Here is a 461,373-nt window from a genome sequence, read left to right as displayed (position 1 = left end):
GGGTTTTCTGGATCTTGAGCCGCAATATATTCTTTTGCGACCAAATTCATACCATCACGTAGTGAGCTAATCCAACAAATATCAGAATTGCGATAAATATGCATTAGGCTGTCATGTTTAACGGTATCATAGCAGCAATCAATTGGACGCCAGTCTTCCTGTGCAAACTCTTGATTAATCAGCTCTAACTTGGTTTTAAAACGTTGATATAAACGTTGATAAGCTGGAATATCTGTACGTGAAGGTGTTGCAACTTGTAGATGACGTACTAGCCTATGATATTCAGGATTGGTTTCCAAGAAGGTTGCAAATGCATTGAAACGCTCAAGTAGACCTTTTGAATAATCAATACGGTCAACACCGATAATAGTTTTTTGACGTGGAATATCTTCAAAGTTAAATACATTTGCTGTTTGAAATGCCTGTTGGGCTTGGCGCTGAATAAGTTCAGGTTGTACACCAATAGGGTAGGACTTAATCAATACTTGACGCTTTTTATAACTGATTCGGTCGCTTAGTATTTTTTGAGCTTCAAGTAAGCCCATACAGGTTTGCATACATGTGTTTTGGTCAGCTTGGGTTTGTAGACCAACTACATCATATTGGCAAAGGTCTTGTACTAGTTGTAACGCAACTGGAATTTTGCGCCAAATGTTTAAGCTTGCAAAAGGAATATGTAAAAAGAAACCGAATTTATTCTGCATTCCTAATTCGCGGCAATGACGAGCTACACTAAAAAAGTGATAGTCATGTACCCAAATAACATCATCTGGCTGAGCAATTTGTTTTAATTTTTCGGCAAATAAACGATTGACCCGTTGGTAAGTATTATATTCTTCAGCATCATATTCGATCAGATCGTCTCTATGATGCATAGCAGGCCATAAGACCTTGTTAGCAAAACCGCAGTAATACTGTGCATATTGCTGATGTGTAAGAGGGCAGGTAATGTAGTCAATCCCATGAGAATATGCCTGATCGAACTCAGGCGCTTCGGTATCGGTAATTTGTTGACCATTCCAGCCCAACCAAATACCGTTACTGTCATTTAATGCGTCTTGTACAGCTACTGCAAGGCCACCTGCTGAAGCCTTACCTGATGGCATACTTATTCGATTCGATAACACGATTAATTTAGACATATTTGTTCTCCATTCTGATCTTGACTATTTTTGACGTATAACTTTTTTATTTTTTCGAGAAAGAAAAAAAGAAAATTAGAAACGCTATTAATATCTTTTAATCTATATTGAGCTTCTGTTTCACCAGAACCTACTTTAATTGAAGTGCCAAATTGTTGATTAATAAATATGAAACCCGATTCATCTGTTAAGTCATCTCCTATAAATATCGGATGAATTGACGGTAAATTAAGATGATTTAATATAGTTTGAATTGCTTTGCCTTTATCTGCCTGTTTAGGTAATAATTCAACTACAAATTTTCCTCTATTTAATTTTAGTTGAGGGTGAAAATATTTAACCTGTTGCATAATATAAACTGCATTATTTTCTAATTCTGGATTTTTTCGATAATGTAAAGCAATAGAATATCCTTTATCCTCAATTAATAAATTGGGATATTTTTCACAAGATTTTATAATATCTTCTTTTAATTTATTAAAATTAATATCACTTAAGTCTGGGCGAATATAAGTGCTAGAGTCAAAATAAATATCTAAACCATGTAGCCCCGCTATAGGAACTTCAATAGACTGAAGCAGCTTACTAGCCGTTTCAACATCACGACCTGTTACAGCAACCACTGGTATATTTAATTCAATAATTTTTTTTATAACTTCTAATGTAGTATTAGGAATAAAACTATGTTCAGGGTGAATTTGAAATGGAGCTAATGTTCCATCAATATCTAGAAATAAACAATAATTTTTATCTGAAGGTAAGGTATTTATGATATCATTCGGTGTAACAAAATATGTATCTTTTTCTCTCCCATCAGATATTATACTTTGACTATTCATATTAACCTGCCCAATATTTTGATCATTAATTAATCTTCTATCATTAAAATGAATTAATGAGTCACTTTTTTTAATAAAAAAACATAAGTATTAACATTAATTACATTGCACAATGGATTTATGGGTGAAGTGTGGATTATGTTGTTTTTTGATTTGCTTCAATGTTTAGATAATTAAAGTTTTGTATGTTTCATATGAATAATTTAGGCTTTACTTATCAATATATTTCAGAATATTAACTACCTCTAAATGTCTGATTTTACTTTGTGAAATTTAATTTTTATGTTGATTTTAAAAGATATTTAAAATTGATATTAATATATAATCTTGCAAAAGTTGGCTGTGGACAGGTATATGAAGTTACAAAATAAAATTTTATTGATTACAGGTTGGGGAATAGGCATAGAACCTTTGCAATCACTTAAATTGCACTTGGAAAAAGCTGGTTTTGAAATACAACTGATTAATATTTTTAATGTTTTAGATAGTAGCTTTCAAGCACAGCTTGATTTAGTGGCTGAAGTTGATGTGATAATAGGCTGGTCTCTAGGTGGGCAGTTAGCAACTCAACTGGTTGATATTTTTTACAAGCAAACAGGGCAAACAAAAACTTTAATTACGCTCGCTTCAAACCCTTGTTTCGTTGCTCATGATAATTGGCAAACTGCAATGCCTGCTGATGTATTTACTCAATTTAAAGCGTCTTTTTTACAGAACCCACAAGCCACTTTAAAGCGTTTTTATTATTTGATTACACTTGGCTCATCTCAAGCGAAACAAGATTGGATGAGTGTACAAAAAATCGCAAATCCACCCGCACAGGAAATACTGTTAGACGGTTTAAAAATGCTAGAACAGTTAAACTTGGTAGATAACTTGAAAAACTATTCAGGTCTACAGCTTCACCTGTTTGCTGAGCAAGACAATGTCATTCCTTGCAAAATTATCGAGAATTTTAAGGATTTCGCTACAAAAAACATGACTTATAAGTTGCTAAAAGACGCTACACACGCTTTTCCGTACTTACAGGTAGAAAGAACAATTGAAGAAATCTGCCAATTTTTAACAATTCATCAGCAAAGTTAATAAGCTTTGATTGATATCGCAATTTTCTTTCATTCTTAACAGGTTTAACATGTGTTCAATGAGAGATTTGAACGCTGTAAAAGGGTATAGAGGATGACCGATAATTTTGATTTGGAACATATTTGGCATCCATATACTTCAATGACCCAACCGTTACCAACATTCAAAGTTAAGCGTGCATATGGTGCGACGATTGAACTCGATGATGGTAGAACTTTAATTGATGGCATGTCCTCTTGGTGGTGTGCAATTCACGGCTATAACCATCCTGAACTTAATCAGGCAGTGACCGATCAATTACAGAACATGTCACATATCATGTTTGGTGGGCTAACCCATGATCCTGCGATTGAACTTGGTAAAATTCTTTTAAAAATTACACCGCCAAGTCTCGATAAAATTTTCTATGCAGATTCAGGGTCGGTTGCCGTTGAAGTTGCTTTGAAAATGGCTGTGCAGTTCTGGACAGCACAAGGCCAACCACAAAAAACAAATTTTATTACTACGCGTTCTGGTTACCACGGTGATACATGGAATGCGATGTCTGTATGTGATCCAGTTACAGGCATGCATCAAATTTTTGGTAGCAGCTTACCGAACCGTCTTTTCGTGGCGGCACCACAAACCAAATTCCACGAAGAATGGAATCCTCAAGATATTGCCGAGCTAGAACAAGCCATTCAGCAAAATCATGAAAAACTTGCCGCACTCATTATTGAACCAATTGTTCAAGGTGCAGGGGGCATGCGTTTTTATCATCCTGAATATTTACGTCAGGCTAAAGCACTTTGCGAGAAATATCATCTGTTATTAATTTTTGATGAAATCGCGACTGGCTTTGGTCGTACGGGTAAGCTTTTTGCGTGGGAACATGCTCAAGTCGAACCGGATATTATGTGCCTAGGTAAAGGGTTAACAGGTGGCTATATGACGTTATCTGCGACCTTAACAACAAAACATGTTGCAGAAACCATTAGTCGTGGTGAGGCTGGGGTATTTATGCACGGCCCAACCTTTATGGCCAATCCGCTTGCTTGTGCCGTTGCCTTGAAAAGTACGCAACTTTTAATTGAGCAAGATTGGCAAGCCAATATTAAGCGAATTGAGCAACAGCTTAGCCAACATTTAGTGCCTTTAAATGAGCTGGATTATGTTGCTGATGTACGAGTGCTGGGTGCAATTGGTGTAGTAGAACTCACCTTTAATGTTGATATGAAAACTTTACAGCAACAATTTGTAGACCGTGGAATCTGGATTCGCCCTTTTGGCAAACTGGTTTATGTGATGCCACCTTATGTCATTACTCAACAAGAGCTAAGCGATTTACTTGAACAATTGGTTGAAGTTGTTAAAACATTGCAGGGAGCGCATTAAGATGTCATTGCTTGATCATTTTGCTACAGAGTTAGATGAGTTAAAACAACAAGGTAACTTTAGACAATTTACCCAAAATGTACAGCATGACCGTTTTATTACTATTCAAAATAAAACAATGCTTAACTTAGCTTCAAATGACTATCTTGGACTGGCGGCTGATATTAATCTTCGTCAAGAGTTTTTAGATAGCTTACCTTTGGAGCGCAGCTATTTTAGTTCTTCATCGGCTCGTTTACTGACAGGTAACTTTGAAGAATATGAACAGTTGGAAAATAGCCTAAGTCAGGCATTTGGTGGTCGGTCGGCGCTGCTATTTAATAGTGGCTATCACATGAATATTGGTATTTTACCCGCTGTTGCTGATAGCAAAACTTTAATATTGGCGGATAAGTTAGTTCATGCGAGCATGATTGATGGTATACGGTTATCTGGTGCGCAGTATGTACGTTATCGACATAACGATTTACAGCATTTAGAACAACTTCTGCAAAAATATCATGATGATGACAAGATTGAACGAATCATTGTGGTCACAGAAAGTATTTTTAGTATGGATGGTGATGAAACGGATTTAGCCGCATTAGTCCAGCTTAAAAAACGTTTTGCTAAAACCATGCTTTATGTCGATGAGGCACACTCAATTGGGGTGCGTGGTCAGCAAGGCTTAGGATGTGCTGAACAATATAATGTCATTCAAGAAATTGACTTTTTAGTAGGCACATTAGGTAAAGCATTAGCAGCAGTCGGTGGTTACATTATTTGCCATCCTATTATTAAAGATTATCTCATTAATAAAATGCGTCCGCTTATTTTTAGTACAGCTCAACCTCCGATTGTTATGGCTTGGGCAAATTTTATATTACAAAAAGTATTGGTTGCTCGGCCTCAGCGTGAACACTTAGAAAATATTAGCCAATATCTTCAAAAAGCTGTTATAGAAAAGGGTTATGTAAGTCCTTCGACTAGTCATATTATTCCAGTGATTGTGGGAGAAAGTCAGGCTGCTATTGATAAGGCAAAACATGTTCAAGAATGCGGCTTTTATGCTATGCCTGTACGTCCACCAACAGTACCTAAAAATAGTTCACGTTTGCGTATTTCTTTAACGTCAATGGTCGAACAACACGAGCTTGAAGCATTAGTGAGTTTTCTGTGAGTCTGAATAAAAACTTAGTTGCCGAGCGTTTTGCTAAAGCAGGGCAAAGCTATTCAGAGCATGCGGTTGTTCAAAAACAAATTTGCCAAAATTTAACGGGCTTACTAAAGCAGTTTTGTCCAAGTACGATGTCACGTGTTTTTGAAATTGGTTGTGGTTCTGGCAATTTAACTCGTCTGCTTGTTGACGCTTTTCAAATTGAAGATTTAATTTTGAATGATCTGTACTCAGAGGTGCAGGCGCACTTCAATCATCAAGAGCATTTAAAATGGCTAATTGGAGATGTTGAAACTTTAGATTTGCCCCAACAGCTCGATATGATTGTTTCAGGTTCGGCTTTGCAATGGATGCAAGATTTACCGCGTTTGCTTAAGCGTTGTAATGATGCTTTAAATGACAATGGTTGGCTATGCTTTTCAACATTTGGCCCTAAGAACCTATTTGAAATTAAAGAGCTAACTGGACAAGGTTTAAGTTATTGGAATCTTGAAAGTTGGAACAATGCCTTAACTCAGGCTGGTTTTGAAGTTTTGCATTTATCTGAGTCAGAAACTCAGCTCTATTTTGATTCGCCTAAAGCTGTATTACAACATTTGAAAGCAACAGGTGTAACGGCAACCGCTCAGCATCGTTGGACCAAGCAAACTTTACAGCAGTTTTATCAAGATTATGATTGGTTTAAGCAGGCCGAGGGATATGCCTTAACATACCATCCGATTTATTGTATTGCCCGGAGAATGAAGTAAATGAGTGGCCAGATCTATTTTGTCAGTGGGATTGATACCGAGATTGGTAAAACTTACGCGACAGGTTTTTTAGCAAAATTATGGACTGAGCAGGGTAAAAAAGTAATTACCCAAAAACTCATTCAAACAGGTAATGCTGATATTTCTGAAGATATCGAGAAGCATCGTGAAATTATGGGGCAAGGCTGGTTTCAGGAAGATCACGATAAGCTGACTATGCCTGAAATCTTTAGCTATCCAGCTTCACCTCATTTAGCAACACGTTTGGATAATAGAGAAATTGATTTTCAAAAAATTGAAAATGCGACTCAAACATTGGCTGAGCGTTTTGAAATTGTATTGTTAGAAGGTGCAGGTGGGTTAATGGTGCCATTAACCACCAGTCTACTCACAATTGATTATGTGGCTCAGCATCAGTTCCCTGTTATTTTGGTAACATCAGGTCGTTTAGGAAGTATTAACCATACTTTACTTAGTCTTGAGGCACTTAAGTCTCGTGGGCTGAAATTAAAGGCTCTAGTTTATAATCTAAAAGATGAATCAAAAGATCCATTAATTTCTAAAGATACTTCAAATTACTTGAAAGATTATTTAGCTATTCACTTTCCAGAAGCAGAGTGGATTGAATTGGCAAAAATGAGTTAATTCGACAACAAACTATAAAAAACCGCTCAAATTTGAGCGGTTTTTGATTTAAAAGTTGATCTTAAAACTTTTTAAATCCACGGTTAAGACCAGTCGATTTACGCTGATTACCGGTGTTTGCTGGTGCTTCTTTTTCATCATCACGACGTTGTTGACGTAAATAACCACCACGACGCGCTGCCATTGGCTTTTCAGTCATACGGTCAGTACGACGTTTCGCCATACCAAATAAACCTGTACCTTGACGCGGTTTTAACTCAACAGATTTTGCTAAGTTGTCGATATCAGTTTTGTCGAGTTCCATCCAACGGCCAGTACGTAATTCACGTGGTAAAATCACAGTACCGTAGCGAGTACGTAATAAACGACTTACTTTAAGGCCTTGTGATTCAAAAATACGGCGTACTTCACGGTTACGACCTTCTTTCACCACAACTTGATACCAGCGGTTAATACCTTCACCACCAATTTCAGAGAAAGATTCGAACTTGGCTGGGCCATCTTCAAGCTCTACACCATTCACCATGTTTTGACGTAGTTTTGGTGTTACTTCACCCATTACACGTACAGCGTATTCACGTTCAATTTCATTAGATGGGTGCATTAAGCGGTTAGCAAGTTCACCATCATTTGTAAATAATAATAAACCTGTACTGTTAATATCCAGACGACCTACCATTACCCAACGATCATTTGCAATTTGTGGTAAATGATCAAATACAGTTGGACGTTTTTCAGGATCATTACGTGAACAGATTTCACCCTCAGGTTTATAATAAATCAGTACACGACGACGAATTTCGTCTTCGATTTGAAACTGAACTTTACGACCATCAATGCGTAATTCATCGCCTGGTTCAATGCGTTCACCCACTTGGGCAACGCTGCCGTTTACACTCACGCGTCCTGCGGCAATAACCTCTTCCATATATCGACGGGAACCTAATCCGATTCGCGCTAATACTTTTTGCAATTTTTCACTCATGACAGCACAACCTTAGACATAATGATCAACAGTCCACCTCTTTATGATTTCGGTGCATTTGCATCGAGAGCCATAAATGCTTCCTTGGCGTTCTGTAGGGGAGGCAATTGGCCTAAAGAGGCTAGACCAAAAGCATTCAGAAATTGAGGCGTTGTAATTAGCAACGCAGGTCTTCCGGGTAAATCTCTAAAACCGGCTTCTTTAATCCAGTTCCAGTCAAATAGCGTTCTGAGAATCTGACTATTATTAGATACACCACGAATTTGTTCAATATCAGCACGCGTGACTGGTTGATGATACGCAATGACAGCCAACGTTTCTAGTAAAGATGGCGACAGTTTTGTTGGTCGCTCTGGCCAAATCTGCGCAATAATATTGCGATATTTGGATCTTACCTGAAAACGAAAGCCTTGCGCAGTTTCTATCAACTCAATAGAGCGGCCATGTTGTAAGAGGGCAAGCTGTTGTAAAAGCTGACGAAGCTGTTGTTTGTTATATTGATTATTAAAAGCTTCTTTTAAACGAGCAATTGAAACTGGTGCTTCACTGGCAAAAATAATCGCTTCAAGTTGCAATAAAACTTCGTGATGAATGTCAGCTAGTGACAAATCGGTATTATTTTGTTCAAAACTCATGCCGCAGACCCTTGAATAGCCAATGGAGCTTCAACACCTGTCGCAATAATTTTAATCTTTTGTTGTCGGGTTAACTCTAACACAGCCATAAAAGTTACAACCATACCCATACGGCCTTGTTGCGGATTCAGTAATTCTTTAAAACTTAACACGTCGCCTGACTCTAATTTCTCTTCAATATAAGCAATACGTTCTTCTAACAGTACGGGCTCTTGTGCAATTGTATGTGTTACAGGTTCTGGGCGGTTAAATACGCAAAACAAGGCATCATGTAACGCCGAAACATCATAACCTTCATAAACAGGTGCGATATGCCCTAAACTTACATTTGCACTAAATGTATCACGGTCAAGAACCGGCATTTGCCCTAAACGCTCAGCAGCTTGCTTAATACGTAAATAAGTCTCAAGTCGATCAATAAGATCTTGTTTAGGATCTTTTTCAATACTAATAACTGTTGGCTTAGGTAAAAGTAAGCGAGATTTCAAATCGGCCAATAAAGCAGCCATGACCATGTAGTCGGCAGTCAGCTCAATATTTAAGGATTTCATGCTATCCATATAAGCTAAATATTGAGTGGCAATAGGGGCGATATCGAGCTGAACCAAATCGAAACCGTTTTTCTGAATCAGATAAATTAAAAAGTCGAGTGGTCCTTCAAACTGTTCAAGTAAAATCTCGAAGGCAGCTGGAGGAATATAAAGATCTTCAGGAATCGTGTCGTGCCACTCATCTAAAACACGGATGTGTGGAACGTCTTCCATGGATTGATGAAGTGATTGGTTCATTACGATTATAAGCCACGCGAATTTTCAAAAGCATGAGACTTGTTTTCAAGTCAATAAGAGCTGTAGCAGAAGAACAGCAGATAGTGCAAAACATTCTAAAGGAATTGTGACTTTTAATAAATTGCTTAACGACTAAAGTGTAAAAAAAATCCAAACTAAATAAAGAGTATTTTTTTTCTTGATAATACTTTTTTTTTAACTGTTGGTAAAAAGGAGGATAAGTGCTTATTCGAAAGCACTTACGTCTCCTGCACCATGACGGATAACTTCTGGATGTTCACCCGATAAATCAACAATACTGGTGGTTGTCAAAGTTCCAAACCCACCATCAATAAATACATCAATCCGTTTAGCTAACTGATTTTCAATATCGTAAGGATCATCAAGAGGGTCTTCGTGTCCTGGTAAAATTAGTGTACTTGTCAGTAAAGGTTCACCAAGTTCTTTTAATAAAGCCTGACAAATTGGGTTACTTGGAATACGTAAACCAATCGTTTTCTTTTTAGGATGCATTAACCTGCGTGGAACTTCACTTGTTGCAGGTAAAATGAAAGTCGTAACAGCAGGTGTATTTGCCTTTAATAATCTATAAGTCGCATTATCAACTTTTGCATAAGTCGCGATATCTGATAAATCACAACACATAATTGCGTATTGATGCTTAGGGCCTAAATCACGAATCTGGGCAATACGTTCCATGGCATTTTTATTACCAATCTGGCATCCGATTGCATAAGCAGCATCGGTAGGGTAGACCACAACATCGCCTGCACGAATACGCTCAACCGCTTGGTCAATGAGGCGTTGCTGTGGATTTTCAGGATGTACATGTAAATGCAGCATATTTTAGAGACTCCATCACGCCAGTATTAAAAATAGTATTAGACTTTTCAAACTTGGGAAGCAAGTAACTTACGTAGTTTTTTTGTCATTTAATCAAGGAGTTCACGTTTAAATTCATCTAATTGTAACGCTGTACCTGCTCGTGTACATTGGCAAATACATTCAATGAATCTTGCTGCATCAACAGGTAGTTTAGCTTCACCAGAAAAGTAACGTTGGACTTGGGTATAAACATTATCTTTAAACTTTTTGCCATCTCCGCCATCACCTGTCAGGTTATCTAGAGATACTCTAAATTTTCTGCCAAAAGATTGGGCAAATAACCATTCAATGGCTTGAGGTTTGATTTCTACTTGTTCAAATAAATCCTGCTGTTCTTTAGTTCGACCATCTGGCGCATACCAATAACCTAAATCGGGCAACAGACGTCTTTTTGCACCTGCAATTGTCCAATGGCTAATTTCATGCAGGGCACTATTGAAAAAACCATGGGCAAATTGAATTTTGGCTGGCTCATGTTCGTTTGCTGGGAAATATTCTGGTTCAAATTCTCCACGAACTAATGTCACATTATGGTGGGAAAACCAGTGATTAAAGTGTAAAATAAGCCAATCAACTTGCTCAGACTCTAATTTTGAGCTTGGCCATGGTGAGAGTTGCACCACGTCAGGTAAAAGAGTGTTTTGGTGAGTTGAATGGGTGCAAACGAGTAATGAAGTGTTAACTTCAGGTTGCGGCTGCAACAGGTGCATTGCTTAATTTACCCCGAGTTCTGTCTAAAGAAGTACAAAATTGTATCTTAATCTTTGACAGAGTACCGATGAATTTGTAGAATTGCCGCCTTAATTATGTCAGCAAATACCTTTCCGGCACAGATTGAGCCGTTTAAATGGGCTGAGCAAGGCTTTACATGGTCAGGTCAACTGCCATTGTCTCGTCTTACTCGTATTGCTCGTGAAGCTGTTGGATCAATTGATAACCAATTGATCAACATAGACTGTAAGCTATCAATGGATGCCTATCATCGCATTGTGTGGTTAGATGGTCATATGGAAACAAAAGTTCCAATGGAGTGCCAACGTTGTTTGGAACCTGTTGAAATGCCAATTGTTTCTGACTTTCATATTGCACTTGTAGATGATGAGTCACTGATAGAGCGCTTGGATGAGGATGCTGATTTCATCGTTTTAGGTGAAAGTGAGTCTTCGACAAAAGGTGATTTTGATACACCTGCTTCGATTAACTTGCTCGCATTACTAGAAGATGAACTGTTATTGTTGATGCCTTTATCTCCCAAGCATGATGCTTGTGAACATAAACATCAACCTACCATTCAGAACGTTGTCGAAGAGAAACGGGATAACCCGTTTGATGTTTTGGCAGGTTTGAAGGGTAAACTTAACTCATAATTTGTGTTATGATTATGAGATAAGACAACTGAATTTGTTCTGATCCATTTTTTCGATCTTTGTAAGGAGCCATCATGGCCGTTCAGCAAAACCGTAAAAGTCGCTCTCGCCGTGACATGCGCCGTTCACATGACGCTTTAACCGAGAATGCATTAACAGTAGACCAAGCAACTGGTGAAACTCATCGTCGTCACCACGTGACTAAAGACGGTTTCTACCGTGGTCGCCAATTATTCGCTAAAGCAGCTGATGCTGAATAATTGTATGATATGCATTAAGCGTGATGCTTAAGTATAGAAAAAATGGGAGCGAAAGCTCCCTTTTTTTGTTGTTTTTCGCAATTATAAATATACAAATTAAATGTTAAATTTCCGCTCCAGAGAAATGAGTGAAAACCCAAAAAGGATTTCTTATGTCTGCTAAACGTCTTGAACAAGTAGCTTTAGCCACAAAAACTGCATTTGTGTTTCCGGGTCAAGGTTCACAAAAAGTTGGTATGCTCGCTGAACTCGCAGAACAGTTTAGTGGAGTTGGGCAAACTTTTGCTGAAGCTTCAGACGCGCTAGGATTTGATCTTTGGCACATTGCGCAAAGTGGTGAAGGTTTAGACCAAACACAAAACACCCAACCTGTATTATTAACTGCTAGCATCGCTTTATGGCGTCTTTGGTTAGATTTGGGTGGTTTAGCGCCTAAATACCTTGCTGGTCACTCTTTAGGTGAATACAGCGCTTTAGTTGCAGCGGGTTCAATGAGTTTGGCAGATGCAGTTAAATTAGTTAATTTGCGTGGAAAACTCATGCAAAGTGCTGTTCCTCAAGGGGAAGGTGCGATGGCTGCAATTCTTGGTTTGGCCGATGATAAAGTAGTTGAACTATGCCAGAGTGTAACTGCATCAGGTCAAGGTTCAGTTGAAGCTGCAAATTATAATTCGCAAGGTCAGGTTGTAATTGCGGGCAGTACTGCATCTGTACAGCAAGCGATGGCATTAGCAAAAGAACAATCTGCTAAAGCAATTGCTTTACCAGTTTCTGTACCTTCGCATTGTTCATTGATGAAGCCTGCTGCAGAAAAATTTGCAGAAGCTTTGGAACAAACTGCCATTGAGCTACCTACCATTCCTGTAATACAAAATGTCAACGCGGGAATTGCTACCGATGTTGCTCAATTACGTCAGGCATTAACAGCACAATTGTACGAGTCTGTGCAATGGACACGTACCATGCAGTCTCTTCAAGACCAAGGTATTCAGTACATTGTTGAATGTGGTCCTGGTACAGTATTGAGTAATCTCGCAAAGCGTTTACCAAATATCGAAAAAGCTTTTTCTATTGATAGTAAGAGCAAAATGGAAGATGCCCTAAATGCTGTTTTAGTGGCAGAAGGAAAAATTGCATGACACAAGAACGCAAAGTTGCATTAGTAACGGGCGCGAGTCGGGGCATTGGCGCTGCAATTGCCCAGCAACTTATTCAAGACGGTTATTTTGTCGTAGGTACTGCGACTTCTGAATCTGGTGCACAAAAGCTAACAGATAGCTTTGGTGAACAAGGTGCAGGTTTGGCGCTAGACGTGCGTAATCTCGATGAGATTGAAGCAGTAGTGTCTCATATTGAACAGAATTATGGTCCTGTACTTGTTCTCGTTAACAATGCAGGTATTACGAAAGACAATTTGTTGCTTCGTATGTCTGAAGATGATTGGGATGACATTCTCAATATCCACCTTAAAGCCGTTTATCGTTTATCTAAACGCGTACTTAAGGGTATGACGAAAGCACGTTTTGGTCGAATTATTAATATCAGTTCTGTTGTTGCTCATTTTGCAAACCCAGGCCAAGCAAACTACTCTGCTGCTAAAGCAGGTATTGAAGCATTCAGCCGTAGCCTTGCAAAAGAGATGGGTAGCCGCCAAATCACTGTAAACAGTGTGGCACCAGGTTTTATTGCAACAGAAATGACAGATGCACTTAGTGAAGACATTCGCAAAAAAATGAGTGATCAAGTGGCTTTAAATCGTTTAGGTGAGCCACAAGATATCGCAAATGCGGTGAGTTTCCTTGCAAGTGATAAAGCAGGTTACATTACCGGTACGGTATTACATGTAAATGGTGGTTTATACATGGCCTAACGCCGATGTATAAACTTTTAAAAATTTTTATATTCAATTAAACTAGTGGCAAATCAAACGCCACAAGCAATGAGGAGAATTCCTGTGAGCGATATCGAACAACGCGTTAAACAAGCAGTTGCAGAACAACTTGGTCTTAAAGCTGAAGAGATTAAAAACGAAGCATCTTTCATGGATGACTTGGGTGCTGACTCTTTAGATTTAGTTGAACTTGTTATGTCTTTCGAAAATGACTTCGACATCACTATCCCTGATGAAGATTCAAACGAAATCACTACAGTTCAATCTGCAATTGACTATGTAACTAAAAAACTTGGTTAATTCGCATATTGCTGATTAAAAAGAAGGCCACCGTAAGGTGGCTTTTTTTATTTAATCAAAATCATTGATAGGGATACATATTTTTACAAGATCAACCTCAATTGATAGCAGAGGTGTCTCTTTTTTCAAGTATAACAATAAAGGTCAGTTTAATGACTTTACTATAAACAATAATATGAGGACTAAAAGATGGGTCTTTTTGATTTTGTAAAAGGTATTGGTAAGAAAAATACCGCACCAGCAGAACCACAACCAGCTCCAGCAACACCAGCAGAACCTTCTGCACAAGAAGTGGCAAATAAATTATTAGGATTAATTAAAAGTTTAGGCTTAGGGGTAGAAGGCCTATCTGTAACATATAATGGTTCAACTGATACTGCGACGCTTCATGGTCAAGTACAAAGCCAAGCAGACAAAGAAAAAATTATTCTTATTGTTGGTAACGTAGACCACGTTGCGCAAGTAGATGATCAAATGACGGTTGCTACTCCTGAGCCAGAAAGTAAATTTTATACGATAAAATCAGGTGATAATCTTTCAAAAATTGCGAAAGAATTTTATGGTGATGCCAACCAATATCAAAAAATCTTTGAAGCAAACAAACCAATGCTAAAAGATCCAGATGAGATTTTCCCTGGACAAGTTTTACGTATTCCTCAGTAATTGGAATAAATAAAAAGGCGCTTAAAGCGCCTTTTTATTTGGTTGTTAAAATCGTTTTGGAATCTTTTGTCCATTAGGTACAGGCGTTTCAGCATTTTTTAAAACACCAAATAGCCATGTTTCTGCATGTTGTACTGCAATTTTTAAAGAATCACCCAAAGCTAAACGACCTGCAATAAAGCTTGCTAATGAACAACCTGAGCCGTGATATTCACCTTCAAGGCGAGGGCAACTACTACTCGCTGCAAGTTCACCATCAATATATAAACTATTTTTAATGAAGTCAGGAGTATCTTCGTGACCGCCTTTTACTAATACAGCTTTAGCACCCATTTGAAATAGCTTTTCTGTTGCTTGTTCTAAGTCGTCAATACCTGTTAGTGCACGTAATTCGACTGTATTTGGCGTAATAAGAGTCGCTAGGGGAATCAGTTCAACAAATGCTTTAACTAAAGTTGCTTGGTCTCCTAACGAACCGCCACTGTTTGCAACTAAAACTGGGTCAAGTACATATTGATAGTCAGGATGAACACGTAAAAATTCAGCAAGTGCAGCAATATTATCTGTAGTGCCAAGCATACCTGACTTAACACATTTAATGGGTAAATCACCTACAACGGCATTTGCTTGAGCTAATAAGAGTTCTTTTGGGGTTGCTTCAAAGCCAAATACTTGTTGTGAGTTTTGAATGGTGAGGGCAGTACATGCAATTGCTGCATGAGCACCACTTTGTCCAATTGCTTCGATATCGGCTTGTAAACCTGCACCACCTGAAGGGTCTAAACCCGAGAAACAAAGTACGGTTGGACGCACGGTTATTTCCTTTTCAATTTAAATTTACGTTAGTATAAGAGAGTTTGATTAAACTCTCGACCAATTGAACTAAATACTTTACTGGGTTAATGATTGAATGGCTATAAAACATATTTTGATTGATTTAGATGGAACCTTAACAGACCCTAAAGTTGGTATCCATACTTCAATTCGCTATGCAATGGACAAGCTTGGCTATCCATTAGCTGCCGATTTAAATATTGATTGGACCATTGGCCCGCCTTTAAAACCATCACTTGCAAAATTATTGGCTACTCAAGACGATGATTTAGCTGAACAAGCTTTATTGGCTTATCGTGAGCGTTTCTCAGTCATTGGTCTGTTTGAAAATGAAGTATATCCATCTGTAGTACAAACACTGAGTGCATTAAAAGACGAAGGATATCGTTTATTTGTCGCTACTGCTAAGCCAACGATTTACGCGAAACGAATTTTAGACCATTTTGAATTAAGCCAATATTTTGTACATATTTATGGCAGTGAATTGACAGGTGAACGAACCAATAAAGCTGAACTTATTCATTATATTCTTGAGCATGAGCAATTAAACCCAGAAGAGTGTTTAATGGTCGGTGACCGTCAATATGATGTTTTAGGTGCGCGTCACAATGGTATTGAGGCAGTAGCTGTGACTTATGGTTATGGAACAGCAGAAGAACTTGCTCAAGCACAGCCAAAAGCAATGATTAATCAGTTCTCTGAACTTTTGGACTATGTTGAAGAACTGGCAATACAAAAGAAAGTTTCTTAAATATAAATAAGTTTTAATTTATAGGTTTGGCTTTGATCTAAAGCCAAACCCTTTTTATTTAAATACCGTGTTGTTGACGGTATTGAACAAGTTCTTCAATCGTAATCACGGTTAAGTGATGAGTTTGTGCATATGCTAAAACTTGAATGCCTGATGCCATAGTGCCATCTGGATTAGTCAACTCACATAACACACCAGCAGGTTTGAGACCAGCTAATCTGGCTAGATCAATTGTTCCCTCAGTATGACCACGTCGAGTAAGTACGCCACCATTACGTGCACGTAAAGGGAAAACGTGACCAGGACGATTTAAGTCACTTGCAACAGCACCATCTTTAATAGCAGTTTTAATGGTTGTTACACGGTCTTTAGCAGAAACACCAGTTGTAACGCCTTGAGCAGCTTCAATGGTCACTGTAAATGCAGTATGAAACTGACTTGAGTTTTTAGAAACCATTGGAGGGAGTTCAAGATGGTCTGCTAATTCTTCTGTCAGACATAAACATACAATACCTGAGCCATCACGAATCATACGTGCCATGGTCTCAACAGTTAGAGTTTCAGCTGCAACAATTAAATCTGCTTCATTTTCACGGTCAAAGTCATCCATAACCAAGACAGGTTTGCCTTGACGGATATCTTCTAATGCTTGTTGAATGCGTTGTTCAGCAGGAGAGAGGGCTGAGAAAAAAATTTCTGGTTGAATTAAGCTAGACATAATGAAACGCTCTCGTAAAAATACGGTTGAACATTTCAGGACTGATGCAAAAACAGGCTGGCACTGAAATAAAACGGATTTATCCCAGTTCGTCGTCTTCTTTCATCCGGACTATACCGTCGGCTTTGGAGTTTCACCAAATCTGCTCAAATTACACAATTTAAGCTCGTGGGCTTGTTAATTTATATATGAGAATTAACTTTACCACCGGTGGGGAATTACACCCCGCCCTGAAGCGATGGGTTTTATTATAGCGCGCTTGGCAAAATTGGCTAGATGCTTTTGTAGAATGCTAAGTCTCATTATGAATAAGCATTTTCATAAATTGAAATAGGTTTTTTAACAAGAGCTTACTTGTTGGTTTTAAAAGTGAATGTTATGTTTTTTATAGAAAATTATAAATAAAACAGGTTTTTCATGCAGATTAGAGACTATTATCCTTTTAGGAATACTTTATTTATTCAGCATCTCCATATTTTTAGTTATCTATTTATGGCGGTAAGTATTCTGTATTTGATTGCTGCTAACTGGTTGATGCTTCCTGATAGCATTCAACTCAGCATTCCACCTGTTATATTACTTGTCACCGCTTGGGTGAGCGTAACAGATACCTTAAGCGAGGGAGTTCGGCAGACCTTACATGCTATTTGTGGTTTGATGGTCGGTTTGAGTTTGGCTGTAATAGGACAAGTTTATCAAACAGGTGCAGACAGTTATTTATTGTTCTTGATTTGGACTTTGCTTTTATTACCTTGGTTATATCGACCTAATATTGGTATTTTTACTTTAGTTTGCATTACCAGCCAACTTACACTTTTTTTATTTTTTCGACAGACTTTTTGGGCAGAAAAATTACCTTATTTATATCTATTCACTCTAAATTTATTAAGCCTTATCGAGTTTTGGGTCTGTATAAAGAAGTATCATGCATTACGTTTTGTTTTTATCGCTTGGTTTGCTGTCATTTCAATCATTGGAATGATTCAATACTTATCGAATACAAACATTCCTTATCTGATCTCGGCTTTCTTTTTAGGAATAATCGCTTTTTATTATTTCTTCAAAAAAAATGATCAATTATGTGCCAGTTTAATGGCTGCTGTTCTTGGCGTGACTGCAACAATATGGCTTGTAGATGGGATTAATCATTTATTTAAAGATTCTAATGAGTTCATTTTTTTACTGATTGCGGGCATTATTTTTACTTGGTTTGCACTTATTAGTTATTTCTTAATAAGAATTTTTCGCCAAAGCCGTTTTTATGTCATTCCTTTAGCAATTGGTGCTTGGCTTGCTGGTTTAGCACTTGCAGCATTTACACTCGTATTTTGGGAGACTATTTCTTTAATTATTGGCATCATCTTTGTTGCTATAGCTATAACTTTACTAACAAAATCTCAAAATTATTTCATTCGGCAATTTGCATATTGTTTATTTATTAGTGGTCAAACTGCTTTTTTATTCCATCTTGGATCTGAAACAAATCAAATTTTATGGGTATTGATTGCCCAGATTTTTATTCTATGTATTAGTTATTTTCTTAAGCCTCATTGGTTCTTTATTTTAATGCAAATGCTCGCAACTTATGGAATAGCATTTTTCTATCTATTGCAACTAGACCATTCAATATGGTCAGTAAACTCTGTTCAAACTTATTTTAATTTAACTTTACTTAACTATTTGATCTTTAGCTTAGTACTGCTGATAGGGAATAAAGCAATTGTATCGTATGAGCGGAGTATCTTTTTATGCGTACTTGCTGTGATTTTGGTGAACTCATTCTTTGATAGTTTTATAGGGTTAGCATTGCTTGATTCGGCTGATCAGTCATTATGGTTTCTCTATGTCTTACCAAGTCTATGGTTATTGTGCTTTAGTTTTTTTTATCTCTATAGGCAACTTCACAGTATAACTTTTTTTGCTTTTTTAACTTTTGGCATAGTACTTATTGCACTCGGCTATTTTGATGTATTCATTCTATTTGTAATTTTGACATGGGCTTTAAAAAATAAAGATCGCATTGTTTACGGTATTACGCTTCTTGTGTTCGCTACTGTACTTTGGCAACTTTATTACAGTTTGCAATTAAGTTTTCTAGCTAAAAGTGCATCAATCTTGGTGTCAGGAATTATATTGTTGGCTTTATATAGGTTGCTCCTACAAGAAGCTAAGAACAATTTTGTTGAGGGAGAAAATTAATGAAAAAGTATTTCTCTCTTATTCTTGCATTCGTTACCATATTATTCTTTGCAGGATTAGTTGTAAAAAATGAATGGCACCTGCATCAGAGTAAAAGTATTTTTATTAAGCTTAAGCCAGTTGACCCTCGCTCTATTTTACAAGGCGACTACATGGCGCTGGCGTATGAATTAAATTTACAATCTCTTAAATCACCATCAGGAAGCGAAGGTGATGCTTTAGATCAAGTGATTTTTAATCATGCCAATATTCCAGCAAAAGTTATTTTAGATTCACAAAATCGAGTAATTCATACAATTTTAGACACTAATAACTCATCTGCTGGGCAAAGCTTAATTTTAAAAAATCCTGAAAATCGTTTGCAGGCTTTGTACCCAGCTTCTAGAAGCTTCTTATTTGCCGAAGGTCTAGCTCATTGCTATGAAAAAGCAAAATACGCTGAATTTAAGGTAAATATAAAGGGTGAGGCGATTCTGTTTGATTTACGAGGAGAAGAGCTACAATCTTTAAATTGTAAGCAGCAGCAAAGTTGGTGGAAGGGTGCGGTTAAGAGTTTATAGACACTGTAAAAAAAGCCCGTATTACGGGCTTTCTTGTTTTTTTTAATCTTTAATTAGGCAACTTGTACAGGAATGCAGTTCGCTGTGTGGTTGACTGTATTATTTGGATTTGCATAGACCAAACGTGGTTTGTGAGCATTTGCTTCAGCTTCTGTGAAGTCACCAAACGTAGCAATAATAACTAAATCACCAACATCTGCTTGGTGAGCAGCACCACCGTTTACTGAAATAATGCCAGAGTTGTCTTCACCACGGATCGCGTAAGTTGTGAAGCGCTTGCCATTAGTTACGTTCCAAACGTGGATTTCTTCGTATTCACGAATACCAGCTAAATCCATCAATACGCCATCAATTGCACAAGAACCTTCATAGTGAAGTTCAGCATGGGTTACAACTGCACGGTGAATTTTGCATTTTAATAAACGAGATAGCATGGCTAGCGTCTCCTGAGTAGACCTAAGAAGATCTTATAGTGAAATCTTTTGCCTTTGCCGTTCTGGCAAGGTGGCTGATGCGCATTTTGCTCCTAAAAAAGCAAGATAGCAAGCTTGATTGTTCAACAATTCAAGCTGGTTTATACGCATTAATTTGGTTCATAGCTTGTGGTACCTGTCCTTGAACAAGTAACTTCACTTTAGAGAGAGCATGATCAATTGCTCCGTCCATTAAGCTTTGTTCACTGCTTGGTGCTTTTCCAAGTACATGCCCAGAAACTCTTTCTTTTGAACCTGGATGTCCAATACCAATTCGTAAACGATGAAAGTTTGGACCAATATGTGGGACAATATCACGTAAACCGTTATGCCCACCGTGCCCACCGCCTGTTTTAAGACGAATTACACCAGGGTTCATATCAAGTTCATCATGAGCAATCAGAATTGCTTCAGGAGCAATTTGATAGAATTTTGAGAAAGGAACAACACTTTGACCGGAACGGTTCATATACGTCGTTGGTAGAAGTAAGCGAACATCATGCCCCTCTATATTACCACGACCACTGATTCCGTGAAATTTTGGATCATTTTTTAATGTAATGCCATATTTATCTGCAAGCTGTTCAACGAACCAAAAACCTGCATTATGGCGGGTTTGGGCATATTCTGAACCAGGATTGCCCAAACCAACAATTAGCGAAATATTTGACACTAATTTACGCCTTTAAACACTTATGCGCGTTTGAAGTCAGCGTGCATAGGAGTGTTTTTAGATGGGTGACGTTGTAACGCTTGGATTTTAACGTTTTCAACTTTGTCGCCCACTTTGATTTCTACAACTTCTTCAAAGAAAGCATTGCTTTCTAAAGCTTTTACAAGCTCACGAAGTTCTAAAGTTACACTTACAGGCTCAGCGTTACCGCCGTAGATGATAGCTGGAACTAAAGATTCGCGACGAAGGCGGCGGCTCGCACCTTTCCCTTGTTTGTCTTCAGCACGCGCTTGAGCGTTGAATACGAAGTTTGCCATGAGATAAATCCTCATTAAAGATTAAATAAACTAAACTTGCGACCAGTTTAGTGATAGAAAACCCCAGCCAAAGCCAGGGTTAAGAAAAGCTGCAATATTATAAACTATCGAACATCGCGCTGATAGATTCTTCGTTATTAATACGACGAATCGTTTCCGCAACCATGCTAGCAACAGAAACCTGACGGATTTTACCTAAGGTTAATGCTTCTTCAGAAAGAGGAATTGTGTCAGTTACAACTAACTCATCAATGACTGAGTTGCGTAAGTTCTCAATTGCTTTACCTGAAAGTACAGGGTGTGTTGCATAAGCAACAACACGGCGTGCACCGAATTGTTTAAGCGCATCAGCTGCTTTACACAATGTACCAGCAGTATCAACCATGTCATCTACAATAACGCAATCACGATCTTTTACATCACCAATTAAGTGCATAACTTGCGACTCATTGGCTTTTTGACGACGTTTGTCGATGATTGCTAAATCGATATCACCCATCTGTTTGGCAACAGCACGAGCACGTACTACACCACCAACGTCAGGAGAAACCACCATAAGGTTATCATGTTGTTGTTGACGTAAGTCAGCAAGCAAAGCAGGAGTACCATAGATGTTGTCGACTGGAATATCGAAGAAGCCCTGAATTTGGTCAGCATGTAAGTCAATCATTACGACACGATCAATACCAACAGTGGTAAGCATGTCTGCAACAACTTTAGCTGTAATCGGCACACGTGCAGAACGTGGACGACGGTCTTGGCGAGCATAACCAAAATAAGGGATAACAGCGGTAATACGACCAGCACTTGCACGACGCAAAGCATCTGCCATAACCAAGATTTCCATAAGGTTATCATTGGTAGGGGCACAAGTAGGCTGAACGATAAATACGTCTTTACCACGAACATTTTCAGTAATTTCTACTGAAATTTCTCCATCAGAAAAGTGACCGACTGATGCAGCACCTAGAGGGATATGTAAGTGACTTACGACTTTTTGAGCGAACTGTGGATGAGCATTTCCACTAAAAACGACAAGATTGGGCATGAAGCACCCTTGGCGGTTGGTATGTAATGAAGTAGATGGCAGGGGCGGCTGGATTCGAACCAACGGATGCCGAGATCAAAACCCGGTGCCTTACCACTTGGCGACGCCCCTAATGCGGCAGAACTTTAATATTTTTGCAATGCAATGTCAAGGATAATCAACAAAAAGCAAGGCAATTAAGTCTGTCTTTAAAATAAGAAGAATGGCAGGGGCGGCTGGATTCGAACCAACGGATGCCGAGATCAAAACCCGGTGCCTTACCACTTGGCGACGCCCCTAAATTTGATGATATATAATGGCAGGGGCGGCTGGATTCGAACCAACGGATGCCGAGATCAAAACCCGGTGCCTTACCACTTGGCGACGCCCCTAATATAATCATCATTACAGGTGAAATTGGCAGGGGCGGCTGGATTCGAACCAACGGATGCCGAGATCAAAACCCGGTGCCTTACCACTTGGCGACGCCCCTAACTTGTAACTTTAAAATGATTAAGAGGAGATTCTTTTAAACTATTTACCACATAAGCTTTACATGGTGAATGCTTAAGAATGTCATCAATATTCATTTCATTCGTTACTTCAGTAAAAACACAAGCACCTGTACCTGTAAGCTTTGCTTGACCAAATTGATCAAGATATTGCATTGCTTCTTCAACTTCAGGGTATAACTTTCTAGCCAAAGGCTCAAAGTTATTTCCAAAATTAGAAGGTTCTAACTGATAGGCGCAAAATTTAGTGGTCTTAGAGTCTCTTGTCAATGTTTTTTGTGAAAAAAGCAATTGAGTGCTGATAAAACAATCAGGTTTTAAAATAATGAACTGTTTTTGATCTAAGTCTATGAATGATAAATGTTCACCTATGCCTTCAGCCCATGCATTTTTACCATAAATAAAAATAGGAACATCGGCACCGAGCTTTATGCCATAGTCAGCAAGTTCATCCTGACTTAGTCCACATTGCCATAATTGATTTAAAACAATGAGGGTTGTAGCTGCATTAGAGGAACCTCCGCCTAGACCTGCACCCATTGGAATATTTTTCTCAATTTTGATGTGCAGACCAGAGAGTTTTTTTGCATGCGGTTTAAGTATTTGCGCAGCTTTATAAATCAGATTTTGTTCAAGTTGAACTTCTCCTAAACCCTCAATCTGGATTTCATCTTTATCAATAAGAGAAAAAGTCATCCAGTCATATAAATCAATGAGTTGGAAAATAGTTTGCAGTTCATGATAACCATTTTCACGACGTCCTGTGATATGTAAAAACAGGTTGAGCTTAGCTGGGGAAGGAACTCGAATCATAGATTTAAATAATTAGATTTAACGGTTTTGGATGACCATTGTAATACGGTTTTCTTTATCTTCAGCAAGTGCCTGCTTCAAAACCAGTTTATTTGGCAAAGTTTGTTCGCCATCATAACTAAAATTAACCGTCCAGCCATCTTCGATGAGTTGGCTCACACGATTTGCATTATCTTTGCTAATTTGGGCATTTAAAGTTGCTGGCTTTGCTAAAATCCAACTGGTTAAATGGGTAATTGGTGCTTGCCAACCTGTAGCACGTTCTAAAAGTTCTTCAGGTGATGCGGCTGTAATCACGCCAGTTTTAGCACTGTTTAAAGTGACTTCACCCGGTTTTCCCTGAATTTGTGTTTTTCCAACACCTAAAATGCCACTTAATTCGATATCAAAATTATCTTGTTGCTGAACCCATGTGAAGAATGCACTACCACTTTGCTGTGGGGTGCGCACACCAATTTTACCTTGTAAGTTGAAATGTTTTTCATCTTGCACTTGGTGGGAAATTGCGGGTTTGGGCTGAGTAAAATGCTGACAACCGGTTAAAAATAACACACTTGATCCACAGATCGCTGTGCACAGTTGGGCAAATTTGCTCATATATTTAACTCTTTTTTGCTGATGTAGGTAAAATTAACGCATCAAGCTGGTGTAATTGTGGATCATTCGCGTGCTTTTGTTTCAGTTGTTGTAACACAGCACTAAATTCAGTTAATGATCCTTGCATATACAGTGCCTTAGCGTAACGAATCCCAATATTTATGTTATGACTAAGCTCGTAAGCTTTGCCTAAAGCTTCCGCTGCGCCCTCATAATCATTTTGTAAAAATGCGATATAGCCCAGTGTATCCAAAATCGAAGCTTGTTCTGGTGCATATTCCAATGCTTGTTCAGCATATTGTCGTGCTTCTTTTAATCTACGGTTTTGTAAAGCCAGCGTATATGCATAGGCATTCAGATAGGTCGGACTATTTGGTTCTAATAGTAATAATTGCTTAAGTGTTTTATCAAGTTTATCGCGGTCGGTATAAGGGTCTAATAATAAAACTTCTGCATAGATGAGTTCCGGATCATCCGGTAAGTTTTTGATTGCTTCATCTAATAAATTTAATGCAGCTTTTTTATTGCCCATTTTCTTTAAAATTTCGGCTTGTGCCTGATAGAGAAAGCTTGCATGCTGTGGATAATTAACTCGTTCTTGAGTTAAAAACCGTAATGCATCATGTAAATTTTCTTGTTTATCATAGATCGCAATTAGATTTCGTCTTGAAACAATGTAAAGGCTACCATCAACTAAACGGTAATAAGCTTTGGCAGTTTCATAGTGCTGTTTTCGCTCAGCATTAATAGCTAAGTAGTAATATGCTTCGTTTTGATATTTTGCAGAGTTGCGTAAATCAACTAAATATTGTTCAGCTTTATCATATTGCTTGAGGTCAATACTGGTTAGACCTGCAATAAATAATGCTTCTTCAGCCCGAGGATTACTCTCAATAATTTTTTCTAATTTTTCAAGAGCAAGTTGAGGCTGATTAATCTGAATGAGATAACGGACCTCAGCTAAGTGAATATCTAGATTTTTCTTATATTTACGGCTTGATTTTGCATACCATTTTAAAGCACCTTCTTGATCATTTAGAGCAATCAATAGGTTCGCTTTCATCAAGATAAAGCTGGTTACTTTTGGACGACGGCGTAGCGCACGGTTAATGGTATTTAGAGCAGGTTCTAATTGACCATTTTGTGCTTCTAGGTTAGCAATAAGCGCTAAAATAGAAGGATTTTCCTTTTCTGCACTTGAACGTAAAGCCGTTAATAAAACATCTCGGTCTTGTGCATTTTCGGGTGCAATACTCGCCAGAATTTGTTCAAGATCGGCAGTTGGATCAATTTTTAAAATCTTATCTAAAGTTTCGGCAGCAAGCTGGTATTCATGTGTTTTTAATGCAATATGCGATAAATAAAATAAAGCAGGAACATCTTTGGGTTCTTGAACCACCCAATGTGTTGCAACATTTAATGCGGCTTGTAGATCGTTATATTCAAGAGCGACATCTAGTGCACGCTGTTTAATTGTTGTTGAGTTGCTTCTAATCGCAAGCACAGTGTAGTTGTGTAGTGCTGTAGGAATATCGTCGTAAGCTAAAGCAAACTCTGCGACCATAGTCTGTTGTAGAGCCTGATCAAATGAATGCACTGCATAGGTCTCTTGCAACGGACGTGCATAGACATATGAGGACATGCTACCTAACAATAAGAATGTGGTAGAATACTGTCTTATCGAAGCACCGTTAAAATTAATACGGCTATTCATTTGACGCAATTTTTATTGATCCAAAGTAATGCTTTTTATGACACCGATGTTGCACAATAGCATAAATTTAGCGAAATGATGATCTGATATGTCTTTCTTTGCATTGGGTGTCAACCATCAAACAGCTTCTGTAGAACTCCGCGAGCAAATTGCTTTCAATGCAGAGCGATTAAGTACTTTGCTTGCCGAGCAACGTTATCACGAGTCTTTAAAAGACTTAGTGGTTGTCTCGACCTGTAACCGTACAGAAGTCTACGCCATGGCGGAAGATGCCGAAAGCCTTCTGAAATGGTTAGCCGACGCCAATAATATTGATGTAAAGCATTTAATTCATCATGTTTATCGTTACGAAAATGCTCAAGCCATCACACATTTAATGCGTGTCGCAAGTGGTTTAGATTCACTCATGTTGGGTGAGCCACAAATTCTAGGGCAGGTAAAAAGTGCTTTAGCATTGTCTAAAGAAGCGCAGACGGTTTCTCCTGAATTAAATAGCGTGTTTGAATATGCTTTCTACGCAGCTAAACGTGTTCGGTCAGAAACGGCTGTAGGTAGTCATGCAGTTTCAATGGGTTATGCGGTTGCACAATTAGCTTTACAAGTCTTTAGTAAACCTGAAAAGCTCACAGTAATGGTGGTTGCGGCAGGCGAGATGAACAGTCTGGTGGCTAAGCACTTAGCAGAAATGGGTGTTGCCAAGATTATTATTTGTAATCGCAGTCGTGAGCGTGCCGACCAGTTAGCACAAGAAATTACACATCAAGTTGAAGTTGAGATTATTGATTTTTCAGCTTTATCAGAAAATCTATATCGTGCTGACGTTGTTTCAAGTTGTACAGGCAGTTTGCATCAAGTGATTGCTTATGCGGATGTCAAAAGTGCATTGAAAAAACGTCGTTATCAGCAAATGTTGATGGTGGATTTAGCAGTACCGCGTGATATTGACCCTAAAGTTGAGTCACTTGATGGAGTCTATTTATACGGAGTTGATGACTTACAAAGCGTAATTGATGAAAACTTGGCTCAACGTCGTCAGGCGGCTGTTGAAGCTGAAGTCATGGTGAATCAATTAGCAACTCAATTGATTACGCACCAAAAAGTCAAAGAAGCGGGAGGTACAATCCATGCTTATCGCCAACATAGTGAGGAAATTAGTCAGCAAGAGCTTACTCATGCGTTGAATACTTTGCACAATGGTGTCAATCCAGAGCAAGTTCTCAAAGAATTTGCTCACCGCTTGACACAAAAGTTAATGCATCCAACCTCTATGTTGTTACGTGAAGCTGCTAAAGCAGAAAGTCCTGATTACTTTGAGTGGTTACAACAGCATTTACAGGATGTATTTGACCATGAGCGAAAGCCTAAAAACTAAGAGAGCAGTCTTAAGCTAATTTGTTTGGTGAGCTCATTGAGTTGTTGTCTTAAGTTTCGTGACTCAACTAATGAAATTTTAGATTTTAGTTTTTGACGTAAATATCTTTCTTGTAAACCCAATGCATATTCTTTAGCAAGTTTATCTGCTACTTCAGGTGCCTGAGTTAATGCCTGAATATTGGTTCTTTGCATAATATCTGCAACTTCATGACAATAAGTGCTACATGCGCCTAAAACATAATACGTCGCTAGCTCTTGGTCATCAGGCAATTCATCAAATATACGGTTTAAAATGGCTAATATTTTAGCTAATAATTCATCTTGCGGAATATAGGCACGTAATCCTTCAAAATGAATATAAAGGAAAGGGTGGTGCATCAAAATTGCGACAGCAAAGTCTTCATCTTTTGTTTGGATATTAAATGACAACGATGCATCATGACTAACTTGTGGGGTAAAGCGCTTGCCTAAACCTAATTTTTCACGGAAAGATTGAGTTAATAGATAGCGGAAGGAACCTTGTTTGGGTAATAACTCGGTGAGTTCTCTTAACTCACCCATGACAAGACTCTTACCTTCAGGCGTACTGATATTATGCTGACCAGTAAGATGAGCGAAAACAAAGTCCGATAGTAACGGAGCTTGGTCCAATAACTTTTGGAAGTTTTCGAGCCCTTCACGACGGATTAAGGAGTCTGGATCGTGGTCATTTGGCAATACAAAGAATTTAAGCTCACGACCGTCGTTGAGTAATGGTAATGCAATTTCTAAAGTTCGACGTGCTGCTTTTTGACCAGCTGCATCACCATCAAAGGCAATCGTAATTCGATTATTTTGTTTAAATAAAATATTAAGATGTTCTGTATTACTCGCCGTTCCCAAAGTCGCCACAGCACCAGTAATGCCATATTGCTGTAAAGCAATGACATCCATATATCCTTCAACCATTAACCAGTCATTAGACTTTAATTTTCTGCCTTCATATAACCCATAAAGTAATTGGTTTTTATGGAAAACTTCTGAGTCTGGTGAGTTAATGTATTTTGGTTTAATTTCGTCATTGAGTGCACGACCACCAAAACCAACTACACGGCCTTTAGGGTCTCGAATTGGGAAAATCACACGATCGCGTAAAAGGTCAAAATCGCGACCACTGTCACTGGAACGAATGAGTCCAAGTTGCTTTAAGCCTTCAATGTCGTAAGGGAAAGCTTTTTCTAAATGTTGCCAGTCTTCTGGAGCATAACCTAAACGCCAGAATTGAATTGTTTGGTCGGTTAGGCCGCGTTGTTTAAAGTACTTTTTAGCTTTTTGACTTGTAGGTAATTGGTGTTCGTAAAATTGAGCAACATTTTCCAAAAGGTCGTATAAATTACCTTCTTGTACAGGTTCATCAAAACTAAATGGCTGTTCGAACTGTGCAAAAGGATCATCAAAATATACTGGTTCAAGCGTATTGTACTGATCATCTATAGGTGCTTGAGTATTTGGTTCTACAACTGGTTTTGCTGGAACTGGTGGCTTGGTAACTTGGCGTGTATAAGACAGTTTTTTATTATCAGTATTGTCTTTGGGTAATTCGATACCCGCACTACTCGATAATTCCTTCATCACATCGATAAAGTTTCGGTTATCAATATCCATTAAGAAACGAATTGCATTACCGTTTGCTTGGCAGCCGAAGCAGTGATAGTACTGTTTATCGCGATAAACATGGAATGATGGAGTTTTCTCTTGATGAAAAGGGCAACAACCAGAATATGTTCGTCCGGTCTTTTTCAATTTCACACGTTGACCGATCAGATCGACAATATCTGTGCGATCTAGAATCTGATCAATCGTATGCTGTGGAATTGCCATAATTCAGATAACCGTGTTTAAACTAATGATGCGATAGGTCAGATTATTCTGACATGATGAAACGAGATACGCTCGATAAATATTTTACTATTTTATAAAAACAAACAGGCAAGTCATATCACTTGCCTGTTTGTTGGTTGTTTTTAAGCTGTTATTGCTTATTGAGCAGCGTCGCCAGCTTCAGTCGAAGATGCTGCTGGTGTAGTTGTTGCACCTTCTGCTGCTTTTTCTGGTTTATCAAGTAAACCGAAGCTTAAACGGTTAGTCCAACTGCGTTCAGTTTTTGGAGGCTCAACTGGTGCTTGAGTTGTTTCTTGAGTTTCTTCTTTACCTGAACTACCCATTAAGCCAAAGCTTACACGGTTAAGTAGACTGCGTTTTGGTTCAACTGGAGTAGCTGTTTCTGCCGCTACAGATTTAGATTCGCGACCAAGAATACCCAAGGTAGCACGGTTAATCCAGTTGCCTTCTTTACGCGCAGCGCGCATATTTACCGTGCCATTTTTATTAACAAGGCTAGGATAGTTAAGTTTTAGAACTTCGATGTATTGTTGTGAAGTTGCTTTATCACCCAGTTGGTCATAGCTATATGCCAAAGTTGCTAGGGCTTCTGGCACTTGAGGTGTTTGTGGGTAGTGTTCAATTACCCATTGCGAACGCTCAGCCGCTGCAACCCATGCTTTACGTTTAACGTTAAAGCGAGCAGTATTCATTTCACTTTCAGCAAGCTCTTGACCAATAAACTTCATACGCTGTGCTGCATCGACAGAATATTGGCTGCTTGGGAAGCGGCGAATCAGGTCAACGAAGTTTTGATAAGCAACTTTTAAATAACTGATGTCACGATGAGATTGTTGCAAAGATGTGTAACGCAACAAGCTATCATAGTTCAGTTCCATGTTAGATACGCCACGAACGTAGTAAGCATAATCTACATTTGGATGCTGAGGATTTAAACGAATAAAGCGTTCAGCTAAAGCAATCGCGCCTTCATAATCTTTTTGTTTAAATTTTGAATAGAGAAGTTCAAGTTGTGCTTGTTGTGCGTATTGTCCAGTTGGATAATAAGTATCAATCGCTTCTAAAGATTTAGCAGCGTCAAGATATTGCCCACGATCAAGAGATTTTTGAGCTTTGTCAAAATACGCTTGTTCACTAGATTGAGGCCCAGTATCGACCACTTCTTTTTTACTTGGATTGCTGCTACAGCCCACAAATGCAGACGCTAAACCTAAAGATAGGGCAAGCATCGTAATTTTATAACGTGGTAGCGACATAAAAACTCCTCTGTTATGTTGGGCAATGAGCTACAATTGCGCTATTAAACCACTTTTATCTCAATGATCAAATGACTTCAGCACAATCTTCAAACACAAACTTCTCTGAAACTGACTTCAATTTACTTGAAGATTCTGAGGATGCAGATAACCATACTTCTGATACAACTGCAACACGTTTATCGTTGCAAGTTCAGTTGGATGAAAGCTACTTAGGGCAACGTATCGACCAAGTTGCAGCTATGGTGTGGAGTGAGTTCTCCCGCGAAAAACTGAAACAATGGATGAAGGAAGGTCATCTGTTGGTAAATGGTAACATCGTAAAACCTAAATATCGTTGTGAGGGTATTGAAACCCTAACTTTAAATGTTGAGTTAGAAGCACAGACGACCAGTCAGCCTGAAAATATCCCACTTGATATTGTTTATGAAGATGAAGATATTTTAGTTATTAATAAACCAGTCGGTATGGTGGTCCATCCTGGAGCGGGTAATAGTTCAGGAACTTTAGTGAATGCATTACTTTACCATTTCCCAAAACTGGCAGAGCTTTCACGTGCTGGTTTAGTACATCGTATTGATAAAGATACGAGTGGTTTATTGGTTGTTGCAAAAACGCTAGAAGCCCAATTTTCTTTAAGTAAGCAGTTGGCAAATAAATCGGTTTATCGTTTATATGACTTAGTTGTTTATGGAAATATCATTGCTGGCGGTACGATTGATGAGCCGATTAAACGTCATCCGGTAGACCGTGTGAAAATGGCGATTTTACCGGGCGGACGCGATGCAGTGACTCACTACAATGTAAAAGAACGTTTTAAAGACTTCACTCGTGTGCAAGCGCGTCTAGAAACAGGACGAACACATCAGATTCGTGTGCATTTTAGTTATATTGGTTATGGCTTGATTGGTGATCAGGTTTATATGAACCGTGTACGTGTGCCTGCTGGTGCATCTGAATTACTCATTGAAACTTTACGTGGTTTTAAACGTCAAGCATTACATGCAGCTAAATTAGGCTTGAAACATCCGCGTACTGGTGAAGAAATGCAATTTGAAGCACCATGGCCTGAAGATTTTACTCAGTTAGTAAATGTGTTACGTTCAGAAAACGCAGCCTACTAAGGAACTGAATTATGGAATTTGTTCAAGGTTTACCACAAAGTGTTTTTGTAGGGCAGACGCGTATTCAACATCCTTTTGCATTGCCAACGAACCAAACTGAATTAACGGGTTTTAATCTTGCTTTGCATGTTAAAGATGATGCTGGACGCGTTCAGCAGCATCGAATGATGCTTTTAGATGAGTTTGCTCAGTTTGGCGTTAAGAAAATGACATGGATGACCCAAACACATAGCACGATTTGTCATACGGTAAATGAACAAATTCCCTTTACTGCATTAATAGGTGATGGCTTGGTTACTCAAACCAAAGGCCATGCATTAATGATGATGACAGCCGATTGTTTACCTGTGGTACTTGGCAATGCAGAGGGCACTGAGGTCGCTAACTTACATGCAGGATGGCGAGGTTTGGCAGGTGGCATTATTGAAAATACAGTTACTGCTATGCAGAGTCCACCAACATGGGCTTGGTTAGGAGCTGCGATTAGCCAACCCTGCTTTGAAATTGGAGCCGAAGTAAAAACTGCTTTTTGTAGTAAATATCCTGAATTGGAAACAGCTTTTGTTGATGGAGCGGCACCAGATAAATTTCATGCAGATTTGTATGCGATTGCTCGCTTTATTTTGCAAAGACTCGGTGTGAAAAAAGTTTTAGGTGGAGACCAGTGCTCATATCAACAGCAAGATGAGTATTTCTCTTACCGCCGTGATGCTAAAACGGGTCGTATGGCAACTTTTGTTTTTATGTAGTTTATAAAAATCACAATTCACTTTAAGAAAGTGTGATTGTTGTGATATCAATCTCTTATGTTATTTAGACTTTTAAATAATATAGGAGATTTTTTTATTTTTGGAATTTTAATATTGACTCAAATAATCCGTTAAAAAGCTAATTTTTGATATTCACAGATCGTGGTTTAGCAAGTTTTAATAAAATGCTAAAATACAAAAAATCGCTCAAATTATTAAACTTATGTCTTTGCCTGAAAAACATCTCTCAATTGTCTATCACAGCCCTTATGGCCACACTGCAAAGGTAGCTTCTGCTATTGCTGCTGGAGCGGAAGTGATGGGCGTTAAAGTACATATGATGAATATTGAGCACATTGACTGGGATGTTTTAGATGCTTCACAGGGAATTATTTTGGGCTCGCCAACCTATATGGGCAGTGTAACTGCTGATTTTAAAAAGTTTATGGATAGCACATCCAAACGCTGGAAAAATCGGTTATGGCAAGGCAAGTTGGCTGCTGGTTTTGCAAATTCAGGTGGTTTGAGTGGTGATAAGCTTGCAGTTTTGCAGCAGCTTAATATTTTTGCGATGCAACACGGCATGCTGTGGTCTGGTTTGCCTTTAATGACAACTGGTCATACTGAAACTGATTTAAACCGTTTATCAAGTTGTTTGGGCTTAATGACACAGTCTGATAATGCACCTGTTGAGATTACCCCACCACAAGGTGATTTAGATACTGCTAAATGGTTTGGTGAATATATCGCTGGTCTTTTATATAGATTAAATTAAGTAAATCATGCGATATAAAAAAAGCCTCTAAAAGAGGCTTTTTTACTAAATTACTTATGAAATATACGGGCTTTATCACGCTGCCAGTCGCGGTCTTTTTCAGTCGCACGTTTATCGTGAAGCTGTTTACCTTTCACAAGCGCAATTTCCAGCTTAACTAAATGACCTTTCCAGTAACACGCCAAAGGAACGCATGAGTAACCTTTTTGGTTAACTGCACCCATGAGGTGTTCAAGCTGACGTCGAGAGAGCAATAACTTACGAGTACGTGTTGCTTCAGGAACAACATGGGTCGAAGCCGATAATAAAGGCTGAATTTGTGAGCCAAGTAAAAATGCTTCGCCATTTTTGAAAATGACATAACTTTCTGTCAAAGTCATACGCCCAGCACGTAAGGATTTCACTTCCCAACCTTGAAGTGACATGCCTGCTTCAAATTTTTCTTCGATAAAATAATCATGACGGGCACGTTTGTTTTGTGCGATGGTTCCGCCATTATGTTTCTTTACTACTGTTGCTTTCGCCATAATTCAAACTTCCACAATTGCCTCTATTGTGCCGTAAACTGATGCCAAGGTGAAGTTTTTTCCCACATATCAATATTTCGCCTCATGTATAACTTTTGCTAAAATAGGCGCACAATACAATTAGAGTACTAGCGGATGTCTAAAACGCGTGTAATTTATCCTGGAACATTTGACCCTATCACAAATGGGCACGTTGATTTAGTTACTAGAGCATCAAGAATGTTTGATGAGGTCGTAGTAGCTATTGCAATTGGACATCATAAGAACCCTTTGTTCAGTCTAGAAGAGAGAGTTGCACTGGCACAATCATCATTAGGTCATCTATCAAATGTTGAGTTTGTAGGTTTTGATGGCTTACTGGTTAATTTTTTCAAAGAACAAAAGGCTACAGCGGTACTTCGCGGTTTAAGAGCAGTTTCTGATTTTGAATATGAGTTTCAATTGGCTAATATGAATCGCCAGTTGGACCCACATTTCGAAGCAGTGTTCTTAACACCTTCTGAACAGTATTCTTTTATTTCTTCGACGTTGATTCGAGAAATTGCCCGCTTAAAAGGTGATGTAACCAAGTTTGTTCCGCAAGCTGTGGTTGAAGCTTTTGAACGTAAACATCAACAAGGTTGGTAAAGTGTCGTTATATATCACCGATGAGTGCATAAACTGTGATGTTTGTGAACCAGTTTGCCCAAATGAAGCTATTTTTATGGGTGAAGTGATTTATGAAATTCATCCAGATTTATGTACAGAGTGCGTTGGTCACCATGACCAGCCACAGTGTCAATTATTTTGTCCAGTAGACTGTATTCCTAAAGATCCGCAGCATGAGGAAACGGAAGAACAGCTATTAGACAAATATAAAAGATTAATTGCTCAAAAAAGCACAAGCAATTAGTGAATAAATTTGTTAATATGCGCCCCTGAAGTGAGCTGGATGGTCGCTGCTGTGGAGGTCTTCGTGACTGAAGCAGGAGAGGAAAGTCCGGGCTTCATAGGGCAGGGTGCCAGGTAACGCCTGGGCGGTGAAAGCCGACGGAAAGTGCAGCAGAGAGTAGACCGCCTCATTCGTGAGGTAAGGGTGAAAGGGTGCGGTAAGAGCGCACCGCGTGTCTGGTAACAGTTCACGGCATGGCAAACCCCACCAGAAGCAAGACCAAATAGGAATCCTAGGTGCGGCCCGTACTGGATTCGGGTAGGTCGCTTGAGCGTATGAGTGATTGTACGCCTAGAGGAATGACCATCCTCGACAGAACCCGGCTTATAGGCTCACTTCACCTCATTTTATTTAAAATTTTTCTTGACGCGCGGTAAAGAAGCTAAGATAATGCGCGCACAGTTTACGGCTATGTAGCTCAGTTGGTTAGAGCACCGCACTCATAATGCGGGGGTCACAAGTTCAAGTCTCGTCATAGCCACCATTTTACAGACCACGCTCCTGCGTGGTCTTTTTTTATGCTCATTTTTTGATTAAACACAGTTTGTAAAGACCGACTTTATAGTTCCGGCATTGTTTGTCCAAGCCAATTTATTCATGTTCTTATAACACTTAACAAGGATGTTGAAGACATGAAAAGGTCATTATTATTTTTAGGAATTTTGAGTTTATCTGCGGGTGTACAAGTCTCTGCGGCTGATTTGAGTTGGGGTGATCCAACTTTAGATTCGGGTCAGTTTAAAGTGTCTGGTGCGGTACGTTCCCGTTATTTACATAAGGACTATGTGGTTGGGACGAATGAGGGTTCTCAAAATGATGACTGGCGACTCACAGATATTAAATTAGTTTTGGGTTATGAAAATCCAGATTGGATTGCAGGTCTAGATGCCCGTTGTTACCAATATAATCGTTTGTGTGATGCAATTTTCCTAAAAAAAGCATGGGCAGGCTATAAGCTATCTGACCAGCAAAGAATTACGGTAGGTTTACAGCCTGTTGATTTTGGCTTTGGCGAATTTTGGGGAAGTAGTTATTACGAGACGCTTTTAAATACCGTTGGTTTAGAAGATATTGATAATTTAGGTATTAAATATAAATTTGCAGATGACAAATACAATTTGACCTTAGGTTTCTATCCAACAGATGGAGGAAATTATAAGGGAACGTCAAAAAACTCAAGCCGTTACAGTGGTAATTTTGTTGAAGCTGATGACTTGTCGAATGGCACTAATATTGAAGAAAAAAATATGTGGATTGGCCGAGCATCTAGAAAATTTGAAATTGATAAGACTCAAAATTTTTCGACTGAGCTAGGTGGGTCAGCTTGGTATTCTGATTTAGAAAATAAAAGAACAAATATAGATGGACACCGTAAATCATGGAATATTTTTGCTCAAACCCAATATCAAGCATGGCAATGGATGTTCTTGGCAGGTAAGCAAGATGTGACCAATGGGGATGATTTATTTCCAAATAGTTCAACTATTGGTGCATTCGACTATCCATATCAAGTCGCCAATAAAGGTAAGTATTTAGTCAATGAGATTAATTACACCTTTGCTCAGCCATTTCATCAACTTACCAATATTAAGCCTTATATCTCTCATAGCCGCTTTTTCAAAGATGAGGATGGCTATAAAGACTCTGAACGTTTAATTGCAGGGGTTTATTTTAATTACAAAGCCATTGGTATTCAGGGTGAATATATTATGAGCAAGAATGATCCAATGGTAGGTGGCGGGGCAAATGGCCTTGCACAAGGCAGTAGTAATGATTGGGATAAATTGTTTTATCTTTCAATTGGATATTATTTCTAAAATTTAAGAGTAATTTATTGCCCTAAGTGAATGGTGTTCATTTAGGGCTTTTTTTATAGAAAGACTTTTTCAGGTGGTGGTTCTCGTTTGACGGCTGGTGAAATCAGTTGTCCACGATTTAGGTTTTGCACATGTTGCAAGCGATTAAGTAATTCATTTTGAATAAACAAAATACAGGTTTGCAATTTGGAAGAACTTTTGAGTCGTGATGGATAAACTGCCCAGACGTCTGCATCTTGCCAGTACTCAGGCAAAATATGCTGAAGTTGGCCAGTAATCAATTCGTCTGCAACATCCCAAATTGATCGGAAAATAATACCGTGACCTTCTATAGCAAGTTGATGAATAATTTCGCCGTTATTAGAAACAAAACGTGGTTTGATATGCACGGAGACATCTTCAGAAGCATGTCTAAATTTCCATAATACAGATGATTGATCACGCTCACTAATTGTCAAACAATCATGTGTTTGCAAATCTTCAATACTGTCTGGTACGCCGTGTTTAAGTAAATAGCTTGGTGCTGCACATAAAATTCGAAAGTTAGAGGCTAACTTCTTCGCAATCATGTTTGGCGCAATTTCATTACCAATCCTGATGTCTAAATCAATACTGTGTTGAATCAGATCTTTGGTATTGTCGATGGTGTCAAAATGTATTTGAAGCTTTGGATAAAGCATCATTAATTTAGACAGAATAGGTGCGATATGCTTTCTGCCAAAACCAAAGCTACTAATAATATCCATACGACCCGTAGGTGTACTGAGCGGGTTATTGACCAGTTCACAAACTTCATCAAATTCTTCAAGAATATTTGAAACTCTCTCAAGAATAAGTTTGCCATCTTCCGTCAGGCTAACGTGACGTGTACTGCGATGAAAAAGTTTGCAGCTTAAGGTGTTTTCTAAAATATTAATTCGCTTGCTAATAAAAGCTGGCGATGTCCCAAGTTCCTCAGCAGATTCGACAAAACTTTTCAGTTTGGCGACTGTGCAAAAAACCTTTAAATCCGATAGGTTAGGTAGATTATTCACGATCCGTGTCCATTGGAGTGATAGTTCCGTTGTTGATCATTTTTGCTTAAAACATCATGTTTAAGCCATACAAGGATATTAGTCGAAGGTGTGAAGGAAGCTTATGGCAAAAAGATATAAAGTTGCCACGATTGCAGGCGATGGCATTGGTTTAGAAGTTCTACCAGAAGGCATTAAGGTTGTAAAGGCAGCGGCAGAGAAGCATGGTATTGAGCTTCAACTCGATGCTTTTGATTGGGCAAGCTGCGATTATTACCTTGAGCACGGCAAAATGATGCCAGATGACTGGTTTGAAACCTTGCAAGGTTACGATGCGATCTATTTTGGCGCTGTAGGCTGGCCAGATAAAGTGCCCGATCATATTTCACTTTGGGGTTCGCTACTTCAGTTCCGTCGTCGCTTTGACCAATATGTGAATTTACGTCCAGTGCGCTTAATGCCGGGTGTGAAATGTCCATTGGTAGGTAAAAAACCGGGCGATATTGATTTCTACGTGGTTCGTGAAAACAGTGAAGGTGAATACTCAGCCATTGGTGGTAAAGCTTTTGAAGGGACAGACCGCGAGTTTGTTTTACAAGAAGCCGTATTTACACGCCATGGGGTAGATCGAATTTTGCGTTATGCATTTGAGTTTGCAAATCAGCGTGATGCGAAAAAAATTACTGCAGCGACTAAGTCCAATGGTATTGCGGTCAGCATGCCGTACTGGGATGAACGCGTTGACGCGATGGCAAAACAATATCCACAAATTCAGGCTGATAAACAGCATGTTGATATTTTAGCGGCGCGTTTTGTGTTGCAACCTGAGCGTTTTGATGTGGTTGTAGCATCCAATTTATTTGGCGACATTCTTTCCGATTTAGGTCCTGCATGTACGGGAACCATTGGTTTGGCTGCTTCAGCAAATTTAAACCCAGAAAGAAAATTTCCATCATTGTTTGAACCTGTACATGGTTCGGCACCAGACATTTACGGTAAACAAATTGCTAACCCAATTGCTGCGATTTGGTCGGGTGCCATGATGTTCGAGTTCTTTGGTGAAGAAGACGAGCGCTGCATCCAAGCAGGTCAGGACATTATGCAGGCGATTGAGCATGTATTAATTAATGGGCCAAAGACAGCCGATATCGGCGGTCAGGCAAAAACTTATGAGGTAGGAGATGCAATTGCATCGTGTGTAGCCCAAATTAAAATGGACGTGTTCGCTATGGAATAACGCCATCCAAAAATGGATGTATGGATATGGATAATCAAAACACAAAAATTTATACGGATAAAGTTCTTGCCGTAACCAGCTTACTGTTTGTATTCATTTCAGTTGCTGGTTTGGCGATTTATTCGCAAGAGTCGATCAAGATTGCTGCAACATGGATGCAGTGGACGACATCGATGTTTACAACACCAGTATTACTGTTTGCTTTTTTAGCTATCATTTTTACTTTTGGTCTGGCCTTTAGTAAATACGGAAAAATCAAACTAGGTGAAGGAAAGCCTCAATACACCACGATGTCATGGATTTTTATGTTCATCTTGTCAGGTATTGGGTCTTCTACACTGTACTGGGGCTTCTTGGACTGGGCTTACTATTATCAAACTCCGGGTTTGAGCTTACCGCCTGAGTCAGCAGAAGCATTGAAATATAGCGTGGCTTACTCGTTTTTTCATTCTGGTTTAAGTGCGTGGGCAATTTATGCTTTGGCATCAATTTCTTTGTGCTACAGCTACCATGTGAGAAAAAATAAAGGTTTAAGTTTGGCTTCTGTGATTGAAGCGGTAACAGGCTTTAAATCAACTGGCTTGGTTGGGCGTTTAGTCGACCTTATGTTCTTGCTTTGCATGTTTGGTGCATTGACGATTTCATTAGTACTCACCGCCGTGACATTTACCAATATTTTGTCTCAGCTTACAGGTATTCCAAATACCTTTATGACTAAGGTCATCATTATTTTAGGTGTTTCGGTTCTGTTCGCACTCAGTTCTTATGTGGGCATGGATAAAGGCATGCAGCGTTTAAGTCACATGGTGTGCTTGGGCGTGGTGTTATTTGCGATTTATGTACTTTGCTTTGGTCCAACGCAATTCATTTTGAATAATTCATTAATGAGTTTTGGATTAATGGCAACCAACTTTGTTGATATGAGTCTGTTTACCGACCCAATGGGCGATGGCAAGTTTACTCGTGAATGGACTGTATTTTATTGGTTGTGGTGGATTTCATATGCACCAGGTGTGGCACTCTTTGTAACACGTGTTTCTAAAGGCCGTACCATTAAAGAAGTCATCTTTGCCATGGTGATTGGCGGCAGTGTTGGTCTTTGGTTCATCTTTGGTGTGTTTGAAAACTACAGTGTTTATAGCTTTATTCATGGAGCTGTGAACGTACCGCAAATCTTAAGCCAACAAGGTGGTGAGGTTGCAATTGGTCAGTTGCTCAGTCTGTTACCTGCCGGAAAACTCATGATGTGGATTTTCCTCGGCATCATGGTGGTGTTCTTAGCAGCACATATGGATGCGGTTGGGTATGCGGTTTCAGCAACATGTACACGTGGTTTAAGTGAAGGACAAGATCCATCGCCAAATGCTCGTCTGTTCTGGTGTGTCATGCTGACTTTAGTTCCAATTGCCATGATCTTTAGTAAAGCACCTTTAGACACCATGAAAACAGCGACCATTGTGACGGCTTTACCATTCATTGTGATTATTCTGATTCAAACCTACGGCTTAGTGAAATGGCTGATTCAGGATTATGCCAAAGTCCCATCGCATTTAATTGAGCAACAAGGTTATGATGAAGCGGAAATTGGTTTAAACCAGTCTCAAGATGAACATGCAAAACGAATGCAGCTTGAGCTTGCAAGCTCAATCAAACTGGACAGAAAAACCAGCTAGAGGGAACGGTAATGACTACACATGAACAGACTACTTATGCCTTAAGTGAAGAAATGCAAAGCCTTGTGTATTGGAGCAGCATTTATTCACCAGCAGATGCAGATATTGACTCAGTCCGTGCGGCTTATGATGCGATGTGCCGACACTACACTTTGCCACGTGATGGCAAGATTGAAGTTGAAGATCGCTTTGTTGCAAATGATGAGCATCAAGTTCCTGTCCGTGTGTATTTACCAAAAACCGATCGACCTGAGTCAGGTTGGCCATGTGTATTGTATTTACATGGTGGTGGTTGGATGGTTGGCGGGCTCGATTCACATGAGTTTATTACTAGTTATTTGTGTCAGGACTTAAATGCAGTTGTCATTAGCGTAGATTACCGCATGGCACCAGAGCACCGCTTTCCAGCAGCTTATGAAGATTGTTTAGCAGTTTATCAATGGCTTAAAAAGCATGGTTCAACTTGGCAGATCGATAGCGAAAATATCGTTCTAGCAGGGGATAGTGCTGGCGGTAATTTAGCAGCAGCCCTTGCAGTGCATCTACAGCATAGTGGTATGCAAGCTCAAGGTCTGGCTTTGGTTTATCCATGCTTGAGTACTGCATTTGACACATCCTCTGCACAAAAGCATGCACATGCGCCGTTATTAACAACCGAAGATATGCATTTTTATTTAAAGGAATATGCACCTAACTCACAAGATTGGCAGGATTTACGTCTAGCGCCTTTATTGGCAACGGACTTTTCAGATATGCCTACAAGTTTTGTGGCAGTTGCAGAGTATGACCCTTTAAGTGATGACGGTTATTTCCTTACCCAAAAATTGGAACAAGCAGGCATCCCGAGCGAGTTTCATTTAGGCAAAGGTTTATTACATGGCAGTTTGCGTCTCATGCGTGACTGCCCAGAAGTTCAACAGTTATATCAAAACATGCTGAGTGCGATACGTCGCATGTTTGGCAGTGTCGAAAAGACATCAATTTAATATCGAGTCATTTGGACGAAAAGAATTTAATGGAGTAAAAACATGAGTGCAGTTGAAAAATTACCTGAAGATTTTTGCGCAAACCCAGATGTTGCATGGACTTTCCCTAAAGTTTTCTATACTTCATCACAAGTTTTTGAGCATGAGAAAGAAGCAATCTTTGCTAAAAGCTGGATTTGTGTTGCACATGGCAGTGAATTGGCACAACCGAATGACTATATTACCCGTAAAGTAATTGGTGAAAATATTGTCATCATTCGCGGTAAAGATAGCGTTTTACGTGCGTTTTATAATGTATGCCCACACCGTGGTCATGAGCTTTTAAGTGGTAGTGGTAAAGCAAAAAATGTAATTACTTGCCCATACCATGCATGGACTTTTAAGCTAGATGGTAGCTTAGCTTTGGCACGTAACTGTGACCATGTTGAATCTTTCGATAAAGAAAACTCAAGCATGGTGCCTTTAAAAGTTGAGGAATATGCCGGCTTTGTTTTCATTAATATGGATGAAAACGCGACATGCGTAGAAGACCAACTTCCGGAATTTGCTGAGCGTTTAAATCAAGCATGTAGTGTGATTAAAGATTTGAAACTGGCGGCACGTTTTGTGACAGAAACGCCAGCAAATTGGAAAGTTATTGTCGATAACTACTTAGAATGTTATCACTGTGGGCCTGCACATCCGGGCTTTGCTGACTCAGTACAAGTCGACAAATATTGGCACACCACACATCAAAACTGGACATTACAGTACGGTTTTGCCCGTTCATCAGAGAAGTCATTCAAGCTTGATCCATCAGTAACAGATCCTGAGTTTCATGGGTTCTGGACTTGGCCTTGTACCATGTTTAACGTACCACCGGGCAGTAATTTCATGACGGTAATCTATGAGTTTCCAGTAGATGCAGAAACGACTTTGCAGCATTACGATATTTACTTCACGAACGAAGAACTCACTCAAGATCAGAAAGACTTAATTGAGTGGTATCGCAATGTATTCCGTCCTGAAGATTTGAACTTGGTCGAAAGCGTACAACGTGGTTTGAAATCACGTGGTTATCGTGGCCAAGGTCGTATTATGACTGACAAGCAACGCTCAGGAATTAGTGAGCATGGTATTGCTTACTTCCAAAACCTAGTAGCACAGCATCATAAATAAAAACAAATGGATTTATTCAGGTGTAAAGATGACTTACACCTGATTCTTCAGTTAGGAAGATGATATGTCGAGTTTACAAAGTACTGAATTATTTCAGCAACAAGCCTATATTAACGGACAATGGCTAGCTGCACAGTTAAATGCAACGGTTTCAGTGACTAACCCTGCAACAGGTGAAGAAATTGGCACAATACCAAATATGGGAGCGGCTGAAGCGACTCAAGCAGTCGAGGCTGCTTATACTGCATTACAGAGTTGGAAAGCTTTAACTGCTCAAAACCGTGCAGATATTTTATTGGCTTGGTACAAACTGGTTCTCGATCATACCGATGAACTTGCTTTAATCATGACCATTGAACAAGGAAAACCTTTGGCAGAAGCGAAAGGTGAAGTGCGTTATGCTGCATCATTTATTCAATGGTTTGCCGAAGAAGGCAAGCGTATCTATGGTGATGTGATTCCAACCGTAAATAACCAGCAGCGTTTTATTATCACTAAAGAACCTGTGGGTGTCGTGGCTGCGATTACGCCGTGGAATTTCCCAATCGCCATGATTACTCGTAAAGCTGCACCAGCTTTAGCAGCTGGATGTACGATCGTGATTAAGCCAGCGAATGAGACCCCTTATTGTGCATTAGCGATTGCGAAACTTGCCGAAAAAGCAGGTATTCCAGCTGGTGTGATTAATGTCGTTACAGGTAAATCTCAAGAAATTGGCTCGGTATTTACTTCACATGAAAAAGTGAAGAAGTTGACTTTCACTGGTTCAACGCCAGTAGGGCGTTTATTGATGCAGCAGTGTTCAAGCACCATTAAAAAATTGGCGCTTGAGTTAGGCGGAAATGCTCCTCTGATTGTGTTTGATGATGCCGATTTAGATAAAGCTGTACAAGGCGCGATTTTTGCAAAGTTCCGTAACGCAGGTCAGACTTGTGTTTGTGCTAACCGCATTTATGTACATGACAATATTTATCAAGCTTTTGCCGAGAAGTTTGTACAAGAAGTACAAAAATTTAAAGTCGGTAATGGACTTGAAGATGGGGTGCAAATTGGCCCATTAATTAATGAAAAAGCAGTGTTAAAAGCACAGCAGTTAATTGATGATGCGGTAAGCAAAGGCGCTAAAGTTGCTTGTGGCGGTAAACAGCATGCTTTAGGACAAACGTTTTATGAACCATCAGTTCTAACGAACGTTGACCGTACAATGGAAATTGTCCAAGAAGAAATTTTTGGTCCAGTTGCGCCGCTAATTCGCTTTACAGATGAAGCAGATGTTGTTGCTCAAGCAAATGACACCATTTTTGGTTTGGCTGCGTATGTTTATAGCGAAAATATTTCACGTTTATGGCGAGTGTCAGAACAGCTTGAATATGGAATGGTCGGTATGAATGCCACAGCAATTTCAAATGAGGTTGTACCATTCGGCGGTGTGAAGCAATCAGGTGTTGGGCGTGAAGGCTCAAAGTATGGTCTTGAAGAATTCATGACCATTAAATACATGTGTTTAGGGCTTTAAGGATAAGCCCTAGCAACAAGAAAATGCGGTAAAAGAAGGATTCTAATATGGCTAGTCATTATGAAATGTTCCCAGCGGTTGTGACTCATGTGGAACAGCTAACCCCTTTAATCAAACGGTTTACGTTCAAACGTCAAGATGGGCAGAACTTTCCTCGATTTAGTGGGGGAAGCCATATTATTGTCAAAATGAATGAGCAGCTTTCAAATGCTTACTCATTGATGAGTTGTACGCAAGATCTATCGACTTACCAAGTCTGCGTTCGTAAGGACGTGGAAGGTAAGGGTGGTTCGGTTTTTATGCATGATCAGTGCAATGAAGGCTGTGAAATCCAGATTTCAGAACCAAAAAATTTATTCCCTTTAGCTGAAACAGGCACTAAACATATCTTAATTGCAGGTGGTATTGGTATTACACCATTCTTACCTCAAATGGATGAGCTAGCAGCACGTGGTGCTGAGTATGAATTACATTATGCTTATCGCTCACCTGAGCATGCAGCTTTGTTAGACGAGTTAAAGCAGAAACATGCAGAGCATGTATTTAGTTATGTTGACTCAGAAGGTTGTGCACTGAATTTAGATCAACTCATTTCATCACAGCCTAAAGGTACACATGTCTATGTATGTGGTCCTAAACCCATGATTGATGCGGTAATTGACTGTTGTAATAAGCATCGTTATCGCGATGAATACATTCACTGGGAACAATTTGCCTCAACAGTGCCTGAAGATGGGGAAGCTTTTACAGTTGTACTTGCCAAATCTAATCAGGAAATTGAAGTACAAAGTAACCAGACCATTTTACAAGCTATTGAGACATTAAATATTGATGTGGAATGTCTATGCCGAGAAGGGGTTTGTGGTACATGTGAAACGGCTATTTTAGAAGGTGAAGCAGAGCATTTCGATCAATACTTAAGTGATGCCGAAAAGGCTTCACAAAAGAGCATGATGATTTGTGTATCAAGGGCAAAAGGTAAAAAATTGGTATTAGATCTTTAATATATTTCTGTGGTCGATCAATTGCTTAAATTGTAAATTTGCTAAAAAATGAACAAATAATGGTGATCTGAATCATATTTGTTCATTTGGTGGACATTAAGAGTTTTGAAGTATTGACCTGTTATACAGAACTATAGATAATGCGCACACAGTTTACGGCTATGTAGCTCAGTTGGTTAGAGCACCGCACTCATAATGCGGGGGTCACAAGTTCAAGTCTCGTCATAGCCACCATTTTAAAAACCACGCTCCTGCGTGGTTTCTTTTTATCTATTTTTTACTCATTAAAATGTTTTTCAATCATATCGAGTGTTTTTGAGCTTTGATAAAAAGGCGCTAAGAGCGCTTGAAGCAACGGTTCCAAAATACCGTGCTCATTAAAGGCATCCATAACCTTCGGATAAAAGCGTAAAGCTTCAGTTTGCAAGTCGGTTTCGGTTAAACCAATCTCACTTAAAACCTCAAATAAACTTTGGTCTTTATAAAAATCATAAAAAACTTCGACGCCATACAAAATAAGATCTTGCATAAATTGTGACTGACGTAATTCTTTCCAGTATTCATAAATTAAAACAAAGAACTCCTCAACATCGAGAGGAGTGAGCTGTTTCATAAACTCATACATTTTTTTATGTCTAATATCTTCCCAGACATGACGTACTAGGCTTTCTAAGTCTTCAACCGATAAAAGGCTTAATTCAGTAAGCTGTTCATGAATAAAGCTGGCAATCCACGTTTCAAGTTTATGTTCGAGACGTTGCTGCTGAAAAAAAGAGAATTTTTTGAGTTTATGTTGCCACTCAAAATGGTAGTCATTTACTGTCGAGGCAGTTAAAAATTTTGGTAATTTTTGTTCTAAGGTTGAAGTAGCAATATATTGGCAAAGCTGTTGAACAGAAGGGCTAGTTCTTAAAAACTCATTCAAATATTGAGGAATATGCTCCATTTCCAAAAACTTGGAAAGCCACATTTCAAACTGGTGATCTGATACCAAGTCTTGTAGCTGAATTGGAGATTTCATGGCAGATAAATAAATACGCTGTGCAATTTCCCCAATAAACTCAAGTAAGCCAGCACCAAGCTGCATCTCAAAAGCATAACGTTTCACAACGGCTTGTAATTGTTCTAAATCTACAACTTCACAAAGTTTAATTTCGTCAGCATGTTGCATAAAAAGTTGAATGAACTGCTGGAAATAAATAGGTGAGTTTTCTATCGATAATTGTTTTTTGAAAAATTCCACTTGCTCAAGCAAAAGTGCTTGAGCAAGTGCTGTGGTTTTTGATGAGTTTTTCTGCTCAGTCATTCGCTGTCCAACCGTTGACAATCGGATAACGTCGTTCGCGACTAAATGCACGAGAAGTAATTCTCGGGCCAATCGCACCTTGACGACGTTTGTATTCATTACGATCAACTAAACGGATGACTTTTTCAACAACTTCTTTATCAAAACCTTTGGCAATAATGTCTGCCTGACCTAAATCTTCTTCAATATACGCATAAAGGATGGCATCTAATACATCATACGCTGGTAAAGAGTCTTGGTCTTTTTGATCTGGACGAAGTTCTGCAGAAGGTGGGCGGGTAATCACACGCTCAGGAATAACTGGAGTTTCACTTAAGCTATTACGGTATTTTGCTAGTTCAAACACGATTGTTTTGTAAACGTCTTTTAGAACAGCAAAGCCACCCACCATGTCGCCGTAGAGTGTGCAGTAGCCAACTGAAAGTTCAGATTTATTACCTGTAGAAAGCACCAAATTACCAAACTTGTTAGATAGGCCCATAAGCAATGTGCCACGAGCGCGCGCTTGTAAGTTCTCTTCGGTTGCATCTGCTGGTGAGTTGCCAAAGAAAGGATACAAGGTTTGCATAAAGCTATTTACAACTGAATGTATTTCAGCAATACCGAAAGTTACACCCATGCGACGAGCTTGTTCTGCCGCATCTTCTACACTAATTTGAGAAGTATAAGTATAAGGCATCATTACGGCTTGTACTTTTTCTGCACCAATTGCATCAACAGCAATAGCAAGTGTAAGGGCAGAGTCAATACCACCAGAAAGACCTAAGATTACACCAGGGAAACCTGAACGCTCTACATAGTCACGCGTTGCCATAACTAAGCTTTGATAGATTTCTGCAAAAGTTTCCAATGCCGGAGCAGACTCAGTGACTTTATATAATTTGGTATCACGGTCAAATTCAGCAATATAAAGATCTTCTTTAAAGCTTGGTGCTTGTAAAGCGATTTCACCATTTTGATTGCTGACAAAACTTGAACCATCAAAAATTAAATCATCTTGTCCACCAACTTGGTTGACATAAACAATATTTAAGTGAAGTTGTTTTGCAAGCTCGCTTAATGTTTGTTTGCGATGTTGTGGTTTACCTACTTCATACGGAGATGCATTAAGTACAAGTACAGTATCAACATTTAATTGGCTTAATTGCTTAACAGTATTGATTGACCAAATATCTTCGCAAATGAGGACACCAAACTTATGACCAAGGTATTCAAATACCAAATGTTGATGACCTTTTTCGAAATAGCGCTTTTCATCAAAAACGCTATAGTTTGGCAAGTTGTGTTTATTGAAAACACCTAAAACCTGACCATCTTTCATGACAGCAGCTGAATTATAACGTTGGCCATCTTCAGTCTGGTTCACGAAGCCGAAAACCATCACAATATCTTTAACTTCGCTAAGTTGAGCAAAAGCCTTTTGCATACGTTTATTTAAATTTGGACGTAACAATAAGTCTTCAGCTGGATAACCAATCACAGAAAGCTCAGGAAAAATAATCAGGTCAGCGTCTTGTTTTTTCGCCTGATTTGCTTGCTCAATCATCTTTTGGGTGTTTGAGTCAATATTGCCAATATGCGGAGAAAACTGAGCAAGGGCAACTTTAAAACTTTTCATTCAAACCTAATCCTAGATCATAACGAATATAAATACACATAGTGTTGATTTTTATGAATATAATTTTTCAACGATGTGTATGACACGATAATAAACAAGTAAAATAGTAAACAAAAATGTCAAGATCAATAATATATACCAATCACATATTTTCTGCGTAAAAATAACGAGATTTTCTGTATACAATAGAAACAAGCTTCATTATTTTTATTGTTTGTATACTGCCTTAACACTCCAAAATTTGGAATAAGTTTTTATACTTATTTTCAATAATTTGACAGTAATAAACTCAAATCTCAACTTTATTTTCATATTTTTTTGTTTATAAAATTTGCGTTGAGTAAGTTGGTAAAAATGTTACGTTGAAGTCAAACTCAATTATTTGTTTACAAATCCAGTTGAGGTAAACAAATAATATTGGGTAGCTTACCTGTGCAGATATCTCTCGCAATCTCTCCTTGTTGTTCAATATTGTAAGAGCTAAATGCTTTTTGCGGGTGATAGGTGTATTTGTAAGGATTGTAATATTTAAAGCTGAGGTAATAGGCAGATTGTAAAAATGCACCTTTTAGTAATACATGAATACCTCGCTGATATTGCATAACATGGGTGAGTTCATGAATAAAAATACCTTGTATGAACTTAGACTCTAAAGCGTAATTGGTACTATAGTCAGAAAAATTTACATAGATATTTCCATTTGGAGCCATCAAAATTCCATGAGCTTGCCAAGGTAAGTAACGAGTAGCAATAATTTTAGGACGTTCACAATCCAGCAGATCTCCAAAAACCCTTTGCGCTAAAGCTTTTTCTTCAGGTGTAAGAAATCGAATTGGATAGCTTTTTAAGTGACGAAGAATAAAAAGAGTAAAAATAATAAATTGTCGATCTAAGGCGAATTTAAAAGCGCTGAGAGTGAACATAGTTTTGCTATTAAATAAGTTCATCTATTTGTTTAGCAGCATAACATACATCAACTATGTTGAAAGACAGACACAATGAACGATATTTATTTCTTACTTGATGATTTGAGTACCTTATTTGACAAAATGTCCACTTTGAATTTTATCAAAGGCTTGTAAAATCTCATTCTAATTATTGATTATAAAGGCGCCGTGACCATTAATAAGCTTAATTGAAAATAGGTTAACTGACTGAAATGAATTAAAAATTTAAATGAAAAGTCTTAGACAATAAAAAACCCCAGTTAAAACTGAGGTTTTACGACAACTAAAATCACAACCGCAAATAAAATTAAGGTTGGCATTTCATTGAAGAAACGCCAGAACTTATGTGATTTATAGTGAGCATTTCCGATAAGCTTTTTGCGATAGTAACCACACACTAAATGGTAAACCACTAATAAAGCCACTAGTCCAACTTTTAAGTAAAACCATGTGGCTTCATGGTAGTGTCGAGTTGCATCACCCCACTCAACGAGAAAGTGTGCAGTAATTAATGTGGCAATCATAGAAGGCCACATAATTCCTCGATACAACTTACGTTCCATTACTTCAAAGCGTTGATGACTTGCAGCATCTTCACTCATAGCATGATAAACATATAAACGTGGTAAGTAGAACAAAGCAGCGAACCAACAAACCACGGCAATAATATGTAATGCTTTTACCCACAAAAAAGCATCAGAAGGTGCATCCATCGTTAATCCTAGGTGGGATTATGCATCCCACTTCTTGAAAATTAGGCAAGCGTTTACACCGCCAAAACCAAAACTGTTACTCATTACAGTATTCAATTTTGCATCACGTTTTTCAAGTACGATATCAAAAGGTTTTGCGCCTTCATCAAGTTCAGTTACGTTGATGTTTGGTGCAATAAAGTCATTTTGCATCATAAGAACAGAGTAGATGGCTTCTTGAACGCCAGCTGCTCCTAAGCTATGACCAGTCATAGATTTAGTTGAGCTTAACGGTGGTACTTTACCTTCACCAAAAGCACGTTCCATTGCTTTAAGTTCAGTAACATCACCCGCTGGAGTAGAAGTACCATGTGTATTTACATAGTCAATTGTTTCTACGCCATGCTGTTTAGCTTCTTCAAGTGCCATTAAAATACAGCGTGTAGCGCCTTCACCACTTGGAGCAACCATATCTGCACCATCACTGTTTGCTGCATAACCGACAACTTCAGCTAAAATGTTCGCACCACGTGCTTGTGCGTGCTCAAGCGATTCAAGTACTACGAAACCACCACCGCCAGCAATTACGAAACCGTCACGGTCTGCTGAATAAGGGCGAGATGCAGTTTCAGGAGTATCGTTATATTTTGAGCAAAGTGCGCCCATTGCATCAAACAATAAACTTTGAGACCAATGATCTTCTTCACCACCACCAGCAAGCATAAGATCTTGTTTGCCAAGTTGAATAAGGTTATATGCATAACCAATTGCATCTGCAGAAGTTGCGCAAGCACTTGTAATAGTATGAGCAATACCTTGTAGTTTAAATGCAACACCTACGTTTGCTGTAATGGTATTTGACATATTACGTGGTACAAAGAAAGGACCTACTTTACGTGCACCTTTAGTTTCTAATAACTCAGTCATTTCAACAACAGATGCAGTTGAACCACCACCTGAACCACCTGCAATACCATAACGTGGGTTGCCGCCAATTTGTTCAGGTGTGAGTCCTGCATGTTCAACCGCAGCTACAGCAGCGTTGTAAGCATACATCGCACAAACGCCCATAAAGCGTTTTAATTTACGGTCGATATGATCAAAATCTTGTTCTGCAGCAGCGCTGACATGGCTTTTAAAATTAAGTTCAGCGTAAGTTGGGTTAAAACGTGTCCCCGAGATTCCATTTTGAAGTGAGTGAGTAACTGCTTCTAAAGAGTTACCGATACATGAGTTAATACCCATACCAGTGATTACGACACGTTTCATCTACAGGTCCCTTTATGGTGATATTTAAAGTCTATGAACATCAGCAGCTATTAAATGATAGGAGAAGATAGCTGGAAGAACATTAGACATATGTTTTCGTTGTTACCATGATAGCAGAAAGGTTTTTTATTTCTTATGGCAAATCTTTATGTCAATTTTGCATTTAAAAAAATAACCAAATACATAGCATGTTTCATTTAGGGTTAACTAAAATACACACATTCAAGTTGAGATAAATCTACATTCCACCTAGTATTTATCTCTAATTAGATAAATTAAAAAATCGAGGTACTGGATGACAAAATTTAATAATAATCAATCTGACAATTTGTTTTCTCAGGTCTTCGGAGTGGCTAAAAAGCTCAGTTCTACTGGGTTAAACATCTTGCAGCAAAGCCAAATAGGTGAGGTCAGTAAGTTGGTCGAGCCACTTGCGAGTGGCAAAACAGTAGAAGGTAATGCTAGAAACAAAAGCCCGTTTGAAGTGGAACAATATGAAAGTCCACAACAAATGTTACGTGAACATTTACCTAAAGTTACTCGCCAAGTTTTTGGTCGTCATTTCAGAAAGGTCAATGGTATTGCTACATTTATTTCGCCTGACTGGAATGAGAAAATATCAAGCTATTTATTTGATGCGCTGAATGACTTTAGTTCGAAAAGTACACTTACTGAAAAAATATTAGAAGAGGCAGGTGCAAAAGACCTATTTGAGTTAACTAAGGATACTTCACGCTCTCAACGTTTAAGTCAGGCACTGATCGAACAAAATAAATTGATTGCAACAATACAAGGTACGATTACTGGTGTATCTGGTATGGTGGGAGCGGCTGTAGATATTCCTGTATCTTTAGTTTTGGTTTTAAGAACAATTTATCAAACTGGAAGATCACATGGTTTCGATTTAAATGATGGAAGTGATCAAGATGTTGTTGAGTTTATTTTTAAAGAAGTCGATATCAGTTTGATTGCTGAAAAGCAGACGGTACTTTTGGCATTAAAAGCATTACGTAATATGTTAGAGACACAAGATGTTCAACAGTTTCAGCAATTACTGGGGTCTTCAAATGATATTGAAACCTTAAAAAAATGGTTGGTTGATGAAAATGGCGAGTTTAAATGGAACTGGTTAAATAAAGTTCCGCAACTTGCTTCTGTTGGTAAATTTACTCCTGCAGTAGGGGCAGTGCTCAGTGCTGTTTACAGTTGGAAGTTACAAGAAGATGTAGGCCACAAGGCACAAGCCATTTTTGGTGCTGCACGACACTATTTAAATGAACATCCGAATGAGCATTTATCACCACTTCAAGCTTATTATGCTGCCGTGACTCTTATTCAAAAGGCAAGTCCTCGTCTTTTGAACGTTGGAGAAAACGGCAGTATTCACGCGGCACAACATCATAAAATAGAAAATCATGATGTAATTTCAAAAGTGGCAGTTGTGGTTAAATCGAATACTTCTGAAAAAAGTGAAGAAAAAGTGCAAGAAAATGTTCATCAAGGTATTGAGCAGCTTGCAGAAAAACATGTGGTCGAGCACGAGCATAGTGAACAGAAACCAGCATTAGAAATTGAAAATGATGATGTTATAGAAGATCAAAAGTACTCTTAACAATACAATTACAAAGATAGGGTTTCAAAACGAAATTTCACCCCTATTTAATTTTGTAAGTCATCCTGTCAAACATTGATATGGTCAACATTTGGTAATTATTGCCGTGTTGACCATTTTTGCATCTTAGCTTACAATTATGTGCCCTTAAAAAGAGGTATTTTCTTTTTGAGGTTTTTTAATAACGGGAGAATTGCCATATGGCAACAACGAATCAGTTGATCCGTAAGGGTCGTACGACTTTGGTTGAAAAATCCAAAGTTCCTGCGTTGAAGGCTTGTCCACAACGTCGTGGTGTTTGTACACGTGTTTATACAACTACACCTAAAAAACCTAACTCAGCTATGCGTAAGGTTTGCCGTGTTCGCTTAACTTCAGGTTTTGAAGTATCTAGCTACATCGGTGGTGAAGGTCATAACTTACAAGAGCACAGTGTTGTTCTTATCCGTGGTGGTCGTGTTAAAGACTTACCAGGTGTACGTTACCATACCGTTCGTGGTTCTTTAGACTGTGCCGGCGTTAAAGATCGTAATCAATCACGTTCTAAATACGGTACTAAGCGTCCTAAGAAGTAATTCTAGGAAACTAGTCCAAAAGCCCTTTAGCGTTTCGCTTGTTTGAATTCTTCATAGATTTGTAATTCAAGCGACGTATAGTAAGGCCAGCGTCGTGTACATGACACTTGTACAAACTGCTGGATTATCCTGAAGTGTCATATTATTAGGTGTATTAAAATGCCAAGACGTCGCGTAGTCGCTGCTCGTGAGATCCTTCCAGATCCAAAATTTAGCAGCCAAACAATCGCTAAATTCATGAACCACGTAATGCAAGATGGTAAAAAATCTATTGCTGAAAGTATCGTTTACGGTGCTTTAGAACGCGTTCAAGAAAAAAACAAAGTAGACCCAGTTGAATTTTTCGAGACTACTCTTGAGAAAGTTCGTCCTATGGTCGAAGTAAAAGCACGCCGTGTTGGTGGTGCTACTTATCAAGTACCTATGGAAGTACGCCCATCCCGTCGTACTGCCTTAGCTATGCGTTGGTTAGTAGATGCTGCTGCTAAGCGTTCTGAAAAAACGATGGCTTTACGTCTTGCTGGTGAGTTGCTTGATGCAGCTGAAGGTAAAGGTGCAGCAATCAAAAAACGTGAAGATGTGCACCGTATGGCTGAAGCTAACAAAGCCTTCTCTCACTACCGTTTCTAAGCGGATAAAACAGGCCTTATTCAGGAGAATATTCATGCGTACAGCAGCTCGATTCAACATTGCTCTCTATCAAAGTGGGGGCTTTGCAGGTATTTAAGTTGCCTGTTTGGATATTCGCGCGCATCAATTTAATTGGTGCGTCCTGTTTTAAATATAACATTTAGGAATGTAGACATCATGGCTCGCCAAACCCCAATTACTCGTTACCGTAACATCGGTATTTCTGCGCACATTGACGCAGGTAAAACAACTACAACTGAACGTATTTTGTTCTACACAGGTGTATCTCACAAAATTGGTGAAGTACACGACGGTGCAGCAACAATGGACTGGATGGAACAAGAACAAGAGCGTGGTATTACAATTACCTCTGCTGCTACGACTTGTTTCTGGTCTGGTATGGGTAACCAATTTGAACAACACCGTATCAACGTAATTGACACCCCGGGACACGTAGACTTCACAATCGAAGTTGAACGTTCTATGCGTGTTCTTGACGGTGCGTGCATGGTTTACTGTGCTGTAGGTGGTGTACAACCTCAGTCTGAAACTGTATGGCGCCAAGCGAACAAATATAAAGTGCCTCGTTTAGCATTCGTGAACAAGATGGACCGTACTGGTGCAAACTTCTTCCGTGCTGTTGAGCAAGTTAAAACTCGTTTAGGTGGTAATCCTGTTCCTATCGTTGTGCCAATTGGTGCTGAAGATACATTCCAGGGTGTTGTTGACCTTATCGAAATGAAAGCGATTATCTGGGATGAAGCATCTCAAGGTATGAAGTTTGAATATGCTGATATCCCAGCTGACCTAGTTGATACGTCTAACGAATGGCGTACAAAAATGGTTGAAGCTGCGGCTGAAGCTTCTGAAGAATTAATGGACAAGTACCTTGAAGAAGGTGATCTTTCTAAAGAAGAGATCATTGCAGGTTTACGTGCTCGTACATTAGCTTCTGAAATTCAAGTAATGCTTTGTGGTTCTGCGTTCAAAAACAAAGGTGTTCAACGTATGTTGGACGCTGTAATTGAATTCTTGCCATCACCTACAGAAGTTAAAGCGATCGAAGGTATCCTTGACGACAAAGACGAAACTAAAGCGTCTCGTGAAGCATCTGACGAAGCTCCGTTCTCTGCGCTTGCGTTCAAAATCATGAACGACAAATTCGTAGGTAACTTAACATTCGTACGTGTTTACTCTGGTGTTCTTAAACAAGGTGACCCGGTTTATAACCCAGTTAAATCTAAGCGTGAACGTATCGGTCGTATCGTGCAAATGCATGCGAACGAACGTCAAGATCTTGATGAAATCCGTGCAGGTGATATCGCAGCGTGTGTAGGTCTTAAAGACGTTACAACTGGTGATACATTATGTGATGAGAAAAACATCATTACTCTTGAGCGTATGGAATTCCCAGAGCCAGTAATTTCATTGGCTGTTGAACCAAAAACTAAAGCAGACCAAGAAAAAATGTCTATCGCTTTAGGTCGTTTGGCTAAAGAAGATCCATCGTTCCGTGTTCGTACAGATGAAGAATCTGGTCAAACAATTATTGCAGGTATGGGTGAGCTTCACCTTGACATCATTGTTGACCGTATGAAGCGTGAATTCGGTGTTGAAGCTAACATTGGTAAACCAATGGTTGCTTACCGTGAAACGATCAAAAAGTCTGTTGAACAAGAAGGTAAATTCGTACGTCAAACTGGTGGTAAAGGTAAGTTTGGTCACGTATATGTACGTCTTGAACCGCTTGATGTTGATGAGTCTGGTAAAGAATACCAATTCGTTGAAGAAGTTGTTGGTGGTGTAGTACCTAAAGAATTCTTTGGCGCGGTTGACAAAGGTATTCAAGAACGTATGAAGAATGGTGTATTAGCTGGTTACCCTGTTGTTGGTATTAAAGCGACATTATTCGACGGTTCTTACCATGATGTCGACTCTGACGAATTATCGTTCAAAATGGCAGGTTCTTATGCCTTCCGTGATGGTTTCATGAAAGCGGATCCTATCCTTCTTGAACCTATCATGAAAGTTGAAGTAGAAACTCCAGAAGACTACATGGGCGATATCATGGGTGACTTAAACCGTCGTCGTGGTATGGTTCAAGGTATGGACGATCTTCCTGGTGGAACAAAAGCAATTAAAGCAGAAGTTCCTCTTGCTGAGATGTTTGGTTACGCGACTCAAATGCGTTCTATGTCTCAAGGTCGTGCGACTTACTCAATGGAATTTGCTAAGTATGCTGAAACTCCACGTAACGTGGCTGAAGGCATCATTGCTAAATTCCAAGCTGGCGGTAAAAAAGGTGACGACGAGTAATCTTTCGATTACTATAAGCCCTAACTAATTCTTAGTTGAAAACCAAGTGCTCATGGGGTGACCCTCCATGAGTAGTTAATAAAGGAAGATCATCATGGCTAAAGCCAAGTTTGAACGTAATAAGCCACACGTAAACGTGGGCACAATCGGTCACGTTGACCATGGTAAAACAACTTTAACTGCTGCGATTGCAACTATTTGTGCAAAAACTTACGGCGGTGAAGCGAAAGATTACTCACAAATCGACTCAGCACCTGAAGAAAAAGCACGTGGTATTACAATTAATACTTCACACGTAGAATACGATTCTCCAATTCGTCACTACGCACACGTTGACTGCCCGGGCCACGCCGATTACGTTAAAAACATGATCACTGGTGCTGCTCAGATGGACGGCGCGATCCTTGTATGTGCTGCGACTGACGGTCCAATGCCACAAACTCGTGAACACATCCTTCTTTCTCGTCAGGTTGGTGTACCTTACATCATCGTATTCTTAAACAAATGCGACCTTGTTGATGACGAAGAATTACTTGAATTAGTAGAAATGGAAGTTCGTGAACTTCTTTCTACTTATGACTTCCCAGGTGATGACACTCCAGTAATCCGTGGTTCAGCTCTTGCTGCTCTTAACGGCGAAGCAGGTCCTTACGGTGAAGAATCAGTTCTTGCTCTTGTAGCAGCTCTTGACTCTTACATCCCAGAGCCAGAACGTGCTATCGACAAAGCATTCTTAATGCCAATCGAAGACGTATTCTCAATTTCTGGTCGTGGTACTGTAGTAACAGGCCGTGTAGAATCAGGTATTGTTAAAGTTGGTGAAGAAGTAGAGATCGTTGGTATTAAAGATACAGTTAAAACAACTGTAACTGGCGTAGAAATGTTCCGTAAACTTCTTGACGAAGGCCGTGCAGGCGAGAACTGTGGTGTATTACTTCGTGGTACTAAGCGTGAAGACGTACAACGTGGTCAAGTACTTGCTAAACCAGGTACAATCAAGCCGCACACTAAATTCGACGCAGAAGTATACGTACTTTCTAAAGAAGAAGGTGGTCGTCACACTCCATTCTTAAATGGTTACCGTCCACAGTTCTACTTCCGTACAACTGACGTAACTGGTGCGATCCAGTTGAAAGAAGGCGTTGAAATGGTTATGCCAGGTGACAACGTTGAAATGTCAGTAGAATTAATCCACCCAATCGCAATGGACCCAGGTCTACGTTTTGCGATCCGTGAAGGTGGTCGTACTGTAGGTGCTGGTGTTGTTGCGAAAGTAACTGCATAATCACTTTTCAGTGAAAAAAGCGCTCCTTTTGGAGCGCTTTTTTTATGCTTGTTGTTTGACAATTCAATAGAAAGGTGGCCTTAACTGATACTTCAATGTCCTTATTTGCACTTAAGCCTTTTTATTAAATTTGTATGATAAGAATCAAGAAAATGAACAATAAAGTTTATGTAACTTAGGTTACTGGTAAGGAGCTTTCGATATGAACGCTAAAGTGAATATTACGAATCGTGCAGGAGCGAGCTTTCCAGTACGTCGTATGAACTTTGACTTTAATGATGTACCAGAATACTGGATGAATGGTTCTGCTGGACTCACACATTTTATGACAGCATTATCAGCATTGTTTCCTGCTGGTGAGAAATTCTTCATCGATAGTGTACGTGCCGTACGTTATCATCCAGCTATTAAAGATGATGAACTGCTACAAAAAGAGATTAGTGCTTTCATTGGGCAAGAAGCAATGCACACTCAAGAGCATGTAAATTTTAATGCGTCTGCTCAAAAGTTTGGTCATGATGTAGAAACGTTAGAGAAATTCACTGATACAGCGATTCAAACAGCCATTAAAACTTTTGTAAAAATTGTCAAACCTTTTGGCATGACAAAAGAAATGGTGGATTTGACTGCTACTACTGCACTTGAGCATTTTACAGCTACTATCGCCTCACAATTATTAGTAAATAAGAACATTCAAGAGCTGATGACTGATGAAACCATGTCAACTATGTGGTATTGGCATGCAGTTGAAGAAAATGAGCATAAAGCTGTAGCTTTTGATGTATACGAGGGTGTATTTGGTAAAGGTGTAAAGGCTTATGCTTTACGTACGAGCTCTTTAGTATTTGCTATGACTTTAATCTTTTTGATTCAATCATCGTTTGTACTTCGTCTTTTAAAACAAGATAATAAATTAAACTTAGCTGAGCTGTCTGTAATTTATAAATATGGTTATAGCCCATCGAAAGGTATTATTACAGGTATGGCGAAAGAAATGCTTGCTTATTTTAAACCAGGTTTTCATCCTAATGATTTAGATACAGTTAGCTTGTTAAAAACATGGAAAGCTAAACTTGGACTTTAACCAAAAAATAAAGTGAAAAGGGCTGTGAATAGCCCTTTTTTGTTGCCTTAAAAGTGCTACTCATTTTTAAAATTGTAGAGTTTTATTTTGATTCAGAAAGGGGCTTTTAATGACCTCATCTGATAATTCGCTGTCCTCATCTGCACTTAAATAGCATTTTTAAAAGCGTATTATTATAAATATTAAGAAAATAAATAAGGATATAAGTGAATTTTTGGTTCACTTAAAGGAGTCTAACATGAATGCTAAAGTAAATATTTCTAATCGTGCTGGAGCAAGCTTCCCTGTACGTCGTATGGACTTTGAATTTGATCAAGTTCCACGCTATTGGGCAAATTACGATGCAGGATTAACTCACTTTATGACAGCATTATCGGCTCTTTTTCCTGAAGGTGAACAATTCTTTGTAAATAGCACGCGTGCTGTTCGAAATGATCCAAAACTTGCTGACCCAGTTCTTCAAAAGGAAATTAGCGCTTTTATTGGTCAGGAAGCAATGCATTCGAAAGAGCACTTAGCATTTAATGCTTCAGCGCAGGCTTATGGTTATGATGTTCGTCATATGGAAAAGCAAACTGGAAAAGTCATTAAGATGGGTACGGCTGTTGTAACCAAATTAATGAAACCTTTTGGCTACACCAAAGAAATGATTGATTTGACGGGAACATGTGCTCTAGAACATTTTACTTCTACTATTGCCGCTGAACTTCTACAAAATCCTGAAATTCAGGCGATGTTCCAAGATAACACCATGTATCATTTGTGGATGTGGCATGCAGTTGAAGAAAATGAACATAAAGCGGTAGCTTTTGATGTTTATACAAGCATGTATGGGCAAGGTCCGAAAGCATATTTTATGCGTTCAACTGCTTTAATTATTGCCATGGCTTTAATCTTCGCAACTCAATCATACTTTACTGCTAAGTTACTCAAGACTGATGAAAAATTAACTTGGAAAGATACCAAATACATGCTTAAGTTTATGTATGGTCGTAAAGGTTTTATGACACGTCAAATTCCAGAATTGCTGGACTTTTTAAGACCAAAATTTCATCCAAATGATTCGGATACCACGGCTTTATTAGCAACTTGGCGTGAAAAGTTAGGCTTCTAATAAATCACATAGAAAAAGAGCAATTTAATTGCTCTTTTTTTTGCTCGTTTTTTCTATTTAAGTTTCTATAATACGTTTAACTAGAAATCTGTAAATGTGTTGAAATTCATGATTCGTACTATGCAAGCCTCCGATGTGGATAGTGTTACTCAAATTGAAAAGCTTGTTCAGACACACCCATGGTCAAGACACCAATTTATTGAATCTTTGAATTCTTATCAATGCACAGTGATTGAGTTAAATAGCAAAGTAGTTGGATTTTGTATTTTACAACCCGTTTTAGATGAAGCAAATTTATTACTCATGGCAGTTGATCCTAAAATGCAAGGGCAGGGTTTAGGATATGAATTATTAAGTGCTTCAATTAATCAATTAAAAAATGAGCCAGTACAAATCTTTTTAGAAGTCCGTGAAAGTAATAAAGCAGCTATTGGTTTATATGAAAAAACAGGCTTTCACCAAATTGATCTGCGTCGCAATTATTATCCTACTCAAGAAGGTGGGCGTGAAAATGCGGTGATTATGGTAAAAACCTGTACTGATGATTTTGCATCATTATTTTAATCACTTATCTGTTTGCATTTGATAAGAATAGATTAAAACTATTTAATAATTAAGTTGTTCCATTCGGAAGGTAAGGTTGTCATAAGAGACGTGCCTAACTGTTGGATCTCTTCTGGTGACAATGATCTATTTAAACGGCGCCATTGTCCATCTAGTAAAAGTTCTAAAGGTGTATATTGCGATTTGTAGTTCATTTTGGCAGAGTGAGGTACCCAATAGCCTAAATAAAGATATTCTAAGCCAAGTGATTTTACATATTCGATTTGATTCAAAATCGAATAAACACCTAAAGATCTACGGTGCTCATCTGGATCAAAGAATGTATAGACCGCAGATAATCCATCATCCATTAAATCACAAGTAGAAACGCTAATAAGACGGTTATCTTTCCATAATTCTAAGAAGAAACTATCTGTGCAGCTATGAACCAGAAACTTTTCAAACTGATCTAAACTTGGCGGAAACATATCGCCATCGGCATGGCGCTCATTAATGTAACGTTCATATAAATCATAATGAATTTGTGCAGCTTGCCGTGTTGGTAGAACAGTCATCGTAAGATCTTGATTTCGTTTCCACGCTTTTTTTTGCATGCTGTTCATTTGGAAATCGGCTACAGGAACACGACAAGACAAACATTGTCTACATAAATGGCATTCAGGACGGTATACAAAGTCGCCACTACGACGAAAACCTAAACGAGAAAGTTCAGAAAGAGTCACAACATCAATTCGATGAATCGGGTCTAAAAAGACCATACGTGCTGATTTATTTTCTAAATAGCTGCAATCGTGAGGTGGAGTAATATAATACTGCAGATCATTTAAAAGGGACTTCGGGTGATATGATTTCATGATTGGTCCCTCCTGTTATCATTCCATTAATTTTGCATTTAATGCTATTGTTTTACTTGAAAATACACTTTCTTGATACTTTTTCCAATTGATAGAGGGGTGAATAATTACATCTTGTAACGATTTAAGATATTCTTGCCGAGAAAGTGTACAAGCCCCAAGACTAATTAAGTGACTATTTACCAGTTGGCAGTCAACCCAAGGAAGCTGATTTTCTTTACCAATTAACATTAAAGTATAAAAAGCCATTTTAGAAACATCAGTTTGGGTACTAAACATAGACTCGCCAAAACAACCTTTCCCGATCGTTACCCCATATAAACCACCTACCAGCTGTTCGTCTTGCCAAACTTCTACGCTATAGCCATAACCTGCATTAAACAACGCACAATAACCCTGAATAATATCTTCGCTAATCCAAGTTTCGTTGGCATAGCTTCGAGGTAGTGAACATGAGCGGATGACCTGTTCAAAAGCACGGTTTACCGTAATGGTGTAATCATACTTTTTCATATTCCGAATGAGCGATTTACTTGGTTTATAGTTTTGAGGATAAATCACACAGCGTGGTTCCGGACTCCACCAACAAATAGGCTCATCTTCATTAAACCATGGAAACAAACCATGGGTATAAGCTTCATATAAAGTAGAAGGGGAGAGGTCCGCTCCAATACAAATTAAACCATGACCATCTGGATCAGCTTCCTCTGGATCTGGAAAAATATATTGAGATAGAGGTAGTTTATTCATAAGTCTAAAATAATGTACGTTTAAAGGTTATGCTATAAAAATTAATATGAGGCAGCCAGTAATTATTATAAATGATAAAAAAAACAGCCGTTATAAAACGGCTGTTTGTAATATCTAAACTTAAAGGTTGTCTAGATATTTCTCTGCATCGAGTGCTGCCATACAGCCTGAACCAGCTGATGTAATCGCTTGACGGTAGATACTGTCAGCTACATCACCTGCAGCGAAAACACCCGCTACAGAAGTTGCTGTTGCATTACCTGAAGTACCACTTTGTACTTGGATGTAGCCATCACGTAAGTTTAATTGACCATCAAACATTCCTGTATTTGGTTTATGGCCAATTGCTACGAATAGACCATGAACTTCTACATCTTGCTTAGTGTCATCTTTGGTTGATTTAAGGCGAACACTTGTTACGCCAGTATTATCACCCAAGACTTCTTCAACTTCATGATTCCAAACGATGCTGATTTTGCCTTCTTTTTCTTTAGCAAATAGATGATCTTGTAAAATCTTCTCAGAGCGTAAAGAATCACGACGGTGTACTAGGGTTACATGTGAAGCAATATTTGATAGATAAAGCGCTTCTTCAACAGCAGTATTACCACCACCAACAACCATTACTTTTTGGTTTTTATAGAAGAAACCGTCACATGTTGCACAAGCACTCACGCCTTGGCCCATAAATTTTTGTTCAGACTCTAAACCAAGGTATTGAGCTGTCGCACCTGTTGCAATAATTAATGCATCACAAGTGTACTCTTCCATATCACCTTTAAGAACGAAAGGACGTACATTTAAGTCCACTTCGTTAATATGATCATAGACAAGTTCGGTACCGAAGCGTTCAGCATGCGCTTGCATACGTTCCATTAAAGCAGGACCAGTCAAACCTTCAGGATCGCCCGGCCAGTTATCAACTTCGGTTGTTGTTGTAAGTTGGCCACCAAGCTGTAAACCAGCAATAAGTGTTGGTTTGAGATTTGCACGAGCTGCATAGACAGCCGCACTATAACCTGCAGGGCCTGAACCGAGAATAATTAACCGAGAATGACGAGCACTCATTGAGGGTATCCTTATTTATTTCGAGAATTTTGAAAATTATACGTGAAATTGCCGACCAATAGCGTGAAATCGATGTGGATAATATTGATCAGGTCAATCGAATTAAGTTATATAACAATATAGAAGAGCCTTATGTTAACAACAACTGTAAAGAATCATGCACCTTTTTTGTAAGAACAGGTGCATAATATAAAGTTCATTCGTTGAAGATCTGAAATGTTGGTCTTCACATCTCTAAACCAATAATTAAATGGGTTACAGGACAGTATATGACTGCGGTGTCAAGTGTTTATGCACAGCGCTTATTGATGACATTATTCTTGGTCTCTTTTGGTATTTATATGTTTCTGGCGACAGTAACGTATACGCCATTTGATCCGGGCTGGATGCATATTTCAAGTGATACTCAGCAAGTATCCAATGCGAGTGGTATTGCCGGTGCATGGATTGCAGATTTGCTGTTTGGCTTTTTAGGTTGGGCAAGTTTACTTATTCCAATTTTCCTGTTTGTTGAAGCCATCCAAGTCTGGTGGCCGCATAGCTTTCTAAATCGTCCATTCCGTTATGCTGCTCAATTCTTCTTAATTCTAGTTGTGTCGAGTTTACTCTATTTACACTGGAATGTACCGGCAGATACTTTGGATAATGCCGCAGGCGGAATTATTGGTTATGAATTGGGACAGAGCTTATCTCAACTATTAACAATTTATGGTGCCACATTCTTTTTATTGGTTTTTGGGGTGGTTTTGTTCACTTTGGCATTTGGAGTGCAGTGGAGCAAAACTTGGGTTACGCTCAAAGCGATGCCAAGTTATTTACAAGACTTATTCTATAAGAACGTATCGCCAAATGAATCTGCTTATGATTTAACTACACAGCCAGCAAATAAAACAGCAAAGGTAAAAGTTGCAGAGATGCCTAAGGCCGAAGTTGCTGATGAGACAGAGTTAAATATTCAACCAGAAAAAACACAAACAAAAGTTAGCTCTACACGACACGATGAAATGGCAGAGCGTTTATTTGCCGATGTTTTAGCAAAAGAGCAAAGTCAGCCTGAAGCTGTGGAAGAAAAGCAAACTCCTCAACCAGAAAATTTTGAACATACACTTGAACAAGCGCATCAGCTTAAAAAAGATAGTGAGCGTCTGGTTGCTACAGGTGAAGTTTGGCGCGCTTTGCAACGTGATGATGCAAGTCATAAGCAAGAAATTGACGCCTTATTAAGAGCAGCTGATGATTCAAATGAACATCCAAATCATGAACAGTTCCAAGAGGTAGCTTATCAGACTAAACAAACTCAGCCTCAAGTTTCGAATACTCATCAAGGTTTAGATTGGAATGATGATGAGATTTTTGATGAATTGCTTGCCGCAGTTCCAAATAGTAAAACTGCGACTGATGTGCATACACCGTTCATTCAAGACCATCATGTTGAACCAGTTGTAACGCCGCAAACATCTCATGCATCAGTTGAAACATCTGTAGCTCCATCGAATTTAAATCAGCCACCTAAAAATTTATCAAATGAACAGGTGTTTGATGATTTTGATGACTTGTTAATCGATGAAGATATTGCTCCAGTAACTCAACCGGTCAAAGCAAGTAGTTATGCTCAATCTTCAGCATTTGTACAAGCACCAATTCAAACTGCGATTGGTACAGAGAAGCTTTCAAAAGAAGAGTTTATTGAAGCTTGGCAAGAAACTGCTGGAAAGCCTGAGGACGATTTTGAAGATGAGTTCGATTTTGATGCGCCATTAACTGATGCATCTGGTCGACCAATGTCTCGTGCAATGCAGGTAGCCAAGAAGCGTTTAGATTTACCAACATTACCGGGCTTTGAACTCCTTGATAAGGTTGACCCAAATAAGAAAGTTAACTTTACCGAAGAGCAGCTTTCACGTTTGTCTGAATTGTTAGAGATTAAATTACAAGAGTTTAATGTTAAGGCTCAGGTCGTTGAAGCTCAGCCAGGGCCAGTTGTTACGCGCTTTGAATTAGACTTAGCACCGGGTGTTAAAGCATCTAAAGTGACTAATATTTCCCGCGATTTGGCACGTTCAATGTCTATGGCTTCTGTACGTGTTGTAGAAGTTATTCCGGGTAAACCGTATATTGGTATTGAAGTACCTAATAGTGCCCGTGAAATGGTACGTTTGATCGAGTTATTGGAAACACCAACATATCGTGACCCAAGTGCCCTCATTAGTATGGCAATGGGGAAAGATATTTCTGGTAATCCAGTATTAACAGATTTAGCAAAAGCACCGCATATGTTAGTTGCTGGTACAACAGGTTCTGGTAAATCTGTTGCGGTTAACTCGATGATTTTATCGATGTTACTTAAATATACGCCAGACCAGTTACGTTTAATTTTAATTGACCCGAAACAGCTTGAACTTGCAAACTATAATGATATTCCGCATTTATTAACGCCTGTAGTGACTGACATGAAAGATGCAGTCAGTGCATTAAACTGGTGTGTAAATGAAATGGAACGCCGTTATAAGCTTATGTCATTCCTTAAAATTCGTAAGTTAAGTGACTACAACCGAAAAGTTGAAGAAGCGATTGCAAATGGGGAAGACTTGATTGATCCAACATGGAAGCCAAGTGATTCAGCGACACAAGAGCGTGCACCTCGTTTAACGCCGTTACCATCAATTGTAATTGTGGCAGATGAGTTTGCCGACATGATCATGCAAGTAGGTAAGAAAGCTGAAGAAATGATTACGCGTTTGGCGCAAAAATCTCGTGCTGCCGGTATTCACCTTTTGCTTGCAACTCAGCGTCCATCGGTAGATGTTATTACGGGTTTGATTAAAGCCAATATCCCAACGCGTGTAGCTTTACGTGTAAATAGTAAAATTGACTCACGTACTATTTTGGATGCAGGTGGTGCAGAAGACTTGTTAGGTCATGGTGATATGCTGTTCTTGGGGCCAGGTAAGATTGAGCCAGAACGTGTACATGGCGCATTTATTAGTGATGATGAAGTGAACCGTATCTGTGATGCATGGCGTGAACGCGGTGAACCTGACTATGTAGATGAGATCTTGACGCCATTTGATGAAGAACCTACATCTCGTGGCTTTGAAGAGGGTGATGGTGCTTCAGACCGTGATGCACTTTATGACCAATGCGTATCGTTTGTTCTAGAAACTCGAAAGGCATCTACATCTTCATTACAGCGTAAGTTTAGCTTAGGTTATAACCGTGCTGCCCGTATTATCGACCAAATGGAAGAGAACGGTATTGTGAGTGCTATGGGTGCCAATGGTAAGCGAGATATTTTAGTTTAATAGCTTTACTTGAAATAAAGCCTCTTCGGAGGCTTTTTTTTATAGTCCAAAATAATAGCCCTGAACTGAAAGTTTGAGATTTTATCAAATAGTAAAAAATGCTAATGTGTGCTTCTAAATAAAAAACAATGAAACAAATCAGGAGGACAACATGCTAGTCGCGTTAATTACGTTAGCTTTTATTCATTTTTGTGCGCTTATTACTCCAGGACCTGATTTCTTTCTAGTATCGCAGACCGCGGTAAGCCGATCTCGTAAAGAAGCAATGCTGGTTGTAGCAGGAATAACAGCAGGCGTTATGTTTTGGGCATCTTTAGCACTGATGGGCTTAAATATTATTTTCGAGAAAATGGCTTGGTTAAAGCAAGGTTTGCTTATAGCTGGTGGTTTATACCTATGTTGGTTAGGCTATCAAATGTTACGTTCGGCATTTTCAAAAAATCAGCAGGAAGAGGTTACGGAGGTTGAGTTACCTAAAGCACCTTACTTATTTTTTATGAAAGGATTGCTGACCAATTTATCGAATCCGAAAGCTGTGATTTATTTCGGTAGTGTGTTCTCTTTATTTTTAGCTAACCCTCAGCTTGATCAAGTTCATTGGTTGCTTTTTATTATTGTGTCGGTTGAAACGATTTTATGGTTCTGCTTTGTGACGTTTATTTTCTCGTTACCGAGTTTCAGAGTGGCTTACCGTAATTTTTCAAAATGGATTGATGGGATTTCAGGTGGTATTTTCACTGTATTTGGTATTTTCCTCATTGGAAACCGGTAAATCCAGATAATTAAAAAAGCCTCTTAAAAGAGGCTTTTTTAATTACTAACTTTTAGATCACTTATATAGGAATGATATAACAAAACCGATAAAAATCAGTAGCCACATAATAGATCCTATAATAATTAAAATGATTTGAGAGGTATTGAATTTCTCTTGCTCAATTGTCGTTACTATTTGTTTTTGTGCATAGTTCAGTGCTTTAAATGCGGGTATTAAAAATATAATGTCGCAGAGAGAGATGAGCCAATAGGGCTCTGGTAAGTAAACCAGTAAAGTTGTAATTAGATATGCTAAATACATCCAGCCTGACGAGAAGTCATTAATATACCCTTGTTCTTTTGCATGGTTTTTTATGCGATTAAATAGTGAATATAAAAAGAATATAGAAAAAACTGCACGAGCAGCAGGCATAATATTTAATTTATCTTTGATTAGAAAAAATCGCCATGCTTTAAATATCCACCAAATTTGGTATAGACCAAAAGAAATAAAGGATAGAAAGATAAACTTATTAACGCTAATAACTTTTAAATTTTCTATATGATTTGATTGGATAGATTGTGTTTGATTTAAATTAATAGGTTCTGGATTCATGAATTTATATTTGGAATGAAATAGTGCTGATGACTTTAAGATTGTTTTTTATAAAAGTAAATAATTTAGATATTTGAATAAACCACATAATCTATCTACTAAGTTTTACTAAGATAGATTATGCAGTCTTATTCAAATAAAAAGCTTAAGCAAACTTTGCTAAAACTTCTAAAAACGGCGCTGATTGACGTGGAAACTTAGCAATTACGTCATGAATGCGTTCGCCTTCAGGGTTTGTTGCATTGATATCTCGTCCATCTGCAACAAATTTAGTCAAAAGACGTTCATAGTCATTTGGACGCATATGTTTGAAAGCATGGTAGAGCACATGAAAATCTGCGTTCACACCATTTGGAGGAAGTTGGTTGAGGTAGGCAAAAACACGCTCATCGGACCATTCTTCATTGAAAGTTGCTGGCTGTGATAATGCCATGACAATCTCCTCATTTTAAAAAAGGCAAAATAACTTGCGTTATTTTGCCTTGATTCTGATGTGTTGAATAGTCAGAAATAGAATTATCGTTCTTCAGGTAAATTGATATTCATTTCTAACATTTCGATATTTGCTTCAGAACGAACTTGCATTTGGATATGCTGTTCGCCTACACCGCTGACATAACGACTCACCACCTGCATGATTTCTTTCTTCATTTGGTCAATCTTGTCTTGGCTTAAGCGACGGCCTAAACCTTGTTCTGATGCAACAATAACTTTTAAACGATCTTTAGCAGTTTGAGCACTTGATGGCTTTTCGTCACTGCTAAATAATTTACTCCAGAATCCTGCCATATCTACGCTCCAAATAGTCGTGCTAACCAGCCTTTAGGTTGAGCTGTGATGTGTCGATAAGGGCGTTCTTCGCCAAGAAAGCGAGCAACCAAGTCATCATACGCTTGGCCAGCTTTAGTTTCTGAATACAGAATAACTGGCTTACCTTCGTTTGATGCTTGTAATACGCTTGGACATTCAGGAATAACACCTAATGTCGGTACGCGTAAAATATCTTTAGAAATATCATCAATCGTCAGCATTTCCTGACGGTCAGCACGTTCAGGGTTAAAACGTGTAATACATAAATGCTTACGTATACGTCCTTCGTTGTGTTCAACTTTTTTAGTTTTACTGTCTAACATTCCGATGATGCGGTCAGAGTCACGTACTGAAGAAATTTCAGGGTTTGTCACAATGATTGCTTCATCTGCATGGTACATTGCTAAAATTGCACCACGCTCAATTCCAGCAGGTGAGTCACAAATAATGTAATCAAATTCTTGAGCAAGTTCGTCAATCACACGAGCAACACCTTCGTCGCTCAAAGCATCTTTATCACGGGTTTGTGAAGCCGGTAAAATATAAAGGTTTTCGATATCTTTATCGCGAATAAGGGCTTGTTGCAGACGTGCTTCATTGTTAATTACATTGACAAAATCATAAACAACACGACGCTCACACCCCATAATTAAATCAAGGTTACGTAAGCCTACATCAAAGTCAATCACAACAGTTTTATGACCACGAAGGGCTAAACCTGTTGCAAAAGATGCACTCGTTGTAGTTTTACCTACACCACCTTTGCCTGATGTTACGACAACAATTTTGGCCACCGAATCCACTCCTATTATGGTCATACATACACCCTTAAAAGGGCTGTTTTTTGGTGATTTGCTTAATAAACTAAAGTTCTAGAGCTTCAAATTCAAGCTCTTGCTTTTCATTTAAATAAATATGTACTGGCTTTTTTACCACATGTTTAGGGATATCATCTGCGACACAATATGTTCCGGCAATGGAAACGAGTTCAGCCTCTAAAGATTGGCAAAAAATACGTGCAGCAGCGTGCCCACCCGCACCAGCAATGACTCTACCACGAACCGTGCCATAAATATGTATATTTCCTGAAGCAATCACTTCAGATCCACTATTCATGCCAGCTTTTAAAATAATATCGCCTTGGTCTTGTACAAGAGATTGGCCTGTACGCAAAATTTCATCATGATAAGAGGTAATATGGGCAACTGCATTATTATTTAGTGGTTTTTTTGTTTCTGCTGAAGCTTGTGCAGGTGCCGGTTTCTCTACAATTGCGACTTGCTCGGCAGTTGCTTTAATACGTTGTAATGGCTGATCTGCTGGTAATACAGGGAACTGAATAGCGCGTGCTTCATCACCCAAAATACCATCAATAACTGCCATTGGTTGCAAACCTAAGCTGACTAACAGCTGAATTAAAGCAATCAACTCTTGTTCAACAGTACTATCTATAATAACGAGAGTTCCCTGATAGGACCCTTCATTTAATATGTTTGATAATTGCTGGCGGATCACATCATGATCATTCGTATCGAAGGTTATCCTGCTAAAGTTAACCATTCTGCCGGTAATCCGGATATCAGCCATAAGTCTTCCTTCAAGGCGTTAAAACGAGCTGTAATATCGTTAAGTTTATTGTAAATAGAGCAAATGCTAGAACAAATCGTGCCAATTCTCTAGCGTGTTTCATAAAAAATTAAGTAAATGCTTATTCTTTGATTCGATCACGCTCCGCAAGGGTTTGTTGCCACTGCTTGACCTTAACTTGTTTGCGAATTGCTTCTAGGCTTTCAAACACCACAGACTCTACAAGTTGCTCAAGCTCACGGTTATTAATATTCACGTTACTTATTTTTTCTGAAATTAATTGATAAGTTGCATTTGGGTGCTCTTTTGATCCTTCAACTAATGGTTCAATTAAACCTGCACTGATATTTTCACCGAGCCGTTGTCCAATACTTTGGATTTGCTGTTCGATACGACCACCCACTAAAGGAATTAAGCGTAATAATTGAGTTAACTCAGGCGTATCCTCTATTGCCTGATCAACAATTTGCCCAACGCCTTTTGTGATTGCTGGCTTTTGTTCTTTTAAAGCAGTCGCTAATGATTCTTGCAATATAGAGGTCAGGGTAATTGTAAATTGTTCACGATGATGATTAACCAAGTCGTGAATAATTTGTTTATGTGTTGAGCTGGTCTGGAGCTCATTACGAATGCCATCAATAACCGTAATAACAACACGGTCAGACAGTTCTTCCATAACGACGCGATAATAAAATAGTCCGTTTTTTCTCCAGCCTTCAGGAATAATAGGATAGCCTAATTCATATAAACGATAGGCAATAATGCCGGCACGAAACAAACGTAAAAAACGCAATTGAGGAATGATGGCTAAAATTTCATACCAGTGAATAAATGGGAAGAAGAACCAACGTTTATGGTGTTTATAAACAATAGAAATGCCCCAACGGACAAGAAATTCAGTAATTAAAAAGCCAATAAACCAAGCTTCTGTCGTAATTACCCATGGGTGTAAATAGGTTTTATAAAAGCTGAGTACTTGGGGCAAGTGAATATGTTCGAAAAACCATGCCCCAATACTGCTCATTAAAAAGAAATTTGCTGCAAGACAGAACAGATTGAAAATAATAATAAACACCATAAAGATGTCATAAACCAAAAACAGCTTAAATGAAATGCTGTTTGGGTCCATATGGTAATATTTTGCTTGTTTTCTGGAACTGTTTTGCATAGCTATAAATGCTTTTAATGAGTTGAAGTAGTATATCGAGCTTTCATTTGTTCGATAAGTTGATCTTTTTCAGTCCAAAGCTCGTGTACCCATTGTTGAAAACGTTCACGATAAACTGGGTCATCTTCATAGTTACCGCCGAGTACCCAAACTGGTATTTCAATTTTACGAAGATTTACCGCAATTTTTGAAACATCACCTAACCAGAAGTCGCCATAGCCCGGTACACCGTCAGGGTAGACAATCGTCATATCAACCAAAGCATCAATTTTGTCGCCCAAAATATTTAGAGCCAACGCCAAACCACCTGCTTTGGGTTTTAACAAATGTTTATATGGCGAATTTTGTTGATCATGTTTTTCTTGAGTAAAACGTGTGCCTTCTAAATAGTTTAATAACGTAAAAGGTTGGCTCAAGAGTTGCTCGCACGCTTTACGTGCTTCCATCATATCGCGGTCTTTGAGCTCAGGGTTTTTCGCAATTTGCTCTTTAGTATGACGCTTCATCATTGGGAAGCCTAAAATTTTAAAGGCTTGACCAACGAACGGAATAAAGATGAGTTCCCATTTGGTAAAAAAACGGGTAAGGGGCATACGTGTTAAACCAAAATACTGATTTACTGTTGTATCAACCCAACTTTGATGATTACAGGTCATTACATATCGGCCTTGCATACTCAAATCAAGACCTTCATCGATCGTAATATCCCATTTTAAATTAGGTAAAACATGATCAATGAGCCAGTTATTTACACCAAGCCAGCTATTTGTAATTTGAATATTGGTTTCATCAACTTTAGACGATTTTTTTAACAGCTTAGTCAAACCTAAAGCCAATACAGGTGGTCCATGAAAAAAAGTACTACCTGTGATGACTGTACCTACAGTGAGTCCACGTGTAATTTTTTTTAGCGCAGATTGCTTATTGGGTGCAGTTGACATATAAATGACCCCGAATATCTAAAATCCATGGAAAGTTGTTCAACTATAACTATCGTGAAATGAAATACAACGATATCTTAGATAACAATGAAGAAATTGTGATGAGTGCACATCTTAAAGTGCATCAAAATATTACAAAAAAATAACTAAACTGTTTATTATTAACAAAATATCAATGTTTTATACTTCCTTTTTGTTTCATTATTCATCCAGACAACAAAACACACAAAGTGAGGAGGCATGCAATGCGTGCACTAGTTATTTCAACAGTCGTAGGGGCAGCAGTAGTATTATCTGGTTGTCAGACAACAGGTAACAACCTAGGTGGAATTGAATACGATAAAGCCGCGTTAGGTACTTTAATTGGCGCAGCAGCAGGTTATGGTATTTCTAAATCAAGTGCAAACTCTAGCCGTCAAAACAACCGTGCTGCGGCAATCGGTGCAGTTCTTGGTGCAGCTGGTGGTTTATATCTTGATAACAAAGAGAAAAAATTACGTGAGCAAATGGCGGGTACTGGTGTAGAAGTAGGCCGTAACCCAGATGGTTCTGTTCAATTGATTATGCCAGGTAGCATTACTTTTGATACAAACAAATCAAACATCAAACCAAACTTCTATGCAACTTTGGATAAAGTAGCTCAAACATTAGCTGAAGATAACAAGAGTGCGATTTTAGTTACCGGTTATACAGATAACACTGGTAATGACTCTATCAACATTCCATTATCTCAAGCACGTGCTCAATCAGTTAAAATGTATTTAGCTGGTAAAGGTGTATCTTCTACTCGTATTGATGCACAAGGTTATGGTTCTTCTAACCCAATCGCAGACAACTCAACTGCTTCTGGTCGTGAACAAAACCGTCGCGTAGAAATCAGCATTTATGCTAAACAATAAGATTTAATTTATTGTTTCGAAAACCACCTTCGGGTGGTTTTTTTATGGGTGCAGTACAAGAAATAATCACGACATTCTACGGCGCATAAATTGCATTATTAGACATCATTTATACATATCCGCAGATTTATTATTGGGATTCTAAAAAAGAGATGACTATAATCATGCTCGAAAAATTAAGAGGTAATACACGATGTCAGCTGCCAGTCAATTGAACGACAAGCAAGAAGAAGCCATGAAATATACTCAAGGCCCTTTATTGGTGCTTGCTGGCGCTGGTTCAGGTAAAACATCGGTAATTACCCGTAAAATTGCCTATTTGGTGCAGCATTGTCGTATTCCTGCGCATCGTATTACAGCGATGACATTTACCAATAAAGCCGCACGTGAAATGAAAGAGCGTGTAACCAAGCTTTTATCACGTGAAGAAGCAAAAGGCTTATCTGTTTCGACTTTCCATACGTTTGGCTTAAATCTTTTACGTTTAGAACTTAAAAATTTACCTTTAAAAGCTAATTTTTCGATTTTGGATGCAGATGACTGTAAACGTATTTTGATGGATTTGATGCATCGCGATAATTTGTCTGGTGCAGAAAGCAAAGAATTAATTGCTAAAGCAATGAAGAAAATTTCAGATTGGAAAAATGATCTGATTTTACCTGAACAAGCACATTCGACGTGTGAAACTCCTGAAGATGTGCAGTTTGCGCATCTTTATCAACTTTATGAACGTAATTTACGTGCCTACAATGCTGTCGATTTTGATGACCTGATTGTTATGCCAACCCGCTTACTGCAAGAAAATGCAGAAGTACGTGACAAGTGGCAAAACCGCGTTCGTTATTTATTGGTCGATGAATATCAAGATACCAACACCGCGCAATATATTTTAGTGAAACTGTTGGTTGGTGTAATGGGGCAGTTCACCGCGGTAGGTGATGACGACCAATCGATTTACGCATGGCGTGGAGCGAAGCCTGAAAACATGGCTTTGCTTAAACAGGATTTCCCAAATTTACATATTATTAAGCTTGAGCAGAATTACCGCTCGACCAGCCGTATTTTGAAAGCTGCGAACTGCGTAATTCAAAATAACCCGCATATTTTTGATAAGAAATTGTGGAGTGATAAAGGCCATGGTGAGGTCATCAGAATTATTACCTGCCGTAATGATGACGATGAAGCTGAACGCGTAGTCAAAGACTTATTGACTCATAAGCTGATGAACGGTAAGAACTGGAAAGATTACGCTGTATTGTACCGTGGTAACTTTCAAGCACGTGTATTAGAAACCCAGCTTCGCCAAATGCAAATTCCTTATAAACTCTCTGGCGGTACATCATTCTTCGCTCGTGCAGAAATTAAAGACGTGATGAGCTACTTACGTCTTATTATTAACCCTGAAGATGACAGTGCTTTCTTGCGTATTATTAATACGCCTAAACGTGCGATTGGCCCAGTTACTCTTGAGAAGTTGGGCTTATTCTCTCAAGAAAATAATTTATCTTTACTTGGTGCATCTTCTGACCAACGCTTAAGTATGGTTCTTCCTAAAAAAGCAGAAACTCAATTGCATGAGTTTGCCGACTTTATTGCGACATTTACGCGTGAGTTGCTAGAAGATGATGAACCTGTGCCTAAAGTTCGTCAAATGATGAATGAAGCGGGTTATATCGATTATATTCGTGAACAGTCTGCAACGCCTGCTCAAGAGAAAAGTAAACTAGATAATATCGAGAATTTATTTACCAGTATTCAAAATCTGATTAATCGTGCAGAAGATGTTGATGAAAAGAACATTGAAAGCGTTATTCGAAAACTGGTCTTGCTCGATTTGTTAGAACAGCAGCAAGAAGAAGAGGACACTGACAAAGTAAACCTACTTACTTTGCATGCAGCAAAAGGTTTGGAGTTCCCATATGTGTACATTATGGGACTTGAAGAAGAGCTTTTACCGCATAAAAACTCGATTGCAGCTGAAACCATTGAAGAAGAACGCCGTCTTATGTACGTGGGTATTACCCGTGCACGTCAAGGGCTGACTTTAACTTTGGCAGAACAGCGTAAAAATGGTGGTCAAATGAAACAAATGACCCCAAGCCGTTTCCTTGATGAGCTTCCGCAAGACGAGCTCGAATGGTTAGGGCGTAAAAAGAAAATTGCAGCAAATGTTGACCCTAAAGAACAGGCTCAACAATATTTGGCAAATTTAAAAGCTTTATTAAAGCGTTAATTTTTTTTAATTTTTAGGAAATCTCATGAAAGTTCAAGTTAAATTGCTCGATCCGCGTTTAGGTAAAGAATGGCCTTTACCTTCATATGCAACAGCAGGGTCAGCAGGTCTAGATTTACGTGCCTGTTTAGATGAAGCAATTGAAATTGAACCAGGCCAAACTGTATTGGTTAAAACAGGTATGGCAATTTATATTCATGATGTGAATTTTGCTGGTTTAATTTTACCGCGTTCAGGTTTAGGTCATAAACACGGTATTGTTCTTGGTAACTTGGTTGGATTAATTGACTCGGATTATCAAGGTGAATTGATGGTTTCAGTTTGGAACCGTGGTCAAACGACTTTCCGTTTAGAACCGGGTGAGCGTTTAGCACAGTATGTTTTAGTTCCGGTGGTTCAGGCTGAGTTTGAACAAGTAGAGGAATTTGAAGAAACTTTACGCGGTGCGGGCGGCTTTGGTCACACGGGTAAACAATAATTAGCTTATAAAAAATGATTGAAAGAAACGCCTGTTTTACAGGTGTTTCTTTTTATGTCTTGAATGTTACAATGAATTATATTACAAAACGCTTTACTCATACTCTTTTAACTTTTTAGCAAATATCCTTTCAAACTTTGAATACTCTATGTTTTTGCGATAGATCAGATTGATCTTTAAATAGAAGATACGCTATGAATGTAAGACACTCATTTCCAAAAAATATTTTCCGTGCTTACGATATTAGAGGCAAACTTTCTTATTTAACTACGGACGTTGTTCGTTCAATTGCCTACGGATTGGCACAACAATATAAACAAGCAGCACAAACTCAATTAGTGATTGGCTATGATGCCCGTCTCACAAGTCCATCTTACGCTCATTTAATTGAAGAGATGTTAATAGAGCAGGGTTTAACAGTTACAAATATTGGTTGCTGTTCAACCCCGATGATGTATTACATTGCACGTGAGTTTGGCGGCAACGGCATTATGGTAACCGCTAGCCATAATCCTAAATCAGATAATGGTATTAAATGGATATTAAAAGGGGAACCTCCATCCCCAGAAATGATTCAGCAAGTCGGTGAGTTTGCGCAAACTTATGTTCCTGTTCATCCAATATCATTATTAGAATTATCAACCGCTCAATTTAAATCAGAATTTTGCAAAAAATACCAACAAGCTCTTTTTAACGATATTCAACTCAGACGCCCATTAAAAGTAGTGCTTGATGGTTTACATGGTTCGGCAGGACATTGCTCAAAGCTGGTACTTGAGAAAATGGGATGTGAAGTCATTGCTTTACGTACTACCCCAAATGGTGAATTCCCAGATCATGCTCCTGATCCATCCTACGCAGCACATTTAACGAATTTACGTAAAGCAGTAGTGGAGCTACAGGCAGATATTGGTATTGCGCTTGATGGTGATGGCGATCGTGTCGTATTACTCGATGAAAAAGCAAATATTCTGACAGCGGATCGTCTTTTATCACTCTTTGCACAAATGTGCCTAGAACAGCAACCAGATAAAGAAATTGTATTTGATGTGAAATGTTCGCTTATGGTTCAAAGAACTGTAGAGCAACTACGCGGTAAACCGAAAATGATTCGTACTGGAAGTAGCTTCCTTCGTTCATATTTATCCAAGTCTAAAGGGCAAGCCATTTTTGGTGGTGAATACGCGGGTCATTATGTGTTTAATGACGGACGCGGTTTTGGATATGACGATGGAATATATGCTGCACTGCGTGTAATGGAATATTTTACCCAATCTAAAGCAAAAACTATTTCTGAGTTATTTTCTATTTATCCTGAAAGATGCTGTACCGAAGATACCTATATCAGTACTCACCATTCAGACCCTAAGCATGTACTACAAGACATTGAAATTTTGAGCCATCGTCTAGGCGCACATATTAGTAAAATTGATGGTGTACGTCTTGATTTTGAGGATGGTTTTGGCATTATTCGAGCATCAAATACAGGTGAGTATTTTACCGTAAGATTTGATGCTGATAATCCTTTACGTTTAAAGGAAATCCAGCAAAAATTTATTGATATGTTGCAAGAGCGTTACCCGCAAATTGCACAAGAACTTTCTGAAGCCTAAGTAAGGAGAGGCGCAATGCCACAACATCAGCACCTTGGCGTCGACAAAGCAAAAATCTTAATTGAAGCTTTGCCATATATTCAACGTTTTTCCGGTAAGACGCTGGTGGTGAAATACGGTGGTAATGCGATGACTGATCCAGAGTTGGAAAGTTCATTTGCCCGAGATATCGTTTTACTTAAAACAGTGGGTTTAAACCCGATTGTTGTGCATGGTGGTGGCCCACAAGTTGACTCTTTCCTAAAACAATTAGGTCGTGAGTCTGATCGTATTGACGGTATGCGTGTGACCGATGAAGCCACTATGGAAGTGGTCGAAATGGTATTAGGCGGTAGCGTAAACAAGTCGATTGTTAATTTAATTAATAAGCATGGCGGACGTGCGATTGGCTTAACGGGTCAAGATGGCAATCTATTACGTGCCCGTAAATTATTAATGGAAAAACAAGAAGAAGACGGTTCGATCAGACATATTGACTTAGGTATGGTGGGTGAAGTTACTGGGGTAAAAACAGATGTATTAGAGATGTTTACTCAAAGTGATTTTATTCCTGTTATCGCACCATTAGGTGTTGATGAAAAAGGTAATACCTACAACATTAATGCTGACTTAGTTGCTGGTAAAGTTGCTGAGGCATTAGGGGCGGAAAAATTAATTCTGCTGACTAATATTACTGGTGTGCTTGATGAAAACAAAAATCTGCTAACAGGTTTAAGCACCCAAGAAGTTGACCGTTTAATTGAAACTGGCGTGATTTATGGTGGAATGATTCCTAAAGTCGGTTGTGCGCTTGATGCAGTCAAAGGCGGTGTTGTCAGTGCTCATATTGTAGATGGCCGTGTACCACACGCGACCTTACTTGAGATTTTTACAGATCACGGTGTGGGTACGCTTATTTCTAATCGTACAAATGCTTCTCACTAAAGTGAGTATTTTTATGAAAAGATCACGCTAAGTGGTCTTTTTTTATGTCATTTAATTTTGGTCATTTTTTTGTCATGAGCTTTGACTAGTGTAAGGGGTGTCACTAGGAGCGTTCATTATGCTGGAAAAATTTAATCAATATCGCCAAACCTGGACTTTACCTCTAAATCGCCATAAGACTACCAATCAAACACAGTTTCGCTTTGAATGGGTTGATAATTTAAAAGAATTACAAGATGTACAACGGTTCCGTGCACAACAGTTTAGTAAACAATTTGGCATTCATTTTGAAGATAATTTAGATCAAGATATTTACGATTTTAGCTGTGAGCATGCAGTATTACGTGAGAAATGGACGGGAGAGATTGTGGCTTATACACGACTTAAACTCTTCCAAGGCCATGAAATTGGACAAAGCTATAGTGCCCATGAGTTTGATATTGTTCCTCAGTTATCACACTTGCCAAACGTATTGGAAATAGGGCGTACCTGTGTGCATCCGCGCTTTCGTAATGGTAAGGCACTTTCTACGCTTTGGATGAACCTTGCACCTAAAGTGTTGTGGTCAATGCGTGCTAAATACTTGATGGGTTGTGTGAGTATCCATCTACAAGATAATTTGGCTAGAGCGTACTATACGCACCGCCAGATTCAGCAATTACCAGATGCTAAAAGCATCGATATTCGTTCTAAAAAGATTTATGAACCTGAATATCCAGAGTTTAGTTTTCCTCAAGATGAGCGCATGCCGAAACTGTTCCAAATGTATTTAAGCATGCAATCTAAACTGTCTAAAGATGCATTTTTCGATGATAAATTTAATTGTCTGGATTACTTTGTATTCTTAGAAGTGAATAAAATTGCCACTTCATTTGTAATGAACAAAATGGCTCAACGATAAAGATATCTTATATTTTGTAATAGCGAGCGCATATTGGGATTTACAAGCTATTTTACTCTCATGCACAATAGTGCGTATGAGGTAATGAAGCGAAAAGTTTAGAACAATATGTGCCAGCTATTAGGAATGAATTGTGCAACACCAACGGATATCACTTTTTCTTTCCGTGGTTTTTCACAGCGCGCAGGAATTACCTCTGACCATAGTGATGGCTTTGGTATCGCTTTTTTTGAAGACAAGGCATGTCGCTTATTTGTAGATAACCAGTCTGCGGTTGAATCGCCAATTGCCGACCTTATTCGTAATTATCCTATCAAATCACGCAATGTGATTGCGCATATTCGTAAGGCGACCCAAGGTAAAATTACACTGGAAAACTCGCATCCATTTATTCGGGAATTATGGGGACGTCATTGGATTTTTGCTCATAATGGCGATTTACATGATTTTGATCCACCTTTGAGCGGACGTTTTACACCTGTAGGTAATACAGATAGTGAAAGAGCATTTTGTTATTTACTCGATCAACTGGTAGAAGTATTTGGTTATGAAGAGCCAAGTCTTGAGCAAATATTTGAAGTATTAGAAAAGATTTCTCCACAAATTGCAGAATATGGCACCTTTAATTTCTGTTTATCTAATGGTAAAGCTTTATTTAGTTATGCAATTACTAAATTGCATTGGTTAGTCCGAGAATATCCATTTAACAATGCACATTTAATTGATTTAGATGTTGAAGTTGATTTTAGTCAAGTGACTACACCAGAAGACCGAGTGGCAGTCATTACCACTGAGCCTTTAACTCATAATGAAAACTGGACAGCTTATCAACCGGGTGAAATGATTTTATTCCAAAATGGAATGCCTATAAAAAAAGCAATAACACATGTTGAAAGATTAATACGTGAAGAGAAAAATCCGGAACTTAAGCGTATTACTCGTGCAGATCAATATTAATTTTAACTAAAATAAATATAATTCTTTTAAAAACATATATTTTTATTTACTTAGTGATAAAGTATTTTGATTAAAAAATACTTTATCGTTTTAGTTGGTTAATGTTAATTAATTTTATGTAAATCAATACTTTGGGTTTTAATTTATTTTTATTATATAAAGCCGACAAAATAGGTTTGTTTTTATTTATCCCCTTTAACTATAAAATGCGACTTATGCAACAGTCATTGAACATCATTGGGGGTGGTGTATGAAAATGAAATGGGCTTTAGAATATAATACCGGTATTGAAGTTATTGATGAGCAACATAAACGAATACTTGATTATATTAATCAGATTGATGATGTAAAAGATGATGAAGATAGACGTCGTATTAAAGATGTTTTAGATAATATTATCGATTATACGCAGTCTCATTTTACTTTTGAAGAAAGTTTACAAGAAGAAGCCGATTATAAATATAGAGTACCTCATAAACGTGTACATGACTTATTTATTAAAAAAATTGAGCTATATCGTGAACGTTTTGAAATGGGTCATACCATTGAAGCCGAATTACAAGAAATTTTGGCTAAATGGCTCATTAATCATATTCAACATGATGATGCCGATTATGTAGGAGCAGTAAAAGAAAATATGATGGGAATCATTAGAGAAAAGGAAAAGAAGAAAGGAAAAAACTGGTTCGCTCGTTTTTTCTCATAACTTTAACTAGAAAAACTCTAAATTATCGTTAGCTCGGCAAACTATCGTTTCGGTGGTTTGCTTTTTTTATGGCGCAAACTTTGATTTTCATGCATGAGACGGGCAAAATATCTATAGACTTTTTCAAGGAATGCATAATGCAGGACATACCTATGTCACGTTGGTTATCGCCTCTTATGGCGTTTTGCTTATCTTTTGTCATCATGGCTACTTTGGCCCCAACTATGGGCATCCAGATTGATCGTCAGCTCGATTTCTGGTTATTGTGGTTTGGTACAATGTTGTTATTGGCATTACCAGTTTGTTATTTGGAAATTGCTTTAGCAAAACGATCTAAAACGACCGCTTTAAATGCGCTATCGAGTCTAACTCGTGAAGCAGATAGTTCATCTAAATGGCGTGTGGTTGGCTGGCTTGCTGTTGTTTTTATTCCTTTCTTAGCTGGTAATGTTTTGAGCACTGCAAGCAATATATTAGTTGCACAATTTGCTCCAAGTATTTCTGGGCAAATTATTTTTGCAGGCCTTGCTGTTGCTGCCTTAGTACTATCTTTTATTCCACGTCAAATTCTTATTTTATTAATGACTGTTGGAGTAATTGCTTCTATTGTGTTGGCAAACATGATGGGAACGACTTTACAACCTTGGCATTGGACCAATGTTGAGTTCAAAGAGTGGGGTAATGCAACTGTACTTGCTCTTGTAGCGAGTGGTTTGGGTTTAGGACTTTACTGGCAAAATACAGTGGGTACAGTTAAAGCAGAAGACGGTGCAACTAAAACTGTGTTGCCAATTTGGTTGGCCCAGCTCATTGCTATAATTGCTTTTGGCTTCTTTTCGCTTCAAGCTCAATTACCTGTTTTGACGTGGATATTTACAGGTGTGATGACATCTGCGCTATTTGTGCAATTGGCGCGAGAACAATTAGCTCAGCGTCAGCTCATGATTGTTTTACAGTGGGTAATTCTTGTTGTTGCCATTGCAGTTTGGGCGGTGCCTGAACTTCATCACTTATTTACGCTAATTCTTATGCTTTGGGGCTTACTCATTAGTTTGATCTATGCCATTTTTGCTGGCTGGATTATGAAAATTAGCCATTTGCGTAAATCAATGAATTTCAGCAACGAGCTTTTCTATAATTTATGGCGTATTGCTGTACGTATTGTTTTACCACTTTCAATTGTTCTGGCAATGGTTGCCGTAATTGGACAAAGTATTTAATGGAACGTACTCAGCAAGTTTGGGTGGCTTTTGCCGCACCAGAACAACAGTTTCTCATTTCTATTCCATTTGTAGAGGGCATGAGTGCTTTGCAGGCAGTACAAGCAAGTGGTTTGTTAAATCAAGTTAAATTGCCAGAACCTCTTCAGCTCGGTGTTTTTGGAGTGAAAGTAGAAGCGGATACAGCATTACATGCGGGTGATCGAGTTGAGGTTTATAGACCTTTAACAATTAATCCAAAAGACATCCGCCGTAATCGTGCTGCGAAGAACCCTGTAGGCCGATACATTAAAAGTAATCGCTTTAAGCAATCAGCTCAATAAGCAAAACCCCTCAAGTTTTTTCACTTGAGGGGTTTCTTTTTATTAGAAAAAACGATTATAGTGGTGGGGCAGTTAAGATCGCTTCTTTAGAAGCAGGTAAACCTGGTTGCGATTCTGGAATAGTTTCTAAACCTTCAATTTTAGTTACAGTTCCAGTTCCATCAAAGTAAATTTTTAAATGCTGACCATGTGCTGCGGGGATTTTCGCTTTTTTAGCATATGTTCCCGGGATATAGTTGTAGATATAGTCCCAACGTTGTGGATTGAGGGGATCAGTCACTGTTGGGCTACCAAGCAAAAAGCGCACTTGCTGGAAATTCATGCCGACTTGTACTTGAGAGGCTTGAGCTTTAGTCAATGGAGTCCCTTGAGGAATATCAACCTTATATACACCAAAGATTGAACAACCAGCTAGGAGTGAAGTGACGAATAACGTCAGCACGAGTTTTTGCATTTTGCTACACTATCCCAATAAATTATGATGCATTTGATCAAAGGATAGATCATACTTCATATAAATTCTATTGCCTATTCCAACTTGAGATTTGTTGAGAGACCTTTTTTCATGCCTATTTCCAATCAAGATTTGCGCAAAGCTGGACTTAAAGTTACCCTTCCACGAATTAAGATTTTGGAATTATTAGAAAATTCAAAACAGCATCATCTTAGCGCTGAAGATATTTACAAGACTTTGTTAGAGCAAGGGGAAGATGTCGGACTTGCGACAGTTTACCGTGTGTTAACACAATTTGAAGCTGCGGGCATTATTCAACGTCATCATTTTGAAAATAACCATTCTGTTTTCGAAATTATGCAAGAAGATCACCACGATCACTTGGTTTGCCAAAACTGTAACAAAGTTATTGAATTTACTAATGATGTTATCGAGAAAGAACAGCATTCTGTAGCAGAACAACATGGGTTCACCTTAACGGGTCACTCATTAAATCTCTATGGTTACTGTAATGAACCTGAATGTCAGGATGCATTGCGCAAGAAATAATCGTTTTCACATAAAGAAAACAAATAAAAAAGGAAGGTTACGTTTAACCTTCCTTTTTTTATGAAGAAATTACTGACGGTCAAAAGTTAAATGCTGTTTTTCGTCTGTAATTTGATCAGGACCTTCATTTGCAAGCTTAATCGTTAAACGTAAATCGTTTGGTGAGTCGGCATGTTTAAGGGCATCTTTATAAGTAATTTGGCCTGCTTTATATAAATCAAATAAAGCTTGGTCAAAGGTCTGCATCCCCAGTTCACGTGAGCGTTTCATTAAATCTTTAATTTCATGAATTTCGCCTTTACGGATATAGTCTGAAATTAATGGTGAGTTAATTAAAATCTCAATCGCCGCACGACGTGAATTACCATCCGGCGTTGGAATAAGCTGCTGTGCAATCATGGCTTTTAAGTTAAGAGACAGGTCCATGTAGAGCTGGCTATGTCGGTCACTTTCAAAGAAGTGAATAATACGGTCGAGCGCTTGGTTGGCGTTGTTGGCGTGCATCGTAGCTAATACAAGGTGACCTGTTTCAGCGAAGCCAATTGCGTAGTCCATTACTTCACGGGAACGGATCTCACCAATTAAGATGACATCTGGTGCTTGTCGTAACGTGTTTTTTAAAGCAATTTCGAATGAGTCAGTATCGATACCGACTTCACGTTGAGTAATGATGCAACCTGCATGTTCGTGAATAAACTCAATCGGGTCCTCAATGGTAATGATATGGCCTTTAGAGTTATGGTTACGATGGCTGATCATTGAAGCCAATGAAGTCGATTTACCTGTACCTGTTGCACCTACGAAAATAATAATGCCGCGTTTGGTCATCGATAAATCTTTAAGCACAGGCGGCAACTGTAAGTCATCAATTGAAGGAATTTTCGTTTCAATTCGACGTAGTACCATACCCGGCATGTCACGTTGCTGAAAAGCACTGACACGAAAACGCGCCGTTTTATCGCGGTTCATGATGGCAAAGTTACATTCACGAGTCTCTGCAAATTCTTTACGTTGTTTTTCACTCATGATGGAATGTAAGAGTTGACCAATTACTTCACCTGAAAGGCTATTTTTTGAAATTGGAACAATTTGCCCGTTAATCTTCATTGATGGTGCAACACCATCTGTAATAAACAGATCGGATGATTTTTTTTCAACCATCAGGTTGAGCAAGTCATTAAAATCCATAATTGTACTCTCGCTATTTTATTGTTTTTATAGGAATGATTCAGGCTGTTTCGCCGCTGTACGGGCTGTTTGTGGACTAATTACACCACGTGACACCAAACCTTTCAGGCTTTGGTCGAGGGTTGTCATGCCATGGTTAGCACCAGTCTGAATAGCTGAATACATTTGTGCGACTTTGTTTTCACGAATTAAGTTACGAATAGCCGGAATACCAATCATAATTTCATGTGCCGCAACACGACCACCACCATTCTTTTTAAGTAGGGTCTGCGAAATAACGGCTTGTAAAGATTCAGACAGCATGGCACGAACCATGTCTTTTTCTTCGGCAGGGAATACGTCAATCACACGGTCAATGGTTTTTGCAGCCGATGTGGTGTGAAGCGTACCAAATACCAAGTGACCTGTTTCGGCAGCAGTAAGTGCTAATCGAATCGTTTCAAGGTCACGCATCTCACCGACTAAAATAATATCTGGGTCTTCACGTAGTGCTGAGCGAAGTGCTTCATTAAAGCCGTGTGTGTCACGATGCACTTCACGCTGGTTAATCAGACATTTCTTAGACTGGTGTACAAATTCGATTGGGTCTTCCACCGTTAAAATATGGTCGTAGCGGTTTTCATTAATATAATCGAGCATCGCTGCAAGCGTAGTTGATTTACCCGAACCTGTTGGACCTGTCACCAGTACAATGCCACGAGGATAGTCGCAAATATCTTTAAAGATTTGCCCTAGACCTAGATCTTCCATGGTGAGGACTTTAGATGGAATGGTACGAAATACTGCACCAGCACCACGGTTTTGGTTAAATGCGTTCACACGGAAACGCGCAACATTCGGTACTTCAAAAGAAAAGTCAGTTTCGAGTTTTTCTTCATAGTCACGGCGCTGTTTATCATTCATGATGTCATAAACGAGGCGGTGGACATCTTTATGTTCTAAGGCTGGCAAGTTAATACGACGAACTTCACCATCGACCCGAATCATTGGTGGCATGCCAGCAGATAAATGCAAATCGGAAGCGCCATTTTTCACAGAGAAGGCGAGTAGCTCTGTAATATCCATAATTTCCCCAAGTAAATCAAAATATGTCATTATTTTGTAGAATAATATACGGCTTTCACTGAGGCTTACCAACACTTCGCTTTAGGTGAAAAGCAAAAAAGTTTTTTGAAAATGAGAACCTTGTCAATGAATTACCTGCAAGATGCGCGACAGCACGTATTACAGCAAATTAAAACTGCTTGTGAGCATGCTCAGCGTGCGACTGAAACTGTGCAACTTTTAGCCGTATCAAAAACACATCCAAGTGAAAGATTGCGTGAAATGTATGCAGCAGGGCAAAGGGCATTCGGCGAAAACTATTTACAAGAAGCTTTGGACAAAATTGAAGCTCTGCATGACTTAGACATTGAATGGCATTTTATTGGACATGTTCAACGCAACAAAACTAAGCATTTGGCTGAAAAGTTTGATTGGGTACATGGTGTAGACCGTTTGATTATTGCAGAGCGTTTGTCTAACCAGCGTGGTGATGAGCAAGCTGCACTTAATATTTGTTTGCAAGTGAATATTGATGGGCAAGACAGTAAAGATGGCTGTGCACCAGAAGAAGTTGCTGAATTGGTTGCTCAAATTAGTCAACTGTCGAAAATTAAACTACGTGGCTTAATGGTGATTCCGGCACCGGACAATACCGCTGCTTTCGCAAATGCCAAAAAGCTATTTGATGAGGTGAAAGGGCAACATGCTCATGTGCAGGACTGGGATACATTAAGCATGGGAATGTCAGGCGATTTAGACGCTGCAATTGCAGCAGGTTCAACCATGGTCCGTGTAGGAACGGCATTGTTTGGTAAGCGTGACCCGATTGAGAAAAAATAACTTTTACGGTTTAGCTAAATATTTTGTGGTGGAACTGTAATCAATTAATTTAAATTTAATTTTCCTCGCCTATAACCCAAATATTTTATATTTGAGTGTGTAATGTATGGATTTGTTGCATGTTTTCATTCTGGCAATTATTCAGGGCTTTGCTGAATTATTGCCAGTTTCTAGTTCCGCACACGTTATTTTAGCTGAAAAGTTAATGGGGTATGATCCATCTGCACCTGACATGACATTCTTACTTGTGATGTTGCATACAGGTACAATGTTTGCAGTGATCGTTTACTTTTGGAAATCTTGGCGTAAGACCTATTTTTCTTCTTGGGAAAGTTTTAAAAAACAAGCCTTCTATATTATTTTGGCAACCCTAATTACTGGTGTACTTGGTTTAGCGCTCCAATCTTTGATTAAGCATGTGTTCTTCGGTGGCGCGAGCAGTTTCGAAATTGAGCATTTGTTTAGTAACTCAAAACTCATGGCAGCTGCGCTGATTTCGGCAGGTGTTCTGATTATTTTATCTTCGCGTTTAGATCGCGGACAATCAGGTGAAATCAGTTTGCGTAGTGCTTCTATTATTGGGGCAGTGCAGGCGTTATGTTTACCTTTCCGTGGCTTTTCACGTTCTGGTGCAACCATTTCTACAGGGCTATTTTTAGGTGTATCTCGCCAAAAGGCTGAAGAGTTCAGTTTTGCATTGGCTGTGGTATTAACGCCAGCAGTAATTTTAAAAGAATTATATCGTTTAGTTCATGCCCAAGGCTTACAAACTGTAGCTCATGGACAAGTATTCCATTCGATGGTTCCAAGCTTGTTGGGTATGTGCTTTAGCTTTGGTGCTGGTCTTTTGGCGCTAAAATGGTTGTCTTCATGGTTAGAGCATGGCCGCTGGCATTTATTTGGTTTGTATTGTATTGGTTTCGCAATTGTCGTTCTCTGCGTGAATTAATTTTTGATGTTTAAAAAATAAAAAATTAGCAAAAGACCATACAAGAAAAAGGGGCGTAAATGAAACGCCCCTTTGTTCTATAACATTCAATCAAATTTAAGATATGAAATCCTAATAATTAACCCACGACTTCAATGGTACTTGCACCAGCACCCAGTGGTTTCACTTGTATTTGTACTGGAATACGCTCATGCATTTCTTGAATATGTGAAATAAGAATGACCTGACGACCCTGATTTTGCAATTGGTCTAAAGCATTCATGACCATGTGCAAAGATGATGCGTCCAAAGTACCAAAGCCTTCATCAATAAACAGTGATTCAATTTTCATTGAACCTGATGCCATATTGGCGATCGCCAATGATAAGGCCAGTGCAGTTAAGAATGACTCACCACCAGATAAAGAGGCAACTGAGCGAGTTTCCCCATCCATGTCGTGGTCAATAATCGCAAGACTTAAAGACTGATCTAGACGTTTAAGTGTATAGCGTTGAGACAGCATTGCCAGTTGCTGGTTGGCATGTTCTACTAAAATATCTAAATGATATTGTTGCGCATAATCACGGAACTCTTTACCTTTGGCATCACCGATCAAGCCTGAAATTTTGCTCCAGCGATGTTCTTCTTGCTGAATATTTTGAATTTGCTCGGCGTATTGTTGCTGTTTTGCAAGGTTTTGCTGATGGACTTCAAGCTTAAGCTTCAGTCGATCACGTACTTCAAGTTGGGCTTTAAGCTCTGCAATATTGTTTTGAATAAGGTTAACAAGCTTTTCATGTTCAATATCTGGCTGAGTTTGTAAGTGCTCACTCAATTGCTCTTGCATGGTTTTTAAGGCAGAAGAGGCTTCACTCAATAAACGCTCGGCATGATTAAGACGGTTACGAATATCTTGCTCTTGAGCTGAATTGATCTTTAGCAGTGCCGTAAGATCAGTTGCCTGAAAATCAGCGCGGGTCTTTAACCAGTTTTGAATTTGCTCATTAACCTGCTGCTGATGCTGTGCAGTGTGTTGATGTTGATGCTTGAGTTGATCGAGCGCCTGTTTTTGCTGTTCAAAGTGCTGTCTGGTTTGTTCGAAACGTTGTTTAGCTTCATGATACGCCGTTTGTTGCTGCTGACGTTTAGCGTCGTGCTCAATTAACCATTCGTGCGGTTTAATATCAGAGCGGCCTGTCATTTGTTGAATGAGTGACACCGCTTTTTCATTATTTTGTTGGCCTTTAAGCGTAATTTCTTTGAGATTTTGATCGATCTCATCAATTTGCTTGGTTAATTGCTCAAGATTGGCAACTAACATTTTAAGGTCTTGTTGCTGTTGTTCAAAACGCTGTGCAAGCTGTTCTTGTTGTTCAAGTTGCTTGGCGCGTGCATCAAGAATAGTCCAAGTCTGCTTAGCCGTTTGGATACTCGACTGCTGCCATGCGTGTTGTTCAGCTTCCGATAAACAATCAACAATATGCTGAACTTGTTGTTGCCATTGCTGTGCCGTATTAAGCAAACTTTCATTATGTTGAATCGTTTGAACGAGCTGATTATGTTGTTTTATCGCTTGGGTTAAGCGTAAGTTTTCTGAGTCAAATGAATTGATAGTAGTTTGCGCGGCTTGTCTGAGTTCGTTAAGCGTTTGCAAGATTTGTTCAGGTGCTTGATTAAGCTCAATGTGTAATTGATTGAGGTTAAACGCTTGCTCAAGCTCTTGCTGCAAGCTTGATTGTTTGGCTGTAAGTTGAGTTAAGTACTTCTGAACTTGTTCAAGCTCGGCACGACACTCAGTAAATGAATGTTGCTGGGTTTGCCACGCATTAAATCTAGTTTGCTCTAGCGCTACTGCCTGTTGCTCTTGTTGTTGTTGCAAGTCGAATAAAGCTTTAGAGACTGCACTGTCATCAACACGATAGGGATGCTGTGTGCTTCCACACACTAAGCAAGCTTCACCGTCTTTAAGATTGGCACGTAACTGCTCAATATTTTCTGTATGTAATAAACGCTGCTGTTGCAGGATGTGCTGTAACTTTTCACGTTCAGTTTTTGCTGTTTGGTAGTCTTGTTCAGCTAACTGGCAAACGGTTTTTAGCTGTCGCTCTTGGGCTGAGGTCTGCGTTTGTTTTTCAGTGAATTGCTGAAGCTCAGCATATAGTTCATGATAAATTTTTATTTTTTGCTGAATCAGATCTAACTGCGTGATTTGAGCAAGTTTCTGATCTTTGTCTTTACGCTGTTGATCAAACTTTAACTCAATCTGTTCAACTGTGCCGAGTGAAGCTGTCAGTTGTTCAAGTTCGCTTTTAGCTTCCGACAGCTTTTGGCGAGCAAGGGTAGGGTTGCCAAGCTGTTGCTCAATCGCTTGGTAGTTTTGAATAAATTGCCCAAGCTGATGTAGATGTGCTGAGAGGCCTTTGTCTAATACAGCGTATTGCTGAGTCTGAGTAAGCTGCTGTTGTAAATGAATTTTGTTCTGCTCAAGTTGTACAATCTGCTGGTGCAAAATATTTTGCTGTTGTTGCACTGGACTGAGTTTCTGCTCAAGTACGTTTCTTTTTTCTTTGCACTTTTTATATTCATCGGCAATAAAGGCACGTTCTTGAATAGACTGTCGAACTTGATTTAAAGCTTGTTGATGCTGTTGCTCAAAATCGAGCGTCTGTTTGAGTTCTTGTTCTGCAAGTTGATATTGTTTTTGTCCTGTTTCAAAAACTTGCACCAACTCATTAAACTTGGTTTGAGCTTGCTGAATTTGCGGCTCAAGTTGTTGTAGCGTTTGTAAATTTTGAGCTTGCTGAAAAACCTGTTGGCGTATTTCAGAGAAAACTTCGAGCCGTTTTAATTGCTCACGCTCACCAGCCAATTGTTGATGATGGTTTTGCTGGGTTTGAAACTGCTGCTGTTTAGCTTGAACTTCTTGCTCAAGTTTCACTTTACGCTCAAACCATTGTTGTTGTTTGTCTAAGACATTTTTTTGTTGTTCTAACTGTTGATGGTTTTGCTCGGCTTGCTGATATTGCTCAGTAAATGCAGCAATCTCTTCATCAGACAAAATTTCAATGTGGCCTAAGAATTCTTCAAGCTGTTTACGCTGTTTTGCAATATCTGCTGTTTTACGAAAAGCCAGCTCACCGATTTTGGCAAAAATGCTGGAGTTGGTCAGGTACTCGAGTAACTCACCGCGTTCGCTGTCTCGTGCTTTTAAAAATGCGGTCACTTCTGATTGGGCAAGTAACACGGCACGCGTAAATTGTTCAAAAGAAAGCTGGGTAATTTGTTTAACTTTTTCATCAACCGCTTTGGCTTTGTCGGCAAGTACCACACCATCGGTTAAACATTTTAAGTGGCGCTGCACACTTTGTAATTTACCATTTGGGTTTTCACGCGCACGTTTAATTTCCCAACGCGCCAAATAGCGCTTTTGATCTTGTGCAATAAAGCAAAGCTCAGCAAAACCATGTCCTGTACCACGGCGTAAGACAGTTAAAGGAGAGTTAGTGAGTAACTCGGAACCATCAACATCTTTTAATTTACCATCGCTGTCTTTCAAGCGAGGCACCCGATTAAACAAAGCCAGACACATCGCATCTAAAATGGTCGACTTACCTGCGCCTGTTTTCCCTACAATTGCAATCAGACCTGCATGGGTGAGAGGAGCGCTTTCAAAATCAATAAAGTGTTCATCAGAAAGAGATGCCAGATTTTTTATTCGAATGGATAAAATTTTCATGACATATCCTTAAGGGGTTGCATCATTTTCAAGATTTTTTTGTGCTTCTTGTACCAGACTCAGAAAATCTTTTAAGACCGCATCATCGGCGCTGTAACCTTGTTTTTCCCAGATATTTTGAAAGAGTTTTTCTGGTGTTGGCGGTTCAAGAGCGATTTGCTGAGTGGTATTTGAATCGGTGGTGTCTTTATTCACATATTGACGTGAAATACGCACTAAGCGGTAGCGGTCAGGCGGTAGAGCCGCTTCAAACTGCTGACGTAAATTAGGTTGTGGCGGCGTTAAACTATAATATTCAATATCGACATATTCACGGTGGTCAATATTCTCAATCACGCCGTTTGGCAGCGCTTTGAGTTGTTGCAGCACTTCGTTTAATTCACCACGAATGCGGTGCAATTGTATGCAACGTGGAATTTCTACAGCTTCAAATTTCAAACGGTTGTCTGTCTCTTGAGTCGGGTCGATTTTGACCTCAACCACTTGATGCTTATAGTTAATTTCACTAAAAGACAGTGGAATAGGCGAACCACTATAACGAATGTGCGGCTGGCCTACTTTTTGTGGTTTATGTAGATGCCCTAAAGCGACATAGTCGACAGCATCTTCAAATAAAGTCGTTGAAAGTGCCTCTTCATTACCAATAATAATTGGGCGTTCAGAGTCGGATGTTTCTCCACCTTGCATGTGGGCATGCGACATCAAAATCAGGGCTTGGTCTGGTGTCTTGCGACATTTGGCTTCGGCAATGAGTTGCTGGTGCAAATAGGCAATTGCGTTTTTGCTGTTGGTGGTATGTTCATTAAAGCCCGTAATTTCGGCTGAACGTAAAAAAGGTAGGGCAAGGCACCACGCCACAATATCTTGATTTTGATTATAAATGGGTAAAAGTAGTCGATCGAGATCTAGGGTTTTATCTTCATTCCAGCGAATCACGCCCACAGTTTTCGCATTGTATTTTTCTAACAGTGGCTCGACCTGTTCAATACGGTAGCCTGAGTCATGGTTACCCGCAATCATGAGCGTTTGCATGTGCGGTGCAATACGGTGGGCATCTGCTAAAAATTGGTAGAGTTGTTTTTGTGCTTGTGAACCCGGGTTAATGACATCAAAAATATCACCAGCAATGAGTAGGGCATGCGGTTGTTTTTCTTGAATTTGAGTGAGTAACCAGCTTAAAAATTGTTGGTGTTCGTAGTGGCGTGAATGATTATAAAAAAACTGTCCCAAATGCCAGTCAGAAGTATGTAGAAAATGTACGGACATAGAAACAGACATCAAGCCAAAATAAACACAGATACGTTAGCATAAATTGGCAGGAGATTTTATCAAGACATTTTAAAGTGCTCGTTATTTAAGCCAGCCGTAAAACCTGAATTAAATTGTTCCTTTTAAACCCTGCTTTGTTACTATCAGGTCAAACTAAGAACTTTGAGAACAAAATGACTATTCATAAATATGAAGTAAAAATACAGTGGGAAGGTAATACAGGAACAGGCACTTCTTCTTATCGTTCATATAAACGAGACTTTAGTATTCAACATCCTCAGAAAACCACGATTGAAGGTTCATCAGACCCAGCCTATTTAGGCGATATGACCAGATGGAACCCAGAAGATTTGTTGGTTGCATCAGCTTCAGCTTGTCATAAGCTTTGGTATTTACACCTTTGTGCGGTCAACCATATTCACGTACTGAGTTACGTCGATAAAGCACTTGGTTTTATGGAAGATACAGATCCAGTTAAACGCGGTCACTTTACCCAAATTATTTTAAGGCCCGAGGTTGTTTTGGAAAAAGGTGCTGACCAAGAGCTTGCTGCAAAACTGCATGAAGAAGCACATCATGAATGTATGATTGCCAATTCGGTAAATTTCCCAATTACATGTGAAGCGAGTTTTAGCTTTGCCGAATAATTAATATGAAATAGCCACCAATAAAAAGGCGGTGGCTATACATTAAAATAAATAGAGTTGTTAGATAAAATCTTTAAGCTGCATTTTCATCGGCTTGAAAAATACCAAAAACGTTGTGGTCTAAATCGACAAAATAGCCATGCCAAGCGCGACCGGGAATGGCGAATTTATCCATTGCGACAATACCGCCTTGCGCTAAAATTTTTGTAGCAACTTCATCGAAGTTTTCCACATGAACTGAACAGGTAAATGCATTGGTGCCATATTCCATTGGAGGCGTTTGAGCGGGACGTTTTAAAAGGCCGCCCATAATTGAAGGGGTTTCTATACGGTAGTATTCAATTGGTAAGTTTTCATCGAGTTTAAATTGCCAACCGAACACAGCTTGGTAAAACTGTGCATCGCGAGCAGGGTTTGAAGACTGGATTTCAAAATAGGCAATGTTATTCATATTATTTAAAACATATTTTTATGGTGTAAAAAGTATACGCATGGCTTTCATGGCTATGAAATAACGATTGTGTATGTTGAGCGTAAAATGAACGTGCTAGAAAATAAAAACCGACGATTCGAGTGATGAGAGAATCGTCGGTCAAAGACTTCATCAAGGGTTTGGCTGCTAACAAAACCTAATCTGAAGGAAGAAAGAGTCGTAATGAAAGGTCACCGAAACAATTTTGCGGATGCCGTGCAAAGGAAGTATTCGGTTGCTGCGACCTTGTTACTCTATATAACGTCAAGAGATTCGGATTGGTTGACAGAAAAATGAAAAAAAATCGAAAAAAATTTATAATTATTTTTTGAACCCATAAATTAGGCAAAAATATGACCAAATTACGTTCTTACTTTCTCTGGTTTTTTGCTATATGCATCATACTTACCTTAATTGTAGGCGTTGTTGCAGCACTATTGCCAGCGAGTGTAGGTGGTATTTTAACAGCCGTTCCATATTTAGGCGCAATGATTTTTGTCTTATTTAGATTTTTAAAGAAAGAACGCCGAGCCCCGACTGTACAAGAAAAAAAGAAATTTACTTTAGGGTTTACCCTCATATTTTGGGGCTATAACTTATGTGGTGTTTTATTTGGTCTATTTTTATTTTCAAGACAAGACCCTGAAATTTTGCAAAACTTTATGCTTTACCTCAAGCAGCCTCAGTTCTTAAGTATAATGGTCATTATGATTTTAATGCTGGCTATTCCGCTTTATTTAATTACCTACTGGTTTTATGGCAAACAGGCACAACGCATGGCTGACAAAATGTTGAATGTACAATAGATCACTACAAAAACAGCTACGATTAAATATAAATGAGTTTTATATAATGAAATAAAACAGTTGTCCTCAGCTTAGGAGGAAATATGAATAAGAATGTATTAATCACGGGTGCTAGTGGTTTTATCGGAACGCACTTAATTAAGTTCCTATTACAAAAAAATTATAATGTGATTGCTGTTACACGGCAGGCTGGAAAGGAATCTGACCATCCTGCCTTACAGTGGGTACAAAAGTTTGAAGATATCTCAACCCATCAAATTGATTATGTGGTGAATTTGGCTGGTGCAAATATTGGCGAAAAACGCTGGACCGAGTCACGTAAAAAACAACTCATTGAAAGCCGTGTAAATACGACCCGAAAATTGTATGCATGGCTCAAGCAATCTCAAATTTTTCCAGAAGTGATTGTTTCTGGCTCGGCCATTGGTTATTACGGGATTGATGTTCAAGAAAAGTGGGTAGAGGTGTGCACCGAACAAGGTGCACCACAGCCTATTTTTATGTCTCGACTTTGCCAAGAATGGGAACGAGCAGCTTTAGCAGATACTCAGCAAAACACTAAAATTATTCGTTTAGGCGTAGTGTTTGGTCAGGGCGGTGGCATTTTGCCTAAAATGTTATTTCCTATTCGACTCAATTTAGTGGGTCAGATTGGTCATGGTCGTCAGCCTGTGGTTTGGGTACACATTGAAGATGTGTTAAATGCGATCGAGTTTATATTTCAGCATCCTCAATCTGCTCAAATTCATAATGTGGTGGCGCCGGAAAACGTGTCCCAAAAGGTATTTGTTGAGCAAGCTGCTGCGGTACTTAATAAGAAACCAATGTTGTTAGCACCAAGCACGGTTTTTCGCTGTTTGTTAGCAGAACAGTCGCAATTGATTTTAAATGGTCAATACGTTAAACCCGCTGCCTTACAAGCAGAAGGATTTGAGTTTACTTATCCCAAATTAAAAATGGCTTTAGAAAATATACTCGCGTCAGGCTAAGATTTTATTTTGCAAACGCTCTGGAGAATATGCTTTGGCATCAACTAATGTCGGTTGACCTAGCATAAGTTGACGGAGCAATTGTGCAGAGCCTGCGCCCATACATAGACCATTTCTAAAATGACCAAAGTTTGCCCACAGGTTATCCATCTCAGGCATTTTGCCAATGTACGGAACGCCATTTGGTGAACTTGGTCTGAGGCCTGCCCAGCGCTGTACGATCGGGAAATCGGCCAGTTCAGGCACCATTTCTAAACAAGCTTCTAAAATATTGTGCTGAGTCGTTTCGTCGGTAGACGTGTCAAAGCCGCGATGTGCCATGCTTGACCCGCATACGATATGACCGTCCATACGTGGAATCAAATACATGACTCGATTCATACACATGGTCGGTAGCCAGTGAGCAGGGGTTTTAAATAACAGCATTTGGCCTTGAACAGGTTCGACTGGAATTTCGAGTTGTAATTGTGAGTTCCAGTAATGGCTCCAAGCGCCCGAAGTTATTACAAAATGGTCTGCTGTATGTTTGCGACCATCTTCGGTTTGGAGCACCTGTATCACATCACCTTGTTGAATTAGTTTTTTAACAGCAGCGTGTTCAAAAAACTCAACATTTGGATGTTGTTTTAAATAACTAATCAGGGACTGTAATACGCGTGGATTGCGGATATTAGACAGTTCGGGGAAATAAATCGCTTCTTGAAACTGATCGGAAATATGTGGATTAACTTGTTCTAGGGCATCGCGCTGTAAATATTCACAGCGTTGCATCGGTTCTTGATGTTGCTCGGCGTAAGAAAGCCCAACGTCAAAATCTTCTTCATCAAAAATCAGCATGCCTGTGTCATGAATTTCAAAATCAATTCCTGTAACAGGGTAGAGCTTTTGGTTCCATGCTTGATAAGAGGCTTTGCCAAATTGAGCAAGTTGGTTCACTGCATGCACATAGCGCCACGGGTACATCGGAGAAAGAATACCTCCGCCAGCCCAAGAGGCTGCTTGTCCCGCTTGTTGTTGATCAAAAATGCTGATGGTACAGCCTTGTTCAACCAACTCCAGCGCAGACATTAATCCACTTATGCCCGCGCCAATGATTGCAATATGCATGCAGTGTTATCCTTTCTCTGCGAACTTAGTTCATTTCCTTGAGTTTTTCAGCAGCGGTTTCTGCAAAGTAAGTCCAGATTCCGTCTGCACCAGCGCGGCGGCAGCACATGAGTGATTCTAAAATCACTGAATCTGATAACCAGCCATTTTGAATTGCGCCCGCTAACATTGCGTATTCACCACTTACTTGATAAATGAAGGTTGGAACACCAAAGGTATCTTTCACTTCACGTACCACATCCAGATATGGCATGCCCGGTTTTACAATCACCATGTCGGCGCCTTCTTGAATATCAAGCGCGATTTCATGTAATGCTTCGGCACGGTTGGCAAAGTCCATTTGGTAGTTATATTTATTACCACCTTTTAGGTTGGATGCAGAGCCAACAGCATCACGGAATGGACCATAGAAGCTAGATGCATATTTTGCAGAGTAGGCCATGATGTTGGTATAGATGTGACCATTGGCTTCTAAAGCTTGACGAATTGCGCCAATACGGCCATCCATCATGTCACTTGGTGCAACGACATCAGCACCTGCTTCTGCGTGACTCAATGCTTGTTTAATCAAGCATTCTACAGTCTCGTCATTGAGCACATAGCCAGTGTCATCAATAATGCCGTCTTGACCATGAGTCGTATATGGGTCGAGGGCACCATCAGTAATTAACACCATTTCTGGTAATTCTTTTTTAAGCAAACGGCAGGTGGTTTGTACTAGACCATCTTCACGCCATGCAGCTTCTGCGGTAAGGCTTTTATCTTCTTGCGGGGTAACTGGAAAAAGAGCCAGTTTTGATACGCCTAATTCCAGAAGTCTTTCAGCTTTTTTCAGTAATAAATCTGCCGACAAACGCTGAATGTTTGGCATACTTGGAATATCTTGGGTCTGATTTTGTCCCGGTAATACAAATACTGGATAAATCAAGTGATTGGTAGTGAGCTGTGTTTCGCTGACCATCGCACGCAACTGGTCATTTTTACGGATACGGCGCATGCGAGTGGCTGGAAATGCAGGACGATTGAACGTATAAGTCATAACAATCTCGATGTTCGGTATTACACTAGGATAGGTTGGCGGATATTCCATTACTGTCAACCGACTGCTGTATTGTAGCCCCATAATGCTGGATTTGTACAAAATTATGGGTGTTTATCATGCTTTTAAATTTAGGCAATGTATGAGTGATGAAAAGAAAAATTGGACTGGGAACATCCATTTAGGTGCAAAAACTGACCTGACTGTGGTGCTCAACCAATTATGTAAGGCGTTTAATAGCTCTCCTTTTTTTAAGCATAGTGGAATGATTATGCGTGTGGTAGATGGCCACATTGAAGGCTATATCGAGATGCAACCCAACCTGATTGGTAATCTGGCATTTCAGATTTTGCATGGCGGCGTTGCTGCAACTTTGCTCGATAGTATTGGTGGAATTGTGGCAATGGAACACCTCTATCGCCGTTCGACTCCTGAAACTTTAACCGAAACCATTAAGCAAGTATCACGCTTGGCAACTGTCGATATGCGTGTAGATTATTTGGCTCCGGGACGCGGTAAGTATTTTATTGCACGTGCGGAAGTGTTACGTTTAGGTCGTAAGGGCTGCACTATGCGTATGACGATGGTCAATGATGAAGATAAAGCCATCGCAGCAGGGATTGCTTCATATGCCTATTAGGCGATGAATTGAACCATTTTAAAGCGCCATGTGCGCTTTTTTTAGTGCTTAAAAAGCTGGAATTTTCATAAAAACTTTGAGATAAACATTAATTTAATTAGAACGAACGCATGAGTTATATTTTTTTATTCTCATATTGTGAGGTTTTAGCGTTAAAATTGACTGCTTTGACAATGCGATATGTCTTGTTTATAGAAAAATAAAAACTCTATAACAAGGTGTAGTGCGAGATTGATGGCAAAGCCAACTCATCTTTAGGAACATACCATGACTGATGCACAAAGCAATGTACAAGAAACAGTGCCAACAACATCTGCCTCGGATGACAACAACCAAAACAAGCGCAAAAAATTTCTTGGTTTTTTTGCGCTGATTTTATTGATCGCCGCTATTTTGTATGCAATTTGGGCATTATTTTTAAATCACTCTGTAAGTACAGATAATGCCTATGTCGGTGCAGAAACCGCGCAAATTACCTCAATGGTGAGCGGTCAGGTCGCTCAGGTTTTGGTAAATGATACTCAAACAGTTCATCGGGGTGATGTGCTGGTTCGTATTGATGAACGTGATGCCAAAATTGCATTGGCTCAAGCTGAAGCAGAACTTGCTAAAGCAAAACGCCAATACAAACAAACTGCGGCAAACAGTAGCTCTTTAAACTCCCAAGTTGTGGTTCGTGCTGACGAAATTAACAGTGCCAAAGCACAAGTTGCACAGGCACAGGCTGACTACGATAAAGCTGCTTTAGAACTCAACCGCCGTACGCAGCTTGCTGCCTCTGGTGCGGTATCTAAAGAAGAACTCACCAAGGCACAAAGTGCAGTGGAAACAGCTAAAGCAGGGCTAGAGCTTGCTAAAGCTGGTTTAGCGCAAGCGTCTTCGAGCCGTAAAGCTGCTGAAAGTACTTTAGCTGCTAACGAAGCTTTAATTCAGGGTGTAAGCGAAACATCGACTCCGGATGTACAAGTTGCACAGGCTCATGTTGAACAAGCACAGCTTGATTTGGAGCGTACCGTGATTCGTGCGCCAGTTGATGGTGTTATTACGCGCCGCAATATTCAAGTTGGTCAACGCGTTGCACCGGGTACCAGCATGATGATGATTGTGCCGCTGAACGAGTTATATGTAGATGCGAACTTTAAAGAAAGTCAGTTGAAAAAAGTCCGTCCGGGTCAACCCGTGACACTGACTTCAGATTTATACGGTGATGACGTTGAATACCACGGCAAAGTGGTAGGCTTCTCTGGTGGTACAGGCTCTGCCTTTGCCTTAATTCCGGCTCAAAACGCAACAGGTAACTGGATTAAAGTGGTTCAACGCTTACCGGTTCGTATTGCACTTGACCCGAAAGAACTTGCTGAACACCCATTGCGTGTTGGCTTGTCGATGGAAGCAAAAGTCGACTTATCTGCGAAGTAAACGCTTATGAAAACGCAAACACCTTTTGCCGAGTTAAGCGGTGGTCGTTTACTACTGGCAGCGTTTGTTATTGCCTTGTCGAACTTTATGGTCGTACTTGATACGACCATTGCCAACGTCTCTGTACCACATATTACCGGTAACCTTGCCGTTTCAAGTACACAAGGGACATGGGTTGTTACGTCCTATGCAGTTGCAGAAGCGATTTGTGTACCTTTAACAGGCTGGCTTGCGGGCCGCTTTGGAACGGTACGGGTCTTTATCTTTGGTTTAATTGGCTTTACGGTCTTTTCTTTCCTGTGCGGTCTAGCAACATCGTTAGAGATGTTGGTATTTTTCCGTATTGGACAAGGTCTGTGTGGCGGTCCACTTATGCCACTCAGTCAAACCTTGCTTATGCGTATTTTCCCTCAGGAAAAACATGCACAGGCTATGGGGCTATGGGCAATGACTACCGTCGTGGGGCCAATTTTAGGACCAATTTTAGGCGGTCTGATTAGTGACAACTTGTCTTGGCACTGGATCTTCTTTATTAACTTACCTGTCGGTATTGTCTGTGTATTAGCAGCAATGCGATTGTTAAGAGTGGCTGAAACAGAAACCATTTCTTTAAAAATTGATACGGTTGGTTTAGGACTGTTAGTACTTTGGATTGGTGCGCTACAGCTTATGCTCGACTTAGGGCATGAACGCGACTGGTTTAATAGTACCAGCATTGTGGTGTTAGGCTTAACTGCTGCCATTGGCTTTGTGGTGTTCCTGATATGGGAACTCACCGACAAACACCCCGTGGTAGATGTCAAAGTCTTTAGGCATAGGGGCTTTGCCATATCGGTACTGGCCTTGTCACTTGGCTTTGGCGCATTCTTCGGCAGTATTGTATTGATACCGCAGTGGCTGCAAATGAACCTTTCTTACACTGCTACGTGGGCCGGATATTTAACCGCAACCATGGGCTTTGGTAGCTTGACCATGTCACCAATTGTGGCAAAGCTTTCGACCAAACATGACCCACGTGCACTTGCAAGTTTCGGTTTAATTTTGCTGGGTATAGTGACCTTAATGCGGGCATTCTGGACTACAGATGCCGACTTTATGTCACTGGCCTGGCCGCAAATCTTGCAAGGTTTTGCTGTACCGTTCTTCTTTATTCCACTGTCCAACATTGCGCTTGGTTCAGTACTCCAGCAAGAAATTGCATCTGCTGCGGGTCTCATGAACTTCTTAAGAACCATGGCAGGGGCGATTGGTGCTTCAATTGCAGTGACCGTGTGGGACGACCATGCCAAAGTTGCCCGTAGTGAAATGGTATCAAACCTGAACCCAACTGAAGTACAAAATAACCTTCTGCAAAATGGTTTTACGACTGATTCGACCTTAGGAATTATTTCTAACCTTGTCGATAAAGAAGCCATTACCATGTCGGCAAACCATGTATTTTTGCTGTTTGCTATAGTGTTTGTCTTTGCGGGGTTAGTGATTTGGCTGTGTCCAAAACCCAAACAGGTCAGCGGCATGCCTTCTCACTAAACATAAAAAAGCATCTCTTCGGAGGTGCTTTTTTTAGGCTTACTAAAAAAATGAGTGAATTTATAAATAGCAGATTTCGCTTACATTTAAAGAAATAAAACATGCCAGAATTGGGCAAATCAGTTATAAAAGAATGTGATATCAAGCAAGGAGGCACAACACAGGGCACAGCGTAAATAGCCTTAATCATTTAATATTATTAAAATCTTATTTTTATCAAAGATTAAAAAAACGTAATACCTGAAAACAAAGAAGCTTGCATGGCAATTGCATGGATAGGCAGGCGTATATATTGGAGTTATCACGTGAATAAAAGATATTCATTTTTGTTCAGTAGTTTATTAGCAGTCGGTTTATTACAAGGATGTGGAGATGACTCCTCGTCAGATCAGCCCAAGGATGATTCAAATACAACTCCACCCAATTTAATTATTGATAATGACCCAACCAGTTGTAGCAAACTGGCACAAGATGGTTCAAACGTGGTGGTCGGTTCAAACCAAAATGGTGACCCCGCCGCGCCAGAGGGTGCATCGGGTTACAAACTTGGTAACACTGTTAAATACGCAGATAAATATATGGTGGTGGCAAATACACCACTCGCGGTAAAAGCAGGTTGTGATGTTTTAAGAGCAGGTGGTAGTGCAGTCGATGCAGCCGTAGCGGTACAAGCGGTGTTGGGTTTAGTCGAGCCACAGTCGAGTACCATTGCTGGTAGTGGCTTTATGATGTATTACGATGCCAAAACCAAGAAAGTCACGGCTTATGATGGCCGTGAAACCGCACCAGCCGCAGCCAATGAATATTATTTAATTCGCCAAGATATATATGACCCAAATTCACCAGCACCTGTACCAAGTGCGCGCCGTAGTGGTCGTTCGATTGGTGTGCCGGGTGTGATGCGTTTGCTCGAACAAGCGCAACAGGAACATGGCAAACTTAAGTGGAACCAGCTTTTTGGCGAAGCGATTGGTTTGGCTGACAACGGATTCCGCATTCCGGGGCGTTTGGCAGATGCCATTGCAAGTAATGCCAGCAGCTTAGCGCTTGATGCAAATGCAATGGCGACCTATTTCTACCCAGATGGATCACCACGTAAAGTCGGTGAGACCATGACTAATAAAGCCTATGCAAAAACCCTAGAAGCACTCGCTTCACAAGGCGCAAATGCACTGCACACTGGCCCGATTGCGCAAGCCATTGTGGCAAAAGCAGGCCAAATATTAGGAGATGACCCAGCAAAAACTCCAATTACTCCAAGTTTGATGACTTTGCAGGATTTATCGAACTATCAGGTGAAAAAACGAGACCCGATTTGTACAACGTACCGTGACCGTTACTATGTATGTACCATGCCGCCTCCATCTTCGGGAGGGATTGCAGTTGCGCAAACGCTGGGTATTTTAGAAAATTTTGATATTTCGCTTTATCCACCTAAAAACCCTGAAAATGAAGGGGGTGTGCCGGATGTGATGGGCGTGCATTTAGTGTCTGAAGCAGAACGTTTGGCCTACGCCGACCGTGACAAATATGTGGCAGATACTGACTTTGTGGCTTTACCAGCACAGGGTATTGCAAGTTTTATTGATAAAAATTATCTGAAACAACGTGCAGCACTGATTAACCCTAACCAAAGTATGGGCGTTGCACCAGCGGGTAATTTCAACCCAGCTTCGGGAGTCGACACAACTGTTGAACACGGTACAACTCAGTTCACGATTGTAGATGCCTATGGCAATGTGGTTTCAATGACATCGACTGTTGAATCGAGCATGGGTTCATTCCATATGGTGGATGGCTTCTTGCTGTCGAACCAGTTAACTGACTTTAGCGCGAACCCGCTAGACAGCACGGGAACACTGGTTGCTAACCGTGTGGAAGGTGGCAAACGCCCACGCAGTACCATGGCGCCAACTTTAGTGTTTAAAGGCACCACGCCAGATGAGTTTTATATGGCAACGGGTTCACCAGGTGGCGGTACTATCATTCAATATGTGGTTAAAACGTTGGTGGGGGCGCTGGACTGGAACTTAAATGCACAGCAGGCCACTTCGCTTGTGAATTTTGGTGCGACCAATAGCAAAAACACCAATGTGGATAGCTCGAATGTGCAGCTTTCTTTGCTTGATTTGATTGAAGGCTTAAAAGCAAAAGGACATGGCATTTCTAACACTGCGCAAACCAGCGGTATTTCAACGATTATGAAAGTAAATATAAATAATCAAAGTAAATACGCAGGTGGAGTAGACCCACGCCGTGAAGGTATTGTGTTAGGTAATGGCGCTTTATAGACTCAACTTTAAAAAAGCTGTCATTTTGGCAGCTTTTTTATGTGGCCCTTGAAAAAAACAAAAGGGGCTCAATTATGTAAATATGTTCATCAGTAGCAGACTGTTGATAAATTGCACAGCATTTTATTTTAGTTATGCTATGATGTTCAGACATTCATGGGGATGTTATTGGCTTCGACGCTGGTGATGAAACTCATAGATGCATGCCGAGAGCGCATTTTCTCTCGTAAATCAAATTTGCATATTTTAGTCGCAAACGACGAAACTTACGCTCTAGCTGCCTAAGGGCAGTTTGTCCGCTTCCTAGAATACTTGTGGTTTAGGAACCCGACCGTAGCGCACGCACACAAGTCCGTATAGAGTCAAGCCTCGGGGCTTTATACCAAACTTAGAGGATCGCAACTTGTACCCTGTTCGTCGGGTCACAAGGTGTTAAAACAATAGACGATATCTAAGCATGTAGTATTCTCGAGCGTAGTGCTGGCGGACGCGGGTTCAACTCCCGCCATCTCCACCAAAATACTTTAAATAAATCAGCCACTTAATGTAAGTGGCTTTTTTATTGACAGGTTTTTGACAACTTCTAGTTTGCTTTAATTTTTACTTTCTAGTCTGATCTTTCATTTATTAAAAAAAGTATTATGGGGTTTTATTGATCAATAATGATTCGAGTTTTATTTTCTGGTTTCATACTTTTGTTATTCTAACCTCGTCTAAATATATGGTATGAAAATAATTTTCTGTTTTGAATATTCTTATAAATAAAGTAGTTGTTGTCTGAAAAGATGATGAGTTAAATTGGGGGGAAATCTAGAGCTTTAATTTTTTAATGAGTAAATTCCTTTAGAGATTTTGGATGAGTTCAATTGCCATTACCATGCCACAAGCTGTAAGAAATACAGATGATAGAGCTATTGTTAAAATCGGCCTTTTTCCTTTTCTAAAATACGACAACACATATTGATATTAAATGAACTATTGGCACATACAACTACACCCAGACTCAAGATTAGACGTTGATACGCTAAAAGCTATACTTATGAAAAAACAAGTTATAGGTATGGGTGAATATTGGGAAGACAAAAAAGGAAATTCAGTAATTGATCCTAAGCTTTTCAAAAATGATATGAAAATTGACGATGTTGTGATGGTTCGTGATGGAAGTACGCCAGTAGCATTAGTAAAAGTAAAGGGTGATGCTTATATAGAACACAATACAGACGATGAATTTGATTGGTTCAAACTTAGAAGACAAATTGAAATTCTTGGTTTTTACGAAGAAGATGAGAAAAATCTTCTTTATCAGATTTTAACAGCTTATGGTAAAAGTCATATACAAGCGCCAGGCACTTTAACCTGTTGTAACGGGTCTAATGCTACAAATAATTTTATTGTAAAGTGGTATAAGTTAAGGACTTATAAGAGACTAATGGAAAATATAAAACTGTCAGAAGAGCGACAAACTCACATCAAAGTACTTTGGAACAAATTTAAAAATGAAACGAAAGAGGAAGAAAAAAAATTTAATAAGGACGAAGTTGAGAAATTAATTTCTGAATGGAAATTATATAAGCATAAAATTTTAAATGACACATTGAGTTTGGATGACTACACAAACATTTTAGGAAGTTCCACAGCAATAATGCCCGGCGGATATTTATGTAACTTTTTAGAACGAACCACGAGAATTGTTTTAGGTTCTTCAAAGCCTGGTACAGCATTCAATTTTGAAGTGAAATTGAATGATGACAATTCTACTTATCATATCAAAAGTGTAAACAAGTCAAATGCTACTCGACAAGACGCGGAACTTTATTTTAATGAAAAAATAAAAGGTTTACTGAAAAGTATTGTCTCAAAAACTGATCCGTTAGAAAAAATATATTTGATTGAAAATTCAAATTACAGTGCCAAGCAAGTTTTAATGAAACTAGCTGTATTGGATAATTTATCGGACTTTCTCTATATCTACTCTACACAATGGTTAGAAGAATTATATAACGAGTTTATTGATAGTGATGCTGAAGAAATCTTTAGAAAAAACCATCAAGTTTGTCTTGTAGCAAAGAAACTTTTAGACGTAAATGAACAAGACAAAAACGAACTTGTTTTGCTTTCACGTTTCTTATGGCGTTTTGTAAATTCCAAATCGATTGCAGACACAAATAATCCTAATGTTATTCTTTATGGGCCGCCAGGAACAGGTAAAACATTTTCTGTAAAAAGTAGTTTAGATTTTGTTTGTCAAGGTGATACTTCAAGATATGAGGTTTTACAATTCCATCCATCATTTACTTACGAAGATTTTATTGAAGGTATTAAACCAAAAGGCGTTTCAAAAGATGGAAATATTCGCTTTGAGTTAGTAAATGGTATTTTTAAAAACTTTTGTATCAAAGCGAAAAAGCACCCTGAAAAGGATTTTTATTTCGTCGTGGACGAAATAAACCGAGCAAATCTTTCAATGGTTTTTGGCGAAACTTTATCGCTATTGGAAAAAGATTACCGACAAGATACTGAAAATAAAAACCTGATTCGAACACAATATTCTGCGCTAATTGAAGATTTGATCAAAGAGGACAATAAATTTAAAGATTTAGCTTATGAAATTCACAACAATGAAGTGAAGTTCGGAGTTCCTAAGAATGTATTTTTTATTGGAATGATGAATGATGTGGATAAAAGTATTGATGCTTTTGATTTAGCACTCCGTAGACGTTTTAAATGGATAAGAAAAGATTGTGATTACGAAGTAATTGAAGAGGAGACACGTTTCAAAGGAAAAGATCAGTTCAATAATATTGGACTGTATGTCAAAGCCTGTGAAAAATTGAATGACTATATTTCTAAAGACTTAGGTTTGGGAAAATCATATGAATTTGGTCATTCATTTTTTATGAAGATTAGCGATATTGCTAAGCGTAAAGATATTACAAATAATAATATTGAAATTTTATTTAACTTGTATTTGCGACCAACATTGAAAGAATATCTAAGAGCCGTATTTGTGGAAAGCGAATTGGAAAGTAGGTTAGATGAAGCGTTGAATAAGTTCAAAGAAACAATAAAATGAAAATTAGTATTCCAGTCAATCATAATTTTTACGAAGAAGCCCCAATTTCAAACTTAGGTAAAGCTTTCGGAGTAAAACAGTCAAGCGTAAAAAACTTGCAAGAAATATTTTCGTCTGTTTATGAATTAAAACTTGGTGCAGAACAACTAAAACAGATCAAAGTATTTCATTTCAATAGCAAACGTATTTTTGAGCAAGATGAAGAACGTCTAATTTTAAAATTATATTCAAAAGAAAATGAAAAAGAAAAAAAATACTTTATTCAAACTGGTGTATATGCTGGAGTGCTTTTTTACAAAGGTTGTAAAATTAATATTACAACAAAATATGGCGACACTTTTCTAAAACGTATGCTTAACTTCGTAAATGATATTTACGTTGACAATGAGCCAATACAAGCAAAGGCAGATGAAACCGAAAATCAGTTCTTGTTTATTATTGCTCATTTATTTATTCAGTCATTAGAAAAAGCGGTGGTTTTAGGTTTGCCACAACAATACCAAAAACAGCAAGAGCGAAGTCAAAAAGTAAGAGGAAGTATAAATTTTAATGATTACTTAAAAAGAGATATTCCATTTCAAGGAAAACTAACAACAACTTTCAGGGAACGAATGTATATTCAAGAAATCATTGATGTTTTATATTTGGCATTAAAGAAATTAGAAAGTGTTTTCGGCAAAGAAATTCACAGCCGTTTGCTTGGTTTAAGTCAATTTTTAAAACAACAATATTCTGGTCGTTTTGCGAGTTACGAAACAATACAAAGAGCCAAAACATACCAAACTATAAACAATCCAATGTATCGTGGTTTCAAAAAAGTTTTGGAGTATGCAGAAATAATTTTATTGAACAAAGACCTAATACCCGATAATGATAAGAAAAGTTTAGAGACAATAGGTTATTTGTTTGATATTGCAGAATTATACGAAATTTATCTTGAAAAACTTTTGAGTAGAAACTTTCCTGAATGGTCGGTAAGTGGACAAGTTGATATTCCAATTTACAAACAGCAATTTTATCGTAGATCAATATTTCCAGACTTAATAATGAAACATAAGGAAACAGGCAAAATTATTGTTTTTGACGCAAAATTTAAGAAAATGGAAATGCAAAATAATGACATTGATAGGTCAGATTTACATCAAATACATTCTTACTCGGGTTATTACCAAAATAACTTAATAGCAAGTGGTTTGATCTATCCATTATCAAAACAATTAGACGTTGAGAAGTCTTACTCTGAGACTTTATACGGTAACAATAATAATGATGTGTTATTTATAATAGATGGAATTTATGTTCATGAGAACCAAACAATGGATGATCTAATTGAAAGTGAAGATATATTTGTAAAACGAATAGCAGATTTGATAGGCAAAAAAGACATAACTATTTAACAAAAGTAACATCCCTATTTCTTTCTTGAAGAGCGTATTTAGAAACTCGGTAATTTGTAGTTATTATACTGCATTAACTAAAGCTTCTCTAACGATGTTTATTTAGGTATTTGTACAGCCAATCATGGAAAGGATAAACAGAGGAGCACAGATAAATTTAATATAAGTTCTGCTTGCCAACTTTATGTGTATCTCTTAGATAGTTTCTTTTCAAAGAGTGATTTTAGTCATATATATCTTACAATTTTAGAAATTTTTATTGAATAACATGCATTTAAGTATTTTATCTCCCAAAGATACTGCAATATATTTTGTTATCTATTAATATGAATTGGTTAGGTTTAGATGGTACCCAAAATATATCTGTTACTTAACGTTTTTAATGGGATGAGTGGGAGGAATAATAATCAGATGGCAACATTACAAGAATTGCATAAAAATAGGGGAAATCCTAACTTATCTCATTGGAAAACCCGAAAGCTTTTGACTATATCGGAAGCTGCATTGTTAACTTGTGGCTTTGATCCCTTAGAGTTTGATCATTTAGCAGATTATCCATTACGTGATGAATTAAGATCAAGACAGCCTATAAATTGGCAACACGTCCTAATGTTAATTACATCTATTACAGAAGCAGTTTGCACACATGAAATAAAGTCCCCTTATGTTGTTTTGGAGCTTCCTTATGCAGATGATTGGAAAATTGAAGATCAAATAAAGGTCAGTTTCGCAGATGAAATGTATTTAAGAACCACCCTAACAAAAATACATAGAGAAGAACTATTTAAATGGCTTAAAAATAATGGGTATTTTCATGTGCATCAAGAGCCAATTACTATAAAATTTGATCAAGAAATATATCAACATCCCGAATCAATCCAAAAAAGTAATGTCATTTTATTGCCTGAACCTACATATACAACTCCAGCACTAGATGCACTTTATGGAGTGATAGATGAATTTTGGAAAAATTATGATCCTGATAATAATCAACCTCCACCAAAGCAAAATGTTGTAGCAAGTTGGATAAAAACTAATTATCCGGAAATTCAAGCAAATGATATATGTATGTATATAGACAAAATTTGCCGTCACCCCAAAGCAAAAAAAGGTGGAAATATTAAACTTAATTCATCAAATAATATGAAAGGTGTTACACCAAAAAAATAATTAAAATCAATATTTTATTTTGGTGTTGTGGCAAATTTTTCACATTGCTATGACACCTTTGTTTGTTCCTGACCCCAATATATTTCTGCTTTGATTACTCCATCAAATATCATTGTATGGAGTTAAAAAATGCAACTTTTCCGAGTTATTTATAATCAAAGATATGAACCTCTACGTATCACCTTTGATGAAAGTCAAAAGCCTTTATTCTGTTTGACTGATATTTGTAGAGTACTGAATATCATAAATCAAAAATACTTTAATTTGAATCAAGAGGAGATTTATAAAATTTATTTTTTTATTAATGGAATTAGTCAACAGCTTACTTTTATTAACGAGAAAAATTTTTACAAAATTATATTTGGATCGAATAAAAATGAAGCATTATATCTTCAGTCATGGGTATGTAAAGAATTATTACCTTTAATTAGAAAGAATAGTGTATATATATCATTGGGTGCTAGACAAAATGCTTTTGATGAATTTAATAGTATTTGTATGGAGGAAAAAATATCAAAAGAAAGAGCAAAATTTCATAGCTATGGCATGCTTCGCCGTAAAAGAGAAAAACATATAAATGCATTAAAAATTAATACATGTAAAATTAATCTGCAGTTGGCTTTTGATTATTTTTTTGAAGAATAAATAGTTGAATTTTACTCATTTTAATATTTATCAAAAGTACAAAGCCCACTTGAGATAGTGGGCAATACATTTTATTATTCATTTTTTAAAGTTATGGAAAATTAAATATTTTGAAATTATTAATTAATTTAAACAATATTTTATATTATTCTTTGATATTAAAAAGCTAATCAGCTATTCTAAAATTTTATGTTATAAAATAATGGATTGTTTTTGACAATAGATTGGAAGAAAGAAAGTATGAAAAAAGCTGGAGTGTTAATTTTAATTTTTATAGCATCAACAGCTTTTGCTTTTGATTATTCAATATCCTCTGATACAGTACGAAAAAAATTTCTTGATCAGTATGAAAAGGATCATAATAGTTTAAATAAGCAAGAGGTTTTTTTAGCACCGAAAGTTAAGCCTAACTGGCCTTGTCCTATATCTAAAGAAGAACAATATAGGCTTGTTAATTTATTGCAAAATGATTTCTTAGATCAAAAAATAACAAAAAAACGCTCTCATAATTTCAAAAAATCATCTGATACACAAAGTTCAAAAAAAATTAGTAATGTTCAAATTATTCCACTAAAAGTCCAGTGTATGAATGGAAAGATATTAGGAGATATTGAGCTACGCACAGAATATGATATTGAACTTAATCAATCTATAAATAGTTTGTCTCATAAGACTAACCTAAGGTCAAAAATTCATAAAATAACTTTGAGTCGTGGAACAATTAAAGATGGCTCTCTATCAGGAATAAGTAAAACTTTTATTCAGTATAAAACTTTGAATTTTAAAGATAGTGAGAAACCTTTGAATAACGCTTTTATTACTCTAGAGCTTAATTATAAAGATTCGTTAGGAAACAAAGCACTATTTATACAAGATAAAAAATTGAATGGAGTTGACTATAATTTGCGTAGTGCTTTTATTTCGACGATTGATAAATATCACACACGAAAAATAACTTATATAAATAATCAAATATCTTCAATCGAGTTCTTTAAAGATGGAATTCCAGATGGTGATCAACTTGGTTATATAATAGGGAACCAAGAAAAGATGAGCTTAATTCAAAATGCTTTCCCAGCCATGCATCCTAAACTAGTAAAAATTAATGGTAAAGATTTTATAGAAACGCATCTATGTATGCAAAATGGGGTAGAAGTAGATAGATTTCCATGCGATATAAAGAATTGAATTTAATCGTAATTAAACAAACTTAATTGTTTAAAATGAATAGAAATCATTGCAACACAAGTTAAAATAGAAATTCTAAGCACTCATAAGTTTTGGAGTGTTATTGAAAGTATGTGGGGACATACTCTGAAATTTGGGGAAATTTCAAACGATGATTACTCCGCTGGGGAGCGGTTAAAGAAAAAGGGTAATCATCGATTCTTAAATAATTTATAAGATTTGGTTAGATTAAATGAACGACTTGATAACGAGATATTTAAATAATCTGGGGCAGTGGCATGAAGTTGCGCTGACAATGACTAAAGCGATAGTTGCAATAGGGGTGTTGTGCTTAGTTGTGTATCTTTTAACAATTGGCTATATCCCGTCGGAAATTAGCTTTGGTGATACACTTATTTTTCTACTGATTTTTGCTGCGTTCTCTATTGCTTACGCTGTATTAGGGTTTATGCTATTTTTCTTTGGCACATCCTTAGCTCCAGTGACATATCTTGTCTTAAGCTGGGTTGATAAGTATTTACCACCCCATATTAGAATTGGGAAAAAACTTCCTTTTCCAAAAATTAATATTATTACGTTAATTGGCTCTCTTTATCTTTTATACGTTATTCACGGCATATTTTTATTGCATTGGAAAGTCAATCTATACATAGGCATTACCGTATTTTTTATCGCCTTTGCGTATTATCCTTTTTACATGAATCGGCAGAAGATTAAAGAATTTAATATAAAATTTGAAAATCTAGCAGATATTGTTGATGATCCTGATGCTAGTGAAAATCTTAAAGCATTCGCAAGAAAAAAATTAAAGAGATTAGAAACACATGTTAAAGATAGCTTAGAAATAGCTTTTTTTATTAGCTTGACTCCGCTTGTACCCCTGATCCTTATTAGTGATGTTGGTAAAGCATTCCTAAATTATACTATGCAAAATACTGGGGTAAGAATAGAAAAAGCTACCTTATATATTAAAGAGCCTTATGCCAATTTAATTGAATTACCAAAAACGACTACTAAAGAACTGAGTCAGTATAAAACCTTTATTTTTAAAGATGTTAAAGTATTATTTCAAGGCATTGGTAAAAGCACTTTAGTCTCTTACAAAGTGAAAGATATTGAAAAGCAGATTGTGATTCCTAATGAATATATTACCGTAGAGCGAATTCGTAAAGTCAATAATTAATGTAAATTTCTCTGCCTTATAATAAAGAAAAACTTAATAAAGCTGGCTAATTTTTTTATTAAAATAATCAGAGTTAGATGGCTAAAATTTAGTTACTGTTGCTAAATAATATTTTTAAGCAGAAATTAATTCTAAAGACACATTGCTTTTATTTTGTGCAAAATGTTATATTTTTTGATAATTTAAAAACTTTAACAAATCTACTACATTTTGTAAAAAGGTCATGATATGCAAGCTTATTTTCACTTTAACTATGTTATTAATACTAATAATTCAGAAAAGTATCTTTTTGATTTAAAACCTTTTTTTAAAGCTTTCACTAATTGGAAAACTAGTATCACTATTGCTAAAAGATTAGCAAAAGGTGATCAGAAGCTTTTTCTAGTACCAGTTCCTCATGCTAAAAATTTCTATTTATTTATCAGTACCAAAACAAATGAGGCATTTCAGAAAGTTACTGCAAGTGAGGAATCAATTGATACGATTGATCTTTTAGAAGATCTGAAGAAAAATGAACAAAATGCGAATGTAGGTTTTGCAGCTTATATACTGTTTGATGAAGAAAGAAATTTATTTGTCTATGCAAGCAGACAAGGTGCACCGAGCCTGCCTGTATTTAAAGACTATGTTAATGCTATTTTACCTCAGATTGGTGTAGGTGGTTTTGAGTTTAAAATGGTTGAGCTAGAACATAATATGGATAAGAAGGATGCCGCTGAATTGCCTTATATGGGTAGTACTACTATTCGAGTTGATAGCTTAAACCCTTTATATAATCTTATCGCTGAACATTTATTTCCTGATGCAGATGATAAAAAAGATGTAGAAGAAATTGAAATTACACTTAAGCCAGCGCATAGACAAAACATCCGTTCTTCAGTACGTAGTGCTATTTTAAAACTTAAAGAGCAAGGTTTGGTTAGTATCCGGATAAACGGTAAAAAAGATGGGGAAATGGATAATAAACAAAAGCAATTTCGTGTTACAGAACTTGGTCCAATAACAGCAGAGTTGGACAGTATAGATAATGATTATATCTATAAAGAAATGCAGAGACTTCTTGATGAGAATATCTTAGTAGCTGAAAAATATGATAGTCAAGTTGCTCATTATAAATTTTCAGATGAAGAGCTAAAAGATCTAACTCGTTTTTATGAAGTTGATGAGTGGAGTAATCATTAATATAAATTAGTTGATATTTTATTTTTCAAAATTTAATCGGGATTTATTCTATAAGCTTATTCCATTGAGAGTGGGCTTATAGTCATTGATTTTTGCCCATCTTTAATTGATAGACACCTATGTCCTCCCCCCAAGGCCCCCGTGCCACAACAGAACTTTAATTTTTTGCGCTGATTTAAAGTAATCCACCATTGCGACACAGAGATAAGGTAGCTAAGCCAAACGCTTAGCCCATGTCTTCTTTATCGCACCGCCGCATCACACTAAAAAAAGTAGGGGCAAAGTCCTGTGGGAGAGCAGGACTTTGCAAACTGACATGTTCTAGGCGTTGCATGAGCTTATGCGAATACACTTGTTCAAGCCGTTGGTAAATACAGTCGCAACTTGCTATGGTATGTCCACCAGACAGGCAAATTTTTTCAAACTCCTGCTGAGTGTGTATGTCACAACCCGAAACGCTGTAATCACTTACAACAAGGCCTAAAACCAAAATAGTTTTATAAAATTTCATATTATTCTCGTGATGATTTGGGGATATCTCAATGAGAAAAAATAAATCGCTATATTCTAAGTTTTAAAATCATTTTTTAGGATGTAGTTAATCCGCCTATAAAATAAGGAAAATAAAATGATTAAAATTTTAAAATAAAAATAATTTATAAATTAAAAACTTTACATAATGGAAATGCTAAGTTTTAAATAAATAAAAAGTTTATAGGGGAGAGGGGGTAAGTTTATATAGTGGCATGGTCAACTCCTTAAAATTTATGGAGCTCTACCACCAAAGATCACCGTCAATTGATTATGGTGGTAGAACGGAAGAGGGTTGACAGACTGGGCATACAAGCCAGCACGCGCAAGCGCGTCCCCCTCCCGTCCTACCTCAACGGTAAGGGGGAGTGCGGGTTGCGCACAAGTCTCATACTCAGGAGAGAATGTACCTGATACGCTGTATACTCGGTCTGTCAAAACCGACTGGCAATGTAGGCCAGCGAGACAATAATAATCATAAGTTTTTAATCGGTCAATTCAATTTAAATAAAATATTATAAAAAATTTAATTATTAAAAAATAATAATTGATTTAATTCATTTGTTTTTATTTTAGTGATTAAAATGGTTTGAATTATTATAAAAAACTTAATAAATTATATATTGTTATATTTTGTTTTGTAATTTAAGATTAAGTGAAGATAGTTTTTAAAATTAAATTATTAAAATTATCTAAATATAATCTTAACAATAATTAAAATATGGGGAGATAGCGATGACTATTTCTAGTAACGGAAAACTATTAATTCGTGTACCTAACGAGCATTTCGAAGAAATCAAAAATGTTCAGTTTAGTTATTCAATTTTCACCGAAAATTTAAAGCAACCTACCGATGGTTTGACTGGTTTAACAGGGGTTACAGAACCTCTGTTTCCAGATGAAGCAAACAATACCATGCTTAAGGGTGCATTAGATTTTACGAAAAAAAGCACTTGGCTATTGCATTCACCTACACAAAGAATTGCAATTAACCCATGGGATAAAGCTCATCAAATATATCAACAATATCAAGATGCTAAGTTAGCGGGCGATTTGTCAGATCAGGTCTATATTGAGCCAGATTTAGAACATTTCATAAGTACTAAAGAAAATGATGATACTCAAAGAAAATCATTAACTGTAGATGGAAAATCGACAGAGAATTATCCAGTAGAACCATTAAATACTCACTATCCACCCACCATGTCTAATTTAAGTAGCTTAGATTGGTATATTAAAAGAGATAACTTTGATAAAGCTTGGGCAGCAGGTTATTTGGGGCAGGGAATACGGATTGCCCATGTTGACACAGGCTATTCTGATCTGCATCAAACAAAACCATTGAATCTGCTGCCCGAACAAGGCTGGAACTATTATGACAATAATACCGATACGGTAGATCCGGGTAATCATTTAAATGCAGGCCATGGACCTGCGACATTAGCAATATTGGCTGGTAATAAAATAACCTTGAATATTAAGGATAACCCGTCTTTAACTTATAGTGGTTATATTGGTGGTGCGCCAGAAGCATCTGTTGTGCCTATTCGTATAGGTGGCGTAGGTGGTTCGGTTGCACATATCTATAGCTCTAATCTTGCTCAAGGTCTAAAGCATGCTTTGGGTACTTACAATACTGCAAACGGTCAATACTGCCCGCCATGTAATGTTGTCACTTTAAGTCATGGGGGGCTGCCAACAGCAAGTTGGGCCGATGTCACAAACCAATTATATGACCAAGGTATTGTTTTAGTCGCTGCATCGGGCGACAGCTATAATGCTGTAGTCATAGATATCGCAACACATTTTACGGTTTATCCTTCTGCTTTTTGGCGTGTGATTACGGCAACAGGAGTGACCTATGACAACAAACCATATATCACTAATGATGCTGGTGTTATGCAAGGCTCTTGGGGGCCTGATGCAGTCATGAAAAAAGCAGTTGCCGCCTCTACACCGAATGTCCCTTGGATGAAGTTGGGAAGTACTAATGGCTGGGCTTTAGATGGGGGAGGTACATCGGCAAGTACGCCTCAAATTGCTGCCGCTTGCGCTCTTTGGCTCCAAAAAAATAAAGCTGCGCTTGCTGCACTAGAAGGATGGCAAAAAGTAGAAGCTTGTCGTTTTGCTTTGTTTGGTAGTGTCGCAAATAAAAATCTTAATTTAAAACAAATAGGCTTGGGTACTTTAGATGTAAATGCCATGCTCGGTATGGATATCAATCAAATTGTTGCAAAAGTAACCGATCCAAAATTTAAAAAAATAGGGCCAGATAAAGTCTCTTTTCCGTTCTGGCGTTTACTGTTTGGTTTAGCTCCTCCACAATCGGGACGCGAGGAAATGTATGAGGTTGAAGCACATCAATTGCTTTATCGGTCAAAGAATATCGCGCTACAAAAAGCGTATGAGCAATATAGTGAAGCCAAAGATTTAAATGAAATGAGTCCGCAGCTTGTCCAAGACTTGAGAGAGCAATTTTTACAAGAGCCAGACATGTCGATGGCTCTAAGAAGTTATTTAGAAGCTAACTTAAATACTTAAATGATTTGATGATATATAACCAAACCAAAGCGTAAAAGTGTCAGCATAACGGTGTTTAAAACTTTATGATTGGTACTTTTACGCTTTATTGAGAACATAATTTTCAAAAAAAGCCCGATATTTTTCGGGTTTTATAAATCAATCTAGATGAGTATTGATGCTTTAAGTCGTTAGCCAACTCTTAAAATGTATAACGGTAATTAATAAATACACGGTGCTGGTCCCAATCTTTACGGGTCATGCCATTTATTTTTTCACCTAGGTTTGCATTTTCAAACTTTGACTCATAATGCAAAAATGAATAACGCACATCTAAGTTTTTTATCCACGGCAAGGCATAACTCACCGTAAAGTCAAAGTAACGCTCTTTACCCTCAATATCACTGCTGATGTTACTTTGGTGAGCGCCAAAGCCATAAATATACTTCGCTTCGGTTTTTAAACCTTTCACATAGTCTTTCCAGTTATATTTCAAGCGAAGGGCAATGGCGGTTTCATCATTATTGGTAAAGTCAGGGCCAATGGTCGCAGAGGTCGGAAACGGATTGGTGCCGTGGTCTTGCGTCAAAACCGAGTTACGGTCAGAGTGCACGGCAAAGTTATCTTCAATCCAAAAGCCATCAAACTTTGAAACGGCAATACCGCCTTCGAGGTTATTTTTGGCCACATTTACATCGACAAAATAACCATTCCCACGGTTGTTAATGTCTTGGCCTTTGACACAGTCCAGCTCGGTTTCGGCACCGCATTTAAACAGCTTGCCATCGTCACGCGAGAAAAAAGCCCCTGTGTTAAATGTCCACACCAAGCCATGAAAGGGCAGTTTATATTGAGCAATCGCCCCATACTTTTTCAAATAATCTTTGCTATTTAAATATTCGGCATTCACGCTCCAGTTTTTGTACTGATACTTGGCACCAAGCAAACCAACATAATCAATTCGCTCGTCATTCTCAGTCACAAACTTTTCAAAAGAGTCCATGCTGCGCGGTTTCCAGCGGTCATAATAAGCGATGTAAGTCTGTAGCTGATCATTTAGTTGAAACTGCCCACTCGCACCCGAAAAGGTGTCGGGCACAGCGCGGTTATTGGTGCTTTTAAGTAAAAGCGAGTCTTGCAACTGGCGACCTAATTTAATTTCACCTTTGTCACCCAGTTTTGCCTTGATGTAGAGCTGCCCTAAAGTTGCAAAGTTTTGATCGAGCTTGCCATTATTTTCGACCTCTAAAAGCTGAGCGCTAGGCTTGCCAGAGTCAAATAGCTTGGTGACTGCATAGAGTGAGCTATCCACCCCAAGCCAGTCCCACATGTACGGAGACTGATAATTTAACTCAAGCCCTAAGGCACTTTGTTCATATTCACTCGATGAAGGCGAAGGGTTGGCAAGCGTGGGGTGGGCAGTGCCTTCATCATTCCAGTAACGGGTGTTGAGTTTTAATTCTAACTTACCAAATTCTTGAGGAAGCTCTGCATAAGCGTTGCTTACACTGCCTAAACCAATACAGCCCCATAGCAAATATTTATTCATTTTAAATTCCTTTTTTAAGCATGAATAAGCCCTTTGCCTAACGCTGAGGTTAGGCAAGCTTTTTATGAAATGGATGAATTAAGGAGAGAGTTTTTCGAGCACTTGGCCTTTGGTTTCAATGGCAAACAAGAAGGTCACTAGGCCACCAATGAGTGCCACAACGGCGAGCACACTAAACACATATTGAATGCCGTAACCACCAACCACGAGACCCACCATAACAGGCCCAATCGCAGAGCCGGCACGAAGCCAAGCAGTACTAAAACCAATGCCCATCGCACGTAGGCGAGTAGGGTAAAGTTCGGCAGCGTAAAGGTATAAAGAGAATGAAATCGTCTGCAAAATGGCGTAGCTAATCGTTGCGAAAATTACAACTTCCATCGCCGATTTTGCGCCTAAAACCGAGAGACTCATGAGTGGAATAATCGCCAAGAAAAACGCTGCACTGTACCAAGGGCGGCGGCCGACTTTATCAATCATTAAGGCGCAGATAATAGAGGCAATAACACCCACACCCGACGTAATCCAGCCATAACCTAAACTGGTTTGCAGCGACAGACCAAAGTGTTGTTTGTAAAGAGATGGCAGCCAAGTCACCATGGCATTGTTCACCATATACACGCAAAACCACATGCCCCACAGGGTAAAGGTACGTTTGCGGTAAATGCCACGGAACAATTCGCGCCAGTCGGTTTTTGCCATGCCTTGCGGGTTAATTTCTTTAACCACAGGTTCAGGCAAAGTTTTACCGCTTTTAATGGCACCGTCTTCAAAGCTTTTAACCACTTGATCTGCTTCTTTAAAACGGCCTTTTGAAGCCAACCAGCGTGGTGACTCAGGCAAGAAAAACCGTAAAGGAATAACCAGTAACGATGGAATTAGGCCTACAATAAACATGACTTTCCAGCCGTAAATTGGCATCAGGAAAAATGCTGCCATTCCTGCAAACATAAGACCAAGTGGGAATAAAACTTCATAAAGCAAGAAAAACTTACCGCGCTTTTCTGCACCAATAAACTCATTAATATAGGCACTCGCAACAGGGACTTCACCACCTGTCCCAACACCTTGTAAGAAACGGAAAATTAACAGCGACATTCCGCTCCACGCAAACAGACATGAAATGTCCATTGCCACAAACAGTAAAATGGTAAAAGACAGTACTTTTAAACGACCGACTTTTTCGGCAAGAGAACCAAAAAAGATTGCACCGACCAGTTGCCCGACATAGCCCGCGGCAATGATCGCACCGACATAGGCAGGTGTCAGGTGCCATTCGGTAATGAGTTGGGGTAAAGCAAAGGCAATCGCAAGAACAGTATAAGCGTCAAAAAAGGTCGCTATACCAATGGTAATACGCATAAATTGCAGTCGACCGGTGACGGGTAGTCGTTCGAGTCGTGCAATAATTTCCGCATTTTTTTGATGATGACTAATTTGTTCTACATCCGCTAGATTTGTCATCTTCTATCTCCTTATTACTACATTCCTCGTAGTTTTGTTGTTCTATTTCGCACTACCTGTTCACCACAGTTTGCATGCTTTTTATTATTGTTTTTAAGAGACATGCCCGATGTTTGGCCTCAGGCAGCGTACAGGAAAAAAAGGCTAGCGTACATGCTAGCCCGAATAGAATTTAAGCAACGGCTTGGGTTAAATCGACCTTGCCAATTCCGGCTTGACGCATCGCATCATGAATTTCTTGCTCAGCACCATCTGCAAGTGGAAGCAGTGGCGAACGCACAGTGGCATGGTCCAAAATTCCGCGAGCAACCAGTGCATGTTTTAGCGCGACTGTGCCTTCCATGTGTGAACCACGGTGATAAACATTGCGAGTCACTGGTAATAATTGGTCGTGAATCGCACGTGCTTTAGCGTAATCTTTGGCTTTACCAGCCTTAATCATTTCAATTAACAGTTCAGGGGCAATGTTGCCATAGCCAACCAAAGCGCCGTCTACATCAAACATGGTGTGAAGCAAATATTCATCGTGGCAGGTCAACACCTGTAAGTCTGGACGTTCACGGCGAATAATCGGAATTTCGACATCCCAGCGGCGCATGTTACGCACACCATTTTTCATGGCAAACACGCCTGGCTGTGCAGAAATATCGAGTAGAGTCTCTAGGTCGTAAGTGGCCTTCGTTGCATCTGGATATTGGAACAAAATAGATGGCAAACCACTTTCTTCATAAATCGCTTTATAGCGGTCTTGTGGTGCGCCTTTTTGATAGCCAAAACGCAACCAGCCGTGTGAAGGGTAAATCAAACCTGCCGAAGCACCCGCGCTGACTGCACGTTTTGCTTCTTCTGCTGCAACCGAAGTACCTTCGAGCGTAATCCCTGCGATTACCGGAATTTTGTCATCTACCGATTTAACAAAGCTTTCGATGACCTGCATTTGTTCTTTTTGCGACAAGAATGTTCCTTCACCTGCATGCCCAAGAACAACCAAGCCTTTCACATCATCAATACTGCCTAACCATGAACCTAAACGTTGAATTGCATTATGGTCTACTTGTCCGTCACGGGTAAAAGGAGTCACAGGTGCTGGGGTTAATCCACGTAAATCTAAACTCATAATCGTACTTCCTATACAGTGTAATTAAATATTCTCTGGTTCTTAATCTGACTTAAATCGTGTTGTAGAGAACATGATTGGAGTATAGAAATAGGTGAGCTATGTAGGAATTACCAATTCTTGAATTTCAGTTATACTGAAAATGTATGGCTCAAAAAGCTGTCTATTACGGTTTAGGAAGAATCGATGAATTATGAATTATGGAAAATATTTTTAGACGCGGTAGAACTCGGTAGCTTAAGCAAAGTCGCGATGCTGCATAACACCAACCAACCGCAAATCAGTCGGCAAATGAACGAGCTTGAAGCCCAATGTGGCGGTCGTTTGTTTAACCGAACCGGACGCGGCGTCGAACTCACCGATTTAGGCCAGCATTTACTTCCTAAAATTCGTTCATGGCTGAACGTGACCGACCAACTTAATAATGAAATTTTGCACTCGACCGATACACCGATCGGGACGGTTCGCATTGCCAGTTTGCCGTCTACTGCACATCCGTTGTTATCGACTCTATATAAAGTCCTTCAACAAAAATATCCCTTAATTAAACTGTCGGTGCGTGAAGGGCAAGGGGTGCATTTGGAAAAATGGCTTGAAGATGGCAGCGTCGATTTAGCTATTCTCTATCGATTTAACCCGACGCCTAAACAGGGCGATGTTTACCTTACCGAAGCCGATACTTATTTGGTCGGCTGTGAAGGAGATGCACTCACTCAGGCCAATGAAGTCGAGTTTAAAGAGGTAAGTCAGTTACCACTGGTCACGTTTTGCAGGCCAAGTAACTGGCGAAACTTTTTAGACCACATGGCTTATGAAAATGGGGTAGAGCTCAATATTGTGTTTGAAGCCGACTCGATTAGTTTGCAAACCCATTTGGTTTCCGAATCTCGCATGTATACCATGTTGGGGCCGCAAGCGTTAAAGAAGGCCAGCCAATACACCTCAATTCAAGCTGCAAAAATTATTAACCCTGCGCTAAAGCGTTATATTTCTTTGTCTATTTCTAAACATGGCTATTTAACGCCTGCGTGTAAGGCGGTGATGGAAGAAATTAGAAATTTGGCCGATTTGCTTTAAAAAACTTGTAACTTTATGACTCGTACTGTTGCATGGCGCGCATCATAATTGTTGCTATTTTGAAGACAGTGTTGCGACATTAAGCACTCTATGTTTTTACATGCTTTTTTGTTTTGATAAATACTTTAGCTTTGATTTGTTTTTAAATATTTAAAACATCTTTGTACTTAATTTAATGACTTTAAAATAACAGGATGCTGCTTATGCCAGAGACCTCAATTCAACAAGAAACACAAAGTACATGGGAGCTATGTCGAGATCCTGTTTTACTGACTATGGTCGGTGGGGCCATTGATACCATTGGCTTTATTGCGTTATTTGGTTTTTTTACCGCGCATGTCACGGGTAACTTGGTGCTGGCAGGAGCGGCTTTGGTGAAGGGTGGTACAGGCGTCTGGATTAAGCTTGCAGCAATCCCGCTATTTATTTTGACGGTGGTGATTACCAAACTGTTAATTGACCGTAGTCAGGTTAAACATAAAACACTGTCTTATTTATTTTTGTTTGAAGCTATTTTTCTCTTTGCCTTTATGGTTGCTGGGCTTTACTTTGAGCCATTTAAAAATGCCGATGCGATTACCGTTGCTATTACGGGTGGCCTCGGTCTAATTGCCTTAGCTATTCGTAATACTTCCAGTAAAACGCTTATTAAAAATATTAGCCCAAGTACCATGATGACAGGCAACACCACCCAGCTTGGGATTGATATTGCCAACTTGCTAAAAAACAATAACGCAGCCAATCGAGCCAGTCTGCTTAAAAGCGCCAGTATTGTAATTGGCTTTGTGATTGGTGCTTTTATGGGGGCCGTGCTTTATGTCTATTTTGACTTTTGGAGTGTAGCGCCGTTTATTTTACCTATCCTTTATTTTTCTTATTTGGCTTCACAGCAGAAGTTTAAACAAGCTTAAACAAAGCTATTGAAAGAGCCTGAATTTAAAAAATTCGGGCTTTTATTTTTTTTAGTAAAGCATCATTGAAGTTGAGCTAAAATTGTTCGTTCACAGCTTTACAGGCATAATGACGAGTGGGGAAATACATTCGATAAAGGAATGCACAATGACAAAATCCGGCCATTATTTAGTGCTTGCAATAATGGGACTGCTCAGCGGTTGTCAGGTCATTCATTTAAAAGAAAGTAACTTAAGCAGCGCTTTAAAAAGTAAAAATGAAAGCATTTTGACCGACAATACTTTAAGCCATCAAACCCAAAACTTGCTGTATTTGGTCAAAGAAAATGAAAAGTCTTGTCTGCAAAATTTTGATGATTGTTTAAAGAAAATTCAGGGACTGTCTGAAAATAGCAGCCGAGAAGAACGTTATGCTGCACTCAGTGAAATTTATTTGGCAAAAGCTTTAGATGTTGGGCGTAGCAGTCAGTGTAATGTTGGCACTAAAAATAATAGCTGTGTCGAGCAAGAGTTAACACTGTTTGATAAAAGCTTGCGTTATAGCTATGTCTATTTGTTTGACTCTGAAGAGTCGCCGTTCGATCGAGTGTTTGACCATCGGCAAAATCAGGTGCGTATTTTTTATAACGTGGCTTTGTCAAAGCTTATGACCACGTATTTTAATCATTTAAATACGCTTCATTTCCCACCGTTACTAAAAGCAGATGGGCATGAGTACCAAGTCAACTTTGATCATGCCGTAGATGTACAAAACATTGAAGTCGATACCTTTCGCTCTAGCTATAACATGAACTTTTCAGGGTTTAATACTGTCAACCGTAAGGATGGTTTAGGGGCCGAGTTTATTGTTGGGCGTAAGGAGCATGATGTAAATCATGGTTTCATTTTAGACCCCGACGCTTTTTACGCTCACCAGAGCAATCCGAACATACATTTACCACGCTTCTTTCCAGTCACTGCTATTGCCTACCCAAAACAAAAGGCCACAGCCAATCAAGTCATTGCTGGGGCAGATTTGGAAATTTCCATGTTTGACCCTTATCGGCAGGACCGTGTAAAGGTTGAAGGTGTGGACTATCCACTCACGGCAAACTATTCGGCACCTTATGGGCTTTGGCTGTCAAAATATAATTTAGGTGCAGCAGGTTATTGGTCTTTAATTAATAAAGAAACCAATTTGATTATGCCGCATTTATATATGCTGGAACCCTTTAACCCGAATAAGAAAATTATTGTGTTTGTTCATGGTTTGGCGAGTAGCCCAGAAGCGTGGGTGAGTCTAACCAATGACATTATGGGAGATGTCGAATTAAGGAAAAACTATCAAGTCTGGCAGGTGTTTTATTCAACCAATATGCCGATTTTTGAAAGCCGTTTTCAGATTTATTCTTTGCTGAGTCAAGCTTTTCAAAACGTTGCTAAAGACAGCTATGCTGCTCATGATGCTGTACTAGTGGGGCATAGTATGGGCGGAGTAATTAGCCGTTTATTGGTAAGCGATGCCGATATTTCAGAGCAAGCCATGCAAAAAATGAATGAAGCACAACTAAATCGGTTAAAGGAAAACCCTGTTATTCGAGAGCGTTTTCAGTTCAAGACTTTGCCTTATTTTAAGCGGGTAGTTTTTGTTTCGGCGCCGCATCATGGTACCGACTATGCTGATCGATGGTTTACCCAAATTGCTCGTCGTGTTATCCGTTTGCCTGCTGACTTTTTTATTGCGGTTGAAATGAGAGATGAGAAAAACACAAAACTCAAAAAAGGTTTAATTGAAAATGGAGCGAGTAATTTGAGTCGCTCTTCTAGCTTTATGCAACTTACGCAAGCCATTCAGCCATCGTCCAACGTGGTCTATCACTCGATTATGGGCAATATAAATGGCACCACAGATAAGTCAAAAAGCAGTGATGGGATTGTGCCGTATCAAAGTTCACATTTGGGTGGGGAGCAGTCGGAGCTGATGATTAAAGGTGGGCATTCAATTCAAACTAGCCCTGAGGCAATTTTAGAATTACGTCGTATTTTAAGGTTGCATTTAAAGCAGTCAGAGCTTTCAAAATAGAATTTTTGTTTTTAGAAAACCACTGCTGACAGACTCAACAGTGGTTGAAGTGATTAATTAAGCTGGTTTTGTTTGAGCGATTTTTTATGCTCAAAGTAGCTGATCGAAAAAATAACCAAGCCAACCAAATACAACACGCCAGACAACAACAGCAAGTCTAAGCCTGCTGCATAGAGCAACCAAAGTGCATAAATGGAAGCGACACTTGCAATAGCGATATGCGGCGTGCGTTTATGGCGAATCGATTCTTTAAGATAAAAAGCCGACACCAGAAAATAAGGCAGCAAAATCATCACCGATGAAATCAATAAAAGCTGAGTGTAGTTTTTATTGAAAAAATACACGGCAATCAGAGAGCCTTGTACCACAATAGTCGTGAGCCAAAGTGATGAAATGGGTACATTGTTCTGATTATTCTTTAAAAATAATTTAGGGAATGCACCATTTTTTGCGGCTAAAAATGGAATTTCGGTCGCAAATAAAGTCCAGCTTAAATAAGAAGATGAAACTGAAATAATCAGCCCGATGGTAATAATGATGGTACCCGGTAAGCCGATCAATTGCTGCAAAATGGTCGCCATAGATGGGTTATGCATGCCTGCAAGGGCTTCACGACTTGCCACACCATAAGCCAGTACTGTCACCATGACGTAAAAACTTAACGCCAGTAACACACCTAAAATGGTGGCTTTACCAATGTCATGACGCTTTTTTGCACGCGATGATAAAACCACAGCACCTTCAATACCCGTAAATACCCAAAGGGTAATGAGCATCAGGTCTTTGACTTGCTGCCAAAGGGGAACTTTTAAAGAGAAGTCATTTAAGTTGAGTTTGAATAAATCAAACTTAAAGGCAATGAAGGTAAAGAAGATGAAAACCACCATTGGAATAATTTTGGCAATGGTCGCCAGCAAATTTACAACAGCGGCTTCTTTAATACCTCGGCTCACTAACCAATGCACCAGCCATACAAAAATGCTTGAGCCAATCAGAGAGTAAAGCGTATTACCTTCACCAAAAATAATATGGTCTTTGCTGTCGGTAAACATACCAACGCCTGAAAAGGCAATGACCACATAGCCGACAATACCAATGGTGGTACATAACCAATAACCCCACGCCGAGCAAAACCCGATGAGATCTCCAAATCCTTCCCGCGCATAGTTATAAATACCGCCGTCTAGATCTGGTCGTTGACGGGTTAAATGCAACAATGACAGGGCTAAGAAAATAATGCCGACCCCAGTAATGAGCCATGCAACAAGAAGGGCAGAGCCGTTGGCAACTTGAGCCATATTTTGGGGAAGGCTAAATACACCAGACCCCACCATAGAGCTAAATACCAGAGCTGTAAGAGACAACAATCCGATTTTGGCAGCAGACATGGTATTTATTCTTTAAAAAATTGAGAAAGTTCAGCAATGTGTTCTGGTCCAATACCACAGCAACCGCCAACCAGACTTGCACCTGCTTGCTGCCACTGTTTAGCAAAACCAAGATAAGCTGGAGCATCTAAGTCTTTACGAATTTCATCTAAGCCATCATTGGCTGTAGCGCTGTCATCTTGCGGTGGGAAAGCGTTGGCATAGGCGCCAATTTGTACAGACTCTGGAATGAGTCCTTTAATTTCATTAATCGCCTGCAAGATTACTTCAGGTTGGCAGCAGTTAAACAACACCGCTTTGGCATTAGATTGTTTGATGAAATCAGCCACTTGCTGCATGTTTTCGCCTGAACGAAGTAACGCTTGCTCTTGTTTAATTTCATCTTGCAGCGTAAATGACACCCAATAGTCCTTACCATCTTGTGGCAATAATGCGTGTACTGTTTCAACTTCTTTTAAGCAAGACTGAGTTTCAGCGAGCCAAAAGTCTACTTCTGGTGCCAATGTGTTAATGATAGGCTCAGCTAGGTTTTTAGCCTGTTCTGGTTGGAACAAGTCGGCGCGGTAAGAACCAAATAACGGTGGTAAGCAGCCTGCAATTTTGACATTTTTGCCGCTTTCTTTAACTGCATTTTTCGCTTGTTCGATGGCAACTTTAATTAAACGCACGCCGTCAGTTTCAAAGCGTTCTTGCCCAATGTGAAATGGCACAACAGCGTAGTTATTAGTCGTAATGACTTCTGCACCAGCATTAATAAAGTCTAGGTGAACTTCTTTTACTGTTTCAGGTGCTTCAATAAGTGCAAGCGCAGACCACTCTGGTTGACGAAATGGAGCGCCACGACGGGCCAATTCACGGCCTAAACCGCCATCTAAAATTTTCATAGAATTACAACATAAAGGGAGAAAAATAATTCAGGTAATCTAACGCGTAGGTGAATTCTATTCAATCACTAATATGCTCGATATATTTCAAAAAAAATGAGATGGTTATGAAAATTTTTTCTTAAAAGGAATTCTGTAAATGCTGTTCAGTTTTACTGATGAACTTCACGTGAAAATGAGCGTGTATTGGTTTGGAAACATAGAATGAAAACGATCTTACAAAGCGCCATATTGTTGCCAGCTTTCACCTGTATGCTGTGTTTTATAATAGGCTTGAAGTTGTTTAAGCTGTGAAAAATGTATACCTGACCACATCAATAAACTGATCACTATTAAAACCTTAAATACATTACGAAGTTTATTTAGGCGGGAAAAAGCCAGTAGAACAAAAAATAGTGCAGGTAAAAATATAAAGAACTGGAGAGGTGAAAAAAATAAATGAGTACTACTGAAATATAACGCGGCTGCAATTAGCAGCACATTTAAAACTGAACAGATTTTCTGGTACTTGCCGAGCTTAAATGCATAGGCAGTGATAATAAATAATACGGCTGAGCTGACATAAATTGCTGTACCACCAATCATCCATATATAAAACCCGCTTAACAAAAGATAAGCCAGTAGCAAAACAAGTACGAGCTTAAAACAAAATGATAAGAGGCGAGGTGATGAGTTTAAAGGCGTCATAGCGAATCTATATCTCAACTAAGGTCTTAAAAAACAAAAGGACGAATCGAAATTCATCCTTTTGATATTTTACTTATACATCGTCAAACTTAGTTTGCTTTTGCAACAGGGGCAGCAGCAGATTCATCGTTTGCAGCTTTGAATGGAGATGTATAGTTCAAGCCAAGCGTAGAACTAGTGTACTGACGAACTTTGTCGAGTAACACAGGGTCTTTGCTCAAGTCTTGCTTATAAGAAACCACAATTTCATGAAGCTTCTGATTCCACTTACCTTCAGTTTGCTGAGGGAAAGCTTTTTCAAGCAAGTTAAGCATGATGTATGGAGAAGTCGAAGCACCCGGAGACGCACCTAACAATGCAGTTACAGCGCCGTCTTTAGAAGCAAAGATTTCTGTACCGAATTGAAGTGTTGCAGGTTTACCTGGTTCTTTCTTAATGATCTGAACACGTTGACCACCTTGGCTTAAACGCCAGTCTTCAGCTTTCGCATCTGGGTAGTATTTACGAAGTTCATTTAGACGGTCTTGGTCTGACATCATCACTTGGCTGACCAAGTATTTAACAAGATCAAGGTTTTCCAAGCCAACAGTGGTCATTGGTAAAATGTTGTTTTTGTTGGTTGATGCAAGCAAATCAAGCTGTGAACCATTTTTCAGGAACTTGTTTGAATAGGTTGCAAATGGTCCAAACAATACATATTTTTTACCGTCGATATAACGTGTATCAATATGTGGTACAGACATTGGAGGCGCACCAAGTTCAGCACGACCATATACTTTTGCGGTATGTTGAGCAGTAATTGCTGGGTTATCAGTAATTAAGAACTCACCACCTACAGGGAAACCAGCATATTGTTTCGCTTCTGGTAAACCAGTAAGTTGCAATAATTTAACCGCTGCACCACCTGCACCGATAAATACAAAACGTGTTTTAACGTGATCTGTTTTACCAGTTTTCAAATCTTTGAAAGTTACAGTCCAAGTTTTGTCATCATTTTGGCTGATGCCAGAAACTTCAGTTGAAGTCTGTAATTTGAAATTTGGGTTTTGGCTTAAGTGTTTCACTAACTGATTCGTGATTGAACCGTAGTTAACGTCTGAACCAACTTCCATACGCGTCGCTGCAACTTTTTGAGTTGGGTCACGATCGTTCATCACCAAAGGTGCCCATTGCTTAATTACAGCTGGGTCTTCAGTAAATTTCATACCTTTGAACAACGGGCTTTGAATCATAGCAGCATAACGTTTTTCTAAGAACTGAACGTTATCGCCCCAAACAAAAGCAATGTGTGGAACTGGGTTAATGAATGTTTTCGGTTCAGCTAAAACACCTTGTTTTACCTGATATGACCAGAACTGTTTTGCTACTTCAAACTGAGAAGCAACTTTTTCAGCTTTGGCAATTTCCATCTTACCGTTTTTCTCTTCGGTATAGTTCATTTCCATAAAGCCAGAGTGGCCTGTTCCGGCATTGTTAAAGCCGTTTGAACTTTCTTGAGCAACTTGGTCAAGACGCTCATACATACGAATTTGCCAATTTGGTTCAAGCTCAGTGAGGTAAGTACCGAGAGTGGCACTCATGATGCCGCCGCCAACAAGAACGGCATCAACAACTGGCTCATCTTTTGCAGTTTGCACTTGTTTTGACGCAATCGGTCTAAACAAGAAAACAATACCTGCAATTAAAATAATAATGATTAATACCAGAAGGTATTTCAAAAACTTTTTCATGCAAGGGGAACCTTAAAATAAGTTATTTGAGTCACTTAAGGTGTGAGGAAACCTAGACAGCGTATCCAGACAAAACGGATATAAATGCGAAAGTAAAATTCTCCAAAACAGAGAACTTTAAAAAAAGAAAAATTACTTGGGATTATCGCAAACACTCTATATTTTAGACTAATTTTGCATTGACAAGACAATTTTTATAATAAATGGGTTCTATCAAAATCATAAATATGATTTATATTTAATCAAATTAAGCTTTTATAAGATTATTTTTTGCTGATGTTTTTATATAAACATTTGAAAATTATTAATTTAAATAATTATGGTTAAAATTAATTCACTTGATGGTAATTTGCATATAAAAATAGATTAATTTTTATTTCACGCCATATTTGTGTAAATGTTTAGCTTATAGCCGCTTATTTTTTGTCATACATAGTTCTTATTAATGTTTATGCGATGCCGATTAAATTAAGGGCATATTTTTGTATAAGAAATATGCCCTTAACGGTTTTATGGCGCTACATAAAACGGTGCAGTTGAACGTGGTAACGCTTCGCGTCCACGAATTTGGTCTGCAATTTTCTCGGCAATCATAATAGTGGTTGCATTTAAGTTACCCGTAATAATGAGCGGCATAATTGAGGCATCAACTACACGTAAACCATTCATACCGTGTACACGGCCTTGACCATCTACAACAGCCATCTCATCTTCGCCCATCTTACAGCTACAAGACGGGTGGTAAGCTGTTTCCGCATGGTTACGAACAAAGTCATCAAGCTCTGCATCACTTTGCAAATGTTTACCCGGACTAATTTCTTCACCACGATATGGATCAAGCGCAGGTTGCTGCATGATTTCACGTGTAATACGAATTGCATCGCGGAACTCACGCCAGTCTTGTTCAGTCGACATGTAGTTAAACAAGATACTTGGATGTTCAAACGGATCTTTCGATTTAAGTTTGATACGACCACGTGAAGGCGAGCGCATTGAGCCTACGTGTGCTTGGAAACCGTGTTCTTTTACTGCATTACTACCGTTGTAGTTAATAGCTACTGGCAAGAAATGGTACTGAATGTTTGGCCACTTGAACTCATCGGAACTACGGATAAATCCACCCGCTTCAAACTGGTTACTTGCGCCAATACCTGTACCGTTAAATAACCACTCGGCACCAATGGCAGGTTGGTTATACCATTTTAAAGCAGGGTATAAAGAAACAGGTTGCTTACATTTATACTGTAAGTACATTTCCAAATGGTCTTGCAGGTTTTCACCTACACCCGGCAAATCATGAACCACATCAATGTCCATTGATTTTAAGAAGGTACTTTGACCTACGCCTGAGCGTTGTAAAATTTGCGGTGACGCAATTGCACCTGCGCAAAGTAAGACTTCGCGTTTAACCAAAGCACGCTGTAAGTTGTTTTGGTCGGCACCAATAATGTATTCAACACCAATCGCTTGTTTTTGATTAAACAAGATTTTATTGGTCGTCGCATGAGTCAAAATAGTCAGGTTTGGACGACCTTTTGCCATATCTAAATAACCACGTGCAGTACTTGAGCGACGGCCTTTAGGCGTAACTGTACGGTCCATTGGACCAAAGCCTTCTTGCTGGTAACCATTTAAGTCATCAGTACGTGGGTAACCTGCTTGTACACCTGCTTCAACCATGGCATGGAACAGCACATTGTTGCCATTTTTCGGGGTAGCAACGGATACCGGGCCGTTATCACCATGGTAGTCATTGCCACCAATGTCACGAGTTTCGGCTTTTTTGTAGTAAGGCAAACAATCGGCATAAGTCCAGTTTTCAAGGCCTTTATGAGTTGCCCATTGTTCTAAATCCATCGCGTTACCGCGGATATAGCACATGCCGTTAATTAAAGATGAGCCACCTAAACCTTTACCACGACCACATTCCATACGGCGGTTATTCATGTGTGGTTCAGGGTCAGTTAAATAAGCCCAGTTATAGCGACGACCTTGAAGAGGGTAGGCCAAAGCTGCCGGCATTTGTGTACGGAAATCCAAGCGATAATCTGGTCCGCCCGCTTCTAAGAGTAAAACGGTGGTATATTTGTCTTCAGTCAGACGCGCAGCGAGTACATTTCCGGCAGATCCTGCGCCAATAATAATGTAATCATATTCTTTAATATTCATAACTATCCTTTTTTTACTAACAGTTTGCCTGAGCAATCTATAAAGACTGCTCGGCATATGTGATTTAGGTTGAAGTGTTTAGAGCGATACAGGCATTAAAAAATGCTTTGATAATCGCCAAGTTCAACTTGAATAGATTTGATACGGGTGTAGTGCCCAAGTGTGGTCAAGCCATTTTCACGGCCCACGCCAGATTGTTTGTAGCCACCAACTGGCATCTCGGCAGGTGATTCACCCCACGTGTTAATCCAGCAAATACCGGCTTCAATTTGGTGAATAATGCGATGAGCGCGGCTAATATCTTGAGTGACTACGCCAGCAGCTAAACCAAAGGTCGTGTCGTTAGCACGGCGGATGACTTCTTCTTCGGTTTCATAGCTTAAAATGCTCATGACAGGTCCAAAAATTTCTTCTTGAACAATGGCCATCTGGTCAGTGCAATCGCTAAATACAGTCGGTAGTACATAAGCACCTTTCGCAAGCTCGCCTTCGGTCGCACGACCACCACCAATTAACACCTTAGCGCCTTGTTGTTTGCCTGACTCAATGAAAGACAACACTTTTTCCATATGAGGGAAGCTAGTGAGCGGACCAAAGTTCGTGTCTTCAGCCATTGGGTCGCCAATGCGAATGCGTTTTACACGCTCTACAACCGCTTTTTCAAAGTCGGCTAAACGTGATTTTGGAACAAATACGCGCGTACCGTTGGTACATACTTGACCTGAGCTAAAGAAGTTCGCCATAACCGCGATATCTGCGGCACGGTTCAGGTCAGCATCTTCACAAATAATGAGTGGTGACTTCCCACCAAGCTCCATGGTCACTTCTTTCAGTGTAGAGCCAGCAGCGCTTGCCATGACTTTTTTGCCGGTTTCCACACCACCAGTGAATGAGATTTTTTCAATTACAGGATGTTCAGTGAGCCATTGACCAATTTCACGACCTGCACCTTGCACCACGTTAAATACACCGTCTGGTAAGCCAGCTTCTGTATAGATTTCTGCAAGTTTAAATGCAGTAAGTGGGGTTGTTTCACTTGGCTTGAAAATCATGGCATTACCCGCAGCAAGAGCAGGGGCAGATTTCCATAAAGCGATTTGAATTGGATAGTTCCAGGCACCAATACCGGCAACCACGCCTAAAGGTTCACGGCGTGTATAAAAGAAACTTGATTCGCGAAGCGGAACTTGTTCACCCTGAATGGCTGTTGCAAGTCCTGCGTAATATTCGAGTACATCGGCACCAGTCACAATATCGACGGTAGATGTTTCGCTATAGGCTTTACCTGTGTCGAGTGTTTCAAGACGGGCAAGCTCATCATTACGTTCACGAAGAATGTCGACAGCACGACGTAAAATACGTGAACGTTCCATGGCAGTCATGGCAGCCCAGATTCTTTGTCCTTGTTGGGCACTTTGTACAGCAGCTTCAATATCTTGTTCAGAAGCTTGCTGAAGAGTCGCGATTGTCTCGCCGTTGGCAGGGTTAATACTATTAAATGTTTTTCCACTGGTTGCGTTAACGTAGCGTCCGTGGATATACAGTTGATGAACTTGTGCATCACTCATTTTGTCTCTCCTGCAAAGGCTTGTTCGCAAATTGCAATTGCGTTTGTACATAATCGTAAGCAATGGAACGAGCAAGATTGCTGTCAAATTCGTTATGACGGCTTAAACTGCCTCGTAACCATAATCCATCAATCAATGCTGCCAACCCTCTAGCGGCAACACTGGCCTGTTGTTCATCCATTAACTTAAGAAAATAAAATTTCAAGTTAGAGTACAGGCGTTGATCATTAATCTTTTGCAAGCGGCTTAAGTCTGGTACATGCATACTCGCTGACCAAAAGTCTAACCAGACCCGCATTGCTTTTTCATTGACCTGACTAATGTCAAAGTTAGAGTCAATAATTGCCTTAATTTGGCTTTCCGGATGCGAATCTGCTTCTGCTCTGTATTGTTCGGTTTTCCGACGCAAAACATTTAGCATTTCTTGCATACAAGTATTTATTAACCCTTGTTTGTCGCCAAAATAGTGGCTAACAATGCCGGTCGACAGCTCGGCTTTTTTTGCAATTTGTGCAATGGTGGTATTGGATAACCCCACTTCATAAATTACGTCGAGTGCAGCGTTCATAATCTCTTCACGGCGCACATGCTCTGGTTTTACTCTGCGTTTTGTCATGATTTTCCACATCAGCACTTTTATGGGTGCTTTAAATTCAGCATGTTAACTTGCAGAGCATCATAGCACTTTTTTTATCATACTTGTTATTGATTGAACGTTCAATCAATAACAAGTATGATATGTAAAAATCAATGAATTTTTGAATCTGACTTCGGGGAAGAAGAGATAGAATCGAAAATTCTTACGGATAGGATGATGCGCATAAGTCCAGTACTTATCACGTTATTTTAGAAAAATACACCGATTGCAAGGAGCAATAAGATGGTGTTGAAAAGTGATAAATATTCTTCAAACCATATTCGGTTAAATCGTTTCGTATTTTGGAGTTCGGCAGTCAGTATCGGTATTTTTGGCCTGTTATTTGTACTGTTTCCGCAAAAAAGTCAGTTTTGGCTGACCTATGTACAAGAGCAAGTAAACCACTTTTTCGGGTGGTATTACATGTTGGTGATTGTGCTGTGTTTAGGCTTTGTGGCGTGGCTTGCCTTTTCAAAAGTTGGGCAGATTCCTTTAGGAAAAGACCACGACAAACCTGAGTTTGGCTATTTGGCTTGGACCTCAATGCTGTTTTCGGCAGGTATTGGTATCGCGCTACTTTATTATGGTGTTGCTGAACCTGTTGACCATTTTCTAAGACCACCAGAAGGTGAGGCAGGTACTATTCAAGCTGCTCGAAATGCCATGACCTATAGCTTTTTGCACTGGGGTATTCATGGTTGGGTGCTTTATGCGTTGCTCGGCGTGACATTAGGTTACTTTGCTTTTAGACAAAATTTACCACTCGCGCTACGCTCGGCGCTCTATCCAATTTTCGGAAAGCGAGTTCATGGCTTGGTGGGTGATTTTGTCGATGGCTTTGGTATTTTAGCAACCGTCATTTCGCTCGTGACTAATTTAGGTATAGGCGCTTTAGTATTAGTTTCAGGCATTTGTTATTTAATTCCTGAAATACCGCATAGCTCTGCAACCTTAATTACAGCTGTTCTCGTCATGATGAGTGTTGCGACCATTACAACAGTGGTCGGCATTGAAAAAGGCTTGGCATGGTTATCGCGTATTAATTTGCGTTTGCTCTATGCTTTACTTTTATTTGTATTTTTAACAGGGCCAACTAACCATTTGTTAAATGGCCTTGTGCAAAATGTCGGTGATTATCTCAACAATTTTATGGGTAAAAGTTTTGATATGTATTTATACAATCAAAAAGCCAGTGGATGGTTGGGTTCATGGACTGTGTTTTATTGGGCATGGTGGATTGCTTGGGCACCTTTTGTAGGAATGTTTATTGCCCGAATTTCCAAAGGTCGAACCATTCGTGAAGTGGTGTTGGGTGTATGTCTGATTCCACTCGGCTTTACACTGGCTTGGATTTCAGTTTTTGGAAACACTGCAATTTACTTAATTCTCAATCAAAAACATAAAGTTTTAGGAGATATGGTTTTAAGTGACCCAGCATTGTCATTATTCAAATTACTCGAATATCTGCCGTTTAATCCATATATTGCCGGGATTGTTGTTGTAATTTGTTTCGTTTTATTTTTGACCCCTGTTGGGTCTGGTACACTAATGATCGCCAATTTGTCCTCGAAAGGGGGCACCAGTGATAGTGATTCACCGATCTGGTTACGCATCTTTTGGTCTGTGGTCATTACCATTGTAAGTATCGGCTTATTATTAGCAGGTAGTTTTAACTCCATGCAAAGTGCAGTGGTGTTATGTGGTTTACCATTTTCTGTGATTATTTTGCTTTATATGTTTGGTCTAGCCAAAGCCTTAAAGCAAGATGATTTTGACCCGAATGTTGCGAAAAAGCAGTTAGCTATTTCAAAAGACATTTCTATTCCATCGAATTGTGACCAGAACAAAGTAACCGAGGTTTTATAATCTTGGTTCATCACATTTATTTATATTTTTTGCGTTCAAAGCAGTCTTTTCATTATGGTTAAATAGTGAAAAGACTAAATTGAATATTTTATTTTTCTTCTATTCCTTGAGGATTGTATGGCAACAGATAATCCAAGAGCAGTTGATGATTTAACATTATCTAAATCTAAAAAAGACCCGCTTAACCGTGTGGTTTTTTATATTTCAGCTCTAATCATTTTAATCTTTTCTCTCGTTACTTTTTTATTTAACGATTTCGCAAATCGAACCATTAACACCGTTCTTGCGTGGGTAACGTCAACCTTTGGTTGGTATTATTTACTGGCTGCAACGCTATATATGGTGTTTGTCATTTTCATTGCCTGTTCAAGATATGGTGAAATTAAGCTTGGCCCTAAACATTCAAAGCCTGAGTTTAGTCTACTGAGTTGGTCTGCCATGCTGTTTTCGGCAGGTATTGGTATCGATTTAATGTTCTTCTCGGTGGCCGAGCCATTATCTCATTATATGCAGCCACCTGTTGGCGTAGGCCAGACCTATGAAGCTGCACGTCAAAGTATGGTGTGGACGCTGTTTCACTATGGTTTGACTGGATGGTGTATGTATGCCTTGATTGGTATGGCACTTGGCTATTTCAGTTATCGCTATAACTTACCGCTTACCATTCGTTCTGCACTTTACCCAATTTTCGGGAACAGGATTAATGGGGCCATTGGCCATAGTGTGGATACTGCCGCCGTCATTGGGACAATTTTTGGTATTGCGACCACCTGCGGGATTGGCGTAGTACAGCTGAACTATGGTTTACATGTTTTATTAGGACTGCCAGAGAATATCTGGATGCAGTTTGCACTCATTGCCATTGCAGTCGGTATTAGTATTATTTCAGTGACATCTGGGGTGAATAAAGGCCTTCGGATTTTGTCTGAAATCAATATTTATGTATCAATTGGTCTTTTGCTATTTATTTTATTCTTGGGAAATACCGAGTTTTTACTCAATGCGCTGGTACAAAATATTGGTGATTATTTAACTCGTTTTCCAACCTTAGCCTTACAAAGTTTTGCCTTTGAACAACCTAAAGATTGGATGAGCAGTTGGACCTTGTTCTTCTGGGCATGGTGGATTGCTTGGTCTCCATTTGTAGGACTCTTTTTGGCACGTATCTCAAGAGGGCGTACTATTCGGGAGTTCGTGTGCGGGACTTTAATTATTCCTTTGTTATTTACCTTAACGTGGTTATCCATTTTTGGTAATAGCGCCTTACACAGCGTAATTTTTGAAGGTAACCAAACTTTAGCTGCAACGGTATTATCAAATCCGGCACATGGTTTCTATGACCTGTTAGCGCAGTATCCGGGTTTTACTTTTATTGCTTCAATCGCGACGGTGACTGGTCTTTTATTCTATGTGACTTCTGCCGATTCTGGTGCATTGGTTTTAGGTAACTTCACGACCAAGCTCACCCATATTGATAATGATGCACCACGTTGGTTAAGCGTGTTCTGGGCAATTGCCATTGGCTTATTAACTCTTGCTATGTTGATGACCAACGGGATTACTGCTTTGCAAAATGCCACCATTATTATGGGACTACCGTTTAGTTTCGTAATGTTCCTTGTGATGGCAGGGCTTTATAAGTCACTCAGACTTGAAGACTACAGGCATGCTAGTCGAAGTATGAATGCAGCACCTGTGGTAGGTAACGTCGACATCCTTAACTGGAAAAAGCGGTTGACCCGAGTGATGCATCATCCGGGAACAACTGAAACCAGACGTATGCTCGACACAGTTTGTCAGCCTGCTGTGCAAGCCGTTGCCGATGAGCTTATTAAGCAAGGCGTGAATGTAGATGTACAGCAGACACCACTTGAAGACGAAGAAGCGTTATATCACCTCGATATCACCATTCATTTGGAAGAAGAGCAAAACTTTGTTTATCAGATTTGGCCTGTCCGTTATAGCGCGCCTAACTTTAGTCAGCGTGTAAAACGAGGCAAACAGTTCTATTACCGTCTCGAAACCTATCTTTATGAAGGTTCTCAAGACAACGACCTTGTTGGTTACAGTAAAGAACAGGTCATTAATGACATTTTAGATAAATATGAAAGACATATGACCTTCTTGCATATCAATCGTATTAGCCCTGGAAACCGACCATTGTTCCCAGATCCACAAGCTTAAGAGGAAAATGCATGGCTTCTCCTTATCTACATTCTTTTGCTTTATTTTTCTCATTGCTCAATCCATTTTTAATGAGCATTTATATGATTGGCCTAATCCGCCATTCAGAAGCTAAGGTGTTTAATAAAGCACTGATTCAGGGAAGTTTGATTGCTTTTATTGTATTCATGCTGTTTGCATGGGGCGGTGAAACAATTTTTAGTAAATATCTGAATGTACGTTTTGAAGCCTTTCAGATTTTTGGCGGCCTGATCTTTTTGGTGATTGGCTATCGTTATGTGTTTCAGGGTGCCGATACCATTGGTGAAATGCGCGGTGCTCCTGAGCATTTAGCTGGAACCATCGCTATGCCATTTATGATTGGGCCAGGTACTATTAGTGCTGCTGTAGTCACAGGCATAGAAATGTCAATTGGTGAAGCAGCCCTAGTGATTGCCTTTACGTTGTTTTTAACCTGTAGTATTTTGATTTTGATGAAATTTTCACATGATCATTTACGCTATAAACATGCCAAACATATCGACCGCTATTTTGATATTGTTGGGCGTTTATCAGCATTATTAATCGGTACGATCGCTATTGATATGATTATCAATGGTGTGACAGGTGTGATTAATAAAGTTTAGCAAGTATCGATCAACATCGTGCTATGCCATTTAATATCGAAAAATGGCATAGCACTTTTTTATTATTTTTAATTTCTCAATCAATTTTTATTTAAGAAAAACTAAAAAATAATTAAAAATAATAGATTAAAAAAGCTTCGTTCAAAAAAAGAATAAACAATATTAAAAAATACGATGCTATGTTGTGGATTTAAGCATGTTTTTTTTGTGAATTATCAACCATAATGTTTCTGAGCTTGTTTGAGACAGAGTTGAGTCATGCCTACATTAGATGAAATGACAACCGTAACTGATGATCAGTCAGAATTAACCATGTCAGTTTTAATGACCCCTGATATGGCAAATTTTTCAGGTAATGTTCATGGTGGAACAATTCTTAAGCTGTTAGACCAAGTCGCCTATGCTTGTGCAAGCCGTTATTCGGGTAGCTATGTGGTGACTTTGTCTGTAGATAAAGTGAATTTTAAAGAACCAATTTATGTAGGTGAGTTAGTTACCTTCTTGGCAAGTGTGAACCATGTAGGTCGTACTTCAATGGAAGTTGGTATTCGTGTTGAAGCACAAAATATTCAAAAGCGCACCGTTCGCCATACCAATAGCTGTTATTTCACAATGGTTTCTGTTGATGAGCATGGTAAACCACGCGAAGTTCCTCAATTGAAGCTAGATACCGAGTGGAAACGCTGTCGATTTGAAGCGGCAGAGCATCGTAAGGTGTTGCGCCTACAAGAAAATCATAATCCTTCTTGTAGCATGTATAAGAAAACGTCTTAATAAGATCGAATTAAAAAAAGATCGAACCGCAGCATGGTTCGATCTTTTTTTCATCACTGAAATTTAACGTCCTGTTTCATTTCAGTAAAATTATCTCTGAGCTTGGAGGAGAGTACAGAGATAATAATTATTGAGCAGCAGGAGCGGCTTCAGAAGCTGAACCTACAGCGTCAGATGCAGCATTTGCAGTGTTGGCTTGTTCTTGAGTTGAAACTACAACTTTGTCTTCTGGAGCATGAACCTTGTCATGTTTAGAAGCAGCGAAAGTTGAAGCAGCAGTTAAAGCTAGGGTAGTAGCAAGTAAAGTTTTAGCTAATTTCATTTTATGGCATCCTTAAAATTCATTAAACAATAAATTAAACTTAATCATTCTTACCAATATGAAACCTGTATGGCTGAATGATTAAGCTAGGACACATGCTAAGCCGAGCTTTGGATTGCATCAATTAACTTAACAATCTATTACGGCTATCTTAACAATATGAAATATACGGGCCGTTTATGTGCGTCTACTGTAAAATTACCGCGCTGGTTGAACGTTTAAAATGTGAAAAAATATTTCATGTTGAATAAAAAAAAGTCAGGTTGGTTACGTAAACAAAACACTCTGGTATGAATTATGAATGCCTTAAAATAGAATATTCCGTTTGATAATAAATTATTTAAAGTAAATTTAGATAAGTAATGAGACTTTATTCTCATATTTAATGTTTTTACCCACTTTTTAAAAAGATGACGCCAAAAAGAAAAATCATTTTCATGCCACTTAAACAGTGATATACCTTTCCTAGTTTTTTTGAACCTTGTTGATTTGAGTTGCTTGTGAAACTGATTCCCCAAAAAACTGTTCCTACCCATATTATTTCAGGATTTTTAGGGGCAGGGAAAACCACATTATTACAGCATTTATTAAGTCAGAAACCCAAAGATGAAGTGTGGGTGGTCTTAATGAATGAGTTTGGGCAAATTGGAGTCGACCAACAACTTTTACCGCAAGAACAAGGCTATGCCATAAAAGAATTATTAGGTGGGTGTTTATGTTGTAGTAGCCAACTCCCCATGCATATTGCTTTGGCTCGTTTGCTAAGTGAACAAAAACCAGACCGACTCTTTATTGAACCTACAGGGCTTGGACATCCTTCGCAACTGTTTGATCAGTTAACAGAACCTCATTGGCAAAACAGCTTGGCTATGCGTGCATTAGTCACGGTTGTGGATGGTAGCCGTTTGCATGACACCAATTGGGTTAAGCAAAATCTTTATGAGGATCAGTTGAAAGCTGCCCAGATTGTTGTGGTTTCTCATGCTGATACGATGTCTTTTGAAGATGAACAAGCATTAGACCAATTGAAACAAGAGTATCAACCTTATCAACAACAATGGTTAACGACAGAGCATGGTCAACTCGAACTAGAACAAATTGATGTCGCTGCTTGTTTAACCGCACGCTCTATACAACCTTTACTTAAGCTTCAAAAGCAGATGAGTCAAGCTGAAGTAGCAAAAGAAATTCGTCAATTGCCTTATCACTATGTTGAGTCAGCGCAGGGATATACTGTTGCAGGCTGGAAATTACCTAAGCGTTGGAAATTCGAATTTTATGCTTTGCTCGATTTACTCTGCGCACAGCAAGACTGGCTGCGTATTAAGGGAATTTTTCATACAGATCAGGGGTGGAAGACCTTTAACTTTAATCCTGAACAGTTTAATTATAAGTCTGGTGAAGAAGGCATTGATAACCGTATTGAAATCATTAGCCAACATGAACATGACTGGCTGGCATTTGAAACTGAGTTATTAACTTGCAGAATTGATGAATAGAGAACATTGAAAAGATAGCTCAATGTTCTCAAAAATCTTCATCTATTTTTTAATGTCGAGTACAGCTTTCGCTTGAGCATGGTCAATGTCTTTTTCCCAATGTGCAATGACTACGGTCGCAACACAGTTACCAATTAAGTTGGTACAGGCACGGATAATCCCGATAAACCAATCTACAGACAATAAAAGCACTAAACCAATTGCAGGTAAGCTTGGAATAACTGAAAGTGTCGCCGCAAGAATAACTAAAGCTGACCCTGGAATACCATGCGCACCTTTAGAGGTAATCAGTGAAACCAGCAAAATAGCTAATAAGTCATGTATAGAGAGATCAATATTGCAGGCCTGCGCAATAAAAATCACTCCTAATGTTAAATAAATGGAAAAGCCATCTAAGTTAAAAGAATAACCGGTTGGGATGACTAGACCGACTGTTGAGTCTTTTATGCCTAGGTTTTTAAGCTTTTTCATGACTTGAGGAAGAACTGAGTCGGAAGAGGCAGTACCTAAAACAATGGCAAGTTCATCTTTAAAATAGCCTACAAATTTGAAAATGTTGAGGCCAGTAAGCTTTAGAATTAAACCTAGAACAATGACAACAAATAAAATGCAGGTTGCATAAAAGAGTAAAACTAAATAACCGAGTTGTAGGAGTGAGTTTGATCCAAATTTTGCAGTAGTATAGGCAACTGAACCGAACACCCCAATTGGAGCTAAGCGAATGATTAGCCCCATAATTTTAAAGAAGACTTCAGAGAAAGCTTCAAGTGCCTGACGTACTAGCTCTGCTAAATGTTTAGGAATTAAAAGTAGAGATACGCCAAATAAAATCGCGATGAGTAAAACTTGTAAAATATCGCCGTTGGCAAAAGCGCTAGTAAATGTTTTTGGAATAATATTAAGAAGAAAATCTGAACCTGTATGCATGTCGTGAGCACGTTCGGTATAGGTACTTAAATCTTTAGCATCTAAATGACTAATATGAATATTCATACCGACGCCCGGTTTAAAGACATAAGCAACAATAATTCCCAAAATTAAAGCAATACTTGTGACTACTTCAAAATAGAGAATCGTTTTTGCACCGACTTTGCCCATTTTTTTAATATCGTTTGCACCATAAATTCCCAGTACTACGACACAAAATACAATTGGTGCAATCAACATTTTAATCAGTGAAATAAAACCATCACCAAGGGGTTTTAAAGCTAGAGAGAAGTCATGAAAAGCAAGTCCTACTGCAATACCGAGGAAGAGAGCGCAGAGAACTTGTAGGAATAAACTACGTTTAAGTTTTTGCCACATAAGTCATCAAATCAAAAGAGAGGAATACAAACCCTTTAAAGCAAAAAGCCCGCCAACTTGGAAAGCGCTTGGATGTTTTGGAAGAAGATGCAAATTTAGAGTGAAAGAAGTTTTGTGTTACTGCGTTTTTTCTATAATTTTTTAATTGAAATCGAGTATTCTTAGCGCCAAATTTTTGGACATATTAACCATGGCGCTTAAAGCAACAATTTATAAGGCAGACTTGAATATTGCCAATATGGATGACCATATCTATGGCGATTATCAATTGACGCTTGCATTGCATCCTTCAGAAACTTTAGAACGGTTAATGGTTCGTGTTATGGCATTTGCACGTTTTGCAAGTGACAGTCTTGAATTTACTAAAGACCTTTTTGAAACTGATGAGCCTGCACTTTGGCAAAAAGACTTAACAGGTCAGTTAGAAAATTGGATTGAAGTCGGTTTACCTTCTGAAGATAAAGTGAAAAAAGCCAGTGCTCGTTGTAAAGCTGTAGCAATTGTTGCGTATGGTTCACAGGTCGAAGACTGGTGGAAGAGAAACAGTAAAATTAAAACATTAAGTAATGTCCAAGTTTGGCAAATTGCACCTGAAAGTACAGCAGAGTTAGAACAGCTTTGTGAACGTACGATGCAGTTACAGTTAAACGTTATGGACTCTGAGTGGACTTTACTAGGCGAAAATGGCCAAGCAAATGTAGTGTGGACCCAATTACAGTAAAATTGGAAAGCGCAACAAAATTTACAAAACTAGTTGCTAGACTAAAGATTGAGTCTGGGCTGTGAATTTAAATGAAACGGAAATGTTATGATCACTGAATTAGAAATTATCGATTTAAAAGTAGGCGAAGGTAAGGAAGCGGTTAAAGGTGCCTTAATTACTACTCACTATACAGGTTGGTTAGAAGACGGTACTAAATTCGACTCTTCAATTGACCGCGGAAATTATTTCGAATGTGTCATTGGTACAGGCCGTGTGATTAAAGGTTGGGACCAAGGCATCATGGGAATGAAAGTTGGCGGAAAACGTAAACTTATTGTTCCTGCGTATTTAGCTTATGGGGAACGCAAAATGGGCAAAGTTATTCCGGCGAACTCAAATTTGATTTTTGAAATTGAGTTATTTGACGTAAAAACTCGAGATGAATGAAATCAAAATTTTACCTTTTGATTTTGTTATATAAGCTTTAAATATGAATATATTCGTTATTTATATTTTAGCTTTTTGAATATTTAAGATTATTTTCAGTTTATTTGATTATAAAGGTGAACTGAAAAACTGTTCATTTGGGGCAGTTTAAACTTAAGGGCTAAATAGACGTCGGTTTTAGTTCTTAAGTTTAAATTTCACATAAATAATCTATATTGCTATTGAGACGCTATTTCATGATTACCCGCTTTGCATCTCCTTTGTTGAATCTAACGCTTGGCTTGGCTTTAGCAGGCTTGTCAGGTATGGCATTAGCTGCTCCTCCTAAAATAGATGCTTCAGAACTTACTGTTATTGGCTATCATGAAATTACCGATACTAAGAATGCCTTAATTCCTCAATATGCGGTGACTACGAAACAATTTAGTGAGCATATCGATTGGCTGCAAAAAAACGGTTTCCATTTCATTACTGTAGACCAGTTAATTCGCGCTCATCAGGGTAAAGTTGCACTGCCAAGCAAACCGGTTTTATTAACTGTAGATGATGGTTATCAGACTTTTTATCAAAATGCTTATCCAGTGATTAAGGCTAAGAAAATACCAGTAGTACTTGCTGTTGTTGGTTCATGGTTAGAGCCAAAAGAAAATCAGAAGGTAGATTTTTCTGGTGAAGAAATTCCACGTGATAAAATCTTAAGCTGGCCTGAACTTAAAGAGATGCAAGATAGCGGTTTTGTTGAAATTGCAAGCCATAGCTATCACTTACACCGTGGTATTAATGGTAATCCACAAGGAAACTCTGAACCTGCGGCAACCACACGTTTTTATGATGATAAAACTAAAACATATGAAAACGACAGCCAGTATCAGGCTCGAATCTATAATGATTTGAAAAAGAATAATCAGTTGCTCAAACAACATGGTATACGTTCGCCACGTATTATGGTTTGGCCATACGGTCGCTACAATATGCAAACGGTCCAGATTGCTAAAAAGCTTGGTATGCCAATTACCATCACACTTGATGATGGAGCAGATCATGCTAAACAATCTCTACAGAATATGAGCCGTATTTTGGTAGAAGGCGGAATGAGTACCAATGATTTGGCTCAAGAGATTAAAAACCGTGAATTAAACTTAACGGATAACAATCGCCCGCAAAAAATTATGCATGTTGATCTGGACTATATTTATGATCCAGATCCGAAACAACAAGAGCGTAATTTAGGTAATCTACTCGACCGTATTAATGCGATGGGCGTAAACACGGTTTATTTACAAGCTTTCTCTGATGCAGATGCTAATGGTTCTGCCGATATGGTATACTTCCCAAATCGACATATTCCTATGCGTGCTGATCTATTCAACCGTGTTGCATGGCAAATTCAAACACGTACGCCTGTAAGCCGTATTTATGCGTGGATGCCTTTATTGGCATGGGAACTACCAAAAACTGATCCTGTATCAAAAGATTTGGTTGTAACCCAGCAGGATAAAACGAGTGAGCATCTCAATATGGGATACATTCGCTTAAGTCCTTTTTCACCTGAAGCGCGTCAAACTATCCGTGAAATATATGAAGATTTAGCGAAGTCATCGTCTTTCAATGGAATTTTATTCCATGACGATGTGACTCTGTCTGATTATGAAGATGCAAGCCCAGATGCCTTAAAAGCTTATGCGAAACAAGGTTTACCAACAGACTTGGCAAAAATTCGTGCAAATGACGAAGATTTGCAGAAGTGGACTGCATATAAAACAAGATATTTAGATGATTTTGCGATGGAGCTTGTTGGTGAGGTTCGTCAGTATGAGCCATTCCTGCTTACAGCACGTAATTTATATGCACAAGTGGCTTTAAAACCATATGCGGAAAATTGGTACTCTCAGTCACTTGAAGAGTCATTAAACCGTTATGATTTTACTGCTATTATGGCGATGCCTTATATGGAGCAAGTGAAGAACCAAGATCAATTCTATAAAGATATGGTTGATCGTGTGAAACAGTATCCAAATGGCATTAAGAAAACAGTTTTTGAGCTACAAGCAACGAACTGGCGTAATAACGAAAAGGTACCTTCAACTGAAATGGCTGCGACAATTCACTCTCTCTATGAACAAGGTGCAATGCATGTTGCATATTACCCAGATGACCCAATTAAAGATCATCCGGACGTGAACGTGATGCATAAAGCATTTGCTGAAAAGTCATCTCGTCTTGTGCCGTAGACGAGGCTGAAACATGACAATCTTTGCTGCAATATGGTCGCAGGCTCTAAAGTTCGTTTTTTATTATCCATTGTTTATGTCATATCTATGGATGATTGGTGCGATCATTTTCTATTGGAAAGAACGTAAGGCTCCACCTTACGATCAACCGGCTCCATTAGAAAGCTATCCGAAAGTTGCTGTACTTATTCCTTGCTTTAACGAAGGCGATAATGCAGAGGAAACCATTAGTCACGCTTTAAAATTGGATTACCCTAATTTTGAAGTCATTGCGATTAACGATGGTAGTTCGGATAATACGGGTGAAGTCCTAGATCGTTTAGCTGAACAATACGAAAAACTTCGTGTTGTTCACCTTGCACAAAACCAAGGTAAAGCAATGGGCCTACAGGCTGGTAGCCTCATGACCGATGCCGAGTTTTTAATTGGTATCGATGGGGATGCTTTGCTTGACCCGCATGCAGCAAAATGGATGATTCGTCATTTTCTTCAGAATCCAACAGTTGCAGCCGTAACTGGAAACCCACGTATTCGTACGCGTTCAACTTTGTTAGGACGTATTCAAGTCGGTGAGTTTTCTTCGATTGTGGGAATGATTAAACGTGCTCAGCGTACATTTGGTCGTTTGTTTACGGTGTCTGGTGTAATTACGGCTTTCCGTAAAAGTGCTGTTCACCAAGTCGATTATTGGTCACCAAATATGTTGACCGAAGACATTGATATTACTTGGAAATTGCAACGTGCAGGCTGGGACATTCGTTTTGAACCGAATGCCTTGGTCTGGATTTTAATGCCTGAAACATTAAACGGATTGTGGAAACAGCGTTTACGTTGGGCAATGGGTGGGGCACAGGTATTAATTAAAAATATTGATGTGTTCACCAAACCAAAATTGAATTTTTTATGGCCTTTAATGTTTGAGCTTTGCTTAACTTTAGTCTGGTCATATTTAATGCTGGCAATGGCTTTATTGTGGTTGGTACATTTTATTTTCCCAGTCCCTGCATTGGCCGTTGTGAGTTCCCCATTTTTACCGTATGGTACAGGTATTTTATTGGGGGCAACCTGTCTAATTCAGTTTGCTTTAAGCAAATGGATGGATAGTCGTTATGAACCGAATCTAGGAAAAAACTATTTCTGGATGATTTGGTATCCATTGGTCTTTTGGCTAATCACCATTTCGGCAACCATTGTGGCATTTCCAAAAGTCTTACGACGTGGAGATGAGAAACGAGCACGTTGGGTGAGCCCGGATCGGGGCATTCGTTAGATGAAATGCAAGAGTCATGAGATTTTAAAGATCGTGCTGTATTGATGTCTGGGGAAAACCGCAGCACTTCGTTAGGTAAAAGAGAAATGAAGACAAATTCGTTGATTATTGATTTACGTCGTCAATTACCGTGGCACAAGCGCTATGTTTCTACAACAAGCACAGCCATGATGTGGGGCGGTTGGTTGTTGTTGTGGCGTCCGTTCGTGTTTGTATGGCTATTGGTTGAACTACAAAAAACACATTTGGTACACCGTTTATTTAGTGCCTTTGGTGTGGGAATTGAGCATGGCTTTACAGCACTCATTGCTTGTGCAATTGGTTTGTTGCTATGGAGTCATATTTTGCCTGAACGCCGTGTGGGTGGTGATGAACTTGACATGAAGCAGACAGATGATTATGCACGCTACTTTGATTTACCTAAGCAAGAAATTGAGCAGGGACGTAGCCAAAAAATTACGATAGTTCACCACGATGAATTTGGTAAAATTGTTAGAGTTGAATAAGCCAAATTAATTCAAGAAAGCCCACATCATGTGGGCTTTCTTTTTACATATATGTTTTTAGAGAGTAATAAGTTTTAAATCTTGAAAGCTATGTCTAAGTAGGCTTTATTTACCTTTGAAAACAGGTGGACGCTTTTGCAACATGGCAAAAACACCTTCTTGAACATCTTCTGTGGTCAGCAAAGGCTGTAAATGAGTTTGCAATTGATCAAAAGCAACCTCATAGCCTTCATTAATGGCTTCGCGTGCAGAGGCAAGAGTGGCTTTGACAGCAAGTGGCGCCGCTTGGGAAATATGTTCCGCAAGTTCTATCGCACGGTTAAGCTCCGTCCCTTCAGGGCATATTTCTGTAATCAGATTCATATCAAATGCTGCTTTTGCATCGAAAGAGTCTCCAGTGAGTAAATAACGCATCGCTTTGGCCCAACCAGCAGCTTGAGTAAAGCGAGCAGTCGCGCCGCCAAAAGGTAAGATGCCACGTTGGACTTCCATTTGCGCAAATTGAGTATTTTCACTTGCAATTGCAAGATCTGCATTAAGAAATAGTTCGATACCCGCGGTATAACAGTAGCCCTGTACAGCTACAATTAATGGTTTACTCAGTTTTCGGCCAACTGTACCCCATGGGTTAATTTCTTCATCATTAAAATCGAACACGCCTGTAGCAAGCTTAGGTTGTAACTCAACTAAATCTAAACCCGCCGTAAAATGGTCGCCATGAGCAAAAATAATCGCACAGCGCAGAGCATCATTATTTTCATATTCTGTAAGCGCTAGAGATAAATCTTTAATGAGGTGGCTATCAAAGGCATTGCGTTTTGCTGCCCGATCTAAACCAATTAAAAAAATATGTCCTCGAGTTTCACGGCTGACTTTTCCTTCTTGATTTGACATATTGTCGCGCTCTTTATTTGTGTTTCATTATCTTTTAAACAATCATTTAAAAACGATCAAATACAATTTGTTGATGACTTGGTAAGTGAAAATAAAAGCATGCTGTCAATACTCGTCAAAAGTCAACCTGACGCATAGATGTATCAGGTTGAGCAAGTTTATGCAGAGCGCCTTGAATACATTAATAGCCCTAGACATAACAGGGTTAAACCTAAAACAAGATGTGAGCTAAGTTGTTCATGGTTGAACCATGTTCCCCAAAAGGTGGCTAAAACAGGGGTGATAATTGTAATAAGTAGTACCGTCGTCGGTTGGAGTACCTTAATGAGTTGATAATAAAAAATCATGGCAAGTACAGAAGAAAAGACAGCACTATAGAAGACCGCGAGTGAAATTTTCAGACTTGGAAGTTCAGTTGGAAGATGTGACCAGAAGAAAGGCAACAAGCATGCGTAACCTACCCACGAGACAAGGCTAGAACCCGTCATTTGTATAATGGGGTGAATATGCGCTCCGACAGATTTTACGGCAAAAGTCGACAATACATAAAACAGCATAGCGATTAGCTCTAGCATAATACCAATACTGTTGAGCTGAAAACCTGATGAAGATAGCCCTAATGTAAAACTCATCCCGACAAGCGCAATACCGAGACCAAGCCACTGCCATGATGAAAAACGCTCACGCCCTAATACAAAAGAACTGACAAGCCCAGATACTAACGGAGAGGTGCCGTAAATAATTGAAATAATGGCTGATGGAACTTTATCTGCACCCATGTAGCAAAAAGCCATGGAACCAAATAAACCAATGGCTCCTGCACAGTAGCTTAAAACCGCTTTTTTACTAAAGATCAGTTTTAAACGGAAAAATTTTAGACACAGTAAAGCAATCGGAATAGCGATACTAAAGCGAAGGAATAATCCCCATGCCCAGTGAAGTTCTTGTACTGTCCAGACGGCGGCGAGTGGTGTAAGCGACCAAATAACAATGACCGCAATAAATTGGCCGGCTGTAGCGAGTCGAGTCGGAGATGAAGGTAATGCTACAGCCGGCTGAATCTGCGGGCTGGATGTACTCTGTTGTTCAAATAAAGGCTTCATATAGAGCTCCAGTGATATTTTGTAGGATGAACGGGCATAAAAAAAGCCGCTTTTTATGGCGGCTTTTTAAGAAAAATCAGAGGAAATATTATGTAAGTAACTTCTTGATTTTTTTATTTAAAGCGCCAAATTGTCCGAAATAAGGGCGTCGGCAATTGACCACACAGAGCATCATCTCTGAGGCGTGGAATTGACGCGCTAGACAATAATGGGCTTTAGATAAAAACATGATAAGTATATTAAAAATATAGATGATATTTTTATAACATATAAACAGAAAAGTACAAATGAGATTCAAGCGTGGAATATAGATTTTTTTGAATACGTTAAATTAGTTGTTTGCTTAGCCCCATATTTTTCTCATAATACCTCGTCAAATTGATCTCAATAAGCAGCTGCTCTTATGTCACCTCTAGAAATCTTTGCGGTCTTAATTAGTCTAATTGGAGTCGGATTAACTGTAATTCGAAATATGTGGTGCTGGCTGTTTAATTTCTTTGCCTTTGTTCTATACGCCTATTTGTTTTATGAATTTAAGCTTTATGGTGAAACGATTTTGCAGTTCTTTTTTATGGCTGTAAATTTTTATGGTTTTTACTATTGGCTCAAAGGAAAGCAGCAAGATCACGACATTCGAATTGAACCTATCGCAGTTCAAACCGCTATCATTCAAATGATAATTGCTGCGATAGGTGGCTTACTATTTGGTTTGATACTTAAAAACTTTACCGATGCCGCAGTGCCTATGCTCGACTCGCAGCTTGCCGCATTTAGTTTGCTTGCAACTTATTGGACCAGCCGAAAACATATTGCAACTTGGATACTTTGGGTATTTGTCGACATTATTTATGTGGGTATGTTTATTTATAAAGATCTATTTTTAACTTCAGCCTTATATGCAGCCTTTGTGTTAATGGCAGCTTATGGTTGGTATCAATGGGAAAAGGTTAAAAGAAAGCAGGTTGACCATATAGATCTGAAAAAAACTATTTAATGTATGAGAAAATATTAAAACAATAATCCTCTTTGGAAATTATTTGATGACTCGTACTTTAAAAAAATTTTTATTTTGTTTATTCCTTTTTTCTGGTTATGCAAATGCTCAGGTTAACGCTGTTCCTTTAAAGCAGCTTAGTAAATTACCGGATTCATGTCAGAAAGATGAAGCTGCTGAAAATAATAAATTAGCTATACAGACGGCACAGGTAAAAATACAAAGCTATTCTTGCTTTAAGCCTGATATAGCTGATGCGCTAGGCTATAATGTATTTGCTATCAATTTAGATAAAAATAAAACCTATTATTTTAAAGCGCAAACTCAGGATATATCCTCAATAGCAGGCCAGACTATACATAAAATTGATTCTGAAACCTTTGCAATAGACAATTATCAGGAGCGTGGTGGAAATTTTATTATTTTTTGGGTAGCGGACTGGTCAAATATTTATACACAAGATATTAGTTATTATACGGATGATGAAACTTCCATAGATAGCTTTATTAAAGACAAACTGATTTATTTACAGAAGAAAAAATATTTGAATAATACCAAAACTAAAAAAGTTGGGTCTCCTTTAATCATTATGAAAGACAAACAAAAAGGTTTGATTATTAAGAAGACTAAGGCACAAAACTTTTAAATCATTAATTTATGGATTTTTATGAAAAATTTAACTCATATATTTTTATTTTGTATTGGTTTTTTAGTAGCAACTACCTCTTATGCGCAAGTAAGTATTAAACCTTTATGGCATGGTAAGGTATTAAACAGTTTTGATATTCCTTTAAATAATCTGAAAAAGCCAAAGCAGGTTATTAAAGGTGAAGCTGATGAATGTAATGGTGGTTATTTTCCAGATCAATGGGTATATGAAGATGGAGTGATACTCTCTACGGGATCTTTAGATAAGGTATATGTAAGCCAGCAAAATGGTCTAAAGTATGGTTCTCGATTATTTAATCATTTAACTACCGAGAATGATTTTAAAAAGTTTTTTGGTAAGCAAATAGTTATATCTGAAAATCATACTTACTCTATATTTCCTTGGGAAGGTAGTAATGATGGCTTACACTTTCATTTCCGTAATGGAAAACTAGATTACTATACGCACTCTATTGATGACTGCTAATGATTAACCTTTAAGAATAACCATGATCCTGAATTTAGTCATATATAAACAGCAACAGTTTGATGCGATGGCCCAAAAAATTATGGCCGAACCCACAAAATATATAGATTTTAATTCGGTGTCAGATTTTTATAAGGCTGCATGGTTCAAGGATTTTCCACAAGGCACTCAGGTCTCTGCGACAGGTTTAGATGATGGTGCTGAAGAGTTTTATGCAGTGGTGCAATTTAAACAGCAGTACTTAAAGTTTGATATTAAAGAAAATTATTCAACACTGTGTTTTCAGGATATGAATGGTGAAATTTTTAAGCGTGATTTTTAATTGAAGAAATAAGAGAAAAAAAAGCGACATAACGTCGCTTTTTTTAATAGATAAATTTTGAAATTTTATCTGCTGTTGCGATGACCAGAGCGGCGATATCCTCTTTAAAGGTTTTTTCATCATAAGTGGTAATTGGACAGCTCACCGAAAGGACAGCCACCATTTTTCCATTAGATTGTTTGAAAATAGGAGCACCACAAGCAGCCATATCATGATTGTAATGACCCCAGCTCACCATCGATTTTTGGGTTTTTACATAATTTAGTTTTTGTAAGAGTGCTTTCAAGTTAGTTGGGGTAAGTTCTGAGAAACTATCCCACTCATTGAAATTACGATAGCGTTGTCGTACTTCTGCCTCTGGTAAATCCGACAATAACATTTGACCAATAACGGTAGCATGGGCTGGCCAGCGAGTACCTAAGCTAATATTGCTGGTAAAAGTACCCATTGATTGAACATTATTTACAAAAACAATATGTGTGCCTTCCAAAACAGTCAGATGTACTGCCAGTTTGGTCTGATCACGTAGTTCTTTCATTAAAGGAGTGGATAAGTCGAGTAATGAAAGCTTCGATAAACTGTTAAAACCAAGCTCCATAACTTTTGAGTCAAGTGCATAAGTTTTTTGGGATGCTTTCCTTAAATAGCCACAAGCTTCGAGTGTATAAATAAGACGAAATGCACTAGAACGGTTCACTTCCAAAATTTCGGCAATTTCTGTAATCGTCATTTCTTGTGCTTGTTGATTAAATGCTTGCAAGATGGCTAAACCACGCACAAGCCCTGGTACTAAATATCGATCATCATTTTTTGTCGTTTCTGATTCTTGCAAATCTTCTTCAATCTCTAGGCTCATTTGTGTTGTTTTCCTATAAATAAAAAAGGGTTCGAATTGGGGCATTATGCTTTATTTTAGAACTATTGTAATTATAAAGATCGCATAAAATATTTTTTATATTTAAAACAAAGTTTTCTTTTTAAAACGTAACAAATTATTTAAAATAAATTAATACAATGATTTTTATAACTATTTTTACTTTGACAAAAATTAACCAAGAGTATTATTCTTTGCTTGTGTTTTGAAAATGAAATTAAGTTTTGTATATAAAACAAAATGAGGACGCAAAGTATGAGTTGGATCTCAGTTTGTCAGCAGGGTGACGTTAGCGAAGATGAGCCGAAGGCTATCGAAGTTGAAGGAAAAAAAATTGGCGTATTTTTTGTCGATGAAAATTACTTCGCTATCGAAAATGTTTGCCCTCATGCGTATGCCTTATTAACCGAAGGATTTATCGAAGATCAAACTGTTGAATGTCCATTGCACGAAGCAATTTTTGACATTCAGACAGGTGAGCTAAAAAGTGGGCCCGGGTGTAGAAACCTATGTACGTACCCAGTTCGTGTTGAAGGACAGGATATTCAAATTCAACTCTAGTCCTCACATGTACAAGGAAGCAGAACAATGAAGACATTTAATGAAAAGTTAGCAAGCTGGATTCATGCAACGCCAGCAACCGAAGCAGGTATCAACAATATTCAAATTCCTGGTCAATCTGAATTGTTGGTTTGGCAGACACGTTATAAAGAACCGACTCTCTACGAGCAAGATTTTGTAAAGAACTTAATTCAAGCATTTTCTGCGGGTGCAACAGCGCTAGATGATGTTGTTTCTGCACTTAATCAACAGGGGTTCCGCTGTGAATCTGGTGATGAATGGACTTCTGCAAGCTTTACAGAAGAAATGCAACGTTTAGGTTATTGATTCAGGGAAGAATAAAATGAACGCAATCGTATCAACTTCACAAAGTGCTGAAGAATATTTAGAACTTGGTTTGCGTGACCAATGGCATCCGGTTTTAGCAAGTTGGGAAGTCGCTGCTAATCCAGTCGGAATTACCCGTTTAGGCGAGAACATTGTAGTTTGGCGTGATGCCGAAGGTCAGGTGCATGCACTTGAAGATCGCTGTCCACACCGCGGTGCTCGTCTTTCTCTTGGTTGGAACTTGGGTGACCGAGTTGCTTGCTGGTATCACGGTGTTGAAGTTCGTGCTGATGGTGTGGTTGCCGATGTGCCAGCAGTTCATGAATGTCCAATGACTGGAACTAAATGCTTAAAGAACTATCCAGTAATTGAGCAGCATGGTGCAATCTTTATTTGGTTTGGTATCGATGCAAATGAACAACCAGCACCGCTTGAGTTCCCAGAGCAACTTGCAAGTGAAGAGTGGAGTGCGTTCCTTTGCCAAGCAGACTGGAAAGTAAACCATCAATACGCGATTGATAACGTGATGGACCCAATGCATGGTAGTTATTTACATGCGACATCGCACTCGATGGCAGATGGTGATCGTACCGCAGAGATGAAACATCGCACGACCGATAATGGTTTTATTTTTGAAAAAGAAGGTCAATTAGGTGTGAACTTCGATTGGGTTGAATATGGTTCAACAGGTGCGAGCTGGTTACGTCTGTCCATTCCATACCGCAAACAATTTGGCCCAGGTGGTGAGTTCTGGATCGTGGGCTATGCAACGCCAATTGATGCCAATAATACCCGCGTATTTTTCTGGCGCTGCCGTAAGGTGAGTGGCTGGCAACGTAATGTATGGCGCTTCTTGTATCGCAATCATTTAGAGCAGTTGCATTGGGACGTATTGGAACAAGACCGAATTATTTTAGAAAACCTTGCGCCAAATGCACGTGAACAAGAATTCCTCTATCAACACGATGTTGGCCTTGCTCGTTTACGCCGTTTAATGAAAAAAGAAGCTGAAAAGCAATTAAAGAAAATTGCTGCGCTAAATGCATCAAACCGTATTGAGATGCAGGAAGAAGCTCATGGCTAATGTAGCGTTGTTGCAAGGCAAAAAAGTTTTAGTAACTGGTGCAGCACGCGGTTTAGGCCGAGATTTTGCTCAAGCTATTGCCGAGGCTGGTGCTGAGGTTGTGATGGCAGATATTTTATCTGACTTGGTACAACAAGAAGCACAAGCTTTGCAAAAACAAGAACTGAATGTTCATGCTGTTACCGTTGACCTTGCCAATGCAGACTCTATTGAAAATGCGGTTGCAAAAAGTGTTGACGTACTCCAAGGACTAGATGGCCTTGTGAACTGCGCGGCACTGGCAACCAATGTTGGTGGAAAAAATATGATTGATTACGATCCTGAACTTTGGGATCGGGTCATGAATATTAATGTGAAAGGCACATGGCTCATCAGTAAGGCATGTGTTCCCCATTTAAAGCAATCGGTTGCAGGCAAGATCATTAATGTTGCTTCCGATACAGCACTTTGGGGCGCACCAAACCTGATGGCTTATGTTGCAAGTAAAGGTGCAATTGTTGCCATGACGCGTTCAATGGCAAGAGAGTTGGGACAATCTAATATCTGTGTCAACACATTGTCACCGGGACTTACTCTGGTTGAAGCAACCGAGTATGTACCACAGGAACGTCACGATTTATATGTCAATGGAAGAGCGATTCAACGTCAGCAACTTCCACAAGATTTAAATGGAACAGCATTGTATCTACTGTCGGATTTGTCCTCTTTTGTGACAGGTCAAAATATTCCGGTCAATGGCGGTTTTGTCTTTAACTAAGGAGTAGTCAAATGATTACAGGGATCGAGATTTTAAAGTTTGGAGTTGAGGATAGAGCTGCTTCAAACAAGTTTCTAGCAGATTTTGGTTTAAGCCAAAGTACTTCGGATATTGAAGGTACAGATTTATACCAAACTCAAAATGGCAGCAAGATTTATCTATTTAATTGTGATGATGATCGTTTGCCACCTGCGATTGAACAAGGCTCAACTTTACGTGAAGTCACTTGGGGTGTTGATAATTCTCAAGACCTTGAAGACTTGGCAACTCGTTTGGCTGATGTAGAAGGTTTTAAACGTTCTGAACATACAGTTCAGTGTCTTGACCCAAATGGCATGACGATTCGTTTTGAACAAAGTTTTGTTAAAGATGTCTCTGAGCTCAAAACGGAAGGTATTAACCAATACGGCAACATTCAACGCGTTAATGCAGCAAGTCCTGTCTATGAAAAAGGTCAACCTGTTGCGATTGGACACGTGGTGTTCTTCACACCGGATTTGGCAACAACTGAAAACTTCTATATTGAAAAAGTAGGCTTTCATTTATCGGATGCCTATAAAAATCGTGGTGCATTTTTACGTTGCCGCGGTGAAGGTTACCACCATGATTTATTCTTGCTTAGTGTTCCAAATAAACCTGCTGGCTTAAATCACGTTGCGTTTGTCGTTCGTGATATCCATGAAGTGATTGGGGGCGGTTTAAATATGAATCGTTCGGAATGGTCAACTTTCATTGGACCGGGACGTCACCCAATTTCTTCTGCTTATTTCTGGTACGTCAACTCACCATTAGGTGGTGCATTTGAATATTACACCAACGATGATTATTTGACAGAAGAATGGCAGCCACGTGTAGAAGAGCATCGTCTAGAGCTTTTCACAGAGTGGGCGATAGAAGGTGGTCTTGATGACACAACCCGCCGTCAGGTGAAGCCTGTTTAACAGGTATGGCTGAACAAGGAAGATGGCTATGGAAAAGATCGTAATTGTAGGTGCCGGACAGGCAGCGGGTTGGGCAGTAAGTACCTTACGCCAAAATGGTTATGTGGGCGAAATTCACGTGGTTTCAAATGAGGACCAAGTATTTTACGAGCGTCCACCACTGTCTAAGCAAGTACTTTCAAAAGAAGCTACTTATGAAAGTTTGAATCTGTTCTCACCTGAACAGGTTCAAGAGTTCAACGTTCAATGGCATAAACCAGAAATTGCGACAAAAGTCGATCGTGAGCAAAAACAGGTTCATTTAGAAAGTGGCCAAGTTTTACCGTATGACAAATTGCTGATCGCAACTGGAAGCCGTGCACGTGTACCCGTCAATACATGGCAGTTTATTCCAAATGTTGTGACCCTACGTAATGTGCATGACTGTGAACGTTTGGCTGAAATTTTAAAGAATGCAAAAAATGTCGCTGTGATTGGTGGCGGCTGGATTGGTTTAGAAATTGCTGCAACTGCACGTAAGCAAGGTAAAGAGGTACATGTTTTTGAATATGGCGACCGTTTATGTGCAAGAAGTGTGAGCCCGGAAGTTTCTGCATTTTTAAAAAATATGCATGAAACACAAGGCACAAAAATTCATTTAGACAGCAAAAGCCTTCATTTGGTTGAAGCACCAGATCGCAAAGTTGAAGTGGTAAATCATCCTCAACATAGCCAGTTATTTGACTGTGTTGTGGTAGGTGCTGGTGCTGAAATTGCCAAAGAGTTAGGTGTGCACGCTGGTCTCGATGTGAAAGATGGCATTGTGGTGAATTGTTTTGGGCAAACCTCAGATCAAAACATTTATGCCGCAGGTGATGTCGCAATTCATCCGAGCTTGGGTTATTGCATTCAGTCTTGGGCAAATGCACAAAATCAGGCGATTGCAGCAGCAAAGTCAATGCTCGGAATTGATACTGAATATACCGATATTCCATGGCTCTGGTCTGATCAGTACCACTTCAATATTCAGATTTTAGGTACGTATCAACCAGATAGAACCAAAGAAGTAGTGATTCGCCAAGGTGGTGAGGATCAGGTGAGTTATTTATATCTCGACCATGAAAATCGTTTGCTGAATATGATTGCCATTAATGATTCGAAGCTGATCAAACTGGCGAAACGTTGGATGCAAGCCAACACCGTTTTAGATCCAAAATTATTAGCAGATGCCGAATTTAATGTCATGAAGTTAAAACCGTAAGCATTAAATCTGGTTCTCATTACCAAATCGAAGGAATGACGCATGAGTAATGAAGAAAAAAGTGGATTGAAGCATTGGGTGCCTGCTTTTGTCCTTATGGTGTGTGTGGTACTGGCATTTTTCGACAAGATTAGTATTGCGGTTTTATTTTCAGATCCTCATTTTCAAACTGCAATGGGAATTGCTGAAGATAAGGCCAAGCTTGGATGGCTCATGACAAGTTTCTTGCTTGCTTATGGCTTTTCATCGGTTTTTCTAAGCTTCTTGGGTGACATTTTTAACCCAAAGAAAATGCTGTTCTGGAGCGTAACATCATGGGGTTTACTCATGTTCTGTATGGGCTTCACCACCAGTTATTCAGGCATGTTGATTTTACGTGTACTACTTGGTTTGGCAGAAGGACCACTGTTTGCTTTGGCATACACTATTGTTAAGCAGACTTATACAGACCGTCAGCAGGCACGTGCTTCTACCATGTTCTTACTTGGAACTCCGATAGGTGCATTCCTTGGATTCCCAATCACGGCAAATGTTTTAGCTCACCACGACTGGCACACCACTTTTTTTGTGATGGCTGCGCTAACCCTAATTGCCATTTTCAGTATTGTTTTTGGTTTGCGTAACTTACAGCTCAAGAAAACTGTCGAAATTGAGGGCGAGAGTAAACGTACCAATTTCAAAGGCCACATTGCCAATACTAAATTGCTGCTCAGCAACAGCGCGTTCTGGCTGGTTTGCCTCTTTAACATTGCATTAATGACTTATTTGTGGGGCTTAAACAGCTGGGTTCCTTCTTATCTTATGCAAGACAAAGGATTCAATCTCAAAGAGTTTGGGATGTATTCAAGCTTTCCATTCATTGCCATGTTAATTGGCGAAATCATCGGTGCGTTTTTATCTGACAAGTTAGGCCGCCGAGCAATTCAAGTCTTTAGCGGTTTATTACTCGCGGGCATCTTCATGTATGTGATGGTCATTATGACTCAACCATTATTGATTATTGCTGCCATGTCTTTAAGTGCGATGGCGTGGGGTTTTGGAGTAGCAGCTGTATTTGCTTTGCTTGCCCGAGTAACCACCTCAAATGTAGGGGCGACTGCGGGTGGAATATTTAACGGTTTAGGTAATTTTGCAAGTGCAATTGCGCCTGTTCTTATCGGTTACATCGTGATGCAAACACATAGTTTTAATTTAGGAATTAGCTTCTTGGCTGCTGTCGCTGTCATTGGGTCGTTGTTCTTGGTTCCTCTTTTAAAACGTTATTAATTCACTGTATAGGAGTTTAAAAAATGACTACACAACAATTCGAATCGTGGGCACAACCAGAGGGTGCTTCTTTAGAAGATTGGTTAAATACGCGTATTGCTCGCTTTGAGACACGTAAATACGACTTCGATGCTTTGAAGTTCCAAGCAGATTACGATCCGAAGTATCGCCGTGCACAAATGCGTTACATGGGTACGGGTGCAACAGGTGTTGCAAATGACGGTAACACTGTTCCAGCAGAAAACTTCACATTTTCCACAATGGTTTTGCCTGCACAGTGTGAAGGTCCTTTGCATATTCACCACGATGTTGAAGAAGTGTTCTTTATGCTTCGCGGCGAAATTGATTTGTTCATTGAGCACAACGGCGAAAAATTTGAGACCCGTTTAAAAGAGCGTGACCTGATTTCAATTCCACCGGGAATCTATCGTGGTCTTTTTAACCCAGGTCAAGAAGATGCCTTGATGTGTGTGATGTTGGGAACAGGTAAACCAACCATTCCGAACTATCCACCAGAGCATCCATTGTCTCAAATCAAACGTTAATTGTTTGATGAAGTGAATGAAGGAATGAATTGAAAATGATGACACTCATTGAAAAGTTAGCAGAATTTCCGGTGAAAACCGTTACTGTTCAAGGCCAGCAGCAAGCCTATCGGGAAGCCGGTCAAGGTGAGTACCTTGTGCTGTTGCATGGCATTAGTTCAGGTTCTGCTTCATGGGTAAACCAACTTGAAGTGCTGTCTCATCATTTTCATGTCATTGCCTGGGATGCGCCGGGCTATGGCAAATCAGATGAACTTTTAACTGATCAACCCAATGCTACCGATTACGCAAAGCGTTTGGCTGCGCTATTCGATGTTTTAAAAATTGAAAAAGCAACTGTGGTCGGACACTCATTAGGTGCCTTACAGGCCAGTGCATTTGCTGCACTTTACCCAGAGCGAGTGAAGCACTTAGTTGTTGCTAACTTGGCGCAAGGCTACCAACGCCACGATGAACAAACACAAATTCAGGTTTTTGAAAAAAGACCAAAAATGTTGAAAGAACTAAGCGCTAAAGGAATGGCCGAAAACCGTGGACCTCATTTGATTTATAAACAAGAGCCACAAGCCTTAGCTTTAGTTTCAGAGGTGATGCAGCAATTGACCCTACAAGGTTTCACACATGCATCGTACTTACTGGCATATGACGAAATACGTAATTACCTAACCGATTTAAAAGTCCCATGCACAGTCATTGCAGGGCAGCAAGATCAAATCACTCCTGCGTTAGGTATACAAGAGCTTGCTCAGGAATTGCAGTTGGAACAGCGCTTCGTCATAGAAGATGCAGGACATTTAAGTTATGTCGACCAACCGCAAGCATTTAACCAAATTATGTTGACGATTCAGGAACAATCGTAAGAGAGATTAAGGATTATGAGCTTCCAAGTTGAAGGAAAAGTTGCAGTTGTTACCGGTGGCTCATCTGGGATTGGGTTGGCTGCTGTTGAAATACTGGTTGCAGAGGGTGCAAAAGTTGCTTGGTGTGGTCGCGATGAAGAACGTTTAAATGCTTCTAAGCACTATATTTTAGAAAAATTTCCACATGCCAATATTTTTACCAAAGCATGTAATGTTTTGAAAAAAGAAGAAGTTCAGCAATTTGCCAAAGACGTCAAACTCAATTTGGGCAATGTGGACATGCTCATTAACAATGCTGGGCAAGGCCGTGTTTCAAATTTTGAAAACACACAAGATGAAGACTGGATGAAAGAAATCGAGCTGAAATATTTCAGTGTTTTACATCCGGTACGGGCTTTTCTTGACGACTTAAAGCAGTCGGCAAATGCCTCAATTACCAATGTGAACTCGTTACTGGCATTGCAACCGGAACCGCACATGATTGCGACTTCATCTGCACGCGCTGCACTGTTGAATTTAACCCATTCTTTGGCACATGAATTTACTCAATATGGCGTTCGTGTGAACTCGATTTTACTCGGTATGGTCGAATCTGCGCAGTGGAAACGCCGTTATGAGACCCGTTCAGATTTAAATCTGTCATGGGAAGAGTGGACAGGCAATATAGCAAAAAATCGTGGCATTCCTATGCAGCGTTTAGGCCGACCAGAAGAGCCAGCACGTGCTTTAGTTTTCTTGGCATCACCATTGGCATCTTACACCACAGGTTCGGCAATAGATGTCTCAGGTGGTTTTAACAAACATTTATAAACATTAGGTGCTGTCATGAAAAAGTTGATGATGATTGGTTTTGGCGCAATGGCAGCAGAAGTGTATGCCCACTTGCCTCAAGATCTGCAACTCAAATGGATTGTAGTGCCATCTCGCAGCATTGAAAAAGTGCAGTCACAAGTCTCTTCCGAGATTCAGGTGATTTCCGATATTGAGCAATGTGATGGTACACCAGACTATGTCATTGAAGTGGCAGGTCAAGCAGCAGTAAAAGAGCATGCCCAAAAAGTTTTAGCGAAAGGCTGGACCATTGGTCTGATTTCGGTGGGTACTTTGGCTGATAGCGAGTTTTTAATTCAGCTTAAACAAACTGCCGAAAAAAATGATGCACATCTGCATTTACTTGCAGGGGCTATCGCAGGCATTGACGGTATTTCTGCGGCCAAAGAAGGTGGTTTGCAAAAAGTCACTTACAAAGGCTGCAAAAGTCCAAAAAGTTGGAAGGGCAGTTATGCAGAGCAATTGGTCGATTTAGACCATGTTTCAGAACCTACAGTCTTTTTCACAGGAACTGCCCGTGAAGCTGCGACTAAATTTCCAGCCAATGCCAACGTTGCAGCAACCATTGCACTTGCAGGGCTTGGAATGGATGAAACCATGGTTGAGTTAACTGTTGATCCAACTATCAACAAGAACAAACACACCATTGTGGCGGAAGGTGGCTTTGGACAAATGACAATTGAACTGGTGGGTGTGCCGCTGCCAAGTAACCCGAAAACATCAACTTTGGCTGCGCTTAGCGTGATTCGTGCTTGTCGCAATAGTGTAGAAGCAATACAGATTTAAGAAGGATTTGATCATGGCAAAGGAAATTTATATTGCGGGTGAATGGCGATTAGGCCGTGGTGCAGTCATTCAAAGCCTGTTTCCGGCAGATCAGTCGGTAAACGCTGAGCTTTCAACAGCAACGCTTGAAGATGTAAATGAAGCAATTGAAAAAGCGGATCAGGCTTGGCGTGAACCGAGCTGGAGAAACAGTTTGCCGCATGAGCGCGCACGTATTCTCTACAAAGTTGCAGACATTATTGAAGCGCGTGTAGATGAATTAGCGAAATTACAAACACGTGATAATGGTAAGCCTTTAACCGAAACTCGTGGCTTGGTGATGAGCGCGGCGGCAACTGCACGTTATGTTGCAGCAGCATGTGAAACGTTGAATGATGAGCTCACTACTCAACGTGCTCCAGATTTTATGACCATGAGCGTGCATGAACCTGTGGGCGTTGTGGCAGCTATTACCCCTTGGAACTCTCCAATTGCGAGTGAAGTTCAAAAGCTTGCTCCAGCTTTGGCAGCAGGAAACGCCGTGGTGTTAAAACCAGCAGAAGCAACTTCACTGATTGCTTTAGAGCTTGCCAAAGTTTTTGAAGAAGCAGGTTTACCAAAAGGCTTACTCAGTGTGTTAGTGGGGCGTGGTTCTGTGATTGGTGATGCTATTGCTCAGCACCCATTGGTTCGTAAAATTTCTTTTACAGGTGGAACAACCACGGGACGTCATTTGGCACACATTGCCGCAGATAAACTGATTACTACTTCACTTGAGTTAGGTGGTAAGTCACCAACCATCGTTTTGCCGGATGCGGATGTCGAACTGGCTGCTAAAGGTGTCGCGTACGGTATTTTTAGCTCGGCAGGCCAAGCGTGTATCGCAGGTTCTCGCTTGTTTATTCATAGCAGTCTTTACGATCAGTTTTTAACGCGTTTGGTTGAAATTACCAAAGGCTTACGTGTGGGCCATCCAGAACAAGCTGGTGTGCACTTAGGACCACTGGTCAATGACAAACATTTGCAGTCAGTTGATCGCTATGTGCAACTGGCCAAAAGCGAAGGTGGTCAAGTTTTGATTGGTGGTGAGGCACTTACGACTGGTGACTATGCCAAAGGAAGCTATTACTTACCAACCATTATCACGGGCTTAAATAACAGTGCTCAAACCTGTCAGGAAGAAATTTTTGGTCCTGTTTTAGTGGTTATGAAATATGACAACGAGCAAGATTTAATTGCCCAAGCCAATGACAGTTGTTTTGGTCTTGCCGCAGGTATCTGGACTGAAAGTTATCGTAAAGCTTGGCGTATTGCACGTGCCTTAGAAGTGGGAACGGTATGGATTAATACCTACAAAAAATTCTCGATTAGTGCGCCGTTTGGCGGCTTTAAAGACAGTGGAATCGGGCGCGAAAAAGGTCGTTTGGGCATTTTATCGTACATGCAACAAAAGAGTATTTATATGGGGCTGAATGAACAGCCTAACCCTTGGTGCGATTAATAAATTCAAGGACTGAAAATAAATTTTGAGGAACAGACATGACTGAACGTGTAAATGTAGGCGAAGCAATCGCAAGAGTTTTAGAAGCGCACCAAGTTGATAGTATTTATGGTGTTATTTCCATCCACAATTTACCTATTGCCGATGCAGTAGGGCGCCGTGAAAAAATGCGTTTTGTTGCAGCCCGTGGTGAGGCTGGCGCAGTTACCATGGCAGATGCACACTCACGCTTTAAAGGCCTAGGTGTAGCGTTGACCAGTACAGGTGCTGGGGCAGGTAATGCCGTAGGTTCACTGATTGAAGCTATGAATGCGGGTAGCCCTGTATTGCATTTAACGGGTCAAGTTGAGCGTGAATATCTTGACCGTGATGCAAGCTTCATCCATGAAACCAAAGACCAACTTACATTCTTACGTGCATCGAGCAAAGCGGCGTTCCGTATTACCAGCCCAGACAATGCTGTTGGTGTAATACGTGAAGCTATCCGTGTAGCAACCACAGTTCCAATGGGACCGGTAAGTGTTGAGCTGCCGATTGATGTGCAGGCAGCAGAAATTGATTTGCCACTTAACTTAGGGCCAGTCAAAGCACTTGAGTTACCACAGGCAGAGCAAGCTGAAATTGATCTTCTTGTCAGTGAAATCAAAAAAGCAAAACGCCCGATTTTCTGGATTGGCGGTGGAACTTTAAATAGTATTGCCGAAGTTAAGGCAATTGCAGATTTAGGTATTCCGGTTGTTTCATCGACCCATGCTCGTGGAGTGTTGCCAGATGATCATCCACGTAGTTTGGGTGCTTTCCATAACTCAGCAGGTGTTGAGCAGTTATTAAAAGATGCTGACTTAATGGTTGTGGTGGGTTCTCGTTTACGTAGTAATGAAACTAAAACCTATTCGGTTGAGTTCCCTGAAAACATTATTCAGGTAGATGCAAATCCAGTGGCTCAGCAACGTAATTACAAAATCCGTAACTTCATTTGTGGCGATGCCAAAGATGTCTTAACACGTGTGTTAGAACAGCTTCAAGGAACTTCAAAAGTTGATGCCGATTACGATGCTGCTGTTGTGGCTGCTAAACAAGCTGCAATTGATGCACTTCGTAAACAAATCGATCAATACGCTTTAATTTGTGATCACTTGCGTGCAGCTTTACCTCAAGACGGCATTTTTGTACGTGACATCACCATGTCGGGTAGTACATGGGGCAGTCGTTTATTCCCTGTACAAGCACCAAACCAAAACATCCACTCGCTTGCGGGTGCAATTGGTTTAGGCCTTGCAACAGCAATCGGTGCTTCAGTTGCTAACCCTGACAAAAAAGTAATTGGTTTAGTCGGCGATGGCGGCTTAATGCTTGGCATTGGTGAAATTGCAACCATGGTGCAAGAAAACACCAATATGGTCTTAATGATTATGAATGACGGTGGTTATGGCGTAATGCGTGGCATTCAAAATAACTACTTTGGTGGTCGTCAGTATTTCAATGAATTGCATACACCAGACTACAAACTTCTTGGTGAATCAATGGGTGTGAAAAGCTGGAAAGTCGGTAGTGCAGATGAGTTTAAAACGGTTATTCAAGAGGCAGTCGCTTTTGAAGGACCAACCGTGATTGAGCTCGATATGAACTCGATTGGACCATTAAACTTCGCGGGTCCACCGCAAAAGAAACTGTATTAACCAGTTTGGATGGTTTAGTACATATGCGATGGGAGCTGCTAAGCCATCCTTTTTTTAGATAAATTTTTTTATCTAAAAAACAATAAAAACTAAGTTTTACAGGTAAAACAAATAAAGTTCCAGCAGGACGCTGGAACTCAATAAAGGATGTAGAGATGAAAAAGACTTCATTGATCATGGCATTCATTGCACCGTTTACGCTGGGGGTAAGCGTCAATGCTTTTGCAAAAGATTCATTACTTGAGTGGAAAAGTGATGATGGAACTGAGTCATTAAAGTTAGGTGGGGTGGTTCGGTTAAATCAGCGCTATGAAGATTGGGAAGGACCAAACCGTGGTTTTGGTAAGCTCTATTTCGACGTGTTCAGGGTTGATCTGAAAGGTAAGTTTGATGATGCTTACATCAACGCCAGCTATCTGTTTCAAGATCAACAGAAAACTGCCATTGAAAAAGCCTATGTGGGTTATAACTTAAATGCCAATAACAGCATTGAAGCAGGTTTGGTTTATAAACCTTTTACGATTTATCCCTATCCGCAAAATGGTTGGACTTACCACATTCCATTCTTTTTAGGTTATGGCAATAATATTGCACCAGGACTTAACTGGAATTATCACGACAAAGACTGGGATGTAAAACTCGGTTATTACCCACAAATGTTAGAGACCAACTTACGTTATTCACCTGATAGTGCAACTTATGATGACTTGGCAGGAAATGCATTTCCATCTCAAAAAGCCTATCAAAATGAAAAACGCAATCAGGTGAATACCCGTATTGTACGTAAGTTAGAGACCGATTTTGGTAAGCAAGAGTTTGGTGTTTCTGGTGCAATTGCACAGCTACATAACAAAGTGACTGATAAAGACGGCAAATATTATGCAGTCGGTTTGCATACTGAAAATAACTATAATCGCTTTAATTTACAAAGTTCGGTTATTCACTATCAATACGATGCGAAAAATCCGGATGGTGTAAATAGTGACATGACCTTAATGGGCAATAATGGTTTTACACCTGCTTATTTCATTGCTTCGGAAGGGACGATTGCCAGTTTAAACCTTGCCTATACATTGCCTGTGACCAATATGGGCAAGCTAAAAGCTATTAAGTTTTATAATGACTATAGTTATCTCGATAAAAAACGCGATGATTGGTCAGATTCGCAAATGAATACCACAGGTATGATGTTTATTGCTTCACCCTTTATGGTTTGGGCGGATTATACGTGGGGTAAAAACTCCAACATTATTGGTGGCTCTACAAACTCAACGGGTTATACCTCTGCAACCTCGCCAAATAGCGATAAATGGCTATACCGTATTAACTTTAATATCGGCTTTACTTTCTAAAGTAAGCAGCAATAAAAAACCACGCAATCGGCGTGGTTTTTTATTTAATAAATGAAAATTTTTAATATCTGTTTTTTTCAAACTTATTCCAAAACACAAAGGCAGTTACAAAGGCCAAAATGGTGAGCGCGAAAATATAATACATCGCACCAATATCACTATATTGACTGAGCCAATGAACGAGAGGCAGTGTCATACCGCCAACAATCGCATATGACAAATTATAAGAAAATGAAATGCCAGAGAAGCGAACAGGCGCGGGGAACATTTTGACCATACTGCTCGACACCATGCCAACCGTACCTGAGCATAGGCCCAACAGCATATATAAAGCAAAAATGGTTGAATGTGCGGCATGTCCTAAACTGTTATAAAAAACTGCTGCTGTGAGTGCTACTGCAAGTGCACCGACCATCATCACTTTGCCACAACCAAAACGGTCAGCAAAATAGCCTGCCAAAATACAACCAACCATTTGCATGACAATGGCGGCACTTTGCATTTCAAAAGTCTGTGCGCGCTCAAAATCAAATGAACCAATCAATAAATTCGGCATGGCTAAAATCACCACCACCACACAGCCAGTTAAGAACCATGTAAATAACATGCCAATCGCAACGGCTGTTTTATGCGTTTTTAACACTTGTTTTACAGGCATTTCTTTTGAAATTTCTTTACGTGCCTGCATGGCTTTAAATACAGGGGTTTCTTTTAAATAAGTCCGTAAATAAAGTGCGACTAGACCAAAAATACCACCTGCAATGAAAGGAATACGCCATGCCCAGTCATGGATTTGCCCTTCACTAAAATTCAGTGAAATCCATAAAGACATCAGTGCACCCAGTAAAATTCCTAAAGACAGCCCAGCGGTGAGTAAACCATTTGCCAGACCAATTTTTCTTTCAGGCACGTGTTCAGATACAAAGGTCCATGCAGCTGGAATTTCACCCCCAATCGCAATCCCTTGTACCACTCGCATAAGTAATAAAAGTAGCGGTGCCAAATATCCAATATTTTCAAAGGTGGGTAATATCCCGATAAACAGGGTCGGCAGCGCCATAAGTAAAATAGAAAGGGAAAAAAGTTTTTTGCGCCCAACTAAATCACCAAAGTGGGCCATAACAACTCCACCCAAAGGTCTAAAAAAGTAACCTGCTGCAAAAATACCGTAAGTGTTAAGCATGGCCCAAAATGGGCTAAGCGTGCTGGGGAAAAAGAGGTCGGAAATGATCTTGGCGTAAAACACATAAATCACAAAATCATAAAACTCTAAAGCACCGCCCAATGAAGAAAGGGCAAGGGTTCGTTTATCTTCTTTATTAAGATAGTTCGCATCCTGCAAAGTTAAGTCCTGATCCATTTTTTTACTTAATTGTTGTAATTGAAGTTTGGATATTAATGGAAAAGTGAAGTAAAAGTAAATGGAGGAAATTTGTTCTATGAAGAGGTGTAGATTTTCATCACTCAAATAAAAAAGCTTTGAAACAAAAAATGCATTAGATGAAACAAAAACAGATGTAGGAATGACTTTTCTTTTGGGCTATTCAGCGACACAATAAAACTTGTCATATCGAGCTTAATGAGAGATTCAAAGGATGAGCGTAGTTTTACCAGTCGCAAAATGTGGTGAAGATATTTTGAAACTGATTGCTGCGCCTGTTTCGGCAAATGAATTAAACAGTGATTGGCTTTACCAGCTTGCGGCAGCCATGCAAGCAACCATGCTTGAGCGTAATGGAGTAGGGATTGCCGCACCGCAAGTTTATATCTCTAAACGCGTCATTATTGTGGCTTCCAGACCAAACCCACGCTATCCAGATGCACCTGAAATGGATGCTGTGGTGATGGTGAATCCTGAAATTTTAGAGTTTTCGAGTGAAACACTTTTGGGTGAAGAAGGTTGTTTAAGTGTGCCGGATGAGCGTGGACAAGTTGAACGTGCAGAAATGGTAAAGGTTAAATATCTAACACTTAAAGGGGAGAGGGTTGAAAAAATTTTTCATGGTTTTCCAGCTCGCATTGTTCAACATGAAGTCGATCATTTAAATGGAATCTTGTTTGTAGAAAGAATAAGCTAATCTTCAGTTTAAAGTTTTGAAAAATCTATAATGAGCTTGAAATGAATAAGACATAGCAATTACAATACTTATAGCGTGATATTTAAATCATTACAAAAGATATAATTTTAATATTATCAGCAGGTTGTGCTGAAATTTTGCGCGATGTTGTGAATCTCCTCATTTAAGGTTACTGACCATGAAAACCCCTCTCCCAGAATATTTGGCAAATGTTATAGAAGCCTGTGACATCGACAACAGTGGTCATCTCGCCGATTATATTCCTGAGTTGGCAAATGCAAACCCAGATCGATTAGCTTTAGCAATGTCTACGGTAGATGGCGAAATTTATTCGGTTGGTGATGATGATGTCGAATTCACCATACAATCAATTTCTAAACCTTTTGTATATGCTTATGTTTTACAACAACTTGGCATTGATTCAGTACTTGCGAAAGTAGGGGTAGAACCTTCGGGGGAAGCCTTCAATGAAATTTCATTGGGTAAAGACGGGCGCCCGAAAAACCCGATGATTAACTCTGGCGCAATTACTGTACATTCCTTGATTCAGGTCAAGCATGGTTTACATAGTGCAGAAATTCTACGCCGTTTTATGAGTGAGCTTGCAGGGCGTGAATTAAGTTTTGATGAGTCTGTTTATGATTCGGAAGTTAAAACTGCCTACCGTAATCTTTCGATCGGTTATATGTTGCGAACTGTTGGGATTTTGGAAACTGACCCTGTAGATATAGTGAATGGCTATATTCGCCAATGTGCGATCATGGTTACAGTTAAAGACTTGGTACGTATGGGCAGTGTACTTGCCAATGGTGGGGTTGACCCTAAAACCGGAAAACGCTTATTGAACCGATCTGTAGTGAGACAAGTACTCAGTGTCATGATGAGCTGTGGTATGTATGATGCCGCGGGTGACTGGCTTTCAACTGTAGGTATTCCTGCTAAAAGTGGTGTAGCTGGCGGTATTTTGGGTGTGTTGCCGGGTCAGGTCAGTATTGCTGCTTTTTCACCTCGACTAGATGAGCATGGTCATAGTATTCGAGGTATCGATATTTTAGAACGATTATCTCGTGATATGGGATTACATCTCATGGAAGGTACACCTTCTGCACAAACCATTGTACAAAGCCATTATCGTACAGGAAAAGATGCTTCATTAAGTGTATATGTGCTTCGTGGCGTATTGAAATTTACTGAAGCTGAAATGTTGTTGCGCATTTTACAAGATGAGACAACTGACCAAAGCACAATCGTGATTGATTTGACCCAGATTTCACTTATCCACGATGTGGGTAAACGTATGTTCTTAGAAGGGGTAGATCGTCTGATTGATGATGGTCATACGCTTGTTCTAGTTGACCCTGAACAGCGCTTAGACCATGCCAGAACTGGTAAAGATCGTGAGCTTCATGTCTACCATGATTTTGATGATTTGCTCGAAAAGCACGACCTACCTGCAAAAAAAAAGACTTATAGCGACATCGCGGCACTTCTAAACTGCTGAGGTGTTTTTCCTAGGTGTCGCTTAAACATTGCACTGAACGCGCTGGGGTTTGTATACCCCAGTGATTCTGAAATTTGAGCAATAGATTCACCATTCGCGATTTTACTTAAGGCAAGTGCAATATGCATTTGCTGGACCCATGCCCGATAAGACAGTCCAGTTTCTTTTTGGAACATGCGCATTAGAGTTCTAGAACTCGCACCAATCTCATCAGCCCAATCTGTCAAATCTTTTGAATGATCAGGAGTATGTAATAACTCTTGGCAAATTTTTAATAACCGTTTGTCTTTCGGCCATGGAATCTGAATAGGCAATAAATTGGCCCGATGAATTTCTTCAAAAATCAAAATTTGTAAAGAACGGGAAAGCTCTTGAGATGTCGCTGTATTTGGCGTGTCTTCTCGCTCAATTTCATTTAAGCGTATCAAAAGCTCGTGCAACAGGTTGCTTACCCGAATAATAAAGCAATCTTGCCCCATTAGAGCTGCTGCATTTACTTCAACCAATGCCGTATTTAACTTCACGTGACTGAGCGAAATGACGCTGTGCTCTACATGAGCAGGAATCCATAATGCACACATCGGCGGCACAATCCAGACATTATTCGGTGTAAACACCTGAATAGTTCCTGTGGATGCATATAAAAACTGCGCACGTGTATGTGTATGGGTAGGTGTGATTTCTCTGTAAGCATGCTCGGAAGATAGCCCAATCACAAGTTCAGACAAATCAGGCTGAATAAGAGAATCGGACATAATCTATCCTAAAAATTGTCACTTATACGATGATTATTGGAAGATAACTTTATAAGCGACAATTTACAATAAGCATCTTACTTAAAATATTGGAGTTTTTCAGGTATGACGTCTTCAATACAATTGAAAGATGGTATTGCCAATACCGTTGCAAATGATCAGCCTCAAGGAATGATTATTAAAATTGTAGGCGCTGTGGCAGTCGCACATTTACTGAATGATTTAATTCAAGCAGTGCTACCCGCTATTTATCCAATGCTAAAAGCAAACTTTTCGCTGAGTTTTGCGGAGGTTGGCCTGATTTCGTTTGTATATCAAATTACAGGTTCACTGCTCCAGCCTTGGATTGGACTTTATACCGATAAACATCCAAAACCATATCTTCTTCCGCTCGGAATGGTCGTCACATTCTGTGGCATTATCTTATTAGCATTTTCACCTAGTTTTGCTGTGTTGTTATGTGCATCGGCGCTAATTGGGGTCGGGTCTGCAACCTTTCATCCTGAAGCTTCACGGGTGGCGCGAATGGCATCGGGTGGGCGCTTTGGTACGGCTCAATCGACTTTCCAGGTGGGCGGAAACACGGGTACAGCCATTGGCCCATTATTAGCAGCATTATTGATTGTTCCATTTGGGCAGCATGCAGTTGCAGGTTTGGTGATATTTGCACTTTTGGCAATTTGGGTTTTATTTGGTGTAAGCCGTTGGACGGTAAGTCATGCAAAAAGTCAGGTGGTTGCACGTGTTACTCAAGCACAGAGTAAATTGCATGGTCGTAAGCTTATTATTGCTTTGAGCACAATTAGTGTGTTGATGTTTGCTAAATTTACCTACATTGCGAGCATTAGTAACTACTTTACCTTTTACTTAATTCAAAAGTTCCATATTAGTATTCAGACCGCTCAGTTGCATTTGTTTGCATTCTTGGCAGCCGTTGCTTTAGGTACATTTGCAGGTGGCCCAATTGGTGACAAAATTGGTCGTAAAGCGGTGATCTGGGTTTCATTTGTTGGTATGGCGCCGTTTGCATTAATGATGCCGTATGCAAACTTATTCTGGACAACAGTTTTCTCAATTATTGCAGGTTTGGTGTTGTCATCGGCCTTTGCAGCGATGGTAGTGTATGCGCAAGAAGCTGTTCCGGGCCGTGTGGGTATGATTGCAGGTCTAATGTTTGGTCTTATGTTTGGGGTAAGTGGTATTGCCGCAGCTGGGTTAGGGCATTTAGCAGATATTAACGGCATTGAATGGGTATTTGGTTTATGTTCATTCTTGCCATTACTTGGTTTTGCAACAGCGTTTCTACCAAACACAAAAGTTAAATAAATGAAAATACTCTCAGTCATATTCGGCTGAGAGTATTTTTAGATAACTATAGTTCCAATTAAAAAGACTATTTCTGAATACCAAACTTAAATACGGTGACACTGTTATAAGTTTGATTTGGATTCAAACGTGTAGAAGGGAAAGCTGATTGATTCGGGCTATCTGGAAAATGCTGTGTTTCTAATGCTAGCGCATCTGCTTGTCGATAGAGGACGCCATTTGCACCAGCAACATTTCCTAATAAATGATTGGCTGTATACATTTGAACGCTTGGTTCAGTGGTTAAAACCTGCATAGTTCGTTTAGATTTCGGGTCAAAAACATGAGCTGCAAGATTTAACTTTCCTTGAGACTTTTGATTAAGTACCCAAGTTTGGTCATAGCCATATCCATAGGCCAATTGCTGATGATTCGCTCGAATATCTTTCACAATTGCTTTAGGCGTTCTAAAATCAAAAGGTGTACCTGCAACTGAGGCAATCTCACCAGTGGGTAAAGAGTTTTGATCGGTTACCAATACACGGTCTGCATTGAGTTGTACAACATGATCGAGCACGCCATAAGGGTTGTTGCCAGCACCTGACAAGTTGAAATAACTGTGGTTGGTGAGGTTAACGACTGTCGGTTGATCAGTTTTGGCTTTATATTCAATTTTGAATTCATTTTGATCTGAAAGGCTATAGATCACTTCTACATCTAATTTTCCGGGAAAACCTTGATCACCATTTGGACTGGTTAACTTCAAAGAAGCTTTAACGGTTTCACCTTTGGAAACGAGGGGTTTAACTTGCCAAACACGTTTATCAAAACCCGGATTACCACTATGTAATGAATTCGGGCCATTATTTTTTTCAAGATTATATGTTTTTCCATCTAAGCGAAATTTAGCGTTGCCAATACGGTTCGCATAACGGCCAATTAACCCACCAAAATGAATGCCTTCCTTGGTATCAGTGACTTCATAGCCTTTTAGGTCATCGAAGCCCAAAACGATATTATTTTGTTTACCTTGTGCATCGGGAGTCAAAATCTGTGTAATTACACCACCATAACTAATAAAAGAAACTGAAACTCCTTTGTTATTGCTCATGGTGTATAAATCAACTTTTTGGCCGTCTTGAGTCGTACCATAGGGTTTTACATTTAATGTGGCTGCATTGGTAAGTTGTGCAAAGCTATAAATCGTAATACCTAAAATTACTAATTTTTTCATGCTTATACTCTATTTTTTAATAATTGGACTGGATGAATATAAGATTGATTTTTCATCTTTTTAAAGAGGTTTTTATTATATATAGTGTTAATAATAATCGAGTAGTTAATGCTAAGTATTGAACAAACTCACACAGCTTAAGGCTACGAACAAAATAACTCGATTAGTAAAATTCAACGGTAAGCTATTTTTATGAATCATCCCGACTCGGTTTTAAAATTTTCGCTTGGTCTTAATGGCCTGTCATTCGAAATAGGCAACCAGCACATTCAAATTGAGCAGGGCTTGAGTTTTGTTGATGCAAAAAGTATGAGTCATGGTGTTATTGATGAGCTGGCTATCGAAAAGATGATTTATTTTATTGAAGAAATCATCGAGTCACAGCTACTCAGAAATCTAAAGATAAGTGGCGTAGCTGTTACGTCTGATACTGCCATGACACAACTCAGTGAATTATTTTTTAGTGCAAAAAAGAAAATCAGTCGTATTGAGCTTGAGCATGGATTCAATGATTTTATTGAGCGTTTGAGCTACTACACAAACCAAGTGGCTCCAGATCAGCTTTATATTTTTACCTACTTTGTATTTATTCGAGAGATGATGCATCACTTAAGAGTTGAGGAAATTCAGATCATTTAAGAAATGGCACTAAAAGCGTAAAAAATAGGGAATAACGGATAGTAGAGTACCAATGCCACTAAGCAAGATATTACTCTCAATAAAATAAGGAAAAATCATTAAAACTAAACCCGCAGTAAAAGGCACAGTCATTTTTTGCTTTTTCCCATAGAGAAAATAGCCGAGCCCAATGGAGCTAAAGATTACGCCTAGAAAAAGTTGAGTTGTGTTCATGATGATGTTTCGTGGATTGTTATTCTCTGGCAGATATTATGTCAAAATTCTTAAAAATAGAATTTATTCATTGGAGTTAGGTAATCTCATACAATAAATTCAGGTGATTAATATGTAAAAAAGAATTTAAGTTTTTTAATTACTTAGATGCTAAAATATTTAAATTATTTTAACTTTAACGAATTGTTTTGAAAAAAATGGTTAAAAAATTTAATGGTTTTGAAAATCTAGAGATAACAGATCTACTTATAGCTTATAGAAAGGCTAAATCAGATATCTTTTGGGAAAAAAGTATTTCAGCAGTCGATCGATTTGTCAATTTTGAAAAAAATTTTGAAGAAAATATTTATAATTTGTTTAACGTATTAAAAAAAGCTAATGTTGAAGAAATTTTAAGTTGCTGTATTGATAGTGAATTTTTTATAAATTATCCTAAGTCTATGGATTTTGAGTGTAATGATGAAGAATCTAAAGATTTTCATTCAATATCTTCAACTGCTAAAGAATTCGAGAGAAAATTAAAAGGTTGTGAAATTACCATTAGTTCTAGGATTATTGGAAACTTTACTGTTCAAGCTCACATTTTATCAGCTTTATGGATAAATTTTATTGGGCATAAATATGATGCAAAATTATCAAAAAATTCATATGGTTCAAGGCTAAACAGACTAAATTTAGAAAATGGATGCTGCACTAATGAATCTCAATATAATTTAGAAAAAAACACTTCATTTCAACCTTATTTTATACCTTATAAAGAATGGCAAAGTAATGGTCTTAATAGTATAGAAAAATCTTTAGAAGCAAAAAAAAATGTGATGGTCTTTTCGTTAGATTTGAAAGGTTACTACCATAATATTGATGCAAAAATAATAAATAATGATGATTTTAATAATGATGTTGGATTGGAGTTAGATGAGTCTGAGCAACTATTTAATTCAGTAATTTGTAATTTAATTGATAAATGGGGGGAGTGTGTTGGTGAAATTTATAAATCAAAATTTAATTTTGATTTGAACGCTGGATTGCCTATAGGTTTGACCTGTTCAAAAATTATATCAAACATAATTTTAAAAATTTTAGATGATAAAATTGAGAGAAATTTAAAGCCTATATCATATGGTAGATATGTTGATGATATTTTTATTGTTATTGAGAACAAAGGTTTCTTAAATAAAAATGATTTTTTAAGTTTTTTTTCAAGAAAAATTAATATAGATAATATAAATGATTTGAATAATATTTTAAAAAAATATGAAACAAAAACGGAATTGAAAGTACAAGAAAAAAAAATAAAGACATTTTTTTTAAATGGTCGTAATGCGCAGAATTTCATCAAAAATGTAAAAGAAGAGTTAAAAGAAATGTCTAGTGAGCATAGATTAATGCCAAATGCTCAAGATTTAGTTTTAAGTGAAGATGATACTATAAAGAAAACAAATTTTGATATCAAGAGTACATATGGTTTAGAGCTTTTAAGCAAAAACAGGTCTGAACTATCTTTACAACTAAGTTATATCGAAAATCTTATGAGAGACTTACCAAAACAGGAATGGATTCAAGAAAAATCTAAATTTTATGATTTCATACTTGATGAAGTAACCGTTCCAAGTGTTTTGTTTAACTATTATAAGTATCTAGAAAGAATTTTAAATATTGCAATTTCATTAGGTGATTTTAATTTTATTTACTGTATGTGTGAAAAAATTAAAAAAAATCTGATAAATCTTTTAGAAAGTAAGAGTTTTGTTATTAATTTAAATGGTCAAAAAGTTGAAGAAAAAATTGATTTAAATAACTATATTGATGAGATTTTGGTTTCTATTAGGATGGTTGTTTTTGATTCTTTGATTAAGAGTTTTAATGAGAAAATAATCAGTAAGAGTTTTTTGAAACTCTATAATTTTATATTTGGTATTGAGTTTGATTCTTTTGTTTTTCAAGAAAAAGTTAAATTAGTAATATTGTCTGATTTGGCTAATGTGCCATTAAAATTTTATTGTAGAAAAATAAATAATTTAAACGAACCTGATAATATTATTAATGATTATATTATAAAATATAACCTTGGTTTAATTAAAGATGTCGGAGTCAAGTTCTTAAATAAGAATTTAACTTATGCTAGGAAAGATCTAAATTTAGTATCCGAGAGTATGAGTCTTTATCCTTTTTTATTCCCTACAAGACCATTAAACTCTTTAGATGTTTCAGATCTATTTAATGAAGAATTATATAATGGCGAACTTAGTAATATTGATAGATTTGATCTTTGGAGAAATTATGTTCAAGTTGTCAATGGCGAATTTTATATATCTGAAGTTGAATTAACAGATATTTCTCAGGATTTGGATGAAAGTTATTTTACTAAAGTAGATGATGTTGAAAAAAAATGTGGTAACAAACTTATAGCGATTGGTACTGAAGAAAAAAAATCAATAAGAGTAGCTATAACTAATTTTGAAACTAAAGAAGATGAGTGGAGTTATTCTGCAGATAATAAAAGTAAATTATCCTTTGAGAGATATGAAAGATTTAAAAATTTAATTGACCAAGTGCTAACACTTAAAGATAAGCCTGATTATGTAATTTTCCCAGAGTTATCTATTCCACTTGAATGGTTAAATACTTTAATTCATCGTATGTCAAAATCCAAAATAAGTTTTATTGCTGGAACGGAATATGAGCATAATGGGAATGAAATTTATAGTAGTGCCTATATGCTTTTACATGATACTAGTTTTGGATGCAGTAGTTGGCAACTCATAAAGCAACCGAAACTTTTACCCGCTGTGGGTGAGGATAAAGACCTCCAATTAAAGTATGGAAAAACTTGGAAAGTTTTTAAAGATTTTAACAAACCAGTATATATTCATAATGGTTTTTGTTTCGGTGTAATGATTTGTTCAGAATTACAAAATTCGCGTGCTCGTGTTGCATTTCAAGGCAATATAGATGGACTTTTTATTCTTAGTTGGAACAGAGATATTGAAACTTTCGGGGATTTAATCAAATCTGCAGCATTAGATGTACATAGTTATGTAATTCTTGTTAATAATAGAAAATATGGTGATAGTCGTGTGAGGGTTCCTAGTAAAAACTCCTGGATGCGTGACTTAGCAAGATTACGTGGCGGTGATAATGATTACGTTGTATCTGTAAGTTTAAAGTATAGTGATTTAAGAGATTTTCAAAGTAGAGCTAAAAGATGGCCTTCTGATTCTGATAAATTTAAGCCTACACCTGAAGGATTTGAAATATCACCTTTAAGACGTATTACACCATTTTAATAAAATAAAATTCCCCCTCAAGAAAGGGGGGAATTTATATAAAATTTACTTAAATTACTGAATCGAATCATCTAAATTCGGCCCTAACCAGCGTTTTGCCTCATCAAGTGTCCAACCTTTACGTTTTGCATAATCTTCAAGTTGGTCTTGAGATATTTTACCTACGTTAAAGTATTCACTTTGAGGGTGCGAATAATAGAAACCACTCACCGAAGATGGCGGCATCATTGCAAAGTGTTCAGTCAGTTTGGTGCCGATTTTTTCGGTAGAACCTAACCAATCAAATAACACTGCCTTTTCAGAGTGCTCAGGGCAAGCAGGGTAACCCGGTGCAGGGCGAATACCGACGTATTTCTCTTTAATCAGTTCTTCATTGCTGAGCTGTTCATCAGCTTTATAGCCCCAGAACTCTTTACGAATGCGTTCATGTAAGTGTTCGGCAAAAGCTTCTGCAAAACGGTCGGCTAGTGACTGAACTAAAATTGCAGAGTAATCATCACCTTTGGCTTTGTATTCATTTGCCAGTTCTTCTGCACCAAAAATTGATACAGTGAATCCGCCTAAGTAGTCCTGCTGCTCACGATCAGTACGAATGTAATCTGCCAAAGACAAGTTTGGTTTGCCTGTCACTTTGTCAGATTGCTGACGTAAGTGCTCAAAAGTATGCGTAACATTTTGACCAGCTTCATCAAATACGCTCACAGTGTCGGCATCAGTGCGCTGTGCAGGGAACATACCGAATACGGCACGAGCATCAAAACGGTTGTTGTCGATAATATCTTTCAACATCGCTTGTGCTTGGTTATACAAATCTGTTGCAGCGTCGCCGACCACTTCATCTTCTAAAATTTTCGGGAATTTACCTGCCAAGCTCCAAGAAATGAAGAATGGTGTCCAGTCAAAATAATCTACGAGTGTCGCAAGCGGGTAGTTGGTGAGGACTTGTGTTCCCAAAAGGTTTGGTTTCGGTGGTACATAGCTTTCGTCAATTTTAAAACCATTCTCAACTGACTCTTTATAAGTCAATTTGGCAGCTTTTGGTTGCTTGTTAGCTAAGCGCTCACGAATCTTGGCATATTCAGCACGGTGCTCTGCAATAAAGTTTCCACGCATTTCTTTCGAAAGGAGAGTGGTTGCAACACCTACAGCACGTGAAGCATCGGCAACATAAATCACGGCATCATTTTGGTACTGAGGGTCAATTTTTACTGCTGTGTGTGCTTTCGATGTGGTTGCGCCACCAATCAATAAAGGAATGTTAAAACCTTTACGTTGCATTTCTTTCGCAACAAATACCATTTCATCTAAAGATGGAGTAATCAGACCAGATAAGCCAATGATGTCACATTTTTCATCAATTGCAGTTTGCAAGATTTTCTCGCAAGGTACCATCACCCCAAGGTCCACAATGTCATAACCATTACAGCCAAGTACCACGCCTACAATATTTTTACCAATATCGTGTACGTCACCCTTAACCGTTGCCATTAGGACTTTACCTTTAGATTGTCCTTCAGCCTTTTCAGCTTCAATATACGGGTTGAGCCATGCTACAGCTTGTTTCATAACACGGGCAGATTTTACAACCTGTGGTAAGAACATTTTGCCTGAACCGAACAAGTCACCAACCACGTTCATGCCATCCATCAGCGGTCCTTCAATCACATCTAAAGGACGTTTAGATTTTAAGCGAGCTTCTTCGGTGTCTTGGTCAATATAAGTGGTAATACCTTTAACCAATGCATATTCAAGACGCTTTTCAACTGACTCATTACGCCATTCAAGGTTTTCAGCTTCTTTGGCAGCGCCGCCTTGTCCGCGGTATTTTTCAGCTACTTCAAGCAGTTTCTCAGTCGCAGCTTGACCAGATTCACCTTGGTTTTGGTTTAAAATGACATCTTCAACTGCTTCTTTTAGCTCGGCTGGAATATCATCATAAATTGCCATTTGACCGGCATTTACAATACCCATGGTCATGCCTTGCTTAATGGCATGGTACAAGAACACAGAGTGAATAGCTTCACGAACAGGTTCATTACCACGGAACGAGAATGAAACGTTCGATACACCACCAGAAATCATGGCGTGTGGTAAGTTCTGTTTAATCCAACCTGTTGCCTCAATAAAATCGACCGCGTAGTTGTTGTGTTCTTCAATACCTGTTGCTACTGCGAACACGTTAGGGTCAAAAATAATATCTTCAGCAGGAAAGCCTACTTCATTCACTAAAATGTCGTATGAACGTTTACAGATTTCGCGTTTACGTTCAGCGGTGTCAGCCTGCCCAGCTTCATCAAAGGCCATCACAATAATTGCAGCACCATATTGACGGCACAGGCGGGCTTTTTCGACAAACTCGTCATAACCTTCTTTTAATGAAATCGAGTTAACAACGGGTTTACCTTGTACGCATTTTAAGCCAGCTTCAATGATTTCCCATTTTGATGAGTCAATCATGATTGGCACACGTGAAATATCAGGTTCAGATGCTACAAGGTTTAAAAAATGCACCATCGCATTTTGCGAATCGAGCATCCCTTCATCCATATTAATGTCGATAATTTGCGCGCCAGCTTCAACTTGTTGCTGTGCAACTTCTAAAGCTTCTGCAAAGTTTTCTTCACGAATGAGACGTAAGAATTTTTTCGAACCTGTAACGTTAGTACGTTCACCCACGTTCACGAAAAGTGAGTCATCATAAATATTAAATGGCTCTAAACCACTTAAACGGCAAGCAGGGACTGTTTCAGGAACTTGGCGAGGTGCAATGTCTTTTACTGCATTAGCAATAGCGCGAATATGATCAGGTGTGGTACCACAGCAACCACCAGTAATATTAATTAAGCCGCTTTCTGCAAATTCTTTTAAGAATGCAGCAGTTTGTTCTGGTGTTTCATCATATTCACCAAAAGCGTTTGGTAAGCCTGCATTTGGGTGTGCTGAAACAAACGTATCTGCGACATCGGAAATAGTTTTTACATGAGGACGCATTGCATCTGCACCAAGCGCACAGTTAAAGCCAATCGATAGTAAGTCACCATGACGTACAGAGTTCCAGAACGCTTCGGCAGTTTGACCTGTTAAGGTACGACCCGATGCATCGGTAATGGTCCCTGAAATCATGATTGGTAATTCATGACCAATTTGTTTAAAGACTTCTTTTACCGCAAAAATCGCAGCTTTACAGTTTAAGGTATCAAATACGGTTTCAATCAGAATGATATCTGCACCGCCTTCAATCAGCGCATGAGTCGCTTCAATATAGTTTTCTTTTAGTTCATCAAATGTAATGTTACGAAAAGCAGGGTCATTTACATTTGGTGAAATTGAACAAGTACGCGAAGTTGGCCCAAGTACACCTGCTACAAAACGCGGCTTGTCTGGAGTTGAATACTTTTCACAAGCTGCTTTGGCTAAACGTGCTGCTTCACGGTTAATCTCTGGAACAAGATCTTCCATGTGGTAGTCAGACATTGAAACACGCGTACCGTTAAAGCTATTGGTTTCAATAATATCTGCACCAGCATCAAGATAAGCTTCATGAATTCCTTGAATGATTTGAGGTTGTGTCAAAACTAAAAGGTCGTTGTTGCCTTTTAAGTCATGTGCCCAATCGGCAAAACGCTCACCACGGTAGTCGGCTTCTTCTAACTTATGGCGCTGGATCATCGTTCCCATGGCACCATCAATAATCAGAATGCGTTTAGCAAGAAGCGCTTTTAGGGTGGCAAGCGTAGACATAGAAAACCCCGATCTTTTATATGAATTTAAAAATGCGGCGCTATTGTAACAGAATAGCAGCACAAATGATGACCTACGAAGGTCACGAGTCGATGAGTAAAAAATTAGTAAAAAGAGTCGGTTTTATGACAAAAACAAAAGAATTTTCATGAAATGTTCATCAAATGATCATGATATTGAAATATTTCATGCCCAATATGCCGAAATATTACAGTTGTTTTGTATGAAAAATAAACATATGAGTCATTTTATTTATTTTTTTGCTGTAAAAATAAGCACAAAAGGAGCTCGTAAATAATGATTTAACTTATTGTATTTTAATAAAAAAATAAAAAATAGCGAGGAAAGGTGCATCAAATGAGGTCAAAATATAAAAAATTGACTTCATCAGGCGGCTCTTTGTCATATAATTGTCATAATTTAATTTAAGAATACAGAGGATTTTATTATCCTCTTACCGTCTGCATGAATTCTAATCTACCCCCTGTTTCGGATTCAAAACTTGCGGCAAACCTGCAAGCAAAATCGACGAATGTACACGTCCCAACACCGAAATTTTTTATGCCGGTGTTTCTGACGATTATTGTTGCAACACTTATTTATATTGGGTTTCAGGTTAGTGCTGATTTAGCGCATGTTCCACCTTTGAGCCTTTATTCGGTTATTCTTTTATCTACTGCGCTTTTCATTGCATTGGGCTTTGAATTTGTAAATGGTTTCCACGATACTGCCAATGCAGTTGCAACGGTCATTTATACAAATGCATTGCCTGCACCAGTTGCAGTCATGTGGGCTGGTTTTTGTAATTTCCTTGGGGTAATGGTCGCAAGTGGTGCTGTTGCTTATGGCATCATTGCATTGCTTCCTGTTGAACTTATCATGAATATGGGTAGCGGTGCTGGCTTTGCAATGGTTTTTGCATTGTTAATCGCTGCAATTCTTTGGAACCTTGGTACTTGGTTCTTAGGAATCCCAGCTTCTAGCTCTCACACCTTGATTGGTTCAATCTTGGGCGTGGGTATTATGAACCATCTATTGAGTGCATCGACTGGCGTAACGACTAGTGGTGTAGATATGGATCAGGTGATTAAAGTAGGTAAGGCATTATTATTTTCACCTTTAATTGGTTTTGCTTTTGCAGCAATCTTATTCTTGTTGGTTAAAACTATTTTTAAACGCCAATTAGAATTATTTCAGCCACCTGAAGGTAATAAGCCACCACCAGCAATCATTCGTGCAATTTTAATCTTTACCTGCACAGGTGTAAGTTTTGCACACGGTTCAAATGACGGCCAAAAAGGTATGGGTCTCATCATGCTCATTTTGGTTGGTTTAGTACCATTAGCTTATTCAATCAATAAAAACCTCGATACACAACAGGTTCAATCATTCCACCAGCTTTCTTCTCAAACTGCTGTTTTGTTAAACCATAATCAGCAAGAATTGACTGATGAAAAAGCGCGTGAAGTTTTAACAAAATATATTCAAACCAAGCAACAAACACCTGAAGTTGTACCTGCATTGGCAAGTATGACTGACCACTTAGGTGCTCGTGTTTCTAGCTATCGCGACTTAAAGGATATTCCTGAAGCTGCGATTAGTGAAATTCGTAATGACATGTATTTAAGCACAACCACGTTTAAACGTTTGGATAAAGCAGATGCTTTACCAAAAATGGATGATTCACAGAAAAAGCTTGTGAAAGATTATCGTGGTAGCTTGGATTCATTCTTACAGTACATTCCAAACTGGGTGAAAGTTGCAGTTGCATTAGCGCTTGGTCTTGGCACTATGGTCGGTTGGAAACGCATTGTGGTAACTGTAGGTGAGCGTATTGGTAAGAACCATATGACTTATGGTCAAGGTATGTCTGCTGAGCTTATTGCAATGAGTACAATTGCAGCAGCAGATGGTTTAGGTATGCCAGTTTCAACTACACATGTTTTAAACAGTGCTGTTGCAGGTACCATGGTTGCAAATAAATCTGGTCTAAACTTTAATACTGTTAAAACAATCTTATCAGCTTGGATATTTACTTTACCTGCGACCATCTGTTTGTCTGGTGGTTTATATTGGTTGTTCTTAAAGTTCATTTAAGTTGTCTGTTTAAATCTAAAAAGCCACTATTATTAGTGGCTTTTTTATTGGCATCTTTAAAAAAAAGATCGCTTTTTTCAGATAAATTCAGTAAAGAGTTAATGATTATTGCGAACACTTAGTGCTAAGTGATTGGCTCAAAAAATTGATGAAAGGATATAGGATGAAAACGGTTCAACTTGATCAGCTAAAACAACAATTCCCACTCATTCAAACATTACAAGATTACCAAGAAACATTTTGGTTCAATCCAAACCGTTATCCTTTAAACGATGCTCTCGCGAAAGTAGGTCTTAGCGAGCAAGATGTAAAAGATGCCGAGGCTAGGCTAGAACGTTTTGCACCTTACTTGGCAAAAGTATTTCCGGAAACTCAAGCACAACATGGAAAAATTGAATCTGAATTAGTAGAAATTGCAGATATGCAGCAAGCCCTATCTGTAACAAAGCAGCAGGAGCTTACTGGAAAGCTTTGGCTCAAAAAAGATAGTCATTTACCTATTTCAGGTTCAATCAAGGCACGTGGTGGTATTTATGAAGTCTTGGCTCATGCTGAAAAACTAGCAATTGAGGCAGGGCTTCTTAAGTTAGAAGATGATTACAGTAAACTCGACCAAGATGCATTTCGGACATTTTTTTCCAAATATCAAATTGCAGTAGGCTCTACAGGTAATCTTGGTTTATCTATTGGTATTATGAGTGCGAAGCTCGGCTTTAGAGTGACAGTGCATATGTCTGCCGATGCAAGGCAATGGAAAAAGGATAAATTGCGTTCATTGGGCGTTAACGTGGTTGAATATGACAGTGATTATGGGGTTGCTGTAGAGCAGGGACGTAAAGCTGCAGAACAAGATCCAAATTGCTTTTTTATTGACGATGAAAATTCAACAACATTATTTTTAGGTTATGCCGTTGCGGGGTTACGTTTAAAACAGCAGTGTGAGCAAAAGCAGATTAAAGTCGATGCTGAACATCCATTATTTGTTTATTTACCTTGTGGCGTAGGTGGTGGCCCCGGTGGCGTGAGTTTTGGGCTTAAACTTGCTTTTGGTGAGCATGTACATTGTATCTTTGCAGAACCCACGCATTCACCTTGTATGTTATTGGGTGTGCATACAGGACTGCACGATGAGATTTCAGTAAATGATATTGGTTTAGATAACATTACTGCTGCAGATGGGTTAGCTGTTGGTCGTGCTTCTGGGTTCGTAGGGCGGGCTATGGAACAGTTAATTGATGGTTACTACACGATTCATGATGAACGTTTATATGAGCTGATTGCACTTTTAAATCAAACGGAAAATATTCAAGTTGAGCCCTCAGCAGCGGCTGGCATGATGGGGTCATATTATGTGCAAACTACTCCTGATTATTTAGCTTTACATCAATTGTCAGCAGAGAAGTTAAATCAGGCGACACATGTGGTTTGGGCAACTGGTGGCGGTATGGTGCCACCGGATGAAATGCAAAAATATTTGACACATAGTCAAAACAAATAATTAGATCGAAAAAAAGCCCAATTCGAAAATTGGGCTTTTAATTTCATTATTTTTTAGAGAATTTCTTAAAAGGAAGTTTCTCTGCTGCAAAACCGTAAATAGCAGCAAAAGGGAGAGCTGTACGGGCTAAATAAGCCACACGCCATAGTCCACCGTGATTGGCACCTTCCATCATTAATTCTAGGGGATGATCAAGTACAGTTTCTGGGTTTGCTACAGAGGACTCACTTCTTAAGTCATGAATCCATAGCGCTGCCATAATCGCATTGGTCGTTTCAGGGCTGAATGCTTCAACGTCAAAAAGTTCGGCACCATTAAATGCTGCTTTAAGTAATGGGTTTTTGGTCACCGAGTGAGTTGTGGTAGACGGAGCAATATTAATACTTACACGTTGGCCTTGATGACGAGCAAGTGTTGCACGCCATTGTTGAATGCGTTTTGCCAAAGCATAGTTTGGTCCTTGTTCAACTACTAAGCAGTCTGCAATGCCATAAGTTTTACCATTCTCACTGGTAATTAAATCTTGATAAGGCGCTTGGAAAAAACGTTTAAGTGAAAGAGCAGAAACCCCTTTCGCAGCCATTTTTTGTAGTTGTGAACGCGATTTAAATTTCTCTTGAGCTGCTTCGGCAACTTCCTGAGGCACTGCGTAAACATCGGTTGGAGTACACATGAACATTAAGCTGGTATCTGATTTATGTTCACTCACATATTGCATAATACTGTCCATTGCCATTGAAACACGGACATGTTTTTCACCGTCTAAATACGCAATAGCAGCTAAATCTAACTTTTGTGGAAATTGAACTAACCACTGTGCAATTTCTGGAAGTTGAGTCAGTAAATTGGCACCTAATTTATCTTTTAACTCTGAGGCTTTTGCTGACGAGTCAACTGATTCAATCGTAGGGGCAATAAGCGTTGCATTTCCATTTTTAATCGTATTTAAGATTTTGCCCCACACTCGTGAATTTGGTAAGTCTATTGCAATAATATTAGCTTTCCATTTTGCCAGCCAAGGTAAGGGACCCGCTTCTGATGCTGCACCAAACAACACCATAGTACGATCTGATAAATCAAACCATTCAGGATGTGCAATAGCTTCACGCAATGCGTTTGCATGACTTGGTTCAATAATTCCTGCATTTTCCCATTTTTGAATTTGGTCAAGGAGACTTTGTCCACTGAGTTTCTGACCTTTATATGGAACATACCATTCCGGTGCCGATTCACTTTCACCTTTGAACTTTACTGTATTTAAAGGTGCAGACGCAGGAATGCGAAGAGCATCTTTTAAAAGGTAATGTTTGCCATCTCTAAAAAAATCAAAAAGATGATGTGCCTTATGTAACCCTTGTTTTGCAATGGTGATTGGATTGTTACTATTAGAAAGTCCATGCTGAACAAGCGATTTAAAGTATGTTGGATAATTTTTCCGCCAGTTTTTTTCAGTCAAAATCTGTTGAGCAGTTTTATTATCTACAATAGATAAAGCTTCTGACAAAATCTCTTGGCCTGTGCGAGAAGTACTTTGCTTTTTTGTTGAAGCGTGTATTGGAAATTGTAGACCTTCTACTTGACTCTGACTGGACATAAAATATCTCACTTGTACGGTATCATTAATATACAGGTGTATACATTATCTATGCCAACGTAAAGAAACGAGTGGCAATAACTGACAAAATGAAAATTAAATTATTTGTGTGATAGAGGTAGTTTGAGTGAATTTTTATGATAATTCGATCTCATTTTTAACTCATTTTTTTTCACATTTTTAGAACATTTTTATAGACTTACGTTACATAAATGATTATTTTGTACAGAGCAAAGTCATCAGGTCTAAACTGAAGATAAAATGTTCAAAATGTATCAATAAAAAAGATACGATGATGATGAAAAACTAGACTTTTTTATTAAACGATAAGACTAGTGAAACGGAATAAGAAAGAATTGGGGTGAAACTAGATGGAAGACAACGTAAGATTGTCTTTTAAAAATCTTGGGGATATGGTGATTTTTTTGCACCATAATTTTCTAGTTTCGCCCCATCTAATTTTGGGTGAAACCCTCCATATAAGTTATTTTTCCATATAGAAAAATTAATTTGCTTACAGTCTATCTAAATCTTTAGCAACGGCCTTTTTTAGCTTGTCCTGGTGGACAGAAGTCTCCTGGATGTCCGTAATGTGGTGAATCTGGATCGACCACAACACTACCCGCTGGGGTGTAAACTGCACAAGCAGATAGTGATAGTGTGAAAATTGCAGCTGCACAAACTAGAAATGTTTTCATATTGTTCTCACTTTTTATCATTCTCTCTTTTACTATCTACTATAAAAATTATTAGATCGTTTTTCGACTTGTTTTTGGTTAAGAAATATCAACAACTACACACTAGTTTTAATTTGTTAAGACGTACGTAAAATTGTTCTAAAACCAACATGTGTAGCAGCTAAATCAAAATCTTGAGGGTAACGGCTACTATTTCGATAACGTGAACAATAATTTTCAGCACACAAAAATGAGCCTCCTTTAATGACATATTGGATACTGCTCATTTCTTTTTGTCTTAAATCAGAATAATTACCCATATGTTGATCATGCGCGCCTTGGTAGGGAGAGGATGTCCATTCCCAAACATTTCCAATCATATCGAATAGTTTAAAGCCATTAGGTTTAAAGCAGCCGACAGGAGCAACACTCGTAAAATTATCTTGATTCAAATTTTCAAAAGGAAATGCACCTTGCCAGTAATTTGCTTGGGGATGTTGATGTTCATCAGTAGGTGTTTGGTGTAAAGGCGTGTCGGTCTGTGAGTTTGCTTTAGCGGCGTATTCCCATTCAAGTTCTGTTGCTAAATCATGTCCTAGCCAAACTGCATAATGCTCAGCATCATTTTTTGTCACGTAGCGTACAGGTTCATGAGGGTTGGGAAGTGCGCCATTTTGGCCATTTGGCATTCTCCAGGTATATCCAGATTTGAGTTGCCACCATTGCTGTGGGTGATGAGGGTCTGGTGAAAAAACAGCCGCCTGTTTTTGTTTTTCAGCATCGGTAATATAACCCGTGGCTTTTACAAAACTTGAGAACTGAGCGACAGTAACTTCAGTTTGATCAATCCAGAAACCTTTAACTTCGCGCTGTTTTTTTCCGAAATTAAGCTCATCAGGATAAGCTTTTTCAGAGCCAAAATTAAAATGTCCATCTGGAATGAACACCATTCCAGCCGTTGTATTTTTAAGCCAATCTGCAGGAAGGCCTGTATAGCTTTTACACTGTTCAATAGAACCCAAAGCAGCCGATGGGATGGCTTGCTTTGGTACAATTTTTTTCGTGTCAGAGCTATGTTCAGACTTACTACAGCCTGTGATGAATAACAGGCTGATTGTAGTGCTTAGAACCAGTTTCAATTTCATTTGGCGTTATATTCCTGTACGCCATTTTGTTCAGTGTATTTTTGATAAACCGAGAGCAACTCTTGTACTTTTGCTGGGTAAAGCTGCGCAACATTGTGGTTTTCACCACGGTCAGTGGCAATGTTATAGAGTTCCCAAGTACTCGTGCCTAATTCAGGGCGACCTTGAAGCGCAATTTTCCATTCGCCTTGTTTGGCATATTTACTGCCATGGAGTTCATCGGCAAAGCTGAAATTTGCTGGACGGATGGTTTGTGATTTATTTTCAAGTACAGATTTCCAAGAATAACCGCTCGGTGTATTAATAGTTCGACCTTTATATTGGCCTTGAGGGACTTGAATATGGGCATAATCTAATAAGGTTGGAAAAACGTCGAGTACAGATGCAAAGCTATGATTGGTTGCTTCTGCTTTTTTCTGATTTGGTAATTTCACAATAGCAGGGGCAGTCGTTGCACCTTCGCCAGCCGTATCTTTCCATAAGTGGAAAGGTGCCGCACTGACCTCGGCCCAACGTGGTCCAATATAGTGGTATGAAGTAGGCGTACCTACGTTTGTTACAGAGTTATCAAAACCAGATTCACTACCATATCCACCACGAATAAAACCTTCTGCGCCATTGTCAGAAACAAAGAAAATTAAAGTATTTTCATAAAGATTATTTTGTTTGAGGTATTGAATAATGCGGCCGACGTTAGCATCGAGGTTTTCTACCATACCTGCATAGATTTCCATTCTACGGGCTTCTAATGCCTTTTGTTCGGCTGTTAACTCATCCCATTTTCCATATTTTTGTGGTGCGTTTTGGGTCGCAATTGGTTCTGCTGCTTCAAAGTTTGCCGGAATAATTCCAAGCTGTTTTTGACGAGCTATACGTGCTTTACGAATAGCATCGTAGCCAACATCATAAACGCCACGATATTTGTCACGATATTCTGCTGGAGCCTGTATAGGCCAGTGGGGTGCCGTGTAGGCAGCATAAGCAAAGAATGGTTTACCGCTATTTTTACCTGATTCTAAATAGCTCAGTAATTTGTCGGTAAAGTAGTTGGTCGAGAAGAAGTCATCAGGTAATGCTGATACAGGAATAATTTGACCATCTTCGGTATAAGTCGAGTTGCGTTTAAAGGCACTTGGAGCTTGTTTAAAGTGATGATCTAGACCTTGTAATAAGGTAAATGAATGATCAAAACCTTTGGCATGTGCATTGGTTTCAGGGGTTAACCCTAAATGCCACTTACCACTAATATACGTCCGATAACCATTGTCTTTGAGCACCTGAGCAATCGATAAAGAGCGTTCATTTAAATAGCCTTCATAGCCTGGCTGCCCTTTTAAATGGTCTGGTGTAAGCTCTGCCATAGCTCCTATACCTGCTAGATGATGATCAGTACCAGAAATGAGTTGCGAGCGAGTAGGGGAGCAAGTGGGTGCAGTATGATAGTCCGTTAAAAGTCGTCCTTCTTGCGCCAGACTATCAATATTAGGCGTATGAATTTCACCACCAAAGGCTCCTAAATCTGAATAGCCTAAGTCGTCAGCCATAATGAACAGAATATTGGGTTGCTTTGATGTAGTTGCTGCAGTTTCTTGTGAATTATTATCGTTACAGCCAGCTAAAGATAAGCTAAATAATGCAATTGAAAGACTAGATAAAAGAGCTTTGTACTTCATTGTATCATCTGAATTATTAAAAGAATTGTGCACGAGTTTAATCAGATGGTTTTTGCAATCAAAACAAGGAATTGATCAAAGAAAATCAGAAAAATGTCTGAGCATTTATGCTTATAAATAAATGAGAAAAAAAGAAAAGCCCATTTAGGGCTTTTCAGAAATATTCAGTTTAAAATGGCAAACGAGTAAGTTGATCTAGGAAATGCGGAATCACTCTTGGTTCAATCAAGATTGTTACAATTACGCCGTAAGCCGCACCCCATAAATGGGCACTATGGTTAATATGAGTATTGCCACGTTTGCCTGCCCAAATGCTATAAGCGACATATAAAACCGCAAAAATAATCGCTGGTACAGGAATAAAAAATACAAAAATCAGCTTCCATGGCTGAAACAGAATATAAGCAAATAGAACAGCAGATACCGCTCCTGAAGCTCCAAGACTTGCCCAGTTTGCATCATTTTTATGTTGTAGATAGCTTGGTAAAATCGCAAAAATTAAACCGCCTAAATAGAACAACACAAAGCCCATGTCATAAAAATATTGGCGATAAAAACTCTCAATAATACTGCCAAAGAAAAACAGGGTAATCATGTTGAACAGTAAATGTGTCCCATCTGCATGAATAAAGCCATGTGTAATGAAGCGATCAAATTGTCCACGTTGCATTGCAGGTGGCCAGAAGATCAGACGATTCATAACATTTTGATTGCTAAAAGCAAGTAAAGAGACGACGACCGTAATAATAATAAGGGTAATGGTATGGTTAAAGGGCAAATTCAACATAAGAAATATTTAAAAAATGATCAATACTGGGGTCAATAATGCCATTAAAAATACAACTTGAAACCCTGTTGTGTATAAATCCGACAAATTTAGTTGATTTTTTTTAAATCCACCTCATCTTCGGTTAATATAAAGGCATCAGCTTGAGGAATATTGTTATGTCGACTGAGAACACCAACACTGCTGTTGCAGAAGAAATTCCGAACCTTTTGATTACACCATCTGCACAAGAGTATTTGCACGAATTATTGGCGAAGCAAAATACTCCGGGAATTGGCGTTCGAATTTTTGTTGAACATCCGGGTACACCACGTGCAGAGTGCTGTATGGCATATAGCGCACCAGAAGAAGTGGTACCAACGGACTATAAACAGGACTATCCTGATTTTCCTGCATACATTGATGCACCGTCTATTCCATATCTTTTAGACGCTGTAATTGATTACAACAAAGACCGTTTCGGTGGTCAGTTAACTTTCCGTGCACCAAATTCAAAAGTGCCACGTGTAGGACCAGATGCTTCAATTGAAGAACGTATTACTTATATTCTTCAAGCAGAAATTAACCCAGGTCTTGCAGGGCATGGCGGTAACTGTAGTTTGGTAGAAGTACAAGACGACCCAGAACATGGTTTAACTGCTGTATTAAAATTTGGTGGTGGTTGCCAAGGTTGTTCTGCAATTGATGTGACTTTAAAACAAGGTGTAGAAACAACCTTGAAAGAAAACATTCCTGAGCTTCAACGTGTGGTTGACCAAACAGACCATACACAAGCTGAAGGTGCTTACTTCAAATAAAATTATTTGAAAAATGAAATAAAAAAGCCTCTATATGAGGTTTTTTTATTATTCAATATAAATAATGATAATTATTATCAATATCATTTGTAATTTTATTTATCTTTGTTACAATGCGAAACTGAAAATGAGAGATGTTTAATAAATCAATATATTGGGAATACTTATGTCGAAGCGTATTATCCAGTCAGTGCTTTCTGTTTCAGTACTGGCAAGTATGATGTCTATGACTTATGCTGCACAAAGCGAGCAAGAACAAGCATTAGAAAAGCCTGCTGAACCTGTGAAATTGGAAACAATTTTTGTAACAGCTGAAGAGCAGGTGAAGCAATCGCTCGGTGTGTCGGTGATTACCAAAGAAGATTTAGAAAAGCTACCTGTTCGTAATGATATTTCTGACTATGTACGTCGTATGCCGGGTGTCAATTTAACTGGTAATAGTGCAACAGGGCAGCGTGGTAATAATAGACAAATTGATATTCGTGGAATGGGACCAGAAAATACACTTATTTTAGTGGACGGTAAACCAATTAACTCTCGTAACTCAGTCCGTTATGGTTGGAAAGGAGAGCGTGATACACGCGGTGACTCAAACTGGGTACCAGCAGAAGCAATCGAGTCGATTGAAGTTTTACGTGGACCAGCAGCAGCTCGTTATGGTTCTGGTGCTGCGGGTGGTGTAGTCAATATTATTACTAAAAAAGTGACGAATGAAACCCATGGTTCGGTAGAGTTTTATACTTCACAACCTGAAGACTCTAAAGAAGGTGCATCAAATCGTGTTGGCTTTAACGTAAGTGGACCATTGATTAAAGACGTTTTGTCTTATCGTTTATACGGTAATTATAATAAAACAGAAGCTGACGACGTCGATATTAATAAATCAATAGGTAGTACAGCAGCTGGCCGTGAAGGCGTTAAAAATAAAGATATTTCAGGCCGTTTAGCTTGGCAGGCAACAGACCAGCAAACTGTCTTACTCGATGTTTCTTCTAGCAAACAAAGCAATATTTATTCTGGTGATTCTCAGTTAAATGCAAATGCTCAAGCGGATGCGATTCTTTCGCAGCTCATCGGTAAAGAAACCAATACTATGTACCGTGATAGCTATGCATTAACGCATGAAGGGGATTGGTCTTGGGGTAAAAGTAAGCTCATTGCTCAATATGATAAAACTCACAATAAGCGCCTTCCTGAAGGTTTGGGCGGTAGCACAGAAGGAAAAATTAATAATCTGGATGACAAAGCCACTTCACGCTTAGAAACGCTTCGATTAAATGGTGAAGCCAATATTCCTTTTGAATATTATGTACCGCATGTATTAACAGTAGGTACTGAATGGGTTGAAGACAGATTTAAAGATAATATTTCGACAAATCAGGGTACAGACAGTAGTGGTTCGGGTTATGGCGATCAATTAGCTAAAGGCAATCGCAGTAAAATGGAATCACGTATTGCTTCTGCATATATCGAAGATAACCTAAAATTTACAGACAGCACTGATGTGGTATTAGGTTTACGTTTCGATGATCACAGCAAATCAGGTTCTAATTGGAGCCCAAGCTTAAACGTTACTCAAAGACTCAATGATTATTTCACTTTAAAAGGTGGGGTAGCAAAAGCCTATAAAGCACCGAATATGTATCAAAATGCCGAAGGGTATTTGTTAAGTACAAATGGTAATGGTTGCCCAGCTAATATTGATTCACGTTGTTTATTACAGGGTAATGGTGATCTAAAACCAGAAACTTCGGTAAACAAAGAGCTTGGTATTCAGTTCCAAAAGGATATCGTGAATGCGAGCTTAACTTGGTTCCGTAATGACTATAAAGATAAAATTATAGCTGGTACAAATGTTGTTGGAACAGTAGATGGTTCAAGCACTAATGCAAATACTGGCGCTGTGACCAATACCAAGTGGAATATCTTACGTTGGGAAAATACGCCTAAAGCATTAATTCAAGGTTTTGAGGGAAGCTTGGGATTAGACTTCGGTGATATCCGCTGGACTAACAACTTTACTTATATGATGGACTCGAAAGATAAACAGACAGGGAACCCATTATCTTTAGTGCCAAACTATACGATTAACTCAATTTTTGATTATGACATTACAGATCAGTTAGATGTGAATTTTGTGTTCACTCAATATGGCCGCCAAAAATCACGCCAGTTTGCCGAGAATAGACTCGAATCGGGTATTGGTTCAGGTGGAGCAAATTCTGCACTTAAGCCAAGTACTGTAAAAAGCTATAGTATTGCTGGAATTAACGTCGGTTATAAATTTTCAGATAATATAAGTACACGCGTTGGTGTAAGTAATCTATTTGATAAACAAATTTTAAGAGATAGTAACTCAATTAGCCAAACTTACAATGAGCCAGGTCGAGCTTATTATGCATCTTTAAAATATTCTTTCTAAACAAGACTTATGACAAAGGCGCTTCAAGCGCCTTTGTTATTTAAAATATCTAATGCTTTTTCAGAGTAATAAAACTTTTCTAAGTACACACGGGCACGGCGTCTTAAATGTCCTGTTGTAACGAGTTGCTGTAATACAGGTACAAGTAACTGAGTAAGTTCATGTTGTACTAAACTTTCTTCAATATTTAGGTCTCGCAGTAACAAGTCAAAATTACGTTCTTGGTTACGCGCGTACCACGTATAAATACCATCATGGACTTGTTGTTTTAGATAATCAGTTTGACGAATATGGTCCCAAATTTCATGCCCTAAACCAACCGTTTTGGTTAAATCTTCAGTTTCTATATAATTTTTTAAAACAGAAAGTGGCATCGTTTTAACTTTATGCCAAATATTAGCTTGAAAGTGATAAAGCTTATCATTGTCAAAATGTTGGTTTAAAACACGTTCACTCATTTGGCTGAGTTTTAAAATATTCTTTTGCAAATAATGGTTAATCGTGTCATCGAGATTAGAATCGGTCACTGTTTCTAATACCGATTTGCCCATTTTCATAAAACGACCTACACCTGGTACGCGTTTTGACATAGATTCATCTAGATAGTCATGCATGGTTTGCTGAATCAGTTGCGTGAGCAGGGCAGAAAAGGCTGGATTATTTACAATTGTTTTAATGAGTTTTTTACGATGCTGTTCTTTACTTGCAACATACTGTGCAATTCGGTCAATGGTTAAGACAGGAATAACATTTTCAACCGTTGCTGTGTCATTTGCAGGATGAATGAGTGCAAAGCGAATATGCTCTGCAATCTGTTCAATTAGAAAATCAGAAGCGGGTGTATCTAAAATTTGCTTTTGAATAAGATGTTGAATCTGTTCAAAAGTCCACAGTTGTTGTAATTGCCGGCTACCTAACCAATGATAAAATTGCTCAAACTCTTGTTGGATGACTTGAGTCTGAGCAAATTGCTCATCTAAAAAATCTAGATGAGCTTCAATAAGTTTTTCAATGATTGGTTGGGTAGACATAAGGTCTCACAAGTCCGAAGTTTTATTTAATGAGAAGTCGTTTTTGACGCTTGATTTGTTTCTACTTTAAGTAAAAACGGTACATATTGTTGAATAACCAATTGCTCAGCTTCCAAAATTGGCATATGGCCTACGTTTTCTAAAATGACAGGAGGTTGTGCATTTTTTAAGAGACTTTTGAGCTCACTCGCCACTTCTACATTAATAATTTTATCTTGTTTGCCCCATAAAATGAGTGTGGGTGCATCAATGGTTTTGGTAAGCACTGCAAATGAGTCTGGAGTATAGACTTTATTAAGTGCGATCAGTTGATCAACTAGTTTTTGTGTTTGTGGTGCCTGATTAATCATCAGTTTTTCCTGAGCCTGTAAGAACTCTTTAGGAATAAATGGAGGATTAAACATGGTTTGTTTTAACAAATAGTTAAAGTCACCTTTTTTAGAGACTAAAAGTTGTTTTAGATAGGTAGGATCTTTGAGATAAATTGTGTTGGCAGAACGGAAAATACCGCCGCTATCAACTAAAAATAGACTCTTAGTTTCAAATGGATATTGTCCAGCATAGAGTAGGGCAATTGAGCCACCAAGCGAGTGCCCCGCAATATGAATAGGTCCCTTCAAATTTTCAGCTTCAACAAATCGACGTAATTTTTCAGCTAAGTTGGGAACAGAATAATCGAAATCTTGAGCAACGATTGTTTCACCACTCCCCGGTAAATCAGGAATAATGACATGATAATTTGTAGTTAAGTAATGTGCTACTCGGTTCCAGTTATCTCGACTACCACCTAACCCATGAATGAGCAGTAAAGTTGGCTTCGTGCTAGAACCACCTTCACTATATGACCAAGTGATATCCCCAACTTTTAATTTTTTACTTTGCAGTCCAGCCCAGCTACGTTCTTGCTGTAATACGGTCTGAAAGTTGATATCAATATTATCGGCTGCCTGTGCTTGAGAAATACTCATCACTGAAAATAAGCTACAAGAAGCTATAGTCAATACAGTAGCAGTTTTTTTCATGGAGGCTTTAATTGATGCAGACAGCCTAGTCATAGTTTTCATCCTTGAAGCTTAAACGAGTTTGAAAAATTATTGAAAAACTTTGCCAATGAGTCATTTGCCAAACGTTTGGAATCAAGAAAATTATAGTCAATCTAGGAACTAAAGTATGTCTATTTTTTCACTAAACAGTAGGGAATTGAGCAGTAATAGCTGATTAAAATCGATTAGGCATTTTTAAATTTTTTCATAACAAAGGATTTATTTTTTGTCAGTGACATTCAAATTTTGACACATTAAAATAATTTCTAACCTTGAAAAAACAATGGAAATATAAAATGCCTACTGCGCAAGAAGTTTTAGATCGTCTGAAAGCTGGTAATCAACGATTTGTAAATGGAAATACTTCCCTTGCAAAAACCTTATCGCACCATGAACGTGCTGAAATGGCAAAGGACCAAAATCCGTTTGCGATTGTATTAGGTTGTTCAGATTCTCGTGTACCAGCAGAAATGGTATTCGATCAAGGTCTTGGTGACTTATTCGTAATTCGTGTTGCTGGTAATGTGGTTGCTCCTTCACAAGTGGGTAGTGTCGAGTTCGCAGCAGAGCGTTATGATTGTCCAGTTGTAATTGTATTGGGACACAGTCATTGTGGCGCGATTCAAGCAACAATTGATACGTTGATGAATCCTGACCACCCACCGTCATCTAACTTAATGTCAATTGTGAACCGTGTTCGTCCATCAGTTGAAATTTTAATGCAAACTGACTTAAAGAATGATCTGAAAAAACTTTCATGTCATGCAGTACGTTCAAACGTTTTTGCTTCGGTCAATCAATTACGTCATGGTTCTGCTGTATTAGAGAGCCTAATCGCAAAAGGCGAGTTGATTGTTGTTGGTGCTGAATATTCGTTAGAAACAGGAGAAGTTACTTTTTTTGACTTCTGAGCAGATTGAAAAAATTTAAAACTAAAAGGTGCCTATAGGGCACCTTTTATGTATGGATAAGCCAAATTAAGTAATTTTGTTTGTGCTTGAGTATTTGGATGAATCAAGTCATTTTGCATTAGCTGTTTTTGACCAGCGACGCCATCAAGGAAAAACGGTAGCAGTTTCACCTGATATTTTTGACTTACAGTTTTATAGTTATTCTCGAATGCTTTGCTATAAGCAGTTCCATAATTTGGTGGAATTTTCATACCAAAAAGAATAACCTGCGCTTTTTGTTTTTGGCTTAATTGGACAAGCTGAGACAAATTTTGTTGAATCATTTGTGGGGGTTGCCCACGTAAACCATCATTGCCGCCTAACTCAATAACAACAACCTCAGGTTTATAAGTTTGTAAAAGTTTAGGTAATCTCGCTAAAGCGCCACTTGTAGTTTCACCACTCATGCTTGCATTGACCACCTTATGTTGTTTGGGATACTGTTGGTCTAAGCGTTTTTGTAGTAATTGTACCCAACCTTGTTTAGGGTCTATTCCATAACCGGCACTAATACTATCTCCTAAAATTAAAATAGTCTTTGCCGAGACCAACATGGGCAACATGCTCAATGAGATGAGTAAGAGGCTTTTAGAACCAAACAAATAAGATTTATACATTTGTGTTTCAACTCGAATACTAAACATATAGGACTGTCCACATCATGCCACAACCTATTATTGCTGCCCATAAAGTTACACAAACTATTCAGATTAACCAAAATCAGTTTACGATTTTAAAAAACATTGATTTAGAGATTTATGAAGGTGAGCAGGTAGCCATTACAGGACGTTCTGGCTCAGGTAAATCGACTTTGTTGGGCATTTTAGCGACTTTAGACCAACCGTCGGAAGGAGAGGTGTGGTTATGTGGACAGGCTGTTCATGAGTTGACAGAAGAACAACGCGCTCAGATTAGAATGCAACATATTGGTTTTGTATTTCAGTCTTTCCAACTTTTACCGCAACTAAGTGCGCTTGAAAACGTGATGTTACCGCTTCGGTTGCGAAAAGACTTTGATTATAAAATTGCTGAGCAGAAAGCCTTAAACTGGTTGCATAGAGTAGGGTTGAGTCGACAAGCCGAACAAACGCCTAAAGTCTTATCTGGAGGTGAGCAACAGCGTGTAGCAATTGCTCGGGCTCTGATTGCCGAACCACAAATTATTTTTGCCGATGAGCCAACTGGGAACTTAGATGGGCAAACAGCTCAAGAAGTTGAAGGTCTCCTTTTTGATTTAAATAAAGAGCTCGGCACTACACTTATTTTGGTTACACATGACCGCGATTTAGCTGGGCTTTGCCAGCGTCATGTTGAACTAGATGATGGTTGTTTAAAGACAGTACAGGGTGGTTAGACTATGCGTAATCTACTTAAACCACTTTTATTACAAAGCTTTCGTACTGGTGGGTTATATTTACTCATTATTGCTCTTTCACTTGCCATTAGTGCAACAACAGCTCTCAAGTTCAGTAATGACCAAGTTAAAAATGCGGTAAGTCTGCAGGCGTCACAAATGTTAGCAGCGGATTTAGTTCTATCGAATAATGAACCTCTAGACACTAAATGGCAGAAAAAAGCAGAGCAGCTTGGTTTAAGGCAGACTCATGTGACCATGTTTAGTTCTATGGCACATACTCAAAATCAATTTGTCATGGTCAATGTCAAAGCAATAGAGCCGGCGTTTCCATTAAGAGGACAGCTGGAGATTGCACCTAGTGCGCAGAGTATTCAACCAGGCCAACTGTGGTTAAGTCAAAGAGCAGCCGATTTACTTAAAGTTAAACTAGGCGATACGGTTTCTATTGCAGATGCCGAATTTCGTTTTAGTGGTGTCATTGTACGTGATTCGAATCAGGAACTCGGCTTTTCAGGTTTTTCGCCTACCGTTATTATTCATCAAGCTGATATAGCTAAAACGCATGCAATTCAAACTGGCAGTAGAATCGATTATCGACTATTAATGTCTGGTCAACCTAATCAAGTACAAAACTTTAGCAAGCAATTTAAACAGCAACATAAACCCGTAAATGATCAGGAAGAAAACGCAGGTTTACGTTTACGCGATGCCAGTGAGTCAAATAGTAGATTATTACGCCCACTAGAAAACCTTGATACTTTTTTACAACTTGCCAATATTTTAACGATTTTATTGTGTGGCATTGCGATTGCTTTAACGAGTCAACGTTATGTTCAGCAAAACCAAGACCATATTGCTTTAATGCGTTGTTTGGGTGCCAGTAAGTTCCAAATTTTATGGGCATATATCGGGCTACTTTTTTTAGTCAGCGCAATTTCAATTCTGATTGGTAGCCTACTCGGAATAATGATGGGTTATGGGTTACTTGAGCTTATGTTGCAGCTCATTCCACAACTAGAGTTAAGTTTCTCGGTAGTCGGCTTTTTAATCGGTCCCTTACCAATTGCCATTTTTACGAGTGTAATTGTGCTACTTGGATTTATTTTGCCAAGTATCTGGGAGTTGTTAAATACACCTCCAATTCGAGTTATTCGAGAGCAAGCAAAATCTCGAAAATCACTATTTTTTATGTTCTTTGCGGGTATTACCAGTCTTGTTATTTTTAGCTTAGTTTTAAGTGAAAACTTGATGCTCAGTATTATGGTGCTAGCTGCAATTATCGTTCTGTGTGTTTTGTTGTACACCGCTGTTTGGGTTTTGCTTCGTAGCTTAAAGAAGATGAAAACCCGTTTATCTTTTTATATTCGTTCACCATCGCAAAGTGCCTTACAAATTACAGCACTGGCTTTGGGTTTAAGCCTTATTACCGTGCTAAGCGTACTCAGGACAGATTTATTAGAGCGTTGGCAACAGCAGTTACCAGAAGGCACACCAAATCAGTTTGTTTATGGCCTACCACCATTTGATTTAAAAGCTTTTGAGCAACAATTAAAACAAAATGGTTGGCAAAGTACGCCTCTGTATCCAAATATTCGTGGACGATTACTTGCAAAGAATGATGTTCCTTTTTCTGAAGATGCAATCAAGCAAAATAATTCTTTACGCCGTGAATTAAATTTAACTCAGTCAAACATTTTGCCAAATGATAATGTCATTACAAAAGGACAAGCCACTTTTAATGGCATAGGACAAGTTTCAGTCGAGGCAAAAACTGCTGAAAGTTTAGGTATTCAGATTGGGGATAAGCTGACTTTTAGCATGCCTGACGGTACTTTGCAGGCAAAAGTTGTGAATTTTAGAAGTGTTGAATGGGAAAGTTTTAGTCCAAATTTCTTCTTTATTTTTTCGCCCAAAACTTTAGATGAAAATGCGGGTAGCTACTTGGGTAGCTTTTATGTGCCTAAACAAGATCAGCCTAAAATGATTAATATTATTCAGCAATTTTCAAATACAGTCTTTATTGATGTTGACCGTATTTTGGATGAAGTAAAGCGTTTAATGAATGTATTAGTCAAAATCGTGACTGTACTTGCGGCTTTAGTTGGCTTTTCTGGAATACTCGTTTTAATTGCTTGTTTAAACCTGTTAATGGATGAGCGCCGTCGAGAGGTTGCTTTATTACGTTCATTTGGTTTGTCTAAAAATAAAATGAAGCAAATGCTGAGTTTAGAAATTGGATTTTTAGGGCTATTAGCAGGCATTGTTGCCTGCTGTTTTGCCGAAGTAATTAGTGCAATAGCAAGTTATAAAATGAATATGGCTATACAGTGGCATATTGAAATATGGTTGATTTTACCCCTTGTTATGATGTTGCTTTGTGCTCTCATTGGTCGATATAGACTTGGTTATCTTTGTAATTTACCGCCACTACAAAGTTTGCGAGAGCTGAACCAGATTTAAGTTAAGGCAGTATTTCTGGGTTCTGAATTAAAATTTCATGCCAAAGTGGAAGTAATGGTGAGTTCAGTTGATTACAGTAAATATAGAAGCCGACTGTTAATAAGAGTCCTCCCATTAAACCCAAAAATTTTAAGGTCGTACTAAGTTTAGTACGGTAACTTAAATACCAAATCAGCGCGAGTAATGCACCCATAATCATACCGCCGACATGTGCAGCATTATTGATACCTGTGGCAACCAGACCGAATATAAGGTTAATCGCCATAATCATTAATAATGCTTTTTTATCGAGTATATAGGCTTGATGAGGTAGAGGAGGAAATAATGAAAGGACAGTTAAAGCCGCACCTAATCCCATCACAGCACCAGAGGCTCCGGCACTTACATGAGGGAGCAAGCTTTGGTCAAAATGTTGTAGTAATTCATGTCCATTTTGAATATTGATATAACTACTCAAAAGGCTACCAAACAGGCCAGCAAGCAAATATAGGCCGATAAAATATAAACGACCAAATAAAGCTTCAGCGACATTACCGAAAATATATAGGGCCCACATGTTAAGCATAAGGTGAATGATACCAAAGTGAAAAAACATGCTGGTAAATAAACGTTCGGGCTGTCCAGAAAAAGTAAGTGGTGTAAAATCTGCACCCCAGTGAAGAGCATCTTTTATGGCTGGGTCGCTAATGTCGACTCCAGATATAATTTGCCAGATGAACAAACCTACATTGATTGAGATCAGTAGGGCCGTCAGCCACCATGCTTGTACATTGAGTTTACGATTAATGTGCGGAGGCTGAGATTGAGTCATGCTATGCTTTTGTTATATATGAACATGCTTTACAGCTTAACATGAAAAAAGTTGAATACAGGAGATTGGGACGAACATGAAAGCTTTTATTGTTCGCGTGTTGTTAATTTTTATTGGTGCAATTCTCCTAATTCAGCTTTGGATTTTCTCAAGTTTAGTTTGGTGGCGTACTCATGAAGTTGATACTACCATGTTTATGCGAATTGATTATTGGTCAGATACATCTCGGCCGATCATTCATGAATGGCTCGACTATGATGATATTAGCGATAATTTCAAACATGCAATTTTAGCCGGTGAAGATGCAAAGTTTATCCACCATCATGGCTTTGATTGGGATGGCATTCGTTTTGCGCTAGAGCGTAATAACGAAGAGGGCGAAGTGGTTGCTGGTGGTTCCACTGTGTCTCAACAACTTGCAAAGAACTTGTTCTTATACAATAAGCGATCATTTATTCGCAAAGGCCAAGAAACAGTAGCGACATGGATGATGGAGCGTATGTGGTCAAAACGTCGAATTCTTGAGGTCTATATGAACTCTGTTGAATTTGGCAAACATTTATATGGTGTTGAAGCTGCTGCCCAATATTATTATGGTAAAAGTGCTAAAAATCTAACACGCGAACAAGCTGCTTTTTTAGCCGCGTTATTGCCTGATCCAAAATATTATCAAGATCATCGTAATGACCATAAACTACAATATCGAAAACGCGTTATTTTACGTTATATGAATAGCACCCAGATTCCTGAATAACTCTGTCTTAAAGATGTGTTATTTTTTTAGTTTTTATCAAATTGACATAATTTTGCAGCATACTATTTTGCAGAGATTTTGGTTGGAAAGAGATTAAGTTAGACATGAATACAGCGATTACAGCAACGACCCCAACAGAATATAGTTATAACGACCGTTATATTAATCGTGAATTGTCTATTCTTGACTTTCATTTGCGCGTATTGGAACAGGCAGTCGACCCTTTACATCCATTACTTGAACGAATGAATTTCTTGCTTATTTTTTCACGTAATTTAGATGAGTTTTTTGAAATTCGTGTAGCTGGTGTCATGGAGCAATATGCTCTAGGCAATGAAAGTCGAAGTCCAGATGGTTTAACACCTAGACAAGTCTTACAAAAAATCTCTGAGACTGCTCATGCTGCAATTGAACGTCAATATCGTATTTTAAATGAAGAAATCTTGCCTAAACTCCGTGAAGAAGATATTTGCTTCTTACGTCGTGGGGAGTTAACACCAGCTCAATCAGCTTGGGTTAAAAAATATTTTCAGGAACAAGTCGCACCTGTTTTAACACCAATTAGTCTAGATCCAGCTCATCCATTTCCGCGTTTAGTCAATAAAAGCTTGAACTTTATTGTGACCTTAGAAGGTAAAGATGCGTTTGGTCGTCAAATTGACTTAGCGGTTGTACCAGCACCACGCTCATTACCTCGGGTTGTACGATTACCAGATGAGTTGACAGGCGGTAAAGAGCATCATGTCATGCTGTCTGCCATTATTCATGAGCATGTATCAGACTTGTTCCCAGGCATGACTGCAACGGGTTGTTACCAATTCCGTGTTACCCGTAATGCCGATTTGGCGCTCAATGAGGACGTTGAAGATTTAGCAAAAGCTTTAAAAGGTGAGTTAAGTTCACGCCGATTTGGTCGTGCAGTTCGCTTAGAAGTGACTCATAACTGTCCACAGCATATTTATGAATATTTATTAGAAGAATTCGATTTAACCGATGAGCAACTATACAAAGTTGATGGTCCTGTAAACTTGGCTCGTCTGGTTTCAAACTTTAAACGTCCTCATTTGCGTTATGACTCACATACACCGGTCGTACCAAAAGTATTTAAAAAGACTGAGAGTATTTTCTCGGCTATGCAAAAGCAGGATATTTTGCTTCATCATCCATTTGAATCTTTTGCTCCAGTTATTCAGTTACTCCGCGAAGCAGCACGTGATCCACAAGTACTTGCAATTAAACAAACGCTTTACCGTAGTGGTGTTGATTCGGAAATTGTGCAAGTCTTGGCCGAAGCTGCACGTAATGGAAAAGAAGTAACGGCAGTTATTGAGTTACGTGCCCGTTTTGATGAAGAATCAAACATTGAAGTGGCAAATGTACTTCAAGAAGCAGGAGCGGTAGTCGTTTATGGCATTGTGGGTTATAAAACTCATGCCAAAATGATTATGGTAGTACGCCGTGAAAATAATAAATTGGTACGTTATGTTCATTTAGGAACAGGTAACTACCATGCGATGAATGCCCGTATTTATACCGATTATGGTCTTATGACGACCGATAAAGACTTATGTGAAGACGTACATCGTATCTTCCAAGAGTTAACAGGTATGGGCAAAATGGCAAAACTGAAAAAGTTGCTCCATGCACCTTTTACTTTGCATGCTCAGCTCATCAACTTTATTGATGAAGAAATTGCCAATGCTAAGGCTGGTCGTAAAGCCCAAATTATTGTGAAAGTAAATGCTTTAACTGAAGTTCAGTTAATCAATAAATTGTATGAAGCTTCTCAAGCAGGGGTGCAGGTAGATCTGATTATTCGTTCGATTTGTTGCTTACGTCCAGGATTACCGAATTTATCGGAAAACATTCGAGTACGTTCAATCGTAGGGCGCTTCCTTGAGCATACGCGTGTTTATTACTTTAGTAATAACGGCGATGCACGTATTTACTGTTCAAGTGCAGACTGGATGGATCGTAACCTATTTAATCGTGTTGAAGCATGTTTCCCAATTGAAGACCCAGCATTGAAGAAACGAATTTATCAACAAGGTCTTCTTAATTATTTGCAAGATAATCAGCAAGCTTGGTTATTACAAGGTGATGGTACTTGGGTTCGTGCCCAACCTGCTGAAGGTGAAAAACTGCATAATGCTCAAAGAGAATTATTAGAAACATTTAAATAAAACTTAATATTAGAAAACCGACTTTATGTCGGTTTTTTTAATTATATGAAATTAAAGGTATTTTAGTCTGAATACTTAAATGGTTGCAAGATATACAATAATAATTTGAATTAACGCAAGATGTTTAAAAAATATGTGATTCTTTGCATAAAACTTTGAATATTAAAAATATACAAATCACGAGAAATCTACTTTAATACGCCGCATTAAATATACTTAACTTTGGTAAGTGAATAATATGCAATGCTTTATTAAAAGTTTATTTATTAGAATATTTTTAGGGGTAATGCCAGTGACTGCTTATGCAGATCAAAAGTGCTATGGAGATATTATTGTATTTCATAAATATGATGATCAAATGATATATCCCTATTTTGTACAGCCGCCTAGGGAAAAAAATAAGAAGAATGAAATACAAAATAAATCTATAAGCATTCAAAAAAGAAAAACGACTCAAGATGAGCAGTTAGCACAAAAGAAGGCCGAAGAGACTCAATCAAAAAAAATAGAAGAAAAGAAAACTCTTGAGAATAAAAAACAGCTTGATGCAGCAGTGGCTAAAGAAATTTTAGAAAATGGTGAAAAAAAATGGATGGTACAAGTTGCATTAGCGCCTAATCAAAATAAAGCAAATATGCTCCAGTCACAATTGCACGCTAAAGGATATAAGGTTGTGACTAGTCCAACTACAAAAGGAATACGGGTCATGATAGATCCAGCCAATGATTATGCGATTGCACAAATCATTCGAGAAAAAATCATTTCAGATGAGAATTTAGATTTGAAATCAGCTTGGGTTTTCAAATGGGCATCTTTAACAGCGCAGTAAAAGAAAAAGGAGTCCGAAGACTCCTTTTTTTATTCATGTAAATTTGTTGTGATTTTCTGCATGATTTGCAGGAGTACATCAAATTCGCTTTGTAGTGGTGTACTTTTACGTGTAACGAGTGCCAGAGTACGACTTGGTGCATCTTCAATTGGTTTTGCAGTAATCTGATCATTAAACTTGATCATACTATTTTCAATTGCGATTTCTGGTAAAAGCGTAAAACCTAAATTAGAAGACACCATCTCAACTAAGGTAGGTAATGAACTTGCTTTTAAACGGTTATCGTTTTTACGCTCACCAATTGGACACGCACTTAATACGTGGTCACGTAAGCAATGGCCTTCTTCAAGTAAAATCAGTCGTGACAAATCGAGGTCATCTAGAGAGTTTGCTTGAAGCGCATTTGTATCTTGTTTACTGCAAACAAGATACAAATTTTCTTTTGAAATTTCAGCTACTTTTAGACTTCTTGTGTCAAAAGGTAGTGCAAGAACGATCATGTCCAAATTACCATGCTCTAATCGCTCTACAATTTTCTCGCTTTGAGCTTCATGTAAATGCAACTGAATTTTTGGTAATTGGTGATGCACTTCATCAAGTAACCGTGTCAGGATAAAAGGTGCAATGGTTGGAATAACACCCAAATGAAGATCACCAGTTAATGGTTCACTCATTTCACGGCTTAAACGCATTAAATCCTGAGCATCTGCTAGCAATACACGGGCTCGAGCAACGACTTGCTCACCTAATGGCGTTAAACGCACATTCTGACGGTCACGTTCAACCAGAACGCCACCTAGTAGCCTTTCTAGCTCCATAATGCCGCCCGATAAAGTCGATTGGGTAACAAAAGAGCGACGTGCTGCTTCAGTAAAATGCAAAGTTTCCGACAACGTAACTAAATATGATAGCTGTCTTAATGAGGGTAATGCAGCCATAGTGTCCTAGTATGATGATTTAAAATGATGCGCAAATAAACCGCTAAGCTGTGGAATAAAATGGGCAGGGATATCATGCCCCATTCCATCAATTAATTCAAACTTAGCACCGGAAATTGCTTTTGCTACAGCCTTACCGTGGCTCGGTGGAAGTAAGCGATCACGAGAGCCATGTAAGACTATTGTGGGTTGCTTAATTTCACGGTCAAGTTGCAGTAAGGAACCTGTACATAATATTGCTAAAAACTGTTGAAGTACACCAGCAGGATAATAGCTACGTTGATAAAGTTTTCGTGCGGTTTGAACGGCTTCAATATGGTTAATATAACCAGGAGAACCAATTAACTGGAATAATTTTAAGCTGTGATTAACAATCCCTTCTTCATCACGTGATTCTGGTTTGCCAATCAAACTTAAAAGCTGTTTAGGAAACGGTGGGGGTAAAAACGGTTGATTGTTACTTGTAAACATCAAACCTAACTTTTCTACTTTTTCTGGATATTTTGCAGCAAGAATTTGGGCAATCATACCGCCCATTGATGCACCGACTACATGAGTCTTACTTACACCTAAACGGTCAAGAAGCATCGAGACGTCGTCAGCCATATCATACAATGTATAAGGTGCGCCCTGATTACTTAACCCTAAAGCAAAGCGTCCCATCAACTTCATGGTATTTAAACGTTTACCCTGATGACGTACTTTTGATGAAAGGCCAATATCACGGTTATCAAAACGAATAACACGAAAACCTTGATCAATGAGCGATTTACAGAAAAAGTCCGGCCAAAATAGCATTTGAGCACCTAAGCCCATAATCAGCAAAATGGTCGGGTGTTCTGGTTTTCCACCTACTTCTACATGCAATTCAATACCGTTGCCTAAGTTGACTTTGGTTTCCTGCATAAAAGGAGTGTAGGGTGAAATACTAAATTGTAAGGCGCTATTCATGTTATTCATACCTTAAAGGAATACTCTGTAACGAGTATTCCTAATTTAAACTTTATGCTTGGGCAGGAATAAGATCTGGAACAAGCTTAGTTAAAGTTAAACGTTGTTTGCCTGCTGTCGCACCTAACAATACGAAACCACGTAATGTTCCGTCATTATCAAGTGCTTTGGCAAGCATACCATCGTCGAATTCTTCAGTTTCCCAATTTACATCGACATCAACTGGTGCCGGTAAAACTGTAAGTGGCGCAGCCGGGGTTTTTACCGCAACTGGCATTGCAGGATAATGTACATTTGTCTGTTGGCCGCTTAATGTTTTTGCTAGAGCACGCGCTTGCTGCATAATTGGCATTACATAAGGAAGCAGGGTACCGTTAACTTCTGCACAGTCACCAATTGCATAAATATCTGCCTGATTCGTTTCAAGCAAGCTATTGGTAATTACACCACGGCTGGTTTGAATATTTGCGCTTTGAGCAAGAGAAATATTTGGTTGTAGGCCAATTGCTGAAAGTACGATATCAGCAACTAAAGTTTGACCATTTGCTAATGTAACTGCGTAATCTTCCCCGTTATTGATTTTACTTACTTTTTCAACGGTAGTGCCTAATGCAAATTTAACCCCAGCTTCTTCAAGATTTTCTTGGAAAGCTGAAGCAATGTGTGAAGGTAATAAGCGGCCCAATGGTTGAGGCGCTAAATCAATTACTGTTACATCATATTCACTATGAAGTAAGTCGTTGGCAAATTCACAACCGATTAAACCAGCACCCAAAATTACAACACGTTTATCTTTACGTTGAGCAAGGTTTTCGCGGAAGGTACGATAGTCAATTAGTGAGTTCACTACATGAATGTCATCACTGCCATCTCCTGCAATTGCAAGACGAATCGGGTTGGCACCAATAGCCAAAATTAATTTTGAATAGGGTTGTTGAGAAACAACACCATCTTTTTCTAGAACAAGCTCATGACGCTCAGCTAAAATTTCTTTCACCCATGTAAAAGGTTCAATACGCATATTGAGCTGTGCACTCATTTTTGCAGCATCACCTAACGGAATTTGTTCCGGAGCCTTTTTACCTGCAAAAGCGTTAGATAACGTTGGTTTTGCATAGTTCACCGCATCATCCGCACAAATCATCACAAGTTCTTGCTCTGGGTTAAGCTTACGGAACTCACGTGCTAAGGTATAACCCGCCATGCCTGATCCGATAATGACGATTGGATGCATTTTTTTCTCCAGAATTAGAATTGTTCATTTAATACGGTGATTGGTGATATATAAAAAAGACCATGTAAATCATGGCCTTTTCATTTAAGACATTAGATTTCGATCATTTCAAAGTCAGCTTTTGAAACGCCACAATCAGGGCAAGTCCAATCATCAGGGATATCTTCCCATTTTGTTCCAGCTGCAATGCCGTCTTGTGGCCAACCTTCTGCTTCATCGTAAATCCATCCACAAACGATACATTGATATTTTTTCATGAGACTCTCCGCACTGATAAGTTTGCTCAAAGCTGCCTTTCAGTAAAACTATTCCATCTATTAATAATGTAACTACGATCCGTTCAATAATAACTAATGTAGCTTTGATCGGGTATCAAATTTTTACGCAGTTCTACATTTAAAGTAAAGCACATAAGGGAGTTTAATCATTCGTAAGCAAAGATGAATGGCATATCGAGACAAATAACTGGTTATTTAGGCAAAACTTCAACATAAACACATAATAAATCATATTTTTTTTATTCACTTATTAATCTAATAAGGTTTTAAGTGATATGAAGGGTTACAAAAAGAACAAAGCATTAATATAAATAAAGTTCTTAAAAACATAAGCTGATTAATAAATAGACAGATAAATTGATATTTATATAAAGCGATAAAGTTTGTTGAATACTTGAGTAACAGAGATAAGGAAGTTGAGTATGGAAATTCTAGTATATGAAGTAGAGATTAACGCGCCTATAGAAAAAGTATGGAACGTACTCTGGAATAGCGAGACATATAATGCGTGGACGAAATTCTTTGCGCCGGATTCTTCAATGCGCACTGACTGGAAAATTGGTGGTAAAACATATTTTCTAGACGGAGAAGGAAATGGAATGGTTTCGACCATTGAAGAAATGAACAAGCCTGAAGTGCTAATTTTTAAACATTTAGGAATGATTAAAGAGGGTAAGGAAGACTTAGAAAGTGAAGAGGTGAAGGGCTGGAGTGGTTCGCTAGAAAAATATTTTTTAAGCCAAAATGGGAATACTACAACTTTAAAAGTTGAATTGGCCACCTTACCTGAATATATCGGTATGTTAAAAAGTGGCTTTATTCAAGGTTTTGAAGTTGTAAAACATATTGCTGAAGGGAGCTAGTTCATCTTACTCAGTTCGTTGTTTAGGCAAAGTATTTTTTATGAATTTTAGAAATCAGATCATTGAGACGAGAAGGATAAGCAAGACGATGATGCCCTCCGTCATATGTTTCTACTGTCATATAAGGTGAAAGCTTTTCCTGTACTTGATACATATCAAGTTGCTCGTCTCCTAACTCTAAATAAGCCATTTTAGGATGAGAGTGATCAAGATCCTCATCACAAAGGTCGGGATAATCATTACGAAAACTAGGATTAAGGCTTGGGTTAGCAACAATCACCGCTAATTTATGTTGAGCGGCTGTTTTCAATGCCCAGTAGCCGCCAAGACTATGTCCAACCAATAAGTCAGGTTTAATTGTTTCGATCGCTTGGTGATAAAAATCTTTAACTGAAGAGTAGCTTAGGTTTCGATAATCAACATCAATACAAAATTTTTCAGGATGCAAGATGGCATGGAACTTTGTTGATTCACGAGAAGAATCCAAGCCATGTAAAAATAGAATTTTCATTATTTACTACACAATCTCATGGATAAAATAAAAGGAAAAAAAGCCTTTTAATATCGAGGTCATTTGGATTTTTTTATATTTTACTTAAAGCAAAAAAAAATGATCTTAGCGATTGGTCTAAGTAATTTTCGTCATTGAATACTGATTTAGTGTGAGTGGTTTGACTTTTTTCATTTTTGTTTTGTTGAAATCTTTCGAAAAACTCCCGCAATCTGTTAGGATATAGCACTTAATTTTTACTTAATCGAGGCAGAGATGACGCAACAAAACGCTCAATCGACTTCTGAACCAACTATTTCCGAAAACGATTTAATCGCACAGCGTCATGCCAAATTAAAGCAAATCCAAGATGTTGCAAAGGATACTGGAAAGAGTCCTTGGCCAAATACATTTAAACGTGAACACTACGCTGCCGATTTACAAGAACAATTTAAAGATCAGTCGAAAGAACAAATTGAAAGCGCTGAACATGTCTATGTAAAAGTTGCTGGCCGTGTCATGTTAAACCGTGGTTCTTTCATGGTGATTCAAGATATGACTGGGCGTATCCAGTTATATGTTGACCGTAAAGGTTTACCAAAAGATATTCTTGAGACCATTAAAGGTTTGGACCTAGGCGATATTATTGCTGCTGAAGGTTATATTGGTCGTTCTGGCAAAGGTGACTTATATGTACACCTTGAAAGCTTTGAACTTCTTACAAAATCGCTTCGTCCGTTACCAGATAAATTTCATGGTTTGAACGATACAGAAGTTAAGTACCGTAAGCGTTACCTTGACTTAATCGTGAATGAAGAAACTCGTAAGACTTTTGAAATTCGTGCCAAAGTTGTTGCAGGTATTCGTGCATTTTTAACAAATGAGCGTTTCATGGAAGTCGAAACGCCAATGATGCACGTAATTCCGGGTGGTGCATCTGCACGTCCGTTTGAAACGCATCACAATGCTTTAGATATGCCGTTATTCTTGCGTATCGCACCTGAGCTTTACTTAAAGCGTTTGGTTGTTGGTGGTTTTGAGCGTGTGTTTGAAATTAACCGGAACTTCCGTAATGAAGGGGTGTCAACACGTCATAACCCTGAATTTACAATGATCGAGTTTTATCAGGCATATGCTGATTATAAAGACTTGATGGCTTTAACTGAAAACATGCTTGAAAAGCTAGCTCTTGATATTTTAGGTACGACAGATGTGCCTTACCAAGGTGAAGTGTTTAGCTTTAAAGGGCCATTCAAGAAAATCTCTATGTTTGATGCCATTTTAGAGAATAACCCTCAGTTCACCCCAGAAAACGTTGGTGATCGTGAGTTCCTTGCAAAATTTGTGCGTGAGGAATTAAAAGAGCAAGTTAAACCTGGTTTTGGTTTAGGCAAACTTCAAACAATCGTATTTGAAGAAACAGTTGAAACTAAACTGCGTCAACCTACCTTTATCACTGAATATCCAGCGGAAACGTCTCCACTTGCTCGTCGTAATGATGACAATCCGCACATTACCGATCGTTTTGAGTTTTTCATCGGCGGACGTGAATTGGCAAATGGCTTTAGCGAGTTAAATGACCCAATTGATCAGGCAGAGCGTTTCCAAGCTCAGGTTGCTGAAAAAGATGCTGGTGATGACGAAGCAATGCATTACGATGCAGAGTTTGTTGAAGCGCTTGAATACGGTTTACCTCCAACAGCTGGTGAAGGTATTGGTATTGACCGTTTGGTTATGCTTTTTGCTGATGCGCCAAGTATTCGTGATGTAATTTTATTCCCGCATATGCGTCGTAAAGAAGGTTAATTTAATCTTCAAAGTACAAAAAGGCAGTTTATACTGCCTTTTTTTATTCACTATTTATATATAAAAAACACTAAAATTATAGAAAACTTAAGACCACGTTAAAAAATGTAATTGCACAGTTTAACAATTGCAAATTTGTGATAAAAAAATTAATGTGTTGCTCATAAATAACTTTGAGAATTGTGCTGACATGTTTTTAAGAAAAACACTTTCAATTGCATTATTAACAGCTGCCTCTTCAGCTGTTTTTGCCCAAGGTTTGGTGCTTAATAATGATGATTTGCGTACAGATTTAAATTGGTTGAATCAACAAGGTGTTATTAACATCAGCACTTCTACTTGGCCTTTAAGCGGTGATGAAATTCAGCGCGCACTCTCTCAGGCTAAAGTAACTCATCCAGCTCAACAAAAAGTTATTAATTCAGTTCTTAATGCATTAAAAGCAGATAACGATACAGTTAAAGTAGGTGCTTTCGCTGGAACAGATATCAAAGATATTCCTCAAGCATTTGGAAATAATCATAAATCACAATATGAAGGTTCTGTAGAGTTTAATGCGGGCGGTGAAAACTGGGATGCAAAAATTCGTGTAAACGCTGAAAAAGATCCACAAATTGATAGTGGGCGTGATGTAAATGTAGAAGGTTCGTATGTTGCTGGTAAGCTCTGGAATCAATGGGTTGTTGCAGGTCAAATTCCAACGTGGTGGGGACCTGGACATGATGGCAGCTTAATCCGTGGTGATGCGAGTCGTCCTGTGTATGGTGTAACAGCGCAGCGAGCTATACAAAATGCTTTTGATACCAAGTGGTTGTCTTGGATTGGACCTTGGCAATATCAAGCATTTGCAGGGCAGTTAGATGATTATAAAGCTATTCCTCACGCTAAGTTGTTAGGTTTGCGTGTTACCGCAAGTCCATTACCATATTTAGAACTGGGAGCTTCTCGAACTTTACAGTGGGGAGGAGAAGGGCGTTCTCAAAGTTGGAATTCATTATGGAATGCGATTAAAGGTAATGATAATGTTTATGATGCAGCTGAAGATAGATCTAACCAAATTGCTGGATTTGATGCTCGATTAAATCTGCAATCACTTTTAAATGCCCCTGTTGGTATTTATGGTCAATATGTAGGTGAAGATGAAGCAGGGCTCTTACCATCGAAGAAAATGTATTTAGCTGGTGCTGATTATTCTTCTAGCTATAAAGATATGCCTTATCAACTTTATGCTGAGTGGGCAGATACACGCACTAATGGCAATGTAAAAGGAATCTCTTATAGTCATTATATTTATAAAGATGGTTATTACCAGCATGGTTTCCCTCTAGGCCATGCAATGGGTGGTGATGGTCAAATGTACTCTGTCGGTGGTGATATTCGCTTTGACACGATGAATCGCTTAAGTGGCCGTGCAATGGTTGTGAAGGTAAATGAATCTAACTTGGCAATTAATAAAGCCTTCCCTAAAGAAGATAAAATCAAAGCACTTGATTTAACTTGGACGCATTACATCAAACCAGATCTTCCATTAAAAATTAATGGTTGGATTAGTGACTCTGACCTAGAAGGTAATGACTCTGGTGCATCTATTGGTATTGAAATTCCATTAGAACGTAAAATGTTTGGTTTTTAATTAATTAAATAGTGCTATAGCAAGAGAGAAGCTAAAATGGCTTCTCTTTTTTATTGTATTTAAAGAAATCTAAAGATGAGATCGTGATTTGCTTCAGCTAATAATGCGAGCTACGATAGACAGGTTAGTTATGCAAATCAGTATTTTACATTTATATGATGAATTTGAATATCAATATGAAAAAACAAGCAAAAGAAAACAGTTTTAAATCACTATAATGCATAACTAATGCTATAAGCCTCATAAAGGGCTTGTGGTTGGATTATTTATCACGAAAAATTGGAGTTGTTATGGCACTCGTTCCTCCACATGGTCTTCTAAGTGGTGGTTTAATACCACTTCTAGATTTTATGGGCAAAATGGATAGAGAAGGGCGTGTTCATGACTGAATCAAGACTTACACATCTCAAGCAACTTGAAGCTGAAAGTATTCATATTATTCGTGAAGTTGCAGCAGAATTTGAAAATCCAGTCATGCTTTACTCAATTGGTAAAGATTCGGCTGTGATGCTTCATCTTGCATTAAAAGCATTTTATCCTGCGAAACTTCCTTTTCCTTTATTACATGTTGATACGGGTTGGAAGTTTAAAGACATGATCGCGTTTCGCGATAACATGGCAAAAACCCATGGCTTTGATTTAATTGTTCATCAAAATAAAGAAGGCCGTGAAGCAGGGATTAATCCATTTGATCACGGTAGCTCAAAATATACAGATATTATGAAAACCCAAGCTTTAAAACAGGCTTTGGATAAATATCAATTTGATGCTGCTTTTGGTGGTGCGCGCCGTGACGAAGAAAAATCGCGTGCGAAAGAGCGTGTGTATTCATTCCGTGATAGTAAGCATCGTTGGGACCCTAAAAACCAACGTCCTGAACTTTGGAACCTTTACAACGGTAAAGTAAACAAAGGCGAAAGTATTCGTGTATTCCCTTTATCTAACTGGACAGAGTTAGATATCTGGCAATATATCTATTTAGAAAATATTCAAATTGTTCCTCTTTATTTCTCTGCTGTTCGTCCAGTAGTTGAGCGTAGTGGTACGCTCATTATGGTGGATGATGAACGCATGCGCTTAAAAGAGGGTGAAGTTCCACAAATGAAGTCTGTACGTTTCCGTACACTAGGCTGTTATCCATTAACAGGTGCAGTCGAGTCTGAAGCTGATACATTGCCAGAAATTATTCAGGAAATGTTATTGGCAACAAGTTCTGAGCGTCAAGGTCGTATGATTGACCATGATGAAGCAGGCTCAATGGAAAAGAAAAAGCAAGAAGGCTATTTCTAAGACAGTTTCTAAATTTGTGGAGTTTGAGCAATGTCTCATCAATCAGACTTAATCAGCCAAGACATTCTGGCTTATTTAAAACAGCATGAACAAAAAGACCTTTTGCGTTTTTTGACTTGCGGTAACGTAGATGATGGTAAAAGTACCTTAATTGGCCGTTTACTTTACGATTCAAAATTGATTTATGAAGATCAATTGCAAGCTGTAACACGTGACAGTAAAAAAGTAGGTACGACGGGTGATGCACCAGATTTGGCGTTGCTTGTAGATGGTTTGCAGGCTGAGCGTGAGCAAGGTATTACTATTGATGTAGCTTATCGCTATTTCTCGACTGAAAAGCGTAAATTTATTATTGCTGATACACCGGGACATGAACAATATACCCGTAACATGGCAACTGGTGCATCGACTGCTGATCTTGCAATCATTTTGATTGATGCGCGCTATGGTGTACAAACACAAACTCGTCGTCATACGTTTATTGCAAGTTTGCTTGGTATTAAGAATATTGTTGTTGCCATTAATAAAATGGACTTGGTTGAATACTCACCTGAGCGTTTTAATGAGATTCAGATTGAATATGATGCGTTCGTGAGCCAGTTAGGTGAGCGTCGCCCAGCTAATATCTTATTTGTTCCGATTTCTGCTTTAAATGGCGATAACGTTGTAAATCCATCTGCTCATACTCCTTGGTACAAGGGTCAAACCTTGATGAGTATTCTTGAGTCTGTGGAAATTAGCCGCGAATCAAACAAACACGAATTCCGTTTCCCTGTTCAGTATGTGAACCGTCCAAACCTCGACTTCCGTGGTTTTGCGGGTACTGTTGCTTTAGGTGAAATTAAAGTCGGTGACGAAATTGTAGCGTTACCTTCTGGTAAGCGTTCTACGGTTAAAGAAATCGTTACTTTTGACGGTAACCTTGAGCAAGCAGTGGCTGGTCAAGCAGTTACATTAACGTTAAACGACGAAATTGATATTAGCCGTGGTAACGTGCTGGTACGTGCAGGTGAGCAACCATTAATTTCACGTAGCGTTCGTGCTTCTGTGGTATGGATGAATGAGCACCCGCTTGTAAAAGGTAAGTTGTACAACATTAAGATTGGTACACAAACCGTTCCAGCAAAAGTGACCAACATTCACTACCGTGTGAATGTAAATACACTCGAGCATACTCAGGTAGAAGAACTTGAGTTAAATGCAATTGCCGATGTGGTAGTTGAGTTTGATGCTCCAGTGGTATTTGACCAATATCAAGATTCACGTTACACAGGTTCGTTTATTTTTATTGACCGTTTAAGTAACGTGACTGTGGGTGCCGGAATGGTAGAGTCGGCTGTAGAATGGAAGGCTCATAGCAATCCTGTTACTGCTGAAGATCGTGCTGCTCGTTTAGGTCAAAAACCTGCCGTTATTGGTGTTTCTGCACCATTAATTGAAAAAGCTCAAGCCTTAGAAAGTTTGCTAATCCAGCAAGGCGTAGTTGCAATCGTGAAAGCAAGCTTAACAGCTGAGCAATTGGTTCTATTACGTGAGACAGGTGTTGTAATTATTACAACTTCTGTGGATGGTACAGATACTGAGATAACTGCTGAGACGATAGAAGAAGCGGTAGAAAAAATTGTGGAATTGGTTCGTCTTTAATAGATTGAAAATAGTTCTAAAAACCCGCGTAAGCGGGTTTTTTATTGAATTTAGAAAATACTTTGGATTTTTAAAGTTAAATATTCTCTTAAATCTTTAGGGTAGTTCTGAATCATCTTTAAGAATGTATCTCGATCACCTTGATATAAGGCGCGTGTTGCTTCCTCATAATTTGGCATATTGCCTAACATAGCAGACATAAAACGGTCGATGGCTTGTTTGGCAAGCAGAATATTGCCTTCAGAATTTGGATTATTTAACTCTTTATCAATTAACTTACGAATCACGGCAGATGCACTCGCACTTTGTTGATCTAACCAATCCCAATGTTTTTTCTGTAAAGTGATTTCACGCGAAATTACGCCAAGTTTAGGTCGACCAACTTTTTTAATTTCTTCAGGTTCAGCATAACGTTGTTGAAAATCTTGTTCTGAACCAGAAAGATCAAGATCAATTTGTTGACCTGTTTGATCATTAAAAATCAGAATATTTTCCGTTGTTTTAGGAAGATGTTTTAGTTTTTTTGCAAGTTCAACAAGGGAGTCGCTTGCAATAAGTGTGCTTCCAGTAAAAGCGGTATAGGTGATTGTTGTATTCATTTTTGCCACATATTTTTATCAGGGTAAAATAATATTATCAGGGTAAAACTAATTTGGCAAACATTAAAATTTATAACCAAAGAATTATCTGATTTTATGAGTAGTATCTCTGAAATTAAGGTTATAAAAATAGTCAAGGTAAGAGGCTATTTAAAATTTTGTTCTGCTTTAATATCGCTTTTATGAGAGAATGTCCCTTTAGTTGTATGTATAAGGACTCCTATGTTTGAGCAATCTCCTGAATCTTTAAGCGATATCGAAATTTTAGACATTTTACAGTCGATGAAAAAAGATAAGCTGGATACGGAAGCAAATGAGATTATCCGTAGCGGGGGAAAAGCAGGACGTCAGGAAGCGCATAAACAGGCTTTGGTGGCACTAAATTCAAATTTTGAAGAGAAGTTTGTAGAGGCAGTGACTCTTGCACTAGGTTTAAATGCAGCTCAAGCTAAAAAAATTCGCTATAAAAAAGATCGAATTCGTATTTTAAAAGCGCGTGGTATTGATTATTTAGCTATTGATGGGGCAGAAACAGCGCAAGTTTTGGCACAAATTTCACAAGCAATTGTTCGTGAAGATGCAATAGTTACCCATGACTTACATGATATCTTCCCATTTTGGAAAGAAGGTTGGCCAATGGTGCAATTTGATAATGCCTATAAAATTTTAGAAGAAGATATTACCTTGCACTTTCATGCGTTCTTAGATGCCATGATTGAGTACGTAAATAAATAAAAAATAAAAGCCCCAATTGGGGCTTTTATTTTTTATAGCAGAGTAGAATTAGATCGCACTAAAAAGTGGGAAAACACCAATCACCAAAGCTGTACCCATCAACACCATACAAGTAATAAATGCCCACTTAAAAGTGAATTTTTGATGATCTGCAAAATCGACTTTAGCAAGACCACATAACAAGTAAGTTGACGGAACAAGTGGTGATAATAAGTGTACAGGTTGGCCTACAATTGATGCACGAGCAATCGCTTCTGGACTAATACCATAATGTGAAGCAGCTTCAGCAAGAATAGGTAATACACCATAGAAGAATGCATCATTTGACATAAAGAACGTCAAAGGCATGCTTACCAACGCTGTAATTGGTGCCAGATATGGACCCATACTTGCAGGAATCATTGCGACAAACTCTTTAGACATCGCTTCAACCATGCCTGTGCCAGATAAAATACCTGTAAAAATACCAGCCGCAAAAATTAAGCCTACCACAGCCAAGATACTATCTGCATGCATAGCGATACGTTTCTTCTGCATATCAACATCTGGATAGTTGATAAGCATCGCAATACAGAACGCCAGCATGAATAACACTGACATTGGTAAAATACCTTTGATCAACGCAATCATAAGAATAATGGTGAGTACCATATTTACTTTACGTAAATGTGGACGAGTCGCTTCTGGATCTTTTGAAACAGTAATATTGTCACCATGATGGCTTTCAAGCTCAATCACGCCTAAACGTTTTTGCTCATAGCGACCATATAAATATGCCAAGAAGAATAACCAGCCAATACTAATAATCATTGGAAGAATCATTGGTACAAAAATATGGCTTGGGTCGACTTGAAGTGCACTCGCTGCGCGGGCAGTAGGTCCACCCCATGGCGTAAGGTTCATTACACCGCTACATAACAACATAAGTGCTGTCATGATCAGTGTATTCATACCAAGTCGCTGATAGAGAGGAAGCATAGCTGCGACACAAATCATATATGTCGTTGAGCCATCACCATCAAGAGAAACTAACGTCGTTAAAAAAACGGTCCCTAATGTAATTTTTAGAGGATCGCCTTTAACCTTTTTCAAAATCCATTTAACCGGGGGATCGAAAAGACCTGCATCGATCATTAAGGCAAAATATAAAATTGCAAATAATAGCATTACACCAGTAGGTGCAAGTTTTTTGATGCCTTCTAGCATCATCTCGCTGAGACCTTTAAGCTCAATATGACTTAAGCTTTCAAAGTAGTGACCTAGGCCCCAAGCAATAAGAGAAAAAATAAATGGGATAAGAATTAAAGCAATAATAGGGCTTAAACGTTTGGACATGATTAAGTACATGAAGCACAAAATCATGCCAACACCAAGTAATGTCAGCATACAATCAATCCTTTGCCTTTAGTTTTACTGAACAAGTTTATTCCAAACTTTGACTTTTATTATTCTTATGAATTTTTATTAAAAAAACAAATAATATATTTAGTTTATTTGGTTAATATATATTCAATTAAAAAGGTATATTCTCAGGAAATACTGAATATATATATTAATGGCTTAGTTTATTTATTATATATAGTAGCTTTTATATTTATATAAAGGTTTTATCATATTTAAAATTATCATATATTTTGAAGAATTATACTTGCTTTGAGCGTTGAGATGAGAAGAAGATCCATTTACAAGGCTTGTAATGTCTACGTTACCTAAGGCTGATGGGGTTGTAAATGCATTATTCGCAAATTTTCATTTCAATTGAACTTAATTTTTTTATTTTAATTAAGAGGTTAATCTTTATATTTATAAATATGATTAGCATAATTAATTAAACTTTTAATAATGAAGAATATTAAATGAAAGCGTGAATTTAATAATTACTTATTCATATTAAAAAAATATCCTGCATTTGGCAGGATATTTTGCACCAAAATAAATCAATTTTCGTCAGGCGGTGAATGTAATTCAGATTTTTCTAATACGCGAGTAACTAATAGTTGATCGATTTTAAAATGATCCACATCGACAACTTCAAATTTATAACCACCAAATTCGACAAAATCGGCTGGACGAGGAATTTTGCGTAAACGATACATCATAAAACCTGCTAGCGTTTCATAATTCTCTTCATCGGGCATTTCGTCAATTTCGAGAGCATGTCTCAGGTCATCAATTGGTGTGCTGCCATCAATTAACCAAGAGTTATTGTCACGTTTAATGATTTGCTGTTCTTCTTCAATTGGGGTGACCCAGTCACCCATTACGGTAATCATGATATCGCTTAAGGTGATAACACCAACTACAAGCGCATATTCATTAATTACAACAGCGAACTTTTCTTTTGTTGATCGGAAGCGATCAAGTAATTCAGAAAGCGTTAATGTGTCAGGAATAATCAGAACATTACGAATAGTAGATTCATTTAATTGAGTGGGTGATTGGTTATTTAAAATACGAACAAGAAAATCTTTGGCATCTACATACCCAATAACCTGATCAATATTTTCATTACACACTAAAAATTTAGAATAAGGATATTCTGCTAATTTTTGTCGAATACTGTCTTCATGTTCGTTTAAAGTGAAATAAACAACATTTTCACGCGTTGTCATACTCGATGGTACGTTGCGTTCCTCTAGTTCAAAAACATTTTCAATAAAATGATGTTCTTGTTTTTGAAGTACACCTGCTTGGGCACCTGCATCCATAACAGCTGAGATATCGTCAAAAGTAATATTGTCTTCGCGAGTTGTATTTACTTTGAATAAGCGGAATAACAGGTTCGCGATGGCATTAATTCCCCAAGCCAAAGGTTTGCAAACTTTAATAAAAACCTGAATTGGATTGATAACACTAATTGCAATTTTTTCTGGGGCAATCATAGCCAAGCGTTTTGGCATAAGATCGGCAAATAAAATAAATAGCGATGTTACCAAAGTAAAAGATAGAGCAAAACCAATTGTTTGCGACCAAGGACCTACATAGAAGCGGTCAACTAAAGTCACAAAAAAAGGACGGAAAGCAGCTTCGCCTAAAATACCGCCTAAAATTGCAACAGCATTTAGTCCAATTTGGGATGCTGCAAAAAAGTCTGCAGATTGTTCTTGTAAATCAAGTACCTGTTGAGCGCGTTCCTCACCAGCTTCAGCTAAAATTTTTAACTTTACTTTTCTGGCGCCAGCCAGTGCAATTTCAGTTAAAGATAAAAAGCCTGCTGCGATGATGAGCAGTACGATGATAATGATATTTTGAAAGAGACTCACAAATCACCCGAGGTTCATCATTATTATGACTATGTTTTAACACAAAAAAGCGCTGAGGTAATCAGATTGATTGCTCAGCGCTTAAAGATAATGTTTGAAAGAGACAATTAAATTAAAATTTATTTAATAGTGAGAAAATTGTGAATTGTTGGTAAGAAATTCACGATTTTCTTCTTCGATCATTTGGCGAGCAACGAATAGAATAAGTTGGCGTAACCAGCGATGAGCAGGGTGATGGTGTAATAGTGGGCACCAAGCCATTTTAAGTTCAAATTCTGGAATATAAAAAGGAGGATCCTTTATAACCAGTTTTGGATTTTGAGTTTGTAGGCGCGCCATTCGAGTTGGAAGCGTTGCAATGAGGTCAACATTTTGAGCAAGCAAGGCTGGCATTTGGTAGTGGCGAGTAAATACTGAAATTTTACGGCGTTGACCAATACGTTCTAATGCTTGATCAATCCAGCCTAAACCACCTTGTTTATCTGGGTTTACGCCAAAACCAACACCCATACCTGTTTTAGATACCCAAATATGCTGTGCATCTAGGTAACTTTTAAGATTTAAATGAGTAACAGCAGGATGTTTGTCATTCAAAATACAGCTGAAACTATCACGCCAAACTAACACTTGGTGGAAACTTTGCGGTATTTCATTAAATCTATTAATTGCCAGATCAACTTTACCTTGTTCCATGTCTCTATATGACACATCACTTGGAGTAAGAAAGTCGAGCACTACATTTGGAGCTTCAGAACGTAAAGCTTTTACTAGACGAGGAACCAGAGTTGCTTCTGCATAATCAGAAGTCATAATGCGAAAAACGCGATTGCTGGTATAAGGGCGGAATTCGGTACGCGGTTCCAAAATCATGGAAAGATCAGAAAGGGCATCGCGAATACGTGGTTGTAATTCGAGTGCGCGTTCTGTTGGTGTCATTCCTTCCGATGAACGGATTAGAAGAGGGTCGTTAAATAAATTACGCAAGCGACGTAAAATATTACTCATGGCTGGTTGAGTAACGCCAAGCTGTTCTGCTGCGCGTGTAACATTTTTTTCACGAAGAAGAACATCAAGATATATTAATAGATTAAGATCTACCCGTTCCAGATTCATAAAAAAAATACCGAAAATAAAACCCTAAAATTGTTTCAAATTATGCCATATTTAAAGAACATTGTGTGAAAAAATGATGAGAAAAACGACATTTTTTGTTGAAATTAAGTATGCTTGAAAAGGACCTCAAATGCTCGATTTTATTATCTTTGATCTGTTTTTGACTTTATGTTTATAGACGTAAAATTTTTCTTTTATATTTAACCATGTTCTATCATTAAAATTGACTTTTTACATTGGCAAAAGTCGCCTAATTTACAATTGACTTTTGACACTAAAAATGAATGGAAAAATCTCAAAAATTGTATAAAAATAAAACTTGGAGAGTTTTTTGATCAAAATACTATACTCCTTTAGGATTATTTTGTTTTTATAAACAAAGTGTTATGTTTTTTAGTTTTACTTATAATATCGATTTATTGGTATATTTTTTAAATAAATACTGAAGATTAACGAAGGATATTGGATTAATTGATTGGCTAAGTCTAAGCTGTGTTCATGAGGAAGCAGCTGGTGTCATAAGAAATTTAAGTAACGTGACTCTAGGCTTCAATCGATGAAATCCTAAAATGAATACAGGACAATATCATGACTACATATCAAACAGCGATTGATGCAGTACGTCAATTAAAAGCAAAATTTGGCAACACTTGGGCAGACATTAGCCCAGAAGATGCTGCTCGTATGCAACTTCAAAACCGTTTCAAAACTGGTTTAGATATTGCTAAGTATACAGCTGCGATTATGCGTCGTGATATGGCTGAATACGATGCTGACTCAAGCAAATACACTCAATCATTAGGTTGCTGGCATGGTTTCATCGCACAACAAAAAATGATTGCGAACAAAAAATACTTCGGTACTACAAGCAAACGTTATATCTACCTTTCTGGTTGGATGGTTGCTGCTCTTCGTTCAGAGTTCGGTCCACTTCCTGACCAATCTATGCACGAAAAAACTTCTGTTCCTGCTTTGATCGAAGAAATCTACACTTTCTTACGTCAAGCTGACGCAAAAGAATTAAACGATTTATTCCGTGCCCTTAAAAAAGCACAAGAAGCTGGTGATACTGCTAAAGCAGCTGAAATCACAGCTCAAATCGACAACTTTGAAACTCACGTTGTGCCAATTATTGCTGACATCGATGCTGGTTTCGGTAACGAAGAAGCAACTTACTTACTTGCTAAGAAAATGATCGAAGCTGGTGCTTGTGCGCTTCAAATCGAAAACCAAGTATCTGATGCTAAACAATGTGGTCACCAAGCTGGTAAAGTAACTGTTCCACACGAAGACTTTATTGCTAAGATCCATGCATTACGTTATGCATTCTTAGAAATGGGTCTTGAAGAAGGTATCATCGTTGCGCGTACTGACTCTGAAGGCGCTGACTTGACTCAAAAAATCCCAGTGGTTAAAGAGCCAGGTGACATCGCTTCTCAATACATCAGCTACTTAGATACTCAAGAAATTGACATTGCTGATGCGCAAGAAGATGAAATCTTAATCAAGCGTGATGGTAAGTTACACCGTCCTAAACGTTTACCTTCAGGTTTATATCAGTTCCGTGCTGACACTCAAATTGACCGTGTTGTACTTGACTGTGTATCTAGCCTTCAAAATGGTGCTGACCTTCTTTGGATCGAAACTGCGACTCCAAACGTAGAAGAAATCGCACACATGGTTAACCGTGTTAAAGAAGTTGTTCCAAATGCTAAGCTTGTTTATAACAACAGCCCATCATTTAACTGGACTTTAAACTTCCGTCAACAAGCTTACGACCGTTGGGTTGCTGAAGGTAAAGATGTTTCTGCATATGACCGCGCTAAATTAATGAGTGCTGAATATGACAATACTGAATTAGCTGCTGATGCTGATGACAAGATCCGTACATTCCAAGCAGATGCTTCTCGTGAAGCAGGTGTGTTCCATCACTTGATCACACTTCCAACTTACCACACTGCTGCTCTTTCTACTCATGAGCTTGCACAAGGTTACTTCGGTTCTGAAGGTATGTTGGCTTATGTTGCTGGCGTACAACGTAAAGAAATCCGTGGTGGTATCGCTTGTGTGAAACACCAAGCAATGGCGGGTTCTGACATCGGTGATGATCACAAAGAAATCTTCTCTGGTGATAACGCTCTTAAAGCACATGACGATGCTAAAAACACAATGAACCAATTCGCAGCTAACTAAGAATTGATTCCATAAAAAACCCGCTCAAATGAGCGGGTTTTTTATATTAAAAATTTATTAATCTTGTTTTTTCAACACATAGTGCTCTGCCAAAGAACCTTCAATTTTTTTACCTTCCATATCTAAAGCAGTTGCAGTATTTTCGCCAATAAAGAATTTACGATTTTCAGCTTTATTATCTAAGGTAATGATAGAAGTGTTGTCTTTATCGAAAGCAAACTTACCATGAGTTTCAAATGGTTTTGTATCACCTTTGCCTAAGTAAGTTTCAGTCAATTCATAAGTTTTATCATCTTTTAATTTTAGTTCTGTTTTGATGCCTTCACAGTCTGCACATGGAAGGGTACCTGTATATTTACCATTCCAATCTAAAGAATTTTCTGCTGTGTGCTCAGTATCTACAGCAACAGCATTACTTGCTTCACTAGTTTGTACAGGGGCAGAAGCATCAGAAGTTGTCTCTGTTTTATTTTCATGTTTGTTACATGCGACAAGAAGAGTACTCATAAGTGCAATTGCTAATAATGATTTTTTCATGATGAAGAAAACCTCAAAAATAAAAATAAAAAGTCTTTAAAGCCTAGAAAAAGATCATAAAAAATAAAAGCGTTTGTATGTAGTCAAAATTTAACAAAAGGTAAAGTGTATATTTTTTTGTTCATTTAAACGATTTTTATTGAAATTTATAACGAGTAAAAAAAGTATCCACTAACTGAGTTAATGGATACATCTAAAAAATTATGGATGAGCAGAAACTCCACCTAGAGAATCACACGCTGATTTATAGAGTTCATATTGTTTTTTTACTACTTCGTCTAAAGGCATTGCAAATAATTCCTCACCATCTTTATAGCTTTCTACATAAGAGGTCGCTTTTTCTTTACTTACTGCTAAAGTTTGTTGGTAATAAGAATTAATTGAGCTATTTGAAATCTCCCTGGTTTCTACGTTTTTACATTGGAAATTATTTAGAAGTTTTTCTGCGCGTTTGACCTCACTAGATTGGCCAAAAATACACCCAGTTAAAAATACAAAAGGTACTAACACGAAAAAGATTTTCATGGAAAAAAATTTATAAGAGCGAGGATGGGCGCTATTGTATAAATAATTCCATGCTTTACTGTGGTTTTATGTTAGACATTGATGATTTTTTAACTCATTAAAATAAAAAAATTGTTTCCAAGTTTGTAATGACCTCTTTTTGTATATGGTGCATATTTTGCTTATTAAATAAAGCCATTAATAAAAATGAGCCAAAATGAATCGGATTCAACAATTTTCTCACACTTCTTTAGCACCATTTTGGTATGCGCAATTAGAACTTGGTTTTTGTTTTAAAGAAAGTCGCACCATAATGAATCACAGAAAACATTATGGCCCTGTTCGGGTGCAAAAAATGCTCTGGCCTGAAAAAACTGGAGTTTGCCACGCTATTATTGTTCATCCACCAGCCGGCATTGCAGGAGGCGACCATCTTACTTTTCAAATTGAAACAGCTGAACAGGCGCATGCCGTTATTACCACGCCTGGGGCTGGAAAATGGTATAGAACAAATGGTAAACAGGCATTTCAACATATTTATTTGACTGTAAAAAAAGACTCTATTCTAGAGTGGATGCCTCAAGAAACGATGTTGTTTGATGGTGCTGTAGCGTACTCAGAAACGCATATTCACCTTGAACAAACAGCAAGTTTCATTGGTTGGGATATGCTGGTATTGGGACGGCAAGCTCGAGCTGAAAATTTTGTTCAGGGCAGTTATCACAATCAGTTTAAGTTATGGCGTGAAAATAAATTATTGGTTGCCGATACATTATATTTTGAGGGAGGAGATCGCTGGTTAAGCTCATGTTTAGGAATGAATAATCAGGCTGTAATGGCAAGTTTCTGGGCTGTACCGCCTGAAAAATTTCGCTCTCCATTTTATTTAGAACAACATGTTGAACTTGTCCGTGAGTTAATCATGCGTATGGATGCCCCGGTTACTTTGACTTTATTGGAAGATGTGCTCTGTGCACGTTTTTTAGGGAATGATGTACGGCATTGTCATGATGCATTTGCGGCCATACGCGCAAGATTAAGACGTTATTGGTTTGATTTAGATGAAGAATTTCCAAGAATTTGGAAAACCTAACTTACGTTAAATTGCGTATTTTAAAAACGATTAGAACAAGTATGCTGCTTTTGAGCACGCATTTTGCTTAAAGAAAACTAGATGCTATTAGGAAAGAGATATGGAACTCAATCCAACAGAGAAAGATAAGTTACTCATTTTTACCGCAGGCTTAGTGGCTGAGCGTCGTAAAGCACGAGGTTTAAAGCTGAATTATCCGGAAGCTGTTGCCTTTATTTCAGCCGCCTTACTCGAAGGTGCACGAGATGGAATGACAGTGAGTGAACTCATGCACTTTGGAACGACTTTGTTAAAGCGTGAAGATGTTATGGATGGTGTAGCGGAAATGATTGCTGAGGTTCAGGTCGAAGCAACTTTTCCGGATGGTTCAAAATTAGTCACTGTTCATCAGCCAATCGTATAAAAGGAGCAGTTATGATCCCCGGCGAAATCATTACTCCAGAGGCTGACATTGAGCTAAATGTTGGGCGTGAAACTTTAAAAGTTATGGTGGCTAATGTTGGTGATCGACCTATTCAGGTAGGTTCGCATTTTCATTTTTATGAAGCCAATGATGCACTACAGTTCGACCGTGAAGCTGCAAAGGGTTTTCGGTTAAATATTGCGGCGGGTACAGCAATCCGTTTTGAACCGGGCCAAAGCCGAGAAGTGGAACTTGTCGCTTTAGCTGGTAAGCGAGAAGTATATGGTTTTGCAGGCCGAGTCATGGGTAAGTTGGATTAAACATAACAACCATAATGAAAGATATGAGTAAAAAATTATGAAAATGTCACGTCGTGCATATGCTGAGATGTTTGGTCCAACGGTCGGAGATCGTATTCGTCTAGCTGATACAGAGCTCTTTATTGAAGTTGAGCAAGATTTAACGACTTATGGTGAAGAAGTTAAGTTCGGTGGTGGTAAAGTCATTCGTGATGGCATGGGTCAATCTCAACTTTTAGCTGATGAAGTTGCTGACACGGTCATTACCAATGCTTTAATTGTAGATTGGTGGGGAATTGTAAAAGCTGATGTTGGCTTAAAAAATGGCCGAATCTGGAAAATTGGAAAAGCTGGCAACCCCGATATTCAACCTGACATTACCATTCCTCTAGGTGCTGCAACAGAAGTGATTGCGGGTGAAGGGCAAATTTTAACAGCAGGTGGTATTGATACCCACATTCACTGGATTTGTCCTCAACAAGTTGAAACCGCGCTTATGTCTGGTACAACAACAATGGTGGGCGGCGGTACAGGACCAGCAGCAGGAACTTCGGCAACCACAGTGACTCCAGGTCCTTGGCATATTGCGACCATGTTGCAGGCGATTGATGATTTACCTATGAATATTGGTCTGTTAGGTAAAGGTAATCTGAGTTTACCAGACCCAATTCGTGAGCAAATTAAGGCTGGGGTAATTGGGCTAAAACTACATGAAGACTGGGGTTCAACACCAGCAGCGATTGATAACTGTTTGAGTGTGGCAGATGAGTTTGATGTACAGGTCGCTATTCATACGGATACATTAAATGAGGGTGGCTTTTTAGAAGAAACACTGGCCGCATTTAAAGACCGTACCATTCATACGTACCATACAGAAGGTGCAGGTGGTGGACATGCTCCAGATATTTTAAAAGCAATTGGACAAAGTAACGTGTTGCCATCTTCAACTAATCCAACGCGACCTTATACCATTAATACTATTGATGAGCATTTAGATATGCTCATGGTTTGTCACCATTTAGACCCTGCAATTGCTGAAGATATTGCTTTTGCAGAAAGTCGTATTCGCCGTGAAACCATTGCTGCCGAAGATATTCTGCAAGACCTAGGTGCAATTGCCATGATGTCTTCTGACTCTCAGGCGATGGGGCGCGTGGGTGAGGTGATTTTACGAACTTGGCAAACTGCACACAAAATGAAAATTCAACGTGGCCCTCTAGAGGGTGACAACGAGTTTCATGATAACAATCGCGTTAAACGTTACATTGCTAAATATACAATTAACCCAGCCATTACCCATGGTTTAAGTCATGAAATTGGTTCGATTGAGGTAGGAAAACTTGCTGATCTGGTGTTATGGAAGCCGGCCTTTTTTGGTGTGAAGCCTTCCATGATTATTAAAGGCGGCATGATCGCGGCGGCGCCGATGGGTGACATTAATGCCTCCATTCCGACACCTCAACCAGTTCATTATCGCCCAATGTTTGGCGCCTATCCGCGTGGTGTGCATAACACTTGTATTACCTTTTTATCTCAAGCAGCCATTGATGAAAAAGTTGCTGAAAAGTTAGATCTTAAAAAGCTAATTAGCCCCTGTAAAAATACGCGTGAAATTACTAAAGCGGATATGAAACATAATACATATTGTCCAGTTATGCATGTGCATCCAGAAACTTATGAAGTAAGAGCAGATGGTGAACTATTAACTTGTGAACCTGCTGACGTATTACCAATGGCTCAGCGTTATTTCTTGTTTTGATAAGTTTTATTGAAATGATTTTGTTTTATGAATTTATACATATGAACTGAATAAAGGAGAGAAAAATTAAATGAAAATCTATACCCAACGTCTTGAAGATATTTCTCCTGATCAGACATTTGAAACGGTTGAACTAACTTTTGATACCCGTCAAAAATCACGTTTTCGAGCGGCCTTGGCAAGTGGCGTAGATATTGGAGCTGATTTGCCGCGTACTGGAATTTTGCGTAGTGGTTCGTATATTGCAACCCAAGAGGGTGATGTATTACGTGTTGACGCAAAACCTGAACGTTTAATGCAAGTTAGTGCTAAAACCGATTTTGATTTACTTAAAGCTGCCTATCACTTAGGTAATAGACATGTACCATTAATGCTCACACCTACAGCTTTGTATTTTGAGCCTGATCATGTGCTTGCAGAAATGGTAGAAGGATTGGGGCTCACAGTGACAGAAACAGATCATCCTTTTGAACCTGAAAGCGGTGCCTATGCTCAGCATAGTCATGACCATCGCTTAAGCCCAATCAAAGCTTTACACCATGTCCATTCATAATGCTGCGCAATTACTGCAATTGCTGACACTGTCTTCAACGGCACTGCCAGTTGGAGCCTATTGTTATTCACAAGGCGTGGAAACAGCCATCGATATTGGCTTAATACACGATGAAAGCTCGGCAATTGCTTACTTTGAAGAAGTTCTTGAAATGCTGTTAGTGAGGTTTGAGCTACCGGTACTCAAACGTCTTATGCAACATTATGATGAACCAGATGAGTTCCTGACTTGGGCAAATTTATATAAGGCGAGTCGAGAAAGTAAAGAGCTTTTGGCTGAATCGCAGCAGTTGGCATTTTCTTTAAATGCATGGATTAAAGATGTTTTAAAAAAAACGGTTGAGGTTAAAAAGCAGTTTGGTTTTGTGCCTGTCTATGCGCAGCTTTGTGGGCGTTTAGAGCTTAAAGAAGAGGATGTGCTTACCGCTTATACTTTTACTGTTTTAGAAAATCAGGTTTTGGCAGCAGTAAAAACGGTTCCATTGGGACAAATGGCTGGACAAAGAATTTTATGGCACTTGCATGGTTTAGTACCAGAGGCAGTACAGAAAGCTTTGAAACTTAATGATGAACAATTAAGCAGCGCTTTACCTCGTTATGCCATGCTGAGCATGAAACACGAAACACAATATTCACGGTTATTCAGATCTTAAGTTTAGGAAAAAAGGATAAAAATCATGACAGAACGTAGTCCGTTAAGAGTTGGAATTGGTGGACCAGTAGGTTCGGGTAAAACAGCACTTACGCTTAACTTATGCCGTGCCTTGCGTGATAAATACAATATGGCTGTAGTGACAAACGATATTTATACCAAAGAAGACTCAAACTTTTTAACCCGTAATGAAGCCATGTCGCCAGATCGTATTGTGGGTGTGGAAACAGGTGGTTGCCCACACACAGCAATTCGTGAAGATGCCTCAATTAACTTGGCTGCGATTGATGATCTTTGCGAAAAATTTGATGGCTTAGAGCTTATTATTATTGAAAGTGGTGGTGATAATTTAGCCGCGACATTTAGCCCAGAGCTCTCTGATTTAACTTTGTATGTTATTGATGTAGCAGGTGGTGAAAAAATCCCTCGTAAAGGCGGGCCGGGTATTACCAAGTCAGATTTACTGATTATTAATAAAACTGACCTTGCACCAATGGTCGGTGCAAACCTTGATGTCATGGACCAAGATGCGAAACGCATGCGCGGTGAAAAGCCATTTTTATTTTCAAACATGAAAACACAAGATGGCCTTGAACAAATTATTCAATTTATTGAGAAACAAGGTCTGTTTAAGGCTTAAGGAGTAACTATGAACTTCATTAAGAAATGGGGCATTGGGCTACTTAGCATGTTGCCGGCATTAGCCATGGCACATCCGGGACATGATCATGCACATTCAGGGTTTATGGCGGGTTTTATTCACCCTTTTACTGGGCTTGATCATTTAGTCATGGCTTTAGGTTTTGGTATCTTGTTATGGTCAGCCGCTAAACAATGGAAAATTGCTGGTGTCATTACACTAAGCATTACTTTGATTGTAGGTTTTTTAGTAGGTGCTCAAGGTTTAGTGCCAGCCAGTATTGCTGAATACGGCATTATTGCTTCTTTGATTGTTACAGCGATTGCACTATGGACAAAATCAAATCGAATTTTGCCTATTGCTGCCGCATTACTCGCAAGCTTTCATGGTATAGCGCATGGTGTTGAACTCGCACATGCGGGACATATTGCTGCATTAGTAGCTGGTATGGTTACTGGTATGGCACTTATCTATTGCTGTGGCTTAGCACTAGGTGCATTGTTTACGCGATATGTTCCTTATGGCAAAAAAATTATGGGTACTTGCGCAGCAATTGTTGCAGTAATTGGTTTAAGTTAATTAAACCCTTGCAAAAAAAGGTAGCTTTAAGCTACCTTTTTGGATTTGCAAAATAAAATGTGTGTGCATAAAAATATTTATCCTGTTTTTACAGCGCTGATTATCTTTTACAGTGGATATGTTCAGGCCTATGATTTTTTTCAACCAGAAAGTGATTCTACTTTACTAGATACAGAGCAGTTATTAGATCAATCAGATTTAAACTTGGAACAAAGGCGGTTAGCCATTGAGCATGATGATGAAGTTAATAACTATAATGTGCTCAAAAACGAGTTTTATTCAAATGAGCGTTGGGTAATTTATAATTATACGGCCTATGATACCGGGCAACTTCAGAACAAAAACAGTAATGGTTTAACGAATCATTTTAATATTCAAGATTTATCTATTTCAGTTGGATATGGAGTTAATTATAGTGTTAATCCAAGACTGAAAATTGGTTATGAATATATTTCGAGTTTTCCTTATGATCGAGGTCAACTCATACGATTTTTTACGATCTATTTATTCTGAAATAAAAAAATAAAATAATCTAATTCAAATAAATAGATCAGGTAAATTAATTCTTTATAAAATTCTACATGTTTAAATTTTCTGATAAAGCCCTGCGTGGACAGTACCTGCTTTAGTGGTTTTCACTTGTTGCCATGATGCAGGAAGATGAAGCTGGGATAAATCTCGGTCAGCTTCAATATAAATGTATCCATTATTTTTGATATGTGAATCTGCCAATTGAGCGAGCTCTTGCCATAGATCGAGACTATAAGGCGGATCTAAAAAAACGACATCAAATTGTTCTTTTAAGCGCGGTAATGCTTGCTGAGCAGTTGCATTGAATAAATGACAATTCTGCGCTTTTAAAAGCTGGATATTCTCTTTTAAAAATCGTGCTTGAGTCTTATCAGGTTCAATCATATAAACAGATGCGGCACCGCGTGAAAGCGCTTCAAAGCCTAATGCACCAGAACCTGTACAGATATCGAGAACCTGAGCATTTTGAATGTCCCACATGAGCCAATTAAATAACGTTTCACGAACACGATCTGGGGTGGGTCTTAAACCTTCAATACTTGCGAATGGTAAAACTCGTCTTTTCCATTCGCCCCCAATAATGCGTAATTGATTTTTCATTATTCATCGATCTCATTTGTAGCAGGGCGAGCAGGAGTAGCTTGTGGAGCAGATGCTGCTGCGGTAGTTGTAGCAGGTGCTGGCGTAGAGCTAGCAGTTTCGCCGCCACTTGGAAGCTCACCTGGTTTAATTCCTGCCGTCATAAGGCCACCATTAACTTGATGGTTGGCTGGACGAATCGGATTTTTATTGCGGGTTAATAACCAGTAATCAAATATCGGCTTAGCAAGTTGAGCTGCGGAACCACCATGACGACCATTTTCCCAAATGACCGCAATAGCAATTTCAGGTTTGTCAGCAGGTGCAAACCCAACGAATAAACCATGGTCAAGTTGGCGTTCACTAAGCGCAGCTTCGTTATAACGTTTACCCTGTGCAATACTTTTAACCTGTGCTGTACCTGTTTTTCCGGCAATTTGATAAAGCGATGTACGGATACCTCGTCCAGTACCTGATTGAATTACATCAATCATGGCTTCTCGCATTTTTACCCAGTCTTCATCTGTACCATTAAAATTAATTTTTCCATCAGGTGCATTACGGACTGTAAACGGTTTTGCACCATGCGATGCGCGTAAAACATGAGGAGTAACGTGAGAACCATGATTTGCCGTGATTGCAGTTGCCATTGCAAGTTGTAGTGGGGTTGCAGTAAATGCACCTTGACCAATACTGACTGAAATTGTTTCACCTTTCATCCATTTGGTTTTGCGTGTACGCATTTTCCATTCTGGACTTGGGTATAAACCTTCACTTTCACTTGGTAAGTCGACACCTGTTTTTTGACCAAAGCCAAATTGGCGCATCCATTGGTTCATCTGGTCGATGCCCATTTGATTTGCCAAAATATAAAAATAGGTATCGCAAGACATGATAATGGCTTTGTGCATGTTCACGATACCATGACCAGTTTTTTTCCAGTCACGGAATTTGTGAGAGTCACCAGGTAAATGGAAATAACCCGGGTCAGAAATAGCAGTAGACCAGTCGACAATACCATAATGTAAACCGCCCATTGCTTCCATTGGTTTAATGGTCGAACCAGGAGGGTATGCCCCTTGAACAGCACGGTTATAAAGAGGTTGGTCGATGTTGTCACGTAGAGAGCTATAATCTTTATGATTAATACCCGTCACAAATAGGTTTGGGTTAAAGCTTGGGCTTGAAACTAACGCAAGAATTTCACCAGTACGTGGGTCTATCGCAACAATTGCACCACGACGACCAGCAAGTTGCTGTGATGCTACGACTTGTAAACCATAATCTAATGATAAATAGAGGTCATTACCACGAGTTGGATCTTTACGTCCTAAATGACGCAATACATTACTATGAGCATCGGCTTCTACAGATTCATAACCTGGCGTCCCATGAAGTAAATCTTCATAGCTTTTCTCTACGCCAATTTTACCAATCAGGTTTGTTCCAGCATATAAGTCTTTATCAATACTTTTTAATTCTTTATCGTTAATGCGGCCAACATATCCGATCACATGAGCAAACAATTCACCATGCGGATAATAGCGCGTCATTTGGGTTTCAATTCTGACCCCAGGGAATTTGTATTTAACTTCACTAAACTTGGCAATATTTGTCTCGGTCAAGTTTAGCTTAATTGCAACGCGTTCAGTTTTTCGTGCCGTTTTAATACGACTTTTAAAACGGTCTACATCTTCTTGAGTAAGTTCTAAGATGGGTTGTAGTTGTTCAATAACGGCATCAGGATTTTCAACATCTGCTTTACTTAATGTTGCTGTAAAAACTGGATAGTTGTCGGCTAGTAAAACCCCATTGCGATCATAAATATAACCACGAGCAGGTGGGAGTGGTTGTAAACGAATGCGGTTTTTATCCGATGCAGTCGAGAACTCATCGTAATGAAAAATTTGCAGATAGGCGTATCGGCTGGCTAAGACTAATAAGCAGATGATAACAATCCCTACGGCAAAAAATATACGACCTCGATAAATGCGCTTTTCTTGCTGGATATCTTTTAAAGGAAAGTGCTGTTTCATACGGATCGACTTAATGACATAGGGTGAGAAAAATAGCTGCTTATTCTAACGCAAGCGCAGTTAAAATATCGCATAATTTTCAAAGTTTCAGTGAAGAGGAAAATTGGCTTTTTTGACTTTGTAGACAACAAAATTGTAGAGTCTTGTATATAAGAAGCAAAATAATTCTGTTAAAGTCTTTCATTCAATAGAATAGGGTTGTTCTCACTATACGATTAGGGAAAATGGAGAAAATAATGAGAAAAATTTATCCCTTACTTGCAGTTTTGACAGTAAGCAGTTGGGCAAATGCTCAAGATTATTCATTTCTTCCAGAAGCAAAATTAGCAGATCACAAAGCGTCTACTTGGAATGTAGGTGCAGGTTTTACTCAAAAATTGTTACATCTTAATGGTGAGTGGGTAAATCCTTATGGTATTGCCTATGCCAAGGTTGGTGCATTTTTAAATGGTGATAAAACGGCTGGTGGACAGGTTGGATTTCGCTATCCTTACTATCTGACTGGAACGGATAAAAATGGCTACTATATTGGCTTTTATGCTGGACACCTTGATAGCAAGCCAGTGGATGGAGAGTATAAATCTCGTTTAGGTGCTGGTGTCGATTTGGCATATGTATTGTTGAATTCAGAAAGAATTAGTACTTTTAGTGTCGGTATTGGTGCAGCTGAAAAACTGACTGACCAGAACGGAGCAGTTGCTGCGAAGACTAAACCACAGATTCAATTTTCTTATTCTCTAAGTTTTGGTTTATAAAACAAAGCAGTTTATCGTTAACTCGCCATAAGCAGAGCACAAATAAATACGAGAGTCTTACATGTTAGAGTACGTCAGCGGATTGTGGCAGACCTTTTTACACAGACCTGATTTTTGGGCCGTTTTAAGTATCATCCCAGTTACTGCCTTTGTCACATGGGCACATGTGTGGATGGCGTTAAAAATGGTATTTTACCCAATCAAATTTTGGGGTTTTCATTTAGGCCCTTTACCAGTCGGTTGGCAAGGAATTGTGCCGCGCAAAGCTGGACGTATTTCAGGAATTATCACCGATAATACTTTATCTAAATTAGGTTCTTTACGTGAGTTTTTAGAGGCCATGGACCCTGAAGACATGGCACGTATTATTGGTGAGCAAGTCGGATTTGAACTTGAGCATTTGATTGATGAGGTGATGATCGATCGTAATGCCGTACTTTGGGAAAATTTACCTTATTCAATTAAACGCCGTATTTATGCACAGGCGCATAAACAATTACCCGGTGTATTAAGAGAATTGGTGACTGAGCTGACCATGAACGTCGAGTCACTGGTGAATATGCGTGAAATGGTCGTGAGCCAGATGGAAGGTGATCGCCGTTTAATGGTACGTATGTTTTTAAAAGTAGGCCAAAAAGAGATCAACTTTATTTGGCATATTAGTGCTTTAATCGGGATGTTCTTTGGTATTTTCCAAATGGTTGTCTGGTTCGTTGTACCTTGGCATTGGACTGTTCCGTTTTGGGCTTCAATTTGGGGTTTTTTAACCAACTGGATTGCAATCTGGATGGTATTTAATCCAATTGAACCAAATTATATTCGTTACCCACAGATTTTTAGATTAACAAAAGACCGTAAGTTCCCTTGGATTGTGCCAGTTCTTCGAATTGGGACGTATAATTTCCAAGGAGCTTTCATGAAACGTCAAGAAGAAGTCTCTGATGTGTTCTCAAGTGTAGTTACAGAAGATCTGATCACCTTAAAATCGATTATGACTGAAATGATGTATGGGCCGCGTAAAGATAAGACGCGCCGTATTGTGAAGCGTCATATTAACGAAATTATGGAAACACCACTTGTTCGTACATCTTTACAGCTTTCTTTAGGGCCAAGAGAGTACGCAAGATTAAAGACGGACTTGATTGATCGTTCAATTGAAATTACGATGGGACCCGTATGTGACCCTGCACTAAATGCAAGCCGGGCACAGAAGATTTTTCAAATGTTTAAAGAGCGTATTCGTGAACTAACACCAAAAGAGTTTCAGAATTTATTACGTCCTGCATTTCAAGAGGACGAGTGGATTCTTATTGTATTAGGTGGGGTAACCGGATTTATTGCTGGTACAATACATTTGTTTGTAGCTTTCTTATAATTCGACGTCGGGCAGGATCTATTGAAGATTAATGAGACTTTTTCTGCCAGACTTCATTCATTGTTTTAAATGAGGATGTTTTTTATGCGCATTATCTTACTCGGACCACCTGGAGCAGGCAAAGGTACTCAGGCTCAGTTGATCTGTAAGCGCTACAATGTCCCACAAATTTCAACCGGTGATATGCTCCGTGCTGCGATTCGTGAAGGTACTGAACTTGGTCTAAAAGCTAAAAGCGTAATGGAATCTGGCGGTTTAGTTTCAGATGAACTTATTATCGGTTTAGTAAAAGAACGTATTGCTCAACCTGACTGTGCAAATGGCTGCATTTTCGATGGTTTCCCACGTACTATTCCTCAAGCAGAAGCATTGGAAAAAGAAGGCATCAGCATTGATCACGTGATCGAAATTGATGTGCCTGATGAAGAAATCGTAAAACGTCTTTCTGGTCGCCGTCAGCACCCAGCTTCTGGTCGTGTTTACCACACTGTATACAATCCACCTAAAGTGGAAGGTAAAGATGACGAAACTGGTGAAGATCTTGTTCAACGTCCAGATGACCAAGAAGAAACAATCCGTAAGCGTCTAGCGTCTTATCATACTGAAACAGAGCAATTAGTTGGTTTCTACAAAGGTCGTGCTGCTTCTGGTGAAAATGCGCCAACTTATGACAAGCTTGATGGCTTGCGTACAATTGAAGATGTACAAAAAGATTTGTTCAACATCTTAGACAAATAATTTTATTTTTATTGAAACTGCTTAATGTTTACATTGAGCAGTTTTTTTATATCAAGAATAGTTGGCGACATAAGATGTCGCACTATGTAATAATAGTATGTAAAATTAAATTTAAAACATTTATAGTGTGTCCCATTCTATAAACCAAAACATTGAAATTAAAAAATTATTTTAAAGGGTTAATTATGTTGCTGACGATTCAGTCTGATCAGGTGGAACAAATTATTCCAGATGCAAGTTCAGCGAAATCAGCTAAAAAACTAGCGAAATTTGAAGCATGGAATAATATATCTGGTTCAGTTGACCAATGGATTTGGGGAGAAATTCAAGGTAGTTCAATTTATCAAAGTGCAATTTTTTTACCTGAATTGAAGTGTGAATGTAGTTGTCCAAGTTTTAAACGGCCTTGTAAACATGCCTTAGCATTATTATTAGTGTATACCGAGTATCAAGATAAATTTATTGTGCAATCAGACCAACAAAACATACCTGATCGTGTACAAAAATGGCGTGATAAAAAAACGAAAACACTTGAGAAAAAAGAAAACAAGATTGATAAACCTATTGATGAAGAAGCTCGACTTAAACGCCAATTGGCGCGTGAGAAAAAAATGGATGCTGGGATTTATGCATTACAAACATGGCTAAATGATGTAATTACTATAGGGCTAGCAAGATTACGCCAACAACAACACGAAAAATTCAGAGATATTCAAAGCCGTTTAGTAGATGCTCAAGTTGCAGGTTTGGTGAGTTATTTAGATGAATTTTCTAGTGCTTTGTATCAAACCAACTGGCAAATAGAAAGTTCATTCTGGTTGGCTAAATTACAAACTGCTATTCATTTATGGCAGAATCGTCATCATCTTAAACCTGAGCTGTATGAAGAGGTAAAACAGTTATTTGGTATTAATTTGCCAGCTGATATATGGGATAACATACCAGTTCATAAATTTGGTCTATACGCTTTAGGACAAGTAACACAGGAGTTGGTGAATACTCGTGGACGTTATCGTCGTCAATGGTTATGGGATAGTCAGAACCTACGTGATTACTTGATACTGGATTTTGAAATACCTCCTCATTCAAGTTTTGGAGTGACCTTACCTTATCAAAAACAATTGGCTTTAAATGCTAAGCTTTATCCAGTGATAAGCCAACAACGTCTTCGTTTAGAAGATAATTTAATGTCGTTCAATGATTTGAGCCTAACGCTCGTTGCGCCAAAAGGCTTTAAAAATTTTGATCAGGCATTTACTCAATATGCGAATGGCTTAAAACAATATCCTTTACAGTTAGTACGCTTTTTTTGGCTTGAGCAATTGCACTTAGTTAAACATGACAAAGTAATTTATTTGGTCGATCAGAATCAAAAAATGTGTGAAATTGAGATTAAACAATTTGTTGAGTTATGGTTTTTAGTGGGGGCTGAGCCATTTAGTGCAGGCGTTGAATGGAATGGATTACAACTAAAACTCGTTAGTATTTGGCAAGGAGGGCAATTTGAATGTCTTTAACTCCATCATACAGTGAGTTTAATCAGCAGTTACTACTCAAGCTGACTTTAGGGCTGCAATTTAAGCAGGTTATCAAAACTCCTAAGGAATTGCAGGTTTATGTACCTAAAGAGATTGATTCAGCCCAAGATTTATTGGTCTTGAACCAATATTGGGTGCTGATGCAACAAGCAGGTTATCAACTGCAAGAGATGCCCGAAACATTTCAGAAAAATATCGCACAGATTGATCAGATAGAAAATGAAAAGCAGTTAGATGATGGGCTCGTGCAAATTTTGAAATGGATTGTTGCACAAGAGTCGCCATTTTTATATCAGGATTGGGTTAATCAAATTTTAAAACTTGCTCAACAACAGCAGCAAGTGATTCCACGTTATTTGGTGTTGAAAGTTTTACCACTGTGTCGGAACCTAGTGTTATTGGCATCAGTCTTACCTGAGTTTGCATTTCAGGGAGATGTGACAACACGTGTAGATGATGCGAAAAGAGTGTGGAAATATTTGAAACAACAAAATGCCGAACCATTGATCCGTCAGTTGTTGAAATCAAAAAATAGTGATTGGTCTTTATTGATGAGCCAATTGTGCGGTCAATTACCAGACTTTATTAACCAGTATATTGCGGAATTCTGGTCACAATCTATTCAGAAAAATCATTTGCAAAGTCATGCTGAAAGTCTAGTGACATATAACATGCCAGTAACCCAATTTGAAGCTTTATACCAGCATGTGAAAACACTAGAACCCCAGAATGCAGCGACAGTACGTAATAATGCAGCATTAAGCTTTTATTTATATTATCAAGATAATACCCTCTATAACGAGGTTATGGCGTTACTGCGTGCATGTTTAAGCTACGATGTTCAAGCCAGAAAAGTTAAATTCAACATTAACTTAGATCAAGATGATGCATTGAATGATTATGGTTTCTTTGATCGAGAAGCAAATTTGGTTGAAAGCCGTAAAAGTTTAAAAACGGCTTACCAAAGTTCTCAAGTCGAACAGGCTTATCAGGAGTTTTGTGAAAGTTCACAGGGCGTACTTTATCTCAAAAGAATTTTAATCCAATTACCACTTGCCTATTGGTTAGAATTATTTGGTACTTGGGATCATTTATTTTTATTACATTCGCGACAAAAAGATTCACTGTGGAGCGCATTTATTTTGTGCTGTTACCGAGAGCAGCGCCGTGATCTAGCTTTATGGTTTTATCAACATCAGATCAAATGGTATGAAGCTGTGACAATATCAACTCGAAGCAGGATCGAGCGTGAGACAATCTTTGGTTTGCTAGATCAGGAGCCAGCAAGCAAATTATTATTAGAACAACTTGAGTCCTATTATCGAAATCAAGATTTAGAACATTTTTGCTATGTATTTCAAAGAGCAAAAGTTTTACATCAAGATCAGAAAATTTCAGAAATGGCAGCTGTGTTAATACAACACGCGTATGGGAATTTGGACTTGCAGCAGGATCAAAATAAATTTGCATTATTAAAAGAGCATGCACAATGGCTGATTTTGGAAGCTTATCCAATCGACTTCAGTTGTCTACAACCTCTTTTTTCTATTTCTGAATGGAAACAAATGATTCATTTTATTCAGTATAAACAAAAACTTATTGCTTAATGATCAATAAATCATAAATTAGGATAATCAACATGTCTCAACAAGTTTTACGTGCACGTGCAGAACAACAGTTTTCTCATGAATTAGATGCATTAAAGGCACATGACCATTTAGCAAAACCACCACAATGGCAACTTTCACCGAAAGCTGTTATAGATTATTTATTGGGGACCACTTTAGCTGATGGAACTGTGATTTCACCTAAATATATTGGTAATCGCCGTTTAATGGAAATTGCAGTGGCAACTTTGGCAACTGACCGAGCATTATTATTATTAGGGGTGCCGGGTACGGCAAAATCATGGGTATCTGAGCATTTAGCAGCTGCTATTTCTGGAAATAGTGCATTACTGATTCAAGGTACGGCTGGCACTAGTGAAGATACTTTACGTTATAGCTGGAACTATGCACAACTTTTATCTAAAGGTCCTAGTGAAGATGCATTAGTCAAAAGCCCGATGTTGCGCGCGATGCAAGAAGGTAAGATCGCTCGTGTAGAAGAATTAACCCGTATTCCTGCAGATGTTCAAGATACTTTAATCACGTTGCTTTCTGAAAAAAATCTGCCTGTGCCTGAGCTCGGTATTGAGTATCAAGCGATACAAGGTTTTAGTGTGATTGCAACAGCCAATAACCGTGATAAAGGGGTGAATGAACTCTCCTCTGCGTTAAAGCGTCGTTTTAATACGGTAATTTTACCGCCGCCTGCCACAATCTCAGAAGAAGTCGAGATCGTACAAAAGCGTGTTCAGTCATTAGGTAAAAGTTTGCAACTTCCCGAGATTCAGCCTTTGGATGCTCAAATTCAAAAATTGGTGACGATTTTTAGAGAGTTGCGTCATGGACAAACTTTAGATGGTAAGCAAAAGCTAAAAACCACTACGGGTACCTTATCAACAGCTGAAGCTATTTCTGTGATGAGTCATGGTTGGGTAATGGCTGGGCATTTTGGTTCAGGTAATTTAACTGACCATGAATTAGCAGCAGGTTTACAGGGTGCTGTATTAAAAGATCCTGTTCAAGATCTTGTGCCTTGGAAAGAATATGTGGAAACCGTGATTAAACAACGTGAGGGTTGGCAAGACCTTTATCGTGCTTGTCGTGATTTAGAATAAAACCTAATAATAAATGACTTCATCCCAATCTTCTCCTTGAAAAGGAGAAGATGTGATTGAAATAAAGGATAGAAAAATGCTGCATATTCTCGGTATTCGTCATCATGGGCCTGGTTCGGCTCGTAGTGTATGTAATGCTTTGGCTTCGATTCAACCCGATTGTATTTTGATTGAAGGACCACCTGATGCCAATCCAATCATTGCCCAATTACAACATGCCGATTTTAAGCCGCCTGTAGCATTGTTGTTGAATACTCCTGTACAAAAAGAAGTACGATCACAGGCGGTCTTCTATCCTTTTGCTGAGTTTTCACCTGAGTGGCAAGCTTTACAATATGCGCTGCGTCAGCAAGTTGCAGTAGAGTTTATGGATCTACCTTTGCAACATCGTTTTGCATTAGAAAAACAATGGGCAGAACAACATCTACAGAAAGCTTCAGTGGATGAACAGGCATTAACAGATGAACAAGAGGTTGAGCTGAATCAGCAAGATGATATTGAGTCAGAATATAATCTGGAACAACATTATCTTTCGATTCGTCGAGATCCAATTCAACTATTGGCTGAACAGGCTGGCTATCAAGATAGTGAACGGTTTTGGGAACATCTAGTCGAACAGCAACCACATGCTGGACAAATGTTCACTGCTATTAGCGATGCGATGGCAGCTTTACGGGATCATTTGCTAAGCCAGCAACCTGAAAATTACAGTAGTGAAGATCAATTGCTGGAGCAGTATCGTGAAGCCTATATGCGCAAAGTGATTAAGCAGGCAGAAAAGCAAGGCTATCAAAATATTGTGGTGATTTGTGGTGCATGGCATGCACCTGTGTTGGTAGATTTAAAAGCTCAAACTAAAGCGGATACCGCTTTACTGAAAGGTTTGCCTAAAATCAAAGTTGATGCTGCATGGATTGCATGGACACATGGACGATTGAGCCGAGATAATGGTTATGGCGCAGGTGTACAAGCGGTTGGGTGGTATACCCATCTTTGGAAGCATTACCAACAAGCTTTAGACGGAAATGTTGATGGCGAAAAAATTACCATTGATTGGTTAAGTCAATTTGCCCAAGCCTTACGCCAAGCAGGTCATGACGCCTCTAGTGCCCAAATTATTGATGCGGTACAACTGATCCAATCTTTATTGCAATTACGTGGACGCCGTATCCCTGATTTGGAAGATTTGTTTGAGGTAATTCGCTCGGTCTTGAATCATGGTTTAGATATTCCACAACCGATTTTAGCTAAATTGCTTGAAGATGAGCAATTGGGACAAGTACCTGCTGAATTGATTGAGTTGCCAATTCAAAAAGACTTTTTACAGCAAGTGAAGCATTTTCGCTTAAAACTTGAAGCACCACATCGTGATATTACGCTAGATTTACGTGAAGCATTCGACTTGGCAAAAAGTCAATTTCTGCATTGTATTAAATTACTTGGCGTTGCTTGGGCAGAGTTAGCAGGTACAGGTGCGAAGCAAGGGAATTTTAAAGAAATTTGGCAGTTGTCTTGGCAGCCTGAAAGTAGTTTATATCTGAATGAAATGTCATTGTGGGGCAATAGCGTGCAACTTGCTACGCAAAGTTATGTAGAATATCAGATCAAACAGTGTGAAGATGTGGGACAAATTGCTCAACTGATTGAAAGCATTTTATTGTCTGGTTTGGACCAAAGCTTAAATTTGGCTTTGGATAAACTGAATGAACTTACCACCCAGCATCAAGATCCAAGTATTATTTTGGCAACCTTAAAGCCACTAATTACCGCAATTCGTTATGGCAGCGTGCGCCAGTTTTCGATGCAACATTTGCATCAAGTGGTAGAACATTTAGCGATTCGTTTGATGTTGAGTTTGCCAAGTTATTGTGTACAACTGAATGCCGAAATGGCGCAGCAGTTTGCTCAACAACTACAAGCCTTATATGAACTTTTAGAACAATTGCAACATGATGAATTATTGCAGCTCTGGCAGGAGACCTTACAACAGTTATTGCAGCTGGAATATATGCAAGGTTATTTGCATGGTTGTTGTGTACGTTTAGCACGAGAACAGCAGTTAATTGATGTGGAACAGACACAGGGATTTCTCTCACGAGCTTTATCGATTGGGCAGACAGCCGACTTTAGTGCCGCTTGGTTTGAAGGTTTTCTGACTCATCAAGCTTTGTTATTGATTCATGAGCAAAGCCTTTGGGATACTGTGAGCCAATGGGTCAATCAATTACAAGAGCAGCAATTTATTGAGTTATTGCCAATTTTGGCGAGAACAGCCTCCAGTTTTAGTCCTGCTGAATCACAGCAATTAATTCAGAAAGTGACGCTAAAATCGACCACAATCAAACAAGAGCTCGGTACTTTAGACATCGAACGTGCTCAAACGGTATTAGATGAAATATACACATATTTACAGCCTGTTTCTGTCGAGGTTTAAGTGATGAACATGAATGAAGAACTAATCACTTTAGAACAATCAGACTTTGCGGAACAAGAACGACGTTGGTGTTTGATTTTAGGACAAGTCCCAAATTCGACTTCGCATTTACCGAATTGGTCGATGCAAGATAGTAAGATGCAAGAGTGTTTGAATGAACTTTATCAGACGCAGCAGCCTAATCGCCGAGGTGGTCTTGGGCATTCGAGTCCTCGAGTTGCGCAATGGTTAGGTGATATTCGTCAGTATTTTCCATCCTCGGTAGTGAAAGTCATCCAAAAAGATGCTTTAGAGCGTTTGAATTTACAGCAAATGTTGTTAGAGCCTGAATTGTTGGCGAGTGTTGAGGTTGATATTCATTTGGTTTCAACTTTGATTTCACTCAATCATTTGATGCCTGAGAAAACCAAAGAAACTGCACGTATTGTGGTACGTCAGTTGGTAGAGCAGCTTGAAAACCGACTAAAACAACCATTGCAGCAAGCGATTAGAGGCAGTATTAACCGTTCAGCCGATACACGACGTCCTAAACGCATGCAAGACATTAACTGGAAGCGCACTATTCAGGCCAATTTGAAACACTGGCAAGAAGATTTTAAAACCATTATTCCACATGAGTTACATGGGCATCCACGTCAACAAACGGCTTTAAAAGACATTATACTCTGTGTTGATCAGAGTGGTTCGATGGCTCCTTCAGTGATTTATTCCAGTGTTTTTGCGGCGGTGATGGCAAGTATCCGTGCAGTCAGTACGCAAATGATTGTATTTGATACCGAGTTAGCTGATTTAACCCCTTTGTTAGAAGATCCTGTGGATGTGTTATTCGGCACACAGTTAGGTGGGGGAACCGATATTGCTAAAGCGATTAAATACTGCCGTAGTAAAATTACTCGCCCAGAAGACACGATTTTTATCCTCATTAGCGATTTATGTGAAGGTGGTGATGCTAAGCAAATGCTCAAACAAGTGGCTGAAATGCTGGACAGTGGGGTACAAGTCATTACGCTACTGGCATTGTCTGATGATGGTGCGCCTTGGTACGACACTCAACATGCACAGATCTTTGCTGATATGGGGATTCCAACGTTTGCCTGTACACCTGATCAATTTCCCGAACTCATGGCAACTGCAATTGAAAAACAGGATATTCATGCATGGTATGCAAGCCAACAAAATCTGACATAATAGTAGTTAAAGATTATGTTATGGCATATAACACTCAAAGTTTGAGTGGATTGAGGATACTTCTTTGCTGAAAATTATTTTGATTGTAGTGGTAATTTTAAGTTTAGCTCTACTGTTATTTTTACTATATCAAAGTCAAAAAATGCTACGTCATGTGCAGAAACAACAGGCTTTGGAAAATAAAAAGAACGGACGAGAACGTCAACTACATCCCAAATTGCAGCAGATTAAAAAACCTCAGGATTAACTGAGGTTCTTTGTTGGAATTGCTTTTATAGCACCAAATTCAAAGCGGTCTGGCCAGTTACATACATCGGCAACCACACACTCTGAGCATTTCGGTTTACGGGCAATACAGCAGTAACGGCCATGTAATATCAACCAGTGATGTGCATCTATAATAAATTCTTTCGGAATCACCTTAACTAAACGGTGTTCAACCTCAAGTACATTTTTGCCTACTGCTAAGCCAGTACGGTTTCCCACACGAAAAATGTGCGTGTCGACAGCCATAGTTGGTTGTCCGAAAGCAGTATTTAAAACCACATTGGCTGTTTTACGTCCTACACCTGGTAAAGCTTCCAAATCTTTTCTATTGCTTGGAACCTCACCGTTAAATTGCTCCATTAAAATCTTACAGGTTTTAATGACATTTTCAGCTTTCGCGTTGTAAAGGCCAATGGTCTTTATATATTCTTTTAAACCGTCTACACCTAAGTTATAGATTTTTTCAGCAGTATTGGCGACAGGATAAAGCTTATCTGTTGCTTTGTTTACGCTAACATCGGTCGCTTGTGCCGATAACATGACAGCAATTAATAATTCGAATGGAGATGAATATTTTAATTCGGTCTCAGGAGAAGGTCTTTGTTCACGAAGGCGTTCAAAGAAAATTTGAATCTGCTTTTTCGTCATATTTTTGACTGCCATTCAGACCTCCTGTAATTGAGTGAGTTGCTGTTGTAGTTCATCAAGTTGAAGACGCTTTTTTGCATCTTCTCGAACACTGAGCTGCTTTTCCAACTTTTTAATTTGTGTGCGAATTTTAGCTAATTCAATAGTCGTTTTTGCGTCATTTACAATTACTTCTTTCGACTTCTCAATGATTTGAATTGAAGGCAGATCATCAAGTGCTTGAGAGAACTTTGCAAAAAATTGTGTGTCAATTTCAGCGCGTACCACAGGGCCTTTGCGATGTCTACGACGTTTCTCTTCGCGTTGAATATGCGCGTAGTAACGTTGTCTTAAATCATTTTGTTCTGCAATTCTTTGCTGTTCATTTGGTAAAGCTTGAGTGTCTTCGACCAGATCAATACAGTCAACTGGGCAGGGTGGAATACATAACTCACAACCTGTGCATAGATCAGTCAAAATGGTATGCATGAGCTTACCACTACCAATAATGGCATCTACAGGGCAGGCATTAATGCATTTTGTACATCCGATACATTCGTCTTCACGAATAATCGCTTTCATACGTTGTGGGCGTCCATCTGCTTGTAGAGGCCAGACACTTGTTTCAGCAAGCAATGACGAGCGATTTAATAGTTTTGCGAGCGCATCGGCCACTGGCTGTCCACCAGGAACACATTTATTTGCATCTTCACCTTCAGCAATGGACTTTGCGTAAGGTAGACAACCGTCACGGTGTCCACATAAACCACATTGTGTTTGTGGCAATAACGCATCGATCTCGCGTATGAGAGAAATAGATGGATTCATAGAGGAAAATAGCTTGTTTAAAACGATGCGATAATGAAGAAAAACCGAAGTAAGGTCAATGGATTTTAACGAATTTATAGGCTTTTTGATTGACCTAAAATGTAGCTAATATTGCACAATAATAGATCAAAAAAATTGAAATGATAAATGACTATTATTGATTTTTAGATAGTTTTTCTAAAATTAACTTTATGATAATTAAGAAAAATAAAATAATTTAAAATAACTATTGTTAAAATTGATGGAAAGGGATTTAATATTTTGCTGCTAAATGATGCATTTTAAAATGTATTGCACCAATTTAATTCATTACTATGCTGAGGACCGTGCATTGAAATATAACAACCTGAATGAATTCCTGAATTACGTGCAAGCGCGTGATCCGCATCAACCTGAGTTTTTACAAGCTGTCGAAGAAGTCATGACAAGCTTGTGGCCATTTATTGAAAAAAATCCGGAATATGCAGAGCAGGGATTGTTAGAGCGTTTGGTTGAACCAGAGCGTGTAATTCAATTTCGTGTTTCATGGATGGATGATCAAGGACAGACTCAAGTGAACCGTGCTTTTCGTGTTCAATATAATTCAGCAATTGGTCCATTTAAGGGTGGAATGCGTTTCCATCCATCGGTCAACCTATCTATTTTGAAATTTTTAGGTTTTGAGCAAACTTTTAAAAACTCACTGACCACTTTACCAATGGGTGGTGGGAAAGGTGGTTCAGATTTTAACCCTAAAGGTAAATCTGATGCTGAAATTATGCGATTCTGTCAGGCTCTGATGATTGAGCTTTACCGTCATTTAGGTCCAAATACCGATATCCCTGCTGGAGATATTGGTGTGGGTGCGCGTGAAGTAGGCTACATGGCTGGCATGATGAAAAAACTCAGTAATGACACTGCATGTGTATTTACTGGTAAAGGAATTTCATTTGGCGGTAGCTTAATGCGTCCGGAGGCTACAGGCTATGGTACGGTTTATTTTGCAGAAGAAATGCTAAAAACACGTGGGCTATCTTTTGCTGGTAAAACTGTATCGGTCTCTGGTTCTGGTAACGTTGCTCAATATGCTGCGGAAAAGGCAATGTTCTTGGGCGCAAAAGTGGTCAGCTTATCGGACTCTAATGGTACTGTTTATCTAAAAAATGGTTTTACAGATGAGTTGCTGGCTGAAGTTATGGAGCTGAAAAACGTTAAACGTGGACGTATTTCTGAGTTTGCTTCTAAGCATGGCTTTGAATATTTTGAAGGTAAAACACCTTGGCATATTCCTGTAGATATTGCTTTACCATGTGCAACACAAAATGAATTAACCGATGAAGATGCTAAAACACTTATCGCTAATGGTGTCATTTGTGTAGCTGAAGGCGCTAACATGCCATCTACACTTGAAGCTGTTGAACATTTTATTGAAGCTAAGATTTTATATGCTCCGGGTAAAGCATCTAATGCGGGTGGGGTAGCAACTTCAGGTTTAGAAATGTCTCAAAATGCAATTCGTTTGGGCTGGACACATGCTGAGGTTGATGAACGCTTACATGCAATCATGAAAGACATTCATGCCAATTGTGTTAGATACGGTACTAAAGAAGACGGTAGTGTGAACTATGTAGATGGTGCCAATATTGCAGGCTTTGTAAAAGTTGCTGATGCGATGCTTGCACAAGGTATTTATTAATTGTAGAAATAAAAAAATCCGATGCAAAAGCATCGGATTTTTTTTAGTCTAAAAATTATTTTTTAGGCTTTTTAACCATTTCTTGCTCTACAACCATATCTAACACATCTGCTTGGCTAGATTGATCTGCTGCTGGGTTTTTCACTTCAAAGCGTTTTACACGTAAGATTACGCGTTGGTTTGGATTGTGTTCAAAACCTTCAATTTGACCATAATATAATGACCAGTTTTTGTCGGCATAAGTTTTAATGCCTTTATCATCATATTTAACTTCACGAACTTGCAAGCAAGTTTGTGGCGCAACACCCGTACAAGATTTAGTTTCTGGCGCTACTTCAAGGAAAACAGTTTTACCTTCAGACTGGTATTTTGCTTCAGGTGTCATTTTACCTGTGAACGTATATTTCTGACCTTGAGCATCAACGATTGTCAATGTTGGTTGATCAGCATTTGTTGTATTAATTTCAAATGGAATCGCACGTTTTTGGAACAGGCTGCTAGAGAATTGTTCCTGTTTCATTAATGCAGGTTCACACGCCATCATAGTCGACATTACATCAGCAGTTAAGATGGTATTGTTTTCAACTTTCCAAGTAGTGCCTTGGCGGTTACAACCTGTTGCGATAGATAAACGGTCGTTTGTGAAGTTAAGAACAATCGGCTTTTTAGTATTTTCAGGTTGGTATGACCATGAATAATCAGTTAAAGCTTGAGTATTAGTTGCTTTTACGCCTTGGAAAATATGCTTTTGACCTGCTTTATCTGTCACGCTTAAGATTACCTGACCATTGCTGTTACTAATTTCAATTGGCAATTTTGCTTCACTAAAGATGCTATTAGACAATTGTTCTTGTTTCATTAAATCGTCTTGGCAAGCCATCATTGTTGATGCAAGTGGAGAGGTTACAAGCTGGTTACCTTCAACTTTCCAAGTACCACCTTGACCATTACAGCCTGTGTTAATTGCTAATTTGCTGTCTGCATTAAAGTTAAGAACAAGTGGCTTAGATGCTTTTACATTTTGGTAAGTCCAAGTATATTCACTTAGAGTTGCTGCAAGATTTTGTTGTTGCTCAGATACAATTGGAGCTTGAGTATGTGAAACTGTTTGACACGCCATCAAAGAAAAAGGTAATAACGCAAGAATTAAATATTTAATTTTCATTTAAAAACTTCAAGTAAAAAAACAACAGCACTAAGCTTAAAACATTCTTAAAAAAAGAAAATGTAAACATATGATTGTTTCGGTTTTTAAAATGTATAAGTTTGTAAATTATTCGAATTTTTAATAAAAATAATGCTATACCCCGCGAAAACGGGGTATTTCCTAAAAATTAATCAAAACGATATATATCCATACCTAATGAACCCATTGTGAAGCTGCTATGAACAATCGTAAAACGATGACCAGTTCCCATAGCGAAAAATAACGGTGCAAAATGTTCAAGAGTTGGATGATTACGTTTTACATAAGGCAGTGATTGCCATTCCAACACGCCATCGTAATCTTGATGTGAAAGCTTATGAACGACGGTATTTCTAAAAGTTGAAGCCCATTCAGGAACATTTGAATTGTCACCTTGCCAAGACAACTCAGCAAGATTATGGGTAATACTTCCAGAACCAATCAATAAGATTTGCTTTTCACGTAAAGGCGCAAGCGTTTGTCCAATTCGATAAATTTCTTGAGCGCTTAAGGTCATCGGCAAAGAAATTTCAACAACGGGAATGTCTGCATCTGGATACATGTGTAAAAGAGGCATCCATACACCGTGGTCGCGAGGACGAGTACTATTGGCATGTGCAACAAAATGAGCGTCTGCCAATAACTTCAATATTTCTTCGGCAAGTTCGGGTTGACCAGGTGCACTATAGCGAATCTCGTATAACTCGGGCGGGAAACCACGGAAGTCATGCCATGTTTCTGGTCGTGTTGAACTACTTACTTCAAGTGCTTTACTTTCCCAATGAGCAGACATCACGATGATTGCTTTTGGAGTTGGTAGATTTATACCAAGACGGTGTAAAGCAGGACCCACTTGTTCTGGATCAAGTGCAAGCATGGGTGAACCATGTGAAATAAACAGTCCGGGAAGGGTTTGTAGTTCCATTTCATTACACCTGAGTTGAAAAGCAGAATAGTATTCATTATGCCAAAATCAAGACATGTTAAAAGTATCTAGATTTCAACGGATTGTTCTTAAAATGAAACGGTTGTTCCATTTATGCGCGGTGATACGGATGGTTATGATTAATACTCATTGCTCGGTATAATTGCTCAATTAATAAAACACGCACCAAAGGGTGAGGCATAGTTAGTTTTGAGAGTGACCAATGCCAAGCAGCAGCTTTACGTACCTGATCTGATAAGCCATCTGGACCGCCAATAGCCAGTGCCACATCATTTCCTTCAAGCATCCATTGTTTCATGGTGTCAGCTAGCTTTTCTGTGCTGAGTTCACGACCACCCACCTCTAAAGCAATCAGTGTCTCGTTTGGTTTTAACGCATTTAAAATACTTTCACCTTCAATTTGACAGTATTTTAAAATATCCGCTTCCGAGTCATTTTTACCGCGTTTTGCCATTGGAAGTTCAATCACTTGAGTCTGGACAAAAGGCTGGATGCGTTTGAAATAATCTTCAAAACCAGTAAGTACCCAAGCAGGCATTTTTTGACCAATGGTCAGAATACGAATTTTCATGTGGTCTATTTAGTCAAAACGGCTGAAACATTATACCTGAGGAGATGATAACCGCGGGGTGCAACTGGGCATAAAAAACGCAGTCCAAAAAATGGTGTTGGACTGCGATCAAATGATCATCTGTCTGGAGTTCAGATGACCATAGAGAATAAAAACAAGGCTATCTGTAACATAAGATAGATAAGAGTAAATAATAAAATTAATCACTCTTACTTCTTATTATGAGGATGGTTGGATATTTTTCAATCAAATTATGTAACAAAAAAAGAGAGCCGAAGCTCTCTTTTTTTTATTTTTCAATTAGTGACGCGCTGCTTTTGAACCTTCTACCGGTTTTACAATCGGTGTTTTGGGTAAAGGCTTTGGCATTGCAGTTAATGCTAAAGGTAAGATTTCATCAATGCTTTTCACAGGTTTGATTTCTAATCCTTCTTTAACATTGTCAGGAATCTCTGCCAAATCACGAACGTTATCTTGAGGAATAAAGACAAGCTTAATTCCACCACGATGTGCAGCAAGAAGTTTCTCTTTCAAGCCACCGATACGCATCGCACGACCACCAAGACTTGTTTCACCTGTCATTGCGATGTCTGGACGAATCGCAATACCAGTAAATGCTGATACAAGCGCAGTTGTTAATGCCAAACCAGCAGATGGACCATCTTTTGGAGTTGCACCTTCAGGTAAGTGAACGTGTACATCAGTTTCTTCAAAACGAGACGCTTCAATACCAAGTTCATCAGCACGTGTACGTACTACAGTCATTGCTGCGGTAATCGATTCTTTCATTACGTCACCGAGTGAACCAGTTGTAATAAATTTACCTTTACCTTTAACAGCTGCAACTTCAATAGTAAGTAACTCGCCACCTACAGAAGTCCATGCCAAGCCATTTACACGGCCTACTTGTGCTTCATCTTCAGCAATACCAAAGTCAAACTTATGTGGACCTAGATATTCAGGAAGATTGGCAGAGGTAATGTCAAGCTGTAAGTTTTTAGACTTTTTACTTACTGCTTCTTTTACCACTTTACGCGCAATTTTAGAAACTTCACGTTCTAAACTACGAACACCAGCTTCACGTGTATAGCGTTGAACAATGTCACGAATCGCTTCTTCATGAATTGTTAACTCTTTTGCACGTAAACCGTTGTTCTTAATTGCTTTAGGAACAAGGTAACGTTCAGCAATGTTTACTTTTTCATCTTCGGTATAACCCGGTAGACGAATGACTTCCATACGGTCCAGTAACGCTTCTGGAATATTCATACTGTTTGCAGTACAGATGAACATGACTTCAGAAAGGTCAAGATCAAGATCTAAATAGTGATCGTTGAACTTACTATTTTGTGATGGATCAAGTACTTCAAGCAATGCAGAAGCTGGGTCACCACGGTAGTCTTGTGCCATCTTGTCAATTTCGTCGAGTAAGAACAATGGGTTCTTCACGCCGACTTTTGTTAAAGACTGCACAATTTTACCTGGCATCGCACCAATATAAGTACGACGGTGTCCACGAATTTCTGCTTCATCACGTACGCCACCAAGCGCCATGCGAACAAATTCACGACCTGTTGCTTTAGCTACTGATTCACCGAGTGAAGTTTTACCAACCCCTGGAGGACCTACTAAACACAGGATAGGGCCTTTGAGTTTTTTCACACGTGATTGAACAGCTAAGTATTCAACAATACGGTCTTTAACATCATCAAGACCATAGTGGTCAGCATCAAGAATCTCTTGTGCTTTTGCTAAGTTAATACTGACTTTGCTCGCTTTGTTCCACGGCGTATCTAAAATCACTTCTAGATAGTTACGTACAACGGCAGCTTCACTAGATGCTGGCTGCATTGCTTTAAGTTTACGGAACTCAGCTTCAGCTTTTTTGCGTACGTGTTCAGGTAAATCAGCTTCAGCAAGACGTTTCTCTATTTCAGCAACGTCATCTTCAGCACCGCCATTCATATCGGAAAGTTCACGTTGAATGACTTTCATTTTTTCATTTAGAAAGTATTCACGTTGGTTCTTTTCCATTTGGCGTTTTACGCTGTCATGTAAAGTTTGCTCAATTTGCTGTTCAGCAGATTGATTCATCAAGTAGTTCATTAACTCTTGCAAATGTGCTTCAAACTCATCGTGCTCTAAAAACTTCTGTTTAATTTCAATATTTAGAGGTACACGAGTTGCTACGAAGAACATAAGTTGCAATAAGTCTTCGATTTTATTGGCAGCAGCAACGAGTTCACGTGCATTACGTAATTTTGCTTCTGCATATTGAGCAAATAAGTTACGTAACTCTTGTAAACGAGTTTCTTGAGTTGCCTTATCTACATTAATAGTCATTGGACTTAGATCATGTTCAGCAGTCAAATAACTATCTTCATCGATAATTTTTGTGAGCTTAGAACGATGTAAGCCTTCAATAAGTACTTTAATGCAGTTTTCATCATTTTCATGATTAACTACTTGTACAATCTTAGCGACTGTACCGTACTGGTATAAATTGTCGTGATCAATTTCTTCTGTAAGCGAATCTTTTTGCGCAACTACAAATACTAAATTGTCACTGTTACGAGCCACATCAACTGCATTGATCGATTTTTCACGACCCACGAATAGCGCAATTTGCATGTGTGGATAAACCACGACATCACGTAAGGCTAATAGTGGTAATACACTTGGAACCTGAGGCTCTAAGTCAGTTTTTTCATTCATAATAAGTTCAGACATGGGCACTCCTAATGAGTGACAACGAGGTTGCCATGTTTTTTATAGTGATGTGTATTTCAAAAATTACAAGGGCATGACAATAGAAAATGTTGAAAAAATGACTAATTTAGTCAACTTTTTTTTAAAAATGTTATGAATCAATAGATTAATTCTTAAGAAGAATAAAATTTTGTAGTGAAGCTAAGCATTTTTACTTAATAATTAGTCTTTGCCGTACAAGTAAGGAAATCAGTTTTCGAAACAAATGTTTTGTTTAGTTTTATTTTATAATAAGTCTTTTTATTAAGTATATTTAAAATTTTATTTATTTTATAATTTATTGTGAGTAGAATAAACACACTATTATTTATAATATACAGCTGTATTTTAAATGGATAATTATTGCTGAATAATTATATTGATAATGATATTTATTTTGGAGTTAATATTCTATTTCTATAATATACAGATGTATTTTAAAATGTATTTGTTTTTATTAATTTTATAAAAATTAATCATATATTTAGAGTTATTATTCTATTTTAAAATAAGTTTACTTATTTTTAACAAAAACAAAACACTCTGTCATTAATTATTTTTTTATTTATTAAATTCAATAAATTAAAATTAATTATAAAAATATAATTTGTGATTAAAATCACAATTTTTCTTATCATTATTTTATTTTTATATTTACCCTTTAGATTTATTCAATTAGGATGCCGCCTCTTTTTTTGGGCCGAAAATTTTAAAAATGTATTTGTACATTTTTGTTGGTCTTTGAGTTTGGTATTTGTCTGAGAAGTTTTATGAATAAAGTTTATAAGGTCATTTGGAATGCTTCAATTGGAGCATGGGTTGCAACATCTGAAATTGCAAAAGGTAAAACAAAGACTAAATCAAAAACTTTAAATGCATCAGCGATTATTTTAACTAGTTTAATTAGTTTTACGCCAAATGCTTTTGCAGGGACAAATACCGAGGGTGGAGTAGGCCAAGGAACATCTATTTCAGGTACCATTTCTTGTCGTGAAGGAAATGCGAGTACTGCCAATGAAAAAGATGTTGCTATTGGTTGTGGAGCCCAAACTCAAGACCGAACAGGCTCTAACATCGCAAACCGTAACAATCCTTATAATAATTCTACTGGTGCTTATGCTGGTGCAATGAAACAAGGCGGAGCAATCAGTGTCGGTACTGGCGCTGTAGTTGAGAAAGGTTTAGGTACTGCAATTGGTTCTTATGCGACAACTCAAGGTATTTCAGGTGTAGCAATTGGTACAGGTGCTTTATCTTCTGGAAATACCGCTCTTGCACTTGGGCGCCAATCTGCCGCGACTGCCGATTTTTCTCAAGCCATTGGTAATGTTGCAGCAGCTACAGGTAAAGGCTCTTTAGCAATTGGTCACTCGGCAACGGCAGAAGGTTACCGTTCAATTGCAATTGGTTCACCAGATATTGAAAACGCTGACCCAGTTGCGGGGCAAGCAGGTGCTGCTTATCAACCTAAAATGGCAACAAAAGCAACCGGTAAAGACTCGATTGCGTTTGGTGGTGGCGCAGTGGCCACTGAAGAAAATGCTTTAGCGATTGGTGCATTTTCAGAATCTAAAGGTAAAAAGTCTGTTGCGATTGGTACAGGCGCAAAAGCACAAAAAGATAATGCTGTTGTGATTGGAGACCAAGCTGAGGCTACTTTTGATGGTGGTATCGCAATTGGTAAAGGTGCACGTTCAGAAGCTGAAAATAGTATTGCTGTAGGTAAAGATTCAAAAGCAGTCCAAGCTACGGGTGAAAGTTTCTTAACTAAACAATCAGCTCCAACCGGTGTTTTATCAATTGGTGATGTGGGAAGTGAACGCCGTATTCAAAATGTAGCAGACGGTGCAGCAGATTCTGATGCTGCCACTATACGTCAGTTAAAAGCGGCTCGTACTCACTATGTCAGTATCAATGATAATGGCCAGCAAGGTGGCAACTTTGAAAATGATGGAGCAACTGGACGTAATGCAATTGCTGTTGGGGTGAATACTTCGGCTACTGCTCGTGACGCAATGGCGATTGGTGGATATGCACGAGCAACGGGAATTGGTGCAATTTCAATGGGTAGCAGCAGCCAAACAGTTGGCAGTGGTGATGTTGCGATTGGCCGTAATGCATCGACTAAAGGAGCAGAAGGTACACCATCGGGTTATAGCAATCAGTCGATTGCGATTGGAGATCAGACCAAAGCGATTGGAGATCAATCGATTGCGATTGGTGCCGATGTCATTGCAAGAGGGAACTCATCTGTTGCTATTGGTGGTGATGATGTAGATAAAATTGCACAAGATGCTGAGCTGAGTGAAACTTATACAGAAATTACGGGAGGGGTACTTAAAGCAGGTAAGTATCCAACAACTGAAGCGAATCACGGCTCAACTGCTGTAGGTACTCAAGCTGTAGGTACTGGTGCATTTTCATCGGCTTTCGGTATGACTTCTAAAGCTACGGGTGATGCTTCATCAGCTTTTGGTGTGATGTCTAATGCTTCAGGTAAAGGTGCTGCTGCATTCGGTGCTGTTGCACAAGCAACAGGTGATGGTGCATCCGCAATGGGTATTAACTCATTTGCATCGGGTACAAATTCAACAGCAATTGGCTCTGGTAACAAACCTGGTGAAGGTGCAAAAGCGACTGGAAACAGTGCTGCTGCGATTGGTAGCGGTGCCCAAGCAACAGGCGATAACTCGGCTGCAATTGGTAAAGGGGCTGAGGCTACAAACGAAAATGCTGCAGCTGTAGGTGGCGGTGCAAAAGCAGCGGGTAAAAATGCTGCAGCCATTGGTGGTGGTGCAATTGCCGACCAAGAAAATGCTGTTGCAGTTGGTCAAGGTGCCCAGTCTTTAGTTGAAGGTGGTGTCGCTTTAGGTGCACGTAGTAAAGTAGAAGCTAAAAATAGTGTTGCTTTAGGCCAAGATGCTGTAGCAACCGAAGCGACAGGAAGCTCTTTCCTGACCAATCGTGATGCTTCTAAATCTAATGGTGTTATTTCTGTTGGGTCGGCTGGAAAAGAACGCCGTATTACCAATGTTGAAGATGGCTCAGCTGACTCAGATGCGGTAACAGTACGCCAGCTTAAGAATGTGGATGGACGTGTAAACCAAAACACGAGCAATATTAGTAAAAATGCTCAGAATATTACCAATCTAAATCAAAAGTTAGATGATACAAAAACTGACTTGGGTAACCAGATTACTGATACCAACATTAAGTTAAACAATACCAAAGATCAGTTAACGACTCAGATTAACGACACCAAGACTGAGTTAAACAACACGATTGGTAACACCAAAACTGAACTAAATACCAAAATCGATAATACCAAGACCGAGCTTGAAAACAAAGGCTTGAACTTTGCTGGCAACAGTGGAGCAGATGTCCACCGTAAACTTGGCGAGAAGCTCAATATTGTAGGTGGTGCAGCTGCCTCAACACCAGCTTCAAAAACAAGCGGTGAGAATGTCATTACCCGTACTACTCAAGATGGTATCGAGATTGAACTATTAAAAGACTCGAAGTTTGACAGTGTGACTACTGGCAACACCTCGTTGAACAATAATGGTTTGACCATTAAAGATGGTCCAAGCATTACTAAAGACGGTATAAATGCTGGTGGTAAACAAATTACCAATGTGGCTGATGGTGTAAATGCTAAAGATGCAGTGAATGTCGATCAGCTCACCAAAGTAAAAGATAACTTAAATGGCAAAATCACTGATACCAATAATCAGTTAAATGATGCTAAAAATGATCTTGGTAATCAGATTACCGATACCAATACCAAGTTAAACAATACCAAAGATCAGTTAACGACCCAAATAAACGATACTAAGACTGAGTTAAACAATACGATTGGTAACACCAAAACTGAATTAAATACCAAAATTGACAGTACCAAGGTTGAGCTTGAAAACAAAGGCTTGAACTTTGCTGGTAACAGCGGTACAGATGTACATCGTAAACTTGGTGAGAAGCTCAATATTGTGGGTGGGGCGGATGCTTCAACGCCAGCTGCGAAAACAAGTGGTGAAAATGTTATTACCCGTACTACTCAAGATGGTATTCAGATTGAGCTATTAAAAGACTCGAAGTTTGACAGTGTGACTACTGGCAATACCACTTTGAACAATAACGGTTTGACGATTAAAGACGGTCCAAGCATTACTAAAGAAGGTATTAATGCAGGTGGTAAACAAATTACCAATGTGGCTGATGGTGTAAATGCTAAAGATGCAGTCAATAAAGGTCAGTTAGATGATCTTGCTGCCAAGCAGAATGCAACTGATGATGCTGCGGTGAAATACGATGATGCCAAGACTAAAGATAAAGTCACCTTAAAAGGTAAAGACGGTACGGTCTTAGATAACGTGAAAGCAGGTAACATTTCATCGACTTCAAAAGAAGCGGTAAATGGTAGTCAGATTCATAATATTTCAAACAGTATTAAAAACAGCATTGGTGGAAATACAGTTGTAAATCCAGACGGTAGCCTGACGACCAATAACATTGGCGGCACGGGTAAAAACAACATCAATGATGCAATTAATGAAGTAAAAAATACTGCAACTAAAGCAAAAACAACTGTAACTGAAGGCGATAATGTCGTTGTAAAAGAAACTGTTAATAAAGATGGCAGTACTAACTACGAAGTATCAACTAAAAAAGATCTGACATTAAACAGCGTAACTGCAGGTGATAGCGTACTTACTAATAATGGTTTAACTATTAAAGATGGTCCAAGCATTACTAAAGACGGTATAAATGCTGGTGGTAAACAAATTACCAATGTGGCAGATGGTGTAAATGCTAAAGATGCAGTGAATGTCGATCAGCTAACTAAAATCAAAGACAGCTTAAATGGCAAAATCACTGATACCAACACCAAGCTGGACACGACTAAAGATCAGTTAACGACTCAGATTAACGATACTAAAACTGAGTTAAACAACACGATTGGTAATACGAAAACTGAATTGAATAGCAAAATTGATAACACCAAGACCGAGCTTGAAAACAAAGGCTTGAACTTTGCTGGTAACAGTGGAGCAGATGTACACCGTAAACTTGGTGAGAAGCTCGACATTGTAGGTGGTGCGGATGCTTCAATTCCAGCTGCGAAAACAAGCGGTGAAAATGTTATTACCCGTACGATTCAAGATGGTATTCAGATTGAGCTATTAAAAGACTCGAAGTTTGACAGTGTGACTACTGGCAATACCACTTTGAACAATAACGGTTTGACTATTAAAGAAGGCCCAAGCATTACTAAAGAAGGTATTAATGCAGGTGGTAAACAAATTACCAATGTAGCTGATGGTGTAAATGCTAAAGATGCAGTCAATAAAGGTCAGTTAGATGATCTTGCTGACAAGCAAAATGCAACTGATGATGCTGCGGTGAAATACGACGATGCCAAGACCAAAGATAAAGTTACCTTAAAAGGTAAAGACGGCACGGTTTTAGATAATGTGAAAGCAGGCAATATTTCATCTACCTCAAAAGAAGCAGTAAATGGTAGCCAGATTCATAATATTTCAAACAGTATCAAAAACAGCATTGGTGGAAATACAGTTGTAAATCCAGACGGTAGTCTGACGACCAATAACATTGGCGGCACGGGTAAAAACAACATTAATGATGCAATTAGTGAAGTAAAAAATACTGCGACTAAAGCAAAAACGACCGTAACTGAAGGCGACAACATTGTTGTAAAACAATCTGTTAATAAAGATGGCAGTACTAACTACGAGGTAGCGACCAAGAAAGATCTAACTTTAGATAGCGTTACTACAGGTGATAGCATACTTACTAATAATGGCTTAACCATTAAAGATGGTCCAAGCATGACTAAAGATGGCATTAATGCTGGCGGTAAGAAAATTACTGATGTCTCGAACGGTGTAATTGCACAAAATTCTAAAGATGCTGTAAATGGTGGTCAGGTACATAACATCTCAACAAGTATTAAAAATAGCATTGGTGGAAATACAGTTGTAAACCCAGACGGTAGTCTGACCACTAACAACATTGGTGGCACGGGTAAAAACAACATCAATGACGCAATCAAGTCTGTAGATGACAAAGTCACTAATGGTGTAAATGACTTGACCCAAAAAGGGCTGAATTTTGGTGCAAATGACCAGAAAGCAACTCAGGGTAAAGCTGTTCATCGTAAGCTCGGTGACACCCTTAATATTGTAGGTGGGGCTAATCCAGAAACTGCTGAAGATAAAACCAGTGGCGAAAACATTATTACTCGTACCACAGAAGATGGCGTCAAAATTGAGATGCTAAAAGATGTGAAATTTGACAGTGTAAATGTCGGTGGTCATATTTTGAATCAGCAAGGTCTTATCATTAAAGGTGGTCCAAGCATCACAATTAATGGTATTGATGCTGGAAGTAAGCAAATTACCAATGTTGCAGATGGGGTTAATACAAAAGACGCAATTAATAAAGGTCAGTTAGATAAGCAAATTAATGAAGTTAAAGATCAAATTGGTAAAGATATTGGCAAACTTTCTGATCATGCTGTGCAGTATGACAAAGATAAAAATGGCAATGTCGACAAGAACTCAGTCACTTTAGGTGGTGGAGATAAAGGTACCAATTTGAAAAATGTAGCTGATGGTAAAGTTGCTGAAGGCTCTAAAGACGCCGTAAATGGTGGTCAATTGTGGAATGTTCAAAATCAGGTCGATAAGAATTCGAATGATATTAAGAACATTCAGAACAACATTGATAACATTTCTAATGGTAAAGCAGGTTTAGTTCAACAGCAAAAACCAAATGGTGAAATCACGGTCGGTAAAGACACGGGTGGTACTAGCGTAAATATGGCTGGTAAAGACGGTGATCGAGTTGTCCAAGGTGTCAAAGATGGCGAGATTAAAGCTGGTTCGAATCAAGCCGTAAATGGTGGTCAGATTCACAATATTTCAGACAGTATTAAAAACAGTATCGGTGGAAATACATCAGTAAATAGTGATGGTTCAATCACGACTAAGAATATTGGTGGAACGGGTAAAGACAATATTAATGATGCCATTGGTACGTTAAATCAGTCGAACCAAGAATTAGGCAACAAAATTACCAATCTGGGAGATCAGTTACAACAAGTGTTCTATGACACCAATAAACGTATTGATGACGTTGAGAAAAAAGCCAATGCAGGTATTGCCGCTGCAATGGCCCTAGAAAATGCACCATTCGTAGCAGGTAAATATACCTATGCTGTAGGTGCTGCATATCATGGTGGTGAAAATGCTGTCGGTGTGACCTTACGTAAAACATCTGACAATGGTCGTTGGTCAATCACCGGTGGTGTAGCAGCTGCATCCCAAGGTGAGCCAAGCATTCGTATTGGTATTAGTGGTGTTATTAACTAAGAAACTGGTTAGGAGAGTAGCAATGCTCTCCTTGCTCGACAGATTAAAGAGATTATAGAAATGAATAAAACAATCCAAAGCTTAGTCGTAGCAGCTTTTGCTGGTTTCACGGTAACAACTTATGCAAATGAACCAGCTCAGCCACAGGAAATTCCTTTTCCAGCGATTGAAAAAAGTTATTTGAAACAGGTAAAACGCTATGAATACCAAGATGTTGCTCGTTTAGACCAAGGCCTAAATAAAGACCAAATTCGAGCTTTACTAGGTAATCCACAATTTAGTGAAGGACTTTTTGCAGTAAAAGTTTGGAACTATGTATTAGATGTCCGTATTCCTAACACAAACCAGTACCAACGTTGCCAGTTACGTGTTGATTTTGATAAGCGCTATTTAGCAGAACGTTTATCTTGGAAAGGTGAGGCTTGTGAAGGTTTGGTTGCTTGGGGAGAAAATAGTCAGGTATCAGCACATAGCACTGTAATTGCAGATCGTACAGCGAGTGTCTTATTTGCCTTTGATCGATTTGATGCGAGTGCCATTGAAAAAGGTGCTGAGAGCATTACCAAAATTGCTGAGCAGATTAAAAAAAGTCAAACAAGGAATCCTATTATTGTTTCAGGCTTTACGGATCGGTTAGGTAAATTTAGCTATAACCAACAATTGTCTTCACAACGTGCTAATACTGTTGCCAAATTATTGGTGCAACAGGGTATTGTAGCAAGTCGAATCCAAATACAGGCAAATAGTCAGACCGATTTATATAAACAGTGTAGCGGTAACAATAGTTCACAACTTATTCAATGTTTAGCACCAAATAGACGTGTTAATATCAATTGGTAAAACGGTCTGTCACGGCAAAGTAATCATCCATAAGGTGGTTACTTTTTCGTTTTAAGGGACTAACAAAGTAAAAGAATATATTTAAAAATATTATTTTTTTATAAATTTTATATAAAAATCATCTTTTAAAATAATAAAAGTTCTGTGGTGTGAGTAAGCCATCTAAGGGTTGATCCCAGCTTTGACGTTCTAACGTGTGTTCAATAAATTGAAATTGATGAGCCAATCCTAAACGGTAAGGTTTATGCTCAGTACTTGCCAATGTACGATCATAATAGCCACCTCCCATACCAATACGTGTCCCGTAGTGATCACAAGCTAAAAGCGGCATAAGCAGTAAATCAAGCTCTGAGACATGTTTTCCTCGCGTTGCCATAGGTTCTTTCATTCCGAGTGGATGATGAGAAAAACGTCGACTTAAATATTGGTTTTTATTGATCTTTATCCATACTAAACGTTGATTCATTGAACAAATCATAGGTAAATAGACTTTTTTGTTATTTTTAAAGCAGAGTTTGATAATAAGATCAGTATGAATTTCACCGAAAGCATGTAGATATAAGCCAATTTTTTTTGAGGAGTGAAAAATAGGAAGTCTATTTAGGTAATGTAAAACGTTAAGTTGAGCCTGTTTTTGCTCAAATTGGGTTAAAGAACGTCTTTTAGATCTTAAATTTTTTCTAATAAAACTTAGTTCGTTCATGTATAAATCTAATAAAGATTTGAAATCAGTCGTCCAAAATTATACCTATTTTTCTATAGTTTTACCGAAATTTAAGTACTATAAAAAACAATATAGTTTAATCGATAACATAAAAATTACTTTTCTCTAGAAAAGGCATCTATATAAGTTTTTTAGCTTTTTTACGTATCTACAGTATTTATTTACATGTAATCAGGATAAGTATATTTAAAGATGAATATGAAACCGTGAAGGCTATGAAGTTAAAAATTTTAACGATGATGATGTGTACTGCTTTACTGAGTGCCTGTACCAAACAGGCAGACTCAGAAGCTCCTCAAGTTGACTATAAAGCTCAATTTGAAGAATCTGACCGAAAAATTGGTGAGTATTTAGATCAATTGGATAATCCTAAAACACCACAGGAAGTTAAGGTGAAAATTTTATGTCACGACTATCCTGATCTGTACAAAAAACAGTACATGCCCGCCTTAATCAAAATTTCACCAAAGCCCTATACTGAAGAGAAACTACTTTCAGATTTGAAAAGTGCAACGGATTACTATAAAGGAAGTTTAGGAATAAAATGCGATAATTAAAAATTGTATAGTGTCACGTAAAAATTGATAATTGTGAATTGATTGGCATTATTTAGATATGCTAAATTTATTGATGTTCATTATTTAAATTTTTCATTGGACTTGAAATGCAAATCATAAAATTTTTGCAGAGTTTTAATACGATTGGTACCTATTTAATACTTGCTTCTATCTTGTTAGGGGTCATGATGATTTACTTTTATGTCATCAATCCTGCATGAACATTTAAAGAAAAATCGTTTTATCTATTGGTTATCTTAAATGGAAGTTGAATAATTAATACAAGGTAGGATTATGAAATTTAAAATATTATTAATAAGTTTTATTGCAACGGGTTGCTATGCTAATGAGAATACAGATGATCCAGATATTTGTAATATCGTGAAAAAAGTTGCTTACAACGTAATGGAAGCTCGACAGAAAAAAGTACCAGCGCAGGAATTGCAACAAATTGCTGATAGTCTTACAGATCAAAAAGCAAAGCAGTTTTATCAAGACTTAATTAACTCAGCTTATGCTGCAAAAGTATTCAAAACGAGTTTTTTTAAACGGAAAGCTATCGAAGATTTTCAAACAGGTTGGTATCAAGAATGTTTGAAAAGAAATGCACAATAATTAATAAATGATAATTCACTAATTTTTAAATTTAACTAATAAATGAAAATGAATACTAGACTGACAGGTCTGTATAGAGACTTTAATTTGAAATAAAAATTATATTTATACTTATTTTCTAGAAAATAAATACTCCGAAGATGCCGCTGCATGTGTCGTTACCCTGAACCCGATGAGTTCAAGGTGGACGCGACGTACACTTGCTGGGTTTCCTACTCGAAGGTAGGCATACACTCTAAATATACAGAACGCAATCCATAAGTTTAAGTATCGGCAGGGGAATAGACCCGCTGGCGAACATCCCAGAGATAGCTTAATTATAAACGATCTTATCCAGTTAGCAATCGTCTGAGTTTATTGAACTGTAAAGTTAGTCTTCATTTGATGAAGCTTTGTACACTAAAAGTACATATAGTAATCATGAGACACACGAGATAACTTCAATAAAAAAATGCCTTGCTCTATTGACTTATAGCGCAAGGCATTTTTGTTGAAAGATGTTAATTAAACAGTTTGTTCAACATCTTCTAAAATCGCCTGTAGTAGACGTTCACAGTGTGTATATTCTTGCAAAGATTTATTTAAACTTAATACTTCTTGGGTGAGCTGTAGGGCAACCATAATGACCAGTTTGTTGTGCTCAACACGCGGAGCACTGCGACGCATTTCGTTAAATTTCTCATTAAGAAGTTCAGCCGCACGCTCAAGTTCTTCTCTTTTATCAGAGGTAGTCGCAAGTCTAAAAGTTTGCTCAATAAGCCGAAGCTCTACCATGACTTGTTCACTCATGATTGCGTCTCCTCGCCAGTTTCAGCATTTGGGTGAGCAAGTTGCTGAATTTCTTGTGCATTTTGATCTTGAGCTGTACCTAAAATTGCTAAACGTTGAATAATGGCTTCAACTTTGGCTTTGGCAAGTTCATTTTTTTGTAACAAACGGTCACGATCTTGCTGTAAATCATGCAACTCTTGTTGAGTCTGTCGTTGATGTGACTGAAGTTTTTCTTTGGTTACACGTAACTCATTACGCTCTGCCAAAATTTCTTGAAAACGATTTTTTAAATCAGTGGTACTTTTTTCTAGACGGCTATAACGTTCAGCAAGTGTATTAGCATCTTGATTCAATTGTTGAAATTGGCCTTGTAACTGAGTCAATTGCTCAGTTAATGTCTCAATTTCCTCTTGTTTTTTAGTAATGATGCTATTTTTTTGCACAACTTGTGCGTGATGCTCTGTTTCAGCCAGTTCTTTAGCTTCCGAGAGAGTAGAATTTTCACTCTCTAGATGATGTAAGCGTGTTTTTAAAACGCCAATATGCGCTTGTAGCCGCTGTAATTGTTCTAACATAACGAGGTCGCACAGAATTGCAATCAAAGGTAATATATACGAAGTATAGAGATTGGATAAACGAATGCAAGACGATATTTCAGGCTGGACAGAATGGAACGCTCATTTTGAAGGAATTGAAGAAATTTCAAGCCCTAGTGAGTTACATGGTTTACTAACAGGTATTGTTTGTGTGACAGAAGCGCCAACGCGTGAAGAATGGACACAAATTTTAACAACTCTTAATGTACCTGATTTAAATGAAGAAGCTTTAGCGCTTTTAACTGATGAAACAGAAGATGTAGCTCATGCTTTATCGGAAGATGAATTGGACTATTTACCAATGCTTCCAGATGATGAGCATACGTTACAAGATCGCGTACAAGCATTATCAGACTGGTGTGCGGGTGTTGTACTTGGTTTTGGTTTGGCATCGGGTCATGTCCGTGCTGATGAGCGCGAATTGATTGAACATCTACAAGATGTGGCAGCAGTAGAGTTTGAAGACTCTGATAACGACGAAGAAGGCGAAAGCAGTTACGAAGAATTGTATGAATTTGTACGCCTTATTCCAGTGAGCTTATCTATTGGCAGAAAGAAAGTAACAGTTGCTGAAAGTTCATTATTGAAAAACTTTTATGCAAAAAGTAAAACTTCTGCTGTAGGCACTACAGATCAAAATATTGTAGAAATGTTTACACCACATCGCCCAAGTTAATTGAGGCGATGTGTTATTGGCTGTGTTTAATTTTTTGACTTTAAAATTCTAAATCAAGTAGATCATTATGAAATTGCCTCAAGCTGATTTTCAACATCGCAGAAATCGTTTAGCAGAAAAAATGGGTCCAAACAGCATTGCAATTATTGCAACGCGTGAGGAAATGTACCGTAATCGTGATGCGGATTATAAATTCCGTGCCGATAGTAGTTTTTTCTATTTGACTGGTTTTGCAGAGCCTGAGGCAGTAGCTGTTATAGAAACCTTTGATGATGTTACTGACTATAGCTATAGCTTGTTTTGTCGTGAACGTAACCGTGAGATGGAAATCTGGAATGGTTACCGTGCGGGAATTGATGGCGCAATTGAAGAGTATGAGGCAGATGAAGCTTATGCAATTGATCTGCTTGATGAAGAAATTATTGAAAAATTATTAAACAAAGAACGCCTTTATTATCGAATTGGGCACAATGCTGCATTTGACGCCAGAGTAAGCCAATGGATTAAAAAAGCGAATGCTGAGCATCGTCATGAAGCTGCTCCAGCTCAGTTGGTTCAACTTGATCGCATTATTGATGAAATGCGTTTAATCAAGTCACCGCAAGAAATTGAGCTAATGCAAATTGCCTCAACAATTAGTGCTAAGGCACATACTCGTGCAATGCAAACTGTTCGCCCCGGCATGATGGAATATGCACTTGAAGCCGAGCTTAATTATATATTTGGGCAAAATGGCTGTGTGCCTTCTTACAACAGTATTGTCGGTGGCGGTGCCAATGCTTGTATTTTGCACTATGTTGAAAATAACCAACCTCTTAAAGACGGTGATTTGGTTTTAATTGATGCTGCATGTGAATATGAGTTCTATGCATCGGACATTACCCGTACTTTCCCTGTAAACGGAAAATTTAGTTCAGAACAAAAAGCATTATATGAGGTGGTACTAGCATCTCAATATGCGGCGATTGATGCAGTACGTATTGGTAATGCGTACCGTGAGCCTCATGAGGTTGCGGTCAAAATTTTAACTGAAGGCTTAGTTGATTTAGGTTTGCTCAAAGGTAATGTGAGCGAGCTTATTGAAACCGAGGCATATCGTCAATTTTATATGCATGGTACAGGCCACTGGTTGGGTATGGATGTGCATGATGTCGGTTCTTATAAAAAAGATGACGAGTGGCGCCAATATGAAGAGGGCATGGTTGTTACTGTTGAACCAGGTTTATATATTGCACCAGATGACGAAACTGTAGATAAAAAATGGCGTGGTATTGGTATTCGTATTGAAGATGATGTGGTCGCAACGTCAAAAGGCCCACGAGTTTTAACTGCTGACGTAGTTAAAGATATTGCAGATATTGAACATTTAATGGCGCAAGCTAAAGCATAATTAAACGTATTCGCCAAAGGAGCAAATTCGATGCAACAACAAGTGATTATTGTAGGTGGGGGTATGGTGGGTTTGAGCCTTTCCCTGATGCTGGCGAAGGCTAATATCGCAGTCAAGCTATTAGAAGCTGTGAAATACCCAAACTATGATGATCAGAATGTTGCCCCTTACCATTCCAGTTTCGATGCACGTAATACGGCTTTATCGCGTCGTAGCGTACAGATTTATCAGAAGCTGGGGTTATGGGATGCATTACAACAACATGCCACTCCAATTTTGCAAGTTCACATTACTGAGCAAGGCAGTTTTGGTAAAGCACGTTTAGTTGCAGAACAAGAAAAAGTCGAAAGCTTTGGACAAGTCATTGAGAATGCGTGGCTCGGTCGTGTCTTATTAACTCAAGTACGCCAACAACCTTTGATTGAGCTAATTGATGGCGTACAAGTCACTGCTTTAACTCAAGATGCTGAACAGGTACATATCGAAGCTCAGCGTGGTGATGAAGTCTTAAAGCTTGAGTCAAAATTATTAATTGCAGCAGATGGGCGTGATTCTTTCTGTCGTCAAGCAATTGGTGTGGGTGTTGATGTCCACGACTATGATCAGGTTGCGATCGTTACGACTGTTCAGACTTCAAAACCGCATGAGCAGGTAGGGTTTGAGCGTTTTAGTGCATTAGGGCCTTTGGCTTTATTGCCGTTACCGGGTGAATATCGTCGCTCAGTGGTATGGCCTGTTAAAAAGGGTACTGAAGATGAGTGGTTAGGTGAAGAAAACGACCAGCATTTTTTAAGTGCCTTGCAACAAACCTATGGTGACAGAGCAGGTAAATTTGAAAAAACAGGCAAACGTTTTAGCTATCCGCTTTCACAAGTGCTTGCGCATAAACAAGCGGTTGGGCGCGTTATTTTAATGGGTAATGCAGCGCACACCATTCATCCAGTTGCAGGGCAAGGTTTTAATTTATGCCTGCGTGATGCAGATGTGTTGCTACGTCATTTGGTAAACCAGTTAAGCACATCTGATGATATTGGTAACCCAGATAATTTGCTTGCCTATGAACAAGTCCGTTTATCTGATCAACAGCGAGTAATTAAGTTCTGCGATACTGTCGTTCGTGGTTTTAGTAACCAAAACCCATTATTAAAATTAATTCGTAATACGGGATTAATTGCATTTGATGTAATTCCGGGTGTTAAGCCACTAGTAGCGAACTATGCAATGGGGCTAAAAGCATGAGTGAAGTGTTAGATGTCGTTATTGTTGGTGGTGGACTGGTCGGTGGCTTAACTGCTTTATTACTTGTACAAGGTGGTGTACAGCCTACCGTGCTTGATGCTGCCCCTGTACTTGATGTTGAAAAAACATTAAGTGTGATGAACCCACGTGTTTTAGCACTTAGCCAAGCGACCATTCATTTACTTAAAACAGTGAATGTTTGGGATGATTTAGCACGTCAAATGCCTTATACCGGCATGCAGGTGTGGAATCTAAATGGCTATGGTGAAATTAATTTTGGCCATGAGTCTGTACAAAGACCAATGCCAGAGCAAGCCTTAGGTTCTATGGTTGAGCCGAGTGTATTGAATGTTGCTATTCAGCAAAAAATGCTAGAGCAGTTAACCGATTATCGTACTGAAGTTCGTGTTACGCGTATTGAGCAAGGTGTTGGGTGTTGGCATATACAACTGGCTGATGGATCTACGCTTAAAACTAAACTGCTTATTGGTGCAGATGGTGCCAATTCATTTGTACGTGAACAAGCTTTTATTGACCTAGATGTCCTAGATTACAAACAAGCAGCCATCAGCTGTGCAATTAAAACGTCTAAGCCGCATCAGCATGTTGCTCGTCAAATTTTCTTACCTACTGGACCTTTGGCATATTTGCCAATGGCGAGTCTGGATGTAAGTGAAAATGGCTACTGGCAGTCAATTGTCTGGACACTGCCAGATGATTATGCCGATGAATATTCGGCTTTAAGTGAGGTTGAATTTATGCAGCTTCTAACTCGCGAAAGCCAGCATATGTTGGGTGAAGTGCTCGATGTTCGTTCAAGAGCACAGTTCCCACTTAAGGCTCGTGCTGCAAAACAGTATGTGAAGGCTGGTTTAGCCCTAATCGGTGATGCCGCTCATGTTATCCATCCGCTTGCTGGACAAGGGGTGAATATTGGCTGTTTAGATGCCGCTGTACTCTGTGATGCGCTACTGCATGATTTAGGCCGTGGTGTGTGGGCGCATGAACAAACATTAAAACGTTATGAACACCGCCGTAAAGGACAAAATGATGCGATGATGCATAGCATGTCTGCGATTGGTTGGTTAGAAAGTTCTGAGTTGTTCCCATTTATTTTGGCTCGAAATATAGGACTTAAGCAGGTTGAACAAATTTCGTTCTTAAAAGAGCGTTTTATGCAACAAGCGAACGGTTTAGGGGCTTTACAAAACACCCTGTATAGTCGTTAAAATAATTACGAAGTTTATGCTCTACTGGTCTAAATAAATATCAGTAGATATTTTTTAAACAATCATTTATATATCATTACCAATTCGGTCAGAAAAGATACGGATTTGACCAATTTGGCTCTTTGCTAAATGCAAAGAGATTGCTAAATTTCTGAGGTCTCAAAGGCCATAGCGATGATGCAATACAAATCATTGTGGGGAGTGTAAATATGACAGATATCAATGATTATGAAGATGCAGAAGATTCTGCTGTAGATGAAGATGAAGCCAAAGCGGCTGAGAGCGGCGCGGCTGATGAAGAAGCAGGCAACTTAACGGATGCCGATCTTGCAGAAGCAGAAACGCTTACCGTAACTGCGAAACAAAAACAGCGCCAAGCATTGGAAGATGAGGTTGCTGCGTTTTTAGCTCGCGGTGGGAGAATTACTGAAGTTCCACCAGACGAACATAGCGACCATTAATATTAAAAAAGCATCACATGAGTGATGCTTTTTTATTGGCTTCTAAATTGAGTTAAAGGTTATTTTGCAGTTCTTTTAAAATGCCGCATTCGTCTACTGTGCGGTCGGTAGAGCAGTGCTGTTTTAAATCGATGAGTGTTTCTTTTAAAAGCAAAAGTCGTTCAATTTTTTCCGATACTTCGATCAAATATTTATTCACCAAATTATCAACTTCCGTACAAGCCTGTTTCGGCTGAGCTTTCATCTGTTTTAGCGTTTTAATGTCGTTAAGGGAAATATCTAATTCGCGGCAATGTTTAATAAATAATAGGTCCGCGAGCGTTTGATCTGTGTAAATACGATAATTATTTTCTGAGCGCTGAATACGGTCCAGCACACCTACTTTTTCGTAATAGCGAATAGTATCGATAGGAATATCCGCTTTTTTTGATAATTGGCCAATAGAAAGACTCATAAGACTTGACTCTGGAGCTACTCAAGGGTTTTTAATCACTATAAAAGAGTTTTTGAGGAAATAAAATGGCCGGATGTGGATGTGCTTCAACATGTTCCCCTACAAAGAAAGTCAGCCCACGTTTTAGAAAGGCGTTGTGGATTGCACTTGTGATTAATGCACTCATGTTTGTGGTTGAAATAGTAGGCGGTTATAAAGCCCAATCTGTTTCATTGTGGGCAGATGCATTAGACTTTGCCGGAGATTCAGCAAATTATGCTTTGTCTTTAGTTGTGCTTTCGATGAGTCTTTATTGGCGAGCAACGGCAGCACTTGTTAAAGGGATCACAATGGCATCTTTTGGGTTTTTCGTCATTGCAAAAGTGGTGTGGTCATTCTTTCATGGCGTTTCACCTGAACCTATGGTCATGGGTGCAATTGGAGTAATAGCCTTAATTGCTAACGTTTCAGTCGCTTTAATGCTTTATGCATTTAGAGATGGTGATGCCAATATGCGTTCGGTTTGGCTATGCAGTCGCAATGACTCTATTGCCAACATTGCAGTTGTTTTTGCTGCTGTAGGGGTATTTGGAACAGGTACCGTATTTCCAGATTTATTGGTAGCCTTTGTGATCGCATACTTAGGTGTATCTTCGGGCTATGCTGTGATTAAGCAATCATTACAAGAAAGAAAACAGTCAAAGGTGATGTTGGGTTCAGAAGCTTAATTGTGATTGCATAAATAAAAAGTACCATTCAATCATGGTACTTTTTAATGGTTGAATGCATTAGATGAGAAGTGAAATTGCAATACTCCACATAACGCAACCAATAAGAAAGTCTAAAATTTTCCAAGCTTTTGGATTGGTAAATAACGGTTTTAGTAATCTTGCACCATAACCTAAACTGAAAAAGAAAATCCAAGAAGCAAGAATACTGCCTAAAGCAAAACTAAGTTTGTCTTCTAGCTGGGTTGCAACCGAACCCATCAGCACAATGGTGTCTAAATAGACATGTGGATTTAACCAAGTAAAGGCAAGGCAGGTCACTAGTGCTTGGGTTAAAGTTTGTTTTGGGCTGCCTTCAAGCTCCATGCCTTGGTTCGTTTTAAACGCTGCATAGAATGCTTTTGCACCGTAGACGAATAAAAACGTTGCTCCTAAATATTTAGCGACAGAGATTAAGAGGGGTGATGCTGTCATAATTTCGGCAAAACCCAATACACCACAAGCAATTAAAATCGAGTCAGACAAGGCACATATTAAACATAGCCAAAATACATATTGCTGTTTAAGTCCTTGCTTTAGAACAAAAGCGTTTTGGGCACCAATTGCTACAATTAGGCCGCTACCAATACCTAAACCTTTAAAAAACACACTCAGAGAAAGCATAACCATTAAGTAGAAAAAATCAGATGCGGGAATTATCTGACTTTTTATTGGTAAATAAGTAAAATTAAGAATATTTAGGTTTGGCTAAAAATAATTTAGGTTTGTATATGTTAGATAGTAAGCAATGTGAAGCTTTTCTTGCTGTTGCAGAAGTCGGGAGTTTTGATGCAGCAGGAGAGCATTTATGTATAACTCCTTCTGCTGTATCACTACGTGTACAAGCACTAGAAAAATATTTGGGTCAGATTTTAATTATACGGGGCCGCCCTTGTGTACTCACACAAGCAGGACAAACCTTGCTCCAGCATTTACGTCATACAAGGTTAATGGAGCAAAATCTTTTACAAGGTTTAACGGGAAAATCTTCTGAATCGGAATTTTATAAAATTGCTTTAGCTTCAAATGCAGACTCATTAGCAACTTGGCTTTTACCAACTATTCAGCAAACATTGTTTAAAGAAAAAATAGTGTTAGAGCTAAAAATTGATGATCAATCACACACGCATACTTTGCTAGAAACGGGGCAGGTTAATGCATGTATCACAGCAGAAGAGCAGGTTATGGCGGGTTGCTTAGCTCAGCCTCTTGGTAAAATGCGCTATAAAATGCTGGCATCGGCCGAATTTGTAAACCAGTGGTTTAGTGGTGGAATTAACCGAGAAAATTTAAGAAAAACACCAGCAGTTATTTTTAATCATAAAGATTTAATGCATTCGGAAGTTTTATTAAAAGGATACGGTTTACCGATGCAGAGTTATCCTTATAGTTTTATTCCGGCAACAGATGCTTTCGTCAAAGCAATTCAGCTGGGTTTAGGTTACGGAATGGTGCCAGAGCTTCAAGTTCAACCATTACTCGAAAACGGAACACTTATTGATATTATGCCTGAGGCTCAACTTGATATTCCTTTGTATTGGCACCACTGGAAAAGACAGTCGAAACAACTTGATGTGCTGACCGAAACAATTGTTCAATCAGCGAAAAAGATATTGAGATAAATTTAAGTCTGTGAGCGTGCATAAAAATTTGAAACGTGTTGAATATAAAACTCTATGTCTTGCACTGAATAACCTAAAAGTTGTCCGATTTTACGGTCTAGTGCTAAGCGGTCTTCAAGTTGAGTTTCCTTTATTGATTTTTCAATACATAACACGAGTTCATTCAAATCTACTAAAGAGACATCTTTATAGATCAGCATAATTGAAAAAGGTACGGGTAAAGATGTTTCAATATCTTTACTGAGCATAGTTAAAGTACCTTGCTCAAGATGCTTTACAAATTCAGTAGGTAATAAGTCATAAAATAAAGCAATTGGTTTCTTACCAGACAATAATAATTCTAGTTCTTGCCCTTCATGGGGGCCAAGTTTTCCAAGCTGTTCAGCCATATCAATGCTCTTGTTTTTATGATTAATATTATTATGCAAAATTCATGCGCGGTGATGACATAGAGTGTTAATCATCACCGTGTTGTTAAAAAATTAAGATTGTGTCAGCTCAAGTGCACGTTGATAAGCAACTTTTTTCTTAATACCTGTTAAATCTGCAGCCAGTTGAGATGCTGCTTTTACTGATAAATCTTGAAGTAAGCGCTTTAAAAGTTCGTCTAGTTTTTCTTGTTCCAGATCTGTTTTTTCTGCTGCACCACCAACCACAAGAACAATTTCACCTTTTTCTTGATTGTGGTCATTTTCTATAAAACTAACCAAGTCTTTTAAAGTCATTTTTTTGATGGTTTCAAAAGTTTTGGTAATTTCACGTGCGAAACCCACAGGGCGGTTTTCACCAAATACCTCAGCCATATTTTTTACGCATTCTAAAATACGGTGAGGTGCTTCATAAAAAATTAACGTTTGAGTTTCATTTTTAAGCTTTTCAAGTTGTGTAATACGTTGAGAAGCTTTTGATGGTAAAAAGCCTTCAAAACTAAAACGGTCACTTGGTAAGCCCACAGCACTTAACGCAGCAATTGCAGCACATGCACCGGGTACAGGTACAACTCTAATACCATGTTCTTGTGCAGCTCGAACCAGTTTAAAACCGGGATCACTAATAAGCGGCGTACCTGCATCGCTAATCAAAGCAATATTTTCACCAGCAAGTAACTTTTGAACTAACTGTTCAATTTTATTGCTTTCGTTGTGGTCATGGCATGCTGTAAGTGGAGTAGATATATTATAGTGCTTAAACAATTGAGCCGACTGGCGTGTATCTTCGGCAGCCACAATAGAAACTGATTTTAAAATATCAATTGCACGGAAAGTCATATCATCTAAGTGCCCGATAGGGGTGGCTACAACAAATAACTGAGCACTCATTTGGTTTTTACTCCGTACAGATAAACTATTTTAATCGGTTAGTGTACCCGAAATTATCTTTTTGGCGTGAACAATGTCATTGGGCTTTTTTACTTTTCAAGACATCTGCTTTTGATTTGCTCAATTGAAAAAAATTAAAAATGTATAGAGCAAGCATTGAGAGTATTTACATTTCTAATGGGGAAAATTATGTTAGTCGCACAGCAGCTCGGGCAATGGGCTGAACAAACGGCATTAAAAATTTTAAAAGAACAAAATTATGAATGGGTCGCCAGTAATTATCATTCACGCCGTGGAGAGGTTGATCTGATTGTAAAACGCGGTAACGAATTGATTTTTGTTGAAGTAAAAGCGCGTGGACAGGGAAATTATGGACAAGCTTGTGAAATGGTCACTGTAAGCAAACAGAAAAAAATAATTAAAACGGCGATGAGGTTTTTACAGCGCTACCCATCTTATCAGGATTTTTATTGTCGTTTTGATGTGATTTGTTTTGATTTTCCACAGAAAATTGCAAAAACAGTACAGCAAGACTTTTCGAAATTCCATTATGATCTGCAATGGATCGAAAATGCATTTACTTTGGATTAAGAGTTCATTACTCTTTTGAGCAAATTAAAACCGATGTTTATGATCAAGCCAAGAAGAGATTGATAGGAGTCTGGTGGAGTGTTGAAACGTATTGCTGTAACAGCGCTTTGTGTCGCAAGTTTGTCAGGTTGCGCAAGTTTTATTTCTGGTGGAACAGGTACAGCTCCAGTTGGAACAGATAGTGGTGTACGTAGCTTAGGTCAGGTATTCATTGACTCTTCAATTAAACGTACAGCGAATATTAACCTCTATAAGCTTGATCAGCGTTTTAAACAATCTCGTATTAACATCGAAAGCTTTCATAGCACAGTATTGTTAACTGGTCAGGTGCCAGACCCTTACTTGAAACAGCTAGCAGAAGATAATGTTAAAGCGATGAGTGATGTGAAAGCCGTACATAACTATATTACGGTAGGTAACAAAGTAAGCTATAACACGATCATGCAAGATGCTGGTGTAACTGCAAATACACGTGCTCTATTGATGAAAGCACCAGTTGTATCGGACAGTAAAGTACTCGTTCATACCGAAGATGGTGTTTTATACGTGATGGGTCGTTTAAATACTGCTGAAATTAATGATTTAAACAGTGTGCTTCAAAATGTGGGTAACGTGACCAAAATTGTGACGCTTATTGATAACATTGATTTAGCGCCTGCTCCAGCAGCATCGACGGGCAACGCAACGACTACACCAGTAATTAATAATGTTCTTGCTCAACCAACAGTTCAAACTCCTGTTGCAATTGATCCGGACCAAGCAGATCCAGCATCATCTACTGCACAATAAAATATGAACTTGATTGAACAATTACAAAGCAAAATTGAGCAGGCGAGAACTCTTTATAAAGAGTTCCGTCTGTATGATTTGGGGAGCTTTGCTTTAAACCGTTTTACACCAAAAGATGGTTTCGAGCAGGTTTTAAATGTGCGTTATGGCTTAAAGCCTCGCCATCGTCTAGATATTTATCGTTCTACTAAGCGTTTAGCATATCGACCACTCATTGTTTTTGTACATGGTGGTGCTTGGCAACATGGTAATAAACGAGACTATTTATTTGTTGGTGAAGCTTTTGCAAAAGAAGGTTATGACGTTGCTGTCATTAACTATCAGCTTGCACCAAAGAATATTTTTCCAAGTTATGTAGAGGACTTAACGCAAGCGTTAAATTATTTGCATCAAAATCAGGAAAAATTAGAAATCTCGACAGAGAATACTGTGCTTATGGGACATTCGGCAGGTGCATTTAATGTAATGTCTGCTGTTTATCACCCTGATTCTACTAAAATTGAATGTTTAGGGAAAATTAAGGCAATAGTTGGATTAGCTGGACCATATCATTTTGATTATAAAGGCGATCCGCTTGCTGAAGATGCATTTGATCAGGACATTTCTTATAAAGAAGTGATGCCTTATTATTTTGTAAATCAAAATAATATTAAGCATTATCTACTCATGGCTGAAAATGATCAGATCGTAAAGCAACATAATACTTTAGATATGGATCAAGCTCTTAGAGAGAAGGGGAATCATAGCCATATTGCTATTATACCTAAAACTGGCCATATTACGATTTTGGCCAGCCTATCGAGTTTTGTAAGTCACTACTTCAAAACAAAACGAACCATTTTGCATTTTCTTGATGAAGTATTTTAAAACCATTGAGTTTTAGAAAGCGCAGATTACTTTGCTTGAGTAATCTGCGTAATCATTGCGTGTGCAATACTGCCTTTAAATGGAATTTCAGGAAGCTGATCAAATTTAAAGAATTGTGCATCGGCAATTTCATCTTCCTGCAAAGAAATCTCGCCTGACTCATATTCAGCTCTAAAAGCAATCATGAGATTACTTGGAAAAGGCCAAGGCTGGCTTGACATATATTGAATATTTTTGAGTTTAATACCCACTTCTTCTAAAGCTTCACGTTGTACCGCTTCTTCGAGTGTTTCGCCAACTTCGACAAATCCTGCAATCAAACCATACATGTTGGTTTTATTGTGAATTGATTTCGCCAATAACACTTCATCATCACCTTTAGTAATGATAGTAATAATGCATGGATTGACACGAGGGTACTGATGATAGCCACAAGAAGGGCACACCATTGCATATTCACTGGAGTGGACTTCGGTGGCATGTCCACAATGGCTACAAAACTTGTGGTTACGCCGCCATTCGAGCAATTGTACAGCACGACTTGCCTGTAAAAATTGCTCTTTTGACCAGTTGGAAATAAGCTGACGTATGGGAACGAGTTGCAGACCTTCTGGTATAGCCTCTTCACTCAGTAGGTCACGTGCAATGACCTGTTCGTTATGAGTGAAAAGCAGATCACTTGCTAACTTTTCGACTTTGGGTAATTGAAGGTTTTGGTCAACCAATAATTGTTGATGATGAAAAATATAAGCAAGTGATAATTCAGACATTAAGCTGCCTTTTTTTGAAGTTGTTGACTACTTAGCAATGCTACATCAAACATGGATTGTAGAACAGGCTGTTTATTTTTTAAATTGTCAACTAACATATCTAGTCCCGCTAATACGTTAAAAATACAGTGAATCTGATCATGACTAAAAGGTTGATTCTGATCGATTTGATTCTGTACAAATTTAGCAGTTTCAAGCAAAGCATTTTGTTGAACCGTACTACCTAAAAATTCAGCTGCACCAGCCAACTCTTTTAAAGAGCCTGCAATTGCTTCAATATTCTGAGTTTGATCGTTGGCATATAAAGTCAAACTTTGGCATACAAAATCGATTAAATTTTTTGTCTCATTTAATAAGGTTTGATGTGCTTCATCCAAACGATCTAAAGAGATATTGGTGTTGTTTACACGAATTTGTAGACGGCTAGAAGAATAATTCCGTACCAAAATACCAATGGCATTCATCGCTGACAAAATACTCTTCATCAGTTGCTGAGCGTAATTTTCATTACTCAATATATTGATTTGACTTAAGCTGCTTGCTTGATGAGAAAGCTCGGCTGCTGCTTCATTTAAATTAAGTAATTTAAATGTATGTGCGAGTTGCATAAGGCTGTTTTGTAATTGCTGTGCCTTTTCTGGTGACATGTTTTGGTAGTTGTATTCAATATCATTACGAACTTTATTCATTTCGTTTAAGATCAATTGGCTTACCGTTTCCATGGTGTCAAAGTCTGGACCATACAAATGCTGACTTAAGGCTTTAAGCTGAGCATCGGTGAGAAATTCATAACCAATATTCAGTTGCTTACGAATTTGCTTTGCAAGTTGATCTTCTTGTCCAATCACAATACTAATTATATCTGCTAGGGCATTCGAATTTGCATCAAAGCTTTCAGGTGCTACTAAAAATAGACTTATAGAATTTTCAAGATTAATCAATACACGTAAGCGAGCATCATTTAAAACAAGTTCATCAATGTGATTAAAGGCAGAGTTAACCAATTGCCAATATTGTTGACTTGGTTGGCCATGCGCCATGCTGACTAAATAACTACCAATGAGTTTGAATGCTTGGAAATCTTGAGTAGTTTCAGTTTTATTTAAAAATTTAAGCAAAGACAACTTATAAAGCTGATGAATAAACTGAGTCTTTTCATTAATAATTACCTCGGATAAAGGTAAATCAAGTGAAGCTACTGTAAGATTTGCAGAAATCTGTTGTCCAGATGATGTTAATGGCTTGTTTAAAGCTTTTTCTAAATTGTTTAGAGTGTCCAAAAGAAACTGTGGTACTTCAACTTCGCGTAAACAGATAAATTCGATATAGCGTTTAACCATGGTCGTGCCTTCACTGAGAGCAACCACCTCATTGGTATTGATGTGCTCTGGCTTGGCCATAATCTTTTGCATTAATTCTGTCGAATACTGTGTGATCTTTGCCAAATAAGGGATATCAATGAGGCGTAATACCTGAGTGCATTGTTTAAATTGTTCTAATGCATCATCAATACCAAAAGGGAGAGCCTGTTCTTCAATTAATGTACTTACAGCGCCTTCCACAAGTTTTATTGAGTTATCAATTTCATTCTTGATGATAAGCAACGCTGTCGGATCAAATTGAATCGAATTATGCTCAGACATAAAAATTCCCCTTTGCAAAAAAAATCAATTGTTATATTCGTCATGGCTCAATATTTTGAGCTAAAAATCTATACGACTAATATAACTTAACTTGCAAAAGGGGAAACCAAAAAAACACTAGAGAATCAAAAATTTATTTTGCAAAAAGGCAAGGTTCTCCATGTTTTTTCTCAAATTCTTTGACCCAAGTCTCATGTGTGCTTAACTCTTCATCAGAAGGGTAAATGACGGGTAAATCAATTTGAACTCTAGTTCTTGTTGTATTTTGCTGATCTTTTTCACTTTGCGATAGTGCATCCATATCAAACGATACTTGACCACCTGTCATAGCCAAGTAAACATCAGACAGAATTTCAGCATCCAGTAATGCACCATGGAAGGTACGGTCACGAGCTGGAATTTCATAACGTCTGACTAGGGCATCGAGTGAGTTTTTCTGTCCCGGATGCTTGTTTTTTGCAAGTGCTAAAGTATCAGTAACTTCACAAACTTCGGAAAGAGCAGGTAACCCAACACGTCTAAACTCCATATCCAAGAAGTTCATATCGAAGGTCGCGTTATGAGCGATAATTTCTGCGCCTTTTAGATACTCAAATAAAGTATCTGCGATGTCTGCATAGAGGGGTTTATCTTTTAAGAAATCATCACTGATACCGTGAATATTTTCTGAGTCTCCCACAGGTTTTTGTGGGTTAATATAAATGTGAATTGAACTGCCCGTAAGCTTACGGTTAATCATTTCAATTGCACCGACTTCAATAATGCGGTCGCCATCTTGGAAATAGAAACCAGTCGTTTCTGTATCGAGAATGAGCTGACGAGGGCCTTGCAATTTAAGCTTTGCTTCTGTAAGTACAATCTGTGGATGAATGTTATTACTTTGCTGCTTAGTTTCTTGCTCTACAGCTTCAACTTCATTTACTTGCTCGTCTACAGTAATCATCTCAACTTCTTGTGATGGTTCAAGAGCGATATCTTCATCATCGATTGTTTCAACCAGATCAAATCCAAAAGGGTCGTCTAGCAACCAGTCCTGTTCAGGCTTTTTTATATCTTGCGGTGCAGCAACAGGCTGTGGTTGCTTGAGTTCTTGAGCAGTCTTATCTGCACCTAAATTGGCAAGTTGGTCTGCCATTTCATTGCCAGGATGTCCTGCATGGCCTTTAATCCAATTCCACTCAATATTTCTGCCTGCGCAAACAGCATCAAGTTTTTGCCATAGATCAGGGTTTTTAACATCTTTCCAATTTTTCTTTTTCCAGCCATGAATCCACTCTGTAATACCTTGTTTTACATAGTTTGAGTCGGTCCAGATAATTAATTGTGCATCGGGTGGGCAAAAAGAAACACCTTCAATCGCCGCAGTAAGTTCCATACGGTTATTGGTTGTATCGGGTTCACCGCCAAATAATTTATGTTCACCCTGTTCGGTAATGACATATGCACCCCAACCGCCTAAACCGGGATTGCCACGACATGCACCATCAACATACAGTGTGATTGTTTGAGACATAAATCGAAACCTAAACTGAAAGAAAAAGAGCTGAATATGGTGTATTGTATACGCAAAAAGTTCGGTTCCATCGTTACAAAGCAAGCTTTTTTTAATTTCTTGTAACATTTCCATGCAAATGACATTAAATTATTGCCTTGTCTATCTTGCATGCTTTACTACAATGGCATCGAAGACCTAGGGTTTGTGGGCAGACCCCAAGAAATATTACGCGAGTTGTTTGGAAGTTTTTATGTATAAACCAACCACATTTGTGTGGCAGCCATCTGCAGCATCATTATTCAAAATTACAGTCCTTAGCTCTGCTTTAGCTGCGTTGGGTATTACAACAGGCTGTTCTTCGACTCCGCAATCTGCAAAAACCTCGAAAACAAAACAGGTTAGTGGAGCAGGTTATCTTGATGCAAGCAGTCTAGACTCGTTAGAAGATTTACTTTCAGCAACTGATATGCGTGCTGTAGAGGGTGACCGTCTACTTATTTTAAAACACGGTGACGTTTGGAAACGTATGGCTGTCGGCTTTAAAATGGATCTCGATCACTGGGATCCGCGTATTGAAGCGCAGCGTAGTTGGTTTATTTCACGTCAGCCCTACCTTGACCGTTTAAGTGCTCGCGCAAGTCGTTATTTATATCATACTGTTAAAGAAGCAGAACGCCGTGGTCTTCCAACTGAACTTGCGTTATTACCAGTAATTGAAAGCTCGTATGACCCTGCTGCAACAAGTAGTGCAGCAGCAGCAGGTTTATGGCAGTTTATTCCAAGTACCGGCCGTATTTATGGTTTACAACAAACGGGTATGTACGATGGTCGTCGTGACGTTGTTGAGTCTACACGTGCTGCATATGAGTTTTTAGGTAGCTTATATAACCAGTTCGGTTCGTGGGAATTGGCTTTGGCAGCTTATAACGCTGGTCCGGGTCGTATCCAACAGGCGATAAACCGTAACCAAGCTGCGGGTTTACCAACCGATTATTGGTCATTAAAACTTCCGCAAGAAACCATGAACTATGTTCCTCGTTTCTTGGCAGTTGCTCAAATTATCAAAAATCCTCGTGCTTACGGGGTTTCATTACCACCAATTGCGAACAGACCCCACTTCCGTGAAGTGACATTGTCTGCGCCGTTGTCTTTAAATGAAATTGCATCGGTTAGTGGTCTTAGCCGTGCCGAGTTATATGCATTAAACCCGGGCTATCGTGGTGAAACAGTAGACCCTGCAAGCCCAATGCGTATTTTAATTCCTGCTGATATTAGCCCTTCAGTGGATAATAAATTAAAAGGAATGAAATCTGGTGGTGGTTCAGGTTGGTGGGCAAATGTCACATCGCCATCTAAGCCAACTACAACGACTTCAACCTCAGTCACTGTTAAAACATCACCAGCGACTCAAGTTCAGCCTGTAAGACCTACGACTCCTACAAGAACAACGGGCAGTTCTGTATCGGTAAAAACCTCAACACCACGTGGTTCTGATGCTTTAGCTGCTTTTGCGGCCTCAGCTGATGTGCCAAGTGCACCTCGTATTCCAGTTGCAGTGACACCTGCGACCAATGTTAAGCCAGTAAGAACAGAACCGCCAATTTCAGCACATGAACGTGAGAAAATTTTAGCTGCTGTTCGTGCTGAAGGTGAGAAAGAAACAGTTGAGCAAGCTTTACAACCACAAGCCACTCAAGCTGAAAAAGACCAAGTGGTTGCTGAGTTAAAGGCAATTGCACCGCAAGGTACCGAAATTGTTGACCCTTATGATGGCAAAATTAAGTTAACTGCGATTCAGACAAGTCAATCCGTTGCTGAACAGCAAGGTAAAGAGTTAAGTAAGGGCTTTGCTTATCCAAAAACGTTAACTGAAGATGCAAGTGTTGCAAACTCTGAAGAAGCACAGCGCAATAAAGATAAGCCTTACATTAAAACCGATACTGATGTTGTCGTTGTACAACCTAAAGGTAAGCGTAGTACCTATACTGTACAGCCGGGCGATACATTAGCAATTATTGCGATGAAAAATGGAGTCAACTGGCGTGATGTTGCCAAGTGGAACCAGATTGATCCAGAAAAGACGCTGTTTGTAGGAACTAGCCTGTATTTGTATGATGCTAAACCACAAGAAGTTGAGTCTACGGCTAAATCAACAGTTAAACCTGATGTTTACGTTGTTCAAGCAAATGACAGTTTAACAGGCGTTGCAAATCAATTTAATTTGTCTGTGAAACAGCTTGCTGAATATAACGATTTATCTGTAAGTGATGGTCTATTTGTTGGTCAGAAGTTGCATTTGAAAGAGCCTAAAGGTAACCGTAATTCTGCTAAGGCAGAGCCTAAAGCTATTCAGGCAAGTACACGTCGTATTGCAACAAAGAGCTATACGGTTAAACGTGGTGAATACTTAAAGTTAATTGCAGATCGTTATGCATTATCTAATCAGGAATTGGCGGAATTAACACCAGGGTTATCAGCTGGTAGTAATTTAATGGCTGGTCAGAAAATTAATGTACCTGCAAAAGAAGTTGCTGTTGATGAATCTGATGACAACAAAACTTCTGGCAAGTATGAAAAACTTGCAGCAGGGCCATCATACAAGACTGAAAGCTATAAAGTGCAACGTGGTGATACATTATCAAGCATTGCGACCAAGTCTAAAATTAGCTTAGCTGAACTCGCCGAACTGAATAACTTAAAAGCGAGTAGCCATGTCCAGTTTGGCCAAAACTTGAAAGTACCTGCGGGTGTAAGTGTTCCAGAACACTATGTTGTACAGTCTGGTGATAGCTTACATGCCATTGCAGCTAAATATAACTTACAAACCAGTTATTTGGCCGATTTAAACGGATTATCACGTACAGCAGGTGTTCGTGCTGGTCAGCGTTTAAAATTGACAGGTGAGGTTGAAACACCGAGCAAGGCTGCTACTAAAAATGCTAAAGATGAAACACCAGATACTTACACCGTTAAGTCTGGTGATAACTTACGAAGCATCGCCAGCCGTTATCATTTACAGTTAGATTATCTAACTGCATTAAATGGCTTATCTCGTAACAGCACTGTCCGTGTTGGTCAGCATTTAAAACTAACAGGTGATGTGCCTGTAGAAACAGCGAAAGCTGATACCGCAAAATCATCTGCTAAACCTGTTGCAGCAGGTAAAAATACTGAAAAGTATACGGTTAAAGCAGGCGAGTCGTTAAATGCGATTGCGAGTCGTGCAGGTATTTCGGTTCGTGAACTTGCTGAAATGAATGCATTAAAAGCAAATGCTAACCTACAGCGCGGTCAAAATATTGTGATTCCAAAAACTGTAGTGGAATACAAAGTCAAACGTGGTGACACTTTAATTGGTCTTGCAAGTAAATATGGTCTAGAAACTACTTTACTGGCGGAACTCAACAACTTAACACCGTCGACTCAATTGCGTATTGGCGATATTATTAAAGTGCCTAATTTATAGAATAATTAGAACTTTATGCAAAAGTTATATTCTCAACTGAGCCTGCTAGTCGGGCTCAGTGTTTTTTCACAAGTTGTATTCTCTGCACAGCAAATCACACCATATATTGCAATTCATTCTAAGCCTAAATACCTCGCAATGGCTGCTATGCCTTATGCCAACCCAAATGCACCAAAAGGTGGGGTGTTGAGTCGGGCTGCGCAAGGGACTTTTGATAACTTAAACAGCATGAATGGGAAGGGAAACGCGACAGAAGGGGTAAATTATCTTTTTGATACTTTAATGACTCAGTCACTTGATGAAGTTGGGGTTTTATATCCACTTTTAGCCGAGAAAGTTTCGTATGACCCAGAAAGAACACAATCCGTTACTTTCTATTTAAATCCCAAAGCTCGTTTTAGTAATGGTCAGCCTTTAACCGCGGCAGATGTAAAATTTAGTTTTGATACGTATCAGACCAAATCTAATTTTGGTCTACAAATGTATCTTGCAGACTTAGCAAAAACAGAAGTAATCAATCCATATCAAGTTAAATTCACTTTTAAGTCTAGTCATAATCCTAAAATGCCATTTGTTGTGGCGAGCTTGCCGATTTACTCAAAAGCAGATTGGAAGAACCGTGACTTTACTCGTATTACCTTGCAACCGATTGTAGGTTCAGGGCCTTATGTGGTTGAGAAGATTGATGCTGGACGTAGTATTAGCTATAAACGAAACCCGAATTATTGGGCCAAAGATTTGCCTATTAATAAAGGGCGCTATAACTTCGACCATTTAAAATATGTTTATCACCGCAATTGGGATATTGCATTCGAAGGTTTTAAATCTGGGCAATATACCTTGCATGAAGAAACTAATCCTAAAAAATGGGTCACTGACTACAAGTTTCCAGCGGTAAAAGCAGGTTTAGTCACTTTATATAAATTTAGACACCATAACCCGATTGCAACTGAAAGTTATGTGTTTAATACACGACGAAAACCTTTAAACGATATTCGCTTTAGACAAGCCTTAACCTATGCCTATGATTTTGAATGGCAGAACAAAGCTTTGTTTTATGGACAATATCAAAGACTGCAAAGTTATTTTGAAAATAGTGAGTTGGCAGCAGCAGGTCATCCTTCAAAGAATGAACTGGCCATACTAAAGCCTTTATTACCAAAGCTTTCTCCAGTCATGCAAAAAGCTGTTTTGGCAGACTGGAAATATCCAGTCTCAGATGCCAGTGGTTTTAACCGTCAAAACTTATTAATCGCAAGACAATTACTCATTCAGGCAGGCTATAAAATTAAAGAAGGGCAGTTATACACGCCCGAAGGCAAGCCTGTACAAATTGAGTTTCTTATTCAGCAAGATGGCAAACAAAGAACACTCATGCCATTTGTAAGAAATTTAAAAAAATTAGGAATTAATATTAATTTAAGGCAAGTCGATGCGCCACAATATTTAGAGCGTACACGCCGTTATGATTTTGACATGACCACCATGAACTTGCCGCAATCTTTAAATCCGGGCAATGAACAGGCTCAGTTCTGGGGAAGTGCTGCAGCAGTTCAAGATGGTAACTATAACTACGCTGGTATTCGTAATCCTGTCATTGATGCAGTTATTTCAAAACTGGTTACTGCCAAAGACCGTGAACAGCAAATCACTTATACTCATGTTCTTGACCGATTACTTCGCGCAGGGTATTACCAAATTCCGACTTATGGAAAAGGTGATTATTGGTATGCATACTGGAATATGTATCAGCAACCTAAAGTGAAACCCGTGCTCTCAGCCGGTATAGAGTATTGGTGGATTAATCCAAACCAAGCCAAAAAAGTTGCCCAATATTTACATCAACAATAAAAGCACGTACCTAAAGGAAATCCTGTTATATGGGTTCATATATTCTGAAGCGACTTCTTTTAATGATTCCAACGTTGTTCATTATTTTATTGATCAACTTTGTGGTCGTGCAAATTGCGCCGGGTGGACCTGTAGAACAAGCAATCCATGAGGTAGAAAGTGGCGTAGGAGCAGGGCGGATATTAGGTACTGAAATGTACTATCAAGGTGCTAAAGGATTAAGCCCCGAAATGGTAGAGCAAATTAAAGCACAATACGGTTTTGACCATCCTCCAGTAGAACGTTTCTTGTTGATGTTAAAAGGTTATTTAACTCTAGACTTTGGACAAAGCTTTTTTAAAGATAAACCAGTAGTTGAGTTGCTTTGGGAAAAAATGCCTGTGTCGATCTCGATTGGGCTATGGAGCACTTTGCTGATTTATCTTATTTCAATTCCGCTTGGTATTAAAAAAGCGAAGCAACAAGGTTCTTGGTTTGACCGCTCAACTTCATTGTTACTCGTAGTGGGTTATGCGGTGCCAAGTTTTGTATTTGCTATATTACTTATTGTCTTTTTTGCGGGTGGGTCATATTTTCACTGGTTTCCATTGCAAAACCTAGTATCAGATAACTTTCATCAATTGAGTTTTTTCGGAAAAATTACGGACTACTTATGGCACATGACGTTGCCGCTTATTACCATGGTGTTGGGTGGTTTTGCCAGCCTAACTTATCTAACCAAATATTCATTTTTAGAAGAGCTTAATAAACCTTATGTCTTGGCAGCTTATGCAAAAGGTTTAAATAGCCAGCAAGTTTTATATAAACATGTATTTCGTAATGCCATTTTAGTGGTTCTTGCTGGATTGCCAGAGGCTTTAGCAGGCATTTTCTTTGTGGGAAATCTTTTTATTGAAATTATTTTTCATCTAGATGGTGTCGGTTTATTAGGCTTTGAAGCAATTGTTCAGCGAGACTATCCAGTTATTTTTGGCGTATTGTTTTTCTTCACGCTGTTTAGTCTGCTTTTACGACTTATTTGCGATGTGCTGTATCAATGGATTGATCCGCGTATTCACTTTGATGCACAAGGAGGCAAATAGTGTTTTTTATTGTGCGATCACGACTGCAAAAGTTTAGGCGACATAAATTAGGGTGGGCAAGCTTTATCTTGTTTAGCCTCATTTTAGTGATTTCATTGGCTGCTGAGCTCATTGCTAACGACAAACCATTGCTAGTGAAATATGAGGACACTTATTATTTACCTGTTTTTAAGGCATATCCCGAAACCACTTTTGGTGGTGTATTTGAAACAGAAGCAGATTATAAAGACCCAGCTGTACAAGAGCTAATTAATCAAAATGGTTGGGCGATCTGGCCGCTCATTCAGTTTTCTTATCAGACACCTAATTTAGACTTGGCTGTACCTGTGCCTTCGCCACCTTCCAAGCAGAATTGGTTAGGAACAGATGACCAAGGGCGAGATGTAATGGCACGTATTCTTTATGGGCTTAGAGTTTCATTACTTTTTGGTTTATCTTTAACAAGTTGTGCAGCACTACTAGGCATTTTTGTGGGGGCTATACAAGGCTACTATGGTGGTTGGGTCGATTTGTTGGGACAACGACTAGTAGAAGTCTGGAATGGTTTACCTATGCTGTTTATGGTCATGATTTTGGTTAGCATGTTTACCCCAAATGTATATTGGCTATTTTTTATTATGTTGTTCTTTAGCTGGACTGTGCTTGTGGGAATTGTCCGTGCTGAATTTCTAAAAGCGCGTCAACTTGACTATGTCCGTGCAGCTCAGGCTTTGGGTGTAAATGATAGTGGAATTATCTTTAAGCACATTTTGCCAAATGCCATAAACTCTAGTCTGTCGCAATTACCTTTTATTTTGACCACCAATATTATTGCTTTAACCGCACTCGATTTTTTGGGCTATGGTTTGCCGCCAGATGCAGCCTCTTTAGGTGAGTTATTGTTGCAAGGCAAAAATAACTTAGATGCACCTTGGTTGGCTTTATCAGGATTTTTTAGCCTTGCTTTTGTGTTGTCATTATTAATTTATATTGGGGAGGCGGCACGCGATGCATTTGACCCAAGAAAATAAATTGAACTCTGATACTACCTTGCTAAAAATAGAAAACCTTTCAATATCTACGCAAGATCAGACTTTATTGGAGGGTCTCAATTTACACTTACAAGCTGGTGATACGCTTGCAATTGTAGGTGAGAGCGGTTCAGGTAAAACAATAAGCTGTTTGGCGATGATGGGATTATTACCAGAAAAATTAAAAATATCTGGTCGTATTATTATTGATTCAAAAAATATTTTAGAAACAGATGAAAAGACAAAAACACATATACGTGGCCGCCAAATTGCTATGATTTTTCAGGAGCCTTCTACGGCTTTAAACCCATTGCATCGGGTTGAAAAAATTGTCGGTGAACATTTTATTCTACAAGGTTGGTCAAAACCGAAAGCTCAGCAGCAGGTAATTCAATTATTAAAAGATGTAGGAATTGCTAATCCTGAGCACATTTTAAAACGTTATCCGCATGAGCTTTCAGGTGGACAAAAACAAAGGATCATGATTGCGGCTGCACTAGCACTTCAACCTAAGATTTTAATTGCAGATGAACCAACTACCGCGCTTGATGTGATTTTACAGACGCAAATTTTAGAGTTACTGAGGTCTTTGCAAAGTAAATATGGCATGGCACTAATTTTGATTAGTCATGATTTGAATTTGGTCCGCCGTTATGCCGATGAGCTGATTGTATTACACGAAGGACAAGTTGTAGAGCAAGGTCAGCTTCAGCAAATCTTTAAAAATCCTGCGTCAATTTATACTCAGCAACTGTTAGATCATGATCTTGATTTTGCTGAACCACTTTTCTCCAGTGATAAAATTTTATCTGTTCAACAATTAAATGTTAAATACCCAATTCGGAGTGGTATCTTTAACCGAATTCAAAGTTATACCAATGCTATTGCAAATATAACTTTTGAGCTTACTCAAGGCGAAGCGTTAGGTGTTGTAGGTGAAAGTGGTTCAGGTAAAACCTCATTGGCTTTAGCGCTGGTTCGATTACTCAAAAGTGATGGGCAAATTATCTTTTTAGGGCAAGACATAAACCGCTTAGAACAAAAAGCTTTGCGTAAGATTAGGTCAGACTTACAAATTGTTTTCCAAGACCCATTTGGTAGTTTAAACCCGCGTATGACGGTAGGGCAGATTATTGCTGAAGGCTTAAAAGTGAAAGCTGTAGCTGATAACGAGATCAAACAGCAAGTTGAATCTGCTTTGATAAAAGTTGAGTTGGCTGAAGACTTTCAACATCGCTATCCGCACGAGCTTTCGGGTGGACAACGTCAGCGCGTTGCTTTAGCGAGAGCTTTAGTGGTTCAACCTAAACTTTTAATTTTAGATGAACCAACATCTGCCTTAGACCGAACCACGCAAAAAGCCATGATTCAATTATTGCGACGTTTACAGCAAACAGAGCATCTAAGCTATATTTTTATTAGTCATGATTTAAATGTGGTCAAAGCACTGTGTCATAAAGTGATGGTATTACGACATGCAAAAGTTGTTGAATATCAGCCGACTGAACAGTTATTTAATGATCCTCAAACTGAATATACCAAGCAATTAATTAGGGCGAGTCTTTAATTTATTTAAATAAGATTATGTTTTATAAGCATAAATATAATTTAAATTTTTAATGCAAAAAGTTGCATTTCTCTATACTTTTTAAATTTGACATGTGCTATTGTCAGTTATCGATTTTCCCTTGACATGACCTATAACTCATCTAAATTAGAGTAATTGCTCTAAAGTATTAAAAGAGGTTAACCATGAGCCAGATTGCACAACCAATCACAATTCGAAATACCACATTTAAAAACCGAATTATTAAAGGTGCAATGAGTGAGGCACTTGCAAACTATGAAGGACAGCCAAATGACTTACATTTAGGCCTGTACGGCGCATGGGCTAAAGGTGGTTTAGGCTGTGCGATTACTGGTAATGTGATGGTCAATTTCGAAGCCAAAAACGAACCAGGCGTGGTGGTGATTGAAACTGAGCGTGACCTAGAGCGTTTAAAAGAATGGGCAGCGGTTGGTAAACAATATGGAATGGTACAGCTTATTCAATTGTCTCACCCAGGTCGTCAGTGCCCTAAAGGCTTAAATAAAGAAACAGTCGCACCTTCAGCAGTTCCTTTTAGTCCAGCTTTAGCGACGATGTTTGGCACTCCACGTGCGCTTACACATGAAGAAATTTTGGATATTATTAAACGCTTTGCAACAGCTGCCAGCATTTGTGAGAAAGCTGGTTTTGAAGGGGTACAGTTACATGGTGCACACGGCTATTTAATTAGCCAGTTTTTATCGCCATTAACCAATAAGCGTACAGACCAGTGGGGTGGTTCAGTTGAAAACCGTACTCGCTTTTTACTAGAAGTTTATAAAGCGGTACGTGAAGCAACTTCAGAGAATTTTATTATTTCAGTTAAGCTCAACTCTGCCGACTTCCAGCGCGGTGGTATTAGCGAAGAAGATGTGATTTCGGTATTTAAAGCAGTTGATGAAGCTGGGATTGACTTAATTGAAATTTCAGGTGGTACTTATGAAGCACCTGCAATGGCTGGCGCTAAAGCCGATAAACGTAAAGCAAGTACCATTGCACGTGAAGCATACTTCTTAGACTTCGCTGAAAAAATCCGTCAGCATGTAAAATGTAAACTTATGGTGACAGGTGGCTTCCGTACTGTAGAAGGCATGAACGCTGCTCTAGCAAGTGGAGCATGCGACTTTATTGGTATTGCTCGTCCACTTGCTGTTGAAACAGATTTGACTGACCGTTTAATCGCAGGCCAAGATGTTCGCTATGCCGTAAAACCAATTAAAACAGGTTTACCTTTTGTTGACAAAATGGCCATTATGGAAATTATTTGGTACGCAGCACAATTTAAAGCTATTGGGCAGGGCAAAAAACCAAATCCAAAACTATCGCCTTTAATTGTGTTTTTAAATTACGCGAAGGGCAATATTAAGGCCGTTGTTCAAGGGCGCGTGAATTCACGTAAATCTGCATAAATAAATTACCAAGCAATAGCCCAGTAAGTCTGAAAAGTAGAAGCAGACCATTGACCTTTAATTAAAGCATTTTTAAAGGCAGGTCTGTTTTCTATTTGGGTCAGATAACGCTGTATATGTTTCAACTGGCTGTAATTTGGTGAGCAAGCCAATAATGGAAACCACATCAAAATATCAGCAGTAGTAAACTGATCTCCAGCAAACCATAAGTGACGTTCTAAATGTTTATCAATCATACTCATGTGTCGTTGTAATGATTGATTGAGATAACCTTGATCGAATCCATATTTTAAAAGCTTTGGAATGAAACGTACTGGAAAAGGCGTACGCTCAGCAATTTGTTGAAAGATTTGTTTGAGTACCAGATCGGGAATGAATGTTGCCTCACAATAATTTTTCCAATAATAAAAATTTTTTAGTTGCTGATTTCCTAAATTATTCTGTCCCAATTGTGGGTGTAAATGAGAGAAATAGTCTAGGATTGCTGAAGTTTCGGCCAAAATTGAAGATTGCTCGTGTTCAATAATTTCGAGGGCTGGAAATTTTGATAACTGATGCGGCGAGTTATTATTTGTGTCTTCGTCCGAATGATATTTAGTGATGAGCTCATAGTTAAGTCCTAATTCTTCTAAAAACCAAATAATGCGTTGAGAGCGTGAATTTTGTAAATGAAATAATCGAATTTGCATGTCATGTTCAAATTATAGTTTTGATTTAATTTTAGTATAGGGTAGAAAAGAATTTAAGTATAATAAAATATTTATAAATCATAAATTTATAATGTTTTTGAGAGGATTGGCGTAGAAATTACTGCTGGTAAAGTTATGGGTCTTAAAACCGATTAGATCTTGATCACCGAAGTTGCTAACATGCCTTATACTGCTGTCTCAAATATGTACAATTATGTTTTAGCCTGCTAAAAGAATAAAATCGTTTCACAGCAGATGATATAACTAGCCGTTTTTAATTGTATTTTTAAAATCAAAATAGTTTTTATATTTATTTAGGGGAAATTCGATGTTTGCGATAGTTGGCATATTTTTAATAGCCATAATGGTATTAGTGATTTTAAGTGTTTTAAAGAAAGGGGAAAGCAAAAATAGAAATGCAAAACGTAACCCAATCAAGGGAAAGCATATCATTACTATGAATGAACAACCTACTTTTATGAAACTAAAGGAAGCTTTGCCTGAACATATTATTTTAGCGCAAGTCGCTTTCAGTGCTTTTATGACAGCGCAAGGATACGCGACGCGTAATTTATTTAATCGAAAAGTTGCTGATTTTGTTGTCTTGGATAAAGCATTTAATATCGTTGCTATTGTTGAGTTAGATGATTCTAGCCACAAAGGGAAAGAAAAGTTTGATGCAGAGCGAGATGCTTTAATTCACGAAGCAGGTTTTAAAGTCATACGTTATAAACGAACACCAGAACTAGTACAAATACATCGTGATTTTAATATTACATTAAGTTCATTAGCTCAAGTTTTAATAGAACCAGATTTAACAAAAACAAAGTTAGTTACTGATGCAATAATTATTGAGAAAGATGATCCAAATATACAACCCACTCAACATATTGATGAAGTAAAGTTGAAGTCTTGATTTTGGAAATAAAAAATTTATCTCATGAATGGAATTTGAAGTGAGATAAAATAATTTGAAGCGATGATTCTTTATAGAAAGAATATGGCGTCCCTACGGGGATTCGAACCCCGGTTACCGCCGTGAAAGGGCGATGTCCTAGGCCTCTAGACGATAGGGACGTTGAGGATGGCGGTATCTTAAGAAGCCGCCACTAAACTGTCAAGTAGGTAAGGAGACAGTTTGTTTAAAATATAGCAAAACAGTTCAGCAGTCTTCTGAGTATCGTATAAAGCAGAGTGTGCTTCTTTACCATCGAACTCAATTCCAGCTTGAATACATGCTTTAGCAAGCACGGTTTGTCCAAACATAACAGCACTTAAAGTAACCGTATCCATGACTGAGAAACTATGAAATGGGTTTTGGTTTTTCGTGCTTGTACGTGCAATTGCTGCTTGTAAAAAACCAAGGTCAAAATGCGCGTTGTGACCTACAAGTACTGCATGAGTACAATGTTGCTGTTTACGAACTTCATTGACCGATTTAAAAATACGACGTAGCGCAGTTCTCTCGTCTTCAGCCATTGCTATACGCATTGGATTGAATGGATCAATACCAATAAAGTCGAGCGAACGGCGATCGAGGTTTGCACCTTCAAACGGGTTAATATGTGCATGAAATGCAGGACCAGGGACAAATTGTCCCTGAGCATCATACACAATTGGAATGCACGCGATTTCTAGCAATGCATCTGTCTGGGCATTAAAACCTGCCGTTTCAACATCGACAACAACAGGTAAGAAGCCACGAAAACGTTGGCCAATGACCGGGACAGAATTTTCTTGTGTCACACTTTTCTCCATTGCAGCGTTTTCCCGGCATGCAGCGGGATAATTTTCTGATCATCTAAATAATCAAAAGATTCGGGAATGAGGTTGTCTTCTTTAACCAAAGTAATGGTAGAAGTATTACGTGGTAGACCGTAGAAGTCTGCACCAAAGTGGCTTGCAAAACCTTCTAAACGCTCTAATTTACCAACTTGATCAAAAGCTTGTGCATAAAGCTCAATTGCATTAGGTGCACTATAGCAGCCTGCACAGCCACAAGCATTCTCTTTTGCATTTTGTGCATGAGGGGCACTGTCTGTACCTAAGAAAAACTTAGGATTACCGCTAGTCGCCACTTCAAGTAAAGTCGTTTGATGTGTTTGACGTTTTAAAATTGGTAAGCAGTAAAAGTGCGGTTTAACACCACCAACCAACATATCATTACGGTTAAATAATAAATGCTGAGGAGTGATTGTTGCTGCAACATTACGGTCTTGTTCTAAAACAAAGTGTGCTGCATCACTTGTCGTAATGTGTTCAAGCACAACTTTAAGTTTCGGGAACTGTTTCAATAATGGTGATAATACCTCATCTAGGAAGCGTTTTTCACGATCAAAAATATCTACATGATTGTGAGTCACTTCACCATGAAGCAATAACGGCACTTGATGCTCTTCTAGTTGCTCAATGACTGCATAAACCTTACGAATGTCACTCACGCCATTGTCTGAGTTTGTAGTCGCACCCGCAGGGTAAAGTTTAATTGCATTTACATGTTCTGATTCTTTAATTTTACGAACTTCATCTGGTGAAGTGTGATCAGTAAAATAAAGCACCATGCGAGGGTCAAAATTATTGCCTTCTGGAACATGCGCAAGAATACGTTCACGATAAGCTAAAGCTTCATCTACTGTTTTTACAGGCGGTACAAGGTTAGGCATACAGATCGCGCGAGCGAACTGTTTCGCCAAATCTGGAACAGTACGTTTTAATGCTAAACCATCACGTAAATGTGCATGCCAATCATCTGGCTGGAGCAGGGTAATAGAGTTCAAGGCCGTTCAAACTTCGAAATAAAACAAATGATAATCGATAAAGTGTGAAAATGGTAACGAGAATTACGGACAAATGGCAAAATAAAGCGCAGGGAGCTTTAAAAAATAATGTTATATTTTGTTAACGCGGAATATGTGGGAATCGACTAGTGGCAAATAGGGGAAATGTACATCAATTACTCAAATCTAAAGAAGAAATCGAGTATTTGGTTACTGTACATACCCATCGTTATGCCAATATGCCTTTGCCAAAACAACTTGAAAAAAAATTCTGGCTTTTAAATCTCGATCGAACTCGGCAAAACATCTCAAAATTTTTAGCAAGTGGTGTACTCACTTATATCATTTTTATTTTACTGGTGTTGCCGACAGACTACTTTGTAATCGGGGTGCCTTATATAACTTTAGATTTTGTCTACTGTTTGTTAAGTGCAATGAATATTGCATTTGCACTTTTAGTATTTTGGGTATTTGCTAGGTTTAAAAAACTCTCTAAGCATTTTTATTTTGCTGCCTGTAGCATTGTTTTTTTATCCATTATTACAAGTGCCATGCTGTTGCTCAGTGTTGGAAATATGGCTCTTAAAAATCAGTCGATGTTGCTTCTTTCATTTTTATATATGCTTGGGTTTATTTTGAGCGGCATAAAACCTTTGCATATGCTTTATGTTGGCTTATCGGCGGCAATATTGGTTTTTGTGTTACTCATTTTATTAAATGTGAACTGTGACTATATTGCACTTGGGCGTGCTTTGTTTGGTAGTTGTATTTTGGGTTTTTCTATAAGTACCATGCTTATCTCAAGAGAGCGCAGTCTTTTTTTAAGTAATCAGCTTGCTGAAATTAATGAACAAATTTTACGTATTGAAGCATCTGAATTGCTTCAATTGAGCCAGCAAGATGCGCTAACTCAAATTTCAAACCGTCGTACTTTTGACGAAATGTTTGATTTTTACTATTACCGTGCGAATCAAGAAAAACGTCCTTTAGCTGTCTTATTTATTGATATTGATTTTTTTAAAAACTATAACGATTTTTATGGGCATCAGATGGGGGATAAGGTTATTTCATCTATTGCTTCTGCAATTAAAAACTCAATTCGCCATGTCGACTTTGTTGCACGCTATGGAGGTGAAGAGTTTGTCGTACTTTTACCTGAAACACCGGCACAGGGTGCTTATTCAGTGGCAGCAAATATTTATAAAGCGATAGAACGCCAAGCTATTCCACATGCTGCTTCCTTAGTCTCGAAATATGTCACCATCAGTTTAGGTTTTACTGTGTATACAGGTGGGCTCAAGATGGGGCAAGATGAATTAATTCATGCGGCAGATCAGGCTTTATATCGAGCAAAGCAGCTTGGTCGTAACCAAATTTATTATCAACCTTTACAAATCGTAGAAACTATCTGACTTAATTTTAAATATAGAAAAGCCACCTATAGAGGTGGCTTTTTTGACGTCATAAGAAAATTATTTTTTCTTACTGTCTAATTGAGGAATAGCAGAACCTTGACCGATTGAAAGTAAACCAGCATCTGTATAGATACCAAGTTTTGCACGTGTATCGGTAATATCGAGGTTACGCATAGTCAACTGACCAATACGGTCCATTGGCGTAAACATTGAATCACCTTTTTCCATTGTTAAACGTTCAGCTTCGTACGTTAAGTTTGGAGATTCAGTGTTCATGATGGTGTAGTCATTACCACGACGAAGTTCAAGAGTCACTTCACCAGTAATCGCTTTAGCAACCCAACGTTGTGCAGTTTCACGCAACATAAGTGCTTGAGAGTCGAACCAACGACCTTGGTAAAGTAAACGACCTAAACGTAAACCATTAATACGGTACTGTTCGATCGTATCTTCGTTATGAATACCAGTAACCAAACGCTCGTAAGCAATATGAAGAAGGGCCATACCTGGTGCTTCATAAATACCACGAGATTTCGCTTCGATAATACGGTTTTCGATTTGGTCAGACATACCTAAACCATGGCGACCACCAATACGGTTTGCTTCAAGAATAAGTTCAACCGGATTATTAAAAGTCTGGCCGTTTAATGCAACAGGTACACCTTCTTCAAAACGTACAGTGACTTCTTCTGGTTTGATCTCAACTTCTTCTTTCCAGAAAGCAACGCCCATAATTGGGTCAACGATTTTGATACCAGCATTTAGGTATTCAAGATCTTTTGCTTCGTGAGTCGCGCCCAACATGTTTGAGTCAGTTGAGTACGCTTTTTCTTTTGACATTTTGTAGTCAAAACCGTTGTCGATGAGGAACTGTGACATTTCTGCACGACCACCAAGCTCATCAATAAAGTTTTGATCTAACCAAGGCTTATAAATTTTAAGATTTGGGTTAGTCAACAAACCATAACGATAGAAACGTTCAATATCGTTACCTTTATAAGTTGAACCGTCACCCCAGATGTTTACGTCATCTTCTTTCATTGCAGTAACCAACATGGTACCTGTTACTGCACGACCGAGTGGAGTCGTATTGAAATAAGGAACGCCACCTGTACTGATATGGAATGCACCACACTGAATTGCAGCAATACCTTCAAGCGCCAATTGTAAGCGGCAGTCAATTAAGCGAGCTTTTACAGCGCCATATTGTTCTGCTTTCTTTGGAATTGCATCGTAGTCATCTTCATCTGGCTGGCCTAAGTTTGCAGTATATGCATAAGGCTCAGCGCCTTTTTGTTTCATCCACAATAAAGCAGCTGAAGTGTCTAGACCACCGGAGAAGGCAATCCCAACTTTTTTGCCTACTGGTACATGCTGCAAGATAGTTGCATTATCAGTCATTGCTAATCCTAACATTTATGAAAAAGACCCCGTTGAGGTGGTCTCGAGAATTCTGAATGGCGGCTATTGTAGCACTATTCATGGTGCTTTTTTGGCAAAAAAAGCATTAATTCACTTGTTATGATTGGTATTTATTATTTAATAAAATATGGGATTGTCATCTATATAGGTAGATTGACCATAATCTCAAATAAAAAATAATTCTTGGTCATCCAAAATTATTAAAAAAGTATTAAAGTACTATGCAACAAGTTGCAAAAACTATTGGGACGCAGCATGACAAGTTACGCCAATTTATTAAAACCATTACATTTAGGCTTTACCACTATTAAAAATCGTGTGGTGATGGGTTCTATGCATACGGGACTTGAAGATCGTTTTTATAATTATCCAAAACTCGCAGCTTATTTTGAAGAGCGTGCAAAAGGTGGGGTTGGCCTGATTGTGACAGGTGGTATTTCTCCGAACCGTCAAGGCTGGTTGGCTCCAGCTGGCGGTACTATGAATAGCTTATTTGATATTCCTCAGCATCGCTTAGTGACTCACGCTGTCCATAAACATGGTTCAAAAATTTTAATGCAAATTTTGCATGCAGGGCGTTATGGTTATCAGCCTTTTGTGGTGTCTTCAACAGCAATTAAATCGCCAATTTCACCATTTAAACCGCGTCAACTTTCTGAAAAAAATATTCTCAGCACTATTGAAGACTATGCACAGTGCGCTGACATTGCTAAAAAAGCAGGCTACGACGGCGTTGAAATTATGGGGTCGGAAGGATATCTGATTAACCAGTTCTTAAGTCGCCATGTAAATCAGCGTACTGACCGTTGGGGCGGTGAAATTGAAAACCGTATGCGCTTTCCGGTTGAAATTGTAAAAGCAATCCGTGCGAAAGTGGGCGAAAAATTTATTATTTGCTTCCGTTTATCGCTACTCGACCTTGTGCATGACGGTAATACCATGCAAGAAGTGGTGACTGTTGCTAAAGCTTTAGAAAAAGCGGGTGTAACTTTATTAAATACGGGTATTGGTTGGCATGAAGCACGTGTACCAACTATTGTAACCTCTGTGCCTCGTGCAGCGTTTGTCGATTACACAGCTCATGTAAAACAACATATTTCAATTCCAGTCATTGCATCTAACCGTATTAACATGCCTGAAACTGCCGAAGAGATTTTGGCAAAAGGCAAGGCAGACATGATTCAAATGGCTCGCCCTTTATTGGCCGATGCTTTTTGGGTAAATAAAACTGCGACCAACCGTGTAGATGAAATTAATACGTGTATTGCCTGTAATCAAGCATGTTTAGACCATGCATTTAAAAATAAGCGCGTATCTTGTTTAGTCAACCCACGTGCAGGCCATGAAACAGAACTGGTCTATTTAAAAACTAAACAGCCTAAGCGTATTGCAGTTGTTGGTGGTGGTGTGGCAGGTATGTCTGCTGCAACTGTGGCAGCAAGCCGTGGTCATGCAGTGACTTTGTTTGAAGCCAATAAAGATGTAGGTGGTCAGTTTAACTTTGCTAAGGTTGTACCAGGTAAAGAGGAATTCCACGAGACGATTCGCTACTTTAAAATACAGCTTCAAAAAACAGGTGTAGATGTACGTTTAAACACTCGTGTAAATCGTGAGCAACTTGAACGTGAAGGTTTTGATGAAGTTATTGTTGCGACTGGTGTAGTGCCACGTGCTTTAAAAATTGAAGGAAGTAATGCACCACAAGTTCTTTCCTATGCTCAAGTTTTGCAAGGTGCAGAAGTAGGACAAAAAGTTGCAGTGATTGGGGCAGGTGGTATTGGTTTTGATGTATCAGAGTTCTTACTTAAACCACCACATCAGCCACAGCCTCAACCTTTGGCTGAGTGGCAACGTGAATGGGGTGTAGACCCAGATCCGAACTATATTTCTGAAGGTGGTATGCAGCCGCCAAAAGTTGAACCAGCAATACGTGAGATTTACTTACTGCAACGTAAAACAACACCTCTCGGTATTGGCCTTGGTAAGACTTCAGGTTGGGTACATCGTGCTCAGCTTAAAAAGCATGGTGTACGCATGCTGCGTGGTGTGCAATATAAAGCTGTTACCGATGAAGGACTGTGGATTGAGCATAATGGTCAAGACCAGCTTTTACGCGTAGACACTGTTGTGGTGTGTGCAGGTCAAGAATCGGTAAAAGACTTGATGCCAAAAGAAGGCGAGTCGACTATAGCAAACTACTATATTATTGGTGGTGCAAAGCTTGCAGCAGAGCTAGATGCGAAGCGTGCGATCAAAGAAGGAGCAGAATTAGCTGCTCAACTGTAAAATTGATGAAACAATATGCACTTGAACACAAAGCGATGATATTTTTCTTGAATAAAATGAATAAGCTTTGTATTCTTACGCACATGGAAGCGTGGCAGAGCGGTTTAATGCACCGGTCTTGAAAACCGACGAGGGTGTGAGTCCTCCGTGAGTTCGAATCTCACCGCTTCCGCCAAATTCGAAAAGCCCCTGTTAATAGCAGGGGCTTTTTTTATATGGGTATTTAATACTTAATTTTAATTGGTATCATCAATAGGTAACTACTTTCTGAGAAAGCATGTCCAATTATCATGATCTATTTTGTGCAAAGATGAGAAATAAGATTTTCATACTGCAAATTTGCTTGAGTTGTAAAAATCTTGACAAATAAGAAGGTAATAACAGTTTGTTATAATAAGATGTGTATTACAGCTCTTGTTCTCAAAATCCGAACATCACACGGATTTGAGAACAATTAGAGTCTGATTTCTCATTGAGTTATTCGTTACAGACGATACAAATATTGATAAGGGATTTGACTCTTGATCGGAAAGATTTACATGGACTCTTATCAACTAGCGAGGTCGCCATAATGCCTTCTAAAGAAGAGAATAAAAGTTCTGCCATATTTCGCTCAGATCCGATGTTTTGAGATAATTCCTTTTTGTTTTTAGCCTTGAGCAGAGTATCTTCTAGCCAATCAATATTTTGTTTGGCGAACAGCCGTAATTCATTCAAACACGGCTCTTGCTGAAAAGAGGCTTCCCTTACCATTATCAAGTACAGGCATAGGCGGTTTTCATCATTCAACATCTCGGCAAAAAGTTCAGAATATGCATGCAGTTTTTCGCTTAGACCATCCTGCTTTTCAATTTCAAGCAATCGGCAGAATTGTTGCTCTCGGTACTGCTGAAGAGCATATCGAGCCAAATCATCTTTAGACTCAAAATGATAATAAAGGCTAGGTGCTTTAATTTGTAAGCAATCAGCGATTTGTCGCATACCTAGTCCACTAAATCCATGCCGTTGAAAAAGATGGATTGATGCGTCCAATATTTTTTCACGTGTGAGCGGTTGATGAGTTTTTCTAGTGGATGCCATAATATTAATCCGTTAGCTCAATGCCGCCATGATGTGTAACGAACACGAGAGTATTCTCTACTGCAAACGCTTCATGTTCATCGATGCCCTGAACTTGTAACACATCTCCAGCTTGCATTTCGACATCATTGAAACGGATTACACCCTCCAGAACGACAATCTGTTCCCATCCAATATGAGTGTGTTTAGGAAAGCTTGCTCCAGCCTGAAATTTTGCCAGATAGCTCCCAACTCCATCTTTATAGGTCCAAGTTTGACAGGTTTGAACCCCAGAAATACCACTTTCTGTCCAAATGCGATCTTTTTGTTGAACTAAAATCATTTATAGCTTCTTAGGAGATTGAATTTTAATTAATCTAACTAACGTTTGTTAGAAAGTCAATGTGAACTAAATTTTTAGTGAAGAATAGTAGGTGTTTATGAGTGGCTATATTTGAATATGAAATTAATAAAACCAGTAAATTTACTGGCTTTATTTAAGGCAAATCTTACTTAACACTCGCTGTAACCATCACTTCTACTAATACTTGCGGACGAGCTAAATCTGCTTGAATAGCCGCACGTGCTGGTGCTGCTCCATCTGGTAACCATGCTTCCCAACATTCATTGAACACTGCAAAATCTTCGGCAATATTTTTAATCCAAATTTGTGCAGTTAAATTACGGCTTTTATCACTACCAGATTGTTCCAGTAAAGCATCAATTTTTGCCAGAACTTCTAAAGTTTGCTGTTTGGCATCAGCATCTAAATTCGTTGGAACTTGACCCGAAACATACACTAAACCGTTATGAAGGACACAACCTGATAATCGTGCATTTGTATCAATACGTTGAATATCATGACTCATTTTTATTTCTCCAGAGATAAACCATCTAATGTAATTGGTGAAGTTGCTTGGCTAATTAATTGACTAATGACCATGGCACAACCAGCGGCCAATGTGAAACCTAAACTACCTTGGCCAATATTTGCCCATAAATTTAAATATTTCGTACGACCCAGAATAGGTAAACCTGTAGGGGTAGATGGACGTAAACCACTCCATTCTTGTGCTGTATTTACACCCAATAAATCAGGAAATGTTTTTCGTACCGTATCTTTCAATGCATTTATACGTTCTTTTCGAATGTAGATATCTTGATAGCCAATATCGACCATTGCGGCAATACGAAACTGATTCCCTAATTTTGCATATACAATTTTATTCGCATAATCGGTCACGCTTATATTGGGTACAATGTTGGCTTTTTCTGGGAATGGTAAAGTCAGGCTATATCCTTTTAATGGATAAACTGGGACTGAAATACCCACCATTTTAAAAATTGCAGTACTACCATTACCCGCTGCAACGACAAATTCATCTGCTTCTATACGTCCTTGATTTGTTTCAATTGCAGTAATTTGATTATTTTCCGCAAAAAAATCTGTCACTTCATGTCCATATAAACATCTGAAGTTGTTACTCTCCTCTAGAGCTTTAAACAGTGCTAAACAAAATTTGTAGCAATCTGCTGTTTCATCATCAGGTGTATAAATTGAGCCCACTAATGTAGATTCAATACCTTTCAAAGCAGGTTCAAGTTGAACGGTTTCTTCTGGTGACAGCACTTTTTGTACAGTTGGATCTATCGCTAATGCTGCTTTTTTAAATGCTTTTTCATTGCGATGAATAATCATTTTTCCCGATTTTACCCAGTCAAAATTATCAATTTCATCACGCCATTTAGACATAATACTTTGACTATATAGGGACAACCGTAAAATATGATTTCCATTCACAATGTTATCTTTGCGATTACATGCCATGAGGAATTGGAATAACCAAGACCATTGAAGAGGTGAAAAGTTTAATTTAAAGTTTAAAGGCGAGTGGGCTTTTCCTAACCATTGCAGTGCCTGAAATGGAACGCCTGCATCCGCTAAAGGTGCAACATAGCGATAACTGAGTTGACCACCATTTGCAAAACTTGTCTGGCAGCCAATCTGGTCTTTTTCTTCCACTATTGTAACTTTATGGCCTGCTTGAATAAGTGCATAGGCTGTACTTAAACCAATGACTCCACCACCAATGACAACGACATGTTTTTTCATTCTTCCATGCTATATCTGCAACACACATTTGCATTAAAGAAGAAGATAAAACGTTAAACAAATGAGTTTTTAGATACTACTCATAACTTTTGGTTAATCGATGGCGTCATCGAAGCAATTTCTCTTTTAATTAATTCAATAAAATCTTCAGTCGCTTTGGTCGTGCTCACATTAGCATTTTCTAAAATATAAATTGTGGTAGATAAACTTGGTTTTATTTCGTGAATCATATGATTTGGTAAGGAGTGTGCAGCAGTATAAATATCGGTAATACTACACCCTAAACCTTCGCGCACAAGTTCACTCGCCATATAATAGGTTTGTACATTCACAATACTTTTATTAAATGTTCTGTACCTTTTTACAACTTGCATGAGGGAGTCTGAGTAGGGTTGAATCCATCTATTTTCATCAATTGAGTGAAGATCTTGCTTTGCATCAATAGGCTGAGAGTCGATGTAAACCAAAGGAATATCCAGAACAGGCGTAGCAATAATGCCATGCTGAGTATGAGGTTGGAATGTCACCGCAATATCAATTTCACGTCTTAATAATTTCTGCTCTAATGCTTGAGTATGATCTGTACCAATATTGACAAAAACATCAGGGTATTTTTTTAGAAATTTTGCAGTTAATTTGGGGATGAGACTTAAACCTAAACTGGGCAAACACCCGAGTGTGATTTGACCTTGAGTACTTCTTGCTAAGTTATCCGTTAATTTATTTAATTCATTTATTTTTTCATAAATTGGCTTAATTTCATCATATAAGATATAGGCCTCTTTTGTTGGCTGTAATTTACCTTTGACTCGCTTAAATAGAGAAAAACCAAGTCGTTGTTCCGCATGTTTAAGTAGTTTACTTGCCGCAGGCTGTGAAATACATAACGATGATGCTGCCTCTGTGAGTGAACCAAAAAGCATGACTAAATAGAAGATTTCTAGGTGTCGAAGATTCATAAATGAGCACATAACTAATAGTTATAGGTAATCTATTAGAATTCATTATTTAATGTCAATAAACCCTTGTAAATTGGTGTGAAATTCAATGCCAATGATCAAGGAGTGATACATATGTCAGTTGAGCAATCTTCTATAACAATACCTAATATCAGGACACCTAAAAATATTGTCCTTATTACCATTATTATTCTTAGCTTTGTTTTAGCATTTTATGCAAAAGGCTTACCCATAGAGGAGGTCGGTTTAATTGGGTTATTGCCTATTTTTGCCTTAGCACTCTTAACTGTTATCGGTCTAGATATTGTGCTTGCGGTGATTATTGCGATTATTATCAGTGTGATAATGACATCCACCAGTGTATTTGAATTGGGTGGAATACTTGCAAAGTCTACAGGTTCATTTATTGCAACTGTCGGTCTTATTATTATGTTGGGTGCTGGGGTTGGTGAAGTCGCCAACCGAACAGGTGCAGCGAAAGAATTAGTCAAATTTATTGTCAATAAAGTTGGGCTTTCAAGTATTCCTCGCGTGAAACTTGGCATCATGATTTCATCAGTTGTTATTTGTGGTTCATTGGGAACTATGGCAGGTGGTAATGCCATTATTGTTGCTGTCATTATTCCCATTGCAGCAGCTGTTGGTTTAACGCCACCCACCGTTGCATTACTGTTGATGACAGCAGGTTCGGTCGGTCTTTTTATAGGACCATTTACACCAAGTACAGTGACTATTTTAGAGTTGGGTGGCTTGACCTATCCGCAATACTTAAGTGCCTGTGCCATCCCTATGAGTGTTGTCACACTTCTTACAGGTTGGTTTATGTCTGGCTATATACAAAAGTGGACTTTTGGAAAATATACCTATAATGAAAACTTCTTAGAACCTTCTGAAAAAATAGAAAGTGCCTCCGAATTGAAAAGAAGTAAACGTGCGGCAATTGTATTCATTGGCACAATTATCGTAATGGCAATTCTTGGAATTATTTTTAAAGCAGGTTTTAGTTTTGCAATTATTGTGATGCTTACTGTTGCCACTTTGACTGGGTTAGTTGCAGGTTTTAGCCCTAAGCAGATTTTGGAAGCACTCTACGAGGGATGCGGTAAATTAGTCTGGATGTTTATTCTTTACTGGTTATACAATCCTATTTTAGTTCTTGTTGAAAAACTCAATGCTTATCAAACACTGTTAGATAATGCGACACCGTATTTGGTTGACTTAAGTCCTGCGATGCTCTGTTTTGGTATTTTCTTATTTAATATTGTGGGGCATATTCCAGGGGCAGCTGTTGCACAAATGACGTTTACCAATAAAATTTTTGGACCAATTTTACTGGCAAATGGTGTTCCACCTGTTGCGGTTACCGCAGTTCTATTATCAAGTTCCCAAGTAGACTGGTTTGGTCCTTTCCCATCTTCTGATATGTTTGGTCAAATGGGCTTAGCACGTTCAAGTCAACTTAAATACATGCTATATGGTGGGTGGGCCATAGTAATCGCAAATATTCTACTTTTTGCAGTATTGTTCCAGATTTTGAATTAGTTCCTATAAATTAAAAGTATTTCTTATTTAAATAAATGTTAAAAGCCCTTTAAACTAGAAATTTTAAAGGGCTTTATTTTGTACTGCATAATTGATAGGTCTTTTTAAAATAAAATATTTTTTTTATTTTGCTAATTTACTTCATAAGTATCAAAGTTATGTATAAAAAAATATTTTTAATTTTCAATAGATTTATTATTTTATTAGCTTATAAATTGAGAAATCTTTTGGATTGGAAATGGTATTGTAAAATATCTATCTAAAATCGACAATATTGTTTTATTTTTCATGGCTCATATTTCTATTGATGGTATCAAAATATTTGTTTTTATAAAGTATAATTGAAATAATGATTGTTTTATAATTTTATTTTTAAAGGTGTGGCTCATATAATTTTAATAAATAAAAAATTATGCTTAAAAAATATAAACTTAATCGGAGAGTTAGATGTATCTAAAAGATATATTGTGTAGGGATTTGCCAATGTAACCAATAAACCTCAAATGTTATATTTGTGAAAATAATAGATCTATAAATATGTGGAAATTAATTTTATCTATTTTATAGATCTATTGGAAAATTAATATAGTGAAGCTTTTATCTCCAATTGGTTTTAAAGAGTTTTTGAAGCAATATTATGTTTAATATAGTTATTTGCTTTAAATATGTGTAATAACTATTTAGATGCTAAAAATATGTAAGTAATAGGATAAAAATGTTAGAAACTGATGTTTTAATTGTTGGGAGTGGTCCGGCTGGTTCTTCTGCCGCACTTATGTTAAGTACTTATGGAATTAGAAATATCATAATAACTAAATATAGATGGCTAGCAAACAGTCCGCGTGCCCATTATATCAGTCAAAGAACAATGGAAGTTGTCCGAGACTTAGGCATCTCAGATGAAGTAATCGCAAAAGCAGCACCAAAAGAAGTTATGGGAGATGTGGTTTATTGCACATCTTTAACGGGTGATGAAATTGGACGTTTTCCTTATGGAATGAATCATCCAGAAAGAATGTCAGAGTATGCTAAAGCGAGCCCTTGTGAACAGTGCGATCTTCCTCAACACCTATTTGAACCTATTTTGCTTTCAAATGCTGCATCACGAGGTAGCCATCCAAGATTTGATACGGAATATTTATCTCATGTGCAAGATGAAGATGGTGTAACAGTTACTGTTTTAGATAGATTAACTAAACAAACATACTTAATTAGATGTAAGTATTTAATCGGAGCTGATGGTGCAAGCAGCCAAGTCGTAAAAGATTTAGATTTACCTATGGCTGGTAAAATGGGGAAAAGTGGCAGTATCAGCATTATTTTTAAAGCCGATTTAACAAAATATGTTTCGCATCGACCTGGATACCTCTGGTGGATTATACAACCCGGAGCAAACATTGGTGGGATTGGGTTAGGCTTACTGCGAATGGTTAGACCTTGGAATGAATGGCAGATTGTTTGGGGTTACGACATTGAAAAGGAAGAGCCATCTCTTACCGATAATGAGGCGATTGCGATTTGCAAACAGCTTATTGGCGATAACGACATTGAAATAAATATAAGTAGTAAATCATTGTGGACAGTCAATGAAATGTATGCAGAGCAATATTCGAAAGGTCGAGTTTTCTGTATTGGTGATGCTGTCCATCGCCATCCACCTTCTAATGGACTCGGTTCAAACTCATCTATACAAGATGCTTATAACTTATGTTGGAAATTAGCATTTGTATTAAATGGCAAAGCGGGTAGTGGTTTATTAGACAGTTTTAATGATGAAAGAGCATCTGTTGGTGAACGAATTGTTAAGCGTGCAAATCAAAGTGTTAGAGAGTTCTCTACTATATTTTCTGCTTTAGAGTTAGATGGAAAGTACAGTACAGAGGCGATGCAAAAAAGCATTAATGATTTGAGTGAGAGTAATGAAAAAGGTGCTCTTAAACGCCGTGATTTAAGGTCTGCAATTGAATATAAAGCTTATGAGTTTGCTGCTTTAGGTGTAGAAACTAATGTGCGATATCATTCATCTGCAATTATTGGAGCAAAACATAATATTGAAAATGAATTAGATTCTTGTAGAGATGAAGATCTTTATTACTATCCTTCATTTAATGCTGGCCATAAACTCTCTCATACATGGTTAGTCAAAAATCATAGAAAAATCTCAACTTTGGATTTAATTGGAAACGGAAAGCTTACGCTTTTTTGTTGGTTGCAAGGTGATAAATGGAAGCTTGCTGTAGATCATATTAATAGACAGCTTAACTTGGATATTAAAGTTATACAGGTAGGGCCAAAAAGAGATGTGGAAGACTCTTATGGAGAGCTTTCACGCTGTTGGACTAATGATGAAAATGAATGCATGCTGATTAGACCAGACGGCTATATTGCTTGGACAAGCAATGACGTTGAAAATGCAGAAGATGAATTGCATAGTGCTATATCATCCATACTTAGTTTGAGCTAATTGCTCACCAAGGAAATAAACTTTAATAAAATCTATTGAGAAGTATTTTATTGAATTTAGATTTCATCGTATCCATCAAATTTTGAAAGCCTCTGTTACAAGCAGGGGCTTTTATATACAAAAGTAAAAATTAAACAGAGATTTAGCTTAAATATTGATAACAAATCCTGAAAATTTCATATAAATCAAATATGTATGTGATATTTAAAAAATGTTTATGTTTTCAATATGTTGCTGTGAGCATGGCTATATATCAGAATTGAACAAGTTATTTGTAGAATATTCACTTGTTGATATATGATGATCCCATATTTAGAGGCTGTTTCAAAACATAATTCTATTGTTTAGCGAGCAAGTTCAAGGAATGAATAGTGCTGAATTCAGGCTTCTAAACCCTATATCTGGAAATTATTTCCGGCCAAATATTGCATTTCGACCCAATGGTTGGAAATGTCTCACTCTTTTGTAGGGTAGGCGTTTCCTATTTTAGGATGTACCTATGAAAAAATTATTTAGTGTATTGTTCAGCGCATCTGTACTAACACTGACTGCATGTAATAAACAACCTGCACAAACTGAAAATACTGCAACAACCAAAGACAAAACTGAGTCTGTTCGAACAATTAAACTGGTTTCAACAGGTTCAGATACGGATGTATGGAAATATGTTGCAACGCTTCCTGAGACTAAAGAAGCGGGTATTAAACTTCAAGTTACCAATTTGACTGACTATGTTGTGCTCAATACATCTGTCGCAAATGGTGAGCAAGATGTAAATGCGTTCCAGTCATTTAACTATTTGGCAGCTTACAATGCTTCAAATACAGCGAAAGTTGCAGCTATTGCGACAACTTACTTGGAACCAATGGGTATTTATGCAGATAAAATTAAAACTGTTGAAGAATTCCCACAAGGCGCGACCATTGCAATTCCAAACGATACTGCTAACGAAGCTCGTGCATTAATATTATTACAATCTGCTAAACTGATTAAACTTAAACCAAACTTTGATCCTATAAAAGGGACTACGAACGACATTGCTGAAAACCCTAAAAATTTACAATTAAAACCAATTCAAATGACTACAGCAGTTCGTGTTAAAAACGATGTAGATGCAATTGTACTTGGTAATACATTGGCACTTGAGGGTGGTCTTAATGTAATGAAAGACGCTATCTTCCGTGAGCCTGTTGACCAGTCTACTAAGCTTTATGTCAATTTATTGGGCGTAGCTGAAGCAAACAAAAATGACCCGATCTATACGAAACTTGGTGAACTTTACCACTTACCGAAAGTGCAAAAATTCGTAAGTGAAAAATTCGGTGGCACAAAAGTTGAAGTGAACAAACCTGTTTCTGAATTTGCAGACATCAAATAAGTAATTTTTTAATTAGAACTACTTTATAAAAGCTAAGCCCCGCTAATCGGGGCTTAGCTTTTTTTAATATTTATTTAACTAAACGTTCTGCTTCTTTATGCTGAATTACTGTATTACTTGGACTGTTTGGTGCTTCAATTATCTCTACTGGAATAAATCTAATTTGAGCAATAGTGGATTTCTCATTTGAATCTTTTGGTAATAGTTGATTAAGCTTTTGAATATCTAATGCTGTTGGAGTGGTGTCTCCACGCACTACAATACGAACGAGCGTAAAAGCATCTCGTTTATCGAATTGGATTGTATCGACAATATTATTGTTAATATTAAAATATTTATTAACATCTGATTTTACTTCGTTCTCATAAATTTGTTTATTTAGCATGTGTATAAAATTTAGAGTTAAGTAAATCGCTAAACCCACTAAAAACAATAAACTAATGATATTTCTTTTTATAAATTCAAAGACATTACTTTTTACTTCAGTATCAGAACCTCGTCTAAAACCTGCAATCCAAAGAACTAATGAGGAGCTGACTTGAATCGCTATAATATTCGTTATAGCTAAAATCAAAGCATTTGCAGCATTTTTCCATTCTAAATGAGCAATTAAGATACCACTTGCAACTAATGGTGGGACTAAAGCAGTCGCTACAGCCACACCCACAACAGCAACAGAGAGTCGAGGTGATATAGCGGCGAAAGCACCTGCTGCTCCACCTGCGAGCGCAATCATAAGATCCATTATTGTAGGTTGTGTTCGAGCTAAAATTTCACCAGTGATTGGTATATTTATATTAATCAGTCCCAGAATAATACCAATCGAATAAATCATTACTAAGCCCAAAATAAGGGTGATGAATGACGTTCTAAATAAAATCCATCTATTATCAATAAATGAAAGAGCTATTCCTGAAATAGGGCCAAGCATCATTGCTACCAACATTGCACCAATGACTACAGCGGATGAATCTGCAAGAAGACCATATCCAGCTATGATCGCCGCAAGTGCATTCATTATAAAAAAAGTCTTACTAGGTAAAGCATCGGCTTGAATATTTAAGCGAACATTTTTGTGATCAATTTTTTGTGTGTTTGCGCGAAGTGCCTGTTTATATCTCAGCTTTTCTTTTAGTACTTCGTATTTTTGTTGATCTGATTTTTCTTCTACAATGATTGTAGCATCATCTTTTTTTTCCATATTTAGTTCTATTTTATAGTTCAATTATTAAACTTTACTATTAAAAAAATAAAAAGAAATCAAGTTTTTCTAAATGTAGCAGTGTGAAATTATTTGTTGTGTCCTGTAGCAAGAGGTTCTTACCAGATTTAAGAACCTCAAGGAAACATGCTATTGATCTGCAAATATTGAAGAAACAACTTAAAAGAAATGGCTTAAATATATAAAAATTGGGTTTTTAGGGTCTAGAAGTAACTTTAAAGCCATACATAAGCTGATGATTATGAGTAAGGGCTTGATCACTCTTGAGCCAAATCTTACTGCAAATTTTGCGCCTATCGAGGCACCAATAAAAGCTCCACCAGCCATCACAAAAGCTATTGGAAAAATGACGTATCCTTTAATGATAAATATAGATAACGAACCTAGGTTACAAGCCACATTTGCTAACTTGGTATAAGATAAAGCGCTTACTAGCTTAAATCCTAATAACAGTACAAATGCAACGATAAAAAATGAACCAACCCCAGGACCAAAAACGCCATCATAGAACCCTAGTAACGGCGCCACTAGAAGTGCAAATAAAAAATAAGGAATAAGAGGTTTTTTATCTACATCACTGAGCTTTGGTGAAAAAATAAAATATAAAGCAACCAAAATTAAAAGTATTGGTACGATAGTTAAAAGAACATTTTTAGGCATCAGGGTAACTGAAAGAGCCCCTAATGTTCCCCCTAAAAAAGACATACAAGCGATAGGAATTGCTTTACGCCACTCAATGAGCCCTTTTCTTGCAAAACTAATAGTTGCTGAAAGTGTTGCAGAGGCTGCTTGTAATTTATTGGTTGCTATTGCAGATACGGGAGGGACACCTGATAAAAGCAATGCAGGTAGAGTGATTAAACCTCCTCCACCTGCAATAGCGTCAATAAATCCAGCTACCATAGCTACTAAGCCTAAGATAAGGAGGAGTTCAAAATTCAATTTATTAGCCTTTCACAATAAGTGGATTTTTTTGCAGCACAATATAATCAAGGTTTTTTCTATAACCAAATAATCGAACTAATGTTCTACGGTTATCTTTAATAATATCTCGGCAATGTAAGCATAAACTATTATTAATAATTAAAACTGTATTAGGATTTAAATTAATTGAATCAACAATATGAGTTTGTCGAACAATTGATTCAAATTTATAAAAAGCATTTTTAATTTTTAAAGAAGCATTTTCGTTTGGAGTGAATCTATAGGAATTATATTTCATGGCTATATAACCATGTTTATCTACTTCTAAAATAGAAACGTTTTCTCCACCAGATCCTTGGCCCTCATTAAAAGTTTCACTTCTAGTAAAGTTAAAACTTTCTGTTGTTAAAGCCATTGTCTCTTCAAGAGTTAATTGACTTAATATTCTTGAGATTGGAATTAAACTAGTAGGTTCGTTCAGGGGATTCCATCTTGCTGTTAAAATTAAAGAAGAGGGAGCAGGTGAATGATTATTAACAACTTTAGTCACTGTATGATAGGGAGCTTCGGTGTGTGCAGTTAGTGCTATACCTGAATGTGAACTCTTGTCAGGATTCTCATTTTCAATTTTTGTGATTCCACCACCTTTTAAGTTTGCAACAACTCTAACGATTTTGCCTAAATTATCTATATCAAATGCGAAAGCATCTTCCTCAAGCAGTGCCAATATGATTTGTTCAGAAGAAGCGAGTGTTAATATATCTATATCTGTTTCAAGTAATTCAAGTGAAGGTAATTGTGTTGATTGAGTAATATCAATTTTACTGCGATCTAACTTTTTAATATTGAGTCCTTCAAGAACGAGATAAGGTATTTCTCTACGAATATATTTTTCAATAATACTTTTTTCATATGAGTTTAACTTTGCAATTAGTATTTCTTTAAAAGCTAGAATTTTATCTTGAACATGTAAAGAATCAGGGCCTCCTAGTAAAGCCAGTTCATATGACATTTCACTAATTAAATGAGAAATTTCGGGAGAAAGATAAAGATGATAAGTGTCTAAATTTTTAACTATTTGATTCATGGCTAGTTTATTGTGATTAAAATTCAGCTAAAGACTAGAGTGTCTCTTTTAAAAAATCAATATTTTTTTAAATATTATATTTTATTATATTTTTATTAAATAATGATCTTTGCCTTTCTCAATTATTAAATTGAAGTTTGCTTTTCGCATAGAAATTGTTTTGAAAGTTTGAACTATTTCATACGGAATAGGAGAGTACTTCGTAACTTCATTAATCTCATAAAAACCTTTTGACTTACCATTGTTAGTTTTTACTCCATCCAGTTCACCATAAATAATTAATACATTTTTTCTATAACTCATTAAGAAGTTCCAAATTGATGAAGAATAAAAACTATAAGGTTTTGAAATTTCATTTTTAAAATCTGGCCCATACATTTTATTTACTGCCTGATCTGAATATATGGCTGGGCATAATAGAATTAATTCATCTATTTGAAATTTTTTTGATAAATGAATTGCAATATAACCACCCAAACTATATCCAATAACAATATCTACTTTTTTTAAAAGACTATAAAAAGTCATACTTTCATTTATGTTTTGAGATAACGATGACTTTGTTTCGCTTGTATTGTTTAAACCACTTAAGTTAAAAGAAAGTGTTGCAATATTTTTACTTCTAAGAAGCCCTTCTAAAGGGGTTAAAGAGCTTAGATCAGAGTTACCCCCATGTATAAGTAATGCTACTTTCTGTGGGGAATCCTCGCCATAACTAAATTTAGCCTCTAACTCATAAGTACCAAAGTCATGAGTAAAAAAGAACGAATTTACATTTTCGGCTGTGTTGTAATTTTTCAGCTCATGTATGGGCAAGCTTGTTACTTTTGAAATGGTATTAGAAAGATATCTATGAGCAATTGATAAATTATCTTGCTTTTCCATGACTGATTATTCCTGCTAAAGGTGTAAAAACTTTGTTATATAAAATAAAATTTAAATAATAATGAGCTTAAATATTTATCTTTAAATTTTTATATTCTATTTGAATAAATATTATTTGAATAGATATGCTGAGTTTAATATATCTTTTACAAGTAGCAAATAATATGTAGATACAGTTGTACTAGACAAAGTAACGGCTGTTGAGAGTAGTGTCAATGTAATAAAAAATTTTAACGACGGTGAGCTTGTTGCAGAGTTTACAAAGTTGGACGTCAATTTATTGGGTATTGTGAAAGCTATAAAAATAGATGAGTTTTAATGTTTCCTGAAGTAAAAGATCAGGATACATAAAAGTAGGAGTGAACAACCTTTTTTGAATTTGCAATATTAAAAAAGTATTTCTTCTATTTAAATTATTTTTCAAAGCTTAGTCACCCTAAGCTGAGCTTATGATTTGTAATATTTTTACTAATTCAGATTATTTTAAATTTAAAAATACCAGTAGACTTACGCTCTCTTACAAAGAGAAGAGGGGATTTAAATAAAATAATTTTTAAGTGAATATTCATGTAATTAGTGGAATTTTATGGAAATTTCATACTAAGATCCCGTCGATATTACATTGGAATCTATTCATAAAAAAAAGGAATAAATTACATAAAAATAAAGAATAAAATAAAATATTATAAAAATCAAATATGTTCCTGAAAAATTAGATTGATTAGTAAAAACAGTATAGACAAACCTTTCTGTATGTATTAGAAGATAGAAAAACCTAAAATTGAGTTCAAATAAAAAGTGGATATTAATAATTTAAAAGCGGTAATTATTGTTGATGAAGAATTACCATCAGGAGTAATTACAAATACTGCGGCAATACTAGGCATGAGCCTTGGTAAAAAATACCCAGAGATCGTTGGACGAAACTTAATAAATAAAGATCAAGAAATGCATGAAGGTATAACGATTATTGGCTTACCTATCTTAAGTGCAGATAAAGATAAGTTAAAGAACATTAGAGAAAATGCTAAAGAATATAAAAATCAGATATTTGAAGTTAATGTTTTGAATTTGACACGTGTCACGCGTTCTTATGAGGAATATGCTGAGAAATTAGAGCAAATTTCAAATCAAGATCTGGAATATCAAGGAATTTTATTATGCGGTGAGAAAAAAGCCATAAATAAACTAACGGGTAATTTAAGTTTATTTAAATAATAAAAAAGGGGGTTAAATCTAGCACATTTAACCCCCTTCTCTTAACAATCTCAAAGAAATTGTTAAATCAACCCCTGTCTTATGCAATTAGGAGATGATCATGGATCATACCATTTATAGTAACTCAAGCCAAGAAAAAGCAGATTTAAGATATCTTATACCAGAAGATACTTATTATCATGGACATCCTGAAGTCGTTGAATGGACTACAAAATTTTCTAGTGAAGCTGAAAAGTATGAGGTTTTTAAGAATATTCATTCAGCTCTTCAAACAGTGGACATTGCTAAAGCAAATAAAGTGGCAACTGCTTGGTATGAGTTTACAACTTTTGTTCCTACTTTTTTATCATTAGCTGTTGTTTTAACAGATGACCCTGAAAGACAGCATCATTTAATTCAAATTGCTTATGATGAGTTAGGTGGGCAGGATAAGCAATATATTCATTCTAAGCTTTTTTTAGATGCAATTGAAAAAGTAAATTTAAGTTATAAAAAAGATTATGAAATAGTAAATATTAAAAATGTTTTAGAAGGTTTAAAAAATACTTTACTTAATACTAACAGTCAGTATGGAATAGTTGGTCTTTTATTAAGTTTTGAAATTATTGCAGAAGAAAATATTGAAACATTATTCAAAGGGTTATGTTTTGATGATAACTGTATTGCTTTATTGAGTGATACCCCTTTCTTTGAAATTCATAGAGCAGATGAGACAGAACACATCCGTCATTCAGTAGCTAATTTTTTAAGATTTTGCCAATCAGATGAATCAAAAAGAGAATTTATGATTTCTTTTGAAGACGGTCTTAATTTTTGGCGAAAGTTTTGGAACTACATTGCTGAAAATTTAAATATCTCTACAAAATAAAATGAATTAAAGAGAGCAGGAAATAATGAAAAAAGTAGTAGTTTTTATTGAAACGAATTTCACGGGTTTAGATGCATTAACATATTGCAAGGAAAAAGGATATCACTCGGTACTAATTACTGATAGTTATGAACGCTTTTTGAGTTGGTTTCCTGCTTCATCTCTCTCTAAAATTGATCAGGCCAGTGAAATAATTAATGTTAATAATTCAAATGATTTGGAAGAGCTCATAAGCGTACTAAAAAAATTTGAAAAAGTAGATGCTATTTTGACATTTGCAGAAATCAGAACACTAGTTACTGCAAAATTAGCAAAAGAAATGAATGTGAAACATAGTAACTCTCAAGCAATTGAAATAGCTCAGAATAAAAGCTTAATACGTAAAATTTTAGCTGAAAATAAAGTTGAAGAGGTAAGTTCTGTAACTATCAAAGATATCAATTTTATCGATAATGAGATTGAAAAGAATAATCTAAAATATCCTTTTTTTATCAAACCATTACATGGACATTCAAGTATTGGAGCAAGTGTATGTAGGAATGATAATGATCTTCTAAACTATAAGAAGAAATATATTAAAAGTAATCAGGATGGTATTTCTGACGAACTTGTGATTGAAGATTATTTAGAAGGCCAGCTTGTAAGTGTAGAGACATTAACATTTGCTAAAGGTCAGCATGCAATTATTGGAGTTGCTGATAGAGATATAATTCATGATTGTGTTGAAATTGGCTCATCATTTACATTAGATGACCGAATTGCAACTCTAGCAAAAGAAAAAGCAAAAAAAATACTAAACTGCATAGACTACGATTATGGATCAAGTCATATAGAATTAATTGTAAATGATGAGGAAGCAAGACTTGTTGAAGTTAATACAAGAGTAGGAGGAAGTGGACATTCTATTATGATGGATCTTGCTACAGGTCGTTCTATCGTAGGTGATTGTATAGAATGTAGTTTAGGAAATTTAAAATTTGATGAAAACTTATATTCAAATAAGAAAATGGGAGCAAGTTGGCAGTGCTTTGTTCCAAATAAAGAAGGAATAATTAAAAAATTACCAAATATAGAAATTCTTCAGAAAATGAAAGATATAACGAATGTTTGGTTTCATTATCAGGAAAATGAGAAAGTTGAGGATCTAAAATCTAATTTTAGCTGGGTTGTTCAGGTAATGGCTCAGGGAGAAAACCGAGAAGCTGCAAAGTTCAATGCACTTACCTGTATTAATTATATTCGTGAAAATTCATTGGTAGAGTAAATGCCTATGGATATTTCTCTGAAAAATCTTTCTTTATTATCTAGTTCGACCTTCATATCATCATTAGGGTCGATACTATTACAAATATCATTAACTTTTTATTTTTATGAAACTACTAAATCAGCTTTATTGACGGGAATACTAGTTAGTCTCCAATGGCTACCAGCATTATTAATAGTCTTTATAAGGAATAATTGGGAATTTGGGAAAAGTCCTTTACTGAAATGGAAGTTATCAGAAATATGTGCATTGACTATTACAGGATTACTGATTCTCTTGGTTGATAAGAGTATTTATTGGGTAATTGCTATTTTATTTATTAGGGGAATGTTTGATCAAATTGTTCGAGTGAATAGAACTGTTGCATGCCGATATGTATTTGATAATAAAAATCAACAGTTTTATTCAAGTATATTGCAGAGTAGCTACCACATAGGTATTAGTGTGGCTGCAATATTTGCAATACTATTTATCGGTAAGTTAAATCTAAAAGGAATTATTGTAATTAATTTAATAACTTATATTATTTCAATTTTTCTAATTAGCTTGTCTCGAACTTTAAAAGATTTTCCTAAAATTCAAAGCAGTGACAGTAATAATATTTTATTTGGAATAAAAGAGTATTTTTTGATTTTGAAAACTAATGGAATTCTTAGGTTATATGCATTACTTTTTCCAATTACTGCAATTTTTTTTCAAGGTACTTATTCAGTTTTACAAACAATATATCCATTACAAAAATATCATATTTCAGCGAATGAAAGTTCAATGTCATATGTTGTTGCAGGTATAGCTATTATCTCTGGTTCAGTAGCATTTACGTATGTTTCAAATAAAATAGATTTATATAATGGTTTCTCTAAACTAATTGTAGTTACTCTTTCATTGCTAACAGTAATAACTTATATATTTTCTTTGGCAGTAAGTGATAAATTCCAAGCATTAATTTTATTTATGATCATGGTGTTTATTTTTGAGATTCTATGGATGTATGGATATATTGGCACTGTTAAATATTCACCTAATGGTAAGCTTAGTTTGATATATGGCATATCATTTTCAATTGGTTGTTTTGGTGCTGGTCTAATGAGCATGTTGTTAGGGTTTTTATTGGATTTAATAAGTAATCAATTTTTAAAATTAATATTAATATCAAATATTATATACATGGTAATAATTTTTTTATTATGCCAGAAAAATATATTTATCGTTAAAGAATTAGGAGTTCCAAATGAAAAACTGGATTAAAAATGAATTTTATGAAATGAGTGAAGAAAATTTTAATCTTTTACTTGATTTTAAAATCCCTGGAATTATTGTTAAAAACTTCATTCCTAAAGATATATGTGACCAAGTCGCAGAACGATTAATTCAATCTAATTTTTCTAATTATTCACATTTAAATGACATACCTGTTAATCATATAGGAGTGTGCCACAATCAATGTGTAACTAAAGAAAAAAAATACTATTTTGAACAAAGAGAGAAAGCATTAGAGCAAATTGGTAATATATACAAAGATTTAAACATAAATCCTGTAAATGAAGTGCTCAAGTTATTTAATGATAAAAGTGGTAGAAAAGCTGAAGTTTTTAAAGAAGATGGCTATGGAGAATATTTTGCAGGAGCATTCCGAAGTTTTAAAGGACATGGAAAATTACATATTGATCATGCGCCTTCTCACATAGCAACGGAATGGGATGTAAAAAAAATTTTAAGACAACTAACTTGGAATATTTATTACACCGTAAGTAACAAAGGCGAGTTAGTAGTCTATGACACTATTCATACGCCTGAAAATGAAAAGATGAAAGTGCCGAATGAATACTATTTTCCTTATGAAGTGCTCGATGATGTGAATGATTGTTTACGAATGGTGCCAGAGGTAGGTGATCTTATTATCTTTAATACACAAAATTTTCATGAAGTCTTAGGTAATCCTAATGGTTATCGCATTTCACAAACCTCCTTTTTTGGATTGCGTGAAGATGAAAGTTTAGGTTTCTGGTCTTGATGAAAATGGAGTATAAGAATTGAAAAAAAAAATGATAATTTGTGGTGTCGTCACTGTATCAATTAGTTTGATAGGTTGTGCACCACCTAAAAAAGAAAATAAAAATACTTTAATATATTGTTCTGAGGGTTCACCAGAGCTTTTAAACCCTCAGAAAACTCTATCTGGTACAGCTAGAACAGCTACTGCTACGACTATTTACGATAGGCTAGTTGATTTTAAACCTGGCACGATGGAAATCGTGCCGTCATTAGCTGAAAGTTGGCAAGTAAGTAAAGATGGAACAGAATACGTTTTTAAGTTAAAAAATAATATTAGTTTTCAAGAGACTAATTTTTTCAAACCCAAAAGAAATTTAAATGCGGATGATGTAATATTTTCAATTGAACGACAGTTAGATGTAAATAATCCATACCATAAGGTTAATGGAATAAATTATCAATATTTTCAAGGAATGGGATTTAGTGAAAATATTGAAAGTGTCGATAAAATTGATGATTTAAATTTAAGAATAAAACTGAAAAAACCAGATTATATTTTTATCAAGAATATGGCTTTGCCATTTATGTCAATTCTTTCAAAAGAATATGCTGATTATTTAATTAAGGAAAATAGGAGGGAAGATATTGATAATATTCCATTAGGAACTGGGCCATACTATTTTATTAGTTATGTTCCTGATAGTGTAATAAAATATAAGGCTAGTAATAAATATTGGGGAGATAAACCATTAATTGAAAATTTAATTATTTCTATTACACCAGATATTAGTGTGCGTATGGAAAAATTGAAAAAAGGTGAGTGTGATATTATTGTTTCACCAAATCCACATGATATAGATGAGATAACTAAAAATAAAGAATTTAAAGTTATTAAAAATGAAGGAATTAATATTGGATATCTTGCTTTAAATACGGAAAAGAAACCATTAGATAATTTAAAGGTTCGTCAAGCAATTGCTTATGCATTAAATAAAAAAAGTTATATAGATATTGTGTATAATAATAAAGCAACTATAGCAATAAATCCATATCCGAAAAATGTTTTAGGATATAATGATAGTGTGAAAAAATATAATTATAATATAGAAGAATCAAAAATATTATTAAAAGAAGCTGGCTACCCAAATGGTATTGATCTTGAATTATGGACTTTACCAGTTTCTCGTCCATATAATCCTGATGGAAAGAAAATGGGGCAATTAATGCAATCAGACTTAGCTAAAGCTAATATTCGTGTAAAAATTAAATCGTATGAATGGGGAACATATTTACAGAAAGTTAAAAATGGAGAGCATCAATTAGTACAGTTGGGATGGAATAGTGATAATGGTGATCCAGATAACTTTTTATTCCCATTATTGAGTTGTGAGTCTGTTGATAAGGGCTCAAATAATGCTAGATATTGTAATAAAGAATTTAATAAAATTATTACAAATGCTAAACTAACAAATAATCAGGATATTCGTAAAAAATTATATGAAGAAGCTTTAACTATATTAGCTAATGATGAACCAATTGTTCCACTTGCACATGCAGATATTTATAGAATTTCAAATAATAGACTCAGCGGATATATCAACAATCCTTTTGATCTAGATTATTTTCAATACTTAACATTTAAAGGTGAAAATAATGAATAGATCCATAAATTTTTTTATATCCATTTTTTTTATATTCTTAAGTTCATTTTTTCTAATAAGGTTGGCACCAGGTGATCCAGTTCTATTAATGCTGGGTGATAGAGGAAATGATCCAGCACAATATAGAGTAATGATGGAGAGTTTGGGCCTAAATTATCCATTGTATGAACAATTTAAGATATATACTCTCAATATTTTTACAGGAAACTTTGGTCATTCAATTGTTAGTGGTAAATCAATAATTCTTGAATTATTACCTAGATGGAAAGCTAGTTTTGAGTTGGGTTTAATTGTTTTTATTTTCTCTTTTTTTATAGGAGGTATGCTAGGTATTTATCTGGCTTATAATTTTAATACTAAAAAAGAGAAAATATTATCAAGTAGCATGTTGGTTGTTTACTGTATTCCAATATTTTGGCTTGGATTGCTGCTAATTAATATTTTTTCATTGAAATTTAATTTATTTCCAGTTTCTGGTAGAGTCGGGTATGATTTTGATATAACACCATATACTGGATTCTATTTAATCGATAGTTTAACAGGTGATAATTATAAAAATTATGGCTTTACTGCCTTTTTTAGCTGCCTAAATCATATGGTTTTACCAATTATAACAATGTCAATTGTACCTATTGTTTCAATAGCGAAGATAACTAAAGTTAGTATTTTGGAAGTGTTGAGAAAAGATTATATATTAACTGCAAAAAGTTTAGGCATGTCTGAATCACGAATTTTTTTTAAGCATGTTTTGAGAAATATATTAGTACCAGTTTTAACGATCTCAAGTTTGTATTTAATAAATGTAACCGTTGCCGGTGCTATTCTTACTGAAACAATATTTTCATGGCCAGGTATTGGTAGATTTCTTGTAACAAGTGTTTTAAGTAGAGACTATCCAGTTATTCAAATAGTAATACTCTTCATTGGGGTATTTATTTTAATTGTGAATCTTATACTTGAAATGCTAGTGAAAATAATTGATCCAAAACAAAGGGTGAAAGTATGATAAATAAAAAGCATGTTTTTATTTTTCCTTTTGTTTTATTAGGAATTTCTTGTTTTTTTCTAGATCCATATACCCAAAATATAGATAAAGTTCTTCTGCAACCTGGCTTGACTAATGGTTTCTCTTATATTTTTGGTACTGATTATATAGGTAGATCATATTTAGATAGGTTAATTTTGGGAGGAATAAATACAATAGGTTTAGCACTTATTATTGTATTTACATCATCTATTCTTGGCTTTTTTTTAGGTTGTTATGCTGCGATAAGAAAGGGCACAATAGAGTCTTTTATTATGCGTTTTTCCGACATTCTGATGTCAGTACCAGGTATTTTACTTGCAATCGTAATAGTAGCTATTTTTGGTAATGGTGTGTTAGAGCTATTTATAGCACTAGTCATTGTACTTATACCTAGATTTATTAGATTTTCTCATTCTATTACTAGTCGTATTAATACTGAACTTTATATAACAATTGCTAAGGTTACTGGCAGTAGCAAAATACAAATTTTAAAAAATGAAATATTACCAAATTCTAAAAACTTATTAATGCAACAATCTATATTATCTTTTAGTGAAGTCATATTAGAGATATCTGCTTTGGGTTTTTTAGGATTAGGAATACCAGCTCCGTTGCCCGAATGGGGTGCTATGTTAGCAGAATCGCGTAATTATTTTGGTACTAATCCATATCTCATTATTTTGCCTGGTCTATGTTTAATGTTGGTAGTGTTGTTTTTAAACTATATAGGTGAAAATCTTACAATTAATAAAAGAGAAAAAAATGCTATTAAAAATTGAAGAACTTAAAGTAAAAACTGAAGACATAATTTTATTAGATAACATTGATTTAGAAGTAAATCATGGAGAGATCATTGGAATTATCGGTGAATCAGGAAGTGGGAAAAGCTTACTAGCTAAAACACTGCTTGCCTTAAATAGTAAAAACTTGGTAACCAGTTTTAGATCATATAATTATGAAGATAAAAGTTATAGCTATGATGAAATAAAATTGCTGCGAGGAAAACATATAGCAATGATATTTCAGAATCCTCATACTGCACTTGATCCTTCAGCTAATGTGAAAAGTCAATTAAAGAATGCTATGTTATTGAATAATAACAGTGAAAATATCGAGCATAAATCAATTGAATTGTTGAATGAGATGGGAATTAAAGATATTGAAAGATGTTTAAAACTCTATCCACATCAACTTTCAGGCGGTATGGCTCAACGAATATTAATTGCTTTAATGTTAGCGCGAGAACCTAGTCTATTAATAGCAGATGAACCCACTACAGCTTTAGATCCCTTAGTACAAGAACAGATACTAAATCTTTTAAAAGCAATAGTTAAGAAAAGAAAAATGGGTTTAATATTAATATCTCATGATTTGAGAGTTATAAAAAAATATGCTGATAAAACAATTGTTATGTATTCCAGTCAGGTAGTTGAAAAAATAGAAACACAAAAAATATTAGATCATGCAAAACATCCATACACAAGAGAGTTAATTTCTCTTATTCCGAGTGAAAATATTAAATACAAGGAAAATCTTAGAACTATTAAAGGTAGAATTTTATCGGCAAATGAATATGTGATGGGCTGTCGATTTTCAAATAGATGTTTATTAGTTGAAGAAAAATGTAATACGAAAGTGCCTGAATTAAAAGATTCTACCTATAGATGTCATTTTTGAGGTTAATATGAAAGAAATACTCAGGGTTAAAAATATAAATAATTATATACTAAATAATATTAATTTGGATATTGAAGAGGGTACTATAACATCTATTATTGGAAAATCTGGTGGCGGGAAAAGTACTATTGCAAAAATCTTATCAAAAATAGAAAATTTTAAATTTGGATTAATTGAGTTAAAGTATAAAAATGATTATTTGAATATTACTGAAATATCAAATAAAAATTTTTATAGCTATCTACAAATTGTTTTTCAAGATCCGTATAGTTCTTTAAATCCACAAAGAACAATTTTTGAAAGTTTGAAAGTACCTTGTAAAAATCTCTTAAATTTAAAAAACGATGAGTGTAGAGAAAAATGTACTAGTATGCTTTCTTTAGTAGGACTTAATGATATTGTCTTAGATATGTTCCCCAGTCAATTAAGTGGAGGACAATTACAACGTATTAATATTGCACGAGCTCTAATTCCTAATCCAAAAATTCTTATTTTAGATGAACCTCTTTCAGCTTTAGATATTTCTGTACAGTCTCAAATAATAAATCTTTTACTAGAACTAAATAAAACTCAGAAAATTACTATGATTTTTATTTCACATGACCTGCATGTGGTAAGGCATTTATCCGATTACATATATGTTGTTGATACAGGTAGTATTATAGAACATGGGAAAATGTATGATATATTTCATAATCCTGTGAAGGACTTAACTAAGCTAATGGTAGATAATTATAACTCTATAAAAATTTAATAAAGAGGTTTGTATGTCAAAAAAAATAATTTTAGATGTGGTTTTTAATAAATCTATCAGTAAAATTAATATTAATCCAGAAAAGTCAATTTTAATTAATTTGGAGTCTAATGGTTATAAAATAAAGAATTCATGTCGTAGAGGATTATGTGGTTCATGTCTAATAAGAATTATTGATCATACTACTGGAAATTTTTTACTAGCGAGAGCCTGCGTTACACATCAAATTAGTGATTCTATAGTTGAGATTATATTATGAATGATTTTATTAGTAAAATTATGATGCGAAAATCAGAACCAATTTTAGATAATGAAATTCCAAATGATATTTTGCAAAATGTTTTTAAGTGTGCATTGACAGCACCTGTACATAAAAACTTAAGGAATTGGCATTTTTATTATTTTTCTGGAAAAAAAAGGGATGAATTGGGACAATTAATTTCGCCAAAAAAAGAGTTTTATAGTAATAATTTGCAATTTGAATCGGATTTAAAAAAATTTAATAGTAAATTTTATAATTCTCCAGCGTATTTAATTTGTGTATTGAAAGTTGATAATAATCATGCAGTACCGGTTACAGAGCAATATGTAACGATTGGAGCAGTAATTCAGCAAATAATAATTTCTACTGAGTTATTAGGTTATGCTTGTTACTGGAGAACTGGAAAATGGTGTGTAAATAATGATTTAAGAGAATTTTTAAATCTTAGTCTTCATGATTCAATAGTAGGATTTATAAGTTTGGGGTCTAAATTAAATAGAACGCCTAGAAAGACTGTAGTTGATCAAAAAGATTTTTTTTCAATTGTTTAAGTGTGATTAATTATGTTTATGTCCATGTTTCTCTTTTCATTTGCGATGTCGATTACACCAGGTCCTGTTAATACAGTAATATTATCTACTAGTATTAATTACGGTCTTAAGAAGACAATATCGTATATATCAGGAGCCACAATCGGCTTTGTCTTACTTTTAATTTTTATTGGTTTTGGTCTTCATAGTGTTTTTGTTACATACCCATTTTTGTTGAAAATATTAGCTATTTTAGGTGCATTGTTCGTTTCGTATATTGGTTATAAAATTATGTTCTCGGACTCTAAAGTTTCTATAGATGATAATGAGGAAGTTTTTGTACCAGGTTTTAGAGATGGTTTCTTGCTTCAATGGTTAAATCCCAAAGCTTGGTTAGCTTGTATATCGGGGACTACAATGTTTTCCTCTTTAAATGGTTATACCAGTTTAGTTACCTTTATTATTATATATTTTATAACTTGCTATGTTTGCTTGTTTTTTTGGGGAGTTTGTGGAGACCGATTTGCCTTAATTTTAAACAAAGGTAATCGTATGAAATATTTTAATATGTTAATGGGTGGCATGTTAATAATTTCTGCTATTTCAATAATTTTCGAATTTTTTTAATTTAATTCTTTGGTATATATTCATGCAAAATAAAAAACTCGTTATTGTTGCTCATCCTAACATTAAAAATTCCAAAGTTAATAAGAGGTGGATTGAAGAATTAAATAAGTATCCAGATGAAATAGTTGTGCATGAACTTTATAGTAGATATCCAAATGGAGAGTTTGATATAAAATATGAACAAACTATGCTAGAAAAATACGACACTATAATTTTTCAATTTCCAATTTATTGGTTCAACTGTCCACCATTACTGAAGAAATGGTTTGATGATGTTTTTACTTATGGGTGGGCATATGGGTCATCAGGGAATATGCTTGCTAATAAAAAAATTGGTTTTGCTGTATCGGCGGGAAGTAAAGATATAGACTTCTCAGTGAAAGGTAAGTACTCAGCTACTTTAGAAAATGTTCTTTTACCTTTTAAATTAACTACTTTATATGTTAAAGCTTTATATTGTTCTTATTTTTCATTTTATGGTGCTGAGAATGAAATTAATTTTACTCAGTTAGAAAGTAGTGCTGTTGAATATATAAAATTTATTAAAAAAATATAATTTCACACCTGAAAGGATTTTATATTTAAAATTAGAAATATTTTAGATGTATTTATCCTTTCTTTTCATTTTGCTTAATTTGAACATATAAGCACATCGTATTTGACTAATCGAACTATGTATTCATCAAAATGACATCGATTGGTCATATAAATGAAATCCTGCTGTACAAAAATAATGCAATTTATTGGGGTAAATTCCAGTCATGCAGAAAAAATCTTATAAAGTTCTAAGTTTAGTATTTCTTGTTGCGAGCATGATGGCTATAACTGCTTGCAATGATAGTAATGATCAGCAATCTACGGCAGTTTCTCCAACACCTACAGATACCCGTGACCAGCGTTTTCTTACACTCAAAACCAATGATGTAATTCAAGTTGCGATTGCTGATTTGATTCCGACGCAGGGTGCAATTGGTTATGATCAAATTTATTATAAATTAGGGCGTTGGCAAGGTGATTTACAGCGCCCAACTTGGCAAGCAGACCCAGTCAATCAATTAGTTTATTTAAATAAAACCATTGGTAAGAAGTTTAGCGATTATTGTGAAGCGATTGGTGCAAAAGGTCGTGATGATTTTACAAGTCTGCAAGACCTACAAAAGGCCAATTTAAAACAATTGGAGACATTTAACTGTCAAGAACAGCCGGGCACTGAAACGGCTGATTTGAAAACAGTTGTTGTGGGTTATGATGGGCGTCTTTATTTGACCGATGGTCATCATACAATGACCGAATTCCGTGAGCTGCCTGATGGCGGTGGTCAACTTAAAGTATGGGTAAAAGTTGTTGGGAATTATAGCGATAGTAAAACTGCGGATGAGTTTTGGGCGAAAATGCTTGCCAATGGCCAAGCATGGTTAAGAGATGGAAAAAACCAACCGATTTCATATCAACAATTACCTAAAAACTTAGGCCTAAAATCGGCAAGTAACCCTGATGGTATGCAAAATAATCCATATCGTTCACTAGTCTATTTCACACGTGATATTGGTTATAGCAAAGTTGCTAATGCAACGGACTATACTGAGTTTTTATGGGAAGATTGGTTTAATAAACAAATCGCTAATAATCTGGTACATCCTTTAAGTTTCTATCATACCGATGCGAGTGTGTATGGTGCTGCAGATGTGTTGGCAACTACTGAAATAAAAGCTGATTTAACTGTATCGGGTAGTGCAACAGGCTATCAGGCAGCGGTTGCTGATTATTCATTATTGATGGGAAGTACCAAACCGACTGATATTATTTATGGTACTTCAACTGCCGCAGATTTGGGGGCATTACAGCTTGTGAAAAATGCTGCTAAAGGTTCTGTTACTGCGACTTCAATTTCTAATCTTGCAGATTTGACCCGTGACGAAATCAAGAAAGATAAAACACCGCGTACAGGTGGAAGTATTTGGTATGCGGTAAATTACAAGTTATGTGGAAAACCTGCTACAGGAACGTGCTGGGGTTGGTAATTCACGAATATTTAATAAGAAAGGGGTGAGTAAAGTCACTCCTTTTCTAATATAAATAAATCATTAATGTTTGATCAGAATAGAATTGATTATTTAAAAATTAAAAAACATCATTTGCTCTCACTTAAGTCCTAAACATCTCACCTTGCACACGTTATTAAGATTTTTTCTATTTTTATAAACCTCAAATTAACAATAACTTGTCAATTATTTATCCTTACTTTTTAATGATCTAATTTAAAACAAATGTCATTTTGTGTGCTTGACTGTAAGAGGGTTGGGAACTATTCTTTGCCTGCTGGCCACATTGCCAGTCGGTTTTGACGAACCGCAATCACACGAGTATCAGAATTATTCCTTCTGAGGGATAGTTTTGTGCAACTCCTCGTCTCCCTCTCGTAGCGGTAGGACGGAAGGGGGACACCTACGGGTGTGCTGGCCTCGTGTGACCAGTTCGTCAACCCCCTTTCGTTCTGCCACCATAATTTTAATGTTTTGGCAGAACTCCCAATAAAAAGGAGTTGGCTTTGCACATCCATTATTTCTTGGCAGCCTTTGCCAAAAGCTATAACGACACCACTTAAAAATTTAAAGCAGCTTGATGGCCTTTAGGGTTTTCAGGCTTTAAGTCATTACGGCTCAAAAAACTTGCATCAACTATAAAACTTGAGATGTGCCAAGCACAGTCTTTACGGCTTTGCTGTGCCTTTTTTTCTCCCAGAAAGGGCACAGGCTTTTTCTCTTTTAGAAACAACAAGAACTTTATAACGGTAAAACTATGCGAAATTTAGAAACATCTTCCAAAAAATTACAGGTTATTCAAACTTCCATTCGCCTCTTTACAACCTATGGGTTTTACACAGCAGGTGTAGACCTGATTGCTAAAGAGTCGGAAGTTCAAAAAGCCACGCTTTACAACTATTTTCACTCAAAAGAGGGTTTGATTGAAATGTGCATCGGCTTTCAAAAAAGTCTTCTTAAAGAAGAAGTACTCGCTATTATTTATTCAAGCTATTACCGTACACCAACCGATAAGCTGAAAGAAATTATAGTTTTACATGCTAACTCTAACAGCCTATACCACTTATTACTTAAAGCCTTTTTTGAAATTAAGGTGACTTATCCTCAGGCTTACCGTATGGCGGTTGAGTATAGAAAATGGCTGCATCATGAAATTTTTGACTTAATTTTTAGTATTGAAACCCGTGACTTAAGGCCAAGTGCTGACATGGTTTTAAATCTAATCGATGGCTTAATGTTTAAATTTTTAAGTACAGATTGTTTAGATGAAAGAGATGCGGTGGTGGAGCGGTTTTTTATGTCAGTGTTATAACGGGAAAACTCATACTAATTATTCAGTATATGACTTTAGGGGAATTTATTATGATTTGTTTTAATAATGATAATTTGAATTCTATGACTAGGTTCTATTGAGTTATTACTATTTACTTAAGTTTTAGCTTTATATTTTTTCTATGAAATAGTTATAAAATTAAGGTTAAAACTGAAGTTAATACAAACGAGATAGACAAATCTGTCTATTTTTTATAAAATGTAGTCGATTGTAACTCAAATTTATAAATAAAGTGATGTTTAATAATATTACCCAGATTTTAGAGAGTGTTGGTTTTCTCTCACAACATCGTTCGGTGTATCTTCAATTTTCAGATGCATCCCTGAATAGTCAGGTCTTTTTACAACGTATAGATGGGCAACATTATCTTAATCAGGGCATGACAGCAGAGCTGATTTGTTTATCAACAAATGCCCATATTCCACTCAAAACATTTATTGGAGTGCAAGTCGCTGTTGACCAAGTAACAGACCGAGGAAATTTTTTCCGTACGACTGGTATTATTACTGGAGCATCGCAGGGACAAAGTGATGGTGCTTTAACTTTATATAAGCTTGCGGTAAGTGATCCAACTTATCTGTGGCATAAACGCAGAAATAGTCGTGTGTTTATGAACAAGAGCGTGAAAGAAATTAGTGAAATTCTATTTCAGGAATGGCAGGGGAAAAGTCCATTATTTGCTTCTAGTCTGACTCTAGATTTGAGCGGATTGAAACAGACTTACGATGTTCGTCCTTTTGTTATGCAGCTCAATGAAAGTGATTATGACTTCTTAACTCGCTTATGGCGTAGTGAAGGCATAAGCTGGCTCATTGACGAAGCTGAGCTTACTGTCGCGAGCAATACAGATGATATTCAGCCACAAAAATTACGTTTGATTGATGATAATAACCAATATCAAGCGTTGGCAAGAAGAGCGATTTGTTACCACCGCAGCAGTGCAACTGAACAATCTGATAGCATGACCAGCCTAATGGCTGACCGTAGTTTACAGCCGACCTCTGTTTTTGTGCAGCGTTGGCAGTCAGATGTATTGCAACAAACTGATGGGGCAGGCAGTGTACAAAGTAAACACCAACATAGTTCAAACTATGACAACCAGAGCTTAAGCCTCGAAGAAGCATGGCACTATAGTCCGGCATGGATGCAGGATTTAAATGGCGAAGATGGGGCAACCTCCGCAAGCAATCAACAACTAGAAAAGTTTAACCAGAACCTAAGTGCTTATTATGATGCTCAGTCTAAGCAGTTCATTGCAAAAACCACAGTACGAGATACCCAAGTCGGCTATTGGTTTGAACTCAATGAACACCCTGAAATAGATCAGCATGAAAGCACAGATAAAGAGTTTTTAATTGTAGGCAAGAACTACTATAACCAAAATAATTTACCTAAAGATTTAAACCAGCAAATCCAAACTTTAGTTCAACAAAGTGATTGGCAAGCGAGTAATACTGACGAGCGCCAAGCGAATCAACTGATTTTACAACGTCGTCATATTCCAACTACTCCAGCTTATAATCCACAAACTCATAGTCCTGCCACTCATCCACAACGTGCGAAAGTGGTGGGTCCTGAAGGTGAAGAAATCTATGTAGATGAATGGGGTCGTATTAAAGTCCGCTTCCTGTTTACCCGCAACGATGACCATAGCCATGATGGTGGAGCAGGAACCAACAATAATGACACCGATTCAGCTTGGATTGACGTTCTAACACTGTGGGCTGGAGAAGGTTACGGTGCACGTTTTTTACCGCGTATTGGTGAAATTGTTGTTATTAACTTTTTTAATGGCGATATAGACCGACCGTTTGTGATGGGTCGAGTGCATGAGGCACAGCGTCATCCAACCAAATTTGATAATAAAGGCAAGCTTCCCGATACTAAAAAGCTGAGTGGTATCCGTTCCAAAGAAGTGTCAGGTGGTGGTTTTGGACAACTCAGATTTGATGATACAACGGGACAAATTAGTACCCAACTCCAAAGCAGTCATGGTGCAAGCCAGTTAAATCTGGGGAAACTGAGTCACCCTAAAGATAAAGCGGAAAGTGAAGACCGCGGTGAAGGTTTTGAACTGCGAACGGACCAATGGGGAGCATTGCGTGCAGGGCAAGGTTTATTGGTATCTACTTATAAACAAGATAATGCCAAAGGCGAACACCTTGATGCCGAAGTCGCTAAAAAGCAACTTGAAGGTAGTCAAACCAACAGTAAAGCACTGAGTGACATCGCTAAAAACCAGAAAACTGATGAAATAGAATCGATTGAGCAGTTAAAAGATTTTGCCTCACAAATTCAGCAACAAATCGCTAAATTTGAAAAAGCTTTACTCCTTTTAAGTTCACCGGATGGCATAGCCTTGAGTACGTCTGAAGATATTCATATCTCGGCTGATGCACAAATCAATCAGGTTGCTGGAGACAGCATCAACATAAGTACTCAAAAGAATGTCATTGCCCATGCTCAAAATAAGATCAGCCTCTTTGCAGCACAAAGTGGACTAAAAGCAGTCGCAGCACAAGGCAAGGTAGAAATACAAGCTCAGGCAGATGCGCTGGATGTGTTGAGCAAACTTGGAATTACTATTTCATCAACCGATGACAAAGTCATAATTAGTAGCCCGAAAGAAGTCAAAATCACAGGTGGCTCATCTCAAATCACTCTAAACGGTTCAGGAATCTTTCCGAAAACTGGCGGGAAATTCCAAGTCAATGCTGGACAGCATTTGTTTATGGGAGGAGCGAGTGCAAACGCCAGTGCTCCTGAGTTACCTAAAGCTAAACCTATGCAGGGAGCATTGGAGCTACTGCGAAGTTATGGTGGAGATAACTTCTTTAAGCAAAATAGCTATAAGGTCATTGATTCATTAGGTAAGCAAATTACAGGCAAACTTGATGGGAATGGTTTTGCACAAGTAACAGGGATTGCGCCTGGACCAGCTAAAGTAGTTTTTGAGAAGGACAATACTAGTGCTTGGCTACAAAGCAGTGATTTTAATCGTAAATACACTTGGGCTGAGCCAGTCAAAAGTGTTCAAGGATTAATGAAAAATGCCCTAGAAGCAGTTGGGCAAAATACGATGTCTCAGTTGCAAAATAATCTTCTTTCAACTGATAAAAATAGTTTCAAAAACTTGGGTAAAAATACTTTAGATAATTTAGCTGGGCAAGCACTAGGCCAGATTAAAAATCAAGTGACTAATGCTGCGCTCAATACGGTTTCTAAACAACTTAATCTCAATTTATCTGCCGATCAAATGAAAAGTCTTGGTCAAATGGCGGTAAATCCAAGCCAGTCTCTTGAAATGCTAAAAGAGCAAAGCCAAGGTTTTTTGAGTGATCAAATGACCGCAAAATTATCTAAGTCCATAAATCAAGATTCACCTATTCATCAAGGTGTTTTAGATAATTTTATTCGGTCAAAAAAGTAGATTGGATGAATAGAGCGATCCAACATAGAAAAATATTGTTGTAATTTAATGAATTAAAGGTTTTATATTAATGGCTAATGAGAATACACAACATAAAGAAATTAAAAAACAACCTACTGTTGAACTTGCTGTTTTTAACTTAAATAGCGTGACGGATGTAGCAGACTTGCAAATGATCGCAAGTCAGATTCAGTTGTATTTACAAGTGTGCGGAAATACCTCATTAGAACAAATAAAAAGTAAGGCCAACATAACCACAGTTGCTAATATCTTTGCATTGACAGGTAGTGTACTAGACCTAATGCTCTATGCTACAGATAAGAAAACTGGTGAAGCTGCTGCACAACGTGGAGCGTTACTTGCTGCAAATTTAATTGGTTTATTTTCGGAACCGAATAACGAAGCTCATGCGCGCATGGCTTTACGTCCGATGTTTGGTTTAATGGCAGAGTGCTTATATCGAGAAAATGGAAAAATTAAAGAAACAGATATTAAGCGTTTAGGTTTGCATCTCAATGCGATGATCGCTGGAGATTTAGAGAAGTTTTTAAAAGAGACTCAAGCGAAGTTAGGCAGTTTACTTATTAGTGCTACAACATTGGGTGTAACCATCCTACAAAGCATGGCGACCCCTGCAACAGGTATAAATGCAGGAATAACCACTGTGACAGGTGCGAGTGCAGAAAAACGAGATCCGAAACTCAAATTTAGCAACTGGGCTGTTCCACTCATTGATTTATTAGGGAAGCCGAGCCAAGCAGACTTAACCCCTAAAATACAACCAAATATAACAAGTCGTTTGCAACAAGAAGCAACTCAAGCTATTGCAGCTTTAAGTCAAACTTTACAGCAACAAGCAAACGCTGGCCAAAAATATACTTTGGCATGGCTATTACAAGAAACATTGAAAGCTATACAAGCTTTAGAAAACAAAGGCAGTGCAAGTGTGCCAATCAACCAGACGGGGGAATATGAACGCCATACGAAAGGAGACACTTTAGAGTTTGTAAGTTTACAGGCAGATGCTTTAAATGCTCCTCCATGTGAAGGTCCTGATTCCCAATCTGGAAAAAGTATTAGCTATTCAATTGGTGCTGAACGGGTTCAACATGCAGACTTCTATTTACCGAAAATAGGTTTTTCTTTTATAAGGCAATATAACTCACAAATGGATGAGTTTGATCAAAGTATGGTCGGTGCACGTTGGATGATGCCATTCTCCAATATGATTCAACAAACTGCTCAAGGCTATCTATTTATTGATAGTAAAGGGCGAAAGCATCAACTGCCAGCTTCTATTACACTTGAAACTTATGAAGTTCCTTATCAGGGAATAACAGTACAACCTCTTAAAAATGGAGATCTGATTCTAAACTTCGGTGGAGACTGGTCTTTTCAATTTCATCAGTTTTCAGTTGGACAGCCTTATCAATTGATTCAACAATTCAATGAAAAAACACAAGAAAAGATTGACTTAAGTTATCTTATTTTCGATAAAGCTGCTTATCTTCAACATGTTGATTTTCAATTAGAACATACCAAGCACCAATTAAAATTTGCTTTTAATGAACAAGTTAAAATGATTGCGGTGTTTTTAGATGATAAAGCCGAACCATTAGCGCGTTATGAATATGATACCCAAGGTAACTTGACTCAAGCGATTGATCAGAATGGTCATACAAGAAAATATGAATACAATAACTTTCATCAACTAACACGTTATACAGACCGTACAGGGCGTGGACAAAATATTCGCTATGAATCAACTGAAGCCAAAGCTAAAGCGATAGAAGAATGGGCTGATGATGGTAGTTTCCATACCAAACTAAAATGGCATCCGCACTTACGTCAAGTGGCGGTTTATGATGCTTATGATGTGCCAACTTATTATTACTTTGACCTCAATGGGTTTACTTATCGAACTCGTTTAGCGGATGGGCGGGAGTCATGGTATAGCCGTGATGGGAAAAAGCGGATTACTCGTCAAATTGATTTTGAAGGACGAGAGACTCAACAAGAATATAATGATCAAGATCAACTTGTTAAAATTGTTCAGCCAAACGGTGGGATAATTCGTTTTGCATATAATGAGCAGGGTAACTTAGTTGAAATTAAAGAGCCAGAAGGTAGTATTTGGAAACGAGAATACGATGAAAATAGAAATGTTAGTAAAGAAATCAATCCATTAGGGCACATCACACAGTACAAATATAACAATGATAATCAACTGGTTGAAGTCATTGATGCAAAAGGTGGTGTCAAAACCATTCAATATAATGAATTGGGGCAGATGATTTCATATACCGATTGCTCAGGTAAGAGCAGTACATGGGAATATGATGAAGATGGTGCACTGACAGTTCAACAAACTGCAAATAATAAAGTTGTACAGTATTTTTACAGTACCAAAGGCCGAGATAAAGGACAGCTGCAAAGTATTATTTATCCTGATGGGTTAAAAGAATACTTTGAACATGATGAAGAAGGACGCTTACTTAAGCATATAGATACTAAAGGTTTAGTAACGGAATATAAGTACAATCAAGTTGGCTTATTAGAGCAGCGTATTGATGCCAATCGACATAGCGTAACTTATCAATGGGACAAACAAGGCCATATTCAAAAGCTGATTAACCAGAATCAAGCTGAATATTTGTTTGGATACAATCCGTATGGATATTTGATACGTGAGCAGGCCTTTGATGGAGAGGAAAAGCACTATATTTACAATGAGAACGGAAGGTTATTTCAAATCCGTCAACCAAATATACTGACTCAATTTGACTATTATGCAGATGGGCAAATTGCTTCGAAAAGCTTTACCCATTTACATACAGGCCAGAAACAAACAGAGCAATTTGACTATAACCTGAATAACCAGCTGAGCCGAGCTAGTAATGAGGTTAGCCAAATTGATTTCTATCGCAATGCACTTGGGCAGTTGGTTAGAGAGCACCAGCATTATAAAATTCCAGAACTGAAACCGCTCACAGCAGTATTACATTATGAATATGATGAGCTTGGAAATTTAATTAAAACAATTCGACCTGATGGACATACACTGAATCATCTTGTTTATGGTTCAGGGCATATTTATGCAATTGGTTTAAATAACAAAGAAGTTGCTTCATTTCAGCGTGATGATTTGCATAGAGAAACAACACGATTACTAGCAAATGGGCTTATTCAAACTAAACAATATAATGATGTGGGATTACTGAGTTCACAGTTCATTCAACCTGAGCAAGAAACTCAAGACTATTTACAATATCAAGCACATAGACACTATCAATACGATCAAAACTATTTGCTTAGTCAAGTTGAAGATAGCCGTTTGGGTAAGCTCAATTATCAATATGACCCAATTGGGCGCTTAATCACAGCTCAAAGTTTACATAAAACAGAAAGTTTTAATTTTGACCCAGCTGGTAACTTAATTGATTCTGACTCGGTATTAAGTCCAGCACAAATTAAAAATAACCTTATTAAAAGTTATAAAGGTAAACACTACCAATACGATGCACAAGGTAATGTGACAGAGATTATTCAGGCTGGTAAAAACCTTAAGCTGACTTGGGACAACCAAAACAGACTTATTCGTAGTAATAATAATGGTCTAGTTACAGAATATGGTTACGATGTCTTTGGTCGTCGACTCTATAAAAAAACATCCAATGAATTAACATTATTTGGTTGGGATGGCGATTTAATGATATGGGAGTCTGTCAAATCGGCACAGACTAGTTATACAAAGCACTATATTTATGAACCTGATAGCTTTGTTCCACTATTACAAACAGGTTATAAGGATTTTATTCAACTGATAGAAACTCCTGATTATCAGGAATATCAAACAAAACCTTATTCTATTTATAAAGACCCAGTATGGAATAGTAATGCTCGCAAAAAGCGTACTGATGTAGAGCAGATTACATTTTACCATTGTGATCAGGTCGGAACACCTCAAACCATGACCAATACCCGCGGTGAATGTGTATGGGAAATTATGCAAGACACATGGGGCGCGGTATTGCAAATTAAAACGGTAAATCAAGATAATCCATTTGAACAAAATAATTTACGCTTTCAAGGTCAGTATTACGACCAAGAAACAGAACTGCACTATAACCGTTATCGTTATTATGAACCTCATAGTGCAAGATATGTGAGTAAAGATCCGATTGGGCTAGAGGGAGGTATGAATACCTCTAGTTATGTAAGTGATCCCAATCAATGGATTGATCCAGAAGGATTAAATAGTTTTAATTATGGTGAAATGTTTGGTATCCCCGCTAGTGCTCAGGCTGGTATAGCATATCAAGGCCAAAGAAATTATGATTGCTGGTTAAAAACAGGTAAGCAGTGTGAATTAGCAATAGAACCGCTTTTTGACTATGTTATATGTTCAGGTGGTTTTTCTGCATTTGGAGGTTCTAAAATTTATAATTTACATAATGGTAATGTCTATACTGCTGGCGGAGTTTCCTTGACTGGAGTAAAAGATATGAAAGATCATGCTCAAACAGTTGGTGATATTGCTAAAAAGAGTATAGATAAAAGTTTTAAAGTCGGCCCTGCAAATTTAAGTAAACTAAAAAAAATGTTTAGTGGAAGTTGTATGGCTGGATATATTCTTAATAAGCCATCAGGTTTAACAAACTCCAAGGCAACAGATGAATTTTTAACTGGTATGGGGATTTCCCAAAGTATTGGATGGTGGGGAGCGAGGATTGGAGTAACTACTCCAGCTGGTTCATTCTTTGATCGAAATGGACCTGTAGGTATTGAAGCAGGTATTGGCACCCCTGGAGTAGATATAAGTGTAAGCGACAGTAAACCAACTTTGGTTCGTACTCAAGACTAAGGGTTATAGCATGAAAAAAATACTTTATTATATTTTTTTATCTATTTTAATTATAAGCTGTACATCATTTAATGAAGAGAATGATGTACATGAAAAAGTCGATTTAAAAAAGCTTTCTAATGAATTATTTAGTACATATAAATACGAAGTTGATACTGATAGAAATAAAAGCTCTACTCAATTAATTGTGATAAAAATAAATAAAGAAAATTTTTCGATTAATGATTATAATGATGTTAAAAACAAACTATTAAGTAGAAAATGGGATTTTGTTGATTCATACGATAATTATTATAATTTTTGTAAAACTAATAATTATTCTATAGATATATTAAATCCTATTCATGATAGACATTATACAAGAGATGGTGATGAAGTTAATTTTAAAAGCAAAGATTATTGGTATTTTGCATTATACTTTAATAAATTAGGAGTTAATAATTGTATGGAATATTATGGTAAGTAAATTTGATTATTTAAATAAGATTTCTTGAATTTGTAGTATTTATTTTAATTTGATAATCTGGTTTTAAGTTTTAATTAGATTTGTTGAAATTATTGTTGAATCTAAATTTAATAGTTGGTACGCAAAATATAAGAAAGAGTTATGATTAAAATTAATTGTTTAATATTGATTACAGGTCTTAGTCTTTTATTATCAGGATGCAACAAAGATGTTGAAATAAAACCTCAATTTAAAATTTCGAAAGTTCGAATGAAGCTACTCCACATGATTATAGCAGTGTTCTTGCGGAACAATTTAAAGGGGAATTAAATTTTTTAAAGAACAATTGGATAAAATCTTTATTGATCAAAAATTTATTTTGAGGGATGAGGGTATTGCTTTTGCTCCTACTCAAAGCTTTCTTGTTGTTCAAATTCTTGTAGATAGATTAAATGAGGAAATCTATCAAAGAAATATTGTTCCTAGAATTAGAGAGAATGGTTGGATTCTTGAGAAGCGTATAAAAAATTCAGATGTTTTTTGTAATGGTAAGAAATATCAGTTAGAGGTTATTCGGCCTAAAGATTACTCTAAAGAAACTATTAATGAAGAAAATAGGTTAACTTTTACTTCAATTGAAAAAGAAAGGAATATTGGTATGTATTATCAAGAACAAGGAACATTGTACTGTGGAAATGAATTACCGATAATAAATATTTAGTAGAAAAAATTATTTAAGTGTAAAGATAAAGTTAAGAGATTAGTTAGGGGCAAATAAGTATGAAGTTAAATAATTTGAGTTTGGTTGTTTTTATACTTTTTATATTTACTGGATGTGGTGAAATTTATTCTCAACCTTCTGATAAATATCCATTTGAAGCAAAAATGAAAGCATTGTTAGGCGATAATCTTAAAATTGTAAACTCGTTGCGTAAAGCAGAAGTTCAAATTTCTTCTTTTAGATTTGAAAAAGATCCTAATAAATTGAAAAAAGTAATTAATCAATTAGAAAAAGATGGTTGGATATTAAAGGGGCATGGACAAGGGGTAGATACATATTGTTTAGGAGCTAATAATAGTATTAATATTGTTAGCCCTACTGCAATTGGTGTTTATGATTATCAAGGAGGTAAACTAAATATAACTGATTATAATTTTGATGCTATATCTTATAGTTATAATAAATGGGCCGAGGATTTGTGTGAATGATTTTTTGAAAATTATATTAATTTCTTCCTTATTAATTCAATTAGGTTGTTCTAATAGAATATATGAGCAACCTTCAGATAAGTATCCATTTGAAGCAAAAATGAAAGCTTTATTAGGTGGTAATCTTAAAATTGTGAACTCATTGAGTAAAGCAGAATTTCAAATTTCTTCTTTTAAATTTAAAAAAGATCACAATAAATTGAAAAAAGTAATTAATCAATTAAAAAAAGATGGTTGGATATTAAAGGGACATGGACAAGGGGTAGACACATATTGTTTAGGGACTAATAATAGTATTAATATTGTTAGCCCCACTGCAATTGGTGTTTATGACTATCAAGGCGGAAAACTAAATATTACAGATTACAATTTTGATGCGATATCTTATAGCTATAATAAATGGGGTGAGGATTTGTGTGAGTAATTTATTCAGATATATAGCATTATTTTTCTTGTTTTTACAGGTGGGTTGTTCTAATGGAGTTTGTGAACAGCCTGCGTATAAATACCCATTTGAAGTGAAGATGAAAGCATTATTAGGCGATAATATTGAAATTATAGATTCTATAAATAAATATGAAGCACAAGTTTCTTATTTTGAATTTACTAAAGACTCTAGGAAATTAGAGGAAATAGTCAGGTATTTAGACAAAGATGGATGGGTGTTAAAAGGGCAAGGGCATGGAGTTGATACATATTGTTTAGGTCCAAATAATAAAATTAATATAGTCAACCCAACCTTTGGCAAGATTCAAGATTATAAAGGCGGAGAGTTGAAAATAACTAATTATGATGTTAATACGGTTTTGTATCGATACTATAAGTGGGGAGATGATTTGTGTGAATAAATGCGAAGTGAAATACTTGCTGCTAATACGTGAAAGCAATGCTGTAAAAAATAGGTGAGATTCTTAGTTAATTATAGGAATATATGATCTGAAAGGTACTACTAGATTTTTTAAAATTCTAGATGCTGAAAAAGCTATTAAAAATAATAGATTAGAGAGTTTAAGTAATGGAAATATGGAATAAAATCTTTTTAAAATTTATGACTATTATTTTAATTGGAGCTTTCTGTGTTTCATGCGATCACATAAAGAAAAGTGAAGTAACTATTGTTGAAAATAAGAATATAATAATTAAAAAATTTGAAAGTGATGCTGAATATATTTTTGGTAATCAAATTTTAGGTAAAAAAATATTTTCTTCCTATAATGCAGAACGATTAATATTTCAAGTGAAAGATCTAGAGAAAAATAGTGATAATTTTATAGATAAAATAGATGGTCTGTTGAATAATAGGGGTTGGAACTATAAAGAAAAATACAAAGAAGCTTACATTTATTGTGATAGAGATATGAATCAACTTGAGCTAGTTCCTCCTATAAAGATAGGTACAGTTATGCAATCTGGAGAAGGACAGTCATTGAATCAGTTAGTAGATTATTGGAATATAAGTTTTATCCATTCTAGACATAAACGTTATATATGTAATATGAATAGTTGATTTGGATAATTTATTATGATTGTGAGAAAATTCATATTTTCTTTATTAATTTTAGGTCTCTATTGCTCCCTAATAGCATGTAGTACTAACGCAACTAGCTTACAAGAGCTTTCTAAGGAGTTGTTCAGTGAATATTCATATGAAGTTGATACTGATAGAAATAAAAGATCTACTCAATTAATTGTGATAAAAATAAATAAAGAAAATTTTTCGATTAATGATTATGATAAAATTAAAAACAAACTATTAAGCAAGAATTGGGATTTTGTTGATTCATATGATAATTGTTATAATTTTTGTAATACTAATAATTATTCTATAGATATATTAAATCCTATTCATGGTCGACATTATACAAGAGAGGGTGATGAAGTTAATTTTAAAAGCAAAGATTATTGGTATTTTGCATTATACTATAATAAATTAGGAGTTAATAATTATATGGAATACTATAATAAGTAATTTTTTAATTATTTGAATAAAATTACTTAAATTTGTGCTGGTTGTTTTAATTTGATAATCTAGTTTTTAGGTTTTGATTGGATTTTTAATTTATTATTAAAATCTAAATTTAATAGTTGGTCTGTAAAATATAAGAAGGAGTTATGGTTAAAATTAATTTTTTAATATTGATTGCAGGTCTTAGTCTTTTATCAGCATGCAATAAAGATGGTGAGATAAAACCACACTCTAAAAGTCCGAATGAAGCAGCTCTACATGATTATAGCAATGTTCCTGCAGAACAATTTAAAGGGAAATTAATTTTTTTTAAAGAACAATTGGATAAAATCTTTATTGATCAAAAATTTATTTTGAGAGATGAGGGTATTGCTTTTGCTCCTACTCAAAGCTTTCTTGTTGTTCAAATTCCTGTAGAGAGCTTAAATGAGGAAACCTATCAAAGAAACATAGTTCCTAGAATCAAAGATAATGGCTGGATTCTTGAGAAGAGTATAAAGAATGCTGATGTTTTTTGTAATGGTAAGAAATATCAGTTAGAGATTATTCGGCCTAAAGATTACTCTAAAGAAATTGTTAATGAAGAAGATAGGTTAACTTTTACTCCAATTCAAAAGGAATGGAATATTGGCATGTACTATCAGGAACAAGGAACATTATTCTGTGGAGATAAATTACCAGTAATTACTATAAAATAAAAATATAGGGCTTGGCTTATTTTTTAGTATATCTACTTTGTAAGATTATAGCCCTATATTTTAAATCATATATATGAATATGGTGAAGTTAAAGATTTAATTTCTATCTATTCAGATTGAACTAAGTCACGTTCACGACATGATAATTCATAGTAATTACCTTTTGGCAGAGAACGGATTTTAAAGCCATAGTAATCGCTAGTTGACTCTATAGGACCGACACTACATTGATTTGTTTTTGCAAATTTTTCAATCAATTTCAAATTAGAAGTTTGCTTAAATACAGCTCCCCAACCTTCACTCACACAACAGCCCACATATTCAGACATATATTCATCTGAAATGAGTACGACATTTTGTCCCATAAACTCATAAGGCTTTTTGAGTTTATATATATCGTTATAGTCTGCTCGCGAAATATTAGGTTTCTTTGCTAAAAAGCCTTTCTGTTTGAGTATTTGGAACTTTAAAAAATTCTGAGGCCCAGTACCAAGTCCTCTATAAACCGAATTATTATCTTCTGCAAAGCTATACGAGCTAAACATACTGACTAAACTTAAAAATAATATTTTTCTCATTTTAAATTTCAAAAGTTATATGAGGCCGTAATTCTTTCATATCTTATAAATAGCGTAAAGTAAGTAGCTGATTTTGATTGTACAGATAGAATTTCTCTAACTGGCTTCGTAGGCATACACAGCTCATTTGAGTGACTATTTATATGCTTCTTATGATTAAATATTCAGAAAATAATAAGTGGATTACTTAAAAGTTTTAATTTAATTGATCAGATTTTTGCTCGTAGATTAATTTATCAGCTCATTTGATAGTCTTTTTGTATATAATATGTATTCTTTGTATTTTAGCTATCTTTATAGAGTAAACATGAAAAAAATATTAATCATTACTATGGCGAGTTCTTTTGGTTTAATCGCATGTTCAACCACTGAAACATCAAGAACGATACAAAGTCCTCAAGTCACCGCAGCAACTTCTGCAATTAAATATAATGGAGTAAAAGCTCCTGTTTCTATTGGTAAGTTTGATAACCGCTCTAGTTATATGAGAGGAGTTTTCTCAGATAATGTAGACCGTTTAGGTGGCCAAGCGAAAACGATTCTTGAGACACATTTACAGCAAACTGGTTATTTCTCAGTTTTAAATCGCGACAATTTATCTGAAATTAAACAAGAAGTAGGTTATAGCAATACTGCTCAATCTATTAAGGGTGCTCGTTATGTGATTACTGGCGATGTATCTGAGTTTGGCCGTAAAGAAGTTGGTGATCAGCAACTATTTGGTATTTTAGGCCGCGGTAAACAACAAGTTGCTTATGCAAAAGTTAATTTAAATATTATTGACGTAAAAACTTCAGAAGTTGTGCACTCAGTACAAGGTGCTGGTGAATATGCATTAGGTGCACGTGAAGTCTTAGGCTTTGGTTCTACTGCCTCTTACGATTCCACTTTAAATGGTAAAGTACTCGATTTAGCTGTTCGTGAAGCGGTAAATAATCTTGTAACAGATATTCAAAATAACCGTTGGTCAATTCAATAATTTTGGATATGTTTTAGATGAAAAAAATTGTTTTAAGTAGTGTTCTTGCTTTGGGATTGGTGGGCTGTGCCACTGGTCCTCAATCTTTATATAATTGGGGAAGTTATCCGCATCAAACTTATTTGATGTATACCGCACCTGAAAAAGCGACACCAAGTGCACAAATCACAACATTAGAAGCTGAGATTCAAAAAACTAAAGGTAAGGGCCTAGCTGTTCCTCCGGGGTTATATGCGCATTTAGGATTATTGTATTTACAAGAAAATAATTCTCAAAAAGCAATCGAGTATTTCCAGCTTGAACGTCAAGTCTACCCAGAGTCTACAGTTTTAATGGATCGCTTATTGCAAAAAATGAATGCGAATGGTGGGAATATAAAATCATGATTAAGAAGTTTCTAATTGCTGGTTTGGTTATTTCTAGCATTACATTTACTGGTTGTGCAGTTACTCAAGCACCGAATAAAGACATAACCGCTTATAAAGCTCATATGCCAAAGTCAATTTTGGTATTGCCACCAGTCAATGATTCACCAGATGTAAAAGCGACTTACAGTTATTGGCCAACCGTAATAGCGCCTGTAGCAGAAGCTGGCTATTATGTTTTTCCCATCTCTGTTGTAGACAACATGTTTAAAGAGAATGGTGTCACCAATGGCAGTGATGCGCAGTCTATTGCTCCTCAAAAATTACAAGAGATTTTTGGAGCAGATGCTGCTTTATACATTCGAATTAAAGAATATGGCTCTAAATATCAAGTGATTCAAAGTGTCGCCACAGTAAGTGCAGATGCAAAACTTGTTGATTTAAAAACAGGTGATGTGATTTGGACAGGTGAGAAAAAGTTATCCCAATCAAGTAGTGATGGTAACTCTGGTTTACTTGGTGCTGTAGTCGGTGCTTTGGTTGAACAGATTTCTAGCAACTTTAATGATCGTGCTTATCCAATAGCGAGTATGGTAAATGCTCAACTGTTTACTCCGACTCCTTATAGTCCGGGTACAGGTTTGTTATATGGCCCACGCTCACCTCAGTATCAACAAGATGGAATTACGAAGTAAATTAAAATCTAAATTTGGGTTTTAATTTATTATATAAGTTGCTTCATATCTTTATGATTTGAGGAACTTTATAAAGATTGAGTTTAAGCAGGAGAGTCAGTTGAAAATTGATTTTACCTGCTTAATTCAATTGAAAATTAGATTATTTCTTTACTTTAAAACGGTATTTACATTTTAGGCAGCGGTAGTCTTGAAAGATATTCTTATCGATCATTACGCCTGCTTTTTTACCAAAAATATTGCCAACTACACCGCCAGTAATACCTGCACTGATTGCACCGACAAAAGTTCCTACAGTACCGCCAACAATTACACCTAATGGTCCAGCAACTGTACCAATCGCTGCTCCTATAGAAGCACCTGTTGCAGCACCGCCTACGGTACCCGCTGTTGTTCCCGCAGCTGTTAGTAAAACACCGCCAGTGGTTTTAAGTAATTTATCATGATTACGTGTTTCAATTTCTGTAGAACCACACTTTGGGCATTGCAGCGTTTTTTCCATAAAATTTTTCCTGTCTTTCATCATTAAGTGACACAGTGAATGGAGCAGAATCAGTAAAGTGGGTAAAGAACACGACTTATGGCGAAGCGTCTTTTTCCTGATTGGTGATCGCAACGATATACCTGGTCAGCCACGATTTTAGCTGAACATTGGCACAAATATTTATAGATCATGTAAACACTTGTACTTTAATAATCATCTCTTAAAAATGTCTTAAGCACCATTTTTAAATGGATCAGGTGTGCCTAAAAGTGACTAAGTGATGGGTGATTGATCAGAAACAAGATAAATATTTGGCTTGATTAGATTTACACTAAGAGCAAGCTTGTTTATACGTTCCTAAAACAAGAAAGGCTTATTCTGTTTGAATAAGCCTTTTAGGACGTTCAGAGTGATTTATCTAACCTTAAAACTTTATATAAACCAAGCATTAAAACAATCCAGATTGGAATCAAAATTACCGATTCTTTAAAGCCTTGGGTCCACATAATGTATAAAATCATGCCGATAAAAACGAGCACGACATAGTTACTTAAAGGTGAAAATAGAGCAGGGAACTTAGCAACTTTTCCTTCAAATTTCATGGTTTTTTTAAATTTTAAATGGGTAAAGCTAATAATGGCCCAGTTTAAAACTAAAGCTGCAACAGCCATGTACATAAGATGGCTTAAAGCTTCTTCTGGTACAAAATAATTAAGTAAAACACACCCAAAAATCAGTATAGAAGAGAAGATAACAGCGGCTGTTGGTACGCCTTGTTTGCTTACTTGTCCAAAGATTTTAGGGGCATTGCCTTGTACTGCTAATCCGTACAACATACGGCTGTTGGCATACATGCCGCTGTTATAAACTGACAGTGCAGCAGTCAAAATAATAAAGTTCAGTAAATGTGCTGCCCAGCCAATGCCAAGCTGGCTAAAAATCATGACAAATGGGCTTTTATCTAAACCACCAAGGTCCAGTTGGTTCCAAGGAATAAGCGACATAATAATCGCGAGTGAAGCCACGTAAAAAATCAAGATTCGAAAAATAACTTGGTTAATGGCTTGTGGAATACTTTTCTCAGGATTTTCTGCTTCAGCAGCGGTCATTCCAATCAGTTCAATACCGCCAAACGCAAACATTAAAAAGGCGAGCATATAGAATAAACCCGAAAAGCCATGTGGGAAAAATCCGCCATGCTGCCATAGGTTTGAAAAGCTCGCTATAGAGTCGTTGCCTGCTGTCAGCAATAAATATAAGCCAAACACAATCATTGAAATGACTGCGGTAACTTTAATAATAGCTAACCAAAATTCAGATTCGCCATAAAATTTAACGTTGCCTAAGTTCAAACAAGTGACGAGCACAAAGAAAAATAAAACCGAAACCCACGCAGGTATATGAGGCCACCAATAATGTACATATTTAGCCACGGCGGTAAGCTCAGTCATAGCCACTAAAATGTACACTACCCAATAGTTCCAGCCCGATAAAAAACCGGGAAACCTTCCCCAATACTTTTGTGCAAAGTAGCTAAAAGAGCCAACCACAGGTTCCTCTACAATCATTTCACCCATTTGACGCATAATTAAAAATGCAACCAAACCGACAATGGCATAACCCAAAATGATTGAAGGACCAGCAGATTGAATGACTTGTGCAGAGCCTAAAAAAAGTCCTGTGCCTACAGCACCACCCATAGCGATTAACTGGATGTGACGATTTTTAAGTCCACGTTTTAATTGGGAAGTTGAGTTACTCAAAATACTATGCGCTGTCTAAAAAAGCCGATGCTATTGTAATGGATTGGCTGGGGATAACCTAATTTGAAAAGGATTTTACTCAGTTAAATAAAAAGGATCCGTACAAAGCTATACAAATCCTTTTTAGAAAAATGACGTTTTTATAAATTAGAAAGATACCATTTTGCCCGGGTTAATCATTGCACCGATACCATACATACTTTTCGCGAGCGGAATAACAACTGGTGCAAGGGTACGGCCAAAAATAATATTTTGATGGTCAATTTTAGATAACATTTCGAAGTCATTAGATTGCCCAACAAAGTCATTTGCAATGGCTTTACCAATACGTACCGTCTGAGCAACGCCGTGACCACTCCAACCATGAACAGCATAAATCGGGAACTTGTTGCCAAACTTACGACTGTCGACTGCACCATTTACAGTTAAATCAGTGGTTCCACTCCAGACGAAATCCATCTCTAGATTTTTAATTTGCGGGAATACGGTATGAATTCGATGCTCTAGATAATTTAAAGTTTTCTCTGGCCCCCAGCATGTGCCAGTACCTTGTCCACCAAACAGTAAACGGTTATTAAACACAGGTCGGTAGTAATCAATCTGGAATTGAGTGTCATAAACCGGATGTCCAAATGGCAGAAGCTCTTTGGTATCAAGCTCTAAAGGAGCGGTGGTCGCGACATAGGTGTAAAACGGAATAGTGGTATTGCTTTGATCTGATAAAAGTTTAAATGAAGCATGGTGTACTGCCAATACCACAGACTTTTTAGCTTTTACTACAGCATTTGCAGTTTGAACATAAATACCATCTGCTTTTTCTTCTATTGAAATGACTTCGGTTTGTTCATAAACAGTACCGCCATTTTGGCAAAAGCCATAAATTAAGCCACGGTTTAAAGCTAAAGGATGAATTTGTCCACCTAACTCATCAATTAAACCACCTGTATAGTAGTCTGACTTAATAAAGTCCATGAGTTCGTGCTTACCCACAATACGGGTATGGTCTTCACCTAAATATTTTCGAGCATCGGCGCCTTGGGTTAAGCCGACTAAATGCCCTTCATGAACGGCGGCGGTAATGTGACCATGTTTTCGATCAAAGTTAAGTTGGTATTTTTCCGAGATATCATCAATGAGTTGCATGGCTTCTGTAGAGGTAAAATGCCAGAGTTTTTTTGCATCTTCATAGCTTAATCGGTCAGCCATTTCTTGAGCTTCCCAGCGTGCTAAACCAGGAGTAAGTTGTCCACCATTTCGGCCAGAAGCTGCACTACCAATGCGGTTTTTTTCTAACAAAACCGTATCTACACCTTGTTCAGCTAAGTGTAGGGCAGTCGATGAACCTAATAAACCACCACCAATCACCACGACATCACATTCAATGTCAGCATTTAAACTATCAAAGGTATGCCAATCAGACAGTGAGCTTTCATAGTAGTTGGCTGGGTTATCTACCGATGCATCATTAACCGTGGCTGTATCAAATTTCGCATGTTTTGGATTTAACCAACTCCACTCTTTGCCCACTTGTAGAGATTTACTTGGTTTATATTCCACATCTTTTAAAAGCTGAGGTTTAGAAATAATTTTCATAGAGAAGTTCCTTAAAAATTAATAAGCATTACTAATGGCAATACTTTGTTTTTTAATCGTTTTATAAATAAATAGAAGAATGCCTAAAGATAACCAGAAGCATCCAAAAATGAGTGAAGATGAGTCGAGATTGAGCCACAAGCAAATAATGCTAATGACCGATAAAAGCGGTAAAAATAGGTTTAGAAATTTATTTTTAAAACCTAAGCGCTGTTTATCTTTAATATAAAATTTCATAAAAACTGAGAAGTTGACGGCCGTAAAAGCAACGAGCGCACCAAAACTGATCAGGCTTACGACTTGAGCTAAATCTAAAAAAATAGCCGACATTGAAATAAGCCCGACAAATAAAACCGAGAAAAATGGTGTACCTAAAGAGCTATGGATAGTCCCAAAATACTTTTTAGGGAAAATATTGTCGGTGCCCATTATATACAGTAAACGCGAAGCACTGGCATGCGAGGCAAGACCAGAGGCGACTGTGTTCATAATTTGGCCGCATAAAAATATCGACTGAAACAACGCGCCGCCTACATAAAGCACAATTTCAGGAAGTGCTTCTGAAGGGTGGTGAAAACGAACATTGTTTGGAAAATAAAGCTGAATAAACCAAGCGGCTGTGAAGAAAATAAGCCCGCCAGTAAGTGTTGTTAACATGACTGCTCGAGGAATATTTTTAGTGGGTTGTTTGGTTTCATTTGAAAGAGTAGTGACTGCATCAAAACCTAAAAATGAAAAACATAAAACCGAAGCGCCAGCAACGAGCGGTAATAGTGACTGCTGACCATGCCATAGCGGAGCCAAGGTCAGCACGTGTTCATAACCTTGAGTTGAGCCAATACCACGAACCACTAAATATACAAAAATGACCATGAGGATAATCGGAGCAAACACAAACACGAGACTTAAGTTGGCAAGTAACCGAATACGGAAACAGTTGACTAAAGTCACAAGGCCCGCCGATACCAATACCCAAAACCAATAAGGCATACTCGGAATGAGTGCGGTAAGATAAATTGCAGCCAGTAATACATTAATAAGGGGCAATAAAAGATAGTCGAGTAGAGAACACCAGCCAACAAAAAAACCACTTTTAGGCCCTAAACTTTCGGCAGTATAACTATAGGCCGAACCTGATTTTTCTGAATTTTTACTAAATCTTGCATAGCTCCAAGCGGTCAGTAACATCGCCCCTAAAGCGAGTAGATAGGCCAGAGGAACATGACCATTGGTAATTCCGGAAACAATACCGAAAGTATCAAAAACCGTCATGGGGGTCATATAGGCAATACCAATAATCGTGACTTGCCATAGTGTTAGTTTTTTTAAGGAAGACGCTTTATTTTCCATGTCTTTTCAACCTCAAATTTCGTTGTTTTTGCTTTTCATCCAGAAAGGCGATGCTATTTTTAGGCCAAAACTTCCCCGTGACCTGAATAAACAAGTCTGATTGAAGAAAGTTTGAACAGTAGCTAGAGGCTTAAAGTGCTATTTCACCTTGGTGGCACACTAAAGTTAGAATAAAGAGCTATTATTCTTTTCTTTTTAGATCACAACCAACTGGAAAGATGGACAGGGTCGCGAGAAAAACTGTTGAACAGCTTTTTCTTTAAATAAGGTTCCAGTTCGGATGCTAATGTCGTTTGAAGTAATGACCCGAGATGAATCATTCATAATGACTGCTTTTTGTTTGATATTTTTGAGTTTTGGCATAAGTAGTTTTTCAAGCGCCGAAACTAAAATATCGGTCGCAATGACACCAATAAACTGATCATGAATCATGACAGGGTGGGCAATGGTGATGGTGTAGGCACCGTTACAAATATAATCAACGTAAGGGCCATGTATGCACGGGCTTTTATCTTGAGCAGGTTTGTGGAACCATTCAAAAGAGCGGAAATCTAAAAAGCGCTGCGCATTTTGGTAGTTTTCAAGTTTCGCTTGTTGTAACTGGTCTTCTTTTTTATACCACCATTCGAGTGTCCAGTAGTCTTGCTCGTCTTGAGTCGCTGGACTATAACTCGCAAAACCAGTTCCTTGACTATAATGGCTCTGATTTAGCGCATTTTTAATTTCCTTCTGCAAAGCAGAGCGTTCTGAAGTTGAAAGCTTGATATCTGCATTTTTTTCAGATGCATGCTTTGACAGAATTTTGCTTGCTTTATTTGCGAGTGTTTCGGTAATCGTTGTTGTTTCCTCAACAACACTTTTTAATAAACTTTGAAGCTCTTCTATATCTAAATCTAAGTGCTGGGTCATTCCGATAACTCCTAAAATTCCATATTCCTAACTTGATTATTGATAAGCCATCTCATTTATTATTTTTATTCACTCGATAACTTATACCGAAGCATTTGGTCAGTGAGCATTGAAACTATTTTTCTGGCTTGAATCATAGCTTCATTTTCATTGTTTTCAACAAAAGACGACAAAAGATGGTGATATTGTTTTACAACTTCACGGTGAAAATCGTTGTCTTGATAAAGCACCGCAATAAGGGGAGCCCATTCAGCCTGAATAGTGAGTTCCTGATTTGCCAGTCTTGCAGATTGAGCAAATGAGGTGAGTGTCAGCAAGCAACGTAAATCAAGCTGTGCGCGTGTGTCTGCTTCAACGGCTTGCTCAAATTGTTCAATCAACTCTTTTATTTTGCCTAGCTCATATTCTGTGGTTCTTTGAGCGGCTAAATATGCACTATGGCTTAAAATTGCACTGTGAAACTCACCTAAATCGGCAAGATACTCATTTGAAGCTTGGCGCAATGGATGTTGGTTTAACAGTAAATCTGAAGGTAGCTCACAAACAAAACTTCCACCATTTCTGCCGCGACGTGTATCAATTAAACCTTTTACGCGTAAAGTATTTAAAGCTTCGCGTACAGTAATAGGTGAAACGCCCATTAAGCGTGCTAAATCTGCCTCATTAGGAAGTTGTTCATTGCTTTTGAGCAAACCAGAGATAATTGCATTTTCCAAGCGTTCTACAACTTGTTCAGAACGAGTTGCTTGAGCAATAGGTGCAAAAATTATCGTATATGCTGACATGGCGAATTCTCTAAAAGCTAAGTCAAAAGACTTAGCTTAATGAAGCGGATAAATAATTATTAAAACACGCCATAACCATGGACAGCCTGTTCATCTTCAGGCACGGCTGGTATTGCATCCCAAAGTTCAACAATTTTGCCATTATCTACACGCCATAATTCAAAATAGGCATGTCGATTTCCGGCAATACTACCTTCGGAATGAGTCAATACAAATTGACCATCAGCAATGGAGCGATGCGTTTTTGAGTATACCAAACCTTGTCCTTCATTACGGATATTGTTCAAAAAATCAATGACGGCTTTAACGCCATCTCCAATATCTGGACTATGTTGAATGAACTGATCGCCGTGGGTGTATTCTTTGAAGGCATCGTAATTTCCATCAATTAATGACTCCTTAAAGAAAGACGTCACAATCTCACGGTTTTTCTCTGGGTCATGGTGAGTTACGATTTCAGTTGGACCATCTAATTGCGTTCTACCGCTTACATTCGGTGCAGCTTCTGCGACAAGACCATCCCAATGCTCTACAATTTTGCCGTCTTTTACTCGGTAAATATCAAAGCCAACTAAAGGGTTTTTATCTAAGCCCTGAAAGCGGCCATGAATTGCAACCAAATCACCATCTGCGAGTACGCGTACAGCTTGGTGTTGCATGTCTGGGCAGTCTTCTACTAATTGGCGAAGACCCGAAATACCATTTGCAACGAGTGGTGAGTGCTCTATAAAGTCTTCAGAAAAATAACGGTCTAGAGCAGTGGTGTCATGCAAATTAAATAACTCGTGATGGGCTTTAGTCACCAAGTCTTTCATTTCTTGCTTATTCATTTTGATCTCCTTTCAAAACTCATTGTTATTATTCGTTTGAACTCATCACATGTTTAACGCGGGTATATTCTTCAAAACCATAGCCAGATAAATCTTTACCATATCCTGATTTTTTGAAGCCGCCGTGTGGCATTTCCGCAGTTAAAGGAATATGGGTATTAATCCAAACTGTACCGAAATCGAGTTCACGTGACAGACGAGTTGCGCGTGCATGATCTTTGGTCCAAACACTTGAAGCTAGGCCATATTCAACGTCGTTGGCTTTTTCAATCGCATCATTTTCATCGGTAAATTTTTGAACGGTAATGACTGGTCCAAAAATTTCTTTTTGAATGGCTTCATCATGTTGTTTTAAACCACTAATAACAGTTGGCTCAAAATAGAAACCTGGGCGGTCTGCTTGTTTTCCGCCTGTTTCAACTTTGGCGTGAGCAGGTAAGTTATCGATAAAGGCTTTAACATTTTTCAATTGGTTGGCATTGTTAAGTGGGCCATAAAGTGCGTCTTGATCATCTGGATCACCAAAACGGGTATTTTTTGCAGCCTCAACGAGTTTAGCTAAAAATTCATCATGAACTGCTTCAGCTACAATGACACGCGTCGCCGCAGTACAGTCTTGGCCTGCGTTGAAATAGCCAGTTAATGCAATCATTTCGACGGCTTTATCAATGTCGGCATCTTCAAAAACCAGTACAGGCGCTTTACCGCCAAGTTCAAGGTGGGCTTTCGCTAAATTTGCTGCGGCAGAAGCGGCAACTTGTAATCCGGCACGTACCGAACCAGTAATAGAAACGAGAGCAGGGGTTTTATGTGATACCACTTTTGAGCCTACCTGTGCTTGGCCTAACACCACGTTAAATGCGCCTTTAGGGAAAAATGGTGCAGCAATTTCTGCCAGTAAAAGGGTACTTTCAGGTGTTGTATCACTTGGTTTGAGTACCACTGTGTTACCAGCAGCTAAGGCAGGAGCAATTTTCCAAATTGCCATCATAAGTGGATAGTTCCAAGGTGTAACTTGGCCAACTACACCAATCGGTTCACGGCGAATAGAAGAGGTTAAACCTTCTAAATATTCACCAGTTGCTGAACCATCAAGTAAACGAGCCGCACCTGCGAAGAAACGAACTTGATCTGCCGATACACCGACTTCTTCAGATGCAATTAAGTGTTTTAACTGCCCTGTATTGCGACTTTGCGCTTCAATCAAACGGTTAGCATTTGCTTCGATAGCATCTGCTAATTTAAGCAATGCTTTTTGACGCATTGATGGTGTACTGCGTCCCCAAACTTTAAATGCTTCTTTTGCAGCGGCATACGCTGCGTCAACTTCTGCATCGGTTGCATTGGGTGACTGTGCATAAAATTCACCAGTGACTGGGCTCACCAAGTCGAAGTAATCATTTGCTTTGCTAGCAACATATTCGCCGTTAATAAAGTGTTTTAGTTGAGTTTTAGCCATTTTCTTATACCTTGTCCTTAGGTTTTAACATATAACATATAATACTATATGTATTATGTTTTAATTTTTCTGTCAAATGCCTTGATGAGAGGAGTGAGTGAAAAAAGTGAAAATTTAAATCAAATTAGATTTTAAGTTTTTGATTTGATTATTTAAAAAAAATTAAAAATTTATTGAGGTTTTTAGAGTGGACTGTGGTTGTGATGGTTTTTAATTTTAATAGAGGGTGTTCAAGGAAATTTCTTTGTATGAATGGGGGATGAGCCAAACTTTATGCTTGGCTCATCAATTCTTATTCTTTGAAATTAAAGTGAATGATCAGGTCTTATGACTCGCAAGCAGAATGCTAGTTTCACTATTATAAATACCTGAAATATTCCTAATTCTCTCTAAAACTTTGTCAAAGTTTTCTAAAGTGTCAGAGCGCAGTTCGACCAGAAGATCCCATTTGCCATTGGTTTTATGCAAGCATTCAACTGCACTTTCTAGACGTAATTCTTTAATCACAGATTGTGCTTTGGTGCCTTCGACCATGATACTCATCCATGCACGGATGACATTGCGTTCTGCATTGGGTTTAAAACGAACCGTATATCCGGTAATGATGCCCGAAGACTCAAGATACTCCATTCTCTTTTTAATGGTTGCTCTTGAGACGTGAACTTTTTCGGCTAACTCGGTTACAGACATCCGTGCATTATCTTTGAGTAAACCTAAAATAATTTGATCAATAGTATCCATATTGTAATTGTCAATTATCAGATTGCTAAAAAATAATTCATTTTTTGCTGAATTACAAATTTTGTGAATCAATTTGATTTTGAATAATAGGGGCATTAGCTCACCCGAATAATTCAATTTAATGGACTAGATAAGATGAATAATTTTCCAGTTTCTCGCGGCAACTTTAATGAGTGGATGGTTCCAGTTTTTGCACCGGCAAATTTCATTCCGGTACGTGGTGAAGGTTCACGTATTTGGGATCAAGAAAATAAAGAATATATCGATTTTGCAGGTGGCATTGCAGTAAATGCATTAGGTCATGCGCATCCAGTGGCAGTCAATGCGTTAACAGAACAAGCAACAAAACTTTGGCATGTAGGTAACGGTTATACCAATGAACCCGTTCTACGTCTTGCTAAACAACTCACCGAAAATACATTTGCAGACAAAGTATTCTTCTGTAACTCAGGTGCAGAAGCGAATGAAGCAGCATTAAAGCTTGCTCGTAAAGTAGGACTCGACAGCGGTGTTGCGGGTAAAAGTGGCATCGTGGCATTTAATAATGCTTTTCACGGTCGTACTTTATTTACCGTTTCAGCAGGTGGTCAGTCAAAATATTCACAAGACTTTGCACCACTTCCAAACGGCATTAATCATGTTGCTTTTAACGATTTAGAAGCTGCCAAAGCAGTCATTAATGAACAAACATGTGCAGTGATTGTTGAACCGATCCAAGGTGAAGGCGGTGTTATTCCTGCTGACATCGAATTTTTAAAAGGTTTACGTGCACTGTGTGATGAGTTTGATGCCTTACTTATTTTTGATGAAGTACAAACTGGTGTAGGCCGTACAGGTTCACTTTATGCTTACATGAACTCAGGTGTTACTCCGGATATTCTTACCACTGCAAAAGCATTAGGCGGTGGTTTCCCAGTGGGTGCAATGTTAACGACTGATAAATTTGCGACGCATTTTTCAGTGGGTACGCACGGTACGACTTATGGTGGTAACCCGTTGGCAAGTGCTGTTGCTGGTGCAGTATTTGAATTTATTAATACACCAGAAGTGCTTGAAGGCGTAAAAGAGCGTCATGATTACTATAAAAACGCTTTAAATAAATTAAATGAAAAATATGAAGTCTTTAAAACGATTCGTGCAGAAGGTTTGCTAATAGGTTGTGCCTTAAAAGACAAATTCGCTGGTAAAGCAAAAGATATTAATAACCTTGCGGGTGAGGAAGGTTTACTGAGTCTGATTGCTGGTCCAAACGTTGTACGTTTTACGCCGTCTTTAATTATTCCATTTGCTGATATTGATGAGGGTCTAAAACGCTTCGAACGTGCACTTGCTCGCTTTGTAGAAATTCAAAAGGATGAACAAGCCGCATGATGATTATTCGCTACATTGAACCTAAGGATGTTAATGATCTTTACCTTTTGGCTCAAAAAGCGGGTTTTGGTTTGACATCTTTGCAGCCAAATATGGAAAAGTTGGCTGCACGTATTGAACGAGCATGTAAAACGGTAGCAGGCGAATTACCGAAGGCAGATCAGGTTTACTTATTTGTTTTGGAAGATAGTGAACTCAACAAAGTCGTGGGTGTTTGCGGTATTGAAGTGGCGCTCGGGTTAAAAGAGCCTTGGTATAACTTCCATGTGGGTACTCAAGTTCACGCGTCTGAACCTTTAAGTGTTTATAACGCTTTACCGACTTTGTACTTGAGTAATGACCATACCAACTGTAGTGAGCTTTGTACGTTATTTTTAGACCCAGACTATCGTTTAAATAAAAATGGCAAGTTTTTATCTAAAGTACGCTTCTTATTTTTGTCCGCATTTCGCCAATACTTTGAAGAAACGATTGTGGCTGAAATGCGTGGCTATTCCGATGTAAATGGGCAGTCTCCATTTTGGAATGCAGTAGGTCATAAATTTTTTAATATTGAATTTACCAAAGCGGACTATTTAAGCGGAATAGGGCAAAAGGCCTTTATTGCCGAGCTGATGCCGAGACATCCGCTTTATGTCGATATGTTGCCAGACGATGCTAAAGCCGCAATTGGTATGGTTCATCCAAATACGCGGCCAGCCTACAATCTTTTGCTAGAAGAAGGGCTTCGCTACAAAGGCTATGTAGATATTTTTGATGGCGGCGCAACCCTACAGGCCGATATTGAAAATTTACGTGCCATTAAAGAAAGTGAGATTTTAACTGTACAAGTTGTAGAGTCTACTGATTTAAGTATAGGTGATGAACCTTATATTGTTGCCAATGATGATTATGAAAATTATCGGGCAATTGTAGTGTATAGCGCACCTTATCAAAATCGAATACAGCTTAGTTTAGAGCAAGCTAAACAGTTGAATGTTCAAAATGGGGCAGAGGTTCGAATATTGAGTATTAATGTTCAACAGGTTTCAAAATCAAAAGCTATGAATAGATTGGAAAATAATCAATATTTGCAAATGGCGGTTAATTAAGCAGTGAGTTTTTACAACTCACCACATTTTATGAGGAATATTATATTATCCCTGAGTCAAAAAATTGATATGGATATACATCATCTTAATTGAATGAATGGAACTTATTATTTCATTTTAGATATTCAGATGATGAGGTATAACGGGATAATTCTATGGTTTATATTTTATTGTTTTAAATAACTATTTTAAGATTTAAAAATGGAATTTACTAAATTATAAATGGTTTTAATAATATTGGTAAGATGATTTATTCTGCTTAATCGAAGCTCATATCACTCATATTATTAAAATGTTTATAACGGTTGCTATAAATTGGAGCTAATATTACATGAGTAATAATAAAGGAAAGCAGTTCCTGGAAGGAGACCTCCTAGGCAGTCAGCATATGACTGAGCAAGAGGAGGAAAAGTTGCAACGCTCATTGACCAATCGTCATATTCAAATGATTGCGATTGGCGGTGCAATTGGTACCGGATTATTTATGGGTTCTGGAAAAACATTAAGTGTTTCCGGGACTTCAATTATTTTAACCTATTTAATTATTGGCTTTTTCTTTTTCTTCGTGATGAGAGCAATGGGTGAATTATTGCTTGCCAACACGAACTTTAAAACATTTGCCGATTTCGCAACCGCTTATTTAGGTCCATGGGCAGGTTTTTTTCTGGGTTGGTCTTATTGGTGTAACTGGATTATTACAGCGATTGCCGATGTGATTGTGATTGGAGGGTACATGCAGTTTTGGTATCCCGATTTACCTGTCTGGATTCCGGCATTTACTTCATTGGCAGTCTTAACCATACTCAACTTTGTGGCCGTTCGGCTGTTTGGTGAGCTTGAGTTTTGGTTCTCACTCATCAAAATTACTGCAATTATCCTGTTTATTTTGGCTGGTATTTATTTAATTAGTACGGGCTTTACTTCTCCAAATGGCGTCAAAGCTTCGATGAGCCATTTGTTTGAAACACAATCTATGTTTCCTTATGGTGTAACAGGTTTCTTAGCGGGCTTCCAAATTGCCATCTTTGCATTTGTGGGTATTGAGCTTGTTGGTACAACTGCCGCAGAAACCAAAGACCCGCATACTTCACTTCCAAAAGCGATTAATTCTATTCCTTTACGTATTTTATTGTTCTACGTAGGCGCATTGGTTTGTATTATTGCAGTTACTTCTTGGGCAAAAATTTCACCAGAAAAAAGCCCATTTGTGGAAATGTTTACATTGGTTGGCTTACCAATTGCGGCAGGTTTAATTAACTTCGTTGTGGCAACCTCAGCTCTTTCTTCGGCAAATAGTGGAATCTTTGCAACCAGCCGTATGCTATATGGTTTAGCGTTAGACAATGATGCACCGAAAAGCTTTAGTAAGTTGTCTAAAAGAAAAGTTCCAATTCGAGGACTCGTCTTTTCAATGGCTTGTGTAACGCTTGGAACATCTATTTTATTTATTGTTCCAAATGTCATGACGGCATTTACGATTATCTCAGCACTCACTTCAATTTTATGCATTTTTACATTTATGCTGATTGTGATGTCATATATTTATTATCGTAAGAAAAGTCCTGAATTACATATTCAATCAAAATATAAAATGCCGGGTGGTTTATTTATGGCATGGCTGACGATGCTATTTTTAGTTTTTACGATCGTCATTTTAGCTTTAGATCATGACACACTGATTGCTTTAGAGTTTTCACCAGTATGGTTTGTTGGCTTATTTATTGCCTATAAATATAAAAAGAAAAAGATGTTGCAGCTTGATATTTTAAAAGCACAAAAGGTTGATTATATTTAGATAAATTTTAGTGGTTTTATTAGAAATTTTATTATTTTAAACCCCATAAAAAAGCCTCATTACGAGGCTTTTTTTATAATCTATTATTTAATATTTGGATCGCCTTTTTTCAAGAAAAAGCGAATTGCCAGTTTTTGCAAGAATGTTCCATAAGGAGGGTGGAAAAGCTGGGTCGGGAAAAACCGATGACGAATAAATACAGTTTTTGCATGTGAAAGTTCACGAAAACCTTCTTCACCATGATATGACCCCATGCCTGAGTTACCGATACCACCGAAAGGAGCATCATGGTTAACTACATGCCAACCCCAGTCATTGATAGTTACACCACCCGAATGAGTTTCACGTAAAATACGGTCACGTTCTACGGAGCTATGTGTAAAGCAATAAAGTGCTAAAGGTCGTTCGTCCGATTTCACGTAGGTAATTGCATCATCTAAAGAATCATAAGCCACCACAGGTAAAATAGGGCCAAAGAGTTCTTCTTTCATAATGCGCATGTCTGGCGTGCAATTCAGCACAATCTGTACAGGCATTCTGCGACCTTGTTGGTCAAAGCTGTAAGTATCACAAGGAATAACACGTGCACCTTTTGCTTGTGCATCGGTCAAAATATCTTGAATACGTTTTAAATGGCGGTCATTTACAATCGATGTGTAATTTTGATTATTTGTGATGTTTTGACCAAACATTTTTATAAAGCTTGATTTTGCAGCATCTACAAACTCATTAATACTTTCTTTAGGAACCAATGCATAGTCAGGTGCTACACAGATTTGACCACTATTGGTTGCTTTACCATGTGTAATACGTTTTGCTGCATCGGCAAGCGGGTAATTACGGCTTACAATGGCTGGTGATTTACCACCTAACTCAAGTGTCACAGGCGTTAGATTTTCAGCTGCAGCTCTCATGACGACTTTGCCAATGGCAGGAGAGCCAGTAAACACAATATGGTTAAATGGCAAAGTGGTAAATCTAGCAGGATCTGTAATTTCTTCACCAAAAACCGCCACTTCATCTTCATTGAAAACTTCGGCAAGCATGCGTCGAAGCATTGCGTTGGTATTGGGGGTAATTTCAGGCAGTTTAATCATAACTCGGTTGCCTGCAGCTAATGCGGCAATGAGTGGGCCTAGTGCTAAATAAACCGGGAAGTTCCAAGGCACAATCACACCAACCACACCTTTAGGTTGGTATTGCACACTTAAACGATTTGATAAAAATAAAAGCTCGGTACGGCGTTTACTTGGACGCATCCAGCGACGTAAATGATGAATCGCATGATCAGCTTCCAACACAGAGCCAAGCAAATCGAGTAATTTGGATTCATCGAGTGATCTTAAACTAAAGTCAGCATTAATCGCAGTAGCTAAAGCATCTTGATAACGAATAATTTGTTTTTTAAGTTGATGCAGTTTTGTGCGGCGTGCTTCAAGACTTGGGTAGGGATCTGCCTCAAAATTGGCACGTTGTTTGGAAAAAATAAGTTCCATATGTTCAGTGGCAGAGCCGCTATATTCTTTTAAAGTGGAGCTTTCCATTATTGTTCCTTCCATACTTTTGCTTATCATACTTTATGCTTGAAGCGTCGTATGGTCGATGTTAAATTGAGACAACAAGAGGTAGTTTAGTGCCATTATGCACGTCACTCTAGGGATGGTGTGAGTTAAATGCCTAAAAATATTTATAAAAATACAAATAGTATTATCGAAGGAAATTATGATAATACATCTCTGGGTTCGAATACATATTTGCTAGGTTTGACCAGTTTATTCGATGAAATGGGTTCGCAATGCCATTCAATATTAGATGTCCTATCTGGTACAGATATTTCGCCAGAGGCTATAAGTCAGCCTTCTTTATATATTTCTCAAGTCCAAAAAATTCAGTTATTTCAAAATATTCAAAAACTATCTCATGATCCCTTAATTGGTCTGCGTGCAGGACAAAAGCAGCGGCTGTCAGATTTTGGGGTGTATGGCTACGCACTATATTCTTCGCGCAATTTTAGACAAGCGGTAGAGCTTGGTATTCGGCATATTAAACTTGCAGGGCCTATTTTAAAGAAGTCTTTTTATATTCGAGATGACGTTGCGATTTTTGAAGGGCAGGACATTATTGCACTAGGTAAGCTTCTACCTTTAGTGTGCGAGTTTTGGTTTAGTTCAATGCAAACCTTAATTGAACGAGTACTTGAAGGACCATTTCAAGCGAAGAAGCTTTTATTACCTTATCCAGCACCTGTCTATGCAAAAGAATACGAAAAAGTTTTTCATTGTCCTGTTCAGTTTAATGCTGGGGTGATGCAATGGCACTTTGATTTAAAATGGCTCGATGTACCTTGCCCAAATGCCAACCCGATTACTGCTGATATGTGTAAATCGTTTTGTGAGCGTATGTTAGGTGCAGCAGTAGCCGAAGAGCCTGAGTTGGTGAAAACAATTCGTTTAATATTATTGGATGGAACGGGGCTTTTTCCGTCGGCTCAAGAAATGGCTGAACGGTTACATATGTCAAAGCGAACCTTACATCGGCGCTTGGCAGGTTTTGATTTAACTTATCAAGAACTTTTAGATGAAACTCGGTGCCGTCTTGCTGATGAATATTTGCGGGAAACAACTTTAACTGTAGATGAAATTGCCGAAAGAATTGGCTTTTCAGATACTTCTAATTTTAGAAAAGCCTATCGTCACTGGACAGGCATTTCACCAAATGAGTATCGAATACAGTACCTAAATTAGAATCAGGGATGTCGGCTATTTAAATCGAGAAAGTAACTTTTTCTGCAAAAATGGATTACAGAGCAATATGGCAAATAAAATAATAAATATACCGATAATGCTAAACAGATCCGGTAATTCATGCCAAAAAACAAATCCCCATATTCCTGCAAAAATAATAGCAATGTAATTCATGGGGCCAATTTGGCCTGCTGGGGCTAAGCTATAAGCATAAGACATAAATAGTTGGCTAATGTTTGCTAAAAGACCTGCGGCAATCAGTAGGCTTAATTCGTGCCAAGTGAAAATACGCCAATGCCAAAACATTGGAATAGAGGAAATTAAACTGCCAAAAACACAGAAGTAAAAAACGATACGTTCAGGCGGCTCTGTACTGGTTAAAGCTCTTACGGTGACAAAAGCCATTGCTGATAAAAAGCATGCACCCAAGCCAATAAAAGATAGTGCGTTAAATAAACCTTGGTCGGGTTTAGCAACAAATAAAACCCCAACGAGGCCAATCACAGCGGCAAAAATCATCGATTTGGTAATTTTTTCTTTTAAGAAAAGCCATGCAATCAGTGGAATAAAGATAGGGGATGAATAACTAAAAACCATGGCATTTGAGAGTTTTAAGTTCGCTATGGCATAGAAAAAACCGTACATTGCAGCAAGACCGACTAGACTTCGCCACGTGTGCATCCAGAGTTTATCGGTTTTAACGAAGTCTAAGCCCTGTTTAAACAGCATCGGAATAAAAATAAATAAACCTACAGCATTTCTAAAAAATACGACGGTCGCGTTGTCTACCGTTTGTGAAGCAAAACGAATGCACACCCCCATAATGGAAAATAATAACGCTGATGTCATAAGACAAAGTAATGCTTTTCCAAGTTGAGTGGAGGGGAGATTTGAAGCAGTCTGATTTTGCATAACGAAATGAGTTTTTGGCTTTCGGTGTTATCTTAGCAGCGATGTAGGCATTGGATGAAATATCATGTGATAATGATTCAATATGTAAGCCTAAGACAATGAAAAAAGAGAGCCTGTTAAGCTCTCTTTTAATTTTATAGGGTGTTATTTACAGCTAAAGTTTTCAGCTTTTTCGCTATCACCTTGCCCGTTGTAACGAGCAATCAGTGGGTAAGGGCAAAGTGGGCGGGTACGATCAGGTGCCCAGTCTTGTGGAAGCTCAGTATTCACTTGACCACTTGGGTTACCTGCGCCGCGTGCAGTCGCAATGATTTTGTCAGGGGCTTGCCCATATTCCACCCAGTTAACTAAAGCAGTCAATGCATCAAATTGGTCGGTCGCAATGCCATCACGGGTATGGTTCATGCCCGGAACTCTAAAGAAACGTGCAAATTCAGGTGCTGTACCTTTTGCATCATTTTTATAGTGTTGTAGCAGTTGATCGTACCAATTTTGGGTGTCATCCACAGAGAAAACGCCGTCTGCTGTGCCTTGTACCACAATCATTTTTCCACCGTGATTGCGGAGTTTATCCAGATTGAGTTCATCGGGTGGCATCATAAATGACATCGAACTTTCGGTGTATACATTATTGGTTGCCGAGAGTTTTGGATAGTCGGTATCGAAGTTAAAATTAAAGGCAAATTGTCTAGAGTTTTGAGTCACAGTTGGGTCTGGTGGAACCTGAAAAAGAATACCGACTGCAACGGGGTCACGTGCTGTTCCCACCGAAGATTCAAATTTCCAGCTTGCCCAGTTACTGCCAACTAAACCGGGGTCGAAAGGCTGGGTTGCATAGAGCGCTTGTCCAGCCGAATTTACAGGGCCGCGGTAAATGTTGGCTAATACATCAATTTGTTCGGTGCTTAAACAAGTACCATCTCTTGTGCTTGAGCAAACGGGTACATCTTTGTGAATATCAAAAGCTGTACGGCAAGCTTCGACATCTTGCACCAAGCCATCTGCAACACCATCTAAGGCATCGCATCGATCTAAAATCGCTTTTGCTAATACTTTGCGCTCTGAAAGGGTAAGAGCCGTACTTAGGTCATTTTCATCTGTTGCGACACGACGAAGCTGCTGTGCTGTGTAGAGTTGAGCTGCGGCCGCACGAGGTAAATGAAAACCTGGTGTACTTGCTAAAATTCCATCATATTGGTCACCCAAACGGGTTGCGGCAATCATGGCATGACGCCCACCGTTAGATGTGCCGCCTGCATAGGAGCGGTCTGGCAATTTACCATATGCGGCTTTAATTAGGTTTTTTGCCATAGGCGTGAGTTTGGTAATTGCACCATAGCCATAGTTGATTCTGGCTTGAGGGTCTAAACCAAACATTGGATTTTGTGAAGTGTTATGTCCAGCATCGGAGGAAATAACAGCAAAACCATCATGTAGAGCATTGGTGAGTGGTCCACCGCTACCAACCTGACCTGTTGCAGGAACTAAATTACCATCGGTTCCGCCATTACCTTGATAGAGAAAACGACCATTCCAGTCAACAGGTAGGCGCATTTCAAAACCAATTTGATAGGTTTGTCCATCGACAGGGCTTATACGTTGATCCATATAACCTTTAACCAAACAATGAGCGCCAATCGGTTTATTGGCGACAGTCAATGTGCCTGCCTCTTGAAGAGTGGAAGAGCTAATGACCGTATTGTTGTATTGAAATCCGAGTAAGTCCGTACAGCTTTCTGTCATTTTTACGCCAACAGCAGGAGATAACTGCGGTGGTTTGGTTGTTGAGGGAATCGTTGTGTCATCATTATCACTTCCACAGCCTGCCAAAGTACCAAGCATGGCAAGCACTAAAGCGGAGCGGGTCAAAATTCGTTTATTGTTGGTGTAATTCATTTATTCATATCCTTATTGAATGAATGTTTGTAATTAATCTAAAACCAAAAAATTAGCTGTGCTTCGTGCGATCATTTTGTTGTTTTGCCAAGCTTCACTTTCGAGATTCAGTACAGTTTTGCCTTGTTTAATGAATCGGCATTTTGTAATGACTTCGCCCACAGCACAGGGCCTTAAAAAATCCATCGTTAAGTTGATGGTGGTGGCGGGTTTATGGTCATTGGCGAGATATGCAAAAAGTCCCATCACGTCGTCAAGCATGGCGCAGATCATGCCACCTTCAACGGTGCCGCGTGGATTGGTAAAGCTTTCTAGTGCTGTGTAGTGGATGGTGAGTTCAGTGTTTTTGTCATTCCAATGGATATTGTGTCCACCCAAATGGTGATGGATGGGCGGTAAGTGTTCTAAAGTTTTTTGATCCATAATGAAGTGTCCATCCTTTTGTAAGTGTTATAAAAATTATTATTTCACCGTATAGGCATCATAAATAACCGCTTTGCCCAAGCGCATTGCACTACCTACTGCAACGGTCTGGTTAAGCCATGCATATTTAGATGAGCTGGTTTCAAACTGCATGGTAATTTTGAAATAGTAATTTTTCGGGTCAACATCTTTGCCTTGAGCAAGCTGTTTTAGTGTTTCGGCTGAGCCATGTCGGTAACCTTTGGTTTGAAGATAAATAAGTGCACCGTCATCGGTTTCTAACAAGTATCGCGTATCAATAATCGCTAGTCCTTTACTGTCAACGATTTGCCAATCTGCGCCATTATTTAAAATACGGCCTTTAAGTGTTTTGCCTTCGAATGTCCCACCTGTAATAGGAATAATTCTGCGTTTACCAGCATCACTGGTTGTGCCTAACTCCCAAACAGGGGCATTTAAATCAACACTAAATTTTGCTAAAGGTTCAAGCTGAATAGGTGGAGGGCTATATTGAGTTTCAGCGTGAGTCAGGGCAATCAGACTCATTGTGCAGAGTAGCGTTACAACTTTCTTCATGATGAATTTCTCGAAATTAAAAAGAGGTTCTATATGTGACAGAACCTCTTGTTTTGAATTATTTAAATTTCCATGTGTAATCAATGTTTATACGGGTTTCATTTACAGGTTTGATGTTGGCAGTGGAGAGCATGTTGTTGTCATAGATTGCGTAGCGTGCCCGTAACCCTAAATTTTTTAACCAACCACTTTGAACGGTGTAACCCACATCAAAGTCAGTTTCGCGTTCTTTTAGATTGGTTCCACCTAAGTTAGGTGCATAAATATTGTGGCCTGTGGTGTAACGGGTCATGAAACGTAACCCCGGTACATAATCTTTAAAGTCGTATTCATAGCGGAAGCTATAGGCTTTTTCTTTTGCGTTTAAAAACTCACCCGGCCATGTATCAATAAGGAGTCCGGTTTCACCTCCAGTCAAATACGGGAAAGCCGTATCGCCATGATGTTGGAAGGTTCCAAAAATAAATTTATGGTTTTGATGTTTAAGTTCGAAATGTGCATGATAAAGGTCATTATCGACTAAGCCAGCTTTTGCTTGTCCGTCATCTCGGCTGCGATAGTAGCGTAATTGAGAACTTAGGTTAGTGGTGTCATTAATTTTGTATTGGTGTAATGCACCGACCATGGTTTGGTTATAAAGATCATCAACATCCATGTAAAAAGCGGTGAGCTTGAGTGCAGGGTTAAACTGATAGTGTCCACCTAAATAATAAAGGCCGCTTGTCTCAGCACTTTTAAATCGTCCATTTACCCCAGAAATTTTGATTTTTTCATAGTTGGTTGAATCTCTTTGATTTACTTCATCGATATAGGCGGCTTGTAAATCGAAATCTTTAATATCTTTACTGGTGAGTGAAATTCCTCGATAGGTTTGGGGAAGCAATCGAGCAGATGAAGCCACTAAAACAGGGTTCATTGGCATTAGAGTACCAATGCGTAGTTCAGTTTGACTCATTTTAGCTTTTGCTGTGACGCCAATTTCTCCATAAGAGTCTGCCGGTTCATTGGTACGCGTGTCTCTAGGTAAATTGCCTGTACCTGCGTATTTGGCGCTTGCATCTAGTTTAAAACCTGCTGTTGCCAGTACATCTAGCCCAAAACCAACGGTTCCTTCGGTATAGCCTGAATTGGCTTTGAGAATAAACCCTTGTGTCCAGTCCCTCGCTGCTGGATAAGTTGATGGGACTTGATAGTCTCGGTCAAAGTAGAAATTTCGTGTGGTGAGTTCTACTGAACTGTTATCAATAAAATTGCCAGCCCACACTGAACTTGAGAGCATAAGGGTAGAGTACATCCATAATTTCGACATCGCATTTCTTCCTGAAATAACATTTTTTGTTTTCAAATAAGGCATAGTTGTTGTGCCTGCCTTATTTGGTTTTTAAATCGAATTATTTTCCGAGCAGTTCTCGGGCCACGATTTCTTTCATAATTTCATTGGTTCCCCCATAGATTTTTTGTACCCGTGCATCCACAAAAAAACGTGAGATTGGGTATTCCTGCATGTAACCGTAGCCACCAAAAAGCTGGAGTAATTGGTCAATCACTTCACATTGGATATCGGTAATAAAGCATTTCAATGCAGCAACTTGGGTTACGCTTAACTGGTGTTGTTGATATAGCGCTGCACATTGGTCTACAAAGGCTTGGGCGGCTTTCGCTTTGATTTGCGCGTTTGCCAGCACAAAGCGTGTGTTTTGCATTTGGCTTAAAGGTTGTCCGAAAGCTTTACGCTCCAGCACATAGTTTTTAGTGATTTCAATAGCCCCTAAAATTGACCCCAACGCCATCATGGAAATACTCAAACGTTCGCGAGGTAACTCTTGCATTAAATAAGCAAAACCTTGTCCTTCTTCACCCAAACGTTGTGTGACAGGTACACAAACATCATCAAAAAATAGTTCAGCTGTATCTTGGGCATGCAGTCCGATTTTTTGTAATGAACGGCCTTTTTTAACGCCATCTAACGCAGCATCGACTAGAAAAATCGAAATGCCTTTTGCTTTAGCTTGCGGATCAGTTTTTGCTATTAGAACGATCAGATCGGCATGCAGACCATTTGAAATAAACGTTTTTGAACCATTAATACGGTAATGGTCATTTTCTAAAATGGCTTGAGTGCGTATAGCCTGTAAGTCTGAACCAGCATTCGCTTCGGTCATGGCAATAGCAGTGACGACTTCACCTGTCACCATTTTTGGTAACCAATAACGTTTTTGCTCTTCAGTTCCAATATTTTGCAGATAAGGAGAGACCAACTCATTTTGCCCGCCAATGGCAACTGCCAAAGATGCGAAGCCAGCTTGAGCCGTTTCTTGAACCAGCATGAGTGAGTAGTGCACAGGAGCGCCGTACCCTCCATATTCCTCGGGCACATCGACGCACAAAAAGCCATTTTCCCCAAGACGAAGCCACAGATCACGCGGGATGAGGCCATCGTGTTCCCACTGTTCATAATACGGAGCAACCTGTTCTTTTAAGAACCTGCGGTAGCTGTCTCGAAATAGTTCAAATTCTGTATCGTGTGGCATGTTGAACCTTTTTTTAGGCAAAAGTGAGGCTAAGGCCCAAACCTAAGTTTGAGCTTCCTTTTTTATTTCAATCGCTTATTGCTTTAAGGTGGGTACGCGAATAATCAGTGGGTTATCAGTCTGCTTTTGATAAAGTTCATCAATTAAAGCGGCACGACGTTTCGTAATACTGCTTTGATTGAGATTGCCTTTATCGGTCACTTCGCCGGCATCGAGTTGAGGTGGCTCGGTCATTAAATAAAGCATAGAGACTGTATTTGAACTGCCAGTCGCATCTTTATTAAAGATCGTTAAAAATTGGCGGTACCATTGCTGGACTTTAGGGTATTGTAATATCTCCGCTGCAGAATGTTCACCAAGCTTAAGGCCTGCATATTGAGCACACGCTTCTAATTTTGGAAAAATCAAAAAACCAACCGCATTCAGGTTTGAACCTGTAATGCAGACATCTTGAATCAGTAAGTTACCTTGAATGAGCACTTTGTTGCGTAATGTGCCCACATTCACAAAAGTGCCTGTATTGAGTTTAAAGTCTTCAGCAATTCGTCCGTCATACATCAGGCCTTTGGTTGGATCATTGATGTCGACTAAACGCACAGCATCACCCGTATGGAAAAAGCCTTCATCATCAAAAATAGTGCTTTGCTGGTCCGCCTTTAAGCGCCAATAACCTTTCATGACATGTTTGCCACGAACGCAAAACTCAAGTTTGTCACCACATGGCACTAGCTTGATTTCGCATCCCGGAGCAGGGTATCCAATAAAGCCAGCCATCACGCGTGGACCAGTGGTAAAAGCACAAGAGGGAGCAGTCTCAGTCATGCCTAATCCGCTCATGATGCGAATTTTTTCTCCGCAATGTTGCTGAGCAATTTTATCGAGTCTGTTCCAGCCCGCTTCTGAAAGCGCTGCACCTGCAAAGAATAAAATTTTAACTTTGGCAAAAAAGCGATCTCTTAATTCTTCATCTTTTTCTAAAGCTTCAGTGAGTTCTTCCCAGCCTTTTGGCACATTTAAATAAACGGTTGGAGAAATTTCTTTCAAATTACGAATGGTTTCGTCAAATTTTCCTGCAACGGGTTTGCCATCATCAATGTAAATGGTGCCTCCGTTATAGAGCGCAATGCCGACATTGTGACTGCCGCCAAATGTGTGGTGCCAAGACAGCCAGTCGAGTAGGACAGGCGGCGTTTCTTCAAACTCAGGGAAAGTTTGTAATAACATTTGCTGATTAACACACAACATTAAATGCGTGGTTGGTACAGCTTTAGGCAATTTGGTTGAACCCGAGGTAAATAAGAATTTGGCAATTTGGTTTTCATCAAGGGTTTGATAAAACTCTTGAACATTTGAAACTGGTGTATCTAACAGCGACTGAAAAGATGTGCAAATCTGATCGCCTACAATTCCTTTATTGGTCACCACTTCAATATCAGGCGTAATACATGCCTGAATCGCTTTGGCAAAAGCTTGTCCATCACTGGCATAGACCATACCAGGAGTGAGCACTTCAAAGACATGTTTGAGTTTGCCAAAGTCTTGGGAAATCAGAGAGTAGGCGGGTGAAATTGCTGAAAAAGGCACACCTGCCAGCATGGCACCCATAGAGAGTGTTAAATGTTCGAGATCATTACCACTTAAAATAACCAGAGGTCTTTCTTGGTTTAACTTACGTTCATGTAATGCCTGAGCAATGTGCCATGCACGTTGTAAAACTTCTGCATAACTCAGTTTGACCCATTCACCTTGAGCATTGCGTTTTGCTGCAAAAATATGGTCTGGTTTGGTTTGTGCAAAATGAATTAACCGATCTGTAAGTTTTTGTGGATACGGTTTTAATTGCTCTTTTGGGCTGATATAGAGCATGTCATCTTTATGGTGATAATGAATATCATGTTGCCCTAATTTTACGAACCGTTCGCGGTCTTGTGATTGAGTGGCATTCATTTGCATTTCTTTCACTCCATGGAAAGCGCATCACTGCGCTTTATTTTTTTGCATCATGCAATTTTTATTTAATATGTTGTTGTCTGCATTACCCTGACTAAATCGGGTAATGACGTGATTGGGTCTGAATGGTGATCCAGCGTAGTTCGGTAAATTCGGCAACAGAGACTTTACTACCAAAACGTCCGTAACCACTCGATTTTGTTCCGCCAAATGGCATTTGAGCTTCGTCATGTACGGTTGCGCCGTTAATGTGACAAATACCCGAATCAATCTGTTTAGCCACTTCTAATGCCTGTGAAATATTTTGGCTAAACACTGCTGAAGACAGACCAAACTCGCTGTCATTTGCCAGTGCTACGCCTTCTTCAATGCTTGAAAAACGTTGAACTGTGCATACAGGTCCAAATGATTCTTCGCGGTAAAGCAACATGTCAGGTTTAATATTGAGCACCAGTGTCGGTTGCATGGTGGTGTCTTCAATATGAATGCCTAAAGGTAAGTCAGCCCCTTTGTTTTGAGCATCTTCCAATAAATGCTGAATACGGTTTGCAGCGCGGCGACTTTCCAAAACACCCAGTACATTGTCTTTTGAGGTTGGATTACCTGCCCGAATAGAGCGGGTTTTTTCAATCAGTTTTTCAATAAACTGGTCGGCAATTTTGTCTTGAACCAAAACACGTTCGGTCGACATACAAATTTGTCCCTGATTAAAGAATGCTCCAAAAGCGACTGCATTTACGGCTTCATTAATGTCAGCTTCATTTAAAACCACGACAGGGGCCTTACCACCCAATTCAAGTAAAACAGGTTTTAAATATTTAGCCGCAGTCTCGGCAATAATTTTTCCGACTTTGGTTGAACCCGTAAAATTAATGCGTTTCACGGCTGGATGAGACACTAAACGCTCAACGATTTGTGGTGCATCTTCAGCGGCATGCGTAATCACATTCACCACACCTTCACCAAGTCCTGCTTCATGTAACACTTCACCAATTAGACGATGTGTTGCGGGGCAGGCTTCCGATGCTTTTAACACTACCGTGTTACCACAAGCCAAAGGCATAGCAAGCGCACGTGTTGCCAAAATGACAGGGGCATTCCAAGGTGCAATGCCAACAATCACACCACAAGGAACTCGGACACCCATTGCAAGATTGCCCGGCACATCTGACGGAATCAGACTTCCGTCAATTTGTGTGGTCATGGCTGCGGCTTCACGTAACATGTTTGCAGCAAGATGAACGTTAAACCCATACCATGTGGCAGTTGAACCTGTTTCTTGCATTCCAGTTTCAATGAATTGCTCGGTTTTTTGGTCCATTAAATCGGCTGCTTTTAACAAACGTAAGCGACGTTCGGTAGGCGAGAGTTTCGACCATACTTTAAAAGCTTGTTGTGCCGATTCGATTGCACGGTCAACATCTTCCAGTGTTGCGGCAGCAGCTTTACTGGCTACTGATCCATCAATGGGACTAATACGCTCAAAAGTTGCCTGATTTGATGCATCAACAGATTGACCGTGAATAAGTAACTGTACATTTTGCATGGGTTGTGTCCTTACATTGCCATTAGAGAATCAAAAGTTAACCAGTACGTTTATAGCTCTGTAAACCCGGTTTAATTGATTTTTCATCTAAAAATTGTTTCAAACCTTCTTGGCGACCATTTTCAGTATCGCGGTGGATACATTGATCAAGCTTGGCATATAAGTAGTCTTCGTTTTGATCCCAAGTCAGTTCACGACAACGCTTAAAGCCATTTTTAGCTGTACGAAGAACCACAGGGTTTTTCTCAAGTAGACAGTTTGCAAGTTCAGTCACTTCTGCTTTTAATTGGGCAAGCGGTACGCTTTTGTTCACAAGGCCCATCGTTTCAGCTTCTTTACCGCTAAAGGTTTTACCCGTCATGATGTAATACAAAGATGCTCGATGACCTACGGTATCTGCCATTGCTTTGCTTACAAGGTTACCCGGTGGGATACCCCAGTTAATTTCAGATAAACCGAAAGTTGCTTCATCTGCTGCAATTGCGAGGTCACAAGCCACTAAAGGTGAGAAACCGCCTCCAAAGCACCAGCCGTTGACCATAGCAATCGTTGGTTTTGAATACATGCGAAGAAGTTGCCACTGCCAACGGCATGAGTCACGGCGAATACGTTCTTGGAAAATTTCAGGCTGAGTGTCGACTTCACGGAAATATTCCTTCAAATCCATACCCGCTGTCCAAGAATCACCTGCACCCGTCAACACTAAAACACGTGCATCTTGATCAAGCTCAAGAGTTTCTAGCACATCAATCATTTCGCGATTGAGTGTTGGGCTCATGGCATTTTTCTTTTCCGGACGGTTTAGGGTGACCCATGCAATTCCATCTTCAACTTTAACATCTACTGTTTCCCAGCGGTTTTCATAACTCATCTTCATACTCCTTGAATGATTTTTTGCTGTTCTGGGATTTAATTTAATATCAGTTAAACTTACATTCAAGTCTTTTTTGTAAAATTTCATAAATATTTTATAATCCATTGTATTTTAAATATTAATTAATTTTACCGATGATTTAATATAAAAATATGTTGATTTTTTAGTAAGTTTAACTGATATTTTTGGTGTGTTTAAACAATAATACACAAAGGGCTAAATGGAACGACTAGTCAATAAAGGACAACACAATGAAAAAAATATCAGGACAGCCTTCAAGGGCAAAAATAACGTTGCTACTGTGCTTTGCCATAGCAATTTTTGAAGGGTTTGATCTTCAATCAATGGGGGTAGCCGCTCCACGAATGCGGGCTGAGTTTATGTTAGACAATGCCCAGATGGCGTGGGCATTTAGTGCTGCAATTTTAGGGACGTTACCAGGTGCGATATTAGGCGGTCGGTTTGCTGATATTGTAGGGCGTAAGAAAATTCTGATTTTTAGTATTTTACTTTTTGGAATTATGTCTTTGCTAACGGCTTATGCAGCTAACTTCAGTTTGCTATTACTCATTCGTTTTTGTACAGGTTTAGGAATGGGTGGGGCATTACCAATGATGATTACACTTGCCTCTGAAGCTGTACCTGACCAGCACAAAGGCACCGCAGTGAGCATTATGTATAGCGGTATTCCTTTTGGCGGATTACTCACTTCTGTGGTTGCTATGTCGTTGGCAGGCGATGCAGAGTGGCGTCATATTTTCTATATTGGTGGGATTGCACCTATTTTACTCATTCCACTGATTATGCGCTTTTTACCAGAGTCAAATGACTACCTGCAACGAAAAGTTCAAGCGCAAAAAACGACACCATTCTTTGAAGTTTTATTTGCCAAAGAACGTCGTATGTCAACCATTCAGCTTTGGATAAGCTTTTTCTGTACGCTGGTGGTACTTTATTTCTTGTTGAACTGGTTGCCATTGCTGATGGGTGCGCAAGGTCTATCAAAACTACAGGCAAATTATGTGCAGATGGGCTATAACGTGGGTGGAATTTTAGGTTCGATTCTCATGGGCGTATTGCTTGATAAATTACGCATGAGCTTTGTGATTAAGCTGATTTATCTCGGCATTTTATTCTCACTGTGCTGTTTAGCAATTTCTCCAACAGTGGCTTTACTAGCACTTTCGGCAGTGGGTTGTGGCTTATTCATTGTGGGTGGACAATCTGCGTTGTATGGTCTGGCAGCCATGTATTATCCAACCGAAATGCGTGGAACCGGAGTTGGCGCAGCGGTTGCAATCGGGCGTATTGGTTCGTTTGCAGGGCCTTTAATGGCAGGGTTTTTACTCTCGCTTGGACAAAGCTCGACCATTGTGATTGGTTCAAGCATTCCGGTGATTTTAATTGCAGCGATCTCTGCATTACTTCTTGTCAAAAAACCTAAACAGCCTGTACATTTAGTACAAAGCTCAGGTGCTCGCTAAGTTTTAACGAAAGTATGGGGTTAGTGCCTCATACTTTCACTACAGATTTTCTTATGATGATTGAAAGGTTATGGTACGTTCGAATTCAGTTCAAAAAAAAGTAGAAGATGAGCCTAAGTTAAGTTACATGATTGCTCGTGTTGACCGAATTATTAGTAAACATTTAACAGAACATTTAAAAGAGCTTGAGATTACCTTGCCGCAATTTACTGCGCTTTCTGTTTTAGCTTCAAAAAGTAATGTATCCAATGCCAAACTTGCTGAGCGCTCTTTTATTAAGCCGCAATCGGCCAACAAAATTTTGCAAGATTTACTGGTCAATGGTTGGATTGAGAAAAAACCAGACCCAACACATGGTCGCCGTATTTTAATTACCCTGACTGAAAGCGGTGTCGAAAAGCTAAATAAATGTAATGAAGTGGTTTTAAAAGTTGAAGAAAAAATGCTTGAAGGCATTGATATTAACTTGGCTTATTTAATCCGTAATAATTTGGATATTATGGTTAATAATCTTAAAAACCTTTGATGAAAGGTAGTTTGCAATTTAATTTATTAAACTTAATAGAAATGCTTAAGCACTGATTCACACAGAAAATTTATTTCATTTTACAAATGAACTTGCTAGCATCGAAGTGACGTTTTTGGTGATGTGTGGCAGCGAATGTCTTCAGGACAACAAGTTTTACTTAAACTAAGAAAAATGATTATTTCAGGGGAACTTGAAGGCGGTGCCAGAATTGCCGAAATTCCGACTGCCGAGTTACTTGGTGTTTCAAGGCAGCCTGTTCGTATTGCCTTTCGCTTGCTCGAGCAAGAAGGCCTCCTCATTAAAAACCCAACTCGTGGTTACACGGTTCGTGAAATTTCAGAACAACTTGTTCATGATGCACTTGAAGTGCGTGGTGTGCTGGAAGGATTAGCTGCGAAAACTTTGGCAGAACAAGGCTTAAGCGAAGAGCAGAAAAAGACGCTGCAACATTGCATTCAAGAAACTGAAAAACTATTTAATGATAAAGACGAGTTTGGTGATGCTGAACTAGAACGTTATCACCATTTTAACGTCATTTTTCATGACACCATTATTGAGGGCGCGCAAAACGTCGCACTCATACAAGCCTTAGCGAAAAATAATCAATTGCCGATGGCTTCTGCTCAAGCCATTACCTATGACCAGAATCAAGCTTTGTCTGAATATCGCCGTTTGCACTATGCACATTTACAGCATTGTTCGATTTTTGATGCGTTGGTACATCGTCAGGCAGGGCGTGCTGAAACTTTAATGCGTGAGCACAGTAGTGTAGTGATTTTGGGTGAAACGCTCAGAAATGTTTTAAGTGCTTAAGATGAAATGAGTTCCTTTATGTTTGAATAAAGGAACTTTCGAGTTAAAGCTCAATCACAAGATTTTTAGTTTTTGCACGAGAACAGCAGGGTGTAAATTGGTCGTTCAAAGCATGTTCCTCATCAGTCATAAATAGATCCCGATGATCAGGTGTGCCTTCTACCACGCGGGTAATACAGGTCCCACAAATGCCTTGTTCACACGAAACAGGAATATCAAAACCATTTGCAATTAATGCTTCAGTAGCAGTTTGCTCTGGTAGTACTTCAATTCGACGGCCCGTACCTTTCACTTCAATAGTGAAAGCTTCATCGTTAGACGTATCTACTTTTTGAGCAACAAAATGCTCTTGATGTAACTGTTCGCTATGCCAACCTGCTTGTTCGGCTGAGCTCATGACAAACTGCATAAAACCTGTTGGTCCACATACATATAAGTGTCTATCTGGTGAAGCTTGGCCTAAAACCTCTGCCATATTACATTCGGTGTCGGGTTGGTCTTGAATGTGAAAATGGACTTGGTCACCAAAGTGCTCGGTTAAGTTGCCATAGAAAGCAATCATTTCATGACTACGAACAAAATAGTGCAATTCGAAAGGAATATTGGTCGACTTAAGTCGATACGCCATCGACAAAATAGGAGTAATACCAATCCCACCTGCAAATAAAACCGCTTGTTTTGTGTGAGGGTGAATTTCAAATAAATTACGAGGTTCACCAATCTTTAAATGGTCGCCTTCACGATATTCAGTATGAATACAACGTGAACCACCGCGTGAGTTAGCATCATGTAAAACACCAATGACATAGCGATGCTTTTCAGTGCAGCAGTTTGAAAGTGAATATTGGCGGGTTAGACCATTTTTAAGATGTACATCAATATGTGCACCTGCTTCAAAATTTGGTAGCTCTGTACCATTTGCTGCAACCAATTCAAAAGCACGAATGGTCGGGGTGAGCTGGTGAATTTTTTGAATAATAACGTCCATGTTCATGCTCCTTTAAATAATCCGAATGTTTGGAAACTTCTGTGTGGACGTTTCAGGAGGTGTTTTATTTTCTTCGGCAAGCAGTCGCTCAATCACCTTGCGAGACTGTACACCGCCTGCGTCGATGTTGAGCATGAGTAACTTGCGATGTGGATTGTTTAAAATATTTTGCTGCTGTTGCTCCAGCATTTCTAAATCTTCAGTAAAGATTTTGCCTTGGCCTTCACGAATTTGATCGGTGAGTTCAGCATTATCTGGCTGGAAGTTACGCGCCATTCCCCAGAAATACCAGTGTGAGGTTTCGGTTTCTGGCGTAATAAAATCGACCACGATTGAGGAAACTTTTTTGTCACTTGGTGCGTGATAACCACCATGTCCAGCATGTGCGACACCTACTTCAATGTGAACATTACTTGGCGCAAAGAAGTGACAACGTTGCCAACGGTCAACAGGTACATCATCAGCCAAATGATTGCCGCGAAGGGCCATTTGCCAAAATGGAGGTGCAATCACATTTTCCATGTAGCGTTCGGTAATGACATGATCACCATCAACTTTAGTGACTGGTAATGATTCATCAATTTCTTTTTGTCCGATGCTGCTTGAGTGAACATAGGTCTCGTGGGTTAAATCCATCAGGTTGTCGATCATCAAGCGATAGTCACACTGAATATGAAACAGGCCTCCGCCATAGCTCCATTCAGGGTGATCTGCCCATTCTAAAGTTGGCAGTTTTGCTTCATCTGCTAAAGCTTTCTCACCCGGCCATACCCAAATAAAGCCAAACTTTTCAATAACTGCATATGCTTTGTTGCAAGGGAAACCATTTACACGTTGTGCTGGCATTGAAACAGTCTTTCCGTCACAGCCCATGACTAAACCATGATAACCACATACAAGATTGCCATCTTCGACATAGCCAAGTGAAAGTGGGGCGCCGCGATGGGGACAAAAATCTTCAACGGCTGCAACTTGGTTTTCTTTACCGTGATAAAAAACAATTTTTTCACCACAAATAGTGCGACCTAATGGTTTGTCTTGGATTTCTTCTGGACGGCAGGCAACATACCAAGCATTTTTAATAAACATTGTGACGACTCCTTATCACTTATTGGATCCAATTTATAATAAATAAAAATATTGGTCAATTGATAGGCAGTATATTTTTAAAAAAACATTGATCCTTAGATTTGGTGGTTTTGTAGATTTTTAATTGCTATTGAAGACTTTCGTATTTACTTTGAATTTTAGAGGCTAAATTTTTATTCATCTTAATTTGGATCCATAATGACTATGGTTAAGCCATTATGAAGAGTGAAAATTTAGAAATTAACAGTGTAGTGAATCATCATGCGCTGTTCATCCAGACTTTTGCCGTGTTTGGTGTCGTAATTAATATTTAAGAAAAGAAACTTAAGATTTTTAATCCAAGCATTTAGGTCGTACTGAATCAATACATCACTTTCTTGCTCAAAATCATTTTGATTCATCGTTTGAAATGAATCGCCATAAATATATTTATAGGTCACTTTTAGGCCCTTGATGTAGTCTTTAAAGTCATACGAGGCAACGAAATGATAAGACTTTTCATCTGCTTTGGTAAACGCACCTAAGGTCCAGTTCACCATATGCGGGATGGGCATATTGTCGAGTTTTGGAATACCATCTTTGCCAAAGTTTTCTTGGTATCCAATTCCAGTTGTAAAGTTGCCATGTTTAATGAAATGCATAGCGCCTACAGATGTATTGTCATATTCACCAAGCTTTGATTTGCCGACATCATCGTGGCGAAACACACGTAATTTTGTAGTGTGCTGCTTTGACCATTGATAATCAAAGGCAAAGTAACTTTGATTGATGAGATCTGTTAAGTAACCATTATAAAATTTCCAATTATATTGAGGTGTTTTGCCATCCCATTGAAAGAAATAGAGTCCGTCAGATTCATATTTTGAAATGGCGAGTTTGTGGTAGTCCTCCTCGTTTTTTGGTGAATAACGGTTAATCAAACCCAGCTCGAAATTTTGTTGCGGTGTCTTATATTTTAATTCCAAGCCTTTATAGTTCACTCGTAATTGATGTGTATCCACTTGTGGAGTAAGTGGTGAATCGGGAGTGATTTCACCTATATTCATGCGAAAGTTTTGATATTCAACTCCAGCACCTAAGCCATATTTAACTTGGTCTTGTGCTTGTTTCTTGGTGTTAGGGTCAAATGGTATGACCATATCATTGGTGTGTTGGTCGTTGCTTAGGCGATAAGCATATTGGATGCTTGGATTGAGGTGTAGTTGAACCTCATTCAGTTTGGTTGACCAGTCGCCACGATAAATCAAGCCTTGGCTCAAGCTATGAGTATCGGGGCTAGTGCCATTTTCATATTGTCTGTCGAAGTTAAATGTTTTGAGTGTGAGTGTATTTTGAAAATTAACATCTGCTTCACTATGAGCTAAACAGCAGGCAAGGGTTGTCCCTGAGAATAAAATCCCATAAATAAAAATATGCTTCATTTTTAAATCCGTTTAAAAGCGTTTTACTGTTCTAAATCCGACATGGCTGGTGGCGAGGTCGAGTTCTTGTGGATGCCTCGCGGCAGCACGATAACGCGCGCAATAGTTTGTTGCGCATAAATAAGACCCACCTTTAATCGTGTATTGCAAAATCTGCTCGTGACTTTGCCGGTATTTCGATGGATCTCCCATATGGTGATCTCGTGGTCCTGTATAGGGTGTTTGCGTCCATTCCCATACATTGCCAATCAAGTCATATAACCCAAACGGGTTTTTACTAAAACAACCAACAGGGGCAACATCCTTAAAACCATCTTCCTGAATGTTTTTATAAGGAAATTCACCTTGCCAGAAATTGGCTACAATATGGCCTTCGTGGGTTGGGCCAATATCTGAATTTTGTTGAAAACCTTTGGCTGCATATTCCCACTCAAGCTCAGTCGGTAAGTCATGACCTAGCCAGTTCGCATAAGCGTAGGCATCATTCCATGTCACCATGCGAACAGGCTCATGAGGCGCGGGTTGTTTAGGGTTGTTTAAGCCCCATGGATGTTTCCAATTGGCACCTTTTTCAAATCGCCACCATTGTAGTTCTTCAACTGGATGATCTGGCTGTACAAACATAGCTGCGCCGCCTTGCTTCTCTGCATCGGTGACATAACCCGTTTGTTTAACAAACTCTTGAAATTGAGCGTTGGTGACTTCAGTTGCATCAATTAAAAAAGCGGGAACTGAAGTTGCCTGTATGTTTAATGGGCGTTCATCTTCATAACCATGTGTGGTGCCTAAAACAATTTTTCCTTGCGGAAGTTTAACCATGCCTGCTTCTTTATTGTTAGGCCATCCCGAAGGAAGGCCTGAATAGGAAGAACATTTAGCTTTAGTGCCTAGGTCGGGCAAAGGATTTTGTTCTAGTCGAGGTGTAGTTTTTTGGCATGCACAAAGTAAGAGGAAAGATGAAAGCATTATGATTTGTTTCATCTGGTTTTCTCTACTTTTTGTTGTATTGCTCAAAATCCACAACGCCGTTTTCATCGGCATATCTTAAATATTTGTCATTTAAGACTTTGACTATTTCAGGATGTTCTGCATAAACATTATGTTGCTCATTAAAATCTGTTTTTAAATTGTAGAGTTCCCAGCCATGACTCTTAAATTTAGAAGGTGAGTTTTCAACAAGTTTCCATTCATCAGTTTTAGCGTAGCGGCTGCCATGTAATTCTTTAAAGTCATAATAATTAACAGGACGAATACGGGCAGTATTATCCTTAAAAGCAGGAATTAGGCTAAAACCAGACGGTTTAATTTTAGTGCTTGAAGCTGGATAGATTTGATTATTTTGAATACCCGCTAGTTCCATAACGGTTGGGAATATATCTCTGACTGTCGCAAAGTTATTGTTAATTCCATGTTGTTTAGAAACCTGAGTTGGTGATTTAACAATAAATGGAACTCGAACTCCGCCTTCTGAAGCGGCTGATTTCCAGTAAGTAAATGGCGTACTACTTACTTCTGCCCAGCGTGGTCTCATGTATAGATATGAGCTAGCGTTACCTATATTTTCATAGCGATTGTCGGCATCACCCATTGGGAAATTATGATCACCACCCTCAGCGCCGTTATCTGACATAAATACAATTAAAGTATTGTCATATAAATGATGCTTTTTAAGATATTGAATGACATCACCCACGCGGTCGTCTAACTGGGTGACCATGCCCGCATAAACTTCCATTTTGCGCGCTTCGTATTTGCGCTCTTGTGGTGTAAGTTCATTCCAGCTTTTGGTGCCTAAAGCTTGATTGCCACGTTCGACTGGGTATTCTGCATTTGCAGGAATTAATCCTAGTTGCTTTTGTCTCTCAAAGCGTTGCTTACGAATTGCATCGTAGCCTTGATTGTATTTACCTTTATATAAGTCTCTGTAATGAGCAGGTGCCTGTATCGGCCAGTGTGGAGCGGTATAGGCGAGGTAGGCAAAAAATGGTTTTTGCGCTTTATTTTTGTCTAAATACTCAAACGCTTTTTGTGTAAAAAAGTCGGTCGAATAGTAGTTATCAGGCAGTGTGACTTTTTGACCATTTTCTGTGTATTGGGTATTACGCGGATAGTTTTTAGGTTGGTCTTTAAAGTGTAAATCGAAGCCATCGAGCAGAGCAAAAGATTGATCAAAACCACGGGCTTTAGGGTTTTGGTTGGGAGCATAGCCTAAGTGCCATTTACCGACCATGAAGGTGTAATAATCTTTTGTCTTTAAAATCTCTGCGAGTGTGTAAGCATTTTGCGTTAAGTGCCCTGAATAGCCATCAATTTTGAGGAGTGCACGCGGGCTATTGGCTCCAACCAACTTTTCTTGTCGTTTTGACGTTTCATACATCGCACCTAAACCCACCAAGTGGTTATCTGCACCTGTCATAAGCTGTGCACGGGTAGGTGAGCACATTGATGAAGCATGAAAATTAAAAAGCATTTTTCCTTGCTTTAATAGGCTATCAATATGAGGGGTTTTAATTTCGCCGCCATAAGCGCCAATATCTGAAAAGCCAAGATCATCGGCCAAAATAATCATGATATTGGGTGGTTGTTGATTTTTTGGAGGTGCTGCTTGCGTTGTGTAAAACAATTGGCTGGCAAAAAAAAGTCCCAATGTAAGCTGGCTTACTCTTTTGAGTTTCATAACAACAATCCTTTGAAGTTTCTAAATGCATCTTGCATTTCCTAGAAATAAACTGAGCTTTTTTGGCTAAAAAATGCTCTGGAATCGATCATAATGGATTTTTTAATGTGGATCCATAAAAATATTCAAGCATTCTAATTTTATGTTTTTAATAATTTTATACTTATATAATTTATGTGTTTATATACTTTCTAATAATCCATTTATAATTTTAGTTGATTTTTTGGATCCAAATATTCAGTATAGAAAAAGAGCAGGATGCTCAAAAAACAAATATTCCTCTAGGTCATTATGGATACGGATGTGCATAACCACCCAATCGCTCATATCAGCAATGTCGTGTGTATGTCTTATCCAAGGGAGATACACAAATGGAAAGAGACGTTCTAAGTGAGATCAATCAAAACAACATGAGCCGTTACCAATGGTTCGTCATTTTGATCTGTATTTGTCTCAATATTATTGATGGCTTTGACGTGATGGTAATGGCATTTACTGCTCCATCCGTGTCAGCAGAATGGTCACTTTCAGGAGCACAAATTGGCTTATTGCTTAGTTCAGGCCTTTTTGGGATGGCTGCTGGTTCCATTTTTCTAGCGCCTTTAGCCGATAAAATCGGTCGCCGTTTACTCATCTTAGTTTGTCTTGTTATTGCAGGTCTGAGCATGTTGGGCTGTGCTTTTGTACAAAGCCACGGCATGTTGGCAGCACTTCGGTTTATTACTGGAATTGGGGTGGGCGGCATTCTTGCGAGTAGTAATGTACTGGCAAGTGAATATGCAAATGCTCGCTGGCGCAGTCTTGCTGTTAGTTTAATGTCTACTGGTTATGGAATTGGCGCGACACTTGGCGGGGTACTATCACTGGCATTGATTGAGCATTTAGGTTGGCGCTCAATCTTTTTAGCAGGCGGCATTACTACCATTGCAATGCTGCTGATCAGCGCATGGTTATTACCTGAATCTCTAGATTATTTACTCGCGAAACGACCAAAACAGGCACTAGAACGTATTAATGCCACTGTAAATCGTATGGGGCTAAACGAATTACTAGTTATGCCGCGTTATGAAAAAATTAGTACGCAAAATGGCAGTGAGCTGGGCAAATTATTTGCTGGTCAACTTGGATTTCAAACGCTTTGTTTGTGGTTTGCATTCTTTTTAGTGATGTTTGGCTTTTACTTTGTGATGAGCTGGACACCAAAAATTCTTATTTCAATGGGGATGTCGCCACACCAAGGCGTAAGTACCGGCATTTTAATTAGTATTGGCGGTATTTTCGGGGCGGCTATTATTGGTTTATTGGCGTCACGTATGAAAATCTTCTATGCCTTAAGCCTGTTTTTAGGACTAACCTCGGCATGTGTTTTCCTATTTGTCGCTGTCTCCGCTCAAGTCAGTATTGCACTCATGGTGGGGTTATTACTTGGCACACTCATTAATGGCTGTGTGGCAGGTTTATATTCTATTTCCCCAACAATTTACGATGCTGAAATTCGTAGTCGCGGCGTGGGCTATGCAATTGGTTTTGGACGAATTGGGGCAATTTTATCGCCAACGGTTGCAGGCATTTTTCTGGATAAAGGTATAGCACCCGCAACACTGTATGCCTATTACGGTGTGGTGTTTATTTTGGCTATTTTCCTGATTTTAAGTTTGGGCAATGCTTTTTACCGCAGTCAAAAAGAGCAAAACTACTCTCTTAAAACAGCACCTTAATCCATTAAAAATTAAATAGTTGAGATAAAAAATGAAAAAGACACCATTGTGGGTGGGGGTATGCTTGTGCCCATTATTTAGTCAAGTTGTCCATGCCGAGTTTATTGAAGACAGTAAAGCTGAGCTGACACTACGTAATTTTTACTTTGACCGAGACTATAAAAAAGACCCATATCCCTATACAGCAGCCAGAGATTGGGCGCAGGGTTTAATTTTTAAAGGACAGTCTGGTTATACCGAAGGGACAGTTGGGTTCGGTGTCGATGTACTGGCAATGGCAGGTTTTAACCTGATGGGAAGCCGTGCTGATGACTATGCACGTAGTGGCTTATTGCCAGTGAATACCGATAATTCGCGTGATGATTATTATGGAAAAATCGGCATTACAGGGAAGGCTAAATTTAGAAAAAATGAGCTTTTTGTGGGGGATTTAGTTCCACAATTACCGACCCTATTTTCATCGCCAGCACGTTTGTTCCCTCAGACTTACCGTGGTATACGCTTTGTTTCAAATGAAATTCCAAATCTTCAACTCGAAGGCTTTTATGTCGACGAAGTACGTCAGCGCGACTCAATTCGTTATACCGATGTTGGAACGGACAATATTAACCATCGTTTTGACAAAGCGGCAACTACCGATTCTTTTTATACATTAGGTGGAAGCTATCAGTTAAAGGATTATCGTCTACGGGCTTATCATGCTGAACTCAAAGATATTTACCAGCAACAGTTTTTAGGTTTTAACGGCAAACAACCTTTAAATGATCAGCTTAACTTTTTAAGTGATGTGCGTTTTTTTAATAGTGAAGAAACTGGAAGTAAAAAAATAGGAGAGGTCGATAACCGACATATTAGTGGTTTATTTGGTTTGAACTATCAAAATCATACTGTTTCTTTGGGTTACATGCAGTCGTTTGGCTCGACTGGTCTGCCATTTTTGTCGGGAACTGAAAGTCCAGTCGTGCTTGATTTTATGAGTTCGGACTATTCAAATAAAGACGAAAAAGTCTATTCGATTCGTTATGAATATGACTTTAAAAATGCGCGGGTAGGTGATGTTTCATTAAATGGACTGCGCTTTATGACTCGCTATGCAAAAGGTGAAGACATTGATTTACTGCAATATGGCGACCAACGTTTTAAAGAGGAGTCGATGGAATTTGATTTGGGCTATAAAATTCCCGAGGGTAAGTTAAAAGGTTTGGGAATGCGAGCTCGTTTTTCTCACTATCGTAACGATATGCCAAGTAATATGACATTTCACTCGGCAAATGAAACACGGTTGAATATTGATTACACCTTTAAATTTTAATGCTCAATATTTAAGTAAATTAAAGACAAGTTAAAGCATTGTGAGCATCAATGTTTTAACTTTAGTTATCAACTTCACAAAATCACTCTATAATACCGCCAATCTTATTAAAGCCAATTGAGTCGTTCATTAAACACATGGCTTTAATCTCTCATTTTTTTAAGTCAATTTCTTCGCTGTGATTCGGCTTATATTTCAATATTTAGAATTTTATGTGTCTGTGCTGACACATAAAAATATTTAGGTGCCAGCATGGAAATCAAGGTTAATTATCTCGACAATCTTCGACAGGAAGCTAAGTTCGATGACTTTACGGTAATTGCCGATCAACCAATTCGCTACAAGGGTGACGGTTCGGCACCGGGCCCATTTGACTATTTTTTAGCATCTTCCGCATTGTGTGCAGCGTACTTTGTAAAAGTGTATTGTGCAGCCCGAGATATCCCAACCGATAATATTCGTTTATCGCAAAATAATATTGTTGATCCTGAAAACCGCTACAAGCAAACGTTTAAAATTCAGATTGAATTACCAGCCGATATTTCAGAGAAAGATCGCCAAGGAATTTTACGTTCGATTGACCGTTGTACTGTTAAAAAAGTGATTCAAACGGGTCCCGAATTTATTATTGAAGAAGTTGAAAGCATTGATGCAGATGCACAAGCATTGTTATTGCCAAGCCTAACTTCAGAAAGCCATACCTATATTCAAGGTAAAGACCTGCCATTAGAAGAAACGATTGCCAATATGTCTGCCATTTTGGCAAATTTAGGCATGAAAATTGAAATCGCATCTTGGCGTAATATCGTGCCAAATGTATGGTCGTTACATATTCGTGATGCACAGTCTCCGATGTGTTTTACCAACGGTAAAGGTGCAACTAAAGAAAGTGCTTTAGCGTCTGCATTAGGCGAGTTCATTGAGCGTTTAAACTGTAACTTCTTCTATAACGACCAGTTCTGGGGTGAAGATATTGCCAATGCTGAATTTGTGCATTATCCAGATGAAAAATGGTTTAAACCGGGTCCAAACGGGGAATTACCTAAAGAAATCTTAGATGAATACTGTCTTGAGATTTATAACCCAGATGATGAGTTGCTTGGCACACATTTATATGACACCAACTCAGGCAACGTAGAGCGCGGCATTTGCTCGCTACCTTTTGTGCGACAGTCTGATGGTGAAATTGTCTATTTTCCATCAAATTTAATTGAAAACTTGTACTTAAGTAATGGTATGAGTGCAGGCAACACTTTGGCAGAAGCCCAAGTTCAATGCTTGTCAGAAATTTTTGAACGTGCTGTAAAACGTGAAATTTTAGAAGGTGAAATTGCACTTCCAGATGTTCCTGAAGACGTATTAGCAAAATACCCAAGTATTGTTGCTGGTATTAAAGGTTTAGAAGAGCAAGGTTTCCCAGTATTAGTTAAAGATGCATCGTTAGGCGGCCAGTTCCCTGTAATGTGTGTGACTTTAATGAACCCACGTACGGGTGGGGTGTTTGCATCTTTCGGTGCGCATCCAAGTTTTGAAGTTGCGTTGGAACGTAGTCTGACAGAATTACTTCAAGGTCGTAGTTTTGAAGGCTTAAATGATTTGCCTCAACCGACTTTCCAAAGTAATGCGGTTACTGAGCCAAACAACTTTGTTGAGCACTTTATTGACTCAAGTGGTTTGGTATCTTGGCGCTTCTTTAGCTCTAAATCTGACTATGACTTTGTTGAGTGGGATTTTTCTGGCGAAGGCGAAGAGTCGAATGCAGAAGAAGCTGCAACATTGTTTGGTATTCTCGAAGAAATGGGCAAAGAAGTATATATGGCAGTCTATGAGCACTTAGGTGCGACCGCTTGCCGTATTTTAGTACCAGATTATTCTGAAATTTATCTTGTTGAAGATTTGATTTGGGACAATACCAATAAGGCACTTTCATTCCGTGAAGATATTCTAAATCTGCACCGTTTAGATGATGAACAGCTTGAGGCATTGGTTGAGCGCTTAGAGGAATGTGAGCTAGACGATTACACTGAAATCACCACACTTATTGGTATTGAATTTGATGACAATACAGTTTGGGGACAGCTCACAATCTTAGAGCTGAAATTGCTAATTTATGTGGCTTTACAACAATTTGAAGAAGCAAAAGAGCTCGTCGAAACTTACTTGCAATATAACACCAACACCGTTGAGCGTGGCTTGTTCTATCAGTGCATGAACGTGGTGCTGGAAGTAATGTTAGATGAAGAACTAGAGCTTGAAGACTATCTGACTAACTTCCGCCGTATGTTTGGTGATACACGAATGGATGCAGTATTAGGTTCTGTAGAGGGTAGCGTTCGTTTCTATGGTTTAACACCAACAAGTATGAAACTAGAAGGACTTGATCGTCATTTACGTCTGATCGAGAGCTATAAAAAATTGCATGCAGCCCGTGCTAAAGCCGTAGCAATGTAATTTAAAAAGCGAAAGAAAAAAGCCTATTTTTTAAGAGGCTTTTTTTATAAAACAAATTTCTATTTTAAGCAGAAGCTTTGGTGATCTCTATGGTTTCTGCCTCTACTCTATGATCTTGCTGTTCATCCAAAGTATGTTTAGCTGGAATATAAGACATTGCGCGTTCTGCAAGAGCTGTAATGGTGAGACTTGGGTTAACCCCTAAATTTGCACCTAACATTGAACCATCTACAACGTATAAGTTTTTATAGTTAAAGACACGGTTTTGTCCATCTATCACGCCACGTTCTGGGCTTGAAGCAATTGCACAACCACCCATACAGTGGGCTGTAAAAGGCACGTTAAATAAAATTTCAGTAATGGTTGTCATTGGGTGACCATTAAACATTTTTGCGACTTTTTCAGTAAATGCATTGGCCTGCGGAATATACACAGGGAGCTTTTTACCTTCGCTCGATAACACCTTGCCAAAAGGCCAGAACCAATTACGTTTCAAGCGCATGTTAATTGAGGCATCAGCGGTTTGCATCACCAAGAAAATTAAAGTCTGGCGTGCAAAACTGACAGGGTTACTCATGCGAAGGAAAATAAATGGATGGCAAATAAGTGCCCATAGCCAAAAGAATATACGTGTCCAACCCGGTTTGCCTTTAGCCATGTAAGTACACATGAGGCCCATGGCATCTGAGCCAGTTTGGTAACGTGTCGCTTCAATGTGGGTGTCATGGTCAAGGTAAATACTTGAACCAATGGCAACACCTTTACTCATGTCGACATCTTTACCAAAAAAGCGAACGCCTAAAATCGACTCGGCATTAGTACGAACCCGATTACCCAAATCATCAGAAATATTTGGCAGAGAACCAGACTGTTTTAAACGGAACAACATCTCTTGCGTACCTAAAGACGATGCAGAGAAAATCACATTACGAACACGCCATGTACGACGTTGTTTGTTAAACCATGAGCTTGAACATTCAGTCGTAACTTCATAACCATCGCTGCCATCGGCTTTACCATTGAGTGGTTTAACGTCAACAACTTTGGTTTCTTCGTAAACCTTGGCACCATTTTTTTCGGCAAAGTACAAATAGTTTTTATCTAAGGTGTTTTTTGCGTTGTGTTTGCAACCTGTCATACAGCCGCCACATGCGGTACAGGTTCCGCGTTCTGGTCCTTCGCCGTTAAAGTACGGGTCAGGGTAGGTTTTACCACCTTGTTCACCTTCGGGTGGAAAAAACGTTGCAACACGAGTCGGTTTAAACGTATGTCCAACACCAACTGCATCGCCCATTTTTTTGAGCATGTGGTCGGCAGGACCGAAAATTTTATTATCAGTCACCCCAAGCATACGTTCTGCTTCAGCATAATGCTGTGGCATTTCATTTTTCCAGTCCGCTGCATCTGCCCATGTACCTTCATCCCAAATATGTTCAGGTGGAACCAGTAGGGTATTGGCATAGGTAATTGAGCCACCACCTACGGCGTTCCCGCAAATAATGGTGACATGGCGAAAAAAACGCATGTTGAAATAACCGAAAAGTTTCATGCCCGGACGCCAAATCCAGCGACGGGTATTCCAGTTATTTTTAGCAAAATCTTTAGCTTCCCAGCGTCGCCCCATTTCCATTACAGCAACAGAGTAGCCTTTTTCGGTTAGACGGCAAGCAGAAACACTACCACCAAAGCCTGAACCAATAATGAGGTAATCATAGTCATAATTGTTTGTTGTCATGCCGAGGACTCCTCTCTGGCGATATTTTTATATTGACTGTGTATGTTTATCAATGAATTGCCCAATGCGCTCAATCGAGTCATTAGATTCATTTAGTATACCCGCGTGGAACTGAAAAACATGCCCGACTCGGTCATAAACCTTCAAGTTCGTCGGAATACCGTATTTTTCAGTTTGTTTAGCAAGGCGTTTTGCATCGTCTAATAAGACTTCTTCGGTACCGGCATGAATTAAAACAGGTGGTAATCCAGTTAAGTCGGCATAGAGTGGGGAACAGGTTGGATCGGTTACCGATTTTTGTTCGCAATAGTTTTTTGCACACCAAGTTAACCAATCTTCTGACAACATCGCATCTTGAGCAGCATGAGTTTTCATCGTGCTTCCAGAGAGGCTTAAGTCAACCCAAGGTGAAAGTAAAACTAACACCGCTGGTAACGGTAACCCTGCATCCCGTATTGCAATTGCAGTACTTAAACTCAGTCCGCCGCCAGCAGAATCCCCAGCAATCACAAGTTTTTTCGGGTCTTGTCCTTGAGCAAGTAAGACTTTATAAACCGCAATTACATCTTCAAGAGCAGCCGGGCTTGGGTGTTCAGGGGCTAGTCGATATTCAGGTAACCAGACTTGTGCTTGAGCTGCATGTCCAATTTGAGCAGCAAGCTTAGTGTGACTTTTTGAGCTACCCACGACATAGCCTCCGCCATGTAAATACAAGATGCCGAGTCCTGATTGAGTCGTTTTGGGCTGAATATGGACTGTCGGTACTTGAGCAATTGTTTGCTTTTTTGTTTTATAGCCACGTGGCCCAAGCACAATTGCACTGGCTGCATCGCTACAAAAACGTTGTAGCTTTAGTGGTGTTTTGGGGGATAAAGCTGGACGTAGCGTGGTACGAATAGTCCATGCAAGAAGCTGCTTCATAATAAGGACTCATACTAAGCCTAATGTCAGTCAGCATCTCTTAAAATGAAGAGTATGCTGACCACTATTTTTATTTTGCTGATTTGTTGAGTAGGCGAGTTTGCAAGGCAGTCGCAGTTGCAAAAATCTTTTGGTAACCCTGTGGAAGAATACGTTGAATCACATCAACGGCTTTCGCATCGGCTCCGATTAGTAAGCGGCGACGGTCTTTACGAACAGCTTCTAAAATTTGTTGAGCGGCATCGTCAGCAGGGGTGCGAAGTAATTTATCGAAAGCATCCTGACTTTTTAAAGGATCCATTCCTAAAGACTGGACGCTATTATTCATGCGGGCAGCTTTGGCAATATTGGTACGGATACCACCCGGATGCACACAGGTCGCACTCACTCCAGCATTTTGTAGATCGAGTTCTTGGCGTAGGGATTCAGTGAAGCCACGAACGGCAAATTTACTGGCGTTATAAGCACTTTGGGTCGGTTGAGCTGTTAAACCAAACATACTAGAAATATTAATAATATGCCCATCACCACTTTGCTTTAAGTAAGGCAAAAACTCTTTGGTGCCATAAACCACGCCCCAAAAATTAATACCAATCAGCCATTCAAGGTCTTCATAGCTCACACCTTCAGCCGTACTACCAATTGCGACACCAGCATTATTAAAAATCAGGTTAACTTGGCCATGTTCATCTACAACTGCCTTTGCCCAAGTGGTAACTTCATCACGCTTAGCTACATCAACTTTTTGAGTGGTGACTTTGACAGAGTAGGGTGCCAACAGCTCGACTGTTTTAGCTAACCCAGCTTCACTAATATCGGAAAGTGCCAGTTGGCAACCTTGTTTTGCGAGTGCTATTGCAAGTGCTTGTCCAATACCAGAACCAGCACCTGTCACAGCTGCGACTTTATTTTTAAAAGACTTCATAAAATTCTCCGTTTATTTTTCTCATTTCCTATGGTGAAGCTTGTTTAAGAAATAGCCGAAACTTGAGTGTAGTTTTCAACATCGAAGCGACGAGTACGTTGTCGATATTCAAGGGTAAAGCCCGGCCAGTTATTGGTATTTTTGCCATCAGCAGTTTGATACCAACTGGTACAACCTTGTGCCCAGACAGTTTTTTTCATTTTTTCTTGAATGCTTTGATTAAACTCATGTTGAACTTCTGCACGAACATTGGTGAACAGAAGTTTGTTTTGTAGGGTTGTTTGAATGGCATCTAAAATATAATTCACTTGGCTTTCAATCATATAGACAATTGAGTTGTGCCCAAGATTGGTGTTTGGACCATAGAGCATAAAGAAGTTTGGAAAGCCACTCACAGTTAAGCCAAGGTATGCTTCTGCACCATCTTTCCATGTGTCTTTTAAGGTACGACCATCAAGGCCTGTAATCTGCATTGGTGCCATAAATTCCGTTGCGGCAAAGCCCGTCCCATAAATAATGGTATCGATTTCACGCAGATTTCCTTCAGTATCTAAAATGCCGCTTTCGGTAATTTCTTGAATGCCAGTATTAATCACATCGACATGAAGTTGAGTCAGTGTTTCATACCACTGGTTAGAGATTAAAATACGTTTACAACCAATTGGATAATCTGGCATTAAACGGTGGCGTAACTTCCCATCTTTAACGACTTTACGGATGTGACGTTGGAATAAATATTCCACCAAAGGCATTTCATTTAAAGAAGTTGTAAAAGCAAGTAGGCGAATTTCATGGTGACCATATTGCAAAGCACGGTCCAGACTTTGCAAAATAGGTAATTTACGGAAAGCCTTTTTCTCTAAAGGTTGGTAAACCCGATCTGGTTTAGGAATAACATACGGTGCCGAACGTTGATAAACGTCTAGATGTGCTACTTGTTTTGCAATTTCAGGTACGAACTGAATTGCGCTTGCACCTGTACCAATCACAGCAACACGTTTGCCAGTTAAGTCATAATCATGATCCCAACGCGCTGAGTGAAATGCCTTACCTTTAAAGTTTTCAATCCCTTTAAGTTTTGGATAGGCTGGGCGGTTGAGTTGGCCTACCGCACCCACTAAAAATTCAGCTTCAAACTGTTCGCCAGTATTACTTTGGATGTGCCATACACCTTGTAGGGCATCAAATTCGGCACTGGCTATTTCAGTATTAAATTGAACATGTGGACGAATATCATATTTATCAGCGCAGTGGCGTAAATATTGATAAATCTCTTGAGATGTCCCGTAGCGATTTTTCCAGCCAAGTTCTTGCTCAAAAGAAAAGGAATACAGATGAGAAGGCACATCACATGCAGCGCCCGGATAAGTGTTGTCACGCCAGACACCACCAACATCGGCAGCTTTTTCAAATAGGGTAAATTGTTCAAAACCTGCTTGTTTGAGACGAATGGCAAGTCCTAGACCACCAAAGCCAGTGCCAATAATGGCGATGCGTACATTTTTATTTGAATTAGTCGACGAATTAAACATAGGCTGCTCTAAATCCTTAAAAACAGTGGGCGAAAGAATCGCAATTTCCTGTATGCAGAATAGACGTTTATTAACTTGATTTAGAGGATGGATGAGGACAAAATATTGTGATTCGAGGACATTTGGGAAAGTACAGTGACGTACGCTTGGGCATTTGAACGCAGCATACATAGTGTCCGACTCATGGCTGATTTTGCAGTAGAAGCAGGTGCTTCTTATCAGACCATTTTAGATGGAACAGGATTGAGTCAACAGCAGTTGCTTGACCCGAATATGGTGGTGTCAGGGCAACAGGAATTACAGCTCATTCATAATCTGGTTACGCAGTTCCCAGACCGACCAGTGTTGGGCTTAGAAGTAGGTACACGCTATCATTTCACAACATTTGGGCCATTAGGCATGGCACTGATGAGTAGTGCCAGCATTCGTGAAGCACTAGATTTGGCTTTAACCTATTTTACTTTAACTTTTGCTTTTACCCGCTTTGATGTATTCGATACACCACAGGGCGTCCGCATTGAAATTGATGAGCAAGATATTCCCTTATTAGTTCGTCAATTCATTATTGAACGAGATGCCGCTGCGCTGATTACGGTACAGCGAGATTTGGTGCAGGATAACTTTTGCCAGTATTTGGCTTTTTCTTTTCAACCCAAAGGTGATGTTCAGCCTTATCAAGACTTATTTGGCGTAATACCAGCATTTGGCTCAGCTAAAAGCTTTGTAATTCTTGATCCACAAAAAGTAGATCAAAAGCTACTTATGGCAAATGATTTGGTGCTATATACAGCCGAAGAACAGTGCCGCCAAATATTAGAAAAACGTCAATCACAAAATAAATTTACAACCTTGGTGCAACAGCAACTTATGAATGTGCGAGGGGAAATGCCTTCTATGGAAATAGTCGCTGACCGATTGCATTTAAATGTCCGTACTTTACGCCGTCACTTGGCATTAGAGGAAATGACCTTTATTCAGATTCGTGAAGAAGTCAGACAAGTTTTAGCTGAGCAATATTTAGCATTACCAAAAGCTTCGGTTGAGCAGATTGCCGAGTGGTTAGGTTATGCCGAGCCTGCCAGTTTTATTCATGCCTATAAAAGATGGCATGGGAAAACACCTCATGCCATGCGGCTTAACAACCAATAAAAATATCTTTATTTCTTCAAACGCAGATGCAGTAAGCGTGTTGCCGATGTATGGCGTATATTGTCTGCGCGATTATAAAAATAACGTTCAGTGATTGCCTCACCAGATAGGTCTTCTACGACTTCAAAACCCATTTTTTCAACGGCCTGATGCAAATCTGAGGGTTTAAATTGGCCTAATAAAGGTTCTTTCAGTAAATGGGTAAACTGTGCAACCCCCATACTTCCAAGTCGTTCAATACCCTTTAATTCCTGAAAATCAGTTGAATAATCGAGTACCAGTTCACTACCGTTTGCAGCAAATTCAGCAATACTTTTTAAAGTTTGCAGGGTCGTTTGCGGGTTTAAATAATGAGTTGTGCCTAACCATGAAAAAAATGCAGGATCAGATGAATTATAGACACTTCTAGTCAGAGCTTCAGAGATAGATTCTTTTTCAAAGTTAATAGCAACAAATTCAATCGTGGAGGGGAGTTCGCCTAGCTTTTTGAGCTTGGTTTGTTTAGTCGTTTGAGTATCTGGATGATCTACTTCAAAAATTTTTAACGTTGGATAATGCTGTGACTCACGTAGTACAAAAGAGTCTAGACCAGCACCCACTAATACATATTGGTGAATATTGTGTTGAACAGCCTGATCCAGTAAGTCTTCGGCATAACGAGAGCGACCGACCACTTGCCCAGTAAGTAAACCTAAAGTGCGGTTTAAAACCGAAGAATTCATCACTTTAACAATCAGTGGGTTAGAGAGCAGTTTTTTCCAGCCTTTACTCGTTAGTTCAAAAGCATAGGGATCTGAAAATACAGGGTTCGTCGTATTTTTAAAGTGATTTGCGCGTAAGGCAGCAGCAGCTTCGGCAGTACGGCTTGATTGACCTTCTTTCATCTTTAACCTGTTCTTTTATTTCTTGAAGATTCAATGAAGAAAGCAGTGTATTTTATAAAAAACAAAAATACACTGCTCATTCCTAACAACGGATTTGGTCAAAATTACAAGTTAATGTGTTTTTGACGTTTGATATGTGACTTCATAATCTTTTAAATCTAGATTTTTCAAACGTTGTTTTAGCTTTTTCAATGACCACGGCCATGCGGCAAAGTTGCGACCGTTGGCATCAAGGTAATAACTCTTACAGCCACCGCTATTAAATACCGTTGTTTGTAAGTGCTTTTGCACCAAGTCGTTGTGCTTTTTAATTACATCAGACTTAACGTTTAACTTGCTAATTCCTTTATTTTTAATTTTCAATAAGCCATCTACGATATAGTCGAGTTGTGCTTCTGCCAAACCAATAAACGAGTCATAAACCAGTACATTAGGACCTAAAATTAAAAATGCATTCGGCACATTTTCAATGTTGGTTCCTAAGTAAGCTTCTGGTGAAGTGTTTTTCCATAAATCATTTAAACGTTGTCCTTTTTCATTAAACACACGTTTACCGATTGGTGGGTGAGATACTTCAAAACCTGTACCCCAAATAATCACATCAACTTCGTGGCGTTCACCATTTGCAGCAATAACAGTATTGCCTTCAACTTTTACTAAACCATGAGGAATTAGAGTCGTGTTTGGTGCTTGTAGTGCAGGGTAGTAGTTATTGGCAAATAAAATACGTTTACAGCCAATATCAAAATTAGGTGTTACGTTTTTGCGTAATTCAGGGTCTGCAATTTGAAGTTTAAGTAATTGCTTGCCGAGTATATTGACTGGTTTTAGCGCAAGTGGGTTACGTAAACCAAAGTTAATTGCATTTAGCGTTAGTGCTACACTTTTACGCCAGCTCGCTTGAATAGATGGATATTTTGCAATGACGGATTTACTCAACTCGCCCAAGTCAGTATCTGGTTTTGGCAGCACCCAAGGAGCTGTACGTTGGAACACAAACAGCTCTTTTGCTTTGGGTTGAATTTGTGGCACAAATTGGATGGCAGATGCACCCGTACCAATCACGGCAATACGTTTACCAGTTAAGTCATAATCATGATTCCATTTCGCTGAATGGAACATTTCACCTGTAAATGTTTCTAAACCTTCAAGACGTGGAATTTGAGCTTCGGTAATTGGACCTGTGGCAAAAATAACGGTTTTAGATAAATATTGACCAGTAGTGGTATCAAGTACCCATACATGACGTGAGTCATCCCACGCTGCGTTAAGCAACTCGTTGTTAAACTCGATTTTAGATGTAACATTAAATTCGTTACTCACATCTTCCAGATAACTTAAAATTTCTGGTTGACGTGCAAATAAATGGCTCCATTTTGCACTTGGGGCAAATGAGTACGAGTAAAGAGCAGAAGGTACATCACAGCCACAACCTGGGTAGGTATTTTCACGCCAAGTACCACCTACACGTCCTGCTTTTTCGATAATTTTGTAGTTGGTATAGCCAACTTGGTCGAGACGAATCGCTGTTGCAATACCTGAAATGCCAGCGCCCACAATAAAAGTATCGAAAATATGCTGAGGTGAATTGACAGCTTTTTTTGCTGATGCATTTGTTTTCATTTGAGCAGTCATATGTGTACTACCTATAAATTTCTTATTTAAATAATTTGTAAGACGTACCAAGGAACTTGGTATACAAGCTTGGAGATGCACGTTTCATGAGCCAGAATAACTTCGCATCGATTTGAGGAATGGTATAAAGCTCATCCTGATCAAGACGGTTAAGGGTGAGTTTGGCGACGTCATCACTTGTGGTGAGTGCATAGTTCATAAGTGCATGGTCTGCAAGCTTCGAATAACGACCCGGAATACGACCATTTTTAATGATATTGGTGGGCACCAAAGTTGGGCACAGCACATTGACTTTAATATTAAACTTACGCAGTTCGGCAGAAAGTGTTTCAGATAGCGCACGTACACCCGCTTTCGTTACGTTATACGCGGTCATTTCTGGAGCAGCAGTGTAAGATGCCGCCGAAGCCACATTAATAATCGCGCCGTAACCTAACTTTTTAAACTTTGGTACAAAAGCATGACAACCATGAATAACACCCCAAAGGTTAATATTCATGACCCAGTTCCAGTCTTCTAGACTGAGTTCGTCAAACTTGCCACCCAAACCCACTCCTGCATTATTAATGACAAGAGTTACAGGGTGCCCAAGTAAAATTTCAGCAGTTTCAGCTAAATGATTTACTTGTTCTGCATTACCCACATCACAACGCATAGCAAAAGCTTTTGCGCCTTCTTGTTCAAGAAGCTTTACGGTTTCTTCTGCGGCTTCTAAATTAATATCTGCACATACTACGCTGCCACCACGTTTTGCCAGTTCAATTGCAAAACTCCGACCAATTCCGCTACCTGCACCCGTCACGACGGCATAAGCTTTTTGGCTTGGTTTAACTCTCTTTTTGCCAAATAAAATCATGATTCATCCCGAAATAGATTTAAGGAAAACCAGTCATTGAGTAGTGACTGGTTACAAGCCAATTAAGACATGCGTACAGGAGGGGTAAATTCCTTCACAAAGTAAGGTGCAATTGCACCGCCTTCGCTTAGTAATTTGTTTTTGTAATATTCTAGATATTCAGTCGTATCATGATCATTTGGGTGGAAATCAGGGCGTAAGTAGTCAAGAATTTGACCAATGGTGCTACCAAATACGCCATCTTTTGGACCAAAAATAAGTCCTACACCTCGGCGAGCATCTTTCCAGAATTTTCTAGTTAACATTTCCTGTGGTTTTCTTAAAACAGGAATAAACAAGGTAGTCGCAGGGATTAGACCTAAAATAGTGAACAAAGCTAAGAAGAAGCCAGAAGCTCGTAATGGGTAGCTACCATTAAGTAATTGATAAACATCGTAGGCAATATCTTTATGCTCGGATTCTTCAAGCATATGCCACATCCATAACGCACGGCTTTTCGCATCGTCCGAATAGTAAAAGTTCTTCTCGTGCTTCATCATGTATTCAGCAAGTACAGCCGTAAAATGCTCAATACCAGCCATCATCGATAATTTCAGTGGTTGCGGGAATTTTAAAAACACATATTTGAAGAAGTTCTCGCCCAAGAAACGATATAAATCGACAGGGTACTCAACATCTTTAAGCGCATCGTTATATTCATTGTGCAATTTTGAATGGATGGCTTCTTGACCAATGAGGGAGGTAACGCGTTGCTTTAACACGGGGTCTTGAATAAATTCGCGGTGGTGACGAGCAGTTTCAATCACCAAATCTTCACCATAGGTTAGAAATACTGAAAGCGTAGCAAAAAAAATCGTCGCAAATTGATTGTCCATATAGAATCTGACATCAATTTCCTTTCCATCAAAACCAATATTTAAATGACGGATTGGGATAGATTTTTTACTGGCAAAATCTGGTAACTCGATTTCACGGTAAAATTTAATTTTGTTTAGTGATTTTTTAACTGTGGTCGAGATCATGGCGACACCTTCAGATCAATCAGTGATAGTGCGATATTGCTGAAAATCAAAAATCTATGATTTCCAACAGGGCACTGTAAATTCCATTTTCAAAAAGCAGTTTTCTCTACTTACTGAGTACGGTGATGTTGCTCCGTTATTTGTTTGATTATTTGACTGAATAACGGAAAAAGAGGCGAATTTGATAAAATGAATCAACCTCTTTTTAGATTTTTTCATGTTAATCTGAGTTTATGTTCGGATTCAATTCGGGTAACTTTTCAATTTATTTAAGCTCAAACCTAATGTATAAATAAAATAAAAAATTAGTTTAAAATTTTATTAATAGATTGATTTTTATTTGAATATTTTATTTTCCTTTAAAAGTAATTTCCTAATAATAAAAGAACTCATAACTATGTTTTGCCATATCTCTAAAGAAATTGTGTCATGAAGTTTGACAAGTATTCGGATTTTGTTTTTTTATTAGGGTAGGGCTAAATTACATGCTAACCTGAGCTTATGTTCGGATTATTTATAAGAAAATATGTCTACGCGAAAACCCCGTCAGGCACGAGCCAAAGTCACTGTTGATACTATTATTGAAGCAGGTTTTATTGCCGTAGCATTGCATGGACCAAGTGGTACCACTACACGTCATATTGCAGAAATTGCAGGTGTGAGTGTTGGGTCACTTTATGAGTATTTTAAAAATAAAGAAGAAATCTATGATGCGATGAATCACTACTTTGTGAGTGAAATTCTCGATATGATTAAAGAGTTAACTCCTACAATTCTAGAGTTGGAGTTAGAGCCTGTTATCGAAATGATCTTTTATACATTTAGTGATTTGTTAAAGAAGAATAATGACCGTTACTTAACCGTTTTACGTTATGCAGGTGAGTTGCAATACGACAAATATATTCCAAAAATTGAACAGGCTTTAATGGAAGTCATCATGAAATATATGATGCATAATCCTAAATATTTAAAAATTAATAACTTACCTGTCATTACTTACATTTGTATAAATAGCGGTATTTTTAACGTAGCAAGACATCTTATTTTACCTAACCCATTTATTAGTTTTGATGAAATGGTGCAAGGGTTAACCACTATGATCATGAGTTATATCAATACTGAAATGGCACGCTCGGAAGAACATTCATAGTTTTTAATTTCAATATATAAAAAAACACCTGCATATAACTATGCAGGTGTTTTGTTGATTATGGCATGGTTGGAACTTCTTCTGGACGCATATCAAAAATCAGAATTTCAGCATTATCACCATTAGTAAATGATAACTTGCCTCCATCACGAATTCGCGCAGCATCACCCGTGTTAAAGGTTTTACCGTTTACATCAATACGGCCTTTTGCCACATGTAGGTAAACATAACGTCCTTCTGGAATTGCAAACTCTGCTGTTTCTTCGCCGTCAAAAAGACCAGAATAAATATTAATGTCTTGTTTGATCGACAAAGTTTTTTCGCCACCTTTTGGTGAAATCATCAAGTGCAATTTACCGCGTTTGTCTTCCTCGGAAATATGCAATTGTTGATAGCCCGGTGTGGTGTTCACTTCGTTTGGAACAACCCAAATTTGCAAGAAGTGCACGTTTTCTTGTGCAGAGTGGTTAAATTCACTATGAGCAACACCACGACCTGCGCTCATTAATTGAATATCACCAGGCACAATCACAGAACCTGTACCCATTGAATCTTTATGTTCTAACGCACCTTCAAGCACATAAGAAATAATTTCCATATTGCGGTGAGGGTGAGTACCAAAACCTTTCGATGGAGCAACAGTATCGTCATTAATCACAAGCAAATCTGAAAAACCTACTTGTTTCGGGTCCCAATAATTTGCAAATGAAAACGTGTGTTTTGACTGTAACCAGCCATGATGTGCTGCACCACGCTCATGAGATAAACGCATATCAAACATGATTTATTATCCTCATTCAATTTTTTTCTCTGAATGCAGTTTATCGTTTTCATTTATGCAATGAAGCTCTAAAAACAGAAAGCTTGGTGTGATTTTTGGAACGCTGAAGTATTAAAATGATTTATTTGGAAAATAGGCATAATATTTCATTTATTATCTTTTTAAGCCATCTTTTTGTCATTTTAGGACAAGTGTCCTTTATTTAAATTATTATGAATAATATTAGCTTATATAAGTCGTTTGAAATAATCAAAAAACATTTAAATTGGCAAAAAGTTTCAAAGTGGGTTGGCTTTTTTTGTCCTTGTTCGAGTAATGCATCAAGCGCACTATTTAACCTGATTTGGTGAATTTAACCTCGCTTAAGTTCATAAAACATGGCAAGGCAGATGTATTCGAGCAAATTTTTGTTCTAGAGCAGTTAAAGATTGCAAGAAATAATTTAAAGACAACTTTACCTGTTTGATTCGACGCTGCCTTGTATTTAACAAATTTTATAGGGTGTCAAAAAATGGTCGCTCAAGCTATCCGAAATATTATTTCTCCTAAATCAGTTATGGCTCAGTATCAAAAGATAGACTTTTCAAATAAAGGATCTATCCCAATCCGCCATCTAAATATCGGATTTGATGGCAAAGAAATTGATATCGAGTTTTACGTCAACAATCAGTTTGCAACTTTGTTCTTTGCAACGCTTTCGGTTTTTTTGACCTATGGTGAAGATTTGGTGATTGAAACAGCCCGTCATCACCGCGAATTTATTCAAGACCCAATTTTAAAACAGCGTGTTACTTCTCTTATTGGTCAAGAGGCCATCCATTCAAAATTGCATAATGAATTCAATGATGCAATTAAAGAGCTGGAATATCCGGTCGATTTATATCGTTTCTTAGGTGAAAACTTCTTTAAATATGTGTTTTTAAAATTCCCACAGCCATTAAAGCTTTCACTTATGGCAGGCATTGAGCACTTTACGGCAGTTCTCGCTGAATACATGATGAAGCATGAAAAGAACTTTTATTATACCGATGATGCGAAAAGCCGAGCGTTATGGATGTGGCATATGCTTGAAGAGTCTGAGCACAAAGATATTGCTTATGATGTCTATCAGGTTTTGAACGGTAACTATCCATTGCGTGCAACCGGTTTTCTAATGGCTTTCATTACCATTTTAGGGCTTATTCCAACCGCAACATTATTTGTGCCTGTACTGCGTAAGCCACAAGAAATGCTGACCAGAAAATTCTGGAAAGATGCACGTCGTGGCGTCAACTTAATTTTTAGTCCAAAAGATGGCGTATTCGGTAGCACCGTTGGCCAGATTCTGGATTATTTACGTCCAAGCTTTCATCCCAATGATCATGACACAACTCAATACCTTGAGTACTACAAACAGAAATTACTTAACGAGGGCGGTGCAATTGCACCTTACTTTGTGAAGGAATTTACTCCATCAGTTCGTGCAGTTTCATAAGGCTGTTGGTCACGGCAGTAATACCCAAATTACTGTCGTCTCCCTAAAATTTTTTAGGATTTACTATGATTCTATTTGGTAAGAAAGACCAGCCTAGCCGAAATGCATATGCTGTTGTGACAGGGGCAGGTAGTGGAATTGGCCGGAGTTTTGCACTTGAATTGGCAAAACGCGGTGGCAACGTGGTATGTGCGGATATTAATTTAGAAGCTGCTGAAGAAACCGTAAAGTTAGTTGAACAGCTTGGACAAAAAGCTTTTGCAGTCAAGTGCGATGTTGGACAAGCAGAACAAGTACAGGTTTTGGCTGATCAAGCAGAGCAATTATTAGAGCATCCGGTAACAATGATTATTAATAATGCTGGCGTAGGTCTAGGCGGCAAATTTGATGAAATGAGCTTGGAAGACTGGAAGTGGTGTATGCACGTAAACCTATGGGGTGTTATTCATGGTTGTCATACATTTGTGCCAAAGCTCAAAAAATTAGGTTACGGCGCAATTATTAATGTGGCTTCTGCCGCGTCTTATACTGCAGCACCAGAAATGAGTGTCTATAACGTAACGAAAGCCGGTGTATTGGCATTATCAGAAACCCTTTCAGCTGAGCTTCGCAAATTCAATATTAAAGTGAATGTGCTGTGCCCGACTTTGGTTCCGACCAATATCATTAAAAATGGTCGTATTCCAGGGCGCTATTCAAAACTTGCAGATCATGCACTCATGAATTATGCCATGACCACCAGTGATGCAGTTGCAACATTAACATTGAACCGATTAGATCGAGGGCAGCTCTATACCACGCCACAGATCGACGCCAAATTATTCTGGCTTATGAAAAGAACATCACCAACGCTATATGCAAAGTTCCTTGGGCTTTCGTATCAGCTATTTAAATAAAATTTTGTATAGGCAGAAAAATTATGGTCACTAAACCTAGAACAAATACTCGTACACGTAAAACCCAAGAAGTTGCACATATTTATGACACTTTTATTGTCGGTGCAGGTATTTCTGGCTTAGCTGCAGCAATTAAGCTAAACGAAGCAGGCTTAACCAATTTTAAAATTATTGAGAAAGCGGGCCGCGTCGGTGGTACTTGGCGTGAAAACACGTATCCGGGTTGTGGTTGTGATGTTCCATCATCGCTTTATTCTTACTCCTTTGCGCCAAGTGCAAAATGGAGTCACTTATTTGCACGCCAACCGGAAATCTTAAGTTACTTAGAAGATGTAAGCCGTGACTTTGATATTGAGTCTTTAATTGAATTCAATACTGAACTATTAAAAGCAGAATGGGACAGTCTAGAAAATGTCTGGAAACTCGAGACAAGCTCTGGTTTGTATATCGCTAAAACAGTCCTATTTGCTACTGGTCCAATTACTGAGGCTCAGATACCACGCCTTGAGGGTTTAGATACTTTTACTGGTGAAATGTTCCATTCAGCGAAATGGAACCATGATTATGACTTAACTGGTAAACGCATTGCCGTGATTGGTACTGGTGCATCTGCTATTCAATTTGTGCCACAAATCCAACCTAACGCAAAAGAGCTGTTTGTGTTCCAACGTACAGCACCTTGGGTACTGCCAAAACTAGATACCGACTTGGGTGAGTTAAGTAAATCCGTCATTGCTAAATATCCAGCTATTCAAGCGACTTGGCGACAGACTGTGGCGAGTACTTTAAATGTCATTAATTTTGGCTTACGCAATCCAAAAGCTTTAAAGCCTGTCAATTTTGCTGCGAAACAACTATTAAAGTTGCAAATTAAAGATCCGGTTCTACGTCAAAACGTAACACCTAATTTTGATATTGGCTGTAAACGTATTTTGTTTGCTAACAATTACTACCCTGCACTACAAGCACCAAACACGACTCTGATTCCTCATGGTTTAGTAAAAGTTGAAGGCAATACGGTGGTTGCTGCCAATGGTGAACGCCACGAAGTTGATGTGATTATTTGGGGCACTGGTTTCGAGGTATCTCATCCTCCAATTGGTAAACGCGTACACAATGAGCAAGGACAATGTTTGGCTGATCTTTGGAAAGACTCTTCACCAGAAGCTTACTTAGGTACCAATATTGAAAATGTGCCGAATGCATTTCTTATGCTAGGACCTAATGTGTTGGTTTACGACTCCTTTATTGGTCTTGCTGAAGCACAACTGCAATATATTGTTGATGGTTTGCTACAAATGAAGGCAAAGGGGATTGCTAAACTTTCCGTTAAGTCAGAAGTGATTAAAAAGCATAATGAGCTTGTACAAAAACATCTGCAAACCACTGTATTTAATAGTGGCGGATGTAAAAGTTACTATCTCGATGCTAATGGCCGTAATTTTGCCGCATGGCCATGGTCTTTGAAAAAACTTAGACAGCGTTTAAAACATTTAAAGCTAGAAGAATATGAAGTGGTGTATGAGGCTGATTTGATAAAGGCAAAACCTAAAGTTGAAGAAATTGTCGGTTGATTAATTTATAAAAGCCCATTTTGATTGATTGAAATGGGCTTTTTATTATCTGGGAATTGAATAAATAAATTAAAATTCAATCAATAATATAGTGAAGTTAAATTGAAAAATAAATTTAAATATACTTAAAAATAAAAGAGGGAAAGCAGTGTATATAAGTTTTTAATAAAAAATATAGTGATTTTTAAAAATGAATTTTTAAGTGAAAAGTTTCATTTTTAAGCTTTTTTAAAATTGTAAATTAGAAAACATTTTTTATATCAATAGCTTGAGTGATTGGTAATTATTGTAAATAAATGTGAAAGTATTCACAAACTGGTTATTTTTTGTTAAGATCATTAACATTAAAAACATAGAGATAATAATAATGATCAATAAAGTATTAATAGTGTTGTGTGTGAGTATCGTGTTTGTATTAGGATATTGGGCGTATTTAGATAGCCAAAATAAAAAACACCAAGAACTTATGCGAATTATTCAAGAAGCAGAAAAAAACTTGCAAACGATTGAGCGAAATCCTAATCGTGTTAGTCATAGCAATTTAGCTTCTTATACTTTGCAAAACTATCTCAGTGATAAAAAAGTTTTTTTCTAGTCAAAACTGTTGTTGTAATTTGCTTTAAAAAAGACTGTCATTGGTCATATCTTTTCATAAATTTTGATCATGTTGCGATTGAATCTGTTAAACTTATTTAACGTATAGTAAAAAAGCTGCATAGGGGTTATGCAGCTTTTTTGTGTTTCAAGAGGGGCTGTGTCTATTTTCTATGTATGAAATCAAAATTCAAATGAGTGGCATATTTGTTGCTTCATCTATTTGAGGTTTTTGTTTAGAGATCTGATCAGAAAAACAAGATTGCTCAGATACCTACATAGAAGTACATATTCCACAGCTCAGATTTTGCATAGAGGCTACTTATGGCGGCGCCCAATTCTTCGGCAGGCTGGTTAGAGCGTTTATTTAAGTTAAGCGACAATAAAACCACGTTTCGAACAGAAGTTCTTGCTGGTGTAACTACGTTTTTAACGATGTGTTACATCATCATTGTCAATCCACTCATTTTATCTGAAACCGGCATGGATCATGGCGCCGTATTCGTTGCAACCTGTTTGGCGGCAGCAATCGGTTGTTTAGTGATGGGTATTATTGCCAATTATCCAATTGCATTGGCACCGGGCATGGGGCTTAACGCTTATTTTACCTATTCGGTATGTATGGGCATGGGAGTGCCATGGCAGACGGCTTTAGCAGCTGTTTTTGTTTCAGGAATTGTCTTTCTTGCGATTAGCTTCTTTAAAGTTCGTGAAGCGATTGTCAATGCAATTCCAATGTCGCTTAAATTTGCGATAGGCGGGGGTATTGGTTTATTCCTTGCACTTATTGCGCTAAAAAATGCCGGCATTATTGTTGCCAATCAAGCGACATTGGTAGGTTTGGGTGATATTAAACAACCTACAGTGTTGTTGGCTTTATTTGGATTTTTATTGATTGTAGTTTTACATCAGCTTAAAGTTCGCGGTGCCATCATTATTAGTATTTTAGTCGTTACAGCAATTGCGACTGCTTTAGGCTTGAATCAATTTAAAGGTGTAGTAGGTCAAATCCCTTCAATTGCACCAACATTCATGCAAATGGACTTTAAAGGCCTATTTACTGCAAGTATGGTCGGTGTCATCTTCGTATTCTTCATTGTTGACTTGTTTGACAGTACGGGTACTTTGGTTGGCGTTTCACACCGTGCTGGCCTTTTAAAAGATGGTAAATTACCACGTTTGAAAAAAGCATTATTTGCTGACTCTACGGCTATTGTTGCTGGTGCTGCATTGGGTACTTCATCTACTACGCCATATATCGAATCAGCTTCAGGTGTAGCGGCAGGTGGGCGTACTGGTTTAACTGCAGTCGTTGTTGCTGTTTTATTTATCTGCTGTTTATTTTTAGCTCCTCTTGCTCAATCTGTGCCAGGTTTTGCAACAGCCCCAGCTTTATTATTTATCGGTGTACTTATGATCCAAGGGATCACGCACATTGATTGGGATGATATTACAGAAGCTGTTCCAGCCTTTTTAACGATTGTATTTATGCCATTCGCGTATTCAATTGCAGATGGTATTGCAATGGGCTTTATCAGCTATGCATTAGTCAAATTATTTACAGGTAAAGCAAAAACTGTTCCATACATGGTGTGGATTATTGCTGCTCTTTGGGTATTTAAATTTATCGCTTTTGGCGGTTAATACGATTTTTTATAATTTCCTTCTAGAACTATATTTCGTAATCGTTATATAAGAAGGAAGTTATTGAAGGGTGTGTTACCACACCCTTTTTTCTTTAGATGTGGAGTTAATATGAATCAAGTCGAGCTGATTCAGGCCTTACCAAAAGCCGAGTTGCATGTGCATATTGAAGGGACATTTGAACCTGAATTAATGTTTGCTATTGCACAGCGTAATCAGATTCAGATTCCTTACAAATCTGTTGAAGAAGTAAAGCAAGCTTATAACTTTCATAATCTTCAATCATTTCTAGATATTTACTATGCTGGTGCAAATGTTCTTGTTCATGAGCAAGATTTTTATGATTTAGCATGGGCATATTTTGAGAAATGTGCAGAAGATCGTGTCGTTCATACAGAAATGTTCTTTGACCCGCAAACCCATACTGACCGTGGTATTGCCTTTGCGACAGTAATCAATGGACTTAAACGTGCATGTGCTGATGCGAAAGCTAAATTTGGTATTAGCTCTCAGCTCATTATGTGTTTCTTGCGTCATTTAAGCGAAGAAGCTGCATTTGAAACGCTTGAGCAAGCTTTACCGTTTAAACAAGACATTATTGCCGTAGGGCTTGATTCAAGTGAAGTAGGACATCCACCAGCTAAATTTGAACGTGTTTTTGCTAAGGCACGTGAAGAAGGCTTCTTAATCGTGGCTCATGCAGGCGAAGAAGGCCCACCTGAATATGTATGGGAAGCTTTGGACTTGCTTAAAGTAAACCGTATTGACCACGGCGTACGTTCTGAAGAAGACGAACAATTAATGGCTCGTTTAATTAATGAAAAAATGCCATTAACCGTTTGCCCTTTAAGTAACTTAAAGCTATGTGTTGTTAAGGATATGAAAGATCACAATATCCGTCGTCTTTTGCAAAAAGGCGTACACGTGACTGTTAACTCGGATGATCCTTCATATTTTGGTGGATATATGAATGATAACTTCATTGCTATTCAGCAAGCCTTAGATTTAAGTAATGATGAGTTGAAGCAACTCGCAATTAACTCTTTTGAAGCCTCTTTCATTTCAGATGAAGAAAAACAAAAGTGGATTTCAGAAATCCAAAAAATCTAAATAAAAAAACCGCCTTTAATAGGCGGTTTTTTTTAATATTGAATTTATTTAGGTTGTTTGGTCATGCTGTTTAAAACATTGTCTTTATCCACAAAGTGATGTTTTAAAGCTGCCAGAACATGTCCAACAATAAGCAAACCTGCAAACCACGAAATATAAATATGTAATGGTTTAACGATAGCTAAAAGCTCTGGATTGTCTTGTACTAAACGTGGAATTTCAAATAAATATAAAACAGGGGCAGGATGACCAGCACTCCAGCTAAATAAACAACCCGTAACAGGTAAAGCCACCAAAATCACATAGAGTAATAAATGTCCAATGTGAGCCAAAGTTTTCATCTTTGGTGACATGGTGTCAGGCAACTTTGGGGCTGGATGGGTGTAACGCCAGAAAAGGCGAATAACCACTAGAAAGATAATGGTTGTGGCGATGTTTTTATGCAGTGTAATGACATCACCTTTAAAGCTGCCATCAGTATCATAACTTAAAAAATTTCCACTGTAGAAACCAATCACCCAAGCCGTGATGAAAATGATTGCCATAACCCAATGCAAAATCTGTGCAGTGCGGGTGTAGTATTGAGAGGATGAGGCAGGCATAAAAGACCCTAATTTTTTGTCATTTTAGCGCTAGATTTTATGGTAAAGCAGTATTTTTGAGAAATGTTGTTCTCGTAACGGAGCGTACTATAAACAGAACGCTTTAGCTGAAGTGCATGATTAAATCAAACTGGAGTGTAGGAAAATTAGATTGCATAAATGCATCAATTTATTTGTTTCTTCTAAGCACGAGTTTAGGCAAAATACGCGCTGCTTACGTTCGATCAAAGGAAAAATGATGAAAAAATTGATGCTTGCTGTGGCACCAGTTGTTTTGGCTTTAACTGCATGTGCAACAACTCCTGGTACAGGTTCTGCAGAAACTACAACTCAACAGTTAGGCATGACTGCATTAAAAGTTGCTGTAAATGCAAAATGTATTACAGAAATTAATAATGTTCCTGCATGGAAAACAGCAACAAAGCTTATGACTGCTGAACAACGTGATAGTATTCAAACTAATGTTTGTGGCTGCGTAAGTGAAAAGGCACCAAACAGTGTTACGGCAGTTGATTTGGCTACTGCTGCACTTGACCCAGCTGCACGTGCAACAATAGTAACCCAAGTCGTTTCTAATACTGTAAATGCTTGTGTGGCTGAAGCTTTACAAAAGTAATTAATAATTTAAGTTTTAAAGAAGGCTGATTCATATTGATCAGCCTCTTTTTTTCATTGGAGTATACATGTTCGTTGCAGGTGTAGATGAGGCGGGGCGAGGCCCATTAGTGGGGTCAGTTGTTGCCGCTGCTGTTATTTTAGATCCGGAAAATCCGATTTTAGGACTAAACGATTCTAAAAAATTAACTGAAAAAAAACGTGAAAAGTTGTTTATTGAAATTCAGGAAAAAGCTTTAGCATGGTCAATTGCAGAAGCGACGCATGCAGAAATTGATGAGCTAAATATCCTACAAGCAACATTTCTAGCAATGAAGCGAGCAGTGGACGGCCTTAAAACACTGCCTGAAAAAGTTATTGTAGATGGCAACCAAATTCCCAAAGGAATCATTATTCCATGTGAAGCAATTGTTGGTGGAGATGCGAGCCACGCCGAAATTAGTGCTGCCAGTATCTTGGCAAAAGTCACACGTGATCGCCAAATGGCAGAATTAGATCAACAGTATCCATTATTTGGATTTGCCAAACATAAAGGCTATCCAACAAAAGCACACTTTGAAGCGATTGCAGCTCACGGGGTGATCGATCAACACCGTCGTAGTTATGCACCGGTTAAACGTGCATTAGGTCTATAAATTTATATACTCCCAAAAAAATTTAAAGCGACTAGAAAGTCGCTTTAATTAGGGAGAGAATAACTTCATACTAACGATTGAAGTTTTTCTGTGCATAATTATCATCTTCATATGAAACTTGATAATCTTGATCAAGATGTTGAAGGTGTTCATGCATTGCACGTTCATGTTGAATACGTTGATAAATTTCTTCGCGATGAACAGAAACCTCTTTTGGCGCATTCACACCAATTCGAACCTGGTTTCCTTTGACGCCAAGCACAGTAACACTGACTTGATCCCCAATCATTAATGTTTCCCCGACACGGCGGGTCAGAATCAGCATGTTTATCTCCTTGCTAAACGCTTAAAACTGCAATATTGGTACCCAAATAAAAGCTCAACCTCAGTTTTCAGTCAGATTCTAACAGAAATATGAGAACAAAGTCATATTTTGATAATCACTGCCAAAAAACTTTCCGTTTAATATAACAGAGCCGCTATAAAAAAAACTATAGCGGCTCTGTGTTTTCTTTGATTATTGTCGGACAAGTAAACATTTTTTAATGAATTCTTGACCGTTTGGTAAAATTAAGCGCGGGCGCTGCTTTCACCATGTTCGCGATCTAAACCAAATGCGGTATGTAGGCAACGAACTGCAAGTTCAAGGTATTTCTCATCAATAATGACAGAAACTTTAATTTCAGAAGTTGAAATCATAAGGATGTTAATGCCTTCATCAGCAAGGGCAGTGAACATTTTGCTCGCTACACCTGCGTGTGAACGCATACCAACACCAACGATAGATACTTTAACGATGTCATCACGTGTTGAAACTTCACGCGCGCCAATATTTTTAGCAGTTTCGTTTAAGATTTTTTCAGCTTTCGCTAAATCAACACGGTTTACAGTGAAAGTGAAATCTGTTGTGCCATCTTCTTCAACATTTTGCACTATCATATCGACTTCGATATTGGCATCACTTACTGGTGATAAGATTTTAGAAGCAATACCTGGTTCATCAGGCACACCTAAAATCGTTAATTTTGCTTCGTCACGGTTAAAAGCAATACCTGCAATGATTGGCTGTTCCATATTGTCTTCCGCCTCAGTCGTAATGAGTGTACCTACATTTTCTTTAAATTCGTCGTCAAAAACGCCATCGTTATCATTATCAAAGCTTGATAATACACGTAAAGGAACTTGATATTTCCCGGCAAACTCTACTGAGCGAATTTGTAAAACTTTAGAACCTAATGATGCCATTTCTAGCATTTCTTCAAAAGAAATACGGTCGATTTTTTTGGCTTTAGGAGCAACACGAGGGTCAGTGGTGTAAACGCCATCTACATCGGTATAGATCTGACATTCGTCAGCTTTTAAAGCAGCAGCAAGAGCAACACCAGAAGTATCTGAACCACCTCGGCCTAGTGTTGTGGTATTTCCATTTGCATCAAAGCCTTGGAAACCAGCAACCACAATAACACGGCCTGCATCTAGGTCATTGGTCATGACATCTGTATCAATAGACTCGATACGCGCCTTGGTAAATGCACTGTCAGTTTTAATACCGACTTGACGTCCGGTATAGGATTTAGCTTCCACACCAATCGAATTAAGTGCCATAGCTAACATGGAAATCGTCACCTGTTCACCGGTTGAAACCATTTGGTCTAACTCACGTGGGTCAGGTGTTTCGGTAATGGCTTTAGCGAGGGCAAGTAAGCGGTTTGTTTCACCACTCATTGCAGATACGACCACAACAACCTTGTGACCGTGATCATGCCAACGCTTCACACGACGAGCAACATTTAAAATGCGCTCGGGGGTACCCATAGAAGTACCGCCATATTTTTGAACGATTAATGCCATAGTTGTTCCATATAAGCCATGACCCTGAGAGGCTTTTCAGGGTCAGTTACACAAAAAGTGAAGTCTTATTTTTGTTCAAGCCAAGCAGGCAATGCTGCAATAACTTGTCCAAACTTCTCGTTAAGTGGCGCGCCACCTTGTGCTAAGTCAGGTTTACCACCACCTTTACCACCTAACTCAGTTGCTAGATGTTTGATGATGTCACCTGCTTTTAGATTTGCAGTGTATTGCGACGCGACTGATGCAAGCAGGCTGACCTTGTCACCCTCTACACCTGCTAACACAATCACTGCATTCTCTAATTTTGATTTCACACTGTCATGCAAGTTGCGAAGCGCTTTTGCATCAACACCTTGAACAGTAGTGATAAGCGTTTGACGATCAGCAATCGTTTGTACCTGATCAATCAAGTCAGCCGCTTGGAAGTTTGCCAATTTCTGGTTGAGTTGTTCAATCTGCTTTTGTAATGCAGAAACCAATTCCACATTAGCTTGAACACGCTCAACTGTTTGGTCTTTCTGTGCTTTTAGTAAGCTATTAATGTGCTGAATATCATTATCAGCTTTTTGTACCACTTCTAACGCTTTAGTACCAGTTACTGCTTCAATACGACGTACACCAGCAGCTACACCACCTTCAGAAGTGATTTTGAATAAACCAATATCACCTGTACGTTTTACGTGAATACCACCACAAAGTTCAATTGAGAAGTTCTTCTCATCAATGACTGAACCCATAGAGAGTACACGTACTTCATCGCCATATTTTTCACCGAACAACATCATTGCGCCTTTTGCTTTCGCGGCTTCAATGTCAAGAAGTTCAGTCGTCACTGGAGTATTGGCAATAACTTCAGCATTTACCAGACGTTCAACTTGTTGTAATTGTTCAAATGAAACAGGTTGGTCATTTGCAAAGTCAAAACGTAAGATGTCGCTTGCAACTAAAGAACCTTTTTGTTGTACATGTGAACCTAAGATTTGACGAAGGGCAGCATGTAACAAGTGAGTGGCTGAGTGGTTGCGCGCAGTAGCTTCACGAATGTCTGCTTTAACAATCGCTTCTACATTTTGATTTGCTTTGAGGTTACCAACGGTCACAATACCTTGATGAACAAAGGCACCGCCAGACTTTTTAGTGTCTTGAACTTCAAAAATACCAGTTTCATTTTTGAAGATACCCGTATCACCAATCTGACCACCACTTTCAGCATAGAAAGGAGTTTGGTTTAGAACGATAAGCGCTTCGTCACCTTCAGAAACTTCATCAACTTGTACGCCATCTTTATAGATCGCTACAATTTCGCCTTGACCAGTTGTGTTGATATAACCGTCGAACTGAGTTTCGCCTTCGACTTTTACAATGTTGTTATAGTCAACTGCAAACTTACCAGCGTCACGCGCACGTTGACGTTGTGCAGCCATTTCAACTTCAAAACCAGCTTCATCAATAATAAAGCCACGTTCACGTGCAATATCAGCAGTTAAATCTGTTGGGAAGCCATAAGTATCGTAAAGTTTAAATACAGTCGCACCAGGAATAGTTTTGTCTTTTAACTGAGCAAGTTCACCTTCAAGTAGTTTTAACCCTTGCTCAAGTGTTTTAGCAAACTGTTCTTCTTCACGAATTAAAGTTGCTTCAATCACGTCTTTACGTGCTGCAAGTTCTGGGTATGCATCACCCATAACTTCAATTAAAGGTTGCAACATTTTGTAGAAGAACGTACCAGTTGCGCCAAGCTTGTTACCATGACGAACAGCACGACGGATAATACGGCGAAGTACATAGCCACGGCCTTCATTGCTTGGGTTTACACCATCAGCAATCAAGAAACAGCAAGAACGCGCATGGTCTGCCACAACACGTAAAGAAGGCTGACCTTCGTCTTCAATACCAATAATATTTGCAGCAGCTTTTAATAAGTGTTGGAACAGGTCAATGTCATAATTTGAATTAACATGTTGCAATACAGCAGAAATACGCTCTAAGCCCATACCTGTATCTACAGATGGAGCTGGAAGAGGGTGAAGCACGCCATCAGCAGTACGATTGAACTGCATGAAAACGTTGTTCCAGATTTCAATGAAACGATCGCCATCTTCTTCAGGAGAACCAGGTAAACCACCCCAAATGTGGTCACCGTGGTCAAAGAAAATTTCAGAGCATGGACCACATGGACCTGTATCACCCATTGCCCAGAAGTTATCTGAAGCGTATTTTTCGCCTTTGTTATCACCAATACGGATAATACGCTCTGGCGCTAAACCAATTTCTTTATTCCAGATGTCGTAAGCTTCGTCATCGGTGTGATAAACCGTTACATATAGGCGGTCTTTCGGTAAAGCAAGCCATTGTTCGCTGGTTAAAAATTCCCAAGCAAAATTAAGCGCATCACGTTTGAAATAGTCACCAAATGAGAAGTTACCTAACATTTCAAAGAATGTATGGTGACGAGCTGTATAGCCGACGTTATCTAAATCGTTATGTTTACCGCCTGCACGTACACATTTTTGTGATGTTGTGGCACGTACATAGTCACGTTTCTCAAGACCTAAAAAACAGTCTTTAAACTGGTTCATCCCAGCATTTGTAAATAATAAAGTTGGGTCGTTGGCAGGAACAAGAGAACTCGACGCGACACGTGTATGCCCTTGCGTTTCAAAGTAGCGCAAAAATGCTTCACGAATTTCAGCAGATGTCATTAAACGAGTACTCACAACCAAGTCACTCCATATTTTCGAATTTGGCTAAAAGCATCACTACAAGTTTGTTTGTTCACAAATCTTGCATGTGATACGGGGCTTATTTTTAAAAAACGCTAAATTGTAACGGAAAAACCCCACCGAACCAACGATTTTAGAGGGAATATCTTACAAAACTGTGATTTGGCTAAAAATCTATATTCAATTAGCCTTCACGTGTTTTACTATATGCCTTCTTTCGTTTCTGGTTTTGTAGATAAGGATAGGTCATGCAACGTATCGCCATTAATGGGTTTGGCCGGATTGGACGTAATGTTTTACGTGCTTGGTTTGAAAGCCCGAAACAGTTTCATTTTGAAATCGTGGCGATTAACGATATAGCAGATGTACAAACACTAGTGCATTTATTTAAGTATGATACAACCCATGGCCGTTTTAATGGCAAAGTTGACATAGCTATTGAAAATGAAAAGATTTATTTAAATATTCAATCAAACCAGCGAAATCTGAAAGTTGAAGTTCTTCAGCAAAAACAACCAGAACTTTTGCCGTGGGCAAGCTTGCAAATTGATGTTGTACTCGAATGTACTGGATTGTTCCGTTCTCATGCTGATGCAACACGCCATTTAGAAGCAGGGACGAAGCGGGTCATTATTGGGGCAGCACCTTTTGACCATGTCGATGCTGCAATTGTCTATGGCGTTAACCATGCCGATGTAAAAGCAACTGATCAAATCATATCTAGTGTGTCATGTACTACGCAGGCTTTAGTGCCCTTAGTAAAAATTATTGATGATGCATTTGGTATTGAAACTGCGCTCATGACCGAAATTCATGCAGTAACAGCAGACCAGTCTGTACTTGATCACGCACATCGTGATTTACGTCGTGCTAGAGCTTCTGGGCAAAATATTATTCCCACTACATCTAGTGCACTTGGCGCATTAAAACGTGTGATGCCGAAAATGGAAGACCGTATTGATGGCTACTCAATTCGAGTTCCTACTATTAATGTGGCTGCAATTGATTTAACGTTTATCGCACAATCACCAATTACTGTTCATCATATTAATGAGTTGCTGATTAAAGCTTCTCAAACAGATTATGCAGAAATTATGGCAGTAACTGATGAACCGCTAGTTTCAAGCGATTTTAATCATTCACCTTATTCACTTATTGTTGATTTAACTCAAACTATGGTTGTGGGGCATCAAGCTAAAGTATTTGCTTGGTATGATAACGAATGGGGTTATGCAAATCGATTATTAGATTTGTGCAATTCTTTCTAAATTTAAAATAACTTAAGAAAGCTATTCAAAAGCTAAATTTGGTCAATTGGAAACAAGGCGATAGTTCAGATATTGGCCCATTCTTTGGTCGAAGAACTTTTGATTATGATTTAAGCAAAGCGCAGTAAGATATTGAATGTTATTATTAATTGTTTAAATCTTCTTTTTGACTTTAGAGTTTATTCAGAAAGATTTATGCAAATTGTAAGGTGCATGGCACAAAGTATCATGCTACACTAAGAGAAATCGGGTGTGTTCCCGATTTTTTTATGTGGGGTCGTTCCACGTTGATCAGATTTTAGGCTTGAAATATGACCATTTCAGAGACATGGTTGCTGCCTGACGGGGTAGCAGATGTATTGCCGGAACAGGCGCAAGTCATTGAAAAACTTCGCCGTGAAGCTATCGATTTCCTCGCAGTAAGAGGTTATCAACTGGTATATACACCATTTATCGAATACATCGAATCGTTGTCTTCATTATCAGAATTAAATCAAGACTTGGATTTAGTAACTTTTAAAGTCATTGACCAGCTTTCAGGCCGTTTACTTGGCATCCGTGCTGACATGACACCGCAAGTTGCACGTATTGATGCACATGTAAGACCCGTTGAAGGTGTTGCACGTTACTGTTATGCAGGGACTGTATTACATACAAAACCACAAAATTTCAATGCGACTCGTGCACCTTTACAATTGGGTGCAGAGCTATATGGCCACGATAGTATCGAAGCTGACGTCGAAATGGTCGATGTTATGCTCGGGCTAATTGAGAACATTTATACTTTACAAGGCGCTCATCTAGATTTGGGCCATGTAGGTTTGTTCCGTAGTCTAGTAAAGTACGCTGGTCTGTCAAAAAATGAAGAACATGAGCTGTCTGATCTATACCAAAGAAAAGCATTGCCAGAGTTAGCAGAATTTACTCAAAACCTAAATATGGGTTCTGATTTTTATGCGCTTGGTCGCTATTCAAGTGATTTAGATGCACTACAGGCAAATTTAAGTGCAAACATATTACAAGATGCTGAATTTAAAGCAGCATTAGACGCACTTAAAACAACACTTGACCAAATTAAAAATCGTTGGCCAGCACTGAACGTCGGAATTGACGTCGTTGAACTTCGTAGCTACCACTATCACACTGGTTTGATGTATGCAGTTTATGCACCAAACCGTGCTGCACCTTTAGCTCAGGGTGGTCGCTATGACGGTATTGGTGAGCACTTTGGTCGTGCGCGTCCTGCTACTGGTTTTAGTTGTGATTTATATGCATTAGGTGCAAATCAATTCGCTGAGATTGAAACAGTAGTTGCACCTAAAGGTACAGATACAGATTTGCTTAAAGCAATTGCAAATGCACGTTCACAAGGCTTACGCGTGGTTCAATTGTTAGGTAATGATGATTTAACTTCTATTCCATATGCCACACATCAATTGGTGTTGCAAAATGGACAATGGAATATTGAAAAGATTTAAACGCCAACAGTATTTTACTGATGGTTTCCAATTTTAACAGCATGATGTAATGAGGCTATTATGGGCAAAAATGTTGTGGTACTTGGTACCCAATGGGGCGACGAAGGTAAAGGTAAAATCGTCGACCTGCTCACAGATCAAGCGGCTGCGGTAGTACGTTATCAAGGCGGACATAACGCAGGTCATACTCTTGTCGTAGGTGGTAAAAAGACTGTATTGCACCTCATTCCATCAGGCATTTTACGTGAAAACGTATTGTGCTTAATTGGTAATGGCGTGGTGCTTTCACCAGCAGCACTAATTGAAGAAATGGGAATTTTGGAAGCTGAAGGTGTTCCAGTTAAGGAACGTCTACGCATTTCTCCAAACTGTCCACTTATTTTGCCTAACCACATTGCTCTTGATCAGGCTCGTGAGAAGAAACGTGGTAACGCTAAAATTGGTACTACAGGTCGTGGTATCGGCCCTGCGTACGAAGACAAAGTAGCTCGCCGTGCAGTGCGTGTTGCTGACCTTGTTCGTGGTGGTGCAGCGCTAGAAGAGAAACTTCAAGAAATGCTTGAGTTACATAACTTCCAGTTAACTCAGTTCTACGGTGTAGAAGCTGTTAAATTTGAAGATGTATTGGCTCTTTGCAACCAATGGCGTGAAGTTCTTGCTCCATTAGTTATTGACGTGACTAAAGTATTGCATGACTACCGTAAAGAAGGTAAAGCTGTGATGTTTGAAGGAGCTCAAGGCTCACTTCTAGACATCGACCACGGTACTTACCCGTATGTGACTAGCTCAAATACAACGGCTGGTGGTGTAAGCTCGGGTTCTGGTATGGGTCCTTTACATCTTGATTATGTATTGGGTATTACTAAAGCTTATACAACACGTGTAGGTGCTGGTCCATTCCCAACTGAATTGGTTTACGATGCTGCAACTGACTCTGGTGATGCAATTGGTAAACACCTCGGTACTGTAGGTCATGAATTTGGTGCTTCTACTGGTCGTCAACGTCGTTGTGGTTGGTTTGATGCTGAAATCCTACGTCGTTCTGTAGACGTTAACTCACTTTCAGGTATTTGCTTAACTAAACTTGACGTTTTAGATGGTTTAGAAGAAGTAAAAATCTGTGTAGGTTATGAAAATACTGATTCAGGTTGCGTAGGCTCTTCTGATGCGGTTTCTTTTGAATGCTTGAAACCAATTTATGAAACTATGCCTGGTTGGAGCGAGTCAACTGTTGGTTTGACTAGCATTGACCAATTGCCTGCAAATGCTTTGGCTTATGTGAAACGTATTGAACAATTAATCGAATGTCCGATTGATATCGTTTCAACTGGTCCAGACCGCGCAGAAACAATTGTTTTACGTCATCCGTTCTCTGCTTAATTTGCAAAGATGATAAAAGCCTCCTGAATAGGGGGCTTTTTTTATATCCGACTAAAGTGCAGTTTCTGTTTTGTCTAATTCAGATTACAACATAGACATAGGTTATATCATGGATGATGAACTCAAATGAAATTACAGCCAGCTATTTCAAAAACGATGTTTTATTCTTTTTTGTTTGCTATTGGTGGTTCGCCTACATTAGCAATGTTAGTCATCTATGGGCAAAATTATAATCAAGATTTCTTTATGACAGCCTTTATGATCTTGTCCGTATTGTTCGCATGTGTGCTCATTCCTGTCGTACTCATACAAAATAGCTATTTGCTGTGGAAAAGGAAAAGTCCTACTCTTGAGGAAAAAGTTAAGACCTTAAGTCATGTATATTTGGGCTTAAACATAATTTGTTTAATTTTCTGGATTTATTTGATGACTTTATCGACTTGATCTTTACATAAATACTATGATCGTGAAGAAATGAGACATTCAAAGCTTGTGTGCTATTTCTTATAATTAGTGCAAAAGAATAAACAGTTTTTTTAACGATTTAGGTGATCCATGTTGATGAATAAAAAACTCTTTTTAAGTTTATGTGCTGCGAGTGTGGTAACAATCTCTGGTTGTGCAACAGTAGCAGACATGGCTGGTGCAGATACAGCAACACTAAATGCGCAATCTGCACAAGGTTTTAATCAAATGGTGCAGGAAGCGCGTGGTAAAGGGACTTTAGATACAAGTTCAAGTACCTATAGCCGTATTAATGCTGTTTTTAACCGTTTGAGACCTTATGCGAACCAAATGAACCAAACAGGTCAGCCATTTAGTTGGCAGTTGGCTGTACTGAAATCAGATACGGTTAACGCTTACGTTGCACCAGGTGGCAAGGTGGTGTTTTATACAGGCATCGTCAATAAATTGAACCTGACCGATGCTGAAATTGCAGCTGTTATGGGCCATGAAATGACGCATGCTTTAGAAGAACATGCGAAAAGTAAAATTGGTGCTCAAGCTCTCACTGATTTAGCTTTAGGCATTGGATTAAGCTATGCGGGTAATAATGTGGGGCAGCTTGGTACTGCTGCTGCTCAGTTAGGCTCGCAAGTGGGTGTAGGCTTACCATATTCACGTAGTTTAGAAAGCCGTGCTGACCAAGGTGGCTTAATGTTAATGGCCCGTGCTGGGTATAATCCAAATGCAGCTATTACATTATGGGAAAAAATGAACAAGCTTGAAGGTGCTGGTGGTTCATCATTCTTATCGACTCACCCATCTAACTCACAGCGTATTAATGATATGCGTAAAAACTTACCTGCTGCATTAGCGATTTACAATGGTCGTAAGTAAGTTTTAAAACTTTCAGTTCATATAAAAACGGATGCTTAAGCATCCGTTTTTTATTTTAAGGAGCGGGGTTTGGCTGTTGTATATGAATAGCTTCAATACCTTGTAAAATTTCTGGTGAAAGATCAATTTCAAAAGCCTGAATATTTTCTTTGAGCTGATCTAGGTTGGTCGCACCAATAATTGTACTTGTCACAAAGAACTGCTGCTTAATAAACGCTAGAGCCAATTGACTCAGGCTTAAACCATGCTTTTCAGCGAGTTGTGCATATTGTTCAGTTGCCCATTCACTTTGTGCATTGCTATAACGACTGAAACGTGGAAATAGAGTAACGCGAGCATTCGCAGGTCGTGCACCATTTCTAAACTTACCAGTTAAATAACCAAAAGCCAGAGGAGAGTAAGCAAGTAATCCTACACCTTCATATTTAGCAATCTCAGACATACCTATTTCATAAGTACGATTAAGCAGGCTATATGGATTTTGGACACTTACAAATTTACTTACTCCTAAATTTTCAGCGAGTTGTAAAAACTTCATGGTGCCCCAAGGTGTTTCGTTAGACAAACCGATATAACGGATACGTCCACGATTAATTTCTTTTTGAAGGGCAAGTAAAGTTTCTTCTAAGGGTGTAGTGTCATAATCATTTTGTGCTTGTTGATTGCCATAAGCGAGCGTTCCAAAGAAGTTGGTATGACGTTCTGGCCAGTGCAGTTGGTAGAGATCAATATAATCAGTTTGTAATCGTTTAAGTGAGCCATCAAGTGCTTGTGAGATATGGTCACTATTAAACTTGGTATGACCTTCTCGAATATGAGTTCCACCAAAGCCGGGACCTGCAATTTTTGAAGCAAGGAATACTTTGTCGCGTTGACCATGCTGTGCAAACCAATGACCTAATATAGTTTCAGTAGCGCCATATGTTTCTGGTTTGGGTGGTACAGAATACATCTCTGCTGTATCCCAAAAATAAAGACCGTGCTCTAAAGCATAATTGAGTTGTTCGAAAGCCTCTTGCTGAGTGTTTTGCTCACCAAATGTCATGGTACCTAAGCAAATTTCTGGAAGGTTAATGCCAGTGTGTCCAAGCGAGTTAAATTGCATATATCGAAATCCTTGAGAAATTTGAGTTAGCCTAATCGCAAATATGTATTCAACTTAAATCATAAAATTAGAATAGTTTGTAAGTTTTGTGTATTAACTCATTGTTGCATATAAAAAAAGCAAACCGAAGTTTGCTTTTTATTAAATCATTGCAATTACTTATTCTTCATCATCATAGTCTTCATCAGTGACTGAATTCTCTTCTAATGAAGCATCAAAAATGAGAATGGCTTTACCATCAGTTTGGATCATGCCTTGATCTTCTAAAGTCTTCAATACACGACCAACCATCTCGCGTGAACATCCAACAATACGTCCAATTTCTTGGCGAGTGATACGAATCTGACGACCATTCGGCAAGATCATTGCTTCTGGCTGTGAAGATAAGTCAATTAAGCAACGAGCAATACGACCAGATACGTCAATGAACGCAAGGTCAGTCATTTTGCGAGTTGTATTTTTTAAGCGACGAACAAGTTGCGCAAAAACGGCATAGCTAAGATCTGGATACTGCTTGCTCAGTTCGTGGAAGTTGTCATATGAAATTTCAGCAATTTCACAAACATCACGAGTACGGACTTCAGCTGTACGTTGAGGGTTCGGTTCGAAAAGCCCCATTTCCCCAAAGAAGTCACCAGGATTCAAATATGCCACAACAATTTCACGTTCGTCATCTTCACGCAAAATAATTGAAACTGAGCCTTTTAAAATTAAATATAAAGATTTTGACTCTGTTCCGGCATCAACAATTGTGGTTCGTTTTGGATATCTGTTGATGTGAGCACGCTTTAACAATGCTTTAACGGATTCAGGTAGTTGCCCCGGAGATAAAGCATCTGTGCTGAGTTGTGAAAAATTTGAAGTCATGCTTGATATGTTCCGAATAGGGTAAACAATTCACACAGGCTCGAGATGAGCTATTACACAGAAGAGATGAAATTCCTTATCAACTCATTTTATGTTAGTGTACAAAACAAGGGCCTGTTGACATTTCACAGATGGTTGCGACATAAGACGATTTTTCTAGACGTTACGAAGCAAGAACTATGGAATTTAGTCATTCTAAATAAATAGAGCTTAACAACGAAACGCACAAAAAATCTGGTCTTGCGCTGCTTCTAAGATGCTTAAATCACACCTCAGATTTTGGCTGAAATTTAACAAATTTTATTACAAAACTGGACAAAGGATTGCCCTTGTCTGTGTTTTGCGTTTTTATTTGAATTAATTTTTAGCTATTACGCAATCCATAGATGAAATGTCAACAGACCCTGCTTAAATTTATAATTTTTTTTGGGTAGTTGCAATGCAAACAAGTGTACATTGGCTAGAGAATGTTGCTTTTGAAGCGAAATCGGATAGTGGACATAGTGTCATCATGGATGGCTCACCTGAGTATGGTGGTGAAAACCGTGGACCACGTCCTATGGAATTGCTATTAATGGGACTTGGTGGGTGTGCTTCGTTTGATATTGTGACGATTTTAAAGAAATCTCGTCAAGATGTGACGAATGTCGTATGTCAGCTTAAAGCTGAGCGTGCCGATGCAATTCCAGCGGTTTTCACAAAAATTCATTTGCACTTTGTGGTAACAGGTAAAGCTGTCAAAGAAAAACAGGTTGCAAAAGCAGTAGAGCTATCAGCTGAAAAATATTGTTCAGCGAGTAAAATGCTTTCTGATGGTGGTGTAGAAATTACTCATGATTTTGAGATTATTGAAGCTGCATAATTTCATATGAATGCCTGAAAAAGAAAAGCTAACAGTGATGTTGGCTTTTTTTGTGATAAGAATAATTCAAAAAATATTAAGGAGAATGTTGGGTGAATATTCGTTTAGCACAGTCGCAAGATACCGAGGCCATATGTCACTTGCTGGAGCAAATGGGATATTCGCAGCCTTCAGGATTGGTTCAGGAACAATTTCAAAAGTTAAGTGAAGATCCCAATGCAATTACATTGGTCGCAGCCGATGATTCGCATGTATATGGAGTTTTGTCCCTGTATTTTATTCCGCAAATTGCCTTAAAAGGAGATTTTGCCAAAATCTGCTATTTGTGCGTTGATCAGAATATGCGTGGTAAAGGAGTGGGGCATTTGCTTATGCAAGAAGCCGAGCGTCTAGCTAAGCAGCGTGGTTGTGATCGAATGGAATTGCATTCAGGAATACAAAGACCTTTGGCACATCAATTTTATCTAAAAGAAGGTTATGTTGAAGCACCAAAGTATTTTCGTAAGGCTTTAAATTAACGAGGTGTATTTAGAAAAAGTTGCGGATCTACCCGAGCATTATTAAGACTCATGCCCCAATGTAAATGAGGGCCTGTCACGCGTCCTGTTTTGCCCACTAAACCTAATGTTTCTCCTTGGCGGATATGTTGGCCTTTCTCTACTTTTATCGCGCTTAAATGGCAAAACATGCTGACTAGGCCTTGGCCGTGATCAATTAATACAGTTTGTCCATTAAAGAAATAGTTTCCTGTTTGAACGACCACGCCATCTGCTGGTGCAATTACTTTTTGACCTACAGGGGCTGGAATATCAAGACCTGAGTGAGGTGCACGTTCTTCACCATTAAAAAAGCGTTTTCTTCCAAAAGAATTGGTAAATTTCCCTGAAGTGGGACGTATAAATTTGGGTAAGCTTTGCCATGAACTTGATGTGAAAGAGTTATAAACTTCATTTTGTTCTTTCGCTTCTTGAGCATAACGATCTAACTGACTTTGGTTAGGGTTCACATAGTCTTGGTTAGTGACTTTAATCCGTTGCTCAGCATAGGGATAAGACTTAACTTCTATTGGAATAGGCACTTTATTGGTATTGAGCTGAACACTGCCAAGTGGTGTAGATAATGGAATACCTACTACAGCATAACGTTGATGGCCTTCTTGACTAATTAAAACTGGTTTCTGTTGAAAAGTGACCTGAGTAATATCGGCAGTTAATGGAACGACTGCAATTCCACCGGGTCTTCTTGAGTCTTGGGGAAGTTCGGCAAAGCAGTAAAAAGGTATTGATGTAAAAAGCAAAGTAGAAATAAGTTTTTTTATCAACATAGCGACAATAATTTTCTAAAAGAATGCTAGAAATTATATCAGTAAGCTTTACTTAAAAGTTGTTTTAATTTTTTTAATGATTTTATTTTAATTTTATTTATTATTTTATATTAATAATTGATGGCTTGTTTTATGTAATTGGCTTTATTTTTTGTGACTTTTTTCTGCTTTATATTTTAAATTCTCTAAACTTAAATTTTTATTGGGAATATTTATTAATTCTTACTATTTTTGTTTGATTTTAAATATCTTGTTATTTGAAATTTTATTATGAATAATGCTTTTGTAATTAAATTTATAATCATACTTTTAATTATTATATAAAAATTTTAAAGGAACTAATATAATGTTAAATATATCTTATGAAGATCGTTTTACTGAAATATGGAAATATATGCAGCGTGGGTTGGTTTATCCTTCACCCCATGCCATTTTTAGTACAGTTTGGCTAAATAAAGAAATTACGCGGGAAAGAATACGACAATTAATGATAGCTGTGCGTCAAGAAGTTAATAAGAATCCAGCACTTTCTAGTAAAAATACAACTTTGGCAATTGGTGTATCTTTTGACAATTGGGATCTGATTTGTGAAAAAGATAAGTTGTCACGACCAAAGGGAATGCAATTACATTATCCAGAAGAAAAGAACCCAAATGTCTCAGAAGTTTTCTCTGATTCGAATGGGAGTTTTAAAAATTCGGATGGTGACATTTGGTTGCATGTAAAAAGTGATGATGCCGATGCGTGTACAGTATTACAGACATATATTGAGCATTTTTTAGCTTCAGATATTAAAGAAATATTTAGTCAAGTTACTGCTTCACAATCTAAAACAGGTCGCAATGGTAAGGTTTTAGGGTGTCGTTTTTCTGAAAATTTAAATAATCCATCTGATCCAATTTCACTGGCAAAACATACTTTAATTGGTGCAGAAGATATTGATCATTTTGGTGGCTCATACGTTTTATCTCAAAGGTTTTTAATTAATTGGGATCAAATCAACATGATGTCAGAAGATCAAATTGAAGATTTGATAGGACGTAAAACTGACGACACGATTATTCCAGACCGTGATAGCCGTTCGCACATTAAAGCTTCTCGTGTACAAGATGAAAATGGAAATACCACGCCTATTCTGCGTCTAGGTTTACCGTTTGGCCGTGCTGAATCAAATTCAAGTTTTAGAGTGCCAAAATCGGTAACTAAAGCCGATGAAGCAGGAATTTATTTTGCTGGTTTTGCAAAAACTGCTGCCATTTTAGAAGAAGTTATGGCAAGTCAGATTGGTGCAATAGAAGGCTTTATGAATGACCGTCTATTCAATAGCCTTCATTCAGACTTGGGAGGAATATTTTATATTCCAAGTTTAAAAGATTTAGCATTAGATGATGCGCCAGAATATTTAAATGATTTTAGTCGATTAGATAAAGATAACTGGAATTTTTTCCCAGGTATGGATTGGAATCGATTTGATCGCCATTATACGAACAGTTCAGATAATGGTTTGATGTACTATAATCATAGTAATTATCTTTTTAATATGGCAACTGGGCTAAATCCCCATAGTGAATTTTTTAAACCACCTTCTAATCGTATTTTAAGTTTACTTGAAAATACATTTTCTTTATGGCAAGACAACTGGTACTTCAACCGTAAACAAGAAGAAATTGAACGAGGGGTAGATTATTATATTGATGAGTTCGATATCAGTGATAAGCCTGAAAATATTATGGGTTTATCTATTATGCTGCGCAAAGGTTGGGCTATCCGATTAAGTTTGCAGTTATTCTCATCAGAAAACTATGGTTTCCGCGGACGAAAAATTTTATTAAAAAATGGTGAAATGATTCCATATTCAACTGGGCGTGAATGTGAAGGTAAGGTCATTTATGGATCAGATACTTATCGCATTATGCCAGATGAAATTATTGTAGGAGCTATGCCAAATCTGACCTTGGGTGAAGGTCGTTATGTCATGAAGTATTTGTCTGAAGAAGAACGTCTTCAGGGCTTTTTGCGTAACCTAAGTGAAGCATCGGGGGTTGGGCATGTCATTCCAAATTATAAAAAGGCACTAGATTTAGGTTTAGCTGGTCTACAACAAGAAATTGCGAAACATGCAAGCAATGCTCAGACTCCAGAGAAAAAAGACTTCTATGAAGCTTCGAGATTAGCACTAGTTGGTATTTCTGAATATTTCTTAAATTATTCAAAGCTCGCATTTAAAGTCGCAGACCAGATGCAAAAAGGACAAGAGTTCGAAAAAGATAATTTAATTGCGATTGGTCATCGAATGGAAAAGTTATCGAAAGATAAACCGGACACATTTATTGAAGCAGTTCAATTTATTTTCACATTGCATAGTTGTTTGCATTTAAATGGTGAGCCAACAGCATTTGGACGTATGGATCAGCTGTTACAACCTTTCCTTGACAAAGATGCGATTCCGGTTGAAGAAGCACAGGAAATTATCGATGCCTTCTATATCAAGCTAGACGAAAAAGTACAACAGAACCGTATGTTTATGGAAGATCATCAACCTTTCGGTAATCTTGCGATGGGCGGCAGTTCGGGACCTTATCCTCAAGGTGCATCTTTGGGACAATGGATTCAACAGATTACAGTTGGCGGTACAGTAGCAGATGGCGAAGAAGATTTTTCTAAAACCAAACCAGCTTATAATGAGGTCACAAAATTATTCATTCGTGCGTCAGGCCGTTTACCGTTAAATGCGCCGTGTTTGTCTTTACGCACACGCAAAGATATTCCTGAAGAAATTTTAGAAGTGGCTGCACATGCAATTTTATCTGGCGGTGCCCATCCAATTTTATTAAATGATGAAAAACTCATTCCTAGTCTTCATCAAAGTGGAGATGGCGTAGGGGGAGATGCGTTCTCTAATTTGCCAAATTGGAATTCTAAAGTCGATATTCGTTCAGCTCAAAATTATGCCTGTGATGGTTGTTATGAACCTCAGTTCCCTGGCGAAAACTGGTTTTCATTAGGTGGATTCTCGACATTACAGCCTTTGGAATGTGCATTAAATCAGGGTAGAACAATTTCAAGTGCTGGGCAAAGCTATCTGTTTGGGCAAACTGTTTCACTAAATACGAAACCTGCCGATCAGATAGATAGTTTTGAAGAACTATTAGATCTATATAAGCAACATTTTGAATTGCTCAATCGCAAGGCATTTAATGGGCAAATTCTGGGTTATGGTGCCAATACAGATATTTGTCCATCTCCAATTCTAAATGTTTTGATGGATGATTGTTTGGCTAAAGGTCAGGATTTTTATAGTGGTGGGGCTAAATATAATATTTATGGACCGTGTTATATCTCGCTCAGTAATACCATTAATTCACTATATGCGATTAAGGCAATGGTTTTTGATCCATTAACTGCGGTAACTACATTACCTGAACTCTTAGAGTGCTTGTGTTGTGACTGGGGTTATAAAATGACTGAGCCTTTTATTAGTAATTTAGCTGGGCATGCTCGTATTGCTGCACAAGCTGATCGCTATAAGCGTTTACGAGAGATTGCTTTGGCACAACCACGTTATGGACGAGGAAACTCTGAAGTCGATAAATTAGGCGATCAGATAGTTCAAATGATTGCTGAAATTTCAGTCGAAACATTTAGAAAACCATGGCCACAATTTGCGCAAAGTCTTAAAGGTTTAGCTGAACGTTATGGTTCAGAAGAGCATCCATTTGGTATTCAGATTCAACCTGGTGTGGGAACTTTTGAAAATCATGTAGAGATGGGGGCATGGAATGGAGCGAGCGCTGATGGTCGTCGTTTAGGTACAACAGTAGCATCAGATTTAAGTCCATCACCAAGTCCAGCAGATTTAGTTGTTGATCATCAAGTGGCTGAATTTAGCCGTGCTTTAAAAGGTTTTGACGGTACGGGTACAAATTTAATGGCTGATGGTGCACCTACAGACTTTAATATTCGTGAAGACTTTGGCGTTAAAGATTTGATCAAGATATTGAAACAATTCAGCCAAGGTGGGTCATCTAATATTTTAACGATCACGGTCGCTAACCCAGAAACATTTACTCAAGCGGTAACATCACCTGAGCAATATAATTTGTTAAGAGTACGTACTGGTGGTTGGTCAAACTTCTTTACGTCGGTATTTCCTATCATTCAGGAACAGCATCAGCGTCGTCCAATCTCTACGCCAGATATTCCAAAAGAAAAAACAGAGCAAGCTAAGTGTCCGTTCCATCAATGGCATAATTAATTAGCCATTTTATAAGGCAGTCTCTCAAGTGAGGGACTACCTTTAATCTTTTTAAATTTAAATACGATAATTAATAAAGATATTATGGCTTTAAAATTGCCATTTATGATAAAAATTCAGAGGAAATATAACATTTTTGTTTTCTCTTAAAAATTATACAAAATATACTTGAAATAGATCATTCATAAACCCATATTATAATGGAGTTTTACTTATTGTTATTTTAATAACATTATGAAAAATATATAAAAATTTATTTGAAATCCGAAAAAGTGTTCCCATCTATTAGACAAGTACAAATTTGTTGTGAGGAATAACAAGAATGCGTTTTGAAAAATTTACAAACCGCTTGCAGCAAGCCCTTTCAGATGCTCAATCTTTAGCGATGGGTAAAGACCATACCGCTATAGCAGGTATTCATATTTTGAGTACCTTATTAGAAGAGCCTTCAAATATTAGCTTGTTGCAACAAGCAGGTGCACGGTTACCTGAACTTAAACAAAAGCTTGAGCAAGCTATAAAAGATGCTCCGACTATTGCGAATCCGACAGGCGATGTCAATTTAAACCCAGAAGCAGTTAAAGCGCTTAACTTGGCAGATCGATATGCGCAAAAAGCGGGTGATGAATTTTTGTCAACTGACTGGGTTTTATTGGGCTTGGCAGAAACTGGCGAAACGAAAAATATTTTAAGTGCCGTAGGTGTAACTCCTGACAGCTTACGCAAAGTAATTGAACATATTCGAGGTAGTGACAAAGTCATGAGTAATAATCACGAAGACCAACGTGACTCACTTAATAAATATACGATTGATTTAACTGAGCGGGCTTTATCTGGAAAACTTGATCCAGTTATTGGGCGTGATGATGAGATTCGCCGTACCATTCAAGTCTTGTCACGTCGTACAAAAAACAACCCTGTGCTCATCGGTGAGCCAGGAGTTGGTAAAACTGCTATTGTTGAAGGTTTAGCACAGCGTATTGTGAATGGCGAAGTGCCAGAGGGCTTAAAAAATAAACGTGTTTTATCCCTCGACCTCGGTTCGTTACTTGCTGGTGCGAAGTATCGTGGTGAGTTTGAAGAACGCTTAAAAGCTGTTTTAAAAGATTTGGCGAAACACGAAGGCGAAATCATCCTGTTTATTGATGAGTTACATACGCTTGTAGGCGCTGGTAAAGGCGACGGTGCGATGGATGCAGGGAACATGTTGAAACCTGCATTGGCTCGTGGTGAGTTACGCTGTGTGGGTGCGACTACTTTAGACGAATATCGCCAATACATTGAAAAAGATGCAGCTTTAGAGCGTCGTTTCCAAAAAGTATTGGTTGATGAGCCAAGTGTAGAAGATACTATTGCGATTTTACGTGGTCTAAAAGAGAAATATGCGACTCACCACGGTGTGCAAATTTTAGACTCAGCGATTATTGCTGCGGCGAAAATGTCTCATCGCTATATTACAGACCGTCAATTACCTGACAAGGCAATTGATTTGATCGATGAAGCAGCTTCTCGTATCAAAATGGAGATTGACTCTAAACCCGAAGCACTTGATAAGCTTGACCGCCGTTTAATCCAGTTGAAAATGCAATTGGAAGCGGTCAAAAAAGATGAAGATGCAGGCAGTAAAGCCGAAGTTACTCATCTTGAAAAACAGATCGCTGAAGTTCAGAAAGAATACAACGATCTTGAAGAAGTGTGGAAGGCTGAGAAAACTCTAGTAGAGGGTACCAAACAAGCTCAGGTTGAACTTGATAAAGCGCGTATTGCTTTTGAAAAAGCTCAGCGTGAAGGTGATTTGGCTGAAGCGGCTCGTTTGCAATATGGTGTAATTCCAGAGCTTCAAAAACAACTTGAGCAAGACGAAGTTGCTGAAGAAAACGAAGAACCAAAACTCATTCGTACTAAAGTGACTGAAAACGAAATTGCTGAAGTGGTTAGTGCTGCAACGGGTATTCCTGTTGCTAAAATGATGCAAGGCGAGCGTGAAAAACTTCTTCATATGGAAGAGTTTTTACATGACCGTGTTGTTGGGCAAGATGAAGCTGTTGTTGCGGTATCGAATGCAGTACGTCGTTCACGTGCAGGTTTATCTGACCCGAATCGTCCTAGTGGATCATTCTTGTTCTTGGGGCCAACGGGTGTAGGTAAAACTGAGTTAACTAAAGCTTTAGCTAACTTCTTGTTTGATAGTGATGATGCCATGATTCGTATCGACATGAGTGAATTCATGGAAAAACACTCTGTCAGCCGTTTAGTTGGTGCGCCTCCAGGGTATGTTGGCTATGAAGAAGGTGGTGTTTTAACAGAAGCTGTTCGCCGTAAACCATATAGTGTGGTGTTGTTTGATGAGGTTGAAAAAGCGCATCCTGATGTTTTCAATATCTTGCTACAAGTGTTGGATGACGGTCGCTTAACCGACTCACAAGGTCGAGTAGTGGACTTTAAAAACACAGTTATTGTGATGACATCAAACTTAGGTTCACAAGATGTACGTGAGCTAGGTGATGGTGCAACTGATGACGAAGTACGTACAGTCGTGATGAATGCAGTAAGTCAGCATTTCCGTCCGGAATTTATTAACCGGATTGATGAGCTTGTGGTTTTCCACTCACTCAAGAAAGCGCAGATTCGTGGTATTGCGGATATTCAGTTAGATCGTTTACGTTCACGTCTGGTTGATCGTGATATGAGCTTGAATGTTGATGACAGTGCATTTGATTTATTGATCGATGCTGGTTTTGATCCTGTGTACGGAGCGCGTCCATTAAAACGTGCAATTCAACAACAGGTTGAAAACACATTAGCTCAAAAAATCTTATCGGGTGATTTTGTCGCAGGTGACACTATTTTAGTTAAAGGCGAGCATGGTCACTTAGTTTTTGATAAGATGAAACTGAGCTAAGCTCTTTCTGCTAAAACCGAAAAGAGAATATGGAAACATATTCTCTTTTTTTATATTTAAATTTTATTTTGATTAGATGATATAAGCGTAATAATTGAGTCTGCTACTTTTTGTGTGAGAGTTTTTAGTTTTTGTTCGGCATGGCCAGATAAAAAATAATGATAATGATAAATACGCTTTTTGTAAGAAATACAGATAAAAAAAGTACCTACAGGCTTTTCTGCGGTTTCACTTCCACCATGTTTGAGTAAACCCGTACAACTTACAATAATATCCGCTTGCTGAAATAAGATTTGGCCCAACTTACACATTTCTTCTGTCACTTGTGGCGATTCAGCTGTGTACATATTAATTAAATTTGGATCGACTTTTAAAATACTAATTTTAATGCTGGGGTCATAACTAACCAAACCGCCCAGTAAAATATCAGCGCCACTATTTTTATGAATCGAAAACTGACTGGTTAAGTAGCCTGAACTGGCACTTTCAATAAATGCAACTTTAAGTTGAAGATCTTCTAATAATTGGCAGCATTGCTGGAGCATTATTTCACCTCGTATGGTGTGTATTTATAAATAAAATCAAATACAAATGAATTATAAAATTACAGTAAGTGATTTAAAGGTACCGTTCAAGCCTGAGATAACAATCTATAAAACTATTGAATAGTGACGAAATACTTGTGATATATTTTGATTTTAAAATGATCAATGCTAATTATCGGGAAGTTTCTTTATAACATTGCGACAAGGTTAAAAAGTTGCTAGTTTTATTCGATATAACAAACAATAACAATTTTAGGAAGTAGGTAATGAATAATAAGCAAGGGTGTGCGCTAATAATTTTAAGCGGTATGTCTGTATTATTATCAAATACTTGGGCTGCTCAACCCATGAGTGAAAGTGCGCTTTCAACTCAAACAGGAGCGGTCACTACATCTTTACCCGTCATTATTGCTAAAGCTCAAGATGATGCCAAGAAACCTGAAACAGAACAGCATCAAGCTCGTAAAGAATTAGGAGATAATTATTTACAAGAAGTTCGCTGGAACTCATTAAGATCGAGTGTATTATCACCTTATCAAGAACAAAAACAAAATCAGGTGATAGATATTAAAGAAAAGAAAAAATTAGAAATGGTTGCGCTACCAGATAGAGCGGACCGTTTTACACGTTATGAGTTTGAACCGAAAAATGTACATGGCGAAGTTATCATTACCGTAAAGTAATGATAACTTCCCGCCAAATTTATATCAGTTCAATCCTAAATGCTGAATTTTCCATGCACGGTGGATTTTTTGATTACGTTTAAAATCAAGTCCGATCGTTTCAGACGTAATTTCTTCAACGTCGTATAGCGCTTCAATTTCTTCATCTATCTCGAAGCCACGGTAGTTATTTGAGAAGTAAAGCGTACCTTCACTTGTTAGACGGTTCATTGCACGTTTAATAAGAGAAACATGGTCGCGTTGTACGTCGAAAGTACCATAAAACTTTTTAGAGTTAGAGAAGGTAGGTGGGTCAATAAAGATAAGATCATATTGTTCGTGACCTTCTTTTAACCATTCAAAACAGTCGCTTGCAAAGAACATGTGTTGTTCGTCTGCATGATCTACAGTTAAACCATTTAAAACGAAGTTTTCTTTTGACCAGCCTAAGTAAGTATTCGATAAGTCGACACTTGTGGTACTAGCAGCACCGCCCAAAGCAGCATGTAAGCTTGCTGTAGAGGTATAACTATATAAGTTCAAGAAATGTTTACCACGAGCTTCTTGAGCAATACGTAAACGTATTTGACGGTGGTCAAGGAATAAACCTGTATCGAGGTAGTCGGTTAGGTTCACTAAAATTTTAGCTTTACCTTCTTGAACGATAAAACGTTTTGAAGCTGTGCTTTGTTTCGTATATTGATTAGTTCCTGTTTGACGAGCACGCGTTTTAATAAAAATAGCATCGCGGTTCAAACCAGTTACAGCACGAATTACAGCAAGCGCTAAATTAAAACGTTTTTTTGCTTTTTCAGGATCGATCGTTTTTGGTGGAGCATATTCCTGAACATGTAAGCGATCACCATATAAATCTACAGCGACGTTAAAGTCAGGTAAGTCGGCATCGTATAAGCGTAAGCAATAAATATTTTCTTTAGTAGCCCATTTTTTCAAGGCAGTCATATTTTTTTGCAAACGGTTAGCAAAGTCTTGAGCTTCTTCTATTTCCACGGGTTGAGCTTGCCAAGTTGCTAAAAATGGTTGTGTTACTTTTTCTGGTTTGATTGCACCGAAACGAATGTAAATTGGTAACTTACCATTCATTAAACGTAAAGTTTCAGGCGCTTCAAAAGCTAATACATCGGCTTGTTCAATTTGAGCTGCAATAATAGCGGCATATTGATTTGGGAAATGTTTTTGTAAAAGTGCAGATAGACCTAAATAAAGAGAACGGTTTGATGCTTTATCACCTAAACGTTCGCCATATGGCGGGTTAGTTACAATAAAAGCTGTTTTCTTTTCAGCGGCAAAATCTGGCCAGTCAGCTAAAGTGCGTTCTTCAATTTGAATTTCGCTTAATAGTTTTTCAAAGCCCGCCGCAATAATATTTTCACGTGTTGCTTTTACCGCTTCCCAATCTGCATCGTAGGCATAAAACTTAGGTAAAGGTAATTCAAGCGCTTTCTCATGACGTTCTGCTGCTTCAGCTTTGAGCGAAAGCCAAAGTTCACGGTCATGACCATGCCAGCCATTAAAGCCAAAACGACGAACAAGACCAGGTGCGCGGTCAGTTAAAATCATTAATGCTTCAATGATAAATGTACCTGAACCACACATTGGGTCGAGTACAAGTTCTGGATTACGTTCTTTAAGCTTAGCTTTTTGTAAAATTGCGGCAGCTAGGTTCTCTTTAATCGGTGCATCTGTCATGTAACGACGGTAGCCGCGTTTATGCAATGAGTCACCAGATAAATCTAGACAGTAAGTATGTTCGGTCTTACCAGCAAGTACATATAAGGTAATTTCTGGTTGTTTAGTATCAATACTTGGGCGACGACCTACAGCTTCCATAAAGGAATCGACGACACCGTCTTTTGCTCGAAGCGTTGCAAATTGGGTATTAACTTTAATTTCACGCTCTGCATGTAGACGAATAGCGAAGGTACTTTGTGGTGCAAAAATAAGTGACCAGTCAAAGCTCATTGCACCTTCGTAAAGCTCTTCTGCTACATCACGTGCATCATGTGTGTGTTCAAGTTCATAAGTATGAATTGGAAGTAAAACACGAGAAGCGAGACGTGACCACATGCAAATACGATAAGCATGCTCAAGCGTTCCTTCAATGATTAAACGTCCAGCTTTACGTTCTGTCACTTTGGTGCCAAGCTGTTCTATTTCTTCTTGTAAGAGGCTTTCTAAACCATCAGCACAAGTAATCCAATAGTGGTTTAAACGTAAAGAGGTATTCATAAACTCAATTGACCAAAACATATAAATATTAACAATGCAAAGTTTAACTTATTTTGATGTGTAAAGGTCTTTAAATTATTGCAACCTATCACTTGGCAACCAATAAACTGATTTTTAAAGCTTAAAATATATAAACTGGTATGTATTTTGCTAAACCTCTATGAGTAACGCTTATTTATTAAATGGTTTTTAACCAATTTTATGATTTGAAAGCATAGGGGAATATAAATGAAAGATATGATGGGGAATGGTTTTGTAACCAATGCGGAAGCTTTTTCAATCTCTACACAAATATATGTACGTATGCGTAGAGTCACTGGGCGAGTCATCGATGCATTGTATGTGGTCCAAAATAAAGATTATGCAAAGTATGTAATAGCACTTGCCTTGGAAACAGATGACGATGAATTAAAACGTTTTGTTGAGCGATTAAACTCATTGACTGACTCAATACCCGAGCTTCCTCAAAAACAAATCGCTAGCAATGTTCAGTTGAGCGAAGAAACAGAAATCACGGCTGAAGATATTTATCGGGCACAAGTTCCACATCATTATATTGGTGCTTTAAGGTAATCTTTACGCGACCCTAAATTTTCTGGTCAATTTAGGGTCTTATTCTGTAAAGTTCTTCTGCGAAAAAGCTGGAATTCAGCTACACTATGCACGTTTTCGCGATTCGACCCATAGGAATCCATTATGCATATTGCAGCGTTGCATCAGCCGAGCCAGGTTCAGCTCAATCAAGACGGAAATTTAAAACATTTTTTAACGATTGAGGGCCTTTCAAAAGAAAACCTCACTAAGATTTTAGATACCGCGCAAAGCTTTTTAGACGATAATAATAATTTAATCAACCGCCCGCTTTTAGAAGGACGGACGGTGATGAATCTTTTCTTTGAAAACTCAACCCGTACTCGTACTACTTTTGAAGCAGCAGCAAAGCGTTTGTCTGCCAATGTGCTGAACATTGATATTGCTCGTTCAAGTACATCTAAAGGTGAAACTTTACGAGATACGCTTTGGAACCTTGAGGCAATGGCTGCCGATATTTTTGTAGTCCGCCATTCATCTTCGGGTGCTGCACATTTCATTGCTAAAGATGTATGCCCAAAAGTCGCAATTATTAATGCTGGAGATGGACGTCATGCTCATCCAACGCAAGCGATGCTTGATATGCTGACCATTCGCCGTGAAACCAAAAAACCATTTGAAGAGTTGAGTGTTGCTATTATTGGTGACATTAAGCACTCTCGCGTAGCACGTTCAGATGTGGCTGCACTTCAAACTCTTGGATGTAAAGACATTCGTGTGATTGCACCGAATACATTATTGCCAGTTGGTTTTTCAGAATACGGTGACCATGTTCGTTTGTTCAATAACATGGATGAAGGTGTTACTGGTTGTGATGTGATTATTGCGCTACGTATTCAAAATGAACGTATTGATTCACCAGCATTATCTTCGCAATCTGAATTTTACAGAATGTATGGCTTAAACAAAGAACGCCTAAGTTTAGCTAAACCAGACTGTATTGTTATGCATCCGGGACCAATGAACCGCGGTGTAGAAATTGACTCGAGTATTGCCGATGGTGACCAGTCTGTGATTTTAAAACAGGTCACTAACGGTATTGCAGTTCGTATGGCTGTATTGGCGTTGTCTATGCAAGGGCAACTTCAAGAACAAGGTTTAATTGAAGCAATTGCGTTGTAAGGAATGGATCACATGAGTATTGTAAAAATTGAAAATGTACGTGTGTTAGACCCAATCCAAAAAACAGACAGCGTACAAACTGTATATATTCAAGACGGTAAGTTGGTTGTACCAGTTGACCAAGTTGAACAAACCATTGATGGGCAAGGCAAATGGTTAATGCCGACTATGGTTGATTTGTGCGCACGTTTGCGTGAACCGGGTCAACAACAACACGGTACACTGAAGTCTGAAGGGAAGGCTGCACGTGCTAATGGTATTTTGCATGTCATTACCCCTCCAGACTCAAAGCCAATTGTTCAGGACAATGGTGCCCTCATTCATGGCTTAGTTGAAAAAGCTTGGCTTGATGGTGGTATCCATATGCATATTATCGGTGCGCAGACTCAAGGCTTAAATGGTAAACAACCTGCAAATATGGCTGGCCTTAAAAAGGGTGGTTGTACTGCTGTTTCAAATGCGAATGCTGCTTTTGAAAATGACGATGTTGTTGTTCGCACGCTTGAGTATGCGGCTGGTCTTGGTTTAACAGTCGTGTTCTATGCTGAAGAACCGCAACTTGCTAAAGACGGATGTGCTCATGAAGGTTTTATCGCATCGCGTCAAGGTTTGCCGATGATTCCTGCAATTGCTGAAACTGTAGCGATTGCAAAATATTTGCTTATGATTGAAGCGACAGGTGTTAAAGCTCACTTTGGCTTGTTGTCTTGCGGTGCGTCGGTTGAATTAATTCGTGCAGCAAAAGCAAAAGGTTTGCCTGTCACTGCCGATGTAGCAATGCATCAGTTACATTTAACTGAGCAATTAACTGATGGCTTCAACTCGCTAGCCCATGTTCGTCCACCATTACGTTCTGAGCAAGATAAAGAGCTTTTACGCCAAGGTTTAAAACAAGGTGTCATTGATGCAATTTGTACGCATCACGAACCATTAAGCAGTTCAGCGAAAATGGCACCATTTGCTGAAACTCAACCGGGTATTACAGCATTCGATACTTATGTAGCCCTAGGTATTCAACTTATTAATGAAGGCTTATTTGAGCCGCTTGAATGGGTTACCAAAGTGACAAGTGCTCCTGCACAGGTAGCAAACATGACTACACGTTGGCAAGCCGAAGCAGGGTGGGTGTTGGTCGATCCTGAATTAAGCTGGACCTTAAGCAAAGACACTATTTTATCGCAAGGGAAAAATACGCCACTACTGGGTCAAAACCTTACTGGTAAAGTGCTACAAACTTTTGCTGTGTAGTTTCCGACGACTAAAAACTTATTCAAAATATAAACAGGCAGATCTTTTTGATCTGCCTGTTTTGTAAATACTAGATGGAAAATTGTATATAAATTATTTAAAAAACAACAAAAGATTTCGAGCGCATTAGAATAAAAAACTATCAGCAAACAGAAGTATTTGAATAACCAAAAAATTGCTGGTTACGACGTATAAGATTCGGGAGAATAAACAATGTCGATAAACCCTATAGAACTGCTTAAAGAAAAAGTATCTTCAACAATATTAGATAATCAGGATGGATTCCTAGGCGAAAAAACTAACGCGCTTTCTAAGTTTTATCCAATTTTACTTTCATTATTAGCTGCTAAACCTGATCTTATTGGACAATTAAAAAATAGTTTAGCCCCCTCATTATCCGATCTTTTTTCTCATAATGATCAAATTAAAAATACTGTACTGACTCATTTAAGCGGTACTGCGCCATCTGCCGAGATTGAAAGTACACTCAATAGTGCAATAAAACCTAGTCTCAATACGATTTCTGAAGTTGCCGGAAGTGATCAACAAAGTATTGTGAACTATTTACGTCAACATGCAGAAACGATTCGTTCATATTTACCAGGATGGGCAGTTGGACTATTGGCACCATTAGGTCTTGGTGCAGGTTTATCATCAGTAACGACATCAACTGCACCACCGCTTGCAGCAACAACCGAAACAACAGGGAAATCTCGCGGAATTTTACCGATTATTGCACTGATTATTCTTGGTTTATTAATCGCTTGGTTGTGGCGCTCTTGCCAACATAAAGAAGCTACACCTGTACCTGAGACTTCATCTGCAAGTGGTGTAGCAACCGCAGCAGCTGCACCTGCTACTTTAACTTTAAGTACAGACGACAAAGGCGCTGTGAGTCAATGTCAGGCAGGTATTGGCGATCAGGGCTTCTTGGCAACTTTGCAAATGCATGTTAAGAAAGTTCTTTCAGCGACTAAAGACTGTGATGTTGATACTAGCCAAACTCATGCTGCTGCATTTACCGATAAGGATGCATTAGCAGGTGTACTTGGTGCATTGAAAGGTGTTCCAAATGCATCTTTAGAATGGGTAGGTGACAAAATTACATTGAAAGCAGGTGATGCCGCAGCTTTAGAAGCTTTAACTGCTAAGGTAAAAGCGTTGGTGCCACATACTGAGGTTGTTGGTACAGCGCCTGCAACAGCTGAGCAATCTGTGAGTAATAGTTTAACGGCTTCGCAAACAGCGTTAGGCTCAATTGATCCGAACAATGTAGACGTAAATGCTTTAGTTAAAGCCCTTAACTTGCAAATCATTAATTTCGCGAGTGGTTCAAGTGAAATTCCTGCAGATAACAAAGCTATTCTTGATCAAGCTGCAACACTGTTAAATAAAGTGACTAGCGTGAAATTAAACGTAGGTGGTCATACTGACTCAACAGGTAATGCTGCTGCCAATAAAGCACTTTCTCAACGCCGTGCTCAAGCTGTAGTAGATTACTTAGTTTCTAAAGGAGTAGATGCTTCTAAGCTTGTTGCCCAAGGTCATGGTTCAGAAAACCCTGTTGCTGACAACAAGACTGAAGAAGGTCGCTTTAAAAACCGTCGTATTGAGTTTTCAGTAGCCCAATAATCAATATATTTATAAGAAATCTTGATTTTACTGAATTCTGATTTGAAAAAAGCTTCTCATTTTGAGAAGCTTTTTTATAGAGATCAATATTGTTGGGTTGACATGAAAATCAGTTTGTTAGGAAGTGGGCGTGTTTCTTTTCATTTGGCAAAGGCACTTTTGGCTAAGGGGCATCACATTACCCAAGTCTATGCGCGTGATTTTGAGAAAACCCAGAAGTTTGCAGAAAAAATTCAAGCAAATGCATGTCAGTCTCTTCAAGAGTTTCAACCGAGTGATTTAATTATTCTAGCAGTTTCAGACAGCGCTATTGCTGAACTTGTAATGCAGGTACATGAGATATTCCCAGAAACGCTTATGGTTCATACATCGGGGAGTACTAATATTGAAGTTATCAGTAATATTCATAAAAAAGCAGGGGTGTTTTATCCTTTACAAACATTCAGTCTGGAAAGAGACGTTGATTGGCAAGCCACACCATTATTTGTAGAGGCGACCAATAAAGCCGATTTAGCCATGCTCTCTGATTTGGCAAATAGCCTAAGTAATCGAGTATATCAATACACCTCAAAACAACGATTAACTTTACATTTAGCGGCTGTGTTTGCTTGTAATTTTAGTAATTACTGTTTTGATATGGCTAAACAGATTGTAGATGCAGAACAAGTCGACTTTAGCTTGCTTTATCCATTAATTGTGGAAACAGCCAAAAAAGCCACTGAAAACGATCCGAAACAAATGCAAACTGGGCCTGCAGTAAGGGGGGATCAGAATATCTTGGCAATGCATAAGGAACTATTGGCTAAAGCAGGGCGAGATGATTTAAAACAGGTCTATCAACTTTTAAGTGATGGCATTGTGAAACACCATCACTCGGACTAAAACTGATTTTAAAATTAAGGTTCGCCGTTATTTCCCCATTTTAAGAAGCCAGCACGCTGATTTAATAGTTCAAAATATTGGTCGACATGTTTAAGTGTTGGATGGTCAAAAGGAGTGGCTTTCCAGCGCTGTACAGATAAACCAATTGGAATGTCTGCTAGAGTGAACTCAGTTCCTGCAACATAGGCTTGAGTTTTTGCAAGCTGTTGGTCAAGAATCTGCATATGGTGATTCCAATTATCAATACCTTTTTTTAATAAATCTGGATCTTGATGATTTGGTGAATGTCTAAGCAGAGACATAATCGTATAAGTCCAACTGTTATTTAGCTCGATCGCTTGCCAATCAAGCCACTGGTCAACAAAGAATCTTTCTTTCGCTTGAGTAGGGTAAAGCTGATGTTCTTTATCGTAAGCATTTGCTAGATAACGGATAATACTGTTGGACTGCCAAAGGACTAAATCGCCATCTAAAACAACAGGAATTTGACCATTTGGGTTTAATTCTAAATATTCTGGTGATTGAGCAGAGCGAAAGCCTCGACCCCAGTCTTCTCTTTCATATTCAAGATTTAATTCTTCACACAGCCATAAGACTTTGCGAACATTAATGGAGTTATCGCGCCCTAAAATTTTTAACATATTGTTTTCTGACTATGGTGAGTTTCAGTAAATTGAATGTAATACAGATTCTTTGATTTTTTAAGATTTAATAATAAAAAAAGATAAGTGAACAAAGAGCGCTTATCAAAGCATAATTTTCTTGATATTTATCATTCTGTTGCGCTAGAAATATACAGACAGTTTTGTATAGTTGGTGTTAAAATAATGTATTGAAAATGAAAATATAAATTCTTAATGTTTCTTAATTTTACAATTGATGATCAAGACAAGATCATAGGGGAAGGCGTAATCCAAGTAGGTTGGTTTCTGGTAGATGATAAGTCTGCATTACTTTATGAACCACCTTATCGAATGCGTTCAAAATCTGAAACCAAGCATGCGAAGTCAGCGAGTCGCTGTCCTGCGGTATTACAACTTGAAAGTCGCTACTTCGTGGTGAATTGTCCTTTTGATTTTCATTTAAGATTCGCCCGAGATGCAAACGGAAAACCGACTTTAGTTAATGTATTAGGCGACCAGTCACCTGTTCGAGCTAATAAATTACGTGAATTGCTAACGTTGGTAAATGAAAATGAATGGCGGACACCCCAAGTGCCAATTCTTCAGCTTAAATTGCCTTACTGTTTTATAGCTGATGAAGTCGTGTATTTAACTCAACTCGATGCATTTGCACATTATCGTAAAAATCCCTTACCTGGAACTATTTTTGGTGGGCGTTTCCCAATTCATATTTGGCCTAGACCATTAATGTGGGCGTTTGAATGGCACGACACATCAAAGGATTTAATATTAAAACGTGGTGATCCTTTATTTTACTGTCAGTTTGATGGTTCTGATCCATCACGATCAGTTAAGTTAATTCAAGCAGAAAAAACTCCTGAGCTTATGCATTATATTGAACAAATATCTGGTGTTGTAAATTATATGAATAAGACATTTAGTTTGTTTAATGAAGTAGAGAAAATAAGGCCAAATAAATTACTCGAGAATAGAAAGTTGTAAGTAAAATAAAATATTTTTTTATAATATTTTGTTGATATATTAAATCCCAACTAAAGTTGGGAATATTTTTTAATAAATAGATTTTATGCGAATTGGTAGAGCTTTTAATTATAAAGTGAATTTAAATTTTCTTTTAATATCTATTTCAAGTTTTAGTACTTAATTAGCAAAAATCAGAAACCTTATTAAAAAATATTAAATCTAATTAATGATTAAAAAGGGGAAATCATATGAGTACAATCCAAAATTTAACAACTAAGCAAATTAAAGATTATCAAGAACTAATACTAACACAAGGTATTAATGCTGTTCCTGCTGTTTATAATGCACTAAATAATATAGGCTTTGGTTATGCTGGTTGGGCATTTGGTGTATCAACCGGGAATACTATAACAGGTACAGGAGCATTGGATTTTATGCAGGAGACAGCTCATCGCTTGGGGACAACGATTAGCGCTGAAACCGTTGAAAAAATTCGAGTTGGGATGCTTAATGGCTATTTAAATGCTTTGCTGGAAAAGGCAATTAATAATGGAGGTTTTGTTAATGAAGAAATAGATTTTCCAAAAATACGAGAATTTCATATGCAGGTTTTTAATGCTAATGGTTTAAACATTAATTATTGGACATTAGAAACACCCATGAAAATTATTATGGAAAACTTTGGTATTGATGTTGTTAACCAAAAGTGGAAGGCAATAACAGAAACTGAAGGCAAAGCTCCAGCTGGATTATTGAGTAGTTCGGTACTAGTAGATTGGGTTACAGAGGCTAGCCATGGAACAATTAATTTAGATAAAAACGATAATTTAATTACTCGTTCTGAATTATTGATGTCTCCAGAATCAAGATTAAAAATTGAGCAAACTAAAGATGTATCAGATTATTCGAATGATGCAGAAGAATGGCTGGCTAGACTATCCTTAGGGGGTTTTGGTTCTGTAGGGCATTATTTTTTAAACAGTTTTTTTGGTGAGGATAACTATTGGGCTGTTGGTGATCAAGATAAGATTGAGCAAAACGATATATTATCAGTTGAGCCTGGTACAGATGTCTCCTATGTCTATGGCTTGGGGGGAAATGATAGAATATATGGTTTAGAGACAAATTCTAATTTCATTGGATTATATCATTCATCTTATAGTACAAAAGATCGTTTCTATGGTGGGACAGGAGATGATGAACTTTATGGTGGTAGTAATCGAGATCAACTTTATGGTGGACTTGATAATGATCATTTATACGGTGGAAAGGATAATGATCACTTAGATGGCGGAGAAGGAGATGATATTTTAGATGGCGGAGAAGGAGATGATATTTTAGTTGATGAGAAAGGTGATGATACTTATATTTTTGATGGAAAATATGGATATGATACCATCTATGATTTAGATGGTAATGGTCAAATAAAAATAGATGGTGTAGTTCTATCTGTTGGTGAAAAAATTAATAATAAACTTTGGAAAAGTGCTGATGGACAATACACGATAGCGTTAGTCGATGATTTCGATGGTGTAACGACAACACAAAAAATAGTAATTAGTAAAGAAAATGATAATAAAAGTATTACTGTAAAATACTTTAATAATGGTGAGTTAGGCCTCAATTTTGGTGATTTAGAGAATAATAGTACTCCACCATCTGATACCTCGATTTATGCCTTTGGAACAGACGGTAATAATATTATTTTTGGTGAACGTTATGTGGCAAGTTTTGCAGGAAATGACTTTATTCATTCTACTAATGAAAATGCTGTCATTATTGCCGGTGATGGTAATGACTTAATTTCTACAGGCCAAGGGGATGATGTTATTTATGCTGGAGTAACTACATCAGAACAAGATAATAATATTATATTTTCTGGAATTGGTAGAGATCAGGTTTATGGAGGTGCTGGTAATGATATTATTATGACCTCAAATAGATTGGATGCAGTAAAAGAACCCTTATTAAATCAAATTGGAAATGCAAATAGTGGGGCCACAGAGTTAAATAAAGAATATAATATTTTAAACTTTAATTTTGAACTGGATTTAGATAAGAATAATAAATTTTCATATTATATATATAATAATTTAGGGAAATCTACAGAGCAGATTCTTCCTTTTTTCGATATTTATTATACAGGCCAATATGGTAAATACTATCTTTATAACTTTATAGAAGCTTTAAATTATGGTCATGGTTACGCAGGAAGTGATATTGCTTATGGCGGTCTAGGAAATGACATTATCTTGGGTTCATCTGATAAAGACTTTCTATATGGTGGAGAAGGAGATGATGCTATTTATGGATTGGATGGCAGTGATTATCTATATGGTGGTGATAATAACGATACCCTATATAGTGGGGATGGAAGTGATGAACTAATAGGTGGTAGTGGAAATGATGAGCTTGTTGGTGGACTTGAGCGAGATACCCTATATGGTGGTGAAGGCGACGATATTATCGAAGCCGATTTAAAAGATTTGGAAGGTAAGTTTGCTCCACCAATTGAATCTGAAAATTATAATCGTTTCGGTGATGATTTAGTTTATGGAGGTGCAGGAAACGATAAGATCTTAGGAAATCTAGGCAATGATGAAATTTATGGGGATGATGGCGATGATGAAATTTTGGGAGATCACCTGACATTAGAAGGGAAATATCATGGCGATGATAGATTATTTGGAGGTAATGGTGATGACAAAATATGGGGGAATGGTGGAAAAGATATAATTGAGGGTGGAAGCGGAAACGATCATATTTCAGGAGATTATGTTTCATTAGATGGTGTATACCATAGCGAAGATACTTTATATGGTGGAGATGGTAACGATACGATTTTGGGGCAAGGTAACGCAGATTACATTTTTGGAGGCGATGGTGATGATTTAATTACAGGAGATGATTCGGATTTAGATGGACAATATCATGGAAATGATGAGATTCATGGGGATGATGGTAATGATGAGATTAATGGAGATGGTGGAGATGATGAAATCTATGGGGATAAGGGAAATGATAGGGTTTCTGGGGATAATTCAGCTCTAGATTCTCAATATCATGGTAATGATAAAATCTACGGTGGTTTAGGAGATGATCTGTTATGGGGGGATGGAGGTTCTGACATTATTTATGGGGGAGTTGGTAGCGACTATATAGAAGGAGATAATACTCAGTTAGATGGACAATATCATGGTGATGATACGCTTTATGGAGATGCTGGTAATGATAATATCCATGGTGATGGTGGTTCGGATATTTTATATGGAGGTGATGGAGATGATCACCTTGTAGGTGATGTAACTGATGATCGTACTTCCGATGGTAATGATCAACTTTATGGTGGAAGTGGAAAAGATAGTTTATTGGGTTTTGATGGTAATGATATTTTAGATGGAGGAGCGGGAGATGATATTATTTATGGTGGAAAAGGTAATGATACTTTTATAAGTAATGAAGGGAATGATCAATTAGCTGGGGGCGAGGGAAATGATACATACCATATTCAAGTAAGAGATTCGGAAATTAATATTTTAGATAGTTCTGGAGAAAACCACTTTTATTTAGAAGGAAATTTTAATCTTTCAAATATAAATATCTATCATTATAATAATGCAGTTAGTCTTATCAGTCCAACAATAAGTCAAGATCCTGATGCTGTTTTACCCCAGTTTAAATTAACTTTTTTTGATGATAGTGAAACTCAACCAACAATTGATGGGGGAATTGTCACAGATGAATATGGAAACAACGTTACGGGTGGTTATAATCAATATCTTCATTTTAATCGTAATGAATATAATATAAATACAAATTTAAATAATACAATTCAGAATGATTATGTTATTCATCTTGATACCTATTTAAAAGAACGTGAAGGATTAAGTTATAAAATTTTGAATACCTCTTGGCATGGAATCCAAGGGTTATATCTAATTTTCACTAATAGTTATATTAAAGATGATAATTTAATTTATGAAAATTCCGATTTAAGTGACATTGTTGATATTCAACAGATTAGAAATAATGTTGTTTCGTATGGGCAATATCAGGCCAATGAATATCACTTGTTAGGAGGAAATGATCAAACAACAGGCTCTGAGAGTGAAGATATTGTTTATGGTGGAATTGGTGATGACACTATCAAAGGTCTTGGTGGTTCAGATCAGCTCTTTGGCGATGAAGGGGATGATAGGTTAGAGGGGAATACTGGCAATGACTTTATTAGTGGGGGCACTGGTAATGATCAACTCTTTGGTGGTGAAGGTGATGATCAGTTAGAAGGTGGTGAAGGTGATGATCAGTTAGAAGGTGGTGATGGAAATGACATTATTGAAGGTGGTGATGGAAATGACATCATTAAAGGTGGAAATGGTAATGATATCATTAAAGGGGGCATTGGCAATGATCAACTTTTCGGTGGTGTTGGTGAAGATCATTTAGAAGGTGGGGAGGATGATGACTATTTAGAAGCTGGCGACGGAAATGACATTATCGAGGGCGGCACTGGCAATGATCAACTTTTTGGAGATATTGGTAGAGACGTGCTTTACGGTGGAGATGGTGATGATAAATTATACGGTGGAGATGATAATGATATTTTAAGTGGAGGAAAAGGTAATAATATTTTAGAAGGAGGAAATGGGGAAGATATTTATTTGTTTGATATATTTAGTCAACAGAATACTATCTATGATGGGGATGATAGTATATTAAAGTTTAATGGAATAAGTTCAAAAGATGTAATAATTGAAGTGGTGAAAGATGATTTAAATATTCATTATAATGAAAGTTCATTAGTTACAATTTCTAATTTTATATTGAAAGGGAATATCAAGGAAATTCAGTTTGATGACTTGACTCTAACAAAAGATAAGTTGAATGAGTCAATAACAATAACAAAACTAGGAGATGGTGGTGATAATTACTTGGGTGGCTCTGCTGAGTTTAATAATATCATGTATGGTGGTGATGGTAATGATAATTTATCTGGTGGAAAATTATTAAATTATCTTTATGGTGGAAGTGGTAATGATTCATTCCAAGTAAATTATTCATACTCTCAATCAGAATTTAATTTATTTGGTGGGTTGGGTTATGATTCATACAATTTAAAATTAGGTACAAAAACTTGGATTGAAGATGAAGACTATCTTGGGGTTATAAATGTTGATTCACAAATCTATTTTACATTAGTAGGTAATGTTTTTATTCGCTCACCAAATAGCAGTTCTGCTGAATTAATATCTCAAAATAATGGACATACAGAATATAAATACACATTAAATAATAAGCCGTTACTTCAAGCAACTTATGATTATCATTCTAAAATATTTACTCTCATGAAGGATGATTTGTTTATTTTTGGATTAAAAAATATAAACGCAGCTAGTGATTTAAGTTTATATAAAAATATGAATATTAGAATCGATGGTGAGGATGTTTATCATACTAATGCCACTTATAGTCATTATCTAGCTACTGAATTTAAATTAACAGATTTTATTTCATCTATTGGTGATGTGAAATCTATTTATGATGATGGTGATAATATAATTGATGGTTTTGGAAATTTAAATAATTTAATTTATGCAGGAAATGGCAAAAATATTATTTTAACTCAAAGTGGGAATGATACCATTTATTCAGGAAGTGGAGCAGACACAATAGATGTTGGTAGTGGAAATAATAAAGTTGAAAGTGGTGATGGTGATGACCAAATAACTATAGGTCAAGGGAATAATTATATAATAGCAGGTGCTGGAAATGATATTATTAGAGGTGGAAGAGGTGAAGTATATGGTGGTGAAGGTAATGATTATATATCTATAGAAAGTGGTGATGTTTATGGCGGTAATGGTGATGATACTCTTGTTGCTGGAAAATCAGGTAATTATTTAGATGGTGGGGATGGAGCAGATCATCTGATAGGAGGGTTAGGTGATGATATCTTTATTGTGGATGAACAAGATACTTATGAAGAAAATGATCCAAATGGTGGTTACGATACAATTTATATTGCTAAAAATTTTGATCTTGCATTAAATAATTTTGAGGCTGTTACATTGTTGGGTAACCAGAATATTAATGCCTATGGAGATGAATTTGATAATAAATTAATTGGCAATAGTGGTAATAACTATATTGACGGTTGTGCAGGCAGTGACTATATGCAAGGGGGTATGGGTAATGACTATTATGTTGTTGATACAACCGAAACCATTGAAACTGATGATAATGGTGTTAGTTACATTATAGACGGAGACCTGGTTGTTGAAGATGTTGATGGTGGTATAGATACTCTTGAACGTTGGGAAGATGCACGCTTTATTAGTCAAGATGAAAATGGAAACCCAGTTTTAACAGATAGTTATAAAATATTAGAAAATAACATCGAAAATCTTATTTTAAAAGGTAATGCTAAAACAGGATTTGGTAATGATCTTGATAATATCATTGTTGGAAATGAGCAAGATAATTATATTGATGGTTTAGCTGGAAATGATACTTATATTTTTAGCCGAGGTGGTGGTACAGATACCTACAGCTTTGAAGATAATATTGATGCTGTAAATATATTAAAAATTCAAGGTTATTCAGCTAATGATGTATCTGCTCAAAAATATGGCGATAGCGTATATCTTAGTTTTAAAGGTACAAATGATCATATTTGGCTTTCTAATTATTATATTGCAGATACCGAAAATACCACCTATAAGATGGATCAGATTAATTTTGATTCTGGAGTGATTTGGGGTATTGATGATATTAACACATTAGTTAATAGAGCCTTAACAAACCATGCACCAACTGTTAATGCAGCTATACCATTAATTACAAGTAATCAGGGAACTGAATTTAGCTATAAATTTGCTAATAATATTATTGTTGATCAGGATAGCTGGGATTCTTTGAGTTATAAAATTACTTTAACGACTAAAGATAGTAGTGGACAATACCAATCTATTCCATCATGGTTAAGTTTTGATACTGCAACACAAACTTTATCTGGTACTCCTCCTACTAATGTGACTGGCAACTTATCGTTCTTTTATTGGGGAACAGATATGTATGGTTATAGTACCGCCACCTCATTTAATTTAAAAGTTAGTCTACCGAACCAAGCTCCAACATTGTTAAATGCAATTGCAGATCAAAGCGTGACGGATGCTAAAGCATTTAGCTATACCGTTCCTGCAACAACATTCAAAGACCCTGATGGTGATACATTAACGTATTCGGCTACCTTAGAAGATGGCTCTCCATTACCATCTTGGCTTAGTTTCAACCCAACTACGAGAGTGTTGAGTGGTACTTCACCTGATAATACAATGCCGCTAAATATTAAAATTACAGTCAAAGATATTGCTAACCAATCAGTTTCTGATGTGTTTAAGCTAACATTTATTGTTCAAAATCAAACAATAAATGGAACAAGCAATGCTGATACGTTATATGGAGCTTCAGGAAATGACACCCTAACAGGACAAGCAGGTAATGATATTCTTTATGGGCAAGCAGGTAATGACACTTTAAATGGTGGTACGGGTAACGACACAATGTACGGTGGAAAAGGTGATGATACTTATATTGTGGATAGTACTGCGGATGTTATTAGTGAAAGTGTGAATGAAGGAACTGATACTGTCCAAAGTAGTGTTACTTACACATTAGTAAATAATGTGGAAAATTTAACCTTAACAGGCACTACAGCAATTAATGGTACAGGTAATGCACTCAATAATGTGATTATTGGTAATAGTGCAATTAATACTTTAACTGGTGGCGCAGGTGATGATTATCTGGATGGAGGAGTTGGGGCAGATAAATTATTAGGAGGAACAGGTAATGACTCTTACGTTATTGACAATACAGGTGACATTGTCACGGAAAATACCGGTGAAGGGATAGATACTGTTCTTAGTTCAATTACTTATACTCTCGGTAATAATCTTGAAAATCTAACATTGACTGGATCAACAGCAATTAATGGTACAGGTAATGCGCTTAATAATGTGATTGTTGGTAATAGTGCAATTAATACTTTAACTGGTGGCGCAGGTGATGATTATCTGGATGGAGGAGCAGGAGCTGATAAGTTACTTGGTGGTTTAGGTAATGATACTTATGCAATTGATAACTCTGGCGATATTGTTACAGAAAATGCTAGTGAAGGTATAGATACGGTTCTGAGCTCTATTACTTATACATTAGGCAATAATTTAGAAAATTTAACTTTAACTGGTTCAACAGCCATTAATGCAACAGGTAATACATTAAATAATACTCTTACAGGTAATAGTGGAGTAAATGCTTTAAATGGTGGAGCTGGTAATGATATTTTGGATGGACAAGGAGGAAATGATCAACTTACCGGCGGAACTGGTGCTGATACAGCACTGTATCAATTATTAGTTCAATCTGATGCTCTGGGTGGAAATGGTATAGATGTTTGGTCGGATTTTACTATTGGTAATACGACATCAAATACAAATGCAGATAAAATTGATATTGGTGATCTGTTAATTGGTTATTCTGGTAATTATAACTTTACTAGTTTGGAGCCATTTATAAAAACTGTTGTAAGTGGTTCAAATACACAGTTGTATATCGATAGGGATGGTGTAGGAACGACGTATAGTAGTTCATTGTTGTTAACATTGAATAATACAAACGTTAATTTAAATGATCTAATCAATAACCAGCAAGTTATTATTTAAAAATTAGGGCGATGAGACCAAAATTATTTTTGGTCTTTATCTTAAATTGTTCATTTATCTAAAAGATTAAAAAAGGCATTAAATACTAATATTTAATGCCTTTATTTTTTTGTCTTTAGTAGTTAAATTTTACTTAATCTTTTTAAAGATAAAGTCATTAATTTTATGGCCTGACTCAATACCACGGCGTTCAAACTTAGTCACTGGACGCCACTCTGGTCGAGGGTAACTGTTGCCTTTACCAGCTAAATTTTCAAGATCTGGACGATTGTCTAGTACATCAAGCATCCATTCTGCATACGGTTCCCAATCTGTTGCTGCATGGAACGTACCACCAAGCTCAAGTTTCTGTTCGACTAGTTGCATACGCTCATGAATAACAAAACGGCGTTTAAAATGACGTTTCTTTTGCCAAGGGTCTGGGAAGTAAAGTTGTACACAGTTAATACTGTTGTCTGGCATTTCACGTAAAACTTGAATCGCGTCTGCATCGAGGACACGTAAGTTTTTAAGTTCTGCTATACCTGCTTCGTATAAACATTGGGCAATACCAGGTACATGGACTTCAATGCCCACATAGTTGCGTTCAGGATTCGCCTTAGCCATAAGCACTAGCGAACGTCCCATACCAAAACCGATTTCAACAGTTAAAGGACGTTCTGGATGTTCAAAGTGTTGACGTAAGTCACCAACAGGATATTCCAAAATTAAATCGCGATGTTGTTCTAATGCCGTGCGTTGAGACGTATTAAGTGGTGCTGAACGACGCATAAACGTCACAATTTCACGGTGTTCAGGCAAATTGTCTAATTCTGCAATTTGCGTTTCTAACTGATCGATCGACATAACCTTGGCAATATTGAAATTCAAATGCGGTATTTTAAGTCTTCAGGTGGTCAAGTCAAATATTTCGGTGTTTTTCTTCATGTAGATGTCATGATCAATATTTAATCTAAGAGACTAATTAAAACTCACATGAACATTTTTAATCATGAAAACTTTTCAATTAAGAACACTTTCAGTTTTTTTAAGTGCATTTGGTGCATTTTCATATAGTTCTGTTGCTCAGGCACAGCTTATGTTTAGCCAGTATGTTGATGGTAGTAGCAATAAAAAAGGGTTAGAGATTTATAACCCGGATGGTACTACAGTTAACTTAGCCGATTATGAGATTCAACAGTTTAATAATGGTGGTACTGCAAAAACGGTGACTTTCCGTTTACAGGGTACACTTGCGAGTAAGCAGAAGTTTTTAGTGGGCCGCTCAGAGCTACAAACTGAACTTGGTAGTAAAGTAAATCAAGTAGCTGCCTTGTCTTTTAATGGCGATGATGCAGTTGTACTCGTTTATAAAGGCACACCTGTTGATCGTTTTGGGCGTATTGGTGAACGACCAGAGGCAGGTTGGGGAACAGCCGTTTCAAGTTTAGGAAATAGTTTTAAGCGTATTGAAACTGAAAATCCAGCTTTAAGTATCGATCCAACCGCAGCATTTGATTTGGACCACTCGTGGACAGCATGGGCAAACCGAAATGATTTTTCAAATCTATCGGGTTCTACGACTCAGCCGCCAGTCCAAACGGTCAGTTGTTCAAGCTCAGATACACCAATTGCCGATTTAGCATCTTCAACACAAAATCAAACTTATACAGTACGTGGTGTAATTACTGCTGACTATCGTTATGCTAATGGTTTTTCAGGCTTTTATGTTCAAACACCTGACACCAAAGCACGTGCAAATGTAAGTAATGCCATTTTTGTTTATATTCCAAATAGCAGCACGGTAAAAGGTGGCCAAATTGGTGATGAAGTTATTTTACGAGGCCGTTTAACAAGTTATCAAAACCAGCTACAAATAGACCAATTACAGCAAGATATTCAAAGCTGTAATAGCAATATGGCAAATCAAGTTCAGCCAATTAGCTTGGAGTTACCATTTACTAGCTTAGCAGGCGGTTCAACAAATTCTCCGCAGCGTTATCAAGGGATGTTGGTCAAATTACCTCAAGCTTTGACGGTAAGTGAAAACTATAACTATGGCCGTTATGGTGAACTATCGCTGAGCTTAGGCCGCTTATATATTCCAACCAATTTATATCCTGCCTTGTCGCCAGAAGCGAAAGCTTTAGCTCAGAAAAATTTATTATCGAAAATTATTTTTGATGATGGATATAACAACCAAAATCGTACTCCGTGGTTACCAACAAATTTTAGTGCTGCCAATACATTACGTTCAGGTTATCAGCTTAAAAACATTGAAGGGATTTTAGAGTATCGTTTTAATGGCTGGCGCGTACAGCCAGTACTTGGACGGACACAACCAGAAGTTGTTACTCAAACAAACCCACGTCAAAGTGTCCTTACAAAGAATGCTAATCATATTCGCGTAGCTTCATTTAACGTTTTGAACTATGACAATGGCGCAACAGGTTTCCCAACAGAGCGTGGCGCAAACACACAAACAGAGTTTGATAAACAACACCGTAAAATTGTGAGTGCATTAAAAGCGATTGATGCTGACGTATACGGTTTAATGGAAATTGCCAACAATGGTTATGGTCCAAACAGCGCAATTGCTCATTTAACAAGTGCATTAGGTCCAGACTGGAAATATGTGGTTCCTGAAAACTTGGATCGTTTAGGTGGTGATGTTATTGCTGTTGCGATTATTTATAACAGTAAACGTGTTAAACCTTTAAACAAACCTGTTGTGCTGGACTTGGGTGATAAAAACCGAACGACCTTAGCACAAACTTTCCAAGCTGTTCGTGGCAATAAGACATTTACTGTTATTCCAAACCATTTAAAGTCAAAAGGTTGTACTGGAGTAGACGCGAACTCTACTGACGCTGATCAAAATGATGGTCAAGGATGTTGGAACCCAACCCGTGTGAAAGCAGTTGATCAAATCGTGCAGTGGCTAGCGAAAAATCCAACTCAAGTTCCTAAGCAAAATGCTTTACTCGTTGGAGACATGAATAGCTATGCAAAAGAAGCACCAATTTTAGCTTTTGAAAAAGCCAACTATAAGGTTTTACTCAATGACGCTAAGATTGGGCAGGGTGCTCAGGCATATAGCTATGTGTTTGGTGTGGCAAGTGATGCAAATGGCAATGGTGGAGCGGGTAACTTAGACCATGCAATTGCCGATGCAGATTTATATTCAAAAGTAGTTCGTACTTTTGCTTGGCATATCAATGCAGATGAGCCAACAGTTCTAGACTACAACGAAGAATATAAAACCGATGAGCAAAAGGCGCTATTTTATGGTGAAGATGCCTATCGTTCTTCGGACCATGATCCTGTCATTGTCGATCTAGATTTAAATGGTAAAGACTCAAGTCATCCTGATAATGGCAACAAAAATCCTATTTTGGATTTCTTAAACCAATTAGTTGAATGGATTAGCCAACTTTTTAAGCGTAATTAACGGTAAAAAATGCGTGATGTGAATGTGTTTTATCATATTTTAAACAATCGTCACGCAAGACAACTTGCAAGGTCAAACTTTTTCAAGAATATTAGATAGTGTAACTAATTTATAAATTTACGCTTTTTTACAATTAAGGAATTGTACAAACCTTGCAGGTTTTTTAGAAGCAATTTAAAACGTTAATGTGAGATAAGAAGGATCAGATATGAAATTATATTATTCGCCAGGCGCATGTTCTTTAGCTGCACATATTATTTTAAATGAAATTAATGTTGATTTTGATTTAGAAAAAGTAAATTTAAAAACACATAAAACAGAAAAAGGCGCAGATTATTACGAAATTAATCCGAAGGGCTATGTACCAGCTTTAGAAATTAACCCAGGTTTAATTTTGACTGAAAACGTGGCGATTTTACCATTCCTTGCGCAACATGACCCAAAACAGGATTTAATTCCTCCTTCAGGCTTAGGCCGTGCGAAAGTATTGGAATGGTTAGGTTATTTGAACTCTGAATTACATGATGCTTATGCAGTATTTTTTGGCGCACCGTTAACAAACGATGAAAAGACGAAAGCTTATGCTGAAATCGACCGCCTTTTAAAATATATCGATAGTTATTTATCTGAATCGGACTATGACTATTTAGTAAATGATAATTTTGGGCCAGCTGATGCCTATTTATTTGTTTTAACGAATTGGTCAAATTCTATTGAGCATGATTTAACACCTTATAAAAATATTATTGCATTACGTAATAAAGTTGCTGAGCGTCAATCTGTACAAATTGCAATGCGTGATGAAGGTTTAATTTCATAAGCGATTTTAAGTGTATTAAAAAAGCCCCTAATTAATAGGGGCTTTTTTAATATTACAGACTGTTAGTTTTGAGCTTTCTCTTTAACGTCGGCAGCAGCATGTTCAACAGCTTTGGCTGTATCAGCAGTTGCTTTACGCGCAGTCGCTTCAGTTTGTGCAGCAGCATTTGCAGTTTTATCGGCAGCATGGTCAGCAGCAGCATCAATTTTAGCTGTAGCATTGTCTGTAGCAGTTGCAATATCGCTCGCAGCTTTATCACCAGCAGATTTAATATCAGCGGTTGCTTGTTTAGCTGCATTTTCTAAATGTTCACCTGTAGTCGCACCAGTTTCTGGAGCTTTATCTTTATTACAACCAACTAGGGCTACGGTCGCAGCAAGACCTAAAGCAACAAGTAATTTATTCATTGTGTTTTTCCTTCTAATTCATGGCATCCAAATATGGATGTCTAAAATATAAACATAAAGTAAATGATTAATAAAGATCGAAAATTGTTAAAAAGTTGTAACTTTAATATTAAAAAAGATGCAACAAAAGCCAAATGTTCTAAACATTGTTGTGCATTAAAAGTAGGAGCTAAGCATTCAAGTACAAAAGCGCCATGTTGTGATACGATTCGAGTTAATTCATTAAAGCAGCTTGCGTAACACTTTGTTTGTCTTCAAATACATTTGATTCATTTAAACCACCTAGATAGAACTCGAAATGACTGCATTTATTTTCTTATTTATTGGATTGGGGATAGGTTTTTGGTTTGGTCGTAAAACAATGCCAAAAAATCAAGAGAGAGAGGTTAAGCCTACACAAAGGACATATTCATATAACCAACGACAAGCACTAAAAGTAATGTATGCAACTGATGCAGATCGTATAAGAGAACTTAATTTGTTATCCACAAATGAGAGTATTTTTTTTAAGACTCTTAAAGCAGGAGTTTTTAGATAAAGAAATTGTGATAAAGCAGAAAAGGTTCTTTATTGTTGATATTGATAAATTTCCAATAGCTATATTTGAATATCGTGATGGCTTTAAACCATTACATAATTCTGATGTAGAAGAGGGAATACCTGTATTTTTGTATAAAGGGCTTTTATCAAGTGATGTAATCAAAGAAGATGCACAGCGAGTTGCTGATATGGCAAGACGATAGTTCATCACTTTTGAATAAGACATAAAAAACCTAACAACGAATTGTTAGGGTCAAAATACAAGCCTAGCATTTTAGAATGCTAGGCTTTCGCTTAATAAGAGGGGGCTAACCAGTTTTTACTGTCCAGAACGGATGATGTAATCAAACGCAGAGAGCGATGCTTTAGCGCCTTCACCTGTGGCAATAATGATTTGCTTGTAAGGCACAGTGGTACAGTCACCCGCAGCAAACACACCTTGTACATTGGTTTCGTTGCGGTCATTCACAATGATCTCACCACGGTTGGTTAATTCAACTTCACTGTCTTTTAAGAAGTCAGTATTTGGTAATAAACCAATCTGTACAAAGATCCCTGCAAGCTCGACTACATGCTCTTCATCAGTCGCACGGTCTTTATATTTAAGGCCAGTGACTTGTGAGCCGTCGCCTAACACTTCTGTACTTAAGGCATTCATAATTACAGTGGTGTTCGGCAAGCTATGCAATTTGTTTTGTAAAACTTGGTCAGCACGAAGTTTGGTATCGAACTCAACCAGAGTCACATGCTCAACAATCCCTGCAAGGTCAATTGCAGCTTCAACACCTGAGTTACCACCACCAATCACTGCAACACGTTTGCCTTTAAACAATGGACCATCACAGTGTGGGCAGTATGCGACACCACGGGTACGGTATTCAGCTTCACCCGGTACATTCATTTCTCTCCAACGCGCTCCTGTTGAAAGGATCACAGTTTTCGATTCAAGTTTTGCACCGTTTTCAAGTTCAACTGCAACCAGACCATTTGCCGTTTGGTTTGCACCTGTGATTTTGCTGACACGTTGCAGGTTCATGATATCGACATCGTATTCACGAACGTGTGCTTCCATCTCGGCAGCAAACTTAGGACCTTGAGTCTTTTGCACAGACGTGAAGTTTTCAATGTCCATGGTATCCATGACCTGACCACCAAAGCGTTCAGCTACGATACCTGTGTTAATACCTTTACGTGCAGCATAAATTGCAGCTGTTGCACCCGCAGGTCCACCACCAATCACCAATACATCAAAAGCATCTTTGGCATTCAGTGCTGCTGCATCTTTTTCAGCTGAGTTGGTGTCAAGTTTCGCCACAATCTCTTCAAGGGTCATACGACCTTGACCAATGTGCTCGTTGTCTTGGAACACCATTGGTACAGCCATGATTTTGCGTTGTTCAACTTCATCTTGGAAGAATGAACCGTCAATCATGGTTGCTGTAGTGTTCGGGTTATAAATGGCAATCAGGTTAAGCGCCTGTACCACATCTGGACAGTTATGACAGCTTAACGATACAAACACATCAAAGTTGGCTTTGAGGTTTAAACCTTTAATCTGGTTCAGCACTTCATCAGAAACCTTCGGTGCATAGCCAGACACCTGTAACAGAGCCAAGATCAAAGATGTAAACTCATGCCCCATCGGTAAGCCTGCAAAGAACACACGAGGTTGTTCACCTGCTTTAGCCACACCAAAGCTTGGACGACGTGTATTGTTGCCATCAAAACGAGTAGTCACCTTGTCAGAAAGCTCAGCGATTTCTGTCACTAATTCTTTAATTTGAGCAGCTTTATCTGATTCATCTAAAGCAGCCACTAATTCGATTGGACTTTCTAAACGTTCTAAGTAAGCTTTTAATTGAGTTTTAATGTTTTGATCTAACATCTGTTTTTACTCCAATTCATCCAAATTCTTTCAATAGATGCATAGTACGTTAAAACACAAAATAGGTGAAACAGTATGTTTTTATAGATTTAATCGGTTTTTTGAATTATTGAGTGTATTCATAAAGAAGATCAATAATTTATCTCTAAATGCTCTTTATTACTCTTTTTTATCTTTTAAAGTGAAAGTATTTAAAAATTTATATATGTTATATGGCTGTAAAGATTTTATGTCATAACATTAAAAGGTACTTTCATGTCATTGCAACGCGGCATTTATCAGCATTATAAAGGTAATCTCTATCAAGTTTTTTCTGTGGCAAAACACAGCGAGACTGAAGAGGAGTTAGTTGTTTATCAGTGTCTTTATGGTGACTATTCAACATGGGTACGTCCGCTTGATATGTTTACTGAAACGGTTCAAATGGCTGATGGGAGTATCGTGCCGCGGTTCAAGTTAATACAAAGCACTTAACTCAAACGGCTGTCATATAAAATAACGATTTTAAAGGGTGAAGATATGCCAAATACTTTTTTCTTACAAAGAGTTGCAGATTTATATGACACCTTTAAACGACATGATGCCCAGCAGTCAGATCGCTTGCTGCGCTATAGAAATATTGAGGCTGAGTCTGCAAAACTTCTATCGCAATTGATTCGAATGCAGCAGGCCAAATCAATTTTAGAAATTGGTACTTCAACGGGTTATTCTACTTTATGGCTTGCTGAGGCTGCACAATCGACACACGGGAAAGTAATCACGCTTGAAATTGATGCCAATCGTAGTAATGAGGCGAAACGCCATGTTACTGAACTGGCATTAAATGAAGTCGTTGATTTTTGGATAGGGGATGCCGCAGATTATTTAAATGAAGCTCAGGAAACTTTCGATTTTATTTTGTTAGACGCTGAACGTGATGCATATGAAAGTTATTGGCCAGATTTAAAGCGTCTGATGAAGCCCAAAGGTGGTGTTCTTATTATTGATAAGGTTATTTCACATGCAGCTGAGGTAAGTCCATTTTTATCTTTGATTAAAAAGAATGCAGATTTCATGAGTAGTATTTTGCCTATAGGCGCTGGTTTATGTTTAGTGGTTCTTAAGTAGATTTACTTTCTTGAGATATTCTTGTCGATAAGCTTGTGGACTACAGCCGTGTACTTTATTAAATGCACGAGTGAAATTGGCAGGATTAGAATAGCCCAGTTCATAGGCAATATGGGTAATGGTAAAGCTAGAATTCTCTAATAAATCAATGGCACGCTCAGTGCTGATTTGTTGCTTTAAAGCATGGAATTCAACACCTTGCTGCTGTAAATAACGTTGCAAGGTTTTGGTCGAAATATTTAATACTTTGGCACATTCCATTAGGGTTGGAACTTGATTGGCTTGTCGCAACATCATGCTGACCCATTCAACAATTTCGCCTTGATGGTAGATCTTCTGGATTTGTTCCTGGCAGCGTTGCTCAACTATTTTTAAACTATGTGCGTCAGCTAGAGGCAAGGGTAGTGCTAGTTGTTGCTCATCAATCACCACGCGTATACCTGAAAGCCATGTATAGTTAAAGTGGAAATTGGCCTTCACTAAAGATATGTAACGTTCTTGATAGCTCGGCTCAGGAATACTCAAATACACTTGGTAGCGTTGTAATTGCTGGCCTGCCAACTCTAACAAGCTGTAGTAAAACGCCACGGCAATCGCTTCAATATGAAAAGCCAAACACTGCTTATTCATCTGCAAAATCGGTTCAAATAATAGTTCAACCTTTTGCTGATTGGTCGGAAACCCGATGCTGAGCTTAAAACTCGGCATAATCAGTCTAAAATATTGTGCAATCAGCCTAAGTGCATGTTCCAAATTAGGACTAGTCATTAGCGCATAGCCGACCAGACTATGTGAGCTGAGTTTTATATTTTTACCTAGTTCAAAGGCTAAGTCTTGGGTGTTGGGCAGACTTAAACCTATTTCAATAAATTGTTCAATTTGTTGAATCGATAATAATTCTGTTTTTGCCAGTTCTTGTTGGAATGCTCTCAGTAAATCATTATCGTATTGATGCGTGCCGATTAAAATTTCAATCAGCCGTAAATAATAACGTGATGGGATAACAGGAATCTGTTGCTTCTGCACAAGAAAAACTCAGCAAAGTCTTAAAATGATAATAACAAGTCTTAAAATGATAATATAGAGGGGTTATGAGCGAGCACAATCAATTCAAGCAAAACATTTTGTGTTTGATTGGAGTCACTAATGAATATGCATACTCAACTGGATGTCGAGCAAGCGACAACAACATTTAAGGATAAAAAACGTCATTTATGGCTATTGGGTTTAGCTGTACCGACCATTGCAATGGGTGGGCTAGCAGGCTACCAATTTGGTCCTAAAAAAACTAAAAAGTTCTTCGCTTCATTTGGGCCATTATTTATTCATGGTGTTATTCCGGCATTAGATAAACTGATTGGTGAAGACAAGGAAAATCCACCATTAGATGCAATCGCTGATTTAGAAGCAGATCCGTATTACGCCCGCATTGTTAAACTTTTTATTCCTTTGCAATATGCAACCAATATCTATGGAGCATATTTGGCAACTCGTAAAAATACACCTATAGCTGATCAGGTTTTACTTGGAACTTTAGTAGGAATGGTCAATGGGATTGCGATTAATACTGCACATGAACTTAGTCATAAGAGTGGTCGACTTGAACATTATTTATCTCATTTGGCGTTAGCACCTTCGGTGTATAACCATTTCCGAATTGAACACCCTTATGGACATCACCGCCGTGTTGCGACACCTGAGGACCCAGCATCTTCACAATTTGGCGAAACCTTTTGGAAGTTCTTACCGCGGACTGTAGTTGGGAGTTTTAAATCGGCGATTGAAATTGAGAAGAATCGCTTAGAGCGTAAGAAATTGCCTTTCTTCTGTAAGGAAAATGAACTGATTCATGGCTGGGCAATGTCGGCTGCGTACCATGCAGCCATGTTTGCGAAATTTGGTGCCCGTTCGATTCCGTTTCAAGTTACTCAAGCTGCGTATGCAATAACTTTGTTTGAATCGGTGAATTACATTGAACATTATGGTTTAAAGCGTGCAAAGAAAGAAAATGGCCAATATGAACGTACTTTGCCAGAACACAGCTGGAATAATAATAATGTGGTGACCAATCTGTTCTTGTATCAATTACAACGGCATTCAGATCATCATGCCAATCCAACTCGCAGCTTTCAGACCTTGCGGCATTTTGAAGATGCGCCGCAATTGCCAGCAGGTTATGGTGCAATGATTTTGCCCGCGTTTATTCCATCTTGGTGGTCAAAAATTATGGATGAACGCGTTGTTGAGCACTATAAGGGCGACCTCAGTAAAATCAATATGCATGTTGATGTGAAAGAAAAAATGCTAGAGAAATATATTAAGCAAAATAACGCGGCTTAATAGTCGAAAGATATAAAACAGATCAGCCCAAGCGGGCTGATTTTTTATAATTAAGCAGAAATACAGAGCCTGTTAAAATGAAGATCAAACTCAAGATATTTGTGAACAAATGCAGTTTTATCCGTGGTGCGTAACAAATTATTGTAGATAAACTCTGGAACGGGATGATAAAGCTCACCTGAGCCATTGCTATAGAAAATTTTTAAATAGCGTGAAGAAACATCATATTTCCAAGAGGTTACAACAACAGATTTTTCCATATAACTACTCCTACTTTTGTTTGATCTTTTAATACATATACAAAACTCTTTTGTTTCATAATTCGACAGTACTCTAAGTTAAGCAGGCTGACAATTCATAAATGAATGTTGCTATAAATTTATAAGTATAAGAATTGTAAAAAATTAGCTATGAAATTTTGGTAGATAATAAGACTTAGATTTATAAAAATAATCAATAAAAAAACCACCCTAAAAAGGGTGGTTTTTAGACGTATTGGTCTAATCTAAAAAATTAGATTTTACCAACTAAGTCGATAGATGGAGCAAGAGTAGCTTCGCCTTCTTTCCATTTAGCTGGGCAAACTTCACCTGGGTGAGCGTGTACGTATTGAGCAGCTTTTACTTTACGAAGAAGTTCAGACGCGTCACGGCCGATACCACCAGCGTTAAGTTCAACGATTTGGATTTTACCTTCTGGATCGATAACGAAAGTACCACGGTCAGCTAAACCTTCAGATTCGATAAGAACGTCGAAGTTTTTAGAAAGAGTCCAAGTTGGGTCACCAACTAATGGGTATTGGATTTTTTTGATTTCTTCAGAAGTGTCGTGCCAAGCTTTGTGAGTGAAGTGTGTATCAGTAGATACAGCATAAATTTCAACACCAAGTTTTTGGAATTCAGCGTAGTTGTCAGCTAAGTCACCAAGTTCAGTTGGGCAAACGAAAGTGAAGTCAGCTGGATAGAAGAATACAACAGACCATTTACCTTTAAGGTTAGTTTCGTTAACTTCAACAAATTGGCCGTTGTGGTAAGCAGTTGCTTGGAAAGGTTTAACTTCAGTATTAATCAAGCTCATCATTGTCTCCATGATTGAGGTTTATATTTAAACTTGTTTACGAGATGTAGAATAAATAAAAATTCTTTATTGGGGAAATAGTATTTTTACATGACTAAAATCGGAAAATTGAATAAGTGATAAATTTACGATTTTTAAGTCCCCAAACACTGTATTCGATTTGACTGCAAAAACATGTAAATCAAATGACAGTTATCGTAAAAGAAACTTGCATAACAACATGAAGTCTAGCGAGACAAAATTCAAGGGTAAAATTTTAAAAAATTAAAAATATATAAAAAACCAACTGTTTTACCTGAAGAGCATTACAGCGTAAAATAGCGGATTGTTGAATTTTCAGGAAAATTTATCTGTGCTGAATGGTTTAAATATAGATCAATGGGTGATGGCGAGAGATCGTTACCGTTTAAATCGTTTGCGTAAAGATAAAAAAGCCGATACTTCAGAGATTGAAAAATTATTTGAACAGTCTAATGCAAAAGTTAGACAACGTTTTGAACGTCTACCTAAAATTAAACTGAATCAGGATTTACCTGTTTCTCAATATGCAGACCGTTTAATTGAAGCGATTCAAAAGCATCAAGTTATTATTGTGGCAGGTGAGACAGGCTCAGGTAAAACTACTCAGCTTCCTCAAATTGCCATGTTAGCGGGTCGTGGTTTAACGGGCATGATTGGTCATACCCAGCCACGTCGTTTAGCTGCACGTAGTGTTTCTCAGCGTATTGCAGAAGAAGTCGGCGAAAAGCTCGGCGAATCAATTGGCTTTAAAATCCGCTTTAATGAACAAGGTTCACAAGATTCAATTGTACGGTTAATGACCGATGGTATTTTGCTTGCTGAGTTAGGCAATGACCGTTTTTTATCTAAATATGACACGATCATTATTGATGAAGCGCATGAACGCTCTCTCAATATCGATTTTATTATGGGTTATTTAAAGCAGTTACTGCCAAAACGCCCAGATCTAAAAGTGATTGTGACTTCAGCAACTTTAGACGTAAATCGTTTTAGTAACTACTTTAATAATGCACCAGTTTTTGAAGTAGAAGGTCGTAGCTACCCAGTTGAAGTACGTTATCGCCCAATTTCAGAGATGAATATTGGTGGTAGTGATGATGACGAGTTCGATGATTTTGAGGAAAACCTTCCTCGCGCAGTGGTACAAGCTGTAGAAGAATGTTTTGCCGATGCCGAAGAAAAAGGCCATCCTGAACATGCCGATATTCTGATTTTCTCAAGCACAGAACAAGAAATTCGTGAGTTGCAGGAAACCTTACAAAAGTACGGGCCAAGACACACCGAAATTTTACCGTTGTATGCACGTTTAGCTGTTTCTGAACAACAAAAGATTTTTAGTCCGGGTGGAAAAGGCCGTCGTATTATTATTGCGACCAACGTGGCCGAAACTGCACTGACGGTTCCAAATATTCGTTATGTAATCGACAGTGGTTTTGCACGTATATCGCGTTATAACTACCGTTCACGCGTACAACGCTTACCAATTGAAGCAATTTCTCAAGCTGCTGCCAATCAGCGTAAAGGGCGTTGTGGTCGTATTGCTCCGGGTGTGTGTATTCGTTTATATAGCGAAGAAGACTTTTTAAGTCGTCCTGAATTTACCGAACCTGAAATTAAGCGAACCAACTTGGCTTCGGTTATTTTGCAAATGCAAAGTTTAGGGTTAGGTGAGCTAGAAAACTTCGATTTTATTGAGCCACCAGATTTCCGCCTTGTAAATGACGGTCGAAAACTACTCATCGAGTTAGGAGCACTTAACGAGAAGAAAAATGAGCTGACTAAAGTCGGGCAAATGATGGCACG

Annotated in this window: 405 protein-coding genes, 8 tRNA genes, 3 other RNA genes and 1 riboswitch (2 of these 417 cut by a window edge); of the genes, 244 read left to right on the top strand and 172 right to left on the bottom strand. The window is 38.1% G+C overall.

The features are described from left to right. Both NE363_RS14480 and otsB read right to left on the bottom strand, forming a co-directional pair. On the bottom strand, window positions 1–1,142 hold the 5' portion of the coding sequence (locus NE363_RS14480) for an alpha,alpha-trehalose-phosphate synthase (UDP-forming) (protein ID WP_049066129.1). It extends 289 nt beyond the left edge of the window; only the first 1,142 of its 1,431 coding nucleotides appear in the window; the start codon lies at window positions 1,140–1,142; its stop codon lies off the left edge, out of view. After that, window positions 1,130–1,981 (bottom strand): trehalose-phosphatase, encoded by an 852-nt coding sequence (gene otsB, locus NE363_RS14475; protein ID WP_191000640.1) that lies wholly within the window; start codon window positions 1,979–1,981, stop codon window positions 1,130–1,132. Before otsB ends, NE363_RS14480 begins: the two co-directional genes overlap by 13 nt. 354 nt (window positions 1,982–2,335) lie before the next feature. On the opposite strand from otsB, the gene NE363_RS14470 reads away from it, so the two are divergent. The 5 genes from NE363_RS14470 (at window position 2,336) to bioD (ending at window position 6,991) form a co-directional block, all read left to right on the top strand. Further along, on the top strand, window positions 2,336–3,067 hold the full coding sequence (locus NE363_RS14470; protein ID WP_445535328.1) for a hydrolase: 732 nt from the start codon (window positions 2,336–2,338) through the stop codon (window positions 3,065–3,067). A gap of 93 nt (window positions 3,068–3,160) precedes the next feature. Beyond that, on the top strand, window positions 3,161–4,441 hold the full coding sequence (bioA, locus tag NE363_RS14465) for an adenosylmethionine--8-amino-7-oxononanoate transaminase (protein ID WP_445535327.1): 1,281 nt from the start codon (window positions 3,161–3,163) through the stop codon (window positions 4,439–4,441). 1 nt (window position 4,442) lies between these two features. Further along, a complete protein-coding gene (locus tag NE363_RS14460) occupies window positions 4,443–5,600 on the top strand; it encodes an 8-amino-7-oxononanoate synthase (RefSeq protein WP_151683579.1) in 1,158 nt (385 codons plus the stop codon). Then, window positions 5,597–6,346 carry a malonyl-ACP O-methyltransferase BioC gene (gene bioC / locus NE363_RS14455; RefSeq protein WP_151683577.1) on the top strand — a complete coding sequence of 250 codons (750 nt, stop codon included), beginning with the start codon at window positions 5,597–5,599 and terminating at the stop codon, window positions 6,344–6,346. The genes NE363_RS14460 and bioC overlap by 4 nt, the downstream gene beginning before the upstream one ends. Beyond that, window positions 6,347–6,991 carry a dethiobiotin synthase gene (bioD, locus tag NE363_RS14450; RefSeq protein ID WP_019457041.1) on the top strand — a complete coding sequence of 215 codons (645 nt, stop codon included), beginning with the start codon at window positions 6,347–6,349 and terminating at the stop codon, window positions 6,989–6,991. A gap of 61 nt (window positions 6,992–7,052) precedes the next feature. Here the strand turns inward: bioD and rluB are convergent, their stop codons facing one another. The 5 genes from rluB to NE363_RS14425 all read right to left on the bottom strand — a co-directional run bounded on the left by rluB (window position 7,053) and on the right by NE363_RS14425 (window position 10,994). Then, window positions 7,053–7,976 (bottom strand): 23S rRNA pseudouridine(2605) synthase RluB, encoded by a 924-nt coding sequence (gene rluB, locus NE363_RS14445; RefSeq protein ID WP_004703404.1) that lies wholly within the window; start codon window positions 7,974–7,976, stop codon window positions 7,053–7,055. Between the two features lie 41 nt (window positions 7,977–8,017). Next, window positions 8,018–8,611, bottom strand: coding sequence for an SMC-Scp complex subunit ScpB (gene scpB / locus NE363_RS14440; RefSeq protein ID WP_004703403.1), 594 nt, complete (start codon window positions 8,609–8,611; stop codon window positions 8,018–8,020). Next, window positions 8,608–9,399: a segregation and condensation protein A gene (locus NE363_RS14435; RefSeq protein ID WP_031944538.1), complete on the bottom strand. Its 792-nt coding sequence runs from the start codon at window positions 9,397–9,399 to the stop codon at window positions 8,608–8,610. The genes scpB and NE363_RS14435 overlap by 4 nt, the downstream gene beginning before the upstream one ends. A gap of 225 nt (window positions 9,400–9,624) precedes the next feature. Next, window positions 9,625–10,242, bottom strand: coding sequence for an L-threonylcarbamoyladenylate synthase (locus tag NE363_RS14430; RefSeq protein WP_004703401.1), 618 nt, complete (start codon window positions 10,240–10,242; stop codon window positions 9,625–9,627). 89 nt (window positions 10,243–10,331) lie between these two features. Further along, entirely contained in the window at window positions 10,332–10,994 is a 663-nt protein-coding gene (locus NE363_RS14425) for an elongation factor P hydroxylase (RefSeq protein WP_033846743.1), read from the bottom strand. Window positions 10,995–11,090: 96 nt separating this feature from the next. Here NE363_RS14425 and NE363_RS14420 point away from each other — a divergent pair, with 96 nt between their 5' ends. The 6 genes from NE363_RS14420 (at window position 11,091) to lysM (ending at window position 14,765) form a co-directional block, all read left to right on the top strand. Further along, on the top strand, window positions 11,091–11,651 hold the full coding sequence (locus NE363_RS14420; RefSeq protein ID WP_004703397.1) for a YceD family protein: 561 nt from the start codon (window positions 11,091–11,093) through the stop codon (window positions 11,649–11,651). 74 nt (window positions 11,652–11,725) lie between these two features. Next, window positions 11,726–11,911, top strand: a complete 186-nt coding sequence (gene rpmF, locus NE363_RS14415; RefSeq protein WP_000290730.1) for a 50S ribosomal protein L32 — start codon at window positions 11,726–11,728, stop codon at window positions 11,909–11,911. A gap of 152 nt (window positions 11,912–12,063) precedes the next feature. Beyond that, window positions 12,064–13,050, top strand: coding sequence for an ACP S-malonyltransferase (gene fabD, locus NE363_RS14410; RefSeq protein ID WP_445535326.1), 987 nt, complete (start codon window positions 12,064–12,066; stop codon window positions 13,048–13,050). Further along, the gene (gene fabG, locus NE363_RS14405; RefSeq protein WP_000191300.1) at window positions 13,047–13,781 is read left to right on the top strand and encodes a 3-oxoacyl-ACP reductase FabG; all 735 of its coding nucleotides are present in this window, start codon (window positions 13,047–13,049) and stop codon (window positions 13,779–13,781) included. Before fabD ends, fabG begins: the two co-directional genes overlap by 4 nt. An 84-nt stretch (window positions 13,782–13,865) precedes the next feature. Further along, on the top strand, window positions 13,866–14,102 hold the full coding sequence (acpP, locus tag NE363_RS14400) for an acyl carrier protein (protein ID WP_001279871.1): 237 nt from the start codon (window positions 13,866–13,868) through the stop codon (window positions 14,100–14,102). A gap of 189 nt (window positions 14,103–14,291) precedes the next feature. Beyond that, window positions 14,292–14,765 carry a peptidoglycan-binding protein LysM gene (gene lysM, locus NE363_RS14395; RefSeq protein ID WP_004703391.1) on the top strand — a complete coding sequence of 158 codons (474 nt, stop codon included), beginning with the start codon at window positions 14,292–14,294 and terminating at the stop codon, window positions 14,763–14,765. 45 nt (window positions 14,766–14,810) lie between these two features. Here lysM and NE363_RS14390 read toward each other — a convergent pair whose 3' ends face one another. After that, window positions 14,811–15,578 (bottom strand): hydroxymethylpyrimidine/phosphomethylpyrimidine kinase, encoded by a 768-nt coding sequence (locus NE363_RS14390; RefSeq protein ID WP_077163874.1) that lies wholly within the window; start codon window positions 15,576–15,578, stop codon window positions 14,811–14,813. 97 nt (window positions 15,579–15,675) lie between these two features. On the opposite strand from NE363_RS14390, the gene NE363_RS14385 reads away from it, so the two are divergent. Beyond that, window positions 15,676–16,350 carry an HAD-IA family hydrolase gene (locus NE363_RS14385; RefSeq protein WP_200001084.1) on the top strand — a complete coding sequence of 225 codons (675 nt, stop codon included), beginning with the start codon at window positions 15,676–15,678 and terminating at the stop codon, window positions 16,348–16,350. 58 nt (window positions 16,351–16,408) lie between these two features. Here NE363_RS14385 and ribB read toward each other — a convergent pair whose 3' ends face one another. Then, window positions 16,409–17,068 carry a 3,4-dihydroxy-2-butanone-4-phosphate synthase gene (ribB, locus tag NE363_RS14380; protein ID WP_419331412.1) on the bottom strand — a complete coding sequence of 220 codons (660 nt, stop codon included), beginning with the start codon at window positions 17,066–17,068 and terminating at the stop codon, window positions 16,409–16,411. Between the two features lie 90 nt (window positions 17,069–17,158). Then, a riboswitch (FMN riboswitch) is annotated at window positions 17,159–17,309 on the bottom strand. A gap of 176 nt (window positions 17,310–17,485) precedes the next feature. Between ribB and NE363_RS14375 the strand changes: the two genes are divergently transcribed. Next, window positions 17,486–19,267: a DUF2157 domain-containing protein gene (locus NE363_RS14375; protein WP_445535325.1), complete on the top strand. Its 1,782-nt coding sequence runs from the start codon at window positions 17,486–17,488 to the stop codon at window positions 19,265–19,267. Continuing rightward, complete coding sequence (locus NE363_RS14370; protein ID WP_445535324.1) at window positions 19,267–19,827, top strand: GDYXXLXY domain-containing protein; 561 nt, start codon at window positions 19,267–19,269, stop codon at window positions 19,825–19,827. Before NE363_RS14375 ends, NE363_RS14370 begins: the two co-directional genes overlap by 1 nt. A 53-nt stretch (window positions 19,828–19,880) precedes the next feature. Here the strand turns inward: NE363_RS14370 and panD are convergent, their stop codons facing one another. The 11 genes from panD to NE363_RS14315 all read right to left on the bottom strand — a co-directional run bounded on the left by panD (window position 19,881) and on the right by NE363_RS14315 (window position 25,953). Then, window positions 19,881–20,261 (bottom strand): aspartate 1-decarboxylase, encoded by a 381-nt coding sequence (gene panD / locus NE363_RS14365; protein WP_004703382.1) that lies wholly within the window; start codon window positions 20,259–20,261, stop codon window positions 19,881–19,883. Between the two features lie 130 nt (window positions 20,262–20,391). Next, window positions 20,392–20,973, bottom strand: coding sequence for an aminoacyl-tRNA hydrolase (pth, locus tag NE363_RS14360; RefSeq protein ID WP_445535323.1), 582 nt, complete (start codon window positions 20,971–20,973; stop codon window positions 20,392–20,394). 20 nt (window positions 20,974–20,993) lie between these two features. Next, a complete protein-coding gene (gene rplY / locus NE363_RS14355) occupies window positions 20,994–21,290 on the bottom strand; it encodes a 50S ribosomal protein L25 (protein WP_002050375.1) in 297 nt (98 codons plus the stop codon). Between the two features lie 97 nt (window positions 21,291–21,387). Then, window positions 21,388–22,338, bottom strand: a complete 951-nt coding sequence (locus NE363_RS14350; RefSeq protein ID WP_002120445.1) for a ribose-phosphate pyrophosphokinase — start codon at window positions 22,336–22,338, stop codon at window positions 21,388–21,390. A 36-nt stretch (window positions 22,339–22,374) separates the two neighbouring features. Further along, window positions 22,375–22,449: transfer RNA gene (locus NE363_RS14345), tRNA-Gln, on the bottom strand. A 92-nt stretch (window positions 22,450–22,541) separates the two neighbouring features. Next, window positions 22,542–22,616 (bottom strand) — tRNA-Gln (locus tag NE363_RS14340). Between the two features lie 18 nt (window positions 22,617–22,634). Beyond that, window positions 22,635–22,709 (bottom strand) — tRNA-Gln (locus NE363_RS14335). 26 nt (window positions 22,710–22,735) lie between these two features. Beyond that, a tRNA-Gln gene (locus NE363_RS14330) sits at window positions 22,736–22,810 on the bottom strand. Continuing rightward, entirely contained in the window at window positions 22,809–23,642 is an 834-nt protein-coding gene (gene ispE / locus NE363_RS14325) for a 4-(cytidine 5'-diphospho)-2-C-methyl-D-erythritol kinase (RefSeq protein ID WP_445535322.1), read from the bottom strand. Before ispE ends, NE363_RS14330 begins: the two co-directional genes overlap by 2 nt. A gap of 18 nt (window positions 23,643–23,660) precedes the next feature. After that, window positions 23,661–24,239 (bottom strand): lipoprotein insertase outer membrane protein LolB, encoded by a 579-nt coding sequence (gene lolB, locus NE363_RS14320; protein WP_077163880.1) that lies wholly within the window; start codon window positions 24,237–24,239, stop codon window positions 23,661–23,663. Between the two features lie 4 nt (window positions 24,240–24,243). Continuing rightward, window positions 24,244–25,953 carry a tetratricopeptide repeat protein gene (locus NE363_RS14315; RefSeq protein WP_445536391.1) on the bottom strand — a complete coding sequence of 570 codons (1,710 nt, stop codon included), beginning with the start codon at window positions 25,951–25,953 and terminating at the stop codon, window positions 24,244–24,246. 88 nt (window positions 25,954–26,041) lie between these two features. Between NE363_RS14315 and hemA the strand changes: the two genes are divergently transcribed. Next, window positions 26,042–27,325 carry a glutamyl-tRNA reductase gene (gene hemA / locus NE363_RS14310; protein ID WP_077164615.1) on the top strand — a complete coding sequence of 428 codons (1,284 nt, stop codon included), beginning with the start codon at window positions 26,042–26,044 and terminating at the stop codon, window positions 27,323–27,325. On the opposite strand, the gene NE363_RS14305 is transcribed toward hemA, so the two are convergent. Further along, window positions 27,322–29,187: a DNA primase gene (locus NE363_RS14305; RefSeq protein ID WP_077170010.1), complete on the bottom strand. Its 1,866-nt coding sequence runs from the start codon at window positions 29,185–29,187 to the stop codon at window positions 27,322–27,324. The two genes, hemA and NE363_RS14305, sit on opposite strands and share 4 nt — an antisense overlap. A 158-nt stretch (window positions 29,188–29,345) precedes the next feature. Continuing rightward, the gene (locus NE363_RS14300) at window positions 29,346–30,464 is read right to left on the bottom strand and encodes an outer membrane protein assembly factor BamD (protein WP_445535321.1); all 1,119 of its coding nucleotides are present in this window, start codon (window positions 30,462–30,464) and stop codon (window positions 29,346–29,348) included. Between the two features lie 71 nt (window positions 30,465–30,535). Between NE363_RS14300 and rluD the strand changes: the two genes are divergently transcribed. The 3 genes from rluD to NE363_RS14285 all read left to right on the top strand — a co-directional run bounded on the left by rluD (window position 30,536) and on the right by NE363_RS14285 (window position 33,112). Beyond that, window positions 30,536–31,588 (top strand): 23S rRNA pseudouridine(1911/1915/1917) synthase RluD, encoded by a 1,053-nt coding sequence (gene rluD, locus NE363_RS14295; protein ID WP_004703372.1) that lies wholly within the window; start codon window positions 30,536–30,538, stop codon window positions 31,586–31,588. Window positions 31,589–31,599: 11 nt separating this feature from the next. Continuing rightward, window positions 31,600–32,337: a peptidoglycan editing factor PgeF gene (pgeF, locus tag NE363_RS14290; RefSeq protein WP_445535320.1), complete on the top strand. Its 738-nt coding sequence runs from the start codon at window positions 31,600–31,602 to the stop codon at window positions 32,335–32,337. Between the two features lie 223 nt (window positions 32,338–32,560). Beyond that, a complete protein-coding gene (locus NE363_RS14285; protein ID WP_445535319.1) occupies window positions 32,561–33,112 on the top strand; it encodes a flavodoxin family protein in 552 nt (183 codons plus the stop codon). Between the two features lie 50 nt (window positions 33,113–33,162). Here the strand turns inward: NE363_RS14285 and smpB are convergent, their stop codons facing one another. Further along, the gene (gene smpB, locus NE363_RS14280) at window positions 33,163–33,639 is read right to left on the bottom strand and encodes an SsrA-binding protein SmpB (RefSeq protein ID WP_004641603.1); all 477 of its coding nucleotides are present in this window, start codon (window positions 33,637–33,639) and stop codon (window positions 33,163–33,165) included. 135 nt (window positions 33,640–33,774) lie between these two features. Here smpB and coaD point away from each other — a divergent pair, with 135 nt between their 5' ends. From coaD to NE363_RS14255, 5 genes are all read left to right on the top strand, one after another. Further along, the gene (gene coaD, locus NE363_RS14275; protein WP_000047853.1) at window positions 33,775–34,266 is read left to right on the top strand and encodes a pantetheine-phosphate adenylyltransferase; all 492 of its coding nucleotides are present in this window, start codon (window positions 33,775–33,777) and stop codon (window positions 34,264–34,266) included. A gap of 1 nt (window position 34,267) precedes the next feature. Next, window positions 34,268–34,531 carry a YfhL family 4Fe-4S dicluster ferredoxin gene (locus NE363_RS14270; RefSeq protein ID WP_004703368.1) on the top strand — a complete coding sequence of 88 codons (264 nt, stop codon included), beginning with the start codon at window positions 34,268–34,270 and terminating at the stop codon, window positions 34,529–34,531. 27 nt (window positions 34,532–34,558) lie between these two features. Beyond that, an RNA gene (gene rnpB, locus NE363_RS14265) (RNase P RNA component class A) lies at window positions 34,559–34,913 on the top strand. 64 nt (window positions 34,914–34,977) lie between these two features. Beyond that, window positions 34,978–35,054 (top strand) — tRNA-Met (locus NE363_RS14260). A 148-nt stretch (window positions 35,055–35,202) separates the two neighbouring features. Beyond that, window positions 35,203–36,387 (top strand): porin, encoded by a 1,185-nt coding sequence (locus tag NE363_RS14255; protein ID WP_445535318.1) that lies wholly within the window; start codon window positions 35,203–35,205, stop codon window positions 36,385–36,387. Window positions 36,388–36,440: 53 nt separating this feature from the next. On the opposite strand, the gene NE363_RS14250 is transcribed toward NE363_RS14255, so the two are convergent. Then, window positions 36,441–37,421: a LysR family transcriptional regulator gene (locus NE363_RS14250; protein ID WP_004710275.1), complete on the bottom strand. Its 981-nt coding sequence runs from the start codon at window positions 37,419–37,421 to the stop codon at window positions 36,441–36,443. A gap of 103 nt (window positions 37,422–37,524) precedes the next feature. On the opposite strand from NE363_RS14250, the gene NE363_RS14245 reads away from it, so the two are divergent. From NE363_RS14245 to NE363_RS14215, 7 genes are all read left to right on the top strand, one after another. After that, the gene (locus tag NE363_RS14245) at window positions 37,525–38,637 is read left to right on the top strand and encodes a tartrate dehydrogenase (RefSeq protein WP_191015591.1); all 1,113 of its coding nucleotides are present in this window, start codon (window positions 37,525–37,527) and stop codon (window positions 38,635–38,637) included. 20 nt (window positions 38,638–38,657) lie between these two features. Further along, complete coding sequence (locus NE363_RS14240; RefSeq protein ID WP_216133844.1) at window positions 38,658–40,310, top strand: BCCT family carnitine transporter; 1,653 nt, start codon at window positions 38,658–38,660, stop codon at window positions 40,308–40,310. Window positions 40,311–40,321: 11 nt separating this feature from the next. Further along, entirely contained in the window at window positions 40,322–41,296 is a 975-nt protein-coding gene (locus tag NE363_RS14235; protein WP_191012712.1) for an alpha/beta hydrolase, read from the top strand. Window positions 41,297–41,338: 42 nt separating this feature from the next. After that, window positions 41,339–42,454, top strand: coding sequence for a carnitine monooxygenase subunit alpha (gene cntA, locus NE363_RS14230; RefSeq protein ID WP_191012713.1), 1,116 nt, complete (start codon window positions 41,339–41,341; stop codon window positions 42,452–42,454). Between the two features lie 64 nt (window positions 42,455–42,518). After that, entirely contained in the window at window positions 42,519–43,970 is a 1,452-nt protein-coding gene (locus NE363_RS14225) for an NAD-dependent succinate-semialdehyde dehydrogenase (protein WP_134262145.1), read from the top strand. 47 nt (window positions 43,971–44,017) lie between these two features. Continuing rightward, the gene (gene cntB / locus NE363_RS14220) at window positions 44,018–44,974 is read left to right on the top strand and encodes a carnitine monooxygenase, reductase subunit CntB (protein WP_191012715.1); all 957 of its coding nucleotides are present in this window, start codon (window positions 44,018–44,020) and stop codon (window positions 44,972–44,974) included. Between the two features lie 157 nt (window positions 44,975–45,131). After that, window positions 45,132–45,208: transfer RNA gene (locus NE363_RS14215), tRNA-Met, on the top strand. A 43-nt stretch (window positions 45,209–45,251) separates the two neighbouring features. Here NE363_RS14215 and NE363_RS14210 read toward each other — a convergent pair. The 5 genes from NE363_RS14210 to NE363_RS14190 all read right to left on the bottom strand — a co-directional run bounded on the left by NE363_RS14210 (window position 45,252) and on the right by NE363_RS14190 (window position 50,806). Beyond that, window positions 45,252–46,280, bottom strand: coding sequence for a hypothetical protein (locus NE363_RS14210; protein WP_191010916.1), 1,029 nt, complete (start codon window positions 46,278–46,280; stop codon window positions 45,252–45,254). Next, window positions 46,273–47,898 (bottom strand): NAD+ synthase, encoded by a 1,626-nt coding sequence (locus NE363_RS14205; protein WP_068936062.1) that lies wholly within the window; start codon window positions 47,896–47,898, stop codon window positions 46,273–46,275. The genes NE363_RS14210 and NE363_RS14205 overlap by 8 nt, the downstream gene beginning before the upstream one ends. 386 nt (window positions 47,899–48,284) lie before the next feature. Next, on the bottom strand, window positions 48,285–48,845 hold the full coding sequence (locus tag NE363_RS14200) for a hypothetical protein (RefSeq protein WP_191012716.1): 561 nt from the start codon (window positions 48,843–48,845) through the stop codon (window positions 48,285–48,287). A gap of 260 nt (window positions 48,846–49,105) precedes the next feature. After that, window positions 49,106–49,558: a protoporphyrinogen oxidase HemJ gene (hemJ, locus tag NE363_RS14195; RefSeq protein WP_004703336.1), complete on the bottom strand. Its 453-nt coding sequence runs from the start codon at window positions 49,556–49,558 to the stop codon at window positions 49,106–49,108. Window positions 49,559–49,576: 18 nt separating this feature from the next. Next, a complete protein-coding gene (locus tag NE363_RS14190; RefSeq protein WP_004703335.1) occupies window positions 49,577–50,806 on the bottom strand; it encodes a beta-ketoacyl synthase N-terminal-like domain-containing protein in 1,230 nt (409 codons plus the stop codon). A gap of 295 nt (window positions 50,807–51,101) precedes the next feature. Between NE363_RS14190 and NE363_RS14185 the strand changes: the two genes are divergently transcribed. The 8 genes from NE363_RS14185 (at window position 51,102) to rimI (ending at window position 59,986) form a co-directional block, all read left to right on the top strand. Further along, window positions 51,102–52,418 carry an EcsC family protein gene (locus NE363_RS14185; protein WP_223857339.1) on the top strand — a complete coding sequence of 439 codons (1,317 nt, stop codon included), beginning with the start codon at window positions 51,102–51,104 and terminating at the stop codon, window positions 52,416–52,418. A gap of 200 nt (window positions 52,419–52,618) precedes the next feature. Beyond that, on the top strand, window positions 52,619–52,993 hold the full coding sequence (gene rpsL / locus NE363_RS14180; RefSeq protein ID WP_002050319.1) for a 30S ribosomal protein S12: 375 nt from the start codon (window positions 52,619–52,621) through the stop codon (window positions 52,991–52,993). Window positions 52,994–53,152: 159 nt separating this feature from the next. After that, window positions 53,153–53,623: a 30S ribosomal protein S7 gene (gene rpsG / locus NE363_RS14175; protein ID WP_001138055.1), complete on the top strand. Its 471-nt coding sequence runs from the start codon at window positions 53,153–53,155 to the stop codon at window positions 53,621–53,623. A 177-nt stretch (window positions 53,624–53,800) separates the two neighbouring features. Then, window positions 53,801–55,939 carry an elongation factor G gene (gene fusA / locus NE363_RS14170; RefSeq protein WP_019456622.1) on the top strand — a complete coding sequence of 713 codons (2,139 nt, stop codon included), beginning with the start codon at window positions 53,801–53,803 and terminating at the stop codon, window positions 55,937–55,939. Window positions 55,940–56,033: 94 nt separating this feature from the next. Continuing rightward, window positions 56,034–57,224 carry an elongation factor Tu gene (tuf, locus tag NE363_RS14165; RefSeq protein ID WP_002157016.1) on the top strand — a complete coding sequence of 397 codons (1,191 nt, stop codon included), beginning with the start codon at window positions 56,034–56,036 and terminating at the stop codon, window positions 57,222–57,224. 202 nt (window positions 57,225–57,426) lie between these two features. Further along, a complete protein-coding gene (locus tag NE363_RS14160; RefSeq protein ID WP_004703331.1) occupies window positions 57,427–58,308 on the top strand; it encodes a metal-dependent hydrolase in 882 nt (293 codons plus the stop codon). Window positions 58,309–58,546: 238 nt separating this feature from the next. After that, window positions 58,547–59,422: a metal-dependent hydrolase gene (locus NE363_RS14155; protein WP_086497102.1), complete on the top strand. Its 876-nt coding sequence runs from the start codon at window positions 58,547–58,549 to the stop codon at window positions 59,420–59,422. Window positions 59,423–59,530: 108 nt separating this feature from the next. Next, window positions 59,531–59,986 carry a ribosomal protein S18-alanine N-acetyltransferase gene (rimI, locus tag NE363_RS14150; protein ID WP_445535317.1) on the top strand — a complete coding sequence of 152 codons (456 nt, stop codon included), beginning with the start codon at window positions 59,531–59,533 and terminating at the stop codon, window positions 59,984–59,986. Between the two features lie 38 nt (window positions 59,987–60,024). Here the strand turns inward: rimI and NE363_RS14145 are convergent, their stop codons facing one another. The 3 genes from NE363_RS14145 to trxB all read right to left on the bottom strand — a co-directional run bounded on the left by NE363_RS14145 (window position 60,025) and on the right by trxB (window position 62,658). Beyond that, entirely contained in the window at window positions 60,025–60,840 is an 816-nt protein-coding gene (locus NE363_RS14145) for an arginyltransferase (protein ID WP_004703325.1), read from the bottom strand. An 18-nt stretch (window positions 60,841–60,858) separates the two neighbouring features. Then, entirely contained in the window at window positions 60,859–61,590 is a 732-nt protein-coding gene (aat, locus tag NE363_RS14140; protein WP_445535316.1) for a leucyl/phenylalanyl-tRNA--protein transferase, read from the bottom strand. Window positions 61,591–61,710: 120 nt separating this feature from the next. Next, entirely contained in the window at window positions 61,711–62,658 is a 948-nt protein-coding gene (gene trxB / locus NE363_RS14135) for a thioredoxin-disulfide reductase (RefSeq protein WP_004703323.1), read from the bottom strand. A 269-nt stretch (window positions 62,659–62,927) separates the two neighbouring features. Between trxB and NE363_RS14130 the strand changes: the two genes are divergently transcribed. Together NE363_RS14130 and rhtC are read left to right on the top strand one after the other, a co-directional pair. Next, the gene (locus tag NE363_RS14130) at window positions 62,928–65,960 is read left to right on the top strand and encodes a DNA translocase FtsK (RefSeq protein ID WP_445535315.1); all 3,033 of its coding nucleotides are present in this window, start codon (window positions 62,928–62,930) and stop codon (window positions 65,958–65,960) included. 151 nt (window positions 65,961–66,111) lie between these two features. Further along, the gene (gene rhtC / locus NE363_RS14125) at window positions 66,112–66,732 is read left to right on the top strand and encodes a threonine export protein RhtC (RefSeq protein WP_004703321.1); all 621 of its coding nucleotides are present in this window, start codon (window positions 66,112–66,114) and stop codon (window positions 66,730–66,732) included. Between the two features lie 57 nt (window positions 66,733–66,789). Here the strand turns inward: rhtC and NE363_RS14120 are convergent, their stop codons facing one another. The 7 genes from NE363_RS14120 to NE363_RS14090 all read right to left on the bottom strand — a co-directional run bounded on the left by NE363_RS14120 (window position 66,790) and on the right by NE363_RS14090 (window position 71,835). Continuing rightward, window positions 66,790–67,329, bottom strand: a complete 540-nt coding sequence (locus NE363_RS14120) for a tyrosyl-tRNA synthetase (RefSeq protein WP_039254377.1) — start codon at window positions 67,327–67,329, stop codon at window positions 66,790–66,792. A gap of 145 nt (window positions 67,330–67,474) precedes the next feature. After that, window positions 67,475–67,762 carry a PA4642 family protein gene (locus NE363_RS14115; protein ID WP_001218560.1) on the bottom strand — a complete coding sequence of 96 codons (288 nt, stop codon included), beginning with the start codon at window positions 67,760–67,762 and terminating at the stop codon, window positions 67,475–67,477. 83 nt (window positions 67,763–67,845) lie between these two features. Further along, a complete protein-coding gene (gene minE, locus NE363_RS14110) occupies window positions 67,846–68,118 on the bottom strand; it encodes a cell division topological specificity factor MinE (protein ID WP_003653273.1) in 273 nt (90 codons plus the stop codon). Between the two features lie 2 nt (window positions 68,119–68,120). Further along, on the bottom strand, window positions 68,121–68,933 hold the full coding sequence (gene minD, locus NE363_RS14105; RefSeq protein ID WP_019456834.1) for a septum site-determining protein MinD: 813 nt from the start codon (window positions 68,931–68,933) through the stop codon (window positions 68,121–68,123). Window positions 68,934–69,003: 70 nt separating this feature from the next. Further along, the gene (gene minC, locus NE363_RS14100; protein WP_019456833.1) at window positions 69,004–69,726 is read right to left on the bottom strand and encodes a septum site-determining protein MinC; all 723 of its coding nucleotides are present in this window, start codon (window positions 69,724–69,726) and stop codon (window positions 69,004–69,006) included. A 121-nt stretch (window positions 69,727–69,847) separates the two neighbouring features. Continuing rightward, a complete protein-coding gene (locus NE363_RS14095; RefSeq protein ID WP_004703314.1) occupies window positions 69,848–70,894 on the bottom strand; it encodes a hypothetical protein in 1,047 nt (348 codons plus the stop codon). Window positions 70,895–70,908: 14 nt separating this feature from the next. Next, the gene (locus NE363_RS14090; protein ID WP_107972270.1) at window positions 70,909–71,835 is read right to left on the bottom strand and encodes an acyltransferase; all 927 of its coding nucleotides are present in this window, start codon (window positions 71,833–71,835) and stop codon (window positions 70,909–70,911) included. Window positions 71,836–72,080: 245 nt separating this feature from the next. Here NE363_RS14090 and NE363_RS14085 point away from each other — a divergent pair, with 245 nt between their 5' ends. The 10 genes from NE363_RS14085 to NE363_RS14040 all read left to right on the top strand — a co-directional run bounded on the left by NE363_RS14085 (window position 72,081) and on the right by NE363_RS14040 (window position 82,089). Continuing rightward, on the top strand, window positions 72,081–72,734 hold the full coding sequence (locus NE363_RS14085) for an OmpA family protein (protein ID WP_004703310.1): 654 nt from the start codon (window positions 72,081–72,083) through the stop codon (window positions 72,732–72,734). Between the two features lie 193 nt (window positions 72,735–72,927). Continuing rightward, on the top strand, window positions 72,928–74,967 hold the full coding sequence (locus NE363_RS14080; protein ID WP_039254369.1) for a UvrD-helicase domain-containing protein: 2,040 nt from the start codon (window positions 72,928–72,930) through the stop codon (window positions 74,965–74,967). 25 nt (window positions 74,968–74,992) lie between these two features. Beyond that, on the top strand, window positions 74,993–75,445 hold the full coding sequence (dut, locus tag NE363_RS14075; protein WP_000868152.1) for a dUTP diphosphatase: 453 nt from the start codon (window positions 74,993–74,995) through the stop codon (window positions 75,443–75,445). Between the two features lie 194 nt (window positions 75,446–75,639). Continuing rightward, complete coding sequence (locus tag NE363_RS14070) at window positions 75,640–77,058, top strand: phosphomannomutase/phosphoglucomutase (protein WP_445535314.1); 1,419 nt, start codon at window positions 75,640–75,642, stop codon at window positions 77,056–77,058. A gap of 15 nt (window positions 77,059–77,073) precedes the next feature. Then, the gene (argB, locus tag NE363_RS14065; RefSeq protein WP_004703301.1) at window positions 77,074–77,982 is read left to right on the top strand and encodes an acetylglutamate kinase; all 909 of its coding nucleotides are present in this window, start codon (window positions 77,074–77,076) and stop codon (window positions 77,980–77,982) included. 118 nt (window positions 77,983–78,100) lie between these two features. Beyond that, window positions 78,101–78,883: a GNAT family N-acetyltransferase gene (locus tag NE363_RS14060; RefSeq protein ID WP_445535313.1), complete on the top strand. Its 783-nt coding sequence runs from the start codon at window positions 78,101–78,103 to the stop codon at window positions 78,881–78,883. Window positions 78,884–78,991: 108 nt separating this feature from the next. Continuing rightward, complete coding sequence (locus NE363_RS14055; protein ID WP_019456827.1) at window positions 78,992–79,840, top strand: class II glutamine amidotransferase; 849 nt, start codon at window positions 78,992–78,994, stop codon at window positions 79,838–79,840. A 250-nt stretch (window positions 79,841–80,090) separates the two neighbouring features. Continuing rightward, a complete protein-coding gene (locus NE363_RS14050; RefSeq protein WP_004703295.1) occupies window positions 80,091–80,546 on the top strand; it encodes a bacteriohemerythrin in 456 nt (151 codons plus the stop codon). A gap of 152 nt (window positions 80,547–80,698) precedes the next feature. Beyond that, complete coding sequence (locus NE363_RS14045) at window positions 80,699–81,766, top strand: hypothetical protein (RefSeq protein ID WP_445535312.1); 1,068 nt, start codon at window positions 80,699–80,701, stop codon at window positions 81,764–81,766. Continuing rightward, window positions 81,766–82,089, top strand: a complete 324-nt coding sequence (locus tag NE363_RS14040; RefSeq protein ID WP_200027696.1) for an RnfH family protein — start codon at window positions 81,766–81,768, stop codon at window positions 82,087–82,089. The genes NE363_RS14045 and NE363_RS14040 overlap by 1 nt, the downstream gene beginning before the upstream one ends. A gap of 55 nt (window positions 82,090–82,144) precedes the next feature. On the opposite strand, the gene NE363_RS14035 is transcribed toward NE363_RS14040, so the two are convergent. After that, window positions 82,145–82,543 (bottom strand): outer membrane protein assembly factor BamE, encoded by a 399-nt coding sequence (locus NE363_RS14035; protein WP_001170994.1) that lies wholly within the window; start codon window positions 82,541–82,543, stop codon window positions 82,145–82,147. Between the two features lie 111 nt (window positions 82,544–82,654). Between NE363_RS14035 and fur the strand changes: the two genes are divergently transcribed. Further along, window positions 82,655–83,092, top strand: a complete 438-nt coding sequence (gene fur, locus NE363_RS14030) for a ferric iron uptake transcriptional regulator (RefSeq protein WP_002052029.1) — start codon at window positions 82,655–82,657, stop codon at window positions 83,090–83,092. A 69-nt stretch (window positions 83,093–83,161) separates the two neighbouring features. Here the strand turns inward: fur and NE363_RS14025 are convergent, their stop codons facing one another. Beyond that, window positions 83,162–84,280 (bottom strand): PilT/PilU family type 4a pilus ATPase, encoded by a 1,119-nt coding sequence (locus NE363_RS14025; RefSeq protein WP_031997952.1) that lies wholly within the window; start codon window positions 84,278–84,280, stop codon window positions 83,162–83,164. A 27-nt stretch (window positions 84,281–84,307) separates the two neighbouring features. Further along, a complete protein-coding gene (locus tag NE363_RS14020; protein WP_006581387.1) occupies window positions 84,308–85,345 on the bottom strand; it encodes a type IV pilus twitching motility protein PilT in 1,038 nt (345 codons plus the stop codon). Between the two features lie 126 nt (window positions 85,346–85,471). On the opposite strand from NE363_RS14020, the gene NE363_RS14015 reads away from it, so the two are divergent. Beyond that, window positions 85,472–86,164, top strand: coding sequence for a YggS family pyridoxal phosphate-dependent enzyme (locus NE363_RS14015; protein ID WP_445535311.1), 693 nt, complete (start codon window positions 85,472–85,474; stop codon window positions 86,162–86,164). 106 nt (window positions 86,165–86,270) lie between these two features. Next, a complete protein-coding gene (locus tag NE363_RS14010; RefSeq protein WP_445535310.1) occupies window positions 86,271–87,113 on the top strand; it encodes an undecaprenyl-diphosphate phosphatase in 843 nt (280 codons plus the stop codon). 118 nt (window positions 87,114–87,231) lie between these two features. Here the strand turns inward: NE363_RS14010 and NE363_RS14005 are convergent, their stop codons facing one another. Together NE363_RS14005 and NE363_RS14000 are read right to left on the bottom strand one after the other, a co-directional pair. After that, window positions 87,232–90,828, bottom strand: a complete 3,597-nt coding sequence (locus NE363_RS14005; protein WP_445535309.1) for an AAA family ATPase — start codon at window positions 90,826–90,828, stop codon at window positions 87,232–87,234. 9 nt (window positions 90,829–90,837) lie between these two features. Beyond that, a complete protein-coding gene (locus tag NE363_RS14000; RefSeq protein ID WP_445535308.1) occupies window positions 90,838–92,106 on the bottom strand; it encodes an exonuclease SbcCD subunit D in 1,269 nt (422 codons plus the stop codon). A gap of 164 nt (window positions 92,107–92,270) precedes the next feature. Here NE363_RS14000 and NE363_RS13995 point away from each other — a divergent pair, with 164 nt between their 5' ends. Further along, window positions 92,271–92,744: an OsmC family protein gene (locus NE363_RS13995; RefSeq protein WP_445535307.1), complete on the top strand. Its 474-nt coding sequence runs from the start codon at window positions 92,271–92,273 to the stop codon at window positions 92,742–92,744. A 73-nt stretch (window positions 92,745–92,817) separates the two neighbouring features. Here the strand turns inward: NE363_RS13995 and NE363_RS13990 are convergent, their stop codons facing one another. Beyond that, window positions 92,818–93,195, bottom strand: a complete 378-nt coding sequence (locus NE363_RS13990) for a VOC family protein (protein ID WP_445535306.1) — start codon at window positions 93,193–93,195, stop codon at window positions 92,818–92,820. A 374-nt stretch (window positions 93,196–93,569) separates the two neighbouring features. Here NE363_RS13990 and NE363_RS13985 point away from each other — a divergent pair, with 374 nt between their 5' ends. Further along, window positions 93,570–94,022, top strand: a complete 453-nt coding sequence (locus NE363_RS13985) for an ABZJ_00895 family protein (protein WP_049066316.1) — start codon at window positions 93,570–93,572, stop codon at window positions 94,020–94,022. Between the two features lie 83 nt (window positions 94,023–94,105). Beyond that, window positions 94,106–95,011 (top strand): TIGR01777 family oxidoreductase, encoded by a 906-nt coding sequence (locus NE363_RS13980; protein WP_445535305.1) that lies wholly within the window; start codon window positions 94,106–94,108, stop codon window positions 95,009–95,011. Here the strand turns inward: NE363_RS13980 and NE363_RS13975 are convergent. Together NE363_RS13975 and hemB are read right to left on the bottom strand one after the other, a co-directional pair. Continuing rightward, the gene (locus NE363_RS13975; protein WP_445535304.1) at window positions 95,003–96,118 is read right to left on the bottom strand and encodes an NAD(P)/FAD-dependent oxidoreductase; all 1,116 of its coding nucleotides are present in this window, start codon (window positions 96,116–96,118) and stop codon (window positions 95,003–95,005) included. The two genes, NE363_RS13980 and NE363_RS13975, sit on opposite strands and share 9 nt — an antisense overlap. 25 nt (window positions 96,119–96,143) lie before the next feature. Continuing rightward, a complete protein-coding gene (gene hemB, locus NE363_RS13970; RefSeq protein WP_151792548.1) occupies window positions 96,144–97,157 on the bottom strand; it encodes a porphobilinogen synthase in 1,014 nt (337 codons plus the stop codon). 142 nt (window positions 97,158–97,299) lie between these two features. Here hemB and NE363_RS13965 point away from each other — a divergent pair, with 142 nt between their 5' ends. The 12 genes from NE363_RS13965 (at window position 97,300) to NE363_RS13910 (ending at window position 112,875) form a co-directional block, all read left to right on the top strand. Further along, on the top strand, window positions 97,300–97,797 hold the full coding sequence (locus NE363_RS13965; RefSeq protein ID WP_004703260.1) for a thioesterase family protein: 498 nt from the start codon (window positions 97,300–97,302) through the stop codon (window positions 97,795–97,797). 267 nt (window positions 97,798–98,064) lie between these two features. Next, window positions 98,065–99,216: an EmrA/EmrK family multidrug efflux transporter periplasmic adaptor subunit gene (locus NE363_RS13960; RefSeq protein WP_019456813.1), complete on the top strand. Its 1,152-nt coding sequence runs from the start codon at window positions 98,065–98,067 to the stop codon at window positions 99,214–99,216. Window positions 99,217–99,222: 6 nt separating this feature from the next. Continuing rightward, the gene (locus NE363_RS13955; protein WP_004703256.1) at window positions 99,223–100,746 is read left to right on the top strand and encodes a DHA2 family efflux MFS transporter permease subunit; all 1,524 of its coding nucleotides are present in this window, start codon (window positions 99,223–99,225) and stop codon (window positions 100,744–100,746) included. Window positions 100,747–101,051: 305 nt separating this feature from the next. After that, window positions 101,052–103,037, top strand: a complete 1,986-nt coding sequence (ggt, locus tag NE363_RS13950; protein WP_445535303.1) for a gamma-glutamyltransferase — start codon at window positions 101,052–101,054, stop codon at window positions 103,035–103,037. A 158-nt stretch (window positions 103,038–103,195) separates the two neighbouring features. Then, window positions 103,196–103,554, top strand: a transfer-messenger RNA (tmRNA) gene (gene ssrA / locus NE363_RS13945). 453 nt (window positions 103,555–104,007) lie between these two features. Next, window positions 104,008–106,110 (top strand): McrB family protein, encoded by a 2,103-nt coding sequence (locus tag NE363_RS13940; RefSeq protein WP_069119677.1) that lies wholly within the window; start codon window positions 104,008–104,010, stop codon window positions 106,108–106,110. Beyond that, window positions 106,107–107,507, top strand: a complete 1,401-nt coding sequence (locus NE363_RS13935) for an McrC family protein (protein WP_191110183.1) — start codon at window positions 106,107–106,109, stop codon at window positions 107,505–107,507. Before NE363_RS13940 ends, NE363_RS13935 begins: the two co-directional genes overlap by 4 nt. Before the next feature lie 411 nt (window positions 107,508–107,918). Next, the gene (locus NE363_RS13930) at window positions 107,919–108,677 is read left to right on the top strand and encodes a hypothetical protein (protein ID WP_191012735.1); all 759 of its coding nucleotides are present in this window, start codon (window positions 107,919–107,921) and stop codon (window positions 108,675–108,677) included. Between the two features lie 129 nt (window positions 108,678–108,806). After that, complete coding sequence (locus tag NE363_RS13925; RefSeq protein WP_445535302.1) at window positions 108,807–109,322, top strand: BRO-N domain-containing protein; 516 nt, start codon at window positions 108,807–108,809, stop codon at window positions 109,320–109,322. A gap of 240 nt (window positions 109,323–109,562) precedes the next feature. Then, window positions 109,563–110,510: a hypothetical protein gene (locus NE363_RS13920; protein ID WP_191106890.1), complete on the top strand. Its 948-nt coding sequence runs from the start codon at window positions 109,563–109,565 to the stop codon at window positions 110,508–110,510. Window positions 110,511–110,742: 232 nt separating this feature from the next. After that, window positions 110,743–111,693, top strand: coding sequence for a hypothetical protein (locus NE363_RS13915; RefSeq protein ID WP_445535301.1), 951 nt, complete (start codon window positions 110,743–110,745; stop codon window positions 111,691–111,693). A gap of 228 nt (window positions 111,694–111,921) precedes the next feature. Next, the gene (locus NE363_RS13910; RefSeq protein WP_445535300.1) at window positions 111,922–112,875 is read left to right on the top strand and encodes a hypothetical protein; all 954 of its coding nucleotides are present in this window, start codon (window positions 111,922–111,924) and stop codon (window positions 112,873–112,875) included. A gap of 226 nt (window positions 112,876–113,101) precedes the next feature. On the opposite strand, the gene NE363_RS13905 is transcribed toward NE363_RS13910, so the two are convergent. Continuing rightward, complete coding sequence (locus NE363_RS13905) at window positions 113,102–113,386, bottom strand: hypothetical protein (protein ID WP_445535299.1); 285 nt, start codon at window positions 113,384–113,386, stop codon at window positions 113,102–113,104. A 755-nt stretch (window positions 113,387–114,141) separates the two neighbouring features. On the opposite strand from NE363_RS13905, the gene NE363_RS13900 reads away from it, so the two are divergent. Continuing rightward, window positions 114,142–115,947, top strand: a complete 1,806-nt coding sequence (locus NE363_RS13900; RefSeq protein WP_445535298.1) for a S8/S53 family peptidase — start codon at window positions 114,142–114,144, stop codon at window positions 115,945–115,947. A gap of 181 nt (window positions 115,948–116,128) precedes the next feature. Here the strand turns inward: NE363_RS13900 and NE363_RS13895 are convergent, their stop codons facing one another. The 3 genes from NE363_RS13895 to NE363_RS13885 all read right to left on the bottom strand — a co-directional run bounded on the left by NE363_RS13895 (window position 116,129) and on the right by NE363_RS13885 (window position 120,056). After that, window positions 116,129–117,475, bottom strand: coding sequence for an OprD family outer membrane porin (locus NE363_RS13895; protein WP_445535297.1), 1,347 nt, complete (start codon window positions 117,473–117,475; stop codon window positions 116,129–116,131). A 78-nt stretch (window positions 117,476–117,553) separates the two neighbouring features. Beyond that, complete coding sequence (locus NE363_RS13890; RefSeq protein ID WP_005803081.1) at window positions 117,554–118,939, bottom strand: MFS transporter; 1,386 nt, start codon at window positions 118,937–118,939, stop codon at window positions 117,554–117,556. Between the two features lie 172 nt (window positions 118,940–119,111). After that, window positions 119,112–120,056, bottom strand: coding sequence for a dihydrodipicolinate synthase family protein (locus NE363_RS13885; RefSeq protein ID WP_445535296.1), 945 nt, complete (start codon window positions 120,054–120,056; stop codon window positions 119,112–119,114). A 186-nt stretch (window positions 120,057–120,242) separates the two neighbouring features. Here NE363_RS13885 and NE363_RS13880 point away from each other — a divergent pair, with 186 nt between their 5' ends. The 3 genes from NE363_RS13880 to NE363_RS13870 all read left to right on the top strand — a co-directional run bounded on the left by NE363_RS13880 (window position 120,243) and on the right by NE363_RS13870 (window position 124,106). Beyond that, complete coding sequence (locus NE363_RS13880) at window positions 120,243–121,133, top strand: LysR family transcriptional regulator (RefSeq protein WP_416714662.1); 891 nt, start codon at window positions 120,243–120,245, stop codon at window positions 121,131–121,133. A 203-nt stretch (window positions 121,134–121,336) separates the two neighbouring features. Next, on the top strand, window positions 121,337–122,044 hold the full coding sequence (locus NE363_RS13875) for a YoaK family protein (RefSeq protein ID WP_445535295.1): 708 nt from the start codon (window positions 121,337–121,339) through the stop codon (window positions 122,042–122,044). A gap of 148 nt (window positions 122,045–122,192) precedes the next feature. Continuing rightward, window positions 122,193–124,106: a lipase family alpha/beta hydrolase gene (locus NE363_RS13870; protein ID WP_445535294.1), complete on the top strand. Its 1,914-nt coding sequence runs from the start codon at window positions 122,193–122,195 to the stop codon at window positions 124,104–124,106. 53 nt (window positions 124,107–124,159) lie between these two features. Here NE363_RS13870 and NE363_RS13865 read toward each other — a convergent pair whose 3' ends face one another. The 7 genes from NE363_RS13865 to betI form a co-directional block, all read right to left on the bottom strand. Next, entirely contained in the window at window positions 124,160–125,494 is a 1,335-nt protein-coding gene (locus NE363_RS13865) for a basic amino acid/polyamine antiporter (RefSeq protein WP_288420243.1), read from the bottom strand. Window positions 125,495–125,499: 5 nt separating this feature from the next. Beyond that, on the bottom strand, window positions 125,500–126,378 hold the full coding sequence (locus NE363_RS13860; protein ID WP_004703215.1) for a homocysteine S-methyltransferase family protein: 879 nt from the start codon (window positions 126,376–126,378) through the stop codon (window positions 125,500–125,502). Between the two features lie 216 nt (window positions 126,379–126,594). Further along, the gene (locus NE363_RS13855; protein ID WP_039254145.1) at window positions 126,595–127,065 is read right to left on the bottom strand and encodes a hypothetical protein; all 471 of its coding nucleotides are present in this window, start codon (window positions 127,063–127,065) and stop codon (window positions 126,595–126,597) included. Between the two features lie 89 nt (window positions 127,066–127,154). Beyond that, complete coding sequence (mqo, locus tag NE363_RS13850) at window positions 127,155–128,795, bottom strand: malate dehydrogenase (quinone) (protein ID WP_445535293.1); 1,641 nt, start codon at window positions 128,793–128,795, stop codon at window positions 127,155–127,157. A gap of 510 nt (window positions 128,796–129,305) precedes the next feature. Beyond that, complete coding sequence (betA, locus tag NE363_RS13845; protein ID WP_445535292.1) at window positions 129,306–130,964, bottom strand: choline dehydrogenase; 1,659 nt, start codon at window positions 130,962–130,964, stop codon at window positions 129,306–129,308. Window positions 130,965–131,059: 95 nt separating this feature from the next. Next, window positions 131,060–132,532, bottom strand: a complete 1,473-nt coding sequence (gene betB, locus NE363_RS13840; protein ID WP_445535291.1) for a betaine-aldehyde dehydrogenase — start codon at window positions 132,530–132,532, stop codon at window positions 131,060–131,062. Next, window positions 132,525–133,148, bottom strand: coding sequence for a transcriptional regulator BetI (gene betI, locus NE363_RS13835; protein ID WP_005070763.1), 624 nt, complete (start codon window positions 133,146–133,148; stop codon window positions 132,525–132,527). The genes betB and betI overlap by 8 nt, the downstream gene beginning before the upstream one ends. A gap of 264 nt (window positions 133,149–133,412) precedes the next feature. On the opposite strand from betI, the gene NE363_RS13830 reads away from it, so the two are divergent. From NE363_RS13830 to NE363_RS13815, 4 genes are all read left to right on the top strand, one after another. Beyond that, entirely contained in the window at window positions 133,413–135,035 is a 1,623-nt protein-coding gene (locus tag NE363_RS13830) for a BCCT family transporter (RefSeq protein WP_445535290.1), read from the top strand. A 117-nt stretch (window positions 135,036–135,152) separates the two neighbouring features. After that, the gene (locus NE363_RS13825) at window positions 135,153–137,219 is read left to right on the top strand and encodes a choline transporter (protein WP_004703202.1); all 2,067 of its coding nucleotides are present in this window, start codon (window positions 135,153–135,155) and stop codon (window positions 137,217–137,219) included. 11 nt (window positions 137,220–137,230) lie between these two features. Further along, window positions 137,231–137,845, top strand: coding sequence for a MarC family protein (locus NE363_RS13820; RefSeq protein ID WP_004703201.1), 615 nt, complete (start codon window positions 137,231–137,233; stop codon window positions 137,843–137,845). Between the two features lie 258 nt (window positions 137,846–138,103). After that, window positions 138,104–138,619 (top strand): acyl-CoA thioesterase, encoded by a 516-nt coding sequence (locus tag NE363_RS13815; protein ID WP_004703199.1) that lies wholly within the window; start codon window positions 138,104–138,106, stop codon window positions 138,617–138,619. A gap of 127 nt (window positions 138,620–138,746) precedes the next feature. On the opposite strand, the gene NE363_RS13810 is transcribed toward NE363_RS13815, so the two are convergent. Next, a complete protein-coding gene (locus NE363_RS13810; protein ID WP_004703197.1) occupies window positions 138,747–138,941 on the bottom strand; it encodes a hypothetical protein in 195 nt (64 codons plus the stop codon). 500 nt (window positions 138,942–139,441) lie between these two features. Between NE363_RS13810 and NE363_RS13805 the strand changes: the two genes are divergently transcribed. Next, complete coding sequence (locus NE363_RS13805) at window positions 139,442–140,440, top strand: CobW family GTP-binding protein (RefSeq protein WP_445535289.1); 999 nt, start codon at window positions 139,442–139,444, stop codon at window positions 140,438–140,440. A gap of 42 nt (window positions 140,441–140,482) precedes the next feature. On the opposite strand, the gene dctA is transcribed toward NE363_RS13805, so the two are convergent. Continuing rightward, the gene (gene dctA, locus NE363_RS13800; protein ID WP_445535288.1) at window positions 140,483–141,745 is read right to left on the bottom strand and encodes a C4-dicarboxylate transporter DctA; all 1,263 of its coding nucleotides are present in this window, start codon (window positions 141,743–141,745) and stop codon (window positions 140,483–140,485) included. A gap of 190 nt (window positions 141,746–141,935) precedes the next feature. On the opposite strand from dctA, the gene NE363_RS13795 reads away from it, so the two are divergent. The 5 genes from NE363_RS13795 to pgaD all read left to right on the top strand — a co-directional run bounded on the left by NE363_RS13795 (window position 141,936) and on the right by pgaD (window position 146,902). Further along, window positions 141,936–142,466 carry a YaeQ family protein gene (locus tag NE363_RS13795; RefSeq protein ID WP_039254128.1) on the top strand — a complete coding sequence of 177 codons (531 nt, stop codon included), beginning with the start codon at window positions 141,936–141,938 and terminating at the stop codon, window positions 142,464–142,466. Window positions 142,467–142,553: 87 nt separating this feature from the next. Then, window positions 142,554–142,895, top strand: a complete 342-nt coding sequence (locus NE363_RS13790; protein WP_445535287.1) for an FKBP-type peptidyl-prolyl cis-trans isomerase — start codon at window positions 142,554–142,556, stop codon at window positions 142,893–142,895. A gap of 236 nt (window positions 142,896–143,131) precedes the next feature. Further along, complete coding sequence (pgaB, locus tag NE363_RS13785) at window positions 143,132–145,126, top strand: poly-beta-1,6-N-acetyl-D-glucosamine N-deacetylase PgaB (RefSeq protein WP_077163508.1); 1,995 nt, start codon at window positions 143,132–143,134, stop codon at window positions 145,124–145,126. Between the two features lie 13 nt (window positions 145,127–145,139). Then, window positions 145,140–146,396: a poly-beta-1,6-N-acetyl-D-glucosamine synthase gene (gene pgaC / locus NE363_RS13780; RefSeq protein WP_004703185.1), complete on the top strand. Its 1,257-nt coding sequence runs from the start codon at window positions 145,140–145,142 to the stop codon at window positions 146,394–146,396. 86 nt (window positions 146,397–146,482) lie between these two features. Then, window positions 146,483–146,902 (top strand): poly-beta-1,6-N-acetyl-D-glucosamine biosynthesis protein PgaD, encoded by a 420-nt coding sequence (gene pgaD / locus NE363_RS13775; protein ID WP_445535286.1) that lies wholly within the window; start codon window positions 146,483–146,485, stop codon window positions 146,900–146,902. Between the two features lie 105 nt (window positions 146,903–147,007). On the opposite strand, the gene NE363_RS13770 is transcribed toward pgaD, so the two are convergent. Together NE363_RS13770 and NE363_RS13765 are read right to left on the bottom strand one after the other, a co-directional pair. Next, window positions 147,008–147,796, bottom strand: a complete 789-nt coding sequence (locus tag NE363_RS13770) for a crotonase/enoyl-CoA hydratase family protein (RefSeq protein WP_151684668.1) — start codon at window positions 147,794–147,796, stop codon at window positions 147,008–147,010. Between the two features lie 158 nt (window positions 147,797–147,954). Beyond that, on the bottom strand, window positions 147,955–148,899 hold the full coding sequence (locus NE363_RS13765) for a DMT family transporter (protein WP_216985514.1): 945 nt from the start codon (window positions 148,897–148,899) through the stop codon (window positions 147,955–147,957). A 403-nt stretch (window positions 148,900–149,302) separates the two neighbouring features. Here NE363_RS13765 and pnuC point away from each other — a divergent pair, with 403 nt between their 5' ends. From pnuC to NE363_RS13745, 4 genes are read left to right on the top strand one after another with little or no spacing between them, the layout of a single operon-like run. After that, entirely contained in the window at window positions 149,303–149,893 is a 591-nt protein-coding gene (gene pnuC / locus NE363_RS13760; protein WP_134262887.1) for a nicotinamide riboside transporter PnuC, read from the top strand. 46 nt (window positions 149,894–149,939) lie between these two features. Then, a complete protein-coding gene (locus tag NE363_RS13755) occupies window positions 149,940–150,539 on the top strand; it encodes a hypothetical protein (RefSeq protein WP_445535285.1) in 600 nt (199 codons plus the stop codon). 21 nt (window positions 150,540–150,560) lie between these two features. Then, window positions 150,561–151,028 carry a hypothetical protein gene (locus NE363_RS13750; RefSeq protein ID WP_445535284.1) on the top strand — a complete coding sequence of 156 codons (468 nt, stop codon included), beginning with the start codon at window positions 150,561–150,563 and terminating at the stop codon, window positions 151,026–151,028. Window positions 151,029–151,050: 22 nt separating this feature from the next. After that, window positions 151,051–151,350: a hypothetical protein gene (locus tag NE363_RS13745; RefSeq protein WP_445535283.1), complete on the top strand. Its 300-nt coding sequence runs from the start codon at window positions 151,051–151,053 to the stop codon at window positions 151,348–151,350. 43 nt (window positions 151,351–151,393) lie between these two features. On the opposite strand, the gene NE363_RS13740 is transcribed toward NE363_RS13745, so the two are convergent. Further along, on the bottom strand, window positions 151,394–152,206 hold the full coding sequence (locus NE363_RS13740; protein ID WP_004703172.1) for an IclR family transcriptional regulator: 813 nt from the start codon (window positions 152,204–152,206) through the stop codon (window positions 151,394–151,396). A gap of 273 nt (window positions 152,207–152,479) precedes the next feature. On the opposite strand from NE363_RS13740, the gene NE363_RS13735 reads away from it, so the two are divergent. From NE363_RS13735 to NE363_RS13670, 14 genes are all read left to right on the top strand, one after another. Continuing rightward, entirely contained in the window at window positions 152,480–152,785 is a 306-nt protein-coding gene (locus tag NE363_RS13735; RefSeq protein ID WP_000118513.1) for a non-heme iron oxygenase ferredoxin subunit, read from the top strand. 27 nt (window positions 152,786–152,812) lie between these two features. Then, entirely contained in the window at window positions 152,813–153,112 is a 300-nt protein-coding gene (locus NE363_RS13730) for a recombinase-like helix-turn-helix domain-containing protein (protein ID WP_019456951.1), read from the top strand. Between the two features lie 16 nt (window positions 153,113–153,128). Next, the gene (locus tag NE363_RS13725) at window positions 153,129–154,196 is read left to right on the top strand and encodes an aromatic ring-hydroxylating oxygenase subunit alpha (protein ID WP_004703167.1); all 1,068 of its coding nucleotides are present in this window, start codon (window positions 153,129–153,131) and stop codon (window positions 154,194–154,196) included. Continuing rightward, on the top strand, window positions 154,189–154,953 hold the full coding sequence (locus NE363_RS13720; RefSeq protein ID WP_445535282.1) for an SDR family oxidoreductase: 765 nt from the start codon (window positions 154,189–154,191) through the stop codon (window positions 154,951–154,953). The genes NE363_RS13725 and NE363_RS13720 overlap by 8 nt, the downstream gene beginning before the upstream one ends. A gap of 11 nt (window positions 154,954–154,964) precedes the next feature. Beyond that, window positions 154,965–155,894 (top strand): VOC family protein, encoded by a 930-nt coding sequence (locus NE363_RS13715; protein ID WP_216985508.1) that lies wholly within the window; start codon window positions 154,965–154,967, stop codon window positions 155,892–155,894. Between the two features lie 28 nt (window positions 155,895–155,922). Then, window positions 155,923–157,134: an NAD(P)/FAD-dependent oxidoreductase gene (locus NE363_RS13710; RefSeq protein ID WP_240288317.1), complete on the top strand. Its 1,212-nt coding sequence runs from the start codon at window positions 155,923–155,925 to the stop codon at window positions 157,132–157,134. Window positions 157,135–157,176: 42 nt separating this feature from the next. Continuing rightward, entirely contained in the window at window positions 157,177–158,400 is a 1,224-nt protein-coding gene (locus NE363_RS13705; RefSeq protein WP_019456954.1) for an MFS transporter, read from the top strand. A 23-nt stretch (window positions 158,401–158,423) separates the two neighbouring features. Beyond that, window positions 158,424–158,945 carry a cupin domain-containing protein gene (locus NE363_RS13700; RefSeq protein WP_019456955.1) on the top strand — a complete coding sequence of 174 codons (522 nt, stop codon included), beginning with the start codon at window positions 158,424–158,426 and terminating at the stop codon, window positions 158,943–158,945. Between the two features lie 35 nt (window positions 158,946–158,980). Continuing rightward, window positions 158,981–159,805, top strand: a complete 825-nt coding sequence (locus tag NE363_RS13695) for an alpha/beta fold hydrolase (protein ID WP_445535281.1) — start codon at window positions 158,981–158,983, stop codon at window positions 159,803–159,805. Between the two features lie 15 nt (window positions 159,806–159,820). Beyond that, complete coding sequence (locus NE363_RS13690; protein ID WP_004703156.1) at window positions 159,821–160,615, top strand: SDR family oxidoreductase; 795 nt, start codon at window positions 159,821–159,823, stop codon at window positions 160,613–160,615. Window positions 160,616–160,630: 15 nt separating this feature from the next. Further along, window positions 160,631–161,422, top strand: a complete 792-nt coding sequence (locus tag NE363_RS13685; protein WP_336031522.1) for an aspartate dehydrogenase — start codon at window positions 160,631–160,633, stop codon at window positions 161,420–161,422. Window positions 161,423–161,435: 13 nt separating this feature from the next. Beyond that, window positions 161,436–162,902, top strand: a complete 1,467-nt coding sequence (locus tag NE363_RS13680; RefSeq protein WP_445535280.1) for an aldehyde dehydrogenase — start codon at window positions 161,436–161,438, stop codon at window positions 162,900–162,902. Window positions 162,903–162,940: 38 nt separating this feature from the next. Then, entirely contained in the window at window positions 162,941–164,581 is a 1,641-nt protein-coding gene (locus tag NE363_RS13675) for a thiamine pyrophosphate-binding protein (protein WP_017387117.1), read from the top strand. 155 nt (window positions 164,582–164,736) lie between these two features. Next, window positions 164,737–165,933, top strand: coding sequence for a hypothetical protein (locus NE363_RS13670; protein ID WP_019456960.1), 1,197 nt, complete (start codon window positions 164,737–164,739; stop codon window positions 165,931–165,933). Window positions 165,934–165,994: 61 nt separating this feature from the next. Here NE363_RS13670 and NE363_RS13665 read toward each other — a convergent pair whose 3' ends face one another. Continuing rightward, window positions 165,995–167,293, bottom strand: coding sequence for an MFS transporter (locus NE363_RS13665; RefSeq protein ID WP_240062122.1), 1,299 nt, complete (start codon window positions 167,291–167,293; stop codon window positions 165,995–165,997). Between the two features lie 235 nt (window positions 167,294–167,528). Between NE363_RS13665 and def the strand changes: the two genes are divergently transcribed. After that, complete coding sequence (gene def / locus NE363_RS13660; RefSeq protein ID WP_445535279.1) at window positions 167,529–168,011, top strand: peptide deformylase; 483 nt, start codon at window positions 167,529–167,531, stop codon at window positions 168,009–168,011. A 178-nt stretch (window positions 168,012–168,189) separates the two neighbouring features. Next, window positions 168,190–169,512 (top strand): glutaminase, encoded by a 1,323-nt coding sequence (locus tag NE363_RS13655; RefSeq protein WP_445535278.1) that lies wholly within the window; start codon window positions 168,190–168,192, stop codon window positions 169,510–169,512. On the opposite strand, the gene NE363_RS13650 is transcribed toward NE363_RS13655, so the two are convergent. Continuing rightward, complete coding sequence (locus NE363_RS13650) at window positions 169,479–170,267, bottom strand: AraC family transcriptional regulator (protein ID WP_445535277.1); 789 nt, start codon at window positions 170,265–170,267, stop codon at window positions 169,479–169,481. The genes NE363_RS13655 and NE363_RS13650 overlap by 34 nt on opposite strands. 105 nt (window positions 170,268–170,372) lie before the next feature. On the opposite strand from NE363_RS13650, the gene NE363_RS13645 reads away from it, so the two are divergent. Further along, on the top strand, window positions 170,373–171,593 hold the full coding sequence (locus NE363_RS13645) for an MFS transporter (protein ID WP_039255028.1): 1,221 nt from the start codon (window positions 170,373–170,375) through the stop codon (window positions 171,591–171,593). A gap of 67 nt (window positions 171,594–171,660) precedes the next feature. On the opposite strand, the gene NE363_RS13640 is transcribed toward NE363_RS13645, so the two are convergent. Further along, window positions 171,661–172,806, bottom strand: coding sequence for an aldose epimerase family protein (locus NE363_RS13640; protein ID WP_445535276.1), 1,146 nt, complete (start codon window positions 172,804–172,806; stop codon window positions 171,661–171,663). A 192-nt stretch (window positions 172,807–172,998) separates the two neighbouring features. On the opposite strand from NE363_RS13640, the gene NE363_RS13635 reads away from it, so the two are divergent. Continuing rightward, window positions 172,999–173,445, top strand: a complete 447-nt coding sequence (locus NE363_RS13635) for a hypothetical protein (protein ID WP_445535275.1) — start codon at window positions 172,999–173,001, stop codon at window positions 173,443–173,445. Between the two features lie 9 nt (window positions 173,446–173,454). Here the strand turns inward: NE363_RS13635 and NE363_RS13630 are convergent, their stop codons facing one another. After that, window positions 173,455–173,658, bottom strand: coding sequence for an amino acid transport protein (locus NE363_RS13630; RefSeq protein WP_445535274.1), 204 nt, complete (start codon window positions 173,656–173,658; stop codon window positions 173,455–173,457). Window positions 173,659–173,855: 197 nt separating this feature from the next. On the opposite strand from NE363_RS13630, the gene NE363_RS13625 reads away from it, so the two are divergent. After that, window positions 173,856–176,945 carry a reverse transcriptase domain-containing protein gene (locus tag NE363_RS13625; protein WP_445536390.1) on the top strand — a complete coding sequence of 1,030 codons (3,090 nt, stop codon included), beginning with the start codon at window positions 173,856–173,858 and terminating at the stop codon, window positions 176,943–176,945. Between the two features lie 54 nt (window positions 176,946–176,999). On the opposite strand, the gene metH is transcribed toward NE363_RS13625, so the two are convergent. Continuing rightward, entirely contained in the window at window positions 177,000–180,686 is a 3,687-nt protein-coding gene (gene metH, locus NE363_RS13620) for a methionine synthase (RefSeq protein WP_445535273.1), read from the bottom strand. A gap of 465 nt (window positions 180,687–181,151) precedes the next feature. On the opposite strand from metH, the gene NE363_RS13615 reads away from it, so the two are divergent. Together NE363_RS13615 and NE363_RS13610 are read left to right on the top strand one after the other, a co-directional pair. Continuing rightward, entirely contained in the window at window positions 181,152–182,783 is a 1,632-nt protein-coding gene (locus tag NE363_RS13615) for an inorganic phosphate transporter (RefSeq protein WP_004703132.1), read from the top strand. A 163-nt stretch (window positions 182,784–182,946) separates the two neighbouring features. Further along, the gene (locus tag NE363_RS13610) at window positions 182,947–184,281 is read left to right on the top strand and encodes a D-serine ammonia-lyase (protein WP_191000558.1); all 1,335 of its coding nucleotides are present in this window, start codon (window positions 182,947–182,949) and stop codon (window positions 184,279–184,281) included. A 46-nt stretch (window positions 184,282–184,327) separates the two neighbouring features. On the opposite strand, the gene NE363_RS13605 is transcribed toward NE363_RS13610, so the two are convergent. The 5 genes from NE363_RS13605 to NE363_RS13585 all read right to left on the bottom strand — a co-directional run bounded on the left by NE363_RS13605 (window position 184,328) and on the right by NE363_RS13585 (window position 190,157). Next, window positions 184,328–185,875 (bottom strand): hypothetical protein, encoded by a 1,548-nt coding sequence (locus NE363_RS13605; RefSeq protein ID WP_191000557.1) that lies wholly within the window; start codon window positions 185,873–185,875, stop codon window positions 184,328–184,330. Window positions 185,876–186,408: 533 nt separating this feature from the next. Further along, the gene (locus NE363_RS13600) at window positions 186,409–186,573 is read right to left on the bottom strand and encodes a hypothetical protein (protein WP_019456973.1); all 165 of its coding nucleotides are present in this window, start codon (window positions 186,571–186,573) and stop codon (window positions 186,409–186,411) included. Between the two features lie 116 nt (window positions 186,574–186,689). Then, on the bottom strand, window positions 186,690–187,697 hold the full coding sequence (locus NE363_RS13595; protein ID WP_445535272.1) for a formylglycine-generating enzyme family protein: 1,008 nt from the start codon (window positions 187,695–187,697) through the stop codon (window positions 186,690–186,692). Continuing rightward, window positions 187,694–189,370 carry an arylsulfatase gene (locus NE363_RS13590; RefSeq protein ID WP_445535271.1) on the bottom strand — a complete coding sequence of 559 codons (1,677 nt, stop codon included), beginning with the start codon at window positions 189,368–189,370 and terminating at the stop codon, window positions 187,694–187,696. Before NE363_RS13590 ends, NE363_RS13595 begins: the two co-directional genes overlap by 4 nt. Window positions 189,371–189,539: 169 nt before the next feature. Then, window positions 189,540–190,157: a rhomboid family intramembrane serine protease gene (locus NE363_RS13585; protein ID WP_019456839.1), complete on the bottom strand. Its 618-nt coding sequence runs from the start codon at window positions 190,155–190,157 to the stop codon at window positions 189,540–189,542. A gap of 158 nt (window positions 190,158–190,315) precedes the next feature. Between NE363_RS13585 and nfuA the strand changes: the two genes are divergently transcribed. Next, window positions 190,316–190,954, top strand: coding sequence for a Fe-S biogenesis protein NfuA (gene nfuA / locus NE363_RS13580; RefSeq protein ID WP_004703125.1), 639 nt, complete (start codon window positions 190,316–190,318; stop codon window positions 190,952–190,954). Window positions 190,955–191,120: 166 nt separating this feature from the next. After that, window positions 191,121–193,376: a TonB-dependent siderophore receptor gene (locus tag NE363_RS13575; protein ID WP_445535270.1), complete on the top strand. Its 2,256-nt coding sequence runs from the start codon at window positions 191,121–191,123 to the stop codon at window positions 193,374–193,376. A 23-nt stretch (window positions 193,377–193,399) separates the two neighbouring features. On the opposite strand, the gene NE363_RS13570 is transcribed toward NE363_RS13575, so the two are convergent. Together NE363_RS13570 and NE363_RS13565 are read right to left on the bottom strand one after the other, a co-directional pair. Continuing rightward, window positions 193,400–194,407: a hypothetical protein gene (locus NE363_RS13570; RefSeq protein WP_445535269.1), complete on the bottom strand. Its 1,008-nt coding sequence runs from the start codon at window positions 194,405–194,407 to the stop codon at window positions 193,400–193,402. 26 nt (window positions 194,408–194,433) lie between these two features. Beyond that, window positions 194,434–195,462, bottom strand: a complete 1,029-nt coding sequence (locus NE363_RS13565; RefSeq protein ID WP_039253355.1) for an alpha/beta fold hydrolase — start codon at window positions 195,460–195,462, stop codon at window positions 194,434–194,436. 284 nt (window positions 195,463–195,746) lie between these two features. Between NE363_RS13565 and NE363_RS13560 the strand changes: the two genes are divergently transcribed. Further along, window positions 195,747–196,361 carry a carbonic anhydrase gene (locus tag NE363_RS13560; protein WP_019456843.1) on the top strand — a complete coding sequence of 205 codons (615 nt, stop codon included), beginning with the start codon at window positions 195,747–195,749 and terminating at the stop codon, window positions 196,359–196,361. Between the two features lie 32 nt (window positions 196,362–196,393). On the opposite strand, the gene NE363_RS13555 is transcribed toward NE363_RS13560, so the two are convergent. Beyond that, complete coding sequence (locus tag NE363_RS13555; RefSeq protein ID WP_134262951.1) at window positions 196,394–197,017, bottom strand: arylesterase; 624 nt, start codon at window positions 197,015–197,017, stop codon at window positions 196,394–196,396. Window positions 197,018–197,061: 44 nt separating this feature from the next. Between NE363_RS13555 and NE363_RS13550 the strand changes: the two genes are divergently transcribed. Together NE363_RS13550 and NE363_RS13545 are read left to right on the top strand one after the other, a co-directional pair. Continuing rightward, entirely contained in the window at window positions 197,062–197,754 is a 693-nt protein-coding gene (locus NE363_RS13550; RefSeq protein ID WP_004703117.1) for an ABC transporter ATP-binding protein, read from the top strand. A 3-nt stretch (window positions 197,755–197,757) separates the two neighbouring features. Further along, a complete protein-coding gene (locus tag NE363_RS13545) occupies window positions 197,758–200,217 on the top strand; it encodes an ABC transporter permease (protein ID WP_445535268.1) in 2,460 nt (819 codons plus the stop codon). Between the two features lies 1 nt (window position 200,218). On the opposite strand, the gene NE363_RS13540 is transcribed toward NE363_RS13545, so the two are convergent. Next, the gene (locus NE363_RS13540; RefSeq protein WP_004703112.1) at window positions 200,219–201,028 is read right to left on the bottom strand and encodes a rhomboid family intramembrane serine protease; all 810 of its coding nucleotides are present in this window, start codon (window positions 201,026–201,028) and stop codon (window positions 200,219–200,221) included. Between the two features lie 76 nt (window positions 201,029–201,104). Here NE363_RS13540 and mtgA point away from each other — a divergent pair, with 76 nt between their 5' ends. The 3 genes from mtgA (at window position 201,105) to NE363_RS13525 (ending at window position 204,794) form a co-directional block, all read left to right on the top strand. Beyond that, window positions 201,105–201,782, top strand: a complete 678-nt coding sequence (mtgA, locus tag NE363_RS13535; RefSeq protein WP_004703111.1) for a monofunctional biosynthetic peptidoglycan transglycosylase — start codon at window positions 201,105–201,107, stop codon at window positions 201,780–201,782. Window positions 201,783–201,886: 104 nt separating this feature from the next. Continuing rightward, window positions 201,887–203,965, top strand: a complete 2,079-nt coding sequence (gene ppk1, locus NE363_RS13530; protein ID WP_019456848.1) for a polyphosphate kinase 1 — start codon at window positions 201,887–201,889, stop codon at window positions 203,963–203,965. 238 nt (window positions 203,966–204,203) lie between these two features. Then, a complete protein-coding gene (locus NE363_RS13525; protein WP_212512218.1) occupies window positions 204,204–204,794 on the top strand; it encodes an SPOR domain-containing protein in 591 nt (196 codons plus the stop codon). A gap of 29 nt (window positions 204,795–204,823) precedes the next feature. Here the strand turns inward: NE363_RS13525 and oxyR are convergent, their stop codons facing one another. The 4 genes from oxyR to rubA all read right to left on the bottom strand — a co-directional run bounded on the left by oxyR (window position 204,824) and on the right by rubA (window position 208,174). Further along, complete coding sequence (gene oxyR, locus NE363_RS13520; protein WP_004703104.1) at window positions 204,824–205,732, bottom strand: LysR family transcriptional regulator OxyR; 909 nt, start codon at window positions 205,730–205,732, stop codon at window positions 204,824–204,826. A gap of 6 nt (window positions 205,733–205,738) precedes the next feature. Continuing rightward, a complete protein-coding gene (gene estB, locus NE363_RS13515; protein ID WP_004703103.1) occupies window positions 205,739–206,683 on the bottom strand; it encodes an esterase EstB in 945 nt (314 codons plus the stop codon). A gap of 52 nt (window positions 206,684–206,735) precedes the next feature. Continuing rightward, window positions 206,736–207,917 (bottom strand): rubredoxin reductase RubB, encoded by a 1,182-nt coding sequence (gene rubB, locus NE363_RS13510; protein WP_049065777.1) that lies wholly within the window; start codon window positions 207,915–207,917, stop codon window positions 206,736–206,738. Window positions 207,918–208,009: 92 nt separating this feature from the next. Then, a complete protein-coding gene (gene rubA / locus NE363_RS13505; RefSeq protein WP_000760495.1) occupies window positions 208,010–208,174 on the bottom strand; it encodes a rubredoxin RubA in 165 nt (54 codons plus the stop codon). 443 nt (window positions 208,175–208,617) lie between these two features. Here rubA and NE363_RS13500 point away from each other — a divergent pair, with 443 nt between their 5' ends. Further along, entirely contained in the window at window positions 208,618–209,058 is a 441-nt protein-coding gene (locus tag NE363_RS13500) for an SRPBCC family protein (protein ID WP_049065778.1), read from the top strand. A 22-nt stretch (window positions 209,059–209,080) separates the two neighbouring features. On the opposite strand, the gene NE363_RS13495 is transcribed toward NE363_RS13500, so the two are convergent. Further along, on the bottom strand, window positions 209,081–209,569 hold the full coding sequence (locus NE363_RS13495) for a YqiA/YcfP family alpha/beta fold hydrolase (RefSeq protein WP_068936543.1): 489 nt from the start codon (window positions 209,567–209,569) through the stop codon (window positions 209,081–209,083). Between the two features lie 255 nt (window positions 209,570–209,824). Between NE363_RS13495 and lysS the strand changes: the two genes are divergently transcribed. From lysS to cysN, 5 genes are all read left to right on the top strand, one after another. Then, window positions 209,825–211,354: a lysine--tRNA ligase gene (gene lysS / locus NE363_RS13490; protein ID WP_004703097.1), complete on the top strand. Its 1,530-nt coding sequence runs from the start codon at window positions 209,825–209,827 to the stop codon at window positions 211,352–211,354. Between the two features lie 190 nt (window positions 211,355–211,544). Then, window positions 211,545–212,987 (top strand): capsule assembly Wzi family protein, encoded by a 1,443-nt coding sequence (locus tag NE363_RS13485; protein WP_445535267.1) that lies wholly within the window; start codon window positions 211,545–211,547, stop codon window positions 212,985–212,987. 257 nt (window positions 212,988–213,244) lie between these two features. Continuing rightward, the gene (locus NE363_RS13480) at window positions 213,245–213,376 is read left to right on the top strand and encodes a hypothetical protein (RefSeq protein ID WP_081401316.1); all 132 of its coding nucleotides are present in this window, start codon (window positions 213,245–213,247) and stop codon (window positions 213,374–213,376) included. Then, the gene (gene cysD / locus NE363_RS13475; protein WP_000140408.1) at window positions 213,369–214,277 is read left to right on the top strand and encodes a sulfate adenylyltransferase subunit CysD; all 909 of its coding nucleotides are present in this window, start codon (window positions 213,369–213,371) and stop codon (window positions 214,275–214,277) included. Before NE363_RS13480 ends, cysD begins: the two co-directional genes overlap by 8 nt. 30 nt (window positions 214,278–214,307) lie before the next feature. Next, the gene (gene cysN, locus NE363_RS13470; RefSeq protein ID WP_445535266.1) at window positions 214,308–215,921 is read left to right on the top strand and encodes a sulfate adenylyltransferase subunit CysN; all 1,614 of its coding nucleotides are present in this window, start codon (window positions 214,308–214,310) and stop codon (window positions 215,919–215,921) included. A 50-nt stretch (window positions 215,922–215,971) separates the two neighbouring features. On the opposite strand, the gene NE363_RS13465 is transcribed toward cysN, so the two are convergent. Next, the gene (locus tag NE363_RS13465; RefSeq protein WP_081401315.1) at window positions 215,972–216,529 is read right to left on the bottom strand and encodes a DUF2239 family protein; all 558 of its coding nucleotides are present in this window, start codon (window positions 216,527–216,529) and stop codon (window positions 215,972–215,974) included. A gap of 213 nt (window positions 216,530–216,742) precedes the next feature. Here NE363_RS13465 and NE363_RS13460 point away from each other — a divergent pair, with 213 nt between their 5' ends. Continuing rightward, window positions 216,743–217,255, top strand: a complete 513-nt coding sequence (locus NE363_RS13460) for a hypothetical protein (RefSeq protein WP_191012783.1) — start codon at window positions 216,743–216,745, stop codon at window positions 217,253–217,255. 48 nt (window positions 217,256–217,303) lie between these two features. Here NE363_RS13460 and NE363_RS13455 read toward each other — a convergent pair whose 3' ends face one another. From NE363_RS13455 to NE363_RS13445, 3 genes are all read right to left on the bottom strand, one after another. After that, window positions 217,304–218,641 carry a CitMHS family transporter gene (locus tag NE363_RS13455; RefSeq protein WP_004703084.1) on the bottom strand — a complete coding sequence of 446 codons (1,338 nt, stop codon included), beginning with the start codon at window positions 218,639–218,641 and terminating at the stop codon, window positions 217,304–217,306. 551 nt (window positions 218,642–219,192) lie between these two features. Further along, entirely contained in the window at window positions 219,193–220,518 is a 1,326-nt protein-coding gene (locus tag NE363_RS13450) for a hemolysin family protein (RefSeq protein WP_019456855.1), read from the bottom strand. 123 nt (window positions 220,519–220,641) lie between these two features. Then, complete coding sequence (locus NE363_RS13445; RefSeq protein ID WP_004703082.1) at window positions 220,642–221,631, bottom strand: LysR family transcriptional regulator; 990 nt, start codon at window positions 221,629–221,631, stop codon at window positions 220,642–220,644. 588 nt (window positions 221,632–222,219) lie between these two features. On the opposite strand from NE363_RS13445, the gene NE363_RS13440 reads away from it, so the two are divergent. Beyond that, window positions 222,220–223,824 (top strand): isocitrate lyase, encoded by a 1,605-nt coding sequence (locus NE363_RS13440; RefSeq protein WP_004703081.1) that lies wholly within the window; start codon window positions 222,220–222,222, stop codon window positions 223,822–223,824. 57 nt (window positions 223,825–223,881) lie between these two features. Here the strand turns inward: NE363_RS13440 and NE363_RS13435 are convergent, their stop codons facing one another. Continuing rightward, a complete protein-coding gene (locus tag NE363_RS13435) occupies window positions 223,882–224,361 on the bottom strand; it encodes a copper resistance protein NlpE (RefSeq protein ID WP_445535265.1) in 480 nt (159 codons plus the stop codon). Between the two features lie 201 nt (window positions 224,362–224,562). Beyond that, a complete protein-coding gene (locus NE363_RS13430; RefSeq protein WP_004703079.1) occupies window positions 224,563–224,886 on the bottom strand; it encodes a hypothetical protein in 324 nt (107 codons plus the stop codon). 196 nt (window positions 224,887–225,082) lie between these two features. Here NE363_RS13430 and NE363_RS13425 point away from each other — a divergent pair, with 196 nt between their 5' ends. The 9 genes from NE363_RS13425 to NE363_RS13385 all read left to right on the top strand — a co-directional run bounded on the left by NE363_RS13425 (window position 225,083) and on the right by NE363_RS13385 (window position 231,355). Continuing rightward, the gene (locus NE363_RS13425) at window positions 225,083–225,958 is read left to right on the top strand and encodes an urease accessory protein UreD (protein ID WP_445535264.1); all 876 of its coding nucleotides are present in this window, start codon (window positions 225,083–225,085) and stop codon (window positions 225,956–225,958) included. A gap of 100 nt (window positions 225,959–226,058) precedes the next feature. Then, window positions 226,059–226,361 carry an urease subunit gamma gene (gene ureA / locus NE363_RS13420; protein WP_002054385.1) on the top strand — a complete coding sequence of 101 codons (303 nt, stop codon included), beginning with the start codon at window positions 226,059–226,061 and terminating at the stop codon, window positions 226,359–226,361. Window positions 226,362–226,372: 11 nt separating this feature from the next. Continuing rightward, window positions 226,373–226,681, top strand: a complete 309-nt coding sequence (locus tag NE363_RS13415; RefSeq protein WP_004703076.1) for an urease subunit beta — start codon at window positions 226,373–226,375, stop codon at window positions 226,679–226,681. Window positions 226,682–226,718: 37 nt separating this feature from the next. Continuing rightward, complete coding sequence (ureC, locus tag NE363_RS13410) at window positions 226,719–228,419, top strand: urease subunit alpha (protein ID WP_049066263.1); 1,701 nt, start codon at window positions 226,719–226,721, stop codon at window positions 228,417–228,419. Between the two features lie 70 nt (window positions 228,420–228,489). Next, window positions 228,490–228,972, top strand: coding sequence for an urease accessory protein UreE (gene ureE / locus NE363_RS13405; protein WP_107973929.1), 483 nt, complete (start codon window positions 228,490–228,492; stop codon window positions 228,970–228,972). Further along, the gene (locus NE363_RS13400; protein ID WP_004703073.1) at window positions 228,959–229,624 is read left to right on the top strand and encodes an urease accessory protein UreF; all 666 of its coding nucleotides are present in this window, start codon (window positions 228,959–228,961) and stop codon (window positions 229,622–229,624) included. The genes ureE and NE363_RS13400 overlap by 14 nt, the downstream gene beginning before the upstream one ends. A gap of 24 nt (window positions 229,625–229,648) precedes the next feature. Beyond that, a complete protein-coding gene (ureG, locus tag NE363_RS13395) occupies window positions 229,649–230,263 on the top strand; it encodes an urease accessory protein UreG (protein WP_039248672.1) in 615 nt (204 codons plus the stop codon). Window positions 230,264–230,272: 9 nt separating this feature from the next. Next, on the top strand, window positions 230,273–230,842 hold the full coding sequence (locus tag NE363_RS13390; RefSeq protein WP_151740838.1) for a HupE/UreJ family protein: 570 nt from the start codon (window positions 230,273–230,275) through the stop codon (window positions 230,840–230,842). A gap of 57 nt (window positions 230,843–230,899) precedes the next feature. Continuing rightward, entirely contained in the window at window positions 230,900–231,355 is a 456-nt protein-coding gene (locus NE363_RS13385) for a hypothetical protein (RefSeq protein WP_151740892.1), read from the top strand. A gap of 72 nt (window positions 231,356–231,427) precedes the next feature. On the opposite strand, the gene rsmD is transcribed toward NE363_RS13385, so the two are convergent. Continuing rightward, window positions 231,428–231,973, bottom strand: a complete 546-nt coding sequence (gene rsmD, locus NE363_RS13380) for a 16S rRNA (guanine(966)-N(2))-methyltransferase RsmD (protein ID WP_151740837.1) — start codon at window positions 231,971–231,973, stop codon at window positions 231,428–231,430. Then, window positions 231,973–233,988, bottom strand: a complete 2,016-nt coding sequence (gene mrdA, locus NE363_RS13375) for a penicillin-binding protein 2 (protein WP_039253406.1) — start codon at window positions 233,986–233,988, stop codon at window positions 231,973–231,975. The genes rsmD and mrdA overlap by 1 nt, the downstream gene beginning before the upstream one ends. Before the next feature lie 236 nt (window positions 233,989–234,224). On the opposite strand from mrdA, the gene NE363_RS13370 reads away from it, so the two are divergent. From NE363_RS13370 to NE363_RS13330, 9 genes are all read left to right on the top strand, one after another. Beyond that, entirely contained in the window at window positions 234,225–234,743 is a 519-nt protein-coding gene (locus NE363_RS13370; RefSeq protein WP_004703061.1) for a hypothetical protein, read from the top strand. A 61-nt stretch (window positions 234,744–234,804) separates the two neighbouring features. Then, on the top strand, window positions 234,805–236,118 hold the full coding sequence (locus tag NE363_RS13365) for a hypothetical protein (protein ID WP_004703059.1): 1,314 nt from the start codon (window positions 234,805–234,807) through the stop codon (window positions 236,116–236,118). A gap of 84 nt (window positions 236,119–236,202) precedes the next feature. Further along, the gene (adk, locus tag NE363_RS13360; protein ID WP_445535263.1) at window positions 236,203–236,856 is read left to right on the top strand and encodes an adenylate kinase; all 654 of its coding nucleotides are present in this window, start codon (window positions 236,203–236,205) and stop codon (window positions 236,854–236,856) included. Window positions 236,857–237,041: 185 nt separating this feature from the next. Continuing rightward, a complete protein-coding gene (locus tag NE363_RS13355) occupies window positions 237,042–238,373 on the top strand; it encodes an SWIM zinc finger family protein (RefSeq protein WP_347913329.1) in 1,332 nt (443 codons plus the stop codon). Next, window positions 238,364–240,001: a hypothetical protein gene (locus NE363_RS13350; protein WP_445535262.1), complete on the top strand. Its 1,638-nt coding sequence runs from the start codon at window positions 238,364–238,366 to the stop codon at window positions 239,999–240,001. Before NE363_RS13355 ends, NE363_RS13350 begins: the two co-directional genes overlap by 10 nt. A gap of 32 nt (window positions 240,002–240,033) precedes the next feature. After that, window positions 240,034–241,116 (top strand): ATP-binding protein, encoded by a 1,083-nt coding sequence (locus NE363_RS13345; protein WP_445535261.1) that lies wholly within the window; start codon window positions 240,034–240,036, stop codon window positions 241,114–241,116. Window positions 241,117–241,192: 76 nt separating this feature from the next. Next, window positions 241,193–243,550, top strand: coding sequence for a DUF5682 family protein (locus NE363_RS13340; RefSeq protein ID WP_445535260.1), 2,358 nt, complete (start codon window positions 241,193–241,195; stop codon window positions 243,548–243,550). 3 nt (window positions 243,551–243,553) lie between these two features. After that, window positions 243,554–244,738: a VWA domain-containing protein gene (locus NE363_RS13335; RefSeq protein ID WP_445535259.1), complete on the top strand. Its 1,185-nt coding sequence runs from the start codon at window positions 243,554–243,556 to the stop codon at window positions 244,736–244,738. 64 nt (window positions 244,739–244,802) lie between these two features. Next, window positions 244,803–244,985, top strand: coding sequence for a hypothetical protein (locus tag NE363_RS13330; protein WP_019456871.1), 183 nt, complete (start codon window positions 244,803–244,805; stop codon window positions 244,983–244,985). On the opposite strand, the gene nth is transcribed toward NE363_RS13330, so the two are convergent. Continuing rightward, window positions 244,982–245,668 (bottom strand): endonuclease III, encoded by a 687-nt coding sequence (gene nth, locus NE363_RS13325; protein ID WP_004703053.1) that lies wholly within the window; start codon window positions 245,666–245,668, stop codon window positions 244,982–244,984. The genes NE363_RS13330 and nth overlap by 4 nt on opposite strands. Next, complete coding sequence (locus tag NE363_RS13320; protein ID WP_445535258.1) at window positions 245,669–246,460, bottom strand: RnfABCDGE type electron transport complex subunit B; 792 nt, start codon at window positions 246,458–246,460, stop codon at window positions 245,669–245,671. It lies immediately after the preceding gene. A 271-nt stretch (window positions 246,461–246,731) separates the two neighbouring features. Between NE363_RS13320 and gdhA the strand changes: the two genes are divergently transcribed. After that, window positions 246,732–248,135 (top strand): NADP-specific glutamate dehydrogenase, encoded by a 1,404-nt coding sequence (gene gdhA, locus NE363_RS13315; RefSeq protein WP_081410012.1) that lies wholly within the window; start codon window positions 246,732–246,734, stop codon window positions 248,133–248,135. Between the two features lie 55 nt (window positions 248,136–248,190). Here gdhA and NE363_RS13310 read toward each other — a convergent pair whose 3' ends face one another. The 4 genes from NE363_RS13310 to lon form a co-directional block, all read right to left on the bottom strand. Further along, window positions 248,191–249,300, bottom strand: a complete 1,110-nt coding sequence (locus NE363_RS13310; protein ID WP_445535257.1) for an META domain-containing protein — start codon at window positions 249,298–249,300, stop codon at window positions 248,191–248,193. Window positions 249,301–249,469: 169 nt separating this feature from the next. Further along, a complete protein-coding gene (locus NE363_RS13305) occupies window positions 249,470–250,246 on the bottom strand; it encodes a dioxygenase family protein (RefSeq protein WP_346791148.1) in 777 nt (258 codons plus the stop codon). A gap of 112 nt (window positions 250,247–250,358) precedes the next feature. Further along, entirely contained in the window at window positions 250,359–250,838 is a 480-nt protein-coding gene (gene rlmH, locus NE363_RS13300; RefSeq protein ID WP_002054393.1) for a 23S rRNA (pseudouridine(1915)-N(3))-methyltransferase RlmH, read from the bottom strand. Between the two features lie 300 nt (window positions 250,839–251,138). After that, window positions 251,139–253,568, bottom strand: coding sequence for an endopeptidase La (lon, locus tag NE363_RS13295; protein WP_004703041.1), 2,430 nt, complete (start codon window positions 253,566–253,568; stop codon window positions 251,139–251,141). Between the two features lie 788 nt (window positions 253,569–254,356). Here lon and ata point away from each other — a divergent pair. Beyond that, the gene (gene ata, locus NE363_RS13290) at window positions 254,357–260,977 is read left to right on the top strand and encodes a trimeric autotransporter adhesin Ata (RefSeq protein WP_445535256.1); all 6,621 of its coding nucleotides are present in this window, start codon (window positions 254,357–254,359) and stop codon (window positions 260,975–260,977) included. A gap of 60 nt (window positions 260,978–261,037) precedes the next feature. Then, entirely contained in the window at window positions 261,038–261,817 is a 780-nt protein-coding gene (gene tpgA, locus NE363_RS13285; protein ID WP_445535255.1) for a trimeric autotransporter adhesin/peptidogylcan-associated protein TpgA, read from the top strand. Window positions 261,818–261,935: 118 nt separating this feature from the next. Here tpgA and NE363_RS13280 read toward each other — a convergent pair whose 3' ends face one another. Continuing rightward, on the bottom strand, window positions 261,936–262,520 hold the full coding sequence (locus tag NE363_RS13280) for a 5-formyltetrahydrofolate cyclo-ligase (RefSeq protein ID WP_019458269.1): 585 nt from the start codon (window positions 262,518–262,520) through the stop codon (window positions 261,936–261,938). A 236-nt stretch (window positions 262,521–262,756) separates the two neighbouring features. Between NE363_RS13280 and NE363_RS13275 the strand changes: the two genes are divergently transcribed. From NE363_RS13275 to NE363_RS13265, 3 genes are all read left to right on the top strand, one after another. Beyond that, window positions 262,757–263,098: a hypothetical protein gene (locus NE363_RS13275; RefSeq protein ID WP_004703025.1), complete on the top strand. Its 342-nt coding sequence runs from the start codon at window positions 262,757–262,759 to the stop codon at window positions 263,096–263,098. Between the two features lie 107 nt (window positions 263,099–263,205). Further along, window positions 263,206–263,319, top strand: a complete 114-nt coding sequence (locus NE363_RS13270; RefSeq protein WP_079393447.1) for a hypothetical protein — start codon at window positions 263,206–263,208, stop codon at window positions 263,317–263,319. 73 nt (window positions 263,320–263,392) lie between these two features. Beyond that, window positions 263,393–263,713: a hypothetical protein gene (locus tag NE363_RS13265; RefSeq protein WP_039250276.1), complete on the top strand. Its 321-nt coding sequence runs from the start codon at window positions 263,393–263,395 to the stop codon at window positions 263,711–263,713. Window positions 263,714–263,840: 127 nt separating this feature from the next. Here NE363_RS13265 and ssrS read toward each other — a convergent pair. From ssrS to NE363_RS13250, 3 genes are all read right to left on the bottom strand, one after another. After that, a non-coding RNA gene (gene ssrS / locus NE363_RS13260) (6S RNA) lies at window positions 263,841–264,025 on the bottom strand. 192 nt (window positions 264,026–264,217) lie between these two features. Next, window positions 264,218–264,502 carry a cell division protein ZapA gene (locus tag NE363_RS13255; RefSeq protein ID WP_004703022.1) on the bottom strand — a complete coding sequence of 95 codons (285 nt, stop codon included), beginning with the start codon at window positions 264,500–264,502 and terminating at the stop codon, window positions 264,218–264,220. Continuing rightward, window positions 264,499–265,059 carry a hypothetical protein gene (locus tag NE363_RS13250; RefSeq protein ID WP_004703019.1) on the bottom strand — a complete coding sequence of 187 codons (561 nt, stop codon included), beginning with the start codon at window positions 265,057–265,059 and terminating at the stop codon, window positions 264,499–264,501. Before NE363_RS13250 ends, NE363_RS13255 begins: the two co-directional genes overlap by 4 nt. 64 nt (window positions 265,060–265,123) lie before the next feature. On the opposite strand from NE363_RS13250, the gene NE363_RS13245 reads away from it, so the two are divergent. The 5 genes from NE363_RS13245 to NE363_RS13225 all read left to right on the top strand — a co-directional run bounded on the left by NE363_RS13245 (window position 265,124) and on the right by NE363_RS13225 (window position 270,075). Beyond that, on the top strand, window positions 265,124–265,756 hold the full coding sequence (locus NE363_RS13245; RefSeq protein ID WP_004703017.1) for a UPF0149 family protein: 633 nt from the start codon (window positions 265,124–265,126) through the stop codon (window positions 265,754–265,756). A gap of 67 nt (window positions 265,757–265,823) precedes the next feature. Further along, window positions 265,824–267,146 carry a Xaa-Pro aminopeptidase gene (gene pepP / locus NE363_RS13240; RefSeq protein WP_445535254.1) on the top strand — a complete coding sequence of 441 codons (1,323 nt, stop codon included), beginning with the start codon at window positions 265,824–265,826 and terminating at the stop codon, window positions 267,144–267,146. 30 nt (window positions 267,147–267,176) lie between these two features. After that, entirely contained in the window at window positions 267,177–268,385 is a 1,209-nt protein-coding gene (gene ubiH, locus NE363_RS13235; protein ID WP_445535253.1) for a 2-octaprenyl-6-methoxyphenyl hydroxylase, read from the top strand. Next, the gene (locus NE363_RS13230; protein WP_445535252.1) at window positions 268,382–269,614 is read left to right on the top strand and encodes an FAD-dependent monooxygenase; all 1,233 of its coding nucleotides are present in this window, start codon (window positions 268,382–268,384) and stop codon (window positions 269,612–269,614) included. Before ubiH ends, NE363_RS13230 begins: the two co-directional genes overlap by 4 nt. Before the next feature lie 209 nt (window positions 269,615–269,823). Further along, window positions 269,824–270,075, top strand: a complete 252-nt coding sequence (locus tag NE363_RS13225; RefSeq protein ID WP_004703010.1) for a hypothetical protein — start codon at window positions 269,824–269,826, stop codon at window positions 270,073–270,075. 52 nt (window positions 270,076–270,127) lie between these two features. Here the strand turns inward: NE363_RS13225 and NE363_RS13220 are convergent, their stop codons facing one another. Continuing rightward, window positions 270,128–270,529 carry a MerR family transcriptional regulator gene (locus NE363_RS13220; RefSeq protein ID WP_019458262.1) on the bottom strand — a complete coding sequence of 134 codons (402 nt, stop codon included), beginning with the start codon at window positions 270,527–270,529 and terminating at the stop codon, window positions 270,128–270,130. A 65-nt stretch (window positions 270,530–270,594) separates the two neighbouring features. On the opposite strand from NE363_RS13220, the gene NE363_RS13215 reads away from it, so the two are divergent. Beyond that, window positions 270,595–271,236, top strand: a complete 642-nt coding sequence (locus tag NE363_RS13215) for a cation transporter (RefSeq protein ID WP_445535251.1) — start codon at window positions 270,595–270,597, stop codon at window positions 271,234–271,236. A gap of 60 nt (window positions 271,237–271,296) precedes the next feature. On the opposite strand, the gene NE363_RS13210 is transcribed toward NE363_RS13215, so the two are convergent. Beyond that, the gene (locus NE363_RS13210; RefSeq protein WP_151683223.1) at window positions 271,297–271,899 is read right to left on the bottom strand and encodes a LysE/ArgO family amino acid transporter; all 603 of its coding nucleotides are present in this window, start codon (window positions 271,897–271,899) and stop codon (window positions 271,297–271,299) included. 107 nt (window positions 271,900–272,006) lie between these two features. Between NE363_RS13210 and NE363_RS13205 the strand changes: the two genes are divergently transcribed. Then, the gene (locus NE363_RS13205) at window positions 272,007–272,897 is read left to right on the top strand and encodes a LysR family transcriptional regulator ArgP (protein ID WP_347913314.1); all 891 of its coding nucleotides are present in this window, start codon (window positions 272,007–272,009) and stop codon (window positions 272,895–272,897) included. Window positions 272,898–272,899: 2 nt separating this feature from the next. On the opposite strand, the gene NE363_RS13200 is transcribed toward NE363_RS13205, so the two are convergent. Next, window positions 272,900–273,286, bottom strand: coding sequence for a hemin receptor (locus NE363_RS13200; protein ID WP_445535250.1), 387 nt, complete (start codon window positions 273,284–273,286; stop codon window positions 272,900–272,902). Window positions 273,287–273,379: 93 nt separating this feature from the next. Continuing rightward, window positions 273,380–274,216 (bottom strand): 16S rRNA (cytidine(1402)-2'-O)-methyltransferase, encoded by an 837-nt coding sequence (gene rsmI, locus NE363_RS13195; RefSeq protein WP_019458257.1) that lies wholly within the window; start codon window positions 274,214–274,216, stop codon window positions 273,380–273,382. Between the two features lie 189 nt (window positions 274,217–274,405). Here rsmI and NE363_RS13190 point away from each other — a divergent pair, with 189 nt between their 5' ends. The 3 genes from NE363_RS13190 to NE363_RS13180 all read left to right on the top strand — a co-directional run bounded on the left by NE363_RS13190 (window position 274,406) and on the right by NE363_RS13180 (window position 276,463). Continuing rightward, window positions 274,406–274,807, top strand: coding sequence for a YraN family protein (locus NE363_RS13190; protein ID WP_004703001.1), 402 nt, complete (start codon window positions 274,406–274,408; stop codon window positions 274,805–274,807). A gap of 78 nt (window positions 274,808–274,885) precedes the next feature. Then, on the top strand, window positions 274,886–275,596 hold the full coding sequence (locus NE363_RS13185) for a BON domain-containing protein (RefSeq protein ID WP_004702998.1): 711 nt from the start codon (window positions 274,886–274,888) through the stop codon (window positions 275,594–275,596). Between the two features lie 3 nt (window positions 275,597–275,599). After that, a complete protein-coding gene (locus NE363_RS13180) occupies window positions 275,600–276,463 on the top strand; it encodes an alpha/beta hydrolase (RefSeq protein WP_445535249.1) in 864 nt (287 codons plus the stop codon). 26 nt (window positions 276,464–276,489) lie between these two features. On the opposite strand, the gene nudC is transcribed toward NE363_RS13180, so the two are convergent. The 3 genes from nudC to dnaQ all read right to left on the bottom strand — a co-directional run bounded on the left by nudC (window position 276,490) and on the right by dnaQ (window position 280,389). Beyond that, a complete protein-coding gene (nudC, locus tag NE363_RS13175; RefSeq protein ID WP_019458256.1) occupies window positions 276,490–277,233 on the bottom strand; it encodes an NAD(+) diphosphatase in 744 nt (247 codons plus the stop codon). Then, a complete protein-coding gene (locus NE363_RS13170) occupies window positions 277,233–278,876 on the bottom strand; it encodes a chemotaxis protein (protein ID WP_445535248.1) in 1,644 nt (547 codons plus the stop codon). The genes nudC and NE363_RS13170 overlap by 1 nt, the downstream gene beginning before the upstream one ends. A gap of 133 nt (window positions 278,877–279,009) precedes the next feature. Further along, window positions 279,010–280,389, bottom strand: a complete 1,380-nt coding sequence (dnaQ, locus tag NE363_RS13165; protein ID WP_134262830.1) for a DNA polymerase III subunit epsilon — start codon at window positions 280,387–280,389, stop codon at window positions 279,010–279,012. A gap of 232 nt (window positions 280,390–280,621) precedes the next feature. Between dnaQ and NE363_RS13160 the strand changes: the two genes are divergently transcribed. From NE363_RS13160 to NE363_RS13135, 6 genes are all read left to right on the top strand, one after another. Further along, window positions 280,622–283,837: a LysM peptidoglycan-binding domain-containing protein gene (locus tag NE363_RS13160; RefSeq protein WP_445535247.1), complete on the top strand. Its 3,216-nt coding sequence runs from the start codon at window positions 280,622–280,624 to the stop codon at window positions 283,835–283,837. A 15-nt stretch (window positions 283,838–283,852) separates the two neighbouring features. After that, on the top strand, window positions 283,853–285,688 hold the full coding sequence (locus NE363_RS13155) for an extracellular solute-binding protein (protein WP_445535246.1): 1,836 nt from the start codon (window positions 283,853–283,855) through the stop codon (window positions 285,686–285,688). A gap of 29 nt (window positions 285,689–285,717) precedes the next feature. Continuing rightward, on the top strand, window positions 285,718–286,770 hold the full coding sequence (locus NE363_RS13150; RefSeq protein ID WP_151818729.1) for a microcin C ABC transporter permease YejB: 1,053 nt from the start codon (window positions 285,718–285,720) through the stop codon (window positions 286,768–286,770). Further along, on the top strand, window positions 286,770–287,780 hold the full coding sequence (locus NE363_RS13145) for an ABC transporter permease (RefSeq protein WP_445535245.1): 1,011 nt from the start codon (window positions 286,770–286,772) through the stop codon (window positions 287,778–287,780). Before NE363_RS13150 ends, NE363_RS13145 begins: the two co-directional genes overlap by 1 nt. Then, window positions 287,758–289,347, top strand: a complete 1,590-nt coding sequence (locus NE363_RS13140) for an ABC transporter ATP-binding protein (protein WP_445535244.1) — start codon at window positions 287,758–287,760, stop codon at window positions 289,345–289,347. Before NE363_RS13145 ends, NE363_RS13140 begins: the two co-directional genes overlap by 23 nt. A gap of 185 nt (window positions 289,348–289,532) precedes the next feature. After that, window positions 289,533–290,777 (top strand): NADH:flavin oxidoreductase/NADH oxidase family protein, encoded by a 1,245-nt coding sequence (locus NE363_RS13135; protein ID WP_032051500.1) that lies wholly within the window; start codon window positions 289,533–289,535, stop codon window positions 290,775–290,777. A gap of 5 nt (window positions 290,778–290,782) precedes the next feature. Here the strand turns inward: NE363_RS13135 and NE363_RS13130 are convergent, their stop codons facing one another. Beyond that, on the bottom strand, window positions 290,783–291,466 hold the full coding sequence (locus NE363_RS13130; protein ID WP_445535243.1) for a glutathione S-transferase N-terminal domain-containing protein: 684 nt from the start codon (window positions 291,464–291,466) through the stop codon (window positions 290,783–290,785). 328 nt (window positions 291,467–291,794) lie between these two features. Here NE363_RS13130 and NE363_RS13125 point away from each other — a divergent pair, with 328 nt between their 5' ends. After that, entirely contained in the window at window positions 291,795–292,382 is a 588-nt protein-coding gene (locus tag NE363_RS13125; RefSeq protein ID WP_445535242.1) for a DUF2726 domain-containing protein, read from the top strand. An 85-nt stretch (window positions 292,383–292,467) separates the two neighbouring features. Here NE363_RS13125 and NE363_RS13120 read toward each other — a convergent pair. The 3 genes from NE363_RS13120 to pyrC all read right to left on the bottom strand — a co-directional run bounded on the left by NE363_RS13120 (window position 292,468) and on the right by pyrC (window position 294,243). Continuing rightward, a tRNA-Glu gene (locus tag NE363_RS13120) sits at window positions 292,468–292,543 on the bottom strand. Window positions 292,544–292,561: 18 nt separating this feature from the next. Continuing rightward, window positions 292,562–293,224 carry a ribonuclease T gene (rnt, locus tag NE363_RS13115; RefSeq protein ID WP_004702976.1) on the bottom strand — a complete coding sequence of 221 codons (663 nt, stop codon included), beginning with the start codon at window positions 293,222–293,224 and terminating at the stop codon, window positions 292,562–292,564. Continuing rightward, window positions 293,209–294,243: a dihydroorotase gene (gene pyrC, locus NE363_RS13110; RefSeq protein WP_024438022.1), complete on the bottom strand. Its 1,035-nt coding sequence runs from the start codon at window positions 294,241–294,243 to the stop codon at window positions 293,209–293,211. The genes rnt and pyrC overlap by 16 nt, the downstream gene beginning before the upstream one ends. Before the next feature lie 149 nt (window positions 294,244–294,392). Between pyrC and NE363_RS13105 the strand changes: the two genes are divergently transcribed. Beyond that, the gene (locus tag NE363_RS13105) at window positions 294,393–295,655 is read left to right on the top strand and encodes a diguanylate cyclase (RefSeq protein ID WP_240285914.1); all 1,263 of its coding nucleotides are present in this window, start codon (window positions 294,393–294,395) and stop codon (window positions 295,653–295,655) included. Between the two features lie 60 nt (window positions 295,656–295,715). Here NE363_RS13105 and argG read toward each other — a convergent pair whose 3' ends face one another. Continuing rightward, window positions 295,716–297,074, bottom strand: a complete 1,359-nt coding sequence (argG, locus tag NE363_RS13100; protein ID WP_086496291.1) for an argininosuccinate synthase — start codon at window positions 297,072–297,074, stop codon at window positions 295,716–295,718. Window positions 297,075–297,335: 261 nt separating this feature from the next. Between argG and NE363_RS13095 the strand changes: the two genes are divergently transcribed. Both NE363_RS13095 and NE363_RS13090 read left to right on the top strand, forming a co-directional pair. Next, window positions 297,336–299,366: an oxidoreductase gene (locus NE363_RS13095; protein WP_445535241.1), complete on the top strand. Its 2,031-nt coding sequence runs from the start codon at window positions 297,336–297,338 to the stop codon at window positions 299,364–299,366. A gap of 85 nt (window positions 299,367–299,451) precedes the next feature. Continuing rightward, window positions 299,452–299,541 (top strand) — tRNA-Ser (locus tag NE363_RS13090). A gap of 302 nt (window positions 299,542–299,843) precedes the next feature. On the opposite strand, the gene NE363_RS13085 is transcribed toward NE363_RS13090, so the two are convergent. From NE363_RS13085 to NE363_RS13065, 5 genes are all read right to left on the bottom strand, one after another. Then, a complete protein-coding gene (locus NE363_RS13085) occupies window positions 299,844–300,347 on the bottom strand; it encodes a TetR/AcrR family transcriptional regulator (protein ID WP_267456244.1) in 504 nt (167 codons plus the stop codon). A gap of 103 nt (window positions 300,348–300,450) precedes the next feature. Further along, complete coding sequence (locus tag NE363_RS13080) at window positions 300,451–300,768, bottom strand: cupin domain-containing protein (RefSeq protein WP_347913291.1); 318 nt, start codon at window positions 300,766–300,768, stop codon at window positions 300,451–300,453. Between the two features lie 166 nt (window positions 300,769–300,934). Next, complete coding sequence (locus NE363_RS13075) at window positions 300,935–301,294, bottom strand: RidA family protein (protein ID WP_445535240.1); 360 nt, start codon at window positions 301,292–301,294, stop codon at window positions 300,935–300,937. A gap of 2 nt (window positions 301,295–301,296) precedes the next feature. Further along, entirely contained in the window at window positions 301,297–302,538 is a 1,242-nt protein-coding gene (locus NE363_RS13070) for a D-amino acid dehydrogenase (protein ID WP_445535239.1), read from the bottom strand. An 80-nt stretch (window positions 302,539–302,618) separates the two neighbouring features. Then, window positions 302,619–303,497, bottom strand: coding sequence for a LysR family transcriptional regulator (locus tag NE363_RS13065; protein WP_410566452.1), 879 nt, complete (start codon window positions 303,495–303,497; stop codon window positions 302,619–302,621). A gap of 114 nt (window positions 303,498–303,611) precedes the next feature. On the opposite strand from NE363_RS13065, the gene NE363_RS13060 reads away from it, so the two are divergent. The 3 genes from NE363_RS13060 to NE363_RS13050 all read left to right on the top strand — a co-directional run bounded on the left by NE363_RS13060 (window position 303,612) and on the right by NE363_RS13050 (window position 308,881). After that, window positions 303,612–305,039: a Na+/H+ antiporter NhaC family protein gene (locus NE363_RS13060; RefSeq protein ID WP_004702959.1), complete on the top strand. Its 1,428-nt coding sequence runs from the start codon at window positions 303,612–303,614 to the stop codon at window positions 305,037–305,039. Between the two features lie 715 nt (window positions 305,040–305,754). After that, a complete protein-coding gene (locus NE363_RS13055) occupies window positions 305,755–307,503 on the top strand; it encodes an FAD-dependent oxidoreductase (RefSeq protein ID WP_445535238.1) in 1,749 nt (582 codons plus the stop codon). Between the two features lie 499 nt (window positions 307,504–308,002). Further along, the gene (locus NE363_RS13050; protein ID WP_068936289.1) at window positions 308,003–308,881 is read left to right on the top strand and encodes a MetQ/NlpA family ABC transporter substrate-binding protein; all 879 of its coding nucleotides are present in this window, start codon (window positions 308,003–308,005) and stop codon (window positions 308,879–308,881) included. Window positions 308,882–308,951: 70 nt separating this feature from the next. Here the strand turns inward: NE363_RS13050 and NE363_RS13045 are convergent, their stop codons facing one another. The 4 genes from NE363_RS13045 to NE363_RS13030 all read right to left on the bottom strand — a co-directional run bounded on the left by NE363_RS13045 (window position 308,952) and on the right by NE363_RS13030 (window position 312,999). After that, window positions 308,952–310,082 (bottom strand): DUF389 domain-containing protein, encoded by a 1,131-nt coding sequence (locus tag NE363_RS13045; protein ID WP_445535237.1) that lies wholly within the window; start codon window positions 310,080–310,082, stop codon window positions 308,952–308,954. Window positions 310,083–310,262: 180 nt separating this feature from the next. After that, window positions 310,263–311,006: a TSUP family transporter gene (locus NE363_RS13040; RefSeq protein WP_019458230.1), complete on the bottom strand. Its 744-nt coding sequence runs from the start codon at window positions 311,004–311,006 to the stop codon at window positions 310,263–310,265. A gap of 43 nt (window positions 311,007–311,049) precedes the next feature. Then, entirely contained in the window at window positions 311,050–312,114 is a 1,065-nt protein-coding gene (locus NE363_RS13035) for a hypothetical protein (protein ID WP_191105542.1), read from the bottom strand. A gap of 84 nt (window positions 312,115–312,198) precedes the next feature. Further along, window positions 312,199–312,999, bottom strand: coding sequence for a YqiA/YcfP family alpha/beta fold hydrolase (locus tag NE363_RS13030; protein ID WP_445535236.1), 801 nt, complete (start codon window positions 312,997–312,999; stop codon window positions 312,199–312,201). Between the two features lie 798 nt (window positions 313,000–313,797). On the opposite strand from NE363_RS13030, the gene NE363_RS13025 reads away from it, so the two are divergent. From NE363_RS13025 to NE363_RS12955, 15 genes are all read left to right on the top strand, one after another. Continuing rightward, window positions 313,798–314,217: a DUF2000 domain-containing protein gene (locus tag NE363_RS13025; protein ID WP_191012826.1), complete on the top strand. Its 420-nt coding sequence runs from the start codon at window positions 313,798–313,800 to the stop codon at window positions 314,215–314,217. 100 nt (window positions 314,218–314,317) lie between these two features. Further along, the gene (locus NE363_RS13020; RefSeq protein ID WP_191011032.1) at window positions 314,318–315,085 is read left to right on the top strand and encodes an iron-containing redox enzyme family protein; all 768 of its coding nucleotides are present in this window, start codon (window positions 314,318–314,320) and stop codon (window positions 315,083–315,085) included. A 25-nt stretch (window positions 315,086–315,110) separates the two neighbouring features. Further along, window positions 315,111–316,349 carry an ATP-grasp domain-containing protein gene (locus tag NE363_RS13015; RefSeq protein WP_445535235.1) on the top strand — a complete coding sequence of 413 codons (1,239 nt, stop codon included), beginning with the start codon at window positions 315,111–315,113 and terminating at the stop codon, window positions 316,347–316,349. Then, entirely contained in the window at window positions 316,350–317,597 is a 1,248-nt protein-coding gene (locus NE363_RS13010; RefSeq protein ID WP_445535234.1) for an MFS transporter, read from the top strand. Further along, on the top strand, window positions 317,581–318,363 hold the full coding sequence (locus tag NE363_RS13005; protein ID WP_191011035.1) for a 2OG-Fe(II) oxygenase: 783 nt from the start codon (window positions 317,581–317,583) through the stop codon (window positions 318,361–318,363). The genes NE363_RS13010 and NE363_RS13005 overlap by 17 nt, the downstream gene beginning before the upstream one ends. A 19-nt stretch (window positions 318,364–318,382) precedes the next feature. Further along, on the top strand, window positions 318,383–320,005 hold the full coding sequence (locus NE363_RS13000; protein ID WP_445535233.1) for an ABC transporter substrate-binding protein: 1,623 nt from the start codon (window positions 318,383–318,385) through the stop codon (window positions 320,003–320,005). Further along, a complete protein-coding gene (locus NE363_RS12995; RefSeq protein WP_240060710.1) occupies window positions 319,998–321,011 on the top strand; it encodes an ABC transporter permease in 1,014 nt (337 codons plus the stop codon). The genes NE363_RS13000 and NE363_RS12995 overlap by 8 nt, the downstream gene beginning before the upstream one ends. Continuing rightward, complete coding sequence (locus tag NE363_RS12990; protein WP_004702939.1) at window positions 321,008–321,811, top strand: ABC transporter permease; 804 nt, start codon at window positions 321,008–321,010, stop codon at window positions 321,809–321,811. Before NE363_RS12995 ends, NE363_RS12990 begins: the two co-directional genes overlap by 4 nt. After that, on the top strand, window positions 321,795–322,709 hold the full coding sequence (locus tag NE363_RS12985) for an ABC transporter ATP-binding protein (protein WP_445535232.1): 915 nt from the start codon (window positions 321,795–321,797) through the stop codon (window positions 322,707–322,709). The genes NE363_RS12990 and NE363_RS12985 overlap by 17 nt, the downstream gene beginning before the upstream one ends. Window positions 322,710–322,716: 7 nt before the next feature. Continuing rightward, entirely contained in the window at window positions 322,717–323,463 is a 747-nt protein-coding gene (locus NE363_RS12980; RefSeq protein ID WP_004702934.1) for an ABC transporter ATP-binding protein, read from the top strand. A 13-nt stretch (window positions 323,464–323,476) separates the two neighbouring features. Continuing rightward, complete coding sequence (locus tag NE363_RS12975; RefSeq protein ID WP_004702932.1) at window positions 323,477–323,722, top strand: 2Fe-2S iron-sulfur cluster binding domain-containing protein; 246 nt, start codon at window positions 323,477–323,479, stop codon at window positions 323,720–323,722. After that, window positions 323,719–324,276: a nitroreductase family protein gene (locus NE363_RS12970; protein ID WP_445535231.1), complete on the top strand. Its 558-nt coding sequence runs from the start codon at window positions 323,719–323,721 to the stop codon at window positions 324,274–324,276. Before NE363_RS12975 ends, NE363_RS12970 begins: the two co-directional genes overlap by 4 nt. A 12-nt stretch (window positions 324,277–324,288) precedes the next feature. Beyond that, window positions 324,289–324,882, top strand: coding sequence for a LysE family translocator (locus tag NE363_RS12965; RefSeq protein WP_025469176.1), 594 nt, complete (start codon window positions 324,289–324,291; stop codon window positions 324,880–324,882). 22 nt (window positions 324,883–324,904) lie between these two features. Next, window positions 324,905–325,438 carry an NAD(P)H-dependent oxidoreductase gene (locus NE363_RS12960; protein WP_445535230.1) on the top strand — a complete coding sequence of 178 codons (534 nt, stop codon included), beginning with the start codon at window positions 324,905–324,907 and terminating at the stop codon, window positions 325,436–325,438. A gap of 205 nt (window positions 325,439–325,643) precedes the next feature. Beyond that, window positions 325,644–326,903 carry a ParB/Srx family N-terminal domain-containing protein gene (locus tag NE363_RS12955; protein ID WP_445535229.1) on the top strand — a complete coding sequence of 420 codons (1,260 nt, stop codon included), beginning with the start codon at window positions 325,644–325,646 and terminating at the stop codon, window positions 326,901–326,903. A gap of 580 nt (window positions 326,904–327,483) precedes the next feature. Here the strand turns inward: NE363_RS12955 and NE363_RS12950 are convergent. Next, entirely contained in the window at window positions 327,484–327,633 is a 150-nt protein-coding gene (locus NE363_RS12950) for a hypothetical protein (protein WP_171493323.1), read from the bottom strand. A gap of 48 nt (window positions 327,634–327,681) precedes the next feature. Between NE363_RS12950 and NE363_RS12945 the strand changes: the two genes are divergently transcribed. From NE363_RS12945 to NE363_RS12895, 11 genes are all read left to right on the top strand, one after another. Beyond that, window positions 327,682–328,236 carry a TetR/AcrR family transcriptional regulator gene (locus NE363_RS12945; RefSeq protein ID WP_151685926.1) on the top strand — a complete coding sequence of 185 codons (555 nt, stop codon included), beginning with the start codon at window positions 327,682–327,684 and terminating at the stop codon, window positions 328,234–328,236. A 256-nt stretch (window positions 328,237–328,492) separates the two neighbouring features. Further along, the gene (locus NE363_RS12940; protein ID WP_445535228.1) at window positions 328,493–331,687 is read left to right on the top strand and encodes a type VI secretion system Vgr family protein; all 3,195 of its coding nucleotides are present in this window, start codon (window positions 328,493–328,495) and stop codon (window positions 331,685–331,687) included. A gap of 70 nt (window positions 331,688–331,757) precedes the next feature. After that, a complete protein-coding gene (locus NE363_RS12935) occupies window positions 331,758–336,551 on the top strand; it encodes an RHS repeat-associated core domain-containing protein (RefSeq protein ID WP_445535227.1) in 4,794 nt (1,597 codons plus the stop codon). A gap of 10 nt (window positions 336,552–336,561) precedes the next feature. Further along, on the top strand, window positions 336,562–337,017 hold the full coding sequence (locus NE363_RS12930; RefSeq protein ID WP_000723253.1) for a hypothetical protein: 456 nt from the start codon (window positions 336,562–336,564) through the stop codon (window positions 337,015–337,017). 325 nt (window positions 337,018–337,342) lie between these two features. Then, complete coding sequence (locus tag NE363_RS12925; RefSeq protein WP_000357775.1) at window positions 337,343–337,717, top strand: hypothetical protein; 375 nt, start codon at window positions 337,343–337,345, stop codon at window positions 337,715–337,717. A 59-nt stretch (window positions 337,718–337,776) separates the two neighbouring features. Further along, complete coding sequence (locus tag NE363_RS12920) at window positions 337,777–338,205, top strand: hypothetical protein (RefSeq protein ID WP_212511742.1); 429 nt, start codon at window positions 337,777–337,779, stop codon at window positions 338,203–338,205. Then, window positions 338,156–338,629, top strand: coding sequence for a hypothetical protein (locus tag NE363_RS12915; protein WP_445535226.1), 474 nt, complete (start codon window positions 338,156–338,158; stop codon window positions 338,627–338,629). The genes NE363_RS12920 and NE363_RS12915 overlap by 50 nt, the downstream gene beginning before the upstream one ends. Beyond that, a complete protein-coding gene (locus NE363_RS12910) occupies window positions 338,622–339,053 on the top strand; it encodes a hypothetical protein (RefSeq protein WP_445535225.1) in 432 nt (143 codons plus the stop codon). Before NE363_RS12915 ends, NE363_RS12910 begins: the two co-directional genes overlap by 8 nt. A 167-nt stretch (window positions 339,054–339,220) precedes the next feature. After that, complete coding sequence (locus NE363_RS12905; RefSeq protein ID WP_445535224.1) at window positions 339,221–339,712, top strand: hypothetical protein; 492 nt, start codon at window positions 339,221–339,223, stop codon at window positions 339,710–339,712. A gap of 15 nt (window positions 339,713–339,727) precedes the next feature. After that, window positions 339,728–340,174 (top strand): hypothetical protein, encoded by a 447-nt coding sequence (locus NE363_RS12900; RefSeq protein ID WP_445535223.1) that lies wholly within the window; start codon window positions 339,728–339,730, stop codon window positions 340,172–340,174. 143 nt (window positions 340,175–340,317) lie between these two features. Then, window positions 340,318–340,869: a hypothetical protein gene (locus NE363_RS12895; RefSeq protein ID WP_240060725.1), complete on the top strand. Its 552-nt coding sequence runs from the start codon at window positions 340,318–340,320 to the stop codon at window positions 340,867–340,869. Between the two features lie 107 nt (window positions 340,870–340,976). Here the strand turns inward: NE363_RS12895 and NE363_RS12890 are convergent, their stop codons facing one another. Further along, window positions 340,977–341,447 carry a hypothetical protein gene (locus NE363_RS12890; RefSeq protein ID WP_134263244.1) on the bottom strand — a complete coding sequence of 157 codons (471 nt, stop codon included), beginning with the start codon at window positions 341,445–341,447 and terminating at the stop codon, window positions 340,977–340,979. A 307-nt stretch (window positions 341,448–341,754) separates the two neighbouring features. Between NE363_RS12890 and NE363_RS12885 the strand changes: the two genes are divergently transcribed. Genes NE363_RS12885 through NE363_RS12875 form a run of 3 tightly spaced genes read left to right on the top strand, consistent with a single transcriptional unit; the run spans window position 341,755 to window position 343,486 of the window. After that, complete coding sequence (locus NE363_RS12885; RefSeq protein WP_002048002.1) at window positions 341,755–342,426, top strand: CsgG/HfaB family protein; 672 nt, start codon at window positions 341,755–341,757, stop codon at window positions 342,424–342,426. Between the two features lie 17 nt (window positions 342,427–342,443). After that, complete coding sequence (locus NE363_RS12880; protein WP_191106794.1) at window positions 342,444–342,812, top strand: DUF4810 domain-containing protein; 369 nt, start codon at window positions 342,444–342,446, stop codon at window positions 342,810–342,812. Next, window positions 342,809–343,486: a DUF799 domain-containing protein gene (locus tag NE363_RS12875; protein ID WP_445535222.1), complete on the top strand. Its 678-nt coding sequence runs from the start codon at window positions 342,809–342,811 to the stop codon at window positions 343,484–343,486. The genes NE363_RS12880 and NE363_RS12875 overlap by 4 nt, the downstream gene beginning before the upstream one ends. 142 nt (window positions 343,487–343,628) lie before the next feature. On the opposite strand, the gene NE363_RS12870 is transcribed toward NE363_RS12875, so the two are convergent. From NE363_RS12870 to NE363_RS12830, 9 genes are all read right to left on the bottom strand, one after another. Further along, window positions 343,629–343,988, bottom strand: a complete 360-nt coding sequence (locus NE363_RS12870) for a hypothetical protein (RefSeq protein ID WP_445535221.1) — start codon at window positions 343,986–343,988, stop codon at window positions 343,629–343,631. A 386-nt stretch (window positions 343,989–344,374) separates the two neighbouring features. Further along, entirely contained in the window at window positions 344,375–345,733 is a 1,359-nt protein-coding gene (locus NE363_RS12865) for an amino acid permease (protein ID WP_445535220.1), read from the bottom strand. Between the two features lie 147 nt (window positions 345,734–345,880). Next, window positions 345,881–347,326, bottom strand: a complete 1,446-nt coding sequence (locus NE363_RS12860) for an NAD(P)/FAD-dependent oxidoreductase (RefSeq protein WP_445535219.1) — start codon at window positions 347,324–347,326, stop codon at window positions 345,881–345,883. Between the two features lie 18 nt (window positions 347,327–347,344). Further along, complete coding sequence (locus NE363_RS12855) at window positions 347,345–348,676, bottom strand: APC family permease (RefSeq protein WP_445535218.1); 1,332 nt, start codon at window positions 348,674–348,676, stop codon at window positions 347,345–347,347. Between the two features lie 195 nt (window positions 348,677–348,871). After that, on the bottom strand, window positions 348,872–349,585 hold the full coding sequence (locus tag NE363_RS12850) for a cache domain-containing protein (RefSeq protein WP_445535217.1): 714 nt from the start codon (window positions 349,583–349,585) through the stop codon (window positions 348,872–348,874). Between the two features lie 65 nt (window positions 349,586–349,650). Next, window positions 349,651–350,370, bottom strand: coding sequence for a FadR/GntR family transcriptional regulator (locus tag NE363_RS12845; protein ID WP_445535216.1), 720 nt, complete (start codon window positions 350,368–350,370; stop codon window positions 349,651–349,653). Between the two features lie 59 nt (window positions 350,371–350,429). Continuing rightward, complete coding sequence (locus tag NE363_RS12840; protein WP_445535215.1) at window positions 350,430–351,200, bottom strand: nuclear transport factor 2 family protein; 771 nt, start codon at window positions 351,198–351,200, stop codon at window positions 350,430–350,432. 28 nt (window positions 351,201–351,228) lie between these two features. After that, window positions 351,229–352,659: a gamma-aminobutyraldehyde dehydrogenase gene (locus NE363_RS12835; protein ID WP_445535214.1), complete on the bottom strand. Its 1,431-nt coding sequence runs from the start codon at window positions 352,657–352,659 to the stop codon at window positions 351,229–351,231. A 318-nt stretch (window positions 352,660–352,977) separates the two neighbouring features. Next, window positions 352,978–353,400: an Lrp/AsnC family transcriptional regulator gene (locus NE363_RS12830; protein WP_445535213.1), complete on the bottom strand. Its 423-nt coding sequence runs from the start codon at window positions 353,398–353,400 to the stop codon at window positions 352,978–352,980. Window positions 353,401–353,535: 135 nt separating this feature from the next. Here NE363_RS12830 and NE363_RS12825 point away from each other — a divergent pair, with 135 nt between their 5' ends. The 3 genes from NE363_RS12825 to NE363_RS12815 all read left to right on the top strand — a co-directional run bounded on the left by NE363_RS12825 (window position 353,536) and on the right by NE363_RS12815 (window position 357,657). Next, window positions 353,536–354,771: an aspartate aminotransferase family protein gene (locus NE363_RS12825; RefSeq protein ID WP_445535212.1), complete on the top strand. Its 1,236-nt coding sequence runs from the start codon at window positions 353,536–353,538 to the stop codon at window positions 354,769–354,771. Continuing rightward, the gene (gene astA, locus NE363_RS12820; RefSeq protein ID WP_445535211.1) at window positions 354,768–355,862 is read left to right on the top strand and encodes an arginine N-succinyltransferase; all 1,095 of its coding nucleotides are present in this window, start codon (window positions 354,768–354,770) and stop codon (window positions 355,860–355,862) included. The genes NE363_RS12825 and astA overlap by 4 nt, the downstream gene beginning before the upstream one ends. A gap of 331 nt (window positions 355,863–356,193) precedes the next feature. After that, window positions 356,194–357,657, top strand: coding sequence for an amino acid permease (locus tag NE363_RS12815; protein ID WP_019458197.1), 1,464 nt, complete (start codon window positions 356,194–356,196; stop codon window positions 357,655–357,657). Window positions 357,658–357,740: 83 nt separating this feature from the next. On the opposite strand, the gene NE363_RS12810 is transcribed toward NE363_RS12815, so the two are convergent. Further along, window positions 357,741–359,201 carry a coniferyl aldehyde dehydrogenase gene (locus tag NE363_RS12810; protein ID WP_240060737.1) on the bottom strand — a complete coding sequence of 487 codons (1,461 nt, stop codon included), beginning with the start codon at window positions 359,199–359,201 and terminating at the stop codon, window positions 357,741–357,743. 129 nt (window positions 359,202–359,330) lie between these two features. On the opposite strand from NE363_RS12810, the gene NE363_RS12805 reads away from it, so the two are divergent. Beyond that, window positions 359,331–360,401, top strand: coding sequence for an AraC family transcriptional regulator (locus tag NE363_RS12805; RefSeq protein ID WP_445535210.1), 1,071 nt, complete (start codon window positions 359,331–359,333; stop codon window positions 360,399–360,401). Window positions 360,402–360,416: 15 nt separating this feature from the next. Here NE363_RS12805 and NE363_RS12800 read toward each other — a convergent pair whose 3' ends face one another. The 9 genes from NE363_RS12800 to NE363_RS12760 form a co-directional block, all read right to left on the bottom strand. Then, window positions 360,417–361,313: a DMT family transporter gene (locus NE363_RS12800; protein ID WP_445535209.1), complete on the bottom strand. Its 897-nt coding sequence runs from the start codon at window positions 361,311–361,313 to the stop codon at window positions 360,417–360,419. A 144-nt stretch (window positions 361,314–361,457) separates the two neighbouring features. Next, window positions 361,458–363,209, bottom strand: a complete 1,752-nt coding sequence (locus NE363_RS12795) for a tannase/feruloyl esterase family alpha/beta hydrolase (protein ID WP_445535208.1) — start codon at window positions 363,207–363,209, stop codon at window positions 361,458–361,460. A gap of 33 nt (window positions 363,210–363,242) precedes the next feature. Then, a complete protein-coding gene (locus NE363_RS12790) occupies window positions 363,243–363,632 on the bottom strand; it encodes a PaaI family thioesterase (protein ID WP_004702855.1) in 390 nt (129 codons plus the stop codon). A gap of 39 nt (window positions 363,633–363,671) precedes the next feature. Then, complete coding sequence (locus tag NE363_RS12785) at window positions 363,672–364,208, bottom strand: DUF3237 domain-containing protein (RefSeq protein WP_445535207.1); 537 nt, start codon at window positions 364,206–364,208, stop codon at window positions 363,672–363,674. 58 nt (window positions 364,209–364,266) lie between these two features. Continuing rightward, window positions 364,267–365,517 (bottom strand): OprD family porin, encoded by a 1,251-nt coding sequence (locus NE363_RS12780; protein WP_445535206.1) that lies wholly within the window; start codon window positions 365,515–365,517, stop codon window positions 364,267–364,269. An 82-nt stretch (window positions 365,518–365,599) separates the two neighbouring features. Then, the gene (locus NE363_RS12775) at window positions 365,600–366,739 is read right to left on the bottom strand and encodes an acyl-CoA dehydrogenase family protein (RefSeq protein WP_445535205.1); all 1,140 of its coding nucleotides are present in this window, start codon (window positions 366,737–366,739) and stop codon (window positions 365,600–365,602) included. Between the two features lie 75 nt (window positions 366,740–366,814). Then, window positions 366,815–368,701, bottom strand: a complete 1,887-nt coding sequence (locus NE363_RS12770; protein WP_445535204.1) for a feruloyl-CoA synthase — start codon at window positions 368,699–368,701, stop codon at window positions 366,815–366,817. Between the two features lie 82 nt (window positions 368,702–368,783). Further along, window positions 368,784–370,235 carry an aldehyde dehydrogenase gene (locus tag NE363_RS12765; RefSeq protein WP_445535203.1) on the bottom strand — a complete coding sequence of 484 codons (1,452 nt, stop codon included), beginning with the start codon at window positions 370,233–370,235 and terminating at the stop codon, window positions 368,784–368,786. Window positions 370,236–370,272: 37 nt separating this feature from the next. Continuing rightward, entirely contained in the window at window positions 370,273–371,112 is an 840-nt protein-coding gene (locus tag NE363_RS12760) for a p-hydroxycinnamoyl CoA hydratase/lyase (RefSeq protein ID WP_169538806.1), read from the bottom strand. A 248-nt stretch (window positions 371,113–371,360) separates the two neighbouring features. Here NE363_RS12760 and mhpT point away from each other — a divergent pair, with 248 nt between their 5' ends. The 3 genes from mhpT to NE363_RS12745 all read left to right on the top strand — a co-directional run bounded on the left by mhpT (window position 371,361) and on the right by NE363_RS12745 (window position 373,935). Continuing rightward, entirely contained in the window at window positions 371,361–372,593 is a 1,233-nt protein-coding gene (mhpT, locus tag NE363_RS12755) for a 3-(3-hydroxy-phenyl)propionate transporter MhpT (RefSeq protein WP_445535202.1), read from the top strand. Between the two features lie 70 nt (window positions 372,594–372,663). Further along, window positions 372,664–373,119: a MarR family winged helix-turn-helix transcriptional regulator gene (locus NE363_RS12750; protein WP_005070428.1), complete on the top strand. Its 456-nt coding sequence runs from the start codon at window positions 372,664–372,666 to the stop codon at window positions 373,117–373,119. A 123-nt stretch (window positions 373,120–373,242) separates the two neighbouring features. After that, entirely contained in the window at window positions 373,243–373,935 is a 693-nt protein-coding gene (locus tag NE363_RS12745; RefSeq protein ID WP_077162611.1) for a GntR family transcriptional regulator, read from the top strand. Between the two features lie 43 nt (window positions 373,936–373,978). Here NE363_RS12745 and NE363_RS12740 read toward each other — a convergent pair whose 3' ends face one another. The 5 genes from NE363_RS12740 to NE363_RS12720 all read right to left on the bottom strand — a co-directional run bounded on the left by NE363_RS12740 (window position 373,979) and on the right by NE363_RS12720 (window position 380,110). Beyond that, complete coding sequence (locus NE363_RS12740; protein WP_039253818.1) at window positions 373,979–374,923, bottom strand: PDR/VanB family oxidoreductase; 945 nt, start codon at window positions 374,921–374,923, stop codon at window positions 373,979–373,981. Between the two features lie 12 nt (window positions 374,924–374,935). Next, the gene (locus tag NE363_RS12735; RefSeq protein WP_445535201.1) at window positions 374,936–376,012 is read right to left on the bottom strand and encodes an aromatic ring-hydroxylating dioxygenase subunit alpha; all 1,077 of its coding nucleotides are present in this window, start codon (window positions 376,010–376,012) and stop codon (window positions 374,936–374,938) included. Window positions 376,013–376,245: 233 nt separating this feature from the next. Continuing rightward, a complete protein-coding gene (locus tag NE363_RS12730; RefSeq protein ID WP_445535200.1) occupies window positions 376,246–377,433 on the bottom strand; it encodes an OprD family outer membrane porin in 1,188 nt (395 codons plus the stop codon). A gap of 12 nt (window positions 377,434–377,445) precedes the next feature. Beyond that, complete coding sequence (locus NE363_RS12725; RefSeq protein WP_445536389.1) at window positions 377,446–378,399, bottom strand: formylglycine-generating enzyme family protein; 954 nt, start codon at window positions 378,397–378,399, stop codon at window positions 377,446–377,448. A 25-nt stretch (window positions 378,400–378,424) separates the two neighbouring features. Continuing rightward, entirely contained in the window at window positions 378,425–380,110 is a 1,686-nt protein-coding gene (locus NE363_RS12720; protein ID WP_445535199.1) for an arylsulfatase, read from the bottom strand. A 371-nt stretch (window positions 380,111–380,481) separates the two neighbouring features. Between NE363_RS12720 and NE363_RS12715 the strand changes: the two genes are divergently transcribed. From NE363_RS12715 to NE363_RS12705, 3 genes are all read left to right on the top strand, one after another. After that, window positions 380,482–381,828, top strand: coding sequence for an MFS transporter (locus tag NE363_RS12715; RefSeq protein ID WP_445535198.1), 1,347 nt, complete (start codon window positions 380,482–380,484; stop codon window positions 381,826–381,828). A 31-nt stretch (window positions 381,829–381,859) separates the two neighbouring features. After that, the gene (locus NE363_RS12710) at window positions 381,860–383,140 is read left to right on the top strand and encodes an OprD family outer membrane porin (protein WP_445535197.1); all 1,281 of its coding nucleotides are present in this window, start codon (window positions 381,860–381,862) and stop codon (window positions 383,138–383,140) included. Between the two features lie 252 nt (window positions 383,141–383,392). Continuing rightward, on the top strand, window positions 383,393–385,591 hold the full coding sequence (locus NE363_RS12705) for an OsmC domain/YcaO domain-containing protein (protein ID WP_445535196.1): 2,199 nt from the start codon (window positions 383,393–383,395) through the stop codon (window positions 385,589–385,591). Between the two features lie 64 nt (window positions 385,592–385,655). On the opposite strand, the gene NE363_RS12700 is transcribed toward NE363_RS12705, so the two are convergent. The 4 genes from NE363_RS12700 to NE363_RS12685 form a co-directional block, all read right to left on the bottom strand. Beyond that, window positions 385,656–387,326, bottom strand: coding sequence for a GMC family oxidoreductase (locus tag NE363_RS12700; protein ID WP_445535195.1), 1,671 nt, complete (start codon window positions 387,324–387,326; stop codon window positions 385,656–385,658). Window positions 387,327–387,353: 27 nt separating this feature from the next. Beyond that, window positions 387,354–388,247, bottom strand: a complete 894-nt coding sequence (locus NE363_RS12695; protein ID WP_100290532.1) for an alpha/beta hydrolase — start codon at window positions 388,245–388,247, stop codon at window positions 387,354–387,356. Window positions 388,248–388,317: 70 nt separating this feature from the next. Further along, window positions 388,318–389,172 (bottom strand): SDR family NAD(P)-dependent oxidoreductase, encoded by an 855-nt coding sequence (locus NE363_RS12690; RefSeq protein WP_445535194.1) that lies wholly within the window; start codon window positions 389,170–389,172, stop codon window positions 388,318–388,320. 44 nt (window positions 389,173–389,216) lie between these two features. Next, entirely contained in the window at window positions 389,217–390,704 is a 1,488-nt protein-coding gene (locus NE363_RS12685; RefSeq protein ID WP_445535193.1) for a flavin-containing monooxygenase, read from the bottom strand. Window positions 390,705–390,839: 135 nt separating this feature from the next. Here NE363_RS12685 and NE363_RS12680 point away from each other — a divergent pair, with 135 nt between their 5' ends. Then, window positions 390,840–391,853, top strand: a complete 1,014-nt coding sequence (locus NE363_RS12680; protein ID WP_445535192.1) for an AraC family transcriptional regulator — start codon at window positions 390,840–390,842, stop codon at window positions 391,851–391,853. Window positions 391,854–391,861: 8 nt separating this feature from the next. Here NE363_RS12680 and NE363_RS12675 read toward each other — a convergent pair whose 3' ends face one another. From NE363_RS12675 to NE363_RS12660, 4 genes are all read right to left on the bottom strand, one after another. Then, window positions 391,862–392,737 (bottom strand): class I SAM-dependent methyltransferase, encoded by an 876-nt coding sequence (locus NE363_RS12675; protein WP_445535191.1) that lies wholly within the window; start codon window positions 392,735–392,737, stop codon window positions 391,862–391,864. A gap of 111 nt (window positions 392,738–392,848) precedes the next feature. After that, window positions 392,849–394,372 carry a flavin-containing monooxygenase gene (locus NE363_RS12670; protein WP_445535190.1) on the bottom strand — a complete coding sequence of 508 codons (1,524 nt, stop codon included), beginning with the start codon at window positions 394,370–394,372 and terminating at the stop codon, window positions 392,849–392,851. A 22-nt stretch (window positions 394,373–394,394) separates the two neighbouring features. Continuing rightward, window positions 394,395–395,228 (bottom strand): SDR family NAD(P)-dependent oxidoreductase, encoded by an 834-nt coding sequence (locus NE363_RS12665; RefSeq protein ID WP_004702815.1) that lies wholly within the window; start codon window positions 395,226–395,228, stop codon window positions 394,395–394,397. A 62-nt stretch (window positions 395,229–395,290) separates the two neighbouring features. Further along, window positions 395,291–396,250, bottom strand: a complete 960-nt coding sequence (locus NE363_RS12660; protein ID WP_004702813.1) for a metal-dependent hydrolase — start codon at window positions 396,248–396,250, stop codon at window positions 395,291–395,293. A 526-nt stretch (window positions 396,251–396,776) separates the two neighbouring features. Here NE363_RS12660 and NE363_RS12655 point away from each other — a divergent pair. After that, window positions 396,777–397,400, top strand: a complete 624-nt coding sequence (locus tag NE363_RS12655; RefSeq protein ID WP_004702811.1) for a TetR/AcrR family transcriptional regulator — start codon at window positions 396,777–396,779, stop codon at window positions 397,398–397,400. 58 nt (window positions 397,401–397,458) lie between these two features. Here the strand turns inward: NE363_RS12655 and NE363_RS12650 are convergent, their stop codons facing one another. Next, window positions 397,459–398,181, bottom strand: coding sequence for a pirin family protein (locus tag NE363_RS12650; protein ID WP_000459995.1), 723 nt, complete (start codon window positions 398,179–398,181; stop codon window positions 397,459–397,461). 556 nt (window positions 398,182–398,737) lie between these two features. Between NE363_RS12650 and NE363_RS12645 the strand changes: the two genes are divergently transcribed. The 6 genes from NE363_RS12645 to NE363_RS12620 all read left to right on the top strand — a co-directional run bounded on the left by NE363_RS12645 (window position 398,738) and on the right by NE363_RS12620 (window position 405,473). Next, complete coding sequence (locus NE363_RS12645) at window positions 398,738–399,655, top strand: metal-dependent hydrolase (protein ID WP_445536388.1); 918 nt, start codon at window positions 398,738–398,740, stop codon at window positions 399,653–399,655. Between the two features lie 65 nt (window positions 399,656–399,720). After that, entirely contained in the window at window positions 399,721–400,551 is an 831-nt protein-coding gene (locus NE363_RS12640; protein ID WP_419332899.1) for an SDR family NAD(P)-dependent oxidoreductase, read from the top strand. A 23-nt stretch (window positions 400,552–400,574) separates the two neighbouring features. Beyond that, a complete protein-coding gene (locus tag NE363_RS12635; RefSeq protein ID WP_445535189.1) occupies window positions 400,575–402,125 on the top strand; it encodes a flavin-containing monooxygenase in 1,551 nt (516 codons plus the stop codon). A 367-nt stretch (window positions 402,126–402,492) separates the two neighbouring features. After that, window positions 402,493–402,720 (top strand): hypothetical protein, encoded by a 228-nt coding sequence (locus NE363_RS12630; RefSeq protein ID WP_004702801.1) that lies wholly within the window; start codon window positions 402,493–402,495, stop codon window positions 402,718–402,720. Window positions 402,721–403,043: 323 nt separating this feature from the next. Then, window positions 403,044–404,363 (top strand): NCS2 family permease, encoded by a 1,320-nt coding sequence (locus NE363_RS12625; RefSeq protein ID WP_004702799.1) that lies wholly within the window; start codon window positions 403,044–403,046, stop codon window positions 404,361–404,363. A gap of 111 nt (window positions 404,364–404,474) precedes the next feature. Then, window positions 404,475–405,473, top strand: coding sequence for an adenosine deaminase (locus tag NE363_RS12620; protein WP_445535188.1), 999 nt, complete (start codon window positions 404,475–404,477; stop codon window positions 405,471–405,473). 44 nt (window positions 405,474–405,517) lie between these two features. Here the strand turns inward: NE363_RS12620 and NE363_RS12615 are convergent, their stop codons facing one another. Beyond that, entirely contained in the window at window positions 405,518–406,075 is a 558-nt protein-coding gene (locus tag NE363_RS12615; RefSeq protein WP_445535187.1) for a cytochrome b, read from the bottom strand. Between the two features lie 238 nt (window positions 406,076–406,313). Between NE363_RS12615 and NE363_RS12610 the strand changes: the two genes are divergently transcribed. Further along, a complete protein-coding gene (locus NE363_RS12610) occupies window positions 406,314–406,691 on the top strand; it encodes a hypothetical protein (protein ID WP_077166139.1) in 378 nt (125 codons plus the stop codon). A gap of 67 nt (window positions 406,692–406,758) precedes the next feature. After that, complete coding sequence (gene rnhB, locus NE363_RS12605; RefSeq protein ID WP_004702791.1) at window positions 406,759–407,325, top strand: ribonuclease HII; 567 nt, start codon at window positions 406,759–406,761, stop codon at window positions 407,323–407,325. A 70-nt stretch (window positions 407,326–407,395) separates the two neighbouring features. Here the strand turns inward: rnhB and csrA are convergent, their stop codons facing one another. The 3 genes from csrA to alaS all read right to left on the bottom strand — a co-directional run bounded on the left by csrA (window position 407,396) and on the right by alaS (window position 411,878). After that, the gene (gene csrA, locus NE363_RS12600) at window positions 407,396–407,650 is read right to left on the bottom strand and encodes a carbon storage regulator CsrA (RefSeq protein WP_000906487.1); all 255 of its coding nucleotides are present in this window, start codon (window positions 407,648–407,650) and stop codon (window positions 407,396–407,398) included. A gap of 245 nt (window positions 407,651–407,895) precedes the next feature. Continuing rightward, window positions 407,896–409,176: an aspartate kinase gene (locus tag NE363_RS12595; protein ID WP_004702788.1), complete on the bottom strand. Its 1,281-nt coding sequence runs from the start codon at window positions 409,174–409,176 to the stop codon at window positions 407,896–407,898. A gap of 65 nt (window positions 409,177–409,241) precedes the next feature. Further along, complete coding sequence (gene alaS, locus NE363_RS12590; protein ID WP_025465194.1) at window positions 409,242–411,878, bottom strand: alanine--tRNA ligase; 2,637 nt, start codon at window positions 411,876–411,878, stop codon at window positions 409,242–409,244. A 269-nt stretch (window positions 411,879–412,147) separates the two neighbouring features. On the opposite strand from alaS, the gene NE363_RS12585 reads away from it, so the two are divergent. The 5 genes from NE363_RS12585 to NE363_RS12565 all read left to right on the top strand — a co-directional run bounded on the left by NE363_RS12585 (window position 412,148) and on the right by NE363_RS12565 (window position 417,366). Continuing rightward, window positions 412,148–413,167, top strand: coding sequence for a type I glyceraldehyde-3-phosphate dehydrogenase (locus tag NE363_RS12585; RefSeq protein WP_445535186.1), 1,020 nt, complete (start codon window positions 412,148–412,150; stop codon window positions 413,165–413,167). A gap of 311 nt (window positions 413,168–413,478) precedes the next feature. Continuing rightward, entirely contained in the window at window positions 413,479–414,645 is a 1,167-nt protein-coding gene (locus NE363_RS12580; RefSeq protein ID WP_019458153.1) for an ATP phosphoribosyltransferase regulatory subunit, read from the top strand. Window positions 414,646–414,705: 60 nt separating this feature from the next. Then, entirely contained in the window at window positions 414,706–416,025 is a 1,320-nt protein-coding gene (locus NE363_RS12575; protein WP_004702779.1) for an adenylosuccinate synthase, read from the top strand. 126 nt (window positions 416,026–416,151) lie between these two features. Beyond that, complete coding sequence (locus NE363_RS12570) at window positions 416,152–416,469, top strand: hypothetical protein (protein WP_445535185.1); 318 nt, start codon at window positions 416,152–416,154, stop codon at window positions 416,467–416,469. 117 nt (window positions 416,470–416,586) lie between these two features. Beyond that, a complete protein-coding gene (locus NE363_RS12565; RefSeq protein ID WP_019458152.1) occupies window positions 416,587–417,366 on the top strand; it encodes a M48 family metallopeptidase in 780 nt (259 codons plus the stop codon). Between the two features lie 55 nt (window positions 417,367–417,421). Here the strand turns inward: NE363_RS12565 and NE363_RS12560 are convergent, their stop codons facing one another. Together NE363_RS12560 and crp are read right to left on the bottom strand one after the other, a co-directional pair. Beyond that, window positions 417,422–418,471 carry an NADP(H)-dependent aldo-keto reductase gene (locus NE363_RS12560; protein WP_100191888.1) on the bottom strand — a complete coding sequence of 350 codons (1,050 nt, stop codon included), beginning with the start codon at window positions 418,469–418,471 and terminating at the stop codon, window positions 417,422–417,424. A 159-nt stretch (window positions 418,472–418,630) separates the two neighbouring features. Then, window positions 418,631–419,338: a cAMP-activated global transcriptional regulator CRP gene (gene crp / locus NE363_RS12555; protein ID WP_004702771.1), complete on the bottom strand. Its 708-nt coding sequence runs from the start codon at window positions 419,336–419,338 to the stop codon at window positions 418,631–418,633. Between the two features lie 439 nt (window positions 419,339–419,777). Here crp and NE363_RS12550 point away from each other — a divergent pair, with 439 nt between their 5' ends. Together NE363_RS12550 and NE363_RS12545 are read left to right on the top strand one after the other, a co-directional pair. Beyond that, window positions 419,778–420,200, top strand: a complete 423-nt coding sequence (locus NE363_RS12550; protein WP_039253874.1) for an OsmC family protein — start codon at window positions 419,778–419,780, stop codon at window positions 420,198–420,200. Between the two features lie 92 nt (window positions 420,201–420,292). After that, window positions 420,293–420,718, top strand: coding sequence for a GNAT family N-acetyltransferase (locus NE363_RS12545; RefSeq protein WP_445535184.1), 426 nt, complete (start codon window positions 420,293–420,295; stop codon window positions 420,716–420,718). Here the strand turns inward: NE363_RS12545 and NE363_RS12540 are convergent. After that, window positions 420,715–421,524: a peptidoglycan DD-metalloendopeptidase family protein gene (locus NE363_RS12540; RefSeq protein ID WP_445535183.1), complete on the bottom strand. Its 810-nt coding sequence runs from the start codon at window positions 421,522–421,524 to the stop codon at window positions 420,715–420,717. The two genes, NE363_RS12545 and NE363_RS12540, sit on opposite strands and share 4 nt — an antisense overlap. A gap of 346 nt (window positions 421,525–421,870) precedes the next feature. Here NE363_RS12540 and NE363_RS12535 point away from each other — a divergent pair, with 346 nt between their 5' ends. After that, window positions 421,871–425,779 (top strand): Dyp-type peroxidase, encoded by a 3,909-nt coding sequence (locus NE363_RS12535; RefSeq protein WP_445535182.1) that lies wholly within the window; start codon window positions 421,871–421,873, stop codon window positions 425,777–425,779. 322 nt (window positions 425,780–426,101) lie between these two features. Beyond that, window positions 426,102–428,681: an ATP-dependent chaperone ClpB gene (clpB, locus tag NE363_RS12530; RefSeq protein ID WP_019458146.1), complete on the top strand. Its 2,580-nt coding sequence runs from the start codon at window positions 426,102–426,104 to the stop codon at window positions 428,679–428,681. Between the two features lie 56 nt (window positions 428,682–428,737). Here the strand turns inward: clpB and NE363_RS12525 are convergent, their stop codons facing one another. After that, window positions 428,738–429,226: a CinA family protein gene (locus tag NE363_RS12525; RefSeq protein ID WP_019458145.1), complete on the bottom strand. Its 489-nt coding sequence runs from the start codon at window positions 429,224–429,226 to the stop codon at window positions 428,738–428,740. Window positions 429,227–429,492: 266 nt separating this feature from the next. On the opposite strand from NE363_RS12525, the gene NE363_RS12520 reads away from it, so the two are divergent. Further along, window positions 429,493–429,909: a hypothetical protein gene (locus NE363_RS12520; protein WP_445535181.1), complete on the top strand. Its 417-nt coding sequence runs from the start codon at window positions 429,493–429,495 to the stop codon at window positions 429,907–429,909. Window positions 429,910–429,933: 24 nt separating this feature from the next. On the opposite strand, the gene rlmKL is transcribed toward NE363_RS12520, so the two are convergent. Then, on the bottom strand, window positions 429,934–432,138 hold the full coding sequence (rlmKL, locus tag NE363_RS12515) for a bifunctional 23S rRNA (guanine(2069)-N(7))-methyltransferase RlmK/23S rRNA (guanine(2445)-N(2))-methyltransferase RlmL (protein ID WP_445535180.1): 2,205 nt from the start codon (window positions 432,136–432,138) through the stop codon (window positions 429,934–429,936). Window positions 432,139–432,366: 228 nt separating this feature from the next. Here rlmKL and NE363_RS12510 point away from each other — a divergent pair, with 228 nt between their 5' ends. The 5 genes from NE363_RS12510 (at window position 432,367) to NE363_RS12490 (ending at window position 437,613) form a co-directional block, all read left to right on the top strand. After that, a complete protein-coding gene (locus NE363_RS12510) occupies window positions 432,367–432,711 on the top strand; it encodes a hypothetical protein (protein WP_049066570.1) in 345 nt (114 codons plus the stop codon). Between the two features lie 123 nt (window positions 432,712–432,834). Then, a complete protein-coding gene (locus NE363_RS12505; protein WP_004702756.1) occupies window positions 432,835–433,851 on the top strand; it encodes an aspartate carbamoyltransferase catalytic subunit in 1,017 nt (338 codons plus the stop codon). Between the two features lie 12 nt (window positions 433,852–433,863). Then, window positions 433,864–435,099 (top strand): dihydroorotase, encoded by a 1,236-nt coding sequence (locus NE363_RS12500; protein ID WP_445535179.1) that lies wholly within the window; start codon window positions 433,864–433,866, stop codon window positions 435,097–435,099. A gap of 213 nt (window positions 435,100–435,312) precedes the next feature. After that, window positions 435,313–436,731 (top strand): OmpA family protein, encoded by a 1,419-nt coding sequence (locus NE363_RS12495; protein WP_445535178.1) that lies wholly within the window; start codon window positions 435,313–435,315, stop codon window positions 436,729–436,731. A gap of 102 nt (window positions 436,732–436,833) precedes the next feature. Continuing rightward, window positions 436,834–437,613 (top strand): Rossmann-like and DUF2520 domain-containing protein, encoded by a 780-nt coding sequence (locus NE363_RS12490; protein ID WP_445535177.1) that lies wholly within the window; start codon window positions 436,834–436,836, stop codon window positions 437,611–437,613. Between the two features lie 14 nt (window positions 437,614–437,627). On the opposite strand, the gene NE363_RS12485 is transcribed toward NE363_RS12490, so the two are convergent. Next, on the bottom strand, window positions 437,628–438,254 hold the full coding sequence (locus NE363_RS12485) for a glutathione S-transferase family protein (RefSeq protein WP_445535176.1): 627 nt from the start codon (window positions 438,252–438,254) through the stop codon (window positions 437,628–437,630). Window positions 438,255–438,470: 216 nt separating this feature from the next. On the opposite strand from NE363_RS12485, the gene NE363_RS12480 reads away from it, so the two are divergent. After that, window positions 438,471–439,238 carry a hypothetical protein gene (locus NE363_RS12480; protein ID WP_445535175.1) on the top strand — a complete coding sequence of 256 codons (768 nt, stop codon included), beginning with the start codon at window positions 438,471–438,473 and terminating at the stop codon, window positions 439,236–439,238. Window positions 439,239–439,468: 230 nt separating this feature from the next. Further along, on the top strand, window positions 439,469–447,943 hold the full coding sequence (locus NE363_RS12475) for a putative Ig domain-containing protein (protein ID WP_445535174.1): 8,475 nt from the start codon (window positions 439,469–439,471) through the stop codon (window positions 447,941–447,943). Between the two features lie 129 nt (window positions 447,944–448,072). Here NE363_RS12475 and trmB read toward each other — a convergent pair whose 3' ends face one another. Further along, window positions 448,073–448,789, bottom strand: a complete 717-nt coding sequence (trmB, locus tag NE363_RS12470; protein WP_100191880.1) for a tRNA (guanosine(46)-N7)-methyltransferase TrmB — start codon at window positions 448,787–448,789, stop codon at window positions 448,073–448,075. A 145-nt stretch (window positions 448,790–448,934) separates the two neighbouring features. Between trmB and NE363_RS12465 the strand changes: the two genes are divergently transcribed. Further along, window positions 448,935–451,373, top strand: coding sequence for an ExeM/NucH family extracellular endonuclease (locus tag NE363_RS12465; RefSeq protein ID WP_445535173.1), 2,439 nt, complete (start codon window positions 448,935–448,937; stop codon window positions 451,371–451,373). Window positions 451,374–451,581: 208 nt separating this feature from the next. Continuing rightward, window positions 451,582–452,193, top strand: coding sequence for a glutathione binding-like protein (locus NE363_RS12460; RefSeq protein ID WP_004702749.1), 612 nt, complete (start codon window positions 451,582–451,584; stop codon window positions 452,191–452,193). 62 nt (window positions 452,194–452,255) lie between these two features. Here NE363_RS12460 and NE363_RS12455 read toward each other — a convergent pair whose 3' ends face one another. Then, window positions 452,256–452,600: a hypothetical protein gene (locus NE363_RS12455; protein ID WP_004702748.1), complete on the bottom strand. Its 345-nt coding sequence runs from the start codon at window positions 452,598–452,600 to the stop codon at window positions 452,256–452,258. Between the two features lie 298 nt (window positions 452,601–452,898). On the opposite strand from NE363_RS12455, the gene NE363_RS12450 reads away from it, so the two are divergent. Both NE363_RS12450 and NE363_RS12445 read left to right on the top strand, forming a co-directional pair. After that, a complete protein-coding gene (locus tag NE363_RS12450; RefSeq protein WP_445535172.1) occupies window positions 452,899–453,138 on the top strand; it encodes a hypothetical protein in 240 nt (79 codons plus the stop codon). Window positions 453,139–453,145: 7 nt separating this feature from the next. Then, a complete protein-coding gene (locus NE363_RS12445; protein ID WP_445535171.1) occupies window positions 453,146–453,343 on the top strand; it encodes a hypothetical protein in 198 nt (65 codons plus the stop codon). A 116-nt stretch (window positions 453,344–453,459) separates the two neighbouring features. Here NE363_RS12445 and ahpF read toward each other — a convergent pair whose 3' ends face one another. Then, entirely contained in the window at window positions 453,460–455,025 is a 1,566-nt protein-coding gene (gene ahpF / locus NE363_RS12440; protein WP_445535170.1) for an alkyl hydroperoxide reductase subunit F, read from the bottom strand. Window positions 455,026–455,280: 255 nt separating this feature from the next. Here ahpF and NE363_RS12435 point away from each other — a divergent pair, with 255 nt between their 5' ends. Together NE363_RS12435 and NE363_RS12430 are read left to right on the top strand one after the other, a co-directional pair. Further along, window positions 455,281–455,499 (top strand): DUF1653 domain-containing protein, encoded by a 219-nt coding sequence (locus NE363_RS12435; protein WP_004702746.1) that lies wholly within the window; start codon window positions 455,281–455,283, stop codon window positions 455,497–455,499. Window positions 455,500–455,544: 45 nt separating this feature from the next. Next, entirely contained in the window at window positions 455,545–456,132 is a 588-nt protein-coding gene (locus NE363_RS12430; protein WP_019457442.1) for an O-methyltransferase, read from the top strand. On the opposite strand, the gene NE363_RS12425 is transcribed toward NE363_RS12430, so the two are convergent. Further along, complete coding sequence (locus NE363_RS12425) at window positions 456,115–457,158, bottom strand: helix-turn-helix domain-containing protein (protein WP_445535169.1); 1,044 nt, start codon at window positions 457,156–457,158, stop codon at window positions 456,115–456,117. The two genes, NE363_RS12430 and NE363_RS12425, sit on opposite strands and share 18 nt — an antisense overlap. A 120-nt stretch (window positions 457,159–457,278) precedes the next feature. On the opposite strand from NE363_RS12425, the gene NE363_RS12420 reads away from it, so the two are divergent. Further along, entirely contained in the window at window positions 457,279–458,472 is a 1,194-nt protein-coding gene (locus tag NE363_RS12420; RefSeq protein WP_445535168.1) for an alkane 1-monooxygenase, read from the top strand. A 50-nt stretch (window positions 458,473–458,522) separates the two neighbouring features. Here the strand turns inward: NE363_RS12420 and NE363_RS12415 are convergent, their stop codons facing one another. Both NE363_RS12415 and ahpC read right to left on the bottom strand, forming a co-directional pair. Beyond that, window positions 458,523–458,732 (bottom strand): KTSC domain-containing protein, encoded by a 210-nt coding sequence (locus NE363_RS12415; RefSeq protein ID WP_004702739.1) that lies wholly within the window; start codon window positions 458,730–458,732, stop codon window positions 458,523–458,525. A gap of 253 nt (window positions 458,733–458,985) precedes the next feature. After that, entirely contained in the window at window positions 458,986–459,549 is a 564-nt protein-coding gene (ahpC, locus tag NE363_RS12410) for an alkyl hydroperoxide reductase subunit C (protein ID WP_003652649.1), read from the bottom strand. Window positions 459,550–459,901: 352 nt separating this feature from the next. On the opposite strand from ahpC, the gene hrpA reads away from it, so the two are divergent. Then, window positions 459,902–461,373, top strand: the start of a protein-coding gene (gene hrpA, locus NE363_RS12405; RefSeq protein WP_445535167.1) for an ATP-dependent RNA helicase HrpA. The gene runs 2,386 nt beyond the window's last position; the window shows 1,472 of its 3,858 coding nt (coding positions 1–1,472); its start codon is at window positions 459,902–459,904; the stop codon falls past the right edge of the window.

It is taken from the genome of Acinetobacter sp. G18, assembly GCF_052660225.1.
The sequence above is the reverse complement of the archived record's forward strand: the minus strand, read 5'-3'. Positions and strand labels throughout refer to the sequence as shown.

Bases quoted from the DNA above. Each gene is read 5' to 3' on its own strand.
- rluB (WP_004703404.1), bottom strand. From the start codon at position 7,976: ATGAGTGAAAAATTGCAAAAAGTATTAGCGCGAATCGGATTAGGTTCC.
- hemB (WP_151792548.1), bottom strand. From the start codon at position 97,157: ATGACTTATACGTTCAATCGTCCTGCATTTCCAGCCACTCGCATGCGC.
- oxyR (WP_004703104.1), bottom strand. From the start codon at position 205,732: ATGGCTGCATTACCCTCATTAAGACAGCTATCATATTTAGTTACGTTG.
- rsmD (WP_151740837.1), bottom strand. From the start codon at position 231,973: ATGAAAAATCAATTACGCATTATTGGGGGCGAATGGAAAAGACGAGTT.
- betA (WP_445535292.1), bottom strand. From the start codon at position 130,964: ATGAATATTAAAGAATATGATTACATTATTATTGGCGCAGGATCTGCC.
- NE363_RS13920 (WP_191106890.1), top strand. From the start codon at position 109,563: ATGAAAAAAGCTGGAGTGTTAATTTTAATTTTTATAGCATCAACAGCT.
- NE363_RS12815 (WP_019458197.1), top strand. From the start codon at position 356,194: ATGAGTAATAATAAAGGAAAGCAGTTCCTGGAAGGAGACCTCCTAGGC.
- scpB (WP_004703403.1), bottom strand. From the start codon at position 8,611: ATGAGTTTTGAACAAAATAATACCGATTTGTCACTAGCTGACATTCAT.
- NE363_RS12735 (WP_445535201.1), bottom strand. From the start codon at position 376,012: ATGTTTATTAAAAATGCTTGGTATGTTGCCTGCCGTCCAGAAGAAATC.
- NE363_RS14375 (WP_445535325.1), top strand. From the start codon at position 17,486: ATGCAGATTAGAGACTATTATCCTTTTAGGAATACTTTATTTATTCAG.
- rplY (WP_002050375.1), bottom strand. From the start codon at position 21,290: ATGGCAAACTTCGTATTCAACGCTCAAGCGCGTGCTGAAGACAAACAA.
- lysM (WP_004703391.1), top strand. From the start codon at position 14,292: ATGGGTCTTTTTGATTTTGTAAAAGGTATTGGTAAGAAAAATACCGCA.
- NE363_RS12890 (WP_134263244.1), bottom strand. From the start codon at position 341,447: ATGAGAAAAATATTATTTTTAAGTTTAGTCAGTATGTTTAGCTCGTAT.
- NE363_RS12695 (WP_100290532.1), bottom strand. From the start codon at position 388,247: ATGAAGCAGCTTCTTGCATGGACTATTCGTACCACGCTACGTCCAGCT.
- NE363_RS13605 (WP_191000557.1), bottom strand. From the start codon at position 185,875: ATGTCCAGTCAGAGTCAAGTAGAAGGTCTACAATTTCCAATACACGCT.
- NE363_RS14235 (WP_191012712.1), top strand. From the start codon at position 40,322: ATGACTACACATGAACAGACTACTTATGCCTTAAGTGAAGAAATGCAA.
- NE363_RS12540 (WP_445535183.1), bottom strand. From the start codon at position 421,524: ATGTTGATAAAAAAACTTATTTCTACTTTGCTTTTTACATCAATACCT.
- mrdA (WP_039253406.1), bottom strand. From the start codon at position 233,988: ATGAAACAGCACTTTCCTTTAAAAGATATCCAGCAAGAAAAGCGCATT.
- NE363_RS13210 (WP_151683223.1), bottom strand. From the start codon at position 271,899: ATGCTTTCTCTGAGTGTGTTTTTTAAAGGTTTAGGTATTGGTAGCGGC.
- NE363_RS12665 (WP_004702815.1), bottom strand. From the start codon at position 395,228: ATGATTTTATTTGGCAAAAAGAGAGTTAAACCAAGCCAAAAAGCTTAT.
- NE363_RS13990 (WP_445535306.1), bottom strand. From the start codon at position 93,195: ATGAATAACATTGCCTATTTTGAAATCCAGTCTTCAAACCCTGCTCGC.
- NE363_RS12990 (WP_004702939.1), top strand. From the start codon at position 321,008: ATGATAAATAAAAAGCATGTTTTTATTTTTCCTTTTGTTTTATTAGGA.
- astA (WP_445535211.1), top strand. From the start codon at position 354,768: ATGATGATTATTCGCTACATTGAACCTAAGGATGTTAATGATCTTTAC.
- ppk1 (WP_019456848.1), top strand. From the start codon at position 201,887: ATGAATACAGCGATTACAGCAACGACCCCAACAGAATATAGTTATAAC.
- NE363_RS13895 (WP_445535297.1), bottom strand. From the start codon at position 117,475: ATGAATAAATATTTGCTATGGGGCTGTATTGGTTTAGGCAGTGTAAGC.
- NE363_RS14385 (WP_200001084.1), top strand. From the start codon at position 15,676: ATGGCTATAAAACATATTTTGATTGATTTAGATGGAACCTTAACAGAC.
- NE363_RS12920 (WP_212511742.1), top strand. From the start codon at position 337,777: ATGAAGTTAAATAATTTGAGTTTGGTTGTTTTTATACTTTTTATATTT.
- NE363_RS14470 (WP_445535328.1), top strand. From the start codon at position 2,336: ATGAAGTTACAAAATAAAATTTTATTGATTACAGGTTGGGGAATAGGC.
- NE363_RS13615 (WP_004703132.1), top strand. From the start codon at position 181,152: ATGAATTCTAATCTACCCCCTGTTTCGGATTCAAAACTTGCGGCAAAC.
- NE363_RS13860 (WP_004703215.1), bottom strand. From the start codon at position 126,378: ATGAAAATTTTAGATGGCGGTTTAGGCCGTGAATTGGCCCGTCGTGGC.
- NE363_RS12775 (WP_445535205.1), bottom strand. From the start codon at position 366,739: ATGCCACACGATACAGAATTTGAACTATTTCGAGACAGCTACCGCAGG.
- rluD (WP_004703372.1), top strand. From the start codon at position 30,536: ATGACTTCAGCACAATCTTCAAACACAAACTTCTCTGAAACTGACTTC.
- NE363_RS13640 (WP_445535276.1), bottom strand. From the start codon at position 172,806: ATGAAAAAATTAGTAATTTTAGGTATTACGATTTATAGCTTTGCACAA.
- NE363_RS13810 (WP_004703197.1), bottom strand. From the start codon at position 138,941: ATGAAATTAGCTAAAACTTTACTTGCTACTACCCTAGCTTTAACTGCT.
- NE363_RS13900 (WP_445535298.1), top strand. From the start codon at position 114,142: ATGACTATTTCTAGTAACGGAAAACTATTAATTCGTGTACCTAACGAG.
- NE363_RS12835 (WP_445535214.1), bottom strand. From the start codon at position 352,659: ATGGCTAAAACTCAACTAAAACACTTTATTAACGGCGAATATGTTGCT.
- NE363_RS13220 (WP_019458262.1), bottom strand. From the start codon at position 270,529: ATGAGTCTTTCTATTGGCCAATTATCAAAAAAAGCGGATATTCCTATC.
- NE363_RS12730 (WP_445535200.1), bottom strand. From the start codon at position 377,433: ATGAAGCATATTTTTATTTATGGGATTTTATTCTCAGGGACAACCCTT.
- NE363_RS14040 (WP_200027696.1), top strand. From the start codon at position 81,766: ATGGAACGTACTCAGCAAGTTTGGGTGGCTTTTGCCGCACCAGAACAA.
- NE363_RS14080 (WP_039254369.1), top strand. From the start codon at position 72,928: ATGTCAGCTGCCAGTCAATTGAACGACAAGCAAGAAGAAGCCATGAAA.
- NE363_RS14005 (WP_445535309.1), bottom strand. From the start codon at position 90,828: ATGAAAATTTTATCCATTCGAATAAAAAATCTGGCATCTCTTTCTGAT.
- NE363_RS12850 (WP_445535217.1), bottom strand. From the start codon at position 349,585: ATGACCCAGCACTTAGATTTAGATATAGAAGAGCTTCAAAGTTTATTA.
- NE363_RS12715 (WP_445535198.1), top strand. From the start codon at position 380,482: ATGGAAAGAGACGTTCTAAGTGAGATCAATCAAAACAACATGAGCCGT.
- NE363_RS12505 (WP_004702756.1), top strand. From the start codon at position 432,835: ATGCATATTGCAGCGTTGCATCAGCCGAGCCAGGTTCAGCTCAATCAA.
- NE363_RS13675 (WP_017387117.1), top strand. From the start codon at position 162,941: ATGACTGAACGTGTAAATGTAGGCGAAGCAATCGCAAGAGTTTTAGAA.
- NE363_RS13555 (WP_134262951.1), bottom strand. From the start codon at position 197,017: ATGTATAAATCTTATTTGTTTGGTTCTAAAAGCCTCTTACTCATCTCA.
- NE363_RS12610 (WP_077166139.1), top strand. From the start codon at position 406,314: ATGAAAAAATTGATGCTTGCTGTGGCACCAGTTGTTTTGGCTTTAACT.
- lolB (WP_077163880.1), bottom strand. From the start codon at position 24,239: ATGAGCAAATTTGCCCAACTGTGCACAGCGATCTGTGGATCAAGTGTG.
- NE363_RS14050 (WP_004703295.1), top strand. From the start codon at position 80,091: ATGAAAATGAAATGGGCTTTAGAATATAATACCGGTATTGAAGTTATT.
- nth (WP_004703053.1), bottom strand. From the start codon at position 245,668: ATGGCAGTCAAAAATATGACGAAAAAGCAGATTCAAATTTTCTTTGAA.
- NE363_RS13095 (WP_445535241.1), top strand. From the start codon at position 297,336: ATGACAAGTTACGCCAATTTATTAAAACCATTACATTTAGGCTTTACC.
- mqo (WP_445535293.1), bottom strand. From the start codon at position 128,795: ATGAAAAAGTTTTTGAAATACCTTCTGGTATTAATCATTATTATTTTA.
- ubiH (WP_445535253.1), top strand. From the start codon at position 267,177: ATGCAACAACAAGTGATTATTGTAGGTGGGGGTATGGTGGGTTTGAGC.
- NE363_RS13870 (WP_445535294.1), top strand. From the start codon at position 122,193: ATGACAAAATCCGGCCATTATTTAGTGCTTGCAATAATGGGACTGCTC.
- NE363_RS12830 (WP_445535213.1), bottom strand. From the start codon at position 353,400: ATGGATACTATTGATCAAATTATTTTAGGTTTACTCAAAGATAATGCA.
- NE363_RS12595 (WP_004702788.1), bottom strand. From the start codon at position 409,176: ATGGCATTAATCGTTCAAAAATATGGCGGTACTTCTATGGGTACCCCC.
- rpsL (WP_002050319.1), top strand. From the start codon at position 52,619: ATGGCAACAACGAATCAGTTGATCCGTAAGGGTCGTACGACTTTGGTT.
- NE363_RS12630 (WP_004702801.1), top strand. From the start codon at position 402,493: ATGATCAATAAAGTATTAATAGTGTTGTGTGTGAGTATCGTGTTTGTA.
- NE363_RS13595 (WP_445535272.1), bottom strand. From the start codon at position 187,697: ATGAAATTGAAACTGGTTCTAAGCACTACAATCAGCCTGTTATTCATC.
- NE363_RS13680 (WP_445535280.1), top strand. From the start codon at position 161,436: ATGGCAAAGGAAATTTATATTGCGGGTGAATGGCGATTAGGCCGTGGT.
- NE363_RS13020 (WP_191011032.1), top strand. From the start codon at position 314,318: ATGGATCATACCATTTATAGTAACTCAAGCCAAGAAAAAGCAGATTTA.
- cntA (WP_191012713.1), top strand. From the start codon at position 41,339: ATGAGTGCAGTTGAAAAATTACCTGAAGATTTTTGCGCAAACCCAGAT.
- NE363_RS12825 (WP_445535212.1), top strand. From the start codon at position 353,536: ATGAATAATTTTCCAGTTTCTCGCGGCAACTTTAATGAGTGGATGGTT.
- NE363_RS12705 (WP_445535196.1), top strand. From the start codon at position 383,393: ATGGAAATCAAGGTTAATTATCTCGACAATCTTCGACAGGAAGCTAAG.
- NE363_RS14045 (WP_445535312.1), top strand. From the start codon at position 80,699: ATGTCACGTTGGTTATCGCCTCTTATGGCGTTTTGCTTATCTTTTGTC.
- ispE (WP_445535322.1), bottom strand. From the start codon at position 23,642: ATGATTCGAGTTCCTTCCCCAGCTAAGCTCAACCTGTTTTTACATATC.
- NE363_RS13415 (WP_004703076.1), top strand. From the start codon at position 226,373: ATGATCCCCGGCGAAATCATTACTCCAGAGGCTGACATTGAGCTAAAT.
- NE363_RS12765 (WP_445535203.1), bottom strand. From the start codon at position 370,235: ATGCAAAATGTACAGTTACTTATTCACGGTCAATCTGTTGATGCATCA.
- NE363_RS13270 (WP_079393447.1), top strand. From the start codon at position 263,206: ATGCAAATCATAAAATTTTTGCAGAGTTTTAATACGATTGGTACCTAT.
- NE363_RS13205 (WP_347913314.1), top strand. From the start codon at position 272,007: ATGTTAGATAGTAAGCAATGTGAAGCTTTTCTTGCTGTTGCAGAAGTC.
- NE363_RS13925 (WP_445535302.1), top strand. From the start codon at position 108,807: ATGCAACTTTTCCGAGTTATTTATAATCAAAGATATGAACCTCTACGT.
- NE363_RS13730 (WP_019456951.1), top strand. From the start codon at position 152,813: ATGAAGACATTTAATGAAAAGTTAGCAAGCTGGATTCATGCAACGCCA.
- NE363_RS13460 (WP_191012783.1), top strand. From the start codon at position 216,743: ATGTTTGAGCAATCTCCTGAATCTTTAAGCGATATCGAAATTTTAGAC.
- fabG (WP_000191300.1), top strand. From the start codon at position 13,047: ATGACACAAGAACGCAAAGTTGCATTAGTAACGGGCGCGAGTCGGGGC.
- NE363_RS12975 (WP_004702932.1), top strand. From the start codon at position 323,477: ATGTCAAAAAAAATAATTTTAGATGTGGTTTTTAATAAATCTATCAGT.
- NE363_RS14145 (WP_004703325.1), bottom strand. From the start codon at position 60,840: ATGAAATCATATCACCCGAAGTCCCTTTTAAATGATCTGCAGTATTAT.
- NE363_RS13930 (WP_191012735.1), top strand. From the start codon at position 107,919: ATGGCAACATTACAAGAATTGCATAAAAATAGGGGAAATCCTAACTTA.
- NE363_RS13710 (WP_240288317.1), top strand. From the start codon at position 155,923: ATGGAAAAGATCGTAATTGTAGGTGCCGGACAGGCAGCGGGTTGGGCA.
- NE363_RS13550 (WP_004703117.1), top strand. From the start codon at position 197,062: ATGCCACAACCTATTATTGCTGCCCATAAAGTTACACAAACTATTCAG.
- NE363_RS13650 (WP_445535277.1), bottom strand. From the start codon at position 170,267: ATGTCCGATTCTCTTATTCAGCCTGATTTGTCTGAACTTGTGATTGGG.
- coaD (WP_000047853.1), top strand. From the start codon at position 33,775: ATGTCTAAAACGCGTGTAATTTATCCTGGAACATTTGACCCTATCACA.
- NE363_RS13215 (WP_445535251.1), top strand. From the start codon at position 270,595: ATGGCCGGATGTGGATGTGCTTCAACATGTTCCCCTACAAAGAAAGTC.
- dctA (WP_445535288.1), bottom strand. From the start codon at position 141,745: ATGTGGCAAAAACTTAAACGTAGTTTATTCCTACAAGTTCTCTGCGCT.
- NE363_RS14055 (WP_019456827.1), top strand. From the start codon at position 78,992: ATGTGCCAGCTATTAGGAATGAATTGTGCAACACCAACGGATATCACT.
- betB (WP_445535291.1), bottom strand. From the start codon at position 132,532: ATGAGTGATGCACAAGTTCATCAACTGTATATCCACGGACGCTACGTT.
- adk (WP_445535263.1), top strand. From the start codon at position 236,203: ATGCGCATTATCTTACTCGGACCACCTGGAGCAGGCAAAGGTACTCAG.
- rpmF (WP_000290730.1), top strand. From the start codon at position 11,726: ATGGCCGTTCAGCAAAACCGTAAAAGTCGCTCTCGCCGTGACATGCGC.
- hemA (WP_077164615.1), top strand. From the start codon at position 26,042: ATGTCTTTCTTTGCATTGGGTGTCAACCATCAAACAGCTTCTGTAGAA.
- NE363_RS12550 (WP_039253874.1), top strand. From the start codon at position 419,778: ATGCAAACAAGTGTACATTGGCTAGAGAATGTTGCTTTTGAAGCGAAA.
- NE363_RS13735 (WP_000118513.1), top strand. From the start codon at position 152,480: ATGAGTTGGATCTCAGTTTGTCAGCAGGGTGACGTTAGCGAAGATGAG.
- NE363_RS13080 (WP_347913291.1), bottom strand. From the start codon at position 300,768: ATGATTTTAGTTCAACAAAAAGATCGCATTTGGACAGAAAGTGGTATT.
- NE363_RS13045 (WP_445535237.1), bottom strand. From the start codon at position 310,082: ATGGAAAAAAAAGATGATGCTACAATCATTGTAGAAGAAAAATCAGAT.
- NE363_RS13795 (WP_039254128.1), top strand. From the start codon at position 141,936: ATGGCGCTTAAAGCAACAATTTATAAGGCAGACTTGAATATTGCCAAT.
- NE363_RS12885 (WP_002048002.1), top strand. From the start codon at position 341,755: ATGAAAAAAATATTAATCATTACTATGGCGAGTTCTTTTGGTTTAATC.
- NE363_RS12935 (WP_445535227.1), top strand. From the start codon at position 331,758: ATGGCTAATGAGAATACACAACATAAAGAAATTAAAAAACAACCTACT.
- NE363_RS13190 (WP_004703001.1), top strand. From the start codon at position 274,406: ATGTTAGTCGCACAGCAGCTCGGGCAATGGGCTGAACAAACGGCATTA.
- NE363_RS14070 (WP_445535314.1), top strand. From the start codon at position 75,640: ATGAATGTAAGACACTCATTTCCAAAAAATATTTTCCGTGCTTACGAT.
- NE363_RS12450 (WP_445535172.1), top strand. From the start codon at position 452,899: ATGACTGCATTTATTTTCTTATTTATTGGATTGGGGATAGGTTTTTGG.
- NE363_RS12420 (WP_445535168.1), top strand. From the start codon at position 457,279: ATGAATATGCATACTCAACTGGATGTCGAGCAAGCGACAACAACATTT.
- NE363_RS13975 (WP_445535304.1), bottom strand. From the start codon at position 96,118: ATGCATATTGCAATCATTGGCGCGGGCATAAGTGGATTAATGTCTGCG.
- fur (WP_002052029.1), top strand. From the start codon at position 82,655: ATGCCTATTTCCAATCAAGATTTGCGCAAAGCTGGACTTAAAGTTACC.
- NE363_RS12945 (WP_151685926.1), top strand. From the start codon at position 327,682: ATGCGAAATTTAGAAACATCTTCCAAAAAATTACAGGTTATTCAAACT.
- NE363_RS13700 (WP_019456955.1), top strand. From the start codon at position 158,424: ATGACTACACAACAATTCGAATCGTGGGCACAACCAGAGGGTGCTTCT.
- NE363_RS12805 (WP_445535210.1), top strand. From the start codon at position 359,331: ATGCCTAAAAATATTTATAAAAATACAAATAGTATTATCGAAGGAAAT.
- NE363_RS14200 (WP_191012716.1), bottom strand. From the start codon at position 48,845: ATGAACTTATTTAATAGCAAAACTATGTTCACTCTCAGCGCTTTTAAA.
- NE363_RS12760 (WP_169538806.1), bottom strand. From the start codon at position 371,112: ATGAAGATGAGTTATGAAAACCGCTGGGAAACAGTAGATGTTAAAGTT.
- NE363_RS13625 (WP_445536390.1), top strand. From the start codon at position 173,856: ATGGTTAAAAAATTTAATGGTTTTGAAAATCTAGAGATAACAGATCTA.
- NE363_RS13280 (WP_019458269.1), bottom strand. From the start codon at position 262,520: ATGAACGAACTAAGTTTTATTAGAAAAAATTTAAGATCTAAAAGACGT.
- NE363_RS12895 (WP_240060725.1), top strand. From the start codon at position 340,318: ATGGTTAAAATTAATTTTTTAATATTGATTGCAGGTCTTAGTCTTTTA.
- NE363_RS12855 (WP_445535218.1), bottom strand. From the start codon at position 348,676: ATGGAAAATAAAGCGTCTTCCTTAAAAAAACTAACACTATGGCAAGTC.
- NE363_RS13725 (WP_004703167.1), top strand. From the start codon at position 153,129: ATGAACGCAATCGTATCAACTTCACAAAGTGCTGAAGAATATTTAGAA.
- def (WP_445535279.1), top strand. From the start codon at position 167,529: ATGAGCGTAGTTTTACCAGTCGCAAAATGTGGTGAAGATATTTTGAAA.
- NE363_RS13075 (WP_445535240.1), bottom strand. From the start codon at position 301,294: ATGAGTCATGATATTCAACGTATTGATACAAATGCACGATTATCAGGT.
- NE363_RS14010 (WP_445535310.1), top strand. From the start codon at position 86,271: ATGGATTTGTTGCATGTTTTCATTCTGGCAATTATTCAGGGCTTTGCT.
- NE363_RS12675 (WP_445535191.1), bottom strand. From the start codon at position 392,737: ATGAAAGAAGGTCAATCAAGCCGTACTGCCGAAGCTGCTGCTGCCTTA.
- ureG (WP_039248672.1), top strand. From the start codon at position 229,649: ATGACAGAACGTAGTCCGTTAAGAGTTGGAATTGGTGGACCAGTAGGT.
- NE363_RS12525 (WP_019458145.1), bottom strand. From the start codon at position 429,226: ATGCTCCAGCAATGCTGCCAATTATTAGAAGATCTTCAACTTAAAGTT.
- bioA (WP_445535327.1), top strand. From the start codon at position 3,161: ATGACCGATAATTTTGATTTGGAACATATTTGGCATCCATATACTTCA.
- ureC (WP_049066263.1), top strand. From the start codon at position 226,719: ATGAAAATGTCACGTCGTGCATATGCTGAGATGTTTGGTCCAACGGTC.
- NE363_RS12660 (WP_004702813.1), bottom strand. From the start codon at position 396,250: ATGATCTCGACCACAGTTAAAAAATCACTAAACAAAATTAAATTTTAC.
- NE363_RS13265 (WP_039250276.1), top strand. From the start codon at position 263,393: ATGAAATTTAAAATATTATTAATAAGTTTTATTGCAACGGGTTGCTAT.
- NE363_RS13135 (WP_032051500.1), top strand. From the start codon at position 289,533: ATGAGCCAGATTGCACAACCAATCACAATTCGAAATACCACATTTAAA.
- NE363_RS13200 (WP_445535250.1), bottom strand. From the start codon at position 273,286: ATGGCTGAACAGCTTGGAAAACTTGGCCCCCATGAAGGGCAAGAACTA.
- bioD (WP_019457041.1), top strand. From the start codon at position 6,347: ATGAGTGGCCAGATCTATTTTGTCAGTGGGATTGATACCGAGATTGGT.
- betI (WP_005070763.1), bottom strand. From the start codon at position 133,148: ATGACAAAACGCAGAGTAAAACCAGAGCATGTGCGCCGTGAAGAGATT.
- pgaB (WP_077163508.1), top strand. From the start codon at position 143,132: ATGATTACCCGCTTTGCATCTCCTTTGTTGAATCTAACGCTTGGCTTG.
- NE363_RS14245 (WP_191015591.1), top strand. From the start codon at position 37,525: ATGGCAAAAAGATATAAAGTTGCCACGATTGCAGGCGATGGCATTGGT.
- ahpF (WP_445535170.1), bottom strand. From the start codon at position 455,025: ATGTTAGATCAAAACATTAAAACTCAATTAAAAGCTTACTTAGAACGT.
- rnhB (WP_004702791.1), top strand. From the start codon at position 406,759: ATGTTCGTTGCAGGTGTAGATGAGGCGGGGCGAGGCCCATTAGTGGGG.
- NE363_RS13055 (WP_445535238.1), top strand. From the start codon at position 305,755: ATGTTAGAAACTGATGTTTTAATTGTTGGGAGTGGTCCGGCTGGTTCT.
- NE363_RS13575 (WP_445535270.1), top strand. From the start codon at position 191,121: ATGTCGAAGCGTATTATCCAGTCAGTGCTTTCTGTTTCAGTACTGGCA.
- NE363_RS13815 (WP_004703199.1), top strand. From the start codon at position 138,104: ATGCCTACATTAGATGAAATGACAACCGTAACTGATGATCAGTCAGAA.
- NE363_RS13400 (WP_004703073.1), top strand. From the start codon at position 228,959: ATGTCCATTCATAATGCTGCGCAATTACTGCAATTGCTGACACTGTCT.
- NE363_RS13150 (WP_151818729.1), top strand. From the start codon at position 285,718: ATGGGTTCATATATTCTGAAGCGACTTCTTTTAATGATTCCAACGTTG.
- NE363_RS14060 (WP_445535313.1), top strand. From the start codon at position 78,101: ATGCTGGAAAAATTTAATCAATATCGCCAAACCTGGACTTTACCTCTA.
- NE363_RS13880 (WP_416714662.1), top strand. From the start codon at position 120,243: ATGAATTATGAATTATGGAAAATATTTTTAGACGCGGTAGAACTCGGT.
- NE363_RS14120 (WP_039254377.1), bottom strand. From the start codon at position 67,329: ATGAATCCAGAACCTATTAATTTAAATCAAACACAATCTATCCAATCA.
- NE363_RS13755 (WP_445535285.1), top strand. From the start codon at position 149,940: ATGACTCGTACTTTAAAAAAATTTTTATTTTGTTTATTCCTTTTTTCT.
- NE363_RS12725 (WP_445536389.1), bottom strand. From the start codon at position 378,399: ATGCTTTCATCTTTCCTCTTACTTTGTGCATGCCAAAAAACTACACCT.
- NE363_RS14210 (WP_191010916.1), bottom strand. From the start codon at position 46,280: ATGACTGAGCAGAAAAACTCATCAAAAACCACAGCACTTGCTCAAGCA.
- NE363_RS12965 (WP_025469176.1), top strand. From the start codon at position 324,289: ATGTTTATGTCCATGTTTCTCTTTTCATTTGCGATGTCGATTACACCA.
- hemJ (WP_004703336.1), bottom strand. From the start codon at position 49,558: ATGGATGCACCTTCTGATGCTTTTTTGTGGGTAAAAGCATTACATATT.
- NE363_RS13685 (WP_336031522.1), top strand. From the start codon at position 160,631: ATGAAAAAGTTGATGATGATTGGTTTTGGCGCAATGGCAGCAGAAGTG.
- NE363_RS13305 (WP_346791148.1), bottom strand. From the start codon at position 250,246: ATGGAACTACAAACCCTTCCCGGACTGTTTATTTCACATGGTTCACCC.
- NE363_RS13085 (WP_267456244.1), bottom strand. From the start codon at position 300,347: ATGCGACAAATCGCTGATTGCTTACAAATTAAAGCACCTAGCCTTTAT.
- ureE (WP_107973929.1), top strand. From the start codon at position 228,490: ATGAAAATCTATACCCAACGTCTTGAAGATATTTCTCCTGATCAGACA.
- NE363_RS13955 (WP_004703256.1), top strand. From the start codon at position 99,223: ATGAAAACGCAAACACCTTTTGCCGAGTTAAGCGGTGGTCGTTTACTA.
- NE363_RS14085 (WP_004703310.1), top strand. From the start codon at position 72,081: ATGCGTGCACTAGTTATTTCAACAGTCGTAGGGGCAGCAGTAGTATTA.
- rimI (WP_445535317.1), top strand. From the start codon at position 59,531: ATGATTCGTACTATGCAAGCCTCCGATGTGGATAGTGTTACTCAAATT.
- NE363_RS14185 (WP_223857339.1), top strand. From the start codon at position 51,102: ATGACAAAATTTAATAATAATCAATCTGACAATTTGTTTTCTCAGGTC.
- mtgA (WP_004703111.1), top strand. From the start codon at position 201,105: ATGAAAGCTTTTATTGTTCGCGTGTTGTTAATTTTTATTGGTGCAATT.
- NE363_RS13980 (WP_445535305.1), top strand. From the start codon at position 94,106: ATGAATAAGAATGTATTAATCACGGGTGCTAGTGGTTTTATCGGAACG.
- NE363_RS13600 (WP_019456973.1), bottom strand. From the start codon at position 186,573: ATGAAAACATTTCTAGTTTGTGCAGCTGCAATTTTCACACTATCACTA.
- NE363_RS13740 (WP_004703172.1), bottom strand. From the start codon at position 152,206: ATGAGCCTAGAGATTGAAGAAGATTTGCAAGAATCAGAAACGACAAAA.
- NE363_RS13965 (WP_004703260.1), top strand. From the start codon at position 97,300: ATGAGTGATGAAAAGAAAAATTGGACTGGGAACATCCATTTAGGTGCA.
- NE363_RS13170 (WP_445535248.1), bottom strand. From the start codon at position 278,876: ATGTCTGAGCATAATTCGATTCAATTTGATCCGACAGCGTTGCTTATC.
- rsmI (WP_019458257.1), bottom strand. From the start codon at position 274,216: ATGAGTGCTCAGTTATTTGTTGTAGCCACCCCTATCGGGCACTTAGAT.
- NE363_RS13745 (WP_445535283.1), top strand. From the start codon at position 151,051: ATGATCCTGAATTTAGTCATATATAAACAGCAACAGTTTGATGCGATG.
- smpB (WP_004641603.1), bottom strand. From the start codon at position 33,639: ATGGCGAAAGCAACAGTAGTAAAGAAACATAATGGCGGAACCATCGCA.
- NE363_RS13500 (WP_049065778.1), top strand. From the start codon at position 208,618: ATGGAAATTCTAGTATATGAAGTAGAGATTAACGCGCCTATAGAAAAA.
- NE363_RS13250 (WP_004703019.1), bottom strand. From the start codon at position 265,059: ATGTTAGAACAATTACAGCGGCTACAAGCGCATATTGGCGTTTTAAAA.
- NE363_RS12795 (WP_445535208.1), bottom strand. From the start codon at position 363,209: ATGAATTACACCAACAATAAACGAATTTTGACCCGCTCCGCTTTAGTG.
- estB (WP_004703103.1), bottom strand. From the start codon at position 206,683: ATGAATAGCGCCTTACAATTTAGTATTTCACCCTACACTCCTTTTATG.
- NE363_RS12560 (WP_100191888.1), bottom strand. From the start codon at position 418,471: ATGCAATTTAACTCGCTTGGACACACTGGCATTAACCTTCCAGAAATT.
- NE363_RS13440 (WP_004703081.1), top strand. From the start codon at position 222,220: ATGACTACATATCAAACAGCGATTGATGCAGTACGTCAATTAAAAGCA.
- NE363_RS14285 (WP_445535319.1), top strand. From the start codon at position 32,561: ATGTCTTTGCCTGAAAAACATCTCTCAATTGTCTATCACAGCCCTTAT.
- alaS (WP_025465194.1), bottom strand. From the start codon at position 411,878: ATGACATCTGCTGAAATTCGTGAAGCATTTTTGCGCTACTTTGAAACG.
- NE363_RS13385 (WP_151740892.1), top strand. From the start codon at position 230,900: ATGTGTGTGCATAAAAATATTTATCCTGTTTTTACAGCGCTGATTATC.
- NE363_RS12510 (WP_049066570.1), top strand. From the start codon at position 432,367: ATGAAAGATATGATGGGGAATGGTTTTGTAACCAATGCGGAAGCTTTT.
- NE363_RS13635 (WP_445535275.1), top strand. From the start codon at position 172,999: ATGAATCATCCCGACTCGGTTTTAAAATTTTCGCTTGGTCTTAATGGC.
- NE363_RS12495 (WP_445535178.1), top strand. From the start codon at position 435,313: ATGTCGATAAACCCTATAGAACTGCTTAAAGAAAAAGTATCTTCAACA.
- NE363_RS12985 (WP_445535232.1), top strand. From the start codon at position 321,795: ATGCTATTAAAAATTGAAGAACTTAAAGTAAAAACTGAAGACATAATT.
- NE363_RS12685 (WP_445535193.1), bottom strand. From the start codon at position 390,704: ATGTTTAATTCGTCGACTAATTCAAATAAAAATGTACGCATCGCCATT.
- NE363_RS13705 (WP_019456954.1), top strand. From the start codon at position 157,177: ATGAGTAATGAAGAAAAAAGTGGATTGAAGCATTGGGTGCCTGCTTTT.
- NE363_RS14095 (WP_004703314.1), bottom strand. From the start codon at position 70,894: ATGCAAAACAGTTCCAGAAAACAAGCAAAATATTACCATATGGACCCA.
- NE363_RS12790 (WP_004702855.1), bottom strand. From the start codon at position 363,632: ATGGATCAAAAAACTTTAGAACACTTACCGCCCATCCATCACCATTTG.
- NE363_RS12960 (WP_445535230.1), top strand. From the start codon at position 324,905: ATGCAAAATAAAAAACTCGTTATTGTTGCTCATCCTAACATTAAAAAT.
- lysS (WP_004703097.1), top strand. From the start codon at position 209,825: ATGACGCAACAAAACGCTCAATCGACTTCTGAACCAACTATTTCCGAA.
- NE363_RS12955 (WP_445535229.1), top strand. From the start codon at position 325,644: ATGCAGAAAAAATCTTATAAAGTTCTAAGTTTAGTATTTCTTGTTGCG.
- NE363_RS12655 (WP_004702811.1), top strand. From the start codon at position 396,777: ATGTCTACGCGAAAACCCCGTCAGGCACGAGCCAAAGTCACTGTTGAT.
- NE363_RS12580 (WP_019458153.1), top strand. From the start codon at position 413,479: ATGACCATTTCAGAGACATGGTTGCTGCCTGACGGGGTAGCAGATGTA.
- NE363_RS14090 (WP_107972270.1), bottom strand. From the start codon at position 71,835: ATGTCAACTGCACCCAATAAGCAATCTGCGCTAAAAAAAATTACACGT.
- NE363_RS13540 (WP_004703112.1), bottom strand. From the start codon at position 201,028: ATGACTCAATCTCAGCCTCCGCACATTAATCGTAAACTCAATGTACAA.
- NE363_RS13985 (WP_049066316.1), top strand. From the start codon at position 93,570: ATGACCAAATTACGTTCTTACTTTCTCTGGTTTTTTGCTATATGCATC.
- NE363_RS13765 (WP_216985514.1), bottom strand. From the start codon at position 148,899: ATGAAGCCTTTATTTGAACAACAGAGTACATCCAGCCCGCAGATTCAG.
- NE363_RS13340 (WP_445535260.1), top strand. From the start codon at position 241,193: ATGCTGCATATTCTCGGTATTCGTCATCATGGGCCTGGTTCGGCTCGT.
- dut (WP_000868152.1), top strand. From the start codon at position 74,993: ATGAAAGTTCAAGTTAAATTGCTCGATCCGCGTTTAGGTAAAGAATGG.
- NE363_RS13005 (WP_191011035.1), top strand. From the start codon at position 317,581: ATGAAAAACTGGATTAAAAATGAATTTTATGAAATGAGTGAAGAAAAT.
- NE363_RS12880 (WP_191106794.1), top strand. From the start codon at position 342,444: ATGAAAAAAATTGTTTTAAGTAGTGTTCTTGCTTTGGGATTGGTGGGC.
- NE363_RS13830 (WP_445535290.1), top strand. From the start codon at position 133,413: ATGGTGTTGAAAAGTGATAAATATTCTTCAAACCATATTCGGTTAAAT.
- NE363_RS13820 (WP_004703201.1), top strand. From the start codon at position 137,231: ATGGCTTCTCCTTATCTACATTCTTTTGCTTTATTTTTCTCATTGCTC.
- NE363_RS12520 (WP_445535181.1), top strand. From the start codon at position 429,493: ATGAATAATAAGCAAGGGTGTGCGCTAATAATTTTAAGCGGTATGTCT.
- pgaD (WP_445535286.1), top strand. From the start codon at position 146,483: ATGAAGACAAATTCGTTGATTATTGATTTACGTCGTCAATTACCGTGG.
- NE363_RS13720 (WP_445535282.1), top strand. From the start codon at position 154,189: ATGGCTAATGTAGCGTTGTTGCAAGGCAAAAAAGTTTTAGTAACTGGT.
- NE363_RS12740 (WP_039253818.1), bottom strand. From the start codon at position 374,923: ATGGACGTTATTATTCAAAAAATTCACCAGCTCACCCCGACCATTCGT.
- NE363_RS13065 (WP_410566452.1), bottom strand. From the start codon at position 303,497: ATGAATCTTCGACACCTAGAAATCTTCTATTTAGTCATGCTTTTTGGT.
- NE363_RS13455 (WP_004703084.1), bottom strand. From the start codon at position 218,641: ATGCTGACATTACTTGGTGTTGGCATGATTTTGTGCTTCATGTACTTA.
- NE363_RS12430 (WP_019457442.1), top strand. From the start codon at position 455,545: ATGCCAAATACTTTTTTCTTACAAAGAGTTGCAGATTTATATGACACC.
- NE363_RS14035 (WP_001170994.1), bottom strand. From the start codon at position 82,543: ATGCAAAAACTCGTGCTGACGTTATTCGTCACTTCACTCCTAGCTGGT.
- NE363_RS13445 (WP_004703082.1), bottom strand. From the start codon at position 221,631: ATGAATCTGGAACGGGTAGATCTTAATCTATTAATATATCTTGATGTT.
- NE363_RS12625 (WP_004702799.1), top strand. From the start codon at position 403,044: ATGGCGGCGCCCAATTCTTCGGCAGGCTGGTTAGAGCGTTTATTTAAG.
- NE363_RS14020 (WP_006581387.1), bottom strand. From the start codon at position 85,345: ATGGATATTACAGAGCTACTCGCCTTCTCTGTGAAAAATGGCGCTTCC.
- NE363_RS12465 (WP_445535173.1), top strand. From the start codon at position 448,935: ATGAAAACTTTTCAATTAAGAACACTTTCAGTTTTTTTAAGTGCATTT.
- minE (WP_003653273.1), bottom strand. From the start codon at position 68,118: ATGGCAGGATTCTGGAGTAAATTATTTAGCAGTGACGAAAAGCCATCA.
- NE363_RS13645 (WP_039255028.1), top strand. From the start codon at position 170,373: ATGACGTCTTCAATACAATTGAAAGATGGTATTGCCAATACCGTTGCA.
- NE363_RS13370 (WP_004703061.1), top strand. From the start codon at position 234,225: ATGAGAAAAATTTATCCCTTACTTGCAGTTTTGACAGTAAGCAGTTGG.
- NE363_RS13485 (WP_445535267.1), top strand. From the start codon at position 211,545: ATGTTTTTAAGAAAAACACTTTCAATTGCATTATTAACAGCTGCCTCT.
- NE363_RS13060 (WP_004702959.1), top strand. From the start codon at position 303,612: ATGTCAGTTGAGCAATCTTCTATAACAATACCTAATATCAGGACACCT.
- cysN (WP_445535266.1), top strand. From the start codon at position 214,308: ATGTCTCATCAATCAGACTTAATCAGCCAAGACATTCTGGCTTATTTA.
- NE363_RS13010 (WP_445535234.1), top strand. From the start codon at position 316,350: ATGCCTATGGATATTTCTCTGAAAAATCTTTCTTTATTATCTAGTTCG.
- aat (WP_445535316.1), bottom strand. From the start codon at position 61,590: ATGAATAAACTACCTCTATCTCAATATATTTTTCCAGATCCAGAGGAA.
- NE363_RS12810 (WP_240060737.1), bottom strand. From the start codon at position 359,201: ATGGAAAGCTCCACTTTAAAAGAATATAGCGGCTCTGCCACTGAACAT.
- NE363_RS14425 (WP_033846743.1), bottom strand. From the start codon at position 10,994: ATGCACCTGTTGCAGCCGCAACCTGAAGTTAACACTTCATTACTCGTT.
- rlmH (WP_002054393.1), bottom strand. From the start codon at position 250,838: ATGAAAATTCGTATTCTGACCATTGGTCAAAAAATGCCTGCTTGGGTA.
- ureA (WP_002054385.1), top strand. From the start codon at position 226,059: ATGGAACTCAATCCAACAGAGAAAGATAAGTTACTCATTTTTACCGCA.
- NE363_RS13050 (WP_068936289.1), top strand. From the start codon at position 308,003: ATGAAAAAATTATTTAGTGTATTGTTCAGCGCATCTGTACTAACACTG.
- NE363_RS14225 (WP_134262145.1), top strand. From the start codon at position 42,519: ATGTCGAGTTTACAAAGTACTGAATTATTTCAGCAACAAGCCTATATT.
- NE363_RS13160 (WP_445535247.1), top strand. From the start codon at position 280,622: ATGTATAAACCAACCACATTTGTGTGGCAGCCATCTGCAGCATCATTA.
- NE363_RS13355 (WP_347913329.1), top strand. From the start codon at position 237,042: ATGTTGCTGACGATTCAGTCTGATCAGGTGGAACAAATTATTCCAGAT.
- NE363_RS13750 (WP_445535284.1), top strand. From the start codon at position 150,561: ATGAAAAATTTAACTCATATATTTTTATTTTGTATTGGTTTTTTAGTA.
- NE363_RS13905 (WP_445535299.1), bottom strand. From the start codon at position 113,386: ATGAAATTTTATAAAACTATTTTGGTTTTAGGCCTTGTTGTAAGTGAT.
- NE363_RS13940 (WP_069119677.1), top strand. From the start codon at position 104,008: ATGAACTATTGGCACATACAACTACACCCAGACTCAAGATTAGACGTT.
- NE363_RS13435 (WP_445535265.1), bottom strand. From the start codon at position 224,361: ATGAAAAAATCATTATTAGCAATTGCACTTATGAGTACTCTTCTTGTC.
- NE363_RS13865 (WP_288420243.1), bottom strand. From the start codon at position 125,494: ATGTCTGCTGCCAAAATCGGATTGTTGTCTCTTACAGCTCTGGTATTT.
- NE363_RS12485 (WP_445535176.1), bottom strand. From the start codon at position 438,254: ATGTTAAAAATTTTAGGGCGCGATAACTCCATTAATGTTCGCAAAGTC.
- mhpT (WP_445535202.1), top strand. From the start codon at position 371,361: ATGAAAAAAATATCAGGACAGCCTTCAAGGGCAAAAATAACGTTGCTA.
- dnaQ (WP_134262830.1), bottom strand. From the start codon at position 280,389: ATGTCTCAAACAATCACACTGTATGTTGATGGTGCATGTCGTGGCAAT.
- cysD (WP_000140408.1), top strand. From the start codon at position 213,369: ATGACTGAATCAAGACTTACACATCTCAAGCAACTTGAAGCTGAAAGT.
- NE363_RS12750 (WP_005070428.1), top strand. From the start codon at position 372,664: ATGGTACGTTCGAATTCAGTTCAAAAAAAAGTAGAAGATGAGCCTAAG.
- NE363_RS13935 (WP_191110183.1), top strand. From the start codon at position 106,107: ATGAAAATTAGTATTCCAGTCAATCATAATTTTTACGAAGAAGCCCCA.
- csrA (WP_000906487.1), bottom strand. From the start codon at position 407,650: ATGCTGATTCTGACCCGCCGTGTCGGGGAAACATTAATGATTGGGGAT.
- NE363_RS13155 (WP_445535246.1), top strand. From the start codon at position 283,853: ATGCAAAAGTTATATTCTCAACTGAGCCTGCTAGTCGGGCTCAGTGTT.
- NE363_RS14435 (WP_031944538.1), bottom strand. From the start codon at position 9,399: ATGAACCAATCACTTCATCAATCCATGGAAGACGTTCCACACATCCGT.
- rpsG (WP_001138055.1), top strand. From the start codon at position 53,153: ATGCCAAGACGTCGCGTAGTCGCTGCTCGTGAGATCCTTCCAGATCCA.
- NE363_RS12720 (WP_445535199.1), bottom strand. From the start codon at position 380,110: ATGAAACTCAAAAGAGTAAGCCAGCTTACATTGGGACTTTTTTTTGCC.
- NE363_RS13585 (WP_019456839.1), bottom strand. From the start codon at position 190,157: ATGTTGAATTTGCCCTTTAACCATACCATTACCCTTATTATTATTACG.
- cntB (WP_191012715.1), top strand. From the start codon at position 44,018: ATGGCTAGTCATTATGAAATGTTCCCAGCGGTTGTGACTCATGTGGAA.
- NE363_RS12700 (WP_445535195.1), bottom strand. From the start codon at position 387,326: ATGACAACAAACAATTATGACTATGATTACCTCATTATTGGTTCAGGC.
- NE363_RS13040 (WP_019458230.1), bottom strand. From the start codon at position 311,006: ATGGTAGCTGGATTTATTGACGCTATTGCAGGTGGAGGAGGTTTAATC.
- NE363_RS12840 (WP_445535215.1), bottom strand. From the start codon at position 351,200: ATGAATAAGCAAGAAATGAAAGACTTGGTGACTAAAGCCCATCACGAG.
- panD (WP_004703382.1), bottom strand. From the start codon at position 20,261: ATGCTATCTCGTTTATTAAAATGCAAAATTCACCGTGCAGTTGTAACC.
- crp (WP_004702771.1), bottom strand. From the start codon at position 419,338: ATGACTTCAAATTTTTCACAACTCAGCACAGATGCTTTATCTCCGGGG.
- NE363_RS13030 (WP_445535236.1), bottom strand. From the start codon at position 312,999: ATGGAAAAGCAAGATAATTTATCAATTGCTCATAGATATCTTTCTAAT.
- NE363_RS13825 (WP_004703202.1), top strand. From the start codon at position 135,153: ATGGCAACAGATAATCCAAGAGCAGTTGATGATTTAACATTATCTAAA.
- NE363_RS14025 (WP_031997952.1), bottom strand. From the start codon at position 84,280: ATGGATTTTAATGACTTGCTCAACCTGATGGTTGAAAAAAAATCATCC.
- NE363_RS13275 (WP_004703025.1), top strand. From the start codon at position 262,757: ATGAAGTTAAAAATTTTAACGATGATGATGTGTACTGCTTTACTGAGT.
- metH (WP_445535273.1), bottom strand. From the start codon at position 180,686: ATGTCTACGCTTGCCACCCTAAAAGCGCTTCTTGCTAAACGCATTCTG.
- NE363_RS12615 (WP_445535187.1), bottom strand. From the start codon at position 406,075: ATGCCTGCCTCATCCTCTCAATACTACACCCGCACTGCACAGATTTTG.
- NE363_RS13390 (WP_151740838.1), top strand. From the start codon at position 230,273: ATGAACTTCATTAAGAAATGGGGCATTGGGCTACTTAGCATGTTGCCG.
- NE363_RS12800 (WP_445535209.1), bottom strand. From the start codon at position 361,313: ATGCAAAATCAGACTGCTTCAAATCTCCCCTCCACTCAACTTGGAAAA.
- NE363_RS13770 (WP_151684668.1), bottom strand. From the start codon at position 147,796: ATGTCAAATCAAGAAGGAAAAGTCAGCCGTGAAACTCGAGGACATATT.
- NE363_RS12915 (WP_445535226.1), top strand. From the start codon at position 338,156: ATGCTATATCTTATAGTTATAATAAATGGGCCGAGGATTTGTGTGAAT.
- NE363_RS12690 (WP_445535194.1), bottom strand. From the start codon at position 389,172: ATGAAGTCTTTTAAAAATAAAGTCGCAGCTGTGACAGGTGCTGGTTCT.
- NE363_RS14190 (WP_004703335.1), bottom strand. From the start codon at position 50,806: ATGAAACGTGTCGTAATCACTGGTATGGGTATTAACTCATGTATCGGT.
- NE363_RS14205 (WP_068936062.1), bottom strand. From the start codon at position 47,898: ATGAAAAGTTTTAAAGTTGCCCTTGCTCAGTTTTCTCCGCATATTGGC.
- argB (WP_004703301.1), top strand. From the start codon at position 77,074: ATGCCACAACATCAGCACCTTGGCGTCGACAAAGCAAAAATCTTAATT.
- NE363_RS14315 (WP_445536391.1), bottom strand. From the start codon at position 25,953: ATGAATAGCCGTATTAATTTTAACGGTGCTTCGATAAGACAGTATTCT.
- NE363_RS12900 (WP_445535223.1), top strand. From the start codon at position 339,728: ATGATTGTGAGAAAATTCATATTTTCTTTATTAATTTTAGGTCTCTAT.
- NE363_RS13125 (WP_445535242.1), top strand. From the start codon at position 291,795: ATGTTTGCGATAGTTGGCATATTTTTAATAGCCATAATGGTATTAGTG.
- NE363_RS12995 (WP_240060710.1), top strand. From the start codon at position 319,998: ATGAATAGATCCATAAATTTTTTTATATCCATTTTTTTTATATTCTTA.
- NE363_RS12500 (WP_445535179.1), top strand. From the start codon at position 433,864: ATGAGTATTGTAAAAATTGAAAATGTACGTGTGTTAGACCCAATCCAA.
- NE363_RS13915 (WP_445535301.1), top strand. From the start codon at position 110,743: ATGAACGACTTGATAACGAGATATTTAAATAATCTGGGGCAGTGGCAT.
- gdhA (WP_081410012.1), top strand. From the start codon at position 246,732: ATGATGCATTTTAAAATGTATTGCACCAATTTAATTCATTACTATGCT.
- NE363_RS13345 (WP_445535261.1), top strand. From the start codon at position 240,034: ATGTCTCAACAAGTTTTACGTGCACGTGCAGAACAACAGTTTTCTCAT.
- minC (WP_019456833.1), bottom strand. From the start codon at position 69,726: ATGGCTGATATCCGGATTACCGGCAGAATGGTTAACTTTAGCAGGATA.
- clpB (WP_019458146.1), top strand. From the start codon at position 426,102: ATGCGTTTTGAAAAATTTACAAACCGCTTGCAGCAAGCCCTTTCAGAT.
- NE363_RS14000 (WP_445535308.1), bottom strand. From the start codon at position 92,106: ATGTCTGTTTCTATGTCCGTACATTTTCTACATACTTCTGACTGGCAT.
- NE363_RS14115 (WP_001218560.1), bottom strand. From the start codon at position 67,762: ATGGCATTATCACAGCCAGCAACTTTCAATGAAGAATGGTCCGATGAG.
- NE363_RS13495 (WP_068936543.1), bottom strand. From the start codon at position 209,569: ATGAAAATTCTATTTTTACATGGCTTGGATTCTTCTCGTGAATCAACA.
- NE363_RS12585 (WP_445535186.1), top strand. From the start codon at position 412,148: ATGCAACGTATCGCCATTAATGGGTTTGGCCGGATTGGACGTAATGTT.
- rubB (WP_049065777.1), bottom strand. From the start codon at position 207,917: ATGCATCCAATCGTCATTATCGGATCAGGCATGGCGGGTTATACCTTA.
- pgaC (WP_004703185.1), top strand. From the start codon at position 145,140: ATGACAATCTTTGCTGCAATATGGTCGCAGGCTCTAAAGTTCGTTTTT.
- NE363_RS14370 (WP_445535324.1), top strand. From the start codon at position 19,267: ATGAAAAAGTATTTCTCTCTTATTCTTGCATTCGTTACCATATTATTC.
- NE363_RS12780 (WP_445535206.1), bottom strand. From the start codon at position 365,517: ATGTCGAAATTATGGATGTACTCTACCCTTATGCTCTCAAGTTCAGTG.
- NE363_RS13070 (WP_445535239.1), bottom strand. From the start codon at position 302,538: ATGAAAAAACATGTCGTTGTCATTGGTGGTGGAGTCATTGGTTTAAGT.
- NE363_RS13995 (WP_445535307.1), top strand. From the start codon at position 92,271: ATGACTATTCATAAATATGAAGTAAAAATACAGTGGGAAGGTAATACA.
- NE363_RS13320 (WP_445535258.1), bottom strand. From the start codon at position 246,460: ATGAATCCATCTATTTCTCTCATACGCGAGATCGATGCGTTATTGCCA.
- NE363_RS13225 (WP_004703010.1), top strand. From the start codon at position 269,824: ATGACAGATATCAATGATTATGAAGATGCAGAAGATTCTGCTGTAGAT.
- NE363_RS13255 (WP_004703022.1), bottom strand. From the start codon at position 264,502: ATGAGTGAACAAGTCATGGTAGAGCTTCGGCTTATTGAGCAAACTTTT.
- NE363_RS12710 (WP_445535197.1), top strand. From the start codon at position 381,860: ATGAAAAAGACACCATTGTGGGTGGGGGTATGCTTGTGCCCATTATTT.
- NE363_RS13715 (WP_216985508.1), top strand. From the start codon at position 154,965: ATGATTACAGGGATCGAGATTTTAAAGTTTGGAGTTGAGGATAGAGCT.
- NE363_RS12940 (WP_445535228.1), top strand. From the start codon at position 328,493: ATGTTTAATAATATTACCCAGATTTTAGAGAGTGTTGGTTTTCTCTCA.
- NE363_RS12535 (WP_445535182.1), top strand. From the start codon at position 421,871: ATGTTAAATATATCTTATGAAGATCGTTTTACTGAAATATGGAAATAT.
- NE363_RS13890 (WP_005803081.1), bottom strand. From the start codon at position 118,939: ATGACAAATCTAGCGGATGTAGAACAAATTAGTCATCATCAAAAAAAT.
- NE363_RS12565 (WP_019458152.1), top strand. From the start codon at position 416,587: ATGAATAAAAAACTCTTTTTAAGTTTATGTGCTGCGAGTGTGGTAACA.
- NE363_RS14255 (WP_445535318.1), top strand. From the start codon at position 35,203: ATGAAAAGGTCATTATTATTTTTAGGAATTTTGAGTTTATCTGCGGGT.
- NE363_RS12475 (WP_445535174.1), top strand. From the start codon at position 439,469: ATGAGTACAATCCAAAATTTAACAACTAAGCAAATTAAAGATTATCAA.
- NE363_RS14305 (WP_077170010.1), bottom strand. From the start codon at position 29,187: ATGGCAATTCCACAGCATACGATTGATCAGATTCTAGATCGCACAGAT.
- NE363_RS13525 (WP_212512218.1), top strand. From the start codon at position 204,204: ATGCAATGCTTTATTAAAAGTTTATTTATTAGAATATTTTTAGGGGTA.
- rlmKL (WP_445535180.1), bottom strand. From the start codon at position 432,138: ATGAATACCTCTTTACGTTTAAACCACTATTGGATTACTTGTGCTGAT.
- NE363_RS12415 (WP_004702739.1), bottom strand. From the start codon at position 458,732: ATGGAAAAATCTGTTGTTGTAACCTCTTGGAAATATGATGTTTCTTCA.
- NE363_RS12930 (WP_000723253.1), top strand. From the start codon at position 336,562: ATGAAAAAAATACTTTATTATATTTTTTTATCTATTTTAATTATAAGC.
- NE363_RS12845 (WP_445535216.1), bottom strand. From the start codon at position 350,370: ATGTCAGCATATACGATAATTTTTGCACCTATTGCTCAAGCAACTCGT.
- NE363_RS14350 (WP_002120445.1), bottom strand. From the start codon at position 22,338: ATGCCCAATCTTGTCGTTTTTAGTGGAAATGCTCATCCACAGTTCGCT.
- NE363_RS12980 (WP_004702934.1), top strand. From the start codon at position 322,717: ATGAAAGAAATACTCAGGGTTAAAAATATAAATAATTATATACTAAAT.
- ribB (WP_419331412.1), bottom strand. From the start codon at position 17,068: ATGTCTAGCTTAATTCAACCAGAAATTTTTTTCTCAGCCCTCTCTCCT.
- NE363_RS13695 (WP_445535281.1), top strand. From the start codon at position 158,981: ATGATGACACTCATTGAAAAGTTAGCAGAATTTCCGGTGAAAACCGTT.
- NE363_RS13885 (WP_445535296.1), bottom strand. From the start codon at position 120,056: ATGAGTTTAGATTTACGTGGATTAACCCCAGCACCTGTGACTCCTTTT.
- NE363_RS12635 (WP_445535189.1), top strand. From the start codon at position 400,575: ATGGTCACTAAACCTAGAACAAATACTCGTACACGTAAAACCCAAGAA.
- NE363_RS12970 (WP_445535231.1), top strand. From the start codon at position 323,719: ATGAATGATTTTATTAGTAAAATTATGATGCGAAAATCAGAACCAATT.
- pepP (WP_445535254.1), top strand. From the start codon at position 265,824: ATGAAATTGCCTCAAGCTGATTTTCAACATCGCAGAAATCGTTTAGCA.
- tuf (WP_002157016.1), top strand. From the start codon at position 56,034: ATGGCTAAAGCCAAGTTTGAACGTAATAAGCCACACGTAAACGTGGGC.
- NE363_RS13430 (WP_004703079.1), bottom strand. From the start codon at position 224,886: ATGAAAATCTTTTTCGTGTTAGTACCTTTTGTATTTTTAACTGGGTGT.
- trmB (WP_100191880.1), bottom strand. From the start codon at position 448,789: ATGTCGATCGATCAGTTAGAAACGCAAATTGCAGAATTAGACAATTTG.
- NE363_RS13130 (WP_445535243.1), bottom strand. From the start codon at position 291,466: ATGCAAATTCGATTATTTCATTTACAAAATTCACGCTCTCAACGCATT.
- NE363_RS13665 (WP_240062122.1), bottom strand. From the start codon at position 167,293: ATGGATCAGGACTTAACTTTGCAGGATGCGAACTATCTTAATAAAGAA.
- NE363_RS12620 (WP_445535188.1), top strand. From the start codon at position 404,475: ATGAATCAAGTCGAGCTGATTCAGGCCTTACCAAAAGCCGAGTTGCAT.
- ata (WP_445535256.1), top strand. From the start codon at position 254,357: ATGAATAAAGTTTATAAGGTCATTTGGAATGCTTCAATTGGAGCATGG.
- rubA (WP_000760495.1), bottom strand. From the start codon at position 208,174: ATGAAAAAATATCAATGTATCGTTTGTGGATGGATTTACGATGAAGCA.
- lon (WP_004703041.1), bottom strand. From the start codon at position 253,568: ATGTCTGAACTTATTATGAATGAAAAAACTGACTTAGAGCCTCAGGTT.
- NE363_RS12860 (WP_445535219.1), bottom strand. From the start codon at position 347,326: ATGAAAATTATTTCTAAACCTCAGCTTTTAAAAGATGTGGAATATAAA.
- NE363_RS13630 (WP_445535274.1), bottom strand. From the start codon at position 173,658: ATGAACACAACTCAACTTTTTCTAGGCGTAATCTTTAGCTCCATTGGG.
- pgeF (WP_445535320.1), top strand. From the start codon at position 31,600: ATGGAATTTGTTCAAGGTTTACCACAAAGTGTTTTTGTAGGGCAGACG.
- NE363_RS12650 (WP_000459995.1), bottom strand. From the start codon at position 398,181: ATGTTTGATATGCGTTTATCTCATGAGCGTGGTGCAGCACATCATGGC.
- fabD (WP_445535326.1), top strand. From the start codon at position 12,064: ATGTCTGCTAAACGTCTTGAACAAGTAGCTTTAGCCACAAAAACTGCA.
- NE363_RS13245 (WP_004703017.1), top strand. From the start codon at position 265,124: ATGCAAGACGATATTTCAGGCTGGACAGAATGGAACGCTCATTTTGAA.
- NE363_RS13365 (WP_004703059.1), top strand. From the start codon at position 234,805: ATGTTAGAGTACGTCAGCGGATTGTGGCAGACCTTTTTACACAGACCT.
- rhtC (WP_004703321.1), top strand. From the start codon at position 66,112: ATGCTAGTCGCGTTAATTACGTTAGCTTTTATTCATTTTTGTGCGCTT.
- NE363_RS13960 (WP_019456813.1), top strand. From the start codon at position 98,065: ATGACTGATGCACAAAGCAATGTACAAGAAACAGTGCCAACAACATCT.
- NE363_RS14420 (WP_004703397.1), top strand. From the start codon at position 11,091: ATGTCAGCAAATACCTTTCCGGCACAGATTGAGCCGTTTAAATGGGCT.
- NE363_RS14300 (WP_445535321.1), bottom strand. From the start codon at position 30,464: ATGTCGCTACCACGTTATAAAATTACGATGCTTGCCCTATCTTTAGGT.
- otsB (WP_191000640.1), bottom strand. From the start codon at position 1,981: ATGAATAGTCAAAGTATAATATCTGATGGGAGAGAAAAAGATACATAT.
- NE363_RS14155 (WP_086497102.1), top strand. From the start codon at position 58,547: ATGAATGCTAAAGTAAATATTTCTAATCGTGCTGGAGCAAGCTTCCCT.
- NE363_RS13590 (WP_445535271.1), bottom strand. From the start codon at position 189,370: ATGAAGTACAAAGCTCTTTTATCTAGTCTTTCAATTGCATTATTTAGC.
- NE363_RS13670 (WP_019456960.1), top strand. From the start codon at position 164,737: ATGAAAAAGACTTCATTGATCATGGCATTCATTGCACCGTTTACGCTG.
- NE363_RS13875 (WP_445535295.1), top strand. From the start codon at position 121,337: ATGCCAGAGACCTCAATTCAACAAGAAACACAAAGTACATGGGAGCTA.
- NE363_RS13565 (WP_039253355.1), bottom strand. From the start codon at position 195,462: ATGACTAGGCTGTCTGCATCAATTAAAGCCTCCATGAAAAAAACTGCT.
- NE363_RS12435 (WP_004702746.1), top strand. From the start codon at position 455,281: ATGTCATTGCAACGCGGCATTTATCAGCATTATAAAGGTAATCTCTAT.
- NE363_RS12570 (WP_445535185.1), top strand. From the start codon at position 416,152: ATGAAATTACAGCCAGCTATTTCAAAAACGATGTTTTATTCTTTTTTG.
- NE363_RS13350 (WP_445535262.1), top strand. From the start codon at position 238,364: ATGTCTTTAACTCCATCATACAGTGAGTTTAATCAGCAGTTACTACTC.
- NE363_RS13855 (WP_039254145.1), bottom strand. From the start codon at position 127,065: ATGACGCCTTTAAACTCATCACCTCGCCTCTTATCATTTTGTTTTAAG.
- nfuA (WP_004703125.1), top strand. From the start codon at position 190,316: ATGTCGACTGAGAACACCAACACTGCTGTTGCAGAAGAAATTCCGAAC.
- NE363_RS12905 (WP_445535224.1), top strand. From the start codon at position 339,221: ATGGAAATATGGAATAAAATCTTTTTAAAATTTATGACTATTATTTTA.
- NE363_RS13035 (WP_191105542.1), bottom strand. From the start codon at position 312,114: ATGAATCAAATAGTTAAAAATTTAGACACTTATCATCTTTATCTTTCT.
- pnuC (WP_134262887.1), top strand. From the start codon at position 149,303: ATGTCACCTCTAGAAATCTTTGCGGTCTTAATTAGTCTAATTGGAGTC.
- NE363_RS12575 (WP_004702779.1), top strand. From the start codon at position 414,706: ATGGGCAAAAATGTTGTGGTACTTGGTACCCAATGGGGCGACGAAGGT.
- NE363_RS14015 (WP_445535311.1), top strand. From the start codon at position 85,472: ATGAATTACCTGCAAGATGCGCGACAGCACGTATTACAGCAAATTAAA.
- NE363_RS12490 (WP_445535177.1), top strand. From the start codon at position 436,834: ATGAAAATCAGTTTGTTAGGAAGTGGGCGTGTTTCTTTTCATTTGGCA.
- NE363_RS13655 (WP_445535278.1), top strand. From the start codon at position 168,190: ATGAAAACCCCTCTCCCAGAATATTTGGCAAATGTTATAGAAGCCTGT.
- NE363_RS13790 (WP_445535287.1), top strand. From the start codon at position 142,554: ATGATCACTGAATTAGAAATTATCGATTTAAAAGTAGGCGAAGGTAAG.
- NE363_RS12640 (WP_419332899.1), top strand. From the start codon at position 399,721: ATGATTCTATTTGGTAAGAAAGACCAGCCTAGCCGAAATGCATATGCT.
- rnt (WP_004702976.1), bottom strand. From the start codon at position 293,224: ATGGAGAAAAGTGTGACACAAGAAAATTCTGTCCCGGTCATTGGCCAA.
- argG (WP_086496291.1), bottom strand. From the start codon at position 297,074: ATGTTAGGATTAGCAATGACTGATAATGCAACTATCTTGCAGCATGTA.
- NE363_RS13140 (WP_445535244.1), top strand. From the start codon at position 287,758: ATGCATTTGACCCAAGAAAATAAATTGAACTCTGATACTACCTTGCTA.
- trxB (WP_004703323.1), bottom strand. From the start codon at position 62,658: ATGAGTGCTCGTCATTCTCGGTTAATTATTCTCGGTTCAGGCCCTGCA.
- NE363_RS12870 (WP_445535221.1), bottom strand. From the start codon at position 343,988: ATGGAAAAAACGCTGCAATGCCCAAAGTGTGGTTCTACAGAAATTGAA.
- NE363_RS13015 (WP_445535235.1), top strand. From the start codon at position 315,111: ATGAAAAAAGTAGTAGTTTTTATTGAAACGAATTTCACGGGTTTAGAT.
- NE363_RS14160 (WP_004703331.1), top strand. From the start codon at position 57,427: ATGAACGCTAAAGTGAATATTACGAATCGTGCAGGAGCGAGCTTTCCA.
- NE363_RS13610 (WP_191000558.1), top strand. From the start codon at position 182,947: ATGAAAACGGTTCAACTTGATCAGCTAAAACAACAATTCCCACTCATT.
- NE363_RS14430 (WP_004703401.1), bottom strand. From the start codon at position 10,242: ATGCTGCATTTACATGTACATCCTGAAAATCCACAGCAACGCCTCATT.
- NE363_RS12875 (WP_445535222.1), top strand. From the start codon at position 342,809: ATGATTAAGAAGTTTCTAATTGCTGGTTTGGTTATTTCTAGCATTACA.
- NE363_RS13910 (WP_445535300.1), top strand. From the start codon at position 111,922: ATGCAAGCTTATTTTCACTTTAACTATGTTATTAATACTAATAATTCA.
- nudC (WP_019458256.1), bottom strand. From the start codon at position 277,233: ATGTCTGAATTATCACTTGCTTATATTTTTCATCATCAACAATTATTG.
- NE363_RS13570 (WP_445535269.1), bottom strand. From the start codon at position 194,407: ATGTCTACCCAACCAATCATTGAAAAACTTATTGAAGCTCATCTAGAT.
- NE363_RS12480 (WP_445535175.1), top strand. From the start codon at position 438,471: ATGTTTCTTAATTTTACAATTGATGATCAAGACAAGATCATAGGGGAA.
- ahpC (WP_003652649.1), bottom strand. From the start codon at position 459,549: ATGAGCTTGATTAATACTGAAGTTAAACCTTTCCAAGCAACTGCTTAC.
- NE363_RS12455 (WP_004702748.1), bottom strand. From the start codon at position 452,600: ATGAATAAATTACTTGTTGCTTTAGGTCTTGCTGCGACCGTAGCCCTA.
- NE363_RS13690 (WP_004703156.1), top strand. From the start codon at position 159,821: ATGAGCTTCCAAGTTGAAGGAAAAGTTGCAGTTGTTACCGGTGGCTCA.
- NE363_RS13425 (WP_445535264.1), top strand. From the start codon at position 225,083: ATGAATCGGATTCAACAATTTTCTCACACTTCTTTAGCACCATTTTGG.
- NE363_RS13180 (WP_445535249.1), top strand. From the start codon at position 275,600: ATGAACTTGATTGAACAATTACAAAGCAAAATTGAGCAGGCGAGAACT.
- NE363_RS12785 (WP_445535207.1), bottom strand. From the start codon at position 364,208: ATGAAGAAAGTTGTAACGCTACTCTGCACAATGAGTCTGATTGCCCTG.
- NE363_RS13310 (WP_445535257.1), bottom strand. From the start codon at position 249,300: ATGAAAATTAAATATTTAATTCTTGCGTTATTACCTTTTTCTTTGATG.
- NE363_RS14460 (WP_151683579.1), top strand. From the start codon at position 4,443: ATGTCATTGCTTGATCATTTTGCTACAGAGTTAGATGAGTTAAAACAA.
- NE363_RS12670 (WP_445535190.1), bottom strand. From the start codon at position 394,372: ATGACTGCTCAAATGAAAACAAATGCATCAGCAAAAAAAGCTGTCAAT.
- NE363_RS13230 (WP_445535252.1), top strand. From the start codon at position 268,382: ATGAGTGAAGTGTTAGATGTCGTTATTGTTGGTGGTGGACTGGTCGGT.
- NE363_RS13335 (WP_445535259.1), top strand. From the start codon at position 243,554: ATGAACATGAATGAAGAACTAATCACTTTAGAACAATCAGACTTTGCG.
- NE363_RS13545 (WP_445535268.1), top strand. From the start codon at position 197,758: ATGCGTAATCTACTTAAACCACTTTTATTACAAAGCTTTCGTACTGGT.
- NE363_RS12460 (WP_004702749.1), top strand. From the start codon at position 451,582: ATGAAATTATATTATTCGCCAGGCGCATGTTCTTTAGCTGCACATATT.
- NE363_RS14240 (WP_216133844.1), top strand. From the start codon at position 38,658: ATGGATATGGATAATCAAAACACAAAAATTTATACGGATAAAGTTCTT.
- NE363_RS12645 (WP_445536388.1), top strand. From the start codon at position 398,738: ATGGCTCAGTATCAAAAGATAGACTTTTCAAATAAAGGATCTATCCCA.
- NE363_RS13560 (WP_019456843.1), top strand. From the start codon at position 195,747: ATGCCTACTGCGCAAGAAGTTTTAGATCGTCTGAAAGCTGGTAATCAA.
- fusA (WP_019456622.1), top strand. From the start codon at position 53,801: ATGGCTCGCCAAACCCCAATTACTCGTTACCGTAACATCGGTATTTCT.
- NE363_RS14130 (WP_445535315.1), top strand. From the start codon at position 62,928: ATGACTGCGGTGTCAAGTGTTTATGCACAGCGCTTATTGATGACATTA.
- tpgA (WP_445535255.1), top strand. From the start codon at position 261,038: ATGAATAAAACAATCCAAAGCTTAGTCGTAGCAGCTTTTGCTGGTTTC.